We start from the raw sequence: 351,231 nt of genomic DNA, 5'->3' as shown, positions 1-351,231 counted from the left end.
GACAGACACGTCGAGCAGGTACGAAAGTAGGTCTTAGTGATCCGGTGGTTCTGTATGGAAGGGCCATCGCTCAACGGATAAAAGGTACTCCGGGGATAACAGGCTGATACCGCCCAAGAGTTCATATCGACGGCGGTGTTTGGCACCTCGATGTCGGCTCATCACATCCTGGGGCTGAAGCCGGTCCCAAGGGTATGGCTGTTCGCCATTTAAAGTGGTACGCGAGCTGGGTTTAGAACGTCGTGAGACAGTTCGGTCCCTATCTGCCGTGGACGTTTGAGATTTGAGAGGGGCTGCTCCTAGTACGAGAGGACCGGAGTGGACGAACCTCTGGTGTTCCGGTTGTCACGCCAGTGGCATTGCCGGGTAGCTATGTTCGGAATAGATAACCGCTGAAAGCATCTAAGCGGGAAACTAGCCTCAAGATGAGATCTCACTGGAACCTTGAGTTCCCTGAAGGGCCGTCGAAGACTACGACGTTGATAGGTTGGGTGTGTAAGCGCTGTGAGGCGTTGAGCTAACCAATACTAATTGCCCGTGAGGCTTGACCATATAACACCCAAGCAATTTGACTACTCTAACGAGCATCAGATTGCGGTGTGTGAAGACGAAATGAACCGAAAGTTCGACGCTCACAAAACACCGAAAGCTATCACATACCCAATTTGCTGAAGCGAGGCCAGCTGGCCACGACTCAGTACCCGAATTTCTTGACGACCATAGAGCATTGGAACCACCTGATCCCATCCCGAACTCAGTAGTGAAACGATGCATCGCCGATGGTAGTGTGGGGTTTCCCCATGTGAGAGTAGGTCATCGTCAAGATTAAATTCCGAAACCCCATTTGCGAAAGCAGATGGGGTTTTGTTTTGGGCGGTCGAAAAGACAGCTAACATCCGAGTTCCGCCAAAAACTGCCCACGGTGCTAAAGTCGCACCCTCGATTTTGCTTTTCCCAAGGAAGCCGTTATGCCGGATGCGACGTCCCTCAGTGCTGGATTCATGGTGGTTCACGGCAACCGCCTGGACGAGCTGCGCAGCCTGGTGGTCAGCTGGATGCGTCGCTATCCCCTGGCCCCTCTGGAAAACGAAATCGCCCTGGTACAAAGCAACGGCATCGCCCAGTGGCTCAAGCTGGCCCTGGCTGAAGATCCGGAAGACGACGACATGGGCGGTTGTGGCATCGCTGCCGCAATTGACGTGCAACTGCCCGGCAGCTTCATGTGGCAGCTCTACCGTATGGTCCTGGGTCGTGACGAAATTCCGCCCAAGTCCCTGCTCGATAAAGCCCCATTGACCTGGCGCCTGATGCGTCTGCTCCCGGAGCTTATCGATCAACCGCACTTCGAACCGCTGCAGCGCTTCCTCACCCACGACACCGACCTGCGCAAACGCTACCAACTCGCCGAACGCCTGGCTGACTTGTTCGACCAATACCAGGTTTACCGCGCCGACTGGCTGGAAGACTGGGCCGCCGGCCGCCACCAATTGCGTAACGGCCGGGGCGAATCCAAGCCCCTTAACCCAGCCAACTGCTGGCAAGCCGAACTGTGGCGCGCATTACTGTTGGATGTAGGTGAAGAAGGCATGGCCGAAAGCCGTGCCGGCGTTCACCAGCGCTTCATCGAGCGCATCAATTCCCTAGACAGCGTGCCCCCAGGCTTGCCATCCAGGGTCATCGTTTTCGGCATCTCCTCGTTGCCAGCACAGGCACTGGAAGCCCTCGCCGGTCTCGCGCGATTCAGCCAAGTCTTGCTCTGCGTACATAACCCTTGTCGCCATCATTGGTCCGACATCGTCGCCGACAAAGACCTACTACGTAACGAATACAAGCGTCAGGCTCGCAAAGCGGGCATGCCGGTCACCATCGACCCACAAACCCTGCACCAGCACGCTCACCCGTTATTGGCCGCGTGGGGTAAACAAGGCCGTGACTACATCAGCCTCCTGGACAGCTACGACGATCCCAACAGCTACCGCGCCGCATTCCGTGACGGCCGCATCGACCTGTTCAGCGACAGCGAACCGACCACACTGCTCAACCAGCTCCAGGACGATATCCTCGAACTGCGCCCACTCAACGAAACCCGCGAGCTATGGCCAGCTGTCGATCTGGACCGCGATACCTCAATCCGTTTCCACATTGCACACAGCGCCCAACGCGAAGTGGAAATCCTCCACGACCAACTGCTCCAGCGCTTCAGTGCCGACCCCACGCTGCGCCCCCGGGACATCATCGTCATGGTCCCCGACGTCGACAGCTACGCGCCGCACATCCGCGCCGTATTCGGCCAGCTTGAGCGCAACGACCCACGCTTCATCCCGTTCACCCTGACTGATCAAGGCCAGCGCGGTCGCGACCCTCTGCTCATCGCCGTCGAACACTTGCTGAAACTCCCCGATAGCCGCTTCCCCGTCAGCGAAATCCTCGACCTGCTTGATGTTCCGGCCCTACGCGAACGCTTTGTCATCAAAGAGCGTGACCTGCCCACATTGCACCGCTGGATAGAAGGCGCCGGCATCCGCTGGGGGCTTAGCGCCGAACAACGTGCCAGCCTTGGCCTACCACCGGAGCTGGAACAAAACAGCTGGCGTTTCGGCCTGCGCCGCATGTTGCTCGGTTACGCCGTAGGCACCGGCGCCGCGTGTGATGGCATCGAGCCCTACGACGAAATCGGTGGCCTCGACGCCGCCCTGATTGGTCCACTGGTTGCCTTGCTCGACGCACTCAACGACGCCCATCAAGCTTTGTCGCAGCCCGCATCGCCCAAAGAGTGGGGCGAACGCCTGCAACGCCTGATGCAACTGTTCTTCCTGCCGAGCAGCGAACACGACGACTACCTGCTGAGCCAACTCGAGCAACTCAGAGAGACTTGGTTGGAAACCTGCGAGTCCGTAGGGTTGCAGGACCAATTACCACTTACCGTAGTACGTGAAGCTTGGCTCGCCGGCCTCGACCAAGGTCGCCTGTCCCAACGCTTCCTCGCTGGAGCTGTCAATTTCTGCACCCTGATGCCCATGCGTGCGATCCCCTTCAAGCTGGTCTGCCTGCTCGGCATGAACGACGGTGATTACCCGCGTGCGCAACCTCCGTTGGACTTCGACCTGATGGGCAGCGACTACCGCCCCGGCGACCGTTCACGCCGTGAAGACGACCGCTACCTGCTGCTCGAAGCCCTGCTTTCAGCACGTGACCAGCTGTATATCAGCTGGGTCGGCCGCAGCATCCGTGACAACAGTGACCGCCCGGCCTCGGTACTGATCGGCCAGCTGCGTGACCATCTCGCCAGCGGCTGGCACCTCGCAAACAGTGACACGCCGCTGATTGAAGCCATGACACAAGAGCATCCGCTGCAACCGTTCAGCGCCCGTTATTTCCATGAGGGCGATGCGCTGTTCAGCTACGCGCGCGAATGGCAGTTGCTCCACGAGGCCTCCGATGCCATCCCAGCCAAACACGACCTAGCCCCCCATCAACAGGAAGAACCCCTGAGTCTCGGCCAGCTTCAAGATTTCCTGCGCAACCCAGTCAAACACTTCTTCAGCCAACGCCTGAAAGTGTTCTTCGAAGCCGCCGAGGTGCCGCTGGCTGACGAAGAGCCCTTCGTTCTCGACGCACTGCAACGCTATAGCCTGAGCGACAGCCTGCTCAGCGCCGCACTCACACAACCCGATCACCTCGACCAGGCGCTGAACGCCCAGGCCTTGCGTTTACAAGGCAGTGGCCTGTTGCCGATGGTGGGTTTCGGTGAGTGCCTGCGCAACGAGCTGATCGAGCCCTTGCCCGATCTGCTGCGACGCTACCAGCAGTTGCTGGCCCTTTGGCCCACCCCGCACCCCGGCGCCGAGCCCGTCAGTTTTGAGCATCATGGCGTTCACTTGGAAGGCTGGGTCAGCGGTCTGCATCGGCGCAGTGATGGCGGTTTACTCAGCGTCACCACCATTCCCAACAGTATCGGCTCGATCAAGACCCGCAAATGGCATCGCCTGATTCGCCCCTGGGTCAATCACGTGGTCGCCTGTGCCTGCGGTCTGCCGTTAAGCACCGGCTTGGTCGCCAGCGACGAGACCCTGCTCCTGCCACCACTGGACAGATCCAATGCCCAGGAAGTCCTCGGCAACTTGCTGCTCGCCTGGCAAATCGGAATGAGCCAGCCACTGCCCGTTGCCGTGAAAACCGCTTTCGCGTGGCTCAGCCAAACCGATCCTGCCAAGGCGCAAGCAGCTGCCAGTAAAGCCTACGAAGGCGACGGCCTGACCACCGATGGCGAGCGTCGCGAAACCCCGGCGCTCACCCGGCAATTTCCCGACTACGCCACACTCATCGCCAGCGAAGAGTTCGAAGGGTGGTGCGAAACCCTGTATCGCCCGCTGCTCAACGCACCCTGGCGATCACTCACTGGCGAGGACGGCGCATGACCAGCAAACCCTTGGCCCTTGCGTTTCCGCTCAAAGGCAGTCAACTGATTGAAGCCAGCGCCGGCACCGGCAAGACGTTCACCATCTCCGCCCTTTACCTGCGCCTGGTCCTCGGCCACGGTGGCGAAGACGCAGGCTTTGGCCGTGAATTGCTGCCGCCACAAATCTTGGTGGTGACCTTCACCGACGCCGCCACCAAGGAGCTGCGCGAACGGATCCGCATCCGTCTGGCTGAAGCCGCGCGCTTTTTCCGCGAAGAAATCGAACAGCCCGACACCCTGATCGCCGATCTGCGCGCCGACTACCCCTCCGAACAATGGCCTGCCTGCGCCAATCGCCTGGACATCGCCGCCCAGTGGATGGACGAAGCCGCTGTCTCAACCATCCACAGTTGGTGCCAGCGCATGCTGCGCGAACATGCCTTCGACAGTGGCAGCCTGTTCACCCAGACCCTGGAAACAGACCACAGCGACTTGCTCGGCGAAGTGTTGCGTGATTACTGGCGGCTGTTCTGCTACCCGATGCACGACGATGCGCTCAACTGGGTACGCAATAACTGGAGCGGCCCCGCCGCGTTGATGCCACGGGTACGCGCGTTGTTTGGCAGCGAACGGCCTACGGATGAAACCCGCGAGCCTGCCGAGCTGATCAACGCCTGCCTGCAAGAGCGCCGCGAAGCACTGCAGACACTCAAGGCCCCCTGGCAACAATGGGCCGCCGAGCTGCGCGATATCTGCCTGCAAGCCGTGGCCGCCAAGGCCGTCGATGGCCGCAAGATGCAAGCGCGCTACTTCGAGCCCTGGTTCGAAAAGATCAGCGCCTGGGCCGCTGACGAATCCCTCGAGCAACTGGACATCGGCACCGGCTTCACCCGCCTGACGCCCGACGGCATGGCCGAAGCCTGGAAAGGCGAGCCGCCCCAGCACCCCGGTATCGACGCCATGGCCGGACTCAAGGCGGCCCTTGATGCGCTGCCGACCCCCGACGCCGCCGTGTTGCAGCACGCCGCCGGCTGGGTGGGCAAACGCTTCGAGGAAGAAAAGCGGCGCCGCGCCGAAATGGGTTTCGACGACATGCTCATCCGCCTCAACGCTGCGCTCCAGGCCGACGGTGGCGAACGCCTGGCCAGTGTGATCCGCGAGCAGTTCCCCGTGGCCTTGATCGATGAGTTCCAAGACACCGACCCGGTGCAATACAGCATTTTCGACAGTATCTACCGCATCGAAGAAAACCACCTCGACAGCGGGCTGTTCCTGATCGGCGATCCCAAGCAAGCGATTTACGCCTTCCGGGGCGCCGACATCTACACCTACCTGCGCGCCCGGCAATCCACTACCGGCCGCCACCACACACTGGGCACCAACTTCCGCTCCAGCCACGCAATGGTGGAGGCGGTGAACCACGTGTTCCAGCGTGCAGAAACAGGTCGCGGCGCGTTCCTGTTCCGCGAGCCGAAGGGTGAAAACCCGGTGCCTTTCCATTCGGTGCAGTCCCAGGGGCGCAAAGAGCAACTTCAGGTGGATGGCCAGACAATGCCGGCCATGAACCTCTGGCACTTGCCCACCGACCAGCCGGTGTCCAATGCGGTTTATCGTCAGCAATTGGCTGCCGCCTGTGCCACACACATTGTTGAATTGCTCAACGGCGGGCAGCAAGGTACTGCTGGCTTCCTGCAGCCAGATGCAAGCTTCAAGGGCGTGCTCCCGTCAGACATCGCCATCCTCGTGCGCGATGGCAAGGAGGCCCAGGCCGTACGTGCCGAACTGGCTGCCCGTGGTGTGCGCAGTGTGTATCTGTCCGACAAGGACTCGGTGTTCGCTGCCCAAGAGGCCCACGACCTGCTCGCCTGGCTAAAGGCCTGCGCCGAGCCGGATGTCGAGCGCCCGCTGCGCGCCGCCTTGGCATGCGTCACCCTGAACCTGTCGTTGCCGGAACTGGAGCGTCTGAACCAGGATGAGCTGGCGTGGGAAAGCCGCGTCATGCAGTTCCGTGGCTACCGCGCAATATGGCGGACCCAAGGCGTGCTGCCGATGCTGCGCCGCCTGCTGCACGACTTTAAATTGCCGCAAACCCTGATCGCACGCAGCGATGGCGAACGCGTGCTGACCAACCTGCTGCACCTCAGTGAATTGCTGCAACAAGCGGCATCGGAACTGGATGGCGAACAGGCACTGATCCGACATCTGGCCGAACACCTGGCACTCTCCGGCCAAGCGGGTGAAGAACAAATCCTGCGTCTGGAGAGTGATGAGCAACTGGTCAAGGTGGTGACGATCCACAAGTCAAAAGGCCTGGAGTACGACCTGGTTTTCCTGCCGTTTATCTGCTCGGCCAAACCAGTGGACGGCAGCCGGTTGCCGCTGCACTACCACGATGAACACGGCAAATCCCAGGTCAGCCTGCGCCCAACGCCTGAGTTGATCGTCCAGGCTGATAACGAGCGCCTGGCCGAAGACCTGCGCCTGTTGTATGTAGCGCTTACCCGCGCCAAGCATGCATGCTGGCTGGGCATCGCCGACCTCAAGCGCGGCAACAGCAATAGCTCTGTATTGCATCTTTCAGCGCTGGGCTACTTGCTCGGCGCTGGAGCGTCGTTGGCGGAGTCTGCCGGTTTGGCACGCTGGCTATTGGACCTGCAAGCAGGGTGTCCCGCCATCGACTACACCCAAGTGCCCGACGCGCAAGACATCGTCTTTCACCCACCTCGCAACGAAGCCAGGCTGCGGGCGCCCTTGCTGCCCAAGCGCAAGGCCGCAGAAAACTGGTGGATTGCCTCCTACAGCGCGTTGCGCATCGGCGACAGCATGAGCGCTGCCTCGCTCGAAGCGCCGGAGAGCCCACAGGCCCAGAAGCTCTTCGATGACGAGCGCCTCGACCCCGATGCACCGCGCGAAGTGGCGGCGTCCGGCGGCGATATTCACCGTTTCCCACGCGGCCCGAACCCAGGGACTTTCCTTCACGGTCTGCTGGAATGGGCGGGGGAGGAGGGCTTCAACGTCACACCCGAGGCCATCGAAAAGGCAGTCGGCGCACGCTGCAATCGGCGCAACTGGGAAGGCTGGATCATCACCCTCAGCGGCTGGCTCGGCCACCTGTTGCAAACGCCACTGCCGGTGGATAACGGGCATGTCTCCCTCAGCGATTTGCAGCAGTACCAAATCGAGATGGAGTTCTGGTTCGCCAGCCACAAAGTTGACGTCCTCGCTCTCGACAAACTGGTATGCCAATACACCCATAACGGCGTTTCCCGCGTTGCCGCCGAACCCGTGCTGCTCAATGGTATGTTCAAAGGGTTTATCGACTTGACCTTCGAACATGACGGCCGCTATTACGTGGCCGATTACAAATCCAACTGGCTCGGTCCCGACGATTCGGCCTACACCCCGGACGCTATGGAACAGTCGATCCTCGATCATCGGTACGACCTGCAATACGTGCTTTACCTGCTGGCCCTGCATCGCCAACTCAAGGCGCGCGTGCCGGACTACGACTACGACCGCCATGTCGGCGGCGCGCTGTACCTGTTCCTGCGCGGCACCCAGTCGGCGAGCCAGGGTGCGTATTTCACCCGGCCGCCACGGGAACTGATCGAAGGCCTGGACCTGTTGTTCCAGGGCAAGCCCATCCCGCCCAAGGTTGAGCCCGCCTGGGAACAAGGAGTGTTGTTATGAGCCTGTCGCCGTTACCGCTGGAGGCGCTGATGCCCCTCAGCAACGCCGCCGACCTGGTGCAACTGCTGGAACGTTGGGTCGATCGCGGTTGGTTGCGCGCCCTGGACAAAGCCTTCGTCGGCTTCTTGCACGAACTTGAACCCCACGCTGACCCGCTGGTGCTGCTGGCTGCCGCGCTGACCAGCCATCAATTGGGCCATGGCCACGTCTGCCTCGACCTGTTCGAAACCCTCAAGGCACCGGACTTTGCCCTGTCGTTGCCGCCTGAAGGCGACCTGCAAACCGGCGCCATGCTGCTGCCGTCGCAGTTGCTCGACGGCCTCGATGGCGCCCACTGGTGCCATGCGCTGGCCGCCAGCCATCTGGTGGCGTTGGCAGTTGATGGCAGCGAAGCCGCCCAGAGTCGCCCCTTGGTCCTGTCCGGCAAGCGCCTGTACCTGCGCCGCTACTGGACCTACGAGCGGCGCATCGACACCGCCTTGCGCCTGCGGCTCGCCACTCAGGAAAGCATCGCCACCGATTTGCCGCAGCGCCTCGACAGCCTGTTCGACCAACCGCCGCCCGATGGTGTGATCGACTGGCAAAAGCTCGCCTGCGCACTGGCTACCCGCGGTGCATTCAGCATCGTCACCGGCGGCCCCGGTACCGGCAAGACCACCACCGTGGTGCGTCTGCTCGCGCTGTTGCAGGCGCCGGCTGTGGAGTCCGGCAGTCCATTGCGCATTCGCCTCGCCGCGCCTACCGGCAAGGCGGCGGCACGCCTCACCGAGTCCATCAGCCAGCAAGTGCTGTCGCTGAAAGTACCGGACAACGTGAAGGAAAAGATCCCGACCCAGGTCACCACCGTCCACCGCTTGCTGGGCAGTCGCCCGGGCACGCGGCATTTTCGTCATCACATCGGCAACCCATTGCCCCTGGATGTGCTGGTCGTCGACGAAGCCTCGATGATCGACCTGGAAATGATGGCCAACCTGCTCGACGCCTTGCCGCCCCATGCTCGCCTGGTCCTGTTGGGCGACAAGGACCAACTGGCGTCGGTAGAGGCGGGCGCGGTACTGGGTGATTTGTGCCGCGACGCCGAAGCTGGCTTCTACAGCGCCGAGACCCGCCAATGGCTGCAAGCCGTCAGCGGTGAAGACCTCAGCGCCACTGGCCTGCAGGAAGATCTCGACGGTACCCATCCCCTGGCACAGCAAGTGGTGATGCTGCGCTACTCGCGACGTTTCGGTGAAGGCAGTGGCATCGGCCAACTGGCACGTTGGGTCAACCAGCAAAACGCCGAAGAAGCCCGCAAGCTGTTGGCGGCGCGCAGTCACGATGACCTGTTCTGTGTCAGCCTCAAGGGCGAGCATGACCACGCCCTGGAACGCTTGGTACTGGACGGGCAAGGTGGCGGTGCCCAGGGTTATCGCTATTACCTCAACCTGTTGCAAAGCGCGCGGCCAGCCCCCGGCACCCCACGTGAAGACCCCGCCTGGACTCTCTGGGCGCAGCAGCTGCTGCAAGCCTTCGACGCGTTCCAACTGCTCTGTGCGGTACGCAAAGGTCCCTGGGGTGTGGAAGGCCTGAACCTGCGCATCACCGCGGCCTTGCGCAAGGTGCGGCTGATCGAAGGCGACGAGCAATGGTACGAAGGCCGCCCCGTGCTGATGACCCGCAACGATTATGGCCTGGGCTTGATGAACGGTGACATCGGCATTGCCCTCAAATTGCCCGAAAGCGACGGCGGCCCCCAGGTGCTGCGTGTGGCCTTCCCACGTAACGATGGCCAGGGCGGCGTGCGGTTTGTGCTGCCCAGCCGTCTGAATGATGTGGAAACCGTGTACGCCATGACCGTGCATAAATCCCAGGGCTCGGAGTTCACCCACACTGCGCTGATCCTGCCGGATGCCTTGAACCCGGTGCTCACCAAAGAGTTGATCTACACCGGCATCACCCGGGCCAAGCGCTGGTTCAGCCTGATTGAGCCCCGTGGCGGCGTGTTCGAAGAAGCCGTCAGGCGCAAGGTCAAGCGCTTGAGTGGGTTGATGCTGGAGTTGGGTCACGAGCCTGAAAAAACTGACTGACAGATCATGTGATATTTCTGATTCAGGCGTCTGATTTTTCTGAAAAAATAGCGACCCCCACGAAGCCCCGTCTTCGCGGGGTTTTCCGCCGCTGTGCTATCGTTGCGGCATCATTTAAAAAACACCTGAGAGAATCGCTGCATGAACGTGGCTGTCTCGCCCACAGAGCGCAGTTTGAGCTGGAGACGCCTGCTGCTGGTGGCGGTCCTGTGTGTGCTTACGCCACACGCTTTTGCCCAGGCATCCGACCCCGCAGGCCTTGCCGCGCAACGCGCCCAGGCGGTCACCCAAGTGGTACTGGGTATCCTCAGTTATGCGCGCTGGCCGGTTGAGCCTGCGCAATTGCGCCTGTGTATCGTCGGCCCGACCCAATACACCGACGACCTGATCAAAGGCACCACACAGGCTACCGGCCGTCCGGTCGTGGTGCAGCGTCTGCTGGCCAGCCATTCGGATATCGTCAACGCGTGCGATGCGGTGTACATCGGAAAACTCAGTGCCGATGAGCGTGGTCAGATGTTTACCTCGTTGATCGGTCATCCGGTGCTCAGCATCAGCGAAGGCGGCGACCAGTGTACGGTGGGAAGCCTGTTCTGCCTGCGGGTGGGGGATGAGCAGGTGTCCTTCGAGGTCAACCTCGACTCCGTGGCGCGCAGCGGCGTGCGCATTCACCCCAGCGTGCTGCAGTTGTCCCGTCGTCGAGCGCCTGCGCCATGAAGGTCGATAAAGTGCGACCGACATTGCGCTCGGTCATCGGCCGAGGGCACCTGATCCTGGCGCTGGTGGCCGTGATCCTGGCGAGCGTCTCGCTGACCTTGCTGGGGGTGTTGGCGCTGCGGGTGTATGCCGAACACAACCTGCACCTGATCGCGCGCTCCATCAACTACACCGTGGAAGCGGCGGTGGTGTTCAACGACAGCGCGGCAGCCACCGAAGCCCTCAGCCTGATCGCCTCCACCGAAGAGGTGGCCCAGGCCGAAGTCTTCGACGCCAATGGCAAGTTGCTGGCGCAGTGGATACGCCCGGATACCGGCATGCTCTCGCGGGTTGAGCTGGAACTGGCGCACACCTTGCTCGAACAACCCATCAGCCAGCCGATCCTCCACCAAGGGCGAGCCATCGGCAGCACTCACCTCACGGGTCACGGTGGCAGCCTGCTCCGCTTCCTGCTCAGCGGCCTGGCCGGGATCCTCATCTGCACCGCGCTCAGCGCGTGGATCGCCCTGCACTTGGCGCGACGCTTGTTACGCGGTATCACCGGCCCACTGCAAAGCCTCGCCGCCGTGGCCCACGCCGCCCGCAGCGAGCGCGACTTCGACCGCCGCGTACCACCGGCAAAAATCGCCGAACTCGACAGCCTGGGCAGTGACTTCAACGCCCTGCTCGGCGAGATGGAGGCCTGGCAGAACCACCTGCAAAGCGAAAACGAATCCCTTGCCCATCAGGCCAACCACGACAGCCTCACCGGCCTGCCCAACCGCGCGTTCTTCGAAGGCCGATTGATCCGTGCCCTGCGCAGCGCGGCCAAGGCCAAAGAGCAGGTGGCAGTGCTTTACCTCGACAGCGATCGCTTCAAAGAGATCAATGACAGCTTTGGCCACGCGGCCGGTGACGCCGTGCTCGTGGCCGTCGCCGAACGTGTACGGGCCCAGCTGCGTGAGGATGACCTGGTGGCGCGCCTGGGCGGTGACGAGTTCGCCATCCTGCTGGCGCCGCTGCACAAGGTAGAAGACGCCCACCGCATCGCCGACAAGATCATCGCCAGCATGGACCAGCCCATCCCCGTGCCCGGCAACACTCAGGTATTGACCTCCCTCAGTATTGGCATCGCCATCTACCCTGATCATGGCGCCACACCCGGCACCTTGCTCAATGCTGCCGACGCGGCGATGTACCAGGCCAAACGTTTGTCCTCGGGCGGCCAGCAAACGGCAGAGTCGGAGCCCTCCGCCGCCAACGTTCACCACAGGAGCTGATCCCTTGTTCTCGACCGTGCGTTTCATGTTTATCCCCCTGCTGGTGGCACTGCTCGCCCTCGGCGGCTGCCAGACGCCACCCCCCAAAGGCCTTACCCCGGCGCAAGTGGCCGTCCTCAAGCAACAAGGCTTTGAACTGACCGACGAAGGCTGGGCATTCGGCCTGTCCGGCAAAGTGCTGTTCGGCAGCGACGTCGAGACGCTCAACCCACCCAGCACCGAGATCGTCCAGCGCATAGGCAAGGCCCTGCTGGGCGTCGGCATCGAACGCGTCCGCATCGACGGCCACACCGATGCGTCGGGCAAGGAAGCCTACAACCAGCAACTGTCCCTGCGCCGCGCAAAAAGTGTGGCGACGGTGTTGACCGGTGTGGGCATGAAGGAAGAGAACATCCAGCTGCGCGGGCTGGGCAGCAGCGAGCCGGTGGCGCCGAATACCACGGTGGAGGGGCGCACGGAGAATAGGCGGGTGTCGATTGTGGTGATTGCGGACTGAACCCGTCCCGCCAATCTCAATGTGAAACCCAATCAACTGTGGGAGCTGGCTTGCCGGCGATAGCGGTCCATCAGCAAAGAATGTGCTGACTGACACACCGCCTTCGCAGGCAAGCCAGCTCCCACACTTATTTGTGCAAGGCCTGGATTTTGCGGCTTACCCAGTTCAACTGTGGGAGCGGGCTTGCTCGCGAATGCGGTCATTCAGTTAAGAATCTATTGCCTTACCCACCGCCGTCGAAGGCAGGCCCCCACATCTGAACGGTGTGCGCTTAACGGTCCGGCGTGCATATCTAGGGCGGCTTCCATCGCGAGTTTCTTGGAGTAGAAAAGCAGGGTGGAGGCGTGCTCTAACGCTTCCTCAATGGGCATGCCGGCGTTGACGCGGAACAGGGGTTTTTCGTTTTCGCCGTAGTCCCCGAAAGGTGACGACGCCGAGGGTGGTGATGGAGGAGAGCGGTGGATCGGGGACGATTTTAGTCATGATCCATACCTGGGAGTTTAGGGAGCCACCCACTCATGTCGCTAAACATGAAAGGGTGCAGCTGTGCGCAGATTAGCGAACCGGCCCCAGGACCCGGCAGACCCAAAGGTCTCCCACGCACAGCCGGCATAACACGACAACGACAAGCATGAAACGCTTGACGTTGGAGGCTGTGTCCGGGGTCGGGTCGCTAAACCCGTTCTCTGATGTCAGCGAAGTACGGAGGCTAATGACTCGAACCCTAAGGCACAATAGGCCGGAGATTCTCTAGGAAACGTCCTGCAAATTAAAGCGAATCATCGTTGATGGCCCTTTAATCCGCGAACCTGATCTCCCTGGTCTCCCCCATCAACAGCCCCTGATTCTGCTCCGTCACCTCCCTGATGTAGTCCCACAACAACGTAATCCGCTTCAACTTCCTCAGGTCCTCCCGGCAATACATCCAGAACTGGCGAGTGATGGAAATCTGCTCCCCCAACACCGGTAACAACCGTGGATCCTGCGCCGCCAAAAAACACGGCAATATCGCCATCGACCGTCCTTGCTGCGCCGCCACGTACTGCGCGATCACACTGGTACTGCGCAGGCTGGCGCTGGCGCCGGGCACCACGTTTGCCAGGTACAGCAGCTCCGAGCTGAACGCCAAGTCATCTACATAGCTGATAAACGGATGCTCGGCCAAATCCGCAGGTTTGCGGATGGGCGGGTGTTGGTCCAGGTATTCCTGGGTCGCGTACAGCTGCAATTTGTAGTCGCACAGTTTGCAGCACACATACGGCCCATGTTCCGGCCGTTCCAGGGCGATGACGATGTCGGCTTCGCGCTTGGACAGGCTGATGAAGTGGGGCAGGGGCAGGATGTCCACCGAGATGGCCGGGTAGGTGTCGACGAAGTGGCTCAACTGCGGGGTGACGAAGAAGCTCCCGAACCCTTCGGTGCAGCCCATGCGCACATGGCCCGACAGCGCAACGCCGGAGCCGGAAACTTGCTCGCAGGCCATGTGCAGGGTGCTTTCGATGGACTCGGCATAGCCCAGCAGACGCTGGCCCTCGGTGGTGAGCACGAAACCGTTGGTCCGGGATTTTTCGAACAGCAGGGTGCCGAGTGACACTTCCAGTGAACTGATGCGCCGCGACACGGTGGTGTAGTCCACCGCCAGGCGCTTGGCGGCCACGCTGGCCTTGCGGGTGCGGGCCACTTCGAGGAAAAACTTCAGGTCATCCCAGTTCAGGGAGCCCAGCGACGTGATGTTTTTTTGCATATTGGTCCGGCTTTTATGTGCGTTCTTATTAGAGATTTGCACATCTATACTCCAAAAACAGTCCGAACGCCTCATTTCCCAAGGCGGTTACGCGCCTTGTCTCTGCATAAATATAAGATTGGAGACCACATGAACGCATCTGCCGATATTTCCGTGCAACAGGTCAAGTTGCTGATCAACGGCGAGTGGGTCGAGTCCAAGACCACAGAGTGGCAAGACATCGTCAACCCGGCCACCCAAGAGGTGCTGGCCAAAGTCCCGTTCGCCACGGCCGATGAGGTCAACGCTGCTATCGATGCCGCCCATCGCGCCTTCCAGACCTGGAAGCTGACGCCGATCGGTGCGCGCATGCGCATCATGCTCAAGCTGCAGGCCTTGATCCGCGAACATTCCAAGCGCATCGCCGTGGTCCTCAGCAACGAGCAGGGCAAGACCATTGCCGATGCCGAGGGCGATATTTTCCGTGGCCTGGAAGTGGTGGAACACGCCTGTTCCATCGGCACCCTGCAAATGGGCGAATTCGCTGAGAACGTCGCCGGTGGTGTCGACACCTACACCCTGCGCCAACCCATCGGCGTGTGCGCCGGTATCACCCCGTTCAACTTCCCGGCGATGATCCCGCTGTGGATGTTCCCGATGGCCATCGCCTGCGGTAACACCTTCGTTCTCAAACCGTCCGAGCAGGACCCGCTGTCAACGATGCTGCTGGTGGAGCTGGCGCTGGAAGCTGGCGTGCCGGCTGGCGTGCTCAACGTGGTGCACGGCGGCAAGGACGTGGTGGATGCGCTGTGCACCCACAAAGATATCAAGGCCGTGTCCTTCGTGGGCTCGACCGCCGTGGGCACTCACGTCTACGACTTGGCCGGCAAACACGGCAAGCGCGTGCAGTCGATGATGGGCGCCAAGAACCACGCGGTGGTGCTGCCGGATGCCAACCGCGAACACACCCTCAATGCCCTGGTCGGTGCCGGTTTTGGCGCGGCGGGCCAACGTTGCATGGCCACCTCGGTGGTGGTGCTGGTGGGCGCGTCCAAACAATGGCTGCCGGACCTGAAAGCGCTGGCGCAAAAGCTCAAGGTCAACGCGGGCAGTGAAGCGGGCACTGATGTCGGCCCGGTGATTTCCAAGCGTGCCAAGGCACGTATCCTGGAACTCATCGAGAGCGGCGTGAAAGAAGGCGCCAAGCTGGAACTGGACGGCCGCGACATCAAGGTGCCGGGCTTCGAGCAAGGCAACTTTGTCGGCCCGACCCTGTTCTCGGGCGTGACCACCGATATGCAGATCTACACCCAGGAAATCTTCGGCCCGGTGCTGGTGGTGCTGGAAGTGGCGACCCTCGACGAGGCCATCGCCCTGGTCAACGCCAACCCGTTCGGCAACGGCACTGGCCTGTTCACCCAGAGCGGTGCGGCGGCACGCAAGTTCCAGAGCGAGATCGATGTAGGCCAGGTCGGCATCAACATTCCTATTCCGGTGCCGGTCCCTTTCTTCAGCTTCACCGGCTCGCGCGGTTCCAAGCTCGGCGACCTCGGCCCGTACGGCAAGCAAGTGGTGCAGTTCTACACCCAGACCAAAACCGTCACCAGCCGCTGGTTCGATGACGACACGGTCAACGATGGCGTCAACACCACCATCAACCTGCGCTGATACCGGGAGACGACCATGAAGATTGCATTTATCGGCTTGGGCAACATGGGTGCACCCATGGCCCGCAACCTGATCAAGGCCGGCCATGCGCTGAACCTGTTCGACTTGAACCAGACAGTACTCAAGGAACTGGCCGAACTGGGTGGCACTGTCAGCGATTCACCACGCGATGCGGCAAAAGACGCTGAGCTGGTGATTACCATGCTGCCGGCGGCGGCGCATGTGCGCAGCGTGTGGCTGAATGAAGACGGGGTTTTGGCTGGCATCGGCAAAGGCGTACCAGCGGTGGATTGCAGCACCATCGACCCGCAGACCATCCGCGACGTAGCGACTGCGGCGGCCAAGCAAGGCGTAACCGTAGCCGACGCCCCGGTCTCCGGCGGCACCGGCGGCGCCGCATCAGGGACGCTGACCTTCATGGTCGGCGCCACCCCGGAACTGTTCGCCACCCTGCACCCGGTGCTGGCACAGATGGGCCGCAACATCGTGCACTGCGGTGAAGTGGGCACCGGGCAAATCGCCAAGATCTGCAACAACCTGCTGTTGGGGATCAGCATGGTCGGCGTCAGTGAGGCCATGGCCTTGGGCGACGCGCTGGGCATCGACACCCAGGTGCTGGCTGGCATCATCAACAGCTCCACCGGGCGCTGCTGGAGTTCCGATACCTACAACCCATGGCCGGGGGTGATCGAAACCGCACCGTCGTCGCGTGGCTACACCGGCGGTTTCGGCGCCGACCTGATGCTCAAGGACCTGGGCCTGGCTACTGAGGCTGCACGTCAGGCCAAGCAACCCGTGATTCTGGGCGCTGTGGCCCAGCAGTTGTACCAATCGATGAGCCAGCGTGGGGAAGGGGGCAAGGACTTCTCGGCGATCATCAATAGCTATCGCAAGCACAAGTAGGGGCGTTTCCGGGAGCCTGCTAATAGTGGGCTCCCGGGTTTTTGCGGCTCAAGCAAACACAAAATACTTACGCACTGTCTCGACCACTTCCCACGTCCCCTTCATCCCCGGTTCCACCACGAAGATATCCCCTGCTCGCAAGTGAATCGGCTCCAGGCCTTCCGGGGTGATGATGCAGTAGCCTTCCTGGAAGTGGCAGTATTCCCATTTCACGTAGTCCACGTACCACTTGCCCGGGGTGCAGATCCAGGTGCCCATGATCTTGCTGCCGTCTTCGCTAGTGTAGGCGTTGAGGTTGACTGTGTGCGGGTCGCCTTCGAGTTTTTCCCATTTGCACGCGTCCAGGACCGGCAGGGGGTGGGTGTCGCGCAGTACGGTGATGGGCTTGGACATGATGTCTCCAGGGCAGGGAATGGAAAGATCCACCCTAAGGCCTAGGGCGTTGCGTCAGTGGTCTGAACTCGACATCGGGATGCCCAGAAGCGCAGCGGTGTGATGATCCGGAAATTACCGCGAACCCTTGTGGGAGCCGGGCTTGCCCGCGATAGCGGAGTGTCAGGCTATGAAGATGCAAGCAGTGTCACCGTCATCGCGGGCAAGCCCGGCTCCCACAGGGCACGGTGGCGCATCCGGACGATATATTCGTGCGATTTATCGTCCTTTCTTCGCAGTAAGTGCGAAAGATTTCCCGTCTCACGCCAGAATTCGCAAGAAAATTCGCAGCCGGCCCTCGTATCATTCACCCCAGTAACCGCCGAGAGCCTTCAAATGAACCCAATAAAAACGTGGTGGGATATCAGCCCGCCCTTGAGTACGGCGACCCCGACCTGGCCGGGGGATACGCCGTTCCAGGAAGAGCGCGTGTGGCAGTTTGGCCCGGAGTGTCCGGTGAATGTCGGGCGTATCACCTTGTCGCCGCACACTGGCGCCCATGTGGATGCACCGCTGCATTACAGCGCAGACGGCGCACCCATCGGCGAGGTGTCGCTGGACGTGTACATGGGCCCGTGCCGGGTGTTGCATTGCCTGGACAGCGGCGCGCTGGTGCAGCCGCATCAGTTGCAAGGCCGTGTGGATAACCTGCCCGAGCGTGTGTTGCTGCGCACTTATCCACAAGCGCCGCTGACTGAATGGGATTCGAATTTCACCGCCATCGCCCCGCAAACCATCGCGCTGCTGGCCAGCCTGGGCGTGCGTTTGATCGGGATCGATACGCCCTCGCTGGATCCGCAACAGTCCAAGACCATGGATGCCCACAACGCCGTGGCGCGCCACGGCATGGCGATTCTCGAAGGCATCGTGCTCGATGACGTACCGGAAGGCGACTATGAACTGATTGCTCTGCCGCTGCGTTTTGCCAACCTGGACGCGAGCCCGGTCCGCGCCATTCTCCGTCCGCTCAAGGAGCCCACGCGATGAGCCAATGTCCCTTCTCTGCCGATTACCAACCCCCGGAAGAATGGCATAACGCCGAGCTGAATTTTTCCGAGTCCATGAGCTATGGCGATTACCTGGACCTGGGCAAAGTCCTCAGCGCCCAGCACCCGCTGTCGCCGGACCACAACGAAATGCTGTTCATCATCCAGCATCAGACCTCCGAGTTGTGGATGAAACTGATGCTTCACGAACTCAAGGCCGCCCGTGAACACGTGCGCCTGGGCGAGCTGCCACCAGCGTTCAAGATGCTGGCGCGGGTGTCGCGGATCTTCGATCAGCTGGTGCACGCCTGGGCCGTGCTGGCGACAATGACGCCGTCGGAATACAAAGCGATCCGCCCGTTCCTGGGGCAGTCGTCGGGGTTCCAGTCGTTCCAGTATCGCGAGATCGAATTTATTCTCGGCAATAAAAGCGCGGCGCTGTTGCGGCCTCACGCCCATCGGCCGGAGCTGTTGAACGAGCTGAAAGTGGCGATTGCCACGCCGTCGCTGTACGACGAAGCGATCAACCTGATGATCAAGGCCGGCCTGGCGATTGACCCGAAACGTGCCGAGCGCGACCCGACGGCGGCGACGGTTCACGATGAGTCCGTGGAGGCGGCATGGCGTGAGGTATACCGCGAGCCGAACCGCTACTGGGACCTGTATCAGTTGGCCGAGAAGTTTATCGACCTGGAAGACTCGTTCCGCCAATGGCGCTTCCGCCATGTGACGACGGTAGAGCGGATCATCGGCTTCCAGCCCGGTACGGGCGGCACGGAAGGCGTGGGGTATTTGCGCAAGATGCTCGACACCGTGCTGTTCCCAGAGCTCTGGCGAGTACGTTCCACGCTCTAAACAAAAAGCCCCGGATTACCGGGGCTTTTTCATTTTGGATGCATTCAAAACTGTGGGAGCTGGCTTGCCTGCGATGGCATCACCTGGGTCTCACTGTAAACCGAGTCGTCTGCATCGCGGGCAAGCCCGGCTCCCACACAAGCCCGGCCCCCACAGGAATCACTGTGCGTTCACTACCGCGTTGCTTTTGCGAACCCGCAACCGATAGGCCACATAGATAACCCCCACCCACACCGGCATCGCATACACCGACTCGCGAATACCCGGGATCGCCAGCATTACGCTGATGATCATCAGCATGAACGCCAGGCACAGGTAGTTGCTGAACGGGAACCAGAAGGTCTTGAACGACGGCGTCACGCCTTGCTCGCCCATGGCCTTGCGGAACTTGATGTGGGTGATACTGATCAGCGCCCAGTTGATCATCAACGAGGCAACCACCAGCGCAAACAGCAACTCCAGGGCACTCTGCGGCGCCACGTAGTTGACCACCACGCACAGCATTGTCACCAAGGCCGAAATCGCCAGGGCGCGGATCGGCACGCCTTGCTTGTTCAGTTTCATCAGCGACTTGGGCGCATCGCCTTGCTCGGCCAGGCCGAACAGCATGCGGCTGTTGCAGTACACGCCGCTGTTGTACACCGACAACGCGGCGGTCAGCACCACGAAGTTGAGGATGTGCGCAGCCGTGTCGTTACCGATCAGCGAGAAGATCTGCACAAACGGGCTGCCGCTGTAGCCATCGCCCGACGCGCCGAGGGTTTGCAGCAGTTGGTCCCATGGGTACAGCGACAGCAGCACGGTGAGGGCGCCGACGTAGAAAATCAGGATCCGGTACACCACCTGGTTGATCGCTTTCGGGATGACCTTGCGCGGCTCGCTGGCTTCGGCGGCGGTAATGCCCACCAGCTCCAAGCCACCGAACGAGAACATGATGAACGCCATGGACATCAACAGCCCCATGCCGCCATTGGGGAAGAACCCGCCGTGGCTCCACAGGTTGCTGATCGAGGCTTGCGGGCCGCCGGTGCCGCTGAACAGCAGGTAGCAACCGAGCACGATCATGCCGACAATCGCCACCACCTTGATGATCGCGAACCAGAACTCGGCCTCGCCGAAGAACTTCACGTTCAGGGTGTTGATCAGGTTCACCGCGACAAAAAACACCAGTGCACTGACCCAGGTCGGGATCTCCGGCCACCAGAACTGGATGTACTTACCCACCGCCGTCAGTTCGGCCATGCCCACCAGCACGTACAGCACCCAGTAGTTCCAGCCCGCCAGGAAGCCTGCGTAGCCGCCCCAGTATTTGTGCGCGAAGTGGCTGAAGGAGCCGGCCACCGGCTCTTCGACGATCATCTCGCCGAGCTGGCGCATGATCAGGAACGCGATGAAACCCGCAATCGCGTAGCCCAGGATCATCGACGGCCCCGCCGACTTGAGCACCCCGGCCGAGCCGAGGAACAACCCCGTGCCAATCGCCCCTCCCAAGGCGATCAGCTGAATGTGCCGGTTCTTCAGGCCACGCTTGAGGCCTACCGGGTTAACCATGTCATCCGCCATTAACATTCCCTTCTACTTGTTTTTCTCAGGGTTGAGTGCACGCCGCATCAGCCCCTCAGAAGTGCTGAGGGGTCAGATATTACTCTGCGTAAACTTTTCGTAATACAGCTGAACGCCATCAAGTGCCTGATCCGCCAGCCATTGCTGGATGGATTCGACCATTGGAGGGGGGCCGCATAAGTACATATCCGCCGATCTGTCCCGCAATTCGGCCAGGTCAAAATGCTCGGTGAGGTAACCGCGCTTGCCGGGCCAATCCTGCGCGGGTGCGCTGAGGACTTCGGTGTAGCGAAAGCCCGGGATTTTCGCGGCATACGCCTGGATGCGCGCCGCTTCGCACAAGTCCTCGGCCCCGCGCACGCCGTAGTAGAGGTGCACGGGTTGGTCGCAGCCGTTGGCGGCCAGTTCATCGAGCATGCCCAGCAACGCCGATAAGCCGGTGCCGCCCGCCACCAACACCAAGGGCTTGGTCACATGGCGCAGGTAGAAGGCGCCGAGTGGCGCTTCCATCACCAGTTCATCGCCCACCTGGCAACGCTCGCGCAGGTAGTTGCTCATCACCCCATCGGGCAACAGGCGCACCAAAAATTGCAGGTGATTACCCGGCAGGTTGGCGAAAGAATATGACCGCCAACTGTCCGTGCCAGGCACCGACAGGCGGGCATATTGGCCCGGCAGGAAGTCCAGCGCCTGATCCAACTGCACCTGCAGGATCGCGGTACTGGTCGACACGTGCTGCACCGCGCTCACTGTGCCACGCACCTGCACCGGGCCCGGCGCGTTGCACAGGCTCGAATCGAAGTCGAAATAGAACGTCGCGTCGGACTTCACTCGTGTCTGGCAACTGAGCATCTTGCGCTGTTGCAGGTCGAGGCTGGAGAGGGCTTCCTCATCCACATAGTCCTGGCTGTAGTCGCCGGACTCGCAACGGCCCTGGCAGGTGCCGCACACGCCTTCGCGGCAATCCAGGGGGATCTTGATGCCGTTGCGCAGCGCCGCATCCAGCAAGATTTCATTCGCGCCCACTGGGAAAAACAGGGTCTTGCCGTCGGCAAAACTGAAGGCCACTTTGTGATTCATGTATTGTTCTCTGCCTATTTATGACGTACGCACGGCCTGTTGTGGTGAGCGTGCTTTTTGTGGTGAGCGGGCTTGCCCCGCGCTGGGCTGCGAAGCAGCCCCATGAAAGTCGCCGCATTTTTCCCGCCAAACCGCAGTGTTTGGACCAGGGGCCGCTGCGCGCCCCAGCGCGGGGCAAACCCGCTCACCACAAAAAAGCACGCTCACCACCACAACAAGGGCGCTTTAGAGGTGATAGAAATCCAGCACCGAGTTGATGGTGTCGTTGAGCAGCAACGCGTGTTTGCGGGTGATCAACCAACTGTCGCCATGGGGCTTGAGGCTGTAGGTAGCCTGTCCGTAGAACTGCTCCGACGTAGCCAAGCGATAGAACAACGTGTGCCAGTTCAATTTCACCTCCAGCGTGCCATCCGGTTGCTCCGCAATGCGCACGTTATTGATCAGGTGCAAGGTGCGCGGCATCGGCGTGGCTGACGCCGCCTTGCCGGTGCGCAGGCGGAACACGCGGTCCTCCAGGCCCGAGCGGTTGGCGTAATAGATCAGCGACATCTCGCGCTTGGGGTCGCGGGTGTAGACGTGCTCCGAGTCCCACTGCGGTAGGTGGAACTCACTCTGCGGGTCGAACAATTGCACATAGGCGTCCCAATCCTGGGCGTCGCACAGCTCGGATTTACGGTAGAAGAACTGCTCGATCTGGTACTGCAGTTGCGCATTCATCACTTCACCTCCCGCAGTGTCAGCGCTTGGTTGTCCAAGCCCTTGAGCAGGAATTGCTGCCAGTTGCGGTGCTGGTTCACGTAAAGGCCTTCATGGGTGAATTCGGTGCCGGTCATGGCCGGTTGGATGCCGATGGCTTCGCTGTTCGGCGTGGGCCCGGTTTCCCAGCGATGGCTGCCGCGTGAGATATCGCTCCAGCGCTCAAGCCGGCCCTGGAAGCCGCGCTGGGCTTCGCGGAATTCCACCAGGTCATCCGGCGTGCCCATGCCCGATACGTTGAAGAAATCCTCAAACTGGCGAATGCGGTTTTCACGGTCGGCGTCGGACTCGTTCTTCACCCCCAGGCACTGGCTGATGATCTCGGTCTTGTCCCACGCCACCGGGCGGATGATGCGCAGTTGCGAGCTGATCTGGTCGAGAAAGAACAGGCTCGGGTAGATATTCAAATTGCGCAGGCGGTGCATCATCCACTCTGCCTTTTGCTGGCCGTGTTCTTCTACCAGGCGCGGCATGATGGTGGCGTAGCCGGAGCGCACGCTGGGGTTGGGCATGTCGCTGAACAACAGGCTGTGGCCGTTGTTGAAGGCGAACCAGCCGTCATCGGTGTTCGCATCGCCGGCACCGAGCTTGCTGTAGTCTAGGGTGCTGCCTGCGCCGGTGCCGTTCTCGGTGTTCACCTGTTGGCGATGCTGCACCGTGGCCACGTAGTTATAGTGCACGGTGCTGACGTGATAACCGTCCAGGCCGTTTTCGTTCTGCAGCTTCCAGTTGCCGTCGTAGGTGTAGGCAGACTTGCCCGGCAGCACTTCCAGCTCGCCGGTGGCAGACTGCGCAACCATCATGTCGAAGAACACTTTGGCGTCGCCGAGGAAGTCCTCCAGGCTGTCGGTGCCCTTCACGTCCAGGCTGATAAACACGAAGCCCTTGTAGCTCTCGATACGCGCCTTTTTCAGGCCGCGTGTGGCCTTGTCGAAACCCTCCGGGTATTCCCCCGGCGCCTTGACCTTAACCAGCCGGCCGTCGCTCTTGTAGCACCAGGCGTGGAACGGGCAGGTGAAGGTGGATTGGTTGCCCTTGCCGACACGGGTAAGCGTGGTGCCGCGATGTTGGCAAGCATTGATCAGTGCATTGAGCCGACCTTCGCCATCGCGGGTGATGATCATCGGCTGGCGCCCGGCGCGCATCGTCACGAAGTCGTGGTTGTTGGCCAGTTCGCTTTCGTGGCAGGCGTAGATCCAGTTCTTTTCGAAGATCAGTTCCATCTCCAGATCAAACAGTTCCGGCTCGGTGAACATGTCGCGGGCGATACGGAACACCTCGTCCGCCGGGCGAAAATCCAGACAACCTTCGATAAATGTTTTCCACTGCTCGACGCTTCTTGCACCACTCATGGGAGGCACCTTTTGATAGGGCTAATCGGTGGTTTATTAGAGGCAGCGGGGCAGGGTGCGGGCTATCCGCTTAGTGGGGGAACCTGCGCCGGAAAATTGGGCAGCAAATACCCAACCCGGTGCGCAGCGGTGACGGGATGCGCTACTGTCTGGCGGGGCAGGTGGTGCAAAAGCCTGCGACTTATCCACATAGTCGACCGTTGCTATCCACCCAGTGGCCATTGCGCTGGCGTGGCGCATTACTTGCTTTCGAACCATAACGACGCGCCGCCAGAGCGCGCAAAAGCCTAACCGCCGTGGGTGCACCCTGATGAGCAGCCAAACGATTCAACGCTTCGACCTGGAAGGTGCCCGCAGCTGGATGTCCGGCATCTGCGGGCCCCATCGCCTGGCCACCGCCACGCCCGAACGCCTGCGCTTTCACCACAGCGCCAACGTATTCAAGTCCCGCGCCACCACCTTGGGTGTGATCGAGTACGGCACCGATGTAACCATCGACATCGAAGACGCCGAGCACTTCAGCAGCTACAGCCTGAGCCTGCCGCTGGTGGGCGAGCAGGAGTTGAGCAAGAACGGTGAGCGCTTGAGTTCCAACCGCGACCAGGGCGTGATCATCTCGCCCAATGAGCATCAGGTGCTGGCGATCTCTGGCGACTGCCGCAAGTTGCAGGTGGTGATCACGCGTGCGGCCATGAGTGAGTCACTGGAAGGTTTGCTGCAACGGCCCATCGAAGCGCCGCTGCGCTTTGAATCGGTGATGGACGCGGTAGACGGCGCGTCGGCCTCGTGGTGGCGCATGGCGCGCTACTTCATCGCCGAGCTGGAGCACGGCAGCGAGTTGTATGGCCAGGCCGCCTTTACCTGCGACCTGGAAAGCTCGCTGATCAAGGGCCTTATCCTGGCCCAGCCGAATAACTATTCCGAAGAACTGCGCGATGTCCTCGGTGTGAAGCTTCCGCACTACCTGATCCGTGCGCGCCAGTACATCCACGACAACGCCCGCGAAGCCGTGCACCTGGAAGACCTGGAAGCCGCTGCGGGGGTGTCGCGGTTCAAGCTGTTCGATGCCTTTCGCAAATACTTCGCGCTGTCGCCCATGGCCTATCTGAGGAAGTACCGGCTGGGCGTCGTGCGCCAGGAAATCCTTGAACACGGCTCTACCCGTACCATCTCTGAGATCGCCCTGGGCTGGGGCTTTACCCACCTGGGGCGGTTCTCGGCGGAGTATCGAAAATTGTTCGACGAGTCCCCTAGCCAAACCCTGCAGCGCAAGCGCCTGCGCAGCCTTTGAATACAATGAAGATCCAAATATGGGAGCTGGCTTGCCTGCGATAGTGATGTGTCAGTCAGCTGATGTGCCAGCTGACCCACCGCTATCGCAGGCAAGCCAGCTCCCACAGGGGTTTTGTAGTGTTTGGGATAAATCAGATGAGCTCTTCCACCAGTTGCAGGCAATGATTCAGCCCCGGCGACTGGTCATTCACCCGTCGGCTCAGAATGATTGGCGAGGTCGCCGTGGCTTCCACAATCGGCGTGTAGCCGATGTCTGCACGGTGCAGCACCTGCACCGACGCAGGCACCAACGTTACGCCCATCCCCGCGCCCACCAGCCCGATGGCAGTTTGCAATTCGTTGGTCCACTGCGCCACCTTGAGGTTGAGGCCGTGGGCATCGAACAGCGCGATCACATGGTCGGCGTAGCTGGGGCGTGGGTTGCCGGGGTAGAGCACAAAAGGCTCGGCGGCCAGTTGGGCGAGGGTGGCGGGCGCGTCCAGCAGCGGGTGGCCGGCGGGCAGCACGGCGACCAACCGATCTTCCACCAGCACGCGCTGGACAATGGCCGGGTCGTCGATGCGAATCCGACCGAATCCCACATCGATGCGCCCGGCCTTGAGCGCTTCGACCTGCTGCAAGGTGGTCATTTCCGACAGCCCCAACTCCAGCTCCAGCGCCTCATGGGTGCGCAGCCGGCGAATCAGTTCCGGCAGCACGCCGTAGAGGGTCGAAGGTGCAAAGCCGATGCCCAGCCAAGTCTTCTCGCCCTGGCCGATGCGTCGCGTGTTGTCGCAGACCTTGTTCAGTTGTTCCAGCAGCACGTTGGCGTGTTCATAAAAAAACCGCCCGGCCTCGGTCAGCCGCAGCGGTCGGCCACGCTCAAGCAAAATGACGCCCAGTTCATCCTCCAATTGCTGGATCTGCCGGCTCAACGGCGGCTGGGCGATGTGCAGGCGTTCGGCAGCACGGGTGAAGTTGAGGGTCTCCCCCAGCACCTGGAAATAGCGCAGGTGACGCAGTTCCATGACGACTCCTTTCATACCTTGAGGGTATTGTTCGAGACCCATTCTATATTGGAACCCTTGAAAGATACGGCACAGAATCGGCTCAAACCTATAAAGAACCCAACGGGTATAGCCATGCCGATTTGCGCCATCGAGTCGATCGAAACGATCATCGTCGACCTCCCGACCATCCGCCCGCACAAGCTGGCGATGCACACGATGCAAAACCAGACCTTGGTGGTCATCCGCCTGCGCTGCGCCGACGGCATCGAAGGCATTGGCGAGGCCACCACCATTGGCGGCCTGAGTTATGGCAATGAAAGTCCCGACAGCATCAAGGTCAACATCGACCGTCACTTCGCGCCGCTGCTGATCGGCCAAGACGCGAGCAATATCAACGCCGCCATGTTGCGCCTGGAGCGCAGCATTCGCGGCAACACCTTTGCCAAGTCCGGGATCGAAAGCGCCTTGCTCGATGCCCTGGGCAAACGCCTGAACCTGCCGGTCAGCGAACTGCTCGGTGGCCGCGTGCGCGATGCCTTGCCGGTGGCCTGGACCCTGGCCAGCGGCAACACCGAAAAGGACATTGCCGAGGCCGAGAAGATGCTCGACCTGCGCCGCCACCGCATCTTCAAATTGAAGATCGGCGCCGGTGAGGTCAGCCAGGACCTGGCCCATGTGATCGCGATCAAAAAGGCCTTGGGCGACCGTGCCAGTGTGCGCGTCGACGTCAACCAGGCCTGGGACGAGGCGGTGGCATTGCGGGCGTGCCAGGTGCTCGGCGACAACGGCATCGACCTGATCGAGCAGCCCATCTCACGCAACAACCGGGGCGGCATGGCGCGACTCAACCTGTCGAGCCCGGCGCCGATCATGGCGGATGAATCCATCGAGTGCGTCGAAGATGCATTCAACCTGGCGCGCGAAGGCGCGGCGTCGGTGTTCGCCCTCAAGATCGCCAAGAATGGCGGCCCGCGTGCGGTGCTGCGTACAGCGGCGATTGCCGAGGCCGCGGGGATCGGCCTGTATGGCGGCACCATGCTCGAAGGTGGCATCGGTACCCTGGCGTCGGCGCATGCCTTTCTCACGCTGAACACGCTGGCGTGGGACACCGAACTGTTCGGCCCGTTGTTGCTCACCGAAGACATCCTCATCGAGCCGCTGGTGTACCGCGATTTCCATTTGCATGTCTCCACCGCACCGGGCCTGGGCCTGGCCATCGATGAAGAGCGCCTGGCGTTCTTCCGTCGTGACAAACACTAAGAGGCGCCTGCCATGTTGTTCCACGTAAAAATGACCGTGAACCTGCCACTCGACATGAACCCCGAACGCGCTGCCAGCCTCAAGGCCGACGAAAAAGCGCTGGCGCAGCGGCTGCAGGAGGAGGGCACGTGGCGCCACCTGTGGCGCATTGCCGGGCACTACGCCAACTACAGCGTGTTCGACGTCGACAGCGTGCAAGCACTGCACGACCTGCTGATGCAACTGCCGCTTTTCCCCTACATGGCCATCGAAGTGAACGCCCTGTGCCGGCACCCTTCGTCGATCCATGAGGACGACCGTTAAGCCTGTCATGCACCCAATAATTACAAGATGAGGAATGCCCCATGTCCATCCGACTGTCCCAGACTGCCCACGCCCAACAGTTTCTTGAAGAAGCCAGCGGCAACCTCAACGACGCGGGCAACCCGCGTACCAAGGCGCTGATCTACCGGATTCTGCGCGACACCGTGAACATCATCGAAGACCTGGAGGTGACCCCGGAAGAGTTCTGGAAGGCGGTCAACTACCTCAACGAGTTGGGCAAGAATCAGGAAGCCGGCCTGCTCGCGGCAGGGCTGGGCCTGGAGCATTACCTTGACTTGTTGATGGACGCCGCTGATGAAGAGGCCGGTAAATCCGGTGGCACCCCGCGCACTATCGAAGGCCCGTTGTATGTGGCCGGTGCGCCGTTGAGCCACTACGAGGCGCGGCTGGACGATGGCACGGACGACGCGGTGCCGCTGTTCATGCGCGGGCAGGTGCGCGGTACCGATGGCAAGCCGCTGGCGGGGGCGATTGTGGATGTGTGGCAGGCCAATACCGGCGGTACGTATTCGTGGTTCGATCCGACACAATCCGAATTCAACCTGCGCCGACGCATCGAGACTGATGCCCAGGGCAACTACCGATTCCGCAGTATCGTGCCATCCGGCTACGGCTGCCCGCCGAGCGGGCCGACCCAGCAACTGCTGGATCAACTGGGGCGCCACGGGCAGCGGCCGGCGCATATTCACTTCTTCATTTCCGCGCCGGGGCACCGGCACCTGACCACCCAGATCAACCTGTCGGACGACCCGTACCTGCATGACGACTTTGCCTATGCGACGCGGGATGAGTTGATCGCCGAGATTCGCTTCAGTGACGACCCGCAGCTGGCGCGCGAGTTTGGCGTGGAAGGGCGGTTGGCGCAGATTGATTTTGACTTTGAGTTGCAGACTGCCAATGCGCCGGTGGAGCAAAAGCGCATGCAACGAGTCCGCGCCCTTGAAGACTAAACGCTGTTAAAAATGTGGGAGCTGGCTTGCCTGCGATGACGGCGGTGAATGCGCCATTGCTATCGCAGGCAAGCCAGCTCCCACAGGGGCGGTGGTGTTGAGGCTATTTGCGGATGACCAGGTCAAGCACCTCATCGCGATCCTTGATCTTCTGCAACACAATCTCCGAGCGTATATCCATCACCCCCGCCGTGCGGTTCAGGTGGTTCACGATAAAGTCCGAGAAGTGCTTGAGGTTGCGCGCCTGCACCCTCAGCACATAGTTGCTGGCGCCGGTGATCACATAGGCGCTGGCCACTTCCGGCCAGCCCTGCACCTTCTTGATAAACGTCTCGTGCCAATCCTCCACGTCCTGGCGCAACGACAGGTGCACAATCGCCTCCAGCTCGATCCCCAACTGCTCGGCATTCAGCACGGCGCGGTAGCCACTGATGATCCCTTCACTCTCCAGCAGGCGCAGACGGCGCAGGCACGCGGACGGTGACAGCGCGACTTTTTCTGCCAGTTCCTGGTTGCTGATGCGGCCATCCTGTTGCAGGAAATGCAGGAGGCGCAGGTCGGTGGCGTCAAGAATCATGGTTAGAATAAATCCGCGTGTTTGGAGGTTAAATTCGAATTTCCTACAGCTTAATTAGCCTGTTACCTCCCACTTTGCACGAAAATTCTCTTAAGCTTCGTTCATTATTTGGTTCATTCCTACCTATAAAAACCAGGACAATCCATGAACACTCGAAGCCATTGCCAAGCCCTCGACGCACAGGACCCGCTGGCACCCTTGCGCACCCAGTTCGCCTTGCCGCAGGGCGTGATCTACCTCGACGGCAACTCCCTCGGTGCGCGCCCGGTGGCGGCGTTGGCGCGGGCGCAGGCGGTGATTGCCGATGAGTGGGGCAATGGCTTGATTCGCAGCTGGAACAGCGCCGGTTGGGCGGATTTGTCCCAGCGCCTGGGCAACCGCCTGGCCCCGCTGATCGGCGCGCGCGACGGCGAAGTGGTGATCACCGATACCACCTCCATCAACCTGTTCAAGGTACTCAGCGCCGCGTTGACTGTGCAGCGCCAACGCCAGCCTGGGCGCAAGGTGATCGTCAGCGAGGCGAGCAACTTCCCTACCGACTTGTACATCGCCGAGGGCCTGGCCGAACTGCTGCAGCAAGGCTATTCCCTGCGCCTGGTGAACAGCCCGGACGAACTGCCCCAAGCCATCGACCAGGACGTGGCGGTGGTGATGCTCACCCACGTCAACTACAAGACCGGCTACATGTACGACATGCAGGCGCTCACCGCCCTGAGCCATGAGTGCGGCGCGCTGAGCATCTGGGACCTGGCGCATTCGGCCGGCGCGGTGCCCATCGACCTGCATCAGGCCGGTGCCGACTATGCGATCGGCTGTACCTACAAGTACCTCAACGGCGGCCCGGGTTCCCAGGCGTTTGTGTGGGTCAACCCGGCGTTGGTGGACGTGGTGCGCCAGCCGCTGTCGGGCTGGTTCGGGCACACCCGGCAGTTCGCCATGGAATCGAACTACGCGCCGAGCGCCGGTATCGCCCGCTACCTGTGCGGTACGCAGCCGATCACTTCATTGGCGATGGTGGAATGCGGCCTGGAGATTTTCGGCCAGACCGACATGGCCAGCCTGCGCAGCAAATCCCTGGCGTTGACCGACCTGTTTATTGCGCTGGTGGAGGCCCGTTGCGCGGCCCATGAGCTGGTGTTGATCACCCCGCGTGAGCATGCCAAGCGCGGCAGCCATGTGAGCTTCGAGCACCCCGAAGGCTACGCAGTGATTCAGGCCTTGATCGCCCGTGGCGTGATCGGTGACTACCGCGAACCGCGCATCATGCGCTTCGGGTTTACCCCGCTGTACACCAGCTTTACCGAAGTGTGGGACGCGGTGGAAATCCTCGGCGAGATCCTCGACAACCACACCTGGGACCAGCCGCAATTCAAAGTTCGCAACAGCGTCACCTGACACTACGTCGATCAGAATGGGGGAGCTGGCTTGCCTGCGATGACGGTGGTGAATGCACCATCGCCATCGCAGGCAAGCCAGCTCCCACAGGGTTCAGCGTCAGCAACAACAATCACAATAATAAAGGGGCACACCACGTGACCACGCCAGACAACGGCTTTGCCGAGATCACCCACCGCGAACTGGGCCTGCGGCGCCAGCTCACTTCCGGCCAGATGAGCATGATCGCCATCGGCGGCGCCATTGGCACCGGGCTGTTCATGGGCAGCGCCTACGCCATCGGATATGCCGGGCCGAGTGTGCTGGTGAGCTACGCCATTGGCGCGTTGATCACGCTGCTGTTGATGGGTTGCCTGGCGGAGATGACGGTGGCGCATTCCACCTCGGGCTCCTTCGGCGCCTACGCCGAGTTCTACATCAGCCCACTGGCCGGCTTCCTGGTGCGCTACGCCTACTGGGCGGCGATCGTGCTGGCGGTGGGCGCCGAGGTCACGGCGGTGGCGATGTACATGAAGTACTGGTTCGCCAACGTGCCGGAATGGGTGTGGATCGTGTCGTTTTCCAGCGTGCTGATCCTGCTCAACGCCATCAGTGTGAAGACCTTCGGCAACTTCGAATACTGGTTTTCGACGATCAAGATCAGCGCCATTGTCGGCTTCATCATCCTCGCCGTGTACGTGGTGTTCGGCTCCGGCAACCCGGAATACGGGGTGCAGAACTACACCGCCCACGACGGCTTTTTCCCCCATGGCCTGAGCGGCATGTGGATCGCGGTCATCGTGTCGATCTTCAGCTACCTGAGCGTGGAGATGATTGCCGTGGCCGCCGGTGAAGCGGCTGACCCAGAGCAAGCTGTGAAGAAAGCCTTCCGCGCCACCATCGTGCGCCTGGTGGTGTTCTACCTGCTGACCCTGGCGCTGATGCTGGCGATCGTGCCGTGGAACCAGGCCGGGCAAACCCAGAGCCCGTTCGTGACGGTGATGCAGACCATCGGCATTCCGGGGGCCACCGGGGTGATGAACTTCGTGATCCTGATCGCGGCGCTGTCGGCGATGAACAGCCAGCTCTACATCACCACCCGCATGATGTTCAGCCTGTCCCGCGCCGGCTTCGCGCCCAAAGCCATGGGTGCCCTGAGCCAGAGCGGCATCCCGCTGAACGCGCTGCTGCTGTCCAGCTCGGGCATTGCCCTGGCAACGCTGTTGAACGTGGTGTACCCGGAAAGCTCGTTCACCCTGATGATGGCGATCTCGATGTTTGGCGCGATCTTTACCTGGTTCATGATCTTCCTCACGCACCTGTTCTTCCGCCGCTACCGCAAGCGCCATGGCGGGCCGAAGCTGTCGTTCCAACTGCGGCTGTTTCCCTACAGCACGCTGCTGGGCCTGGTGCTGATGGGCGCGGTGATGATCACCACGTATTTCACCGAGGCGTTCAAGATGACCTTGGTGTTTGGTGTGCCGTTCCTGCTGATTCTGTCGGCGGTGTATTACGGGTTCTTCCGCAAGGGCAGGGCCAAGGCATCGAACAAGGCCCTGGCGTAACCGGGCAATTGCTCGAACGAGCGCGCGCAGAGCAGCAGCATTCGGCGGGCCCACTCTTCTTGCAGGGGGTGGGCCTTGAAGCTGCGTTCCAAAGGCCAGCGCTCCAGCGCGGCTTGGGGCACGATGCCCAGGCCAGCGCCGCGGGCGACCATGCGAATCACCCCATCAAAGCCTTCGGCCCGGATGCGTGTTTGCAGGCGGAAACCGGCGTGCAATGCCTGTTCTTCGAGATACACCGTCAATGCGCTGTGGGGGGCGAGGCCGACAAAGTCGTATTGCAGGCTATCGACAAAACTCCCTTCGGTGAACGGATGATCCTGCGGTGAGATCAGCACCAGCGGGTCATCGCGAAACGCCAGGGTCTGCAGGCCGTGGGTGTCTACCGCGTCGGAAATGATCCCAAGATCTGCCGTGCCCTGGCGCAAGGCCTGGGTGATGCGCAGGCTGGGCAGTTCCTGCAGGTCGATATCGAGATTGGGGTGCTCGCACAGAAAGTCCGCCAGCAGTTCCGGCAGGTATTCACTCAGGGCGGTGGTATTGCACAGCAGGCGCACCTGGCCTTTGACGCCATTGGCGTATTCCGCCAGGTCCTGTTGCAGTTGCTCGGCTTGTTGCAGCAAAAGCCGGGCGTGACGGGCGAGGGCCTTGCCGGCGGGGGTGGGCGTGACGCCACGGCGGCCGCGCTCCAGGAACTCGATGCCCAGCGAAGCTTCCATCGCCCGGATACGCGCACTCGCCGCGGCCAGGGACAAATGGCTACGACCGGCGCCAGCGGTGATGTTGCCGGTGTCGAGGACGTGCAGGTAGAGGCGCAGGTCGATCAGGTCAAAGTGCATGGCTGGGTTTCTCGGGTGACTGGACTGACGCTTTCGCGAGCAAGCCCGCTCCCACACGTGGAATGCATTTCAACTGTGGGAGCGGGCTTGTTCGCGAAGAGGTTATCAGCCTCATGCAAAACAAGAGGCTGCCTCAGTATATGGCGAATTTCAGCACCCATCGAAAAACCGCACAATCACCCCATGAATACCTTCCTCGCATTCTACCAAGACATCGGCCCCGCCTTGACGCTGCTGGTGATCGGCACCTTCCTACTGGCCGGTACAGTCAAAGGCATGATCGGCCTGGGTTTGCCGACGGTCGCCATGGGCATGCTTGGCCTGGCTATGCTACCAGCGCAGGCAGCGGCGTTATTGATCATTCCATCGACCGTCACCAACCTGTGGCAACTGGCGTTCGGCGGCCACTTGAGCGCGTTGATCAAACGCCTGTGGCCCATGCTGCTGCTGATCTTCCTTGGCACCGGGCTTGGCACGCTATGGCTGGGGATGGACGGTGGTGGCTGGGTGGTTCATGCATTGGGCGGTGCATTGATGGTCTATGCCCTGAGCGGCTTGTTCCTGCCCTCGTTCAAGGTGAAGCCTGAAACCGAACGCTGGCTGGGCCCACTGTGCGGGGTGATCACCGGCATTATCACCTCGGCCACCGGTGTGTTCGTGATTCCTGCCGTGCCCTATCTGCAAGCCCTGGGCTTGAGCCGCGACCAGTTGGTGCAGGCGCTGGGGCTGTCGTTCGCTGTATCGACCCTGGCACTGGCGGCCGGGCTGGCCTGGCGCGGCACCCTCGGTGGCGGTGAACTCAATGCTTCGCTACTGGCATTGGTGCCGGCGCTGCTGGGCATGTGGTTGGGGCAAGCGCTGCGTCAGCGCATCAGTGCGCTGTTGTTCAAGCGCGTATTTTTCATCGGCATGGCGCTATTGGGCGCTCATCTTCTGATCAGTGGTTAAGGGCGCGGCCGTTCAATCTCTCGGTGTAAGCTGCTGCGAACCGATATGAGAGGACAACGTGTGAAAGCCCGATCCGATGAGCTACAGATCTTTGTCAGCGTGATTGAGTGCGGTTCGATTTCCGCTGCCGCAGAGCAGGTCGGGCAGACGCCCTCGGCGGTCAGTCGCACCTTGTCGCGCCTGGAAGCCAAGCTCGACACCACGCTGATCAACCGCACCACGCGGCGCATGGACCTGACCGAAGAGGGCAAGTACTTTTTCGAGCAAGCCAAGGTGATCCTGGCGCAGATGGATGAGCTTGAAGAGCGCCTGTCGTCACGCCAGAAAAAACCGGCGGGGCGCCTGCGCATCAACGCGGCCGTGCCGTTCATGCTGCATGGGATCGTGCCGTACATTGCCGAGTTTCGAAGCCTCTACCCGGACATCCAGCTGGAGCTGAACAGCGATGACTTGATCATCGACCTGCTGGAACAAAGCACCGACATCGCCATTCGCATCGGCGCCCTGGCCGACTCCACCCTGCACGCGCGCGCGCTCGGTTGTACGCCGCTGCATATCCTCGCCAGCCCTGGGTATCTCAAGCAGCACGGCACGCCGACCACAGTGGCCGAGCTGGCGGACCACACCCTGCTGGGGTTCACCCAGACCGAAACCCTCAACCACTGGCCATTGCGCCATGTGGAGGGCGACCGCTGGCTGATCCAGCCCAGCGTGGCGGCGTCCAGTGGCGAAACCGTGCGCCAGTTGGCGCTGGAGGGTCAGGGCATCTGCTGCCTGTCGAACTTCATGACCATCGACGATATCGACGCCGGTCGCCTGGTGCCCGTGCTGGAGGCGTTCAACAGTGGTTATCGCCAGCCGATCCATGCGGTGTTCTATCGCAACTCGCAGTTGGCGTTGCGTATCCAGTGCTTCCTGGACTTTATCCAGGCCAAGCTGGCGCGGTATGCCTGCTGATTCGTGACTTTGGCGCAAGAGTCAATTGGGCAACAGGGGCTTATTCGTCAGGAGTGAGCCCTTGATACTGGGCTCATCACTTACCCAGTCAGGAGCACTCTCCATGAACGTATTCGTAACCGGCGCTGCAGGTTTTATCGGCGGTTCCATCGCCACTGGCCTGGTCAAGGCTGGCCACACCGTGACCGGCCTGGTGCGCAGCGCCGAGCAAGCGGCTGAAATGACTGCGCTGGGCATCGTCCCAGTGATCGGCACCCTGGATGACACCGCTGTATTGACCGAACAGGCGCACAAGGCCGATGCGGTGATCAACGCCGCGAGCAGCGACCATCGCGCTGCCGTGGAAACCTTGTTGGCAGCCTTGAAGGGCTCGAACAAGCCGTTCCTGCATACCAGCGGTTCGAGCATTGTCGGTGATGCGTCGGGTGGCAAGGCCAGCGATGTCATCTATTTTGAAGATAGCTTGCCGGAGCCGACGGTCGACAAGGCCGCCCGCGTGGCCATCGACAACCTGATCCTGGCGGCGGCCAAAGAAGGCGTGAATTCGGCAGTGATCTGCAACACCCTGATCTACGGCCACAGCCTGGGTGTGAAGCGCGACAGCGTGCAATTGCCGCGTCTGCTCAAACAAGCACGCAAAAGAGGCGTAGTGCGCCATGTGGGCACCGGGCAGAACATCTGGTCCAACGTGCACATTGAAGACGTGGTGGCGCTGTACCTGCTGGCACTGACCAAAAACGTTCCGGGCACCTTCTACTTCGTGGAGAGCGGCGAAGCGTCGTTTATCGACATGACCACCGCGATTGCCCAAGCGCTGGGCCTGGGTAAACCGCAGGATTGGCCATTGGCCGACGCCGAGGCCGAGTGGGGTTATGAAATGGCCAACTACGGCCTGGGCTCCAACAGCCGAGTGCGCGGCAAGCATGCCCGTGAACAGCTGGGCTGGGCGCCGAAGCGTACGTCGGTGGTGGAGTGGATTCGTCACGAGATGGTGTGATGTTCGCTTGATACCGGGGCGCTTCTTTCGCGAGCAAGTCGCACCGCCGCTCCCACACTGACTGCATTCCAAAGCTGGAACTCGGTCAAATGTGGGAGCGGGCTTGCTCGCGAAGGGGACGATACGGTCTTCGAGACTAGCCCCATCCCCCTCAATTCCGTACCATTCCCCGCCTTATCCCCCGCAATGCCCTGGTACCTCATGAATCTCACCCGTCTGCGCGCCGATGCCCTGGCCGGCCTCACCACGTCTTTTGCGCTGCTGCCCGAATGCATCGCTTTTGCCCTGGTGGCCCACCTCAACCCGCTGATGGGGCTCTACGGCGCTTTCATCATCTGCACCCTTACGGCTTTGTTTGGCGGTCGCCCCGGCATGGTGTCCGGTGCAGCGGGCTCAATGGCCGTGGTGATCGTGGCGCTGGTGGTGCAACACGGTGTGGAATACCTGCTGGCCACGGTGTTGCTGGGCGGGTTGATCATGGTCGCCTTCGGCCTGCTGCGCCTGGGCAAGCTAGTGCGCATGGTGCCGCACCCGGTAATGCTGGGGTTCGTGAATGGCCTGGCGATCATCATTGCCCTGGCGCAATTGGAGCATTTCAAGAGCGGTGAACACTGGCTCAGTGGCACGCCGCTGTACGTGATGACCGGGTTGGTGCTGGTGACCATGGCCATCGTCTACCTGTTGCCACGCATCACGCGCGCCGTGCCGCCTGCATTGGTGGCGATCCTCGGCGTGGGCCTGGCGGTGTACCTGCTCGGCCTGCCCACTCGCACGCTGGGCGACATGGCCCACATCGCCGGCGGCCTGCCGACCTTCGCGCTGCCGCAGGTTCCATGGACCCTGGAAACCCTGGGCATCATCGCCCCCTACGCGTTCCTGATGGCGATGGTCGGCCTGCTGGAAACCCTGCTGACGCTCAACCTCACCGATGAAATCACTGAGAGCCGTGGCTACCCCGACCGCGAAAGCGTGGCGCTGGGTGCCGCGAACATGGTCTCGGGCCTGTTCGGCGGCATGGGCGGCTGCGCGATGATCGGGCAGACGGTGATCAACCTCAGTTCCGGCGGGCGCGGGCGTTTCTCCGGGGTGTTCGCCGGGGTGATGATCCTGTTGTTCATTTTGTTCCTGTCGCCGTTGATCGAGCGGATTCCGCTGGCGGCGCTGGTGGGCGTGATGTTTGTGGTGTCACAGCAGACCTTCGCCTGGGCGTCGCTGCGGGTGATCAACAAGGTGCCGCTCAATGACGTGCTGGTGATCATTGCGGTGACGGTCATCACCGTGTTCACCGACCTGGCCACCGCAGTGCTGTGCGGGATCGTGATTGCAGCACTGAATTTCGCCTGGCAACAAGCGCGGGAGCTGTATGCGGATGAGCATATGGAGGCCGATGGCAGCAAGCTTTACCGTCTGCATGGCACCCTGTTCTTCGCTTCGACCACGCCGTTTTTGAATCAATTCGACCCGGCCAACGACCCGGCCCAGGTGACGCTGGATTGCCGTCACCTGAGCTTTGTCGATTACTCAGCAATTGCTGCGCTGATGACCCTGCGTGAGCGTTACAGCAAGGCCGGCAAGCACCTGCGGGTGCTGCATCTGTCGGAGCGCTGCAAGAAGTTGCTCAAGCGGGCCAAGGTTCATCACGACTGACCTTGGGGTGATGGCGGTTTCGGGATCGCCACCGCCATCGCCGGCAATCCGGGTCCCACAGGGGGCGTTTATGGCCCGACCAGGTCTTCGAGTTCCTGGGCGCGGGTCTGGGTCATGTCCAGCACGCAGCCGGAGCCGTTGACCTGGTCGATGGTGCCTCCGGTGGCAGAGCCGGCGAAGCCGCAATTGGCGTCACGGTATTTTATCCACAGGCGCTGAACGTCCTGCAGTTGCTGCTTGCGCGCGCCTTCCTGGGCGGCGAGGGCGGTCTTGTAGGCCCTGTTCAGGCGCGCGTCCTGCACCTTGGCTTCCTTGGCGTTGCAACTGACCATGTCGGCGGTTGTGTTGGCGCTGTCCATGCATTTTTTCAGGGCGGCGTTGTCGGCGGCAGAGGCCGTGCTGCACAGGGCAAGAAACAGGGCGCTGGCGGCAAGGGAGGTGCGAATCATGGTCGGTTTTCCTGGGCATGAGTGGGGGCGCATTCTAAGACTCAATGGCGCCCGTTGAGTTTCCGGCATCGTCTGATCTTCATGTAAGAACACCCCTCGAATTTTCATCCACACCTGTCGGGCATACCCCAGTGCGACAGCGCTTGTCCGAGGGCGAAAATTACTTTCATAGAATTTGAAAATACTCCTTGGTAATGATTTATGAGTTTCACAACCAATTCGACGTGACCCTTTCCGAGGAGTACCGCATGGCCGCATCACCGGGCTTCGGGCTATTGGCATACGCTGCCATCGCCATCATTGCTTTGATCGTGCTGATTGCACGTTACCGGCTCAATCCGTTTATCGTCATCACCCTGGTATCCATCGGCCTGGCGCTGATGGCCGGGATGCCGGCGGACACCATCATGGGTTCCTACGAAGCAGGCGTCGGCAAGACCCTGGGGCATATCGCCCTGGTCGTGGCGCTGGGTACCATGCTGGGCAAGATGATGGCCGAGTCCGGCGGTGCCGAGCAGGTGGCGCGCACCTTGATCAATCGGTTTGGCGAGCGCAACGCACACTGGGCCATGGTGTGCATCGCCTTCCTGGTGGGGCTGCCGCTGTTTTTCGAAGTTGGTTTTGTGTTGCTGGTGCCGATCGCCTTTACCGTGGCACGGCGGGTAGGCGTGTCGATCCTGATGGTCGGTTTGCCGATGGTCGCCGGTCTGTCGGTGGTGCATGCGCTGGTGCCACCGCACCCGGCGGCGATGATGGCGGTGCTGGCGTATAACGCGTCGGTGGGGCAGACCGTGCTGTATGCGATTCTGATCGGCATTCCTACGGCGATCATTGCCGGCCCGGTCTATGCCAAATTCATCGTGCCGCGCATTCACCTGCCAGCGGAGAACCCGCTGGAACGCCAGTTCATCGAGCGCGAACCGCGTACACGCTTGCCAAGTTTCACACTGACCATGGGCACCATCCTGTTGCCGGTGGTGCTGATGATGATCGGCGGTTGGGCCAACGTGATCTCCACGCCCGGTACCGGTTTCAACCAGTTCCTGCTGTTTATCGGCAACTCGGTGATTGCGCTGCTGTTGGCGACATTGGTGAGCTTCTGGACCTTGGGGATCGCGCAGGGCTTCAACCGCGAGTCGATCCTCAAGTTCACTAATGAATGCCTGGCGCCGACCGCGAGTATCACCTTGCTGGTGGGGGCGGGGGGCGGCTTGAACCGGATCCTGGTGGACGCCGGTGTAACTAACGAAATTTTGGGCCTGGCCCACGCGTTCCACTTGTCGCCACTGGTGATGGGTTGGCTGTTTGCCGCGTTGATGCGTATTGCCACGGGTTCGGCGACCGTTGCCATGACCACCGCGTCCGGCGTGGTGGCGCCGGTCGCCATGGGCCTGGGTTATCCACACCCCGAATTGCTGGTGCTGGCCACCGGTGCGGGCTCGGTGATCTTTTCCCACGTCAATGACGGCGGCTTCTGGCTGATCAAGGAATACTTCAATATGACGGTGATCCAGACCTTCAAGACCTGGACCGTGCTGGAGACTTTGATTTCTGTGGTGGCCTTCGGTCTCACCTACGGCCTGTCTCTTGTTTTATGAGCCTCATTTGTAACCCGGAGACCCCATGGACATTCTCTACCAGATCCGCGCCCGCCAGGATTCGTTCAGCGCCGGCGAAGGGCGTATCGCCAAGCTGATGCTTGATGATGTGGGATTTGCCGCGTCGGCCAGCCTGGAAGAATTGTCCCAACGGGCCGAGGTCAGCACGGCCACCTTGTCGCGGTTCGCGCGCAGCGTCGGTTGCCGGGACTTGCGCGACCTGCGCCTGCAATTGGCCCAGGCGAGTGGGGTGGGCAGTCGCTTCCTTGACCCTGCGGGGTTGCCGGAGCAGTCGGCGTTTCATCGGCAGATCCTGGGGGATATCGAAGCGACCTTGCGTCAACACTTGTCGGGGTTCAACCAGGCGAGCTTCATCGATGCGGTCCACCTGTTGGGCAAGGCGCGGATGATCCACGCATTCGGCATGGGCGGCCCATCGAGCCTGTGCAGCGACGAGCTGCAGGTGCGCCTGGTACGCCTGGGCTATCCGATTGCTGCCAGTCATGACCCGGTGATGATGCGTGTCACGGCCGCCACCTTGGGGCCGGAGCATGCGCTGATCGTGTGTTCGTTGACCGGCCTGACCCCGGAGCTGCTGGACGTGGTGGAACTGGCGCGCAATTACGACGCGCGCATTGTCGCCATCACCCTGGCGGATTCGCCCTTGGCGCAGTTGGCGGATGTACTGCTGCCCCTGCAACCGGCCGAAACCAGCTTTATCTACAAACCCACGGCGGCCCGCTACGGCATGCTGCTGGCCATCGACCTGCTCGCCACTGAGCTGGCGCTGGCCCTGCCGGACGACAACCAGGAACGCCTGCGCCGCATCAAGCTGGCCCTGGACGATTATCGCGGAGGCCCAGACAGCCTGCCGCTTGGAGACTGATATGAAGTACGACACGCTGATACGCCAGGCGCTGATCATTGATGGCAGCAACACCCCGGGCTATGTGGCCGATGTGGGATTGCGCGATGGGCGCATCGCGACGATTGGCGATTTGTCGGCGGCGGTGGCCGAGCATGAAGTCGAAGCGGCGGGGCGCGTGCTGGCGCCGGGTTTTATCGACGTGCACACCCACGATGACACGGTGGTGATCCGCCATCCGCAGATGCTGCCCAAGCTCAGCCAGGGCGTGACCACGGTGGTTGTCGGCAACTGCGGCATCAGTGCGTCGCCGGTGAGCTTGCGCAGTGATCCGCCAGACCCGATGAACCTGTTGGGCACGCGTGAGGCGTTCAGTTACCCGCGGTTTGCCGATTACCGTGCGGCGGTGGAGAACGCGCATCCGGCGGTGAACGTCGCGGCGTTGATCGGCCATACCGCGTTGCGCAGCAACCATATGGACGACCTGCACCGCACCGCCTCGGCGGATGAAATCGCCGCCATGCGCGCGCAGTTGCACGAGAGCCTCGAAGCCGGCGCCCTCGGTTTATCCACAGGCCTGGCCTACGCCAGCGCATTCAACGCCGAGACCGATGAAGTGCTGCAACTGAGTGAAGAACTCACCGCATTCGGTGCGGTGTACACCACTCATTTGCGCAGTGAATTCGAGCCGGTGCTTGAGGCGATGGACGAGGCGTTCATGATCGGCCGGCATGCCAAGGCGCCGGTGATCATTTCCCACCTCAAATGTGCCGGCGCCGGTAACTGGGGGCGTAGCCCGCAGCTGTTGGCGTCGTTGGAACTGGCGGCTAAAACCCATCCCGTGGGGTGTGATTGCTACCCCTATGCGGCGAGTTCTTCGACCCTGGATCTCAAGCAGGTGACTGACGCCTTTCGGATCACCATCACCTGGTCGACGCCGCACCCGGCGATGGGCGGGCGTGATTTGCAGGATATTGCCGCTGAGTGGGATGTTTCGTTGATGGACGCCGCACGGCGGCTACAACCGGCAGGGGCGGTGTACTACGGGATGGATGAAACGGATGTGCGACGGATCCTGGCGCATCCGTTGTCGATGGTCGGGTCGGATGGGTTGCCCGAGGACCCGTTTCCACATCCACGTTTGTGGGGTGCATTTCCACGGGTATTGGGGCATTTCAGCCGCGATGTCGGGCTGTTCCCATTGCATACCGCCGTGCACAAGATGACGGGCCTTTCTGCCGCGCGTTTTGGCCTGGCGGAGCGGGGTGAAATCCGCGAAGGGCACTGGGCCGACCTGGTGTTGTTCGACCCGTTGCGCGTGCGCGATGTGGCGGATTTCAAGGAACCGCAACGCGCGGCCGAGGGCATCGATGGGGTGTGGGTCAACGGGGTGTTGAGCTACAGCGACGGGCAGGCGAATGGTCAGCGGCCGGGTCGTTTCCTGGCGCGCAGTGGGGATTTGCGTCGGGGGTTTTCGTCTCTATAGTGGACGCTTATTTAGACGGAGCGGTTGCCATGCACTTAGGAAAAGTCACCCCCATCTTGCGGATCTTCGACGAGGCCAAGGCGTTGGAATTCTACGTCGACTTCCTGGGATTCAAGGTGGATTGGCAGCATCGTTTCGAGGCCAATTTTCCGCTGTATCTGCAGGTGTCGTTGGGCGACTGTGTGTTGCATCTGACGGAGCATCATGGTGATGCCTCGCCGGGTGCGGCGGTGCGAATTCAGGCGCAAGGCGTGGACGCCTATCAGCAGCAGTTGGCGAGCAAGGACTATCGGTATGCCAAGCCCGGGGTTGAGGAAACGCCTTGGGGATCGCGGGAGATGAGCATCAAGGACCCGTTTGGGAACCGCTTGGTGTTTGTCGAGGAAGGCGAGGGCTGAGGGGTAAATCGCAGGCAAAAAAAACCGCCTTGGTAGGGCGGTTTTTTTTGCAAACCCAGTTAGTGGCTGGGGTTGCGATCTCAAACGGCGCATTCGACCTGCAAGCCGATATTAACGCTGGTCATGTCACCACGCCAAGACCGAACGATGACCGACATGAAGGGGTTTCAGGCGTTTTATTACACCCGGAAATGACTGACCATCTGCTGCAATTGGCTCCCCAACCGCGCCAGTTCAACACTCGACTTGGCCGTCTCGTCACTCGCCGTAGCGGTCTGCTCCGACACATCCCGCACATTCACAATGCTGCGGCTGATCTCTTCAGCCACGGCGCTTTGCTGCTCGGCGGCGGCGGCGATCTGCTGGTTCATCGACTGGATATTCGACACGGTTCGGGTGATGTTCTCCAGCGACACACCCGCCTTGCGCGTCAGCTCGACACTGCTGTCGGTGAGGCTGCGGCTGTTGTTCATCACATTGGCCACTTGCTGGGTACCGTTCTGCAAGCCGGCAACCAGGCCTTCGATTTCCTCGGTGGATTTCTGCGTGCGCTGGGCCAGGCCGCGCACTTCGTCAGCCACCACAGCAAATCCACGACCGGCTTCACCGGCACGCGCTGCTTCAATCGCTGCGTTGAGGGCCAGCAGGTTGGTCTGTTCGGCCACGGCCTTGATCACGTCCATCACGCTGCCGATCTTGTTGCTCTCTTGTTGCAGGTGGGTCATGGCGTCGGTGGAACGTGCCACTTCAGCGGCCAGGCGCTCGATCTGGGCGATGGCCTCAGCCACCACCTTGTCGCCTGCGCGGGCTTGCCCGTCGGCATCGGCTGCCGCCAGTGAGGCTTGCTCGGCGTTACGGGCGACTTCCTGCACCGTGGCGGTCATTTCGTGCATCGCCGTAGCGACCTGATCGGTCTCGATCTTCTGGCTGTTGACGCCGGCGCTGGTTTGCTCGGTCACGGCCGACAACTCTTCGGCGGCGCTGGCGATCTGGGTCACGCCGTCGCGGATGCCGCTGATCAACTCGCGCAGGGTGGTGCCCATGCGCTGGATGCCTTGTTGCAGCACACCCAGTTCGTCCCGGCGCGTGACCTGGATGTTGTGGCTCAAGTCACCGGAGGCAATGCGCTCCACCACGGCCAGGGTGTCCTGGATCGGGCGAGTGATCTGGCGGGTGATGACCAGTGCGGCGATGATGCCCACCAGCAGGGCCAGCAATGTGCTGATCAACTGCAGGCTACGGGCCTGGGCGCTTTCGGTGTCGCGGCGAGTCAGTTGGATCTCGTACAGCTTGTCGCTGATGGTGACGATATCGGCACCCTGGGTGGTCATCTCGGCACGGGCGGTGACGATGTTGGCGTTGGCTGCCTTGTAGTTCTGCACGGCGCTGCGATAGGCACCCAGAGCCGTTTCCAGGGCGGTCAGTGCGCTTTGCTGGCTGGCGCCAAAGGCGGTGCTGAGGCCTTTCAAGCCGGCGATGGCTTTTTCAATCTGTGCGGCGGCGCGCGCTTCGGTCTCCGGGTTGACGTTACCGGTGTAGCCGCGCACTTCGTAGCGGGCCAACTGGAACTGCATCTTGGCGTCGGCCACGGCCTGGAACTGGGCCAGGTGCTCCGAGCTGTCGGGCATTTGCTTCACGCTGGCTTCCAACGCGTCGATTTGTGCGTTGGCGATATCGGCCTTGTCGCCCATCACCTGGCGCGAGGCATTGCCGTTACGGTAAGCCTCGCGCATTTTGTTCAGCGATTGCTGGTAAGCGGTGATGATGGATTTCTGCTCATTGAGCAGCTTGAGGTTCTCCGGGCTCTTGAAGCTGTCCAGGAGATTTTGTTGCTGGGCAGCGAAGGCATCCAGGTTGGTCTGTACGTTCTGGGCCACGGCTTCGTCGCCGTTGGCGAGCATGTATTGCAGGCGCACGATGCGCAGTTTGGTCAGCGACGCGTTGAGCTGGGTGATGTCGCTCATCCAGTTGCTACGGTCGATCAGGCCGCCCAGGCTGGTCCAGCCAGTGAGTGCCAGAATAGATGTGAGGACCAGTACCAGGCCGAAGCCCAGTCCCAGTTTGAGGTTGACGCTGATGTTACCGAACCAGCTATTCATCGAATGCTCCGCAAGAATGATGGGGTGTGCTGGACGGTTATTGATTTTGGAGCCAGCTGCTGTGTAGGGCTGTATCGGCGGCAGGAGGTGAATCTGAAATGCTATTTTGTCCCGGATGACAAAGTGCGCTACCGCAGTGGCCGTGGAGGGGGCTGATCATGGGCGGGGCTTGTGTGCTAGTCTGCTGGCCCTTTTAGTTTTGGGTAGCACGGGGAAACCAGTGTTGTCCTACAGCGGAGCCTCTTCATGTCCGAAGTTAATCTGTCCACCGACGAAACCCGCGTCAGCTACGGTATCGGCCGTCAGTTGGGCGACCAACTGCGCGACAACCCACCACCGGGCGTCAGCCTGGACGCGATCCTGGCCGGCCTGACCGATGCGTTCGCCGGCCAGCCAAGCCGCGTAGACCAAGAGCAAATGGCTGCCAGCTTCAAGGTGATCCGCGAAATCATGCAAGCCGAAGCGGCTGCCAAGGCTGAAGCAGCGGCAGGCGCTGGCCTGGCGTTCCTGGCTGAAAACGCCAAGCGTGATGGCATCACTACCCTGGCTTCCGGCCTGCAATTCGAAGTGCTGACCGCAGGTGATGGCGCCAAGCCGACCCGTGAAGACCAAGTGCGTACTCACTACCACGGCACCCTGATCGACGGCACTGTGTTCGATAGCTCCTACGAGCGCGGCCAGCCTGCAGAATTCCCGGTAGGCGGCGTGATCGCCGGTTGGACCGAAGCCCTGCAACTGATGAATGCCGGCAGCAAATGGCGCCTGTACGTGCCTAGCGAACTGGCTTACGGCGCTCAAGGCGTTGGTAGCATCCCGCCGCACAGCGTCCTGGTGTTCGACGTCGAGCTGCTCGACGTTCTGTAAGACCTGCTGATTACTGCGCCTGGCTTTATGTGGGAGCCGGGCTTGCCCGCGATGCCGGCGACTCGGTCTGATGTCTTACCGAGTTGATGCCATCGCAGGCAAGCCAGCTCCCACATAAAGCAGGTGCATTCAACCTCGCTCATGGATGGAACTTGCCATTCAGCTCCGTCGCCGGGCGCAACGCTCGGGCATAGCAAAACAGAAACAGATTACGCACCACCTCCTTCAACACCCCAGGTTCACTCGAGCTCAGCCCGTTGACGTCCAGGTCGCCTTGGTCCTGCAATTCGTTCAGCGCTTCTTCTTCCAGTACTGCACAGACTTCGCCGGTTTCCCGATGCAAGATCCGCAGGTAAGGGTGTGGGCGGTCCAGCCAGGCATCTATCAAATAAGTCATGGGTCGCATCTCCTTGATGGGTTTCAATGAGAATAATTCTTATTCGTAGAATAGCAAGTGCCTATTGGCGGTTTCTGGTTTTTTCTGTGTGGATATTGCGTTCGATCAATGGAGAGGGCGAAACGCCATCCCGCGGCGGGCGCGGGATGGAGGTAGCAGGTTCAGACTTTGCGCACGAACTCAGACTTGAGCTTCATCGGGCCGATACCGTCGATCTTGCAATCGATATCGTGGTCGCCGTCGCACAGGCGGATGTTCTTGACCTTGGTGCCCACTTTGACGACCAGGGAAGTGCCCTTGACCTTGAGGTCCTTGATCACGGTGATGGTGTCGCCGTCCTGCAGGACGTTGCCCACAGAATCTTTCTTCACGGTGTCGTCGCTGGCTGCTTCGGCCTCGCCATTGGCGGACCACTCATGGGCGCATTCCGGGCAGATCAGCTGGGCGCCGTCTTCGTAGGTGTATTCGGAATTGCATTTCGGGCAGGGTGGCAACGTGCTCACTAAAGCTCCTTGAGAGTCAGGATGGCTAAAAGTCGCACATTATATAGGGTTTTGCGGCGAGCGCGGGCGCTCAGTTGGTAATGCGCTTTAAACGTGGGAGCTGGCGTGCCTGCGATAGCGATGGTGAGTTCACTACCGTCATCGCAGGCACGCCAGTTCCCACATTAATCAGTGCGGGATCAGTGAGTACGCGCGACCGCAAACTCACTCAGCTCAACCAGGGCATCCCGGTATTCGCTGGCGGGGAGGGCTTCCAGGCATTTGATTGCACGGGCCACGTAGTCGCGTGCCAGTTGCGCGGTGTACTCCAGGGAGCCCGACGCTTCGACAGCGGCACGGATGGCCTCCAGGTCTTCGATCCCGCCTTTCTGGATCGCCTTGCGCACCAGGGCAGCCTGTTCCGGCGTGCCTTCGCGCATGGTGTAGATCAGCGGCAAGGTCGGCTTGCCTTCGGCCAGGTCGTCACCGACGTTCTTGCCAAGGGTTTCGGCGTCGCCCTTGTAGTCGAGCAGGTCGTCGACCAGTTGGAACGCCACGCCCAGGTGGTCACCAAAGGTGCGCAGGGCTTCGGCCTGTTCGGCCGTAGCGCCGCACAGCGCAGCGGCGCTGTGGGTGGAGGCTTCAAAGAGCATCGCGGTTTTGCCGCGAATCACTTCCATATAGGTTTCTTCGGTGGTGCTGGCGTCGCGGACCTTCGACAGTTGCAACACTTCGCCCTCGGCGATGATGCGGGTGGCCTGTGAAAGAATCTTCATCACCGGCATCGAGCCGAGTTCAACCATCATTTCGAACGAGCGCGAATACAGGAAGTCGCCCACCAGCACGCTGGGTGCGTTGCCCCACATGGCGTTGGCGGTCTCGCGGCCACGGCGCATGCCGGACATGTCGACCACGTCGTCATGCAGCAGGGTGGCGGTGTGCAGGAATTCGATAGTGGCCGCCAGCAGGCGCAGGTCATCGCCTTCGCGACCCAGGGCCTTGCCGCACAGCAGCACTAATAAAGGACGCAGGCGTTTACCGCCCGCCGACGTAATATAGTCGCCAATTTTGGAGACCAGCGGCACTTTAGACGTCAGCTGCTGCTTGATGATGCCGTCGACGGCGCTAAAATCGTCCGCGACCGCGCGGTAGAAAGCTTGGGGTTGCATCAGCGACAGTCGCTCCAGAAGGGTTGCGCGGCATGCTAGGACCCAGGCCCCGTAGTGTCAAGGCGCGATAGACGGCCTCTTGCAACACCCCGTTGCCTTGCGTACAATCGCGCACCCTGAACTTCCTGGGCAGCACCTGCCTTACGCAATTGCATTCGGGACGTCCATCCCATGCAGCCATGCCAGCCAATACCTCTTCTTATAAAGCGCTGGGTGAGCAGGATTATCGGAGAAATACCATGTCGTACGCAGTAATTGTTACTGGTGGCAAGCAATACAAAGTCGCCCCAGGTGAATACCTGAAGATCGAAAAACTGGAAGTCGCTACCGGCGAATCCGTTACTTTTGATCGCGTTCTGTTGGTCGCCAATGGCGATGACGTGAACATCGGCGCTCCAGTTGTTGCTGGCGCTACCGTTGTGGCTGAAGTGATCTCCCAAGGTCGTCACGATAAAGTCCGCATCATCAAGTTCCGTCGTCGTAAGCACCACATGAAGCGTATGGGCCACCGCCAGTGGTACACCGAGATCAAAATCACCGGTATTCAGGCTTAATTTCAGCCTAATTCCTCACTAGGAGAATTGACTCATGGCACACAAAAAAGCTGGTGGTAGTACCCGTAACGGTCGCGACTCAGAAGCCAAACGCCTTGGCGTTAAGATGTATGGCGGCCAGAAAATCATTCCGGGCAACATCATCGTGCGTCAGCGCGGCACCCAATTCCACGCCGGTTACGGTGTAGGCATGGGTAAAGATCACACCCTCTTCGCGAAAATCGAAGGCGTGATCAAGTTTGAAGTAAAAGGCGCGTTCAACCGCCGTTACGTGAGCGTTGTCGCAGCTTAATTGCGAGATCGCTGGAAAAGCCCTGTCTTGCGACGGGGCTTTTTCGTTTGTGGGGTGAGTCTCTTGCAAAGCTGTTTGTGATGGGCTCAAGCGCTGGATGTGCGGTCGTTGATTGAGGTCGCTGCGCTCATTTTTGCAAGAGTCTTATGTCTTGGTTTCTTAAGCTCGTCCGTGCGGCGAGAGGCGTTTTGTTATGAAGTTCGTTGATGAAGTTTCCATCCGAGTAAAAGCAGGCGACGGCGGTAACGGTTGCATGAGTTTCCGTCGCGAAAAATTCATCGAAAACGGTGGCCCCAACGGCGGTGACGGCGGTGACGGCGGTTCCATCTACATGATGGCCGACGAGAACCTCAACACCCTGGTCGACTACCGTTACACCCGGCACTTTGATGCCGAGCGTGGCTCCAACGGTGGCAGCACCGACTGCACCGGTAAAAAAGGCGAGGACCTGGTACTGCGCGTACCGGTCGGCACCACGATCATCGACTCCGCGACCCAGGAAGTCATCGGCGACCTGACCAAGGCCGGCCAGAAGCTGATGGTTGTGCAGGGCGGCTGGCACGGTCTGGGTAACACCCGATTCAAGTCCAGTACCAACCGTGCGCCACGCCAGACGACGCCAGGCAAGCCGGGCGAGCAGCGTGACCTCAAGCTGGAAATGAAAGTACTCGCCGACGTGGGCCTGCTGGGCCTGCCAAACGCTGGTAAAAGTACCTTCATCCGCTCGGTGTCGGCCGCCAAGCCGAAAGTTGCCGACTACCCGTTCACCACCCTGGTACCCAACCTGGGTGTGGTCAGCGTCGACCGTTGGAAAAGCTTCGTGATCGCCGACATTCCCGGCCTGATCGAAGGCGCTTCCGATGGCGCCGGCCTGGGGATTCGCTTCCTCAAGCACTTGGCGCGTACGCGTTTGCTGCTGCACCTCGTAGACATGGCGCCGCTGGATGACACCAGCGCACCGGACGCCGCCGAAGTGATCGTCAGCGAACTGACCAAGTTCAGCCCGGCCCTGGCCGAGCGTGATCGTTGGCTGGTGCTGAACAAGTGCGACCAGATCCTCGAAGAAGAGCACGAGGAGCGCGTCAAGGAAATCGTTGATCGCCTGGAATGGACCGGTCCGGTCTACGTGATCTCGGCCATCGCCAAAGAAGGCACCGAGCGCCTGACCCGCGACATCATGCGTTACTTGGAAGACCGCGCCGATCGCCTGGCGGCCGACCCGGTTTTCAAGGCCGAACTCGCCGAGCTCGACCAGCAGATCGAAGACGAAGCCCGCGCCCAGCTACAGGCCCTGGACGATCAGCGTGCCTTGCGCCGCAGCGGCGTGAAGTCGGTCCACGACATCGGTGACGATGATTGGGACGAAGAAGACGTGGATGATGAAGACGGTCCGGAAATCATTTACGTGCGTGACTGATCCGTTGCGATAAACTTGAACGCCGCTCCTTATAGAGCGGCGTTTTAGTATCCGGGTTTAACGTTATGGGCCGCGCTGGGTCGCGCAGCCCTCAATCTAAGGTTGAAGATGATGCGGAGCAAAGTGACAGGTGCGCAGCGCTGGGTCGTAAAGATCGGCAGTGCGTTGCTGACGGCGGATGGCAAGGGGCTGGATCGCGCAGCCATGAGCGTCTGGGTCGAGCAGATGGTGGCCTTGCATGAGGCCGGTGTTGAGTTGGTGCTGGTGTCGTCCGGGGCGGTTGCCGCCGGGATGAGCCGCCTCGGCTGGACCGCGCGACCCAGCGCGATGCACGAACTGCAAGCCGCCGCCGCCATCGGCCAGATGGGCCTGGTGCAAGCCTGGGAATCCAGCTTCGCCGAGCACGGCCGCCACACGGCGCAGATCCTGCTGACCCACGACGACCTGTCCGACCGCAAGCGCTACCTCAATGCCCGCAGCACCTTGCGCGCCCTGGTCGAGCTCAAGGTCATCCCGGTGATCAACGAGAACGACACCGTGGTCACCGACGAAATCCGCTTCGGCGACAACGACACCCTGGCCGCCCTGGTTGCCAACCTGGTGGAAGCCGACCTGTTGGTGATCCTCACCGACCGTGACGGTATGTTCGACGCCGACCCGCGTAACAACCCCGATGCCCAGCTTATTTATGAGGCTCGTGCCGATGACCCGGCGCTGGACGCTGTGGCCGGCAGCGTCGGCGGTGCCCTGGGCCGTGGCGGCATGCAGACCAAACTGCGTGCAGCGCGCCTGGCCGCACGTTCCGGCGCGCACACCATCATCGTCGGCGGGCGCCTTGAGCGCGTGCTGGACCGCCTCAAGGCCGGTGAACGCATCGGCACGCTGCTGTCGCCGGAACGCGGCATGCTTGCGGCGCGCAAACAGTGGCTGGCCGGTCATCTGCAAACCCGTGGCACGCTGGTGCTGGACGAGGGTGCGGTGTCGGCATTGTCCCAAGGCAACAAGAGCCTGCTGCCGGTGGGCGTCAAGCTGGTGCAGGGCAGTTTCCGCCGTGGCGAGATGGTGGTGTGCGTAGCGCCGGACGGTCGTGAGATCGCCCGTGGCCTGGCTAACTACAGCGCCCTCGAAGCACAGAAAATCATTGGACAATCGTCCGATGCGATTGTCGGACTCTTGGGTTACATGGCCGAACCGGAGCTGGTTCACCGCGATAACCTGATCCTGGTCTAACCAAAGGAATACACAATGCGTGTCATGAAGGGATTGCTCGGCCTGCTGCTGGCCATGCCGTTGTTGGCCTCGGCCGAGGAAATCGGTCAGGTGTCGACGGTGTTCAAGTTTGTCGGCCCCAACGACCGAATCGTTGTTGAAGCCTTTGACGACCCCAAGGTCGACGGCGTGACCTGCTACCTGTCGCGCGCCAAGACTGGCGGCGTGAAAGGTGGCCTGGGCCTGGCCGAAGACCGTGCCGAAGCGTCGATCGCCTGCCGTCAGGTGGGCCCGATCCGCTTCAAGGGTGAGCTCAAGGACGGCGACGAAGTGTTCAAGGAGCGCACCTCGCTGGTGTTCAAGACCATGCAGGTGGTGCGCTTCCTCGACAAGAAGCGCAATACCCTGGTGTACCTGGTCTACAGCGACCGCCTGATCGAAGGCAGCCCGCAGAATGCCGTCACGGCCATTCCGATTTTGCCCTGGCCGACCGCTCAGTAACTCGCAGGCGAGTTTTGCAATCGGCGTCTATGATTGCAGGCTTGCGGGTTGTAATCTCGAAGCACCGCAATGCGAAGAACATGGGATATCTGGAGTTCGTCATGAGTGCTTTCCACGACCTGAAACTCAAAGCTTTGGACGGACAAGAGCTGCCGCTGGCGCCCTTTAAGGGGCAAGTTGTGCTGGTGGTCAACGTGGCCTCCAAATGTGGCTTGACCCCGCAATACGCCGCGCTCGAAAACCTCTACCAGCAGTACAAGGACCAGGGCTTTACCGTGCTCGGCCTGCCGTGCAACCAGTTTGCAGGCCAGGAGCCGGGGACCGAGGAGGAGATCCAGGCGTTCTGCAGCCTGAACTACGGGGTGACTTTCCCGTTGGGCAGCAAGCTTGAGGTCAACGGGCCTGATCGTCATCAGCTGTACCGCCTGCTGGCGGGCGAGGGTGCCGAGTTTCCTGGGGATATCACCTGGAACTTCGAAAAATTCCTGTTGGGCAAGGATGGGCGAGTGCTCGCACGCTTCTCCCCGCGCACCGCGCCAGATGACCCGACGATCGTCCAGGCCATCGAAAAAGCCCTGGCCTGAAGACGTCCAGGAGGCTTTCGTGGTGAGCGGGCTTGTCCCGCGCTGGGTGGCGAAGCCGCCCTAAAATCAGACGCCGCATTTCTAGACAGAACGCGGCGTTTTTTTCTGGGGCGGCTTCGCCACCCAGCGCGGGGCAAGCCCGCTCACTACAGGTTAGCGGCAACAGGTCGTGCCACTTTTACCCCTTAATCACCCAGATCAATAGTGCTACCCAGGGCTTTGCGCTCCCCATATTATCCACGTCATAAATCCCGTCTTCCGTGGAGTGCTCCCATGCCCGTCCAAGCCTTGTTCAAACCCTTTCAGCTCGGTGCATTGCAACTGTCGACCCGCGTCGTCATGGCGCCGATGACCCGCTCGTTCTCCCCTGGCGGCGTGCCCAATTCCAAAGTGATCGAGTACTACCGTCGCCGCGCCGCCGCAGGCGTGGGCCTGATCATCACTGAAGGCACGGTGGTCGGCCACCAGGCCTCCAATGGCTACCCCAATGTCCCGCACTTTTACGGTGAGGCCGCGCTGGCCGGCTGGAAAAAGGTGGTCGACGCCGTGCATGCCGAAGGCGGCAAGATCGTTCCACAGCTTTGGCACGTGGGCAGCGTACGTCGCATCGGCACCGAGCCTGACGCCAGCGTGCCGGCCTACGGTCCGATGGAGAAGCTCAAGGACGGTAACGTGGTCGTGCATGGCATGACCCAGCAAGACATCAAGGAGGTCATCAACGCCTTCGCCCAAGCCGCCAAGGACGCCCAGCGCATTGGCATGGACGGCGTGGAGATCCACGGCGCCCACGGCTATCTGGTCGACCAGTTCTTCTGGGAAGGCAGCAACCAGCGTACCGACGAATATGGCGGCAGCCTCGCCAACCGTTCGCGCTTTGCTATCGAGCTGATCCAGGCTACCCGTGCCGCGGTCGGCCCGGACTTCCCGATTATTTTCCGTTTCTCCCAGTGGAAACAGCAGGACTACACCGCGCGCCTGGTGCAAACCCCCGAGGCGCTTGGAGAGTTTCTCAAGCCGTTGTCTGACGCGGGCGTGGACATTTTCCACTGCTCCACCCGTCGTTTCTGGGAGCCGGAATTCGAAGGCTCCAACCTCAACCTGGCTGGCTGGACCCGTCAACTCACCGGCAAACCGACTATCACCGTGGGCAGCGTTGGCCTGGATGGTGAGTTCCTGCAGTTCATGGTCAATACCGACAAGGTCGCGCAGCCAGCCAGCCTGGAAAAACTGCTGGAGCGTTTGAATAACGACGAGTTTGACTTGGTGGCCGTGGGCCGTGCCCTGTTGGTGGACCCGGATTGGGCATTGAAGGTGCGCGAAGGCCGCGAGGGCGACATCCTGCCGTTCAGCCGTGAGGCGTTGACCACGTTGGTCTGATAAGGCCCGTTGGGCGCTGGAGATGGGCCGGGTATGTCGATACCCGGCCCTTTATTTCAGCGGTTGCTCAAGCGGTGGCGTGGTTGTAGAGGCCGTCGCTCGGCATAGGGCGTCCGGTAGACGTCATCATAGTCGGGCTGTGTCGGTACAGGCCTTGATGTGGTCTGCAGATAGTCCCTACCGGGTTGTGCATAGTCGTAATCCGGTTGACGTGGGTAGGGATCATTCCAGCCTGGCTGAGTGTGCTGGTAGTCCGGTTGTGGCCGGTGGGGTGTATTCCAGCCTGGCTGGGTGTGCTGGTAGTCCGGTTGTGGCCGATGGGGTGTATTCCAGCCTGGCTGGGTGTGCTGGTAGTCCGGTTGTGGCCGATGGGGTGTATTCCAGCCTGGCTGGGTGTGCTGATAGTTCGGTTGTGGCCGGTGCGGACGATTCCAGGCTGGCTGGGTATGTTGGTAATCCGGCCGGGATGGGCGCGGGCGATGCCACTGTTGCGGGTGGTTTGCCTCGGACGCTTGCAGTGGATTGCCCGTAGCCGCCGGAGTGCTGAAGTGCCAATTGTTGTGAGCCGCTGCTCCGCTGATGTGTGTCGACATAAAAATCTCTTTCAGATTATGGGGTACCCACCTTCACCAGGCAGGTGTGTTATGGGTGGTCATAATCTGAGCGGCGTTCCCGACATATGCTGTTTGATAGCGGCGATTCCGACAATGCCTATTGCCTATTCCGAATTGCTGTCACGTAAGCCGTCGGTTGTAGCCGTTTAGAGGTGAAGCGGACGACTGGCGCTGTCGACGGATCAGTGTGTAGATGGTAACGGCGAAGCAACGAACTCTCCTTGGCACACACCTCGTAACTGCTGCTCAAACTGCTCGATAATCGCCGGCCAGCCTTGCCGGCTGGCATGTTGCCGGGCATTGAGCCGCATGCGGCGCAGGCTTTCGGCGTCTTCCAGCAGCCAGTTGGCGGCATCGCAGAAAGCACCTTCGTCACCCGGCATCGCCAGCACGCCGTTGTAGCCGTGGCGGATATGCTGGGTCGCGGCGGCCTGGTCATAGGCCACCACGCCCAACCCCGATGCCATCGCTTCCAGCACCACGTTGCCGAAGGTTTCAGTCAGGCTGGGGAACAGGAACACATCGCCCGAGGCGTAATGCCGCGCCAGTTCCTCTCCACGCAAGGTGCCGCAGAAAATCGCCTCCGGCAGTTCCTTCTCCAGCGTCGCTCGCTGCGGGCCATCACCCACGATGATGAGTTTCATCTGGCGCAGGGGATAGGTGTCCTGCAAGGTCTCGAAACAGCGCTTGAGCAACCCCAGGTTTTTCTCCTGCGCCAGTCGGCCCACATAGAGCACGGCGGTTTGCTCACTGTTCAGTGCCCAACGTTCCCGCAGCGCATTGTCGCGTTTGGCGGGGTGGAACAATTGGCTGTCCACCCCGCGCGACAACATGCCCAGACGCTCGAAATGCTTGCGTTCCAACTCCAGGCGTTGGCTGGCACTGGGTACCAGGGTCAGGGTCGAGCGGTTATGGAACCAGCGCAGATAGTGAGTAACCATCCGGCTCAGCATGCTCATGCCATATTGGTTCGAGTACTGCTGGAAGTTGGTGTGAAAACCGCTGACCACACTGATCCCCAGGCGCCGGGCCGCACGCAGGGCAGACAAGCCCAAGGGCCCTTCAGTGGCGATGTACAGCACGTCCGGACGCTGACGCGTCCAGCGCCGCAGTAACTTGTGCATCGACGACTGCCCCCACTGCAGGCCAGGATATCCCGGCAGCGGCCAGCCACGGCATAGCAATAACGCGTCGTCGCTGGGGCGGCTCTGGTCGACACCTTGGCGCGGGCGAACCAGCTCAACTTGATGGCCACGCGCCCGTAACCCCTCGCACAGGCGACCAAGGGTATTGGCCACCCCGTTGATCTCTGGCGGGAAGGTTTCGGTAATGAGGGTGATGTGAAGCGAGGCTGTCGTCATGACCCACAGTGTCGCCGTGGGCCATGTCGTCATTGTGTCATCGAGATGATGGATTTATGACTGGGTTATCTTTTGCTGCTGTGCCATCGCCTCGGCACCCTGTTCGCGCACCCAGAACAACGTGGCCCCGGCCACCGCCGCTGGCATCATCAGCAGGTTGACCACCGGCACCAGCAACACCAGGTAAACAATCCCGCCGAAGCTCATGCTCTGCCAGCGTTTCTGGCGCAGCCAGGCGAGCATTTCGTTCCAACCCAGCTTGTGGTTATCCGCCGGGTAGTCGATGTACTGGATCGCCATCATCCACACGCCAAACAACAGCCACAGCGGCGCAGCGATCAGGTTGACCACCGGAATGAACGACAGGATAAACAGGCCGATGGCCCGTGGCAGGAAGTAGCCGAGCTTGCGCATTTCCCGCGCCAGGGTGCGGGGGACCATGGCGATCAACTCACCCCAACTGAAGGCCGGGAAGTCATCGGTGCCTCGCACCACCACCTCGACTTTCTCTGAAAGAAAACCGTTGAAGGGCGCCGCGATAATATTGGCTAGCATGGTGAAGGTGAAAAACACCATCAGCACCACCAGCACCACAAACAGTGGCCACAGCAGGTAATTCAGAAAGCTCAGCCAGCTCGGCAGCGTCGGCATCAAATGATCGACCCACAGGCCGAACTGATGGCCGGCGAAATAGATCAAGCCGACGAACAGCACCAGGTTGATCGCCAGCGGCAGCAGCACGAACAGGCGCAGGCCGGGGCTCAGCACCAGTTTGAGGCCTTCACGCAGGTATTGCGGGCCGGAAAGAGCGGGGGCGGGCATGGAGAACTCCGAGCAGAGGGACGAACGCGCCGACCTTACCGACTTTGTATCGGAGACGAAAGCGGCGACATCAACGGTAACAAACGCGTCGATCAACTGGACCGACTGCATAGAGACCACCTATGAGCTGGATTGTTATTCCGTATTTCCTTAATCTTGCCCCCCTCGATACGCTGCACCCATTATTTTTCAGGGCCTGCGAGTTCAAGCCTTCCCCAAGTGCTTCGTAGTCCCTTTTTTATTCCAGCCGCCTTGTAGTCCGGGCGGTCGATAGGAGTGAGTCATGTCTGATACCCGTCATTCGCGAGTGATTATTCTCGGTTCCGGCCCTGCCGGTTACAGCGCTGCCGTCTACGCTGCCCGAGCCAACCTCAAGCCGCTGCTGATTACCGGCATGCAGGCGGGCGGTCAGTTGACCACCACTACGGAAGTCGACAACTGGCCGGGCGACGTCCACGGCCTGACCGGCCCGGTGTTGATGGAACGCATGAAAGAGCACGCCGAACGCTTTGAAACCGAGATCGTGTTTGACCACATCAACAAGGTCGACTTCTCCAAGAAGCCTTACAGCCTCACCGGCGACAGCGGCGTGTACACCTGTGATGCGTTGATCATCGCCACCGGCGCCAGCGCCCGTTACCTGGGCCTGCCGTCGGAAGAAGCATTCATGGGTAAAGGCGTTTCCGCCTGCGCGACCTGCGACGGTTTCTTCTACCGCAACAAGCCGGTTGCCGTGGTCGGTGGTGGCAACACCGCTGTGGAAGAGGCCCTGTACCTGGCCAACATCGCCAGCACCGTGACCCTGGTCCACCGTCGCGAGACCTTCCGCGCCGAAAAGATCCTGATCGACAAGCTGCACGCCCGTGTCGCTGAGGGCAAGATCATCCTCAAGCTCAACGCCACCCTGGACGAAGTCCTGGGCGACAACATGGGCGTGACCGGTGCGCGCCTGAAGAACAACGACGGCAGCTTCGACGAGCTGAAAGTCGACGGCGTGTTCATCGCCATCGGCCACACCCCGAACACCTCGCTGTTCGAAGGCGTGCTGGAAGCCAAAGACGGTTACCTGGTGGTGCAGGGCGGCCGTGAAGGCAATGCCACTGCCACCAACATCGAAGGTATCTTCGCTGCCGGTGACGTGGCCGACCACGTCTACCGCCAAGCTATCACTTCGGCCGGCGCCGGTTGCATGGCGGCACTGGATGCCGAGCGTTACCTCGACGGCCTGCAGAACGCTTCGTTCTGAACCTGTTGAAATAAAAAAACCGGCTGAGAGGCCGGTTTTTTTATGTCCGCAATTTAACTAACACCCAGGTCATGAAGTGTTAACCCAGCCCCTGTGGGAGCTGGCTTGCCTGCGATAGCGGTGTGTCAGTTACCACCGCTATCGCGGGCAAGCCCGGCTCCCACAGTGACCGGGTTTACAAGTTAAATCAGCGGCGGGTCAGGGGCTGTGCGCTGAACTTCACACCGGCCAACCCATGGGCGATCAGCGCACGGATGTTGCCGTGATCACTGCCCTCAGGCGTCGCCACCACCGAACGGTAATGCTCACCAAACGCCAGCAGTGCTTCCTGGTCGCTCAGGCCTTCCAGCAGCGCCAGGCCCAGGGTCTTGCACGAACCCTCGTTCTGCCCAGCCGCGTTTTCCACGTTGCCATTGGTGAAGGCTTGGGGCTGGTACTCATAACCTGCAGCAACAAACGCCAGCGTATCGGCAAAAACATGTTCGCCGCTGTTGAGGCTGGCGCGCAGGGTGTTCAAATCAGTCATGGGTTTTTCCTTTGGCGAACGCGGCCTGTTGGTCGGCGCTGGCTTCTTTCTGGTATTGGGCTTTCCACTCGGCGTAGGGCATGCCGTACACCACTTCACGGGCGTCATCGAGGCTCAGCTCAATCTGGCGCTCGTCGGCCTCGGCCTTGTACCACTTGGACAAACAGTTGCGGCAGAAACCCGAGAGGTTCATCAGGTCGATGTTCTGCACATCCTTGCGGCTGTCCAGGTGGGCCACCAGCCGGCGGAAGGCGGCGGCTTCAAGTTCGAGGCGTTGTTGGTCGTTCATAGGGCTCACTGACAATTCAGGGGTTAGCGGCTGGCCGCCAGGGTAATCGAAACCGACTCGGCAAAGCGCAGCGCATGGGGCTTGTCCACTTCGACCTCGGCGTACAGCACCGACTCATTGCTCATCACCAGGTCCAGCAGTTCCTGGGTCAGGCGCTCCAGCAGGGCAAAGCGGTTGCCCTCGACGTGGGCGATGATTGCCTTGGTGATGGTGCGGTAGTTCAGCGCATGATCAATGTCATTGTCGCGTACGGCTTCCTGGGCGGCATACAGGATGGTCAGGTTGATCAGCACATCCTGCTTGTTGAGGATCTCGTCCTCGTTGATGCCGATGTAGGTGCGCAGGCACAGGTCCTTGACCCGGATGCGCGCCATGCCTGGTTGAAGTTGTGGCATTGCTACTTGCTCCGTCCGATCAGTTGCAGGAACTCCATGCGCGTGGTGTTCGACTCGCGGAACGCGCCGAGCATCACCGAGGTGTTCATGGTTGAATTCTGTTTTTCCACGCCGCGCATCATCATGCACATGTGCTTGGCTTCGATGACGACTGCCACGCCAGCCGCCTGGGTCACGTCCTGGATGGCGTCGGCGATCTGCCGCGTGAGGTTTTCCTGGATCTGCAGGCGGCGGGCGAACATGTCGACAATGCGCGCCAGCTTCGACAGGCCCAGTACCTTGCCGGTCGGAATATAGGCCACGTGGGCCTTGCCGATAAAGGGCAGCAAATGGTGTTCGCACAGCGAGTACAACTCGATGTCCTTGAGGATCACCATCTCGTCGTTGTCAGAGGCAAACAATGCGCCGTTGACGATCTCTTCCAGGTTCTGCTCGTAGCCATGACACAGGTATTGCATGGCCTTGGCGGCGCGCTTGGGCGTATCGAGCAAGCCTTCGCGCTCGGGGTCTTCGCCCAAGCCCTTGAGGATCTCGCGGTAGTGGTGGGGCAGGGATAAGGTCATACAACATCCTCACAAACGGCTTACTTGATATGCCGCCCGCCGTTGACGGTCAGGGTGGTACCGGTGACATAAGGGTTTTCCAGCAGGTAACGCACACTCTGGTAGATCACCTCGGGCCCGGGCTCGATGCCCAATGCCGACTTGGCCAGCACCTTGGCGCGGTAGGCTGCGTCGTCGCCGTCGTTGAACATCACCATCGCCGGGGCGATGCCGTTGACCTTTATCAGCGGCGCGAACTGCGCGGCAAACGACAACGTGAGGCTGTCGAGCCCGGCTTTGGTGGCGCAATAAGCGATGTGCTGGCGGCTGCCCTTGCGCACCACGTCATCGCTGATGTGCACAATGTCGGCGGGTGAAGAGCGTTGCAGCAAAGGTGAACAATGCAGGTTGATCAAGTACGGCGCAAGCATGTGCACGCTGAACATGTCGGTAAAAGCGTGGCTGTGCTCGTCGGACGTTTCCGCAATCCAGGCGGAGGCATTGTGGATAATCGCGCGCAGGCTTTGCGCATGGGTGTTCAGCTCAGCAATAAACGCGAGAATCCCGGCTTCGCTGGAGAAGTCGGCAAACACACCGATCGCACCGCGTTCGCGCAAGGCCTGCACGCCGGGGCGTTCGCTGCGGTAGCTGAAAATCACCGGGTGACCGTCGTCCAGCAGGCGCATGGCGCAATGCAGGCCGACACGCTGGCCGGCGCCGGTGATCAGGATCGGGGCGGTTGTTGCAGTCATGGGAGGCTCGCGTCGCTGGCAGATTGAAACTATACCAGCGCGCGGCCGCCCCTGTATTCACGCTGCGGCTTCGGTAGCCTTGCGCGGTGCTGGAGCTGGATGCAGCCAGTTTGCCAACAGATGGGTCGACAGCGGGATGAACCAGTAAACCATCAAAGGCGTGAGCGCCAGGGTGCTGACCAGCACGCGCGGCGCCAGGTCCAGTTCGCTGAGCAGTGGGTTCAGCACAAAGTTGAACAGCAGCGACACCGGGAAAAACGCCAACCAGATCGTCACGGCCTGTTTCCAACGTGGCGGACGTGCGCCCACCGCGCCGAACCAGCCATCGATGCCACGTACGCGGTGCTCCGACGGGTCGGCAAACAGATCGCTGCCACGGCTCAGCCACGCGCTGCGGGAGGCGGAAAACTCCCAGGCATGCAGGGTCTTTTCATCGGCGAAGCGGAAAATGATCTGGAATTCATCATCATTGGGCGGCGGTGCCAGGACGCCTGAACCCAGGTAGCCGGGAAAGTCCGTGGCCAATTGCTCGCCTTCGCGCAGCCAGGCCATCAGTTCTTCGTAGCGCCCTTTGGCCACGCGACGCGCAACCATCAAGGTGACGGGAGAGGTAGACATTGTGTATCTCCAAATAAAGGGGGGCACGTGACCGGGTAGGTACGGCACCAGGTGCAGCCGCGGGGTGATGCGGCTGCGCCTTGAAAAAGCAGGCAAGGATTATTCCTGTTTTATTGAAATACGCCAGACACTTCTGTCGGTTCGCCGCGCGGCTTGAATCGCTCGGCCGAATAAGCGTTAAATAGGACCCAAATTGACACGGATGTTCTTGACCTCTGATGCCCGAAACTATTGCTCTGCAGCGCGAAATGACCCCTGACCGCGTTGCTGTTTCCGATGACCTTTTGCCGATTCGCGAAGTCGCTCGGCTGACGGGCGTCAACCCGGTCACCTTGCGTGCCTGGGAGCGGCGCTACGGCCTCATCCAGCCTATCCGCACCGAAAGCGGGCACCGGTTGTATTCGCGCACCGATATCGACACGGTGCACCGTATTCTCGACTGGATCGAACGCGGCGTTGCAGTGAGCAAAGTCGGCAAGATCCTCGCGCGCGGCGAGCCGCTCGGCGAAACCGGTACGGCTCCTGGAGACGGCTTGGAGTGGGCTCAGTGGCACGGGCAATTGCGCAGTGCAATCAGCGCCTTCGATGACCGCCAACTGGACCGGCTGTACGGCCAGATTTTTTCTGCCTATCCGCTTGCCGTGGTCTTTCAAGACATTCTCATGCCGCTCTGGCAATCGTTGTTGCGTCATCAAGGGCGCTTCGGCCAGGCCAGCGAGTGGTTGTTTTTCGATAACTTCCTGCGCTCGCGCACCGCGCAACGGCTGCAGGTGATCGCCGCCACGCCGCTGCCACGGGTTCTGCTGGCAGCCATTGCCGGAGAATGTCGCGAGCTGGAGCTGTTGGTCGCGGGCCTGCTGCTGACGGGTGAAAAACTTGCCGTCAAGCTCCTGGGTGTGGGCCAGCCCTTTGATGAACTGACACTGGTCTGCGAGAAGACCCAACCGCAAGCCTTGGTGCTGTTTTCCAATCGCGCCCCCGGCAGTGAGCTGCCGTTGCGGCTCAAGCGGCTGGCGCTGACCCTCGATTGCCCCTTGCTGCTGGCCGGTGATGCCGCGGACTTGGCGCAGGACAGCCTCGCCGGTTCGTCAATCGGCTGCCTGGGCAATGAGGGGCGGCTGATGCAGCGCCGCTTGCAGCAATTCCTGAGCGGCGGCTTGGATACCTGATTTCAGGTGTGCACTTCAGGATGGGCCAGGCGGTGCTGGTGCAGGATGAACTGGCGCAGGCGCTCGGTTTCATCGGCATCGCCCTGGCTGAGCCGATAAGCGAACAGGCCGCGTGCGGTTTCCCGTTCGAAGGTTCCGCGCACCGCGATGCGTTCGTAACCCGAAGGGCTGAACCATAGGGAAAAGGTTTTCGGTGGCTTGATCCGGCCGCGAATCTCGACCAGCACACCCTTGAACGACACCTCATGCACCCACAGCGCGCCCGGGTTGCCCTTGATATTTTCCAGGGCCACCGGCGTTTCGAGCGCCAGTCGCCACGGGCGGATCATCGGCCCGTCTTCGAAAATACTCGGCACGCCCAGGCGCAGGTGAACGGCATGAAACTCATCTTCCACCAGGTGCAGCGGGAAGGTGAGTTGCTGGTTGTCGAACTGTGCCTGGATGGTGACGTGGTCGTGGGCAGCCAAGCGAGTGAGGAGGTCGCGAATCTGCGCCCCGCCGTTGACCGTCAAGCTCGACGACGCATCACGCAGGTTCAATTGCGGGTTGTGCTGCATGGTCTGGATGAAATCCAGCTCGTCCTGCGTCAGGAGTGCATCGCGTTGCATGGGGCTTGCTCAACGGGGCGGGTAGGTATTAAAAAGCCATTATCCTCTTAATGACTATTTTTTCTAATTTTTGTTAGATCCACTCGTCGCTTTGAGCGCCGCCAGTTCGGCCTTGAGCTCCGCGACTTGCGCCTCCAGTTGCACCACACGCTGCTGGGCTTTGACCTGAACCGTCACATCTTTTTGCACGCCAACGAAGTACGTCTGTTTGTCCGCCGGGTTGTAAGTGGTGGACAGCGACAGCTCATTCCAGAAATGCGTGCCGTCCTTGCGGTAGTTGCGCAAGGTTTCGCGGCAACTGGCGCCGGCGCTGAGGGCTTCGCGAATGGCGATCAGGGCGGGTTGGTCGCGGTCACCGGCCTGCAGGAAACGGCAATCCTGGTACAGAATTTCGTCACGCGTATAGCCGGTCATCCGCTCGAAGGCCGGATTGACATAGATCAGCGGCAGATCCCTGCCTTCCCGTTCGGCGATAACGATGCCGTCATTCGAGGCGTCGATGACCATTTGCATCAATTGGGCGTTAATCATGCAGGTGGATCCATCCATTTGAGGTGCCGCAAGTCTAAGGCACCGTGGCAATGTTTCCATCGGGCGTGACGTTTTTTTGTAGGGGGCGGTCGAGCTGCTAATATCCCACGCTTTCGCTCAACTACAGGATCAGATTGATGAAAGTCGCCATCCTTTCCGGCTCGGTCTACGGCACTGCTGAAGAAGTCGCTCGCCACGCTGCCGATATTCTCAATGCCGCCGGTTTCGAGGCGTGGCACAACGCTCGCGCCAGCCTGGCGGATGTACAGGCGTTTGCGCCGGATGCATTTCTGGCAGTGACCTCCACCACCGGCATGGGCGAACTCCCCGACAACCTGCAACCGCTGTACTCCAACCTTCGCGACCAACTGCCCGCCGCCTGGCGTGGCCTGCCGGGTGCGGTGATCGGCCTGGGCGACGCCAGCTATGGCGACACCTTCTGCGGCGGCGGCGAGCAAATGCGCGAGCTGTTTGCCGAACTGGGCGTGCGCGAAGTGCTGCCGATGCTGCGCCTGGACGCCAGTGAAAGTGTCACCCCGGAAACCGACGCCGAACCGTGGCTGGCCGAGCTGGTCACTGCACTGCGCGGCTGACCGGAAACTCGCGCAACAACGCCAGCCAGGCCTGGGCGGCTTTCGACAGATAGGCGCCCTCACGCCAGGTAAATGCAATGTCCCAGCGCAGGTAATCGGGCGCTTTCAAAGTGAGGCGCACCACACCCGGTCGCACCAGCCCGCGGGCGACCACGCTGGGCAGCAGCACTACGCCCTGGCCGGCCGCAACCAGCGCGGCGAGAAAGTCAGCCTGGCCACTGCGGCCGATCTCCCTCGGGGTAAAGCCCACCTGCTGGCAGGCCTGGATCAACCGGTCATTGAGCACAAAGCTGCGTTGGTACATCAGGAACGGTGTGTCCGCCAGTTCTTCCAGGCGCACCTGTGCGTTGTGCGCCAGGGGGTGATCCATCGGCAGCAGGGCGTCGAGTGGTTCATCACAGAAGGCCTGCCGGGCGAATGCCGGGTCACTGGACATCAGGCAGCCGCCCACATCCAACTCCCCATTGAGAATCGCGTGTTCAATCGTGCGGCTGCCGCCTTCCAGCAACTGGATAGTGACCTTCGGGTAGCGCCTGCGGTACTCGGCAAACAGCCAGGCGAACAATGTATCGCCCGCCAGGAGCGGCAAGCCCAGGCGCAACTCGCCACGGGTCAGTTGCTGCATATCATCCAACTCACTGAGCAATTCGCTCTGCAGGCGCAGCATGGCTTCGGCTCGCTGCAGCACCACCTCGCCGGTGGCGGTCAGGCGGATCTGCGATCCCGTGCGCTCCAGCAGCGGCGTGCCGAGGCTTTGTTCCAGCTGGGCCACTTGCTTGCTGACGGCGGACTGGCTGATGTGCAGGGTTTTCCCGGCCTGGGTGAAGCCACCCCGGTGGATGACTTCGACAAAACTGCGCAGTTGCTTGAATTCCATGGCTTGAATTCCAGATTGGAATAGCTGGCAGTCTAACAATTCGCTGTGGGGATAGGGCAGGCCTCTTTAAAATGAAGGCCTGCGAGGACCCAAAGCCCATGAAACGTTTCACCCGTCTGATGATTGAACTGGTCGTGCTGTTGGCCATTTACCTGCTCGGCTGCCAACTGGCGACATGGTTGGCATGGCCGGTGCCGGGCGGAGTGGTGGGCTTGGGCTTGCTGCTGGCAACCTTCGCCAGTGGCCTGGTCAAACCGGCAGCCCTGCAATTGGGGGCGGGTGTGTTGATGGCCGAGATGCTGCTGTTCTTTATCCCTGCGTTGATGAGCCTGCTGGACTACGGCGGCCTGCTACGCAACGACGGCTGGCGGATCCTGCTGGTCATTGGCGTGAGCACCCTGGCGGTGATGCTGGTCACGGCGTTCACCGTGGAACTGGTGTGCCGCTGGAGGCTGCGCCATGAAGCTTGAGCTGATGCCGGTGTTCTGGCTCGCTCTCACTCTGGGCGCCTACATCTTTAGCCGCTGGATCTATCGCCGCACCGGACGTTACCTGCTGTCGCCGTTGATCCTCGTACCGGTGCTGTTGCTGGCGGTGGCTGTGCCGATGAACACCGCTTACGCCGAGTATTCCGCCGACACCCACTGGCTGATGCTGGTGCTGGGCCCGGTGACCGTGGCGTTTGCCGTGCCGATTTGGCAGCAACGCCGCTTGCTGGCGCGGCACTGGTCGGCGTTGTTGCTGGGGATGGTCGCGGGCAGCGCGGCGTCCATTGCCACCTCGTTCGGCTTGGCCAAGGCCCTGGCCCTGGACAGCTCGGTGACCATGTCCCTGGTGCCGCGCTCCATCACCACACCGTTCGCCATGCCGGTGTCTTCCGACCTTGGCGGCGTGCCGGAATTGACCGCCGTGTTCGTGATGTTCACCGGTGTGTTCGGCGCCATGCTTGGCGGTGTGCTGCTCAAGTGGCTGCCACTGCGCACCCCGCTTGCACGCGGCGCGCTGTTCGGCGTGGGGGCCCACGGTGCCGGCGTGAGTCGCGCCCATGAGGTGGGTGGCGAAGAGGGCTCGGTCGCCGGTTTGGTGATGGTCCTGACCGGCTTGCTCAACCTGTTCGCTGCGCCTTTATTGGCGGCACTTCTCTGACGCCGATTGTGCGGATTTCAACTATTCTCAACGCTGACTCGTACGGTCATCAAGCTGGCTGCCAAGGCAACTCCGGCGGCCTCGCGGTCTGACTAGACTGGCCCTTCACTCAAAAAAACAATAACAAAGTGCGCCAAGGAGGTCATTGCCGTGAGCCTAGCTACCGTTCTATCGCCACAGAATGTCAAAGATCAGGTCAGCGCCGCCGAATGGCAAACCCGCGTCGACCTGGCAGCCTGCTATCGCCTGGTGGCGATGCACGGTTGGGATGACCTGATCTTCACCCATATCTCGGCCAAGGTGCCCGGCACTGATGACTTCCTGATCAACCCGTATGGGCTGATGTTCCATGAGATCACGGCGTCGAGCCTGGTCAAGGTCGACCAGGCCGGCAACAAGCTGATGGACAGCCCCTACGAGATCAACCCTGCGGGCTACACCATCCACAGCGCCATCCACGAAGTGCGTCACGACGTGACCTGCGTGCTGCATACCCACACCGCCGCCGGTGTTGCGGTGGCGGCGCAGAAGCAGGGCGTGTTGCCGATCAGCCAGCAATCGATATTCGTACTGTCGAGCCTGGCCTATCACGCCTACGAAGGCGTGGCGCTGAACCACGAAGAGAAGGCCCGCCTGCAGGCCGACCTGGGTGAAAACAACTTCCTGATGCTGCACAACCACGGCCTGCTGACCTGTGGCAGCACCATCGCCGACACCTTCTTGATGATGTTTACCTTCCAGCGTGCCTGCGATATCCAGGTGCTGGCGCAAAACGGCGGTGCCGAATTAATCGCCATCGGGCCGCAGATTCTCGCCGGTGCCAAGGCGATGGTGGCGGCTGTCACGAAGAGCGCACAAGGTATGGGGGGCGCGCTGGCCTGGCCGGCGTTGCTGCGCACATTGGACGCTCAAGACCCTGGGTATAGAAGCTGATGCCACTCGCCGAGATCCCGCTGAGTGTCTGGCGCAAACGCAGCCAGACGTTCGACTTCAACGGCCGCACCATCCGCTACTGGGTGGCGGGGCAGGGTGAACCGTTGCTGTTGATCCATGGCTTCCCCACGGCCAGCTGGGACTGGCATTACCTGTGGCAGCCCCTGGCCCAGCGCAACCTGGTGATCGCCTGCGACATGCTCGGCTTTGGCGATTCGGCCAAACCCCTGGACCATGGTTACTGCCTGCTGGAACAGGCGGATCTGCAACAGGCGCTGCTGGAGCACCTGCGCGTGGAGCAGCCGGTGCATGTGCTGGCTCATGACTACGGCGACAGCGTCGCCCAGGAACTGCTGGCCCGGCACTATGAAGGTCGCTTCCACATGGCCAGCTGTGTGTTTCTCAACGGTGGGCTGTTCCCCGAAACCCATCGCCCGGCCCTGGTGCAAAAGCTCTTGCTCAGCCCACTGGGCTGGATGATCGGCCGCGCATTCGGGCGCAACGCCCTGGCGAACAGCTTCAATCAGATTTTCGGCCCCACCACTCGCCCCAGCGAAAGCGCGCTGGATGATTTCTGGAGCTTGATCGATTGCCACGAAGGCACGCGCATCCTGCACAAGCTCATCGCCTATATCCCCCAGCGTCGGCGCCTGCGTGAGCGATGGGTGTACGCGATGCAGCAGGGTGAAGTACCGCTGCGGGTGATCGATGGCGAGCTCGACCCGATTTCCGGCGCCCACATGGTCCAGCGTTATCACGAGTTGGTGCCCCACGCCGACACGGTGTTGCTGGCCAATATCGGCCACTACCCGCAGATCGAGGCGCCGGTGCAGGTGCTCAAGCACTACCTGGCGTTTCGCGAGCGTCTTGCCGGCCCGGTGTTGGAGTTGGCTTGCCTGCGATAGCATCGCTGCGCTTCAACTGAAAGACCTAGGCGCTTGCATCGCAGGCAAGCCCGCTCCTCCATGATCATCCCTCTGCCTTATCGAGCACTATTCAGGCTCAATCGTGGTTATTGTGACCCTGGCCCCCGTGCCTGACACTCGACCTATTCCCATTGTCGCCATTGGAGTTCGGTATGAGTGAGTCAGTGCAGTTCCAGGATAAGGTCGTGATCGTCACCGGTGCCGGCGGTGGATTGGGCCGGGCCCATGCGCTGTTGTTCGCTAAGCATGGCGCCAAAGTACTGGTCAACGATCTGGGGGGCTCCACCCAAGGCGAAGGCGCCAACGCCTCCGCCGCCGACCGGGTGGTGGCCGAGATCCGTGAAGCGGGCGGTATCGCCGAGGCCAACCATGACTCTGTCACCGACGGTGACAAGATCGTGCAGAACGCCCTCGATGCTTTCGGCCGAATCGATGTGGTGGTCAATAACGCTGGCATCCTGCGCGACAAGACCTTCCACAAAATGGAAGACAGCGACTGGGACCTGGTTTACCGGGTGCATGTCGAAGGCGCCTACAAAGTCACCCGCGCCGCCTGGCCCCATCTGCGCGAGCAAGGCTACGGCCGGGTGATCTTTACCGCGTCAACCTCGGGCATCTACGGCAACTTCGGCCAGTCCAACTACGGCATGGCCAAGCTTGGCCTGTACGGCCTCACCCGCACCCTCGCGCTGGAAGGGCGCAAGAACAACATCCTGGTCAACGCCATCGCGCCAACAGGCGGCACGCGCATGACCGAAGGCCTGATCCCACCGCAAGTGTTCGAGCGCCTCAAGCCGGAGCTGGTCAGTCCCTTGGTGGTGTACCTGGGCAGCGACGCGTGCCAGGAAACCTCGGGGCTGTTTGAAGTGGGCGGCGGCTGGATCGGCAAGACCCGCTGGGAGCGCAGCCTGGGCGTGGGCTTTGACCCGGAGGCCGGCTTCTCGCCAGAAGATGTGGCGGCACACTGGCAGCAGATTTGCGACTTCGACGGTGCGGCTCACCCCAAGGACAACATCGAGGCGTTGAAGGAGATGATGGCCAATTTGCAGAAGTACAGCCTGTGATCGTTGCCTGAAAAAGCTTGAATCCCACGGGGCGCTGATGGCGCCCCGTTTTGTTCCGGGCAAAAAAAAGCCGCTGCAAACGCAGCGGCTGAAGTAAGACGTTGGATCAAGGAGCGATAAATCAACGTCAGTGAACACCGGTAACAGATTGAAAACAGGCATCAATCCATCTGAAAAAGGCTTTCCTTCCGGTTGGGGAAGCGGGCCGTTTGCCCTGAAAGTCCGGTAAGAATAGCCGCTTGTAACAAGATGAGTAATGCTGATTCATGACAAGGACTGTTGCCGAATCAGCAACAGTGGCTTGGCCCGCTATCCATTCTCCTGATAACCCGCCATCCACCCGATGCATGCCTGCGTCCAGACCCCGGCCAGAGCGGCTTGTCATCCTTTCGAGCGACAACACGAATCCCTCCTTGGTGCGCTTATCGCTCCTGATGGGCGGCAGTAGGGTGGGGCCTTCTGTCACTCACCGGGGAAGACGCATGACAAGAACAACAATGCGCGCCATCTTCAGGCCACAGGCGCTGGCCGCTGCGGTTGCGTTGGGATGCTGTGCCCAGGCACAGGCTGTTTCATTCAACATTGGCGAGATCGAAGGGCAATTCGATTCCTCGCTGTCGGTGGGCGCGAGCTGGGGCATGCGCGATGCCGACAAGAAGTTGGTGGGCACCGTCAACGGCGGTACCGGCCAGGCGTCTACCGGTGATGACGGGCGCTTGAACTTCAAAAAGGGCGAGACCTTCTCCAAGATCTTCAAGGGGCTGCACGACCTTGAGCTGAAATACGGCGACACGGGCGTGTTCGTGCGGGGCAAGTACTGGTACGACTTCGAACTGAAGGACGAAGACCGCGAGTTCAAACCGATCAGCGACCACAACCGCAAGGAAGGCGCCAAATCCAGCGGTGCGCAGATCCTCGATGCATTCGTGTATCACAACTACTCGCTGGGTGATCTGCCGGGCACTGTGCGTGCGGGCAAGCAGGTAGTGAGCTGGGGCGAAAGTACCTTCATCGGTAACTCCATCAACAGCATCAACCCGATCGACGTGTCTGCGTTCCGCCGTCCGGGTGCCGAGATCAAGGAAGGGCTGATCCCGGTCAACATGCTGTTCGCGTCCCAGAGCCTCACCAACCAACTGACGGTAGAAGGTTTCTACCAGTTGGAATGGGACCAGACGGTGCTGGATAACTGCGGCACCTTCTTCGGCGGCGATGTGGCGGCGGACGGGTGCACCAATAACTACACCGTGGGCAACCCGGCGATTGCCCCTCTGCAACCGGTGGCGGCGGCATTTGGCCAAGGGTTTGGCGTGACCAATGAAGGGGTGATCGTACGCCGCGCCGGCGACCGCGACGCGCGTGATTCCGGTCAGTTCGGCGCCGCATTGCGCTGGTTGGGGGACGACACCGAGTACGGTCTGTACTTCATGAACTACCACAGCCGCACGCCGACGGTGGGCACCATCACCAACAACACCAGCCTGGCCACGCTCGGCGCGATCGCCGGTACCGCCAACGGCCTGGCGCCGGGCTCCGGCGCGGGCCTGGTACAAAGCCTGATGCTCGGCCGCGGCCAGTACTACCTCGACTACCCGGAAGATATCCGCCTGTTCGGTGCCAGCTTCTCCACCACGTTGCCCACCGGCACCGCGTGGACCGGTGAGATCAGCTACCGGCCCAATGCCCCGGTGCAACTCAATACCACCGATTTGACCCTGGCCCTGATCAACCCCGTCGCCGGCCAACTGGCCTCACCCATCCGCAGCAACTTCGGCGACGACAACAAAGGCTATCGCCGTAAAGAAATCACCCAGATCCAAAGCTCCATGACCCAGTTCTTCGACCAGGTCCTGGGCGCCGAGCGCCTGACGGTGGTCGGTGAAGCGGCCATCGTGCACGTCGCAGGCCTGGAGGATAAATCCAAACTGCGCTACGGCCGCGACTCGGTGTATGGCGCCTATGGTTTCCAGGGTGACACCGACGGTTTCGTCACCTCCACCTCCTGGGGCTACCGCGCGCGGGCGATCCTGGACTACAACAACGTGATTGCCGGGATCAACCTCAAGCCTAACCTGTCCTGGTCCCATGACGTCGCCGGCTATGGCCCCAACGGCCTGTTCAACAAGGGCGCCAAGGCCATCAGCGCGGGTGTCGACGCGGACTACCGCAACACCTACACCGCCAGCCTCAGCTACACCGACTTTTTTGGCGGCGACTACAACACCCTGACCGACCGCGACTTCCTCGCCCTCAGCTTCGGCGTGAACTTCTGATCTGGCTTAAAGAAGGACAAGACTCTATGCGTAAGATATTTGCGGTAATGGCCCTCAGCCTGTTGGCGGTCAACGTGATGGCTGCCGTGTCACCGGACGAGGCCGCCAAGCTCGGCACCACGCTGACCCCGGTAGGCGCCGAAAAAGCCGGCAACGCCGACGGTTCGATTCCGGCCTGGACCGGCGGCATCCCGAAGAACGCCGGCGCGGTGGACAGCAAGGGCTTCCTGGCCGACCCGTTTGCCAGTGAAAAACCGCTGTTCGTGATCACCGCCGCCACCGTCGACAAGTACAAGGACAAACTCTCCGATGGCCAGGTGGCGATGTTCAAGCGCTACCCCGAGACCTACAAGATCCCGGTGTACCCGACCCACCGTACGGTCAACCTGCCGCCGGAAATCTACGAATCGATCAAGCGCAGCGCGCTGAACGTCAAGCCGATCAATGACGGCAACGGCCTGGAGAACTTCACCGGCAACCGCTACTACGCGTTCCCGATCCCTAAGAATGGCGTGGAAGTACTGTGGAACCACATCACCCGTTATCACGGCGGCAACCTGCGCCGCATCATCACCCAGGCCACTCCGCAGACCAACGGCAGCTACACGCCGATCCGCTTCGAGGAAGAAGTGGCCGTGCCGCAACTGATCCCCGACATGGACCCGGCCAAGGCGGCCAACGTGCTGACCTTCTTCAAGCAGTCGGTGACCGCACCGGCGCGTTTGGCCGGCAACGTGCTGCTGGTGCATGAAACCCTCGACCAAGTGAAGGAGCCGCGCCTGGCGTGGATCTACAACGCCGGGCAGCGCCGCGTACGCCGGGCGCCGCAGGTGGCGTATGACGGGCCGGGTACCGCGTCCGATGGCTTGCGCACGTCCGACAACTTCGACATGTTCTCCGGCGCCCCGGACCGTTACGACTGGAAGCTGGTGGGCAAGAAGGAGATGTACATTCCCTACAACAGCTACAAGCTCGACCAGCCGACGCTCAAGTACGACGACATCATCAAGGCCGGCCACATCAACCAGGACCTGACCCGCTATGAGCTGCACCGCGTGTGGGAAGTGGTGGGCACGGTCAAGCCGAGCGAGCGGCATATCTACGCCAAGCGCCACATTTACATCGACGAAGACAGCTGGCAGGTAGCGCTGGTGGACCACTACGATGGCCGTGGCCAACTGTGGCGGGTGGCGGAGGGGCATGCGCAGTTCTACTACAACCACCAGACCCCGGCTTATACCGTGGAAACCCTGTACGACATCATCGCCGGACGCTACATCGCGCTGGGCATGAAGAACGAGGAGAAAAGCAGTTTTGTGTTCGGTTTCAATGCCAAGGCGGCGGACTACACGCCGGCTGCGTTGAGGGCCGAAGGCGTGCGCTGACCCCGATGTGAAATGCAATCCCGATATGAAATGCAACTCCAATGTGGGAGCGGGCTTGCTCGCGAATGCGGCGTGTCAGTCACCGAATTCCTAGACTGATCCACCGCTTTCGCGAGCAAGCCCGCTCCCACATTGGGTTGTGAATGCCTTGAATTTTATGCCCGTCAATCACCCCGCTGAATACTTCTTCAACAACCGCCAACCACAGGACTAGGGTAGGCGTCAGGTTGCATAACAATAAGAACGCAGGATGCAGCAATGACCGCCATGACACGCTGCCTGGACCGTCCTGGATTCATGCCTCGGCTGTCCGCCCACCATCTGCTGCGCCCACGCCTGGCCGAGCCTTTGCTGGCGGCGCCGGCCAGGGTCAAATTGCTCTGCGCGCCGGGTGGCAGCGGCAAGAGTGCGTTGCTGGCCGAATGCGCGTTGCAGGCGCCAGCGGGGTGCCAGGTGTACTGGTTGCCGCTCAATGGTGCGGCCCTGAGCCCGAGCGATTTCTGCCAGCGCCTGGCACAGAGTCTTGGCTTGACGTTCACCGACGAAGCAACACTGCTGGCGGACCTTGCGCGCTGGCAGACCCCGGCGTGGTTGTTTCTCGATGACTTCTGCCGCTTGCCCACGCCCGACACCGATGCCTTGCTCGACCGCCTGCTCACCCTTGGCAGCCCGGCATTGACCTGGTGGCTGGGCGCGCGGCGGCGCCCCTTGTGCAACTGGCCTCGGTTGCTGCTGGACGATGAACTGCTGGAGTGCGGCACCGACCTGGCGTTCACCCCGGCCGAGATCCAGCAACTGCTCATCCACGCGCCGGGGCAAACCGTCGACAGCGTGTTGCAGTTCAGTGCCGGCTGGTGTGCGGGTGTGCGCATTGCCTTGCTCGGCGATGCCCACCCGGAAAAGACCTTGCTCGATTACTTGCAGCACGAGCTGTTCAGCACCTTGCCCCCCGAATTGGCCGAAGCCTGGCGCGTGCTGGCCCATCTGCCGCGCTTCAACCCAGGACTGTGCGAGCACCTGTTCGGTTTTGGCGACGGTGACCAGTACCTGCGCGATCTGCAGGCCCTCGGCGCGTTCATCCAGCCCTGGGAGGACACCGACTGGCTGCAGGTCTTTGCACCGCTGGGCCGATTGCTGCGGGATGAACCCTGGCCGGCCAAGCGCTCCTGGCACCGACGGGCCTGCCAATGGTTCACCACCGAACAGGACTGGCAGGCCGCGTTTGAGCACGCGTTGCTGGCCGAAGAATATGAAGTGGCCGTGAGCCTGTTGCAGCATTTCAGTTTCGAGGACCTGTTCCGCCAGCAGAATGCGGTGCTGCTGTTGCGCCTGCATGATCAGCATGGCGATGAATTGATGCTCGGTTCGGCGCAACTGGTGGGGCTGGTGACGGCGGCGTTGCTGTTCGCCGGGCGCTTCGACCAGGCCGCGCAATGCATCGACCAACTGGCGCGGTTCGCCCCGCAACCGACGGCGGCGCAGCAGCGCTACCTGCTGGCGCGCTGGCAGGCACAGTGGGGTTGGCTGCTGCACCTGGGCGGCGATGCCGAGCGTTCTCGCGAACATTTCCTTGAAGCGCTGCACGCTTTGCCCGACAGCGCCTGGACCTCGCGGCTGATGTGCCTGTCGGGCCTGACTCAGCAAGCCTTGCTGCGCGGCGAGCTGGATGTCGCCCAGGCCCTGAGCCGTGAAGCGTTGTGCCTCGCGCGAGCCCATGGCTCGCTGCTGCTTGAGGCGTTGCTTGAACTGGACCATGCGCAATTGCTGGAACAGCGCGGCGCCCCTTATCGGGCGCAAAGCCTGCTGGAAAACGTGCAGGCGATGCTGCTCAAGCAGCGGCTCACGGCTGGGCCGTTGGTCGGGCGCATCGCCTTGCGGCGCGGGCATCTGGCGTTGCGCCAGGGCCAAGACAACCTGGCCTCCGACTGTTTCGAAACAGGCTTGGCTATGTGCCTGCACAGCCAGGACAAACGCGTGCTCTACGGCTTTCTCGGCCTGGCGCTGCTGGCCGCCAACCGGGGTGATTACGCCCAGGCCTTTGTGCAGTTGCGCGAGGCCGAACGCTTGATGCAGCAACGCCAAGTGCCCGACACGGTGTACCGCGCGGTGTTGCTGCTGGTCAGCGGGCACTTCTGGCTGCAGCAGGGCCGCGCCGAACTGACGGTGGAAGCGGTGCGGCGTGTGCTTCGCCACTTCCGTGGGCCCCAGGCGAAGCAGGCGCCGCCGGCTACCCTGGAGCTGATCCCGCGCCTGGAATACCTGCTGGTGCTGGCGGAAGTAAAACTGGGCTGCGCCGATCAAGCCGTGGCACGGCTCACGGCCTTGCTGGAAACCACCCACAAGCGCGGCATGCTCTGCCTGGAAACCGAGCTGCACCTGGTCCTCGGTGAGGTCGCCTGGCAAGTCGGCGACCCTGCTCTGGCGCGTCGTTCGTTGCAAACCGGGCTGGAGCTGGCGGCGCGCTGCCAGGTGCAACAGGCGATCCGCGAGTTGCGGTTGCGCTCGCCGGGGTTACTGAGTGAACTGGGCATGGAGCCCCAGGCGTCCACGCCAGGCACCGTGGAGAACCCTCTGAGCCAGCGCGAGCTGGAAGTGCTGCAGTTGATCGCCCTCGGCAACTCCAACCTGGAAATTGCCGACCGCCTGTTTATCTCCCTGCACACGGTCAAGACCCACGCGCGGCGCATCCACAGCAAGCTGGGCGTGGAGCGGCGCACGCAAGCGGTGGCCAAGGCCAAGACCCTGGGGCTGATGACCTAAGCGCAGAACGCCTGGCGATACTCGCCGGGTGTCGCGCCCATGGCTTGGCGGAAGCGGTGGGTGAAGTGGCTGGCGCTGGAGAAACCGCACATCAAGGCGATCTCATTCAAGGGCAGGGCACCCCTGCGCAACAGGGCCTGGGCGCGGGTGAGGCGGCGTGCCAGCAAGTACTGATGGGGCGGCAGGCCGAAGCTTTGGCGGAACATCCGCGCGAAATGGTATTCCGACAGCGCACACATCCCGGCCAGTTGACCCAGGCTGATCGGGTCTTCCAGGTGCTGGTCGATGTACTCCACCAACAGCCGCCGCTGGTGCGCCGCCAGCCCGCCTTTGAGGCGCAGTCCTTCGCGGGCACCGACTTGGCTGAGCAAGGTATGGCTGAGCATTTCATGGGCCAGGCTGCTGGTCAGCAGGCGCTCGGCGGGCTCGTGCCAGTTCAGCGCGATCAACTGGTGAAAGCGCCGGGTCAGGCGGGCGTCTTCCAGGAAGGTGCTTTCGCGCAATTGCAGAGTGCGCGGTTCGCGGTCGAGCAGGGTGACGCAACCCAGGGCAAATTGCTCCGGGCTGAAATACACGTGGGCCAGGCGGATCTCGCCGTTGATCACCCACGCCGACCGATGCTCGGCTGGCAGGATGCACAACTTGTCGGGGCCGCCCTTGGTGCCGGGCTGGTCGCGCCGGAACGTGCCGGTGCCGCCGCCGATGTAGCACGACAAAGTGTGGTGCGTCGGCGCCTGGTAGTCCTGCGAGTCGTGGTGGTTGCTCCACAAGGCCGCAGACAAGCCATCACCGAGCTCGGCACAGGCTTCGAGGCGTGCGTTGGGCGAGCGGTTAAGGGCTTGGAAGACTTGCAGGGATTCCAGATCAGGCATGGTTCGTACTCTCCGACGCTTGCATCCTACTCCCCGCGGCTGGCGCTGTGAGCCCACCACCCGACAAAAGCGCAAGATTGTGCAAGAGCGCGCCCTGGGTTGGGAGGCACACTGTGGCTCAATCGATGGAGCCCGCTATGAACCTTTCCTTGTATTTACTCACCGTGCTGATCTGGGGCACCACCTGGATTGCCCTCAAGTGGCAATTGGGCGTGGTGGCGATTCCTGTGTCCATCGTCTATCGCTTCGGCCTGGCGGCGCTGGTGCTGTTTGTGCTGTTGCTGCTCAGCCGCAAGTTGCAACTGATGAACCGGCGCGGGCACCTGATCTGCCTGGCCCAGGGCTTGTGCCTGTTCTGCGTCAACTTCATGTGCTTTCTCACCGCGAGCCAGTGGATCCCCAGCGGCCTTGTGGCAGTGGTGTTTTCCACGGCGACCTTGTGGAACGCGCTGAACGCCCGGGTGTTTTTCGGCCAGCGCGTGGCGCGCAATGTGTTGATGGGCGGCGGCCTGGGCTTGGCGGGCTTGGGCCTGCTGTTCTGGCCGGAGCTGGCCGGGCACACCGCCAGTCCGCAGACCCTGCTCGGCTTGGGTTTGGCATTGCTGGGGACTATGTGTTTCTCGGCCGGCAATATGCTCTCGAGCCTGCAGCAGAAGGCCGGGCTCAAGCCGCTGACCACCAATGCCTGGGGCATGTTGTATGGGGCGCTGATGCTGGCGACTTACTGCCTGGTGCGCGGTATTCCGTTTGAGATGGACTGGAGCGCGCGCTACCTCGGTGCGCTGTGGTACCTGGTGATTCCGGGGTCGGTGATTGGCTTTACCGCGTACCTGACGCTCGTCGGGCGCATGGGGCCGGAGCGGGCGGCGTATTGCACGGTGCTGTTCCCGGTTGTAGCGCTGAACGTCTCGGCGTTTGCCGAAGGGTACCAGTGGACCGCACCGGCGCTGGCGGGGTTGGTGTTGGTGATGTTGGGGAATGTGTTGGTGTTTCGTAAGCCCAAGGTTACGAGCCCGGTTTTCAACGCGAAGGCTGTCTAGTGTGGGAGCTGGCTTGCCTGCGATGGCGGTGTGTCAGCCGGCTTATCTGACGGGGTCACCGCTATCGCAGGCAAGCCAGCTGCCACATTTAGATTGGGGTGATCTTACTACTTCATTCCGAGGCGCTTGGCCATGCGGCCCAGGTTGGCGCGGTCCAGCCCGAGTTCACGGGCGGCGCTGGCCCAGTTGTGCTGGTGGCGTTCCAGGCAGGCACTGATGATCTGGCGTTGATAGTGTTCGGTGGCCTGGCGCAGGTCGCCGGTCACGCTGGGCACCGCATCGACCGGTTCGTCGAGCACCGGCGCGCTGACATCGGGCAGGTCCAGGTCCTGGGCGTTCAGGCTCAGAATCTTCGGACGTTCGCGACAGTTTCCCAGGGCTTTGAGTGCGCTGCGTCCGATCAAATGTTCCAGCTCCCGCACATTGCCCGGCCAGTTATAGGCCAGCAGTGCCGCCTGGGCTTCGCTGGTCAGGCGCAGGCTGCCCAGGCCCATGCGTGAACGGTTCTGTTCGAGAAAGAAACCGGCCAGCAGCAACACATCGCGCCCGCGCTCACGCAGCGCCGGCACTTGCAGCGGGTACACGCTGAGGCGGTGGTAGAAGTCGGCGCGATAGCGACCATTGCGCACTTCGTCGGCGAGGTCGCGGTTGGTGGCGGCAATCAGGCGCACGTCCACCTGGTGCTCCTTGTCCGACCCCAAGCGCTGCAACTGGCCGCTTTGCAGCACCCGCAGCAGCTTGGCTTGCACGGTCAGCGACAGCTCGCCCACTTCATCGAGGAACAGGGTACCGCCATTGGCCAGTTCGAACTTGCCACGGCGTTCGTTCAAGGCGCCGGTAAAGGCGCCGCGCACGTGGCCGAACAATTCGCTCTCCACCAGGGTTTCCGGCAGGGCGGCGCAGTTGAGGCTGATCAATGGTTTGTCCGCACGGGCCGATGCGGCATGGATGGCCTGTGCGACCAGCTCTTTGCCCACTCCGGTTTCGCCGGTGATCAGCACGGTGAGGTCGCTGCCGCCGACCAGCTTGATCTCTTCCACCAGGCGCTTGTGGCTTTTGCTCTGGCCGATCATTTCCTTGTGCTGCTGGCCGCTGGCCTGGCGGTAGATCTCGGCGCGCTGGTGTTCGTCTTCGGCGCGCAGGGCCAGGCGTTCGATGCGTTCGGCGACGTTGACGGTGGCGGCGGCGAGGCTGGCGAAGGCTTGCAGGGCGTCCAGTTCCACGCGTTCGAAGCGCTCGGTGTCGAGGGCATCCAGGGTCAGCAGGCCCCAGGGCTGGTCGTCGACGAACAACGGGCAGCCCATGCAGTCGTGTACTTCCAACTGCCCATGCAGGCCATCCACCAGGCCGTCGTAGGGGTCGGGCAATTCGCTGTCGCTGTCAAAGCGCGTGGGGCCGGGGCTGCTCAGCAGCACGCCGAACCGCGGGTGTTCGCTGACCTTGAAGCGCCGGCCCAAGGTGTCTGCGCTCAAACCGTCCACCGCGAGCGGCACCAGCCACTCACCGTCCAGGCGCAGCAGCGCGGCGGCATCGCAGGGCAGCAGGGCGCGCATGGCTTGCAGCAGGCGGCGGTACCGCTCGCCTTCGGGCAGCTCGCGGGACAGGTCGGCGACCAGGGGCAGCAGGGTAGTGAGCAGTGATTGTGCAGTCATAATGACTCCTTGTAGTCTTTGTGACTATAAGGTGCAGGAAGTCATACTGACTACATTTAATTTAACTCATTGAAAATAAACGACTTATTAGTTGGCACGAATACTGAGTATTCAAGGGCAATCAGTGAAGAAGCCCAGGAGGCTCCCCATGCTTAGTGCCCAAGACCGTGCCATCGTCAAATCCACCGTGCCCCTGCTGGAAAGCGGCGGTGAAGCGCTGATCACCCATTTCTATCGCATGATGCTCTCGGAATACCCGCAGGTTCGCCCGCTGTTCAACCAGGCCCACCAGGCCAGCGGCGACCAGCCCCGTGCGCTGGCCAATGGTGTGCTGATGTACGCGCGGCATATCGACCAGTTGGACCAGCTGGGCGACCTGGTGGCCAAGATCATCAACAAACACGTGGCCCTGCAGATCCTGCCGGAGCATTACCCGATCGTGGGTGCCTGCCTGCTGCGGGCGATTTCCGAAGTGCTGGGCAGCGAGATCGCCACCCCGGAAGTGATGAGCGCCTGGGGCGCGGCGTACGGCCAGCTGGCAGACATCCTGATCGGCGCCGAGGCGGCGATCTATGAAGAGAAAGCCCAGGCGCCCGGTGGCTGGCGCGGTGCGCGGCCGTTCCTGCTGGTCAAGCGCGTGGAGGAGAGCGACGAGATCATCTCGTTCTACTTCGCCCCGGTGGACAACGGCCCGATCCTCAATGCCGCGCCAGGCCAATACATCGGCATGAAACTGGTGCTGGAGGGCGAGGAAGTGCGCCGCAACTATTCCCTGTCGGCCCTGACCGATTCGGGCCTGTACCGCATCAGCGTCAAGCGCGAGGCCGGTGGGCGGGTGTCCAACTACCTGCACGACCAGATGCATGTCGGCGCGACCATCGACCTGTTCCCGCCGTCGGGCGAATTCACCCTGGCGGCCAGCGATAAACCGTTGGTGCTGATCAGTGGCGGCGTAGGCATCACGCCGACTTTGCCAATGCTCGAAGCCGCGCTGGCCACCGAGCGCCCCGTGCACTTCATCCACTGCGCACGCAACGGCGGGGTGCATGCGTTCCGCGACTGGGTAGACACCCTGGCGGCCAAGCATCCGCAGCTCAAGCGCTACTACTGCTATGCCGAAGACGACGGCGTAAGCCCAGCAGCGGACAAGGTCGGCCTGCTGAGCCAGGACCAACTGGCCGCCTGGTTGCCTGAGCAGCGTGACATCGATGCCTACTTCCTCGGCCCTAAAGGCTTCATGGCTGCGATCAAACGCCACCTCAAGGCCCTGGGCGTACCCGAGAAACAAAGCCGCTACGAGTTCTTTGGCCCGGCTGCGGCGCTGGAATAAAATTCGGCGTTAAACCGAGTTGGCATCATCGCGGGCAAGCCCGGCTCCCACAGGGAAGTGTGATCCCCTGTGGGAGCCGGGCTTGCCCGCGATAGCGTCCATACAGCCACAACATTTCCCACGATTAATCCCCCGTTAACCCCCCTCTGTTTAAACCATCCCCTGTGTGTAAACTTGCGGCCATTGGCACAACCAAACAAAGGGAAACGGAGATGAGTGACGAATTGCGTTTAGGCAGGGAGCGGCGCTTTCTGGTGTTGCTGGGCATCATCTGCCTGGCGCTGATTGGCGGTGCGCTGTACATGCAGGTGGTGCTGGGCGAGGCGCCATGCCCGCTGTGCATCCTGCAACGCTACGCCTTGTTGCTGATCGCGATCTTCGCGTTCATCGGCGCGGCCATGCGCACCAAGGGCGCGATCACGCTGTTTGAAGGCCTGGTGATCCTCAGCGCCCTCGGCGGGGTGGCTGCCGCCGGCCATCATGTGTACACCCAGTTCTTCCCCCAAGTCAGCTGCGGCATCGATGTGCTGCAACCGATCGTCGATGACCTGCCGCTGGCCAAGGTGTTTCCCCTGGGCTTCCAGGTCGATGGCTTCTGCAGCACCCCGTACCCGCCCGTACTCGGCCTGTCCCTGGCACAGTGGGCGCTGGTTGCCTTCGTGCTGACGGTGATCCTGGTGCCGCTGGGCATTTACCGCAATCGCCAGCGCCAAGGCTGAGCCGATCGCGCAAACGCCCCGGTCCTTCCTGAATGAAGGCCGGGGCGTTTTTGCTTGTAGGGATTTGTGAACGGAACGTGACGCGGGGCAATTTTGGGTGTGCGCAGCGTGCGACATGTTGTCACACGGAAGCCGTCGCAGGACGATTCTGACCCGCCGAACGGCCGCTTAAATTTGCATCGGATGACCAAGATGTGCTGTCAGTTCGTCGTTCTGGCGAGTCTGTGAACCTCGCGCCGCGCCAGCGAATCTGTGATGTCCGAATGCCTTGTTTTATGGGGGGTTGCATCGGTTTGGCATGCCCTTACAGGCTGTAAGGACTGCGGTGGATTGCCCTATAACACGGCAATTTTTGTGGTTTTTGTTGAGAATCGAACGCGATAAGATCGCGAACCGTTGCAATAATGGTGAAGGATTATTGCTGTAATCGATAAAAATTATTTCTTTATAAGACATGGTTTATACATCGCTAGCTAACTACAATCGCCCGCACTGAATGTCCTGTGCTGTTCAATATTTGAGCACTGGAGCGGTCGAGGGGCAGATGGATGGCTCTGTGCGACCCCAAGGTTCCGGCAGCCTTTCAACTATCCGCACCAAATGGAATTGGTCTGTAACAAGGCCTTTAACCACGAAATCGAATAAGAACTCACCGCAGGTCCGTGAAACGCCCCCTTTTGGCGTGATGGGCAGGCTCTTATTCAATCGAAGAGAAATGCCAACCCTTGGCAGGGTGAAGTGTTGGCGATCAAAACCCAACTGCATTGCGCAAGCTGCTTTAGAGGTCGTGAGATGAGTAAAAACAGGTACCCCCGATTACTAGGCTTTTTGCCGCTGCTTGGCATGATGTTAATGCTGGGAGGCTGCAAGTGGACCTTGATGGACCCGAAAGGACAGATCGGTCTGGATCAACGAAACCTGATCATCACCGCCACCCTGCTGATGCTGCTGGTCGTGGTCCCTGTGATCATCATGACCTTCGCCTTCGCCTGGAAATACCGCGCGTCGAACACCAGCGCGACCTACGCGCCGAAGTGGTCGCACTCCACCAAGATCGAAATCGCGGTGTGGCTGGTCCCGATCCTCATCATCATCGCCCTGGGTTACATCACCTATAAGTCGACCCACGAGCTGGACCCGTACCGTCCGCTGGAATCCGACGTCAAGCCGATCAACATCGAAGTGGTCGCGCTGGACTGGAAGTGGCTGTTCATCTACCCGGACCTGGGTATCGCCACCGTCAACGAAATCCAGTTCCCAGAGAACACCCCGCTTAACTTCCGGATCACCTCCGACGCCGTGATGAACTCGTTCTTCATCCCAGCCCTGGGCGGCCAGATCTACGCGATGGCAGGCATGCAGACCCGCCTGCACCTGATCGCCAACGAAAAAGCTGAAATGGAAGGCATCTCCGCGAACTACAGCGGCGCTGGCTTCACCGGCATGAAATTCAAAGCGATCTCGACGAGCCAGGAAGGTTTCAACGCCTGGGTAGCCGAAGTCAAGGCCGCACCTAAACAGCTTGATCAAGCTGAATACGACGCCCTGACCAAACCAAGCCAAAACAACCCAGTCGCTCTGTACTCCACGTATGAGCCGAACCTGTTTCAGAAAATCGTCGACAAGTACGAAGGTATGAAGCCAGGCAAGCCGGTCAAGCACGAGAAGAAAGAAGTGGCCGCGGTTGAAGGTTCTGACACGGGCTCGCATTCAACTGCTGGGGCAGAGGAGTAAACGATGTTTGGTAAATTAAGTTGGGATGCGGTCCCGTTCCACGAGCCGATCGTGATGGTGACCATCGCCATGATCGCGCTGGGTGGTCTGGCACTGTTTGCAGCAATCACTTATTTCAAGAAGTGGACCTACCTGTGGACCGAGTGGCTGACTTCGGTCGACCACAAGAAAATCGGCGTCATGTACGTCATCGTTGCCATGGTCATGCTGCTGCGTGGTTTTGCCGACGCCATCATGATGCGTACCCAGTTGGCCATGGCCACCGAGGGTTCGCCTGGCTACCTGCCACCTGAACACTATGACCAGATCTTCACCGCTCACGGTGTGATCATGATCATCTTCATGGCGATGCCATTCTTCACCGGCCTGATGAACCTTGCCTTGCCGCTGCAGATTGGTGCCCGTGACGTTGCCTACCCGTTCCTGAACTCCCTGAGCTTCTGGCTGCTGGTTTCCGGCGTGGTGCTGATCAACGTGTCCCTGGGCGTCGGCGAATTCGCCAAGACCGGTTGGGTTGCGTATCCGCCATTGTCGGGCCTGCAATACAGCCCTGGCGTGGGTGTGGACTACTACATCTGGGCGCTACAGTTATCAGGACTCGGGACGACATTGACGGGGGTCAACTTCCTGGCCACCGTCCTGAAAATGCGCGCCCCTGGCATGAAACTGATGGACATGCCGATCTTCACCTGGACCTGCACCTGGGCCAACGTCCTGATCGTGGCTTCGTTCCCGATCCTGGCCGCTACCATGGCGCTGCTGTCGCTTGACCGTTACCTGGATTTCCACATTTTCACCAACGAGCTTGGTGGTAATCCAATGATGTACGTGAACCTGTTCTGGGCATGGGGTCACCCTGAGGTGTACATCCTGATCCTGCCAGCGTTCGGTATCTTCTCCGAAGTGATCTCGACCTTTACCGGCAAGCGCCTGTTCGGTCACCACTCGATGGTTTACGCATCGGGCGCAATCTCGGTACTGGGCTTCATGGTGTGGCTGCACCACTTCTTCACCATGGGTTCGGGTGCCAGTGTCAACGCCTTCTTCGGCCTGGCGACGATGCTGATTTCCATCCCGACGGGGGTGAAGCTATTCAACTGGCTGTTCACCATCTACCACGGTCGTCTGCGCATGACCAGCCAGGTCCTGTGGACCCTGGGCTTCATGGTGACCTTCGCCATCGGCGGCATGACCGGCGTACTGCTGGCCATCCCGGGTGCTGACTTCGTACTGCACAACAGCCTGTTCGTGATCGCTCACTTCCACAACGTGATCATCGGTGGTGCTGTATTCGGTTACATCGCTGGTTTCAGCTTCTACTTCCCGAAAGCGTTCGGCTTCAAGCTGCACGAAGGCTGGGGCAAGGCTGCATTCTGGTTCTGGATCTCGGGCTTCTTCGTCGCGTTCATGCCGCTCTACGCGTTGGGCTTCATGGGCATGACCCGTCGTCTGAACGCTACTACCAACCCTGAGTGGGTGCCGTACCTGTACGTCGCCATGTTCGGTGCGGTGATGATCGCTGTGGGTATCGCCTGCCAGCTGATCCAGCTGTACGTGAGTGTCCGTGACCGTAAGCAGAACGCTTGCGAATCCGGTGACCCATGGAATGGCCACACCCTGGAATGGTCGACTTCGTCGCCACCGCCGTTCTACAACTTCGCCGTGATCCCTACTGCGAACACCATTGATGCGTTCACCGAAGCCAAGGAAGACGGTACTGCGTACCAGCGTCCTAAGCACTACGAACCGATCCACATGCCGAACAACACCGCCACTGGCGTGGTGATGGGCGCGCTGTTGACCGTGTTCGGTTTCGCGATGATCTGGCACATCTGGTGGCTGGCAATCGCGAGCCTGGTGGGCACCATCGGCTACTTCATTGTCCACGCTGCACGTGATGATCAAGGCTACATGGTGCCGGTCGAGACGATCGAACGCATCGAAGCCGAGCAACACGCTCGCCTGGTCGCCGAGAAGAAAATCCCGGCCAACCGTGTAGAAACCTCGTTGGAACAGGCTTAAACCATGTCGAACTTAGTGACCAATGCTGGACACGCCCATGTCGATGACCATGGGCACGATGACCATCACCACGACTCGGGGCCGATGACCGTTTTCGGTTTCTGGCTCTACCTGATGACCGACTGCATCTTGTTTGCGTCGATCTTCGCGGTGTACGCGGTGCTGGTAAACAACGTAGCGGGTGGCCCATCGGGCCACGACATCTTCGAACTGCCTTACGTGCTCGGCGAAACCGCCTTGCTGTTGTTCAGTTCGATCACCTACGGCTTCGCCATGTTGGCCTTCTACAAGGGCAACAAGAAAGGCGTACTGAGCTGGTTGGCACTGACCTTCCTGTTCGGCCTGGGCTTCATCGGCATGGAGATCAACGAGTTCCACCTGCTGATCTCCGAAGGCTACGGCCCGCACCGTTCCGGCTTCCTGTCCGCGTTCTTCACGCTGGTAGGTACCCACGGTCTGCACGTAACGGCTGGCCTGCTGTGGATGGCGGTGATGATGTATCAGGTCAATAAACACGGCCTGACCAACACCAACAAGACTCGCCTGAGCTGCCTGAGCCTGTTCTGGCACTTCCTGGACGTGGTCTGGATCTGCGTCTTCACCGTTGTTTACCTGATGGGGACTCTGTAATGGCTAATGCACACTCCCATGACCATGACAGCCATGATGCAAGCCACGGCAGCGTTAAGTCGTACGCCATCGGCTTCATCCTGTCGGTAATCCTGACGCTCATCCCGTTCGGTCTGGTGATGTACCCGACCCTGCCTAAGTCGATCACCTTGATGATCGTGCTGGCATTCGCGGTGATTCAGGTTCTGGTTCACCTGGTGTACTTCCTGCACCTGGATCGTTCCAAGGAACAGCGCGACAACGTGGTTGCATTCGTGTTCGCTGGGATCGTAATCGTACTGCTGGTTGGCCTGTCGATATGGATCATGTTCAGCATCCATACGTTCATGATGGCGAAGTGAGGTAAGACCCGATGTCGCTTAAGCACTTTATCCAAATCACCAAACCGGGGATCATTTTCGGTAACGTGCTTTCTGTGGCGGGCGGTTTCTTCCTGGCCTCCAAGGGACATGTCGATCTGGCCATCTTCCTGGCTGCGATGATCGGCACTTCCCTGGTGGTAGCTTCCGGTTGTGTGTTCAACAACTGCATCGACCGTGACATCGATATCAAGATGGAGCGCACCAAGAATCGTGTGCTGGTCCAGGGCCTCATTTCCCTGAAACTGGCACTGATCTATGCGACCGTCCTGGGTGTTGCCGGTGTGGCGTTGTTGTACAAGGTGGCCAACCCGCTGGCGGCGCTGTTTGCCGTGATCGGCTTTGTCATCTACGTCGGCCTCTACAGCCTGTACCTCAAGCGCAAGTCGGTGCACGGCACGCTGGTGGGCAGTCTGTCGGGGGCGATGCCGCCGGTGATTGGTTATGTGGCTGTGACCAATAGCTTCGACATGGCCGCGCTGACGCTACTGGTGATGTTCAGCCTGTGGCAGATGCCGCACTCGTACGCCATCGCGATTTTCCGCTTCAATGACTACCTGGCTGCTTCGATTCCGGTCTTGCCGGTAAAACGTGGCATCCAGGTCGCCAAGAAACACATCCTGCTGTACATCCTGGCCTTCCTCGTGGCGACCTTGATGTTGACCTTCAGTGGCTACGCCGGCATGAGCTACCTCGCCGTCGCCGCTGCCATGGGCATGTACTGGTTGTACATGGCCTGGACCGGCTACAAGGCGGTGGACGACACCGTTTGGGCGCGCAAGCTGTTCGTGTTCTCGATTTTCACCATCACCGCGCTCAGCGTGATGATGTCCCTGGATTTCCAAGTGCCGAAAGAGCTGTTGCTGACCTACGCTCACTGAGTGGTCCCGCAGTGAAAAAGCCCCGCCGTCGAGAGACGCGCGGGGCTTTTTCTTGGGAGTGGTTTTAAATCTGCGGGTGTTTTTCTCGTCATACCCCTCTGTACGCGTTGTGCGAATCCATTACCCGTCTACAAGGAGTAGCTCTATGGTCAGCGTCAGTCGCCGGTCACTTCTCGCCCTTGGCGCAGCCCTGCCATTGCTGGGGCGCCTCGATTGGGCCGTTGCCAGCCCGCCGCCGGCCCAACCTGACAAGGTGCTGCTCAACTACAACGAAAGCCCTTACGGGCCCTCACGGGCCGCCCGTGAGGCAATGCAGCAGGGAATCGCCACGTCCGGGCGTTACCCTTACAAACATATGTACGCGCTGGCCGGGTTATTTGCCCAGCAGCAAGGCATTGCCGAGGAACAGGTGGCTGTGTTCGCAGGCTCCATGGCCGCCCTGCGCTACGCAGTACTGGCGTTTACCAGCGAGACCCGTGGCCTGGTAATGCCCACGCCGTCCTACGAAGTGCCGCGCCAGGCCGCCGAATCGAACAAGGCGCCGGTAAAGGAAGTCAGCCTCGACGCCGACCACGCCCACGATATCCCGGCCATGCTCGCTGCCGATCCCCAGGCCGGCATGTTCTACCTGTGCAACCCCAACAACCCCACTGGCACCGTCACCCCGATTGAGGCCATCCGCCACGCCCTGGCGAACAAACCCAAGGGCAGTGTGCTGGTGGTGGACGAGGCCTACATCGACTTCGCCGATGTGCCCAGCGTCGTCAGTTGGGTCAAGGATCACGACGACCTGCTGGTGTTGCGCACCTTCTCGAAAATCTACGGCCTGGCCGGCGCTCGACTGGGCCTGGCGATCGGCCACCCGGCGTTGTTGGAGCAACTGGCCGTGTTTGGCGGCGACAACGTGCCGGCGGGCTCCACCTTGCTCGGCGGCCTTGCCAGCCTTGAGGACGTCAAACTGCTGCCGCAACGAAAGGCGCTCAATCAGCAACTGCGCGATGAGACCGTGGCCTGGCTGAAAGGGCGTGGGTTCACCTGCACGGCGTCACAGGCCAACTGTTTCATGATCGACGTGAAGCAACCGGCGGAGCAGGTGATCGAGAAACTGGCAGCTCAAGGCGTGATGATCGGCCGTGTGTTTAAAAACTGGCCGCAGTGGGTACGGGTGACGGTGGGGAACAAGCGGGAGATGGCGCGGTTTCGGGAGGTGTTTGCGGCACAAGTCGAACGCGCGGGTTAAACCGATGCAAAACAAATGTGGGAGCTGACTTGCCTGCGATGCAGACGCCTCGGTATATCAATGAGACCGAGGTGATGCTATCGCACGTAAGCCAGCTCCCACATTTGATTCTGCGGTGTCGCTTGCCTTGGGTTACTGCTGCGCGATGCTGTACCCATCAAATGCGGTCTGCTGCTGCAGCGCAGTGATCACGCTCTTGCGGCTCAGCGGCTGCTCGGCGCCGGCGTTATCCACAAAGCTCTCAACCGCAAGCTCCGCTTCATCCCCTTCACCCACAAAGCTGAACCCCAGGAACTCGAACGCCTCACGGTCAACGTTCAGCTTGGAGCGCGGCGTGCGCAGCGGCAGGGTGACGCTGATGCCATCCTTGCTGATCACAAACACCTCGGCTTCTTTCTTGGGCCGTGACGCCTTGCTCTTGCCAGCGCTTGGGTTGCTGATGGCCTGGTGGCTCTGGTTCAGCACTTTCAATGCCAGGCCGTAGACCAACTCCTGGAATTCGGGGTCGTCCTTGAAGCTGGAGAGGATGCGGCTGATGGAAAACTGACTGCTCAGGTTCTCCAGGGCGGCGTTGTCGGCGGCCTCGGCGTCCTTGAGTTGCTTGAGCTGGCCCATCAAGTCGTAGGCCTTGTCGTCGTCGAAGGCATCGTGGGCCTGGCGGATGGCCACGCGCAGTTCGCGGATCTGGTCGCTTTCCTTGGAGGTGTGGAACGCGTCCAGCACCATCTCGCTGATGATCTTGGCCGCTGGCAGATGCTGTGAAAGATTGATGGCGTTTTCGTATTCGGCTTTGGATTGCAACGCGGCTACGGATTCTTCGGGGGCGGATTTTTCGGTGTAAGAATCGGACATTGAAATTTCACTACTTCAGTAAACGAGGACAAAAAACGTCGGGCATTTTCAGGGGGGAGGGAGGTCAGGTCAAGGCAGCACAATGCCCTTATCCCGACGCAACGCCGTCAGCGCCCGCTGCAGCCGCACGGCTCGTCCGCAAAACAGACCTACGGTAAACCCCGATACGCCGCCAACTGCCATCAACATCGTCGGCGTGCTCAGCAGCAGCGGATGCACGGCTTGCTGGTAACCGAAGTAGTACTTCACCGCAAAGAACAGTTGCGAGATCAGCAGGGGTTTCCAGGTGCCCGGCAATACCAGGGTCTCGCCATTGGCATCCAGCCGCGCCCCTTCAACGTTGAACAGCACCATCCCCACCAGGCTGCCCAGCACTGCGCCTGCGACCCACGCACCGCTCGACAAGATTGAAGGCGCCAAGGACATCAACGACCACACCACCAGCACCACCGGCAGGATCACCAGCGAGCAGCGATTTTCGCGTCCACCCAGGCAGGCCTTGATGCCGTAGTAGCAAATCCACAGGTAAATGGCGTAGACCCAAATGGGCGTGCCTTGGAGGATGTCGAGCATGGTGTGCGTCCGTGCAGAGGGGAGATGGCGGATAGTCGTTGAGTACTGACGCCTTTGTCCAGCGATTTGCCCCTGACTCACATCAACACTCCCCGCCCACAAAACCGTTACAACACAGAGGCCTGATGAACCCATAAAAACGACCACTGACCTGCGCCGAGGGGACCGCCCCACGCCAGGTTATTAAAGGACTAATGCGATGGCGCTTTCCCTTTCTCGCCTGGCCTTGCTGGGGGCGACGCTTTGCCTGTCTCTTCCCCTGCACGCCAACGTTCCCGACGCTTCGCTGATCGAGCAGGGCAAATACGTCGCGCAACTGGGCGACTGCGTAGCCTGCCACACGGCCAAGCAAGGCAAGGTGATGGCCGGTGGCCTGGAGCTGAGCACGCCGATGGGCACGATCTATTCGAGCAATATCACGCCGGACCGAGAGACAGGGATTGGCGCCTACACCTTCGAAGAGTTCGACCGCGTCATGCGCGAAGGCGTGACGCCGACGGGCATGAACCTGTACCCGGCGATGCCGTACCCGTCTTACGCCAAGATGAATGAAACCGACATGCGCGCGCTGTACGCCTATCTGATGCAAGGCGTCGAGCCAGTGCAGCAGGCCAATCTCGAGGCGGACATGGGCTTCCCGTTCAACCAGCGCTGGGGACTGGCGTTGTGGAATTTTGTCTTCCTCGACAAACAACCCTTCAAGCCGGATCCTGCACGCGATGAACAACTCAACCGTGGCGCCTACCTGGTCCAGGGCCTGGGCCACTGCGGCTCCTGTCACACGCCACGGGGCATTGCGTTCCAGGAAAAAGCCATGAGCGACGAGGGTGTCAGCGGCCAGCACTACCTGGCCGGCGAAACCGTCGAGCACTGGCGCGCCCTGAGCCTACGTAACCTGTGGACGGTGGAAGACACCGTGCAACTGCTCAAGACCGGGCAAAACCGCTTTGCCACGGTCGCCGGCAATATGGCCGATGTGATTCACCACAGCACCCAGCACTTCAGCGACTACGACCTGACGGCTATCGCCAGTTACTTGAAATCCCTAGCGCCCGGTAAAGACGACTTGCCCATGCCGTCCGTGGCCCAGGCGCCAGCCGTGCCACCTGCAGATTTGTTCACCAGTCGCGGCGGACTGGGTTACATGCAGTTCTGCAGCAATTGTCATCGCAGCGATGGTGCGGGCGTGAAAGGCCTGTTCCCACCTTTGGCCGGCAATCCGAGCATTGCGTCCAGCAACCCGACTTCACTGCTGCACATCACCCTCACCGGCTGGGAGACCGCACAAACGGCAACGCACCCACGGATCTACACCATGCCGGGTTTCGCCCGTTTGAACGATCTGGAAATCGCCGAGATCCTCAGTTTCGTACGTACCCGTTGGGGTAACGTAGGCACGCCGATCAGCGCCGGCCAGGTGAAGAAACTGCGTGACCAACTCAACCCGGCCACCACCGATTCATCGGCCTTCGAAACCCCGCGCCTGGCCGAGTTGCTTGCGGCGCCCAACGCCGACCAGGTGATTCGCGGCATGCGCCTGCATCTGCAAACCAAAGAGCTGCTGCCCAACAATGTCGGCAATTCACTCAATTGCACCAGTTGCCATCTCAACGCTGGCACGGTAGCGGATGGGGCTCCGTTTGTAGGCGTCTCGGCGTTTTTCCCCAGCTATGCGCCGCGCGCAGGCAAGGTGGTGACCCTGGAAGAACGAATTAACGGCTGCTTCCGCCGCTCGATGAATGGCAAGCCACTGCCGCCACAATCGGCAGACATGCAAGCGATGGTCGCCTATTTCGATTGGATGAAAAACAACACCCGCCCCGAAGACAAAGTAGCCGGGCGCGGCGTGGGCAAGGTCGACCCGGCGATCAAGCCGGACCTGGCCAATGGCAAACAGGTCTACGCCAAGCAGTGCGCGGTGTGCCATGGCGACAATGGCCAAGGCTTGGCGCGGGCGGATGGCGAGCTTATCTACCCACCGTTGTGGGGTGAGCAATCCTTCAATATCGGCGCCGGCATGGCCCGCACCTACACGGCGGCGGCGTTCGTCAAACGCAACATGCCGATTGGCTTCCACGAGAAATTCCCGCTGGGGCAGGGCGGTCTGTCGGACCAGGAAGCCGTGGACGTGGCCGCGTATTTCTCGGGGCAACCGCGCCCGGGGTTCCCGGACAAGGTCAAGGATTGGCCGAACGGCGGCAAACCTGCCGATGCGCGTTACTAGTCCAACTGTTTGAGGCAGGCCTCGAGGATATCCAGGCCTTCCTCCAGCACCGCAGGCTCGATGGTCAGCGGTGCCAGCAGGCGGATGATGTGCCGCGCCTTGCCGCTGGGCATCAGCAACACACCGGCGTCCCGCGCCAGGCCGAGCAACTGGGTCAGCTGTTTCGACGCGGGTGTACCGTCGGCGTTGGCCAGTTCGATGCCGCGCATAGCGCCCACGCCGGTCAGACGGCCCAGGTAAGGAGTCAGGCCTTGCGCACACCAGGTCTGATAACGGCTGACGATGGCTTCTTCCTGCTGTAAGCCCCAGGTTTTCAGGTGTTCATCGGTCATGGCATCGAGGGTCGCCACCGCTGCCGCGCAAGCAATGGGGTTGCCGGAATAGGTGCCGCCCAGGCCACCTTTGGGCAGATTGTCCATCAACGCCTTGCGCCCTACGACGGCGCCCAACGGCACACCGCCGGCGATGCTTTTACCCAGCAGGATCAAGTCCGGCTCGATCCCCAGGCGCGAGAACGCAAAACGCTCGCCGGTACGGCCAAAGCCCGATTGGATTTCATCGATAATCAGCAAAATGTTGTTCTCGTCGCAAAAGCGCCGCAGCGCCTGGGCGAATTCGATGTCCAGCGCCAGGAATCCCCCTTCGCCCTGAACCGGCTCGATGATGAAACAGGCCACATCGTTGACGTCGATTTCAACGCTGAACAGGCGGTCCATGGCCTTCAGTGCTTCGGCGCAGGTCACGCCGTTATCGGTGCTGGGGTAGGGCAGGTGATACACAGGGCCCGGCAGTACACCGACTTTTTGTTTGTAGGGCGCCACCTTGCCGTTGAGATTGAGCGTGGCCAAGGTGCGGCCGTGGAAGGCGCCGTCAAAGGCGATCACTGCGGTGCGTCCGGTGGCACCACGCACAATCTTCAGCGCGTTTTCCGCCGCTTCCGCGCCGCTGTTGGTGAGCATTCCACTGACGGGGTAGTCCACCGGGATGAATGCGGTCAGGCGGTCCATCAGCTCAATGTAGGGCGCATGCGGGGCGGCATTGAACGCGTAGTGGGTCAGCCGGGTGGCCTGCTCTCGAATCGCTTCGACCACGCCGTGGTGGCAGTGGCCGAGGTTGAGCACGCCGATACCGCCGACAAAATCGATATAGCGTTTGCCCGAGGTGTCCCACACCTCGGCGTTTTTACCGTGGCTGAGGCTGATAGGGTGAACGATGGAAATCGACTGGCTGATGGTTTCGCGGCTCATGAATCGGGGACTCGGCAGTGACGGGCTTGTTTTTATCTAAGCCGGGCGCCCGCCCTTGCCGCAAACGAAATAAAGTCGCCGGGTCATTATTAAAAGTCGGGATGTGCGCGGATGTACTCCACCATCCAGTTCAGGAACGCCTTCACCTTGGGAATCTCGCCTGCATGTTCGGCGTGAGCGATAAAGTGCGCGCCGCTGCTGGGCATCGCGTAGTCCCATGGAATCATCAGGCTGCCCTGTGCCAGTTCTTCGGCCACCAGGTACTGCGGCACCAACGCCACGCCATAGCCCGATTGCGCCGCGCGAATACACATATAGAACGTGTCGAAGCGCGGTCCGTGGTAGCTGTTCTGCGAGTGCAGCCCCTGTTCCAGGAACCATTCGTGCCAGGCTTCCGGGCGCGAGGTGCATTGCAGCAAGGTGTGGCGTGAGGAAGCATCGCTGCCCTCGGCCACAAACCCCGGTGCACACACCGGCACCACCGCCTCACGGAACAGTTCGATGCACGTCGCCCCCGGCCATGAGCCCTGGCCGAAGAAAAACGCGATATCGGCCTTGGCCTGCAGCACATCGAAGGGCTCCAGTTCGTTGCGCACATCCAAGTGGATGTTCGGGTGTTTCGCCGCGAAATCCTTGAGCTTGGGCACCAGCCAACGGTCGCCGAAGGTCGGTTGGGTGGCGATGCGCAGCACTTCGGTTTCGCCGCCATAGGTGAGGATATAGCGGCTGGAGATGTCCACTTGGGTGAGGATCTTGTGCACTTCGGCCAGGTACAACGACCCCGCCGGCGACAGGTACAAGCGCTGGCGCACCCGTTCGAACAGGTTGTGGCAGAGCATCTCTTCCAACTGCGCCACCTGCTTGCTGACTGCACTCTGGGTCAGGTGCAGCTCTTCGGCGGCGCGAGTGAAGCTCAAATGACGGGCGGCGGCTTCGAAGCACTGCAAGGCCGTCATCGAAGGGGTCAAGCGTTTTGAAATCATGCAGTTCATTCCAAATCGGAAGGAGCCTTTGCCTAAAGGTCGTTTGTGGCAGTGGTGTAAAGCCGTTGATACTGCCCGGCAGCACTATAAACCGGCGCGGGCTGTGCGGCGCCGAATAATAAGGAATGACAGGGAGAGCCATGCATGAACCCATTCAAAATGACTTTGGCCGCGATGGGCGCCACCGCCGCGCTTGGCCTGGCGAGCTCCGCCTACGCGGGTGTGACCCTGGACGCGATCCAGAAAAAAGGCTTCATCCAATGCGGCGTCAGCGATGGACTGCCGGGCTTTGGCGTGCCGGACAGTAAAGGGAAGATGACCGGCATCGATGTGGACGTGTGCCACGCGGTGGCGGCGGCGGTGTTTGGTGATGCGTCAAAAGTGAAGTTCACCCAATTGACCGCCAAGGAACGCTTCACCGCGCTGCAGTCCGGCGAGATCGACGTGATCTCTCGCAACACCACGTGGACCAGTTCCCGTGATTCGGGCATGGGCCTGGTGTTCACCGGTGTGACCTACTACGACGGCATCGGCTTTCTGGTGAATAACAAGTTGGGTGTCACCGGTGCCAAGCAACTGGACGGGGCCACGGTGTGCATTCAGGCCGGCACCACCACCGAGTTGAATGTCTCCGATTACTTTCGCACCAACGGCATGAAGTACACGCCGATTACCTTCGACACCGCCGACGAAAGCGCCAAGGGCCTGGAAGCCGGGCGTTGCGACGTGCTGACCACTGACCAGTCGGGCCTGTATGCCCAGCGCATCAAGATGGCCCACCCGGACGAGTTCGTGGTGCTGCCGGAAGTGATCTCCAAGGAGCCACTGGGGCCGTTGGTGCGCAAGGGCGATGACGAGTGGTTCAGCATCGTCAAGTGGACCCTGTTCGCCATGCTCAATGCCGAGGAAATGGGCATCACCTCGCAGAACGTCGAAGAGCAGGCCAAGACCACCAAGAACCCGGACGTTGCACGGTTGCTGGGGGCTGATGGCGAATACGGCAAGGACCTCAAACTGCGCAAGGATTGGGTGGTGCAGATCGTCAAGCAGGTGGGCAACTACGGCGAAGTGTTCGAGCGCAACATCGGCCAGGGCAGCGTGCTGAAGATCAAGCGCGGGCTCAATGCACTGTGGAACAACGGCGGTATCCAGTACGCGCCGCCGGTTCGATAACCCGCAGGGGTGTTATTGCGACACCCCATCCTTGCCCGCAGCCTTGGCGCGATACAACGCCTGGTCGGCACGCGCCATCAGGGCTGTGGGGGGGGCATCCCTTTGACGCTCGGCCACGCCAAGGCTGAGGGTGATCTTGAGGTTGCCGTTGTGCGGCTGCCTTCTCATCACCTGGCAAATGCGTTCTGCCAGCGCCATGGCTATCTCCAGCGAGGTTTTGGGCAGCACCAGTACAAACTCATCGCCACCCCACCGGGCCAGTACGTCATGGGGGCGAATACAGCTTTCCAGGCATTCCACCACCTGCACCAGCGTGCGGTCGCCCACGCCATGACCGTAGCGGTCATTGATCGGCTTGAAGTCATCGATGTCCATCGCAATCAACGTCAGCGGCAGGCGAAAGCGTTGGGCACGGTTACACTCTTCCAGCAGCACTTTCTCCAGGCGATAACGGTTGGCGACCAGGGTCAGGGCATCCCGCTCGGCCAAGGAGCGGTTTTCATCCAACTGAAGTTGTAACTGTCGATTGACCCGCGACAGCTCCCGCGTGCGTTCAGCCACCAGGGCCTCAAGGGATTGATTGCGTCGTTCCAATTGTTCGACGGAGCATTTTCTGAGGTGAATATCACGGTGCGCGCCGACCATGCGCGCCACTGAACCGTCGGCATTGCGCGCAATCACGTAGCCCCGGTCTTCGATCCACAGGTAGCTGCCGTCTTCCTTGCGGCAACGGTACTCGGCTTGATAGTGAGGGGCGCGGCGGTGGATGTAGTCGTCAAACAGCTTCATCACCTGAGGGTAGTCATCCGGGTGGATCACGTTTTCCCAGGTGAACACGTTGTTCTCCAGCGCATGGCGGTGATAGCCGAGCATTTCGTACCACCCCGGGTTGCGATAGACGAACCCGGTATTGGCGTTCCAGTCCCAAATCCCGTCGCTGACCAACTCCAGAACGGTGTGCAGCATGTCGGCGTTGAAGTGAGAGAAATCTTGCTTCAACGGATTGTTGTCGGAGGTATCGTTCATCTTCGCGTTCCTTGCGTGGACAGGCGCTCAATGCGTGTCGTTGTTGACGCCGATACTCCGTGGCTGGGGCTACTGTACAACGGGGCTTGGTGGCTTTGAATAGGGCAGATGTACGGCTTATGGTGGATGGCGATAGGCTATTATTGCGGCGCCACCATCCTCGTCTGCGCCTTACCATCCGCGTTGTGCTGGTAAATCGCTTCAGGCTGGCCCTGTTCGTTAAAAAACACTTGGCCAATCCCCGCCGAATTCCATAGTCGTTCGCCGGCTTCTGCATGCTCGGGAATATGCGGCACTACCTGCATGGGGCGCCGGCGGGTGAACCAGTTGAGGGGCGAGCGTGGTGAGTAGAGCCAGCGGTTGAGGCGGTCGAACCATTCCAACAGCCTTGGGGGGAATTCGTTCTTGATGCCGCTGCTGGTGATCTGCCAGATCCTGGGGCCGGCGTTGCGATGGCGGATCAGCACTTCGTAGACGAATGAGTAGTGCACGTCACCTGAGAGGATCACGTAGTTTCCCGGCGTGCGCGAGTGGCGGAAGATGTTGAGGATCACCTGGGCCGCGCCGCGATGGGCCATCCAGTTTTCCGCATCCACCAGCAAGGGGTGGCCGCACCAGCTGAAGACCTTCTGTACCGTCTCGATCAGCTTCACGCCGAAGATCGGCGCGGGCGAGACGATGATGGCCGAGGGGTGGTCGAGCAGTTCCTGTTGCAGTTCGCTCAAGGCCTCCCAGTCGAGCAGGCCGGAGGGTTGCTTGAGGGTGAACTCGCTGCGCCAGCGCCGGGTACGGGTGTCGAGCACCACCAGGGCGGGGGTGGTGGGCAGTACGTAATGCCATTGTTGGAACTTGAGCAGCGTTTCGATCAACTCATCCAGCGCTCCGGCATCCAGATGGTTGGCCTGGGGCTGGCGGGTAAGCGCCTGGCTTTGGCTGATCAGTTCGCCAAATGCATCCGGCTGGTTGCCCCAGCCCTGGCACAGCAGGTAGGCCAGCAGGGCATTGCCGATGATGCGCTTGGAGAACGGGTGACCGTAGGCGGTTTCCTCCCACTGGGCGCTGAGGTTCCAGTCGTCGGTGATGTCGTGATCATCAAAGATCATCAAGGTGGACAGGTGGGCGAACACCCGCGCAACGCCAGGCAGGCCGTCGCGGAATGTATCGATCTGTGCCTGTTCGCGGGCATAACGTTGCTGTTCTTCAGGACTCAGTCGCGGTGCTTGAGGCGTGATCAGCGTCCAGGGCGTGGGTGACCACACCAGCAAATACATCGCGATGACTTCGGCGAAGGTCACCAGGTGATTGTCCGCGGTACTGCTGGTGAAAATGGGTTTTTTCACTCCGCCAAAGAAGCGTTCGCGCAGGGTCTCGTTACTGTCCAGTGCCGGCAGCAAGTCGGCGCGGTGGTAGTAGCTGGCGCGGTGTCCATAGAGGCTGGCGCTGTCGTCCACCACGGCGCCTTCCAGGTATTCATCGAACAGGCCCAGGCGTGTGATCAGCGCATGGATCGCCCGCAGCATTGGCCCAGCGACATCGTCGGCGTACACCTGGTCGCCACTCATCATCAGCAGGGCAGGGCGGTCGGCCGGGGTGTGGGCTTCAGCCAGCAGGCGGTCAACGCACAGCAGGCCTTCGTCGGCGCTGTGATGGGGTTTGCGGCAGGAGCCGTGTACCAACTGATGGATACGGCTGTGCAAAACAAAACTTGGAAGTTGCGCGTTGGCATACAGCAGGTGCGGTGCCCAGTCGGCGATGCCGGTGTTGTCGAACACCAGGTCGTAGGGGATCTCCACGTCCAGGGGCAGCGCATCACCCAGCGGGACGTCGATCAGGTGGATAAAGGCGTGGCGCCCCACCGGCACGATCTGGCATTGGTCAAGGGTGATCTCCAGCGTTTCGGTTGGCAGATGCAACGTCAGGGTCAATTCCAGGGCTCGACTGCCTACCAGCCACAACACCAGGCGCCGAGGTTCGAGGCGTCGCAGCAGTGGGCCGGCCAGTACGGCGGGCAGTGTGTCGAGGTGCGGCATGCAGGCAAAGGTCCAGGCGGGATGAACCGGCAAGATTAACGCAGTGAATGTCAGTGTTTTGTTAAGGGGGAAATACGAAGAGCCGTGCACAGCTCTTCGTATGATTCGGGTTAAGGCAAGTAGCCCCTTCCCAGGCTGTCTGTGTTGCCGTTGCCCTTCCTGCGGTTGTTACTGGCGGCTCCACTGTTGTTGTCCTCGGCGTTCCGTTCCGAATGTATGTCCTCAATGTTGTGCTTCGTGCGCTGTGACTCTCCGGCATCCTGCGGCAGCGTGGAGTAATGGAAGATGTTCAGCGTCTGGAGGTTTGAGATATCCATTGGAGTTTCCTGCTAGCGATTAGAAAATGCTTCGCACAATGAGGCGAAGCAAAGCCAACGGTATAGAGCGCAAAAAGGCCCCGCTATAAACACCCTGCTGCAAAGTATGACAACCCTCTCGCAGCTGGCTTCAGAAGTCGTCGCTCGCGCCATTTGTGCACTCGCTCGCCTCAGGTGAAGCCGCCCCGTCCCTGCCTTCCAGCACAAACGCTGCACGATTGTGTGCCACCACGTTGCGTAACGCGCTGTAGTAATCCGGCAGTTTTTGCAGGCTGTCGGTCAGCGGCAACAGTGACGCCCGCGTATCGACAGTGCCGCCAACCAGGCTGACAGTGCCCAACGTCTGCACCGTGTCGCTGTCCCCCAGCGGCGAAATCAGGAAGCCCAGCACTTTGCCTGCCGCATCCCGGCTGTTGCTGGTGCCCAGCAATGGCAATTCCACGATCGGCCCGTTACCCACGCCCCACACGCCGAATGTCTGACCGAAGTCAGCTTTGTGCCGTGGGATTCCCAGGCGGTCCGACACGTCGAACAGCCCCACCACGCCTACGGTGGTATTCACGGCAAAACGCCCCAGGGTATTGACCGAGCGCCGTGGGTTGCCTTGCAGCAGATCGTTGATAAACACCTTCGGCTCGCTGAAGTTGCTGGCGAAGTTATGCACACCCTGTTGGAAAAAGTCCGGCAGGTAACGGTAACCCCGCGCCACCGGTGCCAAGGCGTAGTCATCCACCGCCCGGTTAAACGCAAACACGCCGCGGTTGACCGGTTCGGCGGGGTCGTACACCGAGTCGTTCACTGGCGCGCAGCGAGTGATGGGCGTTACCGGGGCCGGGCTGGCACAGCCCGTCAGGTAGGACACCGTCAGCAACAGCACGGCCTGGCGGGCCAAATGCTGGGGATACGTCAGCGAGCGCATGGGCACAGTCTCCGCAAAAAGGAGGCTGATCCTGGCATTGCTGCCTTGCGCAAAGATGTCTGGTTTATTGCGCGATTGACGCTTTATTGCACGATTGAAATATATGACGCGCCGCGCCGAATGGTTTTAGATGGCACCTCGACCCAACCCAGTGAAGACCGCCGGTGAGCAACCTGTTGATCGTGGACGATGACCTTGAGGTCCTCGCGCTGCTGAAGAAATTTTTCCTGCAACACGGCTATGGGGTCGAGACGGCTGCCACTGGCGCCGACCTGTGGGCGGCGATGGAGCGCCAGCCGGCCGACCTGATCATCCTCGACCTGATGTTGCCGGGCGATAACGGCCTGCTGCTGTGCCAGCGCCTGCGCCAGCAATACGCCACGCCGGTGATCATGCTCACGGCTATGGGCGAACTCAGCGATCGTGTCGTGGGCCTGGAAATGGGCGCCGATGACTACCTGAGCAAACCCTTCGATGCACGCGAATTGCTGGCCCGGGTGCGTGCCGTACTGCGCCGGGCGGGTGAAAGCCGACCGCCGCTGGGCGAGGTCGCGCGCCCGTTGATCCGGTTCGCGGGCTGGCAGCTGGACCTCACGCGCCGTGAGTTGCGCTCGCCCGACCAGGTGATGATCCCGCTGTCTTCCGGCGAGTTCGACCTGCTGCTGGTGTTCGCCGAGCACCCCCAGCGCGTATTGACCCGTGAGCAACTGTTGAATCTGGCACGGGGCCACAGCCATGACGCGTTCGACCGCAGCATCGACGTGCAAGTCAGCCGCCTGCGCCGCAAGCTGGAGTTCGATACCAAGCGCCCGGCGATGATCCGCACGGTGCGCAATGGCGGATATCAGTTCACCGCCAGCGTGACCCGTTCATGAGCCTGCGCCCGCGTGACACCGTGGCCCGTTGGATCGCCCTGACCATCCTGATCGCCATGATCACCGCGCTGGCCTTCAACGCGTTGTTCGTGCAATTGGCCGGCGTGTGGGCACGGCCGCCGCTGACCGAAACCGGCTTGCTGGAAAAAATCGCCGTGGTGGTACGCGTGGTCGAGGCCTCGGAGCTCTCGCAGCGGTCGCGCCTGGCACAGGCGGTGGGTGATGACGGGTTCAACGTGACGTGGGCAGCCCAGCGGCAGGCATTGGGTTTACCCGTGCTGGACGACCCGGACTTCCATTCGGGCGAGCAGGTCTTCAAGCATTTGCTGCAGGGGCCGCCGCGTTCGATGGAAGCCTACGAACCGTCTGACTGGCCAGACGGTAACGGCCACTACGCGCTACTGGTGCAATTGGCTGACCGATCCTGGCTGATGTTCAGCGCGTCGTCGCGCAGTTGGGGGCTGGATGATGGCGCGCGCAGCCTGATCGTGGTGCTGTTGGTGCTGATCTCCACCGCGCTGGTCACCCTGGTCGCGACCCGCCGCCTGGCTCGGCCCCTGCAGCACTTCGCCCTGGGCGCGCGGCGCTTCGGTGCCGACTTTCGCGCGCCGCCCATCGAACCGATGGGCCCTCACGAACTGCGCCAGGCGATCCTTGCGTTCAACAGCATGCAGGCGCAGTTGCGGCACTTCATCCAGGACCGTACCCAAATGCTGGCGGCCATCTCCCACGACCTGCGCGCACCGCTAACCCGCCTGCGCCTGCGCGGTGAGTTCATCGAAGATGCCGACCAGCAACAACGACTGTTCCGCGACGTCGACGAAATGCAGGCCATGATCAACACCGCCCTGGAATTCTTCCGCGACGACGCCCGGCTGGAGCAAGCCACCCAACTGGACCTGGCGGAATTGCTGCAAACCCTGATCGACGACTACCGCGACCAGTCCATCGACCTCACCTTTCGTGGCCCACCGCGCCTGGTGTACTTCGGCCGACCACTGGGCCTCAAGCGGGTGATGACCAACCTGATGGACAACGCCATCCACTACGGCGTGGCGCCGGAGGTCGAGTTACAGCAACGGTCGGGAGAGGTGGTCATTCGCGTGCTGGATAGAGGCCCAGGTATCGCGGCTGAACATCGGGAACAGGTATTCCTGCCGTTTTATCGCCTCGAAGGGTCGCGCAATAAAAGCACCGGCGGTGTCGGGCTGGGGTTATCGACCGCGCGGGCGATTGTGCTGGAACACGGCGGAACACTAACCCTGACAGAACGCCAGGGCGGAGGGTTGGAGGCGGTGGTGGTGTTGCCGGTGTGAGGATTACCGGGCAATGCAACCACCACTAACCACGATGCAAAGCGAGCCGCCGTTGACCTTGACCTTGACCTTGACCTTGATCCTGCTTTTGATCTCAGGCGCCCCGTTAAACACGCTGGCCGGAATTCGACAGGGATTTGGGGGGTAAACCGGCAGGGATGCCGGTTTAGCCGCCCCGCGCCATGGATGGCGCGTGGCGGCGGCCCCCCAAATACCTGTCGGATTACGGGCACACCGAGCCTAGGCGAGGTGCCGAGTGTTGGGGCAAGAGCGTTTTGCTTACTTTTGCGCTTTTCAAAAGTGAGCCGCCGTAAGGGCGGAACCAACAGCAGCCTTTACCTAAATAACGGATATGTACCCCGTAAGATCCAACATCCAGGTCGGCTGTCAGGCCGCCTTCGCAGGCAAGCCAGCTGCCACATTTGGATCGCGGGGCGACAGTTAGAGTGTGGTCGGCTGTCAGGCCGCCTTCGCAGGCAAGCCAGCTGCCACATTTGGATCGCGGGGCGACAGTTAGAGTGTGGTCGGCCGTCAGGCCGCTTTCGCAGGCAAGCCAGCTCCCACATTTGGATCGCGGGGCGACAGTTAGAGTGTGGTCGGCTGTCAGGCCGCTTTCGCAGGCAACCCAGCTCCCACATTTGGATCGCGGGGCGACAGTTAGAGTGTGGTCGGCTGTCAGGCCGCCTTCGCAGGCAAGCCAGCTCCCACATTTGGATCGCGGGGCGACAGTTAGAGTGTGGTCGGCTGTTAGGCCATCTTCGCAGGCAAGCCAGCTGCCACATTTGGATCGCGGGGCAGCCGCTGGAGTGCGGCCGGCTGCCAGGCCGCCTCTACCGCCTCAGGTATGCGAGTCTTCAATCACCTTCGGCACTGTAAAGCGAAACTCACTACCCCGGCCCACCTCACTCTCGGCAACAATCTTGCCGCCATGGGCCTGGACAATACCTTGCGTGATATACAACCCCAGCCCACTGCCGGTCGGGTTGTTTTCCGCCTGGGTCCAATACCGATCAAACACGTGCGGCAGTTGTTCCGGCGCAATACCCTCGCCGGAGTCACGCACCGAGAAGACAATCTCTTCGCCGTTGCTCATCGCACTGATGCCAATATTGCCCTGGCGCGGCGTGAACTTGATCGCGTTGCCGATCAGGTTCGACAGCACCTGGAACAGACGCTCTGGGTCGCCATTGATCTGCAGGCCAGGCTCGGCGTTGAAAGAAAGGTCGATGCCTTTCTCCATCGCCAGTGGTGCGAGCAGCGAGTACGCCTCTTCAAACATCTGGCTTACATCGAGCGCCACGGGCTTGACCACATAGCGTCCGGCCTCGATTTTCGAGGTGTCGAGCAAGTCTTCCAGCAGCACGTTCATACGCCCGGCGGCCTGTTGCATGGTGTCGATGGCCGAGGAAATCCGCCGCGAAGTGTGTGGGCCATCGGAACTGAAGGCCTTTTGCATCATGCCGCAAAGCATGGAGATCACGGTCATCGGGTTACGCAGGTCGTGGGACACCACCGCCACCAGCTCATCGCGGGCGCGCACGGCCTGTTGCTCGCGCAGCACCTGGCGGGCCAGGTCGTTTTCCAGCGCGGAGCGGCGCAGGTCGTTGGCGGCGAAGCGGTCGCCGTGGCTCCACTTGGTGGAGATGCCGGCCATTTCCACCTTCCAGATTTCAAACGAGGTGCGTGGGCGAAGGCGTAGGCCGGCGTCGGAGTTTTCCAGGTCCAGTGGCTTTTTCGGGTCGCCGCTCCAGTTGATGTTCTCTTTGACTTCCGGACGGAACCACAGCACGCCGTTATCCACAGGCTTGGGCAAGCTCATGGCCAACACGCCGCTGGCGACCTGCTGGAACTCGGCGGCCGGCGGGTAGACCGAGGCCAGGTTGTGGCTGGAAAAAACCGGCTCGCCGCCTTCCTGCAGCCACTTGTGCAGCGCACGGATCTGCGCCGGTTCCGGGCAGTTGCCGTAGCGATGCAGTTGCTTGTCTTCGATGATCGCCACGCCGCCGGACAGGGTCAGGTCCATCAGCAATTGCGGTTGCTGGGCCAGGCCGTCGAACACGTTTTCTTCTGACGCCTTCATGGCCTTATCCAGGCGGGCCAGGGCCTCGACTTTCTCCTCGCGTTGACGGCTCAGGTCCAGTGCTTCCATGGCGCTGATCTGCAACGACAGCACCTGGCCGATGGTCTGGCAGGCCGTGCGCAGGTCATTCGGCACCAGCAGCGGTTCGCGGTTGCCGCAGCTGATCAGGCCCCAGAGTTTGTCGCCCTTCATCAGCGAGATGCTCATGGACGACTGCACGCCCATGTTCTGCATGTACTGGCAGTGAATCGGCGACACGCTGCGCAACGTGGCGAAGCTCAAGTCTAACGGTTGGCCGGTGTCCGGGCGCAGCTTGGGCAGCAGGGGCACCGGCTCATAGGCCGCATTCGGGATGATGCGCAGCCAGTTGGTGCGATACAGCTCACGGGCCTGCTCGGGGATGTCGGACGCAGGGAAGAACAGCCCGTTGAACAGTTCCATGGACGGCGCCGACGCTTCGGCGATCACCTGGCCATGGCCTTCGTCTTCGAAACGGTAAATGAGCACGCGGTCGTAGCCAGTCATGGCCTGGATTTCAGTCACGCTGATTTCGTACAGCGCTTGCAGGGTTTTCGCCGACTGCAAACGTTGCAGCATCTTGCCCAGGTCACTGGTGCGGCCGTTCAGTGCCCGTGGACGGAAGTCTTTCAGTCGTGGCTCGAATTCCAGCACCAGCACACCTTGATGGCGGTGCAGCAGGCCTTCGAACTCTGCGCCGTTAAACGTGACGTGCAACGGTGGGGCATCGAAAAACGTGTTGTGTTCGGCCATGGCGGCAACGGCCTTGGCGTGTTCGGCGCCTACCAGTACGTGCAGCGGCTGGCCCAGCAACGCCTCGGGCGCATGGCCGAACAGCATGCCGACGTTGGTGCTGACCTGGATGAACTTCAGGTCTGGCTCCGATAATGTCAGCAGCACACCGTGGGGTTGGATCGCCCCCGGAAAGCGGATTGGCTCGTCGGCGCAGTTGGCAAGCAGCTCTTCAAAATCTTCGGGTTTCATAGCAGTACCTCCTGGCCGTCGAGCCATTGCTCAAAGCAGCTGAATGTCGAACAGGCTGCAATCACCGCGCGCTGTTTGTCGTCAGCGTCGAGCGGTTGGCGGCCCAGATAGTCGAGAAAGTCTTTCCAGCGCCGCCCTGTCTCGGCGCCATACACGTCAAGAAACGCACCGCCGTTGTCGGCGTTCACACCAAGGCGCTGGGTCATTTCCCGGCGCAGCACCTGGCCACCCAAGGTCGCGCCTTCGAGCACATAGAGCGCACCGAGCAAGGCAGCGGGTGTATTCAGGACAGGCAGGTTGGCGCAGCGGGGCAGGGCGTTGATGGCGTGGTCATTCAGGCCGAGGGCGCGAAGGTCGTTCACCAGGGTGGGCGTTTTCACACGCAGCACCCGGTCGAAGCCTTCGGGGATCAAATCACATTCGTACAGGGCTGCTTCCATCGGCGCATAAAAGCCGTAATACGCTTGAAGCAAGCGTTGGTACCAGTCGGTATCCAGGCGCTCGGAAAAAAACGGCAAGCGCTTTTCCAACGCCACGTGCAGCAGGGCCGTGCCTGTGCGCAACGCTTCCAGCAATGAGGGCGCACCGACGTCATGGGCCTGTGAATGCATTCAATAAGCTCGAACTGTGGGCCTCTCGGCCATGAATGACGCGTGGAAATGGGCGACGATTCTACACAACTCATGGCCATCATCTGAACGCACAGGGCGAAAAGGCTGACCAGCGGATCAGAAAAGTCGCTCCTTGCTCCCAGTAATGACCTTAAATGGCACCACGAAGTTCGGTTTAAGTGATATCGCGACGCTATCAGTGCATGGACAAGCCTTGTTGGGTCAATGCCGTTTGTACGCACTCAATCAGATGCTCAGTGCTCCACGGCTTGGGCAAAAACCGCACCGAGCCGCCCAATTGCGCCGCCAGCTTGGTATTGCCTGAGGTCAGCACCACTGGCACCGTTGGCCAGCGATGGGCCACCACTTTGCTCAGGTCATAGCCATTGAGCAGGCCCGGCATCTGGATATCGCTGACAATCAGGTCGACTGGATCATCGGCCCGCTCCAAGTAAATCATCCCCTCATCCGCCGAAGGAAAAGACGTAACGACTGCACCGAAATCTTCCAGTACGTCCACCATTAACGCGCGAATGATTTCGTCGTCTTCCAGTACCAAAATCGATGGCTGAGCCATGATCCTTACTCCTCCATCAGGGATTCAGTAAGGTGGAGTGGAATGGGCTGGAATAGGTTCGATTAGATGTTTATAGGGGCGATGGATGGTCGTCCTGGAGCGCTTTCCAGAGCGTTTCCTTGAGCGACGCGGTGCAGCGGATCCAGGCATAATTGGCCCCTCCTTGCCCGATGCGGAGCCATCATGAAGTACGCATTACTCGCCCTCGTCCTGTTACTCAACACCCACTCAGCTATTGCCGCGGGCGATGCGGAGGCGGGCGGCAAGCTCTTCGCCAAGACCTGCGGCGGCTGTCACAGCATCGGTGAAGGCGCACGCGGTGGCTTCGGCCCGCAACTTAACGGCATCATCGGCCGGCCCGCCGGCACTACCACCGACTACCAGTATTCCGACGCAATGAAAAACTCCGGTGTGGTCTGGACCCGCGACAAACTCGCCGCCTATATCGAGGCACCAAAAAAAGTGGTGAGCGGCACGCGCATGATCTTCTGGGGCATCAGTGACCAGGAAAAAATTGAAAACATCCTGGCGTACCTCGAAACGTTCCAGCCCAAATAATCAATCGAGCACATTCCTGAACAGCTCAACCGTGCAGTCTCATGCAGTCCTCGCGCCAGTCCCTGCAGGCGCTGAAACTCCTTGGGGTGCTGCGCGGCGACGTCCTCTCGCGGACCATGGCGTTCCACAACCTGGTCACCAACGCCCTCAACGTTCCCCCTGTGGGCAGCGAAGCCATTTCCGCTGCGATACCGATCCAATGTGGGAGCTGTCGAGTCCCGGCGAGGCTGCGATGGGATCACCTCGGTAGGCCTACCTAGCCACGACGCTTGCAGCGCTGCCTTCTTTTAGTCCCACGGGCCCTGGTTCCAGTGCGGAACAATCTGTTTAAACTCGGGTCCAGTCATCACTCTCACTACCGATAAGGACATCCCCATGAAACGCATCGCGCTGCTCTGCATCGCCCTCTCACTGGGCGCCTGCCAATCCAACCAACGCGATTCATCGCCCAGCCTGTTCAAGGACGGCGTCCAACTTCGCCAGAAAACCGTGGCCGTGGATGCAGAGCACGCCAAAGTCATCATGAAAGCCTACGGCGGCACCGCCCCCGTGGAATTCTCGATCCGCCGCGAAGGCGACCCTGACCAGCGCATGGAAACCCTCGGCACCGTGATGGACACTGGCGAAGGCCGCGTCTTCAACTGGATCGCCAAGCTCAACCAGACCGTTGCCAGTGCAGGGTTCAAGCGTTTTCCACAGCTGGAAATCCAAGCTGACCCTGGCAAGCAACTCACCGTCGCCAGCACGGCGAACAACCGGGGCAACGGGGCTTACTACAGCTGTGGGCCGGTGATGAGCACCTTCAGCCCGGAGAAGGCAAAGGTGTACCTGGTGGAGTTTCAGTTCAAGCTGGAGCCTTCGGCGTGTGCGCTGCAGGTGTTTGATATTACGGATCCGGGGAATCGTGTGTTGATTGGTGGGGCGGGGAGTGAGATGAAGGCGAGCTAAGTGGACGGACCAAACAAATGTGGATGCTGTGCTTGGAAGGACCTGAAGGTTTGATACTTCCAGCGCTCTGCGCCAGGGTCTTCATCGGTCGTGCTGACTTCGCCGAAGTACCAATGCTCTGACTCGAAGACGGTTCCGTCTTCGTCCTCGTGGATGAAGTGAAAGCCAACTTCGTGGAGGCCCGGCGGAACGACCAACCCCCATTCGCGGGCAAGGCTTCGGCCGATGATGCGTGTTTGGCGAAAGTACTCGTAGTCAAAGGGCTGGGTGTGGCCGAGAAGGCGGGCTTTGTCGGTGTAGACACAGACTCGGCTTGAGAACATGTCCGGGACCATGATACAGGCGACAATCCAGCACTCAGGGTCACCGTCTGATCGTGCTTCAACCAAGTGACCTGCAACCTTGATCATCTGTTGAGCGCAATGCGCCAGAATTTCCGGTGTGGTTTGATTGCCTTCAACAAGGTTTTCAATAACTGGGATTTTTAGGTTTATATAGTCGGGTCGCAGCGGTAACTCTTCGTAAAAACAGCCTTCGAAGCTGTCTGCCCAGCGGGTCAGAGCTCTGAGGTGCCTGGGGATGTTGCGGAGTTTTTTGTTTGTGAGTGACAGTCTGCGCATTAAGCTGAATTCTCGGAGTTTGTGTTATTCGTTTGCATCTTCGTAATCAAACGCGATGAAGTAGTCGCTTTCTAAAAGAGCAATTTCATGAGAAAAACGTGCCTGTATCAGTGGTAGCCACTCCCTCCGCAGCTCAAACATCCCGTTATTGACATCTTCGGCTGTCGACAATCCAAGCTCGGAAATCGCGGAGTAATCGTCTCCCATATCTGCCGAGTCCTCCGCGCCACGTAGCTGCTGTGTGGTTCTGTCGAACCATTCCAATCTCACTTTTAGTCCCATGTAGACCTCACAGGTATCTTCTGATATTTCGTTTTTTCTTCGGTCCTTTTAGTTGCTCGCCGGTTACGTGGCTGAACGCACCTAAATGGCTCCCATCACTTGCTAGATAAACTTCCAGCTCTCCATGTTGAGAGTCCCACTCATAGATTCTCCGGCCTTTTTCCTCAATCCAACGCTCTCTTAACCCGGCGCCTCCCTGTCTGGGAGTCATGGGTTTTGCTTTGATCAGGCCTGCAAAGCCAGTTATTTGTTCGGTATTAGGTGCCTTGTGGTACTTGTGATCCCCAGCCTTGACACTGACCACCACATACAGCGGCCGAACCCCCGATTCCACCGGGAACACCAGAATAAAATCCCGATACTCCGGGGGATAAATCGGGTTCACCAGAATCTGCGCGGCCTTCTCCGTCGGCGGATAAATCCAGATCACCGGAGCCTGCGGCGCAGCCTCCAAGGCTGGAATACCCAGCGTGTCACTTGGATCAACGGCGGGCGTCCAGATCAGCTCCACGCCCTCGTCCAATTCCGCCACAAACTGATCGCCACGGCTTTGAAACTGCACCACATCAATCATCTGCCAATCGGCATGGTTACCCGTGTAAAACCCATACCCCTTGAGCGTTCCGTCCTCGCTTTGCTCAATATGCAACCGCATCTGCGACCGCGCCCGTTGCATCGAACGCAATTGCTCTTCGCTGTAGAGCGCGCTGTCACCCAGTTCCGACGGCCAGGCCAGCGCCACCAACCCCGTCAATAGACCACTGGCGACAGAACCGACGGCAGTGGCTGCCGACTCCAAAACCGCCGAACGCAACGCCAACTGGCCGAGGCCAGCGGGCAATGTGCTGCCGCTGATCTTGCGCAAGGCAACTGCGCCCCGGCTGTCCACCTCACGTCCACCCAGCAGGCTTACATGGGCGTACTCCTTGATGAGTTCCAACGGGACATACCCGGCTGGGTTGTAGTAATGGGTGATGCCGTCAGGCAGTTGGCAGGGCTTGATGAAAACGCAGCCGCAAGGTTTGGCTAGCGTGGGTACCGGGGCAGGGGATGGCTCGAAATAATCAATAGATGGCGAATACGGCAAACGCGATGGCGGCGGGGTCAGGATCCGTCGTTTGCGTAAGTCTTCTTCGGTGGGTGGGTAAAAGCGCTCTGACATGACGGGCTCACTTCCTTGTGTGAGGAGTGAGCCTACGAGAGGGGTGTCGGAACCCGATGTCGGCTTTATTCGATGGTGATTGTGGGAAAAATCAGCAGGTTATTGCCGAACAGATTGATGGCGCTGGGACTGGCGTCATCGCTGGCAAGCCAGCGCCTACAAGGGCAGGTGTACATCCGGTGAATCAGCATTGCATGCACTAAGAAAGACCTCGAGACGCCAAGGTCTTTTTTTGCCCGCCGATCAGCCCAGCAGATGCTTGGAAATTAACCGTGAGATTTCCACAATCGACGTCTTCCCCGTGAACTCAAATTTCACCTTCCCCAACGACGAAAAGTAAATCTCCAACTCCGAGTCCAGATCAAACGTCCCGGACGTCTCCACCGAATACGCCACGATGTTTTTATACGGCAGCGACGTGAAGTCCTTCTTGCTGCCGGTAATGCCCTGAACGTTCACCGCAATAATCCGCTTGGTGGTAAATACCACGCCGTCACGCATGGCCTTGTAGGCGTCGACCACTTCCTCACCGTCGAGCAGCAGGGCCGAGACGCGTTCGGCGTATTCGTTGTTTTGCTTGAGCTTGAAGAAGCCTTTGTTGTTGAAGTCGATCATGGGCCTGCCCTTGGGTGAGTGGTGCGGTGGGTGTATGACGTTTTGCTCGCGGATCTGTATCTAACGCGCGCATTTTGAACGCCCTACCATGGCATCCAAGCCTACAACGTTGGCCAAATGTTTCACGTCGACAGAGAAACGATCAAGGAGCCGAACAATGCCTGAAGTATCCAGCTGGCTGGCCTATGCGCTGATCTCACTCGGCATGGTGCTCACGCCCGGGCCGAACATGATTTACCTCATCTCGCGGTCGATTTGCCAGGGGCGCACGGCCGGGCTGATTTCCCTGGGCGGCGTGGCGTTGGGTTTTTTGGTCTACATGGTGTGCGCGGCCTTGGGGATCACGGCCTTGGTCATGGCGGTGCCGTTTGCCTATGACGCGCTGCGCTTCGGCGGTGCGTTGTACCTGGCCTACATGGCTTGGCAGGCCATACGGCCGGGCGGGCGCTCGCCGTTCCAGGTGCGGGACTTGCCCAAGGACAGCCCGCGCAAGCTGTTCACCATGGGCCTGGTGACCAACCTGCTCAACCCCAAGGTGGCGGTGATGTATTTGTCGTTGCTGCCGCAGTTCATCGTTCCGAACGGCCATGGCAGTGTGCTGGCGCAATCCCTGGTGCTGGGCTTTACGCAGATTTTTATCAGCGTGAGTGTCAACGCGATGATTGCCACGATGGCGGGTTCGATCGCGGTGTTTTTCGTCACCCGGCCGGGTTGGCAGGTGGTGCAGCGCTGGCTGATGGGGTCGGTGCTGATGGGGCTGGCGGTGCGGATGGCGGTGGAAGGGCGGCGGTAGGGCGCGCTTAAAGGATGGCTTTCAGGTAGTCCTTGAGTGCGTTGAGCGGGGCGTCGAGTGCTTCAAGTGTCGAGGCTTGGCGCACGTCCACCGCGAGCCGCTGTAACTCGCGACCCAGTACAGTATCGGCACCGCCCAAGGATTCGAGTGCAAGCATCACACACTCATCAAGCTTCTGCTGAATCCCGGCCAGATCGCCTTTGCGTATCAGCAGCCCAAACACTTCACGGTCATACCCCTCCATCACCGGGTCATCGCGCAGAATCGGGCTCACGCCTTCGGTCTCATGCACCAGCTTGAGAGCAAAAAGCGCAACAGCTTCCAGCGTCAACTCCATGGTCCCGGCTCCTCAATTTCTGCGTTCGCCTGTGCCTACTCACTTTTTGACAGGCGAAAAAAAAGACCTTGAATTTCAAGGTCTTTTTTTAAGATGGTGCCCCGAGGGAGACTCGAACTCCCACTCCTTTCGAAAACGGATTTTGAATCCGCCGCGTCTACCAATTCCGCCATCAGGGCTCAATGGCGGCGAAGTATAGAGAGGTGATTACCGTTGGTCAATCACGTTTCATGGTCAATTTTGACTATTTCCGCTAGACTTCCCGGCCCTGCTAGACGAACCCCATCATGCGCGTTGCTGACTTTACTTTTGAGCTCCCTGATTCGCTGATCGCTCGCCACCCTTTGGCCGAGCGTCGCGCCAGTCGACTGCTGACCCTGGACGGGGTGAGCGGTGCCCTCGCACACCGTCAATTCACTGATTTGCTTGAGCATTTGCGCCCAGGCGATCTGATGGTGTTCAACAATACCCGGGTGATTCCGGCGCGGCTGTTTGGCCAGAAAGCTTCCGGCGGCAAGCTGGAAATTCTGGTGGAGCGGGTACTGGACAGCCATCGCGTGCTGGCCCATGTGCGCTCCAGCAAGTCGCCGAAACCGGGGTCGAGCATCCTGATCGATGGTGGTGGCGAAGCCGAGATGGTGGCGCGCCATGATGCGCTGTTCGAGCTCAAGTTCGCCGAAGAGGTGTTGCCGTTGCTGGAGCGTGTCGGCCATATGCCGTTGCCTCCTTATATAGACCGCCCCGACGAAGACTCGGACCGCGAGCGCTATCAGACGGTGTACTCCCAGCGCTTGGGCGCCGTCGCTGCACCGACTGCCGGGCTGCATTTCGACCAGCCGCTGCTGGACGCGATTGCCGCCAAGGGCGTCGAGACTGCCTATGTGACCCTGCACGTGGGGGCCGGTACGTTTCAGCCGGTGCGTGTGGATAAGATCGAAGACCACCATATGCACAGCGAGTGGCTGGAGGTCAGCCAGGACGTCGTGGACGCGGTTCAAGCGTGCAAGGCACGCGGCGGGCGGGTGATCGCGGTGGGCACCACCAGCGTACGCTCGCTGGAGAGTGCGGCGCGTGATGGCGTGCTCAAGCCGTTCAGTGGCGACACCGATATCTTTATTTACCCAGGCCGGCCGTTCCATGTGGTCGATTGCCTGGTCACCAACTTCCATTTGCCGGAATCCACGCTGTTGATGCTGGTGTCGGCATTTGCCGGTTATCCCGAGACCATGGCCGCTTATCAAGCCGCCATCGACAATGGGTACCGTTTTTTCAGCTACGGTGATGCGATGTTTATCACCCGTAACCCGGCGCCACGCGGCCCAGAGGAACAACTATGAGTCGTATGTCGTTTGAATTGCTCGCCACCGACGGCAAAGCCCGTCGTGGTCGCCTGACCTTTCCGCGCGGCACCGTCGAGACCCCGGCGTTCATGCCCGTGGGTACCTACGGCACGGTCAAGGGCATGCTGCCGCGTGACATCGTCGCCACCGGCGCCGAGATCATCCTCGGCAACACCTTCCACCTGTGGCTGCGCCCAGGCACGGAAGTGATCAAGAAGCATGGCGACCTGCATGATTTCATGAAGTGGCAAGGCCCGATCCTGACCGACTCGGGTGGTTTCCAGGTGTTCAGCCTGGGCGCCATGCGCAAGATCAAGGAGGAGGGCGTGACCTTCGCCTCGCCGGTGGACGGTTCCAAAGTGTTCATGGGCCCGGAAGAGTCGATGCAGGTGCAGCGCGACCTGGGCTCCGACATCGTGATGATTTTCGACGAGTGCACGCCATACCCGGCTGACGAAGACGTCGCGCGCATCTCCATGGAGCTGTCCCTGCGTTGGGCCCAGCGTTCGAAGAACGCCCATGGCGACAACACGGCGGCGCTGTTCGGTATCGTCCAGGGCGGTATGCACGAAAGCCTGCGCAAACGCTCGCTGGAAGGCCTCGACAAGATCGGTTTTGACGGCCTGGCCATCGGCGGTTTGTCGGTGGGCGAGCCCAAGCACGAGATGATCAAGGTGCTGGATTACCTGCCAGGCCTGATGCCGGCTGACAAACCTCGTTACCTTATGGGCGTTGGCAAACCGGAAGATCTCGTAGAGGGTGTGCGCCGCGGTGTGGACATGTTCGATTGCGTGATGCCAACCCGTAATGCCCGCAATGGGCATCTGTTCATCGATACAGGCGTGCTGAAGATCCGTAACGCGTTCCATCGCCATGATGATTCGCCGCTGGATCCCACCTGTGATTGCTACACCTGCCAGAACTTCTCCCGTGCTTATCTGCACCATCTGGACAAGTGTGGGGAAATGCTGGGTAGCATGTTGAATACCATCCACAATTTGCGTCACTACCAAGTCCTGATGGCTGGTTTGCGCGAGGCTATTCAACAGGGTACATTGGCCGCCTTCGTCGATGCCTTCTATGCCAAGCGCGGGCTCCCTGTGCCGCCCTTGGACTGAGTTTTCCGACCCTAAGATTCACTATTTGCAACTGGAGTGCTAAATGAGCTTTTTTATCTCTAACGCCATGGCTGACGCCGCTGCGCCTGCCGCTGCCGGTCCTATGGGCGGTGGTTTCGAGTGGATTTTCCTGGTCGGCTTCCTGGTCATCTTCTACCTGATGATCTGGCGTCCACAGGCCAAGCGCGCCAAAGAGCAGAAGAACCTGCTCGGCAGCCTGCAAAAAGGTGACGAAGTTGTGACCACCGGCGGCATCGCTGGCAAGATCACCAAGGTTTCCGACGCTTTCGTGGTACTGGAAGTCTCCGACACCGTAGAAATGAAGTTCCAGAAGGGCGCCATCGCCGCCACGCTGCCAAAAGGCACGCTCAAAGCGATCTAAGTAACAACCTTTACCAATCGACGGGGCGCGCAAGGCGCCCCGCGTTATAAGCGGGCGGCGTGATGCTGAACAAATACCCTCTGTGGAAATACGTACTGATCCTGGCGGTGCTGGCGATCGGTTTTATTTATTCCGCTCCCAATCTCTATCCTGATGACCCGGCGATCCAGATCACGGGCGCCAGCACTTCGCTGCAGGTCAATCAGGCTGATCTGGAACGCGCGAGCAAAGCGCTCAATGACGCGGGTATCCAGGTCAAGGCGGCAACGTTGGCGGCTGATGCGAAAGGCGGCTTGCTGCGCCTGACCAAGGCAGAAGACCAATTGCCGGCCAAAGATGTCGTGCGCAAGGCCATGGGTGACGACTATGTGGTCGCACTCAACCTGGCACAGACCACGCCAGCCTGGCTGCGCAAGATCGGCGCGCACCCGATGAAGCTGGGCCTGGACTTGTCCGGTGGTGTGCACTTCCTGCTGGAAGTCGACATGGACAAAGCCCTCGACGCCCGCCTGAAGGTCTACGAAGGCGACGTGAAGAGCCTGCTGCGTAAAGAGCGCCTGCGTTATCGCAGCCTGCCGCAGCTCAACGGTGCCATCCAGCTGGGCTTCTCTGACGAAGCGTCCCGCGAACAGGCCCGTGCACTGATCCGCAAGAACTTCAACGATTTCGACATTGTACCGGCTGACCTCAATGGCCAGGCTGTACTGCGTCTGGCGATGACCCCGGCCAAGCTGGCGGAAATCCGCGAATACTCCATCAAGCAGAACTTGACCACGGTACGTAACCGCGTCAACGAGCTGGGTGTGGCCGAGCCGATCGTTCAGCGCCAGGGCGCCAACCGCATCGTGGTTGAGCTGCCGGGCGTGCAGGACACTGCTGAAGCCAAGCGTATCCTGGGCAAGACCGCCAACCTGGAATTCCGCCTGGCGGCTGAGCCGGGTGCTACCCGCGCGACTGCCGAAGAGTTCGAGTTCCGCGAAGGCAACCGTCCTCCAGCGTTGATCGAGCGTGGCTTGATCATCACCGGTGACCAGGTGACTGATGCCAAGGCTGGTTTCGGCGAGCACGGTTCCCCTGAAGTGAACATCCGCCTGGATGGCCATGGTGGCGAACTGATGAGCCGCGCCACGCGCAGCAACGTCGGTCGCAGCATGGCGGTGATCTTCATCGAGCAGCGCCCGATCACCACCTACACCAAGCAGATGGTCAACGGCGTCGAAAAAGACGTACCGGTCCAGACCTTCAAGGAAGAGAAGAAGATCATCAGCCTGGCGACCATCCAGTCGCCGCTGGGTGCCCAGTTCCGTATCACTGGCCTGAACGGCCAGGGCGAGTCCTCGGAACTGGCCCTGCTGCTGCGTGCCGGTGGCCTGGCTGCACCGATGTACTTCGCTGAAGAACGTACCATCGGCCCGAGCCTGGGTGCCGACAACATCACCAAGGGTATCGACGCGGCCTTGTGGGGCATGCTGTTCGTGTCGCTGTTCATCATCGCCATCTACCGCTTCTTCGGCATCATCGCCACCGTGGCCCTGGCGGGCAACATGGTGATGCTGCTGGCCTTGATGTCGCTGCTGGGCGCTACACTGACCCTGCCAGGTATCGCCGGTATCGTACTCACCATGGGTATGGCGGTAGACGCCAACGTTCTGATCTTCTCGCGGATCCGTGAAGAGATCGCGGCGGGCATGACCGTGCAGCGTGCAATCAATGAAGGCTTCGGCCGGGCATTTACCGCGATTCTCGACTCCAACCTGACCACCTTGCTGGTCGGCGGGATTCTCTTTGCCATGGGCACCGGCCCAGTCAAAGGTTTTGCGGTGACCATGTCCCTCGGTATCTTTACCTCGATGTTCACGGCCATCATGGTGACCCGCGCAATGGTCAACCTGATCTTTGGCGGACGTGACTTCAAGAAGTTGTGGATTTAAGGGGCTGCCATGTTACGTACAATCAACTTCATGGGCGTTCGCAACGTTGCGTTCGGCGTCACCGTGCTCCTTACCGTTCTGGCGTTGTTCAGCTGGTTCCATAAGGGCCTGAACTACGGTCTGGACTTCACCGGCGGTACGCTCATCGAGCTGACCTACGAGAAGCCCGCCGACGTCACCCTGGTGCGCAACGAGCTGGTCAAGGCCGGCTATCACGAAGCCATCGTGCAGAGCTTCGGTGCAACTACCGACCTGCTGGTGCGCATGCCGGGCGAAGACCCGCAACTGGGTCACCAGGTGGCCGAGGCCTTGCAGAAGGTCGGCGGCGACAACCCGGCGTCGGTCAAGCGCGTCGAGTTCGTGGGCCCACAGGTCGGTGAAGAACTGCGCGACCAGGGCGGCCTCGGCATGCTGATGGCGCTGGTCGGCATCATGATCTACCTGGCGTTCCGCTTTCAGTGGAAATTCGGTGTCGGCGCCATTGTGTCGCTGATCCACGACGTGATCGTGACCGTGGGCATCCTGGCGTACTTCCAGATCACCTTCGACCTGACGGTGTTGGCAGCGGTGCTGGCGATCATCGGTTACTCGCTCAACGACACCATCGTGGTATTCGACCGGGTTCGTGAGAACTTCCGCGTACTGCGCAAGGCGTCGCTGATCGAGAACATCAACGTTTCGACCACCCAGACCCTGCTGCGGACCATGGCGACGTCGATCTCCACCTTGCTGGCGATTGCGGCACTGATGATCTTCGGTGGCGACAACCTGTGGGGCTTCTCCCTGGCGCTGTTCATCGGCGTACTGGCGGGTACCTACTCGTCGATCTACATCGCCAACGTGGTGCTGATCTGGCTGAACCTCAACAGCGAAGACCTGATCCCTCCGGCCGCTACTGGCAAGGAGGTCGACGACCGCCCTTGAGGGGGTTTGTCGATCCGCTGTTATAAGAAAGGCGCGAGTATTGAACTCGCGCCTTTTTTTTTGCTCCAAGGCTGGGTATAGCGCGGACGTTTCAGTCCGCTTGTGATGGTCAGGAGGTTCAACGTGAACAAGTCGTTACTGGTTGGTGCGGTATTGGGTGCTGTCGGTGTGACTGCCGGGGGTGCTGTTGCCACCTACAGCCTGGTAAAAAGCGGCCCTGAGTATGCGCAAGTGCTGGCGGTGCAGCCGGTGAAAACCCAGATTAAAACGCCTCGCGAGGTCTGCAAGGACGTCGCCGTGACCCGGCAGAAGCCGGTTCAGGATCAACATCAGATCGTCGGTACCGTCGTGGGTGCCCTGGCTGGTGGCCTGCTGGGCAACCAGGTCGGTGGCGGTAATGGCAAGAAGCTGGCTACCGTAGCCGGCGCGGTCGGTGGCGGTTATGCCGGTAACAAGGTTCAGGAAGGTATGCAGAACCGCGATACCTACACCACGACGCAAACCCGTTGTAACACCGTCAACGACATCAGCGACAAGGTGGTTGGGTATGACGTGCGTTACAACCTGGATGGCAAGGAAGGTACCGTGCGTATGGAGCGTGACCCTGGCAGCCAGATTCCAGTCGACAAAGAGGGTCGTCTGATCCTGGGTCAGAACCAGCAGTAACCGGTTCTACAGGCATAAAAAAAGCACCCCTCGGGGTGCTTTTTTGTGCTCGCTCGCTTAGCGCTTCAGCGAGGCCGGCAGGTGCGGCTGGATCGCCGTCAATACTGCCTTGAAGCATTTGGTGTTGCCGGCAACCACGTGGCCTTTCTCAAGGAAATCGTGACCGCCCGTGAAGTCGCTCACCAGGCCGCCCGCTTCCTGGATCAGCAGCGCGCCTGCAGCCATGTCCCACTCGGACAGGCCCGACTCCCAGAACGCATCGAAACGACCAGCAGCCACATAAGCCAGGTCCAGGCTCGCTGCGCCGGCGCGACGGATGCCAGCGGTCTGGCCAACCAGGGCACGGAACATGCCCAGGTAGTTTTCCAGGTTGTCCATCTGGTCGTCACGGAACGGGAAGCCGGTACCCAGCAGGGCGCCGTCCAGGCTGGTGCGACCGCTGACACGCAGGCGGCGACCGTTCAGCTGGGCGCCACGGCCACGGCTGGCGGTGAATTCTTCCTGGCGCACTGGGTCCAGGACAACGGCGTGTTCCAGGCGACCACGGTATTTGCACGCGATGCTCACGGCAAAGTGCGGGATGCCGCGCAGGAAGTTGGTGGTGCCATCCAGTGGGTCGATGATCCACAGGTAGTCTTCGCCTTCGCCGCTACCTTTGTGCAGGCCGGTTTCTTCGCCGAGGATGCCGTGGGTAGGGTAGGCCTTGCGCAGAGCGTCGATGATTTTCTGTTCGGCGGCGCGATCCACCTCGGATACGTAATCCTTGGCGTCTTTTTCGTCGACCTTGATGGTATCCAGGCGCTCGATGGAGCGGAAGATCAATTCACTGGCGCTGCGGGCGGCGCGCAGCGCGATATTCAGCATGGGCTGCATGGATGTGTCACCTAAGGTTGTTAAAGAAAGCCGAGCATTCTAGCAGAAACTTTCTTCAGGTGAAGGACGACGTTAGCTTTCATGGCATAACCTTAGGCTGTTCTGTAAGATTTGCTCCCCTTTCCCGTGTCCGAGAGCGCCTCCCTTGCTGCAAAACATTCGTGTCGTCTTGGTCAATACCAGTCATCCCGGCAACATCGGCGGGGTGGCGCGAGCCATGAAAAACATGGGGCTGACGCGCCTGGTGCTGGTCGAACCGCGTGTGTTCCCGCACCACGAGGCTGATGCCCGTTCGTCCGGCGCCAATGACATCCTGGAAAAAGCCCAGGTTGTCGCCACCCTGGAAGACGCCCTGGTCGGCTGCAACCTGGTGCTCGGCACCAGCGCCCGCGACCGCCGTATCCCCTGGCCACTGCTGGACCCGCGTGAGTGCGGCACCAAAGTGGTGGAGGAGGCCGCCGGTGGCGCTGAAATCGCCTTGGTCTTTGGCCGTGAAGACTCCGGCCTCACCAATGAAGAGCTGCAGCGATGTCATTACCATGTGCACATCCCATCAGACCCTGAGTTCAGCTCACTGAACCTCGGGGCCGCGGTGCAGGTGTTGAGTTATGAGGTGCGCATGGCCTGGCTGGCCGCTGAGGGTCAGCCGAGCAAGGTAGAAAAGGATGAAGTGGCGTCGACCAAAAGTGGCGAGTTGGCCACCATGGACGAGCTGGAGCGGTTCTATGAGCACCTGGAGCAAACCCTGGTGGCCATCGAATTCCTCGATCCGGAAAAACCACGGCACTTGATGGCGCGCCTGCGTCGCCTTTACGGACGCAGCTCGGTCAGCCGGGCAGAAATGAATATATTGCGTGGCATCCTCACGGAAACCCAGAAAGCGGCCCGTGGCGAGCTTCTTAAGCGGAAGGATTAAAAATGTTCGAGCGTTTGCGAGAAGATATCCAGAGTGTTTTCCACCGTGATCCGGCGGCGCGCAACGCCTTTGAAGTGCTGACCTGCTACCCGGGCATGCACGCCATCTGGATCCACCGCCTATCCGGCGCCTTGTGGGGCATGGGCTGGAAATGGCTGGCGCGGTTGGTGTCGAACTTTGGGCGCTGGTTGACCGGGATCGAGATTCATCCGGGCGCCAAGGTCGGTCGTCGCTTCTTTATCGACCATGGCATGGGCATCGTAATTGGCGAGACCGCCGAGATCGGCGATGACGTGACGCTCTATCAGGGCGTGACCTTGGGTGGCACCAGTTGGAACAAAGGCAAGCGCCACCCGACACTGGAAAATGGCGTGGTGGTAGGGGCGGGTGCCAAGGTGCTCGGCCCATTCACCGTCGGCGCAGGTGCCAAGGTGGGCTCCAATGCCGTGGTGACCAAGGCTGTGCCGCCTGGCGCAACGGTGGTCGGTATCCCTGGCCGAATCATCGTCAAGCCGGAAGTCGGCGACGAGCAGGAGGCCAAGCGCAAGGCCATGGCCGAGAAGATCGGCTTTGATGCCTACGGTGTCAGCGAAGACATGCCTGACCCCGTGGCGCGCGCCATTGGCCAGTTGCTCGACCACCTGCAAGCGGTGGACGGCAAGCTGGAGGGTATGTGCGGTGCGTTGAAGGATCTGGGTAGCCCTTACTGCGCCAAAGATCTGCCCGAATTGCGCGAAGAGGATTTTGCCGAGATCAAAGACGAAACCGCCACCACCAAGGCAGGCTGAACGCGGTCCCCTGTGGGAGCTGGCTTGCCTGCGATAGCGGTATGCCAGCCACCCCATGTGGTGCTGATCCACCGCTATCGCAGGCAAGCCAGCTCCCACAATTAATCTCCATTGGTCTCACCATCTCCGCCCCTGCCTGATGCCGCTGTTCGTCCCCACCCCATCCTGCTATGATTCGCGCGCCCTTTTTACGGGTAATCCTGACTAAAGTACTAGGTCTTATAGTTGACTTAAATACTCGGGAATCGCATACTTGCCCACATTCTGAAACACCTTGGTAATTGTCCATGAGACTGACTACAAAAGGCCGATACGCGGTGACCGCCATGCTTGACCTGGCTTTGCACGCGCAAACTGGGCCGGTGTCCCTGGCCGATATCTCCGAGCGCCAAGGCATTTCCCTGTCCTACCTCGAGCAGTTGTTCGCCAAATTGCGCCGCAGCAATCTGGTTTCCAGCGTTCGCGGTCCAGGCGGCGGCTATCAATTGTCCCGCGACATGCAGGGCATCCAGGTCGCCCAGGTGATCGATGCGGTCAACGAATCCGTCGACGCTACAAAATGCCAGGGCCTGGGTGACTGCCACGCCGGCGACACCTGCCTGACGCACCATTTGTGGTGCGATCTGAGCCTGCAGATCCATGAGTTTTTGAGTGGTATCAGCCTGGCTGATCTTGTGACTCGCCGTGAGGTGCAAGAAGTAGCCCAGCGTCAGGACCAGCGCCGTTGCAACACCAAGGCGCCGCGTCTGGACAAGATCGAAGCGTCCGCCGTCGAGTGACAGCCGAAGAGCTAACGGCACGCCAGCCCGCCTGATTTAGGAGAAAGTCCATGAAATTGCCGATTTACCTTGATTATTCAGCGACTACCCCGGTTGATCCGCGTGTCGCGCAAAAGATGAGCGAATGCCTGCTGGTTGACGGAAACTTCGGCAACCCGGCCTCCCGTTCCCACGTATTCGGCTGGAAAGCCGAGGAAGCGGTCGAGAACGCTCGTCGCCAGGTCGCTGACCTGGTTGGCGCAGATCCGCGTGAAATCGTCTGGACCTCCGGTGCCACCGAGTCCGACAACCTGGCAATCAAGGGCGCGGCGCATTTCTATGCGACCAAGGGCAAACACCTGATCACCACCAAGATTGAGCACAAGGCTGTCCTCGACACCATGCGCCAACTGGAGCGTGAAGGTTTCGAGGTCACCTACCTCGAGCCAACCACCGACGGTATCGTCACCCCGGCGATGATCGAAGCCGCGCTGCGTGAAGACACCATCCTGGTTTCCGTGATCCACGTGAACAACGAAATCGGCACCATCAACGACATCGCGGCCATCGGCGAGCTGACCCGCTCGAAGGGCATCCTGCTGCACGTCGACGCTGCTCAGTCCACCGGCAAGGTCGACATCGACCTGTCGAAACTGAAAGTCGACCTGATGTCGTTCTCCGCCCACAAGACCTACGGCCCTAAAGGCATCGGTGCGCTGTATGTGAGCCGCAAGCCACGTGTGCGCATCGAAGCCACCATGCACGGTGGTGGTCACGAGCGCGGCATGCGTTCGGGCACCCTGGCGACCCACCAGATCGTCGGCATGGGCGAAGCCTTCCGTGTAGCCAAGGAAGACATGGCTGCCGAAAACGTGCGCATCAAGGCCCTGAGCGATCGCTTCTACAAGCAGGTCGAGAACCTTGAAGAGCTGTACATCAACGGCAGCATGACCGCCCGTGTACCGCACAACCTGAATTTGAGCTTCAACTACGTCGAAGGCGAGTCGCTGATCATGGCACTCAAGGACCTGGCGGTTTCGTCCGGTTCGGCCTGCACCTCGGCGTCCCTTGAGCCTTCGTACGTACTGCGCGCCCTGGGCCGCAACGACGAACTGGCACACAGCTCGATCCGCTTTACGTTCGGCCGTTTCACCACCGAAGAGCAAGTCGACTACGCCGCGCAGAAAGTCTGCGAAGCCGTCAACAAGCTGCGCGTTCTGTCGCCGCTGTGGGACATGTACAAAGACGGTGTCGATATTTCCAAGATCGAGTGGGCGGCACACTAAATATAGAAGCCGCCACCCAAGCTCTGTAGGAACGTGGCGGAAAACGCAGGCGTTTCTATAGGGTTCCAGAGCGGCCCTGATGAGTGAGGATTCAGTACCATGGCTTACAGCGAAAAGGTCATCGACCACTACGAAAACCCGCGCAACGTCGGCAAGATGAACGCGGAAGACCCTGATGTCGGCACCGGCATGGTCGGCGCTCCGGCGTGCGGCGATGTGATGCGCCTGCAGATCAAGGTCAACGACGCTGGCGTTATCGAAGACGCCAAGTTCAAGACCTACGGCTGCGGTTCGGCCATCGCCTCCAGCTCCCTGGCGACCGAATGGATGAAAGGCAAGACCCTGGATGAGGCTGTGACTATCAGCAACACCCAGCTGGCCGAAGAACTGGCCCTGCCGCCAGTGAAAATCCACTGCTCGGTACTCGCAGAAGACGCCATCAAGGCGGCCGTTCGCGACTACAAGCAGAAGAAAGGCTTGATCTAAGCATTTGGCGACGAGTAAGGAGTCAACGATGGCTATCAGCATGACAGAAGCGGCTGCGCAGCACATTCGCCGCTCCCTGAATGGGCGCGGTAAAGGTGAGGGGATTCGTCTGGGTGTTCGCACCACGGGCTGTTCCGGCCTTGCCTACGTGCTGGAGTTTGTCGACGAGGTGGTTGAAGAGGACCAGGTGTTCGAAAGTCACGGCGAGAAAGTGATCATCGACCCCAAGAGCCTGACCTACCTGGACGGCACCGAACTCGATTTCGTCAAGGAAGGGTTGAACGAAGGCTTCAAGTTCAACAACCCCAACGTACGCGGTGAGTGTGGCTGCGGCGAAAGCTTCAACATCTGAGGCTATTCGTGGGTACTCCTTGTCATTTCGCTTTATTCGAGCTGCAGCCGAGCTTTCGGCTGGACCTTGAGCAGCTTGCCACGCGCTACCGAGAACTGGCGCGTGGCGTGCATCCGGACCGCTTCGCTGACGCCTCCGAGCGTGAGCAACGCCTGGCGCTGGAGCAATCGGCCAGCCTCAACGAAGCCTATCAGACGCTCAAAAGCCCCCCCAAGCGCGCGCGTTACCTGCTCGCGATGAATGGTGGCGAGCTGCCGCTTGAGGTCACGGTTCACGACCCGGACTTCCTGATGCAGCAGATGCAGTGGCGCGAAGAACTCGAAGACTTGCAGGACGAGGCCGATCTTGCCGGCGTCGCAGTCTTCAAGCGTCGTCTGAAAACCGCCCAGGATGAGCTCAACGAAAGCTTCGCAGCCTGTTGGAACGATGCAGCGCAACGCGAACAGGCCGAACGCCTGATGCGGCGCATGCAGTTCCTCGACAAGCTCACCTACGAAGTGCGCCAGCTAGAAGAGCGCCTCGACGATTAACCCAGTGTGCTGCCCGTGATGCACGCCTGATAGACAGATAAGACCTGATTACCATGGCCCTACTGCAAATCGCCGAACCCGGCCAAAGCCCTCAACCGCACCAGCGTCGCCTGGCGGTCGGGATTGACCTGGGCACCACCAATTCCCTGGTTGCTGCCTTGCGCAGCGGCCTGTCCGAGCCGTTGCCCGACGCTGATGGCCAGGTGATCCTGCCGTCCGCCGTGCGCTATCACGCTGATCGCACCGAAGTCGGTGAGTCAGCCAAGCTGGCAGCCTCTAGCGATCCTCTGAACACTGTGCTGTCGGTCAAGCGCTTGATGGGTCGTGGTCTGTCCGACGTCAAGCAATTGGGCGACCAACTGCCCTACCGCTTTGTTGGCGGTGAATCCCATATGCCGTTCATCGACACTGTCCAAGGCCCGAAAAGCCCGGTGGAAGTGTCGGCCGATATCCTCAAGGTGCTGCGCCAACGCGCGGAGAAAACCCTGGGCGGCGAACTGGTCGGTGCCGTAATCACCGTTCCGGCTTATTTCGATGACGCTCAGCGCCAGGCCACCAAGGATGCAGCGAAACTCGCCGGTCTGAACGTACTGCGCCTGCTCAACGAGCCGACTGCGGCGGCCGTGGCCTATGGCCTGGACCAGCATGCAGAAGGCCTGGTCGCTATTTACGACCTGGGCGGCGGTACCTTTGATATTTCGATCCTGCGCCTGACCGGCGGTGTCTTCGAAGTGCTCGCCACCGGCGGCGACAGCGCCCTGGGCGGCGATGACTTCGACCACGCCATTGCGGGCTGGATCATCACCAGCGCCGGCTTGTCTGCCGACTTGGACCCGGGCGCGCAGCGCAACCTGCTGCAAACCGCCTGCGCGGCCAAGGAAGCGCTGACCGATGCTGCAAGTGTTGAAGTTTCCTACGGCACCTGGTCGGCCCAACTGACCCGCGAAGCCTTTGATGCGTTGATCGATCCAATGGTTGCCCGCAGCCTGAAAGCCTGTCGCCGCGCAGTGCGCGATTCCGGTATCGAGTTGGAGGAAGTCGGTGCCGTGGTTATGGTCGGTGGTTCCACCCGCGTGCCACGCGTGCGTGAAGCTGTCGCCGAAGCCTTTGGTCGTCAGCCGCTGACCGAAATCGACCCGGATCAAGTGGTCGCCATCGGCGCTGCGATCCAGGCCGATACCCTGGCCGGTAACAAGCGCGATGGTGGCGAACTGCTTCTGCTCGACGTGATCCCGCTGTCCCTGGGGCTGGAAACCATGGGTGGCTTGATGGAGAAGGTGATTCCACGCAACACCACCATCCCCGTCGCCCGCGCCCAGGACTTCACTACTTACAAAGATGGCCAGACGGCCATGATGATTCACGTGTTGCAAGGTGAGCGCGAGCTGATCAGCGACTGCCGCTCCCTGGCGCGTTTTGAATTGCGCGGCATTCCGGCGATGGTGGCGGGTGCGGCGAAGATTCGCGTGACCTTCCAGGTCGACGCCGACGGCTTGCTCAGCGTCGCCGCGCGTGAATTGGCCTCCGGTGTTGAAGCCAGCATCCAGGTCAAGCCGTCCTACGGCCTCACCGACGGCGAAATCGCCAAGATGCTCAAGGACTCGTTCCAATATGCCGGTGACGACAAGGTCGCCCGTGTATTGCGTGAGCAGCAAGTAGACGCCCAGCGCCTGCTCGAAGCGGTGCAGGGCGCCCTTGAGGCTGACGGCGAGCGCCTGCTGGATGCCGAGGAGCGCATGGTCATCGACCTGCAGATGCAGGAATTGGCCGAACTGATGAAAGGCAACGATGGCTATGCCATCGAGCAACAGACCAAGCGCTTGTCGCAGGTGACTGATGCCTTTGCCGCCCGCCGCATGGATCAGACGGTGAAAGCCGCACTGGCCGGGCGCAACCTGAATGAAATCGAGGAATAATCAATGCCGCAGGTCATTTTTCTGCCACACGCCGAGCACTGCCCGGACGGTATGGTCGTGGAGGCTGAGACCGGCAAGTCCATCCTCGAAGTTGCCCATGACAACCACATCGAAATCGAAAGCGCCTGCGGCGGTGTGTGCGCTTGCACCACGTGCCATTGCGTGATCCGCGCGGGGTTCAACTCGCTCAACGAAGCCGATGAGCTGGAGGAAGACTATCTTGATAGAGCCTGGGGCCTGGAAGCGACTTCGCGCCTGACCTGCCAAGCCATCGTCGGAACAGAGGACATCACCGTCGAAATTCCGAAATATTCCCTCAACCATGCTGCCGAAGCGCCGCATTGATTCAAGGAAATGTCATGAGCCTGAAATGGGTTGATGTACAAGAAATCGCTATACAACTTGCTGAAGCCCATCCGGAGGTCAATCCTCTTACGGTCAACTTCGTCAAGCTGCGCAATCTGGTGATGGAGCTGCCGGACTTCGATGACATCCCTGATCGGGGTGGCGAGAAGGTCCTGGAGGCGATTCAAGGCCTGTGGATCGAAGAAGCAGACTGAGCCGCCTTTTTACGCAGTTAGGCAATACCCAATAACCCGCGTATAATTCGCGGGTTTAATTTTTCGTAAATTACCGTTTCTGGAGTTACACCATGGCTGTTCAACGTACTTTCTCCATCATCAAGCCTGACGCTGTTGCAAAAAACGTCATCGGCGAGATCACCACTCGTTTCGAAAAAGCCGGCCTGAAGGTTGTAGCTTCGAAACTCAAGCAACTGTCCAAGGCTGAAGCTGAAGGCTTCTACGCTGAGCACAGCGCTCGTGGTTTCTTCGGCGACCTGGTTGCCTTCATGATCTCCGGTCCTGTGGTTGTTCAGGTTCTGGAAGGCGAAAACGCTATCGCTTTGAACCGTGAGCTGATGGGCGCTACCAACCCTAAAGAAGCCGCTGCCGGCACCATCCGTGCTGACTTCGCTGAGTCCATCGACGCCAACGCTGTACACGGTTCGGACTCCGAAGCCGCTGCTGCTCGCGAAATCTCGTACTTCTTCGCAGCTACTGAAGTAACCGCTCGCTAAGCATCGGCTTAAAGAGTGAGGGTGAATCCATGACGACATCGACTGTAAAAACCAACCTGCTGGGGCTGACCCAGCCGGAAATGGAGAAATTCTTCGACTCAATCGGGGAGAAGCGTTTCCGTGCCGGTCAGGTAATGAAATGGATTCACCACTTTGGCGTCGACGATTTCGACGCCATGACGAACGTCAGCAAGGCCCTGCGCGACAAGCTCAAGGCCATTGCTGAGGTCCGTGGTCCCGAAGTGGTCAGCGAGGACATCTCCAGCGACGGCACCCGTAAGTGGGTGGTGCGCGTGGCGTCCGGCAGCTGCGTCGAGACTGTTTACATTCCCCAGGGCAAGCGCGGCACTTTGTGCGTTTCGTCCCAGGCAGGCTGTGCCCTGGACTGCAGTTTCTGCTCCACCGGCAAGCAAGGCTTCAACAGCAACCTCACCGCCGCCGAAGTGATCGGCCAGGTGTGGATTGCCAACAAATCCTTTGGCAGCGTCCCGGCAACCGTCGACCGTGCCATCACCAACGTGGTGATGATGGGCATGGGTGAGCCGCTGCTGAACTTCGACAACGTCGTTTCGGCCATGCACCTGATGATGGACGACCTGGGCTACGGCATCTCCAAGCGCCGTGTGACCCTGTCGACCTCCGGCGTGGTGCCGATGATCGATGAGCTGTCCAAGCACATCGACGTCTCCCTGGCGTTGTCGCTGCACGCACCCAATGACGCATTGCGTAACCAATTGGTGCCGATCAACAAGAAGTATCCGCTTAAGATGCTGCTCGAATCTTGCCAGCGCTACATGTCGTCCCTGGGCGAAAAGCGCGTGCTGACCATCGAGTACACCTTGCTCAAAGACATCAACGACAAGGTTGAACACGCGGTCGAGATGATCGAGCTGCTCAAGAACATCCCGTGCAAGATCAACCTGATTCCGTTTAACCCGTTTCCACATTCTGGCTACGAGCGGCCGAGCAACAACGCCATCCGCCGTTTCCAGGATCAACTGCACCAGGCCGGCTACAACGTCACCGTACGCACCACCCGTGGTGAAGACATCGACGCCGCCTGTGGCCAATTGGTAGGGCAGGTGATGGACCGCACCCGCCGCAGCGAGCGCTATATCGCCGTGCGTGAACTGAACGCCGCCGACGATCTGCCGCAAATTGCTGTGAATCGAATCTGAGAGAGGATCTCTATGCCCTTGCGCCTTGCGCTGCTTTTGCTTGTTACCGGTCTAGTGGCCGGTTGTGTTTCATCGGGCCATGACAGCCCTTTGCAAACAGGTAAAGGCCGTGATGAGGCGCGAGTTGCCTATGTGCAATTGGGCTTGGGCTACCTTCGACAAGGCATGAGTGAACAGGCCAAGGTGCCGCTGAAGAAGGCCCTCGAGCTGGACAGCGACGATGCCGACGCCAATGCCGCACTGGCCCTGGTGTTCCAGGCCCAGGCCGAGCCGGAGCTGGCCGAACGGTATTTTCACAAGGCCCTGGCTTCCCGTCCTGCCGACCCGCGGCTGCTGAACAACTACGGCAGTTTCCTGTTCGAGCAGAAACGTTATGACCAGGCCGCCCTTTATTTCCAGCAAGCCAGCGCCGATACCCTCTATCCTGAGCGTTCGCGGGTGTTCGAGAACCTCGGGGTCACCTCGATGCGTCTTGGCCAGCGTGACAGCGCTCGCCAGCAGCTGGAAAAAGCCCTGCATTTGAACGGTCACCAGCCTCGGGCATTGCTCGAAATGGCTGAGTTGTCCTACGAAGACAGGCATTATGTGCCGGCACGTGACTATTACGAGCGTTTTAGCCTGCTCAGCGGGCAAAATGCACGTAGTCTATTGCTCGGTGTGCGCCTGGCGACGGTTCATGAAGAACGCGACACGGCCGCACGTTTTGGCCAGCAACTCGAACGACTCTATCCCGGTACGCCGGAATATCAGCAATACCTGTCGGAGCAATGATGAAAGCGGCGCACCCGGAAGTTGTAGCAGCTAATCGCGTAAACCCAGGCGATACCTTGCGTCAGGCCCGCGAAAGCAATGGTTGGTCGCTGGCAGAAGTGGCCCTCAAGCTCAATTTGACCACCACGTCCCTGGGCAACCTGGAAGCCGGCGCGTTCGATAAGCTGCCTGGGCACACCTTCGCCCGTGGCTATATCCGTGCCTACGCCAAGTTGCTGGGTATCGACCAGGCGGTACTGGTCCAGGAATTCGACCAGTTCACCGGTACCGACTCCCAGGGCAGCAATGTGCATGGCCTGGGTCGCATCGAAGAGCCGGTGCGGGTTTCCCACACGATTTTGCGAATTGTCAGCCTGTTGCTGCTGATCGCGGTCATTGGTGGCGGTTTCGTCTGGTGGCAAGACCAGGCCTCCCAGCGCTCCAAGGACCTCACCAGTAACGCCATGGAGCACGTCGAAGTCGAAAGCGCCGATGGCACCACCCAGATTCATCCACTGGATGAGCCGGAAGACCAGGCTGTGGCCGAGGGGCAGGCCGCGCCTGAAGCGCCGCTTGCCACAGAGCAGCCAGCAACGGAATCCGCACCCGCCGCCACCGCTGCCGCACCGGCGCCCGCGACACCGGCTGCACCGGCTCACACCCCGGCAGCTCCGGTCGCCCAGGCCCATACGCCGGCCGCTCCTGCGCAAGCGCCTGCTACCACCGCTCCAGCCGCGCCGGCAGCCCCTGCGATTTCGCCGCCCACCACCCCAGCCCTGATCGCCGGTGATGGCCGCGTACAGATTACCTTCATCGCTGACTGCTGGACGCAAGTCACCGATGGCAATGGCAAAGTGCTGTTTAGCGGTCTGAAGCGTAAGGGAGATACGCTCGACCAAGGCGGCAAGCCTCCTTTGACGCTGCGTCTGGGCTTTGCCCGTGGCGCGCAAGTGGCCTACAACGGCCAGCCTGTGGACGTGGCGCCGTTCACCAGTGGCGAGACCGCTCGCCTGAAGTTGGGACAATAGTCATGCACGGCGAATCTCCAATCAAACGTCGCGTATCGCGCAAGATCTGGGTCGGCTCCGTGCCGGTGGGTGGCGACGCCCCCATCGCAGTACAGAGCATGACCAATAGCGACACCAATGATGTGGCCGCCACCGTTGCCCAGATCAACCGTCTGGAAGCTGCTGGCGTGGACATCGTGCGCGTCTCCGTGCCGGACATGGACGCTGCCGAAGCGTTCGGCCGCATCAAGCAACTGGTCAAAGTGCCGTTGGTGGCCGACATTCACTTCGACTACAAGATCGCATTGCGCGTAGCCGAGCTGGGTGTGGACTGCCTGCGTATCAACCCGGGCAACATCGGTCGTGAAGACCGTGTGCGCGCAGTGGTTGACGCTGCGCGCGACCGTGGCATTCCAATTCGTATCGGCGTCAACGCCGGTTCCCTGGAAAAAGACCTGCAAAAGAAATACGGCGAGCCTACCCCGGCGGCGCTGGTTGAATCGGCGCTGCGCCACGTTGAGCACCTGGAGCGCCTGAATTTCCAGGACTTCAAGGTCAGCGTAAAGGCCTCCGACGTGTTCATGGCGGTAGAAGCCTACCGCCTGCTGGCCAAGGAAATCGTGCAGCCATTGCACCTGGGTATCACCGAAGCGGGCGGTTTACGCTCAGGCACAGTGAAATCTGCGGTGGGTCTCGGTATGCTGCTCGCCGAAGGGATTGGCGATACTATCCGCATCTCCCTCGCGGCAGACCCGGTAGAGGAAGTGAAGGTCGGTTACGACATTCTCAAATCCCTGCATTTGCGTTCCCGAGGCATTAACTTCATTGCCTGCCCGAGCTGCTCACGGCAGAACTTCGACGTGGTGAAAACCATGAACGAACTGGAAGGGCGCCTCGAGGACCTGCTGGTGCCGCTGGATGTGGCGGTGATCGGTTGCGTGGTCAACGGTCCGGGTGAAGCCAAAGAGGCGCATATCGGCCTGACCGGCGGTACACCCAACCTGATCTACATCGACGGCAAGCCGTCGCAGAAGTTGACGAATGACAATCTGGTGGATGAGCTCGAAAGACTGATCCGCGAGAAAGCGGCCGAGAAGGTCGCGGCTGACGCAGCGCTGATCGCGCGCGGCTAAGAACGAATTTAAGGATTTGATGTGAGCAAGTCTCTGCAAGCCATTCGTGGCATGAACGACATCCTGCCGGAGCAGACGCCGCTGTGGCGCTATTTCGAGGGCACTGTCGCGCGCCTGCTGGATAACTACGGTTATAAGCAGATCCGCATGCCGATCGTCGAATTCACCGAGCTGTTCAAGCGCTCTATCGGTGAAGTGACCGACATCGTCGAAAAAGAGATGTACACCTTTGAAGACCGCAACGGCGACTCCCTGACCCTGCGTCCGGAAGGCACTGCCGCATGCGTGCGCGCCGTGCTCGAGCATGGCCTCACCGGTGGCGGCCAGCCACAAAAATTGTGGTACATCGGGCCGATGTTCCGCCACGAGCGCCCGCAGAAAGGTCGCTATCGCCAGTTTCACCAGATCGGCCTGGAGGTGTTCAACCTCGACGGTCCGGACATCGACGCCGAGCTGATCGTGCTGACCTGGCGCCTGTGGGGCCTGCTGGGCATCCGCGACGCGGTCAAGCTCGAACTCAACAGCCTGGGCACCAGCGAATCCCGTGGCCGCTACCGCGTCGCCCTGGTCGAGTACCTGTCCGCCCACCTGGACAAGTTGGACGAAGACAGCCAGCGCCGTCTGAAAACCAACCCGTTGCGCGTCCTTGATACCAAGAACGCCGACACCCAGGCCGTGCTGGTCAACGCGCCAAAAATGGCCGATTACCTGGACGACGAATCCCGTACGCACTTCGAAGGCCTAAAGGCTCGCCTGGATGCGGCCGGTATTCCGTACGTGATCAACCCGAAACTGGTGCGTGGCCTCGACTACTACAGCAAGACCGTGTTCGAGTGGGTCACCGACAAACTCGGCGCCCAGGGCACCGTGTGTGCCGGTGGTCGCTATGACGGCCTGGTCGAGCAAATGGGCGGCAAGCCGACCACGGGCGTAGGGTTTGCCATGGGCATCGAGCGGCTGATCCTGTTGCTGGAAACCCTGGAGCAGGTCCCGGAAGAGATCTCCCGGCAGGTGGACGTGTACCTGTGCGCCTTTGGCGAGGCGGCCGAACTGGCGGCCCTGGCCCTGAGCGAAAAAGTCCGCGATCAACTGCCGAACCTGCGCCTGCAGATCAATGCCGGCGCCGGCAGTTTCAAGAGCCAGTTCAAGAAGGCCGACAAGAGCGGTGCGCTGTATGCACTGATCCTCGGCGAAGACGAGCTGGCCCAGCAAGTGATAGGTTTCAAACCCCTGCGTGGCCAGGGTGAGCAACAGAACATTGCCTTTGATGCGCTCGCTGCGCACTTGGCCACCTGCGTCGTGCAGGGTTGAAGCTGTCGAACAGCCGAATTTAGCGATTAAGGAGTATTGGGGTGTCGAGTACTGATGATGAGCAACTGGCCGAGTTCAAGGACTGGTGGCAGCGCAACGGCAAGCCCCTGGTTACTGGCGGCCTGCTGGCTTTAGTGGTGGTGTTCGGCTGGCAAGCCTGGACCAAGTATCAGGCCAACCAGTCCCAAGGCGCCTCGATCCTCTATCAGCAATTGCTGGAAACTACCCTGACGCCGGACGGCAAGCCTGACCCTGCGCAGGTTGCAGACCTGGCCGGCAAGCTGAAGAACGAATTCGGCGGGACCACCTACGCCCAATACGGCAGCCTGTTTGTCGCGAAAGTCGCGGTCGACACCGGCAAGCTGGATGACGCCGCCGCTGAGCTGAAGGCCATCGCCGACAAGCCGACCAACCCGACCCTGGGTGAAATCGCACGTCAGCGCCTGGCTCAGGTACTGGCGGCACAGAACAAGGCTGACGAAGCACTCAAACTGCTCGACGGCGATGCTGACAAGGCATTTGTAGCCACTCGCGAAGAGCTCAAGGGCGACCTGTTGGTCCAATTGGGTCGTACCGACGAAGCCAATGCTGCGTACCAAAAAGCCAAGGCGGCGCTGTCTGATGAAGCGGCGGTCGGTGGCTTACAAATCAAGCTGGACGACTTGGCCAAAGGGGATGCGTGACGTGATCCGTTGGAAACATGCAGCATTGCTGGCTCTGGCCGTTCTGGCCGCGGGTTGCAGCAGCAACAGTAAGAAAGAACTGCCGCCTGCGGAGCTGACCAGCTTCAAGGAAGAAGTGGTCCTGCAAAAGCAGTGGAGCCGCTCCATCGGTGATGGCCAGGGTGAAACCTACAACATGCTGGTACCGGCAATCGACGGTGACAGCATTGTGGCCGCTGACGTGACCGGCGTGGTGATCTCCATGGATCGCATGAACGGCGACGTTAAGTGGAAGAAAGACCTCGAATTGCCTGTCTCCGGCGCCGTCGGCGTGGGTTACGGCATGGTCCTGCTCGGCACGCTGAAAGGCGAAGTCGTGGCGCTGGATTCCAGCACCGGTGAAGAGAAATGGCGCGCTCGCGTGACCAGTGAAGTCCTCGCACCGCCTGCCACCAACGGCGATATCGTCGTGGTGCAGACCCAGGATGACCGCGTGATCGGCCTCGACGCCAGCACTGGCGAACAGCGCTGGTTGTACGACAGCACCCCGGCGGTGCTGACGTTGCGCGGTACCAGTGGTCCGATTGTGACCAACAATCTGGCCGTGGCAGGCCTGTCGACCGGTAAAGTGGTCGCCCTGGATACCCAGAACGGCGTGCCGGCCTGGGAAACCCGTGTGGCCATCCCTCAAGGTCGTTCCGAACTGGACCGCGTAGTGGACATCGATGGCGGCTTGCTGCTGTCCGGTGAAACCCTCTACGTCGCCACTTACCAGGGCCGTGTTGCGGCACTGGACCTGCAGAGCGGCCGTGTTAACTGGCAGCGTGATGCTTCCAGCTACGCCGGTGTCGCCCAAGGGTTTGGCAGCGTCTACGTAAGCCTCTCGTCCGGCACCGTTGAAAGTGTCGACGAGCGTTCCACCACTGCACTGTGGAGCAATGACTCCCTGGCTCGCCGCCAACTGTCGGCGCCGGAAGTATTCTCCAGCTACGTGGCGGTCGGTGACTTCGAAGGCTACCTGCATCTGCTGAGCCAGGTGGATGGTCGCTTCGTGGGTCGCGAGCGTATCGACAGCGACGGCCTGCGTGCGCGTCCGCTGGTGGTGGGTAACATGCTTTATGTGTATGGCAACAGCGGCAAGCTGGAAGCCCTGACCATCAAGTAAGAACTATGCTTGGGGTAACACCCAGGCGGCCCCGCTTCGGCGGGGCATGCGGCATTTGATTATGCTGCCCCGAGCACCAGCCGCTGCCTTGCAGCGGCTTTTGTATTTTCTGAAATAACGAAGTGGAGAGCCGCATGGTTCCCGTAATCGCCCTGGTGGGCCGACCTAACGTCGGCAAGTCCACCTTGTTCAACCGCCTGACCAGGACTCGCGACGCCATCGTCGGCGACTTGTCCGGTCTGACCCGTGATCGCCAATACGGTGAGGCAAAGTGGCAAGGGCGCTCCTACATTATTGTCGACACCGGTGGTATCTCCGGTGACGAGCATGGCATGGACGAAAAGATGGCCGAGCAGTCGCTGCTGGCCATTGAAGAAGCCGACGTCGTGTTGTTCCTGGTGGACGCCCGTGCGGGCTACACCGCTGCTGACCAGATGATTGGCGAGCACCTGCGCAAGCGCAACAAGCGTTCCTATCTGGTCGCCAACAAGATCGACAACATCGATCCTGAGCAGGCCCGTGCCGAGTTCAGCCCGATGGGCCTGGGCGACGCGATTCCAATCGCCGGTGCCCACGGTCGCGGCATCACCCAGATGCTGGAAGTCGCCTTGCGCGACTTCCCCAAGGATGACGTCGAGGAAGAAGAGGGCGAGGAAGAGATCGTCGCCGAAGGTGAGGAAGCCAAGCGCATTCCTGGCCCGAGCGAAAAAGACGGTATCAAGATCGCCATCATCGGCCGCCCTAACGTCGGCAAGTCGACCCTGGTCAACCGCATGCTCGGTGAAGACCGGGTCATCGTCTATGACCAACCCGGCACCACCCGTGACAGCATCTACATCCCGTTCGAACGTAACGACGAGAAGTACACGCTGATCGACACCGCCGGTGTGCGCAAGCGCGGCAAGATCCACGAGGAAGTTGAAAAATTCTCGGTGGTCAAGACCCTGCAGGCGATCAAAGACGCCAACGTGGTGATCTTCGTGATGGATGCCCGCGAAGGCGTGGTGGACCACGACCTCAACCTGCTGGGCTTTGCCCTCGAGGCCGGTCGTGCCCTGGTGATCGCGATCAACAAGTGGGACGGCATGACGCCGAGCGAGCGCGACTTCGTCAAGATCGAGCTGCAGCGTCGCCTGTTCTTTGTCGAGTTCGCTGATATCCACTTTATCTCGGCACTGCACGGCACCGGCGTGGGCAACCTCTACGCGTCCGTGCAGAACTCGTTCAAGTCTGCGGTGACCCGCTGGCCGACCAACCGCCTCACCCAGATCCTGGAAGACGCCGTTGGCGAGCACGCGCCACCGATGGTCAACAACCGCCGGATCAAACTGCGTTACGCCCACTTGGGGGGTGCCAACCCGCCGATTATCGTGATCCACGGTAACCAGATCGAGAAGGTGCCGAAGTCCTACGTGCGTTACCTGGAAAACACCTACCGCCGCGTCTTGAAACTGGTCGGTACGCCGATCCGTATCGAGTTCAAGGGTGGTGAGAACCCATACGAAGGCAACAAGAACACACTGACTGACCGTCAGGTGAACAAGAAGCGTCGCTTGATGACTCACCACAAGAAGGCCGATAAGAAGCGCCGCGACAAGCGCTGATTTCGACCTCGCGAAAAGGGCTCTTGAAGAGCCCTTTTTTGTGCGCGACCGTTTGTGCCTTGACCCGGTGCGGCCGGCAGCTTAAAACTTGAGGCTCACCTGCAGGGGCCTCCGATGATCACCAGCAAGCTGCCGAATGTCGGCACGACCATTTTCACCACCATGTCGCAACTCGCAGCCGAAACCGGCGCACTCAACCTGTCCCAGGGCTTTCCGGACTTCAATGGCCCCCAGGGTTTGCTCGATGCGGTGGGCAAACATATCGCCCTCGGTCACAACCAATATGCGCCCATGACCGGCCTACCGGTGCTGCGTCAGCAGGTGGCGGCCAAGATCGCCCGCAGTTATGGCGCCACGGTGAATGCCGACAGCGAGGTGACCATCACCCCTGGCGCCACCGAGGCGATCTTCTGTGCGATCCAGGCGGTGATTCGCAACGGCGATGAAGTCATCGTGTTCGACCCCAGCTACGACAGCTACGAGCCCTCAGTGGAACTGGCCGGCGGTCGCTGCGTGCATGTGCAACTGAGCCTGGACGGCTTTGCCCTCGACTTCGAGAAGATCAAGGCCGCGCTGTCACCGCGCACGCGCATGATCATCCTCAACTCCCCCCACAACCCGACTGGCGCGCTGATCAGCCGCGCCGAACTGGACCAATTGGCCGAACTGATCCGCGACCGTGATATCTACCTGGTCAGCGATGAAGTCTACGAGCACCTGGTCTTCGACGGCGTGCCCCACGTCAGCGTGCTGGCCCATGAAGAGTTGTACCAGCGCGCTTTCGTGGTCAGCTCGTTCGGCAAGACCTACCACGTCACCGGCTGGAAAACCGGCTACGTTGTCGCGCCGCCGGCCCTCAGCGCCGAACTGCGCAAGGTGCATCAATACGTCAACTTCTGCGGCGTAACCCCGCTGCAGTATGCGTTGGCCGACTTCATGGCCGAACACCCGGAACACGTCGAGGAGCTGCCGGCGTTCTATCAGGTCAAGCGCGACCTGTTCTGCGATTTGCTTGCTCCGTCCCGTTTCAGCTTTACCCGTGTGACTGGCACCTACTTTCAGCTGGTGGATTACTCACAGATCCGCCCGGACCTGGATGACGTCGCCATGTCTCTCTGGATGACCCGCGAACACGGCGTGGCCACCATTCCGGTCTCGGTGTTCTACCAAACCCCACCCCAAGGCCAGCGCCTGGTGCGCCTGTGCTTTGCCAAACGCGAGGAAACGCTGCAACAAGCGGCGGAAAAACTATGCGTGATCTGAGTGCACTGCCGAACCTGACTCTCGCCCTGGTCCAGACCAGCCTGGCCTGGCACGACCGCCAAGCCAACCTCGATCATTTCGAGCTGCTGTTGGAGCAGGCCAAAGGTGCCGACCTGATCGTACTGCCGGAGATGTTCACCACCGGTTTCTCGATGGAGTCGCAAACCCTCGCAGAGCCCGAGAACGGCCCGACCCATCGCTGGCTCCAGGCCCAGGCGGCGAAGTACAACGCGGTGATCACTGGCAGTGTGATCATCCACGCCGCCGACGGCAGCCACCGCAATCGCCTGCTGTGGGCACGACCGGACGGCGAGGTGCTGCATTACGACAAGCGCCACCTGTTCCGCATGGCTGGCGAGCACGACCACTACACCCCCGGCGAACGCCAGGTGCAGTTCGAGTTGAAGGGCTGGCGTATACGCCCATTGATTTGCTACGACCTGCGCTTCCCGGTGTGGAGTCGCGATGCTCAGGACACTGACCTGCTGCTGTACACCGCCAACTGGCCGGGTGCGCGGCGCCTGCATTGGAACCGACTGCTGCCGGCACGGGCCATCGAGAACCTGTGCTACGTGGCGGCGGTGAACCGCGTGGGCACGGATGGTAAGGGGTTTGCCTACACCGGGGACAGCCAGGTGCTGGACTTTCAGGGTGAGACGCTGCTGAGTGCGGGGGAGGCGGATGGGGTGTTCCAGGTGAACCTGGATGCGGCGGAATTGGCGGCATATCGCACCAAGTTCCCGGCCAACCTGGATGCCGATAGCTTTCAGTTTGTCTGAACCACCGCCATCGCGGGCAAGCCCGGCTCCCACACTTGGTGCAATTACCTGTGGGAGCCGGGCTTGCCCGCGATGAGGCCCTCACAAGCAACACAAATCTGATAGGCCAACAAAAATGCCCCTGAGTTCTCACCCAGGGGCCTTTTGCATTCCTACGAACCGGCTTACGCCGCTTTTGCTTCCTGCTGGCTCAACGAGCGGTTCAGCGCGCTGAACAGCGCCTTGAAGCTGGCGGTGGTGATGTTTTCATCAATACCCACGCCATGCACCGGGCGCTCGCCGTTCACGCGCAGCTCGATGTAGGCGGCCGCCTTGGCGTTGGTGCCCGCACCGATTGCATGTTCGTTGTAGTCCATGATCTCCACGCCAATCGGCAGGCCCGCTACCAGCGCTTCCAGCGCGCCGTTGCCTTTGCCTTTCCAGTGCAGGTTGGTTTCGCCCTGGCCCTTGCCCGAGACTTCCACCTCGACAAAGCTGTTGCCGTTCTCTTCCTGCAGGCGATGGCTGACCAACGCGTACGGGGTGTTGGCTTGCAGGTATTCACGCTGCAGCAAAGCGTAGATCTGCGGTGCGGTCATCTCCAGGCCGACGCGGTCGGTTTCGGCCTGTACCACCTGGCTGAACTCGATCTGCATGCGACGCGGCAAGCTGATGTCGTACTCCTGCTCCAGCAGGTAGGCGATGCCGCCCTTGCCCGACTGGCTGTTCACGCGAATCACCGCTTCGTAGCTGCGGCCAATATCGGCCGGGTCGATCGGCAAGTACGGCACTTCCCACAGCGCATCGTCTTTCTGCTGGGAGAAGCCCTTGCGGATTGCATCCTGGTGCGAGCCGGAGAACGCGGTATGCACCAAGTCACCGACGTAAGGGTGGCGCGGGTGAACCTGGATCTGGTTGCACTCTTCGACGACTTTGCGCACGCCATCGATGTCGGAGAAATCCAGCTGCGGGTCGAGGCCCTGGGTGTACATGTTCAGCGCGACGGTGACGAGGTCGACGTTACCGGTACGCTCGCCGTTGCCGAACAGGCAGCCTTCGACACGGTCGGCGCCGGCCATCAGGCCCAGCTCGGTGGCGGCCACGCCGGTGCCACGGTCGTTGTGGGTGTGCAGGCTGATGATCACGCTGTCACGGCGGTTGATATGGCGACCGAACCACTCGATCTGGTCGGCATAGATGTTCGGCGTGGCGCATTCCACGGTGGCCGGCAGGTTGAGGATCATCTTGTGCTCAGGCGTCGGGTTCCACACCTCGATCACCGCGTCACACACTTCCTTGGCGAACTCCAGCTCAGTGGCGCTGAAGGTCTCCGGTGAGTATTCAAAGGTCCACTGGGTTTCCGGCTGCTGGGCGGCGTATTTGACGAACAGCTTGGCCGCGTTGACCGCGATGGCCTTGATGCCTTCCTTGTCCTGGTTGAACACGATACGGCGGAAGGACGGGGAGGTGGCGTTGTACAAGTGCACGATGGCCTTCTTGGCCCCGCGCAGGGATTCAAAGGTGCGGGCGATCAAGTCTTCACGGCCCTGGGTCAGCACCTGGATGGTGGTGTCCTCGGGGATGTGGTTGTCTTCGATCAGGGTGCGCACGAAGTCGAAGTCGGTTTGCGATGCCGCCGGGAACGAGGCTTCGATTTCCTTCACGCCAACGGCGACCAGGGTCTTCCAGAAACGCAGCTTTTTCACCGCGTCCATCGGCTCGATCAGCGACTGGTTGCCATCACGCAAGTCGGAACTGCACCAGATCGGCGCTTCGGTGATGGTCTTCGATGGCCAGGTGCGGTCCGGAATATCGATGGTCGGGAACGCGCGGTACTTCGAAGACGGGTCTTTGAGCATGCTCATCGGGAAATCCTTTGTTGTAGGGGCCGAGAAAAGGCGGCCTGCCGTATGACTGTTTTTAGGGATAAAACGTAAAGACGAGGCAGATCGATTCAGCCTGGCAGTCGTGCGCTGACAAGGCACAGGCTGCGGTGCTGGCGGAGCTGAATGAGGGTGTGAGAGGTTTTCATAAGCTCAACCCTAACCGTGTGGGGGAAAGATGGCAAGTTACGAAAAAAAATTGAGATAATTTCCTATTTTTACCGTTTTATTGGTTTTTGTTGTTGTTTGTTTTGTATTTATGGTGATTTGTTGCGCTGCTGATCTGGCTTTGCGCAATCGGTTGGCCCGCAGCGTATGCGCTGTGGGCCCCGGATAACGCGTCCGCGTCAATAGGTCAGTGCGTCGATATTGTAATCCACATGAATATCACCGTAAGGCTCGGGGATACTGGTGCCACGCAGGAATTTCAGCGTTGGTGGAGGTGTATTAGGGGGCTGGCTTACGATACTGGAGCTGCCTTTGAGCGAGGGCGTCACGGACATTCCTACCCCGCCGGTCTGCTCTGCGATGCCGGGGATACCGTCATACGTATTCATGTGGTCTTTCCCTACGATGGCCACGAATTTTTCGCCGGGTGGTGTTTGTTCGATGATCTTTGCTGCGTGGTAGTTGAACTCCTTCAGTCGGAATTCCGCTCCCCGTGGGTGCGTGAACAAATTCATTTTCATCGGGTTGTCTGTGCGCCACGTCAATTGCTGGTGCTCAAGCCCAATGACCTTTATCCCATGCTTGTCTGCTTCATTGATGATGTCTACCAGCGTAGGTCCACCCGTGTAGTCCGGGTTGTAGACGTGTTGACCAAAATTGGGTGCATCTGATGGGAGCAGCGCCGCGTCGGCGATGTTCGACGAACCCTGGATAAAGGGTGCACCTTCAACGTAAATAATGGTGACGCCGCTGTCCTTGAACTTCTGCATTTGATCAATGACCAATTGATACGCCGCAGGTTCGTCATGTATTTCTCCCAGTACCAGCCCACGCACACCGGGTTGCGATAACGTGCGTCGAATGGCCGACTCCGGTGTACTGTTGATGGTCATTACGGGAAGCGAAGGACGGGCCGGCATCCCATTCGTTTCCAGATCGATGTAGTAAATGTCCATGTCGCGTCTGAACCACCGCCGGATCTGCCCGGTTACGGCTGGATCACCGTTGAAGTCATGGGCCGCATTGCCCGAGAGAATCCGATTCATGTAAGTGTCGTGCTCGGGGGGTAAGGTCCTGCCCCGATGTCGCTTACCCCCAAGTATTTCATTTACTCGCCACTCTCCCTCGGCAGTGGAATACACCGTCATCACGGGCTTGCCCGTTTCTCTTTGAATGATCTGCACATACTCATTGCTGAGTTTGAAATTGCCCTTGATCTCATACACCTGGCGAACGCCGGTCGTGTCGGTAAAGCGGATGAACCAGTGATCCTCCCCAGTTGTTCCATCCTTGACCTGATAGATGCCCTTCGCGTTGCACGGAGCGTTTTCAATCAATTGCTCACCGTCGGCTACTGCATACTGGCTGATATTGCCTACGTGGCTGGGGCGTAGTCGGTTTGCCTCCGGCTTGACGATCCGAGGGCTTTCGCCTGGTATCGGGGCAAGTGGTTTTTCTTCAGGAGAAATGAACGAATCTTTCAGTGGCGCCATTGTGCCTACACCGAACAGTGTATTGAGCAAACCATCGAATGCCTTGGATGCTCCGTCTTTGCGTTCTGCCTCGGTGTCCCCGGAATATTCTTTTTCCGCGCCCAGTGTCAATTCCGTCAAGCCTGTCACTACCGCCGCGGCAGCAACCGGTGCGGCGATGGGCGCAAGTTTGGCCAGTAAGCCCGCAGCTACGGTCACGTCGTTGAGCCAGGTGTCGCGTGTGACCTCACTATTAGACTTGATGACGCTATCGGCATCACTGGTCATGCGGACTTTGCTTGCATTCGCGATGCTGGCAAAAGCATCTCCCTCGATTTTGTGCAGCGAGCTGTGCTCGGCTGCGCCGGGCTCCAGTTTGTCCGTGGACAGTTTTTGGAAGATCGAGTCGAGCCCCTCAACCTTGTTGGGCAAGCCAATGAATAACTTCAGGAACAACGAGGCCTCTGGCGCGAGCGTCCTCCCTATATATTCCAGAGTGCTGGGTTCGTGGTTCTGCCGGGTGATCAGTGGGAAGTGGGCAAGCAGGGCCTGGCTTTTTTTTACGTTCTTGGTCTGCTCTGCGATCCACTGATCCAGCGCTTCGACAGAGGCAAACTTGAGAAAGGCCGGTTCGGCGCCTGGTATGTAGAGAATTTGCTGGTGGTTGCCAAGATCGGTAAATCGCAGAATATCGCTCGACGGAAAACCACCGATATCTAGCGCATGGACTTGAACGTTGCCTTTTACGGGGGCCTTGGCCTCCAGTTGTTCGACGGTCAGTGGTGCATTTTCATCCAGTGGCAAGTGGGGCGCCGCTGCCATCACCATTCGATAATCGTCCCGGGTGAAACGATGCTCAGGCGCTTGAAGGGCTTGCTCTGCGGGTGATTTGCGCTCAAACGCTTTCAATTGCTTGCGGGCCTGAAAAACGAACTCTCCTTTGAGCGCTACCTCATAGTCATTCAGGTGGTCTTTCCAAAATGTATCTATTTTTTTGCTCATCTGAGCCTGAAAGTCGGTTTTCCAACTCGCGTGCATCACAGAGGAAGGTGCCAGAGGGAACTGGTTGTAAGAACCGTATCCACCCTTTTGACTTTTACCGGAACCGTCCATGTAGAGACCGGCTTCCAGGTCCAGGCTGCCAGGATCCCAGTCATGCTCGGAGAAGTTCTTCAACAGTGCGTCCGGTAGGCGCAGTGACGAATAGGGTTCCTCATTTGGATGCTCCCAACCGGTCACTGTGGCGGTTTCCTGGCTGAGCGGCGTGCTTGAACTCTTGAACCGATTTAAGTAAATCGTGTCGGAATCCACGTGCTTGCCGGTCAACTGGAAGATAAGGCTTTCTGCCCATTTCTTGGCTTCAGCCCGTACGTCAGGCAGCGTGTTGGCCACATCGATTGCCAGGCGCTTGTAAGTCAGTGCTTGAGGTGCGCTGATGTAGAACTTGGCGGCGTTTTGTTTGTGCTGTTCTAGGGCTTGTGCCGAGCGGCTACTGGCCGGGCGTAGGCGGTCGTCGTTGGGAATGGGGTCAAACGCTTGGTTCTGGTTCAGGCGCCTTATCAATGCCCGGGTTTGGGCCAGGGTCTTTGGGGGAGGTTCGCCCTGGAAATTTGAGACCACTGCTATGTTGACGTGTATTGAGCCAGTCCCGAATTGCACCTGAAGCTCATCAACGTTGCCGGGTGCGATGACCCTGGCGGCTGCCAGGAGCGGAGCCGAGACCTGTCCCCATCCGGACATGTCCGTGAGAGCGAAATGTTTCTTTTCTTTGCCCACCTGGGCTGTTAACGCACCAGTTGTTGGGTTGATGGTAAGCAGGGCGGACTGATCGATGTTTTGCTCGTTTAGCCAGCGTTGAACGACAGGATGCTCTATTTGTGCTCGATACAGCGCTAGCCATTGGCCCAGCGTGCTCTGCAGGGGCACGTTTACAATTTCGGAGGGGGTGTCCAGCGTGGGGCCCTGTATGGCCGAAAGGTAAGCCTTGAGCAATGCTGTTTCATGGGGGTTCGTTGCTGCGCTGGACTTGAGCTGTGAGGCAGGTAGCGTGCGTGATTTGATATGGGGTTCAGCGGGGGACTGATTTCCCTGTTCAACGTGCGGTGATCGTCTTTGAGTGGCAGATAGCTGCATGCTTTCGGTTCTCAAAAGTTGAATGATGGCTGCATGGCACTCCCTGTCAGCCGTGGCACCCTATACGTTCTGAAAACCGAGCATTTGATTCCAGCGATTGTGTCACTGGGTGTTATCTGGCCCTGCGTGCGTGCCTTTGAAAACGGCACTGTGGGTTGTTTGTCGGGAAGTGCTGCTTCAGGGCTGAAATGCGCCGATAAAGATCGTCGGGTCGACCCGTGCGTCGTTCAGGCTGACGTTCCAGTGCATGTGCGGCCCGGTCGCACGGCCTGTCGAACCGACCTTGCCCACCACGGCTCCGCGCGCCAGTTGCTGGCCGACTTTCACGTCGATCTTCGACATGTGGCAGAACATGCTGATGAAGCCCTGGCCATGGTCGACAAATACTGTGTTGCCGTTGAAGAAATAGTTGCCGACCAGAATCACCTTGCCGTTCGCCGGGGTCTTGATAGGGGTACCGGCCGGCACGGCGAAGTCCAGGCCTGAATGGGGGTTGCGCTCTTCACCGTTGAAGTAGCGACGCACACCGAACTTGCTCGACAGCGGCCCGTTCACCGGCTTGTCCAGCACCAGGTTGCTCGGCAGGTTCGGGCTGAAACTGCGGTAGGCCTTAATCTGCACCGCCAGCTCCGCTTCGATGCGCTTGAGCTGCGCCGGGTCGGGGTTTACCTGACTTTTGTTTTTCAGGGTGATGCGTTGTTCCGGGTACTTCTTGTAGCCAACGATAAACGGCAGGTTGCGCCCGCCGCTGCTGATGCGTTCGTTGCCTGGCTTGACCGTCAATGGAATACCGACAATCGCCAGCCAGTTGTCCGCCTCTTTCACCACCAGCACCGGCTTGCCCTGATAGGTGGCTTTTGGCGCCGCTGCTGCGGGGCCCAGCTCAACCACGGCAACGCCACCCGGCACCGGTTTGTTCAAGGTGCGGGTGATGTAGCTGTCGGCGTTGGCGTTGAAGGCGAGGCAAAACAACATCAGCAGGCTAAAGAGACGTGGCATCAATCAATCCAATAACGAAAGGGTGACGGGTGTCAGGTGGTTGTCTTCCACCCGCACTTGCAATTGGCCTTCACCGAGGCGCGCGGTCAGGCGCTGGCCGGTGTGGGTTTGCGCGGCATTGCGAATCGCTTGGCCGCGCTCGTCCAGCAGGATGCTGTAGCCGCGGCCCAAGGTCGCCAGCGGGCTGACCACCTGCAGCGTCTGCACCTGGCTCTGCAGTTGCAGGCGCCGGGCCTTGAGGCCTTCGCGCATGGCGCGGGGCAGGCGTTCGGCGAGGCTCTCCAGGCGCTGGCGCAACAGGGCCAGTTGACGCCCAGGGTGCTGGCCGGCGAGGCGGGTTTCCAAGCGAATCAGGCGTTCGCGCCGGGTATTGAGGCTGCGCTCAAACGCGCGACGCATGCGCATGTCCAGGTCATCCAGGCGCTGGGCCTGTTGGCGCAGGCGTTCGCCGGGGTGACGCAGGCGCCGGGCCATGCCTTCCAGGCGCAGGCGGTCGTGGCTCAGGCGGTTGCGCATCAGCATCACTAGGCGGCGGTGCAGGTTTTCGACCTGGCGCACCAGGTGGCTGGCGTCTGGCGCGAGCAATTCAGCCGCGGCGGAGGGGGTAGGGGCGCGCACGTCCGCTACGAAGTCGCTGATCGACACATCGGTTTCATGACCGACAGCACTGACGATCGGCGTAATGCATGCATCCACCGCTCGGGCCACGGCTTCTTCGTTGAAGCACCAGAGGTCTTCCAGTGAGCCGCCGCCACGGGCCAGGATCAGTGCATCGAAGCCGCGCGCATCCGCCAGTTTCAATGCCCGCACAATCTGGGGGATGGCTTCGCGACCCTGCACGGCCGTGGGGATCAGTGTCAGTTCAATGTTCGGCGCTCGACGGCGGAACACGCTGATGATGTCGCGGATCACCGCACCGGTCGGTGAGCTGATAATGCCAATGCGCCGAGGGTGCGCTGGCAGCGGCACTTTGCGTTCGGCACTGAACAGGCCTTCGGCGCTGAGCTTTTCCTTCAGGGCATCGAACGCGAGACGCAGCGCTCCATCACCGGCGGGCTCCACGGTATCGAGGATCAACTGGTAGTCGCCACGGCCCTCGAACAACGAGACCTTGCCGCGCACTTTCACGGCCAGGCCATCTTTGAGTGCCTGACGCACGCGCGCAGCATTGTTGCGAAACAGTGCACAACGCACCTGTGCGCCGCTGTCCTTGAGGGTGAAGTACACATGGCCAGAGGCCGGACGGGCGAGGTTGGAGATCTCGCCTTCAACCCAGATATTGGTGAACACGTCTTCCAGCAACACCCGCGCGCGGCCGTTGAGCTGGCTGACAGTCAGGACTTCGCGGTCCAGGCCCAGGCGGGCAAACGGGTCTTTAATCATGAGAGGCGATCTTTAATCATGGTCGGCAGTTTATAGGCATTCGCGCAAGGTTTGGCAGAATTGCTCCACCAGCGCGCTCGGCGCCTGTGCGCAGGCCAGGGCCACTGTGCTAAGGCAGTCCGGGTCGGCCAGGGGCAAAAAGTGCACGTTGGCTGGCGCAATGTCCTGCATGGATTTTGGTAACAAGGCAATACCGAAGCCGGCCTGGATCAACTGCAACTGGGTGGTCTTGCGTGACATCACCCGTGCAGCCTTGGGGAAAAATCCCGCACGCATGCACAAGTCGGCTGACAAATAACTGAGGCCGCCACGCTGGGGGTGAGGGATCGAGATAAACGCTTCGTCGCGCAATTGCTCCAGCTCGATGGGTATGTGACTGCGCGCCAGCGCATGATTCGGCGGCACGGCCAACAACAGTTGCTCGCTGTATAGAGGCACGACTCGCACGCCCTCGCGCTGGCGCAACACGGGCAAGCGCAACACCCCGACTTCCAGGCGACCGTCGGCGATTTCTTCCAGTTGCGCTTCGGAAGACAGTTTGGCGATATCCATCGACACCCCAGGGCAACGCTCCAGCCAGGTGCTGATACCCTGCAGCAACAGGCCGCTCATGGGCACGGTGCTTGAATGGCTCAAGCGCAGCGTGCCGAGCTCGCCATTGCCCACTTGAGTCGCCATCTCGCTGGCCTTGAGTAGTTCGCTCAGCAGGTTGCGGGCTCGCGGATAAAAGGCTTCGCCGGCAGCGGTGAGGCGTGGTTGACGTGCGGTGCGTTCGAACAACGGGGTTTGCAGTTGGGTTTCCAGCTCCTTGATCTGCCGGCTCAGGGCCGATTGCGCCACAAACAGGCGCTCGGCAGCGGCGCTGAAACTGCCGCTGTCGGCGATTTCGACGAAGTAGCGCAGTTGGCGGGTAGAGATCACGCGTCATGCCTTTTCGAGATGGGTGGAGGGCTTTGAAGATATTAGTCGCATCCCTCGCCGATGGCTAAAGTGATGGCCATCTCTAACAAGGAATTTCCCATGAGCCCGCTTGAGCTATTGAGTCAGTGGTCGTTTGGTGGTGTGGATTGGCTGGTGATCGGTGTGGGCGTGGCGGTCGCCTATGTCGTGTTTGGCATCGCCGGTTTCGGCACCGCGCTGGTCGCCGGGCCGATCCTCATCCTGTTCATGCCGCTGTCGAAGATCATCCCGTTGCTGGTGTTGCTGGATTTTGTCGCGGCGTTTGGCAACCTGCTGCAATCGCGGCGGGACGTGAACAAACCGGAGCTGTTGCGATTGCTACCGTGCATGGCCATCGGTTGCACGCTGGGTGTGGTGTTTCTGCTCAATCTGCATTCGGATTTGTTGCTGCTATTGATGGGGCTGTTCATTAGCGCCTACGCGATCTACAGCCTGGCAGTGAAGGCGCGGCCCGGGCAGCTGGCGGCGGGGTGGTCGATTCCGATGGGCACGGTGGGCGGGTTGTTCGGGGCGCTGTTTGGCAGTGGTGGCTTTTTATATGCGATCTACCTGAACAGCCGCCTGCCCAAGGAGGCGGCGCGTGCAACCCAGAGTGCGTTGATCAGTTGCAGCACGGTGGTGCGCTTGAGCCTGTTCCTGATTGCCGGGGTGTATGCGGACCTGCCGCTGCTGATGTTGGCGCTGTGCCTGTTGCCGGCGATGGCCCTGGGGTTGTGGTGTGGGCGCAGTTTGACGATGCGTATGTCGCGTGAGGCGTTTGTGCGGTTGGTGACGTGGTTGGTGTTGGCCAGTGGGATTGCGTTGATTGGGCGGTATTTGAGTACTTGACCTGTGTGGGGCAGGGATTAAGCTGCCAGCCTTCAGGGCCTCATCGCGGGCAAGCCCGGCTCCCACATTGGACTGCAATCAACTGTGGGAGCCAGGCTTGCCGGCGATGGCGCCAGTGGCCACACCGCAGGACTCCCATGAATTCCCAAAGCATCCTTGTCCCGAAAATCTCCACCTTGCCTGTCCATGAACCCCGCGCGCGGGCGATCGTGCGCTGGCTGGTGCGCAAGAACATCATCAAGGAAGAGCTGACCACCTGTGGCCGCACCGGCAATCGCATGGGCTATGCCCTGGCCGACGGTGCCCGTGCAGTGGTGTTGCACCCCGAGGCGTTGCCGTTCAACGAGCCGATCAACGGCCTGGAGATCATCTACAAGCGCTGCATCTACACGCCGGCCAAGGGCTTTCTCGAAGAGGCCGGCTGCCCGGAGTGCCTCAAGGAAGTCGGCGAAGCACTGTTCGAAAGCCTGGAAGACTGGATGCCCGGCCACACCGACAACTTCACCTGCCCGCTGTGTGGGCATGAAGACGACATCAACGGCTTCCTGTTCCTGCAGGAATGCGGGTTTTCCAACCTGGGTTTCATCTTCAACAACTGGGCGGAGGCGGGCTTCAAACAGAGCTTTATCGATGAATTTGCCGATTGGCTCGATCAGAAAATGAGCTGGGTCAAAGTCGAACTCTAAACCACCGCCGTGCAACTCTGGAGCTCGGCTTGCCGGCGATGGCGCCCGATGGTCGAGCGCAAGGCTCAAACACTTCATCGCCTGCAAGCCGGCTCCTACAGTGGCTGTTTTTCTCCATCTATCAGTATTACCAAGTTTGTCAGAGTTTTACATTGAGCCCGACAGGGTGCATGTATATAATGGCGCGCTTCCATTTTCCCGCTCGGGAGCCCCCGCGATGCTGCGTATCAGCCAAGAAGCTCTGACATTCGACGACATTCTCCTCGTGCCCGGTTATTCCGAGGTGCTTCCTAACGAAGTCAGTCTCAAGACCCGCCTAACCCGTGGCATCGAGCTGAATATTCCTCTGGTTTCCGCTGCCATGGACACCGTCACCGAAGCCCGTCTGGCCATCGCCATGGCCCAGGAAGGCGGCATCGGCATCATCCACAAGAACATGACCATCGAGCAGCAAGCTGCCGAAGTGCGCAAGGTCAAGCGTTACGAAGCCGGTGTGGTGAAAGATCCAATCACCATCGAAGCCGACGCCACCGTGCGCGACCTGTTCGACCTGACCCGCCTGCACAACATCTCCGGCGTTCCGGTACTGCACGATGGCGACCTGGTCGGCATCGTCACTTCCCGTGACGTGCGTTTCGAGAACCGTCTTGAAGTCACCGTCCGTGAAGTGATGACGCCTAAAGAGCGTCTGGTCACGGTCAAGGAAGGCGCCGACAAGAACGATGTGCGCGAACTGCTGCACAAGCACCGCATCGAGCGCGTGCTGATCGTCGACGAGAAATTCGCCCTCAAAGGCATGATGACCGTCAACGACATCGAAAAAGCCAAGGCTTACCCGCTGGCCAGCAAGGATGACCAAGGTCGTCTGCGCGTGGGCGCTGCGGTCGGTACCGGTAAAGACACCGGCGACCGCGTTTCGGCCCTGGTCGCTGCCGGTGTTGACGTGGTGGTGGTCGACACTGCCCACGGTCACTCCAAAGGCGTGATCGACCGCGTGCGTTGGGTCAAGCAGAACTTCCCTGAAGTACAGGTGATCGGCGGCAACATCGCCACCGGCGCTGCCGCCAAGGCCCTGGCCGAAGCGGGCGCGGATGCGGTCAAGGTCGGTATCGGCCCGGGCTCGATCTGCACCACCCGTATCGTTGCCGGTGTCGGCGTGCCGCAAATCAGCGCCATCGCCAACGTCGCCGCAGCCCTTGAAGGCACCGGCGTACCGTTGATCGCCGACGGCGGCATCCGTTTCTCCGGTGACCTGTCCAAGGCCATCGTGGCCGGTGCTTCCTGCGTGATGATGGGCTCGATGTTTGCCGGTACTGAAGAAGCGCCAGGCGAGATCGAACTGTTCCAGGGTCGTTCCTACAAGGCTTACCGTGGCATGGGTTCGCTGGGCGCCATGTCCCAGGCGCAAGGCTCTTCCGACCGCTACTTCCAGGACTCCTCGGCAGGCGCCGAGAAGCTCGTTCCGGAAGGCATCGAAGGCCGCGTGCCGTACAAAGGCACCCTGAGCGCGATCATCCATCAACTGATGGGCGGCCTGCGTTCCTCGATGGGCTACACCGGCAGCGCCGACATCGAAGAAATGCGCACCAAGCCAGAGTTCGTACGGATCACCGGCGCCGGCATGGCTGAATCCCATGTCCACGACGTGCAGATCACCAAGGAAGCGCCAAACTACCGTGTAGGTTGAGGCTTCCAGCAAAATGTTAAGTAACCGGGGCTGTTCTTCAGCCCCGAGTTGTTTCTGATTCATTAGACGAGACTGACTTCATGGCCCTCGACATTCACGCCCACCGCATCCTGATCCTCGATTTCGGTTCCCAGTACACCCAACTGATCGCCCGCCGCGTGCGTGAAATCGGCGTGTACTGCGAACTGCATCCGTTCGACATGGACGACGAAGCGATCCGCGAATTCGCACCGAAAGGCGTCATCCTCGCCGGTGGCCCCGAGTCCGTGCACGAAGCCAACAGCCCACGCTGCCCGCAAGCCGTATTCGACCTGGGCGTGCCGGTCTTCGGCATCTGCTACGGCATGCAGACCATGGCCGAGCAACTGGGCGGCAAAGTTGAAGGTTCCGAGCTGCGTGAATTCGGTTATGCCCGTGTAGACGTGGTCGGCAAGAGCCGCCTGCTGGACGGCATCGAAGACCACGTCGACGCCGACGGCCTGTTCGGCCTCGATGTGTGGATGAGCCACGGTGACAAGGTCACCAAGATGCCGGAAGACTTCCACATCCTGGCCAGCACCCCGAGCTGCCCGATCGCCGGCATGTTCAGCGACGAGCGCCGCTACTACGGCGTGCAGTTCCACCCGGAAGTGACCCACACCAAGCAAGGCGGCCGCATCCTGTCGCGCTTCATCCTCGACATCTGCGAGTGTGAAGCCCTGTGGACCCCGTCGAAGATTGCTGAAGACGCCATCGCCCAGGTGCGCGCCCAGGTCGGCACCGACAACGTCCTGCTCGGCCTGTCCGGCGGCGTTGACTCCTCCGTGGTTGCCGCGCTGCTGCACAAAGCCATTGGCGACCAACTGACCTGCGTCTTCGTCGACAATGGCCTGCTGCGCCTGCACGAAGGCGAGCAAGTGATGGCCATGTTCGCCGAGAACATGGGTGTCAAGGTGATCCGCGCCAACGCCGAGGACCAGTTCCTCAACAACCTGGCCGGCGAGTCCGACCCAGAGAAGAAGCGCAAGATCATCGGTCGCACCTTCATCGACGTCTTCGATGCCCAGTCCAACAAACTGGACAACATCAAGTTCCTCGCCCAGGGCACCATCTACCCTGACGTGATCGAGTCGGCCGGCGCCAAGAGCGGCAAGGCCCACGTGATCAAGTCCCACCACAACGTGGGTGGCCTGCCTGAGGAAATGAACCTCAAGCTGGTAGAGCCGCTGCGCGAACTGTTCAAGGACGAAGTCCGCCGTCTGGGCCTGGAACTCGGCCTGCCGTACGACATGGTCTACCGCCACCCATTCCCAGGCCCGGGCCTGGGCGTGCGGATCCTCGGTGAAGTGAAAAAGGAATACGCCGACCTGCTGCGTCGCGCCGACCACATCTTCATCGAAGAACTGCGCAAGGCCGACTGGTACCACAAAGTCAGCCAGGCATTCGTGGTGTTCCAGCCGGTGAAATCTGTTGGTGTAGTAGGCGATGGCCGCCGTTACGCCTGGGTCGTGGCCCTGCGTGCCGTCGAAACCATCGACTTCATGACCGCCCGCTGGGCACACCTGCCATACGAACTGCTGGAAACTGTCAGCGGCCGTATCATCAATGAGATCGAAGGTATTTCGCGCGTGACGTATGACGTGTCGAGCAAGCCGCCGGCGACGATTGAGTGGGAGTGATCCCGCAGCGCTCCATGACAAAACCGGCTTAGGCCGGTTTTTTCATGCCCACGCTAATGCTGGATACCACGAGCCTGAAACAACAAAACCCGCCAGTGCGGGTTTTGTTGTTTCAGGCGAAGACGTTGATCAGAAATCGTAGCGCACGTTCGCCGTGAAGGTGTCGGCGTCGAAGCCACTGCTGGTCAGGTAGTTGTACGTCCCGCCCACGCTCCAGGCGCCCACGCGGTAGTTCGCGCCCAGTCCCAGCTCGTAGCTGTCGCGCGCCGGCGTTGCGCCGGTGGTGGTGAATGGGGTGCCGCCGAGCACAAAGGTGGAGGTGGTGTTGGCCTTGTCGCCGATGAAGTCGTGCCAGGCCATCAGCTTGGCTTCCGGTTCGAAGCTGCCCACACCTACGTCAAAAGCGGCGGCCAGACGAGCGCCCAGGCCCATTTCGCCGATTTCATAGCGCTGGCTGCCGACGTTGAGGGCGGCAGAGCTGCCTTTTTCACGGTACGAATCCATCGAGATGTTGGCATAGCGCGCACCGACCTGTGGTTCCAGCAGCCACTGCTTGTCGAGCTGGAACGTGTAGCCTGCCAGTGCGTTGACGCCGAAAATCTCACTGTCGTAATCGGCCTTGGCGCGGGTACCGGCGATGTAGCGTTTGGACTCGTTGTCGTTCCAGCCGTACATCAGCGAGGTGTCGACAAAGAAGTTGTCACGGGCCCAGTTGCCGTACAAGGTCAATGCATGGCCGCTGACGTCGGTTTTGTTGCCCCGGTCGGATTTGACGTCGCTGGTCAGGTAGCTGTAAGCCAGGCCCACGGTTGTCTGGGCATTGAGCTTGCCGTCGGCACCCACGGCAATGCCGTTGGTGTTGGCGTCGTAGCCGTCGATACCGTGACGGCTGTCCTGGTTGGCGTCGCTGGACAGCGCTTGCAGCCATACGCCTTGTTCGGCCAGGACGTCACCCGAGGAAAGACCGCTACGCGCTTTGCTGGCGCGGCGGTTGATGGCACCTGCGACCAGATTCTGGCTGTTGGTCGCTGCGTTGATTGCCCCACGGCTGACGTCCGGGGTCAGGGCTTCGGCCAGTTTGGCCAGTTCTTCACTGGTGGCGGCGTTGGCGAACTGCTGGAATACCGGGTCGCTTTCGTCCATCTGGCCCATGAGCATGTTCTTGAACGGCTTGATGGCGTCCACCGCGTTGCGCGAACCGCGGGCATTCAGCAGGTCTCCCGTGATCACCTCATCACTGCGGGTGGCAACCAGGGCTTTCACGTCCTGGCCTTCAATGCCGAAGTTCCTCACCTCAAGCAGTGCCGAGGAGGACACCACGGACAGGTTCTGCGGATCCTCCCAAGTACCAGAGTTGATGAGGGTGTAGCGGGTGCCCTGGGCCGACGTGCGGAAATCGTCGGAGCGCGCCTGCAGTTCGATCTGGCTGCCTGGAGAGAAGAAGGTGTTGCCAGTGACTTTCAGGATTGGCGTATCGGGCAATGTGTTGTTATCCAGCAGCAGGCGCAGGCGCGCCGTGTCGCTGTCCATGTCGAGGTCGCCCACAATCGTCGTCTGCGGGCGAAGCAGGGTCAGGCGGCCACCGTCGATGTCGACGAAGCCGGCGCGGATGGTCGAGCCATCGAACATCGCGTCCCCTTGCACCAGCACACCACTGAGGCCCAGCAGGTCACCCTTGACCTGGCCACCCTGCCAGTAGAAGTACGAAGGGGAGGTATTGTCGTCCGCCAGAATGGCTGCGGTGCCGCCTTCGATCAGGCCAGCTGTCTGCCTGATAGAAAAGATCTTGAAGCCGTCGGAGGTGTCGAGACTGCGAAAGCGGATACCGATCCCATCAGCGGAGATAGTCCCGCTGTTGTTGATATCACTCTGGGAGGGCGCGCCTGCCATCTGCCCCGTAAAACGTGCTTTCTCGATGTCGATCCCCTCAGAATCGATACCCCGCGCGATGATACTGCCCGAGTTATTGATGCGCGCCTGGGTCGAGGTGATCAGCATGCCTTCGGCATTGGCGCCAGTCACAGTGATGTTGCCGTTGTTGTTCACTTCACCAGCGATCTTCGCCAGGTACAGGTCCAGCCCGACGACGGCGTTGCCGCTCACCGTAATGTCGCCATTATTCACCAAGTCGCCACCGACGTTGGAGTTGAGGGTCATGGCGATACCCGACGGGAACTCGGTGGGGTTCGCAGCCGTTCGGTTGATTTGGCCCTGGTTGACCAGGTTGCCCGCCAAGGTCACGTTGGTCAGCTCTACACCTGCGTTTTGCGACGTCCCGGTGAAGGTGGCGTTATTGAAAACATCACCGAAGCTATTGTAGGCCCCTGTGCTCAGGTCGTAGTTCAGGTCGGGGGCGGGTGCGGCGTGGGCTGTCGCAATGGTAGCCGCGACGGACAGCGCCAACAACGAGCGGCGCAGGTGGGAAGTGTTCAAGGCAGTATCCTTACAGGGCAGAAACCGACAGGGAACAACCCACGCGTCAGCGTCTGTTTTAGGCATCCCTGCCAGCTTGTCAGTGAATGGCTGATTCAAGCGCGTGCAAACTTACACGATGGGTGTAGGAAAATTCACCATAAAAAGAATTAATGATGAAAAAAACTAAAAAATGCGAAGTGCCCGTTATCTTTTTGCAGTTTTTCTGGGCGGTTAAGCAATAATTGAAACTTTAAGGTCGATGTTGTGGTCGCCGACCCCAGGTCGGGGGCTAGCGGTCATGGGATTCGGATGTTTTAGGCGGACCTACCTGGCCTTGACCTCAGCATTTTCACGTACCAATGGCGTTTTGACCCATTGGCTCCATGGCGCTTCCCACCCCCTATCATGGGTTACTCCTTGTATAGGGACGTATTCGGAGAGGTGCGAGTCAAGCGCCTGTTGGTACCTGTCAGCCAAACCACTTGGAATAATCAGGTCGGCTTCGCCGATGAGGTGACGCTGGGGTAATAAGGCGAGTCGCTTACGGTAGTCCAGTGGGTCCAGTGAACCGTCGAGTGGCGACAGTCCTTTCATCGTCGCCCACAAGCGTGGACTGAGATTGCCAGCCAGGGTTTGCACCTGGGTAACATCATTGCGCTGCGCCGCTAACAATAAGGCAAGAGCGGCACCACCTGAATACCCCACGAGTTCGAACTCTCTATTACCGTACCGCTGTTTTAATTGGTCCAGCGCCTGGCTGAGGCGAGTGACCACTTCCTGAGAAAATCGGCGGTTGGTCCAGAGTGCCGATTGGCAGGCTGCGGCCATGACGAACTGGCAAGGGCGTGCCAGGTACGCATTCGGAGTCGGATCATCGACCGCCAGCCGTGGCACTAATAGAGTGTGCGGGCTCGGATCCAGGCTGGGTTGGGTGGCCGTCGACCAGGCATGGCCATCGCCCTCCAGGTAGACCCGCAGGCGCGTTATCTTTTCTGCAGTTTGCGGCGTAAGTATGAGGAGGGGGAAGGCGTCCCCCGGCAGGACGTCCACTTGTCGGCCGTGCTCTTGAGCCAGTTGTTGCAGTGCCTCGCGCGGCGATTGGCAGGCGATGAGGAGCGCGGTGATCATCAGCACACAGGCTTTGTAGAAACCGGCCAATGTTCGTTGATAGCGAACGTGTCTACTCATCATATTTCACAACACACCTTGGCAAGGGAACCGTTGGCATTGGCGGCAGGACTGGCCAAGAGTATCGCGGTGCAATGATCTTCCCGGCTTATGTTTACCGCCGCGCAATATCCGAAAAGTAAAACTTATCCAACGTATGCCGCGACTCGGTGTACTCGAACTGCCGTCCATCCTGCAAAAATGTCTGGTTGCTCACCACGATCACATGGCTCTGCCCTTCGAGGTCGAGGTGTGTCTGGTCGTCCTTACCGCGCGGCAGGGCTTCGATGGTGCGTTGGGCGTAGGCAATCTGCAGTTGCAACGTCTGTTCGATAAACGCGTAGATCGACTGTTCGGCAATCTCACGGTCCAACCCCGGAATCACCTCGGCGACGAAGTGGTTGATGTCGAGGATCACGCGTTTGCCGCCGATGCGCCGTACCCGTTTGATGCGAGTGATCAGGGTGCCGGGGTCGGCTTCGATGTGTTGCAGCAGTGAGCCTTCCAGTGGGAACTGGGTGAATTCGACGACTTCGGTGCGTACGTCATCGCCCAGGTCGGCGTGGGTTTCGTGGAAGCTGACGATGCCGCCCAGTTGGAACTCGATCGGGTTGGGGGAAAGCACGAAGGTGCCTTTGCCGTGGATCTTTTGCGCAAACCCGCGCTCCTGCAACTGCTCGATGGCCCGACGTACGGTGCCTCGGCTGGCCTGGTAGCTGTCCATCAATTCGGTTTCGGAGGGAAGGCGTGTGCCGCGCTGCAGGCGTTCAGTCGTGATGCTGGCAAGCAGATCCGTATAGATCTGGTTGTATTTGCTCATGGGGATGGCTCTTTGCCGGGGTTGCGGTCAAGGCAGGAACCTTAGTGGCAGAGCGGGGGTTTGTCCATTAGACCCTTGGATTTATGCGGCTTGTAGCGATGCGCTGTCCTACAAAAAATAAACAAAATGTAACTCGTACAGACGAGTTGTTGCTTTAACTCGTACAGACGAGTACTTTTGACTTCGGCGTGCTGCCAATGACTGCCCCCAAATAAAAAAATCAAAGTGGAAACCAAGCATGAGCCACGACTATTCGACGATTGCCCGCGAGATTCTCGAGAACCTCGGGGGCAGCGACAACCTTGAGCAAGCTGCCCATTGCGTCACCCGCCTGCGCCTGGCGCTCAAGGACCCGAGCCGGGTCAACGGCAGCGCGCTGAACCAGGTCGATCTGGTCAAAGGTTCGTTCTTCACCGGTGGCCTGTTCCAGGTGGTGATCGGCCCCGGCGAAGTGGAAAAGGTCTATGCCGCCCTGCGCGAGCAGACCGGCCTCGCCGCTGCCACCATCGCCGACGTGAAGAAGAAGGGCGCCGACAAGACCAACGCCATGCAGCGCCTGGTGCGGGTGTTCTCCGATGTGTTCATGCCGATCCTGCCCGCGTTGATCATCGCCGGCCTGTTGATGGGCGTGAACAACCTGATGGGCGCCAAGGGCATGTTCATCGAGGGCAAGACGCTGCTGGAGGCCTACCCGAACCTGGATGGCCTGTGGAGCCTGATCAACCTGATGGCCAACACCTCGTTTGTGTTCCTGCCGGCATTGGTGGGCTGGTCGGCGGCCAAGCGTTTTGGCGGCAGCGAAATCCTCGGCATCGTGCTCGGCCTGATGCTGGTGCACCCGGACCTGCTCAACGCCTGGAACTACGGCAAGGCAGTCGCCGGTCTCGACGGCCAGAGCCTGCCGTACTTCGATATTTTCGGTTGGTTCCAGATTGAGAAGGTGGGCTACCAGGGGCAGATCCTGCCGATCCTGATGGCCGCCTACGTGATGAGCGTGATCGAAAAATGGCTGCGGGCGCGGGTGCCCAACGCGATTCAACTGCTCGTCGTACCCATCACCACCATCGTCGTCACGGGTGTGTTGGCCCTGGCGATCATTGGCCCGGTGACCCGTCATCTCGGCATCCTGATCACCGAAGGCGTGGTCACGCTGTTTGACCTGGCTCCCATGGTCGGCGGGGCGATTTTCGGCCTGCTGTATGCACCGCTGGTGATCACCGGCATGCACCACATGTTCCTCGCCGTGGACCTGCAGCTTATTTCTACTCAGGGCGGCACCTTTATCTGGCCAATGATCGTCATGTCCAACCTGGCCCAGGGCAGCGCTGCGCTTGCGGTGTTCTACATGACCCGCAACGCGCGGGATAAGAGCATGGCGTCGACCTCGGCGATTTCGGCTTACTTCGGCATTACTGAGCCGGCGATGTTCGGGGTGAATTTGCGCTTCAAGTTTCCGTTCTATGCGGCCTTGGTGGGCTCGGGATTGGGCAGCATTTTCCTCGCGCTGAACAAGGTGCAGGCCTCGGCCATCGGCGTGGGAGGCTTGCCTGGGTTTATCTCGATTGTGCCGCAATCCATCGCGGTGTTTGTGATTGGCATGGTCATCGCGATGGTGGTGCCGTTTGTTTTGACCTGTGCGTTGAGCATCAAGATTGTTCGGCCTGGGTACAGGGTCGCCTGACCCGACGCCATCGCAGGCAAGCCAGCTCCCACATTTGAAACGCGTTCCCCTGTGGGAGCCGGGCTTGCCCGCGATGAGGCCCGAGAGGCCTGTACACAAATCAACTGAAGGAACCCACCATGCAAGACTGGCAACACTCGGTGATCTACCAGATCTACCCCAAAAGCTTCCACAGCCACGCGGGTAACGCCACCGGTGACCTGCTGGGCATCGTGGACAAACTCGACTACCTCAAATGGCTGGGCGTCGACTGCCTGTGGATTACGCCGTTCCTGCGCTCGCCGCAGCGCGACAACGGCTACGACATCAGCGACTACTACGCCATCGACCCCAGCTACGGGACCATGGCCGACTGCGACTTGCTGATCAGCGAAGCGGCCAAGCGTGGCATCAAGCTGATGCTGGATATCGTGGTCAACCACACCTCCATCGAACACGAGTGGTTCCAGCAGGCGCGCAGCAGCCTCGATAACCCGTACCGCGACTTCTACATCTGGCGCGACCAGCCGAATAACTGGGAATCCAAGTTCGGCGGCTCGGCCTGGGAATACGAGGCGCAAACCGGGCAGTACTTCCTGCACCTGTTCGACCACACCCAGGCCGACCTGAATTGGGACAACCCCAAGGTGCGTGCCGAGGTGTTCAAGCTGATGCGCTTCTGGCGCGACAAAGGCGTGGGCGGTTTCCGCCTGGACGTGATCAACCTGATCTCCAAGCCTGCCGATTTCCCCGAAGACACCAGCGACGGTCGGCGCTTCTACACCGATGGCCCGAACGTGCACGAATACCTGCAGGAAATGCACCGCGAAGTGTTCGAAGGGCATGACCTGATCAACGTCGGCGAGATGTCGTCCACCAGCCTCGAACACTGCATCCGCTACTCACGGCCAGAGTCGAAAGAGCTGTCGATGACCTTCAACTTTCATCACCTGAAGGTCGATTACCCGAACCTGCAGAAGTGGGTGAAGGCCGACTTCGACTTCTTGCAGCTCAAGCAGATTTTCTCCGACTGGCAACTGGGCATGCAGGCCGGTGGCGGCTGGAACGCGCTGTTCTGGTGTAACCACGACCAGCCACGGGTGGTCTCGCGCTTCGGCAATGACGGTGAGCATCGGGTGGTCTCGGCCAAGATGCTGGCGACCGCGCTGCACTTCCTCCAGGGCACGCCGTTTGTGTACCAGGGCGAAGAGCTGGGCATGACCAATCCTGGCTTCGACAGGATCGAGCAGTACCGCGATGTAGAGACCCTGAACATCTTCCGGCTCAAGCGCGATGCGGGTGAGTCCGAGGCGTCGAGCATGGCCGCGATCATGCAGAAATCCCGCGACAACGGCCGCACGCCGATGCAGTGGACTGCCGGGGCGAATGCGGGTTTCAGCAGGGGTGAGCCGTGGATCGGGATCCCGGCCAATGCGGCACAGATCAATGTCGAGAGCCAGTTGGACGACCCGGATTCCGTGCTGCATCACTACCGTGCGCTGATCGCGTTGCGCCGCCATGAGCCGCTGATCCAGGAAGGCGTTTATCGCCAGCTGTTGCAAGACCATTTGCAGGTCTGGGCGTACCTGCGTGAAGGCCACGGCGAGCGCCTGCTGGTGCTGAACAACTTCTATGGCACGCCGTGCGAAATCCAGCTGCCGGACGACGTCATCAACTCGGCCAGCGAGCAGCGCCTGCTGATCAGCAACTACCCCGACTGCCCGCAACGCACCGCCACCGTCGCACTGCGCCCCTATGAGTCCTTCGTCCTGCACCTGAAAGACTGAAACAACGCGCCCCTGTAGGAGCCGGCTTGCCGGCGATAGCGCCCTCAAGACCGCTATCGCCCTGCGGACTGCTATCGCCAGCAAACCGGCGCCTACAACGGATCGTGTCGAGCAAAAAAGTAAGAAAACAATAAAAATAAAAGGAGCGTTTCATGAGAACAACAATAAAGCTGGGCCTCGTTGCGTCTTGCCTGGGCTTGCCCTTTGGCGCTCAAGCACTGGAATTTGCCGGTTACCTGCGCAGCGGCGCGGGTACTTCAACCGGTAGCGGCCCACAGCAATGTTTCCAACTGCCGGGGGCGCAAACCAAATACCGCCTGGGTAACGAATGCGAACAATACGCCGAACTGGAGCTGCGCCAAGACCTGCTCACCCTGGACGACGGCTCGGTGCTCAGCGTCGATGCAATGGCGTCGCTCTATAACAAATACGACCGCGAGCTGAAGTTCCAAGGCGAGAATAACGGCACCGCGCGCATGCCGCAGATGTATGCGCAGTGGTCCAACCTGCCAGCGCTCAATGGCGGTTCGGTATGGGCCGGTCGGCGTTACTACAAACGTAACGACATCCATATCTCCGATTTCTACTACTGGAACCAGAGCGCCACGGGCGGTGGTATCGAGGACGTGCTGATCGGTGACCTCAAATACAGCTACGCGATTTCGCGCAAGGACAACCTGTACCAGAAGGAATACGCCACCCGTCACGACTTCAACGTCGCGGGCTTCAAGACCAACCCTGGCGGCGAGCTGGAACTGGGCCTGAGCTACATCGAAAAAGCCGGCGGGCGTGACACCCACAGCGGCTGGGCGATCACTGCGCAGCACGTGCAAAAACCTTTCCTGGGCGGCAAGAACAAGTTCGCCTTGCAGTACGGCGAAGGCCCCGGCACCGGCCTGGGCTACACCGGCAATACCTTCCTGGACAACAGCAGCAAAAGTTACCGTGCCGTGGAGTTTTTCGACTGGCAGGTGACGCCGCGTTTTGGTGGGCAGGTCGAGGCGGTGTACCAGAAAGACATTCGCCCTGGCAGCCAGGACCAGACCTGGATGTCCATCGGTGTGCGCCCGGCGTATGCCATCAGCGAGCAGTTCAAACTGGTCACCGAACTTGGGCATGATCAGGTCGACGCCACCGGCGGTACACGCAAACTGAGCAAATTTACCTTCGCCCCGACCTGGTCACCCAAAGGCCCGGAATTCTGGGCGCGACCGGAGGTGCGCTTGTACTACACCTATGCAACCTGGAACGAAGCGGCCAAACGTGCGGCGAATGAATTGGCGGCGGGGTCGGCGTTGTCTGATACCGGCTCCTATGGCACGGCGCGGCATGGGTCGAATGTTGGCGTGCAGGTCGAATATTGGTGGAAATAGCGCGAACTCATGTGAATGCGTTTTGCGTGGGAGCTGGCTTGCCTGCGATGCGGGTGACTCGGTCTTTCAGTAACACCGAGGCGATGCTATTGCAGGCAAGCCAGCTTCCACATTCGATCGTCGTCATCTTGGGGTTGCATCACCCAATGATTTTTACAGAACAAAACAGCAGGTGAAGTCATGACCCCATCTAAACCCCTGGAATTGCTGGCGCCCCTATCCGGTGTGCTGCTGGCACTGGACAAGGTCCCCGACCCGGTATTCTCCAGCCGCGTGATCGGCGACGGCCTGTGCATCGACCCGACCTCGCAGACCTTGTGCGCGCCGCTGGCCGGGGTGATCAGCAATATCCAGGACAGCGGGCATGCGGTCAGCGTGACCGATGACAACGGCGTCCAGGTGCTGCTGCATATCGGCCTGGACACCGTGAACCTGGCGGGCCAGGGCTTCACCCGGTTGGTGCAGGAAGGCCAGCGGGTGGAGGCCGGACAGGCGCTGATCGAGTTCGATGCCGACTACGTGGCTATCCATGCGCGCAGTTTGCTGACCTTGATGCTGGTGGTCAGCGGCGAACCCTTTACCGTATTGGCGAGCGGTCTTGTGGACGCTGGCCAGCCGCTGTTGCAGTTAGTCCCCCGTGAAACCGCCGAGGCGATGGATGAGGAGGAGGGCGAGGCACTGTTCTCCAAGCCACTGACCTTGCCCAATGCCAACGGCCTGCATGCCCGCCCGGCGGCGGTATTCGCCCAGGCGGCGAAGGGTTTCAAGGCCAGCATCTACCTGCACAAGCAAACCCAGAGCGCCAATGCCAAGTCGCTGGTGGCGATCATGGCGTTGCAGACCGTGCAGGGCGACACCCTGCAAGTGAGTGCGGCGGGCGCCGATGCCGAGGCAGCGATCCAGGCGTTGGTTGCCTTGTTGGCCGAAGGCTGTGGCGAGGCAGTGACGAACGTTGCCGAGCCGGTCGCGATGGTGCTGTCGGCGACGTTGCTTAAAGGCGTCTGCGCCTCACCGGGTTCGGCGTTTGGCCAGGTCGTGCAAGTGATCGAGCCCGAGTGGGTCATCCCTGAACACGGCACGGATGAAGCGTCTGAACGTGCCGCCCTGGCGCGTGGCCTGGTGGCTGCCACCGCAGCGCTGCAAACCCTGCAAGACACGGCTGCCGGCAGCGCCCAGGCGGAGATTTTCCGCGCGCATCAGGAGTTGCTCGAAGACCCGACCTTGCTCGAACAAGCCCACAGCCTGTTGGATGAGGGCAAGAGCGCCGCCTTTGCCTGGAACAGTGCCACGGTTGCGACGGCCAACCTGTTCCGGGGTTCAGGCAATGCCCTGCTGGCCGAACGTGCGGCCGACCTGGCGGACGTCGGCCAGCGTGTGCTGAAACTGATACTGGGGGTCCAGGACAGCGCCTGGGATTTGCCGGAGCGCGCGATCCTGATCGCCGAGCAACTGACCCCTTCGCAGACCGCCAGCCTGGATACCCGCAAAGTCCTGGGGTTTGTCACGGTCGGCGGCGGTGCGACCAGCCATGTCGCGATTCTGGCCCGAGCCCTTGGCCTGCCGGCTATCTGCGGCGTGCCCGCCCAGGTGCTGGCGCTGGCCAACGGCAAACAGGTGCTGCTCGACGCCGACAAAGGCGAGTTGCACCTGGAGCCGAACCTGGCCGAGATCGAACAGTTGGAGGCCGCCCGCAAACACCAGGTGCTGCGCCATCAGCGCGATGTGGCGCAGGCGTCTCTACCGGCCACCACCCGCGACGGCCATCACGTCGAAGTGACCGCCAACGTAGCCTCGTTGCAGGAAGTCGAGCACGCCCTGACCCTCGGCGGCGAAGGGGTTGGCCTGTTGCGTTCGGAGTTTCTCTACCTGGACCGCAACCGCGCACCAAGCCCCGAGGAACAAGCCGGCACCTACACCGCGATCGCCCGTGCCCTGGGCCTGGGGCGCAACCTGGTGGTGCGCACCCTTGACGTCGGTGGCGACAAGCCGCTGGCCTATGTGCCCATGGACGCCGAAACCAACCCGTTCCTCGGCTTGCGCGGCATCCGCCTGTGCCTTGAACGCCCGCAACTGCTGCGCGAACAGTTCCGCGCGATCCTCGCCAGTGCCGGTTTTGCGCGGCTGCACATCATGTTGCCGATGGTCAGCCTGCTATCGGAGCTGCACCTGGCGCGCAAGATTCTTGAAGAGGAAGCGCTGGCGCTGGGGCTCACCGAGTTGCCGAAGCTGGGCATCATGATTGAGGTGCCCTCGGCGGCGCTGATGGCGGACGTGTTCGCGCCCCATGTGGACTTCTTCTCCATCGGCACCAATGACCTGACCCAATACACCCTGGCCATGGACCGCGACCACCCGCGCCTGGCCAGCCAGGCCGACAGCTTCCACCCGGCGGTGCTGCGCCTGATCGCCACCACGGTCAAGGCCGCCCATGCCCATGGCAAGTGGGTGGGCGTGTGCGGCGCGTTGGCCTCCGAAGCGCTGGCCGTGCCGGTGTTGATCGGCTTGGGGGTGGATGAGTTGTCGGTCAGCGTGCCGTTGATCCCCACCATCAAGGCCACCGTGCGCGAGCTGGACCTGGCCGACTGCCAGATCATCGCCCGCCAGGTACTGGGCCTGGAAGAAGCCGCCCAAGTGCGTGAGGCCCTGCGCCAATATCACGCGGCCACTGTTGAAACCTCACCTGTCGTGGAGCTTTGAGCATGTTCGAGAAATTGCAGCGGGCGTTCTGGAAAGCCCTGACGCCGGATTTGATCGCCGAGACGGTCACCGCGCCGACGCAAAGCCTGTTGTCGGCCGAGGTGCTGAACGCGTTGGGTGGGGCGGATAACCTCAAGTCGCAGCAGCGTGTGGCGCTGACGCGGGTGAGGGTGCAGTTGCAGGATGTGGCGAAGGTGGATGCTACGGCGTTAAAGGCAGCGGGGGTGCCAGGTGTGATGGTGCTGACGGGCGGAGTGGTGCATCTACTCACCGGCCTTTAAGCCTAGTGAAGATCCAAATGTGGGAGCGGGTTTGCTCGCGAATGCGGTGTATCAGTCAGACTGTGTAGCGACTGACTCACCGCATTCGCGAGCAAGCCCGCTCCCACATTAGTCTTAGGGTGTTTGGGAGTGTGTCTTACAACTGCGGGTTATCTTCCGGCGGCTTGGTCTTGTCCACACCCGGCACATGCAAGTTGCCTTCGACCACCTGGTTGCCCTCCAACTGCGGCTGGGTCACCCATGTGAGGATGTCGTAGTAGCGGCGGATGTTTGCCACAAAGTGCACCGGCTCCCCACCGCGGGCGTAGCCGTAGCGGGTCTTGCTGTACCACTGCTTCTGCGACAGGCGTGGCAGCATCTTCTTCACGTCCAGCCACTTGTTCGGGTTCAGGCCTTCGCGCTTGGCCAGGTTGCGTGCGTCATCCAGGTGGCCGGTGCCGACGTTGTAGGCGGCGAGGGCAAACCAGGTGCGGTCCGGCTCGGCGATGCTGTCGTCCAGTTCATCCTTGATCTTGGCCAGGTACTTGGCGCCGCCCATGATGCTTTGCTTGGGGTCCAGGCGGTTGGACACGCCCATCGCCTGGGCAGTGTTCTGGGTCAGCATCATCAAGCCGCGAACGCCGGTCTTGGAGGTGACGGCCGGCTGCCACAGTGACTCCTGATAGCCGATGGCCGCCAACAGGCGCCAATCGACCTTTTCTTCCTTGGCATAGGCGCGGAAGTGTTTCTCGTACTTGGGCAAACGCTGCTGCAAGTGCTGGGCAAAGGTGTAGGCGCCCACATAGCCGAGCACGTCGACATGGCCGTAGTAGCGGTCTTTCAGACGCTGCAACGTGCCGTTTTTCTCGACTTTATCCAGGTAACTGTTGATCTCGTTAAGCAGGCTGTTGTCTTCGCCGGCGGCCACCGCCCAGCTCTGGTTGCTGGCGTTGCCCAGGTCGAACGCCACGCGCACGTTGGGGAAGTACACCTGGTTCATTGCCACTTCGTTGGAGTCCACCAGGGTCAGGTCGATTTGCCCTTCGTCCACCATGCGCAGCAGGTCGACCACCTCAACGGCGTCGGATTCTTCGTATTCAATCGCAGGATTCTGCTTTTTCAGCGCCGCCAGCTGCTCGGCGTGGGTGCTGCCCTTGAGTACCATGATCTTCTTGCCCACCAGGTCCGCCGCATTGGTCGGTCGGGACTGGCCATTGCGGTAGATGATCTGCGGGGTGACTTCTAGATAAGGGTGGGAGAAACGCACCTGCTGCTGGCGCTGTTCGCTGCTGACCAGGCCGGCCGCCGCAAGGACCGGGCCGTTGGGCTTGCCCAACTGGCCGAACAGGTCATCGAGGTTGTCGGCAGTCTCGATCTCCAGCTTCACGCCCAAGTCGTCGGCGAAGCGCTTGACCAGCTCGTATTCGAAACCGGTTTCACCGTTGCGGTCCTGAAAATAAGTCGCCGGGCTGTTCCGGGTGACCACCCGCAATACGCCATCCTCCTTGATTCGCTCGAGCGTGCTGGGTTTATCAACACAGGCGCTGAGCATCAGGAAGAGTCCGGTGGCGATGAGCCATTTGGCGCATCGCGGGCGCAAAGCAGTTGGGGAGAACATCTGCGCAGTATACGCAAACGGCCCACGGCGCCATATCTCGACAGCGTGGGAGTTGTCTGCTAGCACCCGAAAAACTGTGCTGCAGCCCGCAGAAACGCGGCTTGGCGAGGGATTGTGACGGTTAAAATAACTGCGCCGAATGGCCTGCTCGCCTCCACGAAAGGGGCGTAATCCAGCCAACTGACGTCTGGCAGCAGCCACCGGTAGCGTTTCGGGTGCCGTTGGCGACGGTTTACGCTAGAATGCACGGCCTCAAAGCACACCCCCTTCCCGAGGCTGTCCCGAAGATGTTGATCCTGCGCGGCGCTCCTGCCCTTTCTGCCTTTCGCCACAGCAAACTCCTTGAGCAACTGAGCCAGAAGGTTCCAGCTGTTACAGGCTTGTACGCTGAATTTGCTCACTTCGCCGACGTTACCGGCGTGTTGACCGCCGACGAACAGCAAGTGCTGGCACGCCTTCTGAAGTACGGCCCAAGCGTTCCGGTTCAAGAGCCTAACGGCCGCTTGTTCCTGGTTCTGCCGCGGTTCGGCACCATCTCGCCCTGGTCGAGCAAGGCCAGCGATATCGCCCGCAACTGTGGCCTGGACAAAATCCAGCGCCTGGAGCGTGGTATCGCTTTCTACGTCGCCGGCCAGTTCAGCGATGCCGAAGCCGAGCTGATCGCCAGCAGCCTGCACGACCGCATGACCCAGATCATCGTCAGCCAACTGGAACAGGCTGCCGGCCTGTTCAGCCACGCAGAGCCCAAGCCGCTGACCGCGATTGACGTGCTCGGCGGTGGCCGCGCCGCCCTCGAGAAGGCCAACACCGAACTGGGCCTGGCCCTGGCCGAAGACGAGATCGACTACCTGGTCAACGCCTTCAACGGCTTGAAGCGCAACCCGCACGACATCGAACTGATGATGTTTGCCCAGGCCAACTCCGAGCACTGCCGTCACAAGATTTTCAACGCCAGTTGGGACATCGACGGCGAAAGCCAGGAAAAAAGCCTGTTCGGCATGATCAAGAACACCTACGTGATGCACAGCGAAGGTGTTCTTTCTGCTTATAAAGACAACGCCTCGGTGATCGTCGGCTCCGTCGCCGGCCGTTTCTTCCCGGACCCAGAGACCCGCCAGTACGGCGCGGTGCAGGAGCCGGTGCACATCCTGATGAAGGTTGAAACCCACAACCACCCGACCGCGATTGCCCCGTTCCCGGGCGCAGCCACCGGTTCCGGCGGCGAAATCCGCGACGAAGGCGCCACCGGCCGTGGCGCCAAGCCGAAGGCGGGCCTCACCGGTTTCACCGTGTCCAACCTGCAGATCCCAGGCTTCGAACAACCGTGGGAAGTGCCGTACGGCAAGCCTGAGCGCATCGTGACCGCGCTCGACATCATGATCGAAGGCCCACTGGGCGGCGCCGCGTTCAACAACGAATTCGGGCGTCCGGCGCTGACCGGTTACTTCCGTACCTTCGAACAATCCATCACCACTCCGCGTGGGGATGAAGTGCGCGGCTACCACAAGCCAATCATGTTGGCCGGCGGCATGGGCAACATCCGTGAAGAACACGTAAAGAAAGGCGAGATCCTGGTCGGCTCCAAGCTGATCGTCCTCGGCGGCCCGGCGATGCTGATCGGACTGGGCGGCGGTGCGGCTTCCTCCATGGCCACCGGCACCAGTTCGGCAGACCTGGACTTCGCTTCCGTACAGCGCGAAAACCCAGAGATGGAGCGTCGCTGCCAGGAAGTCATCGACCGTTGCTGGCAGTTGGGTGACAAGAACCCGATCAGCTTCATCCACGACGTCGGCGCCGGTGGTTTGTCCAACGCCTTCCCGGAACTGGTCAACGATGGCGACCGGGGTGGCCGTTTCGAACTGCGCAACATTCCAAACGACGAGCCGGGCATGGCCCCGCACGAAATCTGGAGCAACGAATCCCAGGAGCGCTACGTATTGGCGGTCGGCGCTGAAGACTTCGCGCGCTTCCAGGCCATCTGCGAACGCGAGCGTTGCCCGTTTGCCGTGGTCGGCGAAGCCACTGCCGAACCGCAGCTGACGGTTACCGACAGCCACTTCGGCAACAGCCCGGTGGACATGCCGCTGGAAGTGCTGCTGGGCAAAGCCCCGCGCATGCACCGTTCGGCGGTCCGTGAAGCCGAGCTGGGCGATGATTTCGACCCAAGCCAACTGGAACTGGCCGACAGCATCGAACGCGTGCTGCACCACCCGGCCGTGGCGAGCAAAAGCTTCCTGATCACCATCGGCGACCGCACCATCACCGGCCTGGTGGCCCGTGACCAAATGGTCGGCCCGTGGCAGGTCCCGGTGGCTGACGTTGCCGTCACCGCCACCAGCTTCGACGTCTACACCGGTGAAGCCATGGCCATGGGCGAGCGTACGCCGCTGGCCCTGCTGGACGCTCCCGCGTCGGGCCGCATGGCCATTGGTGAAACCCTCACCAACATCGCCGCTTCGCGCATCGGTAAATTGTCCGACATCAAACTGTCGGCCAACTGGATGTCCGCTGCCGGCCACCCAGGTGAAGACGCGCGCCTGTACGACACCGTCAAAGCGGTCGGCATGGAGCTGTGCCCGGAACTGGGTATCACCATTCCGGTGGGCAAGGACTCCATGTCCATGGCCACCCGTTGGAACGAAGACGGCACCGACAAGAGCGTCACCTCGCCGCTGTCGCTGATCGTCACCGGTTTCGCACCGGTCACCGACATTCGCCAGACCCTGACCCCGCAACTGCGCATGGACAAGGGCACCACCGACCTGATCCTGATCGACCTGGGCCGTGGCCAGAACCGCATGGGCGCCTCGATCCTGGCGCAGACCCATGGCAAGCTCGGCAAGCAGGCACCGGACGTCGATGACGCCGAAGACCTCAAAGCCTTCTTCGCCGTGATCCAGGGCTTGAACGCCGACGGCCACCTGCTGGCTTACCACGACCGTTCCGATGGCGGCTTGCTGACCAGCGTTGTCGAGATGGCCTTCGCCGGTCACTGCGGCCTGAACATCGTGCTCGACAGCGTTGCCGAGGATGCTGCCGAGATCAACGGCATCCTGTTCAACGAAGAGTTGGGTGCGGTGATCCAGGTTCGCCAGGACGCTACCCCGGACGTACTCGCTCAATTCAGCGCCGCTGGCCTGGACGACTGCGTGGCCGTGATCGGCCAGCCGATCAACAACGGCGAGATCAACATCTCGTTCAACGGCGACACTGTATTTGCCGGTCAGCGCCGCTTGCTGCAACGCCAGTGGGCCGAGACCAGCTACCAGATCCAACGCCTGCGTGATAACGCCGACTGCGCCGAGCAGGAGTTCGACGTGATCCTGGAAGAAGACAACCCGGGCCTGAGCACCAAGCTCAGCTTCGACGTCAACCAGGACATCGCCGCGCCTTACATCAAGAAAGGCATTCGCCCACAGGTTGCCGTACTGCGTGAGCAGGGCGTCAACGGCCAGGTGGAAATGGCAGCCGCGTTCGACCGCGCAGGCTTCAATGCGATCGACGTGCACATGAGCGACATCCTCGCCGGTCGCGTTGACCTCAATGAGTTCAAAGGCCTGGTGGCCTGCGGTGGTTTCTCTTACGGCGACGTGCTGGGTGCCGGTGAAGGCTGGGCCAAGTCGGCCTTGTTCAACAGCCGTGCCCGCGACGCCTTCCAGGGCTTCTTCGAGCGCAACGACAGCTTCACCCTGGGTGTGTGCAACGGTTGCCAGATGATGTCCAACCTCAGCGAGCTGATCCCGGGCAGCGAGTTCTGGCCGCACTTCGTGCGTAACCGTTCCGAGCAGTTCGAAGCCCGTGTCGCCATGGTGCAGGTGCAGGAGTCCAACTCGATCTTCCTGCAAGGCATGGCCGGTTCGCGCATGCCAATCGCCATCGCTCACGGTGAAGGCCATGCCGAGTTCGAAAGCGAAGAAGCGTTGCTGGAAGCCGACCTGTCCGGCACCGTCGCCCTGCGTTTTGTCGACAACCACGGCAAGGTTACCGAGACCTACCCGGCCAACCCGAACGGTTCGCCGCGCGGGATCACCGGCCTCACCAGCCGCGACGGTCGCGTGACCATCATGATGCCGCACCCGGAGCGTGTATTCCGCGCCGTGCAGAACTCTTGGCGTCCGGAAGAGTGGAACGAAGACGGCGCCTGGATGCGCATGTTCCGCAACGCCCGTGTGTGGGTGAACTAAGGCGGTGTACAAGCTCAGCTTTTTCGTGCCCGACAGCCACGTGGAGACGGTGAAGACCGCCGTCTTCGCCGCTGGCGGCGGGCGCATCGGCAATTACGACAGCTGCGCCTGGCAAGTGCTGGGCCAGGGCCAATTCCGCGCGTTGGACGGCAGCCAGCCGTTCATCGGGCAGGTGGGCCAGGTTGAAGTGGTTGAAGAGTGGAAGGTGGAGCTGGTGGTGGCGGAGGAGTTGATCGTGGCTGTTGTGGCGGCGCTCAAACTCAGTCACCCGTATGAGACACCGGCGTATGAGGTGTGGCAGTTGGCGGATTTTTGATTCGTTGGCTGCATAAACACGAAACCCGCTGGGCCAGTTTGGCCAGCGGGTTTTTTGTCGGCTGTTAGGGCCTCATCGCGGGCAAGCCCGGCTCCCACATTCGACCGCGTTGTCATGTCGTACATCACCTGTGGGAGCTGGCTTGCCTGCGATGGCGTCGGGACAGGCGCCTCAGATCTCTCCCACAGGTCTTTCAGGTTGTCCCTCGGAACTCCTCTCACTAATCTTCGCCAGCCGCTGCCAATTCAGCGACCGGGACTGCAAGCCCGCCGTAACCATGTGTTGGACATGAATGGGATTCCTGGTCTCAACACTCCAGTCGCCAGTTAAGGCCAATCGCAGGCAAGCCAGCTCCCACATTTTGAATGTATTCACAGATAAAAAATGTGGGAGGCGGGCTTGCCCGCGATGGGGCCTGTTCAGGCAAAGGTTTGTTAGGCCCCAGCCCCAATCTGGCGACCGCTGACCAACCGCTCCAACGCGTCACCCAAGCCCGACGCTTTGTCACCAATCAACAAGTGCCAAACACCGCTTTCCAGCTGGCTCACACCCTGGCAACCCAGAGCCGTCAGGTCAGCTTCAGACAACACCGAGTCATCCCCTAACTCCACCCGCAACCGCGTCATCGCCACCGCTTCCAACTGGCGAACATTCCCTCGGCCACCCAAGGCATTCAGCCACTTCTCGGCTTCCTGCACATTCACCGCCACCGGTTTATCCACAGACGCAACCGCCACCGGCGCACTGGCAACAAACGAAGGCATGGCCAACCGAATCTCATCGGCAATGCTGTCTGCCATCGGCCCGACCACCACCTGCAAACTGCCGCCGTTACCTGGCCGGACGACCGCCATGGCACCCAGGGCTTTCAGCTCCGCATCCACCGCCTTGTTGCGATCCACCATGTCCAACCGCAGGCGCGTGGTGCAGGCGCCAACGCTCAGCAAATTCTGCGCACCGCCCAAGGCCTGGATGTAGGCCGTAGCGCGCTGGTTATCCGTCATCACCTCAGCCTGCACCACCTGGATATCTTCCCGCCCCGGCGTTTTCAGGTTGAAGCGGCGAATGCAGTAGTTGAACACGCTGTAATAGATCAGCGCATAGGCCAAACCAACCGGGAATACCAGCCAGCCGTTGGTGGACTTGCCCCAACCCAGCACCATGTCGATAAACCCACCGGAGAAGGTAAAGCCCAGGTGGATATTCAGCATATTGGTGACCGCCATCGACAGGCCGGTCAGCACCGCATGGATCAGGTACAGGAACGGCGCGAGGAACATGAACGCGAACTCAATCGGCTCGGTCACCCCCGTCAGGAACGAGGTCAGCGCCATCGATAGGAAAATCCCGCCCATCACTTTGCGGCGCTCGGGCAAAGCGTTGCGGTACATCGCCAGGCACGCGGCAGGCAGACCGAACAGCATCACCGGGAACATGCCGGTCATGAACTGGCCGCCTTTGGGGTCGCCAGCGAAATAGCGGGTCAGGTCGCCCGTCACCACCGCGCCGGTGGCCGGATCGGTAAAGGTGCCGAACACAAACCACGCCATGTTGTTGAGGATGTGGTGCAGCCCGGTGACGATCAGCAGGCGGTTGAACACGCCAAACACAAACGCACCCAGGCTGCCGCTTTCCATCAACAACACGCCGAAGCTGTTGATACCGTGCTGGATCGGCGGCCAGATCAAACCAAAGATCACGCCCAATCCGACCGCACTGAACCCGGTGACGATCGGCACGAACCGTCGCCCACCAAAGAACGCCAGGTACTCCGGTAGCTTGATGTCCTTGAAGCGGTTGTACAGCCCGCCCGCCATCAGGCCGCTGGCGATACCGGCAAGCATGCCCATGTTGATGGACGTGTCCATCACCTTGAGCGTGGAGACCATCACCAAGTAGCCAATCGCACCCGCCAAACCGGCCGTGCCGTTGTTGTCGCGGGCAAACCCCACGGCGATGCCGATAGCGAAGATCAGCGCCAGGTTAGCGAAGATCGCCTGCCCGGCGTCGTGCATCACCGCGATGTTCAAAAGATCGGTGTCGCCCAGGCGCAGCAAGAGGCCGGCGATCGGCAGGATCGCAATCGGCAGCATCAGTGCACGGCCCAGGCGTTGCAGGCCTTCGATGAAATGTTGGTACATGGCGAGTCTCCTTTTTTCTTGTTGTTGTCAGCTCAGCGGCCAGTGGTGTTGACAGGCTTGGCGAACGGCTTTGGCGCTGCTCAGGTCGAGCAGCCCTTGGCTCAGTTGCCGGCATTGCGCCGCGTCCAGGTGGCGGACACGGTCCTTGATTTCTCCGATCTGCGGCGGGCTTACCGAGAGCTCGCTGACCCCCAGGCCCACCAGGACCGGCGTGGCCAACGGGTCGGAGGCGAGGGCGCCACACACGCCGACCCAACGCCCGTGTTTTGCAGCGCCCGCGCAGGTCTGGGCGATCAGCCGCAGCAGCGCCGGGTGCAGCGCATCGACGCGCGCGGCAAGGCCGGCGTGGTCGCGGTCCATGGCCAGGGTGTACTGGGACAAGTCATTGGTGCCGATGGACAGGAAGTCCGCGTGCTTGGCCAACTGCTCGGCCATCAGTGCGGCTGCGGGCACTTCGATCATCACGCCCAGTTCGGGGCGCTGGGTCAGTTCCAGCTCCACGCACAACTCATCCAAACGCTGGCGGATCTGCAGCAGCTCATCCACCTCACTGACCATCGGCAGCAGGATGCGGCAGCGCTCCAGTGGGGAGACCTGCAGCAGCGCGCGCAGTTGCTGGTCGAGCAGTTCCGGGCGCACTTGGGCCATGCGGATACCGCGCAGGCCCAGCACCGGGTTGGCTTCGACGGGCAGTGGCAGGTAATCGAGTTGCTTGTCGCCGCCCACGTCGATGGTGCGGATGATCACTGACTTGTCGCCCATGGCATCCAGTACGGCTTGGTAGGCGTGGCGTTGTTCCTGCTCATCCGGCGCGGTGCGGCGGTCGACGAAGAGGAATTCGGTGCGCAGCAGGCCGACGCCATCGGCACCGTTTTCAAACGCCACTTGGGCTTCGGCACTGGAAGCGACATTGGCGGCCACTTCGATGGTCACGCCGTCGCTGGTGCGCGCCGGCTGTTGAGCCTGGGCCTGTTGCTGCTGGCGACGCCGTTTCTGCGCGTCACGAATCTGGTGCACTTCGGCGTGGCGCGCGTCGCTGGGTGCCAGTTCCAGGCGGCCGTTGGCGGCGTCCAGCACCACACGTTGGCCTTGGGGCACATCGAGGACTTCGGCACCCAACGCCACCACGCAGGGCAAGCCTTTGCCGCGCGCCAGGATCGCCACGTGAGAGGTGGCGCCGCCTTCGGCCATGCAAATGCCGACGGCCTGTTGCGCGCTGAGTTGCAGCAGGTCTGAGGGGGTCAGTTCATGGGCGCTGACAATCGACCCCGCGGGCAATTCGAAATGCCAGGCCTCACCCAGCAACGCACGCAGTACCCGTTGTTGCAAATCACGCAGATCGTTGGCGCGTTCGGCAAACAGTGGTTTGCCCAGGGCCAGCAATACCGCGCATTGCGCCTGGATTGCATCGCGCCAGGCGTGAGTCGCTGCGCTGCCTTTTTCGATGGAGCCGGTCGCGGCTTCCAGCAGGTTAGGATCTTCCATCAGCGCGAGGTGGGCGGCGAAGATGTCTTCTTCCTCGACGTTCTTGCGCTGGCGCGCTTGATCCAGAGTCATGCGAATTTCGCTGCGCACTTGCTCCAGGGCGGCGTCCAGGCGTTGCAGTTGCTCATCGGCAGCATGGTGGCCGGTGTCTGCCGGCAGTTCGATACCCGTCAGGCGGAACAGCGGCCCACATACGAGACCCGGAGCAGCACACACACCTTGCAACACGCCGGCTTCGGTGTTGGCTCGGCGTGGGGTGGCAACGACGGGGGCGTGGTGTTCTTCCTTAATGGCGGCGGACAAGGCCGCGACCAGTGCCTGCAACGCCACCTCCGCATCCTTGCCGCGACAGCTCACACGCACTTCATCCCCTTCGCCAATACCCAGTCCCATCAAGCCAATCAAGCTGTCACACGAAGCTGATTTGTCACCGAAATGCAGCTGTGCCTGGCTGCTGAAACCCTGGGCCGTCTTGCGGATCAACGCCGCCGGACGCGCATGCAAACCACCGCGATGCGTGATGCGCACGCTGGCGCTGACTTCAGCGTCCGAGTTATCCACAGCGGTTTGAACCGCTGCCGCCGAACGCGCCACGACCCGCAACAACGGCTCGCCGACCTTGATCGATTGCCCGGCTACCGAACGCAATTCGAAACGTTCGCCATTGGTCAGGATGATCAGGCTGATCAAGCTCTTGCACTGGCGCGCAATGCGGTCGAGGTCAAACTGCACCAATGCTTGCCCCTTGCTCACCTTCGCGCCTTCCTTCACCAGCAAGGCAAAGCCTTCGCCGTTCAGCTCCACCGTATCGATGCCCACATGCATCAACACCTCGGCACCGTTCTGGGCGCGAATCGTCAGGGCGTGCCCGGTGCGCGCGACATGGATGATTACGCCGTCACAGGGCGCATGCAGGCAATCGTTCAGGGGGTCGATGGCAATACCGTCGCCCATGGCGTGGCTTGCGAACACTTCATCAGGAACGTCGCCCAGGGTCAGCACGGGCCCGCTTAACGGGGCGCTGAGGGTCAATTCATTATTGTTGTAGGGCATGGGCACGGTACTCATCAGGAAAACGCCACTCAGTGAGTGCGGGTAACTTTGCTCAGGTGACGCGGCTGGTCCGGGTCCATGCCCCGGGCTTGCGCCAAACCTGCCGCCATCACGTAGAAACTCTGGATCGCCAGGATCGGGTCCAGGGTCGGGTGTTCGGCGCGGCTCAGGGTCAGGTCGCGTTCGGCGATATCGTCTGGCGCAGCCAGCAACACACGGGCGCCGCGTTGGCGCATATCGGCGGCCAGGCTCAACAGGCCAGCCTGCTCGGCGCCGCGTGGGGCGAACACCAGCAAGGGGTAATTCTTGTCGATCAAGGCCATCGGCCCGTGGCGCACTTCGGCGCTGCTGAAGGCTTCGGCCTGGATCGCCGAGGTTTCCTTGAGCTTGAGTGCAGCTTCCTGGGCGATGGCGAAACCGGCGCCGCGACCGATGACCATTAATTGCTGGCAGTCGCGCAGGGCGTCGATGGCAACCGTCCAATCTTGCTGGGCGGCGGCACGCAGGTCATCGGGCAGGGCGCGGCAGGCTTGCAGCAACTCGGTTTCCTGGTTCCAGTGGCCGATCAGCTGCGCGCTGGCGCTGAGGGTGGCGATGAAGCTTTTGGTCGCGGCCACGCTGTGTTCCGGCCCGGCGCACAGCGGTACATGGAATTCGCAGGCAGCTTCCAGCGGCGAGTCTTCGGCGTTGACCAGCGAAATGCTCAGGGCACCGCGTTTGCGTAGCAGGCGCAGGCTGTTCACCAAGTCCGGACTTTGCCCCGACTGGGAGAAACCAAATGCCACCTGGCCGCTGACTTTCATTGGCGCCTGCAACAGGGTCACTACCGACATCGGCAACGACGCCACCGGAATGCCGACGTGCTGCATGGTCAGGTAGGCGAAATAGCTGGCGGCATGGTCCGAGCTGCCACGGGCGATGGTCATCGCCACCTGCGGCGGCTGACGACGCAGGCGGCCGGCGATTTCCTCCAGCGCCGGGTCCAGGCGTTGCAGTTGGGCGGCCACGGCGTCGCAGGAGGCCAGGGCCTCTTCAAGCATTTTTGAAGTCAATGGTTTCTCCTTCGACCATTACGTCGGTGAGTGTCAGGGAGCGGTCCAGGCGCACGCAGTCGGCAAAGCTGCCGGGTTGCAGGCGACCGCGTTCTTCCAGGCCCAGGTAGTCCGCAGGAAATTGCGACAGGCGTTGTGAGGCTTCGCTGATGGGCAAGCCGATCTTCACCAGGTTGCGCAGCGCCTGGTCCATGGTCAGCGTGCTGCCGGCCAGCGTGCCGTCGGCCAGGCGCACGCCGCCCAGGCATTTGGTCACGGTGTGGCTGCCCAGCTTGTATTCACCGTCGGGCATGCCGGCGGCGGCGGTGGAATCGGTGACGCAATACAGGCATGGGATCGAGCGCAACGCCACGCGCATGGCGCCGGGGTGAACGTGGAGCAGATCCGGGATCAATTCGGCGTATTTGGCGTGGGCCAACGCGGCGCCGACGATGCCCGGCTCGCGGTGATGCAACGGGCTCATCGCGTTGTACAAATGGGTAAAGCTGGTGGCCCCGGCGGCGAGGGCGGCGACGCCTTCTTCGTAGCTGCCCAGGGTGTGGCCGATCTGCATGCGCACGCCGCGCTCGCTGAGGGCACGGATCAGGCCGTCATGCCCGGCGATTTCCGGCGCGATGGTGATCACGCGGATTGGCGCCAGGCGCAGGTAGGCTTCCACTTCGGCCATCAACGCGGTGTGGGCGAAGTTGGGTTGGGCGCCGAGTTTTCCGGGATTGATGTAGGGCCCTTCCAGGTGCACGCCGAGTACACGGGCGCTGCCGGTAGGACGTTGCTCGCAGAAGGTGCCGAGCTGGCCAAGCACGCTTGAGATTTCCTCCACCGGAGCGGTCATGGTGGTGGCCAGCAACGAGGTAGTACCAAAGCGCACATGGGTGCGGGTGATCGTCTCGAAGGCATCGCGGCCTTCCATGATGTCCGCGCCGCCACCGCCGTGCACATGCAGGTCGATAAAGCCCGGCAGCAGGTAGGGCAACTCGTTTTCAGCCGGGTCGCAGGGCGTGCCTTCGATGGCGACGACCTTGCCGTGCGCGTGCACCAGGCGGCCGCGAATCCAGCCGCTGGGCGTGAGGATGTTGTCTTCGGACATGGGCAGTTCTCTAAATTCGCAGTTCAGCGGAATAGTCGTGGCGACGCAGTTCTGCGACGAAGTCGTAGTAGTCGTTGCGGCAGTAGGTGTCGGTGATTTCGATCGGCGTGTTATCGGCGGTGTAGCCGACCCGGGTCATCAGCAGCATGGCGGTACCGGGGGCGATGCCGACCAGCTTGGCGAACTCGTCCGAGGCGTTGATCGCCTGGATATGCTGCAGGGCGCGCACCACTGGTTTGCCGATGCCTTCCAGGTATTCGTACAGCGAGTGGCCGATGGCTTGTGGCTGTGGCAGCACGGAGGCGGGCATGGTGGTCATTTCAATTGCCATCACCGTGTCATCCGCCTTACGCAAGCGCTTGAGGCGAGCCACTTTGTCGGCGGGCGACAGGCCCAGGCGGATCATCTCTTCGTGGGTCGGCTGGGTCAGTTCACGCTCCAGCCATTGGGAGCTGGGCACGAAACCCTTGAGTCGCAGCATTTCGCTGAACCCCGACAGGCGCGACAGCGGCTGTTCCAAGCGTGGCGAAATATAGGTGCCGGAACCTTGGTTTCGGCGGATCAGCCCTTGGGCAAACAACACTTCCAACGCCTTGCGTGCGGTGACGCGTGAAATGCTCAATTGCTCGCTGAGTACGCGTTCTGACGGCAGTGCCTGCTCGGACGTCCACTGGCCGGCATGGATCGCCGCTTCCAGTTTGCGCGCCAATTGCAGGTACAGCGGCGTGGATTGTTTGTCGTCGGGGCGCAGGGCCAGGATGGGATTCATCGTTAAGGTTTCCGATGCGGTTATTGGAGTGTTGTCGCCCGGTATGGGCCGGAAATTAATACCACTTAAATACCATGTCAATGCAGTCAAAATGGTGCAGGCATTGGTTGTAGGGCCCCGCAATGGGGCCTGGTATCAAGTGGTATTAGAGAGGTCTTTATCGCGTGCAGAAGTGCGCAGCCCGCGGGGGTGAACTGGTATTCACCGGCGGGCGCGGGGCAGGGCAGGAATTTTTTTCGAATTATTTTACGAACGGTACGAGATTACGGACGAATCTCGATGAGGGTGCCGTCTTTGACCAGGTTCCACACTTCGCGCATGTCCACGTTGCGCATGCCGATGCAGCCGTCGGTCCAGTCCAGGGTGTGGAACCACTGTTCCGGGTAATCCTCGGTGTCGGGGGTGCCGTGGATCATGATCATGCTGCCGGGCTTCACGCCTTCGCGGCGGGCGCGGGCGGCGTCGCTGATGTTTGGGTAGGAGATGTGCATGGCCAGGTTGAAGCGGTCGCTGGTCTTGCGCCAGTCGATCCAGTACAGGCCCTCTGGCGTGCGGCGGTCGCCCTCGATCAGCTTGTGGCCCTTGGGGTTCTTGCCCAGGGAAATGCGGTAGGTCTTGAACGGCTTGCCGTCGTTGATCAACTGCAACTGGTGGGCGGACTTGAGCACCAGCACTTTCTCGACCGTTTTACCGCCCAGGGTCTGCACCGTGGCGGCTGGCGCCAGTGTGGCGAACGATAGGCAGAGCAGCGCAAGCACCCAACGCATCAAAGACGGTATCCCCAGTGTCATGGCGCGGGCTTTCCCATCGGCGGCACGGCTTCGCTGCGCACCGGGAACGACTGTTGCCTGCGGTCAGCGAAAAAGTATTCCAGGGTGCGCCCGACCGTGCGGAAAGCCAGTTCGGACCACGGGATGTCGGCTTCGTCGAACAGCTGCACTTCCAGGCTTTCGGGGCCGGCGGCGAAGTCCAGGTCGAGCAGGTCGGCGCGGTAGAAAATATGCACCTGGTTGATGTGCGGTACGTCGATCAGCGTGTAGATGCTCAGGTTGTGCACGCGGGCGCAGGCTTCTTCCAGGGTTTCGCGCATGGCGGCCTGTTCCACGGTCTCACCGTTTTCCATGAAGCCCGCAGGCAGGGTCCAGTAACCCAGGCGTGGCTCAATGGCGCGGCGGCACAGCAGCACTTTATCGCCCCACACGGGTACGGTGCCGGCGACGATGTTGGGGTTCTGGTAGTGGATGGTCGAGCAGTGATCACACACAAAGCGCAGGCGGCCGTCGCCTTCGGGGATGCGCTGGGTGACCGGTTTACCGCACTGGCTGCAGAAATTCATGCTGGGGTTCCTGGAAAGTGCGCCTATCTTGGCGTGACGGGCAGGGCGCTGCAACAAGTTGTCGTTTAGCGACACGGCGCGGGTTTTGGGGTTGGGCACCCGCACGCTTTGGTGCATGATGCAAGGTAGCCAACAGACCGAGATGACTCATGCTGGACGAGCTACTTCGCCGGGTAAGCAATCACACCCCCCACACGCTGGAAACCGACGGGCGTTTCCCCGAGGCCGCGGTGCTGGTGCCGATTACCCGCAGTGACGAACCTGAGCTGATCCTGACCCTGCGCGCCAGTGGCCTGTCGACCCATGGTGGCGAAGTGGCCTTTCCTGGCGGGCGCCGCGACCCCGAAGACCCGGACTTGATCTTTACCGCGCTGCGCGAGGCCGAAGAAGAAATCGGCCTGCCGCCCGGGCTGGTCGAAGTGATCGGCCCGCTGAGCCCGTTGATCTCCCTGCATGGCATTCGGGTTACGCCGTATGTCGGCGTCATCCCCGATTACGTCGAATATCTGGCCAACGATGCCGAAATCGCCGCTGTTTTCAGCGTGCCCTTGGACTTCTTCCGACAAGACCCACGGGAACATACCCACCGGATCGATTACCAAGGCCGCAGTTGGTACGTGCCCAGCTATCGGTTCGGCGAATACAAGATCTGGGGGCTGACGGCGATCATGATCGTCGAGTTGATCAATCTGCTCTATGACGATGCCAAGATCAGCCTGCACCAGCCACCCAAGAGCTTCATCAATACCTAAGCCATCACTTGAATGGCAATGCCGTGAGGAACAACCATGAAATACCGCCTGGGCGACGCTCGCGTCGAGACTCATCCGCAGAGCTGGGTGGCACCGAATGCCACGCTGGTGGGCAAGGTCAAGCTGGAGGAGGGCGCCAATGTCTGGTTCAACGCGGTGTTGCGTGGCGACAATGAACTGATCCTGATCGGCAAAAACAGCAACGTGCAGGACGGTAGCGTGATGCACACCGACATGGGCTACCCGCTGACCCTGGGCACCGGCGTGACCATTGGCCACAACGCCATGTTGCATGGCTGCACGGTGGATGATTACAGCCTGATCGGTATCAACGCGGTGATCCTCAACGGCGCCAAGATCGGCAAGCACTGCATCATTGGCGCCAACTCGCTGATTGGCGAAGGCAAGGAAATTCCTGATGGTTCGCTGGTGATGGGTTCGCCGGGCAAGGTGGTGCGGGAGTTGACCGACGCACAGAAACGCATGCTTGAAGCCAGCGCCGCGCACTATGTGCATAACTCGCAGCGTTATGCGCGTGACTTGGTTGAGCAGGAAGAATGAACCCGATTGAGCGCCCCGTTGCGTCGCCGTGCGTGAGCATTTGCGCATTGGATGACGACGATATTTGTACTGGCTGCCAGCGCACGGTGGATGAGATTACGCGTTGGAGCCGTATGGATAATGCCGAGCGCCGGGTGGTGTTGGGGTTGTGCCATGAGCGGGCGGTGGCGAGTGGGATGGTGTTTATGGTTTCCGGGAAATCCGGCGGCTGATAGACCGCCATCGCAGGCAAGCCAGCTCCCACATTTTGACCGGGTTCCAACAGGTTAAACGCGGTTGAATGTGGGAGCTGGCTTGCCTGCGATGAGGCCCGCCCAGACGACATATTTCCAAATGTGAAGTACCCTGTGCCCCTTGTTCACAGGTCCATCCCCCATGCTCTTCCTGATCGCCTACATCAGCAGCGTCGTGCTGATCAATTTCGCCTTCTCCACCGCCCCGCACCTGGACGTTATCTGGTCCGCCTGGGGTGGCCTGGTATTCATCCTGCGCGACATGGTGCAAACCCGCTTTGGCCACGGTGCAATCATCGCCATGCTGGCGGCACTGGTGTTGTCGTATGTCACGTCCGACCCGGCCATTGCCCTGGCCAGCGCCACGGCGTTTGCGGTGTCCGAGTGCATTGACTGGCTGGTGTTCAGTATCACTAAGCGCCCGCTGCACGACCGCCTGTGGATAAGTTCGGCCCTGAGTATTCCTCTCGATACCTTCATCTTCTTCGGCTTGATCGGCGCGCTCACCCCAGCGGTGGCGGGCACTGCGTTGGTGTCGAAGTTCGCCGGGGTCACGGTGGTGTGGTTGATCATGGCCTGGCGCATCCGCAAGCGGGCCGTCGCCAACTGAGGCCAATTGCTGCAGTTCATGTAAAATGCCGGCCTTTCTCCCAATGATCCGCTCCCCTGAGGACCTGAGATGACCCGAATCGGAACTCCATTGTCGCCAACCGCGACCCGCGTTTTGCTGTGTGGCTGCGGTGAGCTGGGCAAGGAAGTGGTAATCGAACTGCAACGCCTGGGCGTTGAAGTGATTGCCGTGGATCGCTACGCCAACGCGCCGGCCATGCAGGTGGCGCACCGTAGCCACGTGATCAACATGCTCGACGGTGCTGCCCTGCGTGCGGTGATCGAAGCCGAAAAACCGCACTTCATCGTGCCGGAAATCGAGGCCATCGCCACGGCCACCCTGGTGGAACTGGAAGCTGAAGGCTTCACCGTGATCCCGACTGCGCGTGCCACCTCGCTGACCATGAACCGTGAAGGCATCCGCCGCCTGGCCGCCGAAGAGCTGGACCTGCCGACCTCGCCGTACCACTTTGCCGATACCTTCGAAGACTACAGCAAGGCCGTGCAGGACCTGGGCTTCCCGTGCGTGGTCAAGCCGGTGATGAGTTCGTCGGGCAAGGGCCAGAGCCTGCTGCGCAGCGTCGACGACGTGCAGAAAGCCTGGGACTACGCCCAGGAAGGCGGGCGTGCGGGTAAAGGTCGCGTGATCATCGAAGGCTTTATCGACTTCGACTACGAAATCACCCTGCTGACCGTGCGTCACGTCGGCGGTACCACCTTCTGCGCGCCTGTCGGTCACCGTCAGGAGAAGGGCGACTACCAGGAATCCTGGCAGCCGCAGGCCATGAGCCCGATTGCCCTGGCCGAGTCCGAGCGCGTTGCCAAAGCGGTGACCGAGGCCCTGGGTGGCCGTGGCCTGTTTGGCGTGGAGCTGTTCATCAAGGGGGATCAGGTGTGGTTCAGCGAAGTCTCGCCGCGCCCGCATGACACCGGCCTGGTGACCCTGATTTCCCAGGACCTGTCGCAGTTCGCCTTGCACGCTCGCGCCATTCTGGGCCTGCCGATCCCGTTGATCCGTCAGTTCGGGCCTTCGGCTTCGGCGGTGATTCTGGTGGAAGGCCAGTCGACCCAGACTGCGTTCGCCAACCTGGGCGCCGCGTTGAGTGAACCGGACACGGCGTTGCGTCTGTTTGGCAAGCCGGAAGTGAATGGCCAGCGCCGCATGGGTGTGGCGTTGGCGCGGGATGAGTCGATTGAAGCGGCCCGGGCGAAGGCTACTCGTGCTTCCAAAGCCGTTGTAGTCGAGCTGTAATCGAGGCGTGCCTTTCGCGAGCAAGCCCGCTCTCACATTCGACCGCGTTCCTATTGGATAAATGCGGTCAACTGTGGGAGCGGGCTTGCTCGCGAAGGCGGTCTGTCAGGCGACCTTGTTCAAATCGTTGTTACGCGTCTCTTTCAGGCACAGCACAGCAATCAAGCTGAGCAACGCTGCCGCCGACACATACCCACCGACATAACTCAAGCCACCCATCGCCACCAGCTTGGTCGCGAAGAACGGTGCTGCCGATGCGCCGACAATCCCACCCAGATTATACGCTGCCGAAGCGCCGGTATAACGCACGCGGGTCGGGAACAGTTCCGGCAACAGCGCGCCCATCGGTGCGAAGGTCACGCCCATCAGGAACAGCTCCAGCGCCAGGAACAGCGCCACGGCCCAGGTCGAACCGTGGGTGAGCAATGGCTCCATGGTAAAGCCCGACAGAATCGCCAGGATCGCGCCGACGATCAGCACCGGCTTGCGCCCGTAGCGATCACTGGCCAAGGCCGCCAGTGGTGTCGCCAGCCCCATGAACAGCACCGCAAAGCACAGCAGGCCGAGGAAGGTTTCGCGGCTGTAGCCCAGGGTAGAAACACCGTAGCTCAAGGAAAACGCGGTGGTGATATAGAACAGGGCATAGCACACCACCATCGACGCGGCGCCGAGCAATACCGGTAGCCAGTGCTGGCTGAACAATTCCACCAACGGCACTTTGACCGGGGCTTCCTTGGCGACGGCGTTGGCGAATACCGGTGTCTCATGCAGCTTCAGCCGTGCGTACAGGCCAACCATCACCAACGCAGCGCTGAGGATGAATGGAATTCGCCAGCCCCAACTGCGGAATTGCTCGTCGCTCAGGCTCATGGCCAGGATCAGGAACAAACCGTTGGCCGCCAGGAAGCCGATCGACGGGCCGAGCTGCGGGAACATGCCAAACCAGGCGCGTTTGCCTTTGGGCGCATTCTCGGTCGCCAGCAGTGCCGCGCCGCCCCATTCGCCGCCAAGGCCCAGGCCCTGGCCGAAACGCAGCACACACAACAAAATCGGTGCCCAGGCCCCGATGCTGTCATAGCCGGGCAGCAAGCCAATCAGCGTGGTGCACACGCCCATCAGCAACAGCGAGGCCACCAGCGTCGATTTGCGCCCGATGCGGTCACCGAAGTGGCCGAACAGCGCTGAGCCCAGTGGGCGGGCGATGAAAGCGATACCGAAGGTCAGGAACGACGCCAGCATCTGCGCGGTGCCGGAGGTCTGCGGGAAGAACACCGGGCCGATCACCAGCGCAGCGGCCGTGGCGTAGATATAGAAGTCGTAGAACTCGATGGCGGTGCCGACGATGCTCGCCGTGGCGACCCGTGCCGTCGAGTTGGTCGGGGCGGCGGTCGCGGCCTCGTTGTAGGTGGTGCTCATGGCGGTATCCCTGACGGTCATTGCGCGTTGGACGCGGATTATTATTGGTCGAACACCCATGGATCAGGGTTGTGCGCGGGCAGGCTCGGGATGGGAGCGAACACCGGTCGGACACGATAAGGCGGTGCCTGGACACGCTGGGTGCGGGTAGCACGCGGTCGGGCGCGGCTCTGGTAGGCCGCACCGATTATAGGAAGGGGTTTGAACATACAACAAGGGGGCTGACACGCCGCAAATCAAAATGTGGGAGCGGGCTTGCTCGCGAAAGCAGTGGGTCAGTCAGCTCATCTTCAGCTGGTCTACCGCATTCGCGAGCAAGCCCGCTCCCACAGGGAGAATGTGTTTCGCCAGCAGCTTATACGGCGACCGGCATCCGGCTGGTGTGCCAGATCAGCACCTTGCTCACGCGGTTGTCCTCGGTCTCGAGGATTTCCAGGCGGTAGCGCCCGATTTTCAGGCACACCGCGCAATCGGGAATGGTCTCCAGCGCTTCGGTGACCAGGCCGTTGAGGGTCTTGGGGCCATCGCTGGGCAAGTGCCAGCTCAAGCTCTTGTTCAGTTCGCGGATCGAGGCGGCGCCATCAATGATGTAGCGGCCATCGGGCTGGGCCTCGATATGCGGGTTGTCGGCACTCTGTTCGCTTTCGAATTCACCGACGATTTCTTCGAGAATATCTTCCAGCGTCACAATGCCGAGCACTTCGCCATACTCGTCCACCACCATGCCCAGGCGCCGCTGTTGCTTGTGGAAGTTCAGCAGTTGCAGTTGCAGGGGCGTGCTTTCCGGGACGAAGTAGGGTTCGTGGCAGGCGGCGAGCAACGCTTCCTTGGTCAGGCTGGCGTCGGGCAGCAGGTGCTGGATCTGCCGGGTGTTGAGCACGGCCTGCACTTGGTTGATATCACTGTGGAACACCGGCAGGCGCGTACGCTGGGAGGTGCGCAGTTGCTCGATGATGTCCTCGACCGAGTCATCCAGGTTGATGCCGTCCACTTCGCTGCGTGGCACCAGGATGTCATTGACGGTGATGTTGTCCAATGCGTGGATGCCGGGCATGCCTGGGGTGCGGTCTTCGTCTGTCTCGGGTTCCGGCTCGTCGTCGTGGCCGGGCAGCGGCTCGTCGCTCTTTTTCACTACGCCGGCCTTGCGCACAAAAGGGCGCAACAGCAACAGGCTGATGCCATTGAGCAGCCAGGCCAACGGGTAGAGGATTTTCAGCGGTACGCCCAGCAGCGTATTGCCAAAGCCCAGCACGCCCTGTGGATAACGTACGGCGAGGGCGCGGGGCAGGTAGTCGGCCAGAACCAGCAGGATCGCGCAGGAGATCATCCAACCCAGCCAGGGCCCGTTCTGCGCCCAGGCATAGATGGCCAGCAGCGTGCAGAGGATCACCACGGCTGCGCGACACAGGCTGTTGCACAGGATCAGGCTGTTACGCGGGAAGCTCAGGCGGGTGGCGGCCTTGTCGCCCTGGCGTGTGCCGGGGCGCAGGGCCAGCAGGTGTTGTTGCGCGGCTTCGATGGCGGTGAATAGTGCGGCCCATAGGACCAGCAGGGCGATTACCGCGAGCATCGGCTCCAGTGGCAGGTTGTCCATGATCGCTGCCCGTCAGATATGCAGGATGTATTCGCGGACCAGCTTGCTGCCGAAATAGGCCAGCATCAGCAGGCAGAAACCGGCCAGGGTCCAGCGGATCGCCTTGTGCCCGCGCCAGCCGAGGCGGTTGCGGCCCCACAGCAACACGCTGAACACCACCCAGGCCAGGCACGCTAGCAGGGTTTTGTGCACCAGGTGCTGGGCGAACAGGTTTTCGACGAACAGCCAGCCGGAGATCAGCGACAGCGACAGCAGCGTCCAGCCGGCCCACAGGAAGCCGAACAGCAGGCTTTCCATGGTTTGCAGCGGCGGGAAGTTCTTGATCAGCCCGGACGGATGCTTGTGCTTTAGCTGGTGGTCCTGCAGCAGCAGGAGCAGGGCCTGGAACACCGCGATGGTGAACATGCCGTAAGCGAGGATCGACAGCAGGATGTGCGCGAGGATGCCCGGCTCTTCATCAATCACCTGCACCGTGCCGGTGGGGGCGAATTGCGCCAGTAGCACCGTCAGCACGCCCAAGGGGAATAGCAGCACCAGCAGGTTCTCGACGGGAATCCGGTAGCACGCCAGCAGGGTCAATGCGATGACGGCAGCCGCGATCAGGCTGGCGGCGCTGAAAAAATCCAGGCCCAGGCCGACGGGCGTCATCAAATGGGTAAACAGGCTGGCAGCATGGGCCAGCAGGGCAAGGACGCCAAGGCCGACGAGCAGGCGTTTGTCCGCCTTGGCGCCTTGGGCCAGACGAGTGCCCTGGTAGAGAGTCGCAGCGGCATACAAAATGGCGGCGGCGAGGCTGGGTAGCAAACTGGGTGACAAAGGGAGCATAAATCCTGTTAGGCAAGCCCGAAAGGCGCTGAGTTTGGCATACCCCCGCGTAACACGAAAGACTCTCAAGCCAGACAGCGGGTGTGCATGGCGGCAGTCTTCGCTATAATCCGCGACCTGCCCACGCCGCAGGCTCACCGAGCGCTGTTTTTAATAGCGATTTACCACAGCCTGGGCCGCCATTACCTCGGTCTATGAATAGGGCCTGAAAGGATCGCGCATGTTTGAAAATCTGACTGACCGTCTCTCGCAGACGCTGCGCCATGTCACCGGCAAGGCCAAGCTGACCGAGGACAATATTAAAGACACCCTGCGTGAAGTGCGCATGGCGTTGCTGGAAGCCGACGTGGCCTTGCCGGTGGTGAAGGACTTCGTCAACTCGGTCAAAGAGCGCGCGGTCGGCACCGAAGTGTCCCGCAGCCTCACGCCGGGCCAGGCCTTTGTGAAGATCGTCCAGGCCGAGCTCGAAAGCCTGATGGGCGCGGCCAACGAAGACCTGAACCTCAGCGCCGTGCCACCGGCCGTCGTGCTGATGGCCGGTCTGCAGGGTGCGGGTAAGACCACCACTGCCGGCAAGCTGGCGCGCTTCCTTAAAGAGCGCAAGAAGAAGTCCGTGATGGTGGTGTCGGCCGACGTGTACCGTCCGGCGGCCATCAAGCAGTTGGAAATGCTTGCCGGCGAAGTAGGCGTGACCTTCTTCCCGTCCGACCTGAGCCAGAAGCCGGTCGACATCGCCAACGCGGCTATTAAAGAAGCCAAGCTGAAGTTCATCGACGTGGTCATCGTCGATACCGCCGGTCGCCTGCACATCGACGAAGAGATGATGGGCGAAATCAAGGCGCTGCATGCCGCGATCAACCCGGTCGAGACGCTGTTCGTGGTCGACGCCATGACCGGCCAGGATGCGGCCAATACCGCCAAGGCCTTTGGTGACGCACTGCCGCTGACCGGTGTGATCCTCACCAAGGTCGACGGCGACGCTCGTGGCGGTGCCGCGCTGTCGGTACGTGCCATCACCGGCAAGCCGATCAAGTTCATCGGTATGGGCGAGAAGAGCGAAGCGCTCGAGCCGTTCCACCCTGAGCGTATCGCCTCGCGCATCCTCGGGATGGGCGACGTGCTCAGCCTGATCGAGCAGGCTGAAGCCACGCTCGACAAGGACAAGGCCGACAAGCTGGCCAAGAAGCTGAAGAAGGGCAAGGGCTTCGACCTCGAAGACTTCCGCGACCAGCTGCAACAAATGAAGAACATGGGCGGACTCGGCGGCCTGATGGACAAGCTGCCGAACATCGGCGGTGTGAACCTGGCGCAAATGGGCAATGCCCAGGGCGCGGCAGAGAAGCAGTTCAAGCAGATGGAAGCCATCATCAATTCCATGACCCCGGCCGAGCGCCGCGACCCTGAGCTGATCAGCGGTTCGCGCAAGCGTCGGATCGCCATGGGTTCCGGCACACAGGTGCAGGACATCGGTCGCTTGATCAAGCAGCACAAGCAGATGCAGAAGATGATGAAGAAATTCTCCGCCAAGGGCGGAATGGCCAAGATGATGCGCGGCATGGGCGGTATGTTGCCCGGCGGCGGCATGCCGAAAATGTAAAGTATTCGAGCGGGAGCCCAGCTCCTGCTCCGACCCACAGGGATGTGGGATCTCCAGCAAACCCGCGATTGGCGGGCGCTGACTCGCCGTTTTAACCGACGGCTCTATAGCAGATCTGGATGGCACGCTGATAGGCGCCAGAAAAAGACATTTGCAAAAGTCCGGATATTCCTTAGAATATGCGGCCTTTCGGGCACCTATGCCCGCTGTGCATTTAGATTTGCAGCACCGACTACAGGAACGATGTTCACATGCTAACAATCCGTCTTGCCCTTGGCGGCTCCAAAAAGCGCCCGTTTTACCACTTGACCGTAACCGACAGCCGCAACCCGCGTGACGGTTCGCACAAGGAACAGGTTGGTTTCTTCAACCCTGTTGCTCGTGGTCAAGAAGTTCGTCTGTCCGTGAACCAAGAGCGCGTAGCCTACTGGCTGAGCGTGGGTGCACAGCCATCCGAGCGCGTAGCAAAACTGTTGAAGGACTCGGCTAAGGCCGCAGCCTGAGCAATATGAACGCGACGCCAGCTGTTGCTGATGATTTGATCGTTATCGGCAAGATTTACTCTGTTCATGGCGTTCGCGGCGAAGTGAAGGTGTATTCCTTTACTGATCCGACTGAAAACCTGTTGCAGTACAAAACCTGGACGCTCAAGCGCGAGGGTAGTGTGAAACAGGTCGAGCTGGTCAGTGGACGCGGGAGCGATAAGTTCCTGGTCGCAAAGCTCAAGGGTCTTGATGATCGTGAAGAAGCTCGTCTTCTGGCCGGTTATGAGATCTGCGTGCCGCGCAACCTGTTCCCTGAATTGACCGACGGCGAGTACTACTGGTACCAGCTGGAAGGTCTGAAGGTTATTGATCAACTCGGGCAACTGTTCGGGAAAATCGATCATCTTCTGGAAACCGGCGCCAATGATGTAATGGTGGTCAAGCCTTGCGCTGGCAGCCTGGATGATCGCGAACGCCTGTTGCCCTATACCGAGCAATGCGTGTTAGCCGTCGACCTGGCAGCGGGCGAGATGAAGGTGGAATGGGACGCGGACTTCTAAGCGTGGCTAATTTGCGCATTGAAGTGATCAGTTTGTTTCCCGAGATGTTTTCCGCCATCAGCGAGTACGGCATCACCAGTCGGGCGGTGAAACAGGGGCTGTTGCAGCTCACCTGTTGGAACCCGCGAGACTACACGACGGATCGACATCACACTGTGGACGATCGCCCATTTGGCGGTGGTCCGGGCATGGTGATGAAGATCAAGCCCCTGGAAGACGCGTTGGTTCAGGCCAAGGCTGCCGCCGGGGAGAAGGCGAAGGTAATTTACCTGTCCCCTCAAGGCCGTCAGCTGAAACAAGCGGCGGTACGCGAACTGGCGAATGAGGAAGCACTGATCCTGATTGCCGGTCGCTATGAAGGCATTGACGAGCGTTTTATTGAAGCTCATGTCGATGAAGAGTGGTCGATTGGGGACTATGTCCTGTCTGGCGGCGAGCTGCCGGCGATGGTCCTGATAGATGCGGTTACACGACTGCTGCCTGGAGCTTTAGGGCATGTGGACTCCGCGGAGGAAGATTCCTTCACGGATGGTTTGCTGGATTGCCCGCACTACACCCGACCGGAGGTGTATGCGGATCAGCGTGTTCCCGACGTATTGCTAAGTGGCAATCACGCACACATCCGGCGTTGGCGTTTACAGCAGTCCCTTGGTCGGACCTATGAACGACGCGCCGATCTTCTGGAAAGCCGCTCGCTTTCTGGAGAAGAGAAGAAGCTGCTCGAGGAATACATCCTCGCGCGGGACGATAGTTAACAACGTATCGATGGTAGGTCCATTGACTTACCTTAGGAGCACAGCATGACTAACAAAATCATCCTTGCACTCGAAGCAGAGCAGATGACCAAAGAGATCCCTACCTTTGCCCCGGGCGACACCATTGTCGTTCAGGTGAAAGTGAAGGAAGGCGACCGTTCGCGTCTGCAAGCGTTCGAAGGCGTGGTAATCGCCAAGCGTAACCGTGGTGTGAACAGTGCTTTCACTGTTCGTAAAATCTCCAACGGTGTTGGCGTAGAGCGTACTTTCCAGACCTACAGCCCGCAAATCGACAGCATGGCCGTCAAGCGTCGCGGTGACGTACGTAAAGCCAAGCTGTACTACCTGCGTGACCTGTCCGGTAAAGCAGCTCGCATCAAGGAAAAACTGGCTTAAGTCCAGCTTCCCGATGCAGAAAAAAGCAGCCTACGGGCTGCTTTTTTGTGCCTGAAATTTGTCTATTTGCCGGTATTTGTCCATGACCACCCGCCTCGAAGAAATCCAGCGCCGCACTGACCTGTCCGTCACCCACGTAACCAAGGCCGTGTTCCCGCCGACCACCAACCACCACAACACCCTGTTCGGTGGCACCGCCCTGGCGTGGATGGATGAAGTGTCGTTCATTACCGCCACGCGCTTTTGCCGCCTGCCGCTGGTGACGGTGTCTACCGACCGTATCGACTTCAACCACGCGATCCCGGCGGGCTCCATCGTCGAGTTGATCGGCCGTGTGATCAAAGTTGGTAACACCAGCCTCAAGGTCGAGGTGGAAGTGTTCGTTGAGAGCATGAGCGCCGATGGCCGCGAAAAAGCAATCCAGGGCGTGTTCAGCTTTGTCGCCATTGATGCGGACAAACGCCCAGTGCCGGTGTTACCTGGCTTTGCCGACTGAGCAGGGACCGAGTTGCGGCCTTCGCAGGCAAGCCAGCTCCCACATTTGATCGGTGTCGTGCACATCTCAGCGCCCGACACAAAAACCCTGTGGGAGCTGGCTTGCCTGCGATAGGATCTAACAGACATTACAGAAATCCGCCTGAGCCCCCATGCCCGCCATCGACCACCCCCTGATAGACCGTTTCCTTGACGCCCTCTGGCTGGAAAAAGGCCTGTCGGACAACACTCGCCAGGCCTACCGCAGCGACTTGGCCCTATTCAATGGCTGGCTGCAGGAGAAAAAACTCGAACTGATAAATGCGGGTCGTGAGCTGATCCTCGACCATCTGGCCTGGCGCCTGGAGCAGAACTACAAACCGCGCTCCACGGCGCGATTCCTCTCGGGCGTGCGTGGCTTTTATCGCTATCTGCTGCGGGAAAAACTGATTGCTCTCGATCCAACCCTGCAAATCGACATGCCGCAACTTGGCAGGCCATTGCCCAAGTCCCTGTCGGAGGCCGACGTGGAGGCCTTGCTCGCCGCGCCGGATTTGAGTGAGGCCATCGGCCAACGTGATCGCGCCATGCTGGAGGTCCTGTATGCCTGTGGCCTGCGAGTGACGGAGCTGATCAGCCTGACCCTGGAGCAAGTCAACCTGCGTCAGGGCGTGCTGCGGGTGATGGGCAAGGGCAGCAAGGAGCGGCTGGTACCGATGGGCGAGGAGGCGATTGTGTGGGTCGAGCGTTATATGCGAGACGCCCGCAGCGAGCTGCTCGGCGGGCGCCCCAGTGATGTGCTGTTCCCTAGCCTGCGTGGCGAGCAGATGACCCGGCAGACCTTCTGGCACCGCATCAAGCATCAGGCCAAGGTCGCCGGGATCGGCAAGGCTCTGTCGCCCCACACGTTGCGCCATGCGTTCGCCACGCACTTGCTCAACCACGGGGCGGATTTGCGTGTGGTGCAAATGCTGCTTGGGCACAGCGACTTATCCACTACCCAGATCTACACCCACGTGGCGCGTGCACGCTTGCAGGATATGCACGCCAAGCATCACCCGCGAGGCTGAAAAACATGCTGTAGAAGGCCAATTTATCCCGCCACGGGCTGCCCTGCGGCCCAACTGTGGTAGGCTTTGCCGGTTAGCAAAGGGGACGGCCCAGCGCTGTGTTTTCCAAGCAGTATTCCTTCCCGTCCCTGCATCTGCCTTCAGGAGTTCCCATGCGCTTGACCCAGATTATTGCCGCCGCAGCCATTGCGTTGGTTTCCACCTTTGCGTTTGCCGATGATGCTGCCGAGCAGACCATCCGCAAGAGCCTGGCCAACCTGCAACTCGACACCCCGATCGAAAGCATCAGCGCCAGCCCGATGGCCGGCCTGTATGAAGTCAAGCTCAAGGGCAGCCGCGTGCTGTACGCCAGTGCCGACGGCCAGTACATCGTCCAGGGCTACCTGTTCCAGTTGAAGGACGGCAAGCCGGTCAACCTGACCGAGAAAGCCGAACGCCTGGGCGTCTCCAAGCTGATCAATGGCATCCCGGTGGCCGAGACTGTGGTTTACCCGGCCATTGGCGAGACCAAGACCCACATCACCGTGTTCACCGACACCACCTGCCCGTATTGCCACAAGCTGCACGCCGAAGTGCCTGCGCTGAACAAGCTGGGAGTGGAAGTGCGCTACGTTGCGTTCCCGCGCCAGGGCCTGGGTTCGCCGGGTGACGAGCAGTTGCAAGCGGTGTGGTGCTCGGCCGACAAGAAAGCAGCCATGGACAAGATGGTCGACGGCAAGGAAATCAAGGCCGCCAAATGCGCCAACCCGGTTTCCAAGCAGTTCGCCCTGGGCCAGTCCATTGGCGTGAACGGTACACCGGCCATCGTTTTGGCTGACGGCCAAGTGATTCCGGGCTACCAGCCAGCGCCACAAGTTGCCAAACTGGCGCTGAGTGCCAAATAAACCAGCATCGTCGAACCTTTGACGATCATGGCCCGTGGATAAGTCGACGGGCCATCAATTGAAAGCCGCAGTTGTGCGGCTGTTTTCCACGGCCGACCTCGCGTCGGCCGTTTCATGGGGAGTTCTTCAGTGAAACCGGTCAAAGTAGGCATCTGTGGGTTAGGGACCGTCGGTGGCGGCACCTTTAACGTACTTCAGCGTAACGCTGAGGAAATTTCCCGCCGTGCAGGTCGCGGGATTGAAGTGGCGCAAATTGCCACGCGTTCGCCAAAGCCTCAGTTCGAAACGACCGGTATTGCGATTACCAACGATGTGTTCGCCGTTGCCACCAACCCTGAAATCGATATCGTCATCGAACTGGTCGGCGGCTACACCGTGGCCCGCGAGCTGGTGCTCAAAGCCATCGAGAACGGCAAGCACGTGGTCACTGCCAACAAGGCACTGATCGCCGTGCACGGCAACGAGATCTTCGCCAAGGCGCGCGAGAAGGGCGTGATTGTCGCGTTCGAAGCTGCGGTAGCCGGTGGCATTCCAGTGATCAAGGCGATCCGCGAAGGCCTGTCCGCCAACCGCATCAACTGGGTAGCTGGCATCATCAACGGCACCGGCAACTTCATCCTCACCGAAATGCGCGAGAAGGGCCGCACCTTCGAAGACGTGCTGGCCGAAGCCCAGGCCCTGGGTTACGCCGAAGCCGACCCGACCTTCGACGTGGAAGGTATCGACGCTGCCCACAAGCTGACCATCCTGGCGTCCATCGCCTTTGGTATCCCGTTGCAGTTCGACAAGGCCTACACCGAAGGCATCACCAAGCTGACCACCGCCGACGTGAACTACGCCGAAGCCCTGGGCTACCGCATCAAGCACCTGGGCGTGGCGCGCAGCACACCGGCCGGTATCGAGTTGCGTGTACACCCGACGCTGATCCCGGCCGACCGCCTGATCGCCAACGTCAATGGCGTGATGAATGCCGTGATGGTCAACGGTGATGCGGCGGGTTCGACCCTGTTCTACGGCGCCGGCGCCGGCATGGAGCCCACCGCTTCGTCGGTGATCGCCGACCTGGTGGACGTGGTCCGCGCCATGACCAGCGACCCGGAAAACCGCGTACCGCACCTGGCCTTCCAGCCGGATTCGTTGTCAGCCCATCCGATCCTGCCGATCGAAGCCTGCGAAAGCGCCTACTACCTGCGCATCCAGGCCCAGGATCACCCGGGCGTATTGGCCCAGGTCGCCAGCATCCTGTCGGAGCGCGGTATCAATATCGAGTCGATCATGCAGAAGGAAGTCGAGGAGCAAAACGGCCAGGTGCCGATGATCCTGCTGACCCATCGCGTGCTCGAACAGCACATCAATGATGCCATCCAGGCGCTGGAAGCTCTCCAAGGTGTGGTTGGGCCGGTAGTCCGGATTCGCGTCGAACATTTGAATTAATTCAGCTGCAAGCGCCAAGCTGCAAGCTGCAAGTAAAAGCAGAACCGCTTCGACTTGCAGCTTGAAGCTTGAAGCTTGAAGCCCAAACCGAAGGTTTGCCCCTATGCGTTATATCAGCACCCGCGGCCAGGCACCGGCCCTGAATTTCGAAGACGTCCTGCTGGCAGGCCTTGCCACTGACGGTGGCCTGTACGTGCCGGAAAACCTGCCACGTTTCACCCAGGAAGAAATCGCTTCGTGGGCCGGCCTGCCGTACCACGAGCTGGCGTTCCGGGTGATGCGCCCGTTCGTCACCGGCAGCATTCCGGATGCGGACTTCAAAAAGATTCTGGAAGAGACCTACGGCGTGTTTTCCCACAACGCCATCGCACCTCTGCGCCAGTTGAACGGCAACGAATGGGTCCTGGAGCTGTTCCACGGCCCGACCCTGGCGTTCAAGGACTTCGCCCTGCAACTGCTGGGTCGCCTGCTGGATTATGTGCTGGAGAAACGCGGCGAGCGCGTGGTGATCATCGGCGCCACCTCCGGTGATACCGGCTCGGCGGCCATCGAAGGCTGCAAGCACTGCGAAAACGTCGACATCTTCATCCTGCACCCGCACAAGCGCGTGTCGGAAGTGCAACGCCGGCAGATGACCACCATTTTCGGCGAGAACATCCACAACATCGCCATCGAAGGCAACTTCGATGACTGCCAGGAAATGGTCAAGAACAGCTTCGCCGACCAGAGCTTCCTGAAGGGCACACGCCTGGTGGCGGTGAACTCGATCAACTGGGCGCGGATCATGGCCCAGATCGTCTACTACTTCCACGCCTCGCTGCAGCTGGGCGGCCCGGCGCGTTCGGTGTCGTTCTCGGTGCCGACCGGCAACTTTGGCGATATCTTCGCCGGTTACCTGGCGCGCAACATGGGCCTGCCGATCAACCAATTGATCGTCGCCACCAACCGCAACGACATCCTGCACCGCTTCATGAGCGGCAACCAGTACGTCAAGGAAACCCTGCACGCGACCCTGTCGCCGTCCATGGACATCATGGTCTCGTCGAACTTCGAGCGCCTGCTGTTCGACATGCACGGTCGTAACGGTGCAGCGATTGCCGGCTTGATGGACACCTTCAAGAGCGGCGGCGGTTTCAGTGTTGATGAAGAGCGCTGGACCGAAACCCGCAAGCTGTTCGATTCCCTGGCCGTGGACGATGCACAGACCTGCGAAACCATCGCTGAAGTCTACGCCCAGACCGGCGAGCTGCTCGACCCGCACACCGCCATCGGTGTGAAGGCTGCCCGTGAATGCCGTCGTAGCCTGGACATCCCGATGGTGATCCTCGGTACCGCGCACCCGGTTAAATTCCCCGAAGCGGTGGAGAAGGCCGGCGTTGGCAAGGCGCTGGAATTGCCGGTGCACCTGGCAGACCTGTTTGAGCGTGAAGAGCGTTGCACCGTATTGGCCAATGACCTGAAGGCTGTGCAGGCGTTTGTGAGCCAGCATGGCAACCGGGGTAAACCGCTGTAAGGCACACCGCGTAGACAAAAACGCCGCTTTCCCTTCCCGGGTCAGCGGCGTTTTTTGTTCTGGCAGGCCCGCTTTGTGTCAGCGGCTACGCGAGTAGTTCTGCCGAAATAAGGGCCTTTTGACCTGCGCTCCTGCCTGCAAGACAAAGTGATCAGCGCCCACCGTGTATAGGATTCGTTTTTTCGTTGTCATGTTGCAAGCGCATGCTGGTCCACGTCACTCCCTGACGGCCCCATAAAGACGAAAAAGCGAACTTTCCTACGTAACAACCAGTCACTTAGGATAGATGCAGCTCCCGTTGAAACGATTGTTCCCGAACTATTGAGTGGTGATCGAGATGGAAAGTATCAGCCTATTGCTCGAAGAAGCACTGAGCCCTTATCAGGTTACGCTGACCACCTCCGGTGTGCAGGACGAGTGCCTGGTGACGGTGAAGAATCCTGCCGGTGCTATGGTGGTCGAACGTGAAGTCGATCGTGCGCAATTGATGGACAAGCGCGTACTGGTAGACGTGGTGGATTGCTTGTTGCGCGATATCAAGATTGCCGAAGGGCGCTTGGAACCCTCGGTCATCGCGGCCTTGCGTAACGCGGCCCAGACGCGCAGCCCCGCTGCTGCATGAAGAATTGTTTAAGTGTGGAAACTTCCTACAAGGTGGCCGGTCAGATTTCGTAACAGCAAGAGCAAACATTGTGCTCCGGTGTTTGTGGCTTGCTGTACTGGTCTTTGTTGGCCACGTTTAACCCCGAAGTGTCTCCCCACGCCTCGGGGTTTCTTTTTGCCTGCGATTTGTCACGGCGCTGGTGAGTCCTGGAAAAACTGCGAGTTGTCGCGCAGGTACTGTTCGCGCATGACCGGGTCCAGCCACGTGGCATAGGACTGCTGCACGTCTTGCAAAGGGATGTCACGCAGCACTTGGTCGATTCGTTCGATGGCACGGCGCCCCTGGGGCGTAGCCGAGCAGGCGATATGCGTACGTTGGTAGGGCGCTGTGCCTTTGATCGGGTAAAAATGCAGGTCGTCGGCAGCGATTCCTTGTTGCAGCGAGTGGTAGCGAATTTCCGGCGAGTAACCCAGCACCGCTTCCAGCCGTCCCAGGCGCTGCATTTGCAACAAGCTGCCCAGCGCATCATTGCCGTAATGGAGCGCCAGCTTGTGCGCGTCGGCGTGTTTAAGTCGCTCATCGATAACCGGGCCGTAGCTGCGTTCTGCGGTGGCGCCTACCCGCGCTCCAGGGGTGTCGAGAAACGCCTGCAGGTCGAATTGGCCATCCACGATAAAGGGCGCTATGGCTTCCTGCTGGCTGCGCCGGATCGTGACGCCATTACTGGGAACGGCAAACGCCTGGCGAGAAAACACCACGTACGTGGCCCGTTCCGGCGTCCACAGCAGCGAGGGATCGCAAGTGAACGAGGATTCACGCAGCATTTGTGTGCCCCGTGCGCGATTGACGTGAAGCACCTGGTGCCGATATTCCGGCAGGCGTTCGATCAGCCTCGGCAATAGTTCGTCCAACGCCCCCTGGCCTTTGCGTGGGCCTTCGAAAATAGTCAGGGGTGGCAGGTCACGCAACAGCCAGATCAGCGTGTCTGCGGCGCTCGCGGCCAGGGGCCAGCCGCAGGCGAGCAGGGCGCCGAGGCCTAGCTGAACGAGCCGACGTACCATCAGATCGCGCCTTCCTCGCGCAAACGCACAATGGCGGCCGCGTCGTAGCCCAGCCCGCCGAGCACCACGCTGTTATGTTCGCCCAACTGCGGCCCCACCCATTCGCAGCTGCCCGGCGTGTCCGACAGCTTGGGCACGATGCCGGGCATCTTGAAGTCCTTGCCACCGGGGAGCTTGGCCTTGAGGAACATTTCCCTGGCGAGGAATTGCGGGTCGCCGAGCATGTCCTCGGCACTGTAGATCCGACTGGCAGGCACCTCGGCCTTATTCAGCAGGTCGACCACCTGGTCCAGCGGCAGCGAGTTCACCCAGCGATCAATCACCCCATACAGCTCATCACGGCGGCTATCGCGGCCGTCATTGCTGGCAAGCACAGGGTCATTGGCCAGGTCTTCACGACCAATGGCGCACATGAAGCGCTTGAAGATCGCATCGCCGTTGGCGCCAATCTGTACATGCTTGCCGTCGGCGCTGGTGTGGATCGAGGACGGCGTAATGCCGGGCATGATGTTGCCGGTGCGCTCGCGAATGAAGCCAAACACATCGAACTCCGGAATCATGCTTTCCATCATGGCGAAGATGGCTTCGTACAGCGCCACATCCACCACCTGGCCCAGGCCGCCGTTAACCTCTCGATGACGCAGCGCCATCAGTGCGCCGATCACCGCCCACAAAGCGGCAATCGAATCGCCGATGGAAATGCCGGTACGCACCGGCGGGCGGTCTTCGAAACCGGTGATGTAGCGCAGGCCGCCCATGGACTCACCCACCGCACCGAACCCTGGCTGGTCTTTCATCGGTCCGGTCTGGCCAAAGCCAGAGAGGCGCACCATCACCAGCTTGGGGTTGAGGGCGTGCAGGGTTTCCCAGCTCAGGCCGAGCTTTTCCAGCACGCCGGGGCGGAAGTTCTCGATCAGGATGTCGGCGTCCGCCAGCAGTTGTTTGAGGATGGCCAGGCCGTCCGGGTGCTTGAGGTTCAATGTCAGCGACTGCTTGTTGCGCGCCTGCACAAACCACCACAGCGACGTGCCCTCGTACAGCTTGCGCCATTTGCGCAGCGGGTCGCCGCCGTCGGGTGATTCGACCTTGATCACCTCGGCGCCGAATTCCGCGCAGATGCGGGAGGCGAATGGTCCGGCGATCAGGGTGCCGAGTTCGATGACTTTCAGGCCGGCAAGCGGTTTGGCATTAAACGACATGGGGATCCTTGTCTGCGCGCAGCGGTAGTGTGATGCCTTTTAACATAGGCGAGCGACCCAAGGATAAGGATGATGCAGCGCAGGATTCGTTGAATGACCTCGCCATCGGTTAGACTGGCCGCCTTTCCCTGTCTCTAGAAGTCCGTTCATGGCCCAGCCGTCCACGACCTACAAATTCGAACTCAACCTCACCGACCTCGATCGCTCGGTGTACGAGAGCGTCAAACAGACCATCGCCCGCCACCCTTCGGAAACCGAAGAGCGCATGACCGTGCGTCTGTTGGCCTACGCCCTCTGGTACAACGAGCAGTTGGCGTTCGGCCGTGGCCTGTCAGATGTAGACGAGCCAGCCCTGTGGGAAAAAAGCCTGGATGACCGGGTTTTGCACTGGATCGAAGTCGGCCAGCCCGATGCCGACCGCCTCACCTGGTGCTCGCGCCGCACCGAACGCACCAGCCTGCTGGCCTATGGCAGCCTGCGCGTGTGGGAAGGCAAGGTAGTGCCGGTGGCGAATAACCTGAAAAACGTGCACATCGCCGCCGTGCCCCAGGAAGTCCTCGAGACCCTGGCCAAGGACATGCCCCGTGTTATCAAGTGGGACGTGATGATCAGCGAAGGCACGATCTTCGTCACCGATGATCGCGGCCAGCATGAAGTCCAACTGCAATGGCTGGTCGGCGAACGCGGCTAAACCTGTAGGGGCCGGCTTGTTGTGGTGAGCAAGCTTGCTTGCGCTGGGGTGCGAAGCGCCCCCAAAAAGCGAGAGGCTGCTACGTAGCCCACGGGAGCAAGCGCCCTCGCCACAACAAGCCAGCTCCCACATTTGATCTGCGTTGCCTTTAGCGTTGCCAACTAACTGTCGAATAGAAGAGAAGCTCCCGTCACCCCATGCGTATCGATCCTCGCCCGTTGCCCGCTGTCCTGCCGTTTCTCGGTGAATTGCCACCGCTGTTGACCCGTCTCTACGCCGCGCGCGGGGTGCAGTCCGAGGCCGAGCTGGATAAAAGCCTGGCGCGGTTGATTCCCTATCAGCAGCTCAAGGGCATCGACGCGGCGGTGGACTTGCTGGTGACCGCGTTGGAGCAGCGCCAGCGCATCCTCATCGTCGGCGACTTCGACGCCGACGGCGCCACTGCCAGCACCGTGGGCACCTTGGGCTTGCGCCTGCTCGGTGCGGCGCATGTCGACTACCTGGTGCCCAACCGCTTCGAATACGGCTATGGCCTGACCCCGGAGATCGTCGCCGTTGCGCTGCAGCGCAATCCCCAACTGCTGATTACCGTGGACAACGGTATCTCCAGCGTCGAAGGCGTGGCGGCGGCGAAAGCGGCGGGGCTGCAAGTGCTGGTGACCGACCACCACTTGCCCGGCGATGAGTTGCCGGCAGCGGACGCCATCGTCAACCCGAACCAGCCGGGCTGTGAATTCCCGAGCAAGGCCCTGGCGGGTGTGGGCGTGATCTTCTACGTGCTGATGGCCCTGCGCGCGCGCCTGCGCAGCCTGGGCTGGTACGAAAGCAAGCCACAACCCAACATCGGCGAGTTGCTCGACCTGGTTGCCCTGGGCAGCGTCGCCGACGTGGTGCCCCTGGACGCCAACAACCGCATCCTCGTGCATCAAGGCCTGGAGCGTATCCGCGCTGGCCGTGCGCGGTCGGGGATCAAGGCGATCCTGGAAGTGGCCAAGCGCGACGCGGCACGCATCACTTCCACTGACCTGGGCTTTATCCTCGGCCCGCGCCTGAATGCCGCCGGGCGCCTGGATGACATGAGCCTGGGGATCGAATGCCTGCTGACCACCGACGTTGCCGCTGCCCGTGAAATGGCCGCGCAACTGGATGGCATGAATCAGGACCGTAAATCCATCGAACAAGGGATGCAGCGCGAGGCCTTGGCCCAGCTCAAGGACCTGCCGGTGGAGTCGATGCCCTATGGCTTGTGCCTGTTCGACCCGGAATGGCACCAAGGTGTGATCGGCATTCTGGCGTCGCGGATGAAGGAGCGGTATTTCCGACCGACCATCGCCTTTGCCGACGCCGGTGATGGCCTGTTGAAGGGCTCAGGGCGCTCTGTGCAGGGTTTTCATATCCGTGACGCCCTGGCGGTGGTCGCGAGCCAGCATCCCAACCTGATCGCCAAATACGGCGGCCACGCCATGGCGGCTGGCCTGACACTGCGCGAGGAAAACTTCCCACTGTTTGCCGAAGCGTTTGACGCTGAAGTGCGCCGGCAACTGCGTGAGGAAGACCTGACCGGACGCTTGTTGTCGGACGGCACTCTGGCGGTGGAAGAGTTTCACTTGGAACTGGCCCGCGCGTTGCGACATGCCGGGCCGTGGGGTCAGCACTTTCCCGAGCCGGTCTTTCACGGCGTATTCCAGTTGGTAGAGCAGCGCGTGGTGGGTGAGCGGCACCTGAAGGTGGTGCTCAAGACTGAATGCGGGTCAGTGAAACTCGATGGCATTGCCTTTGGCGTGGACCGTGAGGTCTGGCCGAACCCGACCGTGCGTTGGGTGGAGTTGGCGTACAAGCTGGATGTGAACGAGTTTCGTGGGAATGAGACGGTGCAACTGATGATTGCCCACATCGAACCGCGCTGAATCTAAACAACACTGCAAATATAAATGTGGGAGGGGGTAAGCCCCTCCCACATTTTAAGCCATGTAATACCTGGAGTTACTCGGCTTTATCCTTGGCCTGGTGCTTCACGATGATATCCACCAACCGCTTGGCCAGCGCCGGGTAGTTCTCGTCGAAGTGATGCCCACCTGGCAGCTTCAACGCCTCACCCACGGCTGTCTTGTCGGTGCAGCCGCTCTCGTCGACTTCTTCCGCGCCGTAGATGCACACCACTTTTTCAGGGGGCAGCTTGGCCATTTCCGGGCCGGTGGCGGCTTCTTTGCCGGCGTTGCCCAGCCAACCTTCCACTTCAATCTCGAAGCTGCCCGTACGGGCGAAGGCCAGCAGGATGATTGCATCCACACGCTGCTGCTCGTTTTCCGGCAGGCGGTTGTAAATGGCCGGCAATACATCGGCGCCGAACGAGTAACCGGTCAGCACGAAGCGCTTGGTGCCCCACTTCTGACGGTAGTGCTGCATCAGTTCGGTGAGGTCCTTGGCGCTTTGTTCCGGGGTCTTGTGCTGCCAGTAGTAGCGCAGGGTGTCGATACCGACCACTGGGTAGCCGATCTTGGCCATTTCACCCGCCACGTCGCGGTCCAGGTCACGCCAGCCGCCGTCACCGGAGAGGAATAGGGTGACGGTGTCCTTGGCTTGGCCCGCGGGTACTTCAACCACCGGAATGGCCAGGCCGCCGTTGTCCGAGCCCACCAGTTGCTTGCGCAACTCGTTGTTCAGCACTTGCGGGTAGTGAATGTCGTAGTCGCTGATGCTGGTGGTGGCACGCGGTGTGTCGCGTACGAAACTGGCGGCATCGTCGTCAGGGTTGTCGTTCCAGGCCACCAGCCAGTTGCCGTGGGCCGCCGTTTTCGGCAGCGGGTCCTTGCAACCTTCCTGGGTCATGGCGAAACCGACGGAGATGGCGTTGGCCTTGTCGTCGGTCTGTGCCGCCAGCCAGCGCCAGGCCAGGCTTGCGCCAGGGCCGATGCCGCTGACCAGGGTGGCCGGGCCCTTGAGCTGGCCCAGGGCGTTTTGCAGCGCCTGTTCCTGCAGCTTGCAGTCGTCCTTGGGCAGGATCACCTGGACAAGCTGCGCCTTGCCGCCCTGGCTCAAGGCAATCAGTTGGCTATCGGTCAAGGTTGCATCGGCCAGCACGGCGACGGCGACACGGGCTTTAGGCGTGCCGTAGGGCGTCACACGGGTCATGACCGAGCCGTCGGCCTGGGGCAATTGCTCCAGGGTCGGCTGCGGGGCAGGGCGGTTCCAGTACCAATAGCCGCCACCCAGGATCAGGGCGAGCAGCACTACAAAGGCCAACACATACCGCCAGGAGCGTCGAATCATCAGCGTTTCACCAATCCAGTCAAGCCGCCCGCGATCAGGGCGGCGGTATCGGCCAGTGCCACCAGCGGATCAAGTCCTGCGGGCACGGCCATGTAACGGGGTTCCCAGTCAGGCTGGAACTTGTCTTTGAAGCGGCGCAAACCTTGGAAGTTATACAGTTGCTCGCCACGTCGGAACACCATCGAGCCCAGGCGTTGGGTCAGCGGGGCACCGCGTCGTGGTTGCAGGCCCGACAACGGCACCATGCCGAGGCTGAAGCGGGCGTAGCCGTGACTCTTATAGTGTTGAATCAGGCCGACCATCATGAATTCCATGGTCAGCTTGGGCGCGTCCGGGTGGGCGCGCATCAGGTCGAGACTGGCCAGGTCGTGGTTGTAGGTCTCGAGCAGGTTGGCGAAGGCCACCGGGCGCCCTTCGAAGCGAATGATCGCAATACGAAAGTGCTTGAGGTAGTCGTCGCTGAAGCGTCCCAGGGAAAAGCCTTTTTCCCGTACGTTCTTGCCGGTCAGCCAGGCATCGGAGATCACCTTGAGTTCGTCCATCGGCGCCGTGCCCGGTTCAAAGATCTCCAGGGACAGGCCGTCCCGCGAGCCGCGGTTCCAGGTGTAGCGCAGGTCCTTCATCTCTTTGCCCTTGGCTTCCAGGTCAAAGCGTTTGAGGTCGACGCGGGCTTCTTCGCCCAGCTTGATCGCGGTGAGGCCGATGTCCATGTAGTACGGCAGGTTCTCCGCGCGGACCTGGTAGAACACCGGGCGCGCATGATGGATGTCGCACAGGTCGCGGAACTGCCAGATCATCTCCGCCCGTGGTTGGGTCGGGCCGATCGGGTCGTACAAGGCCACCAGGCTACGCCCGCGACGGGCGTACATGAGGAAGGCTTCATCGTTGGGGTGGAACAGCAGCGCTTTATCGCCGGTGAGCGCCAGGCCACCGTCGGGCTGGGACGAGGCCATCAGGATCTTGCTGGCGCGCTCCAGTTCGTCCGGGGTCGGCAGGTGGATCACCGGGCGCGCGGTGCGCAGCAGCCAGGTCAGGGACACGATCACCAGCAGCACGGCGGCGCCCAGCAGCGAGCGCAGGCCGCGCGGAGCGTTGGCATCCAAGGTGAACTGCCACCACAGTTGGTGGCTGTAGGGCACGTCTTGATAAGCGAACAGCAGCAGCCAGATCGAAGCCCCGAGCACGCAGACACTGGCCACCAGGTACAGCGGCGAGAAGGGCAGTTCGGTGAGGCGGCTGGCGCGGTAGAACGAGCGTCGGAAGATCGCCAGCAGGATGGCGGTCATGGTCATCAGGCTGGCTTCTTCCCAGTCGAAGCCTTTGAGCAGCGAGAGCAGGGCGCCCACCAGCAGCAGCACCATGGTCAGCATCCAGGCGGCCGACAGGCGTCGGCGCAGGCCCTGGGCCAGCAACAGGCAGAGCACACCGATCAGGCTCGCGCCAAAGTGCGAGGCGTCAATCAGGCGGTGGGGAATCAGGAAGCCGATGTTTTCCAGGCGTGAGTCGATTTCGGGCGTGGCGCCAGAAAACAGCAGGACCACGCCAGACAAAAAAACCAGGACGGCCAGTACTGGCGCTGCCAGCCCCGAGGCGACCCGCAAGCTTTGCTGGGTCTGGAACAGGCGCTGGGCTTCGTTGACCAGCAGGAACACACAGGCGATCAGCAGCGGCAGCACCACATAGATCATGCGGTACAGCAGCAGGGCCGCGGCCAACGGCGCGGCACCGAGTTTATCGGCGAAGGCCGCCAGCAGAATCGCTTCGAATACGCCCACACCGCCCGGCACATGGCTGAGCACACCAGCGGCCAGGGCCAGCAGGTACACCAGCAGGAAGGGACCGAACGGCGGCGCTTCCGGCAGCAGCATATAGAGGACAGTGGCGGCAGCGGCCACGTCCAGCGCGGTAATGATCAGTTGCAGGAAGGTCAGGCGGCGACCCGGCAGGCGCAGAGTGCGACGACCGGCTTTTACCAGCAGGTTATCCGGGTAGGGTTGTTCCGGCAGGCGTCGGCGATAAATGCCGATGCACAGCACCGCCGACAACAGCAGCACGGCGCCGGCAATGCCGCCCAGCAGGCCTTGCGACAGATGCAGGTAGGTAGACGCCGCCGGCAAGTTACTCAATGTGGCCAGTGCCGCCAGCGGTGGCAGGGCAGTGCCGAGGGCCAGGCTGGCAAACACGGTCATGTGGGCGACTTCCGAAGCCCCGATGCCATGGCGTGCATATAAACGGTAGCGAACCGAACCGCCCGAGAGCATCGACAAGCCAATCGCATTGCCGATGGCGAACGCCGTAAAGCCACCCAGGGCCAGGGTCTTGGCGGGCAGATTGACCCCCGCGTAGCGTGCGCCGGAAAACTCATAGCCCAATAGAATGACAAAACCGGCGACGGCGGCGGCAAAGGCGCCGAGCAGCGCGGGTTTGGGCACTTCCAGGATCGAATCGTGGAGGGCGTAGAGGTCCAGTTCCAGCAGCAGGTGGCGGCAGGCGATCAGGGCGATGGCAAACAGCAGCAACGTGACGGCCAGCCCGATGGGTTGCCGATACTTGCTCACCAGATCCAGCCAACGTAAACGAGTGGGTGTGATCGGTTGTTCTGCTGTGACAGTGTCTTGTGGTTCAGACGAGTTGGCGCGCATCAATCACCTCGTGGATTGTGCGCGACAGGATGGAGGTATCCAGCCAAGTTACCAATCCCTATGGACAAAATAATTACAAATATTAACGCGTATCACCGGGTGCGGCGACAGCGGCCATTGGTCGTAGAGGGTAGCGATTGAGCATTGAGCATAGCTTGCACAGAGATGGACTCAACAAACCGTGTAGGGTTTCATGAAAGATGCCATGCCATTGTTTCAGAAGAACTTTTTCACCGGATACAAAAAAGGCCACTCTTTCGAGTAGCCTTTTTTGATGTTTGGTTGCGGGAGCCGGATTTGAACCGACGACCTTCGGGTTATGAGCCCGACGAGCTACCAGACTGCTCCATCCCGCGTCTGTGGGCGGCATTCTACAGCCCAACGGCGGGGTGTCAACCGTTAATGGGCTGATGGGTCAAATAAGTGTGAATTTGTCGTTACACGTTGACCAAGGACGGTAAGTGCGCGACTAGTAAAGATTTTTTTGTCTTACAATTTTCGTACAGGAAGGAAAAACGAGCAGGCGCAAAAAAGGCCACTCTTTCGAGTAGCCTTTTTTGATGTTTGGTTGCGGGAGCCGGATTTGAACCGACGACCTTCGGGTTATGAGCCCGACGAGCTACCAGACTGCTCCATCCCGCGTCTGTGTGTCGGCATTCTACAGAGGAACGCCAGTGTGTCAACCTGTGAATTGAAGAAAAGCGCTTGTGCTTCAATCGCTTAGCTCTCCATAAGGTCCCTTGATAGCGCTCGGGCCCAGTCTGGCTAAGGCTTTCAGCTCTATCGGAAGGCCAAATTCGATTGATAAAATAAATTCATCTTGGAATTTTCCTACCGCTCAAGCGGAAGAATCAAACTACTGGTGCTATATACAGGTGTGAATGCGATACTGGCCACCCGTAGGTTTCCACCCCCTTTATATGACGCAGCGCAAAATCATCCACGTCGACTGTGATTGCTTCTACGCCGCCATCGAGATGCGCGATGACCCGAGCCTGGCACAAAAGCCGTTGGCAGTCGGCGGCTCGGCGGATCGGCGCGGGGTGATTGCGACCTGCAACTACGAGGCGCGTGCCTACGGCGTACGCTCGGCGATGTCATCACGTCATGCGTTAAAGCTGTGCCCGGACCTGACCATCGTCAAGCCGCGCATGGATGCTTATAAAGAAGCGTCGAAGGAAATCCAGACGATCTTTCGCGACTATACCGACCTGATCGAACCTCTGTCGCTGGATGAAGCCTATCTGGACGTTTCTGACAGCCCGCATTTCGGCGGCAGCGCCACGCGCATCGCCCAGGACATACGCCGCCGCGTCTCCAACCAATTGCACATCACCGTGTCTGCCGGTGTGGCGCCGAACAAGTTCCTGGCCAAGATCGCCAGCGACTGGAAGAAACCCAACGGATTGTTCGTGATCACCCCGGACCAGGTCGAAGACTTTGTCTCGCAGCTGCGGGTAAGCAAGTTGCACGGCGTGGGCAAGGTCACGGCGGACAAGCTCGCGCGCCTAGGAATCGAAGACTGCCTGCAGTTGCGCGAATGGAACAAGCTGGCGTTGGTGCGTGAATTCGGCAGTTTTGGCGAGCGCCTGTGGAGCCTGGCGCGTGGGATCGATGATCGCGCGGTGCAAAACGACAGTCGCCGACAATCGATCAGTGTGGAAAACACCTACGACGTGGACCTGCCGGATCTCTCAAGCTGCCTGGCCAAACTCCCTGAGCTGATGGACACCCTGGCCGGACGCATGGCGCGCATCGACAGCAGTTACCGGGCGGGTAAGCCGTTCGTTAAGGTGAAGTTTCATGATTTTACCCAGACCACCTTGGAGCAGGCGGGGGCAGGGCGGGACCTGGAGAGTTATCAACAGCTGCTGACGCAGGCGTTCAATCGCGGCGGGAAACCGGTGCGGTTGCTGGGGATTGGGGTGCGTTTGCTGGATTTAAGCAATGGCAACGAACAGCTCGAGTTCTGCTGGTAGAAACCGAGAACCACATGTGGGAGCGGGCCTGCTCGCGAATACGGAGTGTCAGTCACCAGATGCATTGACTGATCTACCGCATTCGCGAGCAAGCCCGCTCCCACATTAGATCTACAACATTTTTGAAGTCTTAGCGCGCCCCAGGGTCCGCCACCAACCGCCCCGCATCCTTGGTCAACGCCTGCAGGAATTCCTGCTGCAACTCGGGATCATTGCGGGTCAGTTCGATCAGGCTTTGTTCCAGTTCGCTGGCTTCTTCTTCCAGGCCCAGCTCCGACAGGCGTTTGACCCGGTGCACCCACTGGCTGACTTCGTCGTCTTCCAGGTCGTCGTAGATCAGGCCGTGGGCTTCCAGCAACTTGCCGCGCAGGGTGTTGCTGATCGCCAGGGTCGAGTCCGAATGCACGTCGTCCTGGCCATCTTCCACGCTGATCTTCAGGGTCGTGACGCGGTTCAGGTCTTGCTCGGCAAACGGGCTGTCCAACAGGTTCAGGCGCAGGACGCCGTTGCGGTCGGTGGTCAGCTCATGCACTTGCTTGCCGGCGGTAACCTGCACTGGGCGCTCACTCCAGGGTAGGCTCGAATACTCCACACGCTTGTCGCGCTGGACTTCATCGATACCCGCCAGGTTCTGTTGCGCACGGCCGTGGGATTGCACGTTCATGAACGGGTTGAGGCCGTCCACGCCGTAGGTCAGCCAGTCGTGGGTCATGCTGGTGGGCAGGTTGCCGAGGGCGAAAATGTTCGCCACGTTGGCGCCCGCGCCCGCCACCAAGGCGACCGCCCCCAATGGCATCTCATAGAGTTTGCGCCAGGGTTGGTAGGGGGTGTAGCGATCGTAACGGCGGGTGACTTCGAACTCGGTGACCTCGAAGGTCTTCTGCTCGTGAATGCGAACCCGGCGTTGCGGCAGCTCCAGCACTTTGGGGTCGCCTACATCGATCTGCAGGCTGTGGTCGAGCAACTTACGCTCGACCCGCTCCTCGTGCTCACTGCGTTGCGACATCTGGTTGGCGCAGCCGCTGACCAGCAGGGCGCCGCACAAGGCGGCGCCCCCCAGGGCTCTGGTGTTTCGCTTGAACATGACTTCTCTTGATCTGGTTTTCAGCGACGAATACGCGCCTGAAGGAAAGACAGCACGTCAGCCACCGGCAACGGTTGGGCTTCGGCTTCGGTCCGGCTCTTGTATTCCAGATTGCCATCGGCCAGGCCGCGGTCACTGACCACGATCCGGTGCGGGATGCCAATCAGTTCCATGTCGGCGAACTTGATGCCCGGGCTGGTTTTCTTGTCCCGGTCATCCAGCAGCACTTCAAAACCAGCAGCCGTGAGTTCGGCATACAGCTTGTCGGTGGCTTCGCGTACTTGCTCGGTTTCATAACGCAGCGGCACCAGGGCGACCTGGAACGGCGCAAGGGCGTCACTCCAGATGATGCCTTTCTCGTCGTTGTTCTGCTCGATGGCAGCGGCCACCACGCGGGATACGCCAATGCCGTAGCAGCCCATGTCCAGGGTGATCGGCTTGCCGTTCTCGCCCAGCACTTCGCACTTCATTGCCTTGCTGTACTTGTTGCCCAGCTGGAAGATGTGCCCGACTTCGATGCCGCGCTTGATTTCCAGGGTGCCCTTGCCATCCGGGCTTGGGTCACCGGCGACCACATTACGCAGGTCGGCCACGGTCGGAACCGGCAGGTCACGCTCCCAGTTCACGCCGAAGTAGTGCTTGTCGTCGATGTTGGCGCCGATACCGAAGTCGCTCATCAGCTCGACCGAGCGGTCGATGATGATCGGCAGCGGCAGGTTCAGCGGGCCAAGCGAGCCGGCGCCGGCGCCAATGGCGTCACGCAGTTCGGCGTCGGTGGCCATGACCAGCGGGCTGGCCACGCCAGGTTGCTGGGCCGCCTTGATTTCGTTGAGTTCGTGGTCGCCACGGATCACCAGGGCGATCAGCTTGCCTTCTTCTTCGGCGCGCACGATCAGGGTCTTGATGGTCTTTTCAATCGGCAGATTGAATTTTTCCACCAGGGCCGCGATGGTCTTGGTCTCTGGCGTGTCCACCAGGCGCAGCTCTTGCGTCGGTGCTGGACGGGAGGTTTCCCGTGGCACGGCTTCGGCTTTCTCGATGTTCGCCGCGTAGTCGGAACCGTTGCTGAACACGATATCGTCTTCGCCGGACTCGGCCAGCACGTGGAATTCGTGGGAGCCGGCGCCGCCGATGGAGCCGTTGTCCGCTTCAACCGGGCGGAATTTCAGGCCCAGGCGCGTGAACACGTTGCAGTAGGCCTGGTGCATGCGGTCGTAGGTGACCTGCAGCGAAGCCTGGTCGGCGTGGAACGAGTAGGCGTCCTTCATGATGAATTCACGGCCGCGCATCAAACCGAAGCGTGGGCGGATTTCGTCACGGAATTTGGTCTGGATCTGGTACAGGTTCAGCGGCAGCTGCTTGTAGCTGCTCAGCTCGTTGCGCATCAGGTCGGTGATCACTTCTTCGTGGGTCGGGCCGGCGCAGAAGTCGCGGCCATGACGATCCTTGAAGCGCAGCAACTCAGGGCCGTACTCTTCCCAGCGCCCGGATTCCTGCCACAGTTCAGCCGGTTGGGTGCTCGGCATCAACACTTCCAGAGAGCCGGCGGCGTTCATTTCTTCACGAACGATGGCTTCGACCTTGCGCATCACCTTCAAGCCCATGGGCAGCCAGGTGTACAGGCCGGAGGCCAGTTTGCGGATCATGCCGGCACGCAGCATCAGCTGGTGGCTGATCACGACCGCGTCGGAAGGCGTTTCTTTCTGTGTGGCGAGCAAATATTGACTGGTACGCATGGTAGGCCGTTGTCGGTTGCTTGGACTTGAAATGACTTGGGATTGTACGGGCGGTTGCAGCCGGAGTACAGGCATCAGGTTGCGGGGTGTTTCTATCGGAACCGGGCTTGTGTGGGAGCTGGCTTGCCTGCGATGGGAGCGGCGCGGTGTGTCTGTTGCATCAGGCGGATGCCATCGCAGGCAAGCCATCTCCCACATGGACCGAGGTGTGTCAGTCGTCTACCGGTGGATTCAACCGAGCCCGCCGATTTTCCTGATACCAATGCAAGGCAATCAGCAGCAAGGTCGGCACACCCAGCATGCAGGTGATCAGGAAGAAATTGTGGTACCCGAACTTCTCGACCATGACGCCCGAGTACCCGCCGATCAAGCGCGGCAGCAACAGCATGATCGAGCTGAGCAAGGCGTATTGAGTGGCGGAGAACTTCAGGTTGGTCAGGCTCGACAGGTAGGCGACAAACGCCGAGGTCGCCAGCCCGGAGCTGAAGTTATCCAGGGAGATGGTGAAGATCAGCATCTGCAGGTCCGGGCCCATGTCGGCGAGCATCACGAACAGCAGGTTGGTGCCGGCCGAGGCCACGCCGCCGATGAACAGGATCGGCAGGATGCCGAAGCGCACGATCAGCAGGCCACCCATGCCGGCGCCCAGCAGGGTCATGATCAGGCCGAAGATCTTGCTGACCCCGGCGATCTGGTCCTTGGTAAACCCCTGGTCGATGTAGAACACGTTGGCCATCACGCCCATCACGGTGTCCGACATGCGATAGGTGGCGATCAGCCCCAACAGCAGCAACGCCTGCCAGCGGTAGCGCAGGATGAAGTCGTTGACCGGCGTCAGCACGGGCGCCAGGCCACGGCGACCCATGGCCGACAGGCACAGGGCGGTGAGGGTGATATAGAGGATGGCCCGCAGGAAGGCGCGGTCCTCCATCAGCAACTCCCACAGGCTCACGCCGTGGAACAGCACACTGGCGAAATCGGTGTTGTACAGTTGGGTGAACATCGCTGGCACCGACACCAGCAGCACGATCAGTACAAACACCGAGACCAATTGATGCACAAAGCTGTAGCGCCCGGCCTGCAATTGGGTGCGCAGTGGCACGTTCGGCTCGCGCATAAAGAAGGTGGTCAGCAGGGCCGGGATCATCAGCACGCCAAACAACACATAGGTGCCGGTCCAGGCCGAGTGTTTATAGTTGAAGCCGGTTGAGCCAAACCCTTCGGCAAAAAACAGGGCGCCCGCCGTGGCCAGCAGGGCGGCGATGCGATAGCCGGACATGTAGCTGGCGGCCAGAGCAGCCTGTCGGCTGTCGTCGGCGATTTCCAGGCGGTAGGCGTCGACGGCGATGTCCTGGGTGGCGGAGGCAAAGGCGACGATCACGGCGATAGCGATCAGCCAGGACAGGTGTTTCTGCGGGTCGCAAAAGCCCATGCCGATCAATCCGAGGATCACCAACGATTGGGCCAGTACCAGCCAGGAGCGACGACGTCCGAGTTTACCGAGCAGCGGCAGGCGCCATTGATCGAGCAGCGGCGACCACACCCATTTAAAGGCATACGCCAGGCCGATCAGGCTCGCATAGCCGATGGTCTCGCGGGCCACACCGGCCTCACGCAACCACACTGAAAGCGTCGAGAACACCAACATGTAAGGCAAGCCGGCGGCAAAGCCGAGCAACAACAGCACTAACGTCGAGGGGCTGGCATAGGCGGCGAGCGCGGCGCGCCAGGTTTTACGGGGCATGGGCTGGAGTCTGCCTCAGATTCACGGAAACAAAGCGCGCACTCTAACCGCTGTGCTCTACCGGGCGCCAGCCATGGCGCTGAATATCCACGCGATTGTTGCGGACAGTGACGCCTTCGTCGCGCAAACGCGCGCGTTGTTCGTCACCCGAGGCACTGCCCACCGGCAGACTTATCCGACCACCGGCACCCAACACACGGTGCCAGGGCAACCGGGTGTCTTCGGGAAGCTGGCTCAACGTGCGTCCCACCCAGCGCGCGGCGCGCCCGAGGCCTGCCAGTTGGGCCAGCTCGCCGTAGCTGACCACGCAGCCTTCGGGCACTTGCGCCAAGGTCAGGTACAGCGCAGTACGGCGCATTTCGGCAGGGGTTTGCGGGGTTTCGGCGGATGGGTTCACGGTGGGTCGATCCGTTTAAAATGTCGGTCTTTCTGTAAGAAACGTCTGTAAACATGCCAGTGAGAATTGAACTCAACATTAATCCTTGAGTCAGTCCTAGCTATCTAACACGATAATCGCCCCTTTTCGCCAACCTTGAGCTCCTAATCCGCTTATGTTGTCCAGAACCCTGCTGTGCCTCGCTGTTTTCAGCGCCTCCACGCCCTTGCTGGCCGATACCGTCTGGTTGAAAAACGGTGATCGCCTGACCGGCAAGATCAAGGTCTTCGACGGTGGCAAGCTGCTGATCCAGACCGATTATGCCGGCGCCATCCCTGTGGACTGGAAACAGGTGAAAACCCTGGAAAGCGACCAGGAACTGCTGGTTAAGCAAGACGCTTACATCGGCGAGAAGGCCAAGTCCCTCAAAGCGGCAGATGACGGCAAGGTGGTGCTGGCCAATGGCGAAGCGCCCAAGACCGTCGACCTGGCCAGCATCCAGCAGATCATCAAGCCCAAGCCTGTGATCGAAGACCTGGTGTGGAAAGGTAATGTGGACATGGCGCTGGACTATAAGCGCGCCGACAAGGACACCAACGACTACGACATCGACTTCAAGACCACGGCGCGTCATGGCCAATGGCGCCATACCGGCCAGGGCGAGTACAACCGCGAGTTCCAGGACGATGTCACCACCACCGACAACTGGGCGTTGGAATATGACCTCGACCGCTTCCTGACCGAGCATTGGTTCTGGCAGGGGCGCTTGACCTACAAGCGCGACAAGGTTGAAGACCTCTCCCGGCAGCGCACCGTCGGTACCGGCCCGGGCTATCAGTTCTGGGACGATGAGCTGGGCGCGTTCTCCCTGGGCTCGCTGGTCAACCGCACTGACTACGAATACGCCGATGGCGGCAAGGACAACTTCTATTCTCTGGCCATGAAGTGGAACTACAACCGCTACCTGGTGGGCAAGACCGTCGAATTCTTCACCAACGGCGAAGTGGGCAAGCCCATCGACGGTCCGGCGGAGTACTCCCTGGATGCCGAAATGGGCCTGCGCTACAAAGTCACCGAGTGGGCGTCCCTCAACCTCAAGGCCGAGCGCGACGTTATCAGCGGCGACTCCGACAGCAGCCTGAGCAAGACCCGCTACACCGCAGGCTTCGGCGTGGCCTGGTAACACGGGCGTACAAAACCTGCTTGGCAACCTTTGCGGATGTGATTACCTTGCGTTGAGATCCATTCCCATAGGCCATGGGCGGCTGATTATCCGAGGAGTCATACGTTGAGCGCACAGGTTGCCAAGAACGCCCGAGAGCTGTTGCTCAAGGAATACCGTGGGGCTCTCTCCACACTGTCCAAAGCCATGCCCGGCTTTCCGTTCGGGTCGGTCGTGCCGTATTGCCTCGACGAGCAGGGTCGCCCGTTGATCCTGATCAGCCGTATCGCCCAGCACACCCATAACCTGCAGAAAGACCCCAAGTGCTCGCTGCTGGTGGGTGAGCGCGAGGCCGACGACGTGCAGGCCGTCGGGCGCCTGACCTACCTGGCCGAAGCCGAAAAACTGGAGGAGGGCGCTGCCATCGAGGCGGCCGCCGAGCGTTATTACCGCTACTTCCCCGATTCTGCCAACTACCACAAGGCCCACGACTTCGACTTCTGGGTGCTCAAGCCCGTGCGTCACCGTTACATCGGCGGCTTTGGCGCGATTCACTGGGTCGACCAATTGACCTTGGCCAACCCGTTCGCGGGCAAGACGGAACGCAGCATGATCGAACACATGAACAGCGATCACACCAAGGCCATTGCCCATTACGTCGCGCTGACCGGCTTGCCAACCTTCGAGCCTGCGCAGTTGGCGGGTATCGACAGTGAAGGCATGCACCTGCGCATTGGCCAGTCGCTGCATTGGTTGCCGTTTGCAGCGTCTTGCAACACGCCGACACAAGTGCGCGAAGCCTTGGTTTCATTGGCCCACGCCGAGGTCTGGCCGAAAAAAGAGGCCGCCGACGCTTGAATTCACGAAATGGCGACGTCATCTAAGGTGGACTGGCAAGGCATTCTTGCGTTGAGGAACCATTTGATGCGCCCTTTTTTGTTGCTCTTTCTGCTATTCCCGGTGTTGGAGCTGTTCGTATTCGTTCAAGTCAGCGGTGCGATCGGGTTTTTCCCAGCCCTGTTGCTGATCATTCTCGGCTCGATGCTCGGCGTTTTGGTGCTGCGCGTCGCCGGCCTGGCCACGGCGCTGCGTGCCCGTGAAAGCCTGAACCGCGGCGAACTGCCTGCCCAGACCATGCTTGAAGGCCTGATGATGGCCCTGGCCGGTGGCTTATTGATCCTGCCTGGCTTTATCAGCGACGTGGTTGGCCTGGTCATGTTGCTCCCCGTCACCCGCAAGCTGTTGGCGGGCAAGATGCGCCAGCGTGCCGAAGAGGCTGCCATCCGTCAGCGTGCGTTCGCCGACGACCTGCAACCCCGTGGCGGCCCCGCCCCGCGCCAGCCGCTGGGGCGTGAAGGTGATGTGATCGAAGGCGAGTTCGAACACCGCGACAGCAAGTAACCGCTTCACTGGCACGGCACCTTCGGGTGCCGTGTTGCATTTACGGGCCGGCAGACGCAAAAAATTTCATCCCCGGCCCCTTGTAATAAGCTTATGCGCCCTTATGTAACGGTCACCGCAAGGTTTCTGGTGGCGACACCAGACAGACTTCCGCGTCTTGCTTGGCGAGGCGCGACCGGCACAGCCGGACTACAACCCGCCGGTACAGACACCGGCCGATGAAAAACACAATTAGGAGAGATCGACAATGAGCAAGCTTCGTCCTCTGCACGACCGCGTCGTAATCCGTCGCAGCGAAGAAGAAAAGAAAACCGCCGGCGGGATCGTTCTGCCAGGTTCGGCTGCCGAGAAAGCCAACCACGGTGTGATCGTCGCTGCTGGCCCAGGCAAAACCCTGGAAAACGGTGAAGTGCGTGCTCTGGCCGTTAAAGTCGGTGACAAGGTTGTATTCGGCCCTTACTCCGGCAGCAACACTGTGAAAGTTGACGGCGAAGACCTGCTGGTCATGGCTGAGAACGAGATTCTCGCCGTACTGGAAGCGTAATTTCCCCGCTCATTTTCCCGTTACTCCAAAGTATTTAAGGATTATCGATCATGGCTGCTAAAGAAGTTAAATTCGGCGATTCCGCCCGCAAGAAAATGCTCACCGGTGTCAACATCCTGGCTGACGCAGTAAAAGCGACCCTGGGCCCGAAAGGCCGTAACGTGATCATCGAGAAGAGCTTCGGCGCTCCGACCATCACCAAGGACGGCGTTTCCGTAGCCAAAGAAATCGAACTGGAAGACCGTTTCGAGAACATGGGCGCGCAGCTGGTCAAAGACGTTGCCTCCCGTGCCAACGATGACGCAGGCGACGGCACCACCACCGCTACCGTTCTGGCTCAGGCCATCGTCAACGAAGGCTACAAAGCCGTCGCTGCCGGCATGAACCCAATGGACCTCAAGCGCGGCATCGACAAGGCAACCATCGCCATCGTCGCCGAGCTGAAAAACCTGTCCAAGCCATGCGCTGACACCAAGGCTATCGCCCAGGTAGGTACCATCTCTGCCAACTCCGACAGCTCCATCGGCGACATCATTGCCGAAGCCATGGAAAAAGTCGGTAAAGAAGGCGTGATCACCGTTGAAGAAGGCACTGGCCTGGAAAACGAACTGTCGGTTGTAGAAGGCATGCAGTTCGACCGTGGCTACCTGTCCCCGTACTTCGTCAACAAGCCAGAAACCATGGTTGCCGAGCTGGACAGCCCGCTGATCCTGCTGGTCGACAAAAAGATCTCGAACATCCGCGAAATGCTGCCAGTGCTGGAAGCCGTTGCGAAAGCCGGACGCCCACTGCTGATCGTTTCCGAAGACGTTGAAGGCGAAGCCCTGGCGACTCTGGTTGTGAACAACATGCGTGGCATCGTCAAAGTCGCAGCCGTCAAGGCGCCAGGCTTCGGCGACCGTCGCAAGGCCATGCTGCAGGACATCGCCGTTCTGACCGGCGGTACCGTTATCTCCGAAGAGATCGGCCTGAGCCTGGAAAGCGCTACCCTGGAAAACCTGGGCAGTGCCAAGCGCGTGACCATCTCCAAAGAAAACACCATCATCGTTGACGGTGCTGGCGTAGAGCAGGACATCCAGGCTCGTATCACTCAGATCCGTGCCCAGGTTGCCGAAACTTCGTCCGACTACGACCGTGAAAAACTGCAAGAGCGCCTGGCCAAGCTGTCCGGCGGCGTTGCAGTGATCAAGGTTGGCGCCGGTTCCGAAGTTGAAATGAAAGAGAAGAAAGCCCGCGTTGAAGACGCCCTGCACGCAACCCGCGCAGCCGTCGAAGAAGGCGTGGTACCTGGCGGTGGCGTTGCGCTGATCCGTGCTCTGGAAGCCCTGGCCAACCTGACCGGCGACAACGCTGACCAGAACGTCGGTATTGCCGTACTGCGTCGCGCTGTTGAAGCACCACTGCGCCAGATCGCTGCCAACTCCGGCGACGAGCCAAGCGTTGTGGTCAACGAAGTCAAGAACGGCAAAGGTAACTACGGTTACAACGCTGCGACTGGCGTCTACGGCGACATGATCGAAATGGGCATCCTGGACCCTACCAAGGTGACTCGTTCCGCGCTGCAAGCTGCAGCCTCCATCGGTGGCCTGATCCTGACCACCGAAGCTGCTATCGCTGACAAGCCTAAGCCTGAAGGCTCGGCTGGCGGCGATATGCCAGACATGGGCGGCATGGGTGGCATGGGCGGCATGATGTAAGCCAGCCTTACCCCCGTACTGAAAAAGCCCCGCCGGCAGTGATGCCGGCGGGGCTTTTTTATGCCTGGGTTTCGCCAGGCGTGAGGGTGCATCATTCTGCCAGCCTTTCTGTGGGCTCCGAGTGAAGCGATAGTGAAAAACTCGTGAAGGGAACCAATGGGTTGAAAAAACTTATAGAGTCGTGCCGCTGCCCTAGTCGTAAGCCACACTTGGCCTTAAGCTGCGCGAGCCAACACGGCCGTTACCGCGTACGGAGACACTGCCCATGCGAATTCTATTGGTTGAAGACAACCGCGATATTCTGGCCAACCTGGCCGATTACCTGGGGCTAAAGGGCTATACCGTCGACTGTGCGCAGGACGGTTTATCAGGCCTGCACTTGGCCGCCACCGAGCATTACGACTTGATCGTGCTCGACATCATGCTGCCCGGCATCGACGGCTACACCCTGTGCAAACGCCTGCGCGAAGATGCACGCCGCGACACACCGGTGATCATGCTCACCGCCCGCGATCAACTGGATGACCGGTTGCAGGGCTTCAAGTCCGGCGCCGATGACTACCTGCTCAAACCGTTTGCCCTGTCGGAACTGGCCGCGCGCATCGAAGCCGTGCTGCGCCGAGCCCAGGGTGGCGGACGCCGCGCCCTGCAGGTGGGTGACCTGAGCTACGACCTCGACACCCTGGAAGTGACCCGCGAAGGGCGCCTGCTCAAGCTCAACCCGGTTGGCTTGAAACTGCTGGCGGTGCTGATGCAGAAGAGCCCGCACGTGCTGCGCCGCGAAATTCTCGAAGAAGCCCTGTGGGGCGATGACTGCCCGGACAGCGACAGCCTGCGCAGCCACGTTCACCAATTGCGCCAAGTGATCGATAAGCCGTTCGCCAAGCCGTTGCTGCAAACGGTGCACGGCGTTGGTTATCGCTTGGCCGAGGGTCGAGATGGAGTTTAAGCAAAGCCTTGCCCAACGGATCATCATCGCCTTTGCCTTGATGAGTGCGTTGGTGGCGGGCGCCTTTGCCATGGGCATCGTTGCGACCGTGCACCTGGTGGAAGAGAAGTTGATCTCGGCGGGCCTGGGCGGCGACTTGCAACGCCTGCTGCTGATGGACACCGTCGAGGACTGGCGGCACCGGCCCGAGCCGGATCAGCTGTTTTACTTCAGTGGCGGGCCTGGCGACTTCGAGTTGCCCAAGGATTTGCGACACCTTGAGCCCGGCTTCCATGAAGTCTTCCGCGAGTCGCTGTCGTACCACGCCATGGTCGAAGTGGTCGACGGTCGGCGCTATGTGCTGCTGCAGGATCAAAGCGATTTCGAAGAGCGCGAGCGCGTGCTGTTTGCCGTGGTGCTGGTGGGCTTCGTGCTGAGTCTGGCGCTGGCGGTGTTCCTCGGTTGGGTCCTGGCGCGCAAGGTGATGGCACCGGTTGTACGCCTGGCGCGCCAGGTCCGTCATCGTGACCAACTGCTGGGCCTGGCACCGCCGCTGGCGCCGGACTACGCGGCCGACGAAGTGGGTGAGCTGGCAGTGGCCTTCGATGCCACGCTGGGGCGCTTGCGTCAGGCGCTGTCTCGCGAGCAATTGTTTACCAGTGACGTAAGCCACGAATTGCGCACGCCGTTGATGGTGCTGGCCAGCTCCTGCGAATTGCTGCTGGAAAACCCGGCCATCGATCAGCGTGGGCGCAACCAGGTCGAGCGCATTGCCCGTGCTTGTGAAGAAATGCGCGAGCTGGTGCAGACCTTCCTGATGCTGGCCCGTGCCGAACATGACGAGAGCACCATGTCGCCCCAGGTCAGCCTGGAGCAAGTGGCTGACGACCTGCTCGGTATCTGGCGCGACCCTGTCGAGCGCAAGGGCCTGGAGCTGATCTACCAGCCGGGCAGCCCGCTGGACACCCGCTATAACGCCACGTTCCTGCATGCGGTGATGGGCAACCTGTTGCGCAATGCGCTGCATTACACCGAGCAGGGCTTTATTCGCCTGACGTTGGAGCCGAGCGGTTTTGTGGTGGAAGACACTGGTGTGGGCATCCCCGAGGACAAGCGCGAAGCGATGTTCGAGCCGTTTGTGCGCGGCAACGAGAAGCGGGGCGAGGGCCTGGGCCTGGGGTTGTCGCTGGTCCAGCGCATCTGCGAAAACCAGGGCTGGAGCGTGAGCCTCAGCACCATGGACCCCAATGGCTGCCGCTTTCATGTGCAATTGAGTCAGGTCAACGCCTGACTCCACCCCCTACCGCTATCCTGCCAGAGATCACCGCTATTCGGCGAAGATGGCCCCATGCCATTGCTTGTCTCTGTAAAGTCTTGAAATGTATGAGATTGGACAGGACAAGTTTTTCACAACGGGTTGACCAGTTGATCACAGCGCGATGCCTAAGGTTGTAGGCATCAGCAACTGGAGATCCGTTGATGTCTACCCCGATCAAACTCGAATTTTCCGAAAAGTACGACGACGAACACGCCCACGAATATTTGCTCAAGCATCAGGACAATCTCGCTCGCCGGCTGTCCCACAAACGCGACGAGCAATTGGCCCGTGGCGCGTTGGCGATGGCCGGTGAGCCTGGCCTGGTGCTGGACTTGCCGTGTGGCGCCGGGCGTTTCTGGCCGTTGCTGGCCGAAAAGCCCAACCGCGTGATCATCGGTGCCGATAATTCGGCGTCGATGTTAAAGGTGGCAACCGTCGCCCAGCCCGCCGATGTGGTGAAACGGGTACGGCCTTTGCAAACATCTGCCTTTGATATCGATTTGCCAGATAACGCGGTCGACAGCATTTTCTGCATGCGCTTGTTGCACCACATTGGTGATCCGGCGCACCGGCTGGCGATATTGCGGGAGTTTCAGCGTGTTACTCGAGACAGCGTGATCGTTTCATTGTGGGTCGATGGCAACTTCAAAGCCTGGAAACGCAAGCGTCTCGAAGGTCAGCGTCGCAAGAAGGGTGAGCAGGAAGGTTACCAAAATAGATTTGTGTTACCGGCTGCTACTGTTGAAGCCGAGTTCGAGGAAGCCGGTTTTCGAGTTCAGGAGTCCCTGGACTTCATTCCGCTCTATGCCATGTGGCGAGTGTACGTATTACGCAAGAGGTAACAGGATGGCAGTTGAGTGCGTAGCAGGCAGTCATGTAGCGCCCGAGGAACGTTTTGATTATTTCTGGCGCCAGCAGGGCGAGTGGGTCGAAGAGCCTAACCGTCGGCGTGGTGGTGAAAGCGGCGTGCAGCGCGTGATGGGCACCAATGGACGCTTGCTCTACGCCAAGCGCCAGACCGGGCATATCTACCGCAGCTGGCTGCACCCGTTGGGCCGCCCCACTGTGCTGCGCGAGCGGGACGCGATCAAGGGCCTGCGCCTGTTGGATGTACGCGTGCCGGAGATGGTCTTCTGCGAGGCGCGCCGCGACTCCGAGCAGCGCTGGCAGGCACTGTTGGTGACCGCCGCCCTGGATGGCTTTGACGAAATCGAAAACTGGTACGCCGCCGGTGGCCGTGAGCAGTACGGCGAGCTTGTGCATGAGCGCGTGCTCAAGGAACTGGCCGGCACCCTGGCGCGCATGCACCGCGGGCGCTGGCAACACGGTTGCCTGTATATCAAGCATATTTTCGTGCGGGTGACGGGCGAAGGTGACGCCGCCAACGTTGAAGTGGCACTGCTGGATTTCGAGAAATGCCGCCAGCGCTTGACCGCTTATCGGGCCGCCTCCCATGACATGCTGCAACTGCGTCGCCATTCGTCGTGGAACGCTACCGACTGGGCGAAACTCAGCTACTTTTACGAGACGGCGTTTGGCAGCGCTATCAAGGGTTTAACCAGATGAAGCTAGAAATAGCACGAGGTCTGTTCTTGGTCGGGGCGTTGGGCGTTGCAGCCATGGCGCTGGCGGCCTGGGAACAGCCTCGCACACAGGTGCTCAGTGCAACGCAGGGTGGCGGGCAATGCCTGTTGCCGCGCGTTGCCAAGGCGAGCACTGCGGTCAAGCCTGATCATGAACTGTTGCTGTTCATGTTTGGCATGTCTCAAGGCATGAGGCCGCAGAGTTGAAACGATTCAACCCCCCGGAAAAGGGTCTTGCGATGCGAGGCCCTTTTTTTTGCCTGCGTGTCAGGCCTTGTCCGGCTTGGCCAGTAAGGTGTAGACGCACGGCAACACAAACAACGTGAACAGCGTGCCGATCGACATCCCCGTCGCAATCACCATTCCGATATCGAACCGACTGACCGCGCCGGCGCCCGTGGCGAAAATCAGCGGCACCATGCCGAACACCATCGCCGCAGTGGTCATCAGCACTGGCCTTAGGCGAATTGCGGCGGCTTCTTCGACTGCCTGGCGGGGCGTCAGGCCCTTGTCCTTGCGCAGTTGGTTGGCGAACTCCACGATCAGGATCCCGTGCTTGCTGATCAAGCCGATCAGCGTGACCAAACCGACCTGGGTGTAGATGTTCATGCTCGACCAACCCAGGAACAGCGGAATCAGCGCCCCACAGATCGACAATGGCACCGTCACCAGGATTACCAGCGGGTCACGGAAGCTTTCGAACTGCGCCGCCAGCACCAAAAAGATGATCGCCAGGGCCAGGCCAAAGGTAACCCACAACGCCGTGCCTTCCTGGATGAATTGCCGGGACGCGCCGCTGTAGTCGAATGCATAGCCGGGCGGGGTTTCTTCAATGGCAATCTGGCGCACCGTGTCGATGGCTTCGCCCATGCTGACAATAGGGAAGCCCGAGATCAGCGCCGAGTTGAGTTGCTGGAACTGGTTCAACTGCCGAGGGCGGGCGCGGTCCGTGACGGTGATCAGCGTGGAGAGTGGCAACAGCTCAGCCTTGGCGTTTTTTACGTAGTAGTTGTTCAGCCATTCGGGGTTGTCGCGGTAAGCACGTTCGATCTGGGCGATCACCTTGTAACTGCGCCCGTCCAGGGTGAACCGGTTGATTTCCGCCTCCGCCAGCAAGGTGGCCAGGGTGCCGCCGAGGTCCTGCATCGACACACCCATCTGCGCCGCCTTGGCGCGGTCGATATCCACCACCACTTCAGGTTTGTCGAACGCCAGGTCGATGTCCACAAAGGCAAACTTGCCCGACTCCATCGCGCGTTTTTTCACGCGGTTGGCCACCTCGAGCAACGACTCATAATCGTTGGCCGTGTTGATGACGAAACCGAACGGCAAGCCTTCACCCGTGCCGGGCAAGGAGGGCAGGTTGAAGCCGAACACTTGCAGGCCGGGTATCTGCTCCAGGCGCTTTTGCACCTCGGGCAGGATTTGCATCTGCGTGCGGTCGCGCTCGTTCCACGGCTTGAGCAGGAAACCGCCGATGCCCGACTGCACCCCGTTGAAGCCATTGATCTGGAACGACGAGTAGTACTCCGGAAACTCTTTGAAGATCTGGATGAATTCGTCGGTGTAGGTGTTGAGGTAGTCGAGGTTGGTCGGCTGCGGCGCACTGGCCATCATGAAAATGATGCCCTGGTCTTCGTCCGGTGCCAGTTGCGACTGGGTGAACTTGAGGAACAGCGGGATCAGGCACAGCACAATCAACGCAAACACGATCACCACCGGCCGGGTGTTCAGGGTGCCGTGCAGCATGCGTTGGTAGCGGCGCTTGAGGCCGTCGAAAATCCGGTCGAGACGGTGAGACAGGCCCGAAGGGTTTTCATCGTGACGCAACAACAGCGCGCACATCATCGGCGACAGCGTCAGGGCGACGATCCCGGAGATGATCACCGCCCCGGCCAGTGTCAGCGCGAACTCCTTGAACAAGGCGCCGGTAAGCCCTTCGAGAAAACCAATCGGCGCATACACCGCCGCCAGGGTGATGGTCATCGACACCACCGGCAAGGCGATCTCCCGCGCGCCTTCCAGCGCTGCGTCCAGGGGCGTCTTGCCTTCCTCGATATGCCGGTGGATGTTTTCCACCACCACGATGGCGTCGTCCACCACCAGGCCAATGGCCAGGACCATCGCCAGCAGGGTCAGCAGGTTGATCGAGTAGCCCATCAACTGCATGAAGAACAGCACGCCGATCATCGACAGCGGGATAGTGATCACCGGGATCACCACCGAACGCAGGGCGCCGAGGAACAGGAACACCACGACGATCACGATCAGCACCGCTTCAAACAGGGTCTTGACCACCTCGTTGATGGAGGCCTGGATAAACAGCGTGGCGTCGTAGGCGATTTCTGCCTTGAGGTTGGGCGGCAGCTGGGATTCCAGCTCCGGCATGATCTTGCGCACTTCCTTGATTACATCCAGCGGGTTGGCGCTGGGCGTGGCCTTGATGCCGATGTACACCGACGGGGTGCCGCCAAACGAGCTGATCGCGTTGTAGTTTTCCGCGCCCATTTCCACCCGTGCCACGTCCCGCAGCAGCACACGGCTGTCGCCGTCGGTTTTCACGGTGATCGCGCCAAAGGCCTCGGCGGACTTGAGGTCGGTGTTGGCGTTGATGCTGGTGACCACGAACTCGCCCTTCACCTCGCCGGCGGCGGACAGAAAGTTGTAGCGGCGCACGGCGTCGGTGATGTCGCTGGCACTGAGGCCGAAGCCCGCGAGCTTGACCGGGTCTAGCCAGATACGCATGGCAAACACCTGGTTGCCGAGGATCTCCGCTTCGGCCATGCCGGGCAGGGTGGCGAGCTTGGGCTGGATCACGCGCGATAAATAGTCGGTGATCTGCGGGTTGCTCAGTTCCCCGCTGGAGAAGCTGATGTACATCAGTGCCGAGGCGTCGGCGGCCTCTTTGCTCAGTACCGGGTCTTCGGCGTCCTGCGGCAGTTTGTTCTTCACCTCGTTGGCCTTGGCCAGCAACTCGGTAAACAGCCGGTCACTGTTGGCGCCGATGCGCGCGTAGATCGAGATCACCGAGAAGTTCTGGCGGCTCACCGAGGTCATGTAGTCAATGCCTTCGGCACTGGCCAGGCTTTGCTGCAGGGGCTGGGTGATATAGCCCTGGATGGTCTCCGCGTTGGCACCAGGGTAGGCGGTGGTCACTGTGATCAGGGCGTTTTCCATACTCGGGTACTGGCGCAACGGCAGCTTGCTGTAGGCCTGGAAACCCAGCAACACGATCAGCAGGCTGACCACCATGGCCAGCACGGGTCGGCGGATAAAGACGTCGGTGAACTTCATGGCTCAGTGCCCTGCCGGCAGGTTTTTGTCCGGGCTGATGGCAATGGGCGTGCCGTTGTCCAGCTTTAGCTGGCCGGCGCTGACCACCTGCTCACCGGCTTTCAAGCCTTTGTTCACCCGTACCAGGCCGCCGCGTCGTTCACCGGTTTCGACAAAGCGTCGTTCGGCGATCAGCAGGGGCTTACCATCGGCATCCTTTTCCACTTCGCCGCTCTCGGTTTTTTTCTCGGCCACGGCGTACACCGAGTTGCCGTAGAGGGTGTAGGTAATTGCGCCTTCAGGCACCACGATCTGCGGGGCGGGGTTGGGCAGTAGCACGTCCAGGCTGGTGAACATGCCGGGCAGCAGCTTGCCCTCCGGGTTGGCCAGCGTGGCGCGCACCAGCACGTTGCGCGTGCTGTTCTCCACCTTGGGGTTGATCGCGCTGACGCTGCCGCGAAATTGCTCGCCAGGGTAAGCCGAGACTTCCACCTGCACCGCCTGCCCGAGGGCGACCTTGGGCACGGAGTGTTCGGGGATATAGAAATCGACGTAGAGGCTGCTGATGTCCTGCAGGGTGGCGATCACGGTGCCGCTGGCCAGGTAGTCACCCACGTCCACCTGGCGAATGCCGATGGTGCCGCTGAACGGCGCGACGATGTGCTTTTTCGCCAGCGACGCCTTGAGCTGGTTGACCGTGGCCTTGTTCTTTTGCAGTTGCGCGGAAAGGCGATCGAACTCGCCTTTGGAGATGGCCTGGCTGCCCACCAGCTGGCTGCCGCGACCGTAATCCAGCTGGGCCAGGCCCAGATCCGCCTGGGCGGTTTCCAGCAGGGCGCTTTCCACTGCGCTGTCGAGTTGCACCAACGGTTGCCCGGCCTTGACCTTCTGCCCGGACTCGAACTGCACGTCCTTGACCGTGCCGGCCACCTCCAGGCTCAGGTTCACCCCTTGCAACGCCTTGAGCGTACCCACCGAAGGCAAGCGCAGTTGCCAGGGCTGCTCGGCCGCCGTCGCGACGGCCACACTGACCGGCGGCTTGGGTTTGGAAAAGACCTGAATCTGCTGATAGATGGAAAAGGCTTTATAGCCCGCCAACAGCAGCACGATTAACAGGACGACACCCAACATGATCAGCATGCGACGGCGCAGCATATTCCGATTCCTTGGAAAAACTGGGACAGACGAAGACAGACGATTGTCGGAACATTACTCCGAGTATTGGGGGTATTCCACTCGGTATTTTTGACAGGTAAACGGACCTGTAGGCGCCCGGCTTGCTGGCGATAGCGTACTTCGCATCGCCGCAAGGCTTGAGGCCCTCATCGCCGGCAAGCCGGGCTCCTACAGGGAATCGCGTCAGATCAAGTGAAGATGGTTGTCCCAGAGCCCTGCGGGCAATTCCAACGGTTTTGCTACCAGTTGTTTCTGGCGGCAATCGTAGAAGCGGCAACGACCCTGGCCGGAGGTGACGACAAAGCCGTCCTCGACGGCCCCCACACCGGCACAGTCAGGCAGCGGCCCATCCAGGCGCAGCGCGCCGCTGTCCATGTCCCAGATAAAGAAGCGATTGCCCCGCGGCGCGGTCAACGCCACCAGGCGCAGTTCGCTGTGCACCGCCACGCTGGCGGTGTAGTGCCCCATGGCCTGCAACTGCTCATCGGCCACCGGGAAGGCTACGAACGGCTGCCCTGGACGCTTGATCGCCAACAACTCGGAGCGCTCCTGGGACGGCCCCATGAACTGCTGCCCGGTGAGGATGGTGCCATCGCTGGCGATCCCCATGTGGCGCACGCTGTTCATCTGCTGGCCGAGGGTTTCCTTGCTGATCAAGGTGCCGTCGCGGTGCATCAGCACCAGGCTCGGTTCCATGGCGTTGAGGTTCATCTCCACGCGACTTTCGGCTTCGGTGCGAATGCCGCCGTTGGCCACCACTAGGGTTTCGCCATCGGGCATCCACGACACCTGGTGCGGGCCGATACCGTGGGTGGAGAGCTCACCGCTGTGCACCAGCCGCTCGCCTTCGAACCTGTACACGCCGAGCAGGCCACGGCCAGGGTCGGAGGTGTCGTTTTCGGTGGCGTACAGCCAATCGCCGCTCTTGTGGATGACCGCGTGGCCATAGAAGTGGCGATTGGCATGGGAGGTGATGGTTTGCAGCAGCGCGCCATCACGCAGGTCGATCAGATAACTCTCGGTGCCCGGGCGACGGGCGACAAACAGCGCGATCGGCAGCGTCGGGTGGTTGATGATGTCGTGGCAGCGCTGGCCGACCTGTGTGGCAAACACCGGCTTGCCGTCCAGGCGGTAGCCGACGGCGTAGTGCTTGCCGTCCGCATCATCGCGCGCCGACAGCAGCAGCGGGCCCTTGTCCTTGCTTTTGAACAGCGTCCAGCCACCCAGAGTGAGTGCACTGAGCAGCACGCTGCCAACGGCCAAAGCCTGTCGCCTGAGCATCATCAGTCACCGTCGTTGGCATTGAAGCCCAGTTGGATGCCCAGCGCCTTGGCCAGTTCGCCTTCGTGCAGGCGGTGGACGACGTTGAGGCTGTCATAGATATCGTTGAGCTGCTGGCGCCCGGCGTCATCGTTCAACAGTTCGTTGAGGGTGCGCTGGTTGCTGGCGAACAGTTTCAGGGACGCGGCATAGGCAGCGTCGATCTTGTCAGCCAATGGCTTCTGCTCGGCCGGCAGCAGGCCACGCAGGCCTTTGTTGTCCACACCCACCCACACGGTCTGGGCTGCCGCGAGGCTGGCTTCGAGGCTTTGCAGGGACGACTGGCTGCGCCATGCATCGGCCTGGAATGGCTGCGGGATGCCCTTGGTCTGGCGGCCCATCGGCGTGCCGAGCTTTTTCTTCAGGGTGTCCAGTGCGGTCACTTGGACGCGCAGCAGGTCGGCAATGGCTTCGTGAGAATCGGCGTAGCGCTGGTTAGGAAACTTGGTCATCTGCGCGAGCATGCCGTCGGTGCTGTTCCAGCTGGCCAGGATCTCTTCGGCCAGGGCCTTCTGACGGTCGCCGATGGCCACCAGCAGCGGGCAGTAACGGGCCTTTTGGGCGTCGTCGGCAATGTCGGTCTTGGCGTCATAGAGGATGTATTCGTAGGCCGACAGGCCTTGTACCACCACGCTGGACTTGGCCAGGGCGGCACCGTCGATCTGCGGCTGGCTGGCGACGAGTTGCTCGACCTGGCGGCCGACCAGGTTCTTTTTGTCCGGCCAGAATTGCACCTGCCACGAACGGTTGCCTTCGGCCAACGGGCCGATCAGCAAGGGTTGCAGCTCGGCCCAGGCTTTTTGGGCGTGGAGGAAGTCGGCACGGGCGGTGTCCAGGCTCTCTTTGCCCTGGCAGTAGGCGAGGGCGCTCACGGCCAGTTGACGGTCGGCTTCAACCCAACGGCTGTAGGTCGGCAGGATCACTTGCTTGGCGATGGCCGCCGAGGTCACCGCTTGCGGGTCCTGGGGCGAGCAGGCGCCAAGGGCGAGGGCGGCCAGGCTGGTGAACAACAACTTGGGACGGAACATGTCGAGCTCCCTTCTGTAATTGGGGCGAAGCTTATAAAGAATTCAGGAACGCCAGCAACGCTGCGCGCTGCTCGGCATTAAAGGACAACACATGCTGCTGCGCCGCTTGTGCTTCGCCGCCGTGCCACAGCACGGCTTCGAGCAGGTTGCGGGCGCGGCCGTCATGCAGGAACTGGGTGTGGCCACTCACGGTTTGCGTCAGGCCAATGCCCCACAACGGCGGGGTGCGCCAGTCGCGGCCACCGGCCTTGAATTCGCTGCGGTTGTCGGCCAGGCCCGGCCCCATGTCGTGCAACAGCAGGTCGCTGTAGGGGCGGATGACTTGGTTGGCCAGTTCAGGTTCAGCGGCATTCGCGGCCGTGGTGAACGCTGGTGTGTGGCAACCCTGGCAGCCGGCTTGATAGAACAGGTTTTTGCCGGCCAGCACCTGCGGCGTGTTGACGCCCCGGCGCGCCGGCACCGCCAGGTTGCGGGTGTAGAACAGCACCAGGCGCAGGATATTGTCGCTGACTTCCTGCTCGCCGTCGGCGCCATTGCCGTTGGGGGCCTGTTTGCAGGCGACTTGGGCAACGGTGCAGTCATCAAAGGGTCTCAGGGATGTGGTGAGGCCCATATCACCAGAGAACGCGTGAACATTTTGTTGATTGAGGTTGGGTTGCCCGGCCTTCCAGCCAAAACGCCCGAGCACGGTTTTTTGCTGGGCATCGTCCCAGACCCAATTGGCGCGGCCAACGATGGCTTCTTTGTCGGCGGTCTTCGGGTTGGTGTTGCGCAGGATATCGGCGTCGCTGATGGCTTCGAGCAGGCCCAGGCCGATCATCGGCGGGGCGATGCGTGCGGAAAAACGCGTATCCGGATGCATCGGGCCGTAGCCGAGCTGGGTGATTTGCAGGTCCGGCTTGCGCAACTCGACCACCGTGCCGTCCTTGAACGTCACGTTGACCGGTGTGTAATCCATGCGCACCTTGCCTTCAGGCGCTACGCCCGGCACGGCCATGTCTTGCAGTTGCCCGCCGTAGACGGGCTCGGGTACTACGCCGATCTGTTCGATGAGCTTGGCGTAGGCCGGGGTATCCGGAATGGACAGGCGCACCAGCATCGACACTGCATTGGGGGCGTCGGGCAGCGGCGGATGGCCGCGACCGTCCTTGATATGGCAGTTCTGGCAGGCGTTGGTGTTGAACAGCGGGCCCAGGCCATCACGTGCCGTGGTGGTGGACGGCGCGATCACCCAGGGGCTGCGGAAGAAGCTGTTGCCGACGCTGAAATCCAGGCGCCGGGTGGGCGACAGGTTGGCCGAAGGCAGGGAAAACGCGTTCTGGTCACGCTTGTTCACCGTCGCAGCGCCGCCCGCCCGTGATTCACCCGGCTCGGCCTTGGTAAACCTGGGCGCGTCATCGCAGGCGCTCAGGCTCAAGGCCAGCACGGCTGCGGACAGGCGAAAAAGCGAACGGAACATCGAGTTTCCCGGACGAAGACGAAAAATAAGGTCGCAAAGTCTAACAGGGCGGGGCGCAATGAATAAGAGCAATTATCGTTTGGTCGAATCCGATTCATTCCCGCTAGAATGACCGCACATTTTTCTCTGGAGGTGGCCAATGCAGGCTCTCGACGCTTTGCTCAACCGTGTTTCCGTGCCGCGTCTGCTGGAACCGGCACCGACCCAGGAGCAGCGCGACGTGCTGTTCGCCGCCGCCATGCGCGCGCCTGACCACGGCCAACTGCGCCCTTGGCGTTTCCTCACGGTTGAAGGCGCTGCCCGTGAGCAAATGGGCACGCTGCTGGCCGAAGCCGCACGCCTGCAGGACGCCGATGCCCCGCAAGCCGCCATCGACAAGGCCCAGAACGGCCCGTTGCGCGCGCCGTTGGTGGTGGTGGTGATTGCCCGGTTGCAGGAACATTTCAAGGTGCCGAAGTCCGAGCAACTGCTGGCCGCCGCCTGCGCCGCCCACGGCATCCTGCTGGCGGCGTATGCCCAGGGGATTGGCGCGGTGTGGCGCACGGGCGAATTGTCCTACTCGGCCCATGTCGCCAAAGGCCTGGGGCTGACGGCGGATGAGGAAGTGATTGGCTTCCTTTACCTGGGCACGCCGCAGAACCCGCCGCGTACCGCGGCTAAAGAGGATGTGGCGGCGTTTGTCCAGGCTTGGACTGGTCTCTAATGGTAGGAGCCGGCTTGCCGGCGATGAGGCCCTTGAGAGTTGCATCAATTTCAAGGCTGCCATCGCCGGCAAGCCGGCTCCCACAGGGTTTTGTGCAAGCTGTCAGACCCTGAACTGATCCATCAACTTCATTTGCTGGCTGGCCAATGCATTGAGTTGGCTGCTGATGGCCGCCGACTCGGTGGCCTGGCCGGTGAGGGTCTCGGTCACGGTGCGGATCGCCGAAACGTTGCGGTTGACCTCTTCGGCCACGGCGCTCTGTTGTTCGGCGGCGCTGGCGATCTGCAGGTTCATGTCGCTGATCACGGTGACCGCGTCACTGATCTTGCCCAAGGCCTGCACGGCTTGATGGATCTGCCCCGCATTGCTCTGCGCCTGATGCTGGCTCGAGTGCATGGTGGCGACCACGCCACGGGTGCCACTCTGGATCCGTTCGATCACCAAGCGGATCTCTTCCACCGAATCCTGGGTGCGCTTGGCCAGGTTGCGCACCTCGTCGGCCACCACCGCAAACCCACGGCCACTTTCCCCGGCGCGCGCCGCTTCAATGGCGGCGTTGAGGGCCAGCAGGTTGGTCTGCTCGGCAATGCTGCGGATCACTTCTAGCACTGAACCGATCTGTTCGCTGTTGACCGCCAAGGCTTCGACTTCGCCCACGGCCTTGCTGACTTCCTCGGCCAGGGAGGTGATATCGCGAGTGCTCTGCTCAATGATCGACATGCCCTCACGCGCCGACTGATCGGCACCGCGTGCCGCGCTGGCGGCATTCGAGGCGCTGTTGGCCACGTCGTGGGCAGTGGCGCTCATTTCGTTCGACGCGGTGGCCACCTGGTCGATTTCGCGGAACTGCACCTGCATGCCTTCGCTGGTCTGGCGGGCGATGGCGGAGGACTGGTCAGCGGTGCCACGGGCTTCAGTGATGCTTTGCTTGATCTGCGCGATGGTCGGTTGCAGTTTGTCGAGGAAGCGGTTGAACCAGTTCACCAACTCGCCCAGTTCATCCTTCTTGGCATAGGCCAGGCGTTGGGTGAGGTCGCCGTCACCGCTGGCGATGTCCTTGAGCATGGCCGCCACGCTGTTGATTGGGCGGGTGACACCCGTGGCAGTCAGCCAGATCAGCAGCAAGCCCAGCAAGCCGGCGGCGGCGGCCACCAGCAGCGCCTTGAGGGTGCCGGCTGCCTGAGCGTCATCGAGTACCGCTTGCAGTTTGACGTTGTCGGCGAGCATCACCGCTTTTGGCAGCTTGATCACCACGCCCCAGGATTTGGCATCGGCGATCGGCTTCACCGGGTACACCGCGCGAATGGTGCCGTTCTGCTCGCGGATCATGCGGTTGTCGCTCGCCAGCAGTTGCACGATTTCCTTGCCTTCGGCACCGAGGGTGTCGATCAGGTTCTTGCCGACCTTGGCCGGCTCGCCACTGTAGGCGGCAATCAAACCGGTGCTGGAGAGTATTTCCAGGTGCGCGGCGCCATTGAACACGTCTTTCTGTGCCGCGTCGGTGCTGGCCTGTAAGGCGTTGAGGGCGATGTCGACGCCCACCACGCCAATGACCTTCGCGTCCACGATCAGCGGCAGGGAGATGGTGGTCATCAACACGGGTTTGCCGGCCACGGTGTCTTCGTATGGGTCCAGCAGGCAAGTGTTGCGGGTGTCGCGTGGGCAGGTGTACCAGATGTTGTAGGGCGTACCGCTGAGGTTGAGGGTGGTCTTGGTCAGGTCGTCCTCGACCATGATGGTGTTCAAGCCTTCGCCGCCTGCACGGCTCCAGTAGCTGGAGAACCGCCCCTTTTCGTTGGAGACGCGAGCCTTGTCGTCGATGAATTCGCTGTCCTTGCCGTCCAGGCCATTGGGCTCGAATGACAACCACATGCCCAGCACTTTGCTGTTGCGTTCGAAGGCAGTTTTCAGGCTCTGGTTAAGTGCTTCGCGCAGTGCGCCAGGCTCCAGTCCGCGCTGGGCGGCCAAGTTGCGCAGGTCCTTGATCTGATCGGCCAGGGCGGTCACGGCCAGCAGGCTGTCTCCAAAGGTTTTCTGCAAGTGCACCGCTTGCTCGGCGGCCTTGGCCTGCAGCAGTTGTTCCACGCTGGCGGTGAGCATGCGCGAGCTGGAGTCGCTGACCAGTTGATCGTTCTGGTTGGTGTTGTAGAGGTTGATGCCGACGACCAGCGCGATCACCCCCAACAGGCAAAGGCCCGACAGCAACACGATTTTCAAGCGAATGGAGAGGGTGTCGAACATAGGTTCACTCACGAATGGACTTGTTTGAAGGCACGCAGTGCAGGCCAAGTCCATTCAGCGCTATGTCTGAAACATCGGCGTCATGATTCAATTCATGAGAGAGAGGCGATGAGCGGTAGGAAAAACCCTACACGCTACGTTATACGGGCGCTGCAAGCCGTTCCGGGCGTGACCAGATCCACAGATTGCCCAGGCTCATCCCGGCAATCGCCAGGTAGATCGGCCAGCCATGATCGAGCATCACCAGCATCAACAGGGCGCACAGCAGCATGCTCACGGTGGCGCTGACCTTGGCCCGGCGGGCGATGATCTTGCCGTTGCGCCAATTGAACAGGATCGGCCCGAACAGCCGGTGGTTTTCCAGCCAGGCACTCAGGCGCGGAGAGCTTTTGGTGGCGGCCCACGCGGCGAGCAGGATGAATTCGGTGGTGGGCAAACCCGGCACGACAATCGCCACCAGCCCGATGCCCAGGCTGACGTAGGCCAGCAGGCCGAAGAGGATCCGGGCGATTTTCGAGGTGGATTGGGTTTTGCCGGTCATAGGTAGAGATATCACAGAGAATCAATATGAAATGAGATCTAAATGTGGGAGCGGGCTTGCTGTGGTGAGTGGGGCTTGTCCCCCGACGGGCTCACCGCCGACCCAAGGGGCTGCTTCGCAGCCCAGCGCAGGGCAAGCCTGCTCACCACAGCAAGCCCGCTTCCATATTTTTATCGCATTCCAGCCAAGGGTCAGGCCAGTTCAGGGGCGCTAGCGTACGCCTGTTCCAGCAGCACGGTGAAGCGCACAAACGCGTCGATCGCGCCTTTTTCCACCGCGGCTTCTTCTTCGGCGCTGAATTCCAGGGCGTCGAGGGTACGAGTAAAGCTTTTCCAGCCTTCGGCACGACCACCGGCCGGCTCACCCAGGTGACGGGCACCGAAGGTTTCGCTCAGGCCCAGGCCGACGGCGCGCTTGATCAGGAACGCGGCGCCCAGCTTGGAGCCTTCGGAGACAAACAGCCAGCCCAGGGCTTCGGCCTTGCTCGGGTTCTTCACGGCGCCGGCGACCGGTGCCGGTACCTCGGTGTCCAGGTCGCCCAGGTCCAGCTTGGCGGCTTCGGCTCGGCAGCGCTCGGCCAGGTCCGGCACGATCTTGATCAGCTCGGGGTCGTTGTACAGGGCTACCAGTTCCGACTGGAACAGATACTGCGCCACGACGAAGCGGGCGAAGTTGGCCTGGGTTTCAAACGGGGCGTGGGCCTTGACCAGTGCGTCGAGCTTGGTATGTGGCTCGTTGGTGATCTGGTTCAGGCGCTGGGAGCGCAGGCTTGCACGTTCTGCGGTTGGGGAAGCGGTCATGAAAAAAGTCCTTGAGAAGGGAAGCGCCTTGGTGCCCGAAAGAGAGCTGTTATCAACTAGACGAACAAGAAGACGCGGCACAGTAAAAAATCCTCACCCCGACGTTGAATAAAGGCGCCGGGGTGAGGCGGGTTTCATCAGATGTCCCAGATCACGTTGATCGCAAAGTTGCGACCCGGCTGGGTCAGGCGGTCGAGGTTGGCCGGGGAGGTCACACCGGCTTCGCCGACGCCGTCGTAGCTGCGCACGTCATCCCAGTTCCAGTACTTCTTGTCGGTGAGGTTGTAGAGGCCGCCATTGACGCTCACGTCGTTGGTGACCTTGTAGAAGGCGGTCAGGTCAAGCACGCCGAAGCCTGGGGTCTTGAACGGGCCGGTAGTGCTGCCGTCAGGCGCGTGGAAGGTGGTGCTGTCGACGCGGTTCTGCTTTTTCACCAGGGTCCAGCTCAGCAGGCCGCCGTAGTTGTCCTGGTCGTAGCCCAGGCCGAATACGCCCTTGAGCGGGTTGACGCTGTTGAGCGCCTCGCCATTGTCGTCGTTGCGGCCATAGGTGTAGCCGACCGAACCCTGGGTGTACAGGCCTTGCGGTGCGCCGAAGGCATCAAGGTTCAGGCGCCCTTTGGCTTCTATCCCTTTGATGGTGGCGTGCTTGATGTTATTGGCTTCGAATTGCTGTGAGGTGCCGCCGGCGACGGAGGCGTCCTCGTCGATGAAGTCGCGGTATTTGTTGTAGAACACAGCGATATCAAACGAACCGGAATCGAAGTTGCCGCGAATCCCGGTTTCCACGCCCTTGCTGCTTTCCGGCTTGAGGTCTGGGTTGGGCTCGACGGTGTAGCCCTGCTGCAGGTTTTCAAAACGGCCGTACAAGGCCTTGGCCGACGGTGTGCGGAAGCCTTCAGCGTATTGGCCGAACCAGGTGTAGTGATCGGTCAGTGCGTAGGTCAGGCCGAATTTTGGCGTCACGCGGTGCCAGGTTTTTTCCTTGTCGCTGTGGGCGTAGATCCGCGTCGGGTCAACCGTGTTGAGGAACTCTTCAGTCAACTTGGGCTTGAGCTGGGTGTAGTCGTAGCGCACAGCGGGCAGGAAGGTCCACTTGTCCCAGGTGATCTGGTCTTGTGCGAACAGCGAGTAGGTGTTGATGGTCGGGTCCGGGAAGTCACTGGCCTTTTTCACGCTGTCGCTGGCAATCGGGCTGGGCGCGCCGATGGCCGTGCAACCGCTGCCGACCGCCAGGCAGGTAGCGCCGCCTTCGCGGGAGCCGGTGACTTTCTGTTGTTTCAGGGTGGTGCCGTAGGTGACTTGGTGATCGGTGTCGCCCACGCTGAACGCCTTGTCCAGCTGTGCGTCGAACACCCACTGTTTTTCCTCGTAGAGGGTTTCGCGGGTGCGCAGGACGCGGCGGGATGGCTGGTAGATTTCGGCGGTGGACTGGTCGGTCTTGGCGATCTGGTAGTTGAGGCTGGTCTTGATCTGGTCGGCAATCGGCGAGTCAAGGGCGAAGCGGTTTTCGATGCCGAAACGCTCGCGGGTGATGGTGTCGTTGCCCGACCGCGCACGGTAGAAGTTGAAACCGCGCCCACCGGTGAACGGACCACCCACGGCATTCTTGAGATTGACGTCGCGATCATCCTTGAACTTCTCGTACGTCAGGCCCAGTCGATTGTCGTCACCGTAGTTCCAGCCCAGCTTGGCCAGCACGTTGGTGGTGCGCGCGTCCTCGGGGTTGGCGCCGGTGCGCGCCAGGCCCGTGGCGTTGTTGCCATCGTAGGATTCCATCTCATGGCCATTGCGCTGGCTCAAGTGCAGCAAACCGTCGAAGTCCTGCACGCGGCCGGCGACGGTGCCGGAGGTCAGCCAGCTTTCGTCGGCGGAGCTGTAGCCGGTCTTGAGGCGCGCGCCAACGTCCTTGCCGGGCTTGATGATGTCATCCGGGTCGAGGGTGAAATAACTGACGGCGCCGCCGATGGCGCTGCTGCCGTACAGGGCCGAGGCCGGGCCGCGCAGGATTTCCACGCGCTTGACGATTTCCGGGTCGACGTAGTTGCGGCGGGTCTTGGCGTAGGGGCCGTTGAAGAAGTTGTCCGGCACTTCCACACCATCCACCTGGGTGAGGATGCGGTCGCCGTCGATGCCGCGAATGTTGTAGCCCGAATTGCTTGAGCGGCCACCCGCACCGCCGACCGAGACGTTGGGTTCATAACGCACCAGTTCACGAATGGTATTCACGTTCTGGCGGTCCAGCTCCTCGCGTTCCTGCACGGTCACGGTGCTGGGCACGCTGCTGATGTTTTGCTCGTTACGGGTAGCGCTGATGGTCACCTGTTGCAAGTTGAGGGTGCCGCCCGTTGCGCGTTTCTCCAGCACGATGTTGTTGCTGCCCAGTTTGCGGTAGCTCAGGTTGGTCCCCACCAACAGCCGGTCCAGGGCTTTTTCCGGCGACAACGGGCCGCGTACGCCTGGGGACGACACACCCTGGCCCAACTCAGCGGGCAGGCCGACTTGCCAACCGGTCACGGCGGTAAAGGCATTGAGTGCCGAGACCAGCGACTGCTGCTCGATACTGAAGTTGTAGTTGCCGTGGCTGCGCGGGGCGGGTTCTGCGGCGGTGGCCGTCATCACTGGCGCACCGGCCAGCAGGATGGCTGCAGTCAGCAAGGACAGGACGGGCGAAGAGGACCGGCGGTTGAAACAAGAGGACATCGAGAGCGCTCCGGGGTACGAATCTTATAGTTGCGAACTGAAACAAATAGGAATCAGTTGCATTGGCTAAGACGAGACGTACCATCGTTGGCTATCGAGTAAAAATAATTCTCATTTAGTTCAGGATCACCAGCGCCGGGTATTCCGACAGCTTGGCCGAGGTGATGTGCGCCAGTGAACGCACCACGTCCAGCGGCTGGTCGATGCGGTAATTGCCCGTGACGGCGACGCTGGCGAGTTGATCGTTGGTGTTGACGATCCAGCCAGGGTAATAGCGGCGCAGTTCGGCAAGCACTTCGCTCATGGGGCAGTTTTCGAAGATCAGCCGGCCCTGCACCCAGGCCAGGTCCTTGTTGGCGTCCAGCTTGGCGGGTTGGCCGAAGCCCTTGGGCCCGATGCGGATACTTTCACCGGCGCGCAGGCGCACGCGGGCATCATCGAAGGTGTTGCTCAGGTCGACATCGCCGCGCTGAACTTGCACCTGCGCTTCGCCATTGAGGTAGCGCACGGCGAACGCGGTATCACGCACGTTGGCGCGCACGGGGCCGGCGTCGATTTCCAGGGGCAGGCCATGGTTGGGCACGATTTCGAAAAACGCCTCGCCCTGATACAGGCGGGCGATACGCTGGTGGTCCTTGATGCTGCTGGAAAACGCCGAGTTGGTGTTGAGCAACACCTTGGAGCCGTCGTCCAATTGCAGGCGCTGGCGTTCGCCCACCACGGTAAGGTGGTCGGCTTGCAGGCGTACCGGCAAATTGCTGAAGCTGAACAGGCCGATCAACAACACGGCGGCGGTGGCCAGTGGCTTCCAGTGCGGCTTGATCCGGCGCCAGGCGCTGGGTTTGCGCGGCGCCGCCAGTGCGACGGCGGCGCTGTACACCGGCGCGCCACCCCAGGCAGCCTGGGCCTTGCCGAAGGCGTGGACGTGGGCGGGGTCGCTGGCCAGCCAGGCTTCGAATTCGGCCTGCTGCCCGGGCTGCGGGCACTGCAAGGCGATCAGCCAGTCGAGGGCTTGGTCCATAGCCGTGTCTTGCAACACCTCATGAGCCAGCTCATGGGGGCGCAGTTTATTCGGGTCCGTCACGGTGTTCCTCGGGTCTTCGCCACGTTCTATTCAACTTTCCTGCAGCTTGGGTCGACGATTCTGTCGAGTGAAGCTTAAGGCCGATCCAGCCGTTCGGCCACACCTACACAGATGGCCATGATCAATTTCAGTTCCTTTTGCACGGTGCTCAAGGACACTTGGAGCTGATCGGCGATCTCCTGGTAACTGCAATCATGCAGGCGGCTGAGGATGAAAATCTGCTGTTGGCGGGCGCTCAACTGGCCAAGGCTGACGCTGAGGGCTTCAAGCATCTGCTCGGCCTGGGTGGCATCTTCGGGCGTGCTGATCGGCGCGGCGACGCTTTGCAGGACGTCCAGCGGGACATCTTCCTGCAGCATGCGGGCCTGGATCCGACGTGCACGCAGATGATCCAGCGCGAGGTTGCGCGCGGTTTGATAGACGAAGGGTTCGAGGTGATCGATCGGCCGCTCACTGAGGGCCCGGGTGACGCGCAGGTAGGTTTCCTGCAACAGGTCTTCGGCGGTGCTGTGGTTATTCACCATCCGCTGCAAGGTGCGAAGCAGAATCACCCGTTGGGTGAGAAAGACGTGGTTGAAGCGAGATTGGCTCACAGTGGTACCAGACCGATTTGCAGTTAATGATAATGCTTATCATCAACTCAAATGGCAAGTGGCACTTTGAGCGGTTTTGCACAGGACAAATGTGGGAGCGAGCTTGCTCGCGAATGCATCACCTCGGTATTCAGATGAACCGAGGCGTCTGTATTCGCGAGCAAGCCCGCTCCCACACAAGCCTACTCCCACTGGATTACTCGGCGTTGCACAGCGCCAGGCAGTTATCCAGCATGCGGTTGGAGAAGCCCCACTCGTTGTCGTACCAGGCCAGCACTTTGAGCAACTTGCCGCTGACCTTGGTGTGATTGGCGTCGAAGATCGACGACAGCGGGTTGTGGTTGAAGTCACTGGAAACCAGCGGCAGGGTGTTGTAGCCGAGGATCTTCGAGTGCTGGCTGGCTTCTTTGAGCAGCGCGTTGACTTCTTCGGCAGTGGCTTCTTTCTTCAATTGTACGGTGAGGTCAACCAGCGACACGTTGATCACCGGCACACGCACGGCCATGCCGGTCAGCTTGCCCGCCAATTCCGGCAGCACCAGGCCTACCGCTTCGGCGGCGCCAGTCTTGCTCGGGATCATGTTCTGGGTGGCCGAACGCGCGCGGTACGGGTCGGTGTGGTAGACGTCGGTCAGGTTCTGGTCGTTGGTGTAGGCGTGAATCGTGGTCATCAGGCCGCTTTCGATACCCAGCTCGCGGTGCAGCACCTGGGCGACCGGCGCCAGGCAGTTGGTGGTGCACGAGGCGTTGGAGATGATCTGGTGGGACTGACGCAAAATGTCATGGTTTACGCCATAAACCACAGTGGCGTCCGCGCCCTTGGCCGGGGCCGAGATGATCACCTTGCGCGCGCCAGCGGTAATATGGGCGGCAGCCTTGTCACGGTCGGTGAACAGGCCGGTGCATTCGAACACCACGTCGATCTTGTGTGCAGCCCACGGCAGGTCGGCGGGGTTGCGAATGGCACTGACGGCAATCCGGTCGCCATTGACGGTCAGGCTTTCCTGATCGTGGGCGACCTCTGCTTCGAAAGTGCCATGCACGGTGTCGTATTTGAGCAGGTGGGCGTTGATCGAACTGTCGCCCAGATCGTTGATGGCGACGATCTGCAAATCCTGGCGGTAGCCTTGGGTATACAGTGCGCGCAGGACATTACGGCCGATACGGCCAAAACCATTGATTGCGATACGAAGAGTCATTGGAAAGTGCCTGTCGTCGATTTGTTGTAAGAATTACAAGATTATTCGCATAAAAATAGAAAACAAGCCTTTTTAGTGGCAATATTTTGTTCAATCTACAACGAGTGACCTGAATCAACTGGTCCGATGATCCAAACGACTCCCTGCCATCCCATGCGCTGCGGGCGTTTGATCAGCATAGACACTCAGGTCGCCACATCCGTTAGCCTGGAGTTCTACACATGCATCCCCGCGTCCTTGAGGTCACCGAACGGCTTATCGCCCGCAGCCGCGCCACCCGCGAGGCTTACCTTGCGCTCATTCGCGGCGCAGCCAGCGACGGTCCGATGCGCGGCAAGCTGCAATGCGCCAACTTCGCCCATGGCGTGGCCGGTTGCGGCACCGAAGACAAAAACAGCCTGCGCATGATGAATGCGGCCAACGTGGCAATTGTTTCTTCATATAACGACATGCTCTCGGCGCATCAGCCGTACGAACACTTCCCCGAGCAGATCAAGAAAGCCCTGCGCGAAGTCGGCTCGGTCGGCCAGTTTGCCGGCGGCACCCCGGCCATGTGCGATGGCGTGACCCAGGGCGAGCCTGGCATGGAGCTGAGCCTGCTCAGCCGTGAAGTGATTGCCATGTCCACAGCGGTAGCGCTGTCCCACAACATGTTCGACGCCGCGCTGATGCTGGGCATCTGCGACAAGATCGTCCCCGGCCTGATGATGGGCGCGCTGCGCTACGGCCACCTGCCGATGATCTTCGTACCGGGCGGCCCAATGCCGTCGGGTATCTCCAACAAACAGAAAGCCGACGTGCGCCAGCGCTACGCAGAAGGCAAGGCCACCCGCGAAGAGCTGCTGGAGTCGGAGATGAAGTCCTACCACAGCCCTGGTACCTGCACCTTCTACGGCACCGCCAACACCAACCAATTGCTGATGGAAGTCATGGGCCTGCACTTGCCGGGCGCTTCGTTCGTCAACCCCTACACACCGCTGCGTGATGCCCTGACCCGCGAAGCCGCGCACCAGGTCACGCGCTTGACCAAGGCCAACGGCAACTTCACGCCGATCGGCGAGATCGTCGACGAGAAATCCATCGTCAACTCGATCATTGCCCTCAACGCCACGGGCGGGTCCACCAACCACACCCTGCACATGCCGGCCATCGCCATGTCGGCGGGCATTATCCTCACCTGGGACGACATGGCCGACCTTTCCGAGGTGGTGCCGACCCTGTCCCATGTGTATCCAAACGGCAAGGCCGACATCAACCACTTCCAGGCGGCGGGCGGCATGTCGTTCCTGATCCGCGAGCTGCTCGAAGCCGGCCTGCTTCACGAGGACGTCAACACCGTGGCTGGCAAAGGCCTGAGCCGCTACACCCAGGAACCCTTCCTGGTCGACGGCGAGCTGATCTGGCGCGACGGCCCGATCGAAAGTCTCGACGAAAGCATCCTGCGTCCCGTAGCCCGTGCGTTCTCGCCGGAAGGCGGCTTGCGTGTGATGGAAGGCAACCTCGGGCGTGGCGTGATGAAAGTGTCTGCCGTGGCTCCGGAACATCAAATTGTTGAAGCGCCGGCGGTGGTGTTCCAGGACCAGCAAGACCTGGCCGACGCGTTCAAGGCCGGTCAGTTGGAAAAAGACTTCGTGGCCGTCATGCGCTTCCAGGGCCCGCGCTCCAATGGCATGCCCGAACTGCACAAGATGACGCCGTTCCTTGGCGTGTTGCAGGACCGTGGCTTCAAGGTCGCACTGGTAACAGACGGGCGTATGTCCGGCGCGTCGGGTAAGATCCCCGCCGCGATCCACGTCAACCCCGAAGCCCAGAGCGGCGGGCCGCTGGCGCGGGTGCGCGATGGCGATATCATTCGCGTGGATGGCGTGAAGGGCACCTTGGAGCTTAAGGTGGACGCCGACGAATTCGCAGCGCGCGCGCCTGCCACGGGCCTGTTGGGCAATAACGTGGGGGCCGGTCGCGAGCTGTTTGCATTTATGCGCTTGGCCGCAAGCTCCGCAGAGCAAGGCGCCAGCGCCTTTACCTCTGCCTTGGAGACGCTTAAGTGAAGCTTGCGCTGGTCGGTGATATCGGGGGCACCAACGCCCGTTTTGCGTTGTGGCGCGATCAGGAACTGCATTCGATCCGCGTGCATGCCACGGCGGATCACTCCAGCCCTGAAGACGCGATTAAGGTTTACCTCAAGGAGGAAGGCCTGGAAATCGGGGACATCGGCGCGGTATGCCTGTCGGTGGCCGGGCCGGTGAGTGGGAATGAATTTAAATTCACCAACAATCATTGGCGCCTGAGCAAGACTGACTTTTGCAAAACCCTGCAGGTGGATGAACTGCTGCTGGTCAATGACTTCTCGGCCATGGCCTTGGGCATGACCCGCCTCAAGCCCGACGAATTTCGTGTGGTCTGCGCGGGCACGCCGGAGCCGTTGCGTCCGGCGGTGGTGATCGGCCCAGGCACTGGCCTGGGGGTTGGCACGTTGCTGGACTTGGGCGCTGGCCGCTTTGCGGCGCTGCCGGGGGAGGGCGGGCATGTCGACCTGCCCCTGAGCAGCCCGCGGGAAACCCAGCTGTGGCAGCACATTTACACGGAGATCGGCCATGTCAGCGCCGAGACCGCGCTGAGTGGCGGTGGGTTGCCCCGTTTGTACCGCGCCATTTGTGCGGTCGACGGGCACACCCCGGTACTGGACACGCCCGAAGCCATTACGGCTGCCGGCCTGGCCGGCGACCCGATCGCGATGGAAGTCCTGGACCAGTTCAGCATCTGGCTGGGTCGAGTGGCGGGCAACAACGTATTGACCACCGGTGGACGCGGCGGTGTGTATATCGTGGGCGGGGTGATACCGAGGTTTGCCGACTTCTTTATCAACAGCGGCTTTGCCAAGAGCTTCAGCGACAAAGGCTGCATGAGCGACTACTTCAAAGGTATTCCGGTGTGGTTGGTGACTGCGCCGTATTCCGGGTTGACCGGGGCTGGCGTCGCGCTCGAACAGGCCTTTGCGTAGTGAGTTATGGCCCCTTCGCCAGCAAGCCCGCTCCCACATTCGATCGCATTCCACTGTTGGAATGCAGGCAAATGTGGGAGCGGGCTTGCTCGCGAAGGGGGCCTCAAGGGCAACAAATGACTTAAGCTTGGCCATAACAACAAGGAGGACCCCGTGAGCGTAATCAGTAAATCGATTCTCCTCGTCGACGATGACCAGGAAATCCGCGAATTGCTGCAGACCTACCTCAGTCGCGCCGGTTTCCAGGTGCGTGGCGTGCCGGATGGCGCGGGGTTCCGCCAGGCGATGAACGAGGCGCCCTGCGACTTGGTCATCCTCGATGTGATGTTGCCGGACGAAGACGGGTTCAGCCTTTGCCGCTGGATCCGCCAACACCCGCGCCAGGCGCAGGTGCCGATCATCATGCTCACTGCCAGTTCCGACGAGGCCGACCGCGTGATCGGCCTGGAGCTGGGCGCCGACGACTACATCGGCAAGCCCTTCAGCCCTCGCGAGTTGCAAGCACGGATCAAAGCCCTGTTGCGCCGTTGCCAGTTCGGCCAGGAGCGCAGCGTAGGTGGGGACGTGCTGGTGTTTGATGAATGGCGCCTGGATATGATCAGCCACCGCCTGTTTCATGTAGACGGCGAAGAAGTGATCCTCTCCGGGGCCGATTTCGCCCTGCTCAAATTATTTCTCGACCACCCGCAACAGATCCTCGACCGCGACACCATCGGCAACGCTACCCGTGGCCGCGACCTGATGCCGCTGGACCGTATCGTCGACATGGCCGTCAGCCGCCTGCGCCAACGCCTGCGCGATACCGAAAAGCCTCCTCGGCTGATCCGCACGGTGCGCGGCAGTGGTTACCAACTGGCAGCCAGCGTGGTTGCCGGCAATGCCCACTGAACACCTGACCGAGCACCGCCGTCGCTTTCCGGTGCCGCGCTCGTTGCTGGGGCGCATGCTGATGCTGACGCTGCTGGCCGTGTTGTTTGCCCAGGCGCTGTCCAGCGTGATCTGGGTGTCGCAGTTGCGCGCCACCCAGCTCGAAGGCCTGGTCACCAGCGCCCGTAGCCTGGCGCATTCGATGACGGCCAGCGTCAGTTATTTCCGTTCGCTGCCGGTGGCCTATCGACCGTTGGTCCTCGATCAATTGCGCAGCATGGGCGGCACCCGGTTTGTCGTGACCCTCAATGATCGCCCGCTGGACATGCAGGTATTACCGGAAACTCCACGCAAACAGGCGGTACTGGTCGCGGTGGACGAGGTGCTGCGCCAGACCCTGGGTGCCGACGTGGACATCTCGGTGGAGTTCGTCAGCGCTGAAGACCTGCGGATCTTCAATGCCGGGCTCAAACTCGATGAGCTGCCACGCTCTTGGGCCCATTATGCGTTGACCCTGGAACCGGTGAACCCACCGGTATTGGTCACCCAGATCCAGCTTGCCCCCGGCGAATGGCTGTACATCGCCTCGCTGTTGCCCGAGCCCTACACCAGCCTTGAAGAACAAGGCCTGCCGTCCCAGCAAGTGTGGTTTATCGTGCTGACCAGCGGCTTCCTGCTGTTGTTCATCGGCCTGCTGGTGCACTGGCAAAGCCGGCCACTCAAGCGCCTGGCGCGGGCGGCGCGGGACATGTCCCTGGGCGCCGATGTAGAACCGGTGGCCGAAGGCGGTGGCAGCGAAGTGGTGGAAGTGGGCCGCGCCTTTAATGCGATGCGCGAACGCATCAGCCGTTACCTGACCGAACGCAGCCAGTTGTTCAGCGCGATTTCCCACGACTTGCGCACGCCCATCACCCGTCTGCGCCTGCGCGTGGAATTGCTTGAAGACGAGAACCTGCAAGCCAAATTCGGCCGTGACCTGGATGAGCTAGAGCTACTGGTGAAGGGCGCGCTGCAGTGCGTGAAGGACACGGATATCCACGAAAACATCGAGCCGGTCGACCTGAACCACGTGCTTGACTGCCTGGTGGAGCCGTACCTGGCGCCGAACGGCAATGGTCGGGTCACCCAACACGGCCGAGCGCTGAGCGCCTATCCGGGTAAGCCGCTGGCGCTCAAGCGTTGCATTGGCAACCTGATCGACAACGCGTTGAAGTACGGTCAGAACGCCCACCTGTACATCGAGGACGATGGCGCGGAGTTCATCCTGCACGTGGATGACGAAGGCCCCGGGGTGCCGGAGCAGCGTCTTGAGCAGGTGTTCGAACCGCACTTTCGCCTGGCCGGGCAGCAACAGGGCTACGGCCTGGGGTTGGGGATTGCGCGCAACATTGCCCATAGCCATGGCGGTGAAGTGAGTTTGCAGAATTTGCGCGAGGGTGGGTTGCGGGTGACCTTGCAGCTACCCCGCGGTCTGGACTGAATAAACACAAAACCCATGTGGAAGCGTCGAACCGCCGCTCCCACATTTTGATCTCCGTTGAGTCAGATGCTTTGGCGCAATCGGGCCAGGTCTCTCAGCGGCGGCGCGCCGAACAACCGGCTGTATTCCCGACTGAACTGTGACGGGCTTTCATACCCCACCCGATACCCGGCCGCCGACGCTTCCAGTCCTTCGGCAATCATCAATCGCCGCGCTTCCTGCAGGCGCAGTTGCTTCTGGTATTGCAGCGGGCTCATGGCGGTGATCGCCTTGAAACGGTGGTGCAGGGTCGAGACGCTGAGGTTGACTTCCTTGGCCAGGTCATCGATGCGCAGCGGTTGTTCGTAGTTGCCATTGAGCCACTTGATCGCCTGGCTGACGCGGTGGCTCTGACTGTTGGCCACGGCAATTTCATACAGCCGATAACCTTGCGGGCCGCGCAACAGGCGATAAAGAATTTCGCGGTTGATCAGGGGCGCGAGCATGGCGATGTCTTTGGGTGTATCGAGCAGGCGCGCCAGGCGCAGCACCGCGTCGAGCAATTGGTTGTCGATGCGGTCGACGTACATGCCACGTGACGTCGGTCGTGACGGCACGCCCATTGGGCCTGCCTCGGCGATCAAGGCCGTCAGTTGCGCCGGGTCGATATTGATGCGCACCGACAGGTTCGGGTCCTCCGGCGTGGCCTCGATGATCCGGCCGGCCACCGGCATGGCGACCGAGAACACCAAGTAGTTGAGCGGGTCGTAGGCGAATATTTCATCCGCCAGGCGCACTTCCTTGCTGCCGCTGGCAAGAATGCACAGGGCTGGCTCGACCAGCACCGGCATGAAATCGCGCGGTGTGTTGTGGCGGTTCAGGTACAAGGTCGTGATCGCCGTGCCATAGGAACCGTCTTCCCAGGTATGGCGATGCACGATACCGGCAAGCTCCGCGCGTTGCTTTTCCATTTCGGCATCGAGGGGAATGGACTTGGTTTCGGGCGACGGCATGGGGCGACCTCTACACACTTTTTTGATGGGCTCAGCTTAGCGGTGGCGGTTAGAGAGTGTTATGTCGATTCTGCACAATCCTTGCCTGATCCTGCGACACATCGTGAATCAGGCAAGCACCGGGCCTGTCATCTCCCTGAAACAAGGCGTTTGCCCGTGGAATAAAACCGGTGGCCGAACGTCCTGTCTACGCTATTCGCAGGATTGTGCAATAAGCCGGCAGGAATCGACTAACCGCGTCCATACCCGCGCCGTTATCTTTGATCCTGTGGCAACACGCCCTCACAGTGCTTGCCGAGCATCACTTCTCAACGGGAGAGTCGAACATGTCCACCCCCATTCCCGCGAGCCATATGGCCTTTATCCGCGCCCGCACCGGGTGCAGCACCGAACTCGGTGCACGCTTGAGCAGTTTGATCGAACCGGGCCGTCAGGCTCAGGGTTGCCTGCAATTCTCGTTGCAGCATTCCCAGGTCGATCCCGATGTCTGGTTGATCTCCGGCTTCTGGAGCAGCGAGCAGGCGATGAGCGCCTACTTCAACTCTCCAGCGCTGATGATCTTCACCGAGTTGTTGAACGACATGGTCGTGCGCAGCATGGACTTCCAGACCTTCACCGATGCATCCGCCGCCAATGCCTACGGCGAGTACCTGCAACTCGCCGGCTGATCAGGTTTAGAATGGCCGACTTTCCATTGGCCAGGACCTGCAACATGGCACGTAAACAATTTGCCCACCACGAAGCCGTTTCCGCGGTAGTACCGGGTGAGGGTGGCTATAGCGCCGCCGTCGCCGTCAAGGCACTGGATGGCATGGGCGCACCGCAGTTTCACAAGATCCTTGATGGACAAAAGTTCAAGACCGCCTCCGATGCCGACGATGCGGCGACCCTGCAGCTTGAGTGCTTGGTCGATGTGGATGAAGACGGTCAACTTTCTTGGGCCACTGCTGCCAACTAAAGAACGCTGCTGATCCAACTGTGGGAGCGGGCTTGCTCGCGAATCCGGCGTGTCAGTCGATACGGCTGTGACTGATCCACCGCTTTCGCGAGCAAACCCGCTCCCACAGGTTTTATTGCCTTGTAGTCAGCGTGGTGTTGCACCTGGGCGATACATCTTGAACAGGGCTTCGGGGCCCAGTTGGAAGTAATCCGCCGGGCCGCCACCGCGCAGGATAGGCTCGGCGGCGGCTGTGTCGTAGACCCCATCCTTGAGCAGCCACTTGGCAATGTGCACCGCGACCACCTCGCCCAACACCAGCCAGCTAGGCACCAATGCCTTGTCGGCGCGCTGAAGCTGGATGATCTGCGTGACCTTGCACTCGAACGACACCGGGCTCTCGCCCACCCGTGGTACGCCAACAATCTTCGACGCCACCGGCGTCAGGCCGGACAGCTCGAATTCGTTGACCTCGGGGGAAACGGCGGCGCAGCTCTGGTTCATCTGCTCGGCCAGCGGGCGGGTGGCCAGGTTCCAGACAAACTCGCCGGTCTGTTCGATGTTGTTCAGGCTGTCTTTGCGCCCGACACTGGAAAACCCAATGATCGGCGGAATGTAGTTGAACGCATTGAAGAAACTGTAGGGCGCCAGGTTCAGGCGGCCTTCGCTGTCGTGGGACGAAATCCAGCCGATCGGACGAGGCCCGACAATGGCATTGAACGGGTCATGCGGCAGGCCGTGGCCGTTGGCGGGTTCGTAGAAATGGATATCGTCGGACATGGCCTGTTCTGCTCTCGGTTTCGGGACCAGCATCATACCCAATGTGGGAGCGGGCTTGCCCGCGAATACGGTGGTTCAGTCTCTACAATCGTTGACTGACACACCGCTTTCGCGGGCAAGCCCACTCCCACATTTTGAACGGCGTTCAACGGTTAGTCGGTGGTGATCCGCGAGTGCTTACGCGTGTCCTTCATGGTCACGTAGACCACCAGCGACACCGCAATACACGCCGTCACATACCAGTAGTAACCGGTTTCCATGCCGATGCTCTTGAACCACAGCGCGATGTATTCAGCAGTGCCGCCAAAGATCGAGACGGTCAGGGCATACGGCAGGCCCACGCCCAGGGCGCGGATTTCGGTCGGGAACAGTTCGGCTTTAACCACGGCGTTGATCGAGGTGTAGCCGCTGACGATGATCAGCGCCGCCATGATCAGGAAGAACGCGCCCCACCAGCTCTGGATGGTGTGCAGGGTGGTGAGGATCGGCACGGTGAACAGGGTACCGAGGATGCCGAAGGCGATCAGGATCGGCCGACGACCGACTTTATCCGACAGCCCACCGATGATCGGTTGCAGGCACATGAACAGGAACAGCGTCGCCGCCGAGATGGTGGTGGAGTCGGAAATGCTCATGCCGACAGTGTTCACCAGGTATTTCTGCATGTAGGTGGTGTAGGTGTAGAACGCCAGCGTACCGCCCATGGTCAGGCCGACCACGGTCAACAGTTCCTTGGGATGGCGCATCAAGGTGCGCATCGCGCTTTCCTTGGCTTTTTCCTTCTTGGTGAACGACTCGGTTTCTTCCATGCCGCGACGCAGGTACAGCGCAACCACTGCGCACAGGGCACCGATGGCAAACGGGATACGCCAGCCCCAGGCATACAGCTGCTCGGTGGTGAGCAATTGTTGCAGCACGATCAATACGCCCAGGGCGATGAGCTGGCCAGAGATCAGGGTTACGTATTGGAAGCTGGAGTAGAAACCACGGCGTTCCTTGGTCGCCATCTCACTGAGGTAGGTGGCGGAGGTACCGTATTCACCGCCGACCGACAGGCCCTGCAGCAAACGGGCAAATACCAGCAAGACCGGTGCGCCGATACCAATGACTTCATAGCCAGGGCTCAGGGCGATCAGCAACGAGCCGAAGCACATCAGGTAGACCGAGGCCATCAAGGCCTTTTTACGCCCGACTTTGTCAGCGTACAGGCCCATCAGCCAGCCACCGATCGGGCGCATCAGGAAGCCGACGGCAAAGATCGCGGCGGTGTTGAGCAGCTGGGCGGTGGTGTCGCCTTTCGGGAAGAAGGTTTTTGCGAAGTACAACGAGAAGGCGGCGTAGACGTACCAGTCGTACCACTCGACCATGTTGCCGACGGAACCACTGAAAATCGATTTGATACGGCTGGAGGTGGTGCGTTCTTTCGCCGGCGCGGCCGCCGACCCCAGAGGCAAGGTGTTGGAGTTATCCATTGAAGGATCCTTCATCTAGTTGTTTTTATGGAGCGTGCTTGAGCACTGCCTGGCTGGGGCTATAGCAGGAGCTGTGCCAGGTGGATGAAGGCCCGGTCTAGAAGGGTTGCGGGTTTTTTGTGAGCGGAAAATTGCTGACATTTATCGGGTGATGAGCGGAAATCCGCTTATGGCTGTCGACGCCATCACAGGCAAGCCCACCTCTAAAATGCATTCCTGTAGGAGCCGGCTTGCCGGCGATAGGGTCCTCAAGCGCACCAACGCCAGCAAGCCGGGCCCTACAGGAAGGTTTCCCGCACGAGCCCATGGCGCTGCATTTTTTCATTGAAGGTGCGCCGAGGCAGTTGCAGTTCAGCCAGCACCGCCTTGATGTCGCCCTTGTGCCGGGTCAACGCCGCTTTCAGGCAGTGAGCCTCGAAGGCCTCCTGCTGCGCAGCCAGGGATTGCCCGGCCTCGATGCCTTCCGGTTCCGGTTCGCCAAGCCCCAGCACCTGGCGTTCGGCGACGTTGGCCAGTTCACGCACGTTGCCTGGCCAGTCATGGCTGAGCAGGCGCCCCAGTTGTGCGCCACTCAGGGGCTCAACGCTGCGGCCCAGGCGTTCGGCAGCACTCTGAGCAAAGTGGTCGAACAGCAGGGGGATATCTTCGCGACGGTCACGCAAGGGCGGCAGGCGCAGTTGCGCGACATTCAAGCGATAGGCCAGGTCTTCGCGAAAACGCCCGGCGCGGGCCTCTTCCAGCAGGTCCGGCTTGGTGGCGGCGATGATGCGCAGGTCCACGTGGATACTTTGGTTGGATCCCAGCCGCTCCAGTTTCTGCTCCTGCAGTACGCGCAGCAATTTCACTTGCTGGGCCAGGGGCATGCTTTCGATCTCGTCCAGGAACAGCGTGCCACCGTGGGCATATTCCAGTTTACCGATGCGCTTGCCCTGGGCGCCGGTGAACGCGCCGCTTTCGTGGCCGAACAGCTCGGCCTCAAACAGTTGCTCGGGGATCGCAGCACAGTTGAGCGCCACAAAGGGCTTCTTCGCCCGCGGGCCGAAATCATGCAGGCAGCGGGCGACGAGCTCCTTGCCGCTGCCGGTCTCTCCACGGATCAGTACGTTGACCGGCAGGCTCGCCAGGTCCAGCACCTGGCGGCGCAAGGTGTGCAAACCCCGGGACACGCCCAGCAGCGTCGATTCCAACTGCGCCCGATGGTCAGCCTGTTGATGCAGGCGGCGGTTTTCCAGGATCAAGCCACGCTTGTCCAGGGCACGGCGCAAGCTGTTGAGCAGGGCGTCGGGGCTGAAGGGTTTTTCCAGGAAATCGTAGGCACCGTCGCGCATGGCTTCGACGGCCATCGGCACATCGCCATGGCCGGTGAGCAGGATCACCGGTAAATCAGCATCGCGGCGCTGCACTTCGGCCAACAGCTCCAGGCCGCTGAGACCCGGCATGCGCACATCGCTCAAAATGACCCCGGGAAAATCCTTGGGCAGTTGCGCCAGGCACGCCTCGGCGCGGCTGAACAACTGCACCTCAAACCCCGACAAGCTCAGCCATTGTTCGACAGCCGTACGAATGCTGGCTTCGTCATCGACCACAATCACCGCGTTCAACATAGGTCGGGCGTCTCCAGGGCGATAGGCAGGGTCAGGCTAAACACCGCGCCGTCGCCACGGTTGCCGGCGATCAGGCGTCCGCCCAATTCGTGCACGATAGCGTAGGACACCGCCAGCCCCAAGCCGAGCCCGTCGCCCACGGGCTTGGTGGTGAAGAACGGGTCGAACACGCTGTTCAAATGCTCCTCGGCAATCCCGCCGCCACTGTCGCTGACGGTGAGCTGCCACAGCTGTTGATCGGCATGCAGGCGGATTTCCAGGCGTTTGCGCGGCTTGTCGGCCATGGCGTCCAGCGCATTGCGTAGCAGGTTGATCAACACCTGCTCCAGGCGGATTGCATCACCGCGCACCCAGGCAGGGCGGGTCAGGTCGAGCACCACGCCGATGGCTTCATCACGCAAGCGCGCGTCGAGCAGGTGCAAGGATTGATCAACCACCGTGGCCAGGTCCAGGCGTTCACGCAGGCCGCTCGGGCTCTTGCGCGCGAAGGTCTTGAGGTGGCCGGTGAGTGCGGCCATGCGCGTGAGCATATCGTCCAGTGGCGTGAGCGCCTGGTAAGCGTCGTCGACCCGACCGTGATCCAGCAGCAGGCGCAAGGTGGCCAGCTGCATACGCTGCGCCGTCAGCGGTTGATTGATCTCGTGGGCGAGGGCCGCAGACATCTGCCCCAGCGCTGCCAGCTTGGCCGATTGCACCAGGCCATCCTGGGCGGTGCGCAGCGCCTGGGTGCGCTCTTCCACCAGTTGCTCAAGCTCTTCGCGACTGCGCTGACGCAAACGGGCCAGGCGCCAGCGCTGGGTCAGGAACAGCACCAGGAACACCAGCGCCAGCCAGGATCCGGCGGCGGCCAGGCCAGCGTTGCGCTGATCCTCAAAGGCGAACTGCGGCTTGCGCAGCAGGTGCAGGGTCCAGCCTTCGGCTTTGAGTGGCAGGGATTCCCAGATGTAATTGGCGTTGCCATCGGGGCCGTTGACGCGCATCAGGTGACTGTTTTCGTCAAAACGCCGCAGGGTCTGAGTCTCCAGCGGTTGCAGTTGTTTTTTGTCGTATTGGCGAGTGGCCTTCAATTCGGCGAGGTCGCTGGCCGACAACGGCCGCAGGTTGCGATAACGCCAGCCCGGTTGATTGGCGATAAACACGATGCCACGTGCGTCGCTGACCAGCAGCAGGTCATTGCCCTGGGCCCACTCGCGCTCAAGCTCGGGGAACTCCAGCTTGACGACCATGGCGCCGAGGAACTGTTCGCGTTCATCCAGCACCGCGCTGGAAAGGAAGTAACCGGGGATGCCGGTCGTCACGCCCACTGCATAAAACCGCCCGGTGCCCTGGCTCAAGGTCTGGCTGAAGTAGGGCCGGAACGCGTAGTTATGCCCCACATAACTGCTCGGCAGGTTCCAATTGCTGGCGGCCACGGCCAGGCCAGTGCGGTCCATCAGTTCCAGGGTGGAGGATTGTGCGGCGCCGTTGATGCGCTCCAGCTTGCGGTTGAGCAAATCCTGGGTCGCGGTATCCAGCGGGCCCTTCAAGGCATTGATCATCTCCGAGTCCAACGCCAGCACGGCGGGCAGGGCGCGGTAGCGTTCGATCAGGGTGTGCAGGGAGTTGCCATACAGCGTGAGCTGCTGATTGGCGCGGGCAGCATCGTCTACCAGGGCCTGGCGTTCGGCATGGCGAGTGGCCAAGGTTGCGGCCAGTAGCGCGCCAGCGATGATCAGCAGGGAATAGAAGGTCAGGCGCAGGGGGCGAGGGATGACGATCATACGGTGATGGGCAGGCACGGTAAGGGAGTGCACCATACCATGTGCCATAAAAAAGGCGACTGGGCCATGGCCACAGTCGCCTTTATGTTTGCAGGGGAAGCGCTTACTGCACTTCTACCGCCAGGCTTTCACTGATCTTTTTCTGCCAGATGGCAGGACCGGTGATGTGCACGGATTCGCCCTTGCTATCGACCGCAACGGTCACCGGCATGTCTTTCACGTCGAACTCGTAGATCGCTTCCATGCCCAGTTCGGCGAAGGCAACAACGCGCGATTTCTTGATGGCTTGCGCTACCAGGTAAGCGGCGCCACCGACGGCCATCAGGTATACGGCTTTGTGGTCCTTGATCGCTTCGATGGCGGTCGGGCCGCGCTCGGATTTGCCGATCATGCCCAGCAGGCCGGTTTGCTCGAGGATCTGACGGGTGAACTTGTCCATCCGCGTCGCGGTGGTCGGGCCGGCCGGGCCAACCACTTCTTCGCGCACCGGATCAACCGGGCCGACGTAGTAGATGAAGCGACCCTTGAGGTCCACCGGCAGGCTTTCGCCCTTGTTCAGCATCTCGACCATGCGCTTGTGCGCAGCGTCGCGACCGGTGAGCATCTTGCCATTGAGCAGCACGGTTTCGCCCGGCTTCCAGCTCTGCACTTCTTCCGGCGTCAGGGTATCGAGATTGACGCGACGGGCCGATGGGCCAGCTTCCCAGACGATTTCCGGGTAGGCGTCCAGCGGTGGCGCTTCCAGCGAGGCCGGGCCCGAGCCGTCGAGCACAAAGTGCGCGTGACGGGTGGCGGCGCAGTTGGGGATCATGCACACCGGCAGGGAGGCGGCGTGGGTCGGGTAGTCCATGATCTTCACGTCGAGCACGGTGGTCAGGCCACCCAGGCCCTGGGCGCCGATGCCCAGTTGGTTGACCTTCTCGAACAGCTCCAGGCGCATCTCTTCGATACGGTTCTGCGGGCCGCGCTTCTTCAGCTCGTGGATGTCGATTGACTCCATCAACACTTCCTTGGCCATCACCGCGGCTTTCTCGGCGGTGCCGCCGATGCCGATGCCGAGCATGCCCGGTGGGCACCAGCCGGCGCCCATGGTCGGAACGGTCTTGAGCACCCAGTCGACGATCGAGTCGGACGGGTTGAGCATGGCCATTTTCGACTTGTTCTCGGAACCGCCGCCCTTGGCCGCTACGTCCACTTCCACGGTGTTACCCGGGACGATGGAGTAGTGGATCACCGCCGGGGTGTTGTCCTTGGTGTTCTTGCGCGCGCCTGCCGGGTCGGCCAGGATCGAGGCACGCAGGACGTTTTCCGGCAGGTTGTAGGCGCGACGCACGCCTTCGTTGATCATGTCGTCCAGGCCCATGGTGGCGCCATCCCAACGTACGTCCATGCCCACGCGCACGAACACGGTGACGATACCGGTGTCCTGGCAGATCGGGCGATGGCCGGTGGCGCACATGCGCGAGTTGATCAGGATCTGGGCGATGGAGTCACGGGCCGCTGGCGATTCTTCGCGCAGGTAGGCTTCGTGCATGGCCTGGATGAAATCAACGGGGTGGTAATAGGAAATGAATTGCAGGGCGTCGGCAACGCTCTGAATCAGGTCGTCTTGCTTGATCACGGTCATGAGTCGCGCTCCTCTATAAGGGAACATTCAATAAAGGTGGGCTCAGTGAAGTGCATCGGTCGGCTGAGCCCACCTTTCCAAGGCGCGTCGCCAAGAAGAGCAAGTATTGTTGGCGCGACGCTAAAAAGGCGCGGCAGTATAACCCGGCGCGGTGGCCGATACACCCGACTATGGTCAAACTGTCGCAGGCATGATTCCCTGTGCATGCCCCTTGTGATGAGTCCTTATATGCCTGAACTGTACGTCGGCGAGCGCCATTGGTCGGTACCGGCCGGCAGCAACCTCCTGGATGCCTTGAACCAGGCGGGTGTGGCCGTGCCCTACAGTTGCCGTGCCGGCAGTTGCCATGCGTGCCTGGTGCGTTGCGCGGGGGAGGTCGAGGACACGCAGCCCGATGCCCTGAGCCCGGCGCAGCGCCAGGAGGGCTGGCGATTGGCGTGCCAGTGCCAGGTGAGCGATGATCTGCGCGTCGAAACCTTTGATCCTACGCGTGATGGGTTGCCGGCCCAGGTGGTGGGTATCGATTGGTTGAGCCCGAGTGTGCTGCGCCTGCGCCTGCAAACCGAGCGAGGCCTGCGCTACCGGGCTGGGCAGCATCTGGTGTTGTGGGCGGGACAAGTGGCGCGGCCCTATTCCCTGGCGAGCTTGCCCCAGGATGACCCATTCCTGGAGTTTCACCTCGATTGCCGTCTGCCTGGCGAATTCAGTGATCTTGCCCGCCAGTTGCAGCTGGGCGACCGTTTGCGGCTGGGCGAACTGCGCGGCGGTGCGCTGCAATACGATCCCGACTGGCAAAGCCGACCGCTGTGGCTGCTGGCGTCCGGCACCGGCCTTGGCCCTCTTTGGGGCGTGTTGTGTGAGGCCTTGCGCCAGGATCATCAGGGCGACATCCGCGTGATTCACCTGGCCCATGATGCCGAGAGCCATTACCTGGCCGAACCCTTGGCGGCACTGGCTGCACAGCATTCCAACCTGACGGTGGAGCTGTGGACGGCGGCGCAGGCGACCCAGGCATTGGCGCAACTGCGGCTTGTTTCGCGGCAAACTCTGGCTTTACTCTGCGGGCACCCTGTCAGTGTCGAGGCGTTTTCCAAGCGTTTGTTCCTGGCGGGGCTGCCGCGTAATCAACTGCTGGCGGATGTGTTCCTGCCCCGTGGTTGAGCGCTGAACTTTCCAGCCGCGAGATTCGCCATGACCGACGCCATCCAACAGCTGCGCGAAGGCGGGCTGCTGACCCTGCAGCTCAATCGCCCCGACAAGAAGAACGCGCTCACTCGAGCCATGTACACGCAACTGGCCGAGGCACTGGAGCAGGCCGACGCGGACGCAGACCTGCGCTGCGTACTGATCCAGGGCAGCAGTGACTGTTTTACCGCCGGCAACGACATCGGCGATTTTCTCGAACAACCGCCCAGCGATCTCGACAGCCCCCCGTTTTACTTCATGAAAAGCCTGCTCAACTGCCGCAAGCCGGTGATTGCTGCGGTGGCGGGCGCAGCGGTGGGCATTGGTACAACCCTGTTGCTGCATTGCGACCTGGTGTACATCAGCCGCGATGCGCGGTTGCGCATGCCGTTTGTCAACCTGGGGCTGTGCCCGGAGTTTGGGTCGAGCCTGATTCTGCCGAGGTTGTTGGGGCACGCAAAGGCTGCGGAATTATTGTTGCTGGGCGAGGGCTTTACCGGCGAACAGGCGGCAGCCTGGGGGATTGCCACGGAGGCGCTGGGTAGCGGCGAGGCGGCGTTGGCCAAGGCGCGGGAGATGGCCGAGCGCTTTGAAAGCCTGGCGCCGGGGGCGGTGCAGGTGACCAAGCAGCTCATGAAGAGCGTGGATCGTGAGCAACTGCGGCAGGTGATTGAGGAGGAGGGGGCGTTGTTTACCCAGCGGTTGAGGTCGCCAGAGGCGATTGCGGCGTTGTCGGGGTTCATCACCCGGCGCTGATCTACATGTGGGAGCGGGCTTGCTCGCGAATGCGATGGATCAGCGAATGTACCCGTCGACTGCCACACCGCATTCGCGAGCAAGCCCGCTCCCACACTTGACCGAGTTCGACACGAACTCTTGAAATGCAAAAAAGCCCCGCCATTCACATGGCGGGGCTTTTGTTTTTCAGCGTGTCACTCAGACCTGCGGGTCGCCCACGTGCAGGATCTTCATGCCATTGGTGCCACCGGTGGTGTGGTAGCTGTCGCCCTTGGTCAGGATGACCCAGTCGCCTTTCTCTACGACGCCACGCTTGACCAGCTCGTCGATCGCCTTCTGGCTGACTTCGTTCGGTGCCAGCGAAGCCGGATCGAACGGAACGGTGTACACGCCACGGAACAGCGCGGTGCGCGCCTGGGCTTCACGGTGCGGGGTGAACGCGTAGATCGGCACCGAGGAACGGATGCGCGACATGATCAACGGCGTGTAGCCACTTTCGGTCAAGGCGATGATCGCCTTCACACCAGGGAAGTGGTTCGCGGTGTACATGGCGGCCAGCGCGATGCTCTGGTCGCAGCTTTCGAACTCTTTGCCGATGCGGTGGCTGGAGGTCTTGCTGGTCGGGTGCTTTTCAGCGCCGAGGCAGATACGCGCCATGGCTTGCACGGCTTCCAGCGGGTACGGGCCGGCGGCGCTTTCGGCCGAGAGCATCACGGCGTCGGTGTAGTCGAGCACGGCGTTGGCCACGTCGGACACTTCGGCACGGGTCGGCATAGGGTTCTGGATCATCGACTCCATCATCTGGGTCGCCACGATCACCGCTTTGTTGTGGCGGCGTGCGTGCAGGATGATCTTCTTCTGGATACCGATCAGCTCGGCGTCACCGATTTCTACGCCGAGGTCGCCACGGGCAACCATCACCGCATCGGAAGCCTTGATCAGGCCGTCGAGGGTTTCGTCGTCGGCCACGGCTTCGGCACGTTCGATCTTCGCCACCAGCCAGGCGGTACCGCCAGCCTCGTCGCGCAGCTTACGGGCGTATTCCATGTCGGCGGCGTCACGTGGGAAGGACACGGCGAGGTAGTCCACTTCCATTTCGGCGGCGAGCTTGATGTCGGCCTTGTCTTTTTCTGTCAGGGCTGGAGCCGTCAGGCCACCACCACGGCGGTTGATGCCTTTGTGGTCGGACAGCGGGCCGCCGATCAGCACGACGCAGTGCAGTTCGGTAGGGGTCGCGGTTTCGACGCGCATTACTACGCGGCCATCGTCCAGCAGAAGCTCGTCACCGACGCCGCAGTCCTTGACCAGGTCCGGGTAGTCGATACCCACGACTTGCTGGTTGCCTTCGGTCAGCGGGTGGCTGGTGGAGAAGGTGAAGGTGTCACCAATCTTCAGCTCGATCCGCTTGTTGGTGAATTTGGCGATACGGATTTTCGGGCCTTGCAGGTCACCCAGCAGTGCCACGAAGCGGCCGTGCTTGGCGGCCAGGTCACGCACCAACTTGGCGCGAGCCTTGTGCTCGTCCGGGGTGCCGTGGGAGAAGTTCAGACGGGCAACGTCCAAACCAGCCAGAATCAGCTGTTCGAGGACTTCCGGCGAGTTGCTGGCCGGGCCAAGGGTGGCGACGATTTTGGTACGACGGACGGACATGCACAGACTCCTGAGTTCAAGCGCTGAGGAAGGCTACTATGCTCTTTCGTTGTAGTCATTGTTCGTTTGCACTACTTATCGATGATTGACTTGTTTTCGTTGCGGCTGAATACGAACATCCTTGAAGATTTTTGGCGAGGGGTCGATACACTGCACAAGACAGGAGAACCCTCATGCGAATTTTGCTCATTGCTGCCCTGGCCGTCAGTGTTGTCGGCTGCACCCGTTGGTCGATGGACCACCATTTGAACAACGCCTACCGCGCCTACAAGGTCGGTGACTGTGAGCGTGTCACGCTGGAGTTATCCCAGGTCGACCGTGAAAGCCGCACCCGACGTTATGTGCAACCAGAGGTGTCGATGTTGCGCGGGCAATGCCTGGAGCGGCAAAAGCTGTTCGTCGACGCCGTGCAGACCTATCAATTCATCATCAATCAATACCCGTCGAGCGAGTACGCCTACCGTGCTCGCGCACGGCTCGACACCTTGCAACAACTTGGGCATTACCCCGGTGCAAGTGTCGCTCAGCCGCGTCCAGCGTCTTTGTGATGATCTTCGTCATTTCATAACTGGCCCGTTGCCAGTCTTGGGCTATCCTTTGAATGTCCGTTTGTACAAGTTTCAATGCAAACGGATGTGGGTCCCGGACTCGGCGGCTGTCTGGCGGCAGACTGTTGCCTGTTGTCGCACCGAGATCCAGGGGGAACGAGCGTTTTCTGCTGGTTCCGCATCACTGACACGGCCTTATTCATGGCCACTGGATGGCGATCACACCATGTTTACCGACCGACGGATCGAGCGGCATCAGCTACCTTGTTTTCTGCAAGTATTTAACCGGCTCACCGATAGACCCATCGGCTATTTGGGCAATGTCTCGAGAGATGGGCTGATGTTGATCAGCCAATTGCCCATGATGGTCGACGTGGACTTCGAGCTGCGTCTGAAGATCCCCGCCGCTGACGGCACCTTTAATCCCATTGACCTTACGGCGATCTGCCTGTGGAGTCATGAGGATGTCAACCCGCAGCACTACGACTCCGGGTTCAGTGTGCTCCAGGCGCCTGAGGCCTATGGGCAACTCATCGACGTACTGTTGCATTACTTCAGTTTTGATCCTTTGCAGGCTTCGGCCTAGGCACGGCGCGCTGTCGACCCGACCCAGGGAGTTGCTGCCCAGGCCGTAATCGTGCGCCGTTTTTCAAAGCATGCCGGCTTTCTTCCAGCCCAGGTAGCGTGTCACAAGGGCTGGTCCCAGTTCAGATGGCAAGGTGTCCACGACCGACAGGCCTTGGGCGCTGAGGCGCTCATGCAGTTCGTCACGGGTATTCAAGTAGTCGATGGTGCCGCTGTACGCCAATGCTTCGGGCAGGGTTTGCACGGGGGCCTGGCGCAATTGATCGAGTACTTCCTCGCGCAAGCTGGCCACCAGTACCCTATGCTGGCGGCTGATACGCTTGACGGCGGTCAGCAGTTCTTCGTCGTCCTCATCCCGAAGGTTACTGACCACGATCACCAATGCGCGGCGCTTTTGCCGAACCAGCAACTGGCTGGCCGCCGCCTGGTAATCAGCAGCCTTTCGGGTGGTATCCAGGTCGTATACCGCGTTGAGCAGCACATTCAATTGGCTACTGCCTTTGACCGGCGCCAGGTAGCGTGGTTGGTCGCTGGCAAAGGTGCACAGCCCCACTGCATCTCCCTGGCGCAAGGCAACGTAGCTGAGCAACAGGCACGCATTGAGGGCGTGGTCGAAGTGAGACAGTTCGTCATCCTGGCTGCGCATACGCCGGCCGCAATCAAGCATGAAAACGATCTGTTGGTCGCGCTCATCCTGGTATTCACGGGCGATGGGCGTGCGTTGTCGGGCGGTGGCTTTCCAGTCGATCTGGCGCAGGCTGTCGCCGTCGCGAAATTCGCGTAGCTGATGAAACTCCAGCCCCAACCCACGCCGTTGACGTTGACGTACACCCAGTTGGCTCAGCCAGTTGTCCACGCCCAGTAGTTGTGCACCGTACAGCCGGGCGAAATCCGGGTAGACGCGGGTGGTGTCGCTCACCTCGATAGAACGGCGAGCTGACCACAGCCCCATTGGGCTGGGCAAGTGGATTTCGCAGCGGTTGAAGCTGAAGTGCCCGCGTCGCAGGGGACGCAGGCGATACCCCAGGTCACTGCGCTCACCGGGGCGCAGCTCAATGGCTTGGGGCATGCCTTCTACGGTCAACCCGTCGGGGACATGATCGAATACCCGCACAGTCAGTGGCTGCAGGAAGTCATGCTCCAAGGCCAGGCGTACTTCGCCCCAGCGGCCCAGCGCCAGGCTTCCGGGCATTTGCCGCTGCACACGGGGTGATGGGCGGCGTCGCAGGCGCATCGCATCCAGCATCGCCAACAACAACAGCGCCAGTAGCAAGCCCCACGCCACCGAGTGCAAGGTGTCGGGCACTTTGAGCTGCAGCGCGGATGCCGCGCCCAGTAGGATGCCCAGTCCCAGCAATACGCCAAGCCAGTTCAACAGCAGACGGTTCGGTTTCATGGGCGAGTCATTGCCGGGGAGCCGGAATCTGATCAAGCAGTTGCTTGAGCACTTGGTCAACCTCCAGTCCGTCTATATCCAACTCTGGCGCGATACGCACCCGATGGCGCAGTACTGCCAGGGCGCACCCCTTGATATCGTCCGGAGTGACGAATTCACCACCACGCAACAAGGCGCGGGCGCGGGCGCCACGTACCAGGTCAATCGAGGCCCGCGGCCCGGCGCCAATGGCCAGCCCTGGCCAGCTGCGGGTGGCGCGTGCCAGGCGCACGGCATAGTCGAGTACTTGTTCGTCCAGGGCCAGATCACTGGCAACCTGCTGCAGTTGCAGCACATCCCCGGCCTGCAGCACCGTACGCAATGGGTGTACATCCAGCATGTCGGCCCGCGACGAGCGCGTGACTTCGCGCACCATGTCCAGTTCCTGCTGCGCATCGGGGTAATCCATGCGCACTTTGAGCATGAAGCGATCCAGTTCCGCCTCCGGCAGGGGGTAGGTACCTTCCTGTTCGATGGGGTTCTGGGTCGCCAGCACCATGAACGGCTGGCCGATGGGCAGCGCCTCGCCTTCGAGGGTCACTTGCCGTTCCTGCATGGCCTCAAGCAAGGCTGCCTGGGTCTTGGCTGGAGCGCGGTTGATTTCGTCGGCCAACAACAAGTGGGTGAACACCGGCCCCTTGCGCAGCTTGAACTGTTCGGTATGCAGGTCATACACGGCGTGACCGGTGACATCGCTGGGCATCAGGTCCGGAGTGAACTGGATCCGTGCGAAGTCACCCTCGAAGCAGCGCGCCAAGGCACGTACCAACAGGGTTTTGCCCAGCCCCGGCACACCTTCAAGCAGCACATGGCCACCGGCGATCAAGGCGGTCAGGACGTCGTCGATCACGGCGTCCTGGCCAATTACCGCTTTGCGCAGTTCAGTGCGCAGGGCCTGGGCTTGCCCACTGGCGTGTTGCAGGGATTCGCTGGTCAAGGCAGTGGCGCTTGGGAAATCACTCATAAGGCATTCCTGAGAGTTTGCAGGCACGCCACCTGACGGCTGAAATCGGCGCTGGAAAGCCGTTTTGCCGGGAGTGGGCCAAGGGCCTGGTTGATGATGTGAGGGGGCTGGCGCGTCAGGCGTTCAAGCACCCGCCGTTGTTCTGCGTTGTCGAGGTGTTCGAAGCCGGTGTGACGCCGCCGGGCCGTACGCAAGATATCGCGCTGCAGGGCTTGCAGCAGGGTGCCCTGGCCGCTGCGGCGCAGCAGGAAGTCGGCACTGGCTTTCAGGTGTTCCTGCAATTGGCGGCGGGCGTTGGGCGCGGGCGGTTGGATGGGGCCTTGACGCATACCCGCCCGCCAGAATGCCAGGGCGACAAGGGCAATGAGTGCCACCAATGCCTGGGGGAAGTAGCGCAGTAGCAAGGTAAACAGGTCATCGACGTCGCTGTTGAACAGCATCGTCACGGCGGTGCCCTGGTTCAGGTACCACAGCAGCCAGGCATTATCGTGCTGGCCTATGTTGGGGGTTTTCCACAGGTCACTGTCTGTGATCACCGTGACGCTGCCTTCCCCGAGGTCGAGTTGCATCAGGTGGCTCGACCGTGCGCTATTGGCCGAAAACTGTGCCAGGTGCTTGGGGTCGGTAAGGTTGAAGTCTGTGTCGAAACTGAAATACGCCGATGGGGTTTCATTGTCGACGTAGAGTTTGGTCAGGTCCGGAGCTGTCTTTTTGCGCGGCGGTTTAGCGGAAGCGGCAGGCTCTTCAGGTTCGTCACTCAAGGTTTGATGGATATGCAGACGGTCGAGCAACAGGTCACCGCTTTTGCCAGTTTCCTCATCCCAAAGCGCCTCGGCCACCAGCAACAGATGGCCACCGGACTTGGCCCAGGCCAGCAGTTGCTCGACTTGGCGTGGCGTCATATTACTGCGCTCACCGAGCAGCAACAGGCTGTTGCCCTTGGACGGCAAGGTGGTCAGCCGCTCCAGGCTATTGGCGTGTTCAACTGTCAGGCCTTGTTCGCGCAGGAAGTGTTCGGCCGCCAGGTAGGGGTTGGCCAAGGCTTCCGGTGAGGGGCCGCGATCCACCACTTCATCGTAGGGAATCGCCTTGCTCCACGCGTAGTAACCGCCCGCTCCAAGCAAGCACGCCAGTAGAAGCCCCACCCACAGCAATAGCCGGTTCATTGATTGCTCCCCGAGCGGAACAGGGTGCGCCAATCACTGCACAGTTTTTGCTGAGCAGAGAGGGGAGGAAGGCGGTGACCGTAGGCGAGGTTTTGCCAGTGCCGGGTCAATTCATCACTGAAAGCCAGCAGTTGTGGTTGCTGCAACTGGTGAACCCGTGCCAGGACCTGGCCTTCAGTGTCAGCATTTTTCAGCGGTAGGTTGAAGTCATGCAGCAGTCGGCTGAGCAGCCCTCGATACAACAGGCCGAGTGCTTCCCGGGGCTGCGTTGCCCACAGGTGCTCGGCGGCGCTGGCAACATCGTCGGGCAGGGTATCAGTGCCCAGTTCAAGGCCGAATAGTTGCGTGGGCACGGGTTTGATGGCTTGGGTTTTGCGAGGCTCGCGCCGACTGACGAAGGTGCGCAGCCATTCGCGATATCGCCACGCAAGCATGATCAGGCCACCGATCAGAAGGCCCCACAACAGCACCTCAACCCCTTGTGCGATGTGCTTGAAGGTATTGCTGTTGAGGTTATCCAGCAGCGCTTTCAGCCAGGCGGGAAGCTTGGCGTCGCCGTGGGCCTTGTCTTTGACGGCAGGCTTTTCTTCGCCGAAGCGATAGCGGGTAACGGTCTCCGGGTTTTTGAAAGGTGGTTTTTCCAGCAGTGATTTAATCGACTGATTCGCGCCCTGGGTGCTCAGGGGCTTTGGGGGCGCGGACGCATCAGCCATGACGGGTGGGCTGAACGGCAGCAATGTCAGTCCGATCACCAGTAATAACATCGGCGCCACACCGCTCAGGCGCTCACGAAGGCGGCGAAAGACCAATTCCAGGTCCCAGGCCTCCAGCACGGTTCGGCGATTAAGGTAGAGGCTGAATCCGCAGGCGACATAGATAGGCTCCCAAAACACCAGGATCAAGGCATAGAACGCGTTGCCCAGGTGTTCCAGCCACAAGCCTTCCGAGCTGGTTGCCAGTACCAGGCGTTGCCAGTCCCAATCCATCTCGACGTTCTGCGGAATAAATAGATAGAACAGCGCCATGCAACCGAACCACAGCCCGATCTCCAGGTGCACACCGACGGTAGTCAACCAACGCGCGGCGCCGGCATTGCGTTGCTGCAACACGCCCAGACGTTTCTGGCGTGCCGGGCCATCCAGGCCTTCGAGCTGGCTCACCGGCATCACAAAGCTGCGGCTCAGGCTGAGCCGCCGCCACGTCAGGCTGGCCACCAGCTGGCCCTTGAGCAGACGCGGCCATTGGCGCACGGCCTGTTTGATGCTGGGTGTTTCGCCAAACAAGGCTTTGGACAAGATGTATAGCGGCAAGCGGTCAAACGCGGGCTTGAGCCACCAGAACAGAAACATCGCCGTGGACGGAGACTTCCACAGCAGTGCAGTGAGCAACGCGAACACTGGCAGGGTCACCAGCGCCCAACTGCTCATCAACAGCACGCGGTTTTGCCGGGCCATCAACACGCCAAGATCCATGGCTTCCCAGGCAGTACGTGGGCGGATGACCACGCTGGCATCACTGAGGCGCATGGTGGGTCCGTCCTGCAAGGCTCAGGTAAGCAGCCACTAGCATCCATAAGATTGCGCCGACCAGGTATTTGACCCAGGGAGCGATCAGGGTGGTCGATGACCAGTAGGCTTCGATAAAGGCTGCGATCAGCAAGAAGATCATCACACCGCACAACAGCTGCACGCTCTTGCGGGCTGCCCGCCGCAATGATTCTCCACGGGTCAACTGACCGGGAGCGATCAGTGCCCAGCCCAGCTGCAAGCCAGCGGCACCGGCGAGGGCGATCGCCGTCAGTTCGAATGCACCGTGGCCGATGACGAATGACCAGAAGGTTTGCCCATAGCCGATTTCGGTCAGGTGCCCGGAGACGGCCCCGATGACCAGGCCATTGAAAATCAGGAAGAACACACTGCCCAGCCCGAACAACAACCCGGCGGCAAATGTCTGGAACGCGATACCGATGTTATGCATGACGTAATAGCCGAACATCATCCAGTCTTCGCTCGAGGCACGCTCGGCGGCGCGGCCCAGGCGGCTTGCATCGGGGTCATACATGCCCTGCATCTCGGCCACTTGTTGCGGGCTGACGATGCTGTAGATCAGGTCGGGAAACAGGTACACCAGCAGCGCGATACCTACCAGGCTGCCAAAGAACAGCAGGCTGGCTATCAGTACGAAACGCCACTGTTCGCGCACCAGGCGAGGAAAATCGGCGAGTACGAAACCCATCACAGTTGCCGCCAATTGGCTGCGATGACGGTAAAGCTGTTGATGGCCGCGCAGGGCCAGTTGTTGCAAGGGGTCTACCAGGTAGCTGCTATAGCCGCGCTCCTGTGCCAAGGCCAGGTGCTGGCACAGGCGCCGGTACTGATGGGGAAAGTCAGCCACGTCACTGGCCTTGGCCTTGCCCTGTTCCAACTGTTGCAGGCACTCGGCAAAGGCGTGCCATTGGGGCTGGTGACGGGTTTCGAAGAGGCTCTGTTTCATGTCGGCCCCAACAGGCCACGGGCCACGCCATTGAGTTGTTCCGCGGCTCGGGCCGGGGATACCTGCAACGGAGTGGCGAGAATCGAGGCCAACTCGTGAACGCGCTCCGTGGACAGCTCACCCTGGCGCTCCGCGAAGCCAAGGATGGCCCGTTGCTCGCTCAGATCCAGGGCAAAGGGCAGGCGCAAGGCCGCAGCCTGAGGAATCTGGGGGCGCACCAGTGGCTGTTCCCGATAGATCACCAGTGTACCGGCGGCCAGGTCGCCGAGGCGTTTGAAATGAGGATGCTGCAGGCAACTGATAGCGCCGAGAAAATAGCCGAACGGTAACATGTCGACAAACCGCAGCAGGTTGCGGATCAGTGACGCGGACCAGCCAATCGGGGTGCCGTCATCTTGTACGACACGCAACCCCATGACCTGTTTACCTGGCGAGCAACCCTGGTTGAGCACCTCGAACAGCACCATGTACCACCAACTGATCAGGAACAGCATCAGCGAGCCCAGGCCGATCCCGACGTTGCCCAGCAAGGCCAATGGCACCAGCAGAACGCCCATGACCACCCCACGCAGGCACAGGTCAAAGGTAAAGGCCAACACGCGTGGCACCAGGCCGGCCGGGCGCAAGGGCAGGTCGATGCCCTCCGGGGTCTCGATCTGGTAGCGGGTGTCCAATGGGGTTGACGGCATCGCGATCCTTGGCAGTGCTGAATGGCTGGAAGACACGGATGCTAGCAGTGTCGGTGATGGAAGCAACCATTCAACGTTTTACTGGGTGTTTGTACAGTGTATTTGCTGCTGGTCGCGGATACCGTTCAGCGCCTAGACTTTGTCGATCTTCAGTACAGGATCAGCCCGTGACCTCGATTTTCTGGTACGACTATGAAACCACCGGCATCAACCCGCGCAGCGATCGGCCCCTCCAGGTAGCCGGCATACGCACGGACCACGAGCTCAATGAGATCGGCGCGCCGGTCAATCTTTATTGTCTGCCCAGCGACGATATCCTGCCTCACCCGGTGGCCTGCGCGATTACCGGTATCACCCCGGCGACACTCGCGGAAAAAGGCCTGGCCGAGGCTGATTTCATGACCCGTGTGCACGCTGAACTCGCCGCGCCGGGCACTTGTGGCGCCGGTTACAACACTTTGCGTTTCGATGATGAGATGACACGCTACAGTCTGTATCGCAATTTTTTCGATCCTTATGCGCGTGAGTGGCAGGGTGGTAACAGTCGCTGGGATTTGATCGATGTGGTTCGAACCGCCTATGCGCTGCGCCCGGAAGGCATTGAATGGCCGCAGCAGGATGGGCGCGTCACGCTCAAGTTGGAGCGCCTGACCGAAGCCAACGGTATCGACCATGGGCAGGCGCACGACGCACTGTCCGACGTGCGCGCCACCATCGCTCTGGCCCGACTGGTGCGTGAGAAACAACCCAAGCTGTATGACTGGCTGTTTCAGTTGCGCAGTAAACAGCGGGTGATGGACCAGGTGCGCTTGCTGCAACCGATGGTGCATATCTCCGGGCGGTTTTCCGCCGAGCGTCATTACCTGGGGGTTGTGTTGCCGCTGGCGTGGCACCCGCGCAATCGCAACGCCTTGATCGTCTGCGACCTGGGGCTCGATCCGCAAGGGCTGCTGGACCTTGATGCGGATGCCTTGCGCCAGCGTCTTTACACACGCCGTGACGAATTGGTCGAGGGCGAACTGCCGGTACCGCTCAAATTGGTGCATATCAATCGCTGTCCCGTGGTTGCTCCCTTGAATGTGCTGCGGGCAGAAGACCGTGAACGTCTGCACTTGGACATGAATGTTTATCAGGAACGGGCACTGCGACTAACTGACGCACAGGAACTTTGGCGCGATAAGTTAGCGGCCATTTACGCCGAGGAAGATTTCGCGGCGACTGCAGACCCGGAGCAACAGCTGTATGACGGTTTTATCGGAGACCGTGATCGGCGTTTATGCGAACAAGTCCGGGCGGCTGAGCCTGAGCAATTAGCACGCCAGCAGTGGCCATTTGATGACCATCGTTTGCCCGAATTATTGTTTCGCTACCGCGCGCGTAACTTCCCCGATACGTTGAACGACGAGGAGCAACAACGCTGGACACTTTTTTGTCAGCAGCGTTTGTCGAACCCGGAGTGGGGCGCGCCGAATACCCTTGAGGCATTTAAGCAAGCCCGGCAGGAGTTTATTGTTAGTGCGACGCCGTTTCAGCAAGGGGTGCTGGAGCAGTGGCAGGAATATGCGGACTCTCTGGCCGCGCGAATGTATCTTTAGTCGTTTTTCACAGAATAGGCAGGCAATAAAAAAACGCCAGCAGGCTGGCGTTTTTTAATGTGTCGCTTATCAGGCGCGAGCCTGGCGAGGCTTAGCCCAGCAGGGTAGCCCAGCCTTCAACCACGTCACCGCCCCACTTGGCTTTCCACTCTTTCAGCGTTTTGTGGTTGCCACCTTTGGTTTCAATCACTTCGCCGTTGTGTGGGTTTTTGTATTGTTTAACCTTGCGAGCACGCTTGGTGCCGGTAGTTTTCACAGCGCCGCGTGGTGCTTTAACTTTCGACTCTGGATCCAGCAGCGCGATGATGTCACGCAGGGATTTGGAGTATTCACCCATCAGGGTGCGCAATTTGCCTTCGAATTCCAGCTCGGTTTGCAGTTTGTCGTCTTGGGACAGGTTCTTCAAACGGGCTTGCAGCTCTTTGATAGCTTCTTCGGTGGCACGGTATTCGTTGATCAGAGACATGTGGACTACCTTATGTAGAGCGCTGATTGACAGGGATAGTGGCCCAATAATAGTCAGGCGGTTTCCCCAAGTAAACATTTAAGGTCGAATTTATGTGAATTACTTTGAATGTTTGTAGCCTGGCTATGCATTCGAGTTAATTACTAGGGCGTAGACCTAAAGATAATCTCCTTGAAATGCATGGAACAGCCTTAGGCTAACCCAATGGATTCCATATAAAGGTGGTAAAACCTTAGGCTATTAAGGGGTAAGGCTGTCGCCGGTGATCAGAATAAGCATCAAGGAATACTGCAGTTTTGCTGCGCAATCGCTAGAATGGCGGCCTTTGCGAAGTTCTGGAGTTTCCCCCTAATGCGCACTTTTCGGCTGGTGATTGCTTGCCCGGACCGGGTTGGTATCGTTGCCAAAGTCAGTAACTTTCTGGCGTCCCACAACGGTTGGATCACCGAGGCGAGTCATCACTCGGACAATTTGAGCGGTTGGTTCTTCATGCGTCATGAGATCCGTGCCGATACGCTGCCCTTTGGCCTCGAAGCCTTCCGTGAAGCCTTTGCGCCGATCGCCGAAGAGTTTTCGATGAGCTGGCACATCACCGACACCGAGCAGAAAAAACGCGTGGTGTTGATGGCCAGCCGCGAGTCCCACTGCCTGGCGGATTTGCTGCACCGCTGGCACAGCGACGAACTGGACTGTGAGATTGCTTGCGTGATCTCCAACCACGATGACCTGCGCAGCATGGTCGAGTGGCATGGCATCCCGTATTACCACGTGCCGGTCAACCCGCAGGACAAGGAGCCGGCTTTCGCCGAGGTCTCCCGCCTGGTCAAGCAGCATGAAGCCGACGTTGTAGTGCTTGCACGCTACATGCAAATCCTGCCGCCGGAGTTGTGCCGTGAATACGCTGGCAAAGTGATCAATATTCACCACAGCTTCTTGCCTTCATTCGTAGGTGCCAAGCCGTACCACCAGGCTTCCCTACGTGGTGTGAAATTGATCGGCGCGACTTGCCACTACGTCACTGAAGAGCTGGACGCCGGCCCGATCATCGAGCAGGACGTGGTGCGTGTCAGTCACAGCGACAGCATCGAAGACATGGTGCGTTTCGGTCGCGACGTCGAGAAGATGGTGCTGGCCCGTGGCCTGCGTTACCACCTGGAAGACCGCGTGCTGGTGCACGGCAACAAGACGGTGGTGTTCTAACCGACGCGTTGTGATTGAACAAAGAAGGGCCTGGGCGTTAAATCGTTCCAGGCCCTTTTTTTGCGCCCCGTTGAGGATTGAGCAATGAGCGATCCGTTGGACAAAGCCACGTCAAAAGCCCCGGCAACATTAGGGGAGGGCTGCTTGAGTCGATTTGACCCGGATGACCTGGACAGTGAAGACGGCACCGATTTCCCCGGTGCCGCCGAGTTGTGGGAACGTGAGCAGGGCCGATCCCAGCCCGAGACCGAGTGATTGCCCGCCAGGATCAGATCCGGAAACTGCCCACCAGTTGCTTCAGTCGCGCGGCTTGCTGCTCCAGGTCGGCACAGGCGCGTAGCGTGGAATGCAGGTTTTCCACGCCTTCCTGATTGAGGGTGTTGATCTCGGTGATGTCCATGTTGATCGACTCCACCACCGAGGTTTGTTCCTCCGTAGCAGTGGCGACGGACTGGTTCATACCATCAATCTCGCCGATGCGTTGGGTCACGCTGTTCAGGCGTTCGCCGGCCAGGTTGGCGATGTCTACGCTGTCGAGGCTGTGGCGCTGGCTTTCACTCATGGTGCTGACCGAGTCCCGGGCGCCGACTTGCAGCTCTTCGATCATCTTCTGCACTTGTTGCGCCGACTCCTGAGTGCGATGCGCCAGGTTGCGCACTTCATCCGCGACCACTGCAAACCCGCGTCCGGCCTCACCCGCACGGGCCGCTTCAATGGCGGCGTTCAGTGCGAGCAGGTTGGTTTGCTGGGAAATACTGGTGATCACCTCGAGAATCTGCCCGATGTTCACCGTCTTGCTGTTGAGCGCTTCGATATTGCTGCTGGAAGCACTGATCATCGCTGACAGCTGGTTCATCGCCTTGATGTTGCGCTCCACCACGTGCTGGCCGTCTTCAGCCAGGTGGCGTGCGTCGCTGGCCTGATGAGAGGCTTGCGCGGCATTGCGCGCGATTTCCTGGGCGGCGGCGCCCAGCTCATTGATGGCGGCGGCAACGCTGTTGGTACGGTTGGCCTGCTCGTCGGAGTTGACCATCGACGAGTTGGACGCACTGACCACACGCAGTGCCACTTCGTTGACCTGTTCGGTGGCCGAGGACACTTCGCGGATCGACGTATGAATCCGCTCCACGAAGCGGTTGAAGGCGTTACCCAGCGTGCCGAATTCATCATGATTCTGGATTGTAAGGCGGCGCGTCAGGTCGCCCTCGCCGTCGGCGATGTCCTGCATGGCGCGGGTCATCACATGCAGCGGTTGGAGCAGGATGCGGATCAGCATGCCGAGCAGGGCGATGATGATGACCACGGCAATGATCGTGGCGATAACCGCTGAGGTGCGGAATTCGCTGAGCATGGCGAAGGACTTGTCTTTATCTACTGTAATACCGAGGTACCAATTCACCGAGGGCAGACCCTTGATCGGTGTGAAGGTCACGATGTTGTCCTTCCCGTTGGCCTCGACTTCGCTGAAATCGGTGCTGATCTTCGGGGTGTTTTTCGGATACACATCGGCCAGGGTCTTCATCACCAGGTTTTTGTCCGGGTGTACCAACACTTTGCCGTCAGCGCTGACCAGGAACGCATAGCCCATGCCACCGAAGTTCAGCGCGCCGATGTTATCCACCAGGGTTTGCAGGCTCAGGTCGCCGCCGACCACGCCGATGCTCTGGGTGCCCTGCGTGCTCGGAGTGGCAACGGAAATAATCAGCTTGCCAGTGGCGGCATCGATATAGGGTTCGGTCAGGGTTGAGCCATTGCTGCTCTGGGCGCCGGTGTACCAAGGCCGTACACGCGGGTCGAAGCCGTCCGGCATCTTGGTATCAGGGCGGATGGTGAAAGCGCCCTTACTGTCGCCGACGTAAGTTGCCATGAATGAAGACGTCAGGGATTTCTGTTCCAGCAGACGGGCAACCGCGGAAGGCTCGGGGTTGATGGCAATGTTTTGCGCGGCGTTTTCCACCAGGGCAATGCGCCCGGTGAGCCAGGTTTGTATGTTGCTGGCGGTGACATCACCCATTTCATGCAAGTAGTTGTTGAGATCGTCGCGAATGGCGTTGCGTTGCAGGTAGTCGTTATAGAGGGTAAACAGCGCGAAAGCGGCGATGACGATAAGGGAGGCTGCAAGCAGGATTTTGTGGCTGAAGCGCAGATTTTTATTCATGGCTTGTAGGGTCCGCTAAGGTCTTAATATCCGAAGCGCGTCCTTATGGGAGGCGCAAAATGGCAGTGTCAAAAAAGGTGTGATACTTCTTGTGATAGCTCTGGGGGTCCCTGTAGGAACTATCTGACCTATTTTTAGATTTTGTGGGTCTCACATGAGCCTGTATCGACCTGGCGACACTAAAGATTAACCATAGGTGACGAAATGCCTGACTCCTCGCAACTGCTTATCGGGGCCGACCTTTCCGGCCAGCCTATTGCCCAGGCCATGCGCCTGGCCAACCGTCACGGGTTGATCGCCGGCGCGACCGGCACGGGCAAGACCGTCACGTTGCAGCGCCTGGCCGAAGCGTTCAGTGAGGCTGGCGTTGCGGTGTTTGCCGCCGACATCAAGGGTGACTTGTGCGGGCTGGGAGCGGCGGCCAACCCCCAGGGCAAGGTCGCCGAGCGTATCGCTGGCATGCCCTTCCTCAATTACACGGCCAAGGCTTATCCGGTCACGCTGTGGGATATCCACGGGCAGTCCGGTCATCCATTGCGCACCACCATCAGCGAAATGGGCCCGTTGTTGCTCGGCAGCTTGCTGGAACTCACCGACAGCCAGCAGTCAGCGCTTTACGCCGCCTTCAAGGTGGCGGATCGCGAAGGCCTGTTGCTGCTGGACCTCAAGGATCTCAAGGCGCTCCTCAACCACCTGCGCTACCACCCGGAGTTGTTGGGCGAAGACGCCGCGTTGATGACCACCGGCTCCAGCCAGGCGCTGTTGCGCCGCCTGGCGGTGCTGGAGCAGCAGGGCGCCGAAGCCCTGTTTGGCGAGCCGGCCCTGCAGTTGGAAGACATCCTGCAGCCCACCTCTGACGGGCGCGGGCGCATCCACCTGCTGGACGCCAGCCGCCTGGTTCACGAGGCGCCGAAGGTGTACGCGACCTTCCTGCTGTGGTTGTTGGCAGAGCTGTTCGAGCAACTGCCCGAGCGCGGTGATGCCGACAAACCGCTGCTGGCGCTGTTTTTTGACGAGGCGCATTTGCTGTTTGCCGACACGCCCAAAGCGTTGCAGGAGCGTCTGGAACAGGTGGTGCGGCTGATCCGTTCCAAAGGCGTTGGCGTTTATTTTGTGACTCAATCTCCTGGCGACCTGCCGGATAGCGTGCTGGCCCAACTCGGCCTGCGCATCCAGCATGGCCTGCGGGCGTTCACCACCAAGGAACAGAAATCCCTGCGCGCCGTCGCGGACGGTTTCCGGCCAAACCCGGCGTTTGATGCCTTGTCGGTCTTGACCGAACTGGGCACGGGTGAGGCTTTGGTGGGTACCTTGCAGGAAAAGGGCACGCCGGAAGTGGTCCAGCGCGTGCTGGTTGCACCGCCGCAATCGCGGATCGGGCCGCTCAGCGACGCCGAACGCACGGCATTGGTGGCCAGTTCACCGCTGCAGGGGCGTTATGACAAGCCGATTGACCGTGAATCCGCTTATGAAGTGCTGATGTCTCGCAAGGAACTGGGGCCGACCGAGGAAGCCAAACCTGCCAGCGACGAGCCGAGTTTCACCGACAAGGCCGGGGCGTTTCTGGGCACCACGGCGGGCAAGGCGCTGAAGTCTGCGATGCAGCAGGCTGCCAATCAGATGGGGCGGCAATTGGTGCGCGGCTTGTTGGGGTCGCTGTTGGGCGGCAGCAAGCGCAAATAGCGAGTCAGGGCTTGGGCTTGGCGTGGGCGGCCAGCCGTTCAAGCGCCGCGCGCAAGCCTGGGTTGCTGATCCCGTCGGCCGTTGCCTGGATGGTTTCGGCCGCATTCGCCGAGAGGTCGTGGGTATGCTCCGGCACGCCAGGCAAGGTGGTGGGCGGTTGCACTTTGAACTGGATGCGCGTCAAACCGGCAAATTCATCGAAGACCATCAATTGACGCTGCAGGCGTTTTTGTTGGTAGCGCAAACGCGTGGCCCAATGGCCATCCGTGACAATCAGTAGCAGGTTCCCTTCACGCCAGGACGCCACGCGACAGTGTTCGCGTGCGGCCGGTTGCAACTGGCTTTCGAGCAGGCGTTGCAGGAGGCCCAGGCGTTGCGCATGGCCAAAGATGGCTTTCAGCGGCTTGGCATCGCGAAGCAACACGCCGGGCGCGCGGGCTGTCAGGGGGCGAAATGCCATTATTGAGACACCTTAAGTAACAGAGCCGCCATCTTAGCAGAAAGCACCTGTACGCCCCCAGGCCATGCCTCCACCGGGCTTTTGGTGTGAAATCAATAGGTAACTTCTGCGTTCCATGGGTTGAAGTTCCGGCAAAAGCCCTTATTTTAAACAAGCCCTCTCACAGCCCCATGCCAGCATCGGGGAACAACGCCACTTTCCTCACCCACGAATCCGGGTAGAATGCGCGTTCGCATGCGGCCGTGAGGGCTGCTCGGGCCACTGACGGTGCGCCCTCCATCCCTATGTGTGGAAGAACCTGCCGATATGTTTGCGCCTTTGTTAAAGAAACTTTTTGGAAGCAAGAATGAGCGCGAAGTCAAACGCATGCTCAAGACGGTGCAGCTGGTCAATGCCTTCGAAGAGCAGATGGTTGCCCTTTCGGACGAGCAATTGCGCGCCAAGACCCAAGAGTTCAAGGCCCGCATAGCCAAAGGTGAAACCCTCGACAAGCTGCTGCCCGAAGCCTTTGCGGTCGCCCGTGAAGCCGGTAAGCGTGTCATGGGCATGCGCCACTTCGACGTCCAGTTGATCGGCGGCATGACCTTGCACGAAGGCATGATTGCCGAAATGCGCACCGGTGAAGGCAAGACCCTGGTGGCGACCCTCGGTGTTTACCTCAACGCACTGTCCGGCAAGGGCGTGCACGTTGTGACGGTGAACGACTACCTGGCTCGCCGGGACGCCAACTGGATGCGCCCGCTGTATGAATTCCTCGGCCTGACCGTCGGCGTGGTAACGCCGTTCCAGCCGCCGGAAGAGAAGCGCGCGGCCTACGCTGCCGACATCACCTACGGCACCAACAACGAATTCGGTTTCGACTACCTGCGCGACAACATGGCGTTCAGCATGGAAGAAAAATTCCAGCGCGAACTCAACTTTGCCGTGATCGACGAAGTCGACTCCATCCTCATCGACGAAGCCCGTACCCCGCTCATCATCTCCGGCCAGGCCGAAGACAGCTCGCGCCTGTACACCGAGATCAACAAATTGATCCCGCGCCTGGAGCAGCACATCGAGGAAGTGGAAGGCGTGGTGACCAAAGAAGGTCACTTCAGCATCGACGAGAAGACCCGCCAGGTCGAACTCAACGAAGCCGGTCACCAGTTCGTCGAAGAAATGCTGACCCAGATCGGCGAGCTGGCCGAGGGTGAAAGCCTGTACTCGGCACACAACCTGGGCCTGTTGACCCACGTGTATGCCGGCCTGCGTGCCCACAAGCTGTTCCATCGCAACGTCGAATACATCGTGCAGGACGGCCAGGTCGTACTGGTCGACGAGCACACCGGCCGTACCATGCCGGGTCGCCGCCTGTCCGAAGGCCTGCACCAGGCCATCGAAGCCAAGGAACACCTCAACATCCAGGCTGAAAGCCAGACGTTGGCGTCCACTACCTTCCAGAACTACTTCCGTCTGTACAACAAACTGTCCGGCATGACCGGTACGGCCGACACCGAAGCGTTCGAGTTCCACCAGATCTACAACCTGGCCGTGATGGTCATTCCGCCGAACAAGCCGTTGGCGCGTAAAGACTTCAACGACCTGGTGTTCCTGACGGCCGAAGAGAAATACGCGGCAATCATCAACGACATCAAGGACGGCATGGCCCAGGGTCGTCCGATCCTGGTGGGTACTGCCACCATCGAGACTTCCGAGCACGTGTCCAACCTGCTCAACAAGGAAGGCATCGAGCACAAGGTCCTCAACGCCAAGTTCCACGAAAAAGAAGCCGAGATCATCGCCCAGGCCGGTCGCCCAGGCGCACTGACCATCGCCACCAACATGGCCGGTCGTGGTACCGACATCCTGTTGGGCGGTAACTGGGAAGTGGAAGTCGCGGCACTGGAAAACCCGAGCCCTGAGCAGATCGCCCAGATCAAGGCCGATTGGCAGAAGCGTCACCAGGCCGTGTTGGAATCCGGTGGCCTGCAGGTGATCGCTTCCGAGCGTCACGAATCGCGCCGTATCGACAACCAGCTGCGTGGTCGTGCCGGCCGTCAGGGTGACGCCGGTTCCAGCCGCTTCTACCTGTCCCTGGAAGACAGCCTGATGCGCATCTTCGCCTCGGACCGCGTGAAGAACTTCATGAAGGCCCTGGGCATGCAGTCCGGTGAAGCGATCGAGCACCGCATGGTGACCAACGCCATCGAGAAAGCCCAGCGCAAGGTGGAAGGCCGCAACTTCGATATTCGTAAGCAACTGCTCGAGTTCGATGACGTCAACAACGAACAGCGTAAAGTGATCTATCACATGCGTAACACGTTGCTGGCCGCCGACAACATTGGCGAGACCATCGCAGATTTCCGTCAGGACGTACTCAACGCCACCGTCAGCGCACATATCCCGCCACAGTCCCTGCCAGAGCAGTGGGATGTTGCCGGCCTGGAAGCCGCGTTGAAGAGCGACTTCGGTGTCGACTTGCCGGTTCAGCAATGGCTGGACGAAGACGATCACCTGTACGAAGAAACCCTGCGCGAAAAACTGATGGCCGAACTGCTCGCCGCGTACAACGAGAAAGAAGAGCAGGCGAGTGCCGAGGCGCTGCGCACGTTCGAGAAGCAGATCGTTCTGCGCGTGCTGGACGACCTGTGGAAAGATCACCTGTCGACCATGGATCACCTGCGTCACGGTATCCACCTGCGTGGCTACGCCCAGAAGAACCCGAAGCAGGAGTACAAGCGCGAGTCGTTCACGCTGTTCTCCGAGCTGCTGGATTCGATCAAGCGCGACTCTATCCGCGTGCTGTCCCACGTTCAGGTGCGTCGTGAAGACCCGATCGAGGAAGAAGCTCGCCTGCGCCAGGAAGCCGAGGCACTGGCTGCGCGCATGCAGTTCCAGCACGACGAAGCGCCGGGCCTGGAAGCCCCTGAGGTATTGGGCGAAGAGGTCGATGTGGCCCTGGCTCAAACCCCGGTACGCAATGATCAGAAGCTGGGCCGTAACGAGCTGTGCTGGTGCGGTTCGGGCAAGAAGTTCAAACACTGCCACGGCGAAATCAACTAAGATTTTTGCCTGACGCTGCAACACCCTGCGCCGCGACCGGCCTCTGCCGTCGCGGCGTTTTGCCATTAATTTCACCGTCGATCACGACGGCACAGACATCACCTATTTTAAGGAGCGCATTCATGGCTGTTGGTCTTGGTCCTTTGCCCACATTGCACCCGGTTGCCGGTTTTGAACTCGGAATCGCTTCGGCCGGCATCAAGCGCCCGGGGCGCAAAGATGTGGTGGTGATGCGCTGTGCCGAAGGCTCGACCGTCGCCGGAGTGTTCACCCTCAACGCGTTCTGCGCGGCGCCGGTGATCCTGGCCAAGCAGCGCGTGGCCGGCACGATCCGTTACCTGCTGACCAACACCGGCAATGCCAACGCCGGCACCGGCGAGCCCGGCCTGGTGGCGGCCGCGCGCACCTGCGCCAAGCTGGCCCAGTTGACTGGCGTGGATGCCAGCCAAGTGCTGCCATACTCCACCGGCGTCATCGGTGAGCCGCTGCCCGTAGAAAAAATCGAAGGCGCGCTGCAAGCCGCGCTGGACGACCTGTCTGTGGATAACTGGGCGGCGGCCGCCACCGGCATCATGACCACCGACACCCTGCCAAAAGGCGCGAGCCGTCAGTTCGTGCACGACGGCGTGACCGTCACCGTGACCGGTATCAGCAAAGGTGCGGGCATGATTCGCCCGAACATGGCGACCATGCTCGGTTACATTGCCACCGACGCCAAAGTCTCCCGCGATGTGCTGCACAGCCTGATCCTGGACGGCGCCAACAAGTCGTTCAACCGCATCACCATCGATGGCGACACCTCGACCAACGACTGCTGCATGCTGATCGCCACCGGCCAGGCCAACCTGCCGGAGATCACCGAGGCCAGCGGCCCGCTGTTCGCGGCGTTGAAGCAGGCCGTGTTCGACGTGTGCATGGAAGTCGCCCAGGCCATCGTGCGTGACGGCGAGGGTGCGACCAAGTTCGTGACCGTGGAAGTCAACGGCGGCGGCAATCATCAGGAATGCCTGGATGTGGGCTACACCGTGGCTCACTCGCCACTGATCAAGACCGCATTGTTCGCTTCGGACCCGAACTGGGGCCGTATCCTGGCGGCCGTCGGCCGTGCCGGCGTGCCGGACCTGGACGTGAGCAAGATCGACGTGTTCCTCGGTGATGTGTGCATCGCCAGCCGTGGCGCGCGTGCCGAGACCTACACCGAAGCCCAGGGCTCGGCGGTGATGCAGCAGGAAGAAATCACCATCCGCATCGAGCTGGGTCGCGGCGAGTGCAGCGAAACCATCTGGACCACCGACCTGTCCCACGAATACGTGAAGATCAACGCGGAATACCGCACCTGATAGCCAAGAGGAAAAGCGCGGTGAAACGAGTGCATGTAGCAGCAGCGGTGATCCGCGGTGTAGACGGCAGGATCCTGTTGGCGCGCCGCGCCGATACCCAGCACCAGGGCGGCCTCTGGGAGTTTCCCGGTGGCAAGGTGGAGGCCGATGAGTCGGTCGCTGGCGCGCTGTCCCGCGAATTGCAGGAAGAGCTGGGCATCCAGGTCACTGCCGCGCGTCCGCTGATCAAGGTGCAGCATGACTACCCGGACAAGCAGGTGTTGCTGGATGTCTGGGAAGTGTCGGCGTTTACCGGCGAGCCTCATGGTGCCGAGGGGCAGCCATTGGAGTGGGTTGCCCCGCGTGATTTGCTCAACTATGAGTTCCCGGCGGCCAACGCACCGATTGTTGCCGCTGCGCGCTTGCCTGCTGAATACCTGATCACCCCTGGCGAGCTGGAAACCCCGGTGTTACTGCGTGGTATCCAGAAAGCTATTGCTGGCGGCATCAAGCTGGTGCAACTGCGCGCGCCCAACGGCTACGACCCCAAATACCGCGACCTCGCGGTGGATGCGGTGGGCCTGTGCGCGGGCAAGGCGCAGTTGATGCTCAAGGGGCCGTTTGAATGGTTGGGGGATTTTCCTGCAGCCGGCTGGCACATGACGGCGGCGCAACTGCGTAAATACGCCAGCAAGGGCCGACCACTGCCCAAGGACCGCTGGCTGGCGGCGTCGTGTCACAACGCGGAAGAGCTGGCCTTGGCGGAAATGATGGACGTGGATTTTGTCACGCTGTCGCCGGTGCAGCCGACCCAGACTCACCCCGATGCCCAGCCGTTGGGTTGGGAGCAGGCGGCGGAGTTGATCCGTGGGTTCAGCAAGCCGGTGTTTCTGCTGGGCGGGGTAGGGCCTGCCGAACGGGAGCAGGCTTGGGACGCCGGGGCTCAGGGTGTGGCAGGGATTCGGGCGTTCTGGCCTGAAGTTTGATGCCGTTCTGACGGGCCCCATCGCAGGCAAGCCAGCTCCCACATTTGATTTGTGAATACATACAAGTGTGGGAGCTGGCTTGCCTGCGATGGGCCAAATCAGTCACCACACAATTATCAATGTGGCTTAGCGGCCGCCTGCCACAAAATCTCCGCAACCCCCTGGCGCTTGGCAATTATCCTGGCCGCCACAAACAGCAAATCCGACAGCCGATTGATATACGCCAAACCCACACCCTCCAGCGGCTCAATCGCATTCAACTGCTGACACCGCCGCTCCGCACTGCGCGCCACGCTGCGGCACACGTGGGCCTGGGCGATCAATGCTGAACCACCGGGCAGGATGAAGTTCTCCAGCGGCCCGACCTCTTCATTCCAGCGATCAATCGCCGCCTCCAGCCGATCCACCTCGGCCGCATTCAACGCCTTGTACTCCGGCATTGCCAACTCGCCGCCCAGATCGAACAACCGATGCTGGCATGGGGTCAGCACCTCAATCACGTCCTGCAAGCCGGGATGCTGTCCGCCGAGTGCTTCGAGATAGGCCAACAGCAAGCCGAGCTGGCTGTTCAGCGTATCGACTTCGCCAATCGCCTCCACCCGTGGATGATCCTTCGGCACACGGCGGCCATCACCGAGGCCGGTTTCGCCCTTGTCGCCGGTGCGGGTGTAGATCTTCGATAGGCGAAAGCCCATGGTCATTGCTCCAGTTGGGTGAGGTCGTAAGGCGGCAGTTGGCTGCCGGCCAGTGGCAGGCGCAAGGTGAAACACGTGCCTTGGCCAAGGGTGGAGTGCACTTCCATCTGGCCCTTGTGGTTGTTGGTGATGATGAAATACGACACCGACAGCCCGAGCCCGGTGCCCTGGCCGATTTCCTTGGTGGTGAAAAACGGCTCGAAGGTGCGTTTGCGCACGTTCTCGCTCATGCCGATGCCATTGTCCTCCACCTGTATTTCTGCCCACGGCGGGTTGAGGCGCGTGCGCAGGATGATGCGCCCCGGCTCGCTGTCATCTTCACGCAGGTGAATGGCCTGGGCGGCGTTTTTCAGCAGGTTGAGCAGGACCTGTTCCAGTTCGTTGGCGGTGCCGGGTACCGGGCCCAACTGCGGGTCGAACTGGCGGATGATCGCTTGGCCCTTGAAGTCAAAGCCGATGGTGAGGTCGAAGTCGTTACCGGCGATTTCCACCGCTTGGTCGATCAGTGCCGGTAAGTCGCACGGTGCCATCTGCCGGTTGCTGCGGCGACTGAAGCTGAGCATATGGGTGACGATCTTCGCCGCCCGCGCCCCGGCTTGCTGGATGCCATCGAGCAGTTGCGGCACTTCGCGGCTTTGCAGGTAGTGGTTGACCGTTTCCAGCTCGATGCCGGCCTGCTCGGCGTGCTCCAGGTTCTTGGGCAGGTCGGGAGACAGGCGGCGGCGGATGTTCTGCACGTTATGCAGGATCGCGCCCAGCGGGTTGTTGATCTCGTGGGCCATGCCGGCGGCCAGGCCACCTACCGACAGCATTTTCTCGGACTGCACCATCATCTCTTCCAGGGACAGTCGCTGGGTGATGTCATCGATACGAATCACCACGCCACGCCCGGCGCCACCCATCAGTGGGTAGAAGGTCAGGGCGTAATGCTTGGGTTCGTCGTCCTTGAACCAGGTGACCCGCTCGATGCGCTCCACGGTGTGTTGCTCGACCGCTGCCCTGATCTGCGGCAAGTAGGGTTTGAGCGGCTGGAAGGCCAGGTAGATCGGCTGGTTCAGCGCTTCATCCAGGCGGGTACCGGAAAGCGCGCTGGCCTCCTGGTTCCACTGCGTCACGTAGAGCTGTTCATCCAGGGCGATCAGTGCCGAGGGCATCGAGTCGATGATGCTGTTCAGGTAATTCTGGAAGCCGGTGAGTTTTTTCTCGATCTTGCTGCGAACCTGGACTTCCAGTTCCAGCTTACGGTTGGTGTGGCGCGTCTCTTCGGCCAGGCCTTGGGCTTGGTCGTAGGCCGCCTGGGAGTCGTCCCGTGCGCGCTTGAGTTGCTGCTCGCGGGCTTCGATCCGCGACAGCATGGTGTTGAAGGCTTCGGCCAGGCTGCCGATTTCATCGTGGTTGCCACGGCCAGCGCGTAGGGCGTAGTTCTCTTCGCGGGTGACCTGGCGCGACAACTCTTCGAGTTCGTGGATCGGCCGGGTGATCAGGCGTTTGATCTGGCGGGCGATGATCAACCACAGCAGCACGCTGAAAATCAGGATGCCCAGGCTGGCCGTCAGCGTGCCCGTGTAGAACGCCACCGGCAGCTCACTGCTGGCCACCAGCAGCAGGTGCCCGGATGCTTGGCCAGCACGGGGCAGGGTGATGATCTGGTTGCTGCGAAACTCGGTGACGCGCCAGGCTTCGATATGCCGGTAGTTGTCGGGCAGGTGCAGGCGGTCGCCGTGTTGCATCTGCGCCAGGCGGTTGCCTTCACCGTCGTACAGGGCGGCGGCGCGCAAGGGCGAATAGCTGGTCAGCTCGTTGAGCAGGGCGTCCGCCTTGGCGGGTGATTCGAGGGCTTCGGCGGCGAGCGCGGGGTTGGACACCAGGCGACCAATCGCCTGCAAGGCTTGGGGGGCCATGCTTTCCTGGGAGATCCAGTAGGCGGCGCTGATAAAGGTCAGGTTGGCCACCAGCAATACGGTGGTCAACAGCACCAGCAGGGCGGCCAGCAGTTTCTGCCCGACCGGTAGGTTTTCAAGACGCTGGCGCAGCGGCATCAGGGTTTTCCCAGGTGATAGACAGGCGGGCAGGGTAGCGCGTGGCTCAGTCGCGGGGCAATCCGCGTGCAAGTAACTGCTCGACCAGGCGCACCTGCAACTGCTGCAAATGCGGCAGGTTCAGTTGGTGACGGGCGGCCGCCTGGCAAGCATAGCCCAATAGATAGCTGATTTCGGTGCGACGGCCGGCGGCCACGTCCTGGTACATGGAAGAGTAATTGGCGGCGGTGGCCTGGATCACCCGTTCCACTTCGTGTTGCAGGTCCAGCGCGGCAGCAGGCTGGCCGCAGCATTCCAGCAGTTCAGCCAGCTCTGCGCACAGGGTGGCGACTTCGCAGTGATGGGCCTGCAATTCGCCGTTACGACATTGATGCAGCACGGTTAGCGGGTTGATGGCGCAATTGAGGGCCAGCTTGCGCCATAGCCGCGTAAGGATATCGGTACTCCAATCGTGGGGGATGCCAGCGGCGTGCAGGTCATCCAGCCACAGCGGCGGGGTAGGGTGGCTCGCGTCGCCCAGCCAGGTGTAGCCATGGCCGGCAAACACGACACGCCAGTCGCCATCGCGAAAGGCGCCTTCCGTGCTGGAGGCAAAGATGCAGCGCGCCTGGGGCAACTGCGCGGCGACCGCATCCTGGCTGCCAAGGCCGTTCTGCAGCAGGATCAGCTCGGCATCTGGAGCTAGCCGCTGTTGCAACTGTGCGACGGCGCCTTGGGCGTCGTAGGCTTTGCACGCCACCAGCAGGCGATGAATCGGCCCAGGGCTGTCAGGCGTTTCGCCTGTCACGGGGTAAGTCTGCTCAATGCCTTGTTCCACCAGGGTCAGTCCCTTGCCCGCCTGATAACTGGCCAGGCGCGCCTCATCACGCAGGATCAACCTGACGGGCACGCCTGCGCGCGCCAGGCGGGTGGCCCAGAGTGTGCCTAGGCTGCCGGCGCCGAGAATATGCCAGGTGGTCGACATCTGTTTGTGCTCCATGGGGTCGCTCACAGTGAATGCGGCGAAAGAACCGCTATAATGCCCCGGCATTTTAGCTTGGGCGCGCTCCATCTCTACTGAGCCCGCCCCTTATATTGGAGAAATGACATGCCTTCGTTCGACGTGGTATCCGAACTGGACAAACACGAAGTCACCAACGCCGTCGAGAACGCCGTCAAGGAACTGGACCGTCGCTATGACTTGAAAGGCAAGGGCAGCTTCGAATTCAAGGAAAAAGAGCTGACCGTCAACCTGACCGCTGAAGCCGATTTCCAGCTGGAAGCGATGATCGAGATCCTCAAGCTGTCGCTGGTCAAGCGCAAGATCGACGCGCAGTGCCTTGAAATCAAGGATGCCTACGCCTCCGGCAAGCTGATGAAGCAGGAAGCCATCCTCAAGGAAGGCATCGATAAGGAGCTGGCGAAGAAAATCGTCGCCCACATCAAGGACGCCAAGCTGAAAGTCCAGGCCGCGATCCAGGGTGAACAGGTTCGTGTCACTGGCAAGAAACGTGACGACCTGCAAGAGGCCATTGCGGCCCTGCGCGCCAAGACCTTCGACATGCCGCTGCAGTTCAACAACTTCCGCGACTGATGGCACATTGGGGAACCTGTCGGCGTTTTTGACGTCCCACGCCCCAGAACCTGCGCCTACTATTGAGCCCTACGGGGCTCAATTGCATTTATGGCCGCTCATTACGCCGAACATCCGGTTAACAGGAGAATGTAGATGGATTTGAACGCTGAAATGGATCACCTGATCAAGACCTCGGAATCTTGGCTGCCGATGATCATGGAATACGGCAGCCGGTTCTTGCTGGCTTTGGTCACCTTGGTCATCGGTTGGTGGCTGATTAACGTGTTGACCCATCGCGTGGGGCGCCTGCTGGCCCTGCGCAATGCTGACATGGCCCTGCAACATTTCATTACCCGACTGGCGAACGTCGCGCTCAAAATCATGCTGGTGGTCAACGTGGCCTCGATGATCGGCGTGGCAACCACCTCGTTCATTGCGGCGATCGGTGCCGCTACCCTGGCCATCGGCATGGCATTGCAAGGCAGCCTGGCGAACTTCGCCGGTGGCGTGCTGATTCTGTTGTTCCGCCCATTCCGCATTGGTGACTGGATCGAAGCCCAAGGCACTTCGGGTACCGTCGATAGCATCCAGATCTTCCACACCGTGCTGCGTACCGGCGACAACAAGACCGTGATCGTGCCGAACGGTATCCTGTCCAATGGCCTTATCACCAACACCAACCGTCAGCCGACCCGCAAGGTGGTGTTCGATGTGGGTGTGGACTATGAGGCCGACCTGCAAAAAGCCCGTGAGGTGTTGCTGGAGCTGGCGAAAGATCCGCGCGTATTGGCAGACCCGGCTGCGGCAGCGGTGGTGTCGACATTGGGTGACAGTTCGATCACCGTTTCCTTGCGTTGCTGGACCAAGACGGCGGATTATTGGGACGTGGTGTTCATGTTGAACGAACTTGCACGTGACCGCTTGAAGGCGGCGGGGATTGATATTCCATTTCCGCAGCGGGTTATTCGTGTGATGCAGGAAACAGCTGCCAAGTAACTGGGGTCATTCTTGAACTTGGCCGTTAGGTCAGGTTCAAGGTGCAAGCGCTAATCTCGTTAGTTAGCTTGCTAGTTATTCCAGTGCTGAAACATTACATCCATAAAAAAGCCGCTCCCTTGTTAAACAAGGGAGCGGCTTTTTTTGTTTAAGGCCGAAACCTTAACTCATCGCTGTAATAAAACTGTCAATTACAGGATGTTCAGCGGGTAGTTCGCGATCAAACGCAGTTCGTCGATCGAAGGCGAACCGTAGTAAACGCCATCACCCGAACGATAGGTTGCTTGACGCAGACGCAGGCTCAGGTCCTTGGCTGGACCGCTCTGGATCACGTACTTGGCTTCGATGTCACGTTCCCACTCTTTGCCGTTCGAGGTCGTGGCGGTTTGAGCGCCGCTACCGGTTACGTAGCGAGTCATGAAGCTCAGGCCAGGAATGCCAAAGGTCGCCATGTTGATGTCGTAACGAGCCTGGTAGGACTTCTCGCCTTCGCCGTTGAAGTCGGAGCGGGCAATGGAGTTGGCCAGGAACACTGAGCCGCCGCCGTCTACGCCGTAACCGTAATCGCCGTCACCGGTGACTTTCTGGGCAGCCAGTGTGAAGGTGTGAGCACCAATGGTGTACGCACCCTGCAGGCTGAACGCACGGTTATCAAGCTTGGTGGTTTTGTCGTAGTAGGCGCGTTGCTTGCCTTCACCGTCACTTTTCGTGTCGTAGATGTTGAAGTCCAGGGCGAAGGACTGGTCGTCGCTCAGCGCGTGGGTCCAGTTAAGGTTGCTGTACCACTTGCGGAAGTAATCTTCGGTTTTTGCGTAGTACAGGCTGCCGGTAACCTCTGGGGTGAAGGAGTAGACGGCACCGGCAAAGTCGGTCTTCGTCAGGCCCAGGCTGTCACGGAAGGTCTGGTTCTGTGCGACGCTGGAAGTGAAGTGACCACCTTCCAGTTTGAGGCCCTTGATCTCGTTGCTGGTGAGCGAGATACCTTGTGGCAGCTCTGGCAGCAAACGGCTGTCATCGGAGGCAAACACAGGAGCGGTGGTGTATTGGTCGCCGACTTTCAAGACCGTATCGGAGATGCGGAATTTAACGGCACCGCCGCCTTTGGAGTAATCGTCCTGCGAGCGACCGTCGGAACCGGACGGGAACAGACCAGTGCCGGCACGGCCCTTACCGCTGTCGAGCTTGACGCCCAGCAGGCCGATCACGTCTACACCGACGCCGATGGTGCCTTGGGTGAAGCCCGATTGGTACAGGGCGTTGAAGCCCAGGCCAGTCTCTTCAGCACGGCTTTTATTCTTGCCGTTGACTTTCTCGTAGCCATCCAGTGGCTCATTGCGGAAGTCGCGGCTGAAGTACAGGGCGCGAGTATTAATGCTGAAAGTGCTGTCTTCAACAAAGCCTTTGGAATCGCTTTGGGCGGACGCCATTGCGAACTGCGTAGTGCCTGCTGAAACAGCCAGGGCGATCATGCTCCACTTCATCACGCGCATCGTGATTTGCTCCTTTGGTTTTAGGAAGAGTACTGCCGTCCCACCTGTATTTTTGTCTGGGCGGCTCTTTCTTTTTGTGTCGGCGCAAAGTTATATCACGCTGACAATATTGGCGATACTTGCCCAACTTTCCTTTCAGCTTCTTTACGAGCTTGTCGTAGATTGCTATATCCATGTCGCAAATTCACAGCCCCACTGTAACGAGGCTGACAACTTCAATACTGTTTCTAAACCGTTAAAAGAACGCAAAAAAACGTTTCTTTCGAAGTTTGAAATCATCCTTGGCGCGCATTGAACCGCTGCTGTTTTTCATCGCGAAACACCCGCTTCCCTACCGGTGCCGTTGCCGACGATAAAGGGATGAATGCAGCAAGCGTGCCCAAACTGAAATTCGAATGTCATTTTTTCGTGAAAAACGTCGTGGCTTCCTGAAAACCGCATAAGCACGGGGTTTTTACGCCGATTGGTTTGGCCTTGACGCACGCTTCCTTTCCTTGGTGTGGGGTGCATAAATCCTGAACCTGGGTAAAACGTTACCGGTTCACCCCGCCCAGTGGGTAATCGGCGGATCTCTTTGAGGCATAAATGGGTCATTTTGGTGCATGCCCCCCGATGACGCTCGACCGCAGTGATGGCTCAATGCCTTGACTTGCGAAGCCTCTGTGTCGCGGGTCTCGTCGTAATCGTTTGCTCAGTGTTCATCTATTTACGGCTGGATTGGTCATTGAGCGTAGTCGAATTATTCGTTTGTCTCGAAATGGTGCGCTTTTTTTCATCGCACTTTGGCCCGGCGCGCAGGGGCTGGCGTGAAGCGTGCGCGATTCGCAGGTATGCTGGTGGCCTTGAACCTGACCTGCCGAACGGAGTGCCTGCGGTGTTCGCTTTAGATCAACGCCTTCAACAAGACACGCTGACCCTGGGGGACTTCCCCCTGTGCCGACTGCTGCTGTCCAATGACTCGAACTACCCCTGGTTCATCCTGGTGCCGCGTATCAACGGTATCAGCGAAGTGTTTCAACTGGATGTCGCCGATCAGCAACAGTTGTGGCAAGAGACGACGGCCCTGGCGCAAGTGCTGAATGACGGGCTGGCGGCGGACAAGATGAACATCGGCGCGCTGGGCAATGTGGTCAGCCAGTTGCACGTCCATGTGATCGTGCGCAAGCGCGATGATGCCGCCTGGCCGGCGCCGGTATGGGGCAAGCATCCGGCGCAGCCTTACACCGATGCGCAAGTGGCAGCCATCCGCGCCCGTCTGCGCGAGCTGTTGCCTGCTGACTTTGTCTTTACCCAGGGTTGAATCATGGATCTGCAAGACCGCGTCACTGACCTGGAGAGCCGCCTGGCCTTCCAGGACGACACCATCGAAACCCTCAACGATATCCTCGTCACCCAGCAGCGGGCCGTCGAGCGCCTGCAATTGCAGATGACCGCACTGCTAAAGCGCCAGGAAGAAATGGGCGGCCAATTCGAAACGTCCGAAGAAGAAGCGCCGCCGCCTCACTATTGATAGCGGCTAATGGCTGCGCATAAAAAAACCGCGAACCAGCCAGGCTGGATCGCGGTTTTTTTTGCTGCGAGCGCGGGTATCAGCGACGCGGCAGTGCAGCAATCACGTCTTCGGCCTGCAGGCCTTTGTCGCGATTCATGACGGAGAACTCCACGCGCTGGCCTTCCACCAGTACGCGATGGCCTTCGCCGCGGATGGCCCGGAAATGGACGAAGATATCGTCGCCCGAATCACGGGAAATAAAGCCGAAGCCTTTGGACGTGTTGAACCACTTGACGGTACCGGTATCCCGATTGGTCATGTCGTAGGTTTGCGACGAGGCCGCAGGGGACGAACGGTAGAAGCTGATGGCCAGGTGAAGAACGATGGCGACCACAGCAATCACCAGGCTGAGCAGGATGGCCGGGTGGCCGCCGACTTCAGGCATGGGTGCCAGGAGGGTGAGGGTTTGTACGACAACGGTCAGTACCAACAGCGCGCTGACCAGGTTTTGCAGTTGATGACGTGTGCCTTTGTTCCAGTAAGGGATCACCGGTGCCAGCGTCAGGTTAAGAAGGCCGAACAAGGCCAGGTACAGAGCGTCGTGTTGTTCCAGGTAGGGAGGGCTTCCCTGTTGCAAGCTCGGTATAAAGGACAGCAGCAAAGCTGCAACGCCCGTTAGCAGGTGGACGATTTTCAACATTTTGATTAACTCACGTTAAGACGGATCACAAGGAAGAGCTGACTGGCACGGTTCGCTTCTGAACAATGGGAGGCGTTGGGCACGTGCGCGGGGTATCAGCCTATGCCGCTGCCGCAGAAAGTAACGGCGACGACACGCCGCCTATTTAACAGCAAAGGCTGTGCCTACTCAAATCAAGCATTTCAGGGTGTTGCAAGGGACATGGCATTTCTGCGTCAAACGCTTGTCCTAGACACGTGCAGGTGTTTCAAGCGGGGTTGCAGGGATATTTCCTACTCTGGCCAAAGGCTTGGGACCCACCGTTTGACCGGCCACGCCGGGGCGAATTGCCGCGCCGGGCTGCGCATCGCTGCCACTCTTGCTAGAGTGGTCCTGCACCGGATCAATGAATGCTTGTCAATTGAAGGGGATAAACATGGCAATCGATATCGGTATCAGTGAAGAAGATCGTAAATCCATCGTCGACGGGCTTTCACGGCTGCTTTCCGATACCTATGTTTTGTATCTGAAGACCCACAATTTCCATTGGAACGTCACGGGCCCCATGTTCCGCACGCTGCACTTGATGTTTGAAGAGCAGTACAACGAGCTGGCGCTGGCCGTGGACTCCATTGCCGAGCGTATCCGTGCCCTGGGTTTCCCGGCGCCGGGTGCCTACTCCATCTACGCCCGACTTTCGTCCATCAAGGAAGAGGAAGGCGTGCCCAGCGCAGAAGAGATGATCAAGCAGTTGGTCGCCGGCCAGGAGGCGGTCACTCGTACCGCGCGCGGCATCTTCCCACTGCTCGACAAGGTCAGCGACGAGCCGACCGCCGACCTGCTGACCCAGCGCATGCAGGTTCACGAGAAAACCGCGTGGATGCTGCGCTCGCTGCTCGAAAATCAGTAAACGCCGACCCTGAGTGGCGCCGTCCTGGCGCCGCTCGCTTGTTTCCGCGCATTTCCTGGCGTTGTCCTACGTCTATCGACGCCGCGTCTTCTGGCTGCCTGCCTCTGCCTGCTGTTTTATAGGGCGACTGCCCAATGGGACAACCCATGGGCTGCTGTTTGGCAATGGAGTGTCAGGTGTATGTCACGCGGAGTGGGTAATGGAGTGATGGAAACCGGTGGTTTCCATAAGATAAAGATCGACCCCTTTGCAAAAGGGTTCGATATGGGACTGGCCAAGCCATTGTCCCGGTCAGTGAGGCTCAACGGGTTTTCCACTTGCCTGCGGCTGGAGCAGATCTATTGGAATATCCTCACGGAGATAGCCAGGATCAATGCCTGTTCAGTCAGTGCGTTGCTGTCTTACGTCGATCGGGAAGTGCACCTGCGTTACGGCGGTGTGAAGAACTTCAGTGGGTTGGTCAGGGTGGTGTGCGTGGTTCACGCCTTGAAAGGGTGTATTGAACCGACCTGTTTACCGGGGCAGTCCCTGGTATAGCCACCGGGCTTCGGGGCCGGCCTTCCTTCGTGGCGGGCAGGGCTCCGGGCAGAAAGCCGGCTGCGCTGCCTCGATTTACCAGATATAATCCCGCGCTTTGCTACGCATGCCGCCCACCCGTAGGCCAGGCGTGGCGCAGTAACGATCTGATCGCCGAGACATCTCCATGCCCATGTACGACTATCAATGTGCTTCCTGTGGTCATCAGTTGGAAGCCATTCAGAAGATCAGCGCAGCGCCGCTGGTCGATTGCCCAGCCTGCCAGGCGCCGGAGCTCAAGAAGATGTTGTCCATGCCAGGCTTCCGCCTGAGCGGCAGCGGCTGGTACGAGACCGACTTCAAGACCGGCTCGAAGAAGAACCTGGCGGGCGGCGACAAAGCAGACTGAGTTGAACTCTACGCGCAGGCTCCTGCATTATCCGTCCCCTGCTTTAATGTACGGTGACGAGGCAGGCCTCCACCGAATTTCGAATTACGAGAAGTGAAACCACTACCATGATGCGCAGCCACTATTGCGGCCAACTGAACGAGACCCTGGAAGGTCAGGAAATCACCCTTTGCGGATGGGTTCACCGTCGCCGCGACCACGGCGGGGTGATCTTCCTCGATATCCGTGATCGTGATGGTCTGGCCCAGGTGGTGTTCGACCCGGATCGCGCCGAGAGCTTCGCCGCCGCCGACCGCGTGCGCAGCGAATACGTAGTGAAGATCACCGGCAAGGTTCGCCTGCGTCCGGCCGGTGCCGTGAACAAGAACATGGCGTCCGGCGGCATTGAAGTGCTGGGCTATGAACTGGAAGTGCTGAACGAATCGGAAACCCCGCCGTTCCCGCTCAACGAATACTCCGACGTCGGCGAAGAAACCCGCCTGCGTTATCGCTTCCTGGACCTGCGTCGTCCGGAGATGGCCGAGAAGCTGCGCCTGCGTTCGCGCATGACCACCAGTATCCGCCGCTTCCTCGACGAAAACGGCTTCCTGGACGTCGAGACCCCGATCCTGACCCGTGCCACCCCGGAAGGCGCGCGTGACTACCTGGTGCCTAGCCGTACCCACGCCGGTTCGTTCTTCGCCCTGCCGCAATCGCCACAACTGTTCAAGCAGTTGCTGATGGTGGCTGGCTTCGACCGCTACTACCAGATCGCCAAGTGCTTCCGTGACGAAGACCTGCGCGCCGACCGCCAGCCGGAATTCACCCAGATCGACATCGAGACCAGCTTCCTCGATGAAAAAGAGATCATGGGCCTGACCGAGCAGATGATCCGCAACCTGTTCAAGGAAGTGCTGGACCTGGAATTCGGCGACTTCCCGCACATGACCTTCGAAGAAGCCATGCGCCGCTACGGTTCCGACAAGCCAGACCTGCGTAACCCGCTGGAACTGGTGGACGTGGCCGACCAGCTCAAGGAAGTCGACTTCAAGGTGTTCAGCGGCCCGGCCAACGACCCGAAATGCCGCATTGCCGCCCTGCGCGTGCCTGGCGGCGCAAGCATGCCGCGCAAGCAGATCGACGACTACACCAAGTTCGTCGGCATCTACGGTGCCAAGGGCCTGGCGTATATCAAGGTCAACGAGCGCGCCAACGGTGTTGACGGCCTGCAATCGCCGATCGTGAAGAACATTCCGCTGGACAACCTGAACGCGATCCTCGACCGCGTCGGTGCAGTCGACGGCGATATCGTGTTCTTCGGCGCCGACAAGGCCAAGATCGTCAGCGAAGCCCTGGGCGCGCTGCGCATCAAGCTGGGTCACGACCTGAACCTGCTGACCTGCGAATGGGCCCCGATGTGGGTCGTTGACTTCCCGATGTTCGAAGAGAACGACGACGGCAGCTTCAGCGCCTTGCACCACCCGTTCACTGCGCCGAAGTGCTCGCCGGCCGAGCTGGAAGCCAACCCGGCAGGCGCCCTGTCCCGCGCCTACGACATGGTACTCAACGGCACCGAGCTGGGTGGCGGTTCGATCCGTATCCACCGCAAAGAGATGCAGCAAGCGGTCTTCCGTCTGTTGGGCATCAACGAAGCGGAACAGGAAGAGAAATTCGGCTTCCTGCTCGACGCCCTGAAATATGGTGCGCCGCCGCACGGTGGCCTGGCATTCGGCCTGGACCGCCTGGTGATGCTGATGACCGGCGCCCAGTCGATCCGTGAAGTGATCGCCTTCCCGAAAACCCAGAGTGCTGCGGACGTCATGACCCAGGCTCCAGGTGTGGTGGATGCCAAGGCATTGCGCGAGTTGCACATCCGCCTGCGCGAGACGCCGAAGGCTGAGTAAGGCTGCTGCGTGAAAGCGCACTGAGGTTTACGCAGTCTAAAAAGGCGCATCTTCGGATGCGCCTTTGCGTTACAAGGGCTGTGATTTAAAGAGAGAAGTCCTGCCCAGCGGGATTGACAAGGTTTCTACAGAATTTCGGAGTTGTGTTATGGCTGGCCATTCCAAGTGGGCGAACATCAAGCACCGCAAAGAGCGTCAGGATGCCAAGAAAGGCAAGATTTTCACCAAGTGGATCCGCGAGCTGACCGTCGCAGCCCGCCAGGGCGGTGGCGACCCGGGCTCTAACCCGCGCCTGCGCCTGGCGCTGGACAAGGCCCTTGGCGCCAACATGAGCCGTGACATCATCGACCGCGCCGTGGCCCGTGGTGCCGGCGCCGCCGATACCGACGACATGGTCGAGCTGAGCTACGAAGGTTACGGCCCCGGCGGCGTTGCAGTGATGGTCGAGTGCATGACCGACAACCGCAACCGCACCGCGGCAGCCGTGCGCCATGCGTTCAGCAAGTGCGGCGGCAACCTGGGTACCGATGGTTCGGTGGCCTACCTGTTCGAGCGCAAGGGGCAGATCTCCTTCGCGCCGGGCACTGATGAAGACGCGCTGATGGAAGCGGCGATGGAGGCAGATGCCGACGACGTGGTGACCAACGAAGATGGCTCCATCGATGTGTTCACTTCGTTTGCCAGTTTCTACGCCGTGCGCAACGCGCTGGAAGCTGCTGGCTTCAAGGGCACCGACGCAGAAATCGTGATGCTGCCGACCACCAGTGCCGAACTGGACCTGGACGGAGCGCAGAAAGTGTTGAAGATGCTGGACATGCTCGAAGACCTGGATGATGTGCAGAACGTGTATTCCAACGCCGACATCCCTGAGTCTGTAGCCGAACAGCTAGGCTGAAGGGCGATGTAGTTTTAAATGTAGGAGGGGGCTTGCCCCCGATAGCGGTGGTTCAGTCGATTGAGAGATAACTGACACACTGTCATCGGGGGCAAGCCCCCTCCCACATTGAACCTCCCGGTATCAAAAAATGTGTTTACCCAACCCGCAGGCGTTATGACTTTAATCCTAGGTATCGACCCCGGTTCGCGCATCACCGGTTTTGGCGTGGTGCAACAGACCCCGCGCGGCTGTGTCTATGTCGCGTCGGGCTGCATCCGCACCGGTGCGGGCGAGTTGGCCGAGCGCCTGCAGATCGTCTATCGCGGCGTGCGTGAAGTGATCCAGACCTACGGGCCGGTCACCATGGGCATCGAAAAAGTGTTCATGGCCAAGAACGCCGACTCAGCCCTCAAGCTCGGCCAGGCCCGTGGCGCCGCCATCGTTGCCGGCGCCGAGGAGGGCATGGAAATCGCCGAATACACCGCCACCCAGGTCAAACAGGCCGTGGTCGGCACCGGCGCGGCGAACAAAGAGCAGGTGCAGATGATGGTCATGCACATGCTCAAGCTCACGTCAAAACCGCAGATCGACGCCTCCGACGCCCTGGCTATCGCCATTTGCCATGCGCACACTCGCTCAAGCTTGCTGCCTCATGGCCTGGGCACGGCACGCAGTCGTGGCGGGCGCCTGCGTCTCTGATAGCATCAGCGCAATCGTTTTCCGGTCGGGCCGTGCTCTGACCCCAAGCTTTAAGGATCTGAACCGTGATTGGACGCTTGCGCGGCACCCTGGCTGAGAAACAGCCGCCGCACCTGATTCTGGATGTAAATGGGTTGGGGTATGAGCTGGAAGTGCCCATGACCACCCTGTATCGCTTGCCGTCGGTCGGTGAGCCGATAACGCTGCACACACATTTGGTGGTGCGCGAAGACGCGCAACTACTCTATGGTTTCATTGGCAAGCGCGACCGCGACTTCTTCCGCGAGCTGATCCGCCTCAATGGGGTCGGCCCGAAACTGGCCCTGGCCCTGATGTCGAGCCTGGAAGTGGATGAGCTGGTGCGTGCCGTCTCGGCCCAGGACACCTCGGCGCTGACCAAGGTGCCGGGCGTCGGCAAGAAGACCGCCGAGCGCCTGTTGGTGGAGCTCAAGGACCGCTTCAAGGCCTGGGAAGTCGTACCGAGCATGTTTGCTCTGGTGCCGAACCAGCCGGACATGCCGGCCGGCCAGGTCGCCAGTGCCGAAAGCGATGCGGTCAGCGCGCTGATTTCCCTGGGCTACAAGCCGCAGGAAGCCAGCAAGGCCGTATCGGCCATCAAGGACAAGAACCTGAGCAGTGAAGACATGATCCGCCGCGCCCTGAAGGGAATGATTTAAGTGATTGAAGCTGATCGTCTGATTGCAGCCACCGGCCCACGCGACCGTGAAGAGGTCCAGGACCGCGCCATCCGCCCCCTGAGCCTCGCCGAATACATCGGCCAGCCCACCGTGCGCGAGCAGATGGAGTTGTTCATCCAGGCTGCGCGCGGGCGCAGTGAGTCTTTGGATCACACACTGATCTTCGGCCCGCCGGGCCTGGGCAAGACCACCCTGGCCAACATCATTGCCCAGGAAATGGGCGTGTCGATCAAGTCCACCTCCGGCCCGGTGCTGGAGCGTCCGGGGGATCTGGCGGCGTTGCTGACCAACCTCGAGCCCCATGACGTGCTGTTTATCGACGAGATCCACCGGCTCTCGCCGATCGTCGAGGAAGTGCTGTACCCGGCCATGGAAGACTTCCAGCTCGACATCATGATCGGCGAAGGCCCGGCGGCCCGCTCGATCAAGCTCGATCTGCCGCCATTCACGCTGGTCGGCGCCACGACCCGTGCAGGCATGCTGACCAACCCGCTGCGAGACCGTTTCGGCATTGTTCAACGTCTAGAGTTCTATAGCACGGCCGACCTGGCGACCATTGTCAGCCGTTCGGCAAGCATCCTCGGCTTGCCCCTGGACCCGGAAGGCGCCTTTGAAATTGCCCGTCGGGCCCGTGGCACGCCACGGATTGCCAACCGCTTGCTGCGCCGTGTGCGCGATTTTGCCGAAGTGCGGGCCAAGGGGCATATCACCAAGGCCGTGGCCGACCTGGCCTTGAACCTGCTGGATGTGGACGAGCACGGCTTCGATCACCAGGATCGACGTCTACTCTTGACCATGATCGAAAAGTTCGACGGTGGCCCTGTGGGTGTCGATAGCCTGGCGGCGGCCATCAGTGAGGAGCGCCACACCATTGAGGATGTGCTGGAGCCGTACCTGATCCAGCAGGGCTACATCATGCGCACGCCACGGGGGCGGGTGGTAACGCGCCACGCCTATCTGCACTTCGGGTTAAACATTCCGTCACGATTGGGCGAGATGCCCGTGGTAGACGAATTCCTCGATGCAGTGGACGATTAAAAGCTTCACGCAAGTCGATTTATTCGATGTTTGTGCTGTCCTAGTGGCTGGTGTCGTCATTCAGTCACTGGAAATGTTTCAGCGTATGAAAAAAACAGTTGCGAGCCGGATTGGCAACCTGAGGAGTAAGCACTAGAGTATGCGCGCGCAAAACGGGGATCAGTCGTTCGCACATCGCTGTCGCGTTTATTACGAGGACACCGATGCCGGCGGCATCGTGTATTACGTCAACTACCTCAAGTTCATGGAGCGGGCTCGAACCGAGCGGCTACGGGAGCTGGGCTTTGCCCAATCCCAGCTGGCAGGGGAGGACCTGTTATTCGTCGTGCATTCCAGCGAGGCGCGGTATCACGCGCCGGCGCGATTGGACGACGAATTGTTGGTAAGCGCTGAAGTAATCGAATTGAACCGTGTCAGCCTGCGTTTCAAGCAGCAGGTCAGGCGGGCAACGGATGCAACGCTGCTCTGTGAGGGGCAGTTCCTGGTGGCCTGTGTGCGCACCAATAGTTTGAAACCCCGGGCCATTCCCGAAGCTCTACGTGCGGCCTTTGCCGATGTAAGCGGCGCGGGTAAACAATCAAAGCAGGAGATTTAGCGTGGAACCTACCGTCGTCGACCATTCCTCCATGTGGAGCCTGGTCAGCAATGCCAGTGTTGTGGTTCAACTGGTCATGCTGACCCTGGTAGCCGCATCGGTTACCTCTTGGGTCATGATTTTTCAGCGCAGCAACCTGCTGCGTGCCGGTCGACGTGCCTTGGAGAGCTTTGAAGAGCGCTTCTGGTCGGGTATCGACCTGTCCAAGCTGTACCGCCAGGCCGGCAGCAATCCGGACCCGGATTCGGGCGTCGAGCAGATCTTCCGCGCCGGCTTCAAGGAATTCTCCCGCCTGCGCCAGCAGCCAGGCGTTGACCCGGAAGCGGTCATGGAAGGCGTGGCCCGTGCCATGCGCGTGGCCATTTCCCGCGAAGAAGAAAAGCTTGAGCAAAGCTTGCCGTTCCTCGCCACCGTTGGTTCCGTGAGCCCGTACATCGGTCTGTTCGGTACTGTGTGGGGGATCATGAACTCCTTCCGTGGCCTGGCCCAGGCGCAGCAAGCGACCCTGGCCACCGTAGCCCCGGGTATCGCCGAAGCCCTGATCGCCACCGCGATTGGCCTGTTCGCTGCTATCCCCGCAGTAATTGCCTACAACCGTTTTGCCGCCCGCGGCGAAAACCTGATTGGCCGTTACTACACCTTCGCCGATGAATTCCAGGCGATCCTGCACCGTAAAGTGCACACCAGCGAAGAATAAGCAGGTACCTCCCGATGGCTTTAATCACTCGAGCTCGAACCAAGCGCAAGCCGGTCGCCGAGATGAACGTAGTGCCTTACATCGACGTGATGCTGGTGCTGCTGGTTATCTTCATGGTGACCGCGCCGATGCTCAACCAGGGTGTGAAGGTTGATCTGCCCAAGGTTTCCAGCGAAGCCTTGCCCCAGGACAACAACACCCAGGTGCTGACCATTTCGATCAAGTCCGACAAGACCTATTACTGGAACCTTGGCAGCGAAGTCGACACTCAGAAGCAGCAGGACAAGGCCCTGACCTTGCCGGCGATGACCGACGCGGTGACCAAGATCATTCGTTCCGGCAACGAAGGCGGCAAGCACACCCAGGTGTTCATCCGCGGTGACAAGGCGGTCGACTACGGCTCCGTCATGGGTGCCATGGGCGGGCTGCAGAAGGCCGGCGTGGGTAACGTTGGCTTGATTACCGAGGCGCCCTGATGCAGCAACAGCGAGAGCCGTCCGCCTCGGAAAGCTACTTCTGGCCTAGCGTCTGGGCAATTGCCCTGCACGTCCTGGTGTTTGGCATGCTGTTCGTCAGCTTTGCCATGACCCCGGACCTGCCGCCAGCCAAGCCGATCGTGCAGGCGACCCTGTATCAGCTGAAATCGAAAAGTCAGGCCACCACCCAGACCAATCAGAAGATTGCGGGTGAGGCCCAGAAGTCGGCTGCGCGCCAGACTGAAGTCGAGCAGATGGAACAGAAGAAGGTCGAGCAGGAAGCGGTGAAGGCTGCTGCGGAACAAAAGAAAGAAGAGGCGGCTCAAAAGGCCGAGGAATCGAAAAAGGCTGACGAAGCCAAGAAGGCTGACGAGGCGAAAAAGGCTGATGAAGCCAAGAAAGCCGAGAAAGCTGCCGAAGCGAAAAAGGCCGAAGAGAAACAATTGGCTGATATAGCCAAGAAGAAGTCTGAAGAAGAAGCCAAAAAAGCGGCTGAAGAAGAGGCCAAGAAAAAGGCTGCTGAAGACGCCAAGAAGAAAATAGTCGAAGACGCGAAGAAAAAAGCCGCCGAAGACGCCAAGAAAAAAGCTGAAGCAGACGAGGCGAAGAAAAAAGTCGCCGACGACGCGAAGAAGAAAGCTGCCGCCGACGCCCAGAAGAAAAAGGCCCAGGAAGCAGCGCGCAAATCCGCCGAAGAGAAAAAGGCCCAGGCCTTGGCAGATTTGCTCTCCGACACGCCGCAGCGTCAGCAAGCCTTGGCCGATGAGCGTGGTGATGAAGTCGCGGGCAGTTTCGACGACCTGATTCGAGCGCGGGCAGCAGAAGGCTGGACACGTCCACCTTCGGCGCGCAAAGGCATGACAGTAGTGCTGCAGATCGGCATGTTGCCGGACGGTACGGTGACTTCGGTCAGCGTGTCCAAGTCCAGTGGTGACGGTTCGTTCGACAGTTCGGCGGTTGCCGCGGTCAAGAACATTGGCCGGTTGACCGAGATGCAGGGAATGAAACCAAGCGACTTCGCTCCCTATCGTTCATTCAAGATGACATTCACACCTGAGGATCTAGCCTTGTGAGAAACCTTCTTCGAGGAATGCTTGTCGTTATTTGCTGTATGGCAGGGATAGCGGCGGCGGATGAAAAGAACATCCTGGTTACCAGCGGTAGCGATCGGGCCACCCCGATCGCCGTAGTACCGTTCGGTTGGCAGGGCGGCAGCGTGCTGCCGGACGACATGGCCCAGATCGTCAGCGACGACCTGCGCAATTCCGGTTACTACGCACCGATTCCGAAAGGCAATATGATCAGCCAGCCAAACCAGGCCAGCGAAGTCGTGTTCCGTGACTGGAAAGCCGTCGGTGCGCAGTACCTGATGGTCGGCAACATCACGCCGGCCGGCGGTCGCCTGCAAATCACCTACACCTTGTTCAACGTGGCAACCGAGCAGCAGGTCTTGACCGGCAGCGTCTCGGGCACTGCCGAGCAGATCCGCGACATGGCCCACTACATCTCGGACCAGTCGTTTGAAAAGCTCACCGGTATCAAGGGTGCGTTCTCGACGCGTCTGCTTTACGTAACGGCTGAGCGTTTCTCTGTAGACAACACTCGTTACACTTTGCAGCGCTCGGACTACGACGGTGCACGGGCTGTGACCTTGCTCCAATCCCGTGAGCCAATCCTGTCGCCGCGCTTCGCGCCGGACGGCAAGCGTATTGCCTACGTGTCCTTCGAGCAGAAGCGTCCGCGTATCTTCGTCCAGCACATCGATACTGGCCGTCGTGAGCAGATCACCAACTTCGAAGGCCTCAATGGCGCACCGGCCTGGTCGCCGGATGGTTCGCGCCTGGCGTTCGTGCTCTCGAAGGATGGCAACCCGGACATCTACGTGATGAACATGGCTTCGCGCCAGATCACTCGCGCAACCAGCGGCCCGGGTATCAATACCGAACCGTTCTGGGGCAAGGACGGTTCGACGATCTACTTCACCTCTGACCGCGGCGGCAAGCCACAGGTCTACAAGGCGAACGTGAATGGTGGTGGGGCAGAGCGTGTTACTTTTATCGGTAACTACAACGCCAACCCTAAGCTTTCGGCCGATGAAAAGACGTTGGTGATGATTCACCGTCAGGATGGTTTCACTAATTTCCGGGTTGCGGCCCAGGATTTGCAGCGCGGAACCGTAAAAATCCTCACAGATACCAACCTTGATGAGTCAGCCACTGTTGCGCCCAACGGCACCATGGTAATCTACGCCACCCGCCAGCAGGGCCGGGGAGTCTTGATGCTCGTGTCCATAAATGGACGCGTAAGGCTCCCACTTCCTACCGCACAAGGCGAAGTCAGAGAACCATCCTGGTCCCCTTACCTGAACTGACGCGGCGCTACAAAAAGAAGTACTTAACACACTGGGGTTCATTAGGAGTTTCACGATGGAAATGCTGAAGTTTGGTAAGTTTGCTGCTCTGGCTCTGGCTCTGTCCGTAGCCGTTGGTTGCTCGTCTAAAGGCGGCGACAATGCCGGTGAAGGCGCAGCTGTTGATCCAAACGCTGGTTACGGCGCTAACACTGGTGCGGTTGACGGCTCCCTGAGCGAAGAAGCTGCTCTGCGCGCTATCACCACTTTCTACTTCGAATACGACAGTTCGGACCTGAAACCAGAAGCCATGCGCGCTCTGGACGTTCACGCGAAGGACCTGAAAGCTAACGGCGCTCGCGTTGTTCTGGAAGGTAACACCGACGAACGTGGTACTCGTGAGTACAACATGGCACTGGGCGAGCGTCGTGCGAAAGCCGTTCAGCGCTACCTGGTACTGCAAGGTGTTGCTCCAGGCCAACTGGAACTGGTTTCCTACGGTAAAGAGCGTCCAGTTGCTACTGGCCACGACGAGCAGTCCTGGGCTCAAAACCGTCGCGTCGAACTGCGTAAGTAATTCGTCATGCGAACGTGCCGTCGTGCTCTAACTGTATTGGCTCTCAGCCTCGCACCGCTTGCGGTGTGGGCTGCGGTTCCTGTGGAAGATAGCAACTCTGGCTATAACAATAGCGGGAGCAGTTATCCGCCAGCAGGTTATGGCACGAACGGCGCCTATGCGGGGGGAGCGGCTACGTCCGCTCCCTCGGCACAGGGCGAACTGTTCAACCAGCTGCAACGCATGCAGGATCAATTGGCGCAGCAACAAGGCACCATTGAAGTACTGCAGAACCAAGTGAACCAGCTGAAGCAAGAAGGCCTGGAGCGTTACCAGGATCTTGATCGACGCATTGGAGCCGGCGTTCAACCTGCCGCAACTCCTGATAATTCTTCTGCCGGTGGCGCGCCAAGCGCTGCTGCCGGTGGTGCAGCAGCAGGGGCGGCTGCCAGCCAAGCCCCTGCCGCGAGCAGCGAACCGGGTGATCCGGCGAAGGAGAAGCTGTATTACGATGCAGCCTTCGACCTGATCAAAGCCAAGGATTTCGATAAGGCCAGCCAGGCATTTACCGCATTCCTGCGTAAATACCCGAACAGCCAGTATGCGGGCAACGCCCAATACTGGTTGGGTGAAGTCAACCTGGCCAAGGGTGATCTACAGGGCGCGGGCCAGGCATTTGCCAAGGTCAGCCAGCTGTACCCCAAGCACGCCAAGGTGCCGGATTCGCTGTATAAACTCGCTGACGTAGAACGCCGCCTGGGTCATACCGACAAGGTCAAAGGCATTCTGCAGCAGGTGGTGGCCCAGTATCCTGGGACTTCCGCTGCCCAGTTGGCCCAGCGGGACCTGCAACGCTTGTAGGCAATGCAGCCCGTTTAGAAGAAACCCGCGCCTGGCGCGGGTTTTTTCGTTAGAATCCACGCCCTTTTATGAAACACGCTTTTTGGGGTCTACGCGTTGGCGGGGTCCCTCAAAGTGCCTGACGGAGGCGGACAGCCTGTTTAGCTGTTACGCCCGTGGCGACTATGCAAGACACATTACGTATTACCGAAGTTTTTTACTCGTTGCAGGGTGAAACGCGGACGGCTGGCCTGCCCACAGTATTTGTGCGCCTGACCGGTTGCCCTTTGCGTTGCCAATACTGTGACAGCGCCTACGCCTTCAGTGGCGGCACGGTGCGCACTCTTGATGACATCTTGGAGCAGGTTGCCGGCTACAAGCCGCGCTACGTCTGCGTGACCGGCGGTGAGCCGCTCGCCCAGCCCAATGCCATCCCATTGCTTAAACAACTGTGTGACGCCGGCTATGAGGTTTCCCTGGAGACCAGTGGCGCCCTGGACATCTCAGCGGTCGATCCCCGTGTAAGTCGTGTGGTCGACCTCAAGACCCCAGGCTCCAAGGAAGCGCACCGTAATCGCTACGAGAACATCGAGCTGCTGACGACCAATGACCAGGTCAAGTTTGTTATCTGTTCGCGCGATGACTACGACTGGGCGAATTCCAAGTTGATTCAATACGGGTTGGACCGTCGCGCAGGTGAAGTACTGTTTTCACCCAGCCATCATGACCTGAATGCCCGTGACCTCGCCGATTGGGTGGTCGCGGACAACCTACCGGTGCGCCTGCAATTGCAGCTGCATAAATACCTTTGGAACGACGAGCCAGGACGCTGATATGAATGAGCACACCATGGATCAAAAACGCGCGGTAATCCTGCTGTCTGGCGGTCTCGACTCCGCCACGGTGGTTGCCATGGCGCAGGCGCAAGGCTATAGCTGCTACACCATGAGCTTCGACTACGGCCAGCGTCATCGCGCCGAACTGAACGCGGCTGCCCGCGTCGCCCGTGACATGGGGGTGGTCGAACACAAGGTGATCGGCCTGAACCTCAATGGTATTGGCGGCTCCGCCCTGACCGACAGCAGCATCGACGTGCCGGAAACCCCCGGCGAAGGCATCCCGGTGACTTACGTGCCAGCGCGTAACACGGTGTTCCTGTCCCTCGCCCTTGGCTGGGCAGAAGTGCTCAACGCCCGCGATATCTTTATCGGCGTCAACGCGGTGGATTATTCCGGCTACCCGGACTGCCGCCCAGAGTTCGTCGAGTCGTTCGAGCGCATGGCCAACCTGGCGACCAAGGCCGGTGTAGAAGGGCAGGGCTTCCGTATCCTGGCGCCGCTGCAAAACCTCAGCAAGGCCGATATCGTCAAGGCGGGCGTAGGACTTGGCGTCGATTATTCGCTGACTGTTTCCTGCTATCAGGCAGACGATGACGGCCGTGCTTGTGGGAAATGCGACAGCTGCCGACTGCGTGCAGAAGGCTTCCAAGCCGCCGGAATTACTGACCCAACGCGTTATTTCTGATTTATTTCAAATAAGGTGTTGAATAATCCTTAGAAATCAGTATTATACGCGCCACCACACAGCGGGTCGTTAGCTCAGTTGGTAGAGCAGTTGGCTTTTAACCAATTGGTCGTAGGTTCGAATCCCACACGACCCACCATTTTTGGCGGTTTAGAAAATCCGGAAGGCCCACGCAAGTGAGGATTTCCGGGTTTTTTTTTGCCTGCCTGAAAACACATCGAGCCCCAGGTGAATGAAAAGCCTGGGGCTTTCTTGTATCTGTGCCAGGGTGAAGCGTTCGCCAAAACCAATGGGTCACAATCGGGTTTAAAGGTCATTACGGGAAACGAAAAAACAATCAAAGTCTTTGAAATACATAGAATTGTCCGACAATTCCACACATGAAAAACTCTTCATAAACCCCCCGCTCGAACGTTGGTAGCTTCCTCGTCGCTGCCCCACAATTCGAGTCCTAATAATGAATAACAAAACTCTTAAAGGCGCCTTGGCGCTCGCCGTTTCCCTTGCCTCAACCCAACTGCTTGCCGGTGGTTTCGCGCTCAATGAACAAAGCATCAGTTCAATGGGCACGGGCTACGCGGGTCGCTCCTCCTCGGCCGAAGACGCCAGTACAGTGTTCGGCAACCCCGCCGGCATGTCGCGCCTGAAGCAGAATGAAGTCAGCCTCGGCGCGACTTACCTCGACGCCAAAACCAACATCAAGGACGCCAGTTCCTCGCAGTTCGGTGCCAACAACCCAGGCACTAACAAGGGCGACATGGTGCCCGGCATTGCCGTGCCGATGGGCTACCTGGTCACGCCCATCGATGAGCACTGGGCGTTCGGCCTGGGCATCTACGCGCCGTTCGGCTTGGTGACCGACTATGAGCACAGCTTCCAGGGCAATGGCTTTGGCACCAAGAGCAAGGTGTCGGTCATCACCGTGCAGCCCACCGTCAGCTACGCGTTCAACGACAAGATTTCGGTAGGCTTTGGCCCGACCTTTAACCGCATCAGCGGCGAGCTGGATTCCAATGTGCCACTGGGTGGCGGCGCTGGCGAAAGCGTGAAAGTCAAAGGTGATGACAACGCCACCGGGTTCAACGCCGGTATTCTCGTGCAACCCCTCGACAACACGCGCATTGGCGTGACCTACCACTCGCAGGTGGTGTACCACCTCAGCGGCAAGACCCATGCGTCCGGCTTGATTTCCGATGCATTCGACGGCGGGCCGCAGAAGTATGACGCCAGCCTGGACGTGACCACGCCTTCGTCCGTGGATTTCTCGGTCACCCATCAATTGAATGACGATTGGACCCTCTACCTTGGCAGCACCTACACGCGTTGGAGCCAGTTGAAGAAGATCACCATCAACAACGACGGTGTCTCCGACCTCACCGCTCAATTCGGCGGCTTGGGCTCGATCACCGAGCAACAGCACTGGCATGACACCTGGTCCCACGCCATCGGCGCGGCGTACCGGGTCAACAAAGAGCTGGTGCTGCGCACCGGTTTCTCGGTGGACCAGACGCCGACCAACAACACCGACCGCTCCGTGCGGATTCCTACGGGTGACCGCACGGTGTTCAGCCTGGGCGCCGGCTGGACGCCCGTCGACAACCTGACCTTCGACGTGGCGTATTCCTACCTCAAGGAAGAACCGATCAAGGTGCGGCAGAACCTTTCCCAGGTTGGCCTGACCTATGATGCCAAATATGAAAACAGCGCCAATGGCTTTGGTGGGTCGGTGACTTACCGCTTCTGATCTCTGCGAAACAGCAAAGAGCCTGTGGTAAAAAAGGGAGACTCCAACCCTGGCGTTTCCCTTTTTTTTGCCCGACAGATACGCCGGCGAATTCCAGATTTGGCTTTTGAAACCCTTGGATATTCTGTAGCCTTGCGCAGCTTCATCCCTAACCGTGCTTGATGAACACAATCACTTCGTCCGGCGGCGCCCGAAGGGCTCCAGAGCCGGTGGTACACTCGACTTTCGCGCAACTGCGCCTGCAGGTCTTGCGAACATGACGCAAATTTCCGAACGCCTTCTGGTACAAGCCCACCTCGACGCCAAGCAGCCCAAGGCTCTCAGTGCTGACGAAGAGGCGAGCCTGCGTACCGCCATCGCCGCCGAGCTCAAGGCTCAGGACGCGGTGCTGGTTGCCCACTTCTATTGTGACCCGGTAATCCAGGCCCTGGCCGAAGAAACCGGTGGCTGTGTCTCCGATTCCCTGGAAATGGCCCGCTTCGGCGCCGCCCACCCAGCCAAGACCGTGCTGGTCGCTGGCGTGCGTTTCATGGGCGAGACCGCCAAGATCCTCACCCCCGAAAAACGCATCCTCATGCCGACCCTGGAAGCCACGTGCTCCCTGGACCTGGGTTGCCCGGTCGATGAGTTTTCGGCGTTCTGCGACCAGCATCCCGAGCGTACCGTGGTGGTCTACGCCAACACGTCCGCGGCGGTCAAGGCACGGGCGGATTGGGTGGTCACCTCCAGCTGCGCGCTGGAAATCGTCGAAAGCCTGATGGACAACGGTGAGACGATCATCTGGGGCCCGGACAAGCACTTGGGCACCTACATCCAGCGCCAGACCGGTGCCGATATGCTGCTGTGGGACGGTGCCTGCATCGTCCACGAAGAGTTCAAGTCCAAGCAGTTGCAAGACATGAAGGCGCTGTACCCGGATGCGGCCATCCTGGTGCACCCTGAGTCGCCGACGGCGGTCATCGAACTGGCGGACGCCGTGGGTTCGACCAGCCAGCTGATTGCCGCTGCCCAGCGCCTGCCGAACAAGACCTTCATCGTCGCCACCGACCGTGGCATCTTCTACAAGATGCAGCAGCTGTGCCCGGACAAGGTCTTCGTCGAGGCGCCTACCGCCGGCAACGGCGCCGCGTGCCGCAGTTGCGCACATTGCCCGTGGATGGCGATGAACACCCTGGAGCGCACGCTGCAGTGCCTGCGTGAGGGCAGCAACGAAATCTTCGTCGAGCCTTCCGTGATCCCCCACGCGGTGCGCCCGCTCAAGCGCATGCTGGATTTCACCCAGGCTGCTCGCCTCAAGCTCGCCGGCAACGCCTGACTCAAGGCGGGCTCAGTAAAAAATGTGGGAGGGGGCTTGCTCCCGATAACAGAGTGTCAGTCAGCTCATCTGCAACTGATACCCTGCTATCGGGAGCAAGCCCCCTCCCACATGTTGATTTCCTCTCGTCAGGGCGTTATTTCTTCTGCTTGGGAATCCGCACCAACTGCGTATCCGAATAGATGTCATGCCAGCTGCGTTTGCGCTTATCCACCAGCGACCAGATAAACCCCAGCCCCACGCACAACCACGACGCAATCGACACCACAAAGCGCAACAGCGCCTGCCACAGGCTGATGCGCGAGCCGTCAGCGTTCTGTACGCGCACGCCCCACACCTGCATGCCCAGGGTCTGCCCGGAATGGGTCCAGAACTTGGCAAAGAAGCCGAACAGCACAAACAATAGAATCGTCGACAACAACGGGTCGCCGTCCAGCGCGCCGGATTCGGTGAGGGTGCGCATCTTCGCCTCGCCGACAAACGCGATCCAGATCAGCTTGTAGATAAACGCCGTGACGATCAGCAGGGCAGTGCACAACAGGAAGTCATAGAACATCGCTGCCAGACGACGGCCCAGGCCAACGGCGGGGAACTCGCCTTGGGGGCTCAGCAGGGGTTTTGACATGGCAGGGCTCTCTGATTAAAAAAGCCATTTTACGAGCATACGCATATAAAAAAGCCCCTGATGTCACCATCAGGGGCTTTTTGTCGCAGCAAGGATCAGCCTTCTGCTTGTACTTCGTCAGCCTGCATGCCTTTCTGGCCTTGCACGGCTTTGAAAGTGACCTTTTGGCCTTCTTTCAGGCTCTTGAAGCCGTTGCCCTGAATAGCGCGGAAATGCACGAACAGATCCGGACCGCTTTCTGGAGTGATAAAACCAAACCCTTTTTCGTCGTTAAACCACTTGACGGTACCGCTCTGACGATCAGACATTTTCTTCTTTCCTTTGACGCTAAAAATTAATGACAGCCCCTTTCGCATGAAAGAGTACTGGGCTGGGTTGCAGGAAAGTAAGAGACGTCGAACGGGTTGTAGCGCAACTACTTCAGCTACTGCCCAGGTCCAGGTTCCAAGCGACCCATGCAAACACAGTGGATAAACTCTACGCCAACTAATAGAGAAAAAACAAGCCCTGCCAAAAGCCCAGCGTTTGCTGGGGCATATGACACTTGGGTGACTGTTGTGGATCCCGACTTATTCGATAGAGTTGATCACTTGTTATAGGTTGATCCTTATAAGAAAGACTATCGGCAGTGCACTGTTTTATGGCGGTTGCGTTACAGATTAGTGCACGTTAACGCAACCGCGTTACTTATAGAAACATCCAATCAGCCGCGGAAGTAACGTTGCGGTACAAATGGCATTTTACTTACACGAAGTGGCACCTTTTTCCCACGCACCAGCGCAGACACTTCAGTGTCCAGTGCGATAAATGCACTGTCCAGGTAACCCATTGCCAGCGGGCCACCCAATGTCGGGCCGAAACCACCGCTGCACACACTACCGATCACGGTGCCGTCTGCGTCGACGATCTCTGCGCCTTCACGCACCGGCGTGCGCTCCTGTGGCAACAGGCCTACGCGTTTGCGGCTCACACCGGCTTGCTGCTGGGTGAAGATCTTGTCTGCACCTGGGAAGCCGCCAGCGCGCGCACCCTCGGCACGGCGGGTCTTGGAGATTGCCCACAGCAGGCTGGCTTCGATCGGTGTGGTGTCGGTGTTCATGTCGTGGCCGTACAGGCACAGGCCGGCTTCCAGGCGCAGCGAATCGCGGGCGCCCAAGCCGATGGCCTGCACTTCGGTCTCGGCCAGCAGGCTGCGGGCCAGGCTTTCGGCGTTGGCGGCGGGCACGGAGATTTCAAAGCCGTCCTCACCGGTGTAGCCCGAACGGCTGACGTAGCAGTCCACGCCCAGCAAGCGCAGGGAAGCGAACTGCATAAAGGTCATCTTGGTGACTTCCGGCGCCAGTCGCGCCAGCACCTTGACCGCCGCCGGACCCTGCAGGGCCAGCAGGGCGCGCTCTTCGAACAACGGCTCGATGGTGCATTGGTCGCCGATATGCTGACGCAGGTGCGCCAGGTCCTGGTCCTTGCAAGCGGCGTTGACCACCAGGAACAGCTCGTCGTTGCCCAGGTTCGCCACCATCAGGTCGTCGAGAATGCCGCCCTGGTCATTGGTGAACATCGCATAGCGCTGCATGCCGACCGGCAGGTCGATGATGTCGACCGGTACCAAGGTCTCCAGGGCCTTGGCGGCGTTCGCGCCCGTCAGGCGGATCTGGCCCATGTGGGAAACGTCGAACAGCCCGGCCTGATCACGGGTATGCAGGTGTTCTTTCATCACGCCCAGTGGGTATTGCACCGGCATGTCGTAGCCGGCGAAGGGCACCATGCGCGCGCCCAATTCGATGTGCAGGGCATGCAGAGGGGTTTTCAACAGGGTTTCGGTGGACATATTCAGCTCCTGAAAAACGTGCCGGCGCGCCTTTGGGCGTCAGCACTCGATAATGTTGACCGCCAAACCGCCACGGGCGGTTTCCTTGTATTTGCTTTTCATGTCGGCGCCGGTCTGGCGCATGGTGCGGATGACCTTGTCCAGCGAGACGAAGTGTTGCCCGTCGCCACGCAGCGCCATGCGCACCGCATTGATCGCCTTGACCGAGCCCATGGCGTTGCGCTCGATGCAGGGCACCTGCACCAGCCCGCCAATCGGGTCGCAGGTGAGGCCGAGGTTGTGTTCCATGCCGATTTCGGCGGCGTTTTCCACTTGGGAAACACTGCCGCCCAACACTTCGCACAGCGCGCCGGCGGCCATGGAGCAGGCCACGCCGACTTCACCCTGGCAGCCGACTTCGGCACCGGAGATCGACGCGTTTTCCTTGTACAAAATGCCGATGGCGGCGGCGGTGAGCAGGAAGCGCACCACGCCGTCTTCATTCGCGCCTGGGATAAAGCGCATGTAGTAATGCAGCACCGCCGGCACGATCCCGGCGGCCCCGTTGGTCGGCGCCGTGACCACGCGCCCGCCGTTGGCGTTTTCCTCGTTGACCGCCAGGGCGTAGAGGTTGACCCAATCCAGCACCGACAGCGGATCGCGCAGCGCCGATTCCGGGTGCTTGCACAACTGGCGATGCAAGGCCGCGGCACGACGCTTGACCTTCAAGCCGCCAGGCAGGATCCCTTCGTTGCGACAGCCTGCGTCCACGCAGTCCTGCATCACCTGCCAGATCTTCAGCAGGCCGGCACGGGTTTCCGCTTCCGGGCGCCAGGCACTTTCATTGGTCAGCATCACTTGGCTGATGGACAACCCATAGGTGGTGCAATGGCTCAGCAGGTCCTTGGCGTGCTTGAAGGGGAAGGTCAATGGCGTGGCGTCTTCGACAATCCGGTCGGCGCCGGCGGCGTCCTCATCCACCACAAAACCGCCGCCCACCGAGTAGTACTCGCGGCTGCGGATCTGGATATTGGCGGCGTCGAAGGCACGGAAAATCATGCCGTTGGGATGATAGGCGAGGGGTTTGCGAATCATCGCCAGGTGTTCTTTCTCGTTGAACGCGATGCTGTGTTCGCCGAGCAGATTCAGGCGGCCGTCCTTGCGCATCTGCGCCAGGCGCGTTGCCACGGTTTCGGTATTCACGGTGTCCGGGTGTTCGCCTTCCAGCCCAAGCAGCACGGCCTTGTCGCTGCCGTGGCCTTTGCCGGTGGCGCCGAGCGAGCCATAGAGTTCCACCTTGATGCTGGTGGTGGTGCCCAGCAGGTTGTCGCGCTTGAGGCCCTCGACGAATCGGGCGGCGGCGCGCATCGGGCCGACGGTGTGGGAACTGGAGGGGCCGATGCCAATCTTGAACAGGTCGAACACGCTTAAAGACATGAGTTGTTCTCCGGTTTCTTATTATTTATCGAGTGCACTCGGTCCAATTGTGGGAGCGGGCTTGCTCGCGAATGCGGAGTGTCAGTTGATGCATCTGGTGACTGAACCACCGCATTCGCGAGCAAGCCCGCTCCCACATTTTTGACCGTATTCACCCAGTCAGATCAGGCGTAACTCTCGATCGACGGGCATGCGCACACGAGGTTGCGATCGCCAAACACGTTGTCGACCCGGCCAACCGGCGGCCAGTACTTGCCTTCGATCAGCGAAGCAACCGGGTATACCGCCTGTTCACGGCTGTACGGGTGCGACCACTCACCGACCACTTCAGCGGCGGTGTGCGGCGCGTTTTTGAGCGGGTTGTCGTCCTTGTCCAGGGTGCCGTTTTCCACCGCGCGGATTTCTTCACGGATGGCGATCATGGCGTCACAGAAACGATCCAGTTCTTCCCGGGATTCGCTTTCGGTCGGCTCAATCATCAAGGTGCCGGCCACCGGGAACGACATGGTCGGCGCGTGGAAGCCGAAGTCGATCAGGCGCTTGGCCACGTCATCCACGCTGATGCCGCTGCTGTCCTTCAGTGGGCGCAGGTCGAGGATGCATTCGTGCGCCACCAGGCCGTTGCTGCCGGTGTAGAGCACTGGGTAGTGTTCTTCCAGGCGACGGGAAATGTAGTTGGCATTCAGGATCGCCAGTTGCGAAGCGCGCTTGAGGCCTGCGCCGCCCATCATGCTGATGTACATCCAGGTGATCGGCAGAATGCTCGCGCTGCCGAACGGGGCTGCACATACCGCGCCTTCCTTGCGTTCCATGGCGGCGTGGCCAGGCAGGAACGGCGCGAGGTGCGACTTGACGCCAATCGGGCCAACGCCCGGGCCGCCACCGCCGTGAGGGATGCAGAAGGTCTTGTGCAGGTTCAGGTGGGACACGTCGCCGCCGAACTTGCCCGGTGCGCACAGGCCGACCATCGCGTTCATGTTGGCGCCGTCGATGTACACCTGGCCGCCGTTGTCGTGGATGATGCCGCAGATTTCGCGGATGCCTTCCTCGAACACACCGTGGGTGGACGGGTAGGTGATCATCAATGCCGCGAGGTGGTCGCGGTGCTCGATGGCCTTGGCGCGCAGGTCTTCAATGTCCACGTTGCCACGGGCGTCACAGGCCGTCACGACGACGCGCATGCCCGCCATGTTGGCGGTGGCCGGGTTGGTGCCGTGGGCCGACGAGGGGATCAGGCAGATGTCGCGGCGCTCATCGCCACGGCTCTGGTGATAGGCACGAATGGCCAGCAAGCCAGCGTATTCACCTTGGGAACCGGCGTTCGGTTGCAGCGAGATCGCGTCGTAACCGGTGGCCGCGCAGAGCATGGCTTCGAGGTCCGAGGTCAGTTGCAGGTAGCCGGCGCTTTGCTCGGCCGGGGCGAACGGGTGCAGGGCGCCGAATTCGGCCCAGGTCACGGGGATCATTTCGCTGGCGGCGTTGAGCTTCATGGTGCACGAGCCCAGCGGGATCATGGTGCGGTCCAGCGCCAGGTCCTTGTCGGCCAGCTTGCGCAGGTAGCGCATCAGCTCGGTTTCGGAGTGATAGCGGTTGAACACCGGGTGGCTGAGGACTGGCGACTGGCGCAGCAGCGCGGCCGGCAGGGTGCTGTCCACCTTGGCAGCGAAGTCCGGCAGGGCCTTGCCGTCGGCGAAGATCGCCCACAGGGTTTCAATGTCGGCCTGGGTGGTGGTTTCGTCCACCGACACACCCAGACGCTCGGCGTCTACCACACGCAGGTTGATGCGCTGGGCGCGGGCCTTGTCGTGCAGGGCGGCGGTGTTGGTGCCGGTGTTGAGGGTAATCGTGTCGAAGAAGTGTTGCTGCTCGACCTTCAAGCCCAGGGTGGTCAGGCCCTTGGCCAGGATCGCGGTCAACTGGTGTACCCGTTGGGCGATCTGGGTCAGGCCTTTGGGGCCGTGGTACACGGCGTACATGCTGGCAATGTTGGCCAGCAGTACCTGGGCGGTGCAGATGTTGCTGGTGGCTTTCTCGCGGCGGATATGTTGCTCGCGGGTCTGCATGGCCAGGCGCAGGGCCGGCTTGCCGAAACGGTCGACGGACACACCGACCAGACGGCCCGGCATGTCGCGCTTGAACGCATCCTTGGTGGAGAAATACGCCGCGTGCGGGCCACCAAAGCCCAGCGGCACGCCAAAGCGTTGCGCGCTGCCGATGGCCACGTCGGCGCCGAATTCACCTGGCGGGGTCAGCAGGGTCAGCGCCAGCAGGTCGGCAGCCACGGCTACCAGGGCGTTGGCGGCGTGGAAACGCTCGGCCAGCTCGCGGTAGTCGAATACATCACCGTTACTGGCCGGGTATTGCAGCAGGGCGCCGAAGAACGTGCTGACGTCGGTCAGTTCACGTTCATCGCCCACCACCACGTCGATGCCCAAGGGCTCGGCACGGGTACGCAATACATCGAGGGTCTGCGGGTGGCTGTGGACCGAAGCGAAGAAGGCGTTGCTGCCCTTGTTCTTGCTCAGGCGCTTGCAGAAGGTCATGGCTTCGGCAGCGGCGGTGGCTTCGTCCAGCAGGGAGGCGTTGGCGATCGGCAGGCCGGTGAGGTCGCTGATCAGGGTCTGGAAGTTCAGCAGCGCTTCGAGGCGGCCTTGGGAGATTTCTGGCTGGTACGGGGTGTAGGCGGTGTACCAGGCCGGGTTTTCCAGCAGGTTGCGCAGGATCGGCGACGGCGTGTGGCAGTTGTAGTAGCCCTGGCCGATGTAGGTCTTGAACAGTTGGTTTTTGCCGGCGATGGCCTTGATCTTGGCCAGGGCCTCGGCCTCGCTCAGGCCGTCTTCCAGGCCGAGCACGCTGGTGCCCTTGATGCTTTCCGGGATCACGCTGGCGCTCAAGGCCTCCAGGGAGTCGAAGCCCAGGCTGGCGAGCATGTGCTGCTCGTCTTCCTGGCGCGGGCCGATGTGGCGGGCGATGAATTCGTTGGCGGTAGTCAGATTAACGGTCATGGCGCGCTCCTCAAGCTTCAGCGTTGGCTTTGATCAGGCGGTCGTACGCATCCTGATCCAACAGCTTAGCCACTGCACTGGCATCAGCGGGTTTAAAGCGGAAGAACCAACCTTCGCCCATCGGGTCTTCGTTGACCAGTTCCGGGCTGCCGTCGAGTTTGTCGTTCACTTCGAGCACTTCACCGTCCAAGGGCATGTACACGCCGCTGGCGGCCTTGACCGATTCCACGGTGGACGCTTCAGCGCCCTTGTCGTAGGCCTGCAACTCCGGCAGTTGCACGAAAACCACATCACCCAGCGCGTTCTGCGCGAAAGCGGTGATACCCACGGTGACGCTGCCATCGGCTTCGGCGCGCAGCCATTCGTGATCTTCAGTGAAACGCAACTCGCTCATGGAAACTCCTCGGGGCCAGATTCGTCTGGTGGACGGGATTGGAATAATGAGGAGTTGCTTAGCAATATCGCGGCCAAGGTTGTTAAGTCGTTATAAATCAACAAGTTAAATAAATCGGTTATGACGATATGCCGGTTGGCTGTAGCGATTTCGCTACACTCGGGCGCCTGAAAAAAAGCCTATGTGGATCAAAGCCTTGCATGGCGCGCAAAAAACAGGGTTGTAGCGATATCGTTCCACTGTAGCGCTTTCAGTACACTGGATGTCGTTCTTGGACCAAATTTAACGCTCGAATTGCAATTCCTGTGGGAGTTGGCTTGCCTGCGATAGCGGTGTGCCTGGCCCACCGCTGTCGCAGGCAAGCCAGCTCCCACATTTTGATCGGTACTCGGCTTCAGGGCTTATTTGGAATGCCGTATTTGCGCAGGCGATGGGCAATGGCCGTGTGCGAGGTCTGCAAGCGGCTAGCCAGTTGGCGCGTGGAGGGGTAGTGGGCGTAGAGCTTTTCCAGCAGGCTGCGTTCGAAATCTTCCATGGCCTGTTCCAGGCTGTCGACTTCGCCGTCGCCCTGGCGCGCCATCGAGGTGCCGGCAATGTCCAGGTCGCCGATGTCCACCAGGCTGCTTTCGCAAATGGCGGCGGCACGGAAGATCACGTTCTGCAGTTGACGCACGTTGCCCGGCCAGCGGTTGCCCAGCAGCGCAGGGTAAGTGCCGGGTGCCAGGCGGCACACCGGGCGCTGGATCTGGGCGCAGGCCTGCTGCATGAAGTAACGCGCCAGTAAGAGGATGTCCTGGCCGCGTTCGCGCAGCGGCGGCACTTCGACGTTCAGCACGTTGAGGCGGTAGAACAGGTCCTCGCGGAAGGTGCCCTCGCTGACCATTTTTTCCAGGTCGCGGTGGGTGGCGCTGAGGATGCGCACATTGACCTTCACTTCACGGTCGCCGCCGACGCGCCGGAAGCTGCCGTCATTGAGAAAACGCAGCAGCTTGGCCTGCAGGTACGGCGACATCTCGCCGATTTCATCGAGGAACACCGTGCCCTGGTTGGCCAGCTCCATCAGCCCCGGCTTGCCACCGCGTTGCGCGCCGGTAAAGGCGCCCGGTGCGTAGCCGAACAGCTCGCTCTCGGCGAGGTTCTCCGGCAGCGCCGCGCAGTTCAAGGCCAGGAACGGCGCACTGTGGCGCGCACTGATGGCGTGGCAGGCACGGGCGACCAGTTCCTTGCCGGTGCCGGTTTCGCCCTGGATCAGCAAGGGGGCATCCAACGCCGCCACACGTTGCGCACGGGCCTTGAGGGTGCGGATCACCGGGGACTCGCCCAGCAGCGCGTCAAAGCCTTCGGCATGGTCATGGTGCAGCGCCGACAGTTGTTCGCCGATGCGGTTGGGTTGGTAAAGGGTGAGCAGGGCGCCGGCGTCGGTGATCGGCGTGGCGTCCAGCAGCAGGGTCTGGCCGTTGACGCTGATCTCGCGCAGCGGCAAGCGAAAGCCGTGTTCCAGCAGGGTGTCCAGCAGCGCCGGGTCATTGAACAGCTCGCTGATGCTTTCCCCGGCCGGTTCACGACCGTACAGCGTGATCAGCGCCGGGTTGGCCAGCAGGATCTTGCCCGCACTGTCCAGCGCCAGTACCGGGTCGGTCATGGCGGCCAGCAGGGCGTCGAGTTGCAGATGGCGGCGTTGGCCGGGGAGGATGTCCACCACCGTGACCGCCTGCACGCCGTGCACGCTGAACAACGCACCGCGCAGTTCTTCCAATACGTCGGCGCTCAGGGTCGGGGCGTCGATGTAGACATTGGGCGGCACCATCTCCACCGCATCCAGGTTGAGATTGCGCCCACCGAGCAGGGCCAGGACTTCCTGGGTAATGCCGACGCGGTCGATGAAGCTGACGTGGATACGCATGGGGCGGTTGTTGGTTCTGGCGTACTGAGGGTGGCCAGTATGCCTGACAGGTGATGGAGATCAAAAATGTGGGAGCGGGCTTGCTCGCGAATACGGTGGGTCAGTGAAAAAATTGCTGACTGACACACTGCATTCGCGAGCAAGCCCGCTCCCACATTTGATTGTTGGTGCCTGGGAAATCGGGTTATTCGAGGTGTTCGGGCTTGACCGGATCGCCTGCCTTCACATCCAGTTGATGCCGCACATCCTCGAACATCAAGTCGTACTGCTTGTGCATCGAGCCGTTCAACACGGCAATCTTCGGCATGCCGTATTTCTGCGCGATGTTCATCGCATGCCGGGCAAAGTCGAACGCCTGGTCCTTGGGCAGGAAAAACTCCTCCTTCAGGTCCTTGCCCTGCACCGAGCCATGCAGCTTGAACAGCATCCCCTTGCCTTCCTTGGGATCCTGGCTGACTTCGTAGTCGATGCACAGGTTGTAGCTGTAGTCATCCTTGTTCAGCGCGTGACGTTCAACGTGCAGGTGACCCGGTTCAAAGGTGGCCATAGGCGTATCTCCTCTACTTCACAGATAGGTGATGCCAGGTGTTGCCGTGCTGATGCGTGTGCCGGCGCTGCCCTGGACGATGGCTTCGATGTCCGAGAGTGAACCGATGACGGCGGTTTTGCCAGTCTGGCGGGCGAACTCGCAGGCGGCCTGGACCTTGGGACCCATGGAACCGGCGGCGAAGCCGAGTCTTTCGATGTCGTCGGGGTGGGCCTGGCCGATGGCTTTCTGGGTGGGTTTACCGTAGTCGATAAACGCCGCGTTGACGTCGGTGGCGATTACCAGCAAATCGGCTTTCAATTGTGATGCCAGCAGCGACGAACACAGGTCTTTGTCGATCACCGCTTCAATGCCGCGCAGCTTGCCGTCCTCGCCGTACATCGTCGGAATGCCGCCGCCGCCGGCACAAATCACGATACTGCCTTTGTCCAGCAGCCACGTGATCGGGCGAATTTCAAAGATGCGTTTGGGCCGTGGGCTGGCGACCACGCGGCGGTACTTGTCGCCATCCGGGGCAATCGCCCAGCCTTTTTCGGCGGCGAGTTTTTCCGCTTCGGCTTTGGAGTACACCGGGCCGATGGGCTTGGTCGGGTTCTGGAAGGCCGGGTCCTTGGCATCCACTTCGACTTGGGTGAGCAGGGTGGCGAACGGCACTTCGAAGTCCAGCAGGTTGCCCAGTTCCTGTTCGATGATGTAGCCGATCATGCCTTCGGTCTCGGCGCCGAGCACGTCCAGCGGGTACGGCGACACCTGGGTGTAGGCCGCCGCCTGCAACGACAGCAGGCCGACTTGCGGACCATTACCGTGAGCGATCACCAGCTCGTTGCCGGCATGGATCTTGGCGATCTGTTCGGTGGCGATACGGATATTGGCGCGTTGGTTGTCCGCCGTCATGGGTTCACCACGGCGGAGCAGGGCGTTGCCGCCCAGGGCTACGACGATGCGCATACAGAATGTCCTTCTGAAAGTTCTGATGAAGGAACGCGGTCAATGTGGGAACTGGCTTGCCTGCGATAGCATCACTGCAGCCTTCTTGAAAGACCGAGGTGCCCGCATCGCGGGCAAGCCCGGCTCCCACATTTGTCCTCATTGCCAACTAGAGGTTTAGATATCTGCGAGTGCCGACACCAGAATCGCCTTGATGGTATGCATGCGGTTCTCCGCCTGCTCAAACGCAATGTTGGCCGGCGACTCGAACACGTCCTCGGTCACTTCCACGCCGTTTGCCAGGTTCGGATAACGCGCGGCGATGTCCTTGCCCACCTTGGTTTCGCTGTTGTGAAACGCCGGCAGGCAGTGCATGAACTTCACGCGCGGGTTGCCCGAGGCTTTCATCATCTTGGCGTTGACTTGGTACGGCAGCAGTTGCTCGATGCGCTCGTCCCACGCTTCCACTGGCTCGCCCATGGACACCCAGATATCGGTGTGGATGAAGTCCACGCCTTTCACCGCTTCCTTCGGGTCTTCGGTGATGGTGATACGCGCGCCGCTTTCTTCGGCAAATCCCTGGCATTGCTTGATGAAATCTTCGTGCGGCCACAGGGCTTTCGGCGCGCCGATGCGCACGTCCATGCCCAGCTTGGCGCCGATCATCAGCAGCGAGTTGCCCATGTTGTAGCGCGCGTCACCCAGGTAGGCGTAGCTGATGTCATGCAGCGGTTTGTCGCTGTGCTCGCGCATGGTCAGGGTGTCGGCGATCATTTGGGTCGGGTGGAATTCGGCGGTGAGGCCGTTGAACACCGGCACGCCGGCGAACTTGGCCAGCTCTTCGACGATTTCCTGCTCGAAGCCACGGTACTCGATGGCGTCGAACATCCGGCCCAATACGCGGGCGGTGTCTTTCATGCTTTCCTTGTGGCCGATCTGCGACGACACCGGGTCGATGTAGGTGACGTGGGCACCCTGGTCATGGGCCGCGACTTCAAACGCGCAGCGGGTGCGAGTCGAGGTTTTTTCGAAGATCAGTGCGATGTTCTTGCCCTTCAGGTGCGGACGCTCGGTGCCGGTGTACTTGGCGCGCTTGAGGTCGCGGGACAGGTCCAGCAGGTAGTGCAGCTCGCGGGTGGTGTGGTGCATCAGCGACAGCAGGCTGCGGTTGCGCATGTTGAAAGCCATGATGGATCTCCTTCTGTTTAGGTTATCCCCCTGGCCGACGCTTTATGGGCGACGGCCAAGGCCTGGAAATTAATAGTCGATAGGGTCGCGGATGATCGGGCAGGTCATGCAGTGGCCGCCGCCACGGCCCCGGCCGAGTTCGCCGGCGCTGATGGTGATGACTTCCACCCCGGCCTTGCGTAGCAGGGTGTTGGTGTAGGTGTTGCGGTCGTAACCGATCACCACGCCAGGCTCCACCGCCACCACGTTGTTGCCGTCGTCCCACTGCTCGCGCTCGGCGGCGAAGCTGTTGCCGCCGGTCTCGACCACACGCAGCGCCTTGAGGTTGAGGGCCGCGGCGACGGTTTCGAGGAAGTTGGTTTTCTCGCGCTGGATGTCGATGCCGTGTGGCTTGCTCTCATCCGGACGCAGGGTGAACGGCACGATTTGGTTGACCACTTCGGGGAAGATGGTGACCAGGTCGCGGTCGCAGAAGCTGAATACGGTGTCCAGGTGCATCGCCGCGCGGGATTTCGGCAGGCCGGCCACGATGACTTTCTCCACCGCCTTGTTCTTGAACAGGTTGCGCGCCAGTTGGCCGATGGCCTGGTGCGACGAGCGCTCACCCATGCCGATCAACACCACACCGTTACCGATTGGCATGACGTCGCCGCCTTCCAGTGTGGAAGCGCCGTGTTCCTGATCCGGGTCGCCGTACCAGATCTGGAAGTCGGCGTTGGTGAACTCGGGGTGGAATTTGTAGATGGCCGAGGCCAGCAGGGTTTCCTGGCGTCGCGCCGGCCAGTACATCGGGTTGAGCGTCACGCCGCCGTAGATCCAGCAGGTGGTGTCGCGGGTGAACTGGGTGTTGGGCAGCGGCGGCAGGATGAAACTGGCGTGGCCGAGGAAGTCGCGGAACATCTCGATGGTCTTGCCACCGAAGCTGCTCGGCAGGTCATCGGCCGACACGCCACCGATCAGGAATTCGCTGATTTTGCGCGGCTCCAGGCTGCGCAGCCACGAGCTCACTTCATCGACCAGGCCCAGGCCCACGGTGTTGGCGGTGATCTTGCGCTCCAGGATCCAGTCCAGCGCTTCGGGGATGGCAACGATGTCGGTCAGCAGGTTGTGCATTTCCAGCACATCAATGTCCCGCTCGCGCATCTTGGTGACGAAGTCGAAATGGTCGCGCTTGGCCTGGGCCACCCACAGCACATCATCGAACAGCAGTTCATCGCAGTTGTTGGGGGTCAGCCGCTGGTGGGCCAAGCCTGGGGAGCACACCATGACTTTGCGCAGTTTGCCGGCTTCGGAATGTACGCCGTACTTCACTTTTTCCGTGATCATTACAGATCCTCCAGTGAACAAAAGATTCAGGTGTTACAGGGTCAGGAAGCCGTCGTAGAGCCCATAGGCCGCCACCAGGGCGCCAATGACCACTGCGGCGAAAATCAGCTTCTCGACGTGGGTGAAAATCGGTTTGCCCAGTTCATGCTTGGCCTTGGCGAACAGGATTACGCCGGGGGCATACAGCAGGGCGGACAACAGCAGGTATTTGACGCCGCCTGCATACAGCAGCCAGATCGCGTAGATCAGCGCGATAGCGCCGATGAACAGGTCTTTCTTGCGCTCGCGCAGGGCGTTTTCGTAGGTCTCGCCGCGCACGGCCAGCAGTAATGCGTAAGCCGCCGACCACAGGTAAGGCACCAGGATCATCGAGGTGGCGAGGTAGATCAGCGACAGGTAGGTGCTGGCGGAAAACAGCGTGATCACCAGGAATATCTGCACCATGGCGTTGGTCAGCCACAGGGCGTTGGCCGGCACATGGTTGGCGTTCTCCTTGCGCAGGAACTCCGGCATGGTGTGGTCCTTGGCGGCGGCGAACATGATCTCCGCACACAGCAGCACCCACGACAGCAGCGCCCCCAGCAGCGAGATGATCAAGCCGACGCTGATCAGCACCGCACCCCAGTGGCCCACCACATGTTCCAGCACGGCGGCCATCGATGGGTTTTGCAGCTTGGCCAGTTCCGGTTGGGTCATGATGCCCAGGGACAGCACGTTCACCAGCATCAGGAACAACAGCACGGTGATAAAGCCGATTACCGTGGCCTTGCCCACGTCGGAGCGTTTTTCTGCGCGGGAGGAGAAGATGCTCGCGCCTTCGATGCCGATGAACACCCACACGGTGACCAGCATCATGTTGCGCACCTGGTTCATCACGCTGCCCAGGTCGGGATTTTTCACGCCCCAGATGTCAGCGGTGAAGATGTCCAGCTTGAACGCGAACAGGGCGATCAACACAAACAGCACCAGCGGCACCACTTTGGCGACGGTGGTCACCAGGTTGATGAATGCCGCTTCCTTGATGCCGCGCAGCACCAGGAAATGCACGGCCCACAGCAGCACCGACGCACCGATCACCGCAGCAGGGGTATTGCCTTCGCCAAAGATCGGGAAAAAGTAACCGAGGGTGCTGAACAGCAACACGAAATAACCCACGTTGCCCAGCCAGGCGCTGATCCAGTAGCCCCAAGCTGAAGAGAAGCCCATGTAGTCGCCGAAGCCGGCCTTGGCGTAGGCATACACGCCGCCGTCGAGGTCGGGCTTGCGGTTGGCGAGGGTCTGGAACACAAACGCGAGGGTCAACATGCCGATGGCGGTAATCACCCAACCAATCAGCACGGCGCCGACATCGGCACTGGCGGCCATATTTTGCGGCAGTGAGAAGATCCCGCCGCCAATCATTGAGCCGACGACAAGTGCAACCAGTGCGCCCAGTCGAAGTTTTCCGGGAGATTCAGACATCGCATAACTCCAATGCAGGAGAAGAGAGACCACAGAATAAATCCGTGCGCTAATCAAACAGCTGACTCAGATCACTTCATTGGCACATTCCATTGTGAATTAATGACTTAGGGTGCAAAGCCGTGGGCAATAGTTTTCCGCGCAAAGGGGCTTTCCAGAGCGATCCCTGCGGTATTGGTTAATCATTTAGTGCTACGTGTGGACGTTTTAAGCTAGTCCGTTTTTCCGAATGTGCAAACTTTTCATAGAGGCGACAATAAGTAGCCAATACACGACAAGGTAGTCGCCGTATTTAAATTCTAAATAAGCCTCAACCCTATAAACTGTCATGCCCTTGGGTTATTAACGCCGTGTTTTATTGCGGTCTCTAATAAACGCTACACTCGCTGGGTTAATTAGTTGAGTGCACAGTTGTCAGCTAAAACGATTTATTCATTCAGGAGTGTTCATGTCCCAACCCGCCCAGAAACTTCGGCTCAGTGCCCTGATCGCCCTGGTAGTGGGGTCGATGATCGGCGGGGGGATTTTCTCGTTACCGCAGAATATGGCCGCACGCGCCGAGGTGGGCGCCGTGCTGATCGGCTGGGCGATCACCGCCGTGGGTATGTTGACCCTGGCCTTCGTGTTCCAGACCCTGGCCAACCGCAAGCCTGAATTGGACTCGGGCGTGTACGCCTATGCCAAGGCAGGCTTCGGCGACTACATGGGCTTCTCGTCGGCCTGGGGTTACTGGATCAGCGCCTGGATGGGCAACGTGGGTTACTTCGTGTTGCTGTTCAGCACCCTCGGTTATTTTTTTCCGATATTCGGTCAGGGCAACACGCCGGTGGCCATCGGCTGCGCGTCCTTGCTGCTGTGGGCTGTGCATTTTCTGGTGTTGCGTGGGATCAAGGAGGCCGCGTTTATCAATCAGATCACCACCGTGGCCAAGATCGTGCCGCTGCTGATGTTTATCGTAATTGCCAGCGTGGCATTCAAGGCCGAAATCTTCACCCGTGATATCTGGGGCGCGGGCAACCCGACTATCGGCAGCGTGGTGGACCAGGTGCGCAACATGATGCTCGTCACCGTGTTTGTGTTTATCGGCATCGAGGGCGCCAGCGTGTACTCGGCGCGCGCCGAGAAACGCTCGGACGTGGGCCGCGCCACGGTCATCGGTTTTTTGGGCGTGCTGGCACTGCTGGTGCTGGTGAATGTGTTGTCCCTGGGGATCATGAGCCAGCCGGAACTCGCGCACTTGCAGAACCCGTCCCTGGCAGGTGTGCTCGAACACATCGTCGGCCCCTGGGGCGCGATGGCGATCAGCATCGGCCTGGCGGTCTCGCTGCTCGGCGCCTTGCTGTCCTGGGCGTTGCTCTGCGCGGAAATCCTCTACGCCACGGCCCAGGACAAGACCATGCCGGCGTTTTTGAAAAAGGAAAACGCCAACCAGGTGCCGGTTAACGCGTTATGGCTGACCAATGTAATGATCCAGGTCTTCCTGGTGATCACGCTGTTTTCCCACAGCACCTACACCACCCTGATCTACCTCGCCTCCTCGATGATCCTGGTGCCGTACCTGTGGTCGGCGGCCTATGCGGTGTTGTTGAGCGGGCGCGGCGAAACCTACCAGGGCGCCCACGGCCAGCGCATGAAGGACTTGCTGGTGGGCCTGATTGCCCTCGGCTATGCGGTGTGGCTGCTCTACGCTGGCGGCTTGAAGTACCTGCTGCTGTCGGCGCTGCTGTATGCACCTGGCGTGATCCTGTTTGCCTTGGCCAAGCGCGAGCAGGACCAGCCCTTGTTTACCCACATGGAAAAAGGCATTTTCAGCTGCGTGATCGCCGGCGCGGGGCTGGCGGCGTATGGGTTGTACAGCGGGGTGTTGTCGCTGTGAGACTGGCGTATCAGCCGCCCTACGACTGAGCGGCAATGGTGGGGTTTCTGTCGGCGCGGGCGATCGGCGGGATGGAGACGGTCGAGGCGGGGGTGTACCGGCGCAGTATCAGCCTCGGCGGGCAGCACGGCTGGATCAGCGTGGCAATGGGGGGTGGCGATTGGCTAGACGTGGAGGTGGGTTTTCCAGACCCGGCGGCATTGCCTGAGATCGAACGGCGCTTGCGCACGATGTTCGATCTGGATGCCCAGCCCCAGTTGATCAACCCGCAACTGGCGACGGACCCATTGATGGCGCAACTGGTCGCAGCGCGTCCGGGCTTGCGTGTGCCGGGCACCTGGGATGGCCTGGAGCTGGCGATTCGCGCGGTGCTCGGCCAGCAAATCACCGTGGTGGCCGCGATTCGTCTGGCGGGTAAGTTGGTGGCGCAATACGGTCAGCCGTTGGCAACGCCGCATGCCGGTATCACCCATGTGTTCCCCGCCGCCGAGGTGTTGGCAGCGGCGGACCTGGCGACGCTGGGCATGCCCAAGGCGCGTGGGCGGACCTTGTCGGGTGTGGCCCAGGCGTTGCTGGATGATCCTCGATTGTTCGAACCCCAGGCCAGCCTAAAGGCCGGTGTGGCGCGGTTGGTGGCGTTGCCCGGCATTGGCGACTGGACCGCGCAGTACATCGCCATGCGTCAGATGCGCGAGGTGGATGCGTTTGCGTCGGGGGATATCGGGTTGATCAATGCCCTGGCGGCGTTGGAAGGTGGGCCGGTTTCGGCGCGGCAGTTGTTGGCGCGGGCTGAGGCTTGGCGCCCGCTCCGGGCGTATGCGGCGCAGCATTTGTGGACGTCGTTGCAGCGGGCGGATTGATAGTGCCTGTATTGGCCTCTTCGCGAGCAAGCCCGCTCCCACATTTTGACCGAGTACCTCCATGGAATGCGGTCGAATGTGGGAGCGGGCTTGCTCGCGAATGCGGACTCAAGGTCACCACTGAGGCCGGTGTGAACCCAATTCCCCAGCCGGCAAATCCCACTGCAACGGCGTGCCGCTGATAGCGACCGGTGGCAACAATCGATGTGCCGGGCCCCAGGCTGTCTGCTCCGCCAACAGGCCTTGATCTGCTGGCTCTTCGGCGCGCAACGCTGGCTGCTCCGGCACTTGTCCCGCCTCTACCAGCAACTTCGCCGTGCGCGCCAGCGACAACCGTGCCGAACCGCCGCGCCCCGACTTCAAGCGTTCGCTCAAGGCCTGAATCGCACTGGCCGCCATCAAATACCCGGTCGCGTGATCCAGCGCCTGCAACGGCAGGGGCACCGGTTTGTCCGTCTGTTTCCAGGCCATGCCAGCGGCGGCGATTCCGCTGCTCATCTGCACCAGGCTGTCGAAACCCCGGCGATTACGCCATGGGCCGCTCCAGCCGTAGGCGTTGAGGCTCACATCGATCAGGCCGGGGGCAATGGCTTGCAGGGCGCTGGCGGTGTAGCCCAATTGCTCCAGGGCGTCGGCGCGGTAGCCGTGGAACAGGATGTCGGCGTCCTTGAGCAGGTTTTCGAAAACCTGCCGGCCCTCGGGGCTCTTCAAGTCCAGGCGGGCGCAGCGTTTGCCCAGGGTCATTTCTGGCACTACGCCCGGCTCGTTCCAGTTGGGGGAGTCGATGCGCAGCACGTCGGCGCCCAGGCCCGCGAGAAAGCGACTGGCCACGGGACCGGCCAGCACGCGGGTCAGGTCCAGTACCTTGATGCCCGCCAGCGGCCGCGCCACCGAGCCGAGCCAGGGTTTAACGGAGGTGGTTTCATTGGTCTGGCGCTGCACCAGCGCCTCGGCATTCACTGCCAGCCCTTGGGGATGCGACTGCCATGCCTGCCACGAACGCATCTGCGCCGCGCAACCACCCTCGTCGACAATCGCTTGCTCCAACTCGGCAGCTTTCCATTTGGCCACATTGGCGGCCATCTCGCTGCGGTCGGCGGCTTTGCCCAGCACCCGCTCGGCAGCGGCGCGGTGATGGGGCGCGTTGGTGTGCAGGCGAATCCAGCCATCGGCGCTGGCGTAGTCACCTGCCACCGGGTCCCACAGCGGTGGAACGTCCCAGCCTACCGGACGAATCGAGGAGGAGAACCAGAAGGACGCGAGCCGCCGGTCCACGCTGACGCCAGGCAGGCGCCCGGTCTGTTGCTGGATCAACTGGGCCACGGCCTGGCCGGCGGCACCGAGGCTGGCGGCGGCCAGGTCGGTGACAGCGAAGGTCGAGGGCAGGGCGCCGGCTTCGGTATAGGTCAGTGGCGTGTGCGGTAGATCGAGTGCGGCTTGGATGGGGGTCAGCAGGTCAGTCATCAAAGGCCCTCCGTAAGAGAAGGGCCACTATAGAAGATCCTCAGGCCGGTGTGGCAACCCCAGGTTCCAACGGCAGGTCGATGCTGGCGACAAAGCCGCCGTCGGAATGGTTGGCGAGGATCAGGCTGCCGCCATGGCGTTCGGCGGCGCGACGCGCAATCGCCAGCCCTAGCCCATGGCCTTGTGCGGTCTGGCCGGGGGCGCGGTAGAAGGGTTCGCCCAACTGGCTCAAGTGCTCGGCGTCAACGCCTGGGCCGTGGTCGCGCACGCTGATGAGAATGCGCTCGCCCTGGCGCTGGGCCTGTAGCTCAATTGCCCGACCCTGTGGGTTGAAACGCTGGGCGTTGCGCAGCAGGTTATCCACAGCGCGCTCGATCATGGTCGGCCAGCCCTTGAGGTGCAGGTCGCCTTCGGCGCTCAGTTGCACCACCTGGTCCGGCGCGCTGAGTTGGGCGTCCTTTTGCAAGGTTTTGAGCAGAGGGTAGAGGTCGATCTCTTCGGCGCTGGCATTGTCGGCATCGACGCGGGCCAGTACCAGGATCTCGCTGATCAACGCCTCCAGGCGATCACACTCACGGGTCAGACGCGGCCAGAGTTTTTCTCGTTCTTCGGGGCTGGCGCGTTCGGCCAGGGCCAGGGCGATCCGCAGGCGTGCCAAGGGCGAGCGCAGTTCGTGGGAGACATCGCGCAGCAACTGGCGCTGGCTGCCGATCAGGCTTTGCAGGCGGGCGCCCATGCGGTTGAAGTCGGTAGCCAGCACGCCGAATTCATCGCGGCGGTTGGCCAGGCGCGCCAGGCTGTTTTGCTGATAGGTGGCCTGGCCAAGGTCATGCACCGCACCACGCAAACGGCTGAGGGGCCGGGTGATGGACAGTGTCACCAGCAGGCTGAACAGGGTCAGCACCACCAGCGCAATCGCCAACGCGCTCAACGGCCACAAAAGGCTGCTGCGGTGCCAGGCGTCGAGTTCCGGGTGCGGGATGCGGTAGATCAGCAGGTAGGTGTCGCCGGTCTTTTCGCTGGTGTACTCGGCGGTCAGGCGACGCCAGGGCAGATGGCCGTCCTGGCTGTCGTTCTGGCGCGCCTCGAAGGCGGCGGCGCGGCGCGGGAAGGTGCCGCGAACCACCGGATCGCCGCTTTCATTCAGCACTTGCACGTCGATGTGGTACTGGCGTTTGCGCTGTTGCAGCAAGTCCTGGGCAGCATCCTCACCCTGGGCTTCGTAGAGTTGGGTCCACTCTTCGGCCAGGTTATTAAGGCCGGGGTGGCGGCTGAGAATCCAGGCATCTTGATTGAGCATGTGCCCAAGCAGAATCGACAACCCGGCAACCAAGGCGATGGCCAGCCAGAAGCTGGCCAGGATGCGCCAGAACAATGAACGCACAGGAAACCCTCAAACAGGAAAAGCCCAGCGGCGCGAGCCACTGGGCTGGGAGTGTTAACGCGTGGGCATTATTGCGCTTTTTGCGGCTGTTGCGCTTTCCAGGCCTGGAATTCCTTCCATTCGGCGCGGCGCTGTTCTTGCTTCTTGACGATCTCGTCGAATTTCTTCTGTTGATCGGGTTTCAGCACGGCGCGGATGTCAGCCTGGGTTTTCTGCTTGCCGGCGGCGATTTCGTCCTGCATGGCTTTCTGGTCAGCGGCTGGCAGTTTGTCCAGGTACTTTTTGACCAGGTCCTTGCGAGCATGCCATTGGTCGCCCATCAGTTTGCCGATCTGCTCACGCTGTTCCTTGCTCAGGTCCAGTTGGCTGAACGGGCCACCTTTGCCACGCGGACCGTGTTCACCGCCGTGGCCCGGGCCACCCATCATGTGGCCTTCGGGGCCGCCCATCGGGCCTGGGCCTTCAGGCATTGCCGCCATGGCAACGGTTGGCAGGGCAGCGGCGAACATCAAAGCGATAAGGGTCTTGCGCATGGTGATTCTCCTGTCTCTATTCCGGTGAGTCCGGATGTGAGTAGATTACGGAGATCAAGGTCAGCGGCGGTCAGGTGTGGGTAAAGCTTGGGTAAAGACGATTTTGAAGCGAACTGACAAAACTCACACCGCTGGGTATTTCACCTGTGGACGCTGGCTTGCCTGCGATGCAGACGACTCGGTATCACTGGCGCACCGAGTGGAGCCCATCGCAGGCAAGCCAGCTCCCACAGAGGATCAGTGCAGCGCTTATAGGCTGTAGTAGTAGCCCCGGCTGCGCAGCGCCACGATCCGTGGCCGGCCATCCGGGTGCGGGCCGATCTTTTTGCGCAGGTTGCTCACATGCATGTCCAGGCTGCGATCGTAAAGGGTCAGCTTGCGGCCCAGGGCAATCTGCGCCAGTTCCTGTTTGTCCAGCGGTTCGCCGGGCTGGCGCAGCAAGGCTTCGAGCAGGCGGCTTTCAGAGACGGTGAGGGCGAACTCCTGCTCGTCGATGCTGACCACGCCGCGCACCGGGCTGAAGCACAGGTCGCCCAGTTCCAACTGGGTAGACACGGCGGCCGGGTGGCTGCGGCGCAGCACGGCGCGCAGGCGGGCGGTGAGTTCGCGTGGGTCGCAGGGCTTGGCCAGGTAGTCGTCGGCGCCCAGTTCCAGGCCGAGGATGCGGTCCAGCGGTTCGCCACGGGCCGAGAGCATCAGCACCGGCAGTTCCGGGTGCTCATTGCGCAATTGCTTGAGCAACTCAAGGCCACTGCCGTCGGGCAGCATCACGTCGAGCACCACCGCGGCTGGGGCGCTGTCGGCCAAGGCTTTGCGGGCGCTCAAGCCGTCATGGCAGGCGCGGACCTGGAAACCTTCCTGGCTCAACCAGCTGGTCAGTAGCTCGCAGAGCTCTTGGTCATCATCTATCAGTAACAGCTCGCTCATGACTCACTCAATTTAGCCATTGTCGACGGCGACGGTGCCCACCGCTGGCGAAGATCCCGCACAGCAGGGCGATCAGTGCGACGGCCCCGCCGGTGACGAACCACTGTTGTTGCTCGGTCAGCCATCGGGTCAAGGCACCGCCTTGTGTCTCTTTGAGTTGCTGTGCCAGGCGTTGGTTCTCTTGGCGAAGGCGACTCAATTGGGCGCTTTCGCGGGCAGCATCCGCACTTTGCAGTTGCTTGCTCAGTTCTTCACGCTGGCGTTCGCTTTCTTTCAAACGTTGCTGCAACTCGGTGATCTGGGCGCCGGCACTCAAGGACAGGGGCGTGGAACTGCCGGTGTTCGAGGTTTCTTCAGCGTGGGCCGTAGCCCCGATCATTACCACTGCCAACAGACACAACTGACGTAAGCGCATCGGAACTCCTGATTCCACACGAATATTCAGAACGTTGTCGGCAGGTTACCGAGAATAATGAGCAATTAGCAGTACGCCGAACCGATTAGGTTCGGCGCGGCCGGAATCAAGGCAGGACTTGCTTGAACGGCTTGATCACGACGTCGGCGTAAACGCCCGCCGCAACATAAGGATCAGCCTTGGCCCAGGCCTGGGCGTCGGCCAGGGAGGCGAACTCGGCAACGATCAGGCTACCGGTGAAACCGGCATCGCCCGGATCATTGCTGTCCACGGCCGGGTGCGGGCCGGCCAGCACGATACGGCCTTCGGCTTGCAACTGCTTGAGGCGCTCGACATGGGCCGGGCGCACGCTCAGGCGTTTTTCCAGCGAGTTGGCAACGTCGGTGGCAATGATGGCGTAGAGCATGTCAGTCCTCGGTTTTAGGCGTGGTAGGGGCGGCGTCATGCAGGTGGCGCGACAGGTAGATACCTTGGCCGACCAGGAATAACACGGTCATGGCCAGGCTGCCGAACACTTTGAAGTCGACCCAGTAGTCCTGGAAGGTAAAGGCCACGAACAGGTTGGCCGCGCCGCAGAACAGGAAGAACACGATCCAGGCTACGTTCAAGCGTGTCCACACCGGGTCCGGCAGGGTCAGCGCATGGCCCATGATCCGTTTGATCAGCAGGCGATCACCGATGAAGTGGCTGCCGATAAAGACCAGGGCGAACAGCCAGTTCACTACTGGCGCTTTCCATTTGAGGAAGGTTTCGCTATGGAAGGCCAGGGTCAGGCCGCCGAATACCAGGCAGGCGACCAGGGTCAGCCATTGGCTTTTTTCCAGCTTGCGCTGGGAGATGAAGATGGCGCCGTAGACGACGATGGAGCTGATGATCAGTACGGCGGTGGCGCTGTAGATGCCTCCGAACGACAGCTCGTGACCGGCGATTTCGATGACCCTGGGGTCGAGTTTGGTAACGATGAAAAACAGCAACAGCGGGATGAAGTCGATGAATTGTTTCACAGTAAGAGCCAGAAGCTGGATGTGGCGGCATAATAACAAACATCCTTGGTAGCGAAAGCGCCAGCTGACTTGAGGTTACACATCCCCGTGAACGTTGATTTGCACTGCCACAGCACGGCCTCCGACGGCGCCTTGGCGCCTGCGGTACTGGTTGCGCGTGCGTTTGAAAAAGGCGTGCGAGTCTTGTCGTTGACCGACCACGACACCCTCGAAGGTCTCGACGAGGCCCGGGTCGCGGCCCACAGTCTAGGCATGCACCTGGTCAACGGCGTGGAATTGTCCTGCACCTGGGGCGGCGCCACCATTCATGTGCTCGGCTATGGTTTCGATCAGCAAGCCGCGCCTTTGGTCGCGGCCATCGCCCAATTGCACGATGGCCGCTGGCTGCGGTCCGAAGAAATAAGCCGCAAGCTCAGCCTTAAAGGCATGCCTGGCGCCCTCGAAGGCGCCCGCGCCATCCAGCAGGAACTGGGCGACAGTGGTAATGCGCCGGCTCGGCCGCACTTTGCCGACTGGATGGTGCGCGAAGGTTTCGTCAAAGACCGCGCCGAGGCTTTCCGCAAATGGCTGGGCGCCGGCAAGTTGGGGGATGTGAAGCAACACTGGCCGACCCTGGAAGACACCGTCGAGACCTTGCGAGCCTCCGGCGCCTGGGTGAGCCTGGCCCACCCCTGGCATTATGATTTCACCCGCAGCAAGCGCCGCAAGCTGATTGCCGACTATATTGGAGCGGGCGGCCACGCAATTGAAGTGGTCAACGGGCATCAACCCGCCGAACAGGTCGGCAGCCTGGCGATTCTTGCTCGCGAATTTGGTCTGCTGGTCAGCGCCGGCAGTGATTTTCATGGCCCAGGCGGCTGGTCCGAGATCGGCGAATACCGCGCGGTCCCGGAAGATTTGCCGCTCTTGTGGGGGCGATTCAAGCATGACCCCATTATTGCCACCGTCTGAACAGGTAGAGCACGTGAGTCAATTCTTCCAGATTCATCCGGAAAACCCCCAGGCGCGCCTGATCAAACAGGCCGTCGAGATCATTCGCGCCGGCGGCGTGGTCATCTACCCAACGGATTCGTCCTACGCCATTGGTTGCCAGATTGGTGATAAGGGCGCGGTCGAGCGTGTACGACGCCTGCGCCAGTTGGACGACAAGCACAACTTTGCGCTGATCTGCAGCGACCTGTCCCAACTCGGGCTGTTCGCCAAGGTCGACACCGGCACCTTCCGCCTGCTCAAGGCCCACACGCCAGGGCCCTACACCTTTATTCTCAACGCCACCCGCGAAGTGCCGCGCCTGCTGCTGCACCCCAAGAAGCGCACCATCGGCCTGCGAGTCCCGGAGCATCCTATTGCTCTGGCGCTGCTCGAAGAGCTGGGTGAGCCGTTGATGAGCGTGTCGCTGATCATGCCGGGTGAGGATGAGCCTCTGTATGACCCCTACGAAATGCGCCGCCTGCTGGAAAAGCACGTCGACCTGATCATCGACGGTGGCTACGGCGGCAACAAAGCCTCCACCGTGATCAACCTGGCCGACGGCGAACCCGAAGTGATCCGCGTGGGTTGCGGCGACCCGGCGCCGTTCATGGTCGAGGCCTGAATGTCGGCCGTGGAAACCGTCGACAGCCAGGCGGGCGCCCAGCAGGAACTGCCGTTTGCCATGGTGTATGGCCAGGCGGTCATGGAAATGCCCCTGGACCTGTACATCCCGCCGGACGCCCTCGAAGTCTTCCTTGAAGCCTTCGAAGGCCCGCTGGACTTGCTGCTCTACCTGATTCGCAAGCAGAACATCAACATCCTCGACATCCCGGTGGCGGAAATCACCCGCCAGTACATGGGCTATGTCGAGCTGATGCAGTCGGTGCGCCTGGAACTGGCCGCCGAGTACCTGGTGATGGCCGCCATGCTCGCCGAGATCAAGTCGCGCATGCTGCTGCCGCGCTCGGAGACAGTGGAAGCCGAAGAAGACGACCCGCGCGCCGAACTGATCCGCCGCCTGCAAGAGTACGAACGCTTCAAGGCCGCCGCCGAAGGCATCGACGGCTTGAGCCGCGTGGGCCGCGATGTGGTGGTGCCCAAGCTCGACGCCCCCGAGGCCCGTGCGCGCAAACTGTTGCCGGACGTGAGCCTGGAAGAATTGCTGATGTCCATGGCCGAGGTGCTGCGCCGGGGCGATATGTTTGAAAGCCACCAGGTCAGCCGTGAAGCACTGTCCACACGCGAGCGCATGAGCGACGTGCTGGAACGCCTCAAGGGCGGTGGGTTCGTGCCGTTCGTCGAGCTGTTCACCGCCGAAGAAGGGCGCCTGGGGGTGGTGGTGACCTTTATGGCAGTCCTTGAGCTGGTCAAGGAATCGTTGGTCGAGCTGGTCCAGAATGAGCCTTTTGCGGCTATCCACGTGCGGGCGCGAGCCGAATAAAGAGCTGAATCAATGAATCTGACTGAACCCCGCGAACTGGCGCCGCTGCTCGAAGCCTTCCTACTGGCCTCGGGTAAACCGCAATCCCTGGAGCGCCTGTTCGAACTCTTTGAAGAGGCCGAGCGGCCCGAGCCGCCGGTGTTCAAGAAGGCGCTGGAGATCCTGCGCAAATCCTGCGAGGGTCGCGCCTTTGAACTGCGCGAAGTGGCGTCGGGTTATCGCCTGCAGATCCGTGAGAAATTTTCCCCGTGGGTTGGCCGCTTGTGGGAAGAGCGCCCGCAGCGGTATTCGCGGGCGATGCTGGAGACCATGGCGCTGATCGCCTATCGCCAGCCGATCACCCGGGGCGAGATCGAAGACGTACGGGGCGTGGCGGTCAACAGCCACATCGTCAAGACCCTGCTGGAGCGCGAGTGGATCCGTATCGTCGGCTACCGCGACGTGCCCGGCAAACCGGCGATGTTCGCCACCACCAAGGTGTTCCTCGACCACTTTAACCTGAAGAACCTCGACGACCTGCCGCCGCTGGCCGAACTGCGCGAGATGGAGGCCGAGCCGGTGCTCGACTTCGACGACGCCCCGGTGCCCGCGAGCCTGCAGGAATTGGCCGACGCCAGCGCCGAGCCGGAAGAGCCCAAGGACGAGACCAGTTTCCATACGCTGTTGCTGGAACTGGACGACATGGAACAGGGCATCAAGACCGACTTCGACGACCTGCTGCGTGACGGCGTCGCCGAACCTGAAACTCAACCGAACGTTGAGGCTGAGCTTGAAGTCGAAGCAGAACCTGAGCCAGAGGAAGACATCCTTGGCGTTGCTGAGGCCCGCGAAAAACTCCTCGCCGCCGTCGCCGCTCTCGAACAACCGCCTTTGAGCGACGAAGAAGACGAAGCCCGGGCCCTGGCCGAAGCCATCGAAGCCGAGCGCCGCCAGTTCGAAGACTGACGCAATACACCTGTGGGAGCGGGCTTGCTCGCGAATGCGGTGAGTCAGTCGATGTATGTGTCAACTGATACGCCGCATTCGCGAGCAAGCCCGCTCCCACATTTGATCTCCATTGTCTGGGAGAAACCATGAGCTCTACCAAAGACCCGTGCATCAGCGTCTGCAAATTCAGCGATGACATCTGCGTCGGCTGTGGCCGCAGCAAGCGTGAGATCCGCGCTTGGAAGAAACTCGACAAAGCCGACAAGCGCAGCGTCCTGGCCGAAGCCGAGCTGCGATTGCTGGCCCTGGGCGCCACCGGTCGGCGGAAAAGCAAATGACTTGGCGCTTATCGACTAGTCTGTGATGCGCAACGCGCGTCATGCGCGTATGATTCGCGACCCTTTGCCGAGCTATTCGGCCAAAGACCCGCTTTCAACACTCTTCAGGCCACGCCTGAATCGACCCACCGGGAGGTGCTTAAGATGAACGACAAAGACCAGAACGACAGCCAGGAAATCGGCCCAGCAGGCGAAAAACTGCAAAAGGTGCTGGCGCGTATCGGCGTGGGCTCGCGCCGCGACGTCGAAGCCTGGATCACCCAGAAGCGCATCAAGGTCAACGGCGTCGAGGCCACCCTCGGCCAGCGCGTCGACCTGCACGATGCAATCACCATCGATGGCAAGGTCATCAAGCGTGAAGAGGCCGCCGAATCGGTGCGCCGCGTGATCATGTACAACAAGCCCGATGGCGAGATCTGCACCCGTGACGACCCGGAAGGCCGTCCGACCGTGTTCGACAAGATGCCTAAGCCGAAGGAAGGCCGCTGGATCAACATCGGCCGGCTCGACATCAACACCACCGGCCTGCTGATGTTCACCACCGACGGTGAGCTGGCCAACCGCCTGATGCACCCGTCCTACGAGATGGACCGCGAGTACGCCGTGCGTGTACGTGGTGAAGTCGATGATGAGATGATCGAGCGCCTGAAGGCTGGCGTGGTGCTGGAAGACGGCCCGGCCAAGTTCACCGACATCAAGCAAGCGCCTGGTGGTGAAGGTTTCAACCACTGGTACCACTGCGTGGTAATGGAAGGCCGTAACCGTGAAGTACGTCGCCTGTGGGAATCCCAGGGCCTGGTGGTCAGCCGCCTGAAGCGCGTGCGTTTCGGTCCGGTGTTCCTCAACTCCGACCTGCCGATGGGCCGCTGGCGCGAAATGAGCCAGTACGAAGTCGACATTCTCAGCGCCGAAGTCGGCCTGACGCCCGTCGCTATGCCGCAGATGAACGCCAAGAGCAAAGACAAGCTTGAGCGTATGCAGCGTAAATCGTCGCGCCCTGTGGCTCGCACCGAACGGGTTGCCCGCACCCTGCGCCCTGCGCTGAATGCACCGGCGACCGGCGGTCGTATTTCCCGTGAACCGCAGATTGAAGGTGAGCGTCGCCCAACCGCGCCGTCGCGCCAGGAAGGCGAGCGTGCGCCACGTGCGCCGCGTCCTGCTCCGTCGGGTGGTCGCAGCAATCGGGGTGAAGCCGATCGCCCAGCGGACAACGCCAGCACCAAGCGTCCAGCCAAGCCAGCAGCGAACAAACGCCCTGGCCCGAAATTGGTCGCGGACGAGCCGTCGGGCAAGCGCCGTGGCGCCCCGGCCGGTTCGGGTCAGCGTCCGGGTTTTGGTCGCAAGAAGCCGCAGTGATGCGCTAAACGCTGCACAAAAACGCCAACCCTCGGGTTGGCGTTTTTTTTGCCTTGGCACACGTGTCGGGATCTCGTTTGCTGAGTGATCAGTGCCCTGTATTGGGTAACCCGCTACCACCGGCTTTCAAGAAGGGCGCACTAGATTGTGGGCTCCTTTCACGTGTGGCCCGAGGTTACAGACATGGACATCCGCATCAATCACCGCTTTATGACCCGCGAACAGAAAGATACGTTGGTCGAGGCCATCCTGGTGTTGAAAAACGACGTCGACAGCGTACTGCGTCCTGGACGTCAAAACCGCTATGACGATTATGTGCAAGTGCACCACAGCGCTATGGGCGGTCCCGGGGCTTTCATGCCAATGCCGCATCGCTCTCCACTATTTTTCCCTTGGCACCGCGTATTTTTGCGCCAATTTGAGCAGGACTTGCAACGCGCCGTTGGCGACATGACGCTTACCCTACCGTTTTGGGACTGGTCGATGGATGGCCCAAGCAATCCGTTCACGCCTAGCTTTTTGGGCGGTAACGGTGACAGCGCTCAAAATCAGCGCGTTACTTCAGGTCCATTCGCCTTTAAGGGCGAGCGTTTTAAGATTCGCCTGTGGGATATGGAATTGGGCGATGCGGGGCTGCGCCGCGAGTTGGGCACAGAACCTGGCGCGCACTTGCCAGACTCCGACCAGGTGCTGATGGCCTTGTCCAAGACCCCCTATGGACCAGGTCCGGACACTTGGTCAAATTTTTGCGAAGGCGTGCTGCATGATCCCGTGCACCGGTGGGTGGGCGGGAACATGTCCATGCCAACTTCGCCCAACGATCCGGTATTTTTCCTGCACCATTGTTATCTTGACCTGCTGTGGGAGCGCTGGAAACGCCAGCACCCTACGTCTAAACCGTATCTGCCGGTATCGGGTGTGCCCGATTTAGACCTGCGGGCTACGCTGGTTTTCCACGCGCAGTCCGATATTGCGCCTTGGCCAGGTAATTGGACTGTGGAACAGGTGATCAATTCTGAAGATCTGGACTACACCTATGGTCTATTTACCTCGAAAACCATACTTCCCTGTGCGCCAGCACCGGTCTGCCAGGCACCCCTGCCAGATGCCTGATCCTATTTGAGATCAGCCTGCGCCCGCAAACGAGCGGGCCAGCGACAGCGGTGCCTTAGCCGGCTGGGGCATCGCTATCTGCAGCAGCCCAAGCGTTGGACCCGCATCATTTTCACGCCACTGATCAGAACGCAAAAGTCCCATCAAACACCGGCTTGTCGTCGAGCGCCAACACCCCGCTGGCAAAGATCAAATCCAGGTGATGGCTGCCTTTCTGCCCGCCCCCCAGGCCCAGGTGCAACCCACAATGGCGCTCCTCAAACCCGGCATTGCGCGCATACAGGTCCTTCACGCCTTCATTGGTGCCAATCCCCAGTTCTTCCACACGCCGGTTCGACGGGTTGGCGTTCAGGTACTTATTGAAGTCGTCCGCCAGCCCCGGCACGTCGCTGGCCACGCTGCAGACGGTCGAGTTCTCGATCCACAGTTCCAGCGGTGACGCCAGCACGCCATATTTACGCGCGAATGGGATGGTGCTGAGAAAGGTGCCGACAAACCTCACCTGGCCATTGATGGCTTCGCTGTGGGTGGCGATCTCGCCTGGGGCCAGGTCGTGGTTGCCGATGCCGTTGATGTTGGTCCACTTCTTGATGCTGCTCATCGGCGCTTCCAGGCGTGAGCCATGCTTGTCGGTAAAGCTCAACACCTGGGCCTGGGACATGCGCCGGATCAGCGTGGCATTGAGGTCGGCAATGCGCTGGGGTTCGACGCTGAAGGTGTCGTAGAAGTAGTCACCGTAATCTTTGAACAGCAGGGACTTTTTCCAGTGCTCAGCCATCACGCCTTGCAGGGCGCGGATAAAGTCCGGGCCTTCGGCGCGTGGGTTGGGCAAGGTCGAGGAATCGTAGAGAAACAGGTACAGGTCGCAGGCTTCGATGGCCTCGGCCAGGGTGTCGCTGGCAGCCAGGTCCAGGCGCTGTAGTTGGAAGTTGAAACGGGCGGCGCTGCTGTGGGTGATCGCCTGCGCGATGGCGTCGTAGCGCTCGGTATGGCCCAGCAACACGGTGGGGCGGCTCAGACCGTTGAGGGCCGGGTGGTGCGCGAGGTAGTAGAGAAAGTGTTCGACGGCGCGGGCCTTGTCCATGACGTACTTCCTTCTGTGCCTTGGGTAAGGGGGCAGGTGCCGTGCACGGCACCTGCCGAATGCCTGCCGGTTATTAGAATGGCCACATCGCGGTGCCGAATGGCACAACGGCATCGGCTTGCATCATTTCAACGGCGGCCTCATGGGTCGGCGCTTCAAACCAATCGTCGAGTTGCAGTTCGGTTTCCAGGTCGTTTTCCAGTGCTTGCATGGTGTATCTCCTAGAGGACGTTGTTTGAGAACGGCTTGCCAACGGGCTTCGCTGGCAAGTGGGAAGAACCTAGGAGAGAGTGTTTGAAAATGCAAAATTTTTATTGACACGGTTTCATTTGGATATTTTGTTCTGTTTTTTGGCGTTGGCCGTTTCTTGAATAAATTCAGGGAGCTGGCGCGACTAATCTTTCGGAAATTTCCTACCGCCAATTTTTATCGAGATCACGGCTGTAACGTTAATTTTCCGTGCTGTAACGATTAATTTACGAGTAAATGGCCACTTTATTGGTCGAACAGGCCCTGTAAGGATTACCTGACAGATCGTCGCACACGTCTTTCTAGGGCGCCCCCAAGCTGTCGAGCGGTGTACAATCCGCCGCGTTTTACTGTGACCCCCTTGCGTAACCACGCAAAAGGCCAAGACCTCGGGGTTTACCCACCCTGATCACTCCGCCTGGCCACGAGCCGGACGGGTTCGATTTCGTCACAGATAAAAACAAACAGGTGACGCATGACCGTAAGAAAGACGCTGTACTCCTGGTGCCTGCGCTGGGGTTTGAGCAGCGCTGCTTGAGTCGGTAATTCAAGGCAGCAACCTGCAGTCAACATCCTCAAACCTTGCGTGAGACCCTTTTCATGAGTGGACCCCATTCCTCTTCAGGCGAGCTGAAACGCGGCCTGAAAAATCGGCATATCCAGTTGATCGCCCTCGGTGGCGCCATCGGCACCGGCCTGTTCCTCGGCTCCGCCGGGGTGCTCAAGTCCGCCGGCCCGTCAATGATCCTGGGCTATGCCATCTGCGGCTTCATTGCCTTCATGATCATGCGCCAGCTCGGCGAAATGATCGTCGAAGAGCCGGTCGCCGGTTCCTTCAGCCACTTTGCCCACAAGTACTGGGGCGGTTTCGCCGGCTTCCTGTCGGGCTGGAACTGCTGGATCCTGTACATCCTGGTGGGCATGTCGGAGCTGACCGCTGTCGGCAAATACGTGCACTACTGGTGGCCGGAGATCCCGACCTGGGTCTCGGCGGCGGCGTTCTTCGTGCTGATCAACCTGATCAACCTGGCCAACGTCAAAGTCTTCGGTGAGGCCGAGTTCTGGTTTGCCATCATCAAGGTGGTGGCTATCGTCGGCATGATTGCCCTGGGCAGCTACCTGCTGGTCAGCGGCAGCGGCGGGCCGCAGGCGTCGGTGAGCAACCTGTGGGACCACGGTGGTTTCTTCCCCCACGGCGTCGGCGGATTGGTGATGGCCATGGCGATCATCATGTTCTCCTTCGGCGGCCTGGAGATGCTCGGCTTCACCGCAGCCGAAGCCGACCAGCCACGCACCGTGATCCCGAAAGCGATCAACCAGGTGATCTACCGCATCCTGATCTTCTACATCGGCGCGCTCGTCGTGCTGCTGTCGTTGACGCCGTGGGACAGCCTGCTGGCAACCCTCAACGCTTCCGGCGACGCCTACAGCGGCAGCCCGTTTGTGCAGGTGTTCTCGATGCTCGGCAGCAACACCGCCGCGCACATCCTCAACTTTGTGGTGCTGACGGCGGCGCTGTCGGTGTACAACAGCGGTACCTACTGCAACAGCCGCATGCTGCTGGGCATGGCCGAGCAGGGCGATGCGCCCAAGGCCCTGGCGAAGATCGACAAGCGTGGCGTGCCCGTGCGTTCCATCCTCGCCTCGGCGGCCATCACCCTGGTTGCCGTGCTGATGAACTACCTGATCCCGCAACACGCGCTGGAACTGCTGATGTCCCTGGTCGTGGCCACGCTGGTGATCAACTGGGCGATGATCAGCTTCTCTCACTTCAAGTTCCGCCAGCACATGAACCGCACGGGCCAGGTGCCGTTGTTCAAGGCGCTGTGGTACCCGTACGGCAACTACGTGTGCTTGGCGTTCGTGGTGTTTATCCTGGTGATCATGCTGATGATCCCGGGAATCCAGGTGTCGGTGTATGCGATCCCGGTGTGGGTGGCGTTCATGTGGGTGTGTTACGGCATCAAGAACAAGCGCGGTGCGCAGCGAGCCTTGGAGGTGGCTGCTCCAGCAGGGAAGTGAGGCGTGCCTGAGATAAACCAAACCCGGCCTTGCGCCGGGTTTGTTGTTTCAGGAATGGGCGCGCGCATTCGCGTATCCTTGGTTGCCCCTACAGAGGATCCCGCTGCCCATGCTGGTGATTTCCAACAACGTCCACCTGCCCGATGCCGAGATCGAGCTGACCGCCATTCGCGCCCAGGGTGCGGGTGGGCAGAACGTCAACAAGGTGTCGAGTGCGGTGCACCTGCGCTTTGATATCCCGGCGTCGTCGCTGCCCGAGTTTTATAAGGAGCGGTTGCTGGCGCTGCGTGACAGTCGTATCACCAGCGAGGGCGTGCTGGTGCTCAAGGCCCAGCAATATCGAACCCAGGAGCAGAACCGCGCGGATGCGCTGGAGCGACTGGTGGAGTTGATCCTCAGCGCCACCAAGGTGGAGAAGAAGCGCCGCCCGACCAAGCCGACCCTGGGCTCGAAAAAGCGTCGCCTCGAATCCAAGACCAAACGCGGCAGTATCAAGGCCGGGCGCGGCAAGGTCGACTTCTAGTCGCCGCGTGCTTCGCGGGCCTTGGGGGCCTGGCGGTACAGGTACAGGCTCAGCAGCAACCCACCGAGTGCGGCGAGGGCGGCGAACAGGAAGATCGAGGCAAAGCCGAAGCCTGCCGCCACGGCCCCGGCGAGTGGGCCGGTGATGCCCAGCGACAGGTCGATGAACAGCGAGTAGGCCCCCACCGCCGAGCCCCGGCTGGAGGCTGGCACCAAGTTGACGGCTTCGACGCCCAGGGCCGGAAACACCAGGGAAAAGCCGAACCCGCTCAACGCCGCACCGGCCAGGGCCAAGTTTGCGTCCGGTGCCAGCCACAGCAACAGCAGGCCGAGGATCTCCACCGACAGGCAGGCAATCGCCACGCGAAACCCGCCGATACGGTTGATCAGATTACCGAACAGCAGCCGCGCACCGATAAAACTGGCGCCGAACAGGCTTAGGGCCCACACCGCGTTGTCCCAATGCTGGGTGGTGTAGTACAGGGTAATGAACGTGGCGATGGTGCCAAAGCCAATGGACCCCAGCGCCAGTGCGCAACCGTGGGGCAGTACCCGGCCCAGCACATTCATGAAGGGCAGGCGCACACCGGCAACAATCGGCGCGGCGACCTTGTTCCACGCCAGCAGCAGGCCGACGACCGCCAGCAGGATGATGCTGACGCCCATGCTCCACAGCCCGAAATTTCTCACCAGCAATACGCCCAACGGTGCGCCGACGGCCAGCGCGCCATAGCTGGCGATGCCGTTCCAGGAGATGACCTTGGCGGTATTCGCCGCACCGACCCGGCCGATGCCCCAACCGATGGCGCCCGAGCCCACCAGGCTTTCGGCGCTGCCCAGCACCAGGCGGCCGATCAGCAGGCTACCCAAGCTCAACGCGGGCAGGCTCGAGAACCACGCCGCGAACAGCATGAACACACCGCTCAGGCCACACCCGACCAAACCGATCAGCACGGCGCGCTTGCTGCCCAGGTTATCGATGATTTTGCCCGCATAGGGGCGGCTCAGCAGGGTGGCCAGGTATTGCACGCTGATCACCAGGCCGGCAATGACCGCGCCGTAGCCCAGCTCACTGTGGACATAGCCCGGCAACACGGCCAGGGGAATGCCGATATTCAGGTAGCCGATGAAGGTGAACAACACGATGGAAACAACTTGCAGCGTGACCGCCATGGGGCGCTGGGTATCTGGCATGGGGAGAGGTCCACTGTCGCAGCAGGTAAAGATAGGCTGCTAATGATACCGGCGCTTTGGCCGGGCCGTGCGGCTAAAACTAAAAAAACGGTCGATCAACAGCGCATCAGGGCTGTGTGGGGGCGAGCAACCGGGTGGTCACCAGGGCGGCCAAGGCATTTTCCTGGGTGCCGAAGCGCTTGAGCAGAGCGGCTTGTTTGTCTGGGCCAAGGCGGTTCCACACCTCGACCATCTGCAGGGTAGCGTCGAGTACGGCAGCGTCCGGGTTGTCGGGGAGGGTATCGGTCATGGTGGGCGTCTCGATGGATTCAGGCAGTGTGGAAAGCGCTCAAAGTTGCGCTTTCCACACGGTCTGGTACGGCGTCAGTCCTGGCTTTCGCTGTCGACTGGTTTGGCTTCTTTGGCCTCAGGCTGTTTGTCGCTGGCCTGCTGCGGTGTTGGCTGCTCTGTAGGGTGCAGGCTTGGGAAGGGGAGATTAGGTATCTCGTGCATCGTCGTCGCTCCTCGCAAGGTCTGTTTTTTCAATCGCAGGTGATTCCGCGCTCTCAAAAAGCCTTGGCAGGATACAGCACTGCAAATGACAAAAAGATTTTTATGTCGGCAGATGGATGAACTTTCATCGTTTAAACGGTCGTTTGGCTAGAAGGGTACCTTGCCCAGGATCATGTCGCGGTACATCACGAAATCCCCCAACAGGCTGTAGAACGGGTGTTGAAAGGTCGCTGGGCGGTTCTTTTCGAAGAAGAAGTGGCCGATCCAGGCAAAGCTGTAACCGGCAATCGGCAAGGCGATCAACAGGAGAAGCGAACCTCTGCCGATGGCATAGGCCAAAATGCCGATCACCAGCGTGGTGCCGATAAAATGCAGGCGCCGGCAAGTGCTGTTGGCGTGCTCGGCCAGGTAATAGGGGTAGAACTCAGCAAAGCTATTGAATCGCTTGACGTTTTCCACGGTGAACGGCCCTTTGATTGTTATGCCGCCCAACAGATGTTCGGCGGGGAGCTTATTTGAGTCTAGAGTGATCAGTGGTAACAGCCAGTGACAATAGATGCCACTTTAGTATCCTTGGCTTCCTGGCTGCCGTTTGAGCCTGCTTTTTTAAGAAGACGCCATGAGCGAACGAACAACTTCTGCAAGCTGGGCGATGGGGATAGTCAAGGCATTGGAAATGGACGGCCTGGATTGCCGCGCCTTGTTCAAGCAACTCGGCCTCGACTACGCCGCCCTGAATGACCCTGATGCGCGGTTCCCGCAAGACTCCATGACCCGTCTATGGCAACGGGCGGTGGAGGTGTCGGGCAACCCGGCGATCGGCCTGAACATGGGCAAAGTGGTGCGCCCGGCGTCGTTCCATGTGGCCGGCTACGCGCTGATGTCCAGCAATACCCTCGCCGAAGGCTTTATGCGCCTGGTGCGCTACCAGCGGATCATCGCCGAAAGTGCCGACCTGAGTTTCCGATTGGTCCCCGAAGGTTATGCGCTGATTCTGACGGTGCACGGTGATCATCTGCCCCCCACCCGCCAAAGTGCCGAAGCCTCGCTGGCCAGCGCTCTGGCCCTGTGTGGCTGGCTGACCGGCCGTACCCTGCAGCCGCGCAAGGTGGTGTTGCAAGGTGAGCAACCGGCGGACCTGGCGCCCTATAAACAAGCCTTCCATGCGCCGCTGGAATTCAACGCGCCCTATGACGCGCTGATTTTCGAACAGGCGGACATGGACGCGCCATTGCCCACGGCCAATGAGGCCATGGCCCTGCTGCATGATCGGTTTGCCGGTGAATACCTGGCGCGTTTCTCGGAAAGCCGCGTGACCCACAAGGCGCGCCAAGTGTTGTGTCGCCTGCTGCCCCAGGGCGAGCCCAAGCGTGAGGTGGTGGCCCAGACGTTGCACCTGTCCCAGCGCACCTTGCAACGGCGTCTGCAGGAAGAGGGCACTAGCTTCCAGACCTTGCTCGACGACACCCGCCGTGAACTGGCCGAGCAGTACCTGGCGCAGCCGAGCATGACGCTGCTGGAGATCGCCTACCTGCTGGGCTTTGCCGACCCGAGTAACTTCTTTCGCGCGTTTCGTCGTTGGTTCGATGCCACGCCCGGCGAATACCGGGCGCGGTTGCTGGAAGCGCCGGCTGTCAGTGACGCCAAAACGCCGGAATGCACAGCACAAAGACTGTGATGATCTCCAGTCGGCCCAGCAGCATGCCGAGCGACAGAATCCATTTGGCCGCATCCGGCAGGCTGGCGAAGTTGCCCGCCGGGCCGATGGTTTCCCCCAATCCGGGGCCGACACCGGACACGGTGCTGGCGGCGCCGGTCAAGGCGGTCATCCAGTCCAGGCCCAGCAGCGACAGGGCCAGGGCGATGGCGCAAATGGTGATGGCGAAGAAAAACGAAAACGTCAGGATCGAACGCACGATTTCTTCATCGAGACGGTGACCGTTGTACTTCTGCTTGATCACCGCGCGCGGGTGAATCAGCTGGTTCAAGTTGGCCTTGAGCAGGATATAGGCGACCTGGAACCGGAAGATCTTGATGCCGCCCGCCGTTGAACCCGAACAGCCACCGATAAAGCCCAGGTAGAAGAACAGCATCAGTGAGAAGTTGCCCCACAGGCTGTAGTCGCCCAATGCAAAACCTGTGGTGGTCACCACCGATGTGACGTTCAGCGCCACATGGCGCAGGGCGTCCAGCCAGTGCAGGTTGGTGGTCCACCAGTACCAGGTGCCGAGTACCAGCCAGGTCACCAGCAACAGACCGAGCAGGCCTTGCACCTGCTGATCCTTGATCAGCGCCCGACGATTGCCGCGCAACGTGGCCACATACAGGGTGAACGGCAGGCTGCCGAGGATCATCACCACCACCGCCACCCAGTGCACGGCGGGCTGTTTCCAGTGCGCCAGGGATTCATCCGAAGTAGAGAACCCGCCGGTGGAGATCGCCGACATCGCGTGGTTGATCGCATCGAACAGGCCCATGCCGGCCCACCAGAACGCCAGGCTGCCGAGGATGGTAATCCCCACGTAGGCCGCCACGATCAGCCGCGCCACCATGTGGGAGCGGGGCATGACCTTTTCCGAGCGGTCGGAGGATTCGGTCTGGAACAGGCGCATGCCACCGATACGCAGCAGTGGCAGGATCGCCACCGCCATGCCGATAAAGCCAATGCCCCCCAGCCAGTGCAGCAGCGAACGCCACATCAGGATGCCCGGCGACATGGTGTCCAGGCCACTCAACACCGTGGAACCGGTGGCGGTGATGCCGGACATGCTTTCGAAGAACGAGTCGGTGTAGCTGATGTGCTGGGTCAGCAGGAATGGCAGCGCGGCGAAGATGCACACCACCACCCAGCTTGTCACGGTCAGCAGGTACATGTCCCGCGGGCGCAGGTGCACATGCTCGGGACGGCCGGGAATCACCAGGGCCAGGCCCGCGAGGAAGGTGATCATGCTGGCCCACAGGAACGAGGGCAGGTCGCTGGTGCGTTCGAAGATCACCAGGGTGGCCATAGGCACGACCATGGCGATCGCGAGAGTGATCAGGAAGATGCCGATGATGAAACCGATGATACGTAAGGTCGGCAACGCCATGAAGTGAGCTCGGGTGTTGAGGGTGGCGCCATTCTACCTGCGGTGCAGGTCTTGTAAACCGGAGCGTCCGCGGCGACACGGTTCAAATGTGGGAGCAGGCTTGCCCGCGAAGGCGGCCTAACAGCCGACCACAATCTAACTGTCACCCCGCAATTCAAAAATGTGGGAGCTGGCTTGCCTGCGAAGACGGCCTAACAGCCGACCACTCTCTAACTGCTGCCCCACGATCCAAATGTGGGAGCTGGCTTGCCTGCGAAGGCGGCCTGACAGCCGACCACAATCTAACTGTCCCCCCACGATCCAAATGTGGGAGCTGGCTTGCCTGCGAAGGCGGCCTGACAACCGACCACTCTCCAACTGTTGCCCCGCGATCCAAATGTGGGAGCTGGCTTGCCTGCGAAAGCGGCCTGACAGCCGACCAGGATATTGGATCAGACCAGGTACATATCCGTTATTTAGGTAACGGCTGCTAATGGTTCCGCCCTTACGGCGGCTCACTTTTGAAAAGCGCAAAAGTAAGCAAAACGCTCTTGCCCCAACACTCGGCACCTCGCCTAGGCTCGGTGTGCCCGTAATCCGACAGGTATTTGGGGGGCCGCCGCCACGCGCCATCCATGGCGCGGGGCGGCTAAACCGGCATCCCTGCCGGTTTACCCCCCAAATCCCTGTCGAATTCCGGCCAGCGTGTTTGACGGGGCGCCTAAGATCAAAAGCAAAGCGCGGCGGCCTTAAAGCCGACCGGGTTTTTGCTGTCGATCCCGTTCCCATGTGGCTGGCTTGCCAGCTCCCACAGGGGAGCGGCGTGGCCAGATACGCGGTATAAAAAAGGCGACCCGAAGGCCGCCTTTTTCAACACCGTACTGATCAGAACTCGTGATCAGCGTTATCCGGGTTCAGGTCGCTGATGCCCAGCTTGCCTGCGGCCGCTTCGATCGAACCGGTCTGCTTGACCAGTGCGGCGATGGCGTCGCGTACGATCTGGTTGCCCGCATCGTTGCCGGCAGCGATCAGTTGGTCGTAGTGCTCACCCTTGTTGGCGTGGTCAACCATGACTTGGATCTTCGCTTCAGTCGCCGCCAGGTCCGCTTTCAATGCGGTATCGGCAGCCGGGTCGGCCTTGGCCACCAAGGACGACAGGCTGGCGCCGGTCAGCTTGGTGCCATCGACGCGGGTGTACTCGCCCAGGTAGACGTTGCGGATGCCCTTGGCGTCGTAGAAGTGCGAGTAGTGGGTGTTGTCGCTGAAGCAGTCTTGTTCGTCTTCCGGCGAGTTGGCTTCCAGGGAAACCTTCATGCGTTCACCGGCCAGCTCGCCCAGGGACAGGCTGCCCATGCCGAACAGCATTTTGCGCAGGCCGTCGGTGGCAGGTTCTGCCTCGAGGGTGGCGCGGTAGTTGTCTTCGACGTTGGGTTTCCAGTTGCCGACCATTTCTTCCAGGTCGCTGACCAACAGTTGGGTCACGGCGCTCAGGTACGCACGGCGACGCTCGTTGTGGCCGCCCGTGGCGCCGTCGCCGGTCAGGTAGTCCGACGCTGGACGGTTGCCGGCGCCCGGGCCGGTGCCGTTCAGGTCCTGGCCCCACAGCAGGAATTCGATGGCGTGGTAACCGGTGGCGACGTTGGCCTCGGAACCGCCCAGCTCATTGAGGCTGGCGAGTTTTTCCGGGGTGATGTCCTTCACGTCGACCTTGTCTTCGCCGACCTGGATCTCGGTGTTGGCGATGATGTTGGCGGTGGCGCCTGGGTTACCCAGGGCGTGTTCGTAGGACTTGTCGACGTAGTCGATCAGGCCTTCGTCCAGCGGCCATGCGTTCACCTGGCCTTCCCAGTCGTCGATGATGGTGTTGCCGAAGCGGAACACTTCGCTCTGCAGGTACGGGACGCGGGCAGCGATCCAGGCAGTGCGCGCGGCTTTCAGGGTTTCGTCGTTCGGCTTGGCGAGGAACGCGTCGATCGCGGTTTGCAGGGTTTTCGCGGTGGACTCGGCATCGCTGTAGACCGCAAACACCATGTCCGCGTAATGCGCGACCACGGCCTTGGCGGCCGCTTCGTCGACCTGGCCGGCAGGGGTGGCAGCCGCTGGAGCGGTAGTGCTGGCGGCCGGGGTCGGCGCCTGGGGCGCTGCGGCCTTGTCTTTACCTTCGCCGCAACCGGCGAGAGAAATGGCAATGGCCAGCAGACTGGCGGTGGCCAGGGGCATACGAATCATGGCGAACATCCTGCTTCGGTTGTTGATAGGGCGCGCGGGGGAGCGCAAAAACTGCGACATAATGCGAAAGATTTGCATTTTGTGTAAAGGGTTATACGCGGGAAATATTCAGTATCGGTTTGCGGTGTCAGAGAATCGCTGCGTTATTCCGCTCGGACTGCTTCAAAAACGCCGCCAGCTCCCGAGCCGGCAAGGGTTTGCTGTAGTGATAGCCCTGACCTTCATGGCAGCCTTCGGAGATGATGTAGGCCTCCTGTTCAGCGGTTTCCACACCTTCGGCGATCACCTGCATGCCCAGGCTTTTGCCCAGTTGGATGATCGCGCGCACGATGGTGGCATCGTCGTCATCGTCCAGCAGGTCCTGGACGAAACTCTTGTCGATCTTGATCTTGTCCAGGGGCAGGCTTTTCAGGTAACTGAGGGATGAGTAGCCGGTGCCGAAGTCATCGATGGCAATCAACGCACCGGAACGGCGCAGGCTCAGCAAGTGCTGGGCGGCGGTGCTGATGTCTTCCATCAGGCCGGTCTCGGTGACTTCCAGTTCCAGGCTGCGCGGCGGTAGGCGGTAGATCTGCATCAGGTTGTTGACCACCCGTGGCAACTCGGTGTGATGCAACTGCACGGTGGACAGGTTGACGGCCATGCGCAACTCGGTGAAGCCCAAGTCGTGCCATTCGCGCAGTTGCCGGCAAGCCTGGTCCAGCACCCATTCGCCAATCGCAATGATGGTGCCATTCTGCTCGGCCAGCGGGATAAACAGGTCCGGCGGCACCAAGCCATGTTCCGGGTGCTGCCAACGGATGAGCGCTTCCACGCCGACCACGTGGTGGTCGCGGTAGCTGATCTGCGGTTGGTACACCAGGTGGAATTGATCGCGGGCGAGGGCGTCGCGCAGGTCTTTCTCCAGCTCGCGGCGGCGGCGCATTTCGCTGTCGACGCTGGCGATATAGAACTGATAGCGGTTGCGCGACCGGGTCTTGGCCAGGGTCATGGTCTGTTCGGCTTTTTGCAGCAGCTTTTCGGTGCTGTCGCCGTCTTCCGGGAACAGGGTGATGCCGATAGTGGCGCGCAGGCGGATGCCTTCATGGTCGAGGGGGAACTCCGCCTCCAGGTCATCGAGGATACTTTGCGCCAGCTCGGCGGCCTCGTAGGGCTGCTCGATATCGGCCTGTACCAAGGCGAACTGATCGCCGCCCAGCCGGGCCAGTGCGCCAAGGCGGCCGCTGTGGGCGCGCAGGCGGTCGGCCAGGGCCAGCAGCAGTTTGTCGCCAGCCTGGTAGGTGAACTGCTCGTTGACGCTTTTGAAGTCATCCAGCCCCACGCACAGCACGGCCACGCGTCGCTGCCGACGACCGGCGTCGATGAGGATCTTGTCCAGTTGCTCCTGCAGTTTCTGGCGGTTCGGCAATCCGGTCAGGAAGTCATACTGGGCCATGCGCAGCAGGCTGCTTTCTGCCTCGTGGCGCAGGTGGGTATTACGTTCGATGGATTCGAGCAATTGGTTGGCGGTATTGATCCACAGCCCCAACTCGTTGCGTTCGTGACCCTTGATCTGAGGGATCTTGTGCTCGCTGGGCCTGTCGGGGTTGATCGAGGTAAGGTGCTCGATAATCCGTGACAGCGGCTTGGTCAGCAGCCAGTGATAGACCAGGTACAGCACCAGGCCCATGGCCAGGGCGCGCAGCACCCCGGAAATAAAAATGATCACTGAATTGACGATAAAACCCTGGCCGTACGTGGCGGTGTCGAGGGTGATACTCAGGTCGCCGTAGTACTCGCTGTAAGGGCCTTTACCCACCAAGGCAGTAGTGAAGGTGCGTTCCTGGCCAAGAATCAGGTCGGTCAACCAGCGGCTGGGGGCTTGCTGCAAGGCACGGCTTTTCTCCGCCAGCATGGTCTCGTTGGGGTGGCCGATGGACGCCATGCGCACGGCGTCGTCCTGGAACAGGCCCTCAATGACTTGCATGCCCATCTCGCGGTCGAGGCTATAGACGGCCTGGGTCGAGGGGTCGCGAAACATGTCGAGAATGCGCTGCGCATCGCCGGCCACAGCCTGTCGCGTCTTATAGGCATCGAAAACGATCTGCGCCACGCTCAGCGCCACGCCCACGATCAATGCCGACAGCAACACAACCCGTAGCAACTTCACCGACAAGCTGTTCTTGAGTTCCAGCTTCAAAGGGGCATTCCTTGTCTCATGCGGGTGGCCTTCAATATGCCATGAGTATTGGCAATCTGGGCATGGCAGTCAAAGGAACATTGGGGCAGGGGCAGGTTTGATGCGGACAGGGGCGGTCTAAAAGGAGCAGGCCCTGCGATAGGCAGGGCGGATTGGCATCCGCCTGCCCAAAAAACAACAGGTACTTAGGTTACATGAGGGGGCAGACGGTTATGCGGACTTAGACAGCTCATAGGAAATCTTTGTATCGATGGACTTTGCGAACTCGATTTTCTTCTGCTCGCTCTGATCGTTGCTGTCTTCTTCGGCAAATAGCTTCTTCGCGGCGGCATCCGCGAAGGGCTGGATGAGCGGGGTGATCGCTTTGGTGATCTCTCCAGCGGCCTTGGCGAGGTCGCCAACGATGGGCAGTGCTGCGAGTGCTCCAATAGTCATGGTTATTTCTCCGACAGGGGTGAGTGGCGAATTCCTCTCCCTATCTGGGTGGCGACGTCACGTGGCTCGGTTCCATCACCCACAAAAAAGCCCGGCGAATGCCGGGCTCTTTTTACTGCAAGCAGTGCTTAGGCAGTGAAGGTCTTGCCTTCGAACTGCTCAGCCACGAACTTCCAGTTGACCAGGTTCCAGAACGCTTCCACATACTTTGGACGCACGTTGCGGTAGTCGATGTAGTAGGCGTGTTCCCACACGTCGCAGGTCAGCAGCGGGGTGTCGCCGCTGGTCAGCGGGTTGCCGGCGCCGATGGTGCTGGCCAGGGCCAGGGAGCCGTCAGCCTTTTTCACCAGCCAGCCCCAACCGGAACCGAAGGTGCCGACGGACGTCTTGGTGAACTCTTCCTTGAACTTGTCGAACGAACCGAACGAAGCGTTGATGGCTTCAGCCAGTGCGCCGGTCGGTTGGCCGCCGGCGTTTGGCGCCAGGCAGTTCCAGTAGAAGGTGTGGTTCCAGACCTGAGCGGCGTTGTTGAAGATACCGCCCGAAGAGGATTTGACGATCTCTTCCAGGGTCTTGCCTTCGAACTCGGTGCCTGGCACCAGGTTGTTCAGGTTCACGACATAGGTGTTGTGGTGCTTGTCGTGGTGGTATTCCAAGGTTTCCTTGGAAATGTGCGGCTGCAGGGCATCGTGTGCGTAGGGCAGCGGCGGCAATTCGAAAGCCATGATGATTCTCCTAATCAGGTCAGTTGCGGTGAGCGCAAGGCCGATCACGGGCGGCCAAACAAGCGCCGGGGAGTTTGTACTCTTTGCGGCGCAGGGTCCGGATCATAGCACCGGGGGTGCGGCAAAACCACGCAACAACTGTGTGGGATAGAGGTTCCAGAGCGTTTTGGAATATTCCTCAGGCACTGATCAATTGATAGGCCACGCTGAACATCATCACTGCCACCAATAGGTCCAGCAGGCGCCACGTGGCGGGGCGTGCCAGCCAGGGTGCCAGCCACGCCGCACCGAGTGCCAGGGTTGAGAACCACAGCAGTGAAGCGCTGGCCGCACCGGCCACATAGGCGCCCGGCTCGGTCTGCTGGGCACCGAGGGAGCCAATCAGCAGCACGGTGTCCAGATAAACGTGGGGGTTGAGCAATGTGACGGCCAACGCGCTCAGCATGACCGCGCGCAGCGAGCGCACCTTTAGATGGTCTGCCTGGTCCAGGCTCTGTTTCGAACAGGCCCGGCGCAGCGCACAAGCGCCGTACCAGATCAGGAACGCCGCACCGCCCCAGCGCGCAACCGCCAGCAGTATCGGGCTTTGCGCCAGCACCGTCGCCAGGCCAAACACCCCGGCGGCCACCAGCAGGGCATCACACACCACGCACAGCGCCGCCACGGGTAAATGATGTTCACGGCGCAGGCTTTGCGCGAGGACAAAGGCATTCTGGGTGCCGATGGCCATGATCAAGCCCAGGGCGACCAGCAGCCCGTTCACATAACTCTGCCACATAGGGGTTACTCCGCGTTCGCTGCCAGTTGTTGCAACACCTGCATGGCCCGCTCGGCATCGGCACGGCCGACGAACAGGTGATCGTGGTAGTAGCCGGCAATCACGTTGCAACTGATGCCGGCCTTGCCCAGCGCGCTGGCGAAGGCGGCGGTCAGGCCCACGGCTTCCAGGGCCGAGTGCACATTCAAAGTGATCCACGCGGCGACGTAGTCAAAGGCCAGCCCGGCCTGTTGCGCCTGCTGGCGTTCGACGATCAAGGTCAGGCCTTCCTGCTCGCGGAAGCTGCCGATCACCTCGCACCCGGCCGGGATCTGGTGATCGGGCAGGGTGCAGAACACGTAGTCACCTTCATTAAGGTGGGGGCTCATGCTGTGTAGCAGGGTTGCCAGGGCGGTTTCGCCAGCCATGGGGAGGTTCCTTTAATAAAGAGAGAAGCGATGCTGGCTATTCTCAGGGTGCAGGCTGTATAAGAAAAACCAATATTGCTGATCGCTCATTAGAGAAACTGATGTTCGACTATAAATTGCTCTCGGCCCTGGCGGCGGTGGTGGAACAGGCGGGCTTCGAGCGCGCCGCTCAAGTGCTGGGGTTGTCGCAGTCGGCGATCTCCCAGCGCATCAAGCTGTTGGAAGCGCGCATCGGCCAACCGGTATTGGTGCGGGCCACGCCGCCGACGCCCACCGATATTGGCCGTCGTCTGCTCAACCATGTGCAGCAGGTGCGCTTGCTGGAACGTGACCTGCAAAGCCAGGTGCCCGCGCTGGACGAGGAGGGCATGCCCGAACGCCTGCGCATCGCGTTGAACGCCGACAGCCTCGCCACCTGGTGGGCCGAGGCCGTCAGCGACTTTTGCGCCGAGCAGCATCTGCTGCTGGATCTGGTCGTCGAGGACCAGACCGTGGGCCTCAAACGCATGCGTGCCGGCGAGGTAGCCGCCTGTATCTGCGCCAGCGAGCGCCCGGTGGCGGGCGCGCGCAGCCTGTTGCTGGGTGCCATGCGCTATCGCGCGCTGGCCAGCCCGGCCTTTATCGCCCGGCACTTCCCGGATGGCGTGCGCGCCGATCAACTGGCGCGCACGCCGGCTTTGGTGTTCGGCCCGGACGATTTCCTGCAACACCGCTACCTGGCTTCACTCGGGGTGGACGGCGGTTTCGAGCACCATTTATGCCCATCGTCCGAAGGCTTTATCCGCCTGACCGAAGCCGGCCTTGGCTGGGGGCTGGTGCCGGAATTGCAGGTACGCGACCAACTGGAAAAGGGCATATTGGTCGAGTTATTGCCAGATAAGCCCATCGATGTACCGTTGTACTGGCATCATTGGCGCAGTGGCGGGCAATTGCTGGGCTTGTTGACCGACCACCTGGCCCAGGCGTGTGGCCAATGGTTGGTGCCGTTGGAGTGATGGCGTGCGTCAAGGCAACAGCGATGAAAAACGAAAGAACACGGGGTAATACATGAAGATTCTGGTCACCGGCGCAAGCGGCTTCATTGGTGGACGCTTTGCGCGTTTCGCCTTGGAGCAGGGCCTGGACGTGCGGGTCAACGGGCGACGTGCCGAAGGTGTGGAGCATCTGGTCAGGCGCGGCGCCGAGTTTATCCAGGGTGATTTGAATGACGCTGACCTGGTGCGCGACCTGTGCCGCGATGTCGAGGCCGTGGTGCATTGCGCCGGCGCCGTCGGGCTATGGGGCAAGTACCAGGACTTTCATCAAGGCAACGTGCTGGTGACCGAGAACGTTGTGGAAGCCTGCCTCAAGGAGCGTGTCGGCCGGTTGGTGCACCTGTCGTCGCCGTCGATCTATTTTGACGGCCGCGACCACCTGGGCCTGACCGAAGAACAAGTACCCAAGCGTTTCAAGCATCCCTATGCCGCCACCAAGTACCTGGCCGAGCAGAAGGTGTTTGGTGCCCAGGAGTTCGGCCTCGAAGTGTTGGCCCTGCGCCCGCGCTTCGTGACTGGCGCCGGCGACATGAGCATCTTCCCGCGCCTGCTGAAAATGCAACGCAAGAACCGCCTGGCCATTGTTGGCGACGGCCTGAACAAAGTCGATTTCACCAGCGTGCACAACCTCAACGAAGCGCTGCTCAGCAGCCTGCTCGCCACGGGCTCGGCGCTGGGCAAGGCCTACAACATCAGCAACGGTACGCCTGTGCCGGTGTGGGACGTGGTCAACTACGTGATGCGCCAGATGGAGCTGCCGCAGGTGACGCGGTATCGGTCCTACGGTTTGTCCTACAGCGTGGCGGCGGTCAACGAAGCCTTTTGCGCGATGTGGCCCGGCCGCCCGGAACCGGCGTTGTCGCGCCTGGGCATGCAGGTTATGAACAAAGATTTCACCCTCGACATCAGCCGTGCCAGGCATTATCTGGACTACGAGCCTAAAGTCAGCCTGTGGACCGCCCTCGACGAGTTCTGCAGTTGGTGGAAAGCCCAGGATCCGGGGTTCAAGTAAGCACACAAGAGGCAACACTTCGGGAACCGAATTTGGCATTCCAGGTCGATCAGTGCGCCGGGAACGCGGTTTATACTCCCGTCGCTCGCCCCTTCACCGATTCAGGGTTGATTCATGCGTAATGATGCTAAAGACGACTTCGACAACGTTCCCAGCCTGCGGGCGGATGTCGGGGATGACGATGATTTCGAACCTTCTCCCGCCACCTCGGTGCGTTCGCGCACAACCAAGTTGGTCAAGGTCAAGAGCGCCAGCACCGGCCCATTGTGGGCCTTGATCGGCGCGCTGCTGATCGCCTTTGCGGGCCTGGCCTGGTGGAGCTTCCAGCAGATTTCCCTGATGGGCCAGCAGTTGGTTGCCACCCAGGAAAGCTTTGCGCGCATCAGCGAAGAAGCGGCGGGGCGCCTGCAGGATATTTCCGGCAAGGTGGTGGCCAGTGAAGCCAGCGTCAACAATGGCAGCGAAGCGTTGAAATTGCAGATCAAGCAACTCGAAAGCCAATTGCTGGAGCAGGGCAAGCAGCAAATCGGCGTGGCCGGCCAGGCCACCGAGCTGGACAAGCGCCTGGCTCAGATGACCGCCAGTACCACTGAGCTGTCCAACGCCAACAGCAAATTGCAAGGCCAGGTCCAGGCGTTGACCGATGCCGTGGCGACCCTCAAGGCGGCGCAAGGTGATGCCGGCAAGCGCGATACCGAGATCAAGGAACTGACCGCTGACGTGGCCGCCTTGAAGAAACAGGGCAACCCGAGCGCGGCCATTGCCCGTATCGAGCAGGACCTTGTGGTACTCAAGAGCGCCCAGGACAACCAGCCGGCCAACAGTGATGCGCCTACCAACAAAGAGTTTGACGTGTTCCGCATCCAGACCACGCGCAACATCACCACGTTGCAGAGCCAGGTGCAGACCCTCAACCAACAGCTCAACGCGCCGGCGAAGATCACCCCACTCGGCCAATAAGGGCGCTGACAGAAATGTCACCATCTGGTGACATTTCCCATCCCCTTCGTTACTTGCCCCCACCTCGCCCTTGTTTAGACTCCGGTCATCCCACAAAAAATAATAAGGGCCACCCATGACCACGCAACCACTGCCTGCCAGCAGTTGGCTGAACGCGCCTGCCCATCACGCCTGGCTCGCCGCCGAAGGCCAGCGCCTGCTGGCATTTGCCAAGGCTTCTCGACTGCCCGATGGCTTTGGCAACCTGGACGATAAAGGCCAGTTGCCCGCCGACGCCCACGCCGAAACCATGAACACCGCCCGCATGACCCACAGCTTCGCCATGGCGCATGCCTTGGGCTTGCCGGGGTATGCCGACCTGGTAGCGCACGGTGTGGCCGCCCTGAGTGGCCCATTGCGTGACAGTGAGCACGGTGGTTGGTTCGCCGCACCCCACGCCCTCGATGGCAACCGTGGCAAAGCTGCCTACCTGCACGCCTTCGTTGCCTTGGCCGCCAGCTCTGCGGTGGTAGCCGGCGCTCCTGGTGCGCAAAACCTGCTCAATGACGCCATCCATATCATCGACCAGTTTTTCTGGAGCGAAGAGGAGGGCGTGATGCTCGAGTCCTTTGCCCAGGACTGGAGCGGCGTCGAGGCTTATCGCGGCGCCAACAGCAACATGCATGCCACCGAAGCCTTTCTTGCCCTGGCCGATGTAACGGGTGACACCCGCTGGCTGGACCGCGCGCTGCGTATCGTCGAGCGTGTGATCCACACCCATGCCGCCGGCAACCAGTTCATGGTGATCGAGCATTTCGACGTTCATTGGCAACCCTTGCTCGGCTACAACGAAGACAACCCCGCCGACGGCTTTCGCCCGTACGGCATCACTCCCGGCCACGGCTTCGAATGGGCGCGACTGCTGCTGCACCTGGAAGCTGCGCGCCTGCAAGCCGGGCTGGCGACGCCCGAGTGGCTGGTGGGCGACGCCAAGGGCTTGTTCGCCAGCGCTTGTGAATACGCCTGGTCCGTGGATGGTGCCCCCGGCATCGTCTACACCCTGGACTGGAACCACCGCCCGGTCGTGCGCGAGCGCCTGCACTGGACCCATGCCGAAGCCAGCGCCGCTGCCCAGGCCTTGCTCAAGCGCACCGGCGAGTTGCACTACGAGACCTGGTACCGGCGGTTCTGGGAGTTTTGCGAAACCCACTTTATCGACCGCACCCACGGCAGTTGGCACCACGAACTCAGCCCGCACAATCAACCGAGCAGCAACATCTGGGGCGGCAAGCCGGACCTGTACCATGCCTGGCAAGCGGTGGTGCTGCCTGCACTGCCCTTGGCACCCAGCATGTGCAGTGCCATCGGGGTTGGGCGTTATGTCACCAGCTGGTGACATTTGTGCATCCCTTTGTTACCTGCGCCTCAAAAATCCATGTTTAAACT

The 351,231-nt window shown here is 60.7% G+C and carries 319 protein-coding genes, 4 tRNA genes, 2 rRNA genes and 4 pseudogenes (1 of these 329 cut by a window edge); 185 read left to right on the top strand and 144 right to left on the bottom strand.

Translation table 11 applies throughout. From position 1 onward, the window contains the following. The 8 genes from KUA23_RS25520 to yfiB form a co-directional block, all read left to right on the top strand. Positions 1-552 (top strand): 23S ribosomal RNA (locus tag KUA23_RS25520); it begins 2,340 nt to the left of the window's first position. A 157-nt stretch (positions 553-709) separates the two neighbouring features. After that, positions 710-825 (top strand): 5S ribosomal RNA (gene rrf, locus KUA23_RS25515). A 143-nt stretch (positions 826-968) separates the two neighbouring features. Beyond that, a complete protein-coding gene (gene recC / locus KUA23_RS25510) occupies positions 969-4,418 on the top strand; it encodes an exodeoxyribonuclease V subunit gamma (protein WP_346356361.1) in 3,450 nt (1,149 codons plus the stop codon). Further along, positions 4,415-8,089, top strand: a complete 3,675-nt coding sequence (recB, locus tag KUA23_RS25505) for an exodeoxyribonuclease V subunit beta (protein ID WP_252993048.1) — start codon at positions 4,415-4,417, stop codon at positions 8,087-8,089. Before recC ends, recB begins: the two co-directional genes overlap by 4 nt. Beyond that, a complete protein-coding gene (gene recD / locus KUA23_RS25500; RefSeq protein ID WP_252993047.1) occupies positions 8,086-10,155 on the top strand; it encodes an exodeoxyribonuclease V subunit alpha in 2,070 nt (689 codons plus the stop codon). The genes recB and recD overlap by 4 nt, the downstream gene beginning before the upstream one ends. Before the next feature lie 141 nt (positions 10,156-10,296). Then, positions 10,297-10,872 carry a regulatory sequestration protein YfiR gene (gene yfiR, locus KUA23_RS25495; RefSeq protein WP_252993045.1) on the top strand — a complete coding sequence of 192 codons (576 nt, stop codon included), beginning with the start codon at positions 10,297-10,299 and terminating at the stop codon, positions 10,870-10,872. Then, the gene (dgcN, locus tag KUA23_RS25490; protein WP_252993044.1) at positions 10,869-12,131 is read left to right on the top strand and encodes a diguanylate cyclase DgcN/YfiN; all 1,263 of its coding nucleotides are present in this window, start codon (positions 10,869-10,871) and stop codon (positions 12,129-12,131) included. Before yfiR ends, dgcN begins: the two co-directional genes overlap by 4 nt. Before the next feature lie 4 nt (positions 12,132-12,135). Continuing rightward, positions 12,136-12,627: an outer membrane lipoprotein YfiB gene (yfiB, locus tag KUA23_RS25485; protein WP_078050184.1), complete on the top strand. Its 492-nt coding sequence runs from the start codon at positions 12,136-12,138 to the stop codon at positions 12,625-12,627. A 287-nt stretch (positions 12,628-12,914) separates the two neighbouring features. On the opposite strand, the pseudogene KUA23_RS25480 reads toward yfiB, so the two are convergent. Beyond that, positions 12,915-13,110: pseudogene (locus KUA23_RS25480) on the bottom strand (DUF3077 domain-containing protein); the annotation flags it as partial. 313 nt (positions 13,111-13,423) lie between these two features. Continuing rightward, positions 13,424-14,371 (bottom strand): LysR family transcriptional regulator, encoded by a 948-nt coding sequence (locus tag KUA23_RS25475; protein ID WP_028617937.1) that lies wholly within the window; start codon positions 14,369-14,371, stop codon positions 13,424-13,426. A gap of 129 nt (positions 14,372-14,500) precedes the next feature. Here KUA23_RS25475 and KUA23_RS25470 point away from each other — a divergent pair, with 129 nt between their 5' ends. Both KUA23_RS25470 and mmsB read left to right on the top strand, forming a co-directional pair. Then, on the top strand, positions 14,501-16,018 hold the full coding sequence (locus KUA23_RS25470; RefSeq protein WP_016974890.1) for a CoA-acylating methylmalonate-semialdehyde dehydrogenase: 1,518 nt from the start codon (positions 14,501-14,503) through the stop codon (positions 16,016-16,018). A gap of 15 nt (positions 16,019-16,033) precedes the next feature. Continuing rightward, positions 16,034-16,921 (top strand): 3-hydroxyisobutyrate dehydrogenase, encoded by an 888-nt coding sequence (gene mmsB / locus KUA23_RS25465; RefSeq protein WP_252993043.1) that lies wholly within the window; start codon positions 16,034-16,036, stop codon positions 16,919-16,921. Positions 16,922-16,969: 48 nt separating this feature from the next. Here the strand turns inward: mmsB and KUA23_RS25460 are convergent, their stop codons facing one another. Next, positions 16,970-17,314: a cupin domain-containing protein gene (locus KUA23_RS25460; RefSeq protein WP_010206533.1), complete on the bottom strand. Its 345-nt coding sequence runs from the start codon at positions 17,312-17,314 to the stop codon at positions 16,970-16,972. 375 nt (positions 17,315-17,689) lie between these two features. Here KUA23_RS25460 and kynB point away from each other — a divergent pair, with 375 nt between their 5' ends. Together kynB and kynA are read left to right on the top strand one after the other, a co-directional pair. Continuing rightward, positions 17,690-18,340, top strand: coding sequence for an arylformamidase (gene kynB / locus KUA23_RS25455; RefSeq protein WP_078050182.1), 651 nt, complete (start codon positions 17,690-17,692; stop codon positions 18,338-18,340). After that, positions 18,337-19,194: a tryptophan 2,3-dioxygenase gene (kynA, locus tag KUA23_RS25450; protein WP_078050181.1), complete on the top strand. Its 858-nt coding sequence runs from the start codon at positions 18,337-18,339 to the stop codon at positions 19,192-19,194. Before kynB ends, kynA begins: the two co-directional genes overlap by 4 nt. A gap of 159 nt (positions 19,195-19,353) precedes the next feature. Here kynA and KUA23_RS25445 read toward each other — a convergent pair whose 3' ends face one another. The 4 genes from KUA23_RS25445 to antA all read right to left on the bottom strand — a co-directional run bounded on the left by KUA23_RS25445 (position 19,354) and on the right by antA (position 23,945). Next, positions 19,354-20,757, bottom strand: coding sequence for an amino acid permease (locus KUA23_RS25445; protein WP_099492581.1), 1,404 nt, complete (start codon positions 20,755-20,757; stop codon positions 19,354-19,356). A gap of 72 nt (positions 20,758-20,829) precedes the next feature. Continuing rightward, positions 20,830-21,837 carry an anthranilate 1,2-dioxygenase electron transfer component AntC gene (antC, locus tag KUA23_RS25440; RefSeq protein ID WP_252993042.1) on the bottom strand — a complete coding sequence of 336 codons (1,008 nt, stop codon included), beginning with the start codon at positions 21,835-21,837 and terminating at the stop codon, positions 20,830-20,832. A gap of 225 nt (positions 21,838-22,062) precedes the next feature. Further along, positions 22,063-22,554, bottom strand: a complete 492-nt coding sequence (gene antB, locus KUA23_RS25435) for an anthranilate 1,2-dioxygenase small subunit (RefSeq protein WP_078050179.1) — start codon at positions 22,552-22,554, stop codon at positions 22,063-22,065. Next, positions 22,554-23,945 carry an anthranilate 1,2-dioxygenase large subunit gene (gene antA, locus KUA23_RS25430; protein ID WP_252993041.1) on the bottom strand — a complete coding sequence of 464 codons (1,392 nt, stop codon included), beginning with the start codon at positions 23,943-23,945 and terminating at the stop codon, positions 22,554-22,556. The genes antB and antA overlap by 1 nt, the downstream gene beginning before the upstream one ends. A gap of 310 nt (positions 23,946-24,255) precedes the next feature. Between antA and KUA23_RS25425 the strand changes: the two genes are divergently transcribed. Continuing rightward, the gene (locus tag KUA23_RS25425; RefSeq protein ID WP_078050177.1) at positions 24,256-25,236 is read left to right on the top strand and encodes an AraC family transcriptional regulator; all 981 of its coding nucleotides are present in this window, start codon (positions 24,256-24,258) and stop codon (positions 25,234-25,236) included. Positions 25,237-25,369: 133 nt separating this feature from the next. On the opposite strand, the gene KUA23_RS25420 is transcribed toward KUA23_RS25425, so the two are convergent. Beyond that, positions 25,370-26,245 carry a LysR family transcriptional regulator gene (locus tag KUA23_RS25420; RefSeq protein ID WP_078050176.1) on the bottom strand — a complete coding sequence of 292 codons (876 nt, stop codon included), beginning with the start codon at positions 26,243-26,245 and terminating at the stop codon, positions 25,370-25,372. A 114-nt stretch (positions 26,246-26,359) separates the two neighbouring features. Between KUA23_RS25420 and KUA23_RS25415 the strand changes: the two genes are divergently transcribed. The 3 genes from KUA23_RS25415 to catA are packed head-to-tail and all read left to right on the top strand — an operon-like array spanning position 26,360 to position 28,761. Beyond that, a complete protein-coding gene (locus KUA23_RS25415; RefSeq protein ID WP_252993040.1) occupies positions 26,360-27,487 on the top strand; it encodes a muconate cycloisomerase family protein in 1,128 nt (375 codons plus the stop codon). A 12-nt stretch (positions 27,488-27,499) separates the two neighbouring features. Beyond that, positions 27,500-27,790 (top strand): muconolactone Delta-isomerase, encoded by a 291-nt coding sequence (gene catC, locus KUA23_RS25410; RefSeq protein WP_078050174.1) that lies wholly within the window; start codon positions 27,500-27,502, stop codon positions 27,788-27,790. A gap of 41 nt (positions 27,791-27,831) precedes the next feature. Next, on the top strand, positions 27,832-28,761 hold the full coding sequence (gene catA, locus KUA23_RS25405; protein ID WP_252993039.1) for a catechol 1,2-dioxygenase: 930 nt from the start codon (positions 27,832-27,834) through the stop codon (positions 28,759-28,761). A 103-nt stretch (positions 28,762-28,864) separates the two neighbouring features. On the opposite strand, the gene KUA23_RS25400 is transcribed toward catA, so the two are convergent. Then, positions 28,865-29,338 (bottom strand): Lrp/AsnC family transcriptional regulator, encoded by a 474-nt coding sequence (locus KUA23_RS25400; RefSeq protein ID WP_016974903.1) that lies wholly within the window; start codon positions 29,336-29,338, stop codon positions 28,865-28,867. A 144-nt stretch (positions 29,339-29,482) separates the two neighbouring features. On the opposite strand from KUA23_RS25400, the gene kynU reads away from it, so the two are divergent. Further along, positions 29,483-30,733, top strand: coding sequence for a kynureninase (gene kynU, locus KUA23_RS25395; RefSeq protein ID WP_078050172.1), 1,251 nt, complete (start codon positions 29,483-29,485; stop codon positions 30,731-30,733). 137 nt (positions 30,734-30,870) lie between these two features. Continuing rightward, positions 30,871-32,277 (top strand): amino acid permease, encoded by a 1,407-nt coding sequence (locus KUA23_RS25390; RefSeq protein ID WP_078050171.1) that lies wholly within the window; start codon positions 30,871-30,873, stop codon positions 32,275-32,277. Here the strand turns inward: KUA23_RS25390 and KUA23_RS25385 are convergent. Next, on the bottom strand, positions 32,223-33,113 hold the full coding sequence (locus KUA23_RS25385; RefSeq protein ID WP_252993038.1) for a LysR family transcriptional regulator: 891 nt from the start codon (positions 33,111-33,113) through the stop codon (positions 32,223-32,225). The two genes, KUA23_RS25390 and KUA23_RS25385, sit on opposite strands and share 55 nt — an antisense overlap. A gap of 183 nt (positions 33,114-33,296) precedes the next feature. On the opposite strand from KUA23_RS25385, the gene KUA23_RS25380 reads away from it, so the two are divergent. The 4 genes from KUA23_RS25380 (at position 33,297) to KUA23_RS25365 (ending at position 37,662) form a co-directional block, all read left to right on the top strand. Further along, positions 33,297-34,061: a sulfite exporter TauE/SafE family protein gene (locus tag KUA23_RS25380; protein ID WP_252993037.1), complete on the top strand. Its 765-nt coding sequence runs from the start codon at positions 33,297-33,299 to the stop codon at positions 34,059-34,061. 60 nt (positions 34,062-34,121) lie between these two features. Next, a complete protein-coding gene (locus tag KUA23_RS25375; protein ID WP_078050168.1) occupies positions 34,122-35,018 on the top strand; it encodes a LysR family transcriptional regulator in 897 nt (298 codons plus the stop codon). A 103-nt stretch (positions 35,019-35,121) separates the two neighbouring features. Continuing rightward, positions 35,122-36,015 (top strand): NAD-dependent epimerase/dehydratase family protein, encoded by an 894-nt coding sequence (locus KUA23_RS25370; protein WP_252993036.1) that lies wholly within the window; start codon positions 35,122-35,124, stop codon positions 36,013-36,015. 201 nt (positions 36,016-36,216) lie between these two features. Continuing rightward, entirely contained in the window at positions 36,217-37,662 is a 1,446-nt protein-coding gene (locus KUA23_RS25365; protein ID WP_078050166.1) for a SulP family inorganic anion transporter, read from the top strand. A gap of 68 nt (positions 37,663-37,730) precedes the next feature. On the opposite strand, the gene KUA23_RS25360 is transcribed toward KUA23_RS25365, so the two are convergent. Next, a complete protein-coding gene (locus KUA23_RS25360; RefSeq protein WP_252993035.1) occupies positions 37,731-38,111 on the bottom strand; it encodes a lysozyme inhibitor LprI family protein in 381 nt (126 codons plus the stop codon). Positions 38,112-38,359: 248 nt separating this feature from the next. Between KUA23_RS25360 and KUA23_RS25355 the strand changes: the two genes are divergently transcribed. The 4 genes from KUA23_RS25355 to KUA23_RS25340 are packed head-to-tail and all read left to right on the top strand — an operon-like array spanning position 38,360 to position 42,458. Beyond that, positions 38,360-39,709 (top strand): GntT/GntP/DsdX family permease, encoded by a 1,350-nt coding sequence (locus tag KUA23_RS25355; RefSeq protein WP_252993034.1) that lies wholly within the window; start codon positions 38,360-38,362, stop codon positions 39,707-39,709. Positions 39,710-39,734: 25 nt separating this feature from the next. Next, positions 39,735-40,595 carry a MurR/RpiR family transcriptional regulator gene (locus KUA23_RS25350; RefSeq protein WP_078050164.1) on the top strand — a complete coding sequence of 287 codons (861 nt, stop codon included), beginning with the start codon at positions 39,735-39,737 and terminating at the stop codon, positions 40,593-40,595. A 1-nt stretch (position 40,596) separates the two neighbouring features. Continuing rightward, entirely contained in the window at positions 40,597-42,060 is a 1,464-nt protein-coding gene (locus KUA23_RS25345) for an N-acyl-D-amino-acid deacylase family protein (RefSeq protein ID WP_078050163.1), read from the top strand. A 29-nt stretch (positions 42,061-42,089) separates the two neighbouring features. Continuing rightward, positions 42,090-42,458, top strand: coding sequence for a glyoxalase superfamily protein (locus KUA23_RS25340; protein ID WP_100492159.1), 369 nt, complete (start codon positions 42,090-42,092; stop codon positions 42,456-42,458). 179 nt (positions 42,459-42,637) lie between these two features. Here the strand turns inward: KUA23_RS25340 and KUA23_RS30475 are convergent, their stop codons facing one another. Both KUA23_RS30475 and KUA23_RS30470 read right to left on the bottom strand, forming a co-directional pair. After that, on the bottom strand, positions 42,638-43,501 hold the full coding sequence (locus KUA23_RS30475) for a methyl-accepting chemotaxis protein (protein WP_370636473.1): 864 nt from the start codon (positions 43,499-43,501) through the stop codon (positions 42,638-42,640). Continuing rightward, positions 43,493-44,422: pseudogene (locus tag KUA23_RS30470) on the bottom strand (methyl-accepting chemotaxis protein); the annotation flags it as partial. The pseudogene KUA23_RS30470 and the gene KUA23_RS30475, both read right to left, overlap by 9 nt. Positions 44,423-44,803: 381 nt before the next feature. On the opposite strand from KUA23_RS30470, the gene bamJ reads away from it, so the two are divergent. Further along, a complete protein-coding gene (bamJ, locus tag KUA23_RS25330; RefSeq protein WP_078050160.1) occupies positions 44,804-45,421 on the top strand; it encodes a BamJ family beta-barrel-assembly machinery protein in 618 nt (205 codons plus the stop codon). Positions 45,422-45,560: 139 nt separating this feature from the next. Here bamJ and KUA23_RS25325 read toward each other — a convergent pair whose 3' ends face one another. From KUA23_RS25325 to KUA23_RS25315, 3 genes are all read right to left on the bottom strand, one after another. After that, positions 45,561-45,818, bottom strand: coding sequence for a PA4570 family protein (locus KUA23_RS25325; RefSeq protein WP_003194088.1), 258 nt, complete (start codon positions 45,816-45,818; stop codon positions 45,561-45,563). 161 nt (positions 45,819-45,979) lie between these two features. After that, positions 45,980-46,321: a zinc ribbon domain-containing protein YjdM gene (locus KUA23_RS25320; protein WP_078050159.1), complete on the bottom strand. Its 342-nt coding sequence runs from the start codon at positions 46,319-46,321 to the stop codon at positions 45,980-45,982. Between the two features lie 179 nt (positions 46,322-46,500). Next, positions 46,501-47,469 carry a polyprenyl synthetase family protein gene (locus tag KUA23_RS25315; protein ID WP_057724030.1) on the bottom strand — a complete coding sequence of 323 codons (969 nt, stop codon included), beginning with the start codon at positions 47,467-47,469 and terminating at the stop codon, positions 46,501-46,503. 239 nt (positions 47,470-47,708) lie between these two features. On the opposite strand from KUA23_RS25315, the gene rplU reads away from it, so the two are divergent. The 7 genes from rplU (at position 47,709) to KUA23_RS25280 (ending at position 53,403) form a co-directional block, all read left to right on the top strand. Then, positions 47,709-48,023, top strand: coding sequence for a 50S ribosomal protein L21 (rplU, locus tag KUA23_RS25310; RefSeq protein WP_007950961.1), 315 nt, complete (start codon positions 47,709-47,711; stop codon positions 48,021-48,023). A gap of 34 nt (positions 48,024-48,057) precedes the next feature. Beyond that, a complete protein-coding gene (gene rpmA, locus KUA23_RS25305) occupies positions 48,058-48,315 on the top strand; it encodes a 50S ribosomal protein L27 (protein ID WP_003176049.1) in 258 nt (85 codons plus the stop codon). A gap of 193 nt (positions 48,316-48,508) precedes the next feature. Continuing rightward, positions 48,509-49,732 (top strand): Obg family GTPase CgtA, encoded by a 1,224-nt coding sequence (gene cgtA / locus KUA23_RS25300; RefSeq protein WP_078050158.1) that lies wholly within the window; start codon positions 48,509-48,511, stop codon positions 49,730-49,732. 111 nt (positions 49,733-49,843) lie between these two features. Continuing rightward, positions 49,844-50,962 (top strand): glutamate 5-kinase, encoded by a 1,119-nt coding sequence (gene proB, locus KUA23_RS25295; protein ID WP_005791305.1) that lies wholly within the window; start codon positions 49,844-49,846, stop codon positions 50,960-50,962. Between the two features lie 15 nt (positions 50,963-50,977). Beyond that, complete coding sequence (locus KUA23_RS25290; RefSeq protein WP_015885841.1) at positions 50,978-51,442, top strand: CreA family protein; 465 nt, start codon at positions 50,978-50,980, stop codon at positions 51,440-51,442. A 101-nt stretch (positions 51,443-51,543) separates the two neighbouring features. Next, positions 51,544-52,026 (top strand): glutathione peroxidase, encoded by a 483-nt coding sequence (locus KUA23_RS25285; protein ID WP_078050157.1) that lies wholly within the window; start codon positions 51,544-51,546, stop codon positions 52,024-52,026. Between the two features lie 273 nt (positions 52,027-52,299). Further along, the gene (locus KUA23_RS25280; protein ID WP_099492591.1) at positions 52,300-53,403 is read left to right on the top strand and encodes an NADH:flavin oxidoreductase; all 1,104 of its coding nucleotides are present in this window, start codon (positions 52,300-52,302) and stop codon (positions 53,401-53,403) included. Positions 53,404-53,459: 56 nt separating this feature from the next. On the opposite strand, the gene KUA23_RS25275 is transcribed toward KUA23_RS25280, so the two are convergent. The 3 genes from KUA23_RS25275 to cysZ form a co-directional block, all read right to left on the bottom strand. Then, positions 53,460-53,996 carry a hypothetical protein gene (locus KUA23_RS25275; RefSeq protein ID WP_252993033.1) on the bottom strand — a complete coding sequence of 179 codons (537 nt, stop codon included), beginning with the start codon at positions 53,994-53,996 and terminating at the stop codon, positions 53,460-53,462. Between the two features lie 203 nt (positions 53,997-54,199). Continuing rightward, positions 54,200-55,378 (bottom strand): glycosyltransferase family 4 protein, encoded by a 1,179-nt coding sequence (locus tag KUA23_RS25270; protein WP_078050155.1) that lies wholly within the window; start codon positions 55,376-55,378, stop codon positions 54,200-54,202. Positions 55,379-55,432: 54 nt separating this feature from the next. After that, a complete protein-coding gene (gene cysZ / locus KUA23_RS25265) occupies positions 55,433-56,200 on the bottom strand; it encodes a sulfate transporter CysZ (RefSeq protein ID WP_078050154.1) in 768 nt (255 codons plus the stop codon). A 283-nt stretch (positions 56,201-56,483) separates the two neighbouring features. Here cysZ and trxB point away from each other — a divergent pair, with 283 nt between their 5' ends. Further along, the gene (gene trxB / locus KUA23_RS25260; protein WP_003176041.1) at positions 56,484-57,446 is read left to right on the top strand and encodes a thioredoxin-disulfide reductase; all 963 of its coding nucleotides are present in this window, start codon (positions 56,484-56,486) and stop codon (positions 57,444-57,446) included. 187 nt (positions 57,447-57,633) lie between these two features. Here trxB and KUA23_RS25255 read toward each other — a convergent pair whose 3' ends face one another. The 6 genes from KUA23_RS25255 to KUA23_RS25230 are packed head-to-tail and all read right to left on the bottom strand — an operon-like array spanning position 57,634 to position 60,568. Next, on the bottom strand, positions 57,634-57,972 hold the full coding sequence (locus KUA23_RS25255) for a HopJ type III effector protein (RefSeq protein ID WP_078050153.1): 339 nt from the start codon (positions 57,970-57,972) through the stop codon (positions 57,634-57,636). Continuing rightward, the gene (locus tag KUA23_RS25250; protein WP_010206472.1) at positions 57,965-58,261 is read right to left on the bottom strand and encodes a DUF1244 domain-containing protein; all 297 of its coding nucleotides are present in this window, start codon (positions 58,259-58,261) and stop codon (positions 57,965-57,967) included. Before KUA23_RS25250 ends, KUA23_RS25255 begins: the two co-directional genes overlap by 8 nt. A 23-nt stretch (positions 58,262-58,284) precedes the next feature. After that, positions 58,285-58,656, bottom strand: a complete 372-nt coding sequence (gene folX, locus KUA23_RS25245; RefSeq protein ID WP_003176029.1) for a dihydroneopterin triphosphate 2'-epimerase — start codon at positions 58,654-58,656, stop codon at positions 58,285-58,287. A 2-nt stretch (positions 58,657-58,658) separates the two neighbouring features. Beyond that, the gene (folE, locus tag KUA23_RS25240; protein ID WP_025858052.1) at positions 58,659-59,219 is read right to left on the bottom strand and encodes a GTP cyclohydrolase I FolE; all 561 of its coding nucleotides are present in this window, start codon (positions 59,217-59,219) and stop codon (positions 58,659-58,661) included. Positions 59,220-59,239: 20 nt separating this feature from the next. Then, on the bottom strand, positions 59,240-59,950 hold the full coding sequence (gene folM, locus KUA23_RS25235) for a dihydromonapterin reductase (RefSeq protein ID WP_252993032.1): 711 nt from the start codon (positions 59,948-59,950) through the stop codon (positions 59,240-59,242). 57 nt (positions 59,951-60,007) lie between these two features. After that, a complete protein-coding gene (locus KUA23_RS25230; protein WP_252993031.1) occupies positions 60,008-60,568 on the bottom strand; it encodes an antibiotic biosynthesis monooxygenase in 561 nt (186 codons plus the stop codon). Positions 60,569-60,786: 218 nt separating this feature from the next. On the opposite strand from KUA23_RS25230, the gene KUA23_RS25225 reads away from it, so the two are divergent. Further along, positions 60,787-61,737 carry a MerR family transcriptional regulator gene (locus KUA23_RS25225; RefSeq protein ID WP_078050150.1) on the top strand — a complete coding sequence of 317 codons (951 nt, stop codon included), beginning with the start codon at positions 60,787-60,789 and terminating at the stop codon, positions 61,735-61,737. 2 nt (positions 61,738-61,739) lie between these two features. On the opposite strand, the gene KUA23_RS25220 is transcribed toward KUA23_RS25225, so the two are convergent. After that, complete coding sequence (locus KUA23_RS25220) at positions 61,740-62,345, bottom strand: hypothetical protein (RefSeq protein ID WP_078050149.1); 606 nt, start codon at positions 62,343-62,345, stop codon at positions 61,740-61,742. A 63-nt stretch (positions 62,346-62,408) separates the two neighbouring features. Then, a complete protein-coding gene (locus tag KUA23_RS25215) occupies positions 62,409-62,876 on the bottom strand; it encodes a PAS domain-containing protein (protein ID WP_252993030.1) in 468 nt (155 codons plus the stop codon). 137 nt (positions 62,877-63,013) lie between these two features. Between KUA23_RS25215 and KUA23_RS25210 the strand changes: the two genes are divergently transcribed. Then, complete coding sequence (locus KUA23_RS25210) at positions 63,014-63,469, top strand: flavodoxin (RefSeq protein ID WP_252993029.1); 456 nt, start codon at positions 63,014-63,016, stop codon at positions 63,467-63,469. On the opposite strand, the gene KUA23_RS25205 is transcribed toward KUA23_RS25210, so the two are convergent. After that, entirely contained in the window at positions 63,450-64,346 is an 897-nt protein-coding gene (locus KUA23_RS25205; protein ID WP_252993028.1) for a LysR family transcriptional regulator, read from the bottom strand. The genes KUA23_RS25210 and KUA23_RS25205 overlap by 20 nt on opposite strands. A 98-nt stretch (positions 64,347-64,444) precedes the next feature. Between KUA23_RS25205 and KUA23_RS25200 the strand changes: the two genes are divergently transcribed. The 8 genes from KUA23_RS25200 (at position 64,445) to KUA23_RS25165 (ending at position 74,833) form a co-directional block, all read left to right on the top strand. Further along, positions 64,445-64,816 carry a CidA/LrgA family protein gene (locus KUA23_RS25200; protein ID WP_252993027.1) on the top strand — a complete coding sequence of 124 codons (372 nt, stop codon included), beginning with the start codon at positions 64,445-64,447 and terminating at the stop codon, positions 64,814-64,816. Beyond that, entirely contained in the window at positions 64,806-65,492 is a 687-nt protein-coding gene (locus tag KUA23_RS25195) for an LrgB family protein (RefSeq protein ID WP_252993026.1), read from the top strand. The genes KUA23_RS25200 and KUA23_RS25195 overlap by 11 nt, the downstream gene beginning before the upstream one ends. A gap of 150 nt (positions 65,493-65,642) precedes the next feature. After that, positions 65,643-66,425, top strand: coding sequence for a class II aldolase/adducin family protein (locus tag KUA23_RS25190; RefSeq protein WP_078050144.1), 783 nt, complete (start codon positions 65,643-65,645; stop codon positions 66,423-66,425). Next, entirely contained in the window at positions 66,425-67,330 is a 906-nt protein-coding gene (locus KUA23_RS25185) for an alpha/beta fold hydrolase (RefSeq protein ID WP_100492163.1), read from the top strand. Before KUA23_RS25190 ends, KUA23_RS25185 begins: the two co-directional genes overlap by 1 nt. A gap of 173 nt (positions 67,331-67,503) precedes the next feature. Further along, positions 67,504-68,415: an SDR family oxidoreductase gene (locus KUA23_RS25180; protein ID WP_078050142.1), complete on the top strand. Its 912-nt coding sequence runs from the start codon at positions 67,504-67,506 to the stop codon at positions 68,413-68,415. Between the two features lie 482 nt (positions 68,416-68,897). Further along, a complete protein-coding gene (locus tag KUA23_RS25175; RefSeq protein ID WP_078050141.1) occupies positions 68,898-70,688 on the top strand; it encodes a DUF1302 domain-containing protein in 1,791 nt (596 codons plus the stop codon). Between the two features lie 26 nt (positions 70,689-70,714). Further along, the gene (locus KUA23_RS25170; RefSeq protein WP_078050140.1) at positions 70,715-72,073 is read left to right on the top strand and encodes a DUF1329 domain-containing protein; all 1,359 of its coding nucleotides are present in this window, start codon (positions 70,715-70,717) and stop codon (positions 72,071-72,073) included. Positions 72,074-72,331: 258 nt separating this feature from the next. Beyond that, positions 72,332-74,833: a LuxR C-terminal-related transcriptional regulator gene (locus KUA23_RS25165; RefSeq protein ID WP_252993025.1), complete on the top strand. Its 2,502-nt coding sequence runs from the start codon at positions 72,332-72,334 to the stop codon at positions 74,831-74,833. Here the strand turns inward: KUA23_RS25165 and KUA23_RS25160 are convergent. Then, a complete protein-coding gene (locus tag KUA23_RS25160; protein WP_252993024.1) occupies positions 74,830-75,705 on the bottom strand; it encodes a helix-turn-helix domain-containing protein in 876 nt (291 codons plus the stop codon). The genes KUA23_RS25165 and KUA23_RS25160 overlap by 4 nt on opposite strands. A gap of 137 nt (positions 75,706-75,842) precedes the next feature. Between KUA23_RS25160 and KUA23_RS25155 the strand changes: the two genes are divergently transcribed. Further along, positions 75,843-76,745 (top strand): DMT family transporter, encoded by a 903-nt coding sequence (locus tag KUA23_RS25155; protein ID WP_078050137.1) that lies wholly within the window; start codon positions 75,843-75,845, stop codon positions 76,743-76,745. 107 nt (positions 76,746-76,852) lie between these two features. Here KUA23_RS25155 and norR read toward each other — a convergent pair whose 3' ends face one another. Continuing rightward, complete coding sequence (gene norR / locus KUA23_RS25150) at positions 76,853-78,397, bottom strand: nitric oxide reductase transcriptional regulator NorR (RefSeq protein WP_100492166.1); 1,545 nt, start codon at positions 78,395-78,397, stop codon at positions 76,853-76,855. 148 nt (positions 78,398-78,545) lie between these two features. Here norR and hmpA point away from each other — a divergent pair, with 148 nt between their 5' ends. From hmpA to ptaA, 8 genes are all read left to right on the top strand, one after another. Next, complete coding sequence (gene hmpA, locus KUA23_RS25145; protein ID WP_252993023.1) at positions 78,546-79,727, top strand: NO-inducible flavohemoprotein; 1,182 nt, start codon at positions 78,546-78,548, stop codon at positions 79,725-79,727. 212 nt (positions 79,728-79,939) lie between these two features. After that, positions 79,940-80,446 (top strand): disulfide bond formation protein B, encoded by a 507-nt coding sequence (locus KUA23_RS25140; RefSeq protein WP_078050134.1) that lies wholly within the window; start codon positions 79,940-79,942, stop codon positions 80,444-80,446. 792 nt (positions 80,447-81,238) lie between these two features. Next, the gene (cyoA, locus tag KUA23_RS25130) at positions 81,239-82,180 is read left to right on the top strand and encodes a ubiquinol oxidase subunit II (RefSeq protein ID WP_078050133.1); all 942 of its coding nucleotides are present in this window, start codon (positions 81,239-81,241) and stop codon (positions 82,178-82,180) included. A gap of 3 nt (positions 82,181-82,183) precedes the next feature. Further along, positions 82,184-84,202: a cytochrome o ubiquinol oxidase subunit I gene (gene cyoB / locus KUA23_RS25125; protein WP_078050132.1), complete on the top strand. Its 2,019-nt coding sequence runs from the start codon at positions 82,184-82,186 to the stop codon at positions 84,200-84,202. 3 nt (positions 84,203-84,205) lie between these two features. Continuing rightward, positions 84,206-84,832 carry a cytochrome o ubiquinol oxidase subunit III gene (locus KUA23_RS25120; RefSeq protein ID WP_010206435.1) on the top strand — a complete coding sequence of 209 codons (627 nt, stop codon included), beginning with the start codon at positions 84,206-84,208 and terminating at the stop codon, positions 84,830-84,832. Further along, a complete protein-coding gene (cyoD, locus tag KUA23_RS25115) occupies positions 84,832-85,173 on the top strand; it encodes a cytochrome o ubiquinol oxidase subunit IV (protein WP_016979640.1) in 342 nt (113 codons plus the stop codon). The genes KUA23_RS25120 and cyoD overlap by 1 nt, the downstream gene beginning before the upstream one ends. Positions 85,174-85,184: 11 nt before the next feature. Beyond that, on the top strand, positions 85,185-86,072 hold the full coding sequence (gene cyoE / locus KUA23_RS25110; protein WP_003194050.1) for a heme o synthase: 888 nt from the start codon (positions 85,185-85,187) through the stop codon (positions 86,070-86,072). Between the two features lie 145 nt (positions 86,073-86,217). Further along, positions 86,218-87,312 (top strand): pyoverdine biosynthesis transaminase PtaA, encoded by a 1,095-nt coding sequence (ptaA, locus tag KUA23_RS25105; protein WP_252993022.1) that lies wholly within the window; start codon positions 86,218-86,220, stop codon positions 87,310-87,312. Positions 87,313-87,444: 132 nt separating this feature from the next. Here the strand turns inward: ptaA and KUA23_RS25100 are convergent, their stop codons facing one another. Together KUA23_RS25100 and KUA23_RS25095 are read right to left on the bottom strand one after the other, a co-directional pair. Then, complete coding sequence (locus KUA23_RS25100) at positions 87,445-88,164, bottom strand: hypothetical protein (protein WP_078050130.1); 720 nt, start codon at positions 88,162-88,164, stop codon at positions 87,445-87,447. A 69-nt stretch (positions 88,165-88,233) separates the two neighbouring features. Beyond that, positions 88,234-88,737 carry a DUF6622 family protein gene (locus KUA23_RS25095; RefSeq protein WP_252993021.1) on the bottom strand — a complete coding sequence of 168 codons (504 nt, stop codon included), beginning with the start codon at positions 88,735-88,737 and terminating at the stop codon, positions 88,234-88,236. Positions 88,738-88,936: 199 nt separating this feature from the next. Between KUA23_RS25095 and KUA23_RS25090 the strand changes: the two genes are divergently transcribed. Then, positions 88,937-90,961 (top strand): c-type cytochrome, encoded by a 2,025-nt coding sequence (locus KUA23_RS25090; RefSeq protein ID WP_252993020.1) that lies wholly within the window; start codon positions 88,937-88,939, stop codon positions 90,959-90,961. Here the strand turns inward: KUA23_RS25090 and KUA23_RS25085 are convergent. Together KUA23_RS25085 and KUA23_RS25080 are read right to left on the bottom strand one after the other, a co-directional pair. After that, on the bottom strand, positions 90,958-92,208 hold the full coding sequence (locus tag KUA23_RS25085; RefSeq protein ID WP_252993019.1) for a 2-aminoadipate transaminase: 1,251 nt from the start codon (positions 92,206-92,208) through the stop codon (positions 90,958-90,960). The two genes, KUA23_RS25090 and KUA23_RS25085, sit on opposite strands and share 4 nt — an antisense overlap. An 89-nt stretch (positions 92,209-92,297) precedes the next feature. Beyond that, positions 92,298-93,191 (bottom strand): LysR substrate-binding domain-containing protein, encoded by an 894-nt coding sequence (locus tag KUA23_RS25080; protein WP_252993018.1) that lies wholly within the window; start codon positions 93,189-93,191, stop codon positions 92,298-92,300. Positions 93,192-93,335: 144 nt separating this feature from the next. Here KUA23_RS25080 and KUA23_RS25075 point away from each other — a divergent pair, with 144 nt between their 5' ends. Further along, on the top strand, positions 93,336-94,364 hold the full coding sequence (locus KUA23_RS25075; RefSeq protein ID WP_078050125.1) for an amino acid ABC transporter substrate-binding protein: 1,029 nt from the start codon (positions 93,336-93,338) through the stop codon (positions 94,362-94,364). A 12-nt stretch (positions 94,365-94,376) separates the two neighbouring features. Here KUA23_RS25075 and KUA23_RS25070 read toward each other — a convergent pair whose 3' ends face one another. The 4 genes from KUA23_RS25070 to KUA23_RS25055 all read right to left on the bottom strand — a co-directional run bounded on the left by KUA23_RS25070 (position 94,377) and on the right by KUA23_RS25055 (position 98,656). Next, positions 94,377-95,390: a diguanylate cyclase gene (locus KUA23_RS25070; RefSeq protein ID WP_252993017.1), complete on the bottom strand. Its 1,014-nt coding sequence runs from the start codon at positions 95,388-95,390 to the stop codon at positions 94,377-94,379. Positions 95,391-95,530: 140 nt separating this feature from the next. Next, positions 95,531-97,420 (bottom strand): alkaline phosphatase D family protein, encoded by a 1,890-nt coding sequence (locus KUA23_RS25065; RefSeq protein ID WP_252993016.1) that lies wholly within the window; start codon positions 97,418-97,420, stop codon positions 95,531-95,533. Between the two features lie 110 nt (positions 97,421-97,530). Continuing rightward, positions 97,531-97,737, bottom strand: coding sequence for a hypothetical protein (locus KUA23_RS25060; protein ID WP_252993015.1), 207 nt, complete (start codon positions 97,735-97,737; stop codon positions 97,531-97,533). A 130-nt stretch (positions 97,738-97,867) separates the two neighbouring features. After that, positions 97,868-98,656, bottom strand: coding sequence for an MlaA family lipoprotein (locus KUA23_RS25055; protein WP_078050121.1), 789 nt, complete (start codon positions 98,654-98,656; stop codon positions 97,868-97,870). A gap of 164 nt (positions 98,657-98,820) precedes the next feature. Between KUA23_RS25055 and KUA23_RS25050 the strand changes: the two genes are divergently transcribed. Further along, positions 98,821-99,531: a response regulator gene (locus KUA23_RS25050; RefSeq protein ID WP_078050120.1), complete on the top strand. Its 711-nt coding sequence runs from the start codon at positions 98,821-98,823 to the stop codon at positions 99,529-99,531. Next, positions 99,528-100,847 carry a sensor histidine kinase gene (locus tag KUA23_RS25045; protein ID WP_252993014.1) on the top strand — a complete coding sequence of 440 codons (1,320 nt, stop codon included), beginning with the start codon at positions 99,528-99,530 and terminating at the stop codon, positions 100,845-100,847. Before KUA23_RS25050 ends, KUA23_RS25045 begins: the two co-directional genes overlap by 4 nt. A gap of 838 nt (positions 100,848-101,685) precedes the next feature. Here KUA23_RS25045 and KUA23_RS25040 read toward each other — a convergent pair. The 3 genes from KUA23_RS25040 to KUA23_RS25030 all read right to left on the bottom strand — a co-directional run bounded on the left by KUA23_RS25040 (position 101,686) and on the right by KUA23_RS25030 (position 105,117). Continuing rightward, positions 101,686-103,929, bottom strand: a complete 2,244-nt coding sequence (locus tag KUA23_RS25040; RefSeq protein ID WP_252993013.1) for an ATP-binding protein — start codon at positions 103,927-103,929, stop codon at positions 101,686-101,688. Beyond that, positions 103,926-104,540: a biliverdin-producing heme oxygenase gene (locus KUA23_RS25035; RefSeq protein WP_099494221.1), complete on the bottom strand. Its 615-nt coding sequence runs from the start codon at positions 104,538-104,540 to the stop codon at positions 103,926-103,928. The genes KUA23_RS25040 and KUA23_RS25035 overlap by 4 nt, the downstream gene beginning before the upstream one ends. Positions 104,541-104,736: 196 nt before the next feature. Then, positions 104,737-105,117, bottom strand: a complete 381-nt coding sequence (locus tag KUA23_RS25030; RefSeq protein WP_078050116.1) for a response regulator — start codon at positions 105,115-105,117, stop codon at positions 104,737-104,739. Between the two features lie 183 nt (positions 105,118-105,300). Between KUA23_RS25030 and KUA23_RS25025 the strand changes: the two genes are divergently transcribed. Further along, the gene (locus KUA23_RS25025) at positions 105,301-105,675 is read left to right on the top strand and encodes a c-type cytochrome (protein ID WP_078050115.1); all 375 of its coding nucleotides are present in this window, start codon (positions 105,301-105,303) and stop codon (positions 105,673-105,675) included. Here the strand turns inward: KUA23_RS25025 and KUA23_RS30465 are convergent. Further along, positions 105,676-105,788 (bottom strand): annotated as a pseudogene (locus KUA23_RS30465) (sulfatase); the annotation flags it as partial. It lies immediately after the preceding gene. Between the two features lie 262 nt (positions 105,789-106,050). On the opposite strand from KUA23_RS30465, the gene KUA23_RS25020 reads away from it, so the two are divergent. Further along, positions 106,051-106,623 carry a hypothetical protein gene (locus KUA23_RS25020; protein ID WP_252993012.1) on the top strand — a complete coding sequence of 191 codons (573 nt, stop codon included), beginning with the start codon at positions 106,051-106,053 and terminating at the stop codon, positions 106,621-106,623. Here KUA23_RS25020 and KUA23_RS25015 read toward each other — a convergent pair. The 4 genes from KUA23_RS25015 to KUA23_RS25000 form a co-directional block, all read right to left on the bottom strand. Then, positions 106,620-107,243 (bottom strand): DUF3916 domain-containing protein, encoded by a 624-nt coding sequence (locus KUA23_RS25015; RefSeq protein WP_078050113.1) that lies wholly within the window; start codon positions 107,241-107,243, stop codon positions 106,620-106,622. The genes KUA23_RS25020 and KUA23_RS25015 overlap by 4 nt on opposite strands. 24 nt (positions 107,244-107,267) lie before the next feature. Beyond that, the gene (locus KUA23_RS25010; protein ID WP_025858514.1) at positions 107,268-107,525 is read right to left on the bottom strand and encodes a colicin E3-like toxin immunity protein; all 258 of its coding nucleotides are present in this window, start codon (positions 107,523-107,525) and stop codon (positions 107,268-107,270) included. A gap of 7 nt (positions 107,526-107,532) precedes the next feature. Next, positions 107,533-108,687: an S-type pyocin domain-containing protein gene (locus KUA23_RS25005; RefSeq protein WP_252993011.1), complete on the bottom strand. Its 1,155-nt coding sequence runs from the start codon at positions 108,685-108,687 to the stop codon at positions 107,533-107,535. A gap of 243 nt (positions 108,688-108,930) precedes the next feature. Then, positions 108,931-109,302, bottom strand: coding sequence for a PH domain-containing protein (locus KUA23_RS25000; protein ID WP_098467339.1), 372 nt, complete (start codon positions 109,300-109,302; stop codon positions 108,931-108,933). A 157-nt stretch (positions 109,303-109,459) separates the two neighbouring features. On the opposite strand from KUA23_RS25000, the gene KUA23_RS24995 reads away from it, so the two are divergent. Then, on the top strand, positions 109,460-110,095 hold the full coding sequence (locus tag KUA23_RS24995) for a LysE family translocator (protein ID WP_100492179.1): 636 nt from the start codon (positions 109,460-109,462) through the stop codon (positions 110,093-110,095). 7 nt (positions 110,096-110,102) lie between these two features. On the opposite strand, the gene KUA23_RS24990 is transcribed toward KUA23_RS24995, so the two are convergent. After that, positions 110,103-110,432: a hypothetical protein gene (locus KUA23_RS24990; RefSeq protein WP_078050110.1), complete on the bottom strand. Its 330-nt coding sequence runs from the start codon at positions 110,430-110,432 to the stop codon at positions 110,103-110,105. Positions 110,433-110,526: 94 nt separating this feature from the next. Next, positions 110,527-110,611 (bottom strand) — tRNA-Leu (locus KUA23_RS24985). Between the two features lie 108 nt (positions 110,612-110,719). Here KUA23_RS24985 and queA point away from each other — a divergent pair. The 6 genes from queA to KUA23_RS24955 all read left to right on the top strand — a co-directional run bounded on the left by queA (position 110,720) and on the right by KUA23_RS24955 (position 116,793). Next, positions 110,720-111,769: a tRNA preQ1(34) S-adenosylmethionine ribosyltransferase-isomerase QueA gene (gene queA / locus KUA23_RS24980; RefSeq protein WP_078050109.1), complete on the top strand. Its 1,050-nt coding sequence runs from the start codon at positions 110,720-110,722 to the stop codon at positions 111,767-111,769. Positions 111,770-111,774: 5 nt separating this feature from the next. Continuing rightward, the gene (tgt, locus tag KUA23_RS24975; RefSeq protein WP_003175976.1) at positions 111,775-112,890 is read left to right on the top strand and encodes a tRNA guanosine(34) transglycosylase Tgt; all 1,116 of its coding nucleotides are present in this window, start codon (positions 111,775-111,777) and stop codon (positions 112,888-112,890) included. Positions 112,891-112,933: 43 nt separating this feature from the next. Beyond that, positions 112,934-113,272, top strand: a complete 339-nt coding sequence (yajC, locus tag KUA23_RS24970; protein ID WP_003175975.1) for a preprotein translocase subunit YajC — start codon at positions 112,934-112,936, stop codon at positions 113,270-113,272. Positions 113,273-113,334: 62 nt separating this feature from the next. Continuing rightward, positions 113,335-115,203, top strand: coding sequence for a protein translocase subunit SecD (secD, locus tag KUA23_RS24965; RefSeq protein WP_078050108.1), 1,869 nt, complete (start codon positions 113,335-113,337; stop codon positions 115,201-115,203). Positions 115,204-115,212: 9 nt separating this feature from the next. Next, positions 115,213-116,127 (top strand): protein translocase subunit SecF, encoded by a 915-nt coding sequence (secF, locus tag KUA23_RS24960; RefSeq protein WP_065908613.1) that lies wholly within the window; start codon positions 115,213-115,215, stop codon positions 116,125-116,127. 123 nt (positions 116,128-116,250) lie between these two features. Beyond that, complete coding sequence (locus tag KUA23_RS24955) at positions 116,251-116,793, top strand: glycine zipper 2TM domain-containing protein (protein ID WP_025858533.1); 543 nt, start codon at positions 116,251-116,253, stop codon at positions 116,791-116,793. 57 nt (positions 116,794-116,850) lie between these two features. Here KUA23_RS24955 and suhB read toward each other — a convergent pair whose 3' ends face one another. Continuing rightward, on the bottom strand, positions 116,851-117,666 hold the full coding sequence (gene suhB, locus KUA23_RS24950; RefSeq protein ID WP_003175971.1) for a type III secretion system regulator SuhB: 816 nt from the start codon (positions 117,664-117,666) through the stop codon (positions 116,851-116,853). Positions 117,667-117,811: 145 nt separating this feature from the next. Here suhB and trmJ point away from each other — a divergent pair, with 145 nt between their 5' ends. The 21 genes from trmJ (at position 117,812) to KUA23_RS24845 (ending at position 136,628) form a co-directional block, all read left to right on the top strand. Then, positions 117,812-118,582 carry a tRNA (cytosine(32)/uridine(32)-2'-O)-methyltransferase TrmJ gene (trmJ, locus tag KUA23_RS24945; RefSeq protein WP_252993010.1) on the top strand — a complete coding sequence of 257 codons (771 nt, stop codon included), beginning with the start codon at positions 117,812-117,814 and terminating at the stop codon, positions 118,580-118,582. Positions 118,583-118,584: 2 nt separating this feature from the next. Next, the gene (cysE, locus tag KUA23_RS24940; RefSeq protein WP_078050107.1) at positions 118,585-119,370 is read left to right on the top strand and encodes a serine O-acetyltransferase; all 786 of its coding nucleotides are present in this window, start codon (positions 118,585-118,587) and stop codon (positions 119,368-119,370) included. A gap of 287 nt (positions 119,371-119,657) precedes the next feature. Continuing rightward, complete coding sequence (gene iscR, locus KUA23_RS24935; RefSeq protein ID WP_003194020.1) at positions 119,658-120,149, top strand: Fe-S cluster assembly transcriptional regulator IscR; 492 nt, start codon at positions 119,658-119,660, stop codon at positions 120,147-120,149. Positions 120,150-120,199: 50 nt separating this feature from the next. Then, the gene (locus tag KUA23_RS24930) at positions 120,200-121,414 is read left to right on the top strand and encodes an IscS subfamily cysteine desulfurase (protein WP_017530022.1); all 1,215 of its coding nucleotides are present in this window, start codon (positions 120,200-120,202) and stop codon (positions 121,412-121,414) included. A 99-nt stretch (positions 121,415-121,513) separates the two neighbouring features. After that, positions 121,514-121,900 carry a Fe-S cluster assembly scaffold IscU gene (iscU, locus tag KUA23_RS24925; RefSeq protein ID WP_003175965.1) on the top strand — a complete coding sequence of 129 codons (387 nt, stop codon included), beginning with the start codon at positions 121,514-121,516 and terminating at the stop codon, positions 121,898-121,900. 28 nt (positions 121,901-121,928) lie between these two features. After that, positions 121,929-122,252, top strand: coding sequence for an iron-sulfur cluster assembly protein IscA (gene iscA / locus KUA23_RS24920; RefSeq protein ID WP_003209680.1), 324 nt, complete (start codon positions 121,929-121,931; stop codon positions 122,250-122,252). An 8-nt stretch (positions 122,253-122,260) separates the two neighbouring features. Beyond that, entirely contained in the window at positions 122,261-122,782 is a 522-nt protein-coding gene (gene hscB, locus KUA23_RS24915; RefSeq protein ID WP_078050105.1) for a co-chaperone HscB, read from the top strand. Positions 122,783-122,835: 53 nt separating this feature from the next. Beyond that, positions 122,836-124,698, top strand: coding sequence for a Fe-S protein assembly chaperone HscA (gene hscA, locus KUA23_RS24910; RefSeq protein WP_252993009.1), 1,863 nt, complete (start codon positions 122,836-122,838; stop codon positions 124,696-124,698). A 3-nt stretch (positions 124,699-124,701) separates the two neighbouring features. Next, the gene (gene fdx, locus KUA23_RS24905) at positions 124,702-125,043 is read left to right on the top strand and encodes an ISC system 2Fe-2S type ferredoxin (RefSeq protein WP_025859275.1); all 342 of its coding nucleotides are present in this window, start codon (positions 124,702-124,704) and stop codon (positions 125,041-125,043) included. 14 nt (positions 125,044-125,057) lie between these two features. After that, positions 125,058-125,258: a Fe-S cluster assembly protein IscX gene (gene iscX / locus KUA23_RS24900; RefSeq protein ID WP_003238461.1), complete on the top strand. Its 201-nt coding sequence runs from the start codon at positions 125,058-125,060 to the stop codon at positions 125,256-125,258. A gap of 92 nt (positions 125,259-125,350) precedes the next feature. Then, positions 125,351-125,776, top strand: coding sequence for a nucleoside-diphosphate kinase (gene ndk / locus KUA23_RS24895; protein WP_003175956.1), 426 nt, complete (start codon positions 125,351-125,353; stop codon positions 125,774-125,776). A gap of 29 nt (positions 125,777-125,805) precedes the next feature. Beyond that, on the top strand, positions 125,806-126,954 hold the full coding sequence (gene rlmN / locus KUA23_RS24890) for a dual-specificity RNA methyltransferase RlmN (RefSeq protein WP_025859274.1): 1,149 nt from the start codon (positions 125,806-125,808) through the stop codon (positions 126,952-126,954). Positions 126,955-126,966: 12 nt separating this feature from the next. Beyond that, positions 126,967-127,725, top strand: a complete 759-nt coding sequence (gene pilW / locus KUA23_RS24885; RefSeq protein ID WP_100492183.1) for a type IV pilus biogenesis/stability protein PilW — start codon at positions 126,967-126,969, stop codon at positions 127,723-127,725. After that, positions 127,725-128,732 carry a RodZ domain-containing protein gene (locus KUA23_RS24880; protein ID WP_214497444.1) on the top strand — a complete coding sequence of 336 codons (1,008 nt, stop codon included), beginning with the start codon at positions 127,725-127,727 and terminating at the stop codon, positions 128,730-128,732. Before pilW ends, KUA23_RS24880 begins: the two co-directional genes overlap by 1 nt. A 2-nt stretch (positions 128,733-128,734) precedes the next feature. After that, a complete protein-coding gene (gene ispG, locus KUA23_RS24875) occupies positions 128,735-129,844 on the top strand; it encodes a flavodoxin-dependent (E)-4-hydroxy-3-methylbut-2-enyl-diphosphate synthase (protein ID WP_025859271.1) in 1,110 nt (369 codons plus the stop codon). A 21-nt stretch (positions 129,845-129,865) separates the two neighbouring features. Then, a complete protein-coding gene (hisS, locus tag KUA23_RS24870) occupies positions 129,866-131,155 on the top strand; it encodes a histidine--tRNA ligase (RefSeq protein ID WP_078050101.1) in 1,290 nt (429 codons plus the stop codon). Between the two features lie 41 nt (positions 131,156-131,196). Next, positions 131,197-131,838, top strand: a complete 642-nt coding sequence (locus KUA23_RS24865; protein ID WP_078050100.1) for a YfgM family protein — start codon at positions 131,197-131,199, stop codon at positions 131,836-131,838. After that, a complete protein-coding gene (gene bamB, locus KUA23_RS24860; RefSeq protein ID WP_078050099.1) occupies positions 131,831-132,982 on the top strand; it encodes an outer membrane protein assembly factor BamB in 1,152 nt (383 codons plus the stop codon). Before KUA23_RS24865 ends, bamB begins: the two co-directional genes overlap by 8 nt. Before the next feature lie 134 nt (positions 132,983-133,116). Then, a complete protein-coding gene (gene der / locus KUA23_RS24855) occupies positions 133,117-134,586 on the top strand; it encodes a ribosome biogenesis GTPase Der (protein ID WP_078050098.1) in 1,470 nt (489 codons plus the stop codon). A 114-nt stretch (positions 134,587-134,700) separates the two neighbouring features. Continuing rightward, positions 134,701-135,849: a pyridoxal phosphate-dependent aminotransferase gene (locus KUA23_RS24850; RefSeq protein WP_252993008.1), complete on the top strand. Its 1,149-nt coding sequence runs from the start codon at positions 134,701-134,703 to the stop codon at positions 135,847-135,849. Beyond that, positions 135,837-136,628 (top strand): amidohydrolase, encoded by a 792-nt coding sequence (locus KUA23_RS24845; RefSeq protein ID WP_099494232.1) that lies wholly within the window; start codon positions 135,837-135,839, stop codon positions 136,626-136,628. Before KUA23_RS24850 ends, KUA23_RS24845 begins: the two co-directional genes overlap by 13 nt. 164 nt (positions 136,629-136,792) lie before the next feature. On the opposite strand, the gene leuA is transcribed toward KUA23_RS24845, so the two are convergent. The 5 genes from leuA to KUA23_RS24820 form a co-directional block, all read right to left on the bottom strand. Next, positions 136,793-138,472: a 2-isopropylmalate synthase gene (gene leuA / locus KUA23_RS24840; protein WP_010207924.1), complete on the bottom strand. Its 1,680-nt coding sequence runs from the start codon at positions 138,470-138,472 to the stop codon at positions 136,793-136,795. 365 nt (positions 138,473-138,837) lie between these two features. Continuing rightward, the gene (locus tag KUA23_RS24835; RefSeq protein ID WP_252993007.1) at positions 138,838-142,263 is read right to left on the bottom strand and encodes a membrane-targeted effector domain-containing toxin; all 3,426 of its coding nucleotides are present in this window, start codon (positions 142,261-142,263) and stop codon (positions 138,838-138,840) included. Between the two features lie 177 nt (positions 142,264-142,440). After that, a complete protein-coding gene (locus KUA23_RS24830; RefSeq protein WP_252993006.1) occupies positions 142,441-143,262 on the bottom strand; it encodes a M23 family metallopeptidase in 822 nt (273 codons plus the stop codon). 3 nt (positions 143,263-143,265) lie between these two features. Next, positions 143,266-144,645: an exodeoxyribonuclease VII large subunit gene (gene xseA / locus KUA23_RS24825; RefSeq protein ID WP_078050094.1), complete on the bottom strand. Its 1,380-nt coding sequence runs from the start codon at positions 144,643-144,645 to the stop codon at positions 143,266-143,268. A 30-nt stretch (positions 144,646-144,675) separates the two neighbouring features. After that, positions 144,676-145,566 (bottom strand): LysR family transcriptional regulator, encoded by an 891-nt coding sequence (locus KUA23_RS24820; RefSeq protein WP_252993005.1) that lies wholly within the window; start codon positions 145,564-145,566, stop codon positions 144,676-144,678. A 99-nt stretch (positions 145,567-145,665) separates the two neighbouring features. On the opposite strand from KUA23_RS24820, the gene KUA23_RS24815 reads away from it, so the two are divergent. From KUA23_RS24815 to guaA, 4 genes are all read left to right on the top strand, one after another. Beyond that, positions 145,666-146,433 carry a sulfite exporter TauE/SafE family protein gene (locus KUA23_RS24815; RefSeq protein WP_252993004.1) on the top strand — a complete coding sequence of 256 codons (768 nt, stop codon included), beginning with the start codon at positions 145,666-145,668 and terminating at the stop codon, positions 146,431-146,433. Between the two features lie 137 nt (positions 146,434-146,570). Then, positions 146,571-147,119, top strand: coding sequence for a hypothetical protein (locus KUA23_RS24810; RefSeq protein ID WP_025859262.1), 549 nt, complete (start codon positions 146,571-146,573; stop codon positions 147,117-147,119). Between the two features lie 217 nt (positions 147,120-147,336). Further along, positions 147,337-148,806, top strand: a complete 1,470-nt coding sequence (guaB, locus tag KUA23_RS24805; RefSeq protein WP_252993003.1) for an IMP dehydrogenase — start codon at positions 147,337-147,339, stop codon at positions 148,804-148,806. 80 nt (positions 148,807-148,886) lie between these two features. After that, positions 148,887-150,464, top strand: coding sequence for a glutamine-hydrolyzing GMP synthase (gene guaA, locus KUA23_RS24800; RefSeq protein WP_028617834.1), 1,578 nt, complete (start codon positions 148,887-148,889; stop codon positions 150,462-150,464). Between the two features lie 129 nt (positions 150,465-150,593). On the opposite strand, the gene KUA23_RS24795 is transcribed toward guaA, so the two are convergent. The 3 genes from KUA23_RS24795 to treR form a co-directional block, all read right to left on the bottom strand. After that, entirely contained in the window at positions 150,594-152,897 is a 2,304-nt protein-coding gene (locus KUA23_RS24795) for an autotransporter family protein (RefSeq protein ID WP_078050091.1), read from the bottom strand. 306 nt (positions 152,898-153,203) lie between these two features. Then, the gene (locus KUA23_RS24790; RefSeq protein ID WP_252994314.1) at positions 153,204-154,067 is read right to left on the bottom strand and encodes an alpha/beta hydrolase; all 864 of its coding nucleotides are present in this window, start codon (positions 154,065-154,067) and stop codon (positions 153,204-153,206) included. 94 nt (positions 154,068-154,161) lie between these two features. Next, positions 154,162-154,866 carry a trehalose operon repressor gene (treR, locus tag KUA23_RS24785; protein WP_252993002.1) on the bottom strand — a complete coding sequence of 235 codons (705 nt, stop codon included), beginning with the start codon at positions 154,864-154,866 and terminating at the stop codon, positions 154,162-154,164. Between the two features lie 238 nt (positions 154,867-155,104). Between treR and treP the strand changes: the two genes are divergently transcribed. The 5 genes from treP (at position 155,105) to KUA23_RS24760 (ending at position 162,664) form a co-directional block, all read left to right on the top strand. Further along, positions 155,105-156,547 carry a PTS system trehalose-specific EIIBC component gene (treP, locus tag KUA23_RS24780; RefSeq protein WP_099494239.1) on the top strand — a complete coding sequence of 481 codons (1,443 nt, stop codon included), beginning with the start codon at positions 155,105-155,107 and terminating at the stop codon, positions 156,545-156,547. A gap of 119 nt (positions 156,548-156,666) precedes the next feature. Then, positions 156,667-158,313 carry an alpha,alpha-phosphotrehalase gene (gene treC / locus KUA23_RS24775; RefSeq protein WP_214497437.1) on the top strand — a complete coding sequence of 549 codons (1,647 nt, stop codon included), beginning with the start codon at positions 156,667-156,669 and terminating at the stop codon, positions 158,311-158,313. 152 nt (positions 158,314-158,465) lie between these two features. Then, on the top strand, positions 158,466-159,686 hold the full coding sequence (locus KUA23_RS24770) for a maltoporin (RefSeq protein ID WP_252993001.1): 1,221 nt from the start codon (positions 158,466-158,468) through the stop codon (positions 159,684-159,686). A gap of 180 nt (positions 159,687-159,866) precedes the next feature. Continuing rightward, positions 159,867-162,383: a phosphoenolpyruvate--protein phosphotransferase gene (ptsP, locus tag KUA23_RS24765; protein WP_252993000.1), complete on the top strand. Its 2,517-nt coding sequence runs from the start codon at positions 159,867-159,869 to the stop codon at positions 162,381-162,383. Positions 162,384-162,385: 2 nt separating this feature from the next. Beyond that, positions 162,386-162,664 (top strand): PTS sugar transporter subunit IIB, encoded by a 279-nt coding sequence (locus KUA23_RS24760; protein WP_078050085.1) that lies wholly within the window; start codon positions 162,386-162,388, stop codon positions 162,662-162,664. Between the two features lie 136 nt (positions 162,665-162,800). On the opposite strand, the gene mltF is transcribed toward KUA23_RS24760, so the two are convergent. Beyond that, positions 162,801-164,261, bottom strand: a complete 1,461-nt coding sequence (gene mltF, locus KUA23_RS24755) for a membrane-bound lytic murein transglycosylase MltF (RefSeq protein WP_078050084.1) — start codon at positions 164,259-164,261, stop codon at positions 162,801-162,803. A gap of 287 nt (positions 164,262-164,548) precedes the next feature. Between mltF and purL the strand changes: the two genes are divergently transcribed. Continuing rightward, positions 164,549-168,445, top strand: a complete 3,897-nt coding sequence (purL, locus tag KUA23_RS24750; RefSeq protein ID WP_078050083.1) for a phosphoribosylformylglycinamidine synthase — start codon at positions 164,549-164,551, stop codon at positions 168,443-168,445. A 4-nt stretch (positions 168,446-168,449) separates the two neighbouring features. Continuing rightward, positions 168,450-168,761, top strand: coding sequence for a YqfO family protein (locus KUA23_RS24745; RefSeq protein WP_252992999.1), 312 nt, complete (start codon positions 168,450-168,452; stop codon positions 168,759-168,761). 434 nt (positions 168,762-169,195) lie between these two features. Here the strand turns inward: KUA23_RS24745 and nagE are convergent, their stop codons facing one another. The 7 genes from nagE to KUA23_RS24710 form a co-directional block, all read right to left on the bottom strand. Beyond that, positions 169,196-170,902, bottom strand: a complete 1,707-nt coding sequence (gene nagE, locus KUA23_RS24740; protein ID WP_099494243.1) for an N-acetylglucosamine-specific PTS transporter subunit IIBC — start codon at positions 170,900-170,902, stop codon at positions 169,196-169,198. Positions 170,903-170,929: 27 nt separating this feature from the next. Next, positions 170,930-173,440, bottom strand: coding sequence for a phosphoenolpyruvate--protein phosphotransferase (gene ptsP / locus KUA23_RS24735; RefSeq protein ID WP_252994313.1), 2,511 nt, complete (start codon positions 173,438-173,440; stop codon positions 170,930-170,932). A gap of 29 nt (positions 173,441-173,469) precedes the next feature. Further along, entirely contained in the window at positions 173,470-174,480 is a 1,011-nt protein-coding gene (locus KUA23_RS24730; protein WP_100492195.1) for an SIS domain-containing protein, read from the bottom strand. Beyond that, positions 174,473-175,579 (bottom strand): N-acetylglucosamine-6-phosphate deacetylase, encoded by a 1,107-nt coding sequence (gene nagA / locus KUA23_RS24725; protein WP_028617821.1) that lies wholly within the window; start codon positions 175,577-175,579, stop codon positions 174,473-174,475. The genes KUA23_RS24730 and nagA overlap by 8 nt, the downstream gene beginning before the upstream one ends. Before the next feature lie 10 nt (positions 175,580-175,589). Beyond that, positions 175,590-176,348: a GntR family transcriptional regulator gene (locus KUA23_RS24720; protein ID WP_016977704.1), complete on the bottom strand. Its 759-nt coding sequence runs from the start codon at positions 176,346-176,348 to the stop codon at positions 175,590-175,592. Between the two features lie 263 nt (positions 176,349-176,611). Next, positions 176,612-177,115, bottom strand: coding sequence for a L,D-transpeptidase family protein (locus tag KUA23_RS24715; protein ID WP_233892231.1), 504 nt, complete (start codon positions 177,113-177,115; stop codon positions 176,612-176,614). A 20-nt stretch (positions 177,116-177,135) separates the two neighbouring features. Continuing rightward, positions 177,136-177,684 (bottom strand): NUDIX hydrolase, encoded by a 549-nt coding sequence (locus tag KUA23_RS24710; RefSeq protein ID WP_252992998.1) that lies wholly within the window; start codon positions 177,682-177,684, stop codon positions 177,136-177,138. 149 nt (positions 177,685-177,833) lie between these two features. On the opposite strand from KUA23_RS24710, the gene KUA23_RS24705 reads away from it, so the two are divergent. The 5 genes from KUA23_RS24705 to purT all read left to right on the top strand — a co-directional run bounded on the left by KUA23_RS24705 (position 177,834) and on the right by purT (position 181,091). Continuing rightward, the gene (locus KUA23_RS24705) at positions 177,834-178,436 is read left to right on the top strand and encodes a CoA pyrophosphatase (protein ID WP_071489281.1); all 603 of its coding nucleotides are present in this window, start codon (positions 177,834-177,836) and stop codon (positions 178,434-178,436) included. Positions 178,437-178,472: 36 nt separating this feature from the next. Next, positions 178,473-178,997 (top strand): gamma carbonic anhydrase family protein, encoded by a 525-nt coding sequence (locus KUA23_RS24700; protein ID WP_010207972.1) that lies wholly within the window; start codon positions 178,473-178,475, stop codon positions 178,995-178,997. Further along, the gene (locus KUA23_RS24695) at positions 178,994-179,209 is read left to right on the top strand and encodes a DUF1289 domain-containing protein (protein ID WP_078050077.1); all 216 of its coding nucleotides are present in this window, start codon (positions 178,994-178,996) and stop codon (positions 179,207-179,209) included. The genes KUA23_RS24700 and KUA23_RS24695 overlap by 4 nt, the downstream gene beginning before the upstream one ends. Positions 179,210-179,372: 163 nt before the next feature. Then, a complete protein-coding gene (locus KUA23_RS24690; RefSeq protein ID WP_015885703.1) occupies positions 179,373-179,840 on the top strand; it encodes a VUT family protein in 468 nt (155 codons plus the stop codon). A gap of 69 nt (positions 179,841-179,909) precedes the next feature. Continuing rightward, complete coding sequence (gene purT / locus KUA23_RS24685; RefSeq protein ID WP_078050076.1) at positions 179,910-181,091, top strand: formate-dependent phosphoribosylglycinamide formyltransferase; 1,182 nt, start codon at positions 179,910-179,912, stop codon at positions 181,089-181,091. A gap of 105 nt (positions 181,092-181,196) precedes the next feature. Here purT and KUA23_RS24680 read toward each other — a convergent pair whose 3' ends face one another. The 3 genes from KUA23_RS24680 to KUA23_RS24670 all read right to left on the bottom strand — a co-directional run bounded on the left by KUA23_RS24680 (position 181,197) and on the right by KUA23_RS24670 (position 184,926). Further along, entirely contained in the window at positions 181,197-182,507 is a 1,311-nt protein-coding gene (locus KUA23_RS24680; protein WP_078050075.1) for an MFS transporter, read from the bottom strand. Positions 182,508-182,862: 355 nt separating this feature from the next. Further along, positions 182,863-184,101: a transporter associated domain-containing protein gene (locus KUA23_RS24675; protein ID WP_252992997.1), complete on the bottom strand. Its 1,239-nt coding sequence runs from the start codon at positions 184,099-184,101 to the stop codon at positions 182,863-182,865. 12 nt (positions 184,102-184,113) lie between these two features. After that, complete coding sequence (locus tag KUA23_RS24670) at positions 184,114-184,926, bottom strand: cytochrome C assembly family protein (protein WP_099494249.1); 813 nt, start codon at positions 184,924-184,926, stop codon at positions 184,114-184,116. Positions 184,927-185,146: 220 nt separating this feature from the next. Between KUA23_RS24670 and ffh the strand changes: the two genes are divergently transcribed. From ffh to KUA23_RS24615, 11 genes are all read left to right on the top strand, one after another. Further along, positions 185,147-186,523, top strand: coding sequence for a signal recognition particle protein (gene ffh / locus KUA23_RS24665; protein WP_003193965.1), 1,377 nt, complete (start codon positions 185,147-185,149; stop codon positions 186,521-186,523). 251 nt (positions 186,524-186,774) lie between these two features. Then, positions 186,775-187,026, top strand: a complete 252-nt coding sequence (rpsP, locus tag KUA23_RS24660) for a 30S ribosomal protein S16 (RefSeq protein WP_003175899.1) — start codon at positions 186,775-186,777, stop codon at positions 187,024-187,026. Between the two features lie 5 nt (positions 187,027-187,031). After that, complete coding sequence (gene rimM, locus KUA23_RS24655; protein WP_053135622.1) at positions 187,032-187,568, top strand: ribosome maturation factor RimM; 537 nt, start codon at positions 187,032-187,034, stop codon at positions 187,566-187,568. Continuing rightward, a complete protein-coding gene (gene trmD / locus KUA23_RS24650; protein ID WP_174554031.1) occupies positions 187,550-188,323 on the top strand; it encodes a tRNA (guanosine(37)-N1)-methyltransferase TrmD in 774 nt (257 codons plus the stop codon). Before rimM ends, trmD begins: the two co-directional genes overlap by 19 nt. Before the next feature lie 45 nt (positions 188,324-188,368). Beyond that, complete coding sequence (gene rplS, locus KUA23_RS24645) at positions 188,369-188,719, top strand: 50S ribosomal protein L19 (RefSeq protein WP_003175895.1); 351 nt, start codon at positions 188,369-188,371, stop codon at positions 188,717-188,719. 82 nt (positions 188,720-188,801) lie between these two features. Then, the gene (locus KUA23_RS24640; protein ID WP_016977715.1) at positions 188,802-189,215 is read left to right on the top strand and encodes an acyl-CoA thioesterase; all 414 of its coding nucleotides are present in this window, start codon (positions 188,802-188,804) and stop codon (positions 189,213-189,215) included. Between the two features lie 151 nt (positions 189,216-189,366). After that, on the top strand, positions 189,367-190,263 hold the full coding sequence (gene xerD / locus KUA23_RS24635) for a site-specific tyrosine recombinase XerD (protein WP_078050072.1): 897 nt from the start codon (positions 189,367-189,369) through the stop codon (positions 190,261-190,263). Positions 190,264-190,415: 152 nt separating this feature from the next. After that, positions 190,416-191,147, top strand: coding sequence for a thioredoxin fold domain-containing protein (locus tag KUA23_RS24630; protein WP_010207987.1), 732 nt, complete (start codon positions 190,416-190,418; stop codon positions 191,145-191,147). Positions 191,148-191,276: 129 nt separating this feature from the next. Continuing rightward, on the top strand, positions 191,277-192,581 hold the full coding sequence (locus KUA23_RS24625; RefSeq protein ID WP_033898582.1) for a homoserine dehydrogenase: 1,305 nt from the start codon (positions 191,277-191,279) through the stop codon (positions 192,579-192,581). Positions 192,582-192,684: 103 nt separating this feature from the next. Continuing rightward, a complete protein-coding gene (gene thrC / locus KUA23_RS24620) occupies positions 192,685-194,094 on the top strand; it encodes a threonine synthase (RefSeq protein WP_099494250.1) in 1,410 nt (469 codons plus the stop codon). A 337-nt stretch (positions 194,095-194,431) separates the two neighbouring features. Next, positions 194,432-194,716, top strand: coding sequence for a DUF3509 domain-containing protein (locus KUA23_RS24615; RefSeq protein ID WP_078050070.1), 285 nt, complete (start codon positions 194,432-194,434; stop codon positions 194,714-194,716). Between the two features lie 170 nt (positions 194,717-194,886). Here KUA23_RS24615 and KUA23_RS24610 read toward each other — a convergent pair whose 3' ends face one another. Further along, positions 194,887-195,759: a TIGR02285 family protein gene (locus tag KUA23_RS24610; protein WP_252992996.1), complete on the bottom strand. Its 873-nt coding sequence runs from the start codon at positions 195,757-195,759 to the stop codon at positions 194,887-194,889. After that, positions 195,759-196,958 (bottom strand): CaiB/BaiF CoA transferase family protein, encoded by a 1,200-nt coding sequence (locus KUA23_RS24605; protein WP_078050068.1) that lies wholly within the window; start codon positions 196,956-196,958, stop codon positions 195,759-195,761. Before KUA23_RS24605 ends, KUA23_RS24610 begins: the two co-directional genes overlap by 1 nt. Before the next feature lie 148 nt (positions 196,959-197,106). On the opposite strand from KUA23_RS24605, the gene KUA23_RS24600 reads away from it, so the two are divergent. Beyond that, positions 197,107-197,649, top strand: a complete 543-nt coding sequence (locus KUA23_RS24600) for a YaeQ family protein (RefSeq protein ID WP_003193952.1) — start codon at positions 197,107-197,109, stop codon at positions 197,647-197,649. Positions 197,650-197,846: 197 nt separating this feature from the next. Further along, entirely contained in the window at positions 197,847-199,556 is a 1,710-nt protein-coding gene (gene recJ / locus KUA23_RS24595; RefSeq protein WP_252992995.1) for a single-stranded-DNA-specific exonuclease RecJ, read from the top strand. Positions 199,557-199,632: 76 nt separating this feature from the next. Here recJ and KUA23_RS24590 read toward each other — a convergent pair whose 3' ends face one another. From KUA23_RS24590 to KUA23_RS24575, 4 genes are all read right to left on the bottom strand, one after another. Continuing rightward, on the bottom strand, positions 199,633-200,919 hold the full coding sequence (locus KUA23_RS24590) for a virulence factor family protein (RefSeq protein ID WP_078050066.1): 1,287 nt from the start codon (positions 200,917-200,919) through the stop codon (positions 199,633-199,635). After that, complete coding sequence (gene mprF / locus KUA23_RS24585; protein WP_078050065.1) at positions 200,919-203,561, bottom strand: bifunctional lysylphosphatidylglycerol flippase/synthetase MprF; 2,643 nt, start codon at positions 203,559-203,561, stop codon at positions 200,919-200,921. Before mprF ends, KUA23_RS24590 begins: the two co-directional genes overlap by 1 nt. 279 nt (positions 203,562-203,840) lie before the next feature. Beyond that, positions 203,841-203,917: transfer RNA gene (locus KUA23_RS24580), tRNA-Met, on the bottom strand. A gap of 209 nt (positions 203,918-204,126) precedes the next feature. Then, positions 204,127-204,203, bottom strand: a tRNA-Met gene (locus tag KUA23_RS24575). A 278-nt stretch (positions 204,204-204,481) separates the two neighbouring features. Here KUA23_RS24575 and dinB point away from each other — a divergent pair. After that, entirely contained in the window at positions 204,482-205,540 is a 1,059-nt protein-coding gene (gene dinB, locus KUA23_RS24570) for a DNA polymerase IV (protein WP_078050064.1), read from the top strand. Between the two features lie 130 nt (positions 205,541-205,670). On the opposite strand, the gene KUA23_RS24565 is transcribed toward dinB, so the two are convergent. From KUA23_RS24565 to KUA23_RS24550, 4 genes are all read right to left on the bottom strand, one after another. Beyond that, positions 205,671-206,624 carry a hypothetical protein gene (locus KUA23_RS24565; RefSeq protein WP_025854822.1) on the bottom strand — a complete coding sequence of 318 codons (954 nt, stop codon included), beginning with the start codon at positions 206,622-206,624 and terminating at the stop codon, positions 205,671-205,673. A 20-nt stretch (positions 206,625-206,644) separates the two neighbouring features. Then, entirely contained in the window at positions 206,645-208,360 is a 1,716-nt protein-coding gene (locus tag KUA23_RS24560) for a proline--tRNA ligase (protein ID WP_078050063.1), read from the bottom strand. Between the two features lie 211 nt (positions 208,361-208,571). Beyond that, positions 208,572-210,104: an AmpG family muropeptide MFS transporter gene (locus tag KUA23_RS24555; RefSeq protein WP_078050062.1), complete on the bottom strand. Its 1,533-nt coding sequence runs from the start codon at positions 210,102-210,104 to the stop codon at positions 208,572-208,574. 43 nt (positions 210,105-210,147) lie between these two features. Continuing rightward, positions 210,148-210,462 carry an MGMT family protein gene (locus KUA23_RS24550; protein WP_223204549.1) on the bottom strand — a complete coding sequence of 105 codons (315 nt, stop codon included), beginning with the start codon at positions 210,460-210,462 and terminating at the stop codon, positions 210,148-210,150. 193 nt (positions 210,463-210,655) lie between these two features. On the opposite strand from KUA23_RS24550, the gene KUA23_RS24545 reads away from it, so the two are divergent. From KUA23_RS24545 to KUA23_RS24500, 10 genes are all read left to right on the top strand, one after another. Continuing rightward, positions 210,656-211,663 (top strand): DUF481 domain-containing protein, encoded by a 1,008-nt coding sequence (locus tag KUA23_RS24545; protein ID WP_078050060.1) that lies wholly within the window; start codon positions 210,656-210,658, stop codon positions 211,661-211,663. 105 nt (positions 211,664-211,768) lie between these two features. After that, positions 211,769-212,500 (top strand): HugZ family pyridoxamine 5'-phosphate oxidase, encoded by a 732-nt coding sequence (locus KUA23_RS24540; RefSeq protein WP_078050059.1) that lies wholly within the window; start codon positions 211,769-211,771, stop codon positions 212,498-212,500. 66 nt (positions 212,501-212,566) lie between these two features. Further along, positions 212,567-213,043 (top strand): FxsA family protein, encoded by a 477-nt coding sequence (locus KUA23_RS24535; RefSeq protein ID WP_025854816.1) that lies wholly within the window; start codon positions 212,567-212,569, stop codon positions 213,041-213,043. 247 nt (positions 213,044-213,290) lie between these two features. Continuing rightward, positions 213,291-213,587, top strand: a complete 297-nt coding sequence (locus tag KUA23_RS24530; protein WP_016975516.1) for a co-chaperone GroES — start codon at positions 213,291-213,293, stop codon at positions 213,585-213,587. A 50-nt stretch (positions 213,588-213,637) separates the two neighbouring features. Continuing rightward, a complete protein-coding gene (groL, locus tag KUA23_RS24525) occupies positions 213,638-215,284 on the top strand; it encodes a chaperonin GroEL (RefSeq protein ID WP_252992994.1) in 1,647 nt (548 codons plus the stop codon). Between the two features lie 265 nt (positions 215,285-215,549). Continuing rightward, entirely contained in the window at positions 215,550-216,233 is a 684-nt protein-coding gene (colR, locus tag KUA23_RS24520) for a two-component system response regulator ColR (RefSeq protein ID WP_003175870.1), read from the top strand. Next, positions 216,223-217,503 (top strand): sensor histidine kinase, encoded by a 1,281-nt coding sequence (locus KUA23_RS24515; RefSeq protein WP_252992993.1) that lies wholly within the window; start codon positions 216,223-216,225, stop codon positions 217,501-217,503. The genes colR and KUA23_RS24515 overlap by 11 nt, the downstream gene beginning before the upstream one ends. A 188-nt stretch (positions 217,504-217,691) precedes the next feature. Next, complete coding sequence (locus KUA23_RS24510; protein WP_078050056.1) at positions 217,692-218,372, top strand: class I SAM-dependent methyltransferase; 681 nt, start codon at positions 217,692-217,694, stop codon at positions 218,370-218,372. 4 nt (positions 218,373-218,376) lie between these two features. Then, complete coding sequence (locus tag KUA23_RS24505; RefSeq protein ID WP_078050055.1) at positions 218,377-219,096, top strand: lipopolysaccharide kinase InaA family protein; 720 nt, start codon at positions 218,377-218,379, stop codon at positions 219,094-219,096. Next, positions 219,093-219,320 carry a hypothetical protein gene (locus tag KUA23_RS24500; protein WP_078050054.1) on the top strand — a complete coding sequence of 76 codons (228 nt, stop codon included), beginning with the start codon at positions 219,093-219,095 and terminating at the stop codon, positions 219,318-219,320. Before KUA23_RS24505 ends, KUA23_RS24500 begins: the two co-directional genes overlap by 4 nt. A gap of 60 nt (positions 219,321-219,380) precedes the next feature. Here KUA23_RS24500 and KUA23_RS24495 read toward each other — a convergent pair whose 3' ends face one another. The 5 genes from KUA23_RS24495 to KUA23_RS24475 all read right to left on the bottom strand — a co-directional run bounded on the left by KUA23_RS24495 (position 219,381) and on the right by KUA23_RS24475 (position 227,369). Beyond that, positions 219,381-222,407 (bottom strand): multidrug efflux RND transporter permease subunit, encoded by a 3,027-nt coding sequence (locus KUA23_RS24495; protein WP_252992992.1) that lies wholly within the window; start codon positions 222,405-222,407, stop codon positions 219,381-219,383. 3 nt (positions 222,408-222,410) lie between these two features. Then, positions 222,411-223,541, bottom strand: coding sequence for an efflux RND transporter periplasmic adaptor subunit (locus tag KUA23_RS24490; RefSeq protein ID WP_252992991.1), 1,131 nt, complete (start codon positions 223,539-223,541; stop codon positions 222,411-222,413). Between the two features lie 204 nt (positions 223,542-223,745). Then, on the bottom strand, positions 223,746-224,843 hold the full coding sequence (locus tag KUA23_RS24485) for a DUF1513 domain-containing protein (protein ID WP_078050051.1): 1,098 nt from the start codon (positions 224,841-224,843) through the stop codon (positions 223,746-223,748). Positions 224,844-224,845: 2 nt separating this feature from the next. Beyond that, entirely contained in the window at positions 224,846-225,910 is a 1,065-nt protein-coding gene (locus KUA23_RS24480) for an imelysin family protein (protein ID WP_078050050.1), read from the bottom strand. A 31-nt stretch (positions 225,911-225,941) separates the two neighbouring features. Continuing rightward, positions 225,942-227,369: a di-heme oxidoreductase family protein gene (locus KUA23_RS24475; protein WP_252992990.1), complete on the bottom strand. Its 1,428-nt coding sequence runs from the start codon at positions 227,367-227,369 to the stop codon at positions 225,942-225,944. A gap of 139 nt (positions 227,370-227,508) precedes the next feature. Between KUA23_RS24475 and KUA23_RS24470 the strand changes: the two genes are divergently transcribed. Further along, complete coding sequence (locus KUA23_RS24470) at positions 227,509-228,072, top strand: NAD(P)H nitroreductase (protein ID WP_053135698.1); 564 nt, start codon at positions 227,509-227,511, stop codon at positions 228,070-228,072. Positions 228,073-228,174: 102 nt separating this feature from the next. Here KUA23_RS24470 and KUA23_RS24465 read toward each other — a convergent pair whose 3' ends face one another. The 7 genes from KUA23_RS24465 to gap all read right to left on the bottom strand — a co-directional run bounded on the left by KUA23_RS24465 (position 228,175) and on the right by gap (position 237,231). Then, complete coding sequence (locus KUA23_RS24465; RefSeq protein WP_252994312.1) at positions 228,175-230,313, bottom strand: methyl-accepting chemotaxis protein; 2,139 nt, start codon at positions 230,311-230,313, stop codon at positions 228,175-228,177. Between the two features lie 139 nt (positions 230,314-230,452). Further along, positions 230,453-230,854 carry a YbaN family protein gene (locus tag KUA23_RS24460; RefSeq protein WP_099494261.1) on the bottom strand — a complete coding sequence of 134 codons (402 nt, stop codon included), beginning with the start codon at positions 230,852-230,854 and terminating at the stop codon, positions 230,453-230,455. A 191-nt stretch (positions 230,855-231,045) separates the two neighbouring features. Beyond that, the gene (locus tag KUA23_RS24455) at positions 231,046-231,654 is read right to left on the bottom strand and encodes a biliverdin-producing heme oxygenase (protein WP_078050046.1); all 609 of its coding nucleotides are present in this window, start codon (positions 231,652-231,654) and stop codon (positions 231,046-231,048) included. A gap of 137 nt (positions 231,655-231,791) precedes the next feature. Beyond that, positions 231,792-234,356: a TonB-dependent receptor gene (locus tag KUA23_RS24450; protein WP_252992989.1), complete on the bottom strand. Its 2,565-nt coding sequence runs from the start codon at positions 234,354-234,356 to the stop codon at positions 231,792-231,794. A gap of 115 nt (positions 234,357-234,471) precedes the next feature. Then, positions 234,472-235,440 carry a FecR family protein gene (locus tag KUA23_RS24445; protein ID WP_252992988.1) on the bottom strand — a complete coding sequence of 323 codons (969 nt, stop codon included), beginning with the start codon at positions 235,438-235,440 and terminating at the stop codon, positions 234,472-234,474. A 74-nt stretch (positions 235,441-235,514) separates the two neighbouring features. Beyond that, positions 235,515-236,033: an RNA polymerase sigma factor gene (locus tag KUA23_RS24440; RefSeq protein WP_252992987.1), complete on the bottom strand. Its 519-nt coding sequence runs from the start codon at positions 236,031-236,033 to the stop codon at positions 235,515-235,517. Positions 236,034-236,229: 196 nt separating this feature from the next. Beyond that, positions 236,230-237,231, bottom strand: a complete 1,002-nt coding sequence (gap, locus tag KUA23_RS24435; RefSeq protein ID WP_015885658.1) for a type I glyceraldehyde-3-phosphate dehydrogenase — start codon at positions 237,229-237,231, stop codon at positions 236,230-236,232. A gap of 221 nt (positions 237,232-237,452) precedes the next feature. Between gap and edd the strand changes: the two genes are divergently transcribed. From edd to KUA23_RS24415, 4 genes are all read left to right on the top strand, one after another. Beyond that, entirely contained in the window at positions 237,453-239,279 is a 1,827-nt protein-coding gene (edd, locus tag KUA23_RS24430; RefSeq protein WP_099494265.1) for a phosphogluconate dehydratase, read from the top strand. Continuing rightward, positions 239,276-240,232 (top strand): glucokinase, encoded by a 957-nt coding sequence (locus KUA23_RS24425; RefSeq protein WP_078050040.1) that lies wholly within the window; start codon positions 239,276-239,278, stop codon positions 240,230-240,232. Before edd ends, KUA23_RS24425 begins: the two co-directional genes overlap by 4 nt. A gap of 153 nt (positions 240,233-240,385) precedes the next feature. After that, positions 240,386-241,120, top strand: a complete 735-nt coding sequence (locus KUA23_RS24420; RefSeq protein WP_025854798.1) for a response regulator — start codon at positions 240,386-240,388, stop codon at positions 241,118-241,120. A gap of 31 nt (positions 241,121-241,151) precedes the next feature. Further along, complete coding sequence (locus KUA23_RS24415) at positions 241,152-242,579, top strand: ATP-binding protein (RefSeq protein WP_214497477.1); 1,428 nt, start codon at positions 241,152-241,154, stop codon at positions 242,577-242,579. Between the two features lie 62 nt (positions 242,580-242,641). Here the strand turns inward: KUA23_RS24415 and KUA23_RS24410 are convergent, their stop codons facing one another. Continuing rightward, entirely contained in the window at positions 242,642-243,571 is a 930-nt protein-coding gene (locus tag KUA23_RS24410; protein WP_078050038.1) for an AraC family transcriptional regulator, read from the bottom strand. 326 nt (positions 243,572-243,897) lie between these two features. Between KUA23_RS24410 and KUA23_RS24405 the strand changes: the two genes are divergently transcribed. Both KUA23_RS24405 and KUA23_RS24400 read left to right on the top strand, forming a co-directional pair. Further along, positions 243,898-244,239 (top strand): antibiotic biosynthesis monooxygenase family protein, encoded by a 342-nt coding sequence (locus tag KUA23_RS24405; protein ID WP_065925866.1) that lies wholly within the window; start codon positions 243,898-243,900, stop codon positions 244,237-244,239. Positions 244,240-244,250: 11 nt separating this feature from the next. Further along, the gene (locus tag KUA23_RS24400) at positions 244,251-244,529 is read left to right on the top strand and encodes a hypothetical protein (protein WP_078050037.1); all 279 of its coding nucleotides are present in this window, start codon (positions 244,251-244,253) and stop codon (positions 244,527-244,529) included. Positions 244,530-244,655: 126 nt separating this feature from the next. Here the strand turns inward: KUA23_RS24400 and KUA23_RS24395 are convergent, their stop codons facing one another. The 5 genes from KUA23_RS24395 to KUA23_RS24375 all read right to left on the bottom strand — a co-directional run bounded on the left by KUA23_RS24395 (position 244,656) and on the right by KUA23_RS24375 (position 251,751). After that, positions 244,656-245,288 carry a flavin reductase family protein gene (locus tag KUA23_RS24395; RefSeq protein WP_078050036.1) on the bottom strand — a complete coding sequence of 211 codons (633 nt, stop codon included), beginning with the start codon at positions 245,286-245,288 and terminating at the stop codon, positions 244,656-244,658. Positions 245,289-245,440: 152 nt separating this feature from the next. Continuing rightward, a complete protein-coding gene (locus KUA23_RS24390) occupies positions 245,441-246,760 on the bottom strand; it encodes an MFS transporter (protein ID WP_099494267.1) in 1,320 nt (439 codons plus the stop codon). Positions 246,761-247,038: 278 nt separating this feature from the next. Then, entirely contained in the window at positions 247,039-248,364 is a 1,326-nt protein-coding gene (locus KUA23_RS24385) for a sigma-54-dependent transcriptional regulator (protein WP_100492209.1), read from the bottom strand. Next, positions 248,358-250,124 carry an ATP-binding protein gene (locus KUA23_RS24380; RefSeq protein ID WP_252994311.1) on the bottom strand — a complete coding sequence of 589 codons (1,767 nt, stop codon included), beginning with the start codon at positions 250,122-250,124 and terminating at the stop codon, positions 248,358-248,360. The genes KUA23_RS24385 and KUA23_RS24380 overlap by 7 nt, the downstream gene beginning before the upstream one ends. A 103-nt stretch (positions 250,125-250,227) precedes the next feature. After that, positions 250,228-251,751, bottom strand: a complete 1,524-nt coding sequence (locus tag KUA23_RS24375; RefSeq protein WP_027605509.1) for a fumarate hydratase — start codon at positions 251,749-251,751, stop codon at positions 250,228-250,230. Between the two features lie 228 nt (positions 251,752-251,979). On the opposite strand from KUA23_RS24375, the gene KUA23_RS24370 reads away from it, so the two are divergent. Then, positions 251,980-252,912 (top strand): iron-sulfur-binding ferredoxin reductase, encoded by a 933-nt coding sequence (locus tag KUA23_RS24370; protein WP_252992986.1) that lies wholly within the window; start codon positions 251,980-251,982, stop codon positions 252,910-252,912. A 30-nt stretch (positions 252,913-252,942) separates the two neighbouring features. Next, positions 252,943-253,692: an enoyl-CoA hydratase-related protein gene (locus KUA23_RS24365; RefSeq protein WP_078050032.1), complete on the top strand. Its 750-nt coding sequence runs from the start codon at positions 252,943-252,945 to the stop codon at positions 253,690-253,692. 180 nt (positions 253,693-253,872) lie between these two features. Here the strand turns inward: KUA23_RS24365 and pyk are convergent, their stop codons facing one another. Then, on the bottom strand, positions 253,873-255,324 hold the full coding sequence (gene pyk, locus KUA23_RS24360) for a pyruvate kinase (RefSeq protein WP_078050031.1): 1,452 nt from the start codon (positions 255,322-255,324) through the stop codon (positions 253,873-253,875). A 173-nt stretch (positions 255,325-255,497) separates the two neighbouring features. Here pyk and KUA23_RS24355 point away from each other — a divergent pair, with 173 nt between their 5' ends. Then, the gene (locus tag KUA23_RS24355) at positions 255,498-255,872 is read left to right on the top strand and encodes a tol-pal system YbgF family protein (RefSeq protein ID WP_025854787.1); all 375 of its coding nucleotides are present in this window, start codon (positions 255,498-255,500) and stop codon (positions 255,870-255,872) included. 226 nt (positions 255,873-256,098) lie between these two features. Further along, positions 256,099-256,458, top strand: coding sequence for a PilZ domain-containing protein (locus KUA23_RS24350; RefSeq protein WP_078050030.1), 360 nt, complete (start codon positions 256,099-256,101; stop codon positions 256,456-256,458). Between the two features lie 63 nt (positions 256,459-256,521). On the opposite strand, the gene KUA23_RS24345 is transcribed toward KUA23_RS24350, so the two are convergent. Genes KUA23_RS24345 through KUA23_RS24320 form a run of 6 tightly spaced genes read right to left on the bottom strand, consistent with a single transcriptional unit; the run spans position 256,522 to position 263,204 of the window. Beyond that, positions 256,522-257,853: a DUF58 domain-containing protein gene (locus KUA23_RS24345; protein WP_252992985.1), complete on the bottom strand. Its 1,332-nt coding sequence runs from the start codon at positions 257,851-257,853 to the stop codon at positions 256,522-256,524. Between the two features lie 7 nt (positions 257,854-257,860). Beyond that, on the bottom strand, positions 257,861-258,856 hold the full coding sequence (locus KUA23_RS24340; RefSeq protein WP_100492214.1) for an AAA family ATPase: 996 nt from the start codon (positions 258,854-258,856) through the stop codon (positions 257,861-257,863). Next, on the bottom strand, positions 258,853-260,022 hold the full coding sequence (locus KUA23_RS24335) for a DUF4350 domain-containing protein (RefSeq protein ID WP_078050027.1): 1,170 nt from the start codon (positions 260,020-260,022) through the stop codon (positions 258,853-258,855). The genes KUA23_RS24340 and KUA23_RS24335 overlap by 4 nt, the downstream gene beginning before the upstream one ends. After that, positions 260,019-261,548 (bottom strand): DUF4129 domain-containing protein, encoded by a 1,530-nt coding sequence (locus KUA23_RS24330; RefSeq protein WP_078050026.1) that lies wholly within the window; start codon positions 261,546-261,548, stop codon positions 260,019-260,021. Before KUA23_RS24330 ends, KUA23_RS24335 begins: the two co-directional genes overlap by 4 nt. Continuing rightward, positions 261,535-262,515 carry a stage II sporulation protein M gene (locus KUA23_RS24325; RefSeq protein WP_078050025.1) on the bottom strand — a complete coding sequence of 327 codons (981 nt, stop codon included), beginning with the start codon at positions 262,513-262,515 and terminating at the stop codon, positions 261,535-261,537. Before KUA23_RS24325 ends, KUA23_RS24330 begins: the two co-directional genes overlap by 14 nt. Next, positions 262,512-263,204, bottom strand: coding sequence for an RDD family protein (locus KUA23_RS24320; RefSeq protein WP_078050024.1), 693 nt, complete (start codon positions 263,202-263,204; stop codon positions 262,512-262,514). Before KUA23_RS24320 ends, KUA23_RS24325 begins: the two co-directional genes overlap by 4 nt. Positions 263,205-263,371: 167 nt before the next feature. On the opposite strand from KUA23_RS24320, the gene sbcB reads away from it, so the two are divergent. Further along, positions 263,372-264,799 (top strand): exodeoxyribonuclease I, encoded by a 1,428-nt coding sequence (gene sbcB / locus KUA23_RS24315; RefSeq protein ID WP_078050023.1) that lies wholly within the window; start codon positions 263,372-263,374, stop codon positions 264,797-264,799. 91 nt (positions 264,800-264,890) lie between these two features. On the opposite strand, the gene mvaT is transcribed toward sbcB, so the two are convergent. Continuing rightward, a complete protein-coding gene (mvaT, locus tag KUA23_RS24310) occupies positions 264,891-265,265 on the bottom strand; it encodes a histone-like nucleoid-structuring protein MvaT (RefSeq protein WP_005790963.1) in 375 nt (124 codons plus the stop codon). Positions 265,266-265,616: 351 nt separating this feature from the next. Here mvaT and purU point away from each other — a divergent pair, with 351 nt between their 5' ends. Continuing rightward, positions 265,617-266,465, top strand: a complete 849-nt coding sequence (purU, locus tag KUA23_RS24305; protein WP_078050022.1) for a formyltetrahydrofolate deformylase — start codon at positions 265,617-265,619, stop codon at positions 266,463-266,465. Positions 266,466-266,733: 268 nt separating this feature from the next. Here purU and KUA23_RS30460 read toward each other — a convergent pair whose 3' ends face one another. Together KUA23_RS30460 and KUA23_RS30455 are read right to left on the bottom strand one after the other, a co-directional pair. Further along, positions 266,734-267,498, bottom strand: coding sequence for a methyl-accepting chemotaxis protein (locus KUA23_RS30460; protein ID WP_406598850.1), 765 nt, complete (start codon positions 267,496-267,498; stop codon positions 266,734-266,736). A 93-nt stretch (positions 267,499-267,591) separates the two neighbouring features. Next, a pseudogene (locus tag KUA23_RS30455) lies at positions 267,592-268,623 on the bottom strand (HAMP domain-containing protein); the annotation flags it as partial. Between the two features lie 204 nt (positions 268,624-268,827). On the opposite strand from KUA23_RS30455, the gene KUA23_RS24295 reads away from it, so the two are divergent. Beyond that, complete coding sequence (locus KUA23_RS24295) at positions 268,828-270,306, top strand: helicase HerA-like domain-containing protein (RefSeq protein ID WP_078050020.1); 1,479 nt, start codon at positions 268,828-268,830, stop codon at positions 270,304-270,306. 4 nt (positions 270,307-270,310) lie between these two features. Here KUA23_RS24295 and KUA23_RS24290 read toward each other — a convergent pair whose 3' ends face one another. Beyond that, positions 270,311-270,766 (bottom strand): DUF721 domain-containing protein, encoded by a 456-nt coding sequence (locus tag KUA23_RS24290; RefSeq protein WP_078050019.1) that lies wholly within the window; start codon positions 270,764-270,766, stop codon positions 270,311-270,313. A 306-nt stretch (positions 270,767-271,072) separates the two neighbouring features. Between KUA23_RS24290 and secA the strand changes: the two genes are divergently transcribed. The 3 genes from secA (at position 271,073) to KUA23_RS24275 (ending at position 276,113) form a co-directional block, all read left to right on the top strand. After that, the gene (secA, locus tag KUA23_RS24285; protein WP_078050018.1) at positions 271,073-273,808 is read left to right on the top strand and encodes a preprotein translocase subunit SecA; all 2,736 of its coding nucleotides are present in this window, start codon (positions 271,073-271,075) and stop codon (positions 273,806-273,808) included. Between the two features lie 122 nt (positions 273,809-273,930). Continuing rightward, on the top strand, positions 273,931-275,148 hold the full coding sequence (gene argJ, locus KUA23_RS24280; protein ID WP_078050017.1) for a bifunctional glutamate N-acetyltransferase/amino-acid acetyltransferase ArgJ: 1,218 nt from the start codon (positions 273,931-273,933) through the stop codon (positions 275,146-275,148). A gap of 20 nt (positions 275,149-275,168) precedes the next feature. Beyond that, positions 275,169-276,113: a Nudix family hydrolase gene (locus KUA23_RS24275; RefSeq protein WP_099494278.1), complete on the top strand. Its 945-nt coding sequence runs from the start codon at positions 275,169-275,171 to the stop codon at positions 276,111-276,113. Positions 276,114-276,229: 116 nt separating this feature from the next. Here the strand turns inward: KUA23_RS24275 and KUA23_RS24270 are convergent, their stop codons facing one another. Genes KUA23_RS24270 through KUA23_RS24260 form a run of 3 tightly spaced genes read right to left on the bottom strand, consistent with a single transcriptional unit; the run spans position 276,230 to position 279,811 of the window. Beyond that, positions 276,230-276,808, bottom strand: coding sequence for a cob(I)yrinic acid a,c-diamide adenosyltransferase (locus tag KUA23_RS24270; protein WP_252992983.1), 579 nt, complete (start codon positions 276,806-276,808; stop codon positions 276,230-276,232). Positions 276,809-276,810: 2 nt separating this feature from the next. Then, positions 276,811-278,847, bottom strand: a complete 2,037-nt coding sequence (locus tag KUA23_RS24265) for a sensor histidine kinase (RefSeq protein WP_078050014.1) — start codon at positions 278,845-278,847, stop codon at positions 276,811-276,813. A 46-nt stretch (positions 278,848-278,893) separates the two neighbouring features. After that, positions 278,894-279,811 carry a putative 2-dehydropantoate 2-reductase gene (locus KUA23_RS24260; protein WP_252992982.1) on the bottom strand — a complete coding sequence of 306 codons (918 nt, stop codon included), beginning with the start codon at positions 279,809-279,811 and terminating at the stop codon, positions 278,894-278,896. 123 nt (positions 279,812-279,934) lie between these two features. Here KUA23_RS24260 and KUA23_RS24255 point away from each other — a divergent pair, with 123 nt between their 5' ends. Then, on the top strand, positions 279,935-280,420 hold the full coding sequence (locus KUA23_RS24255; protein WP_010208088.1) for a YajQ family cyclic di-GMP-binding protein: 486 nt from the start codon (positions 279,935-279,937) through the stop codon (positions 280,418-280,420). Positions 280,421-280,555: 135 nt separating this feature from the next. Beyond that, entirely contained in the window at positions 280,556-281,398 is an 843-nt protein-coding gene (locus KUA23_RS24250; protein WP_078050012.1) for a mechanosensitive ion channel family protein, read from the top strand. A 191-nt stretch (positions 281,399-281,589) separates the two neighbouring features. Here KUA23_RS24250 and KUA23_RS24245 read toward each other — a convergent pair whose 3' ends face one another. Further along, the gene (locus KUA23_RS24245) at positions 281,590-282,888 is read right to left on the bottom strand and encodes an OprD family porin (RefSeq protein ID WP_078050011.1); all 1,299 of its coding nucleotides are present in this window, start codon (positions 282,886-282,888) and stop codon (positions 281,590-281,592) included. An 874-nt stretch (positions 282,889-283,762) separates the two neighbouring features. On the opposite strand from KUA23_RS24245, the gene KUA23_RS24240 reads away from it, so the two are divergent. Together KUA23_RS24240 and KUA23_RS24235 are read left to right on the top strand one after the other, a co-directional pair. After that, positions 283,763-284,188 carry an HIT domain-containing protein gene (locus KUA23_RS24240; RefSeq protein WP_078050993.1) on the top strand — a complete coding sequence of 142 codons (426 nt, stop codon included), beginning with the start codon at positions 283,763-283,765 and terminating at the stop codon, positions 284,186-284,188. Between the two features lie 3 nt (positions 284,189-284,191). Beyond that, positions 284,192-284,398, top strand: a complete 207-nt coding sequence (locus KUA23_RS24235) for a SlyX family protein (RefSeq protein ID WP_015885618.1) — start codon at positions 284,192-284,194, stop codon at positions 284,396-284,398. 79 nt (positions 284,399-284,477) lie between these two features. On the opposite strand, the gene KUA23_RS24230 is transcribed toward KUA23_RS24235, so the two are convergent. Then, a complete protein-coding gene (locus tag KUA23_RS24230; protein WP_025854767.1) occupies positions 284,478-285,080 on the bottom strand; it encodes a cold-shock protein in 603 nt (200 codons plus the stop codon). 415 nt (positions 285,081-285,495) lie between these two features. Between KUA23_RS24230 and KUA23_RS24225 the strand changes: the two genes are divergently transcribed. The 20 genes from KUA23_RS24225 (at position 285,496) to nadA (ending at position 302,186) form a co-directional block, all read left to right on the top strand. After that, positions 285,496-285,969, top strand: a complete 474-nt coding sequence (locus KUA23_RS24225) for a Dps family protein (protein ID WP_003193874.1) — start codon at positions 285,496-285,498, stop codon at positions 285,967-285,969. 180 nt (positions 285,970-286,149) lie between these two features. Continuing rightward, complete coding sequence (locus KUA23_RS24220) at positions 286,150-286,506, top strand: ribbon-helix-helix domain-containing protein (RefSeq protein WP_078050010.1); 357 nt, start codon at positions 286,150-286,152, stop codon at positions 286,504-286,506. Positions 286,507-286,672: 166 nt separating this feature from the next. Beyond that, positions 286,673-286,894, top strand: coding sequence for an FmdB family zinc ribbon protein (locus KUA23_RS24215; RefSeq protein ID WP_010208103.1), 222 nt, complete (start codon positions 286,673-286,675; stop codon positions 286,892-286,894). Positions 286,895-287,001: 107 nt separating this feature from the next. Then, positions 287,002-288,777 carry an aspartate--tRNA ligase gene (gene aspS / locus KUA23_RS24210; protein ID WP_021491234.1) on the top strand — a complete coding sequence of 592 codons (1,776 nt, stop codon included), beginning with the start codon at positions 287,002-287,004 and terminating at the stop codon, positions 288,775-288,777. A 148-nt stretch (positions 288,778-288,925) separates the two neighbouring features. Beyond that, the gene (locus tag KUA23_RS24205) at positions 288,926-289,672 is read left to right on the top strand and encodes a YebC/PmpR family DNA-binding transcriptional regulator (protein WP_058423270.1); all 747 of its coding nucleotides are present in this window, start codon (positions 288,926-288,928) and stop codon (positions 289,670-289,672) included. A 156-nt stretch (positions 289,673-289,828) separates the two neighbouring features. After that, positions 289,829-290,353 carry a crossover junction endodeoxyribonuclease RuvC gene (gene ruvC, locus KUA23_RS24200; RefSeq protein WP_016975450.1) on the top strand — a complete coding sequence of 175 codons (525 nt, stop codon included), beginning with the start codon at positions 289,829-289,831 and terminating at the stop codon, positions 290,351-290,353. A 65-nt stretch (positions 290,354-290,418) separates the two neighbouring features. Continuing rightward, complete coding sequence (gene ruvA / locus KUA23_RS24195) at positions 290,419-291,030, top strand: Holliday junction branch migration protein RuvA (protein WP_003175802.1); 612 nt, start codon at positions 290,419-290,421, stop codon at positions 291,028-291,030. Beyond that, on the top strand, positions 291,031-292,089 hold the full coding sequence (gene ruvB, locus KUA23_RS24190) for a Holliday junction branch migration DNA helicase RuvB (protein WP_003193867.1): 1,059 nt from the start codon (positions 291,031-291,033) through the stop codon (positions 292,087-292,089). It abuts the gene before it with no gap. Between the two features lie 139 nt (positions 292,090-292,228). Further along, on the top strand, positions 292,229-292,684 hold the full coding sequence (gene ybgC, locus KUA23_RS24185) for a tol-pal system-associated acyl-CoA thioesterase (protein WP_015885610.1): 456 nt from the start codon (positions 292,229-292,231) through the stop codon (positions 292,682-292,684). 1 nt (position 292,685) lies between these two features. Beyond that, entirely contained in the window at positions 292,686-293,381 is a 696-nt protein-coding gene (gene tolQ / locus KUA23_RS24180; RefSeq protein WP_010208111.1) for a protein TolQ, read from the top strand. Positions 293,382-293,404: 23 nt separating this feature from the next. Continuing rightward, a complete protein-coding gene (tolR, locus tag KUA23_RS24175) occupies positions 293,405-293,857 on the top strand; it encodes a protein TolR (RefSeq protein ID WP_161634127.1) in 453 nt (150 codons plus the stop codon). Next, on the top strand, positions 293,857-294,930 hold the full coding sequence (gene tolA, locus KUA23_RS24170; protein WP_016975448.1) for a cell envelope integrity protein TolA: 1,074 nt from the start codon (positions 293,857-293,859) through the stop codon (positions 294,928-294,930). Before tolR ends, tolA begins: the two co-directional genes overlap by 1 nt. A 17-nt stretch (positions 294,931-294,947) precedes the next feature. Next, a complete protein-coding gene (gene tolB, locus KUA23_RS24165; RefSeq protein WP_033898484.1) occupies positions 294,948-296,228 on the top strand; it encodes a Tol-Pal system beta propeller repeat protein TolB in 1,281 nt (426 codons plus the stop codon). 55 nt (positions 296,229-296,283) lie between these two features. Beyond that, positions 296,284-296,784, top strand: coding sequence for a peptidoglycan-associated lipoprotein Pal (pal, locus tag KUA23_RS24160; RefSeq protein ID WP_003209827.1), 501 nt, complete (start codon positions 296,284-296,286; stop codon positions 296,782-296,784). A 6-nt stretch (positions 296,785-296,790) separates the two neighbouring features. Further along, on the top strand, positions 296,791-297,624 hold the full coding sequence (gene ybgF / locus KUA23_RS24155) for a tol-pal system protein YbgF (RefSeq protein WP_016975447.1): 834 nt from the start codon (positions 296,791-296,793) through the stop codon (positions 297,622-297,624). Between the two features lie 164 nt (positions 297,625-297,788). After that, entirely contained in the window at positions 297,789-298,436 is a 648-nt protein-coding gene (gene queE / locus KUA23_RS24150; RefSeq protein ID WP_078050008.1) for a 7-carboxy-7-deazaguanine synthase QueE, read from the top strand. 16 nt (positions 298,437-298,452) lie between these two features. Next, positions 298,453-299,127 (top strand): 7-cyano-7-deazaguanine synthase QueC, encoded by a 675-nt coding sequence (gene queC / locus KUA23_RS24145; RefSeq protein ID WP_025854756.1) that lies wholly within the window; start codon positions 298,453-298,455, stop codon positions 299,125-299,127. Positions 299,128-299,190: 63 nt separating this feature from the next. Further along, positions 299,191-299,266: transfer RNA gene (locus KUA23_RS24140), tRNA-Lys, on the top strand. A 318-nt stretch (positions 299,267-299,584) separates the two neighbouring features. Next, positions 299,585-300,871, top strand: a complete 1,287-nt coding sequence (locus KUA23_RS24135) for an OmpP1/FadL family transporter (RefSeq protein ID WP_252992981.1) — start codon at positions 299,585-299,587, stop codon at positions 300,869-300,871. A gap of 256 nt (positions 300,872-301,127) precedes the next feature. Beyond that, entirely contained in the window at positions 301,128-302,186 is a 1,059-nt protein-coding gene (gene nadA, locus KUA23_RS24130) for a quinolinate synthase NadA (RefSeq protein WP_252992980.1), read from the top strand. A gap of 136 nt (positions 302,187-302,322) precedes the next feature. On the opposite strand, the gene KUA23_RS24125 is transcribed toward nadA, so the two are convergent. The 12 genes from KUA23_RS24125 to arcD (KUA23_RS24070) form a co-directional block, all read right to left on the bottom strand. Next, positions 302,323-302,811, bottom strand: a complete 489-nt coding sequence (locus KUA23_RS24125) for an RDD family protein (RefSeq protein WP_010208122.1) — start codon at positions 302,809-302,811, stop codon at positions 302,323-302,325. 95 nt (positions 302,812-302,906) lie between these two features. Then, on the bottom strand, positions 302,907-303,119 hold the full coding sequence (locus tag KUA23_RS24120; RefSeq protein ID WP_034109143.1) for a cold-shock protein: 213 nt from the start codon (positions 303,117-303,119) through the stop codon (positions 302,907-302,909). A gap of 395 nt (positions 303,120-303,514) precedes the next feature. Further along, positions 303,515-304,639, bottom strand: a complete 1,125-nt coding sequence (gene gcvT / locus KUA23_RS24115; RefSeq protein WP_100492227.1) for a glycine cleavage system aminomethyltransferase GcvT — start codon at positions 304,637-304,639, stop codon at positions 303,515-303,517. Positions 304,640-304,678: 39 nt separating this feature from the next. Beyond that, the gene (locus KUA23_RS24110) at positions 304,679-306,055 is read right to left on the bottom strand and encodes an L-serine ammonia-lyase (protein ID WP_078050004.1); all 1,377 of its coding nucleotides are present in this window, start codon (positions 306,053-306,055) and stop codon (positions 304,679-304,681) included. A gap of 164 nt (positions 306,056-306,219) precedes the next feature. Continuing rightward, on the bottom strand, positions 306,220-309,060 hold the full coding sequence (gcvP, locus tag KUA23_RS24105; RefSeq protein ID WP_252992979.1) for an aminomethyl-transferring glycine dehydrogenase: 2,841 nt from the start codon (positions 309,058-309,060) through the stop codon (positions 306,220-306,222). 10 nt (positions 309,061-309,070) lie between these two features. Beyond that, on the bottom strand, positions 309,071-309,454 hold the full coding sequence (gene gcvH / locus KUA23_RS24100; RefSeq protein WP_015885597.1) for a glycine cleavage system protein GcvH: 384 nt from the start codon (positions 309,452-309,454) through the stop codon (positions 309,071-309,073). Between the two features lie 394 nt (positions 309,455-309,848). Further along, positions 309,849-311,357, bottom strand: a complete 1,509-nt coding sequence (locus KUA23_RS24095; protein WP_078050002.1) for a sigma-54-dependent transcriptional regulator — start codon at positions 311,355-311,357, stop codon at positions 309,849-309,851. Between the two features lie 184 nt (positions 311,358-311,541). Beyond that, positions 311,542-311,904, bottom strand: coding sequence for a DUF5064 family protein (locus KUA23_RS24090; RefSeq protein WP_078050001.1), 363 nt, complete (start codon positions 311,902-311,904; stop codon positions 311,542-311,544). An 18-nt stretch (positions 311,905-311,922) separates the two neighbouring features. Further along, positions 311,923-312,852 carry a carbamate kinase gene (arcC, locus tag KUA23_RS24085; RefSeq protein WP_078050000.1) on the bottom strand — a complete coding sequence of 310 codons (930 nt, stop codon included), beginning with the start codon at positions 312,850-312,852 and terminating at the stop codon, positions 311,923-311,925. A 156-nt stretch (positions 312,853-313,008) separates the two neighbouring features. Next, positions 313,009-314,019 (bottom strand): ornithine carbamoyltransferase, encoded by a 1,011-nt coding sequence (locus KUA23_RS24080; protein WP_252992978.1) that lies wholly within the window; start codon positions 314,017-314,019, stop codon positions 313,009-313,011. A gap of 69 nt (positions 314,020-314,088) precedes the next feature. Beyond that, on the bottom strand, positions 314,089-315,345 hold the full coding sequence (arcA, locus tag KUA23_RS24075; protein ID WP_252992977.1) for an arginine deiminase: 1,257 nt from the start codon (positions 315,343-315,345) through the stop codon (positions 314,089-314,091). 33 nt (positions 315,346-315,378) lie between these two features. Continuing rightward, a complete protein-coding gene (gene arcD / locus KUA23_RS24070; protein ID WP_252992976.1) occupies positions 315,379-316,806 on the bottom strand; it encodes an arginine-ornithine antiporter in 1,428 nt (475 codons plus the stop codon). 448 nt (positions 316,807-317,254) lie between these two features. Between arcD (KUA23_RS24070) and arcD (KUA23_RS24065) the strand changes: the two genes are divergently transcribed. Together arcD (KUA23_RS24065) and KUA23_RS24060 are read left to right on the top strand one after the other, a co-directional pair. Further along, positions 317,255-318,682, top strand: coding sequence for an arginine-ornithine antiporter (arcD, locus tag KUA23_RS24065; protein WP_078049997.1), 1,428 nt, complete (start codon positions 317,255-317,257; stop codon positions 318,680-318,682). A 35-nt stretch (positions 318,683-318,717) separates the two neighbouring features. Continuing rightward, entirely contained in the window at positions 318,718-319,542 is an 825-nt protein-coding gene (locus KUA23_RS24060; protein WP_252992975.1) for a DNA-3-methyladenine glycosylase family protein, read from the top strand. 114 nt (positions 319,543-319,656) lie between these two features. Here KUA23_RS24060 and KUA23_RS24055 read toward each other — a convergent pair whose 3' ends face one another. The 7 genes from KUA23_RS24055 to KUA23_RS24025 form a co-directional block, all read right to left on the bottom strand. Then, the gene (locus tag KUA23_RS24055; RefSeq protein ID WP_252992974.1) at positions 319,657-321,006 is read right to left on the bottom strand and encodes a CoA transferase; all 1,350 of its coding nucleotides are present in this window, start codon (positions 321,004-321,006) and stop codon (positions 319,657-319,659) included. A 40-nt stretch (positions 321,007-321,046) separates the two neighbouring features. Beyond that, positions 321,047-322,390, bottom strand: a complete 1,344-nt coding sequence (locus tag KUA23_RS24050) for a sensor histidine kinase (RefSeq protein WP_099494294.1) — start codon at positions 322,388-322,390, stop codon at positions 321,047-321,049. A 68-nt stretch (positions 322,391-322,458) separates the two neighbouring features. After that, positions 322,459-322,923, bottom strand: a complete 465-nt coding sequence (locus KUA23_RS24045) for an LTXXQ domain protein (protein ID WP_034109057.1) — start codon at positions 322,921-322,923, stop codon at positions 322,459-322,461. Between the two features lie 249 nt (positions 322,924-323,172). Then, positions 323,173-323,850 carry a response regulator transcription factor gene (locus KUA23_RS24040; RefSeq protein WP_078049993.1) on the bottom strand — a complete coding sequence of 226 codons (678 nt, stop codon included), beginning with the start codon at positions 323,848-323,850 and terminating at the stop codon, positions 323,173-323,175. Positions 323,851-323,857: 7 nt separating this feature from the next. After that, the gene (locus KUA23_RS24035) at positions 323,858-324,265 is read right to left on the bottom strand and encodes an SH3 domain-containing protein (RefSeq protein ID WP_099494295.1); all 408 of its coding nucleotides are present in this window, start codon (positions 324,263-324,265) and stop codon (positions 323,858-323,860) included. 106 nt (positions 324,266-324,371) lie between these two features. Continuing rightward, positions 324,372-324,671 carry a YciI family protein gene (locus tag KUA23_RS24030; RefSeq protein WP_015885584.1) on the bottom strand — a complete coding sequence of 100 codons (300 nt, stop codon included), beginning with the start codon at positions 324,669-324,671 and terminating at the stop codon, positions 324,372-324,374. Between the two features lies 1 nt (position 324,672). Beyond that, positions 324,673-325,269 carry a septation protein A gene (locus KUA23_RS24025; protein ID WP_078049991.1) on the bottom strand — a complete coding sequence of 199 codons (597 nt, stop codon included), beginning with the start codon at positions 325,267-325,269 and terminating at the stop codon, positions 324,673-324,675. Between the two features lie 87 nt (positions 325,270-325,356). Between KUA23_RS24025 and KUA23_RS24020 the strand changes: the two genes are divergently transcribed. The 7 genes from KUA23_RS24020 (at position 325,357) to KUA23_RS23990 (ending at position 331,416) form a co-directional block, all read left to right on the top strand. Further along, the gene (locus tag KUA23_RS24020) at positions 325,357-326,220 is read left to right on the top strand and encodes a PHP domain-containing protein (RefSeq protein ID WP_078049990.1); all 864 of its coding nucleotides are present in this window, start codon (positions 325,357-325,359) and stop codon (positions 326,218-326,220) included. A 13-nt stretch (positions 326,221-326,233) separates the two neighbouring features. Next, positions 326,234-326,863 (top strand): L-threonylcarbamoyladenylate synthase, encoded by a 630-nt coding sequence (locus tag KUA23_RS24015; protein ID WP_016975422.1) that lies wholly within the window; start codon positions 326,234-326,236, stop codon positions 326,861-326,863. Continuing rightward, a complete protein-coding gene (locus KUA23_RS24010; RefSeq protein ID WP_038442795.1) occupies positions 326,864-327,682 on the top strand; it encodes a segregation and condensation protein A in 819 nt (272 codons plus the stop codon). It begins immediately after the preceding gene. A gap of 12 nt (positions 327,683-327,694) precedes the next feature. Further along, a complete protein-coding gene (gene scpB, locus KUA23_RS24005) occupies positions 327,695-328,627 on the top strand; it encodes an SMC-Scp complex subunit ScpB (RefSeq protein ID WP_252992973.1) in 933 nt (310 codons plus the stop codon). A 128-nt stretch (positions 328,628-328,755) separates the two neighbouring features. Beyond that, positions 328,756-328,947, top strand: a complete 192-nt coding sequence (locus KUA23_RS24000) for a DUF1289 domain-containing protein (protein WP_252992972.1) — start codon at positions 328,756-328,758, stop codon at positions 328,945-328,947. A gap of 144 nt (positions 328,948-329,091) precedes the next feature. Beyond that, positions 329,092-330,303, top strand: a complete 1,212-nt coding sequence (gene rluB, locus KUA23_RS23995; RefSeq protein WP_025858414.1) for a 23S rRNA pseudouridine(2605) synthase RluB — start codon at positions 329,092-329,094, stop codon at positions 330,301-330,303. 183 nt (positions 330,304-330,486) lie between these two features. After that, positions 330,487-331,416 (top strand): tyrosinase family protein, encoded by a 930-nt coding sequence (locus KUA23_RS23990; protein WP_078049988.1) that lies wholly within the window; start codon positions 330,487-330,489, stop codon positions 331,414-331,416. Positions 331,417-331,540: 124 nt separating this feature from the next. Here KUA23_RS23990 and KUA23_RS23985 read toward each other — a convergent pair whose 3' ends face one another. Beyond that, positions 331,541-332,500 carry a CgnE/CgnB domain-containing protein gene (locus KUA23_RS23985; protein WP_099494297.1) on the bottom strand — a complete coding sequence of 320 codons (960 nt, stop codon included), beginning with the start codon at positions 332,498-332,500 and terminating at the stop codon, positions 331,541-331,543. Positions 332,501-332,573: 73 nt separating this feature from the next. Then, the gene (locus tag KUA23_RS23980; RefSeq protein WP_003175756.1) at positions 332,574-332,711 is read right to left on the bottom strand and encodes a hypothetical protein; all 138 of its coding nucleotides are present in this window, start codon (positions 332,709-332,711) and stop codon (positions 332,574-332,576) included. Positions 332,712-333,349: 638 nt separating this feature from the next. On the opposite strand from KUA23_RS23980, the gene KUA23_RS23975 reads away from it, so the two are divergent. Further along, the gene (locus tag KUA23_RS23975) at positions 333,350-334,771 is read left to right on the top strand and encodes an amino acid permease (RefSeq protein WP_214497397.1); all 1,422 of its coding nucleotides are present in this window, start codon (positions 333,350-333,352) and stop codon (positions 334,769-334,771) included. 109 nt (positions 334,772-334,880) lie between these two features. Then, the gene (gene arfB, locus KUA23_RS23970) at positions 334,881-335,294 is read left to right on the top strand and encodes an alternative ribosome rescue aminoacyl-tRNA hydrolase ArfB (RefSeq protein ID WP_016975416.1); all 414 of its coding nucleotides are present in this window, start codon (positions 334,881-334,883) and stop codon (positions 335,292-335,294) included. Here arfB and KUA23_RS23965 read toward each other — a convergent pair. From KUA23_RS23965 to KUA23_RS23950, 4 genes are all read right to left on the bottom strand, one after another. Continuing rightward, entirely contained in the window at positions 335,291-336,487 is a 1,197-nt protein-coding gene (locus tag KUA23_RS23965) for an MFS transporter (RefSeq protein ID WP_252992971.1), read from the bottom strand. The genes arfB and KUA23_RS23965 overlap by 4 nt on opposite strands. A gap of 106 nt (positions 336,488-336,593) precedes the next feature. After that, positions 336,594-336,776, bottom strand: coding sequence for a hypothetical protein (locus tag KUA23_RS23960; RefSeq protein WP_252992970.1), 183 nt, complete (start codon positions 336,774-336,776; stop codon positions 336,594-336,596). A gap of 74 nt (positions 336,777-336,850) precedes the next feature. Continuing rightward, a complete protein-coding gene (locus tag KUA23_RS23955) occupies positions 336,851-336,979 on the bottom strand; it encodes a hypothetical protein (RefSeq protein ID WP_256581662.1) in 129 nt (42 codons plus the stop codon). 147 nt (positions 336,980-337,126) lie between these two features. Continuing rightward, positions 337,127-337,438, bottom strand: a complete 312-nt coding sequence (locus KUA23_RS23950) for an Mpo1-like protein (RefSeq protein WP_038851615.1) — start codon at positions 337,436-337,438, stop codon at positions 337,127-337,129. A 160-nt stretch (positions 337,439-337,598) separates the two neighbouring features. Here KUA23_RS23950 and KUA23_RS23945 point away from each other — a divergent pair, with 160 nt between their 5' ends. Continuing rightward, positions 337,599-338,657 (top strand): AraC family transcriptional regulator, encoded by a 1,059-nt coding sequence (locus tag KUA23_RS23945; protein WP_078049983.1) that lies wholly within the window; start codon positions 337,599-337,601, stop codon positions 338,655-338,657. On the opposite strand, the gene KUA23_RS23940 is transcribed toward KUA23_RS23945, so the two are convergent. From KUA23_RS23940 to KUA23_RS23910, 7 genes are all read right to left on the bottom strand, one after another. Next, on the bottom strand, positions 338,614-340,068 hold the full coding sequence (locus tag KUA23_RS23940; RefSeq protein WP_078049982.1) for a TrkH family potassium uptake protein: 1,455 nt from the start codon (positions 340,066-340,068) through the stop codon (positions 338,614-338,616). The genes KUA23_RS23945 and KUA23_RS23940 overlap by 44 nt on opposite strands. Positions 340,069-340,932: 864 nt before the next feature. Next, entirely contained in the window at positions 340,933-342,276 is a 1,344-nt protein-coding gene (locus KUA23_RS23935; protein WP_078049981.1) for an imelysin family protein, read from the bottom strand. A 127-nt stretch (positions 342,277-342,403) separates the two neighbouring features. Continuing rightward, positions 342,404-344,455 (bottom strand): putative bifunctional diguanylate cyclase/phosphodiesterase, encoded by a 2,052-nt coding sequence (locus KUA23_RS23930; protein WP_078049980.1) that lies wholly within the window; start codon positions 344,453-344,455, stop codon positions 342,404-342,406. Between the two features lie 210 nt (positions 344,456-344,665). Next, positions 344,666-344,890, bottom strand: a complete 225-nt coding sequence (locus tag KUA23_RS23925) for a hypothetical protein (RefSeq protein WP_078049979.1) — start codon at positions 344,888-344,890, stop codon at positions 344,666-344,668. 128 nt (positions 344,891-345,018) lie between these two features. Next, positions 345,019-345,615 (bottom strand): superoxide dismutase, encoded by a 597-nt coding sequence (locus KUA23_RS23920; RefSeq protein ID WP_078049978.1) that lies wholly within the window; start codon positions 345,613-345,615, stop codon positions 345,019-345,021. Positions 345,616-345,793: 178 nt separating this feature from the next. After that, positions 345,794-346,393 (bottom strand): LysE/ArgO family amino acid transporter, encoded by a 600-nt coding sequence (locus KUA23_RS23915; RefSeq protein ID WP_252992969.1) that lies wholly within the window; start codon positions 346,391-346,393, stop codon positions 345,794-345,796. A 5-nt stretch (positions 346,394-346,398) separates the two neighbouring features. Next, positions 346,399-346,800 (bottom strand): ACT domain-containing protein, encoded by a 402-nt coding sequence (locus KUA23_RS23910; RefSeq protein ID WP_252992968.1) that lies wholly within the window; start codon positions 346,798-346,800, stop codon positions 346,399-346,401. Between the two features lie 101 nt (positions 346,801-346,901). On the opposite strand from KUA23_RS23910, the gene KUA23_RS23905 reads away from it, so the two are divergent. The 4 genes from KUA23_RS23905 (at position 346,902) to KUA23_RS23890 (ending at position 351,181) form a co-directional block, all read left to right on the top strand. After that, entirely contained in the window at positions 346,902-347,795 is an 894-nt protein-coding gene (locus KUA23_RS23905; RefSeq protein ID WP_078049975.1) for a LysR family transcriptional regulator ArgP, read from the top strand. Positions 347,796-347,847: 52 nt separating this feature from the next. Further along, on the top strand, positions 347,848-348,846 hold the full coding sequence (locus tag KUA23_RS23900; protein ID WP_099494303.1) for an NAD-dependent epimerase/dehydratase family protein: 999 nt from the start codon (positions 347,848-347,850) through the stop codon (positions 348,844-348,846). 114 nt (positions 348,847-348,960) lie between these two features. Beyond that, positions 348,961-349,806, top strand: coding sequence for an ATPase (locus KUA23_RS23895; protein ID WP_252992967.1), 846 nt, complete (start codon positions 348,961-348,963; stop codon positions 349,804-349,806). 115 nt (positions 349,807-349,921) lie between these two features. Continuing rightward, positions 349,922-351,181 (top strand): D-mannose isomerase, encoded by a 1,260-nt coding sequence (locus KUA23_RS23890; protein WP_252992966.1) that lies wholly within the window; start codon positions 349,922-349,924, stop codon positions 351,179-351,181. The last annotated feature ends 50 nt before the right edge of the window (positions 351,182-351,231 follow it).

Origin of the sequence: Pseudomonas pergaminensis (assembly GCF_024112395.2) — a bacterium.
In the GTDB taxonomy this organism is placed as follows: Bacteria; Pseudomonadota; Gammaproteobacteria; order Pseudomonadales; family Pseudomonadaceae; genus Aquipseudomonas; species Aquipseudomonas pergaminensis.
This window is presented reverse-complemented; position numbering and strand designations above follow the sequence as displayed.

What these genes read in the sequence shown, in the direction of transcription:
- recC (WP_346356361.1), top strand. Translation starts at nt 969, where the DNA reads ATGCCGGATGCGACGTCCCTCAGTGCTGGATTCATGGTGGTTCACGGC.
- recB (WP_252993048.1), top strand. Translation starts at nt 4,415, where the DNA reads ATGACCAGCAAACCCTTGGCCCTTGCGTTTCCGCTCAAAGGCAGTCAA.
- recD (WP_252993047.1), top strand. Translation starts at nt 8,086, where the DNA reads ATGAGCCTGTCGCCGTTACCGCTGGAGGCGCTGATGCCCCTCAGCAAC.
- yfiR (WP_252993045.1), top strand. Translation starts at nt 10,297, where the DNA reads ATGAACGTGGCTGTCTCGCCCACAGAGCGCAGTTTGAGCTGGAGACGC.
- dgcN (WP_252993044.1), top strand. Translation starts at nt 10,869, where the DNA reads ATGAAGGTCGATAAAGTGCGACCGACATTGCGCTCGGTCATCGGCCGA.
- KUA23_RS25475 (WP_028617937.1), bottom strand. Translation starts at nt 14,371, where the DNA reads ATGCAAAAAAACATCACGTCGCTGGGCTCCCTGAACTGGGATGACCTG.
- KUA23_RS25470 (WP_016974890.1), top strand. Translation starts at nt 14,501, where the DNA reads ATGAACGCATCTGCCGATATTTCCGTGCAACAGGTCAAGTTGCTGATC.
- mmsB (WP_252993043.1), top strand. Translation starts at nt 16,034, where the DNA reads ATGAAGATTGCATTTATCGGCTTGGGCAACATGGGTGCACCCATGGCC.
- KUA23_RS25460 (WP_010206533.1), bottom strand. Translation starts at nt 17,314, where the DNA reads ATGTCCAAGCCCATCACCGTACTGCGCGACACCCACCCCCTGCCGGTC.
- kynB (WP_078050182.1), top strand. Translation starts at nt 17,690, where the DNA reads ATGAACCCAATAAAAACGTGGTGGGATATCAGCCCGCCCTTGAGTACG.
- kynA (WP_078050181.1), top strand. Translation starts at nt 18,337, where the DNA reads ATGAGCCAATGTCCCTTCTCTGCCGATTACCAACCCCCGGAAGAATGG.
- KUA23_RS25445 (WP_099492581.1), bottom strand. Translation starts at nt 20,757, where the DNA reads ATGGCGGATGACATGGTTAACCCGGTAGGCCTCAAGCGTGGCCTGAAG.
- antC (WP_252993042.1), bottom strand. Translation starts at nt 21,837, where the DNA reads ATGAATCACAAAGTGGCCTTCAGTTTTGCCGACGGCAAGACCCTGTTT.
- antB (WP_078050179.1), bottom strand. Translation starts at nt 22,554, where the DNA reads ATGAATGCGCAACTGCAGTACCAGATCGAGCAGTTCTTCTACCGTAAA.
- antA (WP_252993041.1), bottom strand. Translation starts at nt 23,945, where the DNA reads ATGAGTGGTGCAAGAAGCGTCGAGCAGTGGAAAACATTTATCGAAGGT.
- KUA23_RS25425 (WP_078050177.1), top strand. Translation starts at nt 24,256, where the DNA reads ATGAGCAGCCAAACGATTCAACGCTTCGACCTGGAAGGTGCCCGCAGC.
- KUA23_RS25420 (WP_078050176.1), bottom strand. Translation starts at nt 26,245, where the DNA reads ATGGAACTGCGTCACCTGCGCTATTTCCAGGTGCTGGGGGAGACCCTC.
- KUA23_RS25415 (WP_252993040.1), top strand. Translation starts at nt 26,360, where the DNA reads ATGCCGATTTGCGCCATCGAGTCGATCGAAACGATCATCGTCGACCTC.
- catC (WP_078050174.1), top strand. Translation starts at nt 27,500, where the DNA reads ATGTTGTTCCACGTAAAAATGACCGTGAACCTGCCACTCGACATGAAC.
- catA (WP_252993039.1), top strand. Translation starts at nt 27,832, where the DNA reads ATGTCCATCCGACTGTCCCAGACTGCCCACGCCCAACAGTTTCTTGAA.
- KUA23_RS25400 (WP_016974903.1), bottom strand. Translation starts at nt 29,338, where the DNA reads ATGATTCTTGACGCCACCGACCTGCGCCTCCTGCATTTCCTGCAACAG.
- kynU (WP_078050172.1), top strand. Translation starts at nt 29,483, where the DNA reads ATGAACACTCGAAGCCATTGCCAAGCCCTCGACGCACAGGACCCGCTG.
- KUA23_RS25385 (WP_252993038.1), bottom strand. Translation starts at nt 33,113, where the DNA reads ATGCACTTTGACCTGATCGACCTGCGCCTCTACCTGCACGTCCTCGAC.
- KUA23_RS25380 (WP_252993037.1), top strand. Translation starts at nt 33,297, where the DNA reads ATGAATACCTTCCTCGCATTCTACCAAGACATCGGCCCCGCCTTGACG.
- KUA23_RS25370 (WP_252993036.1), top strand. Translation starts at nt 35,122, where the DNA reads ATGAACGTATTCGTAACCGGCGCTGCAGGTTTTATCGGCGGTTCCATC.
- KUA23_RS25365 (WP_078050166.1), top strand. Translation starts at nt 36,217, where the DNA reads ATGAATCTCACCCGTCTGCGCGCCGATGCCCTGGCCGGCCTCACCACG.
- KUA23_RS25360 (WP_252993035.1), bottom strand. Translation starts at nt 38,111, where the DNA reads ATGATTCGCACCTCCCTTGCCGCCAGCGCCCTGTTTCTTGCCCTGTGC.
- KUA23_RS25355 (WP_252993034.1), top strand. Translation starts at nt 38,360, where the DNA reads ATGGCCGCATCACCGGGCTTCGGGCTATTGGCATACGCTGCCATCGCC.
- KUA23_RS25350 (WP_078050164.1), top strand. Translation starts at nt 39,735, where the DNA reads ATGGACATTCTCTACCAGATCCGCGCCCGCCAGGATTCGTTCAGCGCC.
- KUA23_RS25345 (WP_078050163.1), top strand. Translation starts at nt 40,597, where the DNA reads ATGAAGTACGACACGCTGATACGCCAGGCGCTGATCATTGATGGCAGC.
- KUA23_RS25340 (WP_100492159.1), top strand. Translation starts at nt 42,090, where the DNA reads ATGCACTTAGGAAAAGTCACCCCCATCTTGCGGATCTTCGACGAGGCC.
- KUA23_RS30475 (WP_370636473.1), bottom strand. Translation starts at nt 43,501, where the DNA reads ATGGGCACCACCCTGCGCGAGTTGATCAGCGGCATCCGCGACGGCGTG.
- bamJ (WP_078050160.1), top strand. Translation starts at nt 44,804, where the DNA reads ATGTCCGAAGTTAATCTGTCCACCGACGAAACCCGCGTCAGCTACGGT.
- KUA23_RS25325 (WP_003194088.1), bottom strand. Translation starts at nt 45,818, where the DNA reads ATGACTTATTTGATAGATGCCTGGCTGGACCGCCCACACCCTTACCTG.
- KUA23_RS25315 (WP_057724030.1), bottom strand. Translation starts at nt 47,469, where the DNA reads ATGCAACCCCAAGCTTTCTACCGCGCGGTCGCGGACGATTTTAGCGCC.
- rplU (WP_007950961.1), top strand. Translation starts at nt 47,709, where the DNA reads ATGTCGTACGCAGTAATTGTTACTGGTGGCAAGCAATACAAAGTCGCC.
- rpmA (WP_003176049.1), top strand. Translation starts at nt 48,058, where the DNA reads ATGGCACACAAAAAAGCTGGTGGTAGTACCCGTAACGGTCGCGACTCA.
- cgtA (WP_078050158.1), top strand. Translation starts at nt 48,509, where the DNA reads ATGAAGTTCGTTGATGAAGTTTCCATCCGAGTAAAAGCAGGCGACGGC.
- proB (WP_005791305.1), top strand. Translation starts at nt 49,844, where the DNA reads ATGCGGAGCAAAGTGACAGGTGCGCAGCGCTGGGTCGTAAAGATCGGC.
- KUA23_RS25290 (WP_015885841.1), top strand. Translation starts at nt 50,978, where the DNA reads ATGCGTGTCATGAAGGGATTGCTCGGCCTGCTGCTGGCCATGCCGTTG.
- KUA23_RS25285 (WP_078050157.1), top strand. Translation starts at nt 51,544, where the DNA reads ATGAGTGCTTTCCACGACCTGAAACTCAAAGCTTTGGACGGACAAGAG.
- KUA23_RS25280 (WP_099492591.1), top strand. Translation starts at nt 52,300, where the DNA reads ATGCCCGTCCAAGCCTTGTTCAAACCCTTTCAGCTCGGTGCATTGCAA.
- KUA23_RS25275 (WP_252993033.1), bottom strand. Translation starts at nt 53,996, where the DNA reads ATGTCGACACACATCAGCGGAGCAGCGGCTCACAACAATTGGCACTTC.
- KUA23_RS25270 (WP_078050155.1), bottom strand. Translation starts at nt 55,378, where the DNA reads ATGACGACAGCCTCGCTTCACATCACCCTCATTACCGAAACCTTCCCG.
- cysZ (WP_078050154.1), bottom strand. Translation starts at nt 56,200, where the DNA reads ATGCCCGCCCCCGCTCTTTCCGGCCCGCAATACCTGCGTGAAGGCCTC.
- trxB (WP_003176041.1), top strand. Translation starts at nt 56,484, where the DNA reads ATGTCTGATACCCGTCATTCGCGAGTGATTATTCTCGGTTCCGGCCCT.
- KUA23_RS25255 (WP_078050153.1), bottom strand. Translation starts at nt 57,972, where the DNA reads ATGACTGATTTGAACACCCTGCGCGCCAGCCTCAACAGCGGCGAACAT.
- KUA23_RS25250 (WP_010206472.1), bottom strand. Translation starts at nt 58,261, where the DNA reads ATGAACGACCAACAACGCCTCGAACTTGAAGCCGCCGCCTTCCGCCGG.
- folX (WP_003176029.1), bottom strand. Translation starts at nt 58,656, where the DNA reads ATGCCACAACTTCAACCAGGCATGGCGCGCATCCGGGTCAAGGACCTG.
- folE (WP_025858052.1), bottom strand. Translation starts at nt 59,219, where the DNA reads ATGACCTTATCCCTGCCCCACCACTACCGCGAGATCCTCAAGGGCTTG.
- folM (WP_252993032.1), bottom strand. Translation starts at nt 59,950, where the DNA reads ATGACTGCAACAACCGCCCCGATCCTGATCACCGGCGCCGGCCAGCGT.
- KUA23_RS25230 (WP_252993031.1), bottom strand. Translation starts at nt 60,568, where the DNA reads ATGTCTACCTCTCCCGTCACCTTGATGGTTGCGCGTCGCGTGGCCAAA.
- KUA23_RS25225 (WP_078050150.1), top strand. Translation starts at nt 60,787, where the DNA reads ATGCCCGAAACTATTGCTCTGCAGCGCGAAATGACCCCTGACCGCGTT.
- KUA23_RS25220 (WP_078050149.1), bottom strand. Translation starts at nt 62,345, where the DNA reads ATGCAACGCGATGCACTCCTGACGCAGGACGAGCTGGATTTCATCCAG.
- KUA23_RS25215 (WP_252993030.1), bottom strand. Translation starts at nt 62,876, where the DNA reads ATGATTAACGCCCAATTGATGCAAATGGTCATCGACGCCTCGAATGAC.
- KUA23_RS25210 (WP_252993029.1), top strand. Translation starts at nt 63,014, where the DNA reads ATGAAAGTCGCCATCCTTTCCGGCTCGGTCTACGGCACTGCTGAAGAA.
- KUA23_RS25205 (WP_252993028.1), bottom strand. Translation starts at nt 64,346, where the DNA reads ATGGAATTCAAGCAACTGCGCAGTTTTGTCGAAGTCATCCACCGGGGT.
- KUA23_RS25200 (WP_252993027.1), top strand. Translation starts at nt 64,445, where the DNA reads ATGAAACGTTTCACCCGTCTGATGATTGAACTGGTCGTGCTGTTGGCC.
- KUA23_RS25195 (WP_252993026.1), top strand. Translation starts at nt 64,806, where the DNA reads ATGAAGCTTGAGCTGATGCCGGTGTTCTGGCTCGCTCTCACTCTGGGC.
- KUA23_RS25185 (WP_100492163.1), top strand. Translation starts at nt 66,425, where the DNA reads ATGCCACTCGCCGAGATCCCGCTGAGTGTCTGGCGCAAACGCAGCCAG.
- KUA23_RS25180 (WP_078050142.1), top strand. Translation starts at nt 67,504, where the DNA reads ATGAGTGAGTCAGTGCAGTTCCAGGATAAGGTCGTGATCGTCACCGGT.
- KUA23_RS25175 (WP_078050141.1), top strand. Translation starts at nt 68,898, where the DNA reads ATGACAAGAACAACAATGCGCGCCATCTTCAGGCCACAGGCGCTGGCC.
- KUA23_RS25170 (WP_078050140.1), top strand. Translation starts at nt 70,715, where the DNA reads ATGCGTAAGATATTTGCGGTAATGGCCCTCAGCCTGTTGGCGGTCAAC.
- KUA23_RS25165 (WP_252993025.1), top strand. Translation starts at nt 72,332, where the DNA reads ATGACCGCCATGACACGCTGCCTGGACCGTCCTGGATTCATGCCTCGG.
- KUA23_RS25160 (WP_252993024.1), bottom strand. Translation starts at nt 75,705, where the DNA reads ATGCCTGATCTGGAATCCCTGCAAGTCTTCCAAGCCCTTAACCGCTCG.
- KUA23_RS25155 (WP_078050137.1), top strand. Translation starts at nt 75,843, where the DNA reads ATGAACCTTTCCTTGTATTTACTCACCGTGCTGATCTGGGGCACCACC.
- norR (WP_100492166.1), bottom strand. Translation starts at nt 78,397, where the DNA reads ATGACTGCACAATCACTGCTCACTACCCTGCTGCCCCTGGTCGCCGAC.
- hmpA (WP_252993023.1), top strand. Translation starts at nt 78,546, where the DNA reads ATGCTTAGTGCCCAAGACCGTGCCATCGTCAAATCCACCGTGCCCCTG.
- KUA23_RS25140 (WP_078050134.1), top strand. Translation starts at nt 79,940, where the DNA reads ATGAGTGACGAATTGCGTTTAGGCAGGGAGCGGCGCTTTCTGGTGTTG.
- cyoA (WP_078050133.1), top strand. Translation starts at nt 81,239, where the DNA reads ATGAGTAAAAACAGGTACCCCCGATTACTAGGCTTTTTGCCGCTGCTT.
- cyoB (WP_078050132.1), top strand. Translation starts at nt 82,184, where the DNA reads ATGTTTGGTAAATTAAGTTGGGATGCGGTCCCGTTCCACGAGCCGATC.
- KUA23_RS25120 (WP_010206435.1), top strand. Translation starts at nt 84,206, where the DNA reads ATGTCGAACTTAGTGACCAATGCTGGACACGCCCATGTCGATGACCAT.
- cyoD (WP_016979640.1), top strand. Translation starts at nt 84,832, where the DNA reads ATGGCTAATGCACACTCCCATGACCATGACAGCCATGATGCAAGCCAC.
- cyoE (WP_003194050.1), top strand. Translation starts at nt 85,185, where the DNA reads ATGTCGCTTAAGCACTTTATCCAAATCACCAAACCGGGGATCATTTTC.
- ptaA (WP_252993022.1), top strand. Translation starts at nt 86,218, where the DNA reads ATGGTCAGCGTCAGTCGCCGGTCACTTCTCGCCCTTGGCGCAGCCCTG.
- KUA23_RS25100 (WP_078050130.1), bottom strand. Translation starts at nt 88,164, where the DNA reads ATGTCCGATTCTTACACCGAAAAATCCGCCCCCGAAGAATCCGTAGCC.
- KUA23_RS25095 (WP_252993021.1), bottom strand. Translation starts at nt 88,737, where the DNA reads ATGCTCGACATCCTCCAAGGCACGCCCATTTGGGTCTACGCCATTTAC.
- KUA23_RS25090 (WP_252993020.1), top strand. Translation starts at nt 88,937, where the DNA reads ATGGCGCTTTCCCTTTCTCGCCTGGCCTTGCTGGGGGCGACGCTTTGC.
- KUA23_RS25085 (WP_252993019.1), bottom strand. Translation starts at nt 92,208, where the DNA reads ATGAGCCGCGAAACCATCAGCCAGTCGATTTCCATCGTTCACCCTATC.
- KUA23_RS25080 (WP_252993018.1), bottom strand. Translation starts at nt 93,191, where the DNA reads ATGATTTCAAAACGCTTGACCCCTTCGATGACGGCCTTGCAGTGCTTC.
- KUA23_RS25075 (WP_078050125.1), top strand. Translation starts at nt 93,336, where the DNA reads ATGAACCCATTCAAAATGACTTTGGCCGCGATGGGCGCCACCGCCGCG.
- KUA23_RS25070 (WP_252993017.1), bottom strand. Translation starts at nt 95,390, where the DNA reads ATGAACGATACCTCCGACAACAATCCGTTGAAGCAAGATTTCTCTCAC.
- KUA23_RS25065 (WP_252993016.1), bottom strand. Translation starts at nt 97,420, where the DNA reads ATGCCGCACCTCGACACACTGCCCGCCGTACTGGCCGGCCCACTGCTG.
- KUA23_RS25060 (WP_252993015.1), bottom strand. Translation starts at nt 97,737, where the DNA reads ATGGATATCTCAAACCTCCAGACGCTGAACATCTTCCATTACTCCACG.
- KUA23_RS25055 (WP_078050121.1), bottom strand. Translation starts at nt 98,656, where the DNA reads ATGCGCTCGCTGACGTATCCCCAGCATTTGGCCCGCCAGGCCGTGCTG.
- KUA23_RS25045 (WP_252993014.1), top strand. Translation starts at nt 99,528, where the DNA reads ATGAGCCTGCGCCCGCGTGACACCGTGGCCCGTTGGATCGCCCTGACC.
- KUA23_RS25040 (WP_252993013.1), bottom strand. Translation starts at nt 103,929, where the DNA reads ATGAAACCCGAAGATTTTGAAGAGCTGCTTGCCAACTGCGCCGACGAG.
- KUA23_RS25035 (WP_099494221.1), bottom strand. Translation starts at nt 104,540, where the DNA reads ATGCATTCACAGGCCCATGACGTCGGTGCGCCCTCATTGCTGGAAGCG.
- KUA23_RS25030 (WP_078050116.1), bottom strand. Translation starts at nt 105,117, where the DNA reads ATGGCTCAGCCATCGATTTTGGTACTGGAAGACGACGAAATCATTCGC.
- KUA23_RS25025 (WP_078050115.1), top strand. Translation starts at nt 105,301, where the DNA reads ATGAAGTACGCATTACTCGCCCTCGTCCTGTTACTCAACACCCACTCA.
- KUA23_RS25020 (WP_252993012.1), top strand. Translation starts at nt 106,051, where the DNA reads ATGAAACGCATCGCGCTGCTCTGCATCGCCCTCTCACTGGGCGCCTGC.
- KUA23_RS25015 (WP_078050113.1), bottom strand. Translation starts at nt 107,243, where the DNA reads ATGCGCAGACTGTCACTCACAAACAAAAAACTCCGCAACATCCCCAGG.
- KUA23_RS25010 (WP_025858514.1), bottom strand. Translation starts at nt 107,525, where the DNA reads ATGGGACTAAAAGTGAGATTGGAATGGTTCGACAGAACCACACAGCAG.
- KUA23_RS25005 (WP_252993011.1), bottom strand. Translation starts at nt 108,687, where the DNA reads ATGTCAGAGCGCTTTTACCCACCCACCGAAGAAGACTTACGCAAACGA.
- KUA23_RS25000 (WP_098467339.1), bottom strand. Translation starts at nt 109,302, where the DNA reads ATGATCGACTTCAACAACAAAGGCTTCTTCAAGCTCAAGCAAAACAAC.
- KUA23_RS24995 (WP_100492179.1), top strand. Translation starts at nt 109,460, where the DNA reads ATGCCTGAAGTATCCAGCTGGCTGGCCTATGCGCTGATCTCACTCGGC.
- KUA23_RS24990 (WP_078050110.1), bottom strand. Translation starts at nt 110,432, where the DNA reads ATGGAGTTGACGCTGGAAGCTGTTGCGCTTTTTGCTCTCAAGCTGGTG.
- queA (WP_078050109.1), top strand. Translation starts at nt 110,720, where the DNA reads ATGCGCGTTGCTGACTTTACTTTTGAGCTCCCTGATTCGCTGATCGCT.
- tgt (WP_003175976.1), top strand. Translation starts at nt 111,775, where the DNA reads ATGTCGTTTGAATTGCTCGCCACCGACGGCAAAGCCCGTCGTGGTCGC.
- yajC (WP_003175975.1), top strand. Translation starts at nt 112,934, where the DNA reads ATGAGCTTTTTTATCTCTAACGCCATGGCTGACGCCGCTGCGCCTGCC.
- secD (WP_078050108.1), top strand. Translation starts at nt 113,335, where the DNA reads ATGCTGAACAAATACCCTCTGTGGAAATACGTACTGATCCTGGCGGTG.
- secF (WP_065908613.1), top strand. Translation starts at nt 115,213, where the DNA reads ATGTTACGTACAATCAACTTCATGGGCGTTCGCAACGTTGCGTTCGGC.
- suhB (WP_003175971.1), bottom strand. Translation starts at nt 117,666, where the DNA reads ATGCAGCCCATGCTGAATATCGCGCTGCGCGCCGCCCGCAGCGCCAGT.
- cysE (WP_078050107.1), top strand. Translation starts at nt 118,585, where the DNA reads ATGTTCGAGCGTTTGCGAGAAGATATCCAGAGTGTTTTCCACCGTGAT.
- iscR (WP_003194020.1), top strand. Translation starts at nt 119,658, where the DNA reads ATGAGACTGACTACAAAAGGCCGATACGCGGTGACCGCCATGCTTGAC.
- KUA23_RS24930 (WP_017530022.1), top strand. Translation starts at nt 120,200, where the DNA reads ATGAAATTGCCGATTTACCTTGATTATTCAGCGACTACCCCGGTTGAT.
- iscU (WP_003175965.1), top strand. Translation starts at nt 121,514, where the DNA reads ATGGCTTACAGCGAAAAGGTCATCGACCACTACGAAAACCCGCGCAAC.
- iscA (WP_003209680.1), top strand. Translation starts at nt 121,929, where the DNA reads ATGGCTATCAGCATGACAGAAGCGGCTGCGCAGCACATTCGCCGCTCC.
- hscA (WP_252993009.1), top strand. Translation starts at nt 122,836, where the DNA reads ATGGCCCTACTGCAAATCGCCGAACCCGGCCAAAGCCCTCAACCGCAC.
- fdx (WP_025859275.1), top strand. Translation starts at nt 124,702, where the DNA reads ATGCCGCAGGTCATTTTTCTGCCACACGCCGAGCACTGCCCGGACGGT.
- iscX (WP_003238461.1), top strand. Translation starts at nt 125,058, where the DNA reads ATGAGCCTGAAATGGGTTGATGTACAAGAAATCGCTATACAACTTGCT.
- ndk (WP_003175956.1), top strand. Translation starts at nt 125,351, where the DNA reads ATGGCTGTTCAACGTACTTTCTCCATCATCAAGCCTGACGCTGTTGCA.
- rlmN (WP_025859274.1), top strand. Translation starts at nt 125,806, where the DNA reads ATGACGACATCGACTGTAAAAACCAACCTGCTGGGGCTGACCCAGCCG.
- pilW (WP_100492183.1), top strand. Translation starts at nt 126,967, where the DNA reads ATGCCCTTGCGCCTTGCGCTGCTTTTGCTTGTTACCGGTCTAGTGGCC.
- KUA23_RS24880 (WP_214497444.1), top strand. Translation starts at nt 127,725, where the DNA reads ATGAAAGCGGCGCACCCGGAAGTTGTAGCAGCTAATCGCGTAAACCCA.
- ispG (WP_025859271.1), top strand. Translation starts at nt 128,735, where the DNA reads ATGCACGGCGAATCTCCAATCAAACGTCGCGTATCGCGCAAGATCTGG.
- bamB (WP_078050099.1), top strand. Translation starts at nt 131,831, where the DNA reads ATGCGTGACGTGATCCGTTGGAAACATGCAGCATTGCTGGCTCTGGCC.
- der (WP_078050098.1), top strand. Translation starts at nt 133,117, where the DNA reads ATGGTTCCCGTAATCGCCCTGGTGGGCCGACCTAACGTCGGCAAGTCC.
- KUA23_RS24850 (WP_252993008.1), top strand. Translation starts at nt 134,701, where the DNA reads ATGATCACCAGCAAGCTGCCGAATGTCGGCACGACCATTTTCACCACC.
- KUA23_RS24845 (WP_099494232.1), top strand. Translation starts at nt 135,837, where the DNA reads ATGCGTGATCTGAGTGCACTGCCGAACCTGACTCTCGCCCTGGTCCAG.
- leuA (WP_010207924.1), bottom strand. Translation starts at nt 138,472, where the DNA reads ATGAGCATGCTCAAAGACCCGTCTTCGAAGTACCGCGCGTTCCCGACC.
- KUA23_RS24835 (WP_252993007.1), bottom strand. Translation starts at nt 142,263, where the DNA reads ATGCAGCTATCTGCCACTCAAAGACGATCACCGCACGTTGAACAGGGA.
- KUA23_RS24830 (WP_252993006.1), bottom strand. Translation starts at nt 143,262, where the DNA reads ATGCCACGTCTCTTTAGCCTGCTGATGTTGTTTTGCCTCGCCTTCAAC.
- xseA (WP_078050094.1), bottom strand. Translation starts at nt 144,645, where the DNA reads ATGATTAAAGACCCGTTTGCCCGCCTGGGCCTGGACCGCGAAGTCCTG.
- KUA23_RS24815 (WP_252993004.1), top strand. Translation starts at nt 145,666, where the DNA reads ATGAGCCCGCTTGAGCTATTGAGTCAGTGGTCGTTTGGTGGTGTGGAT.
- KUA23_RS24810 (WP_025859262.1), top strand. Translation starts at nt 146,571, where the DNA reads ATGAATTCCCAAAGCATCCTTGTCCCGAAAATCTCCACCTTGCCTGTC.
- guaB (WP_252993003.1), top strand. Translation starts at nt 147,337, where the DNA reads ATGCTGCGTATCAGCCAAGAAGCTCTGACATTCGACGACATTCTCCTC.
- guaA (WP_028617834.1), top strand. Translation starts at nt 148,887, where the DNA reads ATGGCCCTCGACATTCACGCCCACCGCATCCTGATCCTCGATTTCGGT.
- KUA23_RS24790 (WP_252994314.1), bottom strand. Translation starts at nt 154,067, where the DNA reads ATGAGTAGACACGTTCGCTATCAACGAACATTGGCCGGTTTCTACAAA.
- treR (WP_252993002.1), bottom strand. Translation starts at nt 154,866, where the DNA reads ATGAGCAAATACAACCAGATCTATACGGATCTGCTTGCCAGCATCACG.
- treP (WP_099494239.1), top strand. Translation starts at nt 155,105, where the DNA reads ATGAGCCACGACTATTCGACGATTGCCCGCGAGATTCTCGAGAACCTC.
- treC (WP_214497437.1), top strand. Translation starts at nt 156,667, where the DNA reads ATGCAAGACTGGCAACACTCGGTGATCTACCAGATCTACCCCAAAAGC.
- KUA23_RS24770 (WP_252993001.1), top strand. Translation starts at nt 158,466, where the DNA reads ATGAGAACAACAATAAAGCTGGGCCTCGTTGCGTCTTGCCTGGGCTTG.
- ptsP (WP_252993000.1), top strand. Translation starts at nt 159,867, where the DNA reads ATGACCCCATCTAAACCCCTGGAATTGCTGGCGCCCCTATCCGGTGTG.
- KUA23_RS24760 (WP_078050085.1), top strand. Translation starts at nt 162,386, where the DNA reads ATGTTCGAGAAATTGCAGCGGGCGTTCTGGAAAGCCCTGACGCCGGAT.
- mltF (WP_078050084.1), bottom strand. Translation starts at nt 164,261, where the DNA reads ATGTTCTCCCCAACTGCTTTGCGCCCGCGATGCGCCAAATGGCTCATC.
- purL (WP_078050083.1), top strand. Translation starts at nt 164,549, where the DNA reads ATGTTGATCCTGCGCGGCGCTCCTGCCCTTTCTGCCTTTCGCCACAGC.
- nagE (WP_099494243.1), bottom strand. Translation starts at nt 170,902, where the DNA reads ATGTACCAACATTTCATCGAAGGCCTGCAACGCCTGGGCCGTGCACTG.
- ptsP (WP_252994313.1), bottom strand. Translation starts at nt 173,440, where the DNA reads ATGCCCTACAACAATAATGAATTGACCCTCAGCGCCCCGTTAAGCGGG.
- KUA23_RS24730 (WP_100492195.1), bottom strand. Translation starts at nt 174,480, where the DNA reads ATGCTTGAAGAGGCCCTGGCCTCCTGCGACGCCGTGGCCGCCCAACTG.
- nagA (WP_028617821.1), bottom strand. Translation starts at nt 175,579, where the DNA reads ATGTCCGAAGACAACATCCTCACGCCCAGCGGCTGGATTCGCGGCCGC.
- KUA23_RS24720 (WP_016977704.1), bottom strand. Translation starts at nt 176,348, where the DNA reads ATGAATCCCATCCTGGCCCTGCGCCCCGACGACAAACAATCCACGCCG.
- KUA23_RS24715 (WP_233892231.1), bottom strand. Translation starts at nt 177,115, where the DNA reads ATGCGTTGGGTGCTTGCGCTGCTCTGCCTATCGTTCGCCACACTGGCG.
- KUA23_RS24710 (WP_252992998.1), bottom strand. Translation starts at nt 177,684, where the DNA reads ATGAATTTCTGCAGCCAGTGCGGTAAACCGGTCACCCAGCGCATCCCC.
- KUA23_RS24705 (WP_071489281.1), top strand. Translation starts at nt 177,834, where the DNA reads ATGCTGGACGAGCTACTTCGCCGGGTAAGCAATCACACCCCCCACACG.
- KUA23_RS24700 (WP_010207972.1), top strand. Translation starts at nt 178,473, where the DNA reads ATGAAATACCGCCTGGGCGACGCTCGCGTCGAGACTCATCCGCAGAGC.
- KUA23_RS24695 (WP_078050077.1), top strand. Translation starts at nt 178,994, where the DNA reads ATGAACCCGATTGAGCGCCCCGTTGCGTCGCCGTGCGTGAGCATTTGC.
- KUA23_RS24690 (WP_015885703.1), top strand. Translation starts at nt 179,373, where the DNA reads ATGCTCTTCCTGATCGCCTACATCAGCAGCGTCGTGCTGATCAATTTC.
- purT (WP_078050076.1), top strand. Translation starts at nt 179,910, where the DNA reads ATGACCCGAATCGGAACTCCATTGTCGCCAACCGCGACCCGCGTTTTG.
- KUA23_RS24680 (WP_078050075.1), bottom strand. Translation starts at nt 182,507, where the DNA reads ATGAGCACCACCTACAACGAGGCCGCGACCGCCGCCCCGACCAACTCG.
- KUA23_RS24675 (WP_252992997.1), bottom strand. Translation starts at nt 184,101, where the DNA reads ATGGACAACCTGCCACTGGAGCCGATGCTCGCGGTAATCGCCCTGCTG.
- KUA23_RS24670 (WP_099494249.1), bottom strand. Translation starts at nt 184,926, where the DNA reads ATGCTCCCTTTGTCACCCAGTTTGCTACCCAGCCTCGCCGCCGCCATT.
- ffh (WP_003193965.1), top strand. Translation starts at nt 185,147, where the DNA reads ATGTTTGAAAATCTGACTGACCGTCTCTCGCAGACGCTGCGCCATGTC.
- rpsP (WP_003175899.1), top strand. Translation starts at nt 186,775, where the DNA reads ATGCTAACAATCCGTCTTGCCCTTGGCGGCTCCAAAAAGCGCCCGTTT.
- rimM (WP_053135622.1), top strand. Translation starts at nt 187,032, where the DNA reads ATGAACGCGACGCCAGCTGTTGCTGATGATTTGATCGTTATCGGCAAG.
- trmD (WP_174554031.1), top strand. Translation starts at nt 187,550, where the DNA reads ATGGGACGCGGACTTCTAAGCGTGGCTAATTTGCGCATTGAAGTGATC.
- rplS (WP_003175895.1), top strand. Translation starts at nt 188,369, where the DNA reads ATGACTAACAAAATCATCCTTGCACTCGAAGCAGAGCAGATGACCAAA.
- KUA23_RS24640 (WP_016977715.1), top strand. Translation starts at nt 188,802, where the DNA reads ATGACCACCCGCCTCGAAGAAATCCAGCGCCGCACTGACCTGTCCGTC.
- xerD (WP_078050072.1), top strand. Translation starts at nt 189,367, where the DNA reads ATGCCCGCCATCGACCACCCCCTGATAGACCGTTTCCTTGACGCCCTC.
- KUA23_RS24630 (WP_010207987.1), top strand. Translation starts at nt 190,416, where the DNA reads ATGCGCTTGACCCAGATTATTGCCGCCGCAGCCATTGCGTTGGTTTCC.
- thrC (WP_099494250.1), top strand. Translation starts at nt 192,685, where the DNA reads ATGCGTTATATCAGCACCCGCGGCCAGGCACCGGCCCTGAATTTCGAA.
- KUA23_RS24615 (WP_078050070.1), top strand. Translation starts at nt 194,432, where the DNA reads ATGGAAAGTATCAGCCTATTGCTCGAAGAAGCACTGAGCCCTTATCAG.
- KUA23_RS24610 (WP_252992996.1), bottom strand. Translation starts at nt 195,759, where the DNA reads ATGGTACGTCGGCTCGTTCAGCTAGGCCTCGGCGCCCTGCTCGCCTGC.
- KUA23_RS24605 (WP_078050068.1), bottom strand. Translation starts at nt 196,958, where the DNA reads ATGTCGTTTAATGCCAAACCGCTTGCCGGCCTGAAAGTCATCGAACTC.
- KUA23_RS24600 (WP_003193952.1), top strand. Translation starts at nt 197,107, where the DNA reads ATGGCCCAGCCGTCCACGACCTACAAATTCGAACTCAACCTCACCGAC.
- recJ (WP_252992995.1), top strand. Translation starts at nt 197,847, where the DNA reads ATGCGTATCGATCCTCGCCCGTTGCCCGCTGTCCTGCCGTTTCTCGGT.
- KUA23_RS24590 (WP_078050066.1), bottom strand. Translation starts at nt 200,919, where the DNA reads ATGATTCGACGCTCCTGGCGGTATGTGTTGGCCTTTGTAGTGCTGCTC.
- mprF (WP_078050065.1), bottom strand. Translation starts at nt 203,561, where the DNA reads ATGCGCGCCAACTCGTCTGAACCACAAGACACTGTCACAGCAGAACAA.
- dinB (WP_078050064.1), top strand. Translation starts at nt 204,482, where the DNA reads ATGACGCAGCGCAAAATCATCCACGTCGACTGTGATTGCTTCTACGCC.
- KUA23_RS24565 (WP_025854822.1), bottom strand. Translation starts at nt 206,624, where the DNA reads ATGTTCAAGCGAAACACCAGAGCCCTGGGGGGCGCCGCCTTGTGCGGC.
- KUA23_RS24560 (WP_078050063.1), bottom strand. Translation starts at nt 208,360, where the DNA reads ATGCGTACCAGTCAATATTTGCTCGCCACACAGAAAGAAACGCCTTCC.
- KUA23_RS24555 (WP_078050062.1), bottom strand. Translation starts at nt 210,104, where the DNA reads ATGCCCCGTAAAACCTGGCGCGCCGCGCTCGCCGCCTATGCCAGCCCC.
- KUA23_RS24550 (WP_223204549.1), bottom strand. Translation starts at nt 210,462, where the DNA reads ATGCGCCGTACTGCGCTGTACCTGACCTTGGCGCAAGTGCCCGAAGGC.
- KUA23_RS24545 (WP_078050060.1), top strand. Translation starts at nt 210,656, where the DNA reads ATGTTGTCCAGAACCCTGCTGTGCCTCGCTGTTTTCAGCGCCTCCACG.
- KUA23_RS24535 (WP_025854816.1), top strand. Translation starts at nt 212,567, where the DNA reads ATGCGCCCTTTTTTGTTGCTCTTTCTGCTATTCCCGGTGTTGGAGCTG.
- KUA23_RS24530 (WP_016975516.1), top strand. Translation starts at nt 213,291, where the DNA reads ATGAGCAAGCTTCGTCCTCTGCACGACCGCGTCGTAATCCGTCGCAGC.
- groL (WP_252992994.1), top strand. Translation starts at nt 213,638, where the DNA reads ATGGCTGCTAAAGAAGTTAAATTCGGCGATTCCGCCCGCAAGAAAATG.
- colR (WP_003175870.1), top strand. Translation starts at nt 215,550, where the DNA reads ATGCGAATTCTATTGGTTGAAGACAACCGCGATATTCTGGCCAACCTG.
- KUA23_RS24515 (WP_252992993.1), top strand. Translation starts at nt 216,223, where the DNA reads ATGGAGTTTAAGCAAAGCCTTGCCCAACGGATCATCATCGCCTTTGCC.
- KUA23_RS24510 (WP_078050056.1), top strand. Translation starts at nt 217,692, where the DNA reads ATGTCTACCCCGATCAAACTCGAATTTTCCGAAAAGTACGACGACGAA.
- KUA23_RS24505 (WP_078050055.1), top strand. Translation starts at nt 218,377, where the DNA reads ATGGCAGTTGAGTGCGTAGCAGGCAGTCATGTAGCGCCCGAGGAACGT.
- KUA23_RS24500 (WP_078050054.1), top strand. Translation starts at nt 219,093, where the DNA reads ATGAAGCTAGAAATAGCACGAGGTCTGTTCTTGGTCGGGGCGTTGGGC.
- KUA23_RS24495 (WP_252992992.1), bottom strand. Translation starts at nt 222,407, where the DNA reads ATGAAGTTCACCGACGTCTTTATCCGCCGACCCGTGCTGGCCATGGTG.
- KUA23_RS24490 (WP_252992991.1), bottom strand. Translation starts at nt 223,541, where the DNA reads ATGCTGCGCCGTCGCATGCTGATCATGTTGGGTGTCGTCCTGTTAATC.
- KUA23_RS24485 (WP_078050051.1), bottom strand. Translation starts at nt 224,843, where the DNA reads ATGCTCAGGCGACAGGCTTTGGCCGTTGGCAGCGTGCTGCTCAGTGCA.
- KUA23_RS24480 (WP_078050050.1), bottom strand. Translation starts at nt 225,910, where the DNA reads ATGTTCCGTCCCAAGTTGTTGTTCACCAGCCTGGCCGCCCTCGCCCTT.
- KUA23_RS24475 (WP_252992990.1), bottom strand. Translation starts at nt 227,369, where the DNA reads ATGTTCCGTTCGCTTTTTCGCCTGTCCGCAGCCGTGCTGGCCTTGAGC.
- KUA23_RS24470 (WP_053135698.1), top strand. Translation starts at nt 227,509, where the DNA reads ATGCAGGCTCTCGACGCTTTGCTCAACCGTGTTTCCGTGCCGCGTCTG.
- KUA23_RS24465 (WP_252994312.1), bottom strand. Translation starts at nt 230,313, where the DNA reads ATGTTCGACACCCTCTCCATTCGCTTGAAAATCGTGTTGCTGTCGGGC.
- KUA23_RS24460 (WP_099494261.1), bottom strand. Translation starts at nt 230,854, where the DNA reads ATGACCGGCAAAACCCAATCCACCTCGAAAATCGCCCGGATCCTCTTC.
- KUA23_RS24455 (WP_078050046.1), bottom strand. Translation starts at nt 231,654, where the DNA reads ATGACCGCTTCCCCAACCGCAGAACGTGCAAGCCTGCGCTCCCAGCGC.
- KUA23_RS24450 (WP_252992989.1), bottom strand. Translation starts at nt 234,356, where the DNA reads ATGTCCTCTTGTTTCAACCGCCGGTCCTCTTCGCCCGTCCTGTCCTTG.
- gap (WP_015885658.1), bottom strand. Translation starts at nt 237,231, where the DNA reads ATGACTCTTCGTATCGCAATCAATGGTTTTGGCCGTATCGGCCGTAAT.
- edd (WP_099494265.1), top strand. Translation starts at nt 237,453, where the DNA reads ATGCATCCCCGCGTCCTTGAGGTCACCGAACGGCTTATCGCCCGCAGC.
- KUA23_RS24410 (WP_078050038.1), bottom strand. Translation starts at nt 243,571, where the DNA reads ATGCCGTCGCCCGAAACCAAGTCCATTCCCCTCGATGCCGAAATGGAA.
- KUA23_RS24405 (WP_065925866.1), top strand. Translation starts at nt 243,898, where the DNA reads ATGTCCACCCCCATTCCCGCGAGCCATATGGCCTTTATCCGCGCCCGC.
- KUA23_RS24400 (WP_078050037.1), top strand. Translation starts at nt 244,251, where the DNA reads ATGGCCGACTTTCCATTGGCCAGGACCTGCAACATGGCACGTAAACAA.
- KUA23_RS24395 (WP_078050036.1), bottom strand. Translation starts at nt 245,288, where the DNA reads ATGTCCGACGATATCCATTTCTACGAACCCGCCAACGGCCACGGCCTG.
- KUA23_RS24390 (WP_099494267.1), bottom strand. Translation starts at nt 246,760, where the DNA reads ATGGATAACTCCAACACCTTGCCTCTGGGGTCGGCGGCCGCGCCGGCG.
- KUA23_RS24385 (WP_100492209.1), bottom strand. Translation starts at nt 248,364, where the DNA reads ATGTTGAACGCGGTGATTGTGGTCGATGACGAAGCCAGCATTCGTACG.
- KUA23_RS24380 (WP_252994311.1), bottom strand. Translation starts at nt 250,124, where the DNA reads ATGATCGTCATCCCTCGCCCCCTGCGCCTGACCTTCTATTCCCTGCTG.
- KUA23_RS24375 (WP_027605509.1), bottom strand. Translation starts at nt 251,751, where the DNA reads ATGACCGTGATCAAGCAAGACGACCTGATTCAGAGCGTTGCCGACGCC.
- KUA23_RS24370 (WP_252992986.1), top strand. Translation starts at nt 251,980, where the DNA reads ATGCCTGAACTGTACGTCGGCGAGCGCCATTGGTCGGTACCGGCCGGC.
- KUA23_RS24365 (WP_078050032.1), top strand. Translation starts at nt 252,943, where the DNA reads ATGACCGACGCCATCCAACAGCTGCGCGAAGGCGGGCTGCTGACCCTG.
- pyk (WP_078050031.1), bottom strand. Translation starts at nt 255,324, where the DNA reads ATGTCCGTCCGTCGTACCAAAATCGTCGCCACCCTTGGCCCGGCCAGC.
- KUA23_RS24355 (WP_025854787.1), top strand. Translation starts at nt 255,498, where the DNA reads ATGCGAATTTTGCTCATTGCTGCCCTGGCCGTCAGTGTTGTCGGCTGC.
- KUA23_RS24350 (WP_078050030.1), top strand. Translation starts at nt 256,099, where the DNA reads ATGTTTACCGACCGACGGATCGAGCGGCATCAGCTACCTTGTTTTCTG.
- KUA23_RS24345 (WP_252992985.1), bottom strand. Translation starts at nt 257,853, where the DNA reads ATGAAACCGAACCGTCTGCTGTTGAACTGGCTTGGCGTATTGCTGGGA.
- KUA23_RS24340 (WP_100492214.1), bottom strand. Translation starts at nt 258,856, where the DNA reads ATGAGTGATTTCCCAAGCGCCACTGCCTTGACCAGCGAATCCCTGCAA.
- KUA23_RS24335 (WP_078050027.1), bottom strand. Translation starts at nt 260,022, where the DNA reads ATGAACCGGCTATTGCTGTGGGTGGGGCTTCTACTGGCGTGCTTGCTT.
- KUA23_RS24330 (WP_078050026.1), bottom strand. Translation starts at nt 261,548, where the DNA reads ATGCGCCTCAGTGATGCCAGCGTGGTCATCCGCCCACGTACTGCCTGG.
- KUA23_RS24325 (WP_078050025.1), bottom strand. Translation starts at nt 262,515, where the DNA reads ATGAAACAGAGCCTCTTCGAAACCCGTCACCAGCCCCAATGGCACGCC.
- KUA23_RS24320 (WP_078050024.1), bottom strand. Translation starts at nt 263,204, where the DNA reads ATGCCGTCAACCCCATTGGACACCCGCTACCAGATCGAGACCCCGGAG.
- mvaT (WP_005790963.1), bottom strand. Translation starts at nt 265,265, where the DNA reads ATGTCTCTGATCAACGAATACCGTGCCACCGAAGAAGCTATCAAAGAG.
- purU (WP_078050022.1), top strand. Translation starts at nt 265,617, where the DNA reads ATGCGCACTTTTCGGCTGGTGATTGCTTGCCCGGACCGGGTTGGTATC.
- KUA23_RS30460 (WP_406598850.1), bottom strand. Translation starts at nt 267,498, where the DNA reads ATGGTCAACTCCGACGAGCAGGCCAACCGTACCAACAGCGTTGCCGCC.
- KUA23_RS24295 (WP_078050020.1), top strand. Translation starts at nt 268,828, where the DNA reads ATGCCTGACTCCTCGCAACTGCTTATCGGGGCCGACCTTTCCGGCCAG.
- KUA23_RS24290 (WP_078050019.1), bottom strand. Translation starts at nt 270,766, where the DNA reads ATGGCATTTCGCCCCCTGACAGCCCGCGCGCCCGGCGTGTTGCTTCGC.
- secA (WP_078050018.1), top strand. Translation starts at nt 271,073, where the DNA reads ATGTTTGCGCCTTTGTTAAAGAAACTTTTTGGAAGCAAGAATGAGCGC.
- argJ (WP_078050017.1), top strand. Translation starts at nt 273,931, where the DNA reads ATGGCTGTTGGTCTTGGTCCTTTGCCCACATTGCACCCGGTTGCCGGT.
- KUA23_RS24270 (WP_252992983.1), bottom strand. Translation starts at nt 276,808, where the DNA reads ATGGGCTTTCGCCTATCGAAGATCTACACCCGCACCGGCGACAAGGGC.
- KUA23_RS24265 (WP_078050014.1), bottom strand. Translation starts at nt 278,847, where the DNA reads ATGCCGCTGCGCCAGCGTCTTGAAAACCTACCGGTCGGGCAGAAACTG.
- KUA23_RS24260 (WP_252992982.1), bottom strand. Translation starts at nt 279,811, where the DNA reads ATGTCGACCACCTGGCATATTCTCGGCGCCGGCAGCCTAGGCACACTC.
- KUA23_RS24255 (WP_010208088.1), top strand. Translation starts at nt 279,935, where the DNA reads ATGCCTTCGTTCGACGTGGTATCCGAACTGGACAAACACGAAGTCACC.
- KUA23_RS24250 (WP_078050012.1), top strand. Translation starts at nt 280,556, where the DNA reads ATGGATTTGAACGCTGAAATGGATCACCTGATCAAGACCTCGGAATCT.
- KUA23_RS24245 (WP_078050011.1), bottom strand. Translation starts at nt 282,888, where the DNA reads ATGCGCGTGATGAAGTGGAGCATGATCGCCCTGGCTGTTTCAGCAGGC.
- KUA23_RS24235 (WP_015885618.1), top strand. Translation starts at nt 284,192, where the DNA reads ATGGATCTGCAAGACCGCGTCACTGACCTGGAGAGCCGCCTGGCCTTC.
- KUA23_RS24230 (WP_025854767.1), bottom strand. Translation starts at nt 285,080, where the DNA reads ATGTTGAAAATCGTCCACCTGCTAACGGGCGTTGCAGCTTTGCTGCTG.
- KUA23_RS24225 (WP_003193874.1), top strand. Translation starts at nt 285,496, where the DNA reads ATGGCAATCGATATCGGTATCAGTGAAGAAGATCGTAAATCCATCGTC.
- KUA23_RS24220 (WP_078050010.1), top strand. Translation starts at nt 286,150, where the DNA reads ATGTCACGCGGAGTGGGTAATGGAGTGATGGAAACCGGTGGTTTCCAT.
- KUA23_RS24215 (WP_010208103.1), top strand. Translation starts at nt 286,673, where the DNA reads ATGCCCATGTACGACTATCAATGTGCTTCCTGTGGTCATCAGTTGGAA.
- aspS (WP_021491234.1), top strand. Translation starts at nt 287,002, where the DNA reads ATGATGCGCAGCCACTATTGCGGCCAACTGAACGAGACCCTGGAAGGT.
- KUA23_RS24205 (WP_058423270.1), top strand. Translation starts at nt 288,926, where the DNA reads ATGGCTGGCCATTCCAAGTGGGCGAACATCAAGCACCGCAAAGAGCGT.
- ruvC (WP_016975450.1), top strand. Translation starts at nt 289,829, where the DNA reads ATGACTTTAATCCTAGGTATCGACCCCGGTTCGCGCATCACCGGTTTT.
- ybgC (WP_015885610.1), top strand. Translation starts at nt 292,229, where the DNA reads ATGCGCGCGCAAAACGGGGATCAGTCGTTCGCACATCGCTGTCGCGTT.
- tolA (WP_016975448.1), top strand. Translation starts at nt 293,857, where the DNA reads ATGCAGCAACAGCGAGAGCCGTCCGCCTCGGAAAGCTACTTCTGGCCT.
- tolB (WP_033898484.1), top strand. Translation starts at nt 294,948, where the DNA reads ATGCTTGTCGTTATTTGCTGTATGGCAGGGATAGCGGCGGCGGATGAA.
- pal (WP_003209827.1), top strand. Translation starts at nt 296,284, where the DNA reads ATGGAAATGCTGAAGTTTGGTAAGTTTGCTGCTCTGGCTCTGGCTCTG.
- ybgF (WP_016975447.1), top strand. Translation starts at nt 296,791, where the DNA reads ATGCGAACGTGCCGTCGTGCTCTAACTGTATTGGCTCTCAGCCTCGCA.
- queE (WP_078050008.1), top strand. Translation starts at nt 297,789, where the DNA reads ATGCAAGACACATTACGTATTACCGAAGTTTTTTACTCGTTGCAGGGT.
- queC (WP_025854756.1), top strand. Translation starts at nt 298,453, where the DNA reads ATGGATCAAAAACGCGCGGTAATCCTGCTGTCTGGCGGTCTCGACTCC.
- KUA23_RS24135 (WP_252992981.1), top strand. Translation starts at nt 299,585, where the DNA reads ATGAATAACAAAACTCTTAAAGGCGCCTTGGCGCTCGCCGTTTCCCTT.
- nadA (WP_252992980.1), top strand. Translation starts at nt 301,128, where the DNA reads ATGACGCAAATTTCCGAACGCCTTCTGGTACAAGCCCACCTCGACGCC.
- KUA23_RS24125 (WP_010208122.1), bottom strand. Translation starts at nt 302,811, where the DNA reads ATGTCAAAACCCCTGCTGAGCCCCCAAGGCGAGTTCCCCGCCGTTGGC.
- KUA23_RS24120 (WP_034109143.1), bottom strand. Translation starts at nt 303,119, where the DNA reads ATGTCTGATCGTCAGAGCGGTACCGTCAAGTGGTTTAACGACGAAAAA.
- gcvT (WP_100492227.1), bottom strand. Translation starts at nt 304,639, where the DNA reads ATGTCCACCGAAACCCTGTTGAAAACCCCTCTGCATGCCCTGCACATC.
- KUA23_RS24110 (WP_078050004.1), bottom strand. Translation starts at nt 306,055, where the DNA reads ATGTCTTTAAGCGTGTTCGACCTGTTCAAGATTGGCATCGGCCCCTCC.
- gcvP (WP_252992979.1), bottom strand. Translation starts at nt 309,060, where the DNA reads ATGACCGTTAATCTGACTACCGCCAACGAATTCATCGCCCGCCACATC.
- gcvH (WP_015885597.1), bottom strand. Translation starts at nt 309,454, where the DNA reads ATGAGCGAGTTGCGTTTCACTGAAGATCACGAATGGCTGCGCGCCGAA.
- KUA23_RS24095 (WP_078050002.1), bottom strand. Translation starts at nt 311,357, where the DNA reads ATGCGTATCCACGTCAGCTTCATCGACCGCGTCGGCATTACCCAGGAA.
- KUA23_RS24090 (WP_078050001.1), bottom strand. Translation starts at nt 311,904, where the DNA reads ATGGCCACCTTTGAACCGGGTCACCTGCACGTTGAACGTCACGCGCTG.
- arcC (WP_078050000.1), bottom strand. Translation starts at nt 312,852, where the DNA reads ATGCGCATCGTCGTAGCCCTGGGCGGCAACGCCCTGCTCCGCCGTGGT.
- KUA23_RS24080 (WP_252992978.1), bottom strand. Translation starts at nt 314,019, where the DNA reads ATGGCTTTCAACATGCGCAACCGCAGCCTGCTGTCGCTGATGCACCAC.
- arcA (WP_252992977.1), bottom strand. Translation starts at nt 315,345, where the DNA reads ATGATCACGGAAAAAGTGAAGTACGGCGTACATTCCGAAGCCGGCAAA.
- arcD (WP_252992976.1), bottom strand. Translation starts at nt 316,806, where the DNA reads ATGTCTGAATCTCCCGGAAAACTTCGACTGGGCGCACTGGTTGCACTT.
- arcD (WP_078049997.1), top strand. Translation starts at nt 317,255, where the DNA reads ATGTCCCAACCCGCCCAGAAACTTCGGCTCAGTGCCCTGATCGCCCTG.
- KUA23_RS24060 (WP_252992975.1), top strand. Translation starts at nt 318,718, where the DNA reads ATGGTGGGGTTTCTGTCGGCGCGGGCGATCGGCGGGATGGAGACGGTC.
- KUA23_RS24055 (WP_252992974.1), bottom strand. Translation starts at nt 321,006, where the DNA reads ATGACTGACCTGCTGACCCCCATCCAAGCCGCACTCGATCTACCGCAC.
- KUA23_RS24045 (WP_034109057.1), bottom strand. Translation starts at nt 322,923, where the DNA reads ATGCGCAAGACCCTTATCGCTTTGATGTTCGCCGCTGCCCTGCCAACC.
- KUA23_RS24040 (WP_078049993.1), bottom strand. Translation starts at nt 323,850, where the DNA reads ATGAGCGAGCTGTTACTGATAGATGATGACCAAGAGCTCTGCGAGCTA.
- KUA23_RS24035 (WP_099494295.1), bottom strand. Translation starts at nt 324,265, where the DNA reads ATGCGCTTACGTCAGTTGTGTCTGTTGGCAGTGGTAATGATCGGGGCT.
- KUA23_RS24030 (WP_015885584.1), bottom strand. Translation starts at nt 324,671, where the DNA reads ATGCTCTACGCCATCATTGCCACCGACGTTGCCAACTCGCTGGAAAAA.
- KUA23_RS24010 (WP_038442795.1), top strand. Translation starts at nt 326,864, where the DNA reads ATGTCGGCCGTGGAAACCGTCGACAGCCAGGCGGGCGCCCAGCAGGAA.
- scpB (WP_252992973.1), top strand. Translation starts at nt 327,695, where the DNA reads ATGAATCTGACTGAACCCCGCGAACTGGCGCCGCTGCTCGAAGCCTTC.
- KUA23_RS24000 (WP_252992972.1), top strand. Translation starts at nt 328,756, where the DNA reads ATGAGCTCTACCAAAGACCCGTGCATCAGCGTCTGCAAATTCAGCGAT.
- rluB (WP_025858414.1), top strand. Translation starts at nt 329,092, where the DNA reads ATGAACGACAAAGACCAGAACGACAGCCAGGAAATCGGCCCAGCAGGC.
- KUA23_RS23990 (WP_078049988.1), top strand. Translation starts at nt 330,487, where the DNA reads ATGGACATCCGCATCAATCACCGCTTTATGACCCGCGAACAGAAAGAT.
- KUA23_RS23985 (WP_099494297.1), bottom strand. Translation starts at nt 332,500, where the DNA reads ATGGACAAGGCCCGCGCCGTCGAACACTTTCTCTACTACCTCGCGCAC.
- KUA23_RS23980 (WP_003175756.1), bottom strand. Translation starts at nt 332,711, where the DNA reads ATGCAAGCACTGGAAAACGACCTGGAAACCGAACTGCAACTCGACGAT.
- KUA23_RS23975 (WP_214497397.1), top strand. Translation starts at nt 333,350, where the DNA reads ATGAGTGGACCCCATTCCTCTTCAGGCGAGCTGAAACGCGGCCTGAAA.
- arfB (WP_016975416.1), top strand. Translation starts at nt 334,881, where the DNA reads ATGCTGGTGATTTCCAACAACGTCCACCTGCCCGATGCCGAGATCGAG.
- KUA23_RS23965 (WP_252992971.1), bottom strand. Translation starts at nt 336,487, where the DNA reads ATGCCAGATACCCAGCGCCCCATGGCGGTCACGCTGCAAGTTGTTTCC.
- KUA23_RS23960 (WP_252992970.1), bottom strand. Translation starts at nt 336,776, where the DNA reads ATGACCGATACCCTCCCCGACAACCCGGACGCTGCCGTACTCGACGCT.
- KUA23_RS23955 (WP_256581662.1), bottom strand. Translation starts at nt 336,979, where the DNA reads ATGCACGAGATACCTAATCTCCCCTTCCCAAGCCTGCACCCTACAGAG.
- KUA23_RS23945 (WP_078049983.1), top strand. Translation starts at nt 337,599, where the DNA reads ATGAGCGAACGAACAACTTCTGCAAGCTGGGCGATGGGGATAGTCAAG.
- KUA23_RS23940 (WP_078049982.1), bottom strand. Translation starts at nt 340,068, where the DNA reads ATGGCGTTGCCGACCTTACGTATCATCGGTTTCATCATCGGCATCTTC.
- KUA23_RS23935 (WP_078049981.1), bottom strand. Translation starts at nt 342,276, where the DNA reads ATGATTCGTATGCCCCTGGCCACCGCCAGTCTGCTGGCCATTGCCATT.
- KUA23_RS23925 (WP_078049979.1), bottom strand. Translation starts at nt 344,890, where the DNA reads ATGACTATTGGAGCACTCGCAGCACTGCCCATCGTTGGCGACCTCGCC.
- KUA23_RS23920 (WP_078049978.1), bottom strand. Translation starts at nt 345,615, where the DNA reads ATGGCTTTCGAATTGCCGCCGCTGCCCTACGCACACGATGCCCTGCAG.
- KUA23_RS23915 (WP_252992969.1), bottom strand. Translation starts at nt 346,393, where the DNA reads ATGTGGCAGAGTTATGTGAACGGGCTGCTGGTCGCCCTGGGCTTGATC.
- KUA23_RS23910 (WP_252992968.1), bottom strand. Translation starts at nt 346,800, where the DNA reads ATGGCTGGCGAAACCGCCCTGGCAACCCTGCTACACAGCATGAGCCCC.
- KUA23_RS23905 (WP_078049975.1), top strand. Translation starts at nt 346,902, where the DNA reads ATGTTCGACTATAAATTGCTCTCGGCCCTGGCGGCGGTGGTGGAACAG.
- KUA23_RS23900 (WP_099494303.1), top strand. Translation starts at nt 347,848, where the DNA reads ATGAAGATTCTGGTCACCGGCGCAAGCGGCTTCATTGGTGGACGCTTT.
- KUA23_RS23895 (WP_252992967.1), top strand. Translation starts at nt 348,961, where the DNA reads ATGCGTAATGATGCTAAAGACGACTTCGACAACGTTCCCAGCCTGCGG.
- KUA23_RS23890 (WP_252992966.1), top strand. Translation starts at nt 349,922, where the DNA reads ATGACCACGCAACCACTGCCTGCCAGCAGTTGGCTGAACGCGCCTGCC.